The sequence below is a fragment of the Nocardia thraciensis genome, assembly GCF_054782435.1.
Window position 1 is genome coordinate 1 of the sequence record NZ_BAAGSM010000043.1, and the last position, 406894, is coordinate 406894.

At 69.3% G+C, this 406894-nt stretch carries 351 protein-coding genes, 2 tRNA genes and 7 pseudogenes; 186 read left to right on the forward strand and 174 right to left on the reverse strand.

Going from position 1 to position 406894, the window contains the following annotated elements:
• Positions 1 to 215 (forward strand): hypothetical protein (locus tag ACYVLQ_RS27350; RefSeq protein ID WP_460700403.1); only part of this gene is annotated, 215 nt, incomplete at its 5' end.
• Between the two features lie 394 nt (positions 216 to 609).
• Here the strand turns inward: ACYVLQ_RS27350 and ACYVLQ_RS27355 are convergent.
• A complete protein-coding gene (locus ACYVLQ_RS27355) occupies positions 610 to 840 on the reverse strand; it encodes a hypothetical protein (RefSeq protein ID WP_460700404.1) in 231 nt (76 codons plus the stop codon).
• Between the two features lie 594 nt (positions 841 to 1434).
• Between ACYVLQ_RS27355 and ACYVLQ_RS27360 the strand changes: the two genes are divergently transcribed.
• From ACYVLQ_RS27360 to ACYVLQ_RS27375, 4 genes and pseudogenes are all read left to right on the forward strand, one after another.
• Positions 1435 to 2238, forward strand: coding sequence for a helix-turn-helix domain-containing protein (locus ACYVLQ_RS27360; RefSeq protein WP_460700405.1), 804 nt, complete (start codon positions 1435 to 1437; stop codon positions 2236 to 2238).
• Positions 2235 to 2435: a DUF397 domain-containing protein gene (locus ACYVLQ_RS27365; RefSeq protein WP_460700406.1), complete on the forward strand. Its 201-nt coding sequence runs from the start codon at positions 2235 to 2237 to the stop codon at positions 2433 to 2435. The genes ACYVLQ_RS27360 and ACYVLQ_RS27365 overlap by 4 nt, the downstream gene beginning before the upstream one ends.
• 741 nt (positions 2436 to 3176) lie before the next feature.
• Positions 3177 to 5259, forward strand: a pseudogene (locus ACYVLQ_RS27370) (thioredoxin domain-containing protein).
• A gap of 110 nt (positions 5260 to 5369) precedes the next feature.
• Positions 5370 to 5963: an LGFP repeat-containing protein gene (locus ACYVLQ_RS27375; RefSeq protein WP_460700407.1), complete on the forward strand. Its 594-nt coding sequence runs from the start codon at positions 5370 to 5372 to the stop codon at positions 5961 to 5963.
• Positions 5964 to 6273: 310 nt separating this feature from the next.
• On the opposite strand, the gene ACYVLQ_RS27380 is transcribed toward ACYVLQ_RS27375, so the two are convergent.
• Both ACYVLQ_RS27380 and trhA read right to left on the reverse strand, forming a co-directional pair.
• A complete protein-coding gene (locus tag ACYVLQ_RS27380; protein ID WP_460700408.1) occupies positions 6274 to 7935 on the reverse strand; it encodes an adenylate/guanylate cyclase domain-containing protein in 1662 nt (553 codons plus the stop codon).
• A gap of 78 nt (positions 7936 to 8013) precedes the next feature.
• Complete coding sequence (gene trhA, locus ACYVLQ_RS27385; RefSeq protein ID WP_460700706.1) at positions 8014 to 8688, reverse strand: PAQR family membrane homeostasis protein TrhA; 675 nt, start codon at positions 8686 to 8688, stop codon at positions 8014 to 8016.
• Positions 8689 to 8889: 201 nt separating this feature from the next.
• On the opposite strand from trhA, the gene ACYVLQ_RS27390 reads away from it, so the two are divergent.
• Together ACYVLQ_RS27390 and ACYVLQ_RS27395 are read left to right on the forward strand one after the other, a co-directional pair.
• Positions 8890 to 9669, forward strand: coding sequence for an isoprenyl transferase (locus ACYVLQ_RS27390; RefSeq protein ID WP_280268526.1), 780 nt, complete (start codon positions 8890 to 8892; stop codon positions 9667 to 9669).
• Positions 9670 to 9767: 98 nt separating this feature from the next.
• Entirely contained in the window at positions 9768 to 10373 is a 606-nt protein-coding gene (locus tag ACYVLQ_RS27395; RefSeq protein ID WP_460700409.1) for a hypothetical protein, read from the forward strand.
• A 29-nt stretch (positions 10374 to 10402) separates the two neighbouring features.
• Here the strand turns inward: ACYVLQ_RS27395 and coaA are convergent, their stop codons facing one another.
• On the reverse strand, positions 10403 to 11335 hold the full coding sequence (gene coaA / locus ACYVLQ_RS27400; protein ID WP_460700410.1) for a type I pantothenate kinase: 933 nt from the start codon (positions 11333 to 11335) through the stop codon (positions 10403 to 10405).
• 185 nt (positions 11336 to 11520) lie between these two features.
• On the opposite strand from coaA, the gene ACYVLQ_RS27405 reads away from it, so the two are divergent.
• Together ACYVLQ_RS27405 and glyA are read left to right on the forward strand one after the other, a co-directional pair.
• Positions 11521 to 12720, forward strand: a complete 1200-nt coding sequence (locus ACYVLQ_RS27405; protein ID WP_460700411.1) for a DUF885 domain-containing protein — start codon at positions 11521 to 11523, stop codon at positions 12718 to 12720.
• A gap of 238 nt (positions 12721 to 12958) precedes the next feature.
• Positions 12959 to 14257, forward strand: a complete 1299-nt coding sequence (gene glyA, locus ACYVLQ_RS27410) for a serine hydroxymethyltransferase (RefSeq protein WP_460700412.1) — start codon at positions 12959 to 12961, stop codon at positions 14255 to 14257.
• A 93-nt stretch (positions 14258 to 14350) separates the two neighbouring features.
• On the opposite strand, the gene ACYVLQ_RS27415 is transcribed toward glyA, so the two are convergent.
• Together ACYVLQ_RS27415 and ACYVLQ_RS27420 are read right to left on the reverse strand one after the other, a co-directional pair.
• Positions 14351 to 15343, reverse strand: coding sequence for an LLM class F420-dependent oxidoreductase (locus ACYVLQ_RS27415; RefSeq protein ID WP_460700413.1), 993 nt, complete (start codon positions 15341 to 15343; stop codon positions 14351 to 14353).
• Between the two features lie 42 nt (positions 15344 to 15385).
• Complete coding sequence (locus ACYVLQ_RS27420) at positions 15386 to 15658, reverse strand: hypothetical protein (RefSeq protein ID WP_460700414.1); 273 nt, start codon at positions 15656 to 15658, stop codon at positions 15386 to 15388.
• Positions 15659 to 15727: 69 nt separating this feature from the next.
• Here ACYVLQ_RS27420 and ACYVLQ_RS27425 point away from each other — a divergent pair, with 69 nt between their 5' ends.
• The 4 genes from ACYVLQ_RS27425 (at position 15728) to ACYVLQ_RS27440 (ending at position 19550) form a co-directional block, all read left to right on the forward strand.
• Positions 15728 to 16099, forward strand: a complete 372-nt coding sequence (locus ACYVLQ_RS27425; RefSeq protein ID WP_460700415.1) for a DUF488 domain-containing protein — start codon at positions 15728 to 15730, stop codon at positions 16097 to 16099.
• Between the two features lie 438 nt (positions 16100 to 16537).
• Positions 16538 to 17830, forward strand: a complete 1293-nt coding sequence (locus ACYVLQ_RS27430) for a PhoH family protein (RefSeq protein WP_460700707.1) — start codon at positions 16538 to 16540, stop codon at positions 17828 to 17830.
• Positions 17831 to 18015: 185 nt separating this feature from the next.
• Positions 18016 to 18573 carry an LGFP repeat-containing protein gene (locus ACYVLQ_RS27435; RefSeq protein WP_460700416.1) on the forward strand — a complete coding sequence of 186 codons (558 nt, stop codon included), beginning with the start codon at positions 18016 to 18018 and terminating at the stop codon, positions 18571 to 18573.
• A 119-nt stretch (positions 18574 to 18692) separates the two neighbouring features.
• Complete coding sequence (locus tag ACYVLQ_RS27440; RefSeq protein ID WP_460700417.1) at positions 18693 to 19550, forward strand: acyl-ACP desaturase; 858 nt, start codon at positions 18693 to 18695, stop codon at positions 19548 to 19550.
• A 190-nt stretch (positions 19551 to 19740) separates the two neighbouring features.
• Here the strand turns inward: ACYVLQ_RS27440 and ACYVLQ_RS27445 are convergent, their stop codons facing one another.
• Positions 19741 to 20181 carry a limonene-1,2-epoxide hydrolase family protein gene (locus ACYVLQ_RS27445; protein ID WP_460700418.1) on the reverse strand — a complete coding sequence of 147 codons (441 nt, stop codon included), beginning with the start codon at positions 20179 to 20181 and terminating at the stop codon, positions 19741 to 19743.
• A gap of 93 nt (positions 20182 to 20274) precedes the next feature.
• Entirely contained in the window at positions 20275 to 20997 is a 723-nt protein-coding gene (locus tag ACYVLQ_RS27450; RefSeq protein WP_460700419.1) for a TetR/AcrR family transcriptional regulator, read from the reverse strand.
• Between the two features lie 107 nt (positions 20998 to 21104).
• On the opposite strand from ACYVLQ_RS27450, the gene ACYVLQ_RS27455 reads away from it, so the two are divergent.
• Complete coding sequence (locus ACYVLQ_RS27455) at positions 21105 to 22292, forward strand: FAD-dependent monooxygenase (RefSeq protein WP_460700420.1); 1188 nt, start codon at positions 21105 to 21107, stop codon at positions 22290 to 22292.
• Between the two features lie 284 nt (positions 22293 to 22576).
• On the opposite strand, the gene ACYVLQ_RS27460 is transcribed toward ACYVLQ_RS27455, so the two are convergent.
• The 4 genes from ACYVLQ_RS27460 to glpX all read right to left on the reverse strand — a co-directional run bounded on the left by ACYVLQ_RS27460 (position 22577) and on the right by glpX (position 26402).
• Positions 22577 to 23983 carry a class II fumarate hydratase gene (locus ACYVLQ_RS27460; protein WP_460700421.1) on the reverse strand — a complete coding sequence of 469 codons (1407 nt, stop codon included), beginning with the start codon at positions 23981 to 23983 and terminating at the stop codon, positions 22577 to 22579.
• Positions 23984 to 24114: 131 nt separating this feature from the next.
• Positions 24115 to 24372 carry a TFIIB-type zinc ribbon-containing protein gene (locus ACYVLQ_RS27465; RefSeq protein ID WP_460700422.1) on the reverse strand — a complete coding sequence of 86 codons (258 nt, stop codon included), beginning with the start codon at positions 24370 to 24372 and terminating at the stop codon, positions 24115 to 24117.
• A gap of 69 nt (positions 24373 to 24441) precedes the next feature.
• On the reverse strand, positions 24442 to 25347 hold the full coding sequence (locus tag ACYVLQ_RS27470; protein ID WP_460700423.1) for a phosphotransferase: 906 nt from the start codon (positions 25345 to 25347) through the stop codon (positions 24442 to 24444).
• A gap of 11 nt (positions 25348 to 25358) precedes the next feature.
• Positions 25359 to 26402: a class II fructose-bisphosphatase gene (gene glpX, locus ACYVLQ_RS27475; protein WP_460700424.1), complete on the reverse strand. Its 1044-nt coding sequence runs from the start codon at positions 26400 to 26402 to the stop codon at positions 25359 to 25361.
• Between the two features lie 159 nt (positions 26403 to 26561).
• Here glpX and ACYVLQ_RS27480 point away from each other — a divergent pair, with 159 nt between their 5' ends.
• Together ACYVLQ_RS27480 and ACYVLQ_RS27485 are read left to right on the forward strand one after the other, a co-directional pair.
• On the forward strand, positions 26562 to 27128 hold the full coding sequence (locus ACYVLQ_RS27480) for a DUF4245 domain-containing protein (RefSeq protein WP_460700425.1): 567 nt from the start codon (positions 26562 to 26564) through the stop codon (positions 27126 to 27128).
• Positions 27129 to 27196: 68 nt separating this feature from the next.
• Positions 27197 to 28084 (forward strand): phosphotransferase family protein, encoded by an 888-nt coding sequence (locus tag ACYVLQ_RS27485; RefSeq protein ID WP_460700426.1) that lies wholly within the window; start codon positions 27197 to 27199, stop codon positions 28082 to 28084.
• An 8-nt stretch (positions 28085 to 28092) separates the two neighbouring features.
• On the opposite strand, the gene ACYVLQ_RS27490 is transcribed toward ACYVLQ_RS27485, so the two are convergent.
• Genes ACYVLQ_RS27490 through ACYVLQ_RS27505 form a run of 4 tightly spaced genes read right to left on the reverse strand, consistent with a single transcriptional unit; the run spans position 28093 to position 30571 of the window.
• The gene (locus ACYVLQ_RS27490) at positions 28093 to 28437 is read right to left on the reverse strand and encodes a VOC family protein (RefSeq protein ID WP_460700427.1); all 345 of its coding nucleotides are present in this window, start codon (positions 28435 to 28437) and stop codon (positions 28093 to 28095) included.
• Between the two features lie 4 nt (positions 28438 to 28441).
• Entirely contained in the window at positions 28442 to 28669 is a 228-nt protein-coding gene (locus tag ACYVLQ_RS27495) for an exodeoxyribonuclease VII small subunit (RefSeq protein ID WP_460700428.1), read from the reverse strand.
• A complete protein-coding gene (gene xseA / locus ACYVLQ_RS27500; protein ID WP_460700429.1) occupies positions 28656 to 29960 on the reverse strand; it encodes an exodeoxyribonuclease VII large subunit in 1305 nt (434 codons plus the stop codon). The genes ACYVLQ_RS27495 and xseA overlap by 14 nt, the downstream gene beginning before the upstream one ends.
• Positions 29957 to 30571 carry a lipid droplet-associated protein gene (locus ACYVLQ_RS27505; protein ID WP_460700430.1) on the reverse strand — a complete coding sequence of 205 codons (615 nt, stop codon included), beginning with the start codon at positions 30569 to 30571 and terminating at the stop codon, positions 29957 to 29959. Before ACYVLQ_RS27505 ends, xseA begins: the two co-directional genes overlap by 4 nt.
• A gap of 147 nt (positions 30572 to 30718) precedes the next feature.
• Here ACYVLQ_RS27505 and ACYVLQ_RS27510 point away from each other — a divergent pair, with 147 nt between their 5' ends.
• The gene (locus ACYVLQ_RS27510) at positions 30719 to 31723 is read left to right on the forward strand and encodes a 4-hydroxy-3-methylbut-2-enyl diphosphate reductase (protein ID WP_460700431.1); all 1005 of its coding nucleotides are present in this window, start codon (positions 30719 to 30721) and stop codon (positions 31721 to 31723) included.
• Between the two features lie 406 nt (positions 31724 to 32129).
• On the opposite strand, the gene ACYVLQ_RS27515 is transcribed toward ACYVLQ_RS27510, so the two are convergent.
• On the reverse strand, positions 32130 to 32942 hold the full coding sequence (locus ACYVLQ_RS27515) for a DUF6542 domain-containing protein (protein WP_460700432.1): 813 nt from the start codon (positions 32940 to 32942) through the stop codon (positions 32130 to 32132).
• A 58-nt stretch (positions 32943 to 33000) separates the two neighbouring features.
• Positions 33001 to 34137, reverse strand: a complete 1137-nt coding sequence (locus tag ACYVLQ_RS27520; RefSeq protein WP_460700433.1) for a DNA recombination protein RmuC — start codon at positions 34135 to 34137, stop codon at positions 33001 to 33003.
• Between the two features lie 143 nt (positions 34138 to 34280).
• Here ACYVLQ_RS27520 and ACYVLQ_RS27525 point away from each other — a divergent pair, with 143 nt between their 5' ends.
• Complete coding sequence (locus tag ACYVLQ_RS27525) at positions 34281 to 35456, forward strand: exonuclease SbcCD subunit D (RefSeq protein WP_460700434.1); 1176 nt, start codon at positions 34281 to 34283, stop codon at positions 35454 to 35456.
• The gene (locus tag ACYVLQ_RS27530) at positions 35453 to 38845 is read left to right on the forward strand and encodes an AAA family ATPase (RefSeq protein ID WP_460700435.1); all 3393 of its coding nucleotides are present in this window, start codon (positions 35453 to 35455) and stop codon (positions 38843 to 38845) included. Before ACYVLQ_RS27525 ends, ACYVLQ_RS27530 begins: the two co-directional genes overlap by 4 nt.
• Positions 38846 to 38854: 9 nt before the next feature.
• On the opposite strand, the gene ACYVLQ_RS27535 is transcribed toward ACYVLQ_RS27530, so the two are convergent.
• The 4 genes from ACYVLQ_RS27535 to ACYVLQ_RS27550 form a co-directional block, all read right to left on the reverse strand.
• Complete coding sequence (locus ACYVLQ_RS27535) at positions 38855 to 39361, reverse strand: methylated-DNA--[protein]-cysteine S-methyltransferase (RefSeq protein ID WP_460700436.1); 507 nt, start codon at positions 39359 to 39361, stop codon at positions 38855 to 38857.
• Entirely contained in the window at positions 39358 to 40863 is a 1506-nt protein-coding gene (locus tag ACYVLQ_RS27540) for an AlkA N-terminal domain-containing protein (protein ID WP_460700437.1), read from the reverse strand. Before ACYVLQ_RS27540 ends, ACYVLQ_RS27535 begins: the two co-directional genes overlap by 4 nt.
• A 149-nt stretch (positions 40864 to 41012) precedes the next feature.
• Positions 41013 to 41234, reverse strand: a complete 222-nt coding sequence (locus ACYVLQ_RS27545; protein WP_460700438.1) for a YbdD/YjiX family protein — start codon at positions 41232 to 41234, stop codon at positions 41013 to 41015.
• Complete coding sequence (locus ACYVLQ_RS27550; protein ID WP_460700439.1) at positions 41231 to 43525, reverse strand: carbon starvation CstA family protein; 2295 nt, start codon at positions 43523 to 43525, stop codon at positions 41231 to 41233. The genes ACYVLQ_RS27545 and ACYVLQ_RS27550 overlap by 4 nt, the downstream gene beginning before the upstream one ends.
• A 527-nt stretch (positions 43526 to 44052) precedes the next feature.
• On the opposite strand from ACYVLQ_RS27550, the gene ACYVLQ_RS27555 reads away from it, so the two are divergent.
• From ACYVLQ_RS27555 to ACYVLQ_RS27565, 3 genes are all read left to right on the forward strand, one after another.
• On the forward strand, positions 44053 to 45336 hold the full coding sequence (locus ACYVLQ_RS27555; protein ID WP_460700440.1) for an ABC transporter substrate-binding protein: 1284 nt from the start codon (positions 44053 to 44055) through the stop codon (positions 45334 to 45336).
• Between the two features lie 134 nt (positions 45337 to 45470).
• A complete protein-coding gene (locus ACYVLQ_RS27560; protein ID WP_460700708.1) occupies positions 45471 to 46346 on the forward strand; it encodes a carbohydrate ABC transporter permease in 876 nt (291 codons plus the stop codon).
• Positions 46343 to 47191: a carbohydrate ABC transporter permease gene (locus ACYVLQ_RS27565; protein WP_460700441.1), complete on the forward strand. Its 849-nt coding sequence runs from the start codon at positions 46343 to 46345 to the stop codon at positions 47189 to 47191. The genes ACYVLQ_RS27560 and ACYVLQ_RS27565 overlap by 4 nt, the downstream gene beginning before the upstream one ends.
• 21 nt (positions 47192 to 47212) lie before the next feature.
• Here the strand turns inward: ACYVLQ_RS27565 and ACYVLQ_RS27570 are convergent, their stop codons facing one another.
• Positions 47213 to 47656, reverse strand: a complete 444-nt coding sequence (locus ACYVLQ_RS27570; RefSeq protein ID WP_460700442.1) for a PaaI family thioesterase — start codon at positions 47654 to 47656, stop codon at positions 47213 to 47215.
• Positions 47657 to 47691: 35 nt separating this feature from the next.
• Between ACYVLQ_RS27570 and ACYVLQ_RS27575 the strand changes: the two genes are divergently transcribed.
• Both ACYVLQ_RS27575 and ychF read left to right on the forward strand, forming a co-directional pair.
• Complete coding sequence (locus ACYVLQ_RS27575; protein ID WP_460700443.1) at positions 47692 to 47826, forward strand: hypothetical protein; 135 nt, start codon at positions 47692 to 47694, stop codon at positions 47824 to 47826.
• Positions 47827 to 47886: 60 nt separating this feature from the next.
• A complete protein-coding gene (gene ychF, locus ACYVLQ_RS27580) occupies positions 47887 to 48966 on the forward strand; it encodes a redox-regulated ATPase YchF (protein WP_460700444.1) in 1080 nt (359 codons plus the stop codon).
• A 788-nt stretch (positions 48967 to 49754) separates the two neighbouring features.
• Here the strand turns inward: ychF and ACYVLQ_RS27585 are convergent.
• Complete coding sequence (locus ACYVLQ_RS27585; protein ID WP_460700445.1) at positions 49755 to 50324, reverse strand: type IV toxin-antitoxin system AbiEi family antitoxin; 570 nt, start codon at positions 50322 to 50324, stop codon at positions 49755 to 49757.
• A gap of 336 nt (positions 50325 to 50660) precedes the next feature.
• Positions 50661 to 51287, reverse strand: a complete 627-nt coding sequence (locus tag ACYVLQ_RS27590; RefSeq protein ID WP_460700446.1) for a winged helix-turn-helix transcriptional regulator — start codon at positions 51285 to 51287, stop codon at positions 50661 to 50663.
• Positions 51288 to 51365: 78 nt separating this feature from the next.
• Between ACYVLQ_RS27590 and ACYVLQ_RS27595 the strand changes: the two genes are divergently transcribed.
• Positions 51366 to 52655, forward strand: coding sequence for an alpha/beta fold hydrolase (locus ACYVLQ_RS27595; protein WP_460700447.1), 1290 nt, complete (start codon positions 51366 to 51368; stop codon positions 52653 to 52655).
• On the opposite strand, the gene ACYVLQ_RS27600 is transcribed toward ACYVLQ_RS27595, so the two are convergent.
• Positions 52567 to 53676: a cytochrome P450 family protein gene (locus ACYVLQ_RS27600; protein ID WP_460700448.1), complete on the reverse strand. Its 1110-nt coding sequence runs from the start codon at positions 53674 to 53676 to the stop codon at positions 52567 to 52569. The two genes, ACYVLQ_RS27595 and ACYVLQ_RS27600, sit on opposite strands and share 89 nt — an antisense overlap.
• A 200-nt stretch (positions 53677 to 53876) precedes the next feature.
• Positions 53877 to 55049, reverse strand: a complete 1173-nt coding sequence (locus tag ACYVLQ_RS27605) for an aminoglycoside phosphotransferase family protein (protein WP_460700449.1) — start codon at positions 55047 to 55049, stop codon at positions 53877 to 53879.
• Positions 55050 to 55261: 212 nt separating this feature from the next.
• Between ACYVLQ_RS27605 and ACYVLQ_RS27610 the strand changes: the two genes are divergently transcribed.
• The 5 genes from ACYVLQ_RS27610 to ACYVLQ_RS27630 are packed head-to-tail and all read left to right on the forward strand — an operon-like array spanning position 55262 to position 59829.
• Complete coding sequence (locus tag ACYVLQ_RS27610) at positions 55262 to 56302, forward strand: D-isomer specific 2-hydroxyacid dehydrogenase family protein (RefSeq protein WP_460700450.1); 1041 nt, start codon at positions 55262 to 55264, stop codon at positions 56300 to 56302.
• Positions 56295 to 57335, forward strand: coding sequence for a D-alanine--(R)-lactate ligase (gene vanA, locus ACYVLQ_RS27615; RefSeq protein ID WP_460700451.1), 1041 nt, complete (start codon positions 56295 to 56297; stop codon positions 57333 to 57335). The genes ACYVLQ_RS27610 and vanA overlap by 8 nt, the downstream gene beginning before the upstream one ends.
• Positions 57332 to 58000, forward strand: a complete 669-nt coding sequence (gene vanX / locus ACYVLQ_RS27620) for a D-Ala-D-Ala dipeptidase VanX (RefSeq protein WP_460700452.1) — start codon at positions 57332 to 57334, stop codon at positions 57998 to 58000. The genes vanA and vanX overlap by 4 nt, the downstream gene beginning before the upstream one ends.
• A gap of 15 nt (positions 58001 to 58015) precedes the next feature.
• Complete coding sequence (locus tag ACYVLQ_RS27625) at positions 58016 to 58714, forward strand: hypothetical protein (protein ID WP_460700453.1); 699 nt, start codon at positions 58016 to 58018, stop codon at positions 58712 to 58714.
• Positions 58711 to 59829: a UDP-N-acetylglucosamine--N-acetylmuramyl-(pentapeptide) pyrophosphoryl-undecaprenol N-acetylglucosamine transferase gene (locus ACYVLQ_RS27630; protein ID WP_460700454.1), complete on the forward strand. Its 1119-nt coding sequence runs from the start codon at positions 58711 to 58713 to the stop codon at positions 59827 to 59829. The genes ACYVLQ_RS27625 and ACYVLQ_RS27630 overlap by 4 nt, the downstream gene beginning before the upstream one ends.
• 17 nt (positions 59830 to 59846) lie before the next feature.
• On the opposite strand, the gene proP is transcribed toward ACYVLQ_RS27630, so the two are convergent.
• From proP to ACYVLQ_RS27645, 3 genes are all read right to left on the reverse strand, one after another.
• Positions 59847 to 61370 carry a glycine betaine/L-proline transporter ProP gene (gene proP / locus ACYVLQ_RS27635; protein WP_460700455.1) on the reverse strand — a complete coding sequence of 508 codons (1524 nt, stop codon included), beginning with the start codon at positions 61368 to 61370 and terminating at the stop codon, positions 59847 to 59849.
• 282 nt (positions 61371 to 61652) lie between these two features.
• Positions 61653 to 62936 (reverse strand): PucR family transcriptional regulator, encoded by a 1284-nt coding sequence (locus ACYVLQ_RS27640; protein WP_460700456.1) that lies wholly within the window; start codon positions 62934 to 62936, stop codon positions 61653 to 61655.
• A 244-nt stretch (positions 62937 to 63180) separates the two neighbouring features.
• Positions 63181 to 63810, reverse strand: coding sequence for a TetR/AcrR family transcriptional regulator (locus ACYVLQ_RS27645; RefSeq protein WP_460700457.1), 630 nt, complete (start codon positions 63808 to 63810; stop codon positions 63181 to 63183).
• Between the two features lie 189 nt (positions 63811 to 63999).
• On the opposite strand from ACYVLQ_RS27645, the gene ACYVLQ_RS27650 reads away from it, so the two are divergent.
• On the forward strand, positions 64000 to 65370 hold the full coding sequence (locus tag ACYVLQ_RS27650; protein ID WP_460700458.1) for an ABC1 kinase family protein: 1371 nt from the start codon (positions 64000 to 64002) through the stop codon (positions 65368 to 65370).
• 9 nt (positions 65371 to 65379) lie between these two features.
• Here the strand turns inward: ACYVLQ_RS27650 and ACYVLQ_RS27655 are convergent, their stop codons facing one another.
• Positions 65380 to 66057: a respiratory nitrate reductase subunit gamma gene (locus ACYVLQ_RS27655; RefSeq protein ID WP_460700459.1), complete on the reverse strand. Its 678-nt coding sequence runs from the start codon at positions 66055 to 66057 to the stop codon at positions 65380 to 65382.
• 85 nt (positions 66058 to 66142) lie between these two features.
• Positions 66143 to 66709: an HAD domain-containing protein gene (locus ACYVLQ_RS27660; RefSeq protein WP_460700460.1), complete on the reverse strand. Its 567-nt coding sequence runs from the start codon at positions 66707 to 66709 to the stop codon at positions 66143 to 66145.
• 168 nt (positions 66710 to 66877) lie between these two features.
• Here ACYVLQ_RS27660 and ACYVLQ_RS27665 point away from each other — a divergent pair, with 168 nt between their 5' ends.
• Complete coding sequence (locus tag ACYVLQ_RS27665; protein ID WP_460700461.1) at positions 66878 to 67402, forward strand: hypothetical protein; 525 nt, start codon at positions 66878 to 66880, stop codon at positions 67400 to 67402.
• A 7-nt stretch (positions 67403 to 67409) separates the two neighbouring features.
• On the opposite strand, the gene ACYVLQ_RS27670 is transcribed toward ACYVLQ_RS27665, so the two are convergent.
• From ACYVLQ_RS27670 to ACYVLQ_RS27685, 4 genes are read right to left on the reverse strand one after another with little or no spacing between them, the layout of a single operon-like run.
• Positions 67410 to 68408, reverse strand: a complete 999-nt coding sequence (locus ACYVLQ_RS27670; RefSeq protein WP_460700462.1) for a glycine betaine ABC transporter substrate-binding protein — start codon at positions 68406 to 68408, stop codon at positions 67410 to 67412.
• Positions 68405 to 69163 (reverse strand): ABC transporter permease, encoded by a 759-nt coding sequence (locus tag ACYVLQ_RS27675; RefSeq protein WP_460700463.1) that lies wholly within the window; start codon positions 69161 to 69163, stop codon positions 68405 to 68407. The genes ACYVLQ_RS27670 and ACYVLQ_RS27675 overlap by 4 nt, the downstream gene beginning before the upstream one ends.
• The gene (locus ACYVLQ_RS27680; RefSeq protein ID WP_460700464.1) at positions 69160 to 70356 is read right to left on the reverse strand and encodes an ABC transporter ATP-binding protein; all 1197 of its coding nucleotides are present in this window, start codon (positions 70354 to 70356) and stop codon (positions 69160 to 69162) included. Before ACYVLQ_RS27680 ends, ACYVLQ_RS27675 begins: the two co-directional genes overlap by 4 nt.
• Positions 70349 to 70999, reverse strand: a complete 651-nt coding sequence (locus tag ACYVLQ_RS27685) for an ABC transporter permease (protein ID WP_460700709.1) — start codon at positions 70997 to 70999, stop codon at positions 70349 to 70351. The genes ACYVLQ_RS27680 and ACYVLQ_RS27685 overlap by 8 nt, the downstream gene beginning before the upstream one ends.
• A gap of 524 nt (positions 71000 to 71523) precedes the next feature.
• Here ACYVLQ_RS27685 and ACYVLQ_RS27690 point away from each other — a divergent pair.
• Entirely contained in the window at positions 71524 to 72651 is a 1128-nt protein-coding gene (locus tag ACYVLQ_RS27690; protein WP_460700465.1) for a hypothetical protein, read from the forward strand.
• A gap of 489 nt (positions 72652 to 73140) precedes the next feature.
• Positions 73141 to 73863 (forward strand): DUF1906 domain-containing protein, encoded by a 723-nt coding sequence (locus ACYVLQ_RS27695; protein ID WP_460700466.1) that lies wholly within the window; start codon positions 73141 to 73143, stop codon positions 73861 to 73863.
• 7 nt (positions 73864 to 73870) lie between these two features.
• Here the strand turns inward: ACYVLQ_RS27695 and ACYVLQ_RS27700 are convergent, their stop codons facing one another.
• Both ACYVLQ_RS27700 and ACYVLQ_RS27705 read right to left on the reverse strand, forming a co-directional pair.
• The gene (locus tag ACYVLQ_RS27700) at positions 73871 to 74185 is read right to left on the reverse strand and encodes a hypothetical protein (RefSeq protein WP_460700710.1); all 315 of its coding nucleotides are present in this window, start codon (positions 74183 to 74185) and stop codon (positions 73871 to 73873) included.
• A 188-nt stretch (positions 74186 to 74373) separates the two neighbouring features.
• Positions 74374 to 75201 carry an Rv1157c family protein gene (locus ACYVLQ_RS27705; protein WP_460700467.1) on the reverse strand — a complete coding sequence of 276 codons (828 nt, stop codon included), beginning with the start codon at positions 75199 to 75201 and terminating at the stop codon, positions 74374 to 74376.
• Between the two features lie 273 nt (positions 75202 to 75474).
• Between ACYVLQ_RS27705 and ACYVLQ_RS27710 the strand changes: the two genes are divergently transcribed.
• Complete coding sequence (locus ACYVLQ_RS27710) at positions 75475 to 76797, forward strand: mannosyltransferase (protein WP_460700468.1); 1323 nt, start codon at positions 75475 to 75477, stop codon at positions 76795 to 76797.
• On the opposite strand, the gene ACYVLQ_RS27715 is transcribed toward ACYVLQ_RS27710, so the two are convergent.
• Together ACYVLQ_RS27715 and ACYVLQ_RS27720 are read right to left on the reverse strand one after the other, a co-directional pair.
• Positions 76709 to 77002: a 4a-hydroxytetrahydrobiopterin dehydratase gene (locus ACYVLQ_RS27715; protein ID WP_460700469.1), complete on the reverse strand. Its 294-nt coding sequence runs from the start codon at positions 77000 to 77002 to the stop codon at positions 76709 to 76711. The two genes, ACYVLQ_RS27710 and ACYVLQ_RS27715, sit on opposite strands and share 89 nt — an antisense overlap.
• Positions 77003 to 77022: 20 nt before the next feature.
• The gene (locus ACYVLQ_RS27720) at positions 77023 to 77199 is read right to left on the reverse strand and encodes a hypothetical protein (RefSeq protein WP_460700470.1); all 177 of its coding nucleotides are present in this window, start codon (positions 77197 to 77199) and stop codon (positions 77023 to 77025) included.
• Between the two features lie 167 nt (positions 77200 to 77366).
• On the opposite strand from ACYVLQ_RS27720, the gene typA reads away from it, so the two are divergent.
• From typA to ACYVLQ_RS27745, 5 genes are all read left to right on the forward strand, one after another.
• Positions 77367 to 79268 carry a translational GTPase TypA gene (gene typA, locus ACYVLQ_RS27725; RefSeq protein ID WP_460700471.1) on the forward strand — a complete coding sequence of 634 codons (1902 nt, stop codon included), beginning with the start codon at positions 77367 to 77369 and terminating at the stop codon, positions 79266 to 79268.
• Positions 79269 to 79430: 162 nt separating this feature from the next.
• Positions 79431 to 81182 carry an ABC transporter family substrate-binding protein gene (locus tag ACYVLQ_RS27730; RefSeq protein ID WP_460700711.1) on the forward strand — a complete coding sequence of 584 codons (1752 nt, stop codon included), beginning with the start codon at positions 79431 to 79433 and terminating at the stop codon, positions 81180 to 81182.
• Positions 81179 to 82072 (forward strand): N-acetyl-1-D-myo-inositol-2-amino-2-deoxy-alpha-D-glucopyranoside deacetylase, encoded by an 894-nt coding sequence (mshB, locus tag ACYVLQ_RS27735; protein WP_460700472.1) that lies wholly within the window; start codon positions 81179 to 81181, stop codon positions 82070 to 82072. Before ACYVLQ_RS27730 ends, mshB begins: the two co-directional genes overlap by 4 nt.
• Before the next feature lie 60 nt (positions 82073 to 82132).
• Positions 82133 to 82291, forward strand: coding sequence for a hypothetical protein (locus ACYVLQ_RS27740; RefSeq protein WP_460700473.1), 159 nt, complete (start codon positions 82133 to 82135; stop codon positions 82289 to 82291).
• The gene (locus ACYVLQ_RS27745; protein WP_460700474.1) at positions 82288 to 82707 is read left to right on the forward strand and encodes a hypothetical protein; all 420 of its coding nucleotides are present in this window, start codon (positions 82288 to 82290) and stop codon (positions 82705 to 82707) included. The genes ACYVLQ_RS27740 and ACYVLQ_RS27745 overlap by 4 nt, the downstream gene beginning before the upstream one ends.
• A gap of 18 nt (positions 82708 to 82725) precedes the next feature.
• On the opposite strand, the gene ACYVLQ_RS27750 is transcribed toward ACYVLQ_RS27745, so the two are convergent.
• A complete protein-coding gene (locus ACYVLQ_RS27750; protein WP_460700475.1) occupies positions 82726 to 84429 on the reverse strand; it encodes a PH domain-containing protein in 1704 nt (567 codons plus the stop codon).
• Entirely contained in the window at positions 84426 to 84950 is a 525-nt protein-coding gene (locus ACYVLQ_RS27755; protein WP_460700476.1) for a PH domain-containing protein, read from the reverse strand. The genes ACYVLQ_RS27750 and ACYVLQ_RS27755 overlap by 4 nt, the downstream gene beginning before the upstream one ends.
• A 267-nt stretch (positions 84951 to 85217) precedes the next feature.
• On the opposite strand from ACYVLQ_RS27755, the gene ACYVLQ_RS27760 reads away from it, so the two are divergent.
• Positions 85218 to 87818: a bifunctional FO biosynthesis protein CofGH gene (locus ACYVLQ_RS27760; protein WP_460700477.1), complete on the forward strand. Its 2601-nt coding sequence runs from the start codon at positions 85218 to 85220 to the stop codon at positions 87816 to 87818.
• A 229-nt stretch (positions 87819 to 88047) separates the two neighbouring features.
• Here the strand turns inward: ACYVLQ_RS27760 and ACYVLQ_RS27765 are convergent, their stop codons facing one another.
• Positions 88048 to 89205 (reverse strand): MFS transporter, encoded by a 1158-nt coding sequence (locus tag ACYVLQ_RS27765; RefSeq protein WP_460700478.1) that lies wholly within the window; start codon positions 89203 to 89205, stop codon positions 88048 to 88050.
• Positions 89206 to 89285: 80 nt separating this feature from the next.
• Here ACYVLQ_RS27765 and ACYVLQ_RS27770 point away from each other — a divergent pair, with 80 nt between their 5' ends.
• From ACYVLQ_RS27770 to dapC, 3 genes are all read left to right on the forward strand, one after another.
• The gene (locus ACYVLQ_RS27770; RefSeq protein ID WP_460700479.1) at positions 89286 to 89759 is read left to right on the forward strand and encodes a MarR family winged helix-turn-helix transcriptional regulator; all 474 of its coding nucleotides are present in this window, start codon (positions 89286 to 89288) and stop codon (positions 89757 to 89759) included.
• Positions 89760 to 89914: 155 nt separating this feature from the next.
• Positions 89915 to 90247, forward strand: coding sequence for a ferredoxin (gene fdxA / locus ACYVLQ_RS27775; RefSeq protein WP_460700480.1), 333 nt, complete (start codon positions 89915 to 89917; stop codon positions 90245 to 90247).
• A gap of 82 nt (positions 90248 to 90329) precedes the next feature.
• The gene (gene dapC, locus ACYVLQ_RS27780) at positions 90330 to 91418 is read left to right on the forward strand and encodes a succinyldiaminopimelate transaminase (protein ID WP_460700481.1); all 1089 of its coding nucleotides are present in this window, start codon (positions 90330 to 90332) and stop codon (positions 91416 to 91418) included.
• Between the two features lie 10 nt (positions 91419 to 91428).
• Here dapC and ACYVLQ_RS27785 read toward each other — a convergent pair whose 3' ends face one another.
• Positions 91429 to 91881 carry an acetyltransferase gene (locus ACYVLQ_RS27785; RefSeq protein WP_460700712.1) on the reverse strand — a complete coding sequence of 151 codons (453 nt, stop codon included), beginning with the start codon at positions 91879 to 91881 and terminating at the stop codon, positions 91429 to 91431.
• Between the two features lie 72 nt (positions 91882 to 91953).
• Between ACYVLQ_RS27785 and pruA the strand changes: the two genes are divergently transcribed.
• Together pruA and ACYVLQ_RS27795 are read left to right on the forward strand one after the other, a co-directional pair.
• Entirely contained in the window at positions 91954 to 93588 is a 1635-nt protein-coding gene (gene pruA / locus ACYVLQ_RS27790; RefSeq protein WP_460700482.1) for an L-glutamate gamma-semialdehyde dehydrogenase, read from the forward strand.
• 103 nt (positions 93589 to 93691) lie between these two features.
• Positions 93692 to 94501: pseudogene (locus ACYVLQ_RS27795) on the forward strand (proline dehydrogenase family protein).
• A gap of 3 nt (positions 94502 to 94504) precedes the next feature.
• Here the strand turns inward: ACYVLQ_RS27795 and ACYVLQ_RS27800 are convergent.
• Positions 94505 to 95371, reverse strand: a complete 867-nt coding sequence (locus ACYVLQ_RS27800) for an oxygenase MpaB family protein (protein WP_460700483.1) — start codon at positions 95369 to 95371, stop codon at positions 94505 to 94507.
• A gap of 171 nt (positions 95372 to 95542) precedes the next feature.
• On the opposite strand from ACYVLQ_RS27800, the gene ACYVLQ_RS27805 reads away from it, so the two are divergent.
• Positions 95543 to 96175: a TetR/AcrR family transcriptional regulator gene (locus ACYVLQ_RS27805; RefSeq protein WP_460700484.1), complete on the forward strand. Its 633-nt coding sequence runs from the start codon at positions 95543 to 95545 to the stop codon at positions 96173 to 96175.
• Between the two features lie 17 nt (positions 96176 to 96192).
• Here ACYVLQ_RS27805 and ACYVLQ_RS27810 read toward each other — a convergent pair whose 3' ends face one another.
• Positions 96193 to 97050 carry an oxygenase MpaB family protein gene (locus tag ACYVLQ_RS27810; RefSeq protein ID WP_460700485.1) on the reverse strand — a complete coding sequence of 286 codons (858 nt, stop codon included), beginning with the start codon at positions 97048 to 97050 and terminating at the stop codon, positions 96193 to 96195.
• A 137-nt stretch (positions 97051 to 97187) separates the two neighbouring features.
• On the opposite strand from ACYVLQ_RS27810, the gene ACYVLQ_RS27815 reads away from it, so the two are divergent.
• Genes ACYVLQ_RS27815 through ACYVLQ_RS27825 form a run of 3 tightly spaced genes read left to right on the forward strand, consistent with a single transcriptional unit; the run spans position 97188 to position 100311 of the window.
• Positions 97188 to 98612, forward strand: a complete 1425-nt coding sequence (locus ACYVLQ_RS27815; RefSeq protein WP_460700486.1) for an acyl-CoA synthetase — start codon at positions 97188 to 97190, stop codon at positions 98610 to 98612.
• A 33-nt stretch (positions 98613 to 98645) separates the two neighbouring features.
• A complete protein-coding gene (locus tag ACYVLQ_RS27820; RefSeq protein ID WP_460700487.1) occupies positions 98646 to 99893 on the forward strand; it encodes an MFS transporter in 1248 nt (415 codons plus the stop codon).
• A 46-nt stretch (positions 99894 to 99939) separates the two neighbouring features.
• Entirely contained in the window at positions 99940 to 100311 is a 372-nt protein-coding gene (locus tag ACYVLQ_RS27825) for a PPOX class F420-dependent oxidoreductase (protein WP_460700488.1), read from the forward strand.
• A gap of 57 nt (positions 100312 to 100368) precedes the next feature.
• Here ACYVLQ_RS27825 and ACYVLQ_RS27830 read toward each other — a convergent pair whose 3' ends face one another.
• On the reverse strand, positions 100369 to 101259 hold the full coding sequence (locus ACYVLQ_RS27830; RefSeq protein WP_460700489.1) for a hypothetical protein: 891 nt from the start codon (positions 101257 to 101259) through the stop codon (positions 100369 to 100371).
• A 63-nt stretch (positions 101260 to 101322) separates the two neighbouring features.
• Complete coding sequence (gene dapD, locus ACYVLQ_RS27835; protein ID WP_460700490.1) at positions 101323 to 102276, reverse strand: 2,3,4,5-tetrahydropyridine-2,6-dicarboxylate N-succinyltransferase; 954 nt, start codon at positions 102274 to 102276, stop codon at positions 101323 to 101325.
• A 39-nt stretch (positions 102277 to 102315) separates the two neighbouring features.
• Here dapD and dapE point away from each other — a divergent pair, with 39 nt between their 5' ends.
• The 4 genes from dapE to ACYVLQ_RS27855 all read left to right on the forward strand — a co-directional run bounded on the left by dapE (position 102316) and on the right by ACYVLQ_RS27855 (position 106710).
• Entirely contained in the window at positions 102316 to 103413 is a 1098-nt protein-coding gene (dapE, locus tag ACYVLQ_RS27840; protein WP_460700491.1) for a succinyl-diaminopimelate desuccinylase, read from the forward strand.
• 63 nt (positions 103414 to 103476) lie between these two features.
• A complete protein-coding gene (locus ACYVLQ_RS27845) occupies positions 103477 to 104280 on the forward strand; it encodes an LOG family protein (protein WP_460700492.1) in 804 nt (267 codons plus the stop codon).
• Entirely contained in the window at positions 104274 to 104831 is a 558-nt protein-coding gene (locus ACYVLQ_RS27850) for an LOG family protein (RefSeq protein WP_460700493.1), read from the forward strand. Before ACYVLQ_RS27845 ends, ACYVLQ_RS27850 begins: the two co-directional genes overlap by 7 nt.
• A 112-nt stretch (positions 104832 to 104943) precedes the next feature.
• Positions 104944 to 106710: a long-chain-acyl-CoA synthetase gene (locus ACYVLQ_RS27855; protein WP_460700494.1), complete on the forward strand. Its 1767-nt coding sequence runs from the start codon at positions 104944 to 104946 to the stop codon at positions 106708 to 106710.
• Here the strand turns inward: ACYVLQ_RS27855 and ACYVLQ_RS27860 are convergent.
• Both ACYVLQ_RS27860 and ACYVLQ_RS27865 read right to left on the reverse strand, forming a co-directional pair.
• Positions 106700 to 107914, reverse strand: a complete 1215-nt coding sequence (locus ACYVLQ_RS27860; RefSeq protein WP_460700495.1) for an acetyl-CoA C-acetyltransferase — start codon at positions 107912 to 107914, stop codon at positions 106700 to 106702. The two genes, ACYVLQ_RS27855 and ACYVLQ_RS27860, sit on opposite strands and share 11 nt — an antisense overlap.
• 34 nt (positions 107915 to 107948) lie before the next feature.
• Positions 107949 to 108122: pseudogene (locus ACYVLQ_RS27865) on the reverse strand (acyl-CoA dehydrogenase family protein); the annotation flags it as partial.
• Positions 108123 to 108366: 244 nt separating this feature from the next.
• On the opposite strand from ACYVLQ_RS27865, the gene ACYVLQ_RS27870 reads away from it, so the two are divergent.
• From ACYVLQ_RS27870 to ACYVLQ_RS27880, 3 genes are all read left to right on the forward strand, one after another.
• A complete protein-coding gene (locus ACYVLQ_RS27870; RefSeq protein WP_460700713.1) occupies positions 108367 to 108993 on the forward strand; it encodes an MFS transporter in 627 nt (208 codons plus the stop codon).
• A gap of 83 nt (positions 108994 to 109076) precedes the next feature.
• The gene (folP, locus tag ACYVLQ_RS27875) at positions 109077 to 109955 is read left to right on the forward strand and encodes a dihydropteroate synthase (protein WP_460700496.1); all 879 of its coding nucleotides are present in this window, start codon (positions 109077 to 109079) and stop codon (positions 109953 to 109955) included.
• Positions 109952 to 110896, forward strand: a complete 945-nt coding sequence (locus tag ACYVLQ_RS27880; protein WP_460700497.1) for a glucosyl-3-phosphoglycerate synthase — start codon at positions 109952 to 109954, stop codon at positions 110894 to 110896. Before folP ends, ACYVLQ_RS27880 begins: the two co-directional genes overlap by 4 nt.
• A 122-nt stretch (positions 110897 to 111018) precedes the next feature.
• Here the strand turns inward: ACYVLQ_RS27880 and ACYVLQ_RS27885 are convergent, their stop codons facing one another.
• From ACYVLQ_RS27885 to sigE, 5 genes are all read right to left on the reverse strand, one after another.
• Positions 111019 to 111855 (reverse strand): hypothetical protein, encoded by an 837-nt coding sequence (locus ACYVLQ_RS27885; protein WP_460700498.1) that lies wholly within the window; start codon positions 111853 to 111855, stop codon positions 111019 to 111021.
• A gap of 151 nt (positions 111856 to 112006) precedes the next feature.
• Positions 112007 to 112438, reverse strand: a complete 432-nt coding sequence (gene tatB / locus ACYVLQ_RS27890) for a Sec-independent protein translocase protein TatB (protein WP_460700499.1) — start codon at positions 112436 to 112438, stop codon at positions 112007 to 112009.
• 9 nt (positions 112439 to 112447) lie between these two features.
• Positions 112448 to 114034, reverse strand: a complete 1587-nt coding sequence (locus ACYVLQ_RS27895; protein ID WP_460700500.1) for a S1C family serine protease — start codon at positions 114032 to 114034, stop codon at positions 112448 to 112450.
• A 10-nt stretch (positions 114035 to 114044) separates the two neighbouring features.
• Positions 114045 to 114497: a zf-HC2 domain-containing protein gene (locus ACYVLQ_RS27900; RefSeq protein ID WP_460700501.1), complete on the reverse strand. Its 453-nt coding sequence runs from the start codon at positions 114495 to 114497 to the stop codon at positions 114045 to 114047.
• Positions 114498 to 114560: 63 nt separating this feature from the next.
• On the reverse strand, positions 114561 to 115292 hold the full coding sequence (gene sigE, locus ACYVLQ_RS27905; RefSeq protein ID WP_460700502.1) for an RNA polymerase sigma factor SigE: 732 nt from the start codon (positions 115290 to 115292) through the stop codon (positions 114561 to 114563).
• Positions 115293 to 115580: 288 nt separating this feature from the next.
• Between sigE and ACYVLQ_RS27910 the strand changes: the two genes are divergently transcribed.
• From ACYVLQ_RS27910 to ACYVLQ_RS27930, 5 genes are all read left to right on the forward strand, one after another.
• Positions 115581 to 116219, forward strand: coding sequence for an O-methyltransferase (locus ACYVLQ_RS27910; protein WP_460700714.1), 639 nt, complete (start codon positions 115581 to 115583; stop codon positions 116217 to 116219).
• Between the two features lie 214 nt (positions 116220 to 116433).
• A complete protein-coding gene (locus tag ACYVLQ_RS27915) occupies positions 116434 to 117087 on the forward strand; it encodes a TetR family transcriptional regulator (RefSeq protein WP_460700503.1) in 654 nt (217 codons plus the stop codon).
• Between the two features lie 25 nt (positions 117088 to 117112).
• Complete coding sequence (locus tag ACYVLQ_RS27920; RefSeq protein ID WP_460700504.1) at positions 117113 to 118054, forward strand: ABC transporter ATP-binding protein; 942 nt, start codon at positions 117113 to 117115, stop codon at positions 118052 to 118054.
• A complete protein-coding gene (locus ACYVLQ_RS27925; protein WP_460700505.1) occupies positions 118051 to 119706 on the forward strand; it encodes an ABC transporter permease in 1656 nt (551 codons plus the stop codon). The genes ACYVLQ_RS27920 and ACYVLQ_RS27925 overlap by 4 nt, the downstream gene beginning before the upstream one ends.
• Before the next feature lie 178 nt (positions 119707 to 119884).
• The gene (locus tag ACYVLQ_RS27930) at positions 119885 to 120082 is read left to right on the forward strand and encodes a hypothetical protein (RefSeq protein ID WP_460700506.1); all 198 of its coding nucleotides are present in this window, start codon (positions 119885 to 119887) and stop codon (positions 120080 to 120082) included.
• A 40-nt stretch (positions 120083 to 120122) separates the two neighbouring features.
• On the opposite strand, the gene glgC is transcribed toward ACYVLQ_RS27930, so the two are convergent.
• Positions 120123 to 121337 carry a glucose-1-phosphate adenylyltransferase gene (glgC, locus tag ACYVLQ_RS27935; protein ID WP_460700507.1) on the reverse strand — a complete coding sequence of 405 codons (1215 nt, stop codon included), beginning with the start codon at positions 121335 to 121337 and terminating at the stop codon, positions 120123 to 120125.
• Positions 121338 to 121891: 554 nt separating this feature from the next.
• Between glgC and glgA the strand changes: the two genes are divergently transcribed.
• Positions 121892 to 123118, forward strand: a complete 1227-nt coding sequence (gene glgA / locus ACYVLQ_RS27940; protein WP_460700508.1) for a glycogen synthase — start codon at positions 121892 to 121894, stop codon at positions 123116 to 123118.
• Between the two features lie 446 nt (positions 123119 to 123564).
• On the opposite strand, the gene ACYVLQ_RS27945 is transcribed toward glgA, so the two are convergent.
• The 5 genes and pseudogenes from ACYVLQ_RS27945 to ACYVLQ_RS27965 form a co-directional block, all read right to left on the reverse strand.
• Positions 123565 to 124431, reverse strand: coding sequence for a putative RNA methyltransferase (locus ACYVLQ_RS27945; protein ID WP_460700509.1), 867 nt, complete (start codon positions 124429 to 124431; stop codon positions 123565 to 123567).
• A 16-nt stretch (positions 124432 to 124447) separates the two neighbouring features.
• Positions 124448 to 124618 (reverse strand): DUF3117 domain-containing protein, encoded by a 171-nt coding sequence (locus tag ACYVLQ_RS27950; RefSeq protein ID WP_084519071.1) that lies wholly within the window; start codon positions 124616 to 124618, stop codon positions 124448 to 124450.
• 180 nt (positions 124619 to 124798) lie between these two features.
• Positions 124799 to 125380 carry a DNA-3-methyladenine glycosylase I gene (locus ACYVLQ_RS27955; protein ID WP_460700510.1) on the reverse strand — a complete coding sequence of 194 codons (582 nt, stop codon included), beginning with the start codon at positions 125378 to 125380 and terminating at the stop codon, positions 124799 to 124801.
• 521 nt (positions 125381 to 125901) lie between these two features.
• Positions 125902 to 126186 (reverse strand): annotated as a pseudogene (locus ACYVLQ_RS27960) (DivIVA domain-containing protein); the annotation flags it as partial.
• A gap of 120 nt (positions 126187 to 126306) precedes the next feature.
• Positions 126307 to 126495: a hypothetical protein gene (locus ACYVLQ_RS27965; RefSeq protein WP_147288917.1), complete on the reverse strand. Its 189-nt coding sequence runs from the start codon at positions 126493 to 126495 to the stop codon at positions 126307 to 126309.
• Between the two features lie 217 nt (positions 126496 to 126712).
• Between ACYVLQ_RS27965 and ACYVLQ_RS27970 the strand changes: the two genes are divergently transcribed.
• Both ACYVLQ_RS27970 and ACYVLQ_RS27975 read left to right on the forward strand, forming a co-directional pair.
• Positions 126713 to 128008 carry a hypothetical protein gene (locus tag ACYVLQ_RS27970; RefSeq protein ID WP_460700511.1) on the forward strand — a complete coding sequence of 432 codons (1296 nt, stop codon included), beginning with the start codon at positions 126713 to 126715 and terminating at the stop codon, positions 128006 to 128008.
• A complete protein-coding gene (locus tag ACYVLQ_RS27975) occupies positions 128005 to 128934 on the forward strand; it encodes a phosphotransferase family protein (RefSeq protein WP_460700512.1) in 930 nt (309 codons plus the stop codon). The genes ACYVLQ_RS27970 and ACYVLQ_RS27975 overlap by 4 nt, the downstream gene beginning before the upstream one ends.
• 278 nt (positions 128935 to 129212) lie before the next feature.
• Here ACYVLQ_RS27975 and ACYVLQ_RS27980 read toward each other — a convergent pair whose 3' ends face one another.
• The 5 genes from ACYVLQ_RS27980 to ACYVLQ_RS28000 form a co-directional block, all read right to left on the reverse strand.
• Positions 129213 to 130349: an Mrp/NBP35 family ATP-binding protein gene (locus tag ACYVLQ_RS27980; protein WP_460700513.1), complete on the reverse strand. Its 1137-nt coding sequence runs from the start codon at positions 130347 to 130349 to the stop codon at positions 129213 to 129215.
• 210 nt (positions 130350 to 130559) lie between these two features.
• A complete protein-coding gene (locus ACYVLQ_RS27985; protein ID WP_460700514.1) occupies positions 130560 to 131402 on the reverse strand; it encodes a lytic transglycosylase domain-containing protein in 843 nt (280 codons plus the stop codon).
• A 126-nt stretch (positions 131403 to 131528) separates the two neighbouring features.
• Positions 131529 to 132908 carry a lytic transglycosylase domain-containing protein gene (locus ACYVLQ_RS27990; protein ID WP_460700515.1) on the reverse strand — a complete coding sequence of 460 codons (1380 nt, stop codon included), beginning with the start codon at positions 132906 to 132908 and terminating at the stop codon, positions 131529 to 131531.
• 172 nt (positions 132909 to 133080) lie between these two features.
• Entirely contained in the window at positions 133081 to 133665 is a 585-nt protein-coding gene (locus ACYVLQ_RS27995; RefSeq protein WP_460700516.1) for a DUF1003 domain-containing protein, read from the reverse strand.
• A complete protein-coding gene (locus ACYVLQ_RS28000; RefSeq protein WP_460700517.1) occupies positions 133662 to 135011 on the reverse strand; it encodes a magnesium transporter MgtE N-terminal domain-containing protein in 1350 nt (449 codons plus the stop codon). The genes ACYVLQ_RS27995 and ACYVLQ_RS28000 overlap by 4 nt, the downstream gene beginning before the upstream one ends.
• A gap of 52 nt (positions 135012 to 135063) precedes the next feature.
• On the opposite strand from ACYVLQ_RS28000, the gene ACYVLQ_RS28005 reads away from it, so the two are divergent.
• The 3 genes from ACYVLQ_RS28005 (at position 135064) to ACYVLQ_RS28015 (ending at position 137287) form a co-directional block, all read left to right on the forward strand.
• Complete coding sequence (locus ACYVLQ_RS28005; protein ID WP_460700518.1) at positions 135064 to 136041, forward strand: HpcH/HpaI aldolase/citrate lyase family protein; 978 nt, start codon at positions 135064 to 135066, stop codon at positions 136039 to 136041.
• Positions 136042 to 136216: 175 nt separating this feature from the next.
• On the forward strand, positions 136217 to 136708 hold the full coding sequence (locus ACYVLQ_RS28010) for a YflT domain-containing protein (RefSeq protein WP_280263611.1): 492 nt from the start codon (positions 136217 to 136219) through the stop codon (positions 136706 to 136708).
• 3 nt (positions 136709 to 136711) lie between these two features.
• Complete coding sequence (locus ACYVLQ_RS28015) at positions 136712 to 137287, forward strand: suppressor of fused domain protein (RefSeq protein WP_460700519.1); 576 nt, start codon at positions 136712 to 136714, stop codon at positions 137285 to 137287.
• 17 nt (positions 137288 to 137304) lie between these two features.
• On the opposite strand, the gene corA is transcribed toward ACYVLQ_RS28015, so the two are convergent.
• Positions 137305 to 138381 carry a magnesium/cobalt transporter CorA gene (corA, locus tag ACYVLQ_RS28020; RefSeq protein ID WP_460700520.1) on the reverse strand — a complete coding sequence of 359 codons (1077 nt, stop codon included), beginning with the start codon at positions 138379 to 138381 and terminating at the stop codon, positions 137305 to 137307.
• A 97-nt stretch (positions 138382 to 138478) separates the two neighbouring features.
• On the opposite strand from corA, the gene ACYVLQ_RS28025 reads away from it, so the two are divergent.
• From ACYVLQ_RS28025 to ACYVLQ_RS28040, 4 genes are all read left to right on the forward strand, one after another.
• Positions 138479 to 139333: a PHP domain-containing protein gene (locus ACYVLQ_RS28025; protein WP_460700715.1), complete on the forward strand. Its 855-nt coding sequence runs from the start codon at positions 138479 to 138481 to the stop codon at positions 139331 to 139333.
• Between the two features lie 15 nt (positions 139334 to 139348).
• Positions 139349 to 139615 (forward strand): hypothetical protein, encoded by a 267-nt coding sequence (locus ACYVLQ_RS28030; protein ID WP_460700521.1) that lies wholly within the window; start codon positions 139349 to 139351, stop codon positions 139613 to 139615.
• Positions 139616 to 139639: 24 nt separating this feature from the next.
• Entirely contained in the window at positions 139640 to 141229 is a 1590-nt protein-coding gene (locus tag ACYVLQ_RS28035) for an FAD-dependent oxidoreductase (protein WP_460700522.1), read from the forward strand.
• Positions 141230 to 141785: 556 nt separating this feature from the next.
• Complete coding sequence (locus tag ACYVLQ_RS28040; RefSeq protein ID WP_460700523.1) at positions 141786 to 142997, forward strand: NAD(P)-dependent malic enzyme; 1212 nt, start codon at positions 141786 to 141788, stop codon at positions 142995 to 142997.
• Between the two features lie 319 nt (positions 142998 to 143316).
• Here ACYVLQ_RS28040 and ACYVLQ_RS28045 read toward each other — a convergent pair whose 3' ends face one another.
• The 4 genes from ACYVLQ_RS28045 to ACYVLQ_RS28060 are packed head-to-tail and all read right to left on the reverse strand — an operon-like array spanning position 143317 to position 146824.
• A complete protein-coding gene (locus ACYVLQ_RS28045) occupies positions 143317 to 143997 on the reverse strand; it encodes an ABC transporter permease (protein WP_460700524.1) in 681 nt (226 codons plus the stop codon).
• Positions 143994 to 144689 (reverse strand): ABC transporter permease, encoded by a 696-nt coding sequence (locus ACYVLQ_RS28050; RefSeq protein WP_460700525.1) that lies wholly within the window; start codon positions 144687 to 144689, stop codon positions 143994 to 143996. Before ACYVLQ_RS28050 ends, ACYVLQ_RS28045 begins: the two co-directional genes overlap by 4 nt.
• A gap of 49 nt (positions 144690 to 144738) precedes the next feature.
• Positions 144739 to 145914 carry an ABC transporter ATP-binding protein gene (locus ACYVLQ_RS28055; RefSeq protein ID WP_460700526.1) on the reverse strand — a complete coding sequence of 392 codons (1176 nt, stop codon included), beginning with the start codon at positions 145912 to 145914 and terminating at the stop codon, positions 144739 to 144741.
• Between the two features lie 13 nt (positions 145915 to 145927).
• A complete protein-coding gene (locus ACYVLQ_RS28060) occupies positions 145928 to 146824 on the reverse strand; it encodes an ABC transporter substrate-binding protein (protein WP_460700716.1) in 897 nt (298 codons plus the stop codon).
• Between the two features lie 244 nt (positions 146825 to 147068).
• On the opposite strand from ACYVLQ_RS28060, the gene ACYVLQ_RS28065 reads away from it, so the two are divergent.
• A complete protein-coding gene (locus ACYVLQ_RS28065) occupies positions 147069 to 148091 on the forward strand; it encodes a glycine betaine ABC transporter substrate-binding protein (protein WP_460700527.1) in 1023 nt (340 codons plus the stop codon).
• Between the two features lie 387 nt (positions 148092 to 148478).
• Positions 148479 to 149647 (forward strand): annotated as a pseudogene (locus tag ACYVLQ_RS28070) (esterase/lipase family protein).
• A 306-nt stretch (positions 149648 to 149953) separates the two neighbouring features.
• Here the strand turns inward: ACYVLQ_RS28070 and ACYVLQ_RS28075 are convergent.
• Entirely contained in the window at positions 149954 to 150580 is a 627-nt protein-coding gene (locus tag ACYVLQ_RS28075; protein ID WP_460700528.1) for a TetR/AcrR family transcriptional regulator, read from the reverse strand.
• Positions 150581 to 150648: 68 nt separating this feature from the next.
• Here ACYVLQ_RS28075 and ACYVLQ_RS28080 point away from each other — a divergent pair, with 68 nt between their 5' ends.
• The 5 genes from ACYVLQ_RS28080 to ACYVLQ_RS28100 all read left to right on the forward strand — a co-directional run bounded on the left by ACYVLQ_RS28080 (position 150649) and on the right by ACYVLQ_RS28100 (position 156415).
• Positions 150649 to 152187 carry a flavin-containing monooxygenase gene (locus ACYVLQ_RS28080; protein WP_460700529.1) on the forward strand — a complete coding sequence of 513 codons (1539 nt, stop codon included), beginning with the start codon at positions 150649 to 150651 and terminating at the stop codon, positions 152185 to 152187.
• Positions 152177 to 153013 carry an SDR family NAD(P)-dependent oxidoreductase gene (locus tag ACYVLQ_RS28085; protein WP_460700530.1) on the forward strand — a complete coding sequence of 279 codons (837 nt, stop codon included), beginning with the start codon at positions 152177 to 152179 and terminating at the stop codon, positions 153011 to 153013. Before ACYVLQ_RS28080 ends, ACYVLQ_RS28085 begins: the two co-directional genes overlap by 11 nt.
• A 17-nt stretch (positions 153014 to 153030) precedes the next feature.
• Complete coding sequence (locus tag ACYVLQ_RS28090) at positions 153031 to 153975, forward strand: alpha/beta hydrolase (RefSeq protein ID WP_460700531.1); 945 nt, start codon at positions 153031 to 153033, stop codon at positions 153973 to 153975.
• Positions 153976 to 154062: 87 nt separating this feature from the next.
• Positions 154063 to 155856, forward strand: a complete 1794-nt coding sequence (locus tag ACYVLQ_RS28095) for an AMP-dependent synthetase/ligase (protein WP_460700532.1) — start codon at positions 154063 to 154065, stop codon at positions 155854 to 155856.
• A 136-nt stretch (positions 155857 to 155992) separates the two neighbouring features.
• Positions 155993 to 156415, forward strand: a complete 423-nt coding sequence (locus ACYVLQ_RS28100; protein ID WP_460700533.1) for a VOC family protein — start codon at positions 155993 to 155995, stop codon at positions 156413 to 156415.
• Between the two features lie 275 nt (positions 156416 to 156690).
• Here the strand turns inward: ACYVLQ_RS28100 and ACYVLQ_RS28105 are convergent, their stop codons facing one another.
• Positions 156691 to 157698: a S1C family serine protease gene (locus ACYVLQ_RS28105; protein ID WP_460700717.1), complete on the reverse strand. Its 1008-nt coding sequence runs from the start codon at positions 157696 to 157698 to the stop codon at positions 156691 to 156693.
• Between the two features lie 376 nt (positions 157699 to 158074).
• On the opposite strand from ACYVLQ_RS28105, the gene ACYVLQ_RS28110 reads away from it, so the two are divergent.
• Entirely contained in the window at positions 158075 to 159748 is a 1674-nt protein-coding gene (locus ACYVLQ_RS28110; RefSeq protein WP_460700534.1) for a molybdopterin-dependent oxidoreductase, read from the forward strand.
• A 64-nt stretch (positions 159749 to 159812) separates the two neighbouring features.
• On the opposite strand, the gene ACYVLQ_RS28115 is transcribed toward ACYVLQ_RS28110, so the two are convergent.
• The 8 genes from ACYVLQ_RS28115 to ACYVLQ_RS28150 form a co-directional block, all read right to left on the reverse strand.
• Positions 159813 to 161294, reverse strand: coding sequence for a DHA2 family efflux MFS transporter permease subunit (locus ACYVLQ_RS28115; RefSeq protein ID WP_460700535.1), 1482 nt, complete (start codon positions 161292 to 161294; stop codon positions 159813 to 159815).
• Complete coding sequence (locus ACYVLQ_RS28120) at positions 161291 to 161974, reverse strand: PadR family transcriptional regulator (protein ID WP_460700536.1); 684 nt, start codon at positions 161972 to 161974, stop codon at positions 161291 to 161293. Before ACYVLQ_RS28120 ends, ACYVLQ_RS28115 begins: the two co-directional genes overlap by 4 nt.
• Before the next feature lie 264 nt (positions 161975 to 162238).
• Positions 162239 to 162955, reverse strand: a complete 717-nt coding sequence (locus ACYVLQ_RS28125; RefSeq protein WP_460700537.1) for an AAA family ATPase — start codon at positions 162953 to 162955, stop codon at positions 162239 to 162241.
• 161 nt (positions 162956 to 163116) lie between these two features.
• Positions 163117 to 166947: a multifunctional oxoglutarate decarboxylase/oxoglutarate dehydrogenase thiamine pyrophosphate-binding subunit/dihydrolipoyllysine-residue succinyltransferase subunit gene (locus ACYVLQ_RS28130; protein WP_460700538.1), complete on the reverse strand. Its 3831-nt coding sequence runs from the start codon at positions 166945 to 166947 to the stop codon at positions 163117 to 163119.
• Between the two features lie 184 nt (positions 166948 to 167131).
• Positions 167132 to 171274 (reverse strand): ABC transporter ATP-binding protein, encoded by a 4143-nt coding sequence (locus ACYVLQ_RS28135; RefSeq protein WP_460700539.1) that lies wholly within the window; start codon positions 171272 to 171274, stop codon positions 167132 to 167134.
• Between the two features lie 116 nt (positions 171275 to 171390).
• Positions 171391 to 172161, reverse strand: coding sequence for an ABC transporter permease (locus ACYVLQ_RS28140; protein WP_460700540.1), 771 nt, complete (start codon positions 172159 to 172161; stop codon positions 171391 to 171393).
• A gap of 8 nt (positions 172162 to 172169) precedes the next feature.
• The gene (locus tag ACYVLQ_RS28145) at positions 172170 to 173111 is read right to left on the reverse strand and encodes an ATP-binding cassette domain-containing protein (RefSeq protein ID WP_460700541.1); all 942 of its coding nucleotides are present in this window, start codon (positions 173109 to 173111) and stop codon (positions 172170 to 172172) included.
• On the reverse strand, positions 173108 to 173821 hold the full coding sequence (locus ACYVLQ_RS28150) for a hypothetical protein (protein WP_460700542.1): 714 nt from the start codon (positions 173819 to 173821) through the stop codon (positions 173108 to 173110). Before ACYVLQ_RS28150 ends, ACYVLQ_RS28145 begins: the two co-directional genes overlap by 4 nt.
• Positions 173822 to 174020: 199 nt before the next feature.
• Here ACYVLQ_RS28150 and ACYVLQ_RS28155 point away from each other — a divergent pair, with 199 nt between their 5' ends.
• Both ACYVLQ_RS28155 and ACYVLQ_RS28160 read left to right on the forward strand, forming a co-directional pair.
• The gene (locus tag ACYVLQ_RS28155; RefSeq protein WP_460700543.1) at positions 174021 to 174902 is read left to right on the forward strand and encodes a helix-turn-helix domain-containing protein; all 882 of its coding nucleotides are present in this window, start codon (positions 174021 to 174023) and stop codon (positions 174900 to 174902) included.
• Entirely contained in the window at positions 174899 to 175321 is a 423-nt protein-coding gene (locus ACYVLQ_RS28160) for a VOC family protein (RefSeq protein ID WP_460700544.1), read from the forward strand. Before ACYVLQ_RS28155 ends, ACYVLQ_RS28160 begins: the two co-directional genes overlap by 4 nt.
• Before the next feature lie 83 nt (positions 175322 to 175404).
• On the opposite strand, the gene ACYVLQ_RS28165 is transcribed toward ACYVLQ_RS28160, so the two are convergent.
• Entirely contained in the window at positions 175405 to 176427 is a 1023-nt protein-coding gene (locus ACYVLQ_RS28165; RefSeq protein WP_460700545.1) for a glutathione S-transferase family protein, read from the reverse strand.
• A 291-nt stretch (positions 176428 to 176718) separates the two neighbouring features.
• On the opposite strand from ACYVLQ_RS28165, the gene ACYVLQ_RS28170 reads away from it, so the two are divergent.
• On the forward strand, positions 176719 to 177513 hold the full coding sequence (locus ACYVLQ_RS28170) for an enoyl-CoA hydratase/isomerase family protein (RefSeq protein WP_460700546.1): 795 nt from the start codon (positions 176719 to 176721) through the stop codon (positions 177511 to 177513).
• A gap of 103 nt (positions 177514 to 177616) precedes the next feature.
• Positions 177617 to 178852 carry a class I adenylate-forming enzyme family protein gene (locus tag ACYVLQ_RS28175; RefSeq protein WP_460700547.1) on the forward strand — a complete coding sequence of 412 codons (1236 nt, stop codon included), beginning with the start codon at positions 177617 to 177619 and terminating at the stop codon, positions 178850 to 178852.
• A 6-nt stretch (positions 178853 to 178858) separates the two neighbouring features.
• Here the strand turns inward: ACYVLQ_RS28175 and ACYVLQ_RS28180 are convergent, their stop codons facing one another.
• Positions 178859 to 179602 (reverse strand): tyrosine-protein phosphatase, encoded by a 744-nt coding sequence (locus ACYVLQ_RS28180; protein ID WP_460700548.1) that lies wholly within the window; start codon positions 179600 to 179602, stop codon positions 178859 to 178861.
• Positions 179603 to 180000: 398 nt separating this feature from the next.
• Here ACYVLQ_RS28180 and ACYVLQ_RS28185 point away from each other — a divergent pair, with 398 nt between their 5' ends.
• The gene (locus ACYVLQ_RS28185; protein WP_460700549.1) at positions 180001 to 180462 is read left to right on the forward strand and encodes a TetR family transcriptional regulator; all 462 of its coding nucleotides are present in this window, start codon (positions 180001 to 180003) and stop codon (positions 180460 to 180462) included.
• A 70-nt stretch (positions 180463 to 180532) separates the two neighbouring features.
• On the forward strand, positions 180533 to 181702 hold the full coding sequence (locus ACYVLQ_RS28190; protein WP_460700718.1) for an amino acid deaminase/aldolase: 1170 nt from the start codon (positions 180533 to 180535) through the stop codon (positions 181700 to 181702).
• Between the two features lie 23 nt (positions 181703 to 181725).
• On the opposite strand, the gene ACYVLQ_RS28195 is transcribed toward ACYVLQ_RS28190, so the two are convergent.
• Positions 181726 to 185406, reverse strand: coding sequence for a bifunctional RecB family nuclease/DEAD/DEAH box helicase (locus ACYVLQ_RS28195; protein ID WP_460700550.1), 3681 nt, complete (start codon positions 185404 to 185406; stop codon positions 181726 to 181728).
• Positions 185407 to 185605: 199 nt separating this feature from the next.
• On the opposite strand from ACYVLQ_RS28195, the gene ACYVLQ_RS28200 reads away from it, so the two are divergent.
• Genes ACYVLQ_RS28200 through ACYVLQ_RS28215 form a run of 4 tightly spaced genes read left to right on the forward strand, consistent with a single transcriptional unit; the run spans position 185606 to position 188760 of the window.
• Positions 185606 to 186232, forward strand: coding sequence for an alpha/beta hydrolase (locus ACYVLQ_RS28200; RefSeq protein WP_460700551.1), 627 nt, complete (start codon positions 185606 to 185608; stop codon positions 186230 to 186232).
• A 19-nt stretch (positions 186233 to 186251) separates the two neighbouring features.
• Positions 186252 to 186662: a hypothetical protein gene (locus tag ACYVLQ_RS28205; protein WP_460700552.1), complete on the forward strand. Its 411-nt coding sequence runs from the start codon at positions 186252 to 186254 to the stop codon at positions 186660 to 186662.
• A 1-nt stretch (position 186663) separates the two neighbouring features.
• Positions 186664 to 187956, forward strand: a complete 1293-nt coding sequence (locus ACYVLQ_RS28210) for a WXG100 family type VII secretion target (RefSeq protein ID WP_460700553.1) — start codon at positions 186664 to 186666, stop codon at positions 187954 to 187956.
• 45 nt (positions 187957 to 188001) lie between these two features.
• Positions 188002 to 188760: an ESX secretion-associated protein EspG gene (locus ACYVLQ_RS28215; RefSeq protein ID WP_460700554.1), complete on the forward strand. Its 759-nt coding sequence runs from the start codon at positions 188002 to 188004 to the stop codon at positions 188758 to 188760.
• Positions 188761 to 188779: 19 nt separating this feature from the next.
• Here ACYVLQ_RS28215 and ACYVLQ_RS28220 read toward each other — a convergent pair whose 3' ends face one another.
• Together ACYVLQ_RS28220 and ACYVLQ_RS28225 are read right to left on the reverse strand one after the other, a co-directional pair.
• Complete coding sequence (locus tag ACYVLQ_RS28220) at positions 188780 to 189421, reverse strand: phosphoribosyltransferase (protein WP_460700555.1); 642 nt, start codon at positions 189419 to 189421, stop codon at positions 188780 to 188782.
• An 85-nt stretch (positions 189422 to 189506) separates the two neighbouring features.
• A complete protein-coding gene (locus tag ACYVLQ_RS28225) occupies positions 189507 to 190361 on the reverse strand; it encodes a carbon-nitrogen hydrolase family protein (protein WP_460700719.1) in 855 nt (284 codons plus the stop codon).
• Between the two features lie 233 nt (positions 190362 to 190594).
• On the opposite strand from ACYVLQ_RS28225, the gene ACYVLQ_RS28230 reads away from it, so the two are divergent.
• Positions 190595 to 192358, forward strand: a complete 1764-nt coding sequence (locus ACYVLQ_RS28230) for a DEAD/DEAH box helicase (protein ID WP_460700556.1) — start codon at positions 190595 to 190597, stop codon at positions 192356 to 192358.
• A gap of 161 nt (positions 192359 to 192519) precedes the next feature.
• Here ACYVLQ_RS28230 and ACYVLQ_RS28235 read toward each other — a convergent pair whose 3' ends face one another.
• Positions 192520 to 193185: a hypothetical protein gene (locus ACYVLQ_RS28235; RefSeq protein WP_460700557.1), complete on the reverse strand. Its 666-nt coding sequence runs from the start codon at positions 193183 to 193185 to the stop codon at positions 192520 to 192522.
• A 233-nt stretch (positions 193186 to 193418) separates the two neighbouring features.
• Here ACYVLQ_RS28235 and ACYVLQ_RS28240 point away from each other — a divergent pair, with 233 nt between their 5' ends.
• Both ACYVLQ_RS28240 and ACYVLQ_RS28245 read left to right on the forward strand, forming a co-directional pair.
• Positions 193419 to 194591, forward strand: coding sequence for an acyl-CoA dehydrogenase family protein (locus ACYVLQ_RS28240; protein WP_460700558.1), 1173 nt, complete (start codon positions 193419 to 193421; stop codon positions 194589 to 194591).
• Between the two features lie 63 nt (positions 194592 to 194654).
• Positions 194655 to 195782, forward strand: coding sequence for an acyl-CoA dehydrogenase family protein (locus ACYVLQ_RS28245; protein WP_460700559.1), 1128 nt, complete (start codon positions 194655 to 194657; stop codon positions 195780 to 195782).
• A gap of 1 nt (position 195783) precedes the next feature.
• Here ACYVLQ_RS28245 and ACYVLQ_RS28250 read toward each other — a convergent pair whose 3' ends face one another.
• A complete protein-coding gene (locus ACYVLQ_RS28250; protein WP_460700560.1) occupies positions 195784 to 196287 on the reverse strand; it encodes a hypothetical protein in 504 nt (167 codons plus the stop codon).
• A 279-nt stretch (positions 196288 to 196566) separates the two neighbouring features.
• Between ACYVLQ_RS28250 and ACYVLQ_RS28255 the strand changes: the two genes are divergently transcribed.
• Positions 196567 to 196818, forward strand: a complete 252-nt coding sequence (locus tag ACYVLQ_RS28255) for a hypothetical protein (protein ID WP_460700561.1) — start codon at positions 196567 to 196569, stop codon at positions 196816 to 196818.
• A 58-nt stretch (positions 196819 to 196876) separates the two neighbouring features.
• Positions 196877 to 197692 (forward strand): GNAT family N-acetyltransferase, encoded by an 816-nt coding sequence (locus tag ACYVLQ_RS28260; protein WP_460700562.1) that lies wholly within the window; start codon positions 196877 to 196879, stop codon positions 197690 to 197692.
• On the opposite strand, the gene ACYVLQ_RS28265 is transcribed toward ACYVLQ_RS28260, so the two are convergent.
• Positions 197677 to 197871, reverse strand: coding sequence for an aromatic-ring hydroxylase C-terminal domain-containing protein (locus ACYVLQ_RS28265; RefSeq protein ID WP_460700563.1), 195 nt, complete (start codon positions 197869 to 197871; stop codon positions 197677 to 197679). The genes ACYVLQ_RS28260 and ACYVLQ_RS28265 overlap by 16 nt on opposite strands.
• Here ACYVLQ_RS28265 and ACYVLQ_RS28270 point away from each other — a divergent pair.
• Positions 197834 to 198010 carry a hypothetical protein gene (locus ACYVLQ_RS28270; protein ID WP_460700743.1) on the forward strand — a complete coding sequence of 59 codons (177 nt, stop codon included), beginning with the start codon at positions 197834 to 197836 and terminating at the stop codon, positions 198008 to 198010. The genes ACYVLQ_RS28265 and ACYVLQ_RS28270 overlap by 38 nt on opposite strands.
• A gap of 66 nt (positions 198011 to 198076) precedes the next feature.
• Here the strand turns inward: ACYVLQ_RS28270 and ACYVLQ_RS28275 are convergent, their stop codons facing one another.
• The 4 genes from ACYVLQ_RS28275 to ACYVLQ_RS28290 form a co-directional block, all read right to left on the reverse strand.
• The gene (locus tag ACYVLQ_RS28275; protein ID WP_460700564.1) at positions 198077 to 198643 is read right to left on the reverse strand and encodes a phosphoribosyltransferase; all 567 of its coding nucleotides are present in this window, start codon (positions 198641 to 198643) and stop codon (positions 198077 to 198079) included.
• Between the two features lie 621 nt (positions 198644 to 199264).
• Positions 199265 to 200476 carry a CaiB/BaiF CoA transferase family protein gene (locus tag ACYVLQ_RS28280; RefSeq protein WP_460700565.1) on the reverse strand — a complete coding sequence of 404 codons (1212 nt, stop codon included), beginning with the start codon at positions 200474 to 200476 and terminating at the stop codon, positions 199265 to 199267.
• 30 nt (positions 200477 to 200506) lie between these two features.
• Positions 200507 to 201433, reverse strand: a complete 927-nt coding sequence (locus ACYVLQ_RS28285) for a TauD/TfdA dioxygenase family protein (RefSeq protein ID WP_460700566.1) — start codon at positions 201431 to 201433, stop codon at positions 200507 to 200509.
• Positions 201434 to 201541: 108 nt separating this feature from the next.
• Entirely contained in the window at positions 201542 to 202312 is a 771-nt protein-coding gene (locus tag ACYVLQ_RS28290; RefSeq protein ID WP_460700567.1) for a deoxyribonuclease IV, read from the reverse strand.
• 162 nt (positions 202313 to 202474) lie between these two features.
• On the opposite strand from ACYVLQ_RS28290, the gene ACYVLQ_RS28295 reads away from it, so the two are divergent.
• Positions 202475 to 203746 (forward strand): serine/threonine-protein kinase, encoded by a 1272-nt coding sequence (locus ACYVLQ_RS28295; RefSeq protein WP_460700568.1) that lies wholly within the window; start codon positions 202475 to 202477, stop codon positions 203744 to 203746.
• Here ACYVLQ_RS28295 and ACYVLQ_RS28300 read toward each other — a convergent pair.
• Positions 203724 to 204473 (reverse strand): phosphatase PAP2 family protein, encoded by a 750-nt coding sequence (locus ACYVLQ_RS28300; RefSeq protein WP_460700569.1) that lies wholly within the window; start codon positions 204471 to 204473, stop codon positions 203724 to 203726. The genes ACYVLQ_RS28295 and ACYVLQ_RS28300 overlap by 23 nt on opposite strands.
• Before the next feature lie 130 nt (positions 204474 to 204603).
• Here ACYVLQ_RS28300 and ACYVLQ_RS28305 point away from each other — a divergent pair, with 130 nt between their 5' ends.
• Both ACYVLQ_RS28305 and ACYVLQ_RS28310 read left to right on the forward strand, forming a co-directional pair.
• On the forward strand, positions 204604 to 205374 hold the full coding sequence (locus tag ACYVLQ_RS28305) for an ABC transporter ATP-binding protein (RefSeq protein WP_460700570.1): 771 nt from the start codon (positions 204604 to 204606) through the stop codon (positions 205372 to 205374).
• Positions 205374 to 207899, forward strand: a complete 2526-nt coding sequence (locus ACYVLQ_RS28310; RefSeq protein WP_460700571.1) for an ABC transporter permease — start codon at positions 205374 to 205376, stop codon at positions 207897 to 207899. The genes ACYVLQ_RS28305 and ACYVLQ_RS28310 overlap by 1 nt, the downstream gene beginning before the upstream one ends.
• A gap of 16 nt (positions 207900 to 207915) precedes the next feature.
• Here the strand turns inward: ACYVLQ_RS28310 and ACYVLQ_RS28315 are convergent, their stop codons facing one another.
• From ACYVLQ_RS28315 to ACYVLQ_RS28330, 4 genes are all read right to left on the reverse strand, one after another.
• Positions 207916 to 209070, reverse strand: coding sequence for a VWA domain-containing protein (locus tag ACYVLQ_RS28315; RefSeq protein ID WP_460700572.1), 1155 nt, complete (start codon positions 209068 to 209070; stop codon positions 207916 to 207918).
• Positions 209071 to 209302: 232 nt separating this feature from the next.
• Positions 209303 to 211606 carry a DUF5682 family protein gene (locus ACYVLQ_RS28320; protein ID WP_460700720.1) on the reverse strand — a complete coding sequence of 768 codons (2304 nt, stop codon included), beginning with the start codon at positions 211604 to 211606 and terminating at the stop codon, positions 209303 to 209305.
• A gap of 155 nt (positions 211607 to 211761) precedes the next feature.
• Complete coding sequence (locus ACYVLQ_RS28325; protein ID WP_460700573.1) at positions 211762 to 212862, reverse strand: ATP-binding protein; 1101 nt, start codon at positions 212860 to 212862, stop codon at positions 211762 to 211764.
• The gene (locus ACYVLQ_RS28330; protein ID WP_460700574.1) at positions 212859 to 215762 is read right to left on the reverse strand and encodes an SWIM zinc finger family protein; all 2904 of its coding nucleotides are present in this window, start codon (positions 215760 to 215762) and stop codon (positions 212859 to 212861) included. The genes ACYVLQ_RS28325 and ACYVLQ_RS28330 overlap by 4 nt, the downstream gene beginning before the upstream one ends.
• Positions 215763 to 215886: 124 nt before the next feature.
• Here ACYVLQ_RS28330 and ACYVLQ_RS28335 point away from each other — a divergent pair, with 124 nt between their 5' ends.
• The 6 genes from ACYVLQ_RS28335 to ACYVLQ_RS28360 all read left to right on the forward strand — a co-directional run bounded on the left by ACYVLQ_RS28335 (position 215887) and on the right by ACYVLQ_RS28360 (position 222055).
• Complete coding sequence (locus ACYVLQ_RS28335; RefSeq protein WP_460700575.1) at positions 215887 to 216405, forward strand: DinB family protein; 519 nt, start codon at positions 215887 to 215889, stop codon at positions 216403 to 216405.
• 336 nt (positions 216406 to 216741) lie between these two features.
• A complete protein-coding gene (locus ACYVLQ_RS28340) occupies positions 216742 to 219159 on the forward strand; it encodes an AAA family ATPase (protein WP_460700576.1) in 2418 nt (805 codons plus the stop codon).
• A complete protein-coding gene (locus tag ACYVLQ_RS28345) occupies positions 219144 to 219563 on the forward strand; it encodes a hypothetical protein (RefSeq protein ID WP_460700577.1) in 420 nt (139 codons plus the stop codon). The genes ACYVLQ_RS28340 and ACYVLQ_RS28345 overlap by 16 nt, the downstream gene beginning before the upstream one ends.
• Positions 219564 to 219570: 7 nt before the next feature.
• On the forward strand, positions 219571 to 219972 hold the full coding sequence (locus ACYVLQ_RS28350) for a YchJ family protein (protein WP_460700578.1): 402 nt from the start codon (positions 219571 to 219573) through the stop codon (positions 219970 to 219972).
• A gap of 150 nt (positions 219973 to 220122) precedes the next feature.
• The gene (locus ACYVLQ_RS28355) at positions 220123 to 220395 is read left to right on the forward strand and encodes an Rdx family protein (RefSeq protein WP_460700579.1); all 273 of its coding nucleotides are present in this window, start codon (positions 220123 to 220125) and stop codon (positions 220393 to 220395) included.
• Between the two features lie 85 nt (positions 220396 to 220480).
• Complete coding sequence (locus tag ACYVLQ_RS28360) at positions 220481 to 222055, forward strand: carboxylesterase/lipase family protein (protein ID WP_460700580.1); 1575 nt, start codon at positions 220481 to 220483, stop codon at positions 222053 to 222055.
• 58 nt (positions 222056 to 222113) lie between these two features.
• Here the strand turns inward: ACYVLQ_RS28360 and ACYVLQ_RS28365 are convergent, their stop codons facing one another.
• The 3 genes from ACYVLQ_RS28365 to ACYVLQ_RS28375 all read right to left on the reverse strand — a co-directional run bounded on the left by ACYVLQ_RS28365 (position 222114) and on the right by ACYVLQ_RS28375 (position 225788).
• Positions 222114 to 223412 carry a cytochrome P450 gene (locus tag ACYVLQ_RS28365; RefSeq protein WP_460700581.1) on the reverse strand — a complete coding sequence of 433 codons (1299 nt, stop codon included), beginning with the start codon at positions 223410 to 223412 and terminating at the stop codon, positions 222114 to 222116.
• 121 nt (positions 223413 to 223533) lie between these two features.
• Positions 223534 to 224250, reverse strand: coding sequence for a TIGR03089 family protein (locus tag ACYVLQ_RS28370; RefSeq protein WP_460700582.1), 717 nt, complete (start codon positions 224248 to 224250; stop codon positions 223534 to 223536).
• A complete protein-coding gene (locus ACYVLQ_RS28375; protein WP_460700583.1) occupies positions 224238 to 225788 on the reverse strand; it encodes an LCP family protein in 1551 nt (516 codons plus the stop codon). Before ACYVLQ_RS28375 ends, ACYVLQ_RS28370 begins: the two co-directional genes overlap by 13 nt.
• Before the next feature lie 118 nt (positions 225789 to 225906).
• Here ACYVLQ_RS28375 and rfbD point away from each other — a divergent pair, with 118 nt between their 5' ends.
• The 4 genes from rfbD to ACYVLQ_RS28395 all read left to right on the forward strand — a co-directional run bounded on the left by rfbD (position 225907) and on the right by ACYVLQ_RS28395 (position 230501).
• Complete coding sequence (gene rfbD, locus ACYVLQ_RS28380) at positions 225907 to 226839, forward strand: dTDP-4-dehydrorhamnose reductase (RefSeq protein ID WP_460700584.1); 933 nt, start codon at positions 225907 to 225909, stop codon at positions 226837 to 226839.
• An 11-nt stretch (positions 226840 to 226850) separates the two neighbouring features.
• Positions 226851 to 227753, forward strand: a complete 903-nt coding sequence (locus ACYVLQ_RS28385; RefSeq protein ID WP_460700585.1) for a glycosyltransferase family 2 protein — start codon at positions 226851 to 226853, stop codon at positions 227751 to 227753.
• A gap of 54 nt (positions 227754 to 227807) precedes the next feature.
• Positions 227808 to 228908, forward strand: a complete 1101-nt coding sequence (gene manB, locus ACYVLQ_RS28390; RefSeq protein ID WP_460700586.1) for a mannose-1-phosphate guanylyltransferase — start codon at positions 227808 to 227810, stop codon at positions 228906 to 228908.
• Between the two features lie 117 nt (positions 228909 to 229025).
• Positions 229026 to 230501, forward strand: coding sequence for a phytoene desaturase family protein (locus ACYVLQ_RS28395; protein WP_460700587.1), 1476 nt, complete (start codon positions 229026 to 229028; stop codon positions 230499 to 230501).
• Here ACYVLQ_RS28395 and ACYVLQ_RS28400 read toward each other — a convergent pair.
• From ACYVLQ_RS28400 to ACYVLQ_RS28420, 5 genes are all read right to left on the reverse strand, one after another.
• Positions 230498 to 231427: a cation diffusion facilitator family transporter gene (locus tag ACYVLQ_RS28400; RefSeq protein ID WP_460700588.1), complete on the reverse strand. Its 930-nt coding sequence runs from the start codon at positions 231425 to 231427 to the stop codon at positions 230498 to 230500. The two genes, ACYVLQ_RS28395 and ACYVLQ_RS28400, sit on opposite strands and share 4 nt — an antisense overlap.
• A 120-nt stretch (positions 231428 to 231547) precedes the next feature.
• Entirely contained in the window at positions 231548 to 232765 is a 1218-nt protein-coding gene (gene manA / locus ACYVLQ_RS28405; protein WP_460700589.1) for a mannose-6-phosphate isomerase, class I, read from the reverse strand.
• Complete coding sequence (locus ACYVLQ_RS28410; protein ID WP_460700590.1) at positions 232765 to 233973, reverse strand: tobH protein; 1209 nt, start codon at positions 233971 to 233973, stop codon at positions 232765 to 232767. Before ACYVLQ_RS28410 ends, manA begins: the two co-directional genes overlap by 1 nt.
• Before the next feature lie 103 nt (positions 233974 to 234076).
• The gene (locus tag ACYVLQ_RS28415) at positions 234077 to 235453 is read right to left on the reverse strand and encodes a phosphomannomutase/phosphoglucomutase (RefSeq protein WP_460700591.1); all 1377 of its coding nucleotides are present in this window, start codon (positions 235451 to 235453) and stop codon (positions 234077 to 234079) included.
• A gap of 640 nt (positions 235454 to 236093) precedes the next feature.
• Positions 236094 to 236492 carry a DUF3499 domain-containing protein gene (locus ACYVLQ_RS28420; protein WP_460700592.1) on the reverse strand — a complete coding sequence of 133 codons (399 nt, stop codon included), beginning with the start codon at positions 236490 to 236492 and terminating at the stop codon, positions 236094 to 236096.
• Between the two features lie 106 nt (positions 236493 to 236598).
• Between ACYVLQ_RS28420 and ACYVLQ_RS28425 the strand changes: the two genes are divergently transcribed.
• Complete coding sequence (locus ACYVLQ_RS28425) at positions 236599 to 237075, forward strand: metallopeptidase family protein (protein WP_460700593.1); 477 nt, start codon at positions 236599 to 236601, stop codon at positions 237073 to 237075.
• Between the two features lie 162 nt (positions 237076 to 237237).
• On the opposite strand, the gene ACYVLQ_RS28430 is transcribed toward ACYVLQ_RS28425, so the two are convergent.
• On the reverse strand, positions 237238 to 237471 hold the full coding sequence (locus tag ACYVLQ_RS28430) for a WhiB family transcriptional regulator (RefSeq protein WP_030515006.1): 234 nt from the start codon (positions 237469 to 237471) through the stop codon (positions 237238 to 237240).
• A 614-nt stretch (positions 237472 to 238085) separates the two neighbouring features.
• Here ACYVLQ_RS28430 and cofD point away from each other — a divergent pair.
• From cofD to ACYVLQ_RS28445, 3 genes are all read left to right on the forward strand, one after another.
• Complete coding sequence (cofD, locus tag ACYVLQ_RS28435) at positions 238086 to 239051, forward strand: 2-phospho-L-lactate transferase (RefSeq protein ID WP_460700721.1); 966 nt, start codon at positions 238086 to 238088, stop codon at positions 239049 to 239051.
• A gap of 56 nt (positions 239052 to 239107) precedes the next feature.
• Positions 239108 to 240460: a coenzyme F420-0:L-glutamate ligase gene (locus ACYVLQ_RS28440; protein ID WP_460700722.1), complete on the forward strand. Its 1353-nt coding sequence runs from the start codon at positions 239108 to 239110 to the stop codon at positions 240458 to 240460.
• Positions 240461 to 240814: 354 nt separating this feature from the next.
• Positions 240815 to 241333 carry an NUDIX hydrolase gene (locus ACYVLQ_RS28445; RefSeq protein WP_460700594.1) on the forward strand — a complete coding sequence of 173 codons (519 nt, stop codon included), beginning with the start codon at positions 240815 to 240817 and terminating at the stop codon, positions 241331 to 241333.
• 405 nt (positions 241334 to 241738) lie between these two features.
• Here the strand turns inward: ACYVLQ_RS28445 and ACYVLQ_RS28450 are convergent, their stop codons facing one another.
• On the reverse strand, positions 241739 to 243097 hold the full coding sequence (locus ACYVLQ_RS28450; RefSeq protein ID WP_460700595.1) for a cation:dicarboxylate symporter family transporter: 1359 nt from the start codon (positions 243095 to 243097) through the stop codon (positions 241739 to 241741).
• A gap of 192 nt (positions 243098 to 243289) precedes the next feature.
• On the opposite strand from ACYVLQ_RS28450, the gene ACYVLQ_RS28455 reads away from it, so the two are divergent.
• The 4 genes from ACYVLQ_RS28455 (at position 243290) to ahcY (ending at position 248769) form a co-directional block, all read left to right on the forward strand.
• Positions 243290 to 244816, forward strand: a complete 1527-nt coding sequence (locus ACYVLQ_RS28455; RefSeq protein WP_460700723.1) for a sensor histidine kinase — start codon at positions 243290 to 243292, stop codon at positions 244814 to 244816.
• Positions 244813 to 245508: a response regulator gene (locus ACYVLQ_RS28460; RefSeq protein ID WP_460700596.1), complete on the forward strand. Its 696-nt coding sequence runs from the start codon at positions 244813 to 244815 to the stop codon at positions 245506 to 245508. The genes ACYVLQ_RS28455 and ACYVLQ_RS28460 overlap by 4 nt, the downstream gene beginning before the upstream one ends.
• Positions 245509 to 245876: 368 nt before the next feature.
• Positions 245877 to 246986 (forward strand): alkane 1-monooxygenase, encoded by a 1110-nt coding sequence (locus ACYVLQ_RS28465; RefSeq protein WP_460700724.1) that lies wholly within the window; start codon positions 245877 to 245879, stop codon positions 246984 to 246986.
• Between the two features lie 307 nt (positions 246987 to 247293).
• Positions 247294 to 248769 carry an adenosylhomocysteinase gene (ahcY, locus tag ACYVLQ_RS28470; protein WP_460700597.1) on the forward strand — a complete coding sequence of 492 codons (1476 nt, stop codon included), beginning with the start codon at positions 247294 to 247296 and terminating at the stop codon, positions 248767 to 248769.
• 150 nt (positions 248770 to 248919) lie between these two features.
• Here ahcY and ACYVLQ_RS28475 read toward each other — a convergent pair whose 3' ends face one another.
• A complete protein-coding gene (locus ACYVLQ_RS28475; RefSeq protein WP_460700598.1) occupies positions 248920 to 250026 on the reverse strand; it encodes a glycerophosphodiester phosphodiesterase family protein in 1107 nt (368 codons plus the stop codon).
• An 87-nt stretch (positions 250027 to 250113) separates the two neighbouring features.
• On the opposite strand from ACYVLQ_RS28475, the gene ACYVLQ_RS28480 reads away from it, so the two are divergent.
• The 11 genes from ACYVLQ_RS28480 (at position 250114) to ACYVLQ_RS28530 (ending at position 261426) form a co-directional block, all read left to right on the forward strand.
• Positions 250114 to 250761 (forward strand): dTMP kinase, encoded by a 648-nt coding sequence (locus ACYVLQ_RS28480; protein WP_460700599.1) that lies wholly within the window; start codon positions 250114 to 250116, stop codon positions 250759 to 250761.
• Between the two features lie 78 nt (positions 250762 to 250839).
• The gene (gene mtrA / locus ACYVLQ_RS28485) at positions 250840 to 251517 is read left to right on the forward strand and encodes an MtrAB system response regulator MtrA (RefSeq protein ID WP_036566684.1); all 678 of its coding nucleotides are present in this window, start codon (positions 250840 to 250842) and stop codon (positions 251515 to 251517) included.
• Between the two features lie 97 nt (positions 251518 to 251614).
• Positions 251615 to 253462 carry an MtrAB system histidine kinase MtrB gene (mtrB, locus tag ACYVLQ_RS28490; RefSeq protein WP_460700725.1) on the forward strand — a complete coding sequence of 616 codons (1848 nt, stop codon included), beginning with the start codon at positions 251615 to 251617 and terminating at the stop codon, positions 253460 to 253462.
• A 32-nt stretch (positions 253463 to 253494) separates the two neighbouring features.
• Positions 253495 to 255309, forward strand: a complete 1815-nt coding sequence (gene lpqB / locus ACYVLQ_RS28495; protein WP_460700726.1) for an MtrAB system accessory lipoprotein LpqB — start codon at positions 253495 to 253497, stop codon at positions 255307 to 255309.
• Positions 255310 to 255312: 3 nt separating this feature from the next.
• On the forward strand, positions 255313 to 256008 hold the full coding sequence (locus ACYVLQ_RS28500) for a ComF family protein (RefSeq protein ID WP_460700600.1): 696 nt from the start codon (positions 255313 to 255315) through the stop codon (positions 256006 to 256008).
• A 248-nt stretch (positions 256009 to 256256) separates the two neighbouring features.
• Positions 256257 to 256970, forward strand: a complete 714-nt coding sequence (gene hpf, locus ACYVLQ_RS28505; protein ID WP_460700601.1) for a ribosome hibernation-promoting factor, HPF/YfiA family — start codon at positions 256257 to 256259, stop codon at positions 256968 to 256970.
• Between the two features lie 304 nt (positions 256971 to 257274).
• Positions 257275 to 257391, forward strand: coding sequence for a lasso RiPP family leader peptide-containing protein (locus ACYVLQ_RS28510; RefSeq protein WP_460700602.1), 117 nt, complete (start codon positions 257275 to 257277; stop codon positions 257389 to 257391).
• Between the two features lie 282 nt (positions 257392 to 257673).
• The gene (locus ACYVLQ_RS28515; RefSeq protein WP_460700603.1) at positions 257674 to 259350 is read left to right on the forward strand and encodes an asparagine synthase-related protein; all 1677 of its coding nucleotides are present in this window, start codon (positions 257674 to 257676) and stop codon (positions 259348 to 259350) included.
• Positions 259347 to 259610, forward strand: coding sequence for a lasso peptide biosynthesis PqqD family chaperone (locus tag ACYVLQ_RS28520; RefSeq protein ID WP_460700604.1), 264 nt, complete (start codon positions 259347 to 259349; stop codon positions 259608 to 259610). Before ACYVLQ_RS28515 ends, ACYVLQ_RS28520 begins: the two co-directional genes overlap by 4 nt.
• A complete protein-coding gene (locus tag ACYVLQ_RS28525; RefSeq protein ID WP_460700605.1) occupies positions 259607 to 260032 on the forward strand; it encodes a lasso peptide biosynthesis B2 protein in 426 nt (141 codons plus the stop codon). The genes ACYVLQ_RS28520 and ACYVLQ_RS28525 overlap by 4 nt, the downstream gene beginning before the upstream one ends.
• 101 nt (positions 260033 to 260133) lie before the next feature.
• Positions 260134 to 261426: an acetyl-CoA C-acyltransferase gene (locus ACYVLQ_RS28530; protein WP_460700606.1), complete on the forward strand. Its 1293-nt coding sequence runs from the start codon at positions 260134 to 260136 to the stop codon at positions 261424 to 261426.
• 71 nt (positions 261427 to 261497) lie between these two features.
• Here the strand turns inward: ACYVLQ_RS28530 and bluB are convergent, their stop codons facing one another.
• From bluB to ACYVLQ_RS28560, 6 genes are all read right to left on the reverse strand, one after another.
• A complete protein-coding gene (gene bluB / locus ACYVLQ_RS28535; RefSeq protein ID WP_460700607.1) occupies positions 261498 to 262130 on the reverse strand; it encodes a 5,6-dimethylbenzimidazole synthase in 633 nt (210 codons plus the stop codon).
• A gap of 131 nt (positions 262131 to 262261) precedes the next feature.
• Positions 262262 to 263515, reverse strand: a complete 1254-nt coding sequence (locus tag ACYVLQ_RS28540; RefSeq protein ID WP_460700608.1) for a fatty acid desaturase family protein — start codon at positions 263513 to 263515, stop codon at positions 262262 to 262264.
• A 97-nt stretch (positions 263516 to 263612) separates the two neighbouring features.
• Entirely contained in the window at positions 263613 to 265019 is a 1407-nt protein-coding gene (locus tag ACYVLQ_RS28545; protein ID WP_460700609.1) for a fatty acid desaturase family protein, read from the reverse strand.
• Positions 265020 to 265097: 78 nt separating this feature from the next.
• A complete protein-coding gene (locus ACYVLQ_RS28550) occupies positions 265098 to 266261 on the reverse strand; it encodes a ferredoxin reductase (RefSeq protein WP_460700727.1) in 1164 nt (387 codons plus the stop codon).
• 133 nt (positions 266262 to 266394) lie between these two features.
• Positions 266395 to 266907 (reverse strand): DUF6912 family protein, encoded by a 513-nt coding sequence (locus ACYVLQ_RS28555; RefSeq protein WP_460700728.1) that lies wholly within the window; start codon positions 266905 to 266907, stop codon positions 266395 to 266397.
• Positions 266908 to 266953: 46 nt separating this feature from the next.
• Positions 266954 to 268378: a WS/DGAT/MGAT family O-acyltransferase gene (locus ACYVLQ_RS28560; RefSeq protein WP_460700610.1), complete on the reverse strand. Its 1425-nt coding sequence runs from the start codon at positions 268376 to 268378 to the stop codon at positions 266954 to 266956.
• A 169-nt stretch (positions 268379 to 268547) separates the two neighbouring features.
• Here ACYVLQ_RS28560 and ACYVLQ_RS28565 point away from each other — a divergent pair, with 169 nt between their 5' ends.
• Both ACYVLQ_RS28565 and secA read left to right on the forward strand, forming a co-directional pair.
• Positions 268548 to 269129 (forward strand): Rv3235 family protein, encoded by a 582-nt coding sequence (locus ACYVLQ_RS28565; RefSeq protein ID WP_460700611.1) that lies wholly within the window; start codon positions 268548 to 268550, stop codon positions 269127 to 269129.
• 156 nt (positions 269130 to 269285) lie between these two features.
• Complete coding sequence (gene secA, locus ACYVLQ_RS28570; RefSeq protein ID WP_460700612.1) at positions 269286 to 272117, forward strand: preprotein translocase subunit SecA; 2832 nt, start codon at positions 269286 to 269288, stop codon at positions 272115 to 272117.
• Between the two features lie 59 nt (positions 272118 to 272176).
• On the opposite strand, the gene ACYVLQ_RS28575 is transcribed toward secA, so the two are convergent.
• Complete coding sequence (locus tag ACYVLQ_RS28575; RefSeq protein ID WP_460700613.1) at positions 272177 to 272980, reverse strand: hypothetical protein; 804 nt, start codon at positions 272978 to 272980, stop codon at positions 272177 to 272179.
• Between the two features lie 1016 nt (positions 272981 to 273996).
• Between ACYVLQ_RS28575 and ACYVLQ_RS28580 the strand changes: the two genes are divergently transcribed.
• Positions 273997 to 274620 carry a hypothetical protein gene (locus tag ACYVLQ_RS28580; RefSeq protein ID WP_460700614.1) on the forward strand — a complete coding sequence of 208 codons (624 nt, stop codon included), beginning with the start codon at positions 273997 to 273999 and terminating at the stop codon, positions 274618 to 274620.
• An 18-nt stretch (positions 274621 to 274638) separates the two neighbouring features.
• Here the strand turns inward: ACYVLQ_RS28580 and rsgA are convergent, their stop codons facing one another.
• The 3 genes from rsgA to ACYVLQ_RS28595 form a co-directional block, all read right to left on the reverse strand.
• Positions 274639 to 275640, reverse strand: a complete 1002-nt coding sequence (rsgA, locus tag ACYVLQ_RS28585) for a ribosome small subunit-dependent GTPase A (protein WP_460700729.1) — start codon at positions 275638 to 275640, stop codon at positions 274639 to 274641.
• Positions 275637 to 276959, reverse strand: coding sequence for a 3-phosphoshikimate 1-carboxyvinyltransferase (gene aroA, locus ACYVLQ_RS28590; RefSeq protein WP_460700615.1), 1323 nt, complete (start codon positions 276957 to 276959; stop codon positions 275637 to 275639). Before aroA ends, rsgA begins: the two co-directional genes overlap by 4 nt.
• A gap of 73 nt (positions 276960 to 277032) precedes the next feature.
• Positions 277033 to 278541, reverse strand: a complete 1509-nt coding sequence (locus tag ACYVLQ_RS28595) for an aldehyde dehydrogenase family protein (protein ID WP_460700616.1) — start codon at positions 278539 to 278541, stop codon at positions 277033 to 277035.
• 203 nt (positions 278542 to 278744) lie between these two features.
• Between ACYVLQ_RS28595 and ACYVLQ_RS28600 the strand changes: the two genes are divergently transcribed.
• Positions 278745 to 279545: an SOS response-associated peptidase gene (locus ACYVLQ_RS28600; protein ID WP_460700617.1), complete on the forward strand. Its 801-nt coding sequence runs from the start codon at positions 278745 to 278747 to the stop codon at positions 279543 to 279545.
• A 406-nt stretch (positions 279546 to 279951) separates the two neighbouring features.
• Here the strand turns inward: ACYVLQ_RS28600 and ACYVLQ_RS28605 are convergent, their stop codons facing one another.
• From ACYVLQ_RS28605 to ybaK, 3 genes are all read right to left on the reverse strand, one after another.
• Entirely contained in the window at positions 279952 to 280245 is a 294-nt protein-coding gene (locus ACYVLQ_RS28605; protein ID WP_460700618.1) for a hypothetical protein, read from the reverse strand.
• Positions 280246 to 280328: 83 nt separating this feature from the next.
• Positions 280329 to 280814, reverse strand: a complete 486-nt coding sequence (locus tag ACYVLQ_RS28610; RefSeq protein WP_460700619.1) for a MarR family winged helix-turn-helix transcriptional regulator — start codon at positions 280812 to 280814, stop codon at positions 280329 to 280331.
• Between the two features lie 48 nt (positions 280815 to 280862).
• The gene (ybaK, locus tag ACYVLQ_RS28615; protein ID WP_460700620.1) at positions 280863 to 281354 is read right to left on the reverse strand and encodes a Cys-tRNA(Pro) deacylase; all 492 of its coding nucleotides are present in this window, start codon (positions 281352 to 281354) and stop codon (positions 280863 to 280865) included.
• 345 nt (positions 281355 to 281699) lie between these two features.
• Here ybaK and ACYVLQ_RS28620 point away from each other — a divergent pair, with 345 nt between their 5' ends.
• Together ACYVLQ_RS28620 and rsrA are read left to right on the forward strand one after the other, a co-directional pair.
• Positions 281700 to 282401, forward strand: coding sequence for a sigma-70 family RNA polymerase sigma factor (locus ACYVLQ_RS28620; protein WP_068012853.1), 702 nt, complete (start codon positions 281700 to 281702; stop codon positions 282399 to 282401).
• A gap of 11 nt (positions 282402 to 282412) precedes the next feature.
• On the forward strand, positions 282413 to 282682 hold the full coding sequence (gene rsrA / locus ACYVLQ_RS28625; protein WP_460700730.1) for a mycothiol system anti-sigma-R factor: 270 nt from the start codon (positions 282413 to 282415) through the stop codon (positions 282680 to 282682).
• Between the two features lie 82 nt (positions 282683 to 282764).
• Here the strand turns inward: rsrA and ACYVLQ_RS28630 are convergent, their stop codons facing one another.
• Positions 282765 to 282839: a 50S ribosomal protein bL37 gene (locus tag ACYVLQ_RS28630; RefSeq protein WP_369801531.1), complete on the reverse strand. Its 75-nt coding sequence runs from the start codon at positions 282837 to 282839 to the stop codon at positions 282765 to 282767.
• A gap of 101 nt (positions 282840 to 282940) precedes the next feature.
• Here ACYVLQ_RS28630 and ACYVLQ_RS28635 point away from each other — a divergent pair, with 101 nt between their 5' ends.
• Positions 282941 to 283156, forward strand: a complete 216-nt coding sequence (locus ACYVLQ_RS28635) for a biotin/lipoyl-binding carrier protein (RefSeq protein WP_460700731.1) — start codon at positions 282941 to 282943, stop codon at positions 283154 to 283156.
• Positions 283157 to 283225: 69 nt separating this feature from the next.
• Positions 283226 to 284740: a sensor histidine kinase gene (locus ACYVLQ_RS28640; protein ID WP_460700621.1), complete on the forward strand. Its 1515-nt coding sequence runs from the start codon at positions 283226 to 283228 to the stop codon at positions 284738 to 284740.
• 212 nt (positions 284741 to 284952) lie between these two features.
• Here the strand turns inward: ACYVLQ_RS28640 and ACYVLQ_RS28645 are convergent, their stop codons facing one another.
• Both ACYVLQ_RS28645 and ACYVLQ_RS28650 read right to left on the reverse strand, forming a co-directional pair.
• Positions 284953 to 285207 (reverse strand): WhiB family transcriptional regulator, encoded by a 255-nt coding sequence (locus tag ACYVLQ_RS28645; RefSeq protein WP_040750157.1) that lies wholly within the window; start codon positions 285205 to 285207, stop codon positions 284953 to 284955.
• A gap of 235 nt (positions 285208 to 285442) precedes the next feature.
• Positions 285443 to 286402 carry a diacylglycerol/lipid kinase family protein gene (locus ACYVLQ_RS28650; protein ID WP_460700622.1) on the reverse strand — a complete coding sequence of 320 codons (960 nt, stop codon included), beginning with the start codon at positions 286400 to 286402 and terminating at the stop codon, positions 285443 to 285445.
• Between the two features lie 74 nt (positions 286403 to 286476).
• Between ACYVLQ_RS28650 and ACYVLQ_RS28655 the strand changes: the two genes are divergently transcribed.
• Positions 286477 to 286929 (forward strand): hypothetical protein, encoded by a 453-nt coding sequence (locus tag ACYVLQ_RS28655; RefSeq protein ID WP_460700623.1) that lies wholly within the window; start codon positions 286477 to 286479, stop codon positions 286927 to 286929.
• 32 nt (positions 286930 to 286961) lie between these two features.
• Here the strand turns inward: ACYVLQ_RS28655 and ACYVLQ_RS28660 are convergent, their stop codons facing one another.
• The 7 genes from ACYVLQ_RS28660 to ehuB form a co-directional block, all read right to left on the reverse strand.
• On the reverse strand, positions 286962 to 288473 hold the full coding sequence (locus ACYVLQ_RS28660) for an alpha/beta hydrolase (RefSeq protein WP_460700624.1): 1512 nt from the start codon (positions 288471 to 288473) through the stop codon (positions 286962 to 286964).
• Positions 288474 to 288637: 164 nt separating this feature from the next.
• Positions 288638 to 289114, reverse strand: a complete 477-nt coding sequence (locus ACYVLQ_RS28665) for a GNAT family N-acetyltransferase (RefSeq protein WP_460700625.1) — start codon at positions 289112 to 289114, stop codon at positions 288638 to 288640.
• On the reverse strand, positions 289111 to 289719 hold the full coding sequence (locus ACYVLQ_RS28670; protein WP_460700626.1) for an acid phosphatase: 609 nt from the start codon (positions 289717 to 289719) through the stop codon (positions 289111 to 289113). The genes ACYVLQ_RS28665 and ACYVLQ_RS28670 overlap by 4 nt, the downstream gene beginning before the upstream one ends.
• A gap of 67 nt (positions 289720 to 289786) precedes the next feature.
• A complete protein-coding gene (ehuA, locus tag ACYVLQ_RS28675) occupies positions 289787 to 290551 on the reverse strand; it encodes an ectoine/hydroxyectoine ABC transporter ATP-binding protein EhuA (protein WP_460700732.1) in 765 nt (254 codons plus the stop codon).
• A 43-nt stretch (positions 290552 to 290594) separates the two neighbouring features.
• Positions 290595 to 291272, reverse strand: coding sequence for an ectoine/hydroxyectoine ABC transporter permease subunit EhuD (gene ehuD, locus ACYVLQ_RS28680; RefSeq protein WP_460700627.1), 678 nt, complete (start codon positions 291270 to 291272; stop codon positions 290595 to 290597).
• A complete protein-coding gene (locus ACYVLQ_RS28685; protein WP_460700628.1) occupies positions 291272 to 291997 on the reverse strand; it encodes an amino acid ABC transporter permease in 726 nt (241 codons plus the stop codon). Before ACYVLQ_RS28685 ends, ehuD begins: the two co-directional genes overlap by 1 nt.
• Positions 291998 to 292001: 4 nt before the next feature.
• Positions 292002 to 292904, reverse strand: coding sequence for an ectoine/hydroxyectoine ABC transporter substrate-binding protein EhuB (gene ehuB / locus ACYVLQ_RS28690; protein WP_460700629.1), 903 nt, complete (start codon positions 292902 to 292904; stop codon positions 292002 to 292004).
• 151 nt (positions 292905 to 293055) lie between these two features.
• On the opposite strand from ehuB, the gene ACYVLQ_RS28695 reads away from it, so the two are divergent.
• Complete coding sequence (locus ACYVLQ_RS28695) at positions 293056 to 293511, forward strand: PPOX class F420-dependent oxidoreductase (RefSeq protein ID WP_460700733.1); 456 nt, start codon at positions 293056 to 293058, stop codon at positions 293509 to 293511.
• On the opposite strand, the gene ACYVLQ_RS28700 is transcribed toward ACYVLQ_RS28695, so the two are convergent.
• Positions 293496 to 294713 carry an Rv3212 family protein gene (locus tag ACYVLQ_RS28700; protein ID WP_460700630.1) on the reverse strand — a complete coding sequence of 406 codons (1218 nt, stop codon included), beginning with the start codon at positions 294711 to 294713 and terminating at the stop codon, positions 293496 to 293498. The two genes, ACYVLQ_RS28695 and ACYVLQ_RS28700, sit on opposite strands and share 16 nt — an antisense overlap.
• A gap of 72 nt (positions 294714 to 294785) precedes the next feature.
• Positions 294786 to 296633 (reverse strand): DEAD/DEAH box helicase, encoded by a 1848-nt coding sequence (locus ACYVLQ_RS28705; RefSeq protein ID WP_460700734.1) that lies wholly within the window; start codon positions 296631 to 296633, stop codon positions 294786 to 294788.
• A gap of 480 nt (positions 296634 to 297113) precedes the next feature.
• On the opposite strand from ACYVLQ_RS28705, the gene ACYVLQ_RS28710 reads away from it, so the two are divergent.
• The 3 genes from ACYVLQ_RS28710 (at position 297114) to ACYVLQ_RS28720 (ending at position 299314) form a co-directional block, all read left to right on the forward strand.
• Complete coding sequence (locus ACYVLQ_RS28710) at positions 297114 to 298211, forward strand: alpha/beta fold hydrolase (RefSeq protein WP_460700631.1); 1098 nt, start codon at positions 297114 to 297116, stop codon at positions 298209 to 298211.
• A 41-nt stretch (positions 298212 to 298252) separates the two neighbouring features.
• Entirely contained in the window at positions 298253 to 298951 is a 699-nt protein-coding gene (locus ACYVLQ_RS28715; protein WP_460700632.1) for a ferritin-like fold-containing protein, read from the forward strand.
• 135 nt (positions 298952 to 299086) lie between these two features.
• Entirely contained in the window at positions 299087 to 299314 is a 228-nt protein-coding gene (locus ACYVLQ_RS28720) for a DUF3107 domain-containing protein (RefSeq protein WP_460700633.1), read from the forward strand.
• Positions 299315 to 299402: 88 nt separating this feature from the next.
• Here ACYVLQ_RS28720 and ACYVLQ_RS28725 read toward each other — a convergent pair whose 3' ends face one another.
• The gene (locus ACYVLQ_RS28725) at positions 299403 to 300068 is read right to left on the reverse strand and encodes a TetR/AcrR family transcriptional regulator (protein WP_460700634.1); all 666 of its coding nucleotides are present in this window, start codon (positions 300066 to 300068) and stop codon (positions 299403 to 299405) included.
• Positions 300069 to 300407: 339 nt separating this feature from the next.
• On the opposite strand from ACYVLQ_RS28725, the gene ACYVLQ_RS28730 reads away from it, so the two are divergent.
• The 3 genes from ACYVLQ_RS28730 to ACYVLQ_RS28740 all read left to right on the forward strand — a co-directional run bounded on the left by ACYVLQ_RS28730 (position 300408) and on the right by ACYVLQ_RS28740 (position 303820).
• The gene (locus ACYVLQ_RS28730; protein WP_460700735.1) at positions 300408 to 301472 is read left to right on the forward strand and encodes a DUF3152 domain-containing protein; all 1065 of its coding nucleotides are present in this window, start codon (positions 300408 to 300410) and stop codon (positions 301470 to 301472) included.
• Between the two features lie 122 nt (positions 301473 to 301594).
• Positions 301595 to 302779, forward strand: a complete 1185-nt coding sequence (gene moeZ / locus ACYVLQ_RS28735) for an adenylyltransferase/sulfurtransferase MoeZ (protein WP_460700635.1) — start codon at positions 301595 to 301597, stop codon at positions 302777 to 302779.
• A 189-nt stretch (positions 302780 to 302968) separates the two neighbouring features.
• Positions 302969 to 303820 carry a TIGR02569 family protein gene (locus tag ACYVLQ_RS28740; RefSeq protein ID WP_460700636.1) on the forward strand — a complete coding sequence of 284 codons (852 nt, stop codon included), beginning with the start codon at positions 302969 to 302971 and terminating at the stop codon, positions 303818 to 303820.
• 77 nt (positions 303821 to 303897) lie between these two features.
• Here ACYVLQ_RS28740 and ACYVLQ_RS28745 read toward each other — a convergent pair whose 3' ends face one another.
• From ACYVLQ_RS28745 to ACYVLQ_RS28755, 3 genes are all read right to left on the reverse strand, one after another.
• Positions 303898 to 305493, reverse strand: coding sequence for a hypothetical protein (locus ACYVLQ_RS28745; protein ID WP_460700637.1), 1596 nt, complete (start codon positions 305491 to 305493; stop codon positions 303898 to 303900).
• Positions 305494 to 305708: 215 nt separating this feature from the next.
• Positions 305709 to 307193 (reverse strand): MFS transporter, encoded by a 1485-nt coding sequence (locus ACYVLQ_RS28750; RefSeq protein WP_460700638.1) that lies wholly within the window; start codon positions 307191 to 307193, stop codon positions 305709 to 305711.
• A gap of 131 nt (positions 307194 to 307324) precedes the next feature.
• Positions 307325 to 307993 (reverse strand): FadR/GntR family transcriptional regulator, encoded by a 669-nt coding sequence (locus ACYVLQ_RS28755; RefSeq protein ID WP_460700639.1) that lies wholly within the window; start codon positions 307991 to 307993, stop codon positions 307325 to 307327.
• Positions 307994 to 308151: 158 nt separating this feature from the next.
• On the opposite strand from ACYVLQ_RS28755, the gene ACYVLQ_RS28760 reads away from it, so the two are divergent.
• The 6 genes from ACYVLQ_RS28760 (at position 308152) to ACYVLQ_RS28785 (ending at position 316122) form a co-directional block, all read left to right on the forward strand.
• Complete coding sequence (locus ACYVLQ_RS28760) at positions 308152 to 309303, forward strand: MFS transporter (protein WP_460700736.1); 1152 nt, start codon at positions 308152 to 308154, stop codon at positions 309301 to 309303.
• 292 nt (positions 309304 to 309595) lie between these two features.
• Entirely contained in the window at positions 309596 to 311098 is a 1503-nt protein-coding gene (locus ACYVLQ_RS28765; RefSeq protein WP_460700640.1) for a nitrate/nitrite transporter, read from the forward strand.
• Positions 311099 to 311121: 23 nt separating this feature from the next.
• Positions 311122 to 313680 carry a nitrite reductase large subunit NirB gene (nirB, locus tag ACYVLQ_RS28770; RefSeq protein WP_460700641.1) on the forward strand — a complete coding sequence of 853 codons (2559 nt, stop codon included), beginning with the start codon at positions 311122 to 311124 and terminating at the stop codon, positions 313678 to 313680.
• A gap of 65 nt (positions 313681 to 313745) precedes the next feature.
• A complete protein-coding gene (gene nirD, locus ACYVLQ_RS28775) occupies positions 313746 to 314162 on the forward strand; it encodes a nitrite reductase small subunit NirD (RefSeq protein ID WP_460700642.1) in 417 nt (138 codons plus the stop codon).
• Entirely contained in the window at positions 314159 to 315397 is a 1239-nt protein-coding gene (locus ACYVLQ_RS28780; RefSeq protein WP_460700643.1) for a uroporphyrinogen-III synthase, read from the forward strand. The genes nirD and ACYVLQ_RS28780 overlap by 4 nt, the downstream gene beginning before the upstream one ends.
• Positions 315397 to 316122 carry a sirohydrochlorin chelatase gene (locus ACYVLQ_RS28785; RefSeq protein WP_460700644.1) on the forward strand — a complete coding sequence of 242 codons (726 nt, stop codon included), beginning with the start codon at positions 315397 to 315399 and terminating at the stop codon, positions 316120 to 316122. The genes ACYVLQ_RS28780 and ACYVLQ_RS28785 overlap by 1 nt, the downstream gene beginning before the upstream one ends.
• Before the next feature lie 103 nt (positions 316123 to 316225).
• Here ACYVLQ_RS28785 and ACYVLQ_RS28790 read toward each other — a convergent pair whose 3' ends face one another.
• The 3 genes from ACYVLQ_RS28790 to ACYVLQ_RS28800 are packed head-to-tail and all read right to left on the reverse strand — an operon-like array spanning position 316226 to position 318101.
• Positions 316226 to 316429, reverse strand: coding sequence for a CDGSH iron-sulfur domain-containing protein (locus ACYVLQ_RS28790; RefSeq protein ID WP_460700645.1), 204 nt, complete (start codon positions 316427 to 316429; stop codon positions 316226 to 316228).
• Positions 316407 to 317066, reverse strand: a complete 660-nt coding sequence (locus ACYVLQ_RS28795) for a methyltransferase (RefSeq protein WP_460700646.1) — start codon at positions 317064 to 317066, stop codon at positions 316407 to 316409. The genes ACYVLQ_RS28790 and ACYVLQ_RS28795 overlap by 23 nt, the downstream gene beginning before the upstream one ends.
• 27 nt (positions 317067 to 317093) lie before the next feature.
• Positions 317094 to 318101: an iron-containing redox enzyme family protein gene (locus tag ACYVLQ_RS28800; RefSeq protein ID WP_460700737.1), complete on the reverse strand. Its 1008-nt coding sequence runs from the start codon at positions 318099 to 318101 to the stop codon at positions 317094 to 317096.
• A 92-nt stretch (positions 318102 to 318193) separates the two neighbouring features.
• Here ACYVLQ_RS28800 and ACYVLQ_RS28805 point away from each other — a divergent pair, with 92 nt between their 5' ends.
• On the forward strand, positions 318194 to 322111 hold the full coding sequence (locus ACYVLQ_RS28805; protein ID WP_460700647.1) for an amino acid adenylation domain-containing protein: 3918 nt from the start codon (positions 318194 to 318196) through the stop codon (positions 322109 to 322111).
• 167 nt (positions 322112 to 322278) lie between these two features.
• Positions 322279 to 323217 carry an alpha/beta hydrolase gene (locus ACYVLQ_RS28810; protein WP_460700648.1) on the forward strand — a complete coding sequence of 313 codons (939 nt, stop codon included), beginning with the start codon at positions 322279 to 322281 and terminating at the stop codon, positions 323215 to 323217.
• Between the two features lie 201 nt (positions 323218 to 323418).
• On the opposite strand, the gene ACYVLQ_RS28815 is transcribed toward ACYVLQ_RS28810, so the two are convergent.
• Positions 323419 to 325113: a metallophosphoesterase family protein gene (locus tag ACYVLQ_RS28815; RefSeq protein ID WP_460700649.1), complete on the reverse strand. Its 1695-nt coding sequence runs from the start codon at positions 325111 to 325113 to the stop codon at positions 323419 to 323421.
• 121 nt (positions 325114 to 325234) lie between these two features.
• Here ACYVLQ_RS28815 and ACYVLQ_RS28820 point away from each other — a divergent pair, with 121 nt between their 5' ends.
• Both ACYVLQ_RS28820 and ACYVLQ_RS28825 read left to right on the forward strand, forming a co-directional pair.
• Positions 325235 to 325570 carry a TfoX/Sxy family protein gene (locus ACYVLQ_RS28820; protein ID WP_460700650.1) on the forward strand — a complete coding sequence of 112 codons (336 nt, stop codon included), beginning with the start codon at positions 325235 to 325237 and terminating at the stop codon, positions 325568 to 325570.
• A gap of 68 nt (positions 325571 to 325638) precedes the next feature.
• Positions 325639 to 325767 carry a hypothetical protein gene (locus ACYVLQ_RS28825; protein WP_460700651.1) on the forward strand — a complete coding sequence of 43 codons (129 nt, stop codon included), beginning with the start codon at positions 325639 to 325641 and terminating at the stop codon, positions 325765 to 325767.
• Positions 325768 to 325778: 11 nt separating this feature from the next.
• Here ACYVLQ_RS28825 and ACYVLQ_RS28830 read toward each other — a convergent pair.
• A pseudogene (locus tag ACYVLQ_RS28830) lies at positions 325779 to 326076 on the reverse strand (helix-turn-helix domain-containing protein).
• Positions 326077 to 326206: 130 nt separating this feature from the next.
• On the opposite strand from ACYVLQ_RS28830, the gene casG reads away from it, so the two are divergent.
• Complete coding sequence (gene casG / locus ACYVLQ_RS28835) at positions 326207 to 327898, forward strand: steroid-24-oyl-CoA synthetase (RefSeq protein ID WP_460700738.1); 1692 nt, start codon at positions 326207 to 326209, stop codon at positions 327896 to 327898.
• A gap of 197 nt (positions 327899 to 328095) precedes the next feature.
• Here casG and ACYVLQ_RS28840 read toward each other — a convergent pair whose 3' ends face one another.
• From ACYVLQ_RS28840 to ACYVLQ_RS28875, 8 genes are all read right to left on the reverse strand, one after another.
• Entirely contained in the window at positions 328096 to 328602 is a 507-nt protein-coding gene (locus ACYVLQ_RS28840; RefSeq protein ID WP_460700652.1) for an anthrone oxygenase family protein, read from the reverse strand.
• A gap of 75 nt (positions 328603 to 328677) precedes the next feature.
• Positions 328678 to 329238, reverse strand: coding sequence for a PadR family transcriptional regulator (locus tag ACYVLQ_RS28845; RefSeq protein ID WP_460700653.1), 561 nt, complete (start codon positions 329236 to 329238; stop codon positions 328678 to 328680).
• A gap of 22 nt (positions 329239 to 329260) precedes the next feature.
• On the reverse strand, positions 329261 to 329644 hold the full coding sequence (locus tag ACYVLQ_RS28850) for a VOC family protein (RefSeq protein WP_460700654.1): 384 nt from the start codon (positions 329642 to 329644) through the stop codon (positions 329261 to 329263).
• Between the two features lie 88 nt (positions 329645 to 329732).
• On the reverse strand, positions 329733 to 330659 hold the full coding sequence (locus tag ACYVLQ_RS28855) for a serine/threonine-protein kinase (RefSeq protein ID WP_460700655.1): 927 nt from the start codon (positions 330657 to 330659) through the stop codon (positions 329733 to 329735).
• Between the two features lie 70 nt (positions 330660 to 330729).
• Positions 330730 to 331470 carry a respiratory nitrate reductase subunit gamma gene (gene narI / locus ACYVLQ_RS28860; protein WP_460700656.1) on the reverse strand — a complete coding sequence of 247 codons (741 nt, stop codon included), beginning with the start codon at positions 331468 to 331470 and terminating at the stop codon, positions 330730 to 330732.
• Complete coding sequence (gene narJ, locus ACYVLQ_RS28865; protein WP_460700657.1) at positions 331467 to 332147, reverse strand: nitrate reductase molybdenum cofactor assembly chaperone; 681 nt, start codon at positions 332145 to 332147, stop codon at positions 331467 to 331469. The genes narI and narJ overlap by 4 nt, the downstream gene beginning before the upstream one ends.
• Entirely contained in the window at positions 332144 to 333814 is a 1671-nt protein-coding gene (gene narH, locus ACYVLQ_RS28870; protein WP_460700739.1) for a nitrate reductase subunit beta, read from the reverse strand. Before narH ends, narJ begins: the two co-directional genes overlap by 4 nt.
• 10 nt (positions 333815 to 333824) lie before the next feature.
• Positions 333825 to 337532 (reverse strand): nitrate reductase subunit alpha, encoded by a 3708-nt coding sequence (locus tag ACYVLQ_RS28875; RefSeq protein ID WP_460700740.1) that lies wholly within the window; start codon positions 337530 to 337532, stop codon positions 333825 to 333827.
• Positions 337533 to 337885: 353 nt separating this feature from the next.
• On the opposite strand from ACYVLQ_RS28875, the gene ACYVLQ_RS28880 reads away from it, so the two are divergent.
• The gene (locus ACYVLQ_RS28880) at positions 337886 to 338323 is read left to right on the forward strand and encodes a YdeI/OmpD-associated family protein (protein WP_460700658.1); all 438 of its coding nucleotides are present in this window, start codon (positions 337886 to 337888) and stop codon (positions 338321 to 338323) included.
• 55 nt (positions 338324 to 338378) lie between these two features.
• On the opposite strand, the gene ACYVLQ_RS28885 is transcribed toward ACYVLQ_RS28880, so the two are convergent.
• Together ACYVLQ_RS28885 and ACYVLQ_RS28890 are read right to left on the reverse strand one after the other, a co-directional pair.
• The gene (locus tag ACYVLQ_RS28885; protein WP_460700659.1) at positions 338379 to 338666 is read right to left on the reverse strand and encodes a hypothetical protein; all 288 of its coding nucleotides are present in this window, start codon (positions 338664 to 338666) and stop codon (positions 338379 to 338381) included.
• 85 nt (positions 338667 to 338751) lie between these two features.
• A complete protein-coding gene (locus ACYVLQ_RS28890) occupies positions 338752 to 341049 on the reverse strand; it encodes an arylsulfatase (RefSeq protein WP_460700660.1) in 2298 nt (765 codons plus the stop codon).
• A 181-nt stretch (positions 341050 to 341230) separates the two neighbouring features.
• Here ACYVLQ_RS28890 and ACYVLQ_RS28895 point away from each other — a divergent pair, with 181 nt between their 5' ends.
• The 4 genes from ACYVLQ_RS28895 to ACYVLQ_RS28910 are packed head-to-tail and all read left to right on the forward strand — an operon-like array spanning position 341231 to position 346353.
• Positions 341231 to 342817 carry an ABC transporter substrate-binding protein gene (locus ACYVLQ_RS28895; RefSeq protein ID WP_460700661.1) on the forward strand — a complete coding sequence of 529 codons (1587 nt, stop codon included), beginning with the start codon at positions 341231 to 341233 and terminating at the stop codon, positions 342815 to 342817.
• Positions 342814 to 343773: an ABC transporter permease gene (locus ACYVLQ_RS28900; protein ID WP_460700662.1), complete on the forward strand. Its 960-nt coding sequence runs from the start codon at positions 342814 to 342816 to the stop codon at positions 343771 to 343773. The genes ACYVLQ_RS28895 and ACYVLQ_RS28900 overlap by 4 nt, the downstream gene beginning before the upstream one ends.
• Before the next feature lie 28 nt (positions 343774 to 343801).
• On the forward strand, positions 343802 to 344659 hold the full coding sequence (locus ACYVLQ_RS28905; protein WP_460700663.1) for an ABC transporter permease: 858 nt from the start codon (positions 343802 to 343804) through the stop codon (positions 344657 to 344659).
• Positions 344656 to 346353, forward strand: a complete 1698-nt coding sequence (locus tag ACYVLQ_RS28910; RefSeq protein ID WP_460700664.1) for a dipeptide ABC transporter ATP-binding protein — start codon at positions 344656 to 344658, stop codon at positions 346351 to 346353. The genes ACYVLQ_RS28905 and ACYVLQ_RS28910 overlap by 4 nt, the downstream gene beginning before the upstream one ends.
• Before the next feature lie 26 nt (positions 346354 to 346379).
• Here the strand turns inward: ACYVLQ_RS28910 and ACYVLQ_RS28915 are convergent, their stop codons facing one another.
• The 4 genes from ACYVLQ_RS28915 to ACYVLQ_RS28930 all read right to left on the reverse strand — a co-directional run bounded on the left by ACYVLQ_RS28915 (position 346380) and on the right by ACYVLQ_RS28930 (position 350090).
• On the reverse strand, positions 346380 to 348116 hold the full coding sequence (locus tag ACYVLQ_RS28915) for an NTP transferase domain-containing protein (RefSeq protein ID WP_460700665.1): 1737 nt from the start codon (positions 348114 to 348116) through the stop codon (positions 346380 to 346382).
• Positions 348117 to 348215: 99 nt separating this feature from the next.
• Positions 348216 to 348953, reverse strand: a complete 738-nt coding sequence (locus tag ACYVLQ_RS28920) for a VOC family protein (protein ID WP_460700666.1) — start codon at positions 348951 to 348953, stop codon at positions 348216 to 348218.
• A 79-nt stretch (positions 348954 to 349032) separates the two neighbouring features.
• Positions 349033 to 349329, reverse strand: a complete 297-nt coding sequence (locus tag ACYVLQ_RS28925; RefSeq protein WP_460700667.1) for an MGMT family protein — start codon at positions 349327 to 349329, stop codon at positions 349033 to 349035.
• Positions 349329 to 350090: an alpha/beta fold hydrolase gene (locus tag ACYVLQ_RS28930; RefSeq protein ID WP_460700668.1), complete on the reverse strand. Its 762-nt coding sequence runs from the start codon at positions 350088 to 350090 to the stop codon at positions 349329 to 349331. Before ACYVLQ_RS28930 ends, ACYVLQ_RS28925 begins: the two co-directional genes overlap by 1 nt.
• 233 nt (positions 350091 to 350323) lie before the next feature.
• On the opposite strand from ACYVLQ_RS28930, the gene ACYVLQ_RS28935 reads away from it, so the two are divergent.
• Together ACYVLQ_RS28935 and ACYVLQ_RS28940 are read left to right on the forward strand one after the other, a co-directional pair.
• On the forward strand, positions 350324 to 353944 hold the full coding sequence (locus tag ACYVLQ_RS28935; protein ID WP_460700741.1) for an ATP-dependent helicase: 3621 nt from the start codon (positions 350324 to 350326) through the stop codon (positions 353942 to 353944).
• Positions 353941 to 357567, forward strand: a complete 3627-nt coding sequence (locus ACYVLQ_RS28940; protein ID WP_460700669.1) for an ATP-dependent helicase — start codon at positions 353941 to 353943, stop codon at positions 357565 to 357567. Before ACYVLQ_RS28935 ends, ACYVLQ_RS28940 begins: the two co-directional genes overlap by 4 nt.
• Positions 357568 to 357585: 18 nt before the next feature.
• On the opposite strand, the gene ACYVLQ_RS28945 is transcribed toward ACYVLQ_RS28940, so the two are convergent.
• Positions 357586 to 358179 carry a hypothetical protein gene (locus ACYVLQ_RS28945; RefSeq protein ID WP_460700670.1) on the reverse strand — a complete coding sequence of 198 codons (594 nt, stop codon included), beginning with the start codon at positions 358177 to 358179 and terminating at the stop codon, positions 357586 to 357588.
• A gap of 126 nt (positions 358180 to 358305) precedes the next feature.
• Between ACYVLQ_RS28945 and ACYVLQ_RS28950 the strand changes: the two genes are divergently transcribed.
• Positions 358306 to 359364 (forward strand): potassium channel family protein, encoded by a 1059-nt coding sequence (locus ACYVLQ_RS28950; protein ID WP_460700671.1) that lies wholly within the window; start codon positions 358306 to 358308, stop codon positions 359362 to 359364.
• Positions 359365 to 359389: 25 nt separating this feature from the next.
• Positions 359390 to 360316, forward strand: coding sequence for an NAD(+) diphosphatase (nudC, locus tag ACYVLQ_RS28955; RefSeq protein ID WP_460700672.1), 927 nt, complete (start codon positions 359390 to 359392; stop codon positions 360314 to 360316).
• A gap of 7 nt (positions 360317 to 360323) precedes the next feature.
• Here nudC and ACYVLQ_RS28960 read toward each other — a convergent pair whose 3' ends face one another.
• The gene (locus ACYVLQ_RS28960; RefSeq protein WP_460700673.1) at positions 360324 to 360575 is read right to left on the reverse strand and encodes a mycoredoxin; all 252 of its coding nucleotides are present in this window, start codon (positions 360573 to 360575) and stop codon (positions 360324 to 360326) included.
• A 126-nt stretch (positions 360576 to 360701) separates the two neighbouring features.
• Positions 360702 to 361580 (reverse strand): alpha/beta fold hydrolase, encoded by an 879-nt coding sequence (locus tag ACYVLQ_RS28965; RefSeq protein WP_460700674.1) that lies wholly within the window; start codon positions 361578 to 361580, stop codon positions 360702 to 360704.
• Positions 361581 to 361690: 110 nt separating this feature from the next.
• Between ACYVLQ_RS28965 and ACYVLQ_RS28970 the strand changes: the two genes are divergently transcribed.
• The 4 genes from ACYVLQ_RS28970 (at position 361691) to ACYVLQ_RS28985 (ending at position 366947) form a co-directional block, all read left to right on the forward strand.
• Positions 361691 to 363637: an AfsR/SARP family transcriptional regulator gene (locus ACYVLQ_RS28970; RefSeq protein ID WP_460700675.1), complete on the forward strand. Its 1947-nt coding sequence runs from the start codon at positions 361691 to 361693 to the stop codon at positions 363635 to 363637.
• 208 nt (positions 363638 to 363845) lie between these two features.
• A complete protein-coding gene (locus tag ACYVLQ_RS28975; RefSeq protein ID WP_460700676.1) occupies positions 363846 to 366041 on the forward strand; it encodes an ATP-dependent DNA helicase UvrD2 in 2196 nt (731 codons plus the stop codon).
• 106 nt (positions 366042 to 366147) lie between these two features.
• Positions 366148 to 366498: a hypothetical protein gene (locus tag ACYVLQ_RS28980; protein WP_460700677.1), complete on the forward strand. Its 351-nt coding sequence runs from the start codon at positions 366148 to 366150 to the stop codon at positions 366496 to 366498.
• Between the two features lie 164 nt (positions 366499 to 366662).
• Positions 366663 to 366947 (forward strand): WhiB family transcriptional regulator, encoded by a 285-nt coding sequence (locus tag ACYVLQ_RS28985; RefSeq protein WP_460700678.1) that lies wholly within the window; start codon positions 366663 to 366665, stop codon positions 366945 to 366947.
• 103 nt (positions 366948 to 367050) lie between these two features.
• Here ACYVLQ_RS28985 and ACYVLQ_RS28990 read toward each other — a convergent pair whose 3' ends face one another.
• On the reverse strand, positions 367051 to 367284 hold the full coding sequence (locus ACYVLQ_RS28990) for a hypothetical protein (protein WP_460700679.1): 234 nt from the start codon (positions 367282 to 367284) through the stop codon (positions 367051 to 367053).
• A 39-nt stretch (positions 367285 to 367323) separates the two neighbouring features.
• Between ACYVLQ_RS28990 and ACYVLQ_RS28995 the strand changes: the two genes are divergently transcribed.
• Positions 367324 to 367689 carry an arylsulfotransferase family protein gene (locus ACYVLQ_RS28995; RefSeq protein WP_460700742.1) on the forward strand — a complete coding sequence of 122 codons (366 nt, stop codon included), beginning with the start codon at positions 367324 to 367326 and terminating at the stop codon, positions 367687 to 367689.
• Between the two features lie 158 nt (positions 367690 to 367847).
• Here ACYVLQ_RS28995 and ACYVLQ_RS29000 read toward each other — a convergent pair whose 3' ends face one another.
• Positions 367848 to 369191, reverse strand: a complete 1344-nt coding sequence (locus ACYVLQ_RS29000) for an ABC1 kinase family protein (RefSeq protein WP_460700680.1) — start codon at positions 369189 to 369191, stop codon at positions 367848 to 367850.
• 485 nt (positions 369192 to 369676) lie between these two features.
• On the reverse strand, positions 369677 to 370540 hold the full coding sequence (locus ACYVLQ_RS29005; RefSeq protein ID WP_460700681.1) for a hypothetical protein: 864 nt from the start codon (positions 370538 to 370540) through the stop codon (positions 369677 to 369679).
• A 488-nt stretch (positions 370541 to 371028) separates the two neighbouring features.
• Between ACYVLQ_RS29005 and ACYVLQ_RS29010 the strand changes: the two genes are divergently transcribed.
• Positions 371029 to 372042, forward strand: coding sequence for an FAS1-like dehydratase domain-containing protein (locus tag ACYVLQ_RS29010; RefSeq protein ID WP_460700682.1), 1014 nt, complete (start codon positions 371029 to 371031; stop codon positions 372040 to 372042).
• Between the two features lie 38 nt (positions 372043 to 372080).
• Here the strand turns inward: ACYVLQ_RS29010 and ACYVLQ_RS29015 are convergent, their stop codons facing one another.
• A complete protein-coding gene (locus ACYVLQ_RS29015; protein WP_460700683.1) occupies positions 372081 to 373031 on the reverse strand; it encodes a sigma-70 family RNA polymerase sigma factor in 951 nt (316 codons plus the stop codon).
• A gap of 525 nt (positions 373032 to 373556) precedes the next feature.
• Between ACYVLQ_RS29015 and ACYVLQ_RS29020 the strand changes: the two genes are divergently transcribed.
• Positions 373557 to 374207, forward strand: a complete 651-nt coding sequence (locus ACYVLQ_RS29020) for a TetR/AcrR family transcriptional regulator (protein WP_460700684.1) — start codon at positions 373557 to 373559, stop codon at positions 374205 to 374207.
• Between the two features lie 520 nt (positions 374208 to 374727).
• Here ACYVLQ_RS29020 and ACYVLQ_RS29025 read toward each other — a convergent pair.
• Genes ACYVLQ_RS29025 through ACYVLQ_RS29035 form a run of 3 tightly spaced genes read right to left on the reverse strand, consistent with a single transcriptional unit; the run spans position 374728 to position 378877 of the window.
• Positions 374728 to 375552 carry an alpha/beta hydrolase gene (locus ACYVLQ_RS29025; RefSeq protein WP_460700685.1) on the reverse strand — a complete coding sequence of 275 codons (825 nt, stop codon included), beginning with the start codon at positions 375550 to 375552 and terminating at the stop codon, positions 374728 to 374730.
• A 19-nt stretch (positions 375553 to 375571) separates the two neighbouring features.
• A complete protein-coding gene (locus ACYVLQ_RS29030; RefSeq protein ID WP_460700686.1) occupies positions 375572 to 378160 on the reverse strand; it encodes a PEP/pyruvate-binding domain-containing protein in 2589 nt (862 codons plus the stop codon).
• A gap of 39 nt (positions 378161 to 378199) precedes the next feature.
• On the reverse strand, positions 378200 to 378877 hold the full coding sequence (locus ACYVLQ_RS29035) for a TetR/AcrR family transcriptional regulator (protein ID WP_460700687.1): 678 nt from the start codon (positions 378875 to 378877) through the stop codon (positions 378200 to 378202).
• A 224-nt stretch (positions 378878 to 379101) separates the two neighbouring features.
• Between ACYVLQ_RS29035 and ACYVLQ_RS29040 the strand changes: the two genes are divergently transcribed.
• The 3 genes from ACYVLQ_RS29040 (at position 379102) to ACYVLQ_RS29050 (ending at position 381374) form a co-directional block, all read left to right on the forward strand.
• A complete protein-coding gene (locus tag ACYVLQ_RS29040; protein ID WP_460700688.1) occupies positions 379102 to 379797 on the forward strand; it encodes an NAD(P)-dependent oxidoreductase in 696 nt (231 codons plus the stop codon).
• 586 nt (positions 379798 to 380383) lie between these two features.
• Positions 380384 to 380953, forward strand: a complete 570-nt coding sequence (locus tag ACYVLQ_RS29045) for a hemerythrin domain-containing protein (protein ID WP_460700689.1) — start codon at positions 380384 to 380386, stop codon at positions 380951 to 380953.
• Between the two features lie 88 nt (positions 380954 to 381041).
• Complete coding sequence (locus ACYVLQ_RS29050) at positions 381042 to 381374, forward strand: ArsR/SmtB family transcription factor (RefSeq protein WP_460700690.1); 333 nt, start codon at positions 381042 to 381044, stop codon at positions 381372 to 381374.
• A gap of 310 nt (positions 381375 to 381684) precedes the next feature.
• Here the strand turns inward: ACYVLQ_RS29050 and ACYVLQ_RS29055 are convergent, their stop codons facing one another.
• Positions 381685 to 383103: a zinc-dependent metalloprotease gene (locus tag ACYVLQ_RS29055; protein ID WP_460700691.1), complete on the reverse strand. Its 1419-nt coding sequence runs from the start codon at positions 383101 to 383103 to the stop codon at positions 381685 to 381687.
• Positions 383104 to 383153: 50 nt separating this feature from the next.
• On the opposite strand from ACYVLQ_RS29055, the gene ACYVLQ_RS29060 reads away from it, so the two are divergent.
• Positions 383154 to 384179, forward strand: coding sequence for a YlbL family protein (locus ACYVLQ_RS29060; RefSeq protein WP_460700692.1), 1026 nt, complete (start codon positions 383154 to 383156; stop codon positions 384177 to 384179).
• A gap of 377 nt (positions 384180 to 384556) precedes the next feature.
• Here ACYVLQ_RS29060 and ACYVLQ_RS29065 read toward each other — a convergent pair whose 3' ends face one another.
• Positions 384557 to 385150, reverse strand: coding sequence for a PPA1309 family protein (locus ACYVLQ_RS29065; protein WP_460700693.1), 594 nt, complete (start codon positions 385148 to 385150; stop codon positions 384557 to 384559).
• A 183-nt stretch (positions 385151 to 385333) separates the two neighbouring features.
• Here ACYVLQ_RS29065 and ACYVLQ_RS29070 point away from each other — a divergent pair, with 183 nt between their 5' ends.
• On the forward strand, positions 385334 to 388330 hold the full coding sequence (locus ACYVLQ_RS29070) for a UPF0182 family protein (protein WP_460700694.1): 2997 nt from the start codon (positions 385334 to 385336) through the stop codon (positions 388328 to 388330).
• An 85-nt stretch (positions 388331 to 388415) separates the two neighbouring features.
• On the opposite strand, the gene ACYVLQ_RS29075 is transcribed toward ACYVLQ_RS29070, so the two are convergent.
• Positions 388416 to 388952 (reverse strand): transglycosylase family protein, encoded by a 537-nt coding sequence (locus ACYVLQ_RS29075; RefSeq protein ID WP_460700695.1) that lies wholly within the window; start codon positions 388950 to 388952, stop codon positions 388416 to 388418.
• Between the two features lie 893 nt (positions 388953 to 389845).
• Between ACYVLQ_RS29075 and ACYVLQ_RS29080 the strand changes: the two genes are divergently transcribed.
• The 5 genes and pseudogenes from ACYVLQ_RS29080 to ACYVLQ_RS29100 all read left to right on the forward strand — a co-directional run bounded on the left by ACYVLQ_RS29080 (position 389846) and on the right by ACYVLQ_RS29100 (position 392668).
• Positions 389846 to 389919: transfer RNA gene (locus ACYVLQ_RS29080), tRNA-Met, on the forward strand.
• Between the two features lie 362 nt (positions 389920 to 390281).
• A pseudogene (locus ACYVLQ_RS29085) lies at positions 390282 to 390728 on the forward strand (hypothetical protein); the annotation flags it as partial.
• 191 nt (positions 390729 to 390919) lie between these two features.
• Positions 390920 to 391099 carry a hypothetical protein gene (locus ACYVLQ_RS29090; RefSeq protein ID WP_460700744.1) on the forward strand — a complete coding sequence of 60 codons (180 nt, stop codon included), beginning with the start codon at positions 390920 to 390922 and terminating at the stop codon, positions 391097 to 391099.
• A gap of 275 nt (positions 391100 to 391374) precedes the next feature.
• Positions 391375 to 391914 (forward strand): bifunctional nuclease family protein, encoded by a 540-nt coding sequence (locus ACYVLQ_RS29095; protein ID WP_460700696.1) that lies wholly within the window; start codon positions 391375 to 391377, stop codon positions 391912 to 391914.
• Between the two features lie 139 nt (positions 391915 to 392053).
• Positions 392054 to 392668: a class I SAM-dependent methyltransferase gene (locus ACYVLQ_RS29100; RefSeq protein WP_460700697.1), complete on the forward strand. Its 615-nt coding sequence runs from the start codon at positions 392054 to 392056 to the stop codon at positions 392666 to 392668.
• Positions 392669 to 392672: 4 nt separating this feature from the next.
• Here ACYVLQ_RS29100 and ACYVLQ_RS29105 read toward each other — a convergent pair whose 3' ends face one another.
• A complete protein-coding gene (locus ACYVLQ_RS29105) occupies positions 392673 to 393572 on the reverse strand; it encodes a LysR family transcriptional regulator (RefSeq protein ID WP_460700698.1) in 900 nt (299 codons plus the stop codon).
• A gap of 242 nt (positions 393573 to 393814) precedes the next feature.
• Here ACYVLQ_RS29105 and ACYVLQ_RS29110 point away from each other — a divergent pair, with 242 nt between their 5' ends.
• Positions 393815 to 394936: an MFS transporter gene (locus tag ACYVLQ_RS29110; protein ID WP_460700699.1), complete on the forward strand. Its 1122-nt coding sequence runs from the start codon at positions 393815 to 393817 to the stop codon at positions 394934 to 394936.
• 9 nt (positions 394937 to 394945) lie between these two features.
• A tRNA-Met gene (locus ACYVLQ_RS29115) sits at positions 394946 to 395019 on the forward strand.
• Between the two features lie 236 nt (positions 395020 to 395255).
• Here ACYVLQ_RS29115 and ACYVLQ_RS29120 read toward each other — a convergent pair.
• The 3 genes from ACYVLQ_RS29120 to ACYVLQ_RS29130 all read right to left on the reverse strand — a co-directional run bounded on the left by ACYVLQ_RS29120 (position 395256) and on the right by ACYVLQ_RS29130 (position 397334).
• Entirely contained in the window at positions 395256 to 396455 is a 1200-nt protein-coding gene (locus tag ACYVLQ_RS29120) for a multidrug effflux MFS transporter (RefSeq protein WP_460700700.1), read from the reverse strand.
• Positions 396456 to 396490: 35 nt separating this feature from the next.
• Positions 396491 to 397006: a MarR family winged helix-turn-helix transcriptional regulator gene (locus tag ACYVLQ_RS29125; protein ID WP_460700701.1), complete on the reverse strand. Its 516-nt coding sequence runs from the start codon at positions 397004 to 397006 to the stop codon at positions 396491 to 396493.
• A 133-nt stretch (positions 397007 to 397139) separates the two neighbouring features.
• The gene (locus ACYVLQ_RS29130) at positions 397140 to 397334 is read right to left on the reverse strand and encodes a hypothetical protein (protein WP_460700702.1); all 195 of its coding nucleotides are present in this window, start codon (positions 397332 to 397334) and stop codon (positions 397140 to 397142) included.
• Between the two features lie 80 nt (positions 397335 to 397414).
• Here ACYVLQ_RS29130 and ACYVLQ_RS29135 point away from each other — a divergent pair, with 80 nt between their 5' ends.
• The 3 genes from ACYVLQ_RS29135 to ACYVLQ_RS29145 all read left to right on the forward strand — a co-directional run.
• A complete protein-coding gene (locus ACYVLQ_RS29135) occupies positions 397415 to 398155 on the forward strand; it encodes an ABC transporter ATP-binding protein (protein WP_460700703.1) in 741 nt (246 codons plus the stop codon).
• Positions 398152 to 400668 carry an ABC transporter permease gene (locus tag ACYVLQ_RS29140; protein ID WP_460700704.1) on the forward strand — a complete coding sequence of 839 codons (2517 nt, stop codon included), beginning with the start codon at positions 398152 to 398154 and terminating at the stop codon, positions 400666 to 400668. The genes ACYVLQ_RS29135 and ACYVLQ_RS29140 overlap by 4 nt, the downstream gene beginning before the upstream one ends.
• 350 nt (positions 400669 to 401018) lie before the next feature.
• Positions 401019 to 406894, forward strand: a 5876-nt coding sequence (locus ACYVLQ_RS29145; protein WP_460700705.1) for an SDR family NAD(P)-dependent oxidoreductase, incomplete at its 3' end; no start/stop codon positions are given.

Genomic DNA, 406894 nt, shown 5'->3' on the forward strand with positions numbered 1-406894 from the left:
GCTTCGACATGATGGAGACCATCTTCCTCAAGAAAGGAAGCGGCCCCAAACCCGGGACGGTTCAAGTCGGCTCGTGCCTGAACCTTGACGTCGCGGTAGCGAGCCGGTTGAGGAAGTCCTCCGCCACGTCGAATGTCATTGGCCCGTACGTCGCGAATGGTCGCCATACCGGCTCGGTGCTGCCATGTGGTCGGGTCAGGGTCACGATGACGTAGGCGTCCAAGCTGGGGCTGCTCGGGTCGGCGTGAGCAAGAATCCGGATCACTTCCTCGTCGGGGCTGGTCACAGTGTCAGGTGCTCCTGTCTAATCGGGACTGCCGTTGTTTGGCGAGCGATACCGAGGGCGTCAGCGCGGTCAGGCTTCGGTCCTCTGCGGCAATTCGGCAGGGGTAGTGGGGCGGCGCTGGTTGCGGTTGGTCATGACCGGTACCAGGTGAGCGATGTGGCCTGACGCGACGAATCGGATCGCCTCTTCGGCCTCGGCACGCGAATAGGGACCCCACCAACCCAACGGGCACGGGCCGTCGTGGCGGCCGCACCCCCGCCCGAGAGTCACGATCGCCCACTGAGTGACTTGCTCGACCTGCCACTGAGAGACGTGGTGCGGGGTCACGGGTGGAAGTCGCCTTTCAGTCGAGCTGGAACGTGGGGCGGGATGCGAGGAGGTAGCGGTAGGTCCTCGGTGCGGTACCCGTTGGGAGGGTTGACGATTCGCCAGTAGTCGGCCTTGACCTCATTCCAGAGGGCGTGATGTTCGGGGAACCATTCACGGGCCTGCGCGAGGTCGGGCGGCGTGCGTTCGTCGAAGGTCACGTAGCCGGTTTCAGTGTCAGCGGGCATCGGTAGATGGCTGCCGTCCGCACGCATCCGGTATCCGGGTGTGCGACGGTCCTGCAAGTCACGAAGGAATACGATCTGCACATCGTGACCGCAGACGCGCCAACCGGTGATCAGATTCTTAATTCGTGTGCGGTGCAACATTTTTCGGCTTCCTTATCCTATAGCTCCGGGTGTCATTGCCCACTGGCGAGACCTGTCAGGCCGGAGGTTCCCGTAGGTAGATGGCTTGGTGGCCAAGGTGTTCTGGCCGAGGCGAGTGATTTGGAAGCGGTCAGGGTGGCCGCCGTGCGCGATGAGTCCGCGACCGTGGAGGTTTGCGATGACTCGGCGGATTTCCCAGCCGGTGAGTCTCGCTGCGGTCCTTACCTGCCGCTCGGTGAGCGCTCCTCCGCAATCCAGAGCCCGCAACGCGCGAGCTTGGGCTACGGTGAGGCTTCCTTGCTCCTGGTTCATGGTGTCACTCCCACCGGTCAACGGGTTCGTCGGCGTCTCCGGCCTGCGACGGGGGCCTGAACGGACCGGGGAGCCAGCACCTATGTTGCGCTGGGAATGTGTCTCACTCCACAGACGTCAAGATGGAACTATGATGCATCCATGCGACGGGAACGACTGATTCAAGCTCGCAAGGCCACCGGTAAGAACCAGGAAGAAGTAGCCGAGTTGGCCCAAGTGGACCGCACCACGATAGGCAAGTGGGAGCGTGGGGAGAGCACACCGCAGCCGAACCAGCGACCCGCGTACGCTGAAGCATTGGGCGTCAGCCTTCAGGAGCTGAACGCCATGCTGAGCAGCATCCCCCAGGGAGTTGGAGAGATGCCTGATTGGGTTAACACCTATCTGGCGGGTGAGCAGTCTGCGGACGCTATTGAGAGCTATGAGCCTCGGGCTGTACACGGGTTGCTCCAAACCCGTTCGTACACAGCAGCTTTGGTAAGCCGTGTCGGCATCTCGGGGGCCTCGGATACCTATGTTCAGAGCGCGGTCGAACAGCGGATCTACCGGCAGAAGCGTGTTCGGAATCAGGACTTGAGACTCTTGGTGATTCAGCCGGAGTGGGCGCTGAGGCTCAAGGTTGGCGACCCGGCGACGATGACCGAGCAACTGGAAACACTGATCGAACTCTCAGAACTCCCGAACGTCACCGTTCGGGTCGTAACCTTCGACGCCGGACAGCACGAAGCACGGCGTCTGGGTGCATTCAGCATCCTGTCGCACCCCTGGGGTTCGACTCCGCGTGTTCACCTGGAACAGTACGGCGGAGGGCAGTTCATCACCGATGCTGAAGAAGTTGGATATTTCAGCTCTGCATTCGAGCACGCAACGAAAATATCCCTATCCGTCGACAAATCGCGAAAGTTCATAGACGAACTAGCACAGGAATGGAGAAGTAGGAAATGAGCGCTGACGGCCTGGAATGGCGCGTGTCCAGCTACACGGACAACGGGACGTGTGTTGAAGTTGCCGCCGCTCCGAACGGTGAAATTTTGGTCCGCAACTCGAACCGGCGCGATGCCGGAACCCTTGATTTTACCCGAGCGGAGATGGCGGCCTGGATCAAAGGAGTAAAGGCTGGCGAGTTCGACGACTTGGCCTGATTGCTCTGAAGGGGTAGGCAAGCTGGGAGTCGTCGGTGGGGCTGATGGTCCCGAGAGCGATTGGTGTACGAAGTGGCCTCTCTCCGAACATGTTTCGGAGAGAGGTCGTTCGCTATATCAGCCGGTGTCTCCGGGCCGGGGGTGCTGGGGGTTGGTCGTGTGTCGGAGGCCGCGGTGGGCTGGCCTGCGGCGGCGGTGAATTGGGTGACGGAACCTGCCGGTCGTGCGATTATGGAGTGCTGGCGTCGGCGTAGGGAAGGGAGCGGGTTGTGGAGCAGGCCACGGTGCACCGCTGGAACATCCGGAACGGTACCGGCGTGCTGACTCGGCCGGATGGTCCGCCGGTGTGGTTTCACCTGTCCAGCGTTGAGCAGGGGGACGTACTCGCGTTGCAAGAGGGCGATGCGGTCGACGTTGAGATAGAATACATTCCACAGGGGGAGTACGAATGCAGAGCGGTATCCGTGCGGAGGCACGCTCGGTAACTGTCATTGCGGCTGCGCTCGCAGCCGTTACGGCCTTCGTCGTGGTATTCGTGCCACAAGCGAAGGCGCTTCCCGGTGAGTATCATTTCAACCACGCAAGCCTCCCGGCGGCTGTGCACAGTCATGTCGCATACTGCCGTTCGTCGGACGGCTCCTCCCGTTGCGACGGGGGTTGTCTCGCGGCCGGATAGCTGCCATGGGGCGGCCGCCAGGGGGAGTTCCAACTACCCCTGGCAAAGGGCCGTAGGGTGGGGGCATGAACCGGTTGGGTAGTGCTACGTCGCCGTACCTGCGACAGCACTCTGCCAATCCAGTGGATTGGTGGGAGTGGGGGAAGGAGGCGAGTGCTGAAGCTACCAGGCGAGACGTGCCCATACTGTTGTCAGTTGGGTATGCGTCTTGCCACTGGTAGCTACGGCACATAACAACTCATTTGGTGTCATGTGATGGCGCACGAGTCGTTCGAGGATGCGGCTACTGCGGTGGTGATGAATGAGAACTTCGTGTGTGTGAAGGTGGATCGGGAGGAGCGGCCCGATCTGGATGCGGTGTATATGACTGCCACGGTTGCCATGACCGGGCAGGGTGGGTGGCCGATGACCTGCTTCCTGACTCCGGACGGTGAGCCCTTCTATTGCGGGACCTACTACCCGAAGGAGCCCCGCGGCGGGATGCCGTCGTTCACGCAGTTGCTGAATGCGGTTACCGAGACCTGGCGCAGTCGGCGCGACGAGGTGAACCAGGCGGCGGGGCAGGTGGCGCAGGCGCTGCGGGAGCAGGCCGCAGGGCTGCCCGACAGCGAGCTGACCCTCGGGCCCCAGTTGCTGCACCACGCGGTTGCCGCCGTGCTGCGCGATGTCGACGAGCGTTTCGCGGGATTCGGTGGCGCACCGAAGTTTCCGCCATCGGCGTTGCTGGAGGGGCTGCTTCGGCATCACGAGCGCACCGGCGACGAGCAGGCGCTGCGGGCGGTCTCGGCGACGGCCGCCGCGATGGCCCGCGGCGGCATCTACGACCAGCTGCGCGGCGGCTTCGCGCGCTATTCGGTCGACGCCGCCTGGGTGGTGCCGCATTTCGAGAAGATGCTCTACGACAACGCTCAGTTGTTGCGCGCCTACGCGCATCTGGCGCGGCGCGGGTCGAACAACCCTGCGCAGCAACAGCTTCCGTTGCGAATTGCCCAGGAGACGGCGCAGTTCCTGATCGACGACCTGGGTACCGGCGAGGGCGCCTTCGCCTCCGCGCTGGACGCCGACACACACGTGGAACCGGGTGCCCCCGGTGTCGAGGGCGCCACCTACGTGTGGACCCCGGCGCAACTGGACGAAGTGCTCGGTGCGGACGACGGTGCCTGGGCCGCAGAGGTTTTCGGGGTCACCCGCGAGGGCAACTTCGAACACGGCGCCTCGGTCCCGACCCGCTACTCCGATCCGGAGGACACCGCACGCCTCGACCGGGTCCGGGATCGGCTCCGGCAGGCGCGGGGCGAGCGTCCGCAGCCGGACCGCGACGACAAGGTGGTCACCGCCTGGAACGGCATGGCGATCACCGCCTTGGCCGAGGCGGGCGCGGGACTGGCTCGCCCGGACTGGGTGGACGCGGCCGCGCGCTGCGCGCGATTCCTGTTGTCGGAGCACCTGATCGACGGCAGGCTGGTGCGCGCCTCGCTCGGCGGTGTGCCCGGAGCGGCGGCGGGTGTGCTCGAGGACTACGCCTGGCTGGCCACCGGCCTGCTGAGCCTGCACCAGGCCACCGGCGACGCCGACTGGCTCGAGCTCGCGCGGCGCCTGATCGACACGGCCATCCAGCATTTCGCCGACCCGGCGGTGCCGGGCGCCTGGTTCGATACCGCCGACGATGCCGAGGCCCTGGTGAGCCGCCCCCGCGATCCGATGGACGGCGCCACCCCGTCTGGGACTTCGTCCTTCGCCGAGACGCTGCTGACCGCGTCGGTCCTCGCCGACGCCACCCGCACCGCCCGCTATCGCGAATTGGCCGAGCAGACCCTGCAGCGCGGCGCGATCGTGCTCGCCCGCGCCCCGCGCTCGGGTGGTCAGTGGCTGGCCGTGGCCGAGGCGGCGCTGCGGGGACCGATCCAGGTCGCGATCGCGCTGCCGCCCGGCGCCGACCCGGAGACCGCGGAGCTGACCGTGACGGCTCGCCGTCGGGCGCCGGGCGGGGCCGCGGTCGTGGCGGGCGCGCCGAACTCGATGCCGTTGCTGGCCGATCGCCAGACGATCTCGGAGCGGCCCGCCGCCTACGTGTGTCGCGGCGCGGTCTGCGACCTTCCGGTGTCGGATCCTACCGAACTCGCTGCGGCATTGGTCTCGGACCGGTAACGATCGACGTCCTGCGACCGATCTCGATAGGGTCTGGGGCACTCCCCCGTGGAGTCGCCCGGACCGATAGCAACTATCAGGCAAATAGAACTCAGGCGCAGGGAGCACTCGTGACACTGCTACGTCGAAGAAAACGTTCCGCACGCATGTCCGGCTACGGCGTGCTGGCCGTCGCCGTGGCCGCGGTGCTGACCACCACCGTGGGCGCCGCCGAGGCGCGTCCCATCGGGAACTTCGACGTCGGCGGGGCCATCGAGGCCGAGTACGACCGTGCGGGCGGCTTCAACACCTTCGGCAATCCGGTCGGCCCCGAGGCGGACGTGGGTCGGGGCGGCAAGTTCCAGCCCTTCGAACGCAATATCTCCATCTACTGGTCCATCGGTACGGACGCGCATGCCGTCGGCGGTTTCATCCGCGACAAGTGGGGCGCGCTGGGCTGGGAGAACGGGGCGCTGGGCTTCCCGGTCACCGACGAGCAGAAGGCGGGTCGCGACGGACAGGGCCGCTACAGCTTGTTCAACGGGGGCGTCGTGTACTGGTCGCCGAAGACCGGCGCCCACGCGGTGTGGGGCGCCATCCGCGACACCTGGACCAGCGAGGTCGCCGAGAAGGGCCGCTACGGCTACCCGACCAGCGACGAGTACGACTACCAGGGCGGCAAGGCCCAGGACTTCCAGGGCGGCAAGATCGTCTGGAAGCCCTGAGCGGACGCGGGTCGGCCGGAGTGGATTCCGGCCAAAAGCACGCCGGAATGACGTACCTCCCTGTTAGGCCGGCCGGTGTGTTTGTGCCTGTTAGGCCGGTCGGAGTGTTTGTGCCTGTTAGGCCGGTCGGAGTGTTTGTGCCTGTTAGGCCGGCTGGAGTGTTTGTGCCTGTTAGGCCGGTCGGAGTGTTTGTGCCTGTTAGGCCGGCTGGAGTGTTTGTGCCTGCTAGGCCGGCCGGTGTGTTGTGCCTGCTAAGCCTGCCGGTGTGTCTGTGGCCGCTAGGCCTGCCGAGGTGGCGTGTGCCCGGGGGTTATGTCTGGCGGGGGGTCATGTGCGGCGTGCCGGGGGCGGTGGTGGACGCTGTGGCGTCGGGCGGCTTGATGCTGGGCGATTCGGTGATAGACGCCTCGGTGTCGGTGTCGGTGTCGGTGCCGTTCGCCTTCGGCTCGGCGGTGTCGTTCGCCTTCGGCTCGGCGGGGCCGTCGTTCGGCAGGGGGACAGGGGGAGTGTCGGTCCAGCAGGCCGTCGGTTCGGCTCGGCCGCGTAGTTGGATGGTTTCGTAGAGGGCCCATTTGGTGCGCTCGTCGCCTGTCGCGGCCTCGATTACCGCCTGGCTCACCAGGATTCGGCGGTCCACGTGTTTGGCCTCCGTGGTGAGCCGGGCGGCCTCGTTGACGGCGTCGCCGATCACGGTGAACTCGAGCCGGGTGTCGGTGCCGACGTCCCCGGCGAACACCATGCCCCGGGCGACGCCTATTCCGATGTCCAGCTCAGCGGCCGCGGCCACCTCGTCGCGGATGCGACGCGCCGCGCGCAGGGCGGGAGTGGCGTTGTCGCGCAACGCGATCGGTGCGCCGAAGACGCACAGCGCCGCGTCGCCCTCGAACTTGTTGACCAGCCCGCCGTTGTCCTCGGTGGCCGACACCACGATCGTCAGCAGCCGGTTCAGCTTGGCCACGAACTCACTGGGCTCCAGCCCGGTGGACAGCTCCACCGAGCCGACGACGTCGACGAACAGCGCGGTCACCGACCGGATGTCGCCGGTCAGATCGAGCCCGGAGGCGAGCGCCCGCTCGGCGACCTCGTTGCCGACGTGGCGGCCGAACACCGCGCGCATCCGCTCGCGCTCGGACAGGTTCACCGCCAGCTCGTTCACCGAGTGTTCCAACCGACCGATCTCGCTGGCGCTGCCGACCGGTACCCGGACGTCGAGTTCGCCGCGGGCGATGCGGTCCAGCGCGCGGCGCAGCGTCCGCATCGGCGCCGCCACCGCGCGGGCCAGCGTGGCCGTGGTCAGCGCGCCCACTGTCAGGCCGACGACCGACATGTAGACCGCGGTGCGGATGCGGTCCTCGGCGGTCGCCACCGGATCGGCGAGCACCGTGATCAGCATGAGCAGCGGCATCGCCCCGGCGACCGCCCACGACACGACCAGCCGGTTCAGCACGGTCGAACTCCAGTGCATGGAGCCGCCGAGTACGGTCGACGCGAGCGGAATCGTCGGCCGGATCAGCCGATCGACCACGAGGAAGGTGAATCCGGCCGACTCGAACGCGCCCAGGGTGAACATCGCGCCGATGACCGCGATGGACCGCGACGGGATCACATGGGCGAAGAACGCGGTCGCGATGATCACGCCGGGCAGCCAGATGGCCAGGGCGCGCAGCGTGATCGCGATCGGCAGCTTCAGCAGCCGCCGGGCCTCCGCCGTGCCGGGTTTACGCCCCTGATCCAGCCAGCCGAAGTAATAGAACCGGTCGCGCACCGCGAGCACGATCCCGGCCGCCGCCCCGATGGCCGGATAGATCGCGGCCTGGGCCAGCGCGGTCTGCCAGTCCGGCCCGAGCCGCCCGAGGAATCCGCTGAGCCACAGCTCACAGACGATGACACCCAGGCCGCCGAGATTGCAGGCCAGCACGACGAGGGACAGCCCCCAGCGCGCTCGCAGTGCCCACAGAATCAGCCGGTTCATCATGGCGGAGCATAGAACCCGGACAGTGGGCGGTGTCGCGTTCCGGTCGATCTTGTCGGCTGCGTCACCCGCGGTGGGTCATCCCAGGACGACCAGCCAGATCGCGATGTAGTGGCACAGCGCCGCCAGAACCGTTGCGGCATGGAAGAACTCGTGATGGCCGAAGGTGTCGGGCCACGGATCGGGCCAGTGCGTCGCGTACAGGATCGCGCCCCCGCTGTAGGCGAGCCCGCCGATCAGCAGCAGCACCATCGGGGCGACGCCGACATTGTGCGTGAGCGTCGCCGCGACCGGCACGATCGCCCACCCCAGCAGCAGATACAGCGGCACGCCGACCCAGCGCGGCGCCGTCGGCCACAGCAGTTTCAGCGCGACCCCGGCCACCGCGCCCGCCCACACCACGGCCAGCAGCGTGATCCCGGTGCGACCCGGCAGCCCCAGCAGCGCGAAGGGCGTATAGCTGCCCGCGATGAACAGGAAGATCATCGAGTGATCGGCCCGCTTCATGTGGATGCGCGCCTGCTCGGTGCGCCAGGTCACCCGGTGGTAGACGGCGCTGACCCCGAAGACGCCGCACACGGTCAGCCCGTACACCAGCGTCGACCACGCCGCGGTCGCCGAGACGGTCGACGCCGCTACGACCAGGGCGACCACCGCGACCGCCGCGATCCCGACGGCGTAGGTGTGAATCCACCCGCGCAGCCGCGGCTTGAGCGGCAGCTCCCGCAGCTCTTCGAGGGCCGCCCCGAGCACCGCCTCGGCCTGGCGCACCGTATCCGCCACTAGTTACCTCCTCAGTAACCTACGGTACCGTAGGTTGTTGTCCTCGCCACTGTACCCGCGGGAGAGCGGTCGCCGGATGGTATGAGACGCGACGGCCGATGATCAGCTCGATGGCGCCCAACGTGTATGGCTTCGAATCGGGATCGGCGGACGGGCGTAGGGTGGCTGTTCGTGAAGCTGGCTAGTCGGGTGCGTGGTCTCCCGTATCGCATCTACGAGGCGCGGCTGTCGAAACAGCTGGCGGGCAAACAACATCCACGCCATGTCGCGGTCGTGTGCGACGGTAATCGCCGCTGGGCACGGGAGAACGGGTTCACCGATGTCAGCCACGGGCATCGGGTCGGCGCGCTGAAGATCGCCGAACTGGTCGGCTGGTGCCAGGCCGAGGGCATCGAGATGGTCACGGTCTACCTGCTGTCCACCGAGAATCTGAGCCGGGGCAGCGACGAGTTGGAGACCCTGTTCGAGGTGATCCCCGACATCGTCGAGGAGTTGTCGGCGCCGGAGAAGGACTGGGGGGTGCGCATCGTCGGCACACTCGACAAGCTGCCGGGGGAGGTGGCGCGGCGGGTGCAGAAGGCGGCCGACGAGACGCAGGGCCGCCGTGGCGTGCACGTCAACGTCGCCATCGGTTACGGCGGTCGCCAGGAGATCGCCGACGCCGCGCGCAAGCTGGTGCGCCAGGAGATGGCGGCGGGGGAGACCGGCGAGGATCTGGTTCAGTCGATCACCGTCAACGCCATCGGGCAGCACCTGTACACCTCCGGTCAGCCCGATCCGGACCTGGTCATCCGCACCTCCGGCGAGCAGCGGCTGTCGGGATTCCTGCTGTGGCAGAGCGCGTATTCGGAGATCTGGTTCACCGAGGCGTACTGGCCGGAATTCCGGCGGGTGGACTTCCTGCGTGCGCTGCGCGACTACGCCGCGCGGCACCGCCGGTACGGGGCCTAGCCCGGACGTGGTGAGCGAACATAACGACCCGGTCCAGGCTGTGTTGCATTGCATGATCGTGCGCTTGCGGCCCTGATCGCTCGCGTACCGTCGCCACCATGAATGAGAGCGTGGCCGGGCAGCGTGGCGCGGTGGCGGCGGACGAGGAGCCGACTACCTACATCAGCTACGAGGAGTTCGGGCGGCGGTTTCTGGAGTATGCCGCGTCGGAGCGGCGCATCTCGGGCGCCTTCGCGCAGTTGACCGGCGCCGCATTCGATTTCGGCCCGATCGGGGTGGGGCCGGGGCGCTTGGCCAAGGTATCGGCACAGGTCCAACTGGGGGAGCCGAGATTACTGCGCGACGTGGGCGACCACATCCACTTCGAACTCGCCATCCCGCTCGCCGTCGACCTGCTGCTGGACCTGGCCGTGGACCGGCATCGGTTCGAGGTCGACGGCTATGTCCATCTCCATCTAACCGTCCGCACCGCCGAGCCGCTGCGGGTGATCATCGATATCGCCGAGCCGCGCTCCGGTGATGTGCGGATCAATGTCGCCACCGCTACCAAACGCGGCCAGCTGCTGCGCATTCTGGCCAGTGTGGACCATGAGATCCGCCGTTTCGTGGCGCGGTACATAGCCAAGGAGATCCGCAAGCCCCATATCGCCGCCGTACGCGATATAGACGTCGCCGCGCGCCTGGACGCGGCCTGGAAGATTTGATCCCGGCCAAAAGTGCTTTTGGCCGGAATCTACAATTTCCGCAGCCGAATCCGATTGATGGTGTGGTCGGAATCCTTGCGCAGCACCAGGGTTGCGCGGGGGCGGGTGGGCAGGATGTTTTCCACCAGATTGGGCCGGTTGGTGGCGTTCCAGATCTCCTGCGCGGCGATCGTGGCCTCCTTGTCGGTGAACCGGGAGTAATGGTGGAAGTGTGATTTCGGATCCGCGAAGGCCGTCTTGCGCAGCGACAGAAAGCGGTTCACATACCAGTTCTCGATGTCCTCGATGCGCGCGTCGACGTAGATGGAGAAATCGAACAGGTCCGACACCATCAGCCGAGGGCCGGTCTGCAGGACATTGAGGCCTTCCACGATGAGAATGTCGGGCTGCCGCACGCAGTGGAACTCGCCGGGCATGATGTCGTAGAGAATGTGCGAATACATCGGGGCGCACACCTCGGCGGCGCCGGATTTCACCTCGGTGACGAATCGCAGCAATTTGCGGCGGTCGTAACTCTCCGGGAAGCCCTTGCGATGCATGATGCCGCGCTGGGTGAGTTCGGCAGTGGGATACAGGAATCCGTCCGTGGTGACCAGATCCACCCGGGGATGGTGATCCCAGCGCGCCAGCAGCGCCTGCAGCACGCGGGCGGTGGTGGATTTGCCCACCGCGACGCTGCCCGCGATGCCGATCACGAACGGAACCTGGCGATCGGGATGGGTTTCCCCGAGGAAGGTCGCGGTGGCGGCGAACAACCGCTGCCGTGCCGCGACCTGCAGGTGGATCAGTCGCGCGAGGGGCAGGTAGACCTCGGCGACCTCCTCGAGGTCGATCTGCTCACCGAGTCCGCGCAGACCGATCAGTTCTTCCTCGGTGAGCACCAGGGGAGTCGACTTCCGCAGCGTGCGCCACTGTTTCCGGTCGAATTCCACATAGGGACTCGGCTCGCTCATCCGCGCCACTTACCCACGCCCTCGAATCGGTAAACACGACGCCCGCTCGGTCCACAGTCCTCGCATAGCCGAATTGTCCTCTGGGTCAACAGTCTGCCGCACGCGGGGTGTAACTACCGGCCGGTAACTACGAGTGATGTTTCTCTCGCGGATGTCGTGCCCGCCGCAATGCGCAGCGGATAAGGTCGATGGTCATGCAGGCGCATCCGCTCGTGACCGAATACCTGCGGCTGGGGCTGGCATTCGACCGCCTCGAGTCCGGCTTCGTCGACGCGTACACCGGTGATCCGGCGCTGCGCCGGGCCGTGGACGACGGTCCCGCGCCGGAGCCGCACGAGTTGGCTACGCGTGCAGCGGCATTGCGCAAGGAACTGCCCGAGGCGGGCCTCGTGGCCGAGCGGGCCGAATTCCTCGACGTCCATCTGCGGGCCCTGGAATGTTCCGGCCGCAAGTTCGCCGGTGCGCGGATCTCGTTCATCGAGGAGGTGCACGCCTACTTCGATGTCGAGATCGCGCCCGGTGACGTGGAGGACTACCGCGAGGCGCACCGGCAGATGGACGAGGTGCTTCCCGGTGACGGCCCGCTGGCGGATCGGGTGGCGGCGCACCGCCGCGCGGACGAGATTCCCCCGGAGCGATTGCGCGAATGCGTCCAGGCCTTTTCGGGGGCGCTGCGCGAACTGGTGCGGGAGCGGTATCCGCTGCCCGACCACGAGACCGTCGAATACGAGGTGGTCGGCGACGAGCCGTGGTCCGGATTCAACTACTACCTGGGGAATTATCGGTCGCGGGTGGCGATCAACGCCGACCTCAAACAGCATATGGCGCATCTGCCCGCGCTGATCGCGCACGAGGCGTATCCGGGCCATCACACCGAGCACTGCCGCAAGGAGGCCGGGCTGGTCGCGGCCGGGCAGGACGAGCAGACGCTGTTCCTGGTCAACACCCCGCAGTGCCTGATGGCGGAGGGACTCGCGGATCTGGCGCTGCGATCGATCGTGGGGCCGGGCTGGGGGCGGTGGGCGCAGGAGGTCTACACGGATCTGGGGCTGCGATTCGACGGTGAACGCGCGGAACGACTTTCGACCGCCTCGGCGAAGCTGCTGGGGGTGCGCCAGGACGCGGCGCTGCTGCTGCACGACCGCCGCCGTGACGCCGACGAGGTCGCCGAATTCCTGCAGCGCTGGGGTCTGGCAACGCCCGAGCGGGCGCGGCAGTCGCTGCGCTTCCTGTCCTCGCCGCTGTGGCGGGCCTACATCAGCACCTACGTCGAGGGCTATCGCCTGCTCGGCGGCTGGCTGGACCGGGCCGCCGACGCCGACGAGCGGGCCGAGCGGTTCCGGCGCCTGCTGGACGAGCCGCTGACACCCGGCGCCGTTCGCCGCATGCCCTAGGGCCGGGACCGTGCGGGCGTCCACCCGCGGTGGGCCGACCCGGCCGTCAGACGGGGATCGCCCGCACCCGCCGCCAATGCCCGCTTCAGCCATGCCCACCATGGTCGCTTCCGAGATGCCCACGACCGTCGCTTCAGCCATGCCCACCACCCTCGTTTCCGGCATGCTCTCGGCCGGAATCCACAGCGAGGTCCCGGCCAAGAACATGCCGCGATGACGGGGTACTTAGACTGTGCTCGTGACCCAGACGACCGCCGCCTCTGTCAACTCCCAGTCGCTCGCCGAACTCGACCCCGAGCTTGCCACCGCGATGGCGGGCGAGCTCGCCCGCGAGCGCGATACCCTCGAGATGATCGCCTCGGAGAACTTCGTGCCGCGCGCGGTGCTGCAGGCGCAGGGCAGCGTGCTCACCAACAAGTACGCCGAGGGCTACCCGGGGCGCCGCTACTACGGCGGCTGCGAGCACGTGGACGTGGTGGAGAACCTGGCGCGGGAGCGGGTCAAGGAGCTGTTCGGCGCCGAGTTCGCCAACGTGCAGCCGCATTCGGGGGCGCAGGCCAACGCCGCGGTGCTGATGTCGCTGATGAATCCGGGCGAGCGGCTGCTGGGCCTGGATCTGGCGCACGGCGGTCACCTCACCCACGGCATGCGGTTGAACTTCTCGGGCAAGCTCTACGAGGTGCACGCCTACGCGGTGAGCAAGGAGGACCACCGCATCGATATGGACGAGGTCCGCAAGCAGGCGCGCGAGGTGCGGCCGCGGGTGATCGTGGCCGGGTGGTCGGCGTACCCGCGGCATCTGGACTTCGCGGCGTTCCGCGAGATCGCCGACGAGGTGGACGCCTACCTGTGGACCGATATGGCGCACTTCGCCGGGCTCGTCGCGGCCGGGCTGCACCCGTCGCCGGTCCCGCACTCGGATGTGGTGTCCTCCACCGTGCACAAGACTCTCGGCGGCCCGCGGTCGGGCGTTATCCTGGCCAAGCAGGACTACGCCAAGAAGCTCAACAGCGCGGTGTTCCCGGGCCAGCAGGGCGGCCCGCTGATGCACGCGATCGCCGCCAAGGCCGTGGCGTTCAAGATCGCCGGGACCGCGGAGTTCGCCGACCGCCAGGCCCGCACGCTGACGGGTGCGAAGATCCTGGCGGAGCGGCTCAACGCCCAAGACGTCTCCGAGAAGGGCATCACCGTACTCACCGGCGGCACCGACGTGCACCTGGTGCTGGTGGATCTGCGCAACTCGGTGCTGGACGGCAAACAGGGCGAGGACCTGCTGCACGAGGCCGGAATCACGGTGAACCGCAACGCCGTTCCGTTCGACCCGCGCCCGCCGATGGTGACCTCCGGCCTGCGCATCGGCACCGCCGCGCTCGCCACCCGCGGCTTCGGCGACGCCGAGTTCACCGAGGTCGCCGACATCATCGCCACCGCCCTGAAGGGTGACGCCGACCTCGACGCGCTGCGCGCCCGGGTCGGCAAGCTGGCCCAGGACTTCCCGCTCTACGAGGGCCTGGAGGACTGGCGCCTGCTCGGCTGAGGACGACCGGGTCGTGTTGCCTGCCAGCCTGCCAAAACGCGGGACAGTCGTGATTGATGTGGTGACCGCGCCACCCGACGAGCTGGCCGGGGCTCAGCCCTGGCGCACCAGCGGGCTCAGCGCCTTCCCGGCCAGCTCCAGCACGCCCGGCTCGTGTCCGTTGGCGACCATGTTGACGATCACCCCGTCCACGCCCTGATCGATGACCCGCCGCTGGATCTGTTCGGCGACATCGTCCGGGGTGCCGACGAATTGGCGATCGGCCTGGCCCTCGCGCAGCGACTGCACCGGCAGGCCCGACGGGTCCTGCGCGGCCTGCTTCCGCAGCAGTTCCTCCTGTAGCTTGCGGGCCCGGTCGCCGTCCTCGTCCACGATCACGAAGGCCAGGAAGCTGGTCTCCAGGGTCCGCGGATCGCGCCCGGCCTCCTCGCAGCGCTGACGCAGCGCCGCCACTTTGCGCGGCAGTTCCGAAGTGTTGCAGATGATGTTGAGGTGATCGGCGAAGCGGGCGGCCATCGCGAAGGTCTTCTTCTCGCCGCCACCGCCGAGCATGATCGGCAGATCGTCGCGGATGCGGGGCTCGTTGATCGCGTCGCGGGTGTGGTACCACGCACCGTCGAAGCTCGGCCGCTGTCCGCGCAGCATCGGCTGGATGATCTGCAGCGCCTCCTCGAGCCGCTGGAACCGCTCGGTGAAGGTGCCGAACTCGTACCCGTACCCGATGTGCTCGAGCTCGAACCAGCCCGCCCCGATGCCCAGCACCGCGCGCCCGCCGCTCACCACGTCCAGGGTGGTGACGGTCTTGGCCAGCATCGCCGGATTGCGATAGGTATTGCCGGTGACCAGCGTGGACAGCTGGATGCGCTCGGTGGCGGTGGCCAGCGCGCCGAGTGCGGTGTAGGCCTCGAGCATCGGCTCGTCGGGTGTGCCCAGCACCGGCAGCTGATAGAAATGGTCCATCACGAACGCGGCGTCGAATCCGGCCGCCTCCGCGGCCCGGGCCTGCGCGATCACCGAGGGAAACAGCTCGCGAGGCGTGGTCGCATGACTGAAGTTCGGCATCTGGTAGCCGAGGCGAATGCTCATGGCGACAACGCTAGAACTTGGAGCGCACTCCAGGTCAAGAGCTCAGTCGTGCTCGGCGAGGTATTCGATGTACATCGGCCGGAGCACCTCGGCGATCTCGCCCTCGCCGGAGTGCACGTAGTCGTCGAGCATCGGCAGCACGTACTTGATGTCGGCCTCGCTCTCGCCGACATTTCCGACGGCGGCCTCGGCGGCCGGGATCGACTCCAGCAGCCGCCACAGGAAGCGCACATCGCCGTGCCGGACCGCGTACTTCACCGCGCGGTCGTGCAGCTCCTTGGACGACAGCTGCTCCAGTTGCTGAACATCGGCCATGCGTCGACTGTATCCGCTGCGGCGGCGCGGGGGCAGCTGCCGTGGCCGGATGTGTGCTGCCATGGAGTCATGGCACAGCAACCGCGGCCCGGCTTCCGGGTGAAGCGTGTCTACGATCCCGCCGAGGCATCCGACGGCACGCGCGTGCTCGTCGACCGGCTGTGGCCGCGCGGCGTCAGCAAACAGAAGGCACACATCGATGAGTGGGCGAAGGATGTGACGCCGTCCGACGATCTGCGCCGCTGGTTCCATGCCGACCCGGAGCATCGCGAGGCCGAGTTCCGCCGCAGATATCGGGAAGAACTCGCGGCCGAGGCCCCACAGCGGGGGTTGGAGCGGCTACGCGACCTGGCCGCCGAGGGGCCGGTCACCCTCGTCACCGCGGTGCGCGACCCGCAGCGCAGCCAGGTGGCGGTACTCCTCGAGCAACTGAAGCGCTAACGGCTTCTTCCCGATCGCTAGTCCGATCGCCGTGTGCCCGAAATGAGATGTGCGTCACTGCATATGTTTTCGTCTGCCTGGGTAAACGGGCGCGGCGTTAACGACATATTCACCGACACGCTGGCGATCTCGGGAGCCGGAATCGTGGATCCGCAGTAACGTCGGGAGTGCGGGCCGCGGCGGTGTGGCTCGTACGGGAGGTCCTGATCGTGGCTGAGATATTCAGTGCGAGGGGGCCGGCGCCCGGCCCTCGGGTCGTTTGACCCCTGGGCGGACCGGTCCAGCGAGAACGTTCGCGCGGGTGCTGCGCGAACAACAAAGGAGCCCACCGTGACTGATGCACGCTCCGTCATCGCTCCCTCGGCGAAAGCCCGCTCTACTCAGAGCGCACGCTCCGGAAAGGGAGCCCACGCCTCGCAGTCTGCCCACAAATCCGGGCTGAAAACCTTCGTGATCGACACCTCCGTGCTGCTGTCGGACCCGTGGGCCGCCACGCGTTTCGGCGAGCACCACGTGGTGCTTCCGTTGGTCGTGATCAGCGAACTCGAAGGCAAACGGCACCACCACGAGCTCGGCTGGTTCGCGCGGGAGGCCCTGCGCATGCTGGACGACCTGCGGCTGGTGCACGGCCGGTTGGACGAGCGGGTGCCGATCGGCACCGAGGGCGGCACGCTCCAGGTGGAGCTGAACCACACCGATCCCGAGGTGCTGCCGGTCGGGTTCCGCACCGACACCAACGATTCCCGCATCCTCGCCTGCGCGCTCAATCTCGCGGCGGAGGGCAACTCGGTCACCCTGGTGTCCAAGGACATCCCGATGCGCGTGAAGGCGAGCTCGGTCGGGCTGCACGCCGACGAGTACCACGCGCAGGACGTGATCACCTCGGGCTGGACCGGCATGGCCGAACTCGAGGTGGCCCCCGACGCCGTCGACCGGCTCTACGCCGACTCGGTTGTCGACGTCGACGAGGCCCGGGACCTGCCCTGCCACACCGGGATTCGGTTACTCGGCGCGAACGGCAGCGCGCTGGCCCGGGTGACGCCGGACAAGCGGCTGCAGTTGGTGCGCGGGGATCGGGAGGCGTTCGGGTTGCACGGCCGCTCCGCCGAGCAGCGCATCGCGCTGGACCTGCTGCTCGACGAGAGCATCGGCATCGTGTCGCTGGGCGGCAAGGCGGGCACGGGCAAATCGGCGCTCGCGCTGACCGCGGGCCTGGAAGCGGTGCTGGAGCGGCGTTCTCAGCGCAAGGTGGTGGTGTTCCGTCCGCTGTATGCGGTCGGCGGTCAGGAGTTGGGCTACCTGCCGGGGTCCGAGAGCGAGAAGATGGGCCCCTGGGCGCAGGCGGTGTTCGACACGCTCGACGGCCTGGCGAGCCAGGAGGTCATGGAGGAGGTGCTGTCGCGCGGCATGCTGGAGGTGCTGCCGCTCACCCACATTCGCGGCCGTTCGCTGCACGACTCGTTCGTGATCGTCGACGAGGCGCAGTCGCTGGAGCGCAACGTGCTGCTGACGGTGCTGAGCCGGTTGGGCAGCGGATCGCGCGTGGTGCTCACCCACGATGTCGCCCAGCGCGACAACCTGCGCGTGGGCCGACACGACGGCGTGGCCGCGGTGATCGAAAAGCTCAAGGGGCACCCGCTTTTCGCGCATGTCACGCTGACTCGCAGCGAGCGGTCGCCGATCGCCGCGCTGGTGACCGAGATGTTGGAGGAGTACGGGCCCAACGCGTAAGCGCGGCAAACCCCTGGTATGTGTTTCGCCTCACAGGTTGACGGGTATATTTCGACGGGATACCTGTTCGGCGTGGTTTCAGACGAAGTTCTTCGATTCGCCGAACCATAGCCGGGCACCGGCCTGAGTTGCCGGTGGCGTCCCCCGCGGGCGCCACCGGCAGCCACTTTCGAGAGGTTGAGGACATGCACCACATCGCTCGACGTACGGCTGCCTGCACGATGGCGCTCGCTGCGGCGACCCTGGCGTTCGCCGGGTGCAGCAACGACGACAACAAGGATTCCGACAGCTCGGCCTCGTCCACGAGCGCCATGGCGACCACCACGCCCGCCGCCACCTCGGAGAACGCGATGGGCGGTGAGGCCGGAGCGGCGACCGAGACCAAGATCGCCACGCCGAACGGCGAATTCACCGTCTCCGGGAACATCCTCGCCAAGTACACCGAGATGGGCGGAGCCCAGGGCGCGCTCGGCGCGCCGGAGAAGGCATCGGTGGACGGGCCCGACGGTGGCACGTGCCAGGAGTTCACCGGCGGCTCGATCTGCTGGAGCGAGAAGACCGGCCCGCACGTGGTGTGGGGTGACATCGGCGTCGAATGGGAGAACAACGGCGGCGTCAACGGCAAGCTCGGCTACCCCACCACCGACGAGAAGGACATCGCCGGTGGCAAGGAGAGCGAATTCACCGGCGGAACCATCAGCTGGAACGCCGCCGACCGCAAGACCACGGTGACGGAGAAGTAAGTTCCGTCCGCGCCTCGGCCCCGGAAACCTCCCAAGGTGTCCGGGGCCGTTGCTGTGGATTGTCTGCGTGTTCCCGGCTGGAGTCCCCATTCCGGCTGTCGAGTCGGTAGGTTGTCGGGGTGCAAACTCTGTTGACCGACCGCGAGTTGCTGGAATCACTCGCGGTGGAGGTGGAACTGAACCTGCGGCGGCACATCGAGGCGGCCGACGGCTGGCAGCCGCACGACTACGTGCCCTGGGACGACGGGCGGAACTTCGCCTTCCTCGGTGGAAAGGACTGGGAGTCCGAGCAATCGGAGCTCGGCGAGGTCGCGAAGCTGGCGCTGACGGTCAGCGTGCTGATCGCCGACAACCTGCCCTCCTACCACCGTGAGGTCGGCAAGTATCTGCGCACCGGTCCCTGGTGGCGGTGGGTCGGCCGGTGGACGGCCGAGGAGAACCGGCACGAGATCATGATCCGCAACTACCTGATGGTGACGCGGGCTGTCGATCCGGTGGAGCTGGAGCGCGCGCGGATGGCGCATATGACCGCCGGATTCCGGCGCCCCGCACTGCATCTGCTGGATGTGCTGGCCGCCAACGCCTTCGAGGAGGCGGCCGCCGCGGTGCGCCACCGCAACACCGCCGCGCTGCAGGAGAGTCCGATCGTGACCGCGATGTCCGAGCGGATCGCGGCCGACGACGAACTGCAGTCGGTGTTCTTCGCCAATCTCGTGGCCGCCGCGCTCGATCTGACGCCGGACCAGACCGTGCGCGCGATCGCCGACCAGGTCGCCGACTTCAGCATCCCCGAGGTCCCGCTGCCCGACGGGCGCAACAGCACCGAGGTGCTCGCCGAGGCGGGCATCTACGACTCGGCCCGCACGGGTGAACTGGTGTTCACCCCGCTCCTGGAACGCTGGAATATCTTCTCCCGCACCGACTTCGGCGACGCGGGCGAGCAGGCACGAGCGGAATTGACCCACCTGCGCCCCTGATTCCGGCCAAAAGCACGCCGGAATGACGAGCGGCACGCTGGAAGTGCGAGCCGCGCGCGGCGATGGCGGGCGCGGCGATGGCGGGCGCGGCGATGGCGGGCGCGCTGGAGGGGCGAGCGGTACGCGGCGATGGCGAGCGGCGCGCTGGAGGGGTGAGCGGCGCGCTGGGATGACGCGTCTTGTTCGGGGGTCAGCGGCGGATGGCGCGCCAGAGGCCGACGGCGGTGCCGCGCAGGAGGTTCTCCCAGGAGAAGTGGTCGTGCCACAGGGTGATTCGGCCGTCCACGATCTCGAAGGTGCCGCAGACCCAGAAGGCGATCTCCACGGGCCCCGCGCGCAGGTAGTCGATGCGCTCGGTGAGCACCGTGCTGCCCTCCGCGGCGGGGGAGCCGTTGGATTCCGCGGCGATATGGTTCATATCGGCGCGGAATCCGAACGACGGCCGGCTCAGCCCGCGCAGCAGGCCGCCGACGCGCCCGGACCCGCGGACGTCGGGCAGTGAGGTGTTCTTCCAGACGATGTCTGGGTCGACCAGATCCAGGGCCTCGTCCACGGCGCCCATCTCGAGCGCCGCGAAGAACTCGCGCACGGTGGTGATCGCATCCTGTTGTAGCTCGGGTAGCTCGGACATGTTCCGACTCTAAGCGTCGCGCGGTCGCTCCGGGAGTGTTCCCACTCCGGTTTCGCGCACTTCGTGTCGGTTCCCAATGTCCCGGGAGCGGGATCAGTGAGATCGGGCGGCGATGAGCGCGGCGACGCCGTCGAGTATGCGGTCGATGCCGTAGTGCAGGGCGGCCTCCCGGCCGCCGTTCTGATCCGATTCCGCGAACGCGGCGACCATCTCGGGGAACCGGTCGGCGTGCGCGGACATGACCTCGCCGACCGCGCGGGCCAGCTCCGCCTCGGCCCGCTCGTAACCCATGGGCGCGGTCTGCTGGACCAGGCTGCGTGCGTGGCCGCTCAGCAGCACCACGGTATCGAGCCGCTCGGCGCCGGTCAGCCCCGTTCCGGACATGGCCGCGAGCGCCGTCTCCATCCACTGGACCTCGCGCGGGCCGAGCGGGCGGGGGCCGGGGAGGAGTTCGAGGCTCCACGGGTGGGCGCGGTAGCGGTCGAAGATCGTCATGGCCCATGCCCGCAGCCGCGCCCGCCACGGTTCCTCGGTCGAATCCGGCTCCGCCGCCGTGATTTTCGGCGGCTCGCCCAAACCTGCGTCCAGCATCAGCGCGGTCAGTTCGGCCTTGCCGGGCACATACCGGTACAGCGCCATCTTGGCGCACCCGAGCCGCTCGGACAGCCGCTGCATGGACAGATTCGCCAGCCCCTCGGCATCGGCCAGCGCGATTGCCTCGGCGACGATCCGCTCCAGGGTCAGCGTCGGCTTCGGTCCGCGCTTGGGTCGCTGCTGGGTGCCCCACAGCAGCTCGAGGGCGGTCGGCGTCGGCATGGTTCCCATCCTTCCCGATAGCGGCGCTTGACGAGAATCTGCGTCCACCATACGCTATTAACCGTCGACAGCGTCCGCTAGACGCAGTTATCGAAGGAGTAAGCGCCATGCGCAAAACCACCGTCCTCATCTCGGGCGCGGGCATCGCCGGCCCGTCGCTCGCCTACTGGCTCGACCGGTACGGCTTCGACGTCACCGTGGTGGAGCGCGCGCCCGCGCCGCGGCCCGGCGGTCAGGCGGTGGACTTCAAGGGCCGCACCCACCGCGCGGTGCTGGAACGCATGGGCATCCTCGCCGAGGTCGAGCGCAGGCGGACGGGGCGCACCGATATGCTGTACGTCGACGCACAGGGGCGGGAATTGGCTTGTATCTCAGGCGAATTCACCGGTGGCGACGTGGAGATCCTGCGCGGGGACCTGGCGGAGATCCTGTACGAGCGGACGGCCGACGCCTGCGACTACCTGTTCGGCGACTCCGTCGCCGCGCTGACCGACACGGCCGACTGCGTCCATGTCGAGTTCGAACGGGCGCCCGCGCGAACCTTCGATCTGGTCTTCGGCGCCGACGGTGTGCACTCGCGGGTCCGGCGGCTGGCCTTCGGGCTGGAGCGGGACTACGTCAAGTTCCTGGATTACTACTACTGCCTCGCCGGATCGACCGCGGGTAACGCCGATCCGGTCGACCGGGCGCGCGCCATCGCCCACGCGTTCAGCGCCCCGGGGCGGCTCGCGGTCGACGGCGGGTCCAAGGCGCCGCAGATGTACCTGTTCGCCGCGCCGGAACTCGACTACGCCCGCGACGATATCGCCGCGCAGCGGCGAATCGTGACGGATATGTTCGCCGGTGTCGGCGGGCCGGTGCCGCGCATGCTCGCGGAACTGCCGGGGCTCGACGACTTCTACATGGACTCGCTGAGCCGGGTGATGGTGAAGGACGGGTACACCCGGGGCCGCGTGGCGTTGCTCGGCGATGCCGCATACGGAAATACGTTGGGCGGGTTCGGAACCGGGCTCGCGGTGGTGGGTGCCTACGTTCTCGCCGGGGAGTTGGCGGCCGCGGCGGGTGACCATGCGGCGGCCTTCGCACGGTACGACGAGATCATGCGCCGCTACGCCAAGGATGCGGGGAAGACCAGCCCCGGTCCCTTCCTCGCGCCGAAGACCGCGCTCGGCATTCAGGCGCGCAATTGGTTCCTGCGGTCGCCGCTCTTCGCGGTGATGTCCAAGATGGGGGACAAGATGTCCAACGATATCGATCTGCGGGACTACGAGGCGGAGGCCGTCGCCGCCGAATGAATTGGTCGTCCGTCCATTCTTGCATTGACCGGGGAATCATCGCACCGCCGAAATTCGATGAAACACAGTGAGCATTGCCTGCGATTAGCCAAGTAGCCGCTCGATGAGCGGATGTAAGAAAGGAGAGACCGATGGTTCTCGACATCGTCGGCGCACTGCTGGACTTCGGCGAAGGCGCTTGGGCCTTCGTAAGGACCCTGTTCGGCGTGTGACACACCTGATACCGAGATGCGCAGGTACCGTCGCCCAGCTGCGGTGATACCTGCGCACCGGTTTGTTCGGGGCTACTTCCCCTCGTCCGCCTTGGCCATCGACAGTACGTCGAGACGCCGGTCGAGTTCTTCCTCGGAGAGCTTGTCCCCGATGAGGCCCCGATCGATAACCGCCTGGCGAATCGTCTTGTGCTCCTTCAGCGCCTCCTTCGCCACCGCGGCCGCCTCCTCGTAACCGATGGCGGAATTCAGCGGCGTGACGATCGAAGGCGAGGATTCGGCCAGTCGACGCAGTCGCTCGACGTCGGCGGTCAGCCCCGTGATGCATTTATCGGCGAACAGCCGGGAGACATTGGCCAGCAGGCGGATCGATTCGAGCACATTGCGCGCCATCATCGGAATGTAGACATTCAATTCGAATGCGCCGTTGCCGCCGCCCCATGCGATTGCGGCATCGTTGCCGATCACCTGTGCGGCCACCTGCGTGACCGCTTCGGGCAGTACCGGATTCACCTTGCCCGGCATGATCGACGATCCCGGCTGCAGATCGGGCAGCTGGATCTCGCCCAGGCCCGTCAGCGGGCCCGAACCCATCCAGCGAATATCGTTGGCAATCTTGGTCAGTGAGATCGCGACGGTGCGCAGCGCGCCGGAGACCTCCACCAGTCCGTCGCGGGCCGCCTGCGCCTCGAAATGGTCTCGCGCCTCGGACAATTCGTCGAGCCCGGTCGACTTCCGCAGTTCCGCGACGACCTTCGTGCCGAAGCCCTCCGGCGCGTTGAGCCCGGTGCCGACCGCGGTGCCGCCGATCGGCAGCTCGCCGAGCCGGGGCAGCGTGGCGATCAGCCGCTCGATCCCGGACGCGACCTGCCGGGTGTAGCCGCCGAACTCCTGCCCCAGGGTCACCGGCACCGCGTCCATCAGATGGGTGCGGCCCGACTTCACCACCGTGCGCCACTCGGTCGCCTTGTCCAGCAGTCGGAGTCGCAGATGCTCGAGGGCGGGAATCAGGTCGGTCACCACGGCCTCGGTAGCGGCCAGATGCGTTGCGGTGGGGAAGGTGTCGTTCGACGACTGCGACATGTTCACGTCGTCGTTGGGGTGCACGGTGGTTCCGCTCCCCGCCGCCAGGCTCGCGATGACCTCGTTGGCGTTCATGTTCGAGCTGGTGCCCGAGCCGGTCTGGAACACGTCGATCGGGAACTGGCCGTCGTGGCGGCCGTCGGCGATCTCGGTGGCGGCGGCGACGATCGCGTCGGCCTTGGCGGCGTCGAGCAGTCCCAGATCCTTGTTCACCGTCGCGCAGGCGGCCTTCAGCAGGCCGAGCGCGCGAATCTGGGCGCGCTCCAGGCCGCGGCCGCTGATCGGGAAATTCTCCACCGCTCGCTGCGTCTGCGCCCGCCACAGCGCGTTCACCGGAACGCGGACCTCGCCCATGGTGTCGTGTTCGATGCGGTACTGCGTCTGGTCGTCGCTCATACTTCCGACCCTAAGCCCGCGCGCGGCCGGAGTGGGCTGCCACGCCTGAGGGCTTTCGCACACCGGCGGCGCGGGTCGGCGGGAATATCCCGGCTCTCGGCGCGGCCGGTGTGCCTGGCTCGCGGCGCCGGTCAGGACGAGAACAGCATGTGGCCGAACCCGCGTTTGCGGTGGTGGCCGTGCCCGTGGCCGTAGCCGTGATGTGGCGCGCCCCACCCGGGTGCGGGCGCCGCGGGCGGCGGGGGCGCCGCATAGCCCGAGGCGAACTGGGTCAGGTGCTCGAGCTCGCCGTAGTCCAGGAAGATCCCCCGGCAGTTGGAGCACTGTTCGATCTGCACCCCGCTGCGGTTGTAGGTGTGCATCGAACCATGACATTTAGGACAGTGCATGCGGCTGAACTCCCTGGCTCTCCTGCGCGTATGCAGGGCGGACGATATGCGCCAACTACAATACGTGAGCTAGCTCATGCGCACGCACGCATCGATCAGCGCCGTGCCGAGATCGTCCAGGGCCGCACCGGCTTTCACCACCGCCAGTGCCGCATGTTGGACCACCAGCGCCCGCGCGGGAACGTCCAGCACCGCCCACTCGTTGCCGCGCGGTGGCACCGCGGCACCGCCGCGGCGTCGATAGGCGCCCAGGAACCGTTCCCACGCAACGGGTTCGAGGATCCCTACCGCGAAGAACGCGGCAGGACGGGCCAGATCCCACACCGGATCGCCGATGCCCAGGTCGTCGACGTCGATCAGACGCCAGGGGTTCTCACCGCCGATGACCGGCACCCTGACCAGTTGACCGAGATGAAAGTCGCCGTGCACCAGCGCTTTCGGCGTGTTCTCCAGATCCGGTAGCCCGTCGTGGGCGCGCAGCACCACCGCGGCCGCCGCCGGATGCGCGTGCGTCGCCGCACGCAATCGGGAGACGGCGCGCCGAACCCGGTCCGGGGCGCCGGCGATCGGCAGCCGCCCGGATGCCGAGTGCCCCGATGCCTCGGGCGGAAAGTCGGTGTGCAGCCGGGCGAGTAGTGCTGCGGCGTGTTCCCACGGGGCCGCGTCGGGATCGTCGGGGTCCACCGGAGTTCCGTACCGCCACACCGTGATCGGCCGCCCGGAGTGGTGCCGGAGTACTCTGCCGCCGATCGTCAGCGGGGGAAGCAGGACGTCTCGCAGCAGTGGATTGCCAGCCACGGACAGGCGAGTCCGCAGTGCGGCCTCGTCGGTGTCGGCGGGGTGGGCCTTGGCGACCACGCCGCCCACGCGGACCACCGGGCCGTCGGCCCGGTCGGACAGCACCTCGGGTTCTCCCTCGGCACCGGCCGCCCGGGCCGCCCGGGTCAGTGCGGCGAGCCACTCGCCGTCGAGCATCGCGGCCGGAATCAGGGCAGCGGCGGAACCGCGTGCTCGTCGCCGAGGAAGTCGACCGAGGAGTACTCGCGCAGCTTGGTGAGCCGGTGATACGCGTCGATCATGCGCACGGTGCCGGACTTCGAGCGCATCACGATGGACTGCGTGGACGCGCCGCCGCCGAAGTAGCGCACGCCGCGCAGCAGATCGCCGTCGGTGACGCCGGTCGCGCAGAAGAAGACGTTCTCGCCGGAGACCAGGTCCTCGGTGGACAGGATGCGGTCCAGATCGTGGCCCGCGTCGATGGCCTTCTGTCGCTCCTCGTCGTCCTTGGGCGCCAGCTTGCCCTGCATCGCGCCGCCCATGCAGCGCATGGCGGCCGCGGCGATGATGCCCTCGGGCGTGCCGCCGACGCCGATCAGCACGTCGGTGCCGGAATCGGGGCGCGCCGTGGCGATGGCCCCGGCCACGTCGCCGTCGGAGATCAGTCGGATGCGGGCCCCGGCGTCGCGGACCTCCTGGATGTGGCGGGTGTGCCGGGGACGGTCCAGGACGCACACCGTGAGATCGGATACCGAGGAGCCCTTGGCCTTGGCGACCCGCCGCAGGTTCTCCGCGATGGGCGCGGACAGGTCGATCACGTCGGCGGCCTCCGGGCCGACGGCGATCTTGTCCATGTAGAACACGGCCGACGGGTCGAACATCGCGCCCCGCTCGGCCACCGCCAGCACCGCGATGGCGCCGGGCGAACCCTTCGACATCAGCGTGGTGCCGTCGATCGGGTCGACCGCGAAGTCGACGTCCGGACCGGTGCCGTCGCCGACCTCCTCGCCGTTGTACAGCATGGGCGCCTCGTCCTTCTCGCCCTCGCCGATCACGACGATGCCGCGCATCGACACGGTGGATACGAGCTGGCGCATCGCGTCCACCGCGGCACCGTCGCCGCCCTCCTTGTCGCCGCGGCCGACCCAGCGGCCCGCCGCCATCGCACCGGCCTCGGTCACCCGGACCAACTCCAGTGCCAGGTTGCGGTCCGGGGCCTCACGGCGGCTGGTTGCGGGCTTGGGTGCCGTCATGTGGGGTGCCTCCTCGAGTTGTCTACTGCTGGGCAAATTGTCGCAGACGGTTCGCGGCCTCGATCAGGCACTGGCGTTCCACTTCGGTAATGATCCGGTCCGTCGTCCAGGCGGGAGCCCGTGCGGTGGCGGGCGGCCGCGGGCGTGGATACTTGGGACGTGTCGTACCAGAAGCCGCGCAGTCAGCACGATTACAAGGACCTGTTCTGGTCGTTGCTTCCGCTGGTGCTGATCTGCCTGGTGATCGCCGCGATCGCCAGCCAGTGCAGCTTCTCGGCGAACGGCCCCACGCCGGGCAAGATCCCGGTCTTCGACGCGCACGCCGCCCTGCGCGACGATGCGCGCACGCTGCCGTTCCCGATCCGCGAGCCCGCCCTGCCCGCCGACTGGCAGCCCAACTCCGGCAGCCGCGACACCGTCTCCGGTACGGGCGGGGGAGCGGTGAGCACCGTCGGCTTCATCACACCGCAGGGCACCTACATGCAGGTGTCGCAGTCCAATGCCGCCGCCGACGCGCTCGCGAATCACCTGTTGGACACCCGTTCGCGCAGCGGCACCCAGCAGGTCGGCGAGCGCACCTGGACCGTATATCACGTCGAGGGCAGCGAACCGGCCTGGATCACCGACTTCGGGCCGGTGCGGGTGGTGGTCAAGGGCGCCGGGAATCAGGATGCCTACAAGACACTGGCGGGCGCGGTCGGCGCGGCCCAGCCGATCGCCCCGTAGAAAGTCCGCCGCCCGCGGGCGCGCCGTTTCGTGGCGTGGGCCCGGGTACGCCCGCTAACGTCAGGCAAGTGGAACGTGCGGATATCGGCTGGCTCGAGCAGACGGTAGGGCAAGAGGTCAGCGCTTCGATACCTGCCGAGTGGGGCACGCAGAACAGTACCGACCTGGTGACCCTCGCCGACAACACCCGCGTCGTGCTGCAGCGTTACCGGCATCGGGCCGACGGCGAGCGCCGGGTGCGCGTCATGGACGCGCTGCGGAAACCGGCCGCGGACAAGGGAATTACGATTCCGGGCGTGCGCAAGTCGGGCCTCGACGCCGATCCGCCCTGGATCGTGTTCGAGGCGCTACCCGGCGTCCCGGTGCCCGACAGTCCGGAGACCGGTCTGCGCGGGCCGCGGTTTCCGCTCGTGGCGTGGTCGATGGGGGCGATGCTCGCCGATTTCTCCGAATTGTCCTGCGACGATCTCGATCTCGACGATGCGTGGGCCCGCCCGCGCTACCTCGCCGCGCGCGCCGACGCGTGGGCCGAATGCCTGGCGCCCGCGCTCTCGGCGGCACAAGGCGAGGCGCTGGAGTCGGTTCTGGTCGAACTGCCCGAGCTGTTCGAGGGCCGCCCGGCCGTGCTCGCGCACGGCGATTTCGCGCCGGTGAACGTGCTCGTCGAGGGCACCTCGATCACCGGCTTGCTGGACTTCGAATCGGTCCGGCTGGCCGATCCACTGTTCGATGTGGCGTGGTGGGCGTGGTCGGTGAGCTTCGCCGGTCCCGAGGTGTTCACCTCCGCGTTCCCCGCCTTCCTGGACGGTGCGGGGATCGATCCGGCCGAACCCGCTCTCGTACAGCGAGTTCGGGCCCTGCAGGTGGTGCGGATGCTGGAATTGCTGAACGAGCACGACCTCGGTCCCGACAGCTGGCGGACGGTCCACGACCGGCTGGTGCGGATGCTCAGCTGAGCGCGGGTTCAGCCGTGGCTGACGACATTGACGATCGTGCCGTCCGGGTCGCGCACGAAAAACCTTCGCACACCCCACGGTTCGTCGCGCAGCGCGTAGACCACCTCGGCCCCGGCGGCCACCATCGTCTCGTGGACGGCGTCCACGTCGTCGACCTCGACGCTGATATTCGGTTGCGGCTGTTCGGCATTCGCGCCGAAGAGGATGATCTGTGCGGTCGGGTTGGACGGCGAAGCGAGCGTGACGACCCAGCCGAGATCCATCACCTCCTCGAAGCCGAGCTGCCGATAGAAGGCCCGGGTGCGCGCCATATCGGCGGGTCGCAGATCGGGAACGGCGCGGCGGATACCCATGGGACTACTCGCTTTCGGCATCGCGGCGCGACAGCGCGTCCTCGACCCGCTTGCGGGCCCCGGCGAGATGTTCCTCGCAGCGGGTGGCCAGCGCCTCGCCGCGTTCCCACAGCGCCAGCGAATCGTCGAGGTCCATGCCGCCCTGCTCCAGCATCTTCACGACGTTGACGAGCTCGTCGCGGGCACGCTCGTAGCCGAATGTCGCGATCTCGGCGAGATCACTGTCGGTCATCGTTCGCCTCCTTCGTATTTCGTGAACCGCCCAGACCCTGACTGCCCAGCGTGGCGGCGCTGATCGCGCCGTCGGCGACCCGGATGCGCAGCTGACTGCCCGGGGGCGCGTCGGCCACGGCGCGGATCACGTGCCGCTCCCGGCCCGTAACCCGTTGCACCACCGCGTATCCCCGGGCCATGGTGGCCGCGGGGCCGACCGCGGTGAGCTTGTCGCGCAGATGGCGGGTGGTGGTGGATTCGGCGGTGAGCAGATGGTCGACGGCGCGTTGCGCGGCCGTGCGCCATCGCTCGACCTCCTGGTGCCGCTGCTCCAGCAGGCGCAGCGGATCGGCCAGTACGGGCCGCGAGCGCAGTTGCTCCAGGGCGCGCGATTCGCGCCGCACCCAGCCGCGCAGGGCCGCGGCCGAGCGTTCGCGCAGCTCGCGGACCAGCGCCAGTTCGGCGGCCGCGTCCGGGACGACCCGCTTGGCGGCATCCGTCGGGGTGGCCGCGCGCACATCGGCGACATGATCGGCGATCGGATTGTCCGGCTCGTGCCCGATGGCGCTCACGATCGGTGTGGTGGCCGAGACGATGGCGCGGCACAGCGTCTCGTCGGAGAAGGGCAGTAGATCCTCGACACTGCCGCCGCCGCGGGCCAGCACGATCACCTCGACGTCGGGATGGCGGTCGAGTTCGGCCAGCGCGTCGAGGATCTGCGGCACCGCCGTCGGGCCCTGCACCGCGGTATTGCGGATCTCGAACCGGACCGCGGGCCAGCGCTGCCGGGCGACGGTCAGCACGTCGTGCTCGGCGGCGCTGGCCCGGCCGGTGATCAGGCCGACCGCCTTGGGCAGGAACGGAATCGGGCGCTTCAGGCGCGGATCGAACAGGCCCTCGGCGGCCAGCAGCGCCTTCAGCCGCTCGATGCGGGCCAGCAGCTCGCCGATGCCGACGGGCCGAATCTCGGTGACCCGCAACGAGATCGTGCCGCGGCCGGTGAAGTAGGAGAGCTTGCCGTACACGACGACCCGGCTGCCCTCCTGCAGCGGCACCGGCGAATCGCGCAGCAGCTCCGGCGCGCAGGTCACCGACAGCGACATGTCGGCGGCCGGATCGCGCAGCACCAGGAACGCGGTGCGGGCGCCGGGCCGCAGCGAGATCTGGGTGATCTGACCCTCCACCCAGACGCTGCCGAGGCGCTCGATCCACTGCGCGACCTTGATCGCGATGCTGCGCACCGGCCACGGCTGCTCGGCCGAGTTCGCAGGGCGATGCGCGGCCTGCTCAGCGCCGCCGCGCTCCGTCACTGGGCCTGCACGGTGGCGATCCGGTTCGTCAGCATGGTCACGAACGGCGCCCGGTCGCGGGTCTGCTGCTCGTAGGCGAGCAGGGCGGTGAGATCTTCGACACTCAGCATGCGCAGGCGGGCGCGCAGTTGCGCCAGGGTCATAGTGGTGTAGTCGTAGCGGGCGGCGACCTCCGGCTCGATCACCTCGACGCTGCCGTTGCTGGAAGCCGTTGCGACGGTGACTGATTCGGCCGCGGTGGGTTCGGGTTCGGGGGCCGGTTCGGGTGCGGCGGCGGGTTCCGGCTCGGGCTCGGGCTCGGAGAACATGTCGAAACGGCTCACGTGGGCCGAATCGAAGGGGGAGCCGACGGTTGGCTCGGGCTCGAGGTCCTCGTCGAAGGTGGCCCATTCCGGCTGTTCGACCGGGCGATTGGCCAAACGGTCGAAGACGGCATCACCTTTCAGGGCGAGGCTGGTCACGAACTGCTGCGCGTGCATGGTCGTCTGCAGCAGCTGGCTGATGGCGGTGATCGGGAAATTCACTGCCGCAGTGGGTAGCCGACGGGATTCCTCGAGGGCGTACACGGCTGCCCCGGCGGCAACGCGGGCGATGAACGGCGGTCGAAACATGGTCATAGCGTGCCCGAAACGCGGTGTGATGCAAAGGGTGGGGCCGGGAGAATTACCCATGTCTCCACTAAATCAGCCGTGGTCGGGGGTGTTGTCGGCAGGCCGCCTGGTGGGCGAGTCGCATGGCGCGCACGTAAGCTGTGGGACATGTCCTCGGCTATCCCGTTGAATGTAGGAATCGCGCGGTCGGCCGGGTCGGGTGAGACCGGCGCGGCCAAACGCGTGCTGCTCGCCGAACCGCGTGGCTACTGTGCCGGTGTGGACCGCGCGGTGGAGACCGTGGAGCGCACGCTGGAAAAGCACGGCGCCCCGGTCTACGTGCGCAAGGAGATCGTGCACAACCGGCACGTGGTGGAGACCCTGCGCGAGCGCGGCGTGATCTTCGTCGACGAGACCGACGAGGTGCCCGAGGGGGCCACCGTGGTGTTCTCCGCGCACGGCGTGTCGCCTGCGGTGCACGCCTCGGCCGCCGCCCGCAACCTGCACACCATCGACGCCACCTGCCCGCTGGTGACCAAGGTGCACCAGGAAGCAAAGCGCTTCGCCCGCGACGATTACGACATCCTGCTCATCGGCCACGAGGGCCACGAGGAGGTGGAGGGCACCGCTGGTGAGGCGCCCGACCACGTCCAGCTGGTCGACGGCCCCGAGTCGGTCGACGCGGTCACCGTGCGCGACGAGAACAAGGTGATCTGGCTGTCGCAGACCACGCTGTCGGTGGACGAGACCATGGAGACGGTGCAGCGGCTGCGGGAGCGCTTCCCGAACCTGCAGGACCCGCCGAGCGACGACATCTGCTACGCCACCTCCAACCGCCAGACCGCGGTGAAGGCGATGGCGCCGGAGTGTGATCTGGTGATCGTGGTCGGCTCGCGCAACTCCTCCAATTCCAAGCGCCTGGTCGAGGTCGCTCTCGGCGCGGGGGCCGGCGCGTCGTACCTGGTCGACTTCGCCCGCGAGGTGGACCCGGCGTGGTTCGAGGGCGTGCGGACCATCGGCGTCACCTCCGGCGCCTCGGTGCCCGACCTCCTGGTCCGCGGCGTCTTGGACCTGCTGGCCGAACACGGCTACGGCGAGGTCCAGCCGGTCACCACGGCCAACGAGACCTTGGTCTTCGCACTGCCCCGCGAACTGCGCGCCGCCCGCCGCTGAGCCCCCAGAGCCCGAAGCCCACCGTCCATCCACCGCTACCGCGCTCACCTGTGTCCGGCATGCGCCCTCCCCACTTCTGGCGTGTGCTGCCTTCCACTTCTGGCGTGTGCTGCCTTCCCAGTTCTGGCGCGCGCTGCCCTCCGAGTTCCGGCGTGTGCTGCCCTCCCTGTTCCGGCGCGCGCTGCCCTCCGAGTTCCGGCGCGCGCTGCTCCTCCTACTTCTGGCGTGTGCTGCCCTCCTATTTCCGGCATGCTTTTGGCCGGAATCCACCAGGGAGAAGATTCCGGCCAAAAGCATGCCGGAAATGCGGAGGCGCTGATGCGGTTGGCGCGTAACGGCGTTCGCGGGGGAGCGATCAAACCCGGCGTGGGGATGATGCGCGGAGCGGGCCTGCGGCAGCCGTGGGTCAGCGCTCGATGCGGCCGGAATCGCGGTCGCGGTAGCGGACGTTCGGGCGCGGATGCGGCGGAACGTCGCCATTGCGCTGTGGACGGGCGCGACGCGGGGGCGGCTCGGCCGCCGCGGCGCGATCGGAGGCCCGGGGGGACGCCGGGGCCGCTGAGACGCGCGGCGGCCGCTCCGCGACCCGCCCCGAGGTCCGGCGATTCGACCGCGCCGGGGAAGGGTCGGGGTCCACATCGGCAGGGGTCGGCCGCGACGAGCGCGCGCGGCGGCGGAGCGTATCGGACTGAGAGCCCGGTCGGGTCCGGCGGGCGCGATCGCCGGGACGCGGCCCGCGAGTCGTGCTCTTGCGGGCGCGGGCGCCGCCGGTGTCCTGCGCCTCCCGCCGATGCATCAGCACGCGGCCGCCGCCGATCAGCAGCACCAGAATGGTGGCCAACGCCATCGTCGGGAACCGGTTCACCAGCGGAATCGCCAGATTCAGCAGGATATCCTTCACCGAGGTCGAGGTGCGCCCGAGTAGTTGCTGATAGGCCAGCGGGACCGACACGAACAGCAGCAGCGGCGGCGTCACCATCGCGGTGAACAGGCCGCGGTAGCGAACCACCAGTGCCGCCAGCACACAGCCGACGATGTAGCAGACCGAGAACGTCCGGGTCAGCTCCTTGCCGCTGCTGCCCGCATCGATGAAGAACCCGATAAAAGTGCAGGCCACCGCGATCAACACCGCCGCGCCGGCGGGAACACCGGGCACCGACGGGATGATCGAGCGGTGCGATGCGGGCACCTCGGATCGCTCGCCTTGGGTAGCTACCACGTAAAGCACACTATCTGCCGCGGCCGAAACGTGTCTCGACGCCGGGCGGATGAACGGCTTACTCGCTGGTCTCGGCCAGTCCGACCGCGCGCGGCCAGGACTCCACACGGCCGATTGCCGGAACCTCCCGATCCCCGATCTCCAGCTCGTGCAGCCGCCGGGCGGTGACCATCACCCGCGACTCCACCGCCGCGACGGTGTGGTTGAAGGCGTCCACGGCCTTCCCCAGCTGCGCACCCAGCCGATCCAGGTGGCGGCCCGTCGTGCCCAGGCGCGCGTACAGCTCCCGGCCCAGTTGCTGGACCGTAGCCATATCGCGGGACAGCGCCTCCTGACGCCAGCCGAACGCGACCGTGCGTAGCAGCGCGATCAGCGTCGTCGGTGTCGCGAGGATCACGTTCCGGCCGAAGGCGTACTCGAGCAGCCCCGAGTCGGCCGTCAGCGCCGCATCCAGGAACGGGTCGCCCGGGACGAAGAGCACCACGAACTCCGGAGCGGGGTCGAATGCCGTCCAGTACGCCTTGTCGGCGAGCTGATCGACATGCGCGCGCAGGTGTTTGGCGTGTCGAGCCAACTGTTCGCCCCGCAGCCGCGGATCGTCCTCGGTGGTGGCGTCCAGGTAGGCGGTCAGCGGCACCTTGGCGTCGACGACGATCTGGCGGCCGCCCGCCAGCCGCACCACGAGATCGGGCCGCACCCCGCCGTCCTGCCCCGAGCCGCTGACCTGCGTGTCGAAATCGCAGTGCCGCGACATGCCGGCCAGCTCCACCACCCGCTCCAGCTGAATCTCTCCCCAGCGCCCGCGCACCTGTGGCGCCCGCAGCGCGGACACCAGCTGCCCGGTTTGCGAGGACAGCTGATGCGAGACGCGCTGCATGCCCGCCACCTGTTCCCGTAGGCCGGAATAGGCGTTGATGCGGTTGTGCTCGACCTGCCGCAGATGCTGATTCAACGCGCCGACCGCCTCCCGCAGCGGCTCCACCAGTGTGCCTACCGCATGCGAATTGCGCCGCGCCGCATCCTCGTTCGCCGCGCTCAACGACTGCCGCAGCATCTTCTCGTTATCGCGCAGCGCCGCCAGCTGCGCCTCGGCCGCCGCCGCGCGCTGTCCCGCCCGCGCGGCATGCCCCAGCCAGCCGAGTCCGAACCCGGCGGCGAACACCAACAGCAGCGCAAACAGCATCGGTGCGGTCATAGATGCAGATGGTGCCGCATGGCACCGACAAGTAGGGGGAAGCGGGCAAACGATGGGCGGTTCCTGCGATTTTGGGACAGGTTGGTGAGGGGTCGGCCTGGCGGTTTCGTCTCTGTCGGTGGGAGGGGCTACGGTTTCGCGGCATGCGGATGCTGCATACGTCGGACTGGCATATCGGGCGCACGTTCCACGGCGTCGATCTGCTTGCCGATCAAGCACGTTCGCTGGAATCCATCGCCGAGCTCGTGGCCGCCGAACGGGTGGACGCGGTGTTGCTGCCGGGTGACGTGTACGACCGGTCGATACCGAGTGCCGACGCGATCGCGGTGTGCAACCGTGGATTCGAGGCGATCCGCGCGGCGGGGGCGGTGATCGTGGCAACCTCCGGCAACCACGATTCGCCCACCCGGCTGGGCGCGCTGGGTAGCTTCGCGGCGGCGGGCGGGCTGCATCTGCGCACCGCGGTGAGCGATATGTGGCGGCCGGTGCTGCTGTCCGACGAGTTCGGCGAGATCGCCTGCTACGGCATCCCTTACCTGGAGCCGGAGATCACCCGCGCGGAGCTGGGGGTGCCCGAGGCGCGTTCGCACGCCGAGATTCTCGACGCGGCCATGGCGCGCGTGCGCGCCGATCTCGCCGAGCGCGGAACTCCGCGGTCGGTGGTGCTCGCCCACGCGTTCGTGGTGGGCGGCGAGGCGACGGGTTCGGAGCGGTCCATCTCGGTCGGCGGTGTGGAGACGGTGCCGCTGGGCGCCTTCGACGGCGTCGACTACGTGGCGCTGGGCCACCTGCACTCGCCGCAGACCCTGTCGGAGTCCGTGCGTTATTCCGGTTCGCCGCTGCCGTATTCGTTCGCCGAGCGCTCACATCGCAAGGCCGTCTGGGTGCTCGACCTCGACGGCGACGGCCTGACGGAGGTCGTGCGCCACGATCTGCCCCAGGTGCGTGCGCTGTCCCAGCTCACCGGCACTCTCGAGGAACTGCTCGACGACCCCGGTCACGCTGCGGCCGAGGACGATTACGTCTCGGCGACGCTGACCGACCACGCTCGCCCGGTGGACGCGCTGCGCCGCCTGCGGACCCGATTCCCGCACGCCGTGCACGTGGAATGGTCTCGGCCCGAGGGCAATCCGGAGCTGCGCTACCGTGAGCGCGTGCACGGCCGACGCGATACCGAGGTGGCGCGCAGCTTCCTCACCGACGTTCGCGGCGACCCCACGCCGGGCGAAATGCAGTGGGTGGAGCGCGCATTGGTCGCGGCCGTCGCCGAACGTGAATCCGAGGCGGTCGCACCCGTGACCGGCGAGCTGTCGGCATGAGGCTGCATCGGCTGGAGCTGACGGCCTTCGGCCCCTTCGCCGAGACCGCGGTCGTCGACTTCGATGAACTGGGCGCCGACGGGCTGTTCCTGCTGCACGGGCAGACCGGCGCGGGCAAGACCACCGTGCTGGACGCGATCGCGTTCGCGCTCTACGGCCGGGTGCCCGGGCCGCGCGGGGAGAGCAAGCGGCTGCATTCCGACCACGCCGACCCGCAGACGCCGCCGCGAGTCACGCTCGAGGCGACGCTCGGCGGCCGCCGCCTGCGCCTGGTCCGCTCGCCGGAGTTCCAGCGGCCGAAGAAGCGCGGCACCGGCTGGGCCACCGAACAGGCCGCCGCGACGCTGGAATGGCTGGACGGGCGCGGCCGGAACCTTTCCCGCATACCGGATATCGGCGACGAGGTGAACCGCCTGCTCGGCATGAGCGCCGATCAGTTCTTCCAGGTCGTCCTGCTGCCGCAGGGCGATTTCGCGCGATTCCTGCAGGCGGACAACGAGGACCGGGAGAAGCTGCTCGAAAAGCTCTTCGACACAGAGCGTTTCGGCACCGCCGAACAGTGGCTGGCGCAGCGGCGGCGGGACAGCGGCGCCGACCTGGAGGCGCAGCGGCTGAGCATCGACCGGCTGATCGCCCAGGTGGGCGTCGCCGCCGGTGCGGGCGCCACGGAAACCGTCGGTCCGCTGGAGGCCGTCGACTGGTCGCAGCGGCTGCTGACGACCGCCCGCGCCGACCTGACCACCGCCGCGACGAAACTCCAACGGTGCCAGCAGGATTCCGCCCGCGCCCAGAACGCCGCCGAACAGCAGCGTCGCCTGCGGGAGCTGCGGCGTCGACTGACGGCCGCCCGCGCCCAACTCGACGAGCACGCGGCGGGAGCCGACCGCCGCGCCCAGCTGACGGCCGAACTCGACCGATCCCGCCGCGCCGAACCGGTCGCCACGGCCCTCACCGAGGCGCGCTCGGCCGCGGGTGTGCTGCGGCGCCGCACCGACGAGGCCCGCACGACCGCCGAACGCCTGGCGGCCCGCTTGCTCGAGCCGCCGAGTCTGGAACTCGAGGGAACCGTCTGGGCCGCAGCCGATCTCGCGGCGGCCGAACTCGCCGGAACCGCGCTGGCAGACGACCTCCTCGCGATGGCGCCAGAGGTGCCGACCGCGAGGTATGAAAACGGCACGGGCGAAACGGGTTTCGGGGGGCGGCCCGGGTCGGCCGGGGACTCCGAGCAGACCGCGGATCGGTCCGGTCGGACGACGGTCGGGACCGGCCCGGCGGCGGGCAATTCCGGGCGGGCCGCGAGCAGGTCCAGGCGTGCGGCGGCCGCAGCGGAGGCCGTAAGCCTGTCCGGGCCCGTCGAGCTGGAGCTGTTCTCGCTCGACAGCTTCATGCCCGCACAGCCGCCCCCGGACGACGTTGCCCAACCCGCGCCCGATTCCTCGGCCGAATACGGCCTGGAACCGGCCGCGCAGCGGTGGTCGGCGCGGATCGGGGCGCTGGACGAGGTGCGGGCCGATGCGGAGTCGGCGAGCGTGTTGACGGCCGAATTGGCAAGTCTGCGCACCGAATACGCGGAGCTGACCGGCCGCATCGAGAAGCTCTCGGTCCGGCGGGCGGAACTGCCCGAGTCCATCCGGACCGCCGAGGTGCGGCTGCGCGAGGCGGCCGATGCGATGGCCGGGCTGCCGGGCCTGGCCGCGGAATGCGAGCGGTTGCGCACCGCCGCGGCCGCCGCGATCGAACTGGTCCGTCGCCGAACGGAAGCGACGCGGGCGCGCGCCGACTACGAGGAGGCCAGGTCCGCACATGTCGACGCCCGCGAACGCACCCTCGACGTGCGGGAGCGGCGGCTCGCGGGAATGGCCGCCGAACTGGCCGGAGCGCTGGCCGAGGGCCAGCCCTGCGCGGTATGCGGCGGCGTCGAGCATCCGGCGCCCGCACGCCCGGCGGATGCGGCCGCCACGCGAGACGACGAGGAGCGGGCGGTGGCGAACGAGCGCGCCGCCGAGGCCGTTCGCGACCAGGCACTGGCCCGCTGCACGGAGCTGGAACGCCAGATCGAGGTGCTGATCGAGCGCGGCGGCGACGGCGACCGGGCGGAACTGGCCGCCGCCTTGAACGCCGCCACCGAGCGACACGAGGCCGCGGGCCGCGCGGCGGTCCGGCACGACGATCTCACGGTCGAACTGGCCCGTCTGCGCACCGACGAGACCCGGCTGCAGGACGAACTGCGCGACCTCGAAAGCCGATGCAGTGCAGTGCAGGAGCGCATGCTGGCCGCCGACCGGCGGCTGGCCGAGCTGACCGAACGGCTGCGGGAGGCGGCCGGCGGCGACGGCACGGTGGAGCGCCGTCGCGCCCGCCTCGAGGCACTCGTCCGCGACGCCGCCGAACTGCGCACCGCCCGCGCCGAGGCCGATACGGCCCGTGATCAGGTCGGCACGCAGGCGCGGCGGGTCGAACAGCTCGCTCGCGCAGCCGCGCTGACCACGGAGGTGGAAGTCGTCGGCGATGCCGATTACGCCGTCCTCGCGGCATACGCCAAGGTGGTGGACGCCGCGACCCGCACCGCGCAGCGGCAGGCCGAGATCGAGGCGGAGCTGGTGGCCGCCGACCGCGCCCGGGCGCACGCCGAGGCGGTCTTGGCCGAACCGGAGATCCAGGCCGCCGCCGACACCGAGCCGGGCGATCTCGAGGCGATGGAAAGCCAGGTGGCCCGGGCGCGTACCCGCCTGGACGTCGCGGTGGCGGCGCATGCCGAGGCGTCCCGCCGCGTGGCGCAGTTGGAGGAACTGGGCGGGCAGCTGTGGGCGGCGGTGGACCGCATCGCTCCGGCGCAGCAGGCCCACGACGAGCTGGCGGGCCTGGCCGAGGTGGTGGCCGGGCGTGGCGAGAACAATCGCCGGATGTCGCTGCGCTCCTATGTGCTGGCTGCGCGTCTGGAGGAGGTCGCGGTGGCCGGCTCCGTGCGGCTGGGTCGGATGTCCGGTGGCCGTTACGAATTCGTGCACTCCGACGTGGCGGGGCCGCGCGGCCGCCGCGGCGGGCTCGGGCTCGACATTCGCGACGACTACACCGGCGCGGTCCGCCCCGCCAAGACGCTGTCCGGCGGCGAAACCTTCATGGCCTCACTGGCTTTGGCGCTGGGCCTGGCCGATGTGGTGGCCGCGGAATCCGGCGGCCTGGTACTCGACACCTTGTTCATCGACGAGGGCTTCGGCAGCCTCGACGCCGACACCCTCGACGCCGTCATGGGAGTCCTCGACGAATTGCGTTCCGGTGGAAGGGTTGTCGGCGTCGTCAGTCACGTCGACGAGATGCGCCAGCGCATCCCCAGTCGCCTCCACGTCCTCCGCGAGTCGACAGGCTCCCGCCTGCAGACAATCGTATGAAGCGCGCTGCTACTCGCTCCGGGCCTCGTGGTCGAGGAGCCAGCGTTTGACCGGGAGGCCCCAGCGGAAGCCGCCCAGCGTGCCGTCGGTGCGTAGTACGCGGTGGCAGGGGACGAAGAGGGCGGCGGCGTTGCGGGCGCAGGCGTTGGCGGCGGCGCGCACCGCCTCGGGGCGGCCCGACAGATTCGCGAAGGCCGTGTAGGTCACGGGATCTCCGGACCGAACCTTGCGCAGCACCTCCCAGGCATGCACGAGGAAGGGGCCCGAGACCTGCCGCACCGCGATGTCGTCGATCGCGAAAACCTCACCGGCGTGGTACTTCTCGACCGCCCGGGTGACCGCGCCGAGGGATTCGCGCCGCCGCAGCTCGGTCGGGCGCAACCGCGGATGCACCAGATCCCGGAGTTCATCGGCATCGGTCGTCCACCCTGAGGCGAGCACGGCGCCCTCATGGTCCGCGAGCGTCGTGAACGGCCCGATCGGGGTCGAGACCGTCGCGTAATCGGCGGAAGTCACTGCCGTACACCCACTTTCACAGAGCCGTTGGTGGCGATCGCGGGCGCCGTGCGCTCGGTCAGCGCGCGCTTCCACAGATGCATGGACAGGTAGGACCGCCACGGTGCCCAGCGCGCGGTATCGGTCAGGTCGATCCCGAACAGGGACGCCCCCTGCCGCACCACCAGGTCGGTGTGCAGCAGGATGTCCGGATCGGCGAGCAGCCGCATGGCCACGTAGTCGGCGGTCCACGGCCCGACGCCGTCCAGCGCCAGCAGGTCCCGCCGCACATCGCCCGTCGTGCGCCCCGCGTGCAGCGACAGGTCGCCGGAAGCGAGCGCGCGGGCGGCCGACAGGATGGAGGCGGTCCGCCGGGCCGGGCCGGTCAGCACCTCGGCGCCGCGGTCGGCGATGGCCTCCGCGGTCGGGAACAGTCGCGGCACCGGACCGTTGACGCTCTCGCCGAGCGCGTCGACCAGGCGCGCGGTGTGGGTGGCGGCCGCCGATACCGAGATCTGCTGCCCGATCATGGTGCGCAGCAACAACTCCGGCCCGTCCAGGCAGCCGGGGACCCGGATGCCGGGCGTCACCGCCGTGCCGCCGCCCCGGAATCCGGTGTCGAGCGCCTCGTCGATGCCGATCGGGTCGGCGTCGAGGTCGAGCAGATGCCGCAGCCGCGCCACCGTCGGCGCCAGATCGCGCATATCGTGCAGCGCCAGGCCCGCGCGCACATGTCCGGTGTGGACGCTCAGCCGCACCGTCGCGTGTCCGTGCGGGGTACGCAGGGCGCGGGTGTAGGTGCCGTCCTCCCACAGCTCCAGCCCGGGCACCGCGTGCGAGGACAGGAACCATTCCAGCCAGGACGTGTCCAGCGGTTCGCGATACGGCAGCCGCAGCGTGAGCATGCCGTTGGTGGCGGGCAGGGTGTCGCCGCGCAGCCGCCGCGCCTCCTCACGCAGGGTGGTCGGGCTGACCGCGAACACCTCACGCACGGTGTCGTTGAACTGCCGGATGCTGGCGAAGCCCGCCGCGAACGCGATGTCGGACATCGGCATTCGGGTGGTCTGGATCAGCAGGCGGGCGGTGTGTGCGCGGTGGGCGCGGGCCAGCGCGAGCGGCCCGGCCCCGAGTTCGGCGGTCAGCACGCGGGTCAGCTGCCGCTGCGAATAGCCGAGCGAGCCCGCCAGCGCCGGTACCCCGCCGCGTTCGATCACGCCGTCGGCGATCAGCCGCATCGCGCGCGCGGCCAGATCGGCGCGGGTGTTCCACAGCGGCGAACCGGGCGCGGCATCGGGCAGGCAGCGGCGGCAGGCCCGGAAGCCCGACTGCTGCGCGGCCGCCGCGGTGGGCAGGAACGTGACATTCGCGCGCTTCGGAGTGATAGCCGGACACGATGGGCGGCAGTAGATTCCGGTCGTCCGCACCGCGGTGAAGAACTGACCGTCGAAACGGGCATCGCGGGTCGCCACAGCACGGTAACAGCGCTCGAAGTCCAGACGGTTCGCACTCACGCTGTCCACCATGTCAGTCCGCGTCGATCCGCGCTAGCGGAAATCAGTCACCTTCCCCCGAGTGCGTGCGTTGCACTGCGGTGTGCGATTGCTATGACACTGATTGCTGATTATGTGCTGATAGCTCACTATCCCGTATTTCCGGCGAGCCGACCACGTGCTCAGCAGCAGCGGTTGGCGGGGTTGCGGGCGGCGTCGTCGTGCCGCTCGCGCCAGTAATCCCGTTCCGAGGGGATCGGCCGATCGGGATGGTTGCGGCGCAGATGCTCGACGTAGCGCGCATAGTCCTGCCCGCCCAGTACGGCGTTCATATACGAGACTACGGCGCGCGCGCCGCGCAGGACGGTCCACGCCGGACCGCCCCGCGCGCCGGGCGCCGTCATTCCGTCGACACCGCGTGCGCGGCCCCGGGAAGCCGGACCTTCCCCGCCTTCGCCAGCTCGTCCCATTCCCGCTGCACCTCCTTCTCGGGCTTCGAGGCGATGAAGCCCGAGGGTCCGAAGATCTTCGACGGCACCTCCGGCGATTCGGTGGTCGGGCCGCCGCCCTTGCGGAACGCCCGGATGCACACGATCAATCCCACGGTCGCCACGATCAGCACCAGCACCGCGAAGATGATCGACAGCGTGCCCTGGATGAAGGTGTTGCGCACCACCTTGTCCATATCGGCCATCGTCTTCGCCGGCGCCAGGATCTTGCCCGCGTCCCGCGCATTGCTGTAGTTGGCGTGCTGCGTCCAGTATCCGATGTTCTTGTCGCCGGAGAAGATCTTCTGCCACGACGCCGTCATGGTGACGACGAGATCGAAGATCAGCGGCACCGCGGGAATCCAGGCCCACTTGAACAGGCCCTTCTTCACCACGATGACGAGTACGACGGTCAGCGCGACCGCGGCCAGCAGCTGGTTGGCGATGCCGAACAGCGGATACAGCGTGTAGATGCCGCCCAGCGGATCGGTGACGCCCATCAGCAGCACCGAGCCCCACGCGGCGACCACGATGAACGAGCAGATGAACACGCCCGGCCACCACGACGGATTCTTGAACTTGGCGGCCGGGCCGCCGAAGTTGCCCAGGGTGTCCGACAGCATGAACCGGGCCACGCGGGTACCGGCGTCGATCGTGGTGAGGATGAACAGCGCCTCGAACATGATCGCGAAGTGGTACCAGAACGATTTGAGCGCGGTGCCGCCGATGAAGTTGTGCATCACTTCCGTCATGCCCATCGCCAGCGTCGGCGCGCCACCGGTGCGTGAGACGACGTTCTCCTCGCCGACATCCTTCGCGATCTGCGTCAGCTCGCCCCCGGTGATCGGGGGACCGCTCAGCCCGAGGCTGTTGGTGTAGGTCGCGGCCTTGTCGGCGGTACCGCCGGTGACGCCCGCGCCCGCGTTCATGGCGAAGTACAGGTGCTGGTCGAGGATGCTGGCGGCGATCATCGCCATCACCGCGACGAACGACTCCATCAGCATGCCGCCGTAGCCGATCATGCGCGCCTGCGACTGCTTCTCCAGCAGCTTCGGCGTGGTGCCCGAGGACACCAGGGCGTGGAATCCCGACAGCGCGCCGCAGGCGATCGTGATGAACAGGAACGGGAACAGGCTGCCCGCGAACGACGGGCCGCTGCTGTTGGAGGCGAACTGCGACACCGCGGGCGCCTTCAGCACCGGCATGGTGACCACCACGCCGACCGCGAGCAGCACGATGGTGCCGACCTTCATGAATGTCGACAGATAGTCGCGCGGCGCCAGCAGTAGCCACACCGGCAGCACCGAGGCGATGAAGCCGTAGATGATCAGCATCCAGGCGATGGTGGTGCCCGAGAGGGTGAACAGGTCGCGGCCCCAACCGGATTCGGAGACCCAGCGACCGGAGATGATGGCGAGCATCAGCAGCGCGAAGCCGATCAGCGAGATCTCGCCGACCTTGCCCGGGCGCACGTAGCGCAGGTACAGGCCCATGAGTACCGCGATCGGGATGGTCATGGAAATGGAGAACACGCCCCACGGGCTGCCGCCGTGCAGCTGCCCGTCGGCGCCCTTGGTGGCGGCCAGCGCGTTGACCACGACGATGCCCAGCACCGCCAGCAGGATCACCATGATCACCAGCACGGCGGCCAGCGCGGCGATGCCGCCGATCACGCCCAGCTCGTCGCGGGCCATCTGCCCGAGGCTGCGGCCGCGGCGCTTCGTCGACGCCCACAGCACCAGGTAGTCCTGCACTGCACCGGCCAGCACCACGCCGAACACGATCCACAGCGTGCCCGGCAGGTAGCCCATCTGCGCGGCGAGCACGGGCCCGACCAGCGGACCGGCGCCCGCGATGGCGGCGAAGTGGTGGCCGAACAGGACCCGCCGGTCCATCGGCATGTAGTCCTTGCCGTTCTCCATCTCCTCGGCGGGGGTGGCGACCCGGTCGTCCGGCTTGGTGATCTTCCATTCGATCACCCGCGCGTAGAGCTGATAGGCGAGGACATAGGTACAGACGGCGGCCAGCACGATCCACACCGCGTTGACGTTCTCGCCGCGCGCGATACCGAGGACGGCCCAGGCGGCCGCGCCGAGAATGGCGATCGCGAGGAAGATGCCCTTCTTCGCGGGGCTGATCCGAGAACGATCCGCGACTCCCACCGGAGGTAGGTCGGGGTCTGTTCGGAGGTATTCGATGGTCGCCATGCGAGCTACTCCCGTGCTGTTCACTGGGGTCATGCGGAAACGGACACAACGTAGCCGAACCGGGGCGTGCGTGAACGCGACTTAAGAAAGTCTGAACATATATTCCCCGGCAGGTGGTCGGCCTGTCGGGCGGGCTGCCGGAAGTCCGCTGTTCACGGGCCCAGCAGAGGTGGTTCGGCGCGGCGGGGTAGTGCCGGTCGCGGTGCCGTCTCCGACTGTATGTTGCCACGCCGATCTCACATACTGCGCCTTCGATTCTCGCCAGTTGGGATCGGTGCCGCCGGGAGCAGCCGCGGGCGAATTGTCCGCAAGTCGCGGATCGTCCGGGCTCGGGTGTGCGTGTCGCCCGCGCCCGCGAGACGGATATCCGTATGCTCCGGTGCTGGTCAGCGATTGTTCACCGGCCTGCGACCCGGGTGTCTCGCGGCCCGATTACCCCGTTGCACCGCAAGGACGAGAGCGAGAGGTAGACCGTGCACCGCCGGAGCGAAGCGGAGGCAGAGCACCCGGCACCGACGCGTCGCACCGTGCTACGGTCGGCGCTGGCACTGCCGTTGGTGGGCGCCTCGGCATGCGGGACGACCGACGACGACGCGGTGACCTTCTTCTTCCAGGCCCGGCCGGAGGAGGCCCGCGCCCGGCTGCGCATCATCGACGAATTCCACCGGCGCCGCCCCGATATCCGGATCCGGACCATCATGTCCGGGCCGGATCCGCTGCAGCAGATGCTGACCTATTGCGCGGGCGGTAAATGCCCGGATGTGCTCATGGCCTGGGAACTGCTCTACGCGGGTCTGGCCGAACGCGGTGTGCTACTGGATCTGAACTCGCTGTTGGATCGGGAACCCGACTATGCGCGGAACCTGCGCCGCGACAGCCACCGGCCGCTGTACGACACCTTCACCTACGGGGGCGCGCAGTACGCACTGCCCGAGCAGTGGTCCGGGGTATTCCTCTACTACAACCGGAAAATGTTCGACCAGGCCGGAATTCACCCGCCGCGCCGGTGGCTCGACGCCTGGACCTTCGACGAATTCCTCGCTGCCGCACAGCGGTTGACCCGAAGGACCGGCGACGGCCGCACGCGGCAATGGGGTTTCGTGGACGGCTGGGTGCCCTACTATTCGGCGGCCTGTTTCGGGATGAATAACGGAGCCGAATGGTTCAGTCCGCCGATGGCACCGACGCGCACCAATATCGGTGATCCGCGGTTCGCGGACGGCGTGCAGTTCTATGCCGACCTCGCGCTGCGGCACCGGGTGGCGCCCGATATCGCGGACCGGCAATCGGTTTCGGCCTACGACCTGTTCGCCGGGGGCCGGGCGGCGATGCTCCTGGGTGGCCACTGGCTGTACTCGGAGTTCGCCCAGGAAGACGAACTCGATTTCGATGTCACCGTGCTGCCGGTCGGCCCGCACGGCGGGCCGGATGCGATCACCGACGTCGGCTGCACCGGGCTCGGTATCGCGGCCGCCAGCCCGCGCCGCGAAAAGGCCTGGGAATTCGTGAAGTTCGCGACCGGTCCGGCGGGGCAGGAGATCATCGGCGAATCCGGGCTGTTCGTGCCGGTGTTGCATTCGGCCCTGCGCTCACCCGGTTTCGCCGCGGCCCATCGCGATATCCGCAATCTCGACGTGCTCATCGACGGGCCCGAGCATTCCCGTCAGTTCGCGATCACTCCCGCTTGGAGCAAGGTCGAGTCCCTGTTGTCCCGCAGCTGCAATCGGGTGCTACGCGGCGCGGATACCGCAGACTCCCTGGCGGGGACGGCCGCCGCCGACATCGATGCGCTGCTGCGGGCGCGGACATGAACGGGAGCGATCGGGGAGGTGTTGTCACCGGCACCATCGGTCGGCCCGCTGGCGCGGCGGAGTTGACGCCCGCGTCATGGCGGGACGCCGCGTCCTGCGACCCCGCATCTGCCCGCAGGCGGCGCCGATCCACGCTGGAGCGGCGCCGGATGCGGGCCGGAATAGGCTTCATCGCACCGAATCTCGCTGCTGTCGTGGTCTTTCTCCTGTTCCCCCTGGGCTTCTCGCTGTATCTCAGCTTTCATTCCTGGGATCTGTTCGGGCCGATGCGGTTTGCGGGATTGGGCAACTACCGGCAGTTGCTCGACGATCCGCTCTTCTATATCGCGCTGCGCAATACGGCCGTGTTCACGGTCCTGGCGTTGGTGCCGACTGTGGTGATCAGCCTCGCCGTGGCCGCCGCGTTGAATCGGAAGCTGTGGGGGATAGGGCTGTTTCGCACCCTCGCCTTCCTGCCGCTGGTCGCCTCGACCGTCGCGATGGCTGTGGTGTGGCGCTTCCTGTTCACCACCGACGACGGGCTGGTGAACCTGATGCTCGGCTGGGTCGGGGCGCCGCCGATTCCGTGGCTGAGCGATCCGAATTGGGCACTGTTCGCGCTGAGCGTCGTCACGGTGTGGAAGAGCGTGCCGTTCGCCACCGTGATCCTGCTCGCCGCGATGCAGGGCGTCCCCGAAAACCTGTACGAGGCGGCGAAGATCGACGGCGCGGGGGCGTGGCGGCGGTTCCGATCGATCACCGTGCCCCTCATTCGGGGCGCGCTGTCGTTCGTGTTCGTCATCACTGTCATCAACTCGGTGCAGGCGTTCGATCAGGCCTACGCGCTCACCGATGGTAACGGCGGCCCGGAGACCGGCACCTATGTACTGGGGATCATGTTGTTCCAGAACGCTTTCCGATTCTACGAGATCGGCTATGCCGCGGCGCTGGCCTGGGTGATGTTCGCGCTGCTGCTGGTGCTCACCCTGATCCAGCTGTGGCTGGCGCGCCGGGATCCGGAGCAGCCGTGAACTCGCACGGGCAGCGGACGATCCTGCGGCGGACGGTGCGCGGGGCGCTGATCTACGCGGCGCTGATCGCGATCGCCTGGTGCGCCGTCGGTCCGATCCTGTGGGCGCTCGGGGCCTCCCTGAAGGCCGAGGGGACGGTGAGCGATCCGAACCCGATTCCGTCCGACCCGCAGTGGTCGAACTACGGCGAGATGTTCGGCCTGCTGCCGCTCGGGCGGATGCTGCTGAACACCGCCGTCTACGCCGGGTGCATCACCGCCGGGCAGGTGTTCTTCTGCTCGCTGGCCGGATACGCGTTCGCGCGCTTGCGTTTTCCCGGTCGCGAGGTGCTGTTCCTCGCCTATCTGACGACGCTGATGGTGCCGCTGACGGTGACGGTGATTCCGCAGTTCATCCTCATGCGCACCTTCGGCTGGGTGGACACCCCGTGGGCGATGATCGTGCCCGGCCTGTTCGGCTCCGCCTTCGGCACCTACCTGATGCGTCAGTTCTTCCGCACGCTCCCAGCGGAATTGGAGGAGGCGGCCATCCTCGACGGGTGCGGTACCTGGCAGATCTACTGGCGGGTGCTGCTCCCGCACGCCCGGCCCGCCGTCATGGTGCTCGCGGTCCTCACCTGGATCACCGTCTGGAACGACTTCCTGTGGCCGCTGGTGATGATCCAGCGCAACGAGATCGCCACCGTCACACTGGGTCTGGTCCGGCTGCAGGGGCAGTACCACACCCAGTGGCCGTTGCTCATGGCCGCCGCCGTCACGGTGCTGACGCCGCTGCTGATCGTCTACGCCATCGCGCAGAAGTCGTTCGTGCGCGGGGTCGCGCAGTCGGGGCTGGGCGGTCGGTGACGCTCCGCGCGCCAGGCGGCGTCAGCCCCGGTCGGTCCGGTCGGGGACAATGGATTTGGTGATCTGGCTCGTGGCGATCACGGGTGAGTCTGGTCCGTCCAGCGTCGCCGTCGTGGTCACGAAGGCCAGGGTGCGGCCTCGTTTCGCCAGTGCGCCGTATACGTGCACCCAGGCGTCGCGTGGGGCCGCCCGGATCACCTGCGTGGCGATGGCGTGCGTGACGGCGTGCTCGCCCGGGCCCAGCGTCGGCGCCACCGCGAGGTATCCGGCCAGTTCCGCGATCGCGTTCAGCGCCCCGGCGTGCAGGGTGCCCGCCGGAGTCGCTGCCAGGCCGCGCACCGGGAACCGCGCCCCGGCGGCGGGATCGGCGGAATCGATCAGCTCGGCACCCAGTGCCCGCTGCAACTCGACCCGGAGCGCGGCGTCGACACGCGCGCGGTAGGCGGCTTCGGTTTCCGTGGGCACGGGCACGCAGCCTAATCCGGTGGCCTGGTCGTTCCGTGAACGTTTCGGTACGGGAGTACGAACACCGCACCGTTGTCGAAGCCGAGGCGCTGCGGGTGCGAGCCCCGGATTGCCGTCCGCACCCCGACGACGCCGGGTACGCGGCGATGGATCCGCGCCAGTTCGCCTGACCGGCTGGTCCGCAATGCCGTCGGCATCGCCCCGCGCCCGGCGCGTAGACTGCACTACTCGTGAGTCTCACCCTCGGTATCGTCGGCCTGCCCAACGTCGGAAAGTCGACGCTGTTCAACGCGCTGACCAAGAACGACGTGCTGGCGGCGAACTATCCGTTCGCCACGATCGAGCCGAACGTCGGGGTGGTGCCGCTGCCCGACCCGAGGCTGGACAAGCTCGCCGAGATCTTCGGCTCCGCGCGCATCCTGCCCGCCACCGTGTCGTTCGTCGATATCGCGGGCATCGTGAAGGGTGCCTCCGAGGGTGCGGGCCTGGGTAACAAGTTCCTGGCCAACATCCGCGAGGCCGACGCCATCTGCCAGGTGGTCCGCGTCTTCGCCGACGACGATGTGGTGCACGTCGACGGCCGCGTCGACCCGCTCGCCGATATCGAGGTGATCGAGACCGAGCTGATCCTCGCCGACCTGCAGACCCTGGAGAAGGCGGTCCCGCGCCTGGAGAAGGAAGCCAAGGTCAAGAAGGACCGCAAGCCGTTCTTCGAGGCGGCGAAGGCCGCCCAGGACATCCTCGACGAGGGCAAGACCCTGTTCTCGGTCCGCGACAAGCTCGACACCGACCATCTGCGAGAGCTCTCGCTGCTGACGATCAAGCCGTTCCTGTACGCCTTCAACGCCGACGAGTCGATCCTGACCGACGAGGCCCGCGTCGCCGAGCTGAAAGCCGCTGTGGCCCCGGCGGATTCGGTATTCCTCGACGCCAAGGTGGAGGCGGAACTGCTCGAACTGGACGAGGAGTCCGCCACAGAACTCCTGGAGTCCATCGGCCAGGCCGAGCCCGGCCTACACGCCCTGGCCCGCGCCGGCTTCCACACCCTCGGCCTACAGACCTACTTGACGGCAGGCCCGAAGGAAGCCCGAGCCTGGACCATCCACCAGGGCGACACGGCCCCCAAGGCCGCAGGCGTAATCCACACCGACTTCGAACGCGGCTTCATCAAGGCCGAGGTCGTCGCCTACGACGACCTGGTAGAGGCAGGCTCCATGGCATCGGCCAAGGCTGCGGGCAAGGTCCGCATGGAGGGCAAGGACTACGTGATGCACGACGGGGATGTGGTCGAGTTCCGGTTCAACGTGTAATTTCGTTCCGTTTCGACGTCTGGTCTCCCGCTCCGGTGGGTGGCTTCGAATGATGAGCTACCGCATGTTCATGCGGATAGGAAGGAGGTCGCAGCACGTATTGCTGCGTGTGCGGCTCCTTGGTCGGGCCTGGTATTCGATCGAATCAGAGCGAATTAATGAGCAAGTAGATCACGGTCTGTCCGGCGCCACACCGCAGCCAACTCTGCTGTTCGCATATCCCCGAGAATCGCGGAGATTTCTTCGCCGAGGATTTGTAACGACGCAATGTCGACGTCCAGGTCGGCCTCGATCAGCAGTTCGGCACGACTGGTGTACAGCGATGATCGGACGTCGGTGTCCTCCTTGCAGGAACCGCGATCTGATAACCGCTCGGTAATGGCACACGGATCGATTCGGCGAAGACCTCCTGAAACCCGAAAACATCGACCAGCTCCCTTCTACCTGGCAGGGAAGTAGTGCCGACAGGGTCTTCGATATCACCGAACGGCACCACATCGACCGCGCCGGCGACCGAGTAGCGGATTTAGGTGCTGCCAGACTTCGGTAGTACTTCGGTAGTACTTCGGTGATCCGCCGGTATTCGTCCTCGCCGTCGACCGCTAAGGCGATGTCCATATCATTGGTCGAAACGCAGCGGCTCGGTATATCCGAATCCCTCGTGCATTAGGTCGCGGCAATGTGCACCAATCAGCATTGTCGACGCGGTGTCGGGCTCGGCCCGAGACACTAATTCGACCCCCACGCAGTCGATCAGATCCAGGGATCGTGGATCGATACGGCGGAGGTCAAACAAGGCGGGCCTTTCTCAGCATTCGCGCTACTTCTGCGTGTCGCGGTTCGTTGGATGCCAGTAGATCTGCGTAGATCATGAGCGGGGGAGCGGTGGATGTACCGAAGACGCTCTGGTGGTCTGTCGGTGCAGCCCAGTCCGGCTCGTTCCAGAATTTCCGGCGGTATCGATGTTCGGGGGCACCGGATTTCTGCCAACCGCTTCGAACAGCTTCGGCGAGGTCGAAGTGCTCGATGTAGAGCGTTAGTGTCCGAGGGCTCCGGATCAGCGCGACGGCGGACTCTCCGCTGATGAGGTATCCCGATGGCGGAGACGAGCCTTCGATACTTCCGCTGAACGAGCCGTACTCCAGCTTGGGAAGTAGCGAACCTCGGAAGGCGGCGGCCCAGAGGTCGAGTAGCTCATCGCGACGTTGTAGCGAGCCGCTGATCAAGAAGCCGGTTTCCTGCATGATTTCCAGTGTCGACTGTGTGATACCCACCGAGGTTCCGGCCGCGGTAGCGATCTGGCGAACCGGTTTGCCCGCAGAATCGGGCCATGCAAGCAGTGCGAAGAGCACCTGCATCCGTTTGGCGCTGAACAAGTTGGCTCTGGTCGGTAGCCTGCTGGGTGCTGCGGCGGGGCGTCGTTGCCCTCGGGTGCGTACGAACACTGGTCCGAATGCCAGACGGGCGTTTCCCATGCTGTCGATGTAGTCGATGTCGGTGGCCGCAAGAGCATCTGCGGTGCGATCGGAGATCTGGGAGCTAGCTGGCTACCAAAAAGGGGGAGTTTCTCGTCCCTCAGTTTAATTGAACACGCTGCAATATTGAACACCCGGCAGGATCGTGATCCGGGCACCGACGCCCGCAGGCTGTGGACAGATTCCCGGTGGTGGGGTCACGCCGGTGCCGTTGTGGTGTCAGACGGCGAAGACTCTGCGGAGGATGGGTTCGTTGCCCTCGATTTCTATCAGGCCGTGGGTGCGGGCTTCGGTGAAGGGGAGGGCGCCTGCGGCGAGGCCGAGGATGTAGGCGGGGGTGGCGCGGAGGGTGGCGTCGAGGGGGTGGTCGTCGTGGGGGGTGACCTTGAAACTCGACGGGGTGGCGCGGAGTTGGAGGGGTGGGCCGCCGATTTCTAGGCCGATTGTCGCGGTGGGGCGGGGTTCGACCCGGGTGTCGAGGAGGGCGGGGACGGCCAGGGCGAGCCACTCGGGGCGGAAGGAGTCGCCGTCGGGGCCGCGGACCATCAGCGGGGTGGACCAGCGGATCAGGCTCTCGATCGGCTCGCGCAGTTCGGCGCCCCACGGCGTGAGAGCGTACTCGACCACGCTGCCCTCGCCCGCCAATCGCCGCTCGACCACGCCCGCGGACTCGAGGTCGCGGAGGCGGTCGGCGAGCAGGTTGGTCGCGATGCCGGGGAGGCCGTCGATCAGGTCCCGGTAGCGGGCGGGAGCGATGAGGAGCTGGCGGACGATGAGCAGGTTCCACCGATCGCCCACGACCTCGAGCGATCGGGCGAGCCCGCAGTACTGGCCGTAGCTACGCATTTCTACCTCGTGCTTGATTTTCTCAAGTGTACGTGAAAGGCTCAAGTCTATCGTAGGAACGAGCCGGGAGGGGCCGCCATGGCCGAGATCACCGAGAGTGTGCGGCCCGCGTGGGTCGACGACGAGCTGTTCCCGTTCGAGAGCAGATTCATCGAAATCGACGGGCACACAGTGCATTACATCGAGGAGGGGTCCGGGCCCACGCTGCTGTTCCTGCACGGCAACCCGACCTGGTCGTTCCTGTGGCGTGACGTGATCCGCGCGCTACGCGACGACTTCCGGTGCGTCGCCCTCGACTACCCGGGCTTCGGCTTGTCGACGCCGCGGCCCGGCTACCGCTACTGGCCCGAGGAGCACGCCGACGTGGTCACCGCGTTCGTCGAGACTCTCGGCCTCGAGGAGGTCACCCTGGTCGGCCAGGACTGGGGCGGGCTGATCGGATTGGCCACCGCGCAGCGGCTGCCGGGCGTCTTCGAACGGCTGGTGCTTGCCGACACCTGGGCCTGGCCGGTCAACGGCGACTTCCACTTCGAGTACTTCTCGCGCCTCTTCGGCGGACCTCCGGGCCGCTTCCTGGCTCGGCGGCTGAACTTCGTCGTGAATGCGTTCATCCCCCTGGGTCACCGGCGGCGGAAGCTGACGGCCGCCGAGATGGCCCACTACCGCCGAGCTATGGACACCCCCGAGCGGCGCTTGGCCTCCGCGGTACTTCCCCGCCGGGTTCTCGCAAGCCGCGACTTCTTCGCCGAGGTCGAGGCGGGCCTCGCCGACCTCTCCCGCCTGCCGACACTGATCGTGTGGGGAGACGCCGACATCGCCTTCCGTCCCCGGGAACGGGAGCGTCTGGAAGCGACCTTCACCAACCACAAGACCGTGATCTGTGAGGGCGCCGGGACCTACGTGGAGTCCGACGTGCCCGAGGAGTTCGTCGCCGCGATCCGTGATTGGACCGCGACGCAAGGAGACTCGGGTCGTGGCGAGGAGACTCGGGTCGTGGCGGCGAGGCGAACTTGTAGAGGTCGAGGTACTCGGTTTCCTGGCATCGGCGGCCGACCTTGCGGAACCTTCGGGCCCGCGTTTGTGCGCGTGGGCGGCGACCAGTGCGTTGCCGAGCCGATCGCGCATCTGGCCGAGTTCGGTGTCGTCGAGTTTGCGGCGCAGACGGGTGACGGCGACGGCCGGACCCGGCCCCTTCCACAACGAGGCACCCTCATACCCGCGCCACCTCGCGGGCGGGCCGGGGGTATCGGTACTGCCCGGCCCACCCGGATCCACAGCCCTAGCCGTTGGTGGGCACGAATGTCACAGGCAACTCGGTCAGCGCGCGGTGGAACGGTCCGGGCCGCCAGGTCGGCTTGCCCGTCGTGAAGTTCAATCGCATTTCGGGCAGCATATCGAGCAGTTGATCGATGGCGTCCTGAGCGATCATGTAGGCGGGAATCCTTGCGGGGCAACTGTGTTGCCCGACTCCCCAGGCCAGATGGGAACGGTTGCCGGTCAGGTCGTCGGACCGGATCGCGGGGTCGTTGTTGCATGCGGCCATGCTGATGACGACCGGCTGGTGAGCCGGAAGCCAGACGTCGTCGACGAGCACGGGTTGCCGCGGGTAGGTGATCAGTAGATTCGCCAGTGGCGGGTCGTCGAACAACACCTCGTCCAACGCGTCGCGGGTGGACAGCGTCCCGCCTACGACGCTGTCGCCGAAGCGGCTGTCGGACATGATCAGCAGCAGAGTGTTGACGATCAGGTTCAACAGGAATTCGATGCCGGTCCCGTAGATCTGGGCAACATGGTTGGCCGCCTCGGCATCGTCGAGCTCGGCCGGGTGCCGCAATATCCGTGAGGTGATGTCGTTGCCCGGCTGGCCGCGTTTGAGCGTGACGAGCTCGATCAGCGCCGCGTAGAGCATCCGGTTGCCCTCCTCCGAATCGACGGCCTCCACGATCGCGGCGGTCGCGGTGGCGAGTCGCTGGCCGATCTCGGGCGGGCAGCCCAGCAGGGTGTTGACGACCTGGAAGACCAGCGGGAAGACATACTGCTCGATCAGTTCGGCGGAGCCGTTACGGCAGAATCCGTCGATCAGCGGGGCAGCGATGGCCTCCACCGTCGCGTGCAACGCGTACAGGTCCACCGCATTGATACTTTCGGTGGTGGCGGGCCGATAGCGCAGATAGTCGGCACCGGTGCTGCGGCTGGCAACAGGCCGCCATTCGAGCATCGGAAGAACCGGGCAGTCGGAAGGGATGTCGCGCTGCCAGATGCGAGGATCGGCGGGGAAATGCTCCGGATCGTTGAGGATCCGGACCGCGGTGCGGTAACCGAGCACCAGGGCGGCGGGCACTCCGGGGGAGAGCTCCACCGGCGCCAAACTGCCATAGCGCCTTCGCATTTGGTGATAGGCGGTGTGCGGGTCGGCCGCGAATTCCGGTGTGTACATCGGAACCCGTGGCCCGTCGAAATCCATCGGCGCGCTGTGGTCGGTTGCGTACGGGAGAGACTGAGAATCACTCAACAGGGAGACTCCAGGGTGCGGTGGGTATCGCAGGTGGTTTACCAGCTGTACGGCGTCGAACCCCAGCCGGACGAGAATCAGACGCCGAGAGCCTCCAGCGAAGCGAGATCATCGACGGCCGAGGTAATCCGCCGCAGCAACGTGAGACAGGTTTGTACCGACTGCATCTCGGGCTGGTAGACCGCGCGGCCGATCGTGAAAGCCCATGCCGCATAGGCGAACATCGACTGTTGACGGTAGGCGAGCCAGGCGTCGTCGAACGACAGCGGGCCACCACCGCTGCGTTCGAGCTCATCGAGGTAGGCCCGTAGCAGGTCACGATCCCAGGCACGCCGATCGTCCGGCTCACAACCCGAATTCACGGTGTAGGCGAAGTCGTGGGCCCAGCCGCCCTGCATCACCACCTGCCAGTCGGCGAAACCCATCCGCCCATCGCCGGTCACATAGGTCTGCCCGATATGCGGATCGCCGTGCAGCACGGTGCGAGGCATCTCGTGTGTGGCGAGTTCGAGGGCGCGCTCGACCCCGGCCCACAGTCGATCGTTCTCGCCATGCAGCGCCGCGGGAACGACGTCCGCCGCCCGTTTCAGACCGACAGCACACCGCGTCTTCATATCGATGGCGGACAGCAGCGAAATCAGGAACTCGGCCGGGGTGTGCAGAACACCGACCGACGGATGCTCCCAGAAGCCGCCGTGCAGACGCGCGAGATTTCGTACCAGCCCCTCCATCTGCTCCCGGGTGACCGGTGCGGTGGGCTCGCTGAACACGGCCTCCCGGGTGGCGACAACATCCTCCATGAGCGCGATCGACCGCCACGACCGAGGGTCGACCGCGCCCCAGTAACCGCGCGGCGCCTCCATCTCCACACGTGGGCGAAAGTCCTTGAAGAACCGCGTTTCTCCGTCGATCACCCCGGTCCCGCCCAGCAGCAATCGTTGCCGCAGAGACGTACTCGTCTTCGCGAACAGATCGACCGGCAATCCAGCCCGCTGCCCGGCATCGTTGTACTCGACACGGATGCCGACGCGCGTGGAAGTCCCGCTGCCGCCATCGGTGGTGGTGAAGGCGCGGACCTCGGCGTCGGGCACGTCTCGGCACAGCACAGCGGTGAGCCACCGGGGCGTGATGGCGGCGCCGGACGCGGGGACATCGGCGATGCCGACCGCCCTCGGTCGCGTGATCTTCTCCCGGAGGACGTGCCCGCCGACGGTGGTGAGCCGACCGAGCAACCAGAGCTTGTGGTTCATGGGCACCTTGATTCGAGGGGAGGGGGGGACGGAACACCTTGTGCGACAGCGACTATCCGCGCTGTCGATCGTAGCGCTGTGTCCCCGCTCGATGAGCCCCCACCAGTGGCGGCACTGCTCGAAACGGTCTTCTCCGTATCGCGCCCGCATATCGCGGGCATATCGGAAATCCGATACGCGTCGGCAACGCCGTGCGGTCTTGACTACTAGGTATGAACCTCAGCGAAGCTGCGCGATCTGCGGTCTCGTGTACGTCGTCCGCCGCGCCGGTGCTGCCCGCGACGACACCCACGACAGGGCTCACGATCTACGGTTGCGCCGCGGACGAGTCGGTGTTGTTCCGAAAACTGGCGCCTCGTTTCGGCGTGCTGCCGACCCTCACCGCGGCGCCGGTGTCCGAGTCCAATGTCGGACTCGCCCGCGGAAATCGGTGCATCAGCGTCGGCCACAAGACCCGAGTGACGAACGATACGCTGCTCGCCCTCCGGCGGAACGGCGTGGAATACATCTCGACCAGAAGTATCGGCTACAACCATATCGACGTGGAATACGCCCGGAGTATCGGCATCTCCGTGGGCAATGTGAATTATTCGCCCGACAGCGTCGCCGACTACACGCTCATGTTGATGCTCATGGTGGTGCGTAACGCGAAGTCCGTCTTCCGGCGCGCTGCCAGCCATGACTACCGACTGAGCGACATTCGTGGAAAAGAGCTGCGCGATCTGACAGTCGGTGTGATCGGAGCCGGGCGCATCGGCATGGCGGTCATCGACAGATTGCGAGGCTTCGGCTGTCGGGTGCTGGTCTACGACATCTGTCCCGCAGCCGTCGTGCACCGAGTCACGCTCGATGAACTGCTGAGGAACAGCGACATCGTGACGCTTCATGCCCCGCACACCGCGAACACGCATCACCTCCTCGATCGCCTGCGTATCGACCGGATGAAGCGTGGAGCATTCATCGTCAACACCGCACGCGGGTCGCTGATAGATACGGGCGCCCTACTGCGGGCCTTGGAAGGCGGCAGGTTGGGCGGCGCTGCGCTGGATGTCCTCGAAGGAGAAGAGGGGATCTTCTACGCGGACTGCCGAGACCGGCCGATCGAGAATACCGCTCTGCTCCGTCTGCAAAATCTGCCGAATGTGCTGATCAGCCCACACACGGGCTACTACACGGACCACGCGTTGTCGGACACCGTCGAAAACTGTCTCGTCAACTGCCGCAATTTCGAAAGGCGTGAAGTAGATGGTTAGGACGAGAGTCGGCATCCTCTTCGGTGGGTCATCCGAAGAGCATTCGGTATCGGTCAAGTCGGCCGGCGAGATCGCAAAGAACCTCGATACGGACAGGTACGAGCCGTTCTGGGTCGGGATCACGGAATCCGGTTCTTGGCGGCTCTGCGACGGACCGGCGACCGGATGGGAGAACGGTGACGGCCGACCTGCCGTACTGTCGCCGGATCGCAGCGTCCATGGATTACTCGTGTTGGATCGCGGTGGCTACGAAACTGTCCGCCTGGACGTGATCCTGCCGGTGCTGCACGGCAGGTTCGGCGAGGACGGTGCGATTCAGGGCCTGCTGGAGCTCGCGGGCGTCCCCTATATCGGTTGCGACGTCGCCGCGTCCGCTTTGTGCATGGACAAGTCCCTCACCTACGCCATCGCCAGGAGTGCGGGAGTCGCCACACCGAACTTCCTGATTATCGGGCCGAACGAGCAGGTCGATCCCGACCGGCTCCGATATCCCGTCTTCGTGAAACCCGCTCGCTCGGGTTCCTCTTTCGGGGTCGGCAAAGTGGCCGGAAAGGACGAGTTGCCAGCCGCGCTCGAGGCAGCTAGGCAGTACGACTCGAAGGTCGTGATCGAAGAGGCTGTGGTCGGCAGCGAGGTCGGCTGTGCGATTCTGGGCGAAGGCGCGGACTTGTTCGTGGGCGAGGTGGACCGGGTCGCCCTTTCACACGGCTTCTTCCGGATCCATCAGGAGAATTCGCCGGAAACAGGTTCGGAGAACTCGACGTTCATTGTCCCGGCCGATATCTCCGAGGAATCGCGTCGGCGCGTCCGAGAAACCGCCGAGACCGTCTACCGCGCGTTGGGCTGCCGAGGCCTCGCCCGCGTCGACATGTTCGTCACCGACGACGGCAGTGTGATTCTCAACGAGGTCAACAGTTTTCCCGGTATGACCTCGTACAGCCGTTATCCGAGAATGATGGCGGCCGCCGGTCTCTCGCTATCCGATATCATCGACCGGCTCGTGTCGACGGCGCTGTGCGAATTCCGCCGATGAACGGCGACTTCGTGTTCCTGGACGAACTGGTGCCCGGGATCCGCTGGGATGCCAAGTACGCCACTTGGGACAATTTCACGGGACGACCGGTGTCCGGGTATCTGGCGAATCGCATCGTCGGCACCCGGGCGCTGTGCGAAGCCTTGGCGCATGCGCGGGAAGAAGCCGCCGCCCGCGGCTTCGGCTTGCTCGTCTGGGATGGGTATCGTCCGCAACGCGCCGTCGATTGTTTCCTGGACTGGGCGAAAAGGCCGGAGGACGGGCGTACGAAGGAGCGGCATTATCCGAATATCGCCAGATCCGAGATGATCGACAAGGGTTATGTGGCCGTCAAATCGGGGCACAGTCGCGGTAGTACCGTCGATTTGACGCTCTATCATTTGTCCACCGGTGCGCTGGCGTCGATGGGCGGCGACCACGATCTGATGGATCCGGTATCGCATCATGACGCACCGGAAGTCGGCCGGGTCGCGGCCGGGAACCGTCGTTGTCTTCGCTGGATCATGGAGAGCTGCGGTTTCCGCTCGTATGAGTGCGAGTGGTGGCATTACACCTTGAACGACGAGCCGTATCCGGGCACCTACTTCGACTTTCCGATCACGTCGATCTCCGGTGCGCGGACCCGGGGACTCGAGGTGTCGAATGCGTCGTCTGCACAATTTTGAAGAGGATGGATTCCGATGAAGAACGACCTGCCATATTTTTCGCAATGGGGAGGTTTGCACCTCAACGACGAGGTGATCGTCCGGCGGACCGACCAATCGCGCGTGGAGACGCTCTGGCGAGACGATGCCCCGCAACCGGACGGCTGGCGTCTCGACGGGTATCGCTCCCGCGAGGAATACTTGTTCTGGTCACGGCGGGCCTGCGGCCTGGCCTGTCTGCAGTCGCTGCTCCACGGATGGACCGACACCCGGTTGTCGATGGGCGTCCTGGTGCGGCTGGCCCGCGACCGGGGATGCTACATAATCGAACCCTCGGGCAACGTCAAAGGACTGATCTACCGCCCCTTCATGGCATGGGTCGAGTCGCAATTCGGATTTCGTTGCGAACTGATCGAGCATACGCCGATCGAGATATCCGCCGAAAAGATCGGGCCGGGGCAGGTGATGATCGCCTCGGTGTCGCCCGAGATTCGCGACCCTGGCACCGGTAATCCACTACGAGGTGGTCACCTGGTATTGATTCATGAGGTCCACAACGGGGAAGTGCGATTTCACGACCCGTCCGGCTACTCCGATAATTCCGCATCCACATCTCTGCCCATGCACGTATTCGAGAGATTTCACGCCGATCGAGGAATTATGATAAGCAGGAAGGGAGTCGTGGCTCACAGAACCGTCGGGCCGAGCCCCGAGGGTATGCGGCGGGTGTCATGACGGTTGCGGTGCGCGCTCCGCGCATTGTGGTAGCTGGTGGTCATTCGGCCGGGCACATCGAACCGTCGATGAATGTCGCCGACGCGATCCGCGAGCTGGAGCCCACGGCGCAGATCACGGCCCTCGGCACGGTTCGGGGCCTGGATACGACCCTGATACCGGCCCGGGGCTACCCGCTCGAGCTCATCACGCCCGCGCCCCTGCCTCGTCGACCGAACCGGGACCTGCTGCGGACGCCGCGGCGACTACGTGACTCGGTGCGCGACGCCGGGAGGGTTCTCGACCGCGTCGGAGCCGAGGTCGTGGTGGGATTCGGCGGCTACGTGGCGATGTCGGCCTACCTCGCCGCTCGGATGCGCCGACTGCCGTTCATCGTCCACGAGGCGAACGTTCGGCCCGGAGTGGCCAACCGGCTGGCGGCTCGGCTGACGCCCGACGTCTTCACCGCCACACCCGGTGTTCGGCTCCCGCATGCCACAGCCATCGGAATCCCGCTGCGCCCGGCGATTTCCGCGCTCGACCGGTCGGCGCTGCGAGAGGCGGCCCGGCGGCGATTCGGACTGCGGCCGCACGGCCCGGTGCTGATGGTCACCGGCGGATCGCAAGGCGCCGCGGCGATCAACTCGGCCGTATCCGGCGCTGCCGCGGCACTGCGGGCGGCCGACGTGCAGGTACTTCATATCGCTGGGTTCCGACGCACGGTCGAGGCGCCCGGCGACTCCGCGGGACCGCCCTACATCGTCGTTCCCTATGTCGAGGAGATGCGGTACGCCTATGCCGCGGCCGACTTCGCACTGTGCCGCGCCGGGGCCATGACATGCGCGGAACTCGCCGCTGTCGGCTTGCCCGCCGCGTATGTCCCCCTGCCGCTGCGCGGCGGGGAGCAACGACTCAATGCCGAGCCGGTCGTGGCGTCCGGCGGGGCGCTCCTGGTCGACGACGCCGCGCTCGACTCGGCGTGGATCGAAACGACTCTGATCCCGGTAATCACCGATCGGGCGCGAATCGCGGCGATGTCCGCCGCCGCGGCGGCGGCCGGTGTACCCGACGCGGATACCGCGCTGGCTCGGCATGCCCTCGGGGTTGTCGCCGAGCGGCGGGCAGTCGCACCGTAGCGCGGTTCATTTCGGACCTACCGCTTGCTCTCCGCTCGCAGCTCCGCCAAGGCCAGTTCGGAGGTGTTCACCAAGTCCTGGGCCTCTTCCTCGGTGCCGACCATGGGTTGGGAGCCGCGCAGGGGGAGCAGGGAGGATTCGCGGAGGAACAGGGCCGCTATGAAACCTATTACGCCGGAGGCGATCAGGTAGAAGGCGGGCATCATCAGGTTGTGGGTGACGTCTACCAGGGCGGTGTTGACCAGCGGGGTGGTGCCGCCGAAGGCCGAGACCGCGATGTTGAACGAGATGCCCATGGCGCCGTAGCGGATAGCGGTGGGGAAGAGGGCGGGGAGGGTGGCGGCGCTGGGTCCGGCGAAACCGGCCAGCAGCGCGGCCAGGACCAAGGTGCCGAGCAGGGGCAGTATCCAGCCGTCCTGCCGGATCAGCATGAAGCACGGGTAGGCGAGGACGATTTGCGCCACCGCCGCGGTCAGGAACACCGGGCGCCTGCCGAAGCGGTCGCTGGCCCGGCCCACGAAGGTGATCAGCAGGACCACCAGCCCCATCGCGCTGAGCACCAGGAGGTCCGAATGCGTGGTGGAGCGGTGCAGGGATTCGGTCATGTACGTCGGCAGGTAGGCGGTCACCATATAGTTGGTGACGTTGTAGAGCAGTACCAGGCCGATGCACATCAGCACCGCCCGCCAGTGCCGGGTGAGGATCTCCACGATCTCGTGCAGCCGCCCGCTGCCGGACTCCTGCTCGGCCAGATCTCGGTCGTGGGCGTCGAGTTGTTCCTGGTAGGCGGGGCTGTCCTCCAGTTTCAGCCGGATGTACAGGCCGATGGCGCCGATCGGCCCGGCGATCAGGAAGGGCAGGCGCCAGGCCCAGGACTCCAGGGTCTCGTCCCCGAGGGTCGCGGTGAGCAGGGTGACGATCCCGGATCCGGCGGCGTAGCCGGTGAAGGTCCCGAAGTCGAGCCAGCTGCAGAGGAAGCCGCGCCGCCGGTCGGGGGAGTACTCGGCGACGAAGGTGGTGGCGCCGCCATATTCGCCGCCGGTGGAGAAGCCCTGCACCATCCGGCAGATCAGCAGCAGAATCGGGGCGAAGACGCCGATCGTGGCGTAGCTGGGGATGAAGCCGATCGCGAACGTGCTGCCCGCCATCATGAGCATGGTGGTGGCCAGCACCTTCTGGCGGCCGATCCGGTCGCCGAGCGGGCCGAAGTACAGTCCGCCGAGCGGCCGCACCAGGAAGGCCGCGGCGAAGGTGGTGAACGAGGCCAGCACCTGCACACCCGCGCCGACGTCCGGGAAGAACACCTTGCCGATGACGACCGCGAGATAGCTGTAGACGCCGAAGTCGAACCATTCCATGCAGTTGCCGACGGAGGCGGCGACCACGGCCCGCTTGAGCATCCCCGCGTCGACGACCGTGATGTCCTGCAACGCGAGCGGGCGGCCACGCTTGCGCATGCGCCGGGTGAACTCGGTCCGCACATGGCCCGGCATGGCCTGCAAGACGTCGCGCGCCGACCGGCGGCCCCTGCTCTGTTCCATCGCCGCGCTCCCCACTCTGGACGGATCATGCTCTGCCGCTATCCAGAAGCGAATGGTAGATGTGCCGTGCTCCCGACCGGGGTAGGCGCACCCGATACGGATGCCACAGGTTTGCGGGCAATGCGGCCGTCCCCAGGAATCGACCGAGCCCCGTCCGGCGTACCGGACGGGGCTCGGTTCGGGGCCCGTCAGTGGGATGCTTCGGCGAGGTCGACGACCGTCGCGTATGCCGACTTCCAATCATGAGGCCGCCGATCCGGACCGCCGCCGCGATGGCCGTCGTTATGCCGGGTGGGGCTGGCGGTAGCTGCGTGCGACCAGGGCCGAGCGCAGGTACCACAGGCCGCTGGCCTGGGTGGGATCGCATCCGGTGAGGGTGGCGATGCGCTTGAGTCGGTAGTCGACGGTGTTGGTGTGGATGTGCAGGGCGTGCGCGGTGCGCTGGCGGTTGAGGTTGTTGCTGATGTGCCGCTGCAGGGTCTCGAGCAGTTCGGGGTGCGCGTCGAGGGGATCGAGCAAGGTGCCCAGGTGCTCGCGACCCGGGCCGGGGCGGGTGAGCTGGTACTCGAGGGCGATGTCGTCGAATCGGTAGAGGCCGCGGACGAGCTTCAACCGGTGCACCATGTCGAGCAACTGGTGCGCACGGTCGGCGGCCGCGGGTATGTCGTGCGCGGCGGCGGTGACGACGGTCGCCGTGATGGGCACCTGCGCCGCCTGCGACAGCACGGTGAGGAGACGATCGAGCTCGTCGGCATCGCCGTCGGCGGTGGGAATGAGCAGGGTGCCGCCGTCGACGCTGAGCAGCGACAGGACCGTATTGCCGTCGTGCCCGGTGGCGAGCGCGGCCTGAATGCGCCGCAGCTTGCGCCGGGCGACCACCGCGCCGTCCACCATGGGATTGGCCTCCTCGGGATGCGCGGGGATGGCCAGGGCCAGCACGTTGTACTGCTCGGCGATCTCGATGCCGCATTCGCGGGCCATGGTGGAGGTGGGATGCCCGCCGAGCAGCGCCGAGGTGAGCGTGTGCACGGCCGTGTGATGCTCGCTGACCACCGAACGCAGTTCGCGCACATAGGCTTTCGAGACCGCTGTGGTCATGGTGTCGAGCATGTCGACGACGAGCTTCGCGCCGCCGATCAGGTTGTCGTAGTCGCTGCGGCGCAGCAGCAGCATCTCCTCGTCGCCGTCGCGCACGCGGCGGTAGCTGTTGGTGGCGCTGGTGACGACGAGGTCGAAGCCGAGGCGGAAGCCCTCGTGAATGGCGTGGTGGATGGTGTCGATCGGCACGCCCTCCCGCGCCCACTGCCCGGCGGTGTCCTCCAGCTTGCGGATCTTCTCCGGGACGTCGACCCCGTCGAGCATGCTGACCGCCAGTTCCAGGCACAGGCGGGTGATGCTGGTGACGTCGCCGTGGATGGCGTCGCCCGGCAGCGTGCGGCACGGCGCCACCGTCTCCACGAAATGCCCCACCATCTGCCGGGACAGGGCGCGCACGTTCTTCAGCGGCTCGGACAACGGCGTGCCCGAGTACGTCAGGCCTGGGTTGTTCGACGTGTCGGCGGTCATCGGCGACCTCTCTTCCAACCATGAGTCAGACGCGGTGGTCTGCTATCGCTGTTTGCTCTGCCAGAAACGGTAAGCCGAGCGCGCGCTCACCTTCTACTCCTCTTTGAAAGGTCTGCGGCAGTCGCAAAAACAGCCCTCCAGCAGGCAATTCGCTCATTCGAGGCTGGAATGATGTGGGGCGTGGCGCACCCATAGTTGGGTGGGTGCTCACCTTTGTGCGAAACGGGCGCCCGGAGGCGGTGTTTCACGCCGCGCGGGCCGCGATCTCCGCCTCGGCCATGGCCGCCATCATGCGCGCGGTCATCGCGATGGCCTCCTTGCGCTCCTGGCTGTCGACCTCCAGCGCCGACGCCCGGAGCACCGCCGCGAAACCCGTGTTGATCAGCACGAACGTCATCACGTCGTACTCGTGGTCGTCGCCGGGGCCGAGCAGCTGAATCACCAGCACCTTCACCAGCAGTCGCAGGCGCGGTTCGAATTCGGGGATGCCGCTGCTGTAGAACTGCACACCCGCCACCAGCGCCCGTACCAGCCGGGCGTTGGCCACCAACTCGTCGGTGATGACCTCCAGGATGCCGGTGATCAGCTCCAGGGTGGACTTCTCCGACATGCCGAAAACCCGCTGCGTGAAGCGTCGTTCGACATTCTCGAGCAGCCGTCCGAGCAGCTCTTCGACGATGACCGAGCGGTCGGAGAAGTATCGGTAGACGGTTCCGACGCTCACCCCGGCCTCCGCCGCGATGCGATTGGTGGAGGTATTGGCGATGCCGCGTTCCCCGAAAAGCTGTGCGGCGGTGTCCAGGATGTGCTCCCTGGTTGCCTTGGCGCGGTCCTGTGTCGGACGGCGACGCTGACCCACAGTTTTCGATGGCATCGCGACCTCCTGCCTGCTGTCGCTAGAAGATGAGCATCGCTCAGTTTAGTCACGGAACAGGTAGCCGCGAGGGGAAAACGGGCAGGGATGTGAGTGCGGACAGAGCTGATCGAATTCCGGGTCCGGCGGCCTCGCGATGAGGTGGGATGGGGACATCGTTCGGAGCGTGTGTGCCAACGGAGGTGGGATATGAGCGGTCGGGTACCGAAGGGACGTCTCGTTCGAGGCGGCAGGATGGGCCGGTTGGTCGCGGGGCAGGCCATCCGGGGCGTCGGTACGCGATTGTCCATGATCGGCAAGCCGGAGCAGGCCCGGCAGGTCCTCGCCGAGCGGTCCACGCTGCAGACCGCGCAGCAACTGGTCACGGTGCTCGGCGGCATGAAGGGCGCGGCGATGAAGCTGGGGCAGATGCTCTCGGTGCTCGATGTCGACCTGCTCCCGGAATCGCATCGCGAGATGTTTCGCGACAAGCTCGCCGAACTGCGCGATCAGGCGCCGGCGGCCCCGTTCGCGGCGATGCGGAAGGTGATCGAGGACGATCTCGGGCCGATGGCGCGAATCTTCGCCGACTTCGACGAGGACGCCATCGCCGCGGCCTCGATCGGTCAGGTCTATCGGGCCACCCTGCGCGACGGGCGCCAGGTCGCGGTCAAGGTCAAATATCCGGGCGTGGACCGGGCCGTCGAGGCCGATATGCGCAATCTGGTGATGATCAGCAGGCTCTGGGAAACCATTCTGCCCAGCGCGGCCGACAACGAGGTGCTGGACGAGATCGCCCGCAATATCGGCAGCGAACTCGACTACGAGCGCGAGGCGGTGAGCCAGCACCGCGTGGCGTCGCGCTACCGGGACCATCCGTTCATCACCGTTCCCGACAGCATCGAGGAACTGTGCGGGCACAACGTGCTGGTGACGGAGTTCCTCGACGGAAGGTCGTTTCCGGAGATCCAGGAGCTGCCGGTCGAGGACCGCAATCGGATCGGCGAGCTGATCTATCGCTTCTACGTCAACACCGTGTTCTCCGACTACGAGTTCTGCGGCGACCCGCACCCGGGTAACATCCTGCTCGCGAAGGACGGCCGGGTGGGATTCGTGGATTTCGGTCTCTATCACTCGATGGAGCCGCGGTACGTCGAACTGGAGCGCTCGGGCATGCGGGCGGCGGGCGAATATCGCGCACAGGACCTGTACGACCTGTGGGTCGGGCGGGGCATCATCGACTCCGACGCGACGATCGAGCCGCAGGAGGTCCTCGAGTACGTCTGGGCCGCCGCGGGCTGGCATCTGCTCGACGAGGACATCACGATCACGCCCGAACTCGCCACCGGCGCGGTGGTGCTGGCCGTCGACCCCCGCGCCGACGAATTCCAGGGGATGCGGCAGCAGCGCCTGCCACCCGAACACGTCTTCTCGCGGCGGGTGGATCTGTTCACCTTCGCCGCGCTGGGCCAGTTGCAAACCACCAACAACTGGCACCGCATCGCCCGCGAGTGGCTCTATCACGAGGCGCCGACCACCGATATCGGACAGACGGTGGCGCGCTGGCAGAGCCGGGTCTGACGCCGGAAGTCACACTCCCAGACCGGAATTGTCCGCCGCCGGGGTGAGCCGGGCCAGATCGGCCCGCCGCCTCGACGTCCAGCCGACAATCGGCCCGGCGAACAGTTCCGCCAGCCGTGTGTACGGCCAGATGCCCAGGAGCAGCACGATGATCAGGCCGCGGGCCTGATACAGCGCGGGAGCCTCGGCCATCGGCCCCGGGTTCGGGTGCAGGGTCGGCAACGAACGCGCCCAGGCGAACAGCGTCTCGGCGGTGCGGTAGCCGTCGCCGGTCGAGTTCGGATCCAGCCTGATGAGTACGCCGGACAGCAGCATCGCGGTCAGGACCGGGAGGGTGACGCGATCCACCGGGGTGATCGGGCTGCGGCGCGTGCCCGCGATCATCGACGGCAGGATCAGCATGACCGCGCCCGCCGCGGCGGTGGGTAGCGCGACGACCTCGACCGCGAGAATGACGAGGTAGAGCGCCTCGGGCGGGTGATTGCGCGGGCCCGAGGCGAGCAGGTCGGTGAGCCGGGCGGCCACGATGAGGCCGGCCCCGAGCCGGAACGCGATCGCGCCGTACCACTCGGCCCGGTCGGCGTCCGGGGACGGACGGAGGCGGTCGCGGCGAAAGCGCCAGACATGGCCCAGCGCAAAGGATCCCAGCGCGCAGTAGGGCAGTACGATCCACAGCAGCACCGTCACGGGTCGGATCATCGCCTTCCGTCAGTAAATGTCGGGACCCTCACGCTCGCAGAGCCGCAAACCCCGGGCAAGGGACCTAGGACACCTACCGGTGCGTATCCGGGCGAATCGCCGCGCGCAGTTGCCGCAGGAATGCACGCGCCGCCTCGAGGTGCGCGGGCTGCAGCCCGTCGTACCGGTCCACCGCGATCAGCCGGGTCGGCGCCCCGGAGTCGCTGCGCCGCCGGGCCCAGTCCTGATCGTCGGGTTGGAACTCGTCGTCGAACCAGCAGATCGGCCGCCGCCCGGCCCACCGAATGATTGCCGGAAGTTTGCCGTGATGGCCGTCGCGATGTCGAAATCCGGTGTCCTGGAAGCCGATCACCGCGAGTGCCGGGAGGCCCAGCACCGGGCTCAGCAGGCGGTTGGCCTCGTGTTCCCACGCCGTCGCCCAGACCAGTTCGGCATTGCTCTCGGCCGCGAGATCCAACAGCCGCGGCCCGAGTTCGGGGTTCAGGGTGACGCGGTGTTCGACCGGCGGGATCGCCGCGATGATCCGGTGGCGCACCACGTAGGGCCGATATCCGTTGGGCCGCGGTCGATCTCGGGAAGGGTAGGGGTTCAGCGGGCCGTCGACATCCAGAAGTATTGCCGCACGGTGTGATTCGATCATGCGCACCCTCCCCGGCTCCCACCGAGAGTACCGTGCCGCGCGGTGCGGCGAATGGCGATCCGCCGCGGACGGGGGTTTGCCGGAAGATCGGGGTCTGGCCGCCGCAGGCAGGTCTGTGGCATATTTGACTGGGTAGCGAGCGCTCGGCCCTCTTCGTCAGGAGACCGGATGTCCGATCCGTTGCACACCAGAATCTGCCTCACCGGTGCGGGCCACCGGGCCCCGATGGTGAGCCTGTTCCTCGTTCCCGAACCCCGCGTGCGTGGCGCCTGCATGCTGCATCTGCTGGAGCAGGCCCCGGTCGGCGACGTCCCGCGCCGCGATCCGGATCTCATCGCGTCGGTCGAGGCCCGCGGTCTGCCCGGGGCGCGGGCCCGGCTGGTGGCGTTCGCGTCCGCCGATCACCCGGCGATTCCGGGTGCGGGCCTGCACACCGTTTACCACGACCACTACATCGCCGACGGCCCGCTGGGCCTGGACACCGGGGACCCGGCCGAGTTGGCCAGGCTGTCGATGCTGCCCGAACATCCGATCGGCCTGCGCCGCATCGACGATTTCGAGGATCGTGCGGTGCGCCGGGCCATGCTGGCCGTATATCGCTATTTCGGTGTGGACCAACGCATTCCGCTGATGTACCACGGTTTCGCGGAGCCGCGCGACGGCTGGCTGGCGCTGCGCACGGCGGTCGCCTGACCGCCCGTCACCGCGCCGTGACGAAGCCCTGGGAGACCAGCCAGTCGCGGGCAACGTTCGCGGGCTCCTGCCCCTCGACGTCGACCTTGCGGTTGAGTTCGGTGATGGACTCGTTGGTCAGCAGCCGGGTAATCGGTTCCATCACCTGCGCGACCTGCGGGTGCGCGGTGGCGAAGGACTCCCGCATCACCAGTGCCGCATTGTATTTCGGGAAGAACTTCTGGTCGTCCTCGAGCAGTTTCAGGTTCAGTGCCGGGATGCGGCCGTCGGTGGCGGCGACGGATCCGAACTGACAGGTGCCGTCAGCCGTCGCCGGGTACACCAGCGCGTCCTGCATGACCTGCTTCTTCACCTTGCCCATATCGACGCCGTACTTGCGCACCAGACCCGGGAACCCGTCCTGGCGGACGCTGAATTCGGTACCGACGCAGGTATTTCCGGTGGCGGGGTCGGTATTCACCAGGCGCGCGTAGTCCGACAGGGTGACGGCGCCGGTCTGCTGCTGACTCGGCGCGCTGGTCACCAGGGCGTACGTGTTGTTCATCGGCGCCATGTCGGTCCACACCATGCCGTGCTTCTCGCGATCCTGGTCGCGCACCGCGGCGAACTGCCCGTCCGAATCGGGAATCGGCGTCTCGTTGCCGAGATAGTTGATCCAGCCGGTGCCGGTGTAGTCGAAGGCGACGTCGACCTGACCGTGCAGCTGGGCGTCGCGCAGGCTGTTGGAGCCGGTGATGGAGGTCAAATCCCGGACCTCCGCCCCGGCGGCGGTGAGGGCGAATTCGATCAGATAGCCGAGGATAATCTGCTCGGTGAAGTCCTTGGAGCCCACGATGATTCGCACGCCGTCCAGTTCGGGGACGGGCTGGATGCTGCCGGGCCCGACCCGCAACGGGACCGCGCCGCCCGCCTCGAGGCCACAGCCGGACAGCAGCAATCCGACGGCGGCCAGGGCGGCCACCGGCTTCGCCCATCTCGTCGACCGCCGGATTCCGCCCGATCTCATCGCAACCCCTTCGGCTCGAGGAACCGTTCGGCCAGCGCGCCGAGCCAGTCCACCAGCAGCGCCAGCGCGACCGCGAGGATCGCGCCCACCCACAGGGTCACGTTGTCGCGCAGCTTGTATCCGGTGTCGATGAGGATGCCGAGCCCGCCCGCGCTGACCAGGAACGATAGCGTCGCGGTGCCGACCGCCAGCACGAGGGAGGTGCGCAGCCCGGCCAGGATATAGGGCACCGCGAGCGGAAACTCGATGCGGCGCAACACCGTTGCCGCCGACATCCCCTGCCCGCGCCCGGCATCGATCAGCATCGGATCGACCTGCTGATAGCCGAGAATGGTGTTGCGCAGCACCGGAAGCAGGGAGTACAGGGCGATCGGCCCGACGCCCACCCAGAAGCCCGTCCGCTGGGTCCACAGATACATCAGCACGATCAGGCCGATGGTCGGGGCGGCCGACCCGATATTGGCGATTCCGACGAACAGCGGCGCCAACCGCCGGTAGCGCCCCCGCGTCAGCAGCGTGCCGAGCGGCACCGCGACCACCACGACGATCGCGATGACGGTCGCGGTGATCACGATGTGCTGCCGGGTGGCGGTAGCGATGTTGTCGGCGTTCATGCTGGCCTGCTGGGTGGCGGTGAGCGTGTGGCTGAATCCCCACCACAGCACGCCGACGGCCGCCGCGACGGCCAGCACCGGCTGTGCGAACAGCCGGATACGATCGGCCTGCCGCTCGGTATGGCGAGTGATCGGGCTCATATCTCGTCCGAATACGTTGTGGGCGTGGTGTGTTCGGCGCGCATCTCGGACAGGTGCGCGACCAGCGTGTCGATATTGATCAGGCCCGCGTATTCGCCGCGGCGCCCGGTGACGACCGCGTTGGCGGTGCTCTCCGTCAGCAACGCCTCGAGCGCCTCCTGCAGCGACGAGTGCCGCGACACCGTGCCGGTGACGGGGAGCCCGACATCGCGCAGCGATGAGGCCGAGGCCAGCTGGGCGGCCGACACCCAGCGCAGCGGGCGGCGCTGCGCGTCGAGTACCAGGCCCCACTTCCACTCCCGCTCGGCCAGCGCCGTCCGCAGTGGGACTACGTCGTCGGTGTCCAGCGCCGTCGGGCACATCCCGAGGTCGACATCCTCGACCCGGACCAGGGTGAGCTGTTTGAGACCGGCGTCGGCGCCGACGAATCCGGCGACCGTCTCGTCGGCGGGCTCGGCCAGGATCGCCGCCGGGGTGTCGTACTGCAGGATCCGGGACCGGTTGCCCAGCACCGCGATTCGATCGCCGAGCTTGACCGCCTCGTTGAAGTCGTGGGTGACGAACACGATCGTCTTGTGGAGTTCGGCCTGCAGGTGCAGCAACTCGTCCTGCAGCAGGCCGCGGGTGATCGGGTCGACGGCGCCGAACGGCTCGTCCATCAGCAGCACCGGCGGATCGGCGGCCAGCGCCCGCGCGACGCCCACGCGCTGCTGCTGCCCGCCCGACAGCTGCCGGGGATAGCGGTCGCGGAAGGTGCCGGGATCGAGGCCGACGAGCTCGAGCATCTCGTCGATGCGCGCGGTGATCCTGGCGCGGTCCCAGCCGAGCAACCCGGGCACGGTGGCGATATTGCGGGCCACCGTCATATGCGGGAACAGCCCGGCCTGCTGGATCGAGTAGCCGATCTCGCGGCGCAGCCTGTCCGGGTTCACACGGGTGACGTCGCGCCCCGCGATGGTGATGGTGCCCGAGGTCGGCTCGATCAGCCGGTTGATCATCCGCATCGTCGTGGTCTTGCCGCAGCCCGACGGGCCCACGAAGACCACGGTCTCCCCGGCGGGAATGGTCAGCGAGACGTTCTCGACGGCCGGATCCCGCTGTCCCGGGTAGCGTTTGGTGACCGAATCGAGCACGATCTCGGCCCGGGGATGGTCCTCGGTGTGCTCGGAGGCGGCGGTCGCGGTATCAGTCACGGATTCCCCTCGGGGTGGTGAGGCGGCCGATGAGGACGAGCGCGGCATCGAGTGCGAGCGCCAGCACGATGATCAGCACCGTGCCGGTCAGCGCCATCGGCACCGCGGTCGGGCTGCCCAGCCGGGCCAGGCCGGAGAAGATCAGGTTGCCCAGGCCGGGGCCCTTGGCGTAGGCGGCCATCGCCAGGATGCCCATGCTCAGCTGCGTACTGACGCGAATGCCCGCCAGGATCGACGGCCAGGCCAGCGGCATCTCGATGCGGGCCAGGATGCGCATCCGGTTCATGCCGACGCCGCGGGCCGCATCGGCGACGGCCGGGTCGACGCCCGCCAGGCCGATGATGGTGTTGCGCAGGATCGGTAGCAGCGCGTACAGCACCAGGGCCGTGACGGTCGGCAGCACGCCCAGGCCCATGGCCGGAATGAGCAGGCCCAGCAGGGCGAACGACGGAACCGTCAGAATGATGCTCGCTGCCGCGGTGGACAGCGCCGAACCCCACGGGCTGCGATGGACGGCGATGCCGATCAGCACCGCCACCACGGTCGCGAGCAGCACGGACTGCACGACCGCCGAGACATGCAGATACGAGTCGGTCAGCAATTGGATTCGGTGATCGACGACGAAGTTCCACAGCGTGTCCAGGGTTTAGCCCTCCCACATCCTCGACGTCCGGGCAGAGTGTATCGACACGGGGACGAACGGCTTGGCATTTCGGCCGGTTTGTCGCAATGGCGATACCCTCGCGACTGGAACAAATGGGGCAGCAGCGCGCCTTGACCGGCCGGGCGCCCGCTCGGGGTGCTGGCGGCCGGTACGGCCGCGCTGACCACGATCGGCGGAAACGAGCGGGGAGTTATCGGAATTCACCATTACATCCGGGCCGAGATTCCGGGTATGGTCGGGTTCGGTCGTTTGTGAAACGTATCCACCTGCGGGGGATATATCTGGCTGGTGGGGGAGGTGCCCGACGTGCACCTCGTCCCTACGATGAACCCGGCGGTGCCCGGCAGCGCCGCCGTCGCGGGCCCTGTCCTGCTGCCCCCTCATCGGCAGGACAGGGACTGCATCTCGTACGGCGCGGGCAGGTCTCCGGCGCCTCGTGTCGCGTTCGGGGTGGGTCATGATGGGCGCGTACGCCGTCCGACACAGCGAGGTTCCGGGAGCTCATGCGACAGTTCAACGGCCACGACCAGCTCATCTGGATCGACTACGCGGAGTTCGGCGAGAGGTTCGTCACCTACGCGGTGACCCCGGCGCGCATCGAGGCCGCGGTGTCCGGGATGGCGGGGCGGGGGATGACCATCGGCCCGTTCTCGGTCGGTCCGGCGGGGCTGGCCGGTTTCGTCGCCGAGGGCAGCGTGGGCAAGCCGGTGATCGCGCGCAGCGGTCCGCACGTCACCTTCGAGGTGCTGCTGCCGGTGTCGCTGCACGTCACCATCACCCTCGGCGGGCAGCGGCTGCGGCTGGAGGCGCTGGTCGAGATCGATCTCACCCTGCACGCGCGCACCGCGGAGCCGCTGCTGATCATCATCGATATTCCGCCGGTCACCGCCCGCGACGTCAGCTTCGTGGTGCGCGCGCAGGCCATCGGCGCCGCGTTCGAACTGCTGCTGGATCCGATCGCCGTGCTGGTGCAGCGGGAGGTGGCCAATCGTCTCAACGGCATGCTCTCCGATCCGGCCGCGCGCGGCGGGCGGGTGTTCGACGTCGAGGCCATCATGGACCGGACCCGGTCGACGCACCTGGCGCGGGAGAGCTTCGACTGGATCGGCTACGACGAATTCGGGCAGCGCTTCTTCCCGCTCATCCTGACCGCCGAGCGGGTTCGGGAGGTCGTCGAGGGCCTGGCCGGGCGGCCCATCGAGGTGGGTCCGCTGCGCACCGGCCCGCGCGAGGCCGCGACGGTCGAGGTGAAGGGCACCGTCCGGATGCCGCGCCTGTCCGACCGCGTGGGGGAGGACCCGGTGTCGTTCGACCTGACCATCCCCGTGGCCCTGGACATCACCGTCGACGTCCTCAAGTCCAACCACTACCGCGCCGAGGTCGAGATCCCGCTCGTCCTGATCGCCCGCGCCGCCGACCCGCTCCTGATCGTCATCGACGCCTCACCCCCCGACCCCCGCGCCATCTCCGTCGACCTGCACGCCGAAGGCTGGCGAGCCCGCGCCCTCGGCAAACTCGGCAACATCCGCCACCAGATAGCCCACCAGGTCGCGGCCGTCCTCCGCAACGAATTGGCCGACCCCACCTTCCGCACGATCGACGTCGGCACACGCATCGACGGCGCTGCCTGACCCCGGCCAAAAGCGCGCCGGGGATAGGAAGTGCCGGGCGTGTCGGGGAGAGTGCAGGGCGCGCCGGGGATGGGGGAGTGCCGGGTGCGTCGGGGAGAGTGCAGGGCGCGCCGGGGATGGGGGAGTGCCGGGTGCGTCGGGGAGAGCGCAGGGCGCGCCGGAGATAGGGAGTGGGCGGTGCGCTGGGGATAGGGGAGTGGAGGGTGCGCCGGAGATAGGGAGTGGAAGGTGCGCCGGGATAGGCGTAGTTCCTGTTCCCGGGTATGGCTGCAGGTCCCTGCTATTTCCCGGCATGCTTTTGGCCGGGATCCGCTCTGGGGCTCATGTGAATGATGTGCACGGTGAGCCTGGCGGTTCCAGTGTGCATGTGGTGAAATGAGTTCACGTTCGAGGCTCCCGGCGCGCATGAGCTTGGGGAAGGCGCGCCGGGTAGTTCCGGCCTGCAGGGTGGCCGGTTTCAGGTCAGGCACTGCGCGAAGGAGTACTTCGATGCGTTCTACACCCATGTCTCGGCGCACCCTGCTCGGCGTTGCCGCCGGTGTCGGCGCAGCCGCGGGGCTCTCGGCCCTCGCCCCGCATGCCGCGGCCACGGGCGCCGGGCTGGGCACCCTGCTCGACTACGCGGGTGCCGTGCCCGGGGCCGAGGAGATTCGCGCCGCCGGGCATATCGGCGTCATCCGGTACGTCTCCGATCGCCGTCCGGGGGCCGAGTGGATGGCCGGAAAACCGTTGCGGGCCAGCGAGGTCGACGCGTTGCGGGAGGCCGGGCTGTCGGTGGTGTCCTGCTACCAGTACGGCAAGGCGGACACCGCGGACTGGCGGGGCGGGCTGGAGGCGGGCAAGAGGCACGCCGAGCGTGGCCTGGAGCTGCACCGCGAGGCGGGCGGCCCAGACGGCGTGCCCATCTACGCCTCCATCGACGACAAGCCCACCGAGGCCGAGTTCGCCACGATGATCGCCCCGTACCTGATGGGCTGGCAGTCGGTGCTCGGGGGCGAGCACGTCGGCGTCTACGCCAACGCGCCGACCATCACCTGGGCGCAGGCCGCCGGGCTGGGATCCTGGTTCTGGCAACACAACTGGGGCACCCCGAAGGGCTTCGTGCACCCCGCGGCGAACCTGCACCAGTTCGAGATCGATAAGCGCTCGGTCGGCGGCGTGGGTGTGGACGTCAACGACATCCTCACCCCGCAGTACGGGCAGTGGTGGTAGCCGCGCCTCAGGTCTGGCAGTGGCAGGTCGGGTCGGCGCAGAGGTCCGGCTCATCGGGAACCACCGAGAGCAGCGGCCGGGCCTCCGGCGCCGCGCGCACGCCCATCCAGGAGAACAGCGACCAGCGCGACAGCCCGGAGAACGCGGAGCCCAGGCTGAAGAACGAGCCCACGGAGCCGACCGACAGCACCGAACCCACACTGCCGACCGACAGGATCGAATAAGCCGAGCCGATCGACAGGATCGAGCCCTCCGACCGGAACGACAGGATCGATCGGTGCGAGCGCGAGGACAGCACCGATTTGTAGGAGCGGCGCGACATGACCGACCGGCGGGAGCGGCCACCGGGCTTGCGCGCCGCCGGCGCGGTGGAATCCGCGGACCGTACGAGCTGATCGACAGTCGCCATAGTTGTCGGTCTACCACAGGTCACAGCATGTTGCCGCGCTTATGACGGCGAAAGTCCCGGAGTGTCGCCTACGGGACGACTCCGGGACTTGCCGCTAGGCGTTAGCGCTGCGTCTGAGCCGGAGCTTGCGCCGCAGGGGTCGCCGGTGCGACGTTGAAGAAGCCGAGCGTCGGCAGGAACGAGCAGGTGATCGGCGGCTTCTCGGCGTCGGCCTGGGTGGTCAGCGAGCCGGAGACCACCGCGATCACGCGGCCGGGGCCGGTGTTGGCGATCGCCGACAGGGTGGCCGGGCCGTCGGGGTTGATGTGCGCCTCGTCGGTCAGCGGCTGGATGGCGCTCTGCCGGGTGTCCAGGTTCAGCCACTGCACGGTCATCGGCGGATTCTGCTGCGGGGTCAGGCCTTTGGTGCCCAGCGCGGTGAACACGAATCCGGCCTGGCCGCCCTGCGGGCCGGGCGGCGGCAGTTCGGCCGGGCCGGGAACGGCCAACGCCGTGCCGACCGAATCGGTGCCCGGGCCGATGCAGCCCTTGCCGATGGTCGGGTAGAGGAACTGCGCGATATTGGGCCCGTTCTCCGGGAGCTCCGGGCCGCCGCCACCGCTGCCGTCGAGGAATTTGATGATGGCCTGCAGCGCCGCCTTCACCTGCGGGGGCAGGTTGGCCGAGTTCAGGATCTGCTTGGCCTGGTCGAGGATGGTCTGCTGACCGGGCGAGGCGATATCGGCGGCGCCCGCGGCGGCTCCGACGATGGCGGGCGCCAGATTGGCGATCGCGTCGATCGGCACACCCTCGGGAATCAGCGGGGCGCTGGCCGGGGCCTCCTGCGGCTTCGGCGCCGGAGCGGCGACCGCCGTAGACGCGGCAACGGTTGCGCCGGCCGCGAGGGCCAGCGCGGACACTGCGAACCGCGATCCTCTGGTGCGAAGCACTGGTGTAGCCGTCCTTACCTCGGGTACCTCATCCGGCGATGCGGCCGCATCGCTTGCGTCACTTTAGGGATAGAGCAGCCGTGTTGTACAGCCGTACCGCGATCTTGCCGACAGCTATTCGTCGGTTATTTGCCGTTCCCGGACCATAACCCCATTCCGGTGTTACTGGAGTGATCAGTGATGCAAATGTTACAAGACGGGCCGTTCTCGGGGCTGTCACCCCCGCCGGTAATCTTGCTCCCGGCCCGTCACCGACCGGAAAGTTTGCACGCCGTGAATCGACTGCTCCGATTGGCCTCCGGCGGTAGCGACGGGTCCGGAGGCCGACGACGCCTCGCACTGATCGCGCTGGGCCTGTCGATACTCGCCCGGCTGGCGTGGATGCTGTTGTCGCCCAACGGGATGAACCTGGTCGACCTGCACGTCTACGTCGACGGCGCCGCCAACCTGGGCACCGGCCACCTCTTCGAGTACACCTACGCGGAGAAGACCCCGGACTTCCCGCTGCCCTTCACCTATCCGCCGTTCGCGGCCGTGGTGTTCTATCCGCTGCATTTCCTGCCGTTCACCCTGGTCGCGGTGGGCTGGCTGCTGTTGATCGCGGCGGCGCTGTACGCGGTGGTGCGGATCAGCTTCGCGCTGCTCCTCGGCGACGCCGCCCGCGAGAGCCGCTGGCGCACGGCCGCGATCGGCTGGACCGCGGTGGGGCTGTGGCTGGAGCCGACCCGCACGACCCTGGACTACGGGCAGGTCAACGTCTTCCTGGTGCTGGCCGGGATGGCCGCCGCCTATTACACGGGGTGGTGGCTGTCGGGCCTGCTGGTCGGCGTGGCGGCGGGGGTGAAGCTGACACCGGCGGTCACCGGGCTGTACTTCCTGACCCAGCGCCGGTGGGCGAGTGCGGTGTGGGCCGCGGTGGTCTTCGCGGCGACGGTCGGGCTGAGCTTCGCGATCTCCCCGGCCGAGACCCGCACGTACTTCGGCCCGCTGATCGGCGACGCCAACCGCATCGGGCCGGTGGGCTCGGTCTGGAATCAATCGCTGCGGGGGGCGCTCACCCGGATTCTGGGCTATGACGCAGGTGCGCCATGGCACCTCGGCGGACATCGAATCCCGTTCGGGCCGTGGTGGCTCGGTGGGGTCGTGGTCGTCGCGGTGCTGGCCTTCTTCGCCTGGCGCGCCCTCGGCGCCGGGGACCGGCTGGGCGCGCTGCTGGTGATGCAGCTGTTCGGGCTGCTGGCGTCGCCGATCTCGTGGTCGCATCACTGGGTGTGGCTGCTGCCGGTCGTGCTGTGGCTGCTGTACGGGCCGATGCGCACGGCGGCGGGCGCCCGGGTGCTCGCCGGTTACTGGCTGGCGACCATGCTGATCGGACTGCCCTGGGTGCTGTCGTTCTTCCAGCCGACCATCTGGACGATCTCCCGGCCCGGGATCCTGTCCTGGCTGGGTGCGGTCGACCTGGTCGGCGTCGTGGCGTTCTATCTCTGGGTGATCCGGACCGGGCGGCTCAGCTCTCCTGGGCCAGCCGATCGATCTCCCGCGCCAGCGCCGTATCCATCCGGGTCAGCCCACCCTCGGAGTGCGTCGACAGCGTGAAAGTGACACGGCGCCACCGGATATCGATATCGGGGTGATGGTTGGCCGCCTCGGCCTCGCTGGCGACCCGGCGCACCAGCTCGATCCCGGCCAGGAACGAGGGCGCCTCGACGGTGCGGGCGATGCTGTTGCCCGTACGAGTCCAGTCCGGCAGCTCCGCGAGTGCGGCAGCGATTTCGTCGTCGGTCAGCAGTGGGGTGCTCATACCCCGGTTCTACTCTCGACTCAGGCCGCGCGCGCCTGCTTGAGGTACTTCTTGAGGTCTTTTCCGCATACCCCGGCGGACTCGGCCTTCTTCATCCGCATGATCACGACAGGGCATTTCACGCAGCGCGTCTTCTTGCGACAGCACTTCTTCTTCGGCTCGAGGCGGGAAACCTTCTTGGCCTTGACCTTGCCCATGAAGGTAAGCATAGCCTAACCGAGATGGCCCGGAATCGGGGCCGCCTCGCATTTCGGTACTGTGTACATGGCCGCATGCCCGGTGAGTCACTCGTCCACCTGTCTTGCACCGGCCCTCTATGGCGAGGGTCGGCAGCCAACCATCTCATCCAGCAGGAGGATTCAACGTGTCGTCTGTCGAGTTTCGCAACGTGGCAATCGTTGCTCACGTCGACCACGGCAAGACGACGCTGGTCGACGCGATGCTCCGGCAGTCCGGCGCGTTCGCGGAGCGGGCCGAACTCGTCGATCGCGTGATGGATTCGGGCGATCTCGAGCGCGAGAAGGGCATCACCATTCTCGCCAAGAACACCGCCGTGCACCGGCACAACGCCGACGGCAGCGTCACCGTGATCAATGTCATCGACACCCCCGGCCACGCCGACTTCGGCGGTGAGGTCGAGCGCGGCCTGTCCATGGTCGACGGCGTCGTGCTGCTCGTCGACGCCTCGGAGGGCCCGCTGCCGCAGACCCGCTTCGTGCTGCGCAAGGCGCTCGCGGCCTCGCTGCCGGTGATCCTGGTGGTGAACAAGACCGACCGCCCCGACGCGCGCATTGCCGAGGTCGTGGAGGAGTCGCACGATCTACTGCTGGATCTGGCCTCCGATCTCGACGACGATGCCTCCGAGGCCGCCGAGCTAGCCCTGGACCTGCCCGTGCTCTACGCCTCCGGCCGCGCGGGCAAGGCCTCGACCAGCCGCCCCGAGAACGGGGCGAACCCCGATGCGGAGAACCTCGACGAGCTGTTCGAGGTGCTGCTGAAGTACGTGCCCGCGCCCAAGGGCGATGCCTCGGCCCCGCTGCAGGCGCACGTCACCAACCTCGACGCCTCGCCCTTCCTGGGCCGTCTTGCCCTGGTCCGCGTGCACAACGGCACCCTGCGCAAGGGCCAGAACGTCGCGTGGATGCACGGCGACGGCGTCAAGACGGTCAAGATCACCGAGCTGCTGCAGACCATCGGGGTCGAACGGCAGCCCGGCGAGGAGGCCGTCGCTGGCGATATCGTGGCCATCGCGGGCATTCCGGAGATCATGATCGGCGACACCCTCGCCGACGTCGAGAACCCGGTCGCGCTGCCGCGCATCACCGTCGACGAGCCCGCCATCTCCGTGACCATCGGTACCAATACCTCGCCGCTGGTCGGCCGGGTGCAGGGGCACAAGCTCACCGCCCGCATGGTGAAGGCGCGCCTGGATCAGGAACTGGTCGGCAACGTGTCGCTGCGGGTGCTCGATATCGGCCGCCCCGACGCGTGGGAGGTGCAGGGCCGCGGTGAACTCGCCCTGGCCATCCTGGTCGAGCAGATGCGCCGCGAGGGTTTCGAACTGACCGTCGGCAAGCCGCAGGTGGTGACCCGGCAGGTCGACGGCAAGGTGCACGAACCGTACGAAGAGCTGACCATCGACTGCCCCGACGAGTACCTGGGCGCCATCACCCAGCTGCTGGCGGCCCGCAAGGGCAAGATGGTGCAGATGAGCAACCACGCCGCCGGATGGGTGCGCATGGAGTTCATCGTCCCGTCGCGCGGCCTGATCGGCTTCCGCACCGACTTCCTGACCGAGACCCGCGGCACCGGCATCGCCAACGCCGTCTTCGACGGCTACGCGCCGTGGGCCGGTGAGATCCGCGCCCGGCACACCGGTTCGCTGGTGTCCGACCGTGCCGGATCGGTGACGCCCTTCGCCATGATCCAGCTCGCCGACCGCGGCCAGTTCTTCGTCGAGCCGGGTGCGGACACGTACGAGGGCATGGTCGTCGGCGTGAATCCGCGCGCCGAGGATCTCGACATCAACGTCACCCGCGAGAAGAAGCTGACCAATATGCGGTCCGCGACCGGCGACGTGCTCGAGACCCTCGCCAAGCCGCTGCAGCTGGATCTGGAAGCCGCGATGGAGTTCTGCGCCGCCGACGAGTGCGTCGAGGTGACTCCCGAGGTGGTGCGGGTGCGCAAGGTCATCCTCAGCGCCACCGAGCGCGGGCGTGAGGCATCCCGCCGCAAGGCCCGCGACCGCGCCGCCCAGAACGCGTAGTCCGCACCTGTGCATTTCCGGGCGGGCACCGTCGAGCGTGTAGGTTCGCGAACTGTGTCGGCACTGAGAGGCGCGAAACCTTCACCCCGTTGTCCCGGCGAACGCCGGGATCCGGACGCGGCGTCCGGCCGCCGTCGTCGCGGCGAACGCCGGTGGCGTGCGGTGGTGTCGGTACTGGCGGCATCCGCGACGGTGCTCGCCGGGTGCACCGCGAATCCGCCGCCGCCGATCGAGAGCACCGACAGCCCCAAGACCACGCCCGCCAAGCCCACCAAGAGCACGGTGGTGGTGGCCGTCGACGACATCGGGATCGGGTTCAACCCGCACCTGCGGTCCAACCAGTCCCCGGCCACCAACGCGGTCAGTTCGGCGGTGTTCCCCAGCCCGTTCCGGCCGGTGCCCTCGCAGACGGCGCCCGGCGCGACCGACTGGGTGCCCGACAACGCGCTGATGGTGTCGGCGGATGTGACCGCGCAGGAGCCGTTCACCCTCACCTACAAGATCCAGAACCAGGCGTCGTGGTCCGACGGTGCGCCGATCGCCGCCGAGGACTTCCGGTACCTGTGGCAGCAGATGATCACGCAGCCCGGGGTCGTGGATCCCGCCGGGTACCGCCAGATCTCGGATGTGGGCTCCTCCGACGGCGGCAAGACGGTGACCGTCACCTTCCGGGAGCCGTATCCGGCGTGGCGGCAGCTGTTCACCGATCTGCTGCCCTCGCATCTGCTGAAGGATTCGCCGGGCGGTTTCCAGCGGGCCCTGGCCGTCGAGCGCGGCCTGATCGACCAGAACCCGATCTCCGGCGGGCAGTTCCGGGTCAAGCAGGCCGACTCCGGCCGCGAGGAGATCCTGCTCGAGCGCAACGACCGTTACTGGAGCACTCCCGCGGTACCGGACCAGATCATGCTGCGGCGCGGCGGCACCACCGCGCAGCTGGCCGAATCGCTGCGCTCCGGGGACGCACAGATGGCGCTGGTGCGTGGCGGCACGGCGACACAGTCCCAGCTGCAGGCGATCCCGGCGGTGCGCACCTCGATGATGCCGCAGGCGCGCGAGCTGCGGTTGGCGCTCAACGGCCGCGTCGGCGACCTCACCGATCCGCGGGTGCGCCACGCCGTGCTGGCGCTGCTGGATCCCACGCTGCTGGCGACCGTCGGCGCGGAGACCGGGGCATGGATGGAACCGGCTCGGGCCCAGGTGCTTTCGCCCTCGGATCCGGGCTACGCGCCGACCGCGCCACCGCGGCCCTCGGCCGACGAGGCGTTCGCGCTGCTGGCCGAGGCCGGGTACGCGCGCGCTCCGGAGACCTCGCCGGTGGACGCCTCCGCGACATCACCGGCGCCGCAGCCGCGGCAGGTGGTGAAGAACGGCAGGACCCTCGCGATCCGCCTGGGCGCGGTGGACAAGGACACCACCGCGCTGGCCGTGGCCAACACCGCCGCCGACATGCTGCGCAGTGCGGGCATCGATGCCAGCGTGCGCAGCCTGCCCGCCGAGGAGCTCTACGGCAAGGAACTGCTGGACGGCACGGTCGACGCGGTCGTGGGCTGGGATCGGGCCGGAAACGACCCGGCCACCGTGCTGGACTCGCGCTACGGCTGCCCACCGCCGCCGACCACCCCGCAGGACGACACGTCGTCGCGGGTGGAGGATCTCCGCAAGGCACCGAGCAATGTCTCGGGCGTCTGCGATCCGGCGCTGCAGCCCGCGATCGACGCCGCCCTACGCGGGCAGGACGTACCCAAGGTGATCGGCGAGGTCGAGCCGAAGCTGTGGGACCTGGCCACCGTGCTGCCGATCATGCAGGACAACGGGGTGGCGGCGGCCAGCTCGCGGATGGACGGGGTCTCCCTGAGCGGGGCCATCGAGGTCGGGATCTTCGGCGGCGCGGGCACCTGGCGGCGGTTGTCGTGAGTGGGCTGCTGCTCGTGCACGCGCATCCGGACGACGAATCCATCGCCACCGGCGGCACCATCGCGCACTATCGGCGGCGCGGCGTCCCGGTGACCGTCGTGACCTGCACGCTCGGCGAGGAGGGGGAGGTCATCGGCGAGCAGTGGGCGCAGCTGGCCGGTGATCAGGCCGATCAGCTGGGCGGCTACCGGATCGGCGAATTGACCAGGGCGCTGGCGGAATTGGGCGCCGGGCCGCCCCGGTTCCTCGGCGGCGCCGGGCGCTGGCGCGATTCGGGGATGACGGGCACCGTCGCCGATCCGCGCCCGCTCGAGCCGCTGCACCCGCGCGCGTTCGCGGACTCCGGCGACGCCGCCGTGGACGCCCTGGTGCAGGTGCTGCTGGAGGTGCGGCCGCAGGTGGTGGTCGGATATGACCCGCGCGGGGGCTACGGGCATCCCGACCACGTTCGGGCGCACCGGATCACGATGGCCGCCCTCGACGCCGCGAAGGAACGGGGCTGGGATACGCCGAAGGCCTACTGGACCGTGACGGACGCGGAGGTCCTGCGCCTGCACACCGAGGCGCTGGCCCGGCGCACCGTCGACCGGCTGCCCGGGGCGCTGCCGCCGGGGTGGCGGCTACCGGCGGTGGGCGAATTGCCTTGTGTGTCCAGCGAATCCGTGACCACCACGATCGACGTCTCCGATGTTCTCGCGGCGAAGCGGGCCGCCCTGCGCGCGCATGCCACCCAGGTGAGCGTGGCGCCCTCGGGACGGGAATTCGCGCTGTCCAACAACATTGCCCAACCGGTCCTGCCCGAGGAACATTTCGTGCTCGTGCGTGGGCGGCTGGGCCCGGTCGGCGACGACGGACGGGAGCACGACCTGTTCGCGGGCCTGGACAGCTGAGTCGAGCCGACCTGCTGCCTCCGGATCCTGGGCTCGCCGTCCCCGCATAGACTGACCGGCATGTACAACTGGAGCCTGCAGGACGCCATAGTCGCGTTCGTCGAGAGCCAGAAGCCGAACTGGCAGGCGCAGCACGATCTGTACCTGCACGTGCTCTACGGATTCGTGGACATGCAGAGTCACCTGCTGACCCTGCTCGGCTTCCCGCCGGTGCCGTGACGGCGGCCGCGTTCGGCCGGACATCGGCCGTGCCCGGCGTAGAGCCGCCCGGGTGGGCCGCCCTCGGTGCGACGCTGGCCGGGGTGCTGGTGTTCGAGGGCCTGCTCTCGCTGGTGCTCGAGGTGCTCTATCTCCCCACCTACGTCGGCGGCACTCCGCTCCCGTTCTCGATCCTGGTGGCGGCGGCGGTGAACGTGCTGCTGGTGATGGGCATGGGCGTGGTGACGAACCGCCCGGCCGCCATGGCCCTGCCGCTGGCGGCGTGGCTGTTCGGCTTCCTGCTGTGCGCCACGACCGGTCCGGGCGGCGACGTACTGCTCACCGACAGTTGGACCGCGCCGGTCCTGCTGGCCGCCGGGCTGATCCCAGCCGGGTTCTATCTGTTCCGCCGCGCCTTCGTACGCCCGCGCACCTGACACGGGGAGGTCGGGTGATTACCGGGGACCGGATTGGCCCGGGGTTACCGTCTCGATCAGTGCCCACGCGTCGGCGATGGGGATGTCCACCACGTGATAGCGCTTCTTCCCGGCGGCCGAGGCGGCTACGAGGGTGGCGAGTCCGGCGCGGCGCTGGAAGAAGGTCTGGCGGACGGTCCAGCCGATGATGCCGGGGGCCTCGAGGCAGTCGCGGTCGCGGTCCAGGGAACCGCTTCGGGTGATCAGCCAGGTGGGCCGGTCGCCGGTGGCGGGCAGTACGGCGTGACCGAGCCCCCGGTAGCGATCGTAGGCCAAAGCCGTTGCCCCCAGGGCGATCACGGCCAGCACGGGCCACACCCACAGCGGAACCTCCAGCCCCGCAATCGATCCCGCGGCAACTACCACGGCCGCCACCAGCACCGGCGTCAGCGTGCGGGTGTAGCGCCGCCGCCGTGCGCGAGGGCCGTGCGGAATCAGCGAAATCGTCGCCGGTGCCGCCGATTCGGCGCTGCCCGCCGCGGTCGGCGGCACGGTCGCGGGCCGCTCGGCGGTCGCCGGGTTCGTGCCGGACGGCCCGGCGTCGCGGGTCGCGGGGCCGGGTCGTGTTGTCGCCGTGGGGGATCGGCGAGCCGGACGGCTCGCGAGTAGGTGGGCGAGGGTGCGGTCCACGGCGGCGCGCGGGGCCTGGGGCAGGATCTTCTGACGCGGGCTGGTGCCGGTCATGATCGCCTCGAGTTCGGCGCCGCCCGACAGTCGCAGCAGGAGCGGCTCGTTCACCGTCGCGCCGCGCAGGCGGGCCAGGTCCAGGGTGGTCTGGCGGGTGGTGAACAGGCCGTGTCGCAGGTGTAGCGTGCGGCCGTCGTCGAGCACGCGCAGGCCGAAATACGTTGCGAGATACCGCGCGCACCCGGCGAGGCTGACGATCGCCGCCACGGCGGCGACCAGCGCCACCACCACGGCGGTGAGGAACCAGGCGCTGCGGTCCTCCACGCTGTGCACGGCATCCGAGCGGAAGATCGCCTCGGCGAGGCCGTACTGGAAGGCCAGGCCGACCACCGGCGCGACGATGGCGAATCCGGTCAGCGACAACGGCGCGTACCGCACCCAACCCGGACGCCAGTGCGCGATCTCGACGCCTTCGCGGCGCGGATCGGTCTCCTCCGATGCCAGCCCGGAGACGTCAGGTGCGCCTGCCGCCGGTTCGCCGACGGGTGAACCGGGTTGTCCGCCAACGGCTTCCGCCTTGTTCAGATGTGCCAGCAGTTCCGCCCGCAGGCCCGGCACCAACCGGGCGTCGAGCGCGTCGAGCTTGAACTGCTCGTCCTTCCCGGCCTGCTGCCCGGTTCCGATGGTCAGCACCGCCAGTCCGAGCCCGCGGTGCAGCGGATCGGCCTCGATATCGACCGACCGGATCCGCGACCGCGGCACCGCCAGCCGCTTGCGCCGCAGCACCCCCGTCCGCAGTTCGATATTGTCCGCACCGATGCGGTAGGTCGTGGTGAACCACCGGGCAACCGCGAATCCGACGATGATCACGAGCGCGAGCAAACCCCACCCGGGATTGTCGTTGCGCGTACCGACCACCACGGAGACGATGAGCAACGGGATATACCGGACGATCTCTCGAACCGGATGCACCAACAGCATTCGCTTGTCCAGCCGCTGCCAGGACATGAGCGCGGCGGTCTCGGCGAGCTGCCCCGGGTGTGGCGGTTCGGTCATGTGGCGTCCCCTCGGTGCAGCGCCGCGATTTCCGTCAGCCGGGTGACGGTCTGCTCGGCGACGGGCAGATCCAGCGCGCTGATCTGCACCGCCCCCGCCGACGAGGCCGTGGTCACCGTGACCGTCGCGAGCCCCAGCATCCGCTCCAGCGGCCCGCGCTGGGTGTCGACGGTCTGCACGCGGGTAATGGGGGCAACCCGGCTTTCCTGGGTGATCCATCCGGTGCGGGTGTACACGGCCTCGTCGGTCACCTCCCACCGATGCACCGCGTACCGCCACAGCGGTACGACCGCCACCGTGAACGCCGCCACCACCAGCGTCGCCGCCACGGCCGCCAGCTGCGTGGCGCGATGCGCGCCGTCCACCACGATCCACACCAGCTCGCCGATCAGCACGATCACCCACCCGACGGCAGGTCCCAGCGCCCACAGCAGCTTCGCGCGGGGGCTCGGTCGCCAGGCCGGTTCGGCCAGGATGCTGCGCCGGGCCGTCGCGGGGGCTCGGTCGTCGGGATGTGCCATGCCGCCATGGTTCCATGGACGCGCGCCCAGCGGCCGTGCTGTCCGGCGTCGCGCCGGGGTTCGCGCATGTGGCGTCGGCGTGTGCGGAGGCCGCCGGATACGGGTACGCTGGCGCGCCGGACATCGGGTTCCCCGCGCGACGCGCCCGATATCACGCTGTGCGGCAGGCATTTCGGCACGGGTTTGCCGAAGCTGGAATAGCCCGCCGCAACGCCGGGTTGTCTCACGTCACAGGCACCGGAGGGAGAACACTCGGATGGTTGGCGCATGATCGAGGGCGTGACGGATCTACCGAACCCTGGCATCCCGCCCGCACCCCCGACCGCCTCGGCGATGCGCCGGGCGTTGCGGCGGGCCCGCGACGGAGTGACGTTGAACGTCGACGAGGCCGCCGTCCTGCTGCACGCCCGCGGCGACGACCTGGCGGAGTTGAGCCGCAGCGCCTCCCGGGTGCGCGACGCCGCCATGGAGTCGGCGGGCCGCCCGAAGACCATCACCTACTCCAAGAACGTCTTCATCCCGCTGACGCACCTGTGTCGCGACAAGTGCCACTACTGCACGTTCGTGACGGTGCCCGGCAAGCTGCGGGCCGAAGGCCGGGGCATGTACCTCGAACCGGACGAAGTGCTCGATATCGCGCGGCGCGGTGCGGCGCTCGGCTGCAAGGAGGCGCTGTTCACCCTCGGCGACCGCCCCGAGGACCGCTGGCCGGAGGCGGCGCAGTGGCTCGACGAGCACGGCTACGACTCGACCCTCGACTACTTGCGCGCCGTGTCGATCATGGTGCTCGAGGAGACCGGGCTGCTGCCGCACATCAACCCCGGGGTCATGTCGTGGGAGGAGATCTCCCGCCTCAAGCCGGTCAGCCAGTCCATGGGCCTGATGCTGGAGACCACCGCCGCCCGGCTGTTCACCGAGAAGGGCAACTGCCACTACGGCAGCCCCGACAAGGATCCGCAGGTGCGGCTGCGCGCGATCACCGATGCCGGTCGGCTGTCGGTCCCGTTCACCACCGGCATCCTGGTGGGCATCGGCGAGACGCTGCGCGAGCGCGCCGAGTCGATCATGGCGATTCGCAAGCAGCACAAGGCATTCGGGCACGTGCAGGAGGTGATCGTGCAGAACTTCCGGGCCAAGGACGACACCGCGATGCGCGACACCCCCGACGCCGACATCGAGGAATTCCTCGCCACGATCGCGGTCTCGCGGCTGCTGCTGCCGCCGGACGTGGCCGTGCAGGCGCCGCCGAATCTGGTCTCGCGGGCCGAGTGCCGGGCGCTGATCGAGGCCGGTATCGACGACTGGGGCGGCGTCTCACCGGTCACCCCCGACCACGTGAACCCCGAACGGCCGTGGCCGAATCTGGACACTCTCGTCGAGATGACCGAGGCGGCGGGCTACCGGCTGGCCGAGCGCACCTCCGCCCATCCGCGCTATGTACGGGCCGGGAATCCGTGGGTGGATCCGCGCATCGGCGCCCACGTGGCCGCGCTCTCCGATCTGGGCACGGGGCTGGCGAATCCGGATGCGATTCCGCGGGGCCTGCCGTGGCAGGAACCGGACGAGTCGTGGGAGTCCGCGGGCCGGGTCGACCTGAACACCGCGATCGATACCGACGGCCGCAATACCGAGGCGCGCAGCGATGCCGGGCTCGGCGACGACGTGGTGGGCGCGTTCGGCGACTGGGAGACCATCCGCGAACAGGTGCGCGAACTGGCCACCACCGCGCCGGAGCGGTTCGACGCCGACGTACTGGCGGCCCTGCGGGAGGCCGAGCGCGATCCGGCGGGACTGTCCGACGAGCAGTATCTGGCGCTGGCCACCGCCGAGGGAGCCGAGCTGGACGCGATCGCCGCGCTGGCCGATCAGCTGCGCCGCGACATCAACGGCGACGACGTCACCTACATCGTGAACCGCAATATCAACTTCACCAATATCTGCTACACCGGCTGCCGGTTCTGTGCGTTCGCCCAGCGCAAGGGCGATGCCGACGCGTTCAAATTGAGCGCCGAGGAGGTGGCCGACCGGGCCTGGGAGGCGCACGTCGACGGCGCCACCGAGGTGTGCATGCAGGGCGGCATCGACCCCGACCTGCCGGTGACCGGCTACGCGGACCTGGTGCGAGCGGTGAAGCGGCGGGTGCCGTCGATGCATGTGCACGCGTTCAGCCCGATGGAGCTCGTGAACGGCGCCTCGCGCGGCGGGCAGAGCGTGCACGACTGGCTCGCGGCGCTGAAAGAGGCTGGGCTGGACACGATTCCGGGCACGGCCGCGGAGATCCTCGACGACGAGGTGCGCTGGGTGCTGACCAAGGGCAAGCTCCCCGCCTCGGCCTGGATCGACGTCGTGACCACCGCGCACAAGCTGGGCATCCGCTCCAGCTCCACGATGATGTACGGGCATGTCGACAGCCCCCGGCACTGGGTCGGGCATCTGCGGGTGCTGCGCGGAATTCAGGATGAGACAGGCGGTTTCACCGAATTCGTGCTGCTGCCGTTCGTGCACCAGAGCGCGCCGCTGTACCTGGCGGGCGCGTCCCGTCCGGGTCCCACGATCCGCGACAACCGCGCCGCGCACGCCCTGGCCCGCATCATGCTGCACGGCCGCATCGACAATATCCAGACCAGCTGGGTCAAGTTGGGCGCCAAGGGAACCCAGGCGATGCTCAACGGCGGCGCCAACGACCTCGGTGGCACCCTGATGGAAGAAACCATCTCCCGCATGGCCGGTTCCCAACACGGCTCCGCGAAAACCGTCGCCGAACTGACGGAAATCGCCTCCGGCATAGGTCGCCCCGTCCGCGAACGCACCACCACCTACGGCACCCCACCCCACCGCACCCCGCCAATCCCCCTGCCGGTGGGTTAGCCCACCCGCCCGGTTCCGGATGGTTCCCCTTTCCGCCCGGGTGGTCCCTGCATTTCCCTTTTCTGGTCGGTGGGTTCCTGGGTTCCCCCTTCCCGGCCGGGTGGTTCCTGGGTTCCCTTCCCGGACGGGTGGCTTCTGCATTCCCCGCTTCACGGCCCCCTGGGGCCGTGAAGCGGGGATCGGTTCCCAGCTGACGGATGTGGTTGTGGTGCACGCACATCCGTGGCACTCAGGCAGGGATGAGCGCCTTCCGATCACGGAGCAGCATGTACGTGGCCAGACCCGCACCGGCGACTGTGAGTGCCGCGCCGATCAGCGGGAGGGTGCGCAGGCCCGGGCCGTCGGCTATGGTCCAGCCACCCAGGCGGCCACCGATCGCCGCCGCGACCTGGTAACCCGCCGCGTTGATGGCGATGGCCAGCGTCGGGGCGGCGGTGGCGGCGCCGATCACGCGGGCCTGCATGCCGGGGATGACCGCGAAGGTCAGTGCGCCCAGGGCGAAGACGAGAACCGCTGCTACGGAAGCGATTTCCCCGGCCGCCCAGAACGCCGCCATGACCGCCGCCAGCCCGGCGAGCAGCCCGATCAGCGCGGGCAGTAGCGCCCGGTCGGCCAGTCGCCCGCCGAGCTGGTTACCCGCGATCGCCCCGAGGCCGTAGACCAGCAGCAGAATCGGTACGGCCGCCGGACCGAAACCGGCGACATCGGTGAGCAGCGGTGCGATGTAGGTGAAGACGGTGACCGCCCCCAGGCTGCCGACCGCGGTGAGCGCGATGGCGATCAGCAGCTCTCGATTCGCCAGCACGCGCAGCTCGCCGAACACCGAACCCGTTGCGGCCGAGGGCAGTTCGGTGACGAACCGCAGCACCATCAGCAAGCCCAGCCCCGCGACGGCCGCCACGACGGCGAACGTGGACCGCCAGCCGAGGTGCTGGCCCAGGAAGGCGCCGATCGGGGTGCCGAGCACGATCCCGAGATTCATTCCGAGGGCCACCTGCGCGATCGCCGACGCCGCCCTGCCCTCGGGGGCCTGCGACACCACGGTCGCGACAGCGAGCGCGAAGAATGTGGCCACGATCAGCCCGGCCGCGAACCGGGTGGCGAGCAGGAGCGGGAAGTTGGGCGCGCAGGCCGAGCCCAGGTTCGCCAGCACCGCGAATCCCACGAGGCCGACGATCAGCCGCCGCCGCGGCACTCTCGCGGTCAGCACCGTGATCACCGGCCCGCCGACGATCATGCCCAGCGCATACGCGGTAACCAGCAGGCCGCCCGACGACACCGACACCGCGAGGTCGCCCGCCACCTCCGGCAGGATCCCGGCGATAGCGAATTCGCCGGTGGTAAGGCCGAATACGACCAGCATCAGGGACAGGACAGGGAGTCGCACCATCACTCCAAGTAGTTACAGCTCGAATAATACGAACTATAACTATCACAGCTCGAATCATCATCGCTAGACTCGATCGCATGACCAGGCGGCCCGACCCCGTATCGAACTTCCCGGTGGAAACCGAGGTCGATCGCGACGTGTGCAAGCTGGTGCACTCGTTCACGCGCCGCCTGGAGGTGCACGTGCGACGCGTCGCCGAGCAACTGGGGCTGACCTCGTCGCAGGTCATCGCGCTGCGGGAGCTGTCGGAGCCGATCACCGCGCGCGAGTTGGCCAGCCGGATGTCGTGCGAGCCCTCGAACGCCACCTTCGTGCTCGATAGGCTGGAGGCGCAGGGCCTGGTGGAGCGCAAAGCGCATCCGACCGACCGGCGGGCCAAGCGGATCGAACTCACCGCCGCCGGGCGCGACAGTCGCGCGGCCGTGCTGGCCAGGCTCGGCACGGGATCACCGCTGACCTCGTTGAGCGAAACCCAGCAGCGGGAATTGCGCGACCTGTTGCGGTTGTTGACCGCCGCGGTGGAAACCGATTCCCCCGAACGGGATTCGTGATGGGCGGCAACGCTTCTACCAGTGTCGCTGCTGACGCCCGGCCAACGAGGGTCGGACGAAGTTAGGCAAGGCTGGCCAGTAGTAACGTAGGGCCGCCGGATACTGTTGCGCGGGCGGAAACCTCCCGCGGGCAAGAACAGACTAGGAGAGCGGCAGTGACGTACATCATCGCTGAACCGTGCGTTGACGTGAAGGACAAGGCGTGCATCGAGGAATGCCCCGTAGATTGCATCTACGAGGGTGGCCGCATGCTGTACATCCATCCGGACGAGTGCGTGGACTGTGGTGCATGTGAGCCGGTGTGTCCGGTGGAGGCGATCTTCTACGAGGACGACACCCCGGACCAGTGGAGCGGGTACGTCAACGCCAACGTGGACTTCTTCGAGATGGAGGGCCTGGGCTCGCCCGGTGGCGCCACCAAGGTCGGTGCGCTCGCCTACGACCCGCCGCTGATCAAGGAGCTTCCTCCGATGGCGAGCGACGAGTAAGACGTTGTCGACGCGTGGCGACGGCGGGACCGAGGGCGGCAGATCGAGCGGCCGCGAGACAGTCCGATCCCGCCGGACACCGGTGAGCGGCCTGCTCCCCGACTTTCCCTGGGACACCATCGCTTCCGCCAAGGCGCGGGCGGCGGCCCATCCGGGCGGGATCGTGGATCTCTCGGTGGGCACGCCGGTCGATCCGGTCGACCCGCTGATCCGGGCGGCGCTCGCCTCGGTGGCGGAGGTGCCCGGGTACCCGACGACGCACGGCACGCCGCAACTGCGCGCGGCCGCGGTCGACGCGCTGAAGCGGCGCTTCGGGATCACCGGTATCGCGCCCGAGGCGGTGCTGCCCGCGATCGGCACCAAGGAACTCATCGCCGGGCTACCGCGCCTGCTCGGTCTGGGCGGCGACGACCTGGTGGTGATTCCCGAGGTGGCCTACCCGACCTACGAGGTCGGCGCGCTGCTGGCGGGCGCCGGCATCGCCCGCGCGGACGGGCTGACCCAGCTGGGCCCGCGGGCTCCGGCGCTGATCTACCTGAACTCGCCGTCCAACCCGACCGGCCGGGTGCTGGGCGTGGACCATCTGCGCAAGGTGGTGGCCTTCGCCCGCGAGCGCGGCGCGGTCGTCGCCTCCGACGAGTGCTATCTGAGCCTGGCGTGGGACGAGCGCGCGGTGTCCATCCTGGATCCGGAGGTCTGCGACGGCGACCACACCGGGCTGCTGGCGATCCATTCGCTGTCGAAGACGTCGAATCTGGCCAGCTACCGCGCCGGGTTCGTGACCGGCGATCCGGCACTGGTGCGCGAGCTGCTGGAGGTGCGCAAGCACGCGGGCATGATGGTGCCGTTCCCGGTGCAGGCCGCGATGACCGCGGCGCTCGGCGACGACGCCCACGAGGCCCGCCAGCGGGAACGCTATCGCGCCCGCCGCGAGGTGTTGCGAAAGGCGTTGCGGGAGGCCGGTTTCCGCATCGACCACTCCGAGGCGGGCCTGTATCTGTGGTCCACCCGTGGCGAACACTGCCGCACCACCCTGGACTGGCTCGCCGAGCGCGGCATCCTCGCCGCCCCCGGCGACTTCTACGGTCCCACCGGCGCCGAGCACGTCCGCATCGCCCTCACCGCCACCGACGAACGCATCGCAGCGGCCGCCGACCGCCTCACCCCCTAGACCTCCCGCATCAGTCCGGCGGGGCGGCGAAGACGAGGTGGAGCAGGGGGTGGGGGCGGCCCTCGGAGTCGGTTTCGGAGCGGCCGGTGACGACGAAGCCGTGGGACTGGTAGAAGCCGAGGGCCCGCGGGTTCTCCTCGTTGACGTCGACGGTGAGTGAGGGAAACCGGTCGAGGGCGGCGCGCAGCAGGACCGAGCCGATTCCGCGGCCGCGGAAGTCGTCATCGATGAACAGCATCTCCAACTGCCCGGCGGAGATCCCGGAGAATCCGACGATGCGGTCGTCCACCACCGCCACCGTGAGGTCGACCACGGGCAGGTAGTCGCTGGCCAGATGGCTTTCGATGTGCTCGAAGTACTCCCGGGACAGGAAGTGGTGCGTGGCCGCGACGGCGCTGCGCCACACTTCCACCAGCCTCGGAAACTCGGTCCGACCCGCGCACGGCCGCAGCGTTATCGTCATGTCGGTCACTCCAGGATGGTAAGGGTCGGGCGACCTCACCCCGAGCCGGACGGCTCGGCGTTAGCCTGGGGTATGGACGCTGTCACGGTTGTCCCCGCCCCGGCCAATGAGCCGGTGCACTCCTACGCACCGGGAACCGCCGAGCGTGAGCGCCTGACGGCTCGGCTGGCCGAGATCTCCGCCGAAACCGTGGATGTGCCGCTGGTGATCGGCGGCAAACATCAGCCCGGCGCCGGACCTCGGCTCGATATCGTGATGCCGCATCGCCACCGACACGTGCTCGGCACCTACACCGAGACCACCCGCGAGGAGGGCCGCGCGGCGGTCGAGGCGGCCGTCGCCGCGGCGCCGGCCTGGCGCGAGACCCGATTCGACGAGCGCGCGGCGGTCCTGCTGCGGGCGGCCGACCTGCTGTCCGGGCCGTGGCGCGAGACCGTCGCCGCCGCCACCATGCTGGGCCAGTCGAAGTCGGCGTATCAGGCCGAGATCGACGCCCCCTGCGAGCTGATCGACTTCTGGCGGTTCAATGTCGCCTTCGCCCGGCAGATTCTGGCACTGCAGCCCAATTCCGGTGCGGGCGTGTGGAATCGGATGGACTACCGGCCGCTGGAGGGTTTCGTCTACGCGATCACGCCGTTCAATTTCAGCGCGATCGCGGGTAATCTCCCCACCGCACCGGCGCTGATGGGCGCCACGGTGGTGTGGAAGCCCTCGCCCACCCAGACCCTGGCCGCCTACTACACCATGCGCGTGCTGGAGGAAGCGGGTCTGCCGCCCGGCGTGATCAACCTGGTCACCGGCGGCGGCGCCGAGCTGTCGGAGGCGGCGCTGCCGGATCCGCGGCTGGCCGGAATCCACTTCACCGGTTCCACCCGCACCTTCCAGTACCTCTGGCGGCAGGTCGGCGCGAATCTGCCGCGGTACCACGGTTATCCGCGGCTGGTGGGGGAGACCGGGGGTAAGGATTTCATCGTCGCACACTCATCGGCCGACCCGAAGGCCTTGCGAGCGGCGCTGATTCGCGGCGCCTACGAGTATCAGGGGCAGAAGTGCTCCGCGGCTTCCCGTGCCTACATCCCTCGCTCGGTGTGGCGCCGGATGGGTGACGATTTCCTGCACGAGACCGACGGCATCGCCTACGGCGATGTGGCGGATCTGTCGAATTTCGGTGGGGCGCTGATCGATCGGCGCGCCTACGACAAGAACGTGGCGGCGTTGGAGCGGGCCCGCGCGGCGGGGCTCAAGATCCCGGTCGGCGGCCGCTACGACGACAGCGAGGGCTATTTCGTCCGCCCGACCGTGCTGATGTCCGACGATCCGCGAGAGGAGGCATTCACCACCGAATACTTCGGGCCGATCCTGTCGGTGCACGTCTACGACGACGCCGACCCGGCCGCGTTCGGCACGCTGCTGCGCGAGGTCGACACGGCCGCACCGTATGCGCTCACCGGCGCGGTGTTCGCCCGCGACCGTGCGGCGATCGACGAGGCTGAGGCCGCGCTGCGATACACCGCGGGCAACTTCTACATCAACGACAAACCGACGGGGGCCGTCGTCGGACAGCAGCCGTTCGGCGGGGCTCGCGCCTCCGGCACCGACGACAAGGCGGGCTCATATCTCAACCTGCTGCGCTGGGTCGCGCCCCGGACAATCAAGGAAACCTTCGTCCCACCAACGGATTACCGTTACCCGCACATGGGGTCCTGATGCGGCCCGCCGGTGCGATCCGCGGTGTGGGAGGGGTGTGCATGGCGGGTGACCCGTGAACCCGCTGCGCCCCGCGATCCTGGCCGCGGCCGAGTCACCCCGCATGAAGAACGCTGTCCTGCGGGTGCCGATCACGGCCGCCGTGGTGCGCCGATTCGTGGCGGGGGAGACTCGCCCGGACCTCGTTCCGGTGCTACGGGACCTGTTGCGCGACGGGCGGATGGTCAGCGTCGACTTTCTCGGCGAGCACACCACCGAGCGCGCCATGGCCGACGACGCGGTCACGGAATATCTGGCGCTCATCGACGAACTGGCGGTGCTGAACCAGACCGAACCCCGCACGAATCCGGTTCGCGCCGTGGAGGTTTCGGTAAAACTGTCGGCCCTCGGCCAGGCGCTGGAGCCCGACGGCCCCGCCATCGCCACCGCCAACCTGCGCGCCCTGTGTCTGCGCGCGGCCGAGGCCGCGGTCTGGGTCACCGTCGATGCCGAGGACCACACCACCACCGACGCGACCCTGGATACGGTGCGGCAGTTGCACGGTGAGTTCCCGTGGCTGGGTGTCGCGGTGCAGTCCTATCTGCGGCGCGCCGATGTGGACTCGTCGTACCTGCGCTGCCTGGACGTGCTGATGCGCGGCGGCGGGCGGCCGATGATAGCCACCCACGATCCGGCCATGATCGAGGCGACCACTCGGCTCGCGATCGAAAATGCCCAAGGCCCAGGCGATTACGAATATCAGATGCTCTACGGCATCCGAGACGCCGAGCAGCGCCGACTGGCGGCGAACTGACACGCCGTGCGCGTCTACGTCCCCTACGGCGGCCAGTGGTACGCCTACCTCATGCGCAGACTGGCTGAGCGTCCCGCCAACTTCGGCTTCTTCCTGCGCGCTCTCGCCGAACGGCAGTGAGCGTCAGACCAGCGGGCGGCCGAGGCGGCGGCGCAGGCGCATGTCGAACAGGTAGGTGTTGAGCGGGGCCGCGCGGACCACCGCCGGGAGCCGCGTCCAGACCGCCGAGATGGTCCTCAGTACCAGCCGGAACCGGCGCTCGTCGCGCGCGGTCCAGGTCATGCCCATTTCGTCGCGCAGGTGCTGGGGCAGCAGCGCGGTCACGGTGAACCGGTGGAACCGGCCGAACAGCAGCCGCACGGGACGCGGCAGCATCCTCAGGTCGATCAGGCCGTTGAAATAGTCCCGCACCGGCTGGTCGATGGTGCGCTCGGCCAGGTTCTCCTCCCAGTACCGGAAGAACTCCGCCCGCGTGGCGGGCCACATCTCCGGCCGCATCTGCAGCGTGGTGCCGAGCCGGACGCTGTAGCGGTAGAAGTCCTCGGCCATTTCGGGTTCCATCGGCCCGCGCATCCGGGTGTAGAGGTCGTCCACGCCCCAGTACAGGCAGGCGGCCACCCACAGCTGCAGCTTCGGGTCGAACGCGTTGTATTCGACCGGGCTGTCCGGGGTCGAGCGCACCGGCCGGTGGGAGACGTTCACCGCCTTGCGGTAGGCCTTGCGATCTTCCTCGTTTCCCATCCACGCCACGGCCAGATAGGTGAGGGTGGTGCGCAGCCGCTTGATCGGGTGCAGGGTCACCTTGCCGCTGTCGACGGTGCTCTCCAGCACGCCGTAGCCCACCGGTGGGTGGCTGAGCTGCATGATGACGTTCGCGGCGCCGCCGAGGAAGGCGGCGACGCCATCGATGTGATCGCGGATGGTTTCCGGGGTCAGAGTCGACTCCGGGATGGACGGCTCATGGTCGGTCGCGCGCATGGCGGCGGTCATCGTCGACTCGTCTCCTCGATCTCGCTTCAGCCGTGAGGGTCAAAAGAAGTGTGAGAAACTTCTACTCTCACCTTCTCATCGAAGATCAATGCTGTCAATCGCTGGCAACTGTCCTTTGACCATGTGCGATGATTTCAATGTCATCGTGTCACACCGAGAGGGGATCGGGTTATGGCCAAGCTGGCCAAACTGCTGCCGCTGGTGCGCGGGGCGGGCACCGAGGACCGCAGCCAGTCGAAGGTTCTCGATGCGGCGCTGATGGCATTCCTCGACTTCGGTATCAAGCGGACGAGCATGGTCGAGGTCGCCCGCCGCGGCGGGCTCTCGCTGGCGACGCTCTACCGGCGCTTCGCGGGCAAATCGGATCTGATCCAGGCGGTCGGGCTGCGGCAGGCGCGCCAGTTCATCGATCAGGTGGACGCGGCCGTACAGCGGCAGATCGACCGCGACGCCGGGGCCGAGGAGCAGATCGCGGAGCTGTTCGTGGCCTTCATCGACGGGCTGCGCGGCAACCGGCTGCTGGATCGGCTGCTGAAGACCGAGCCGGAGATCGTGTTGCCGTACCTGACCGTGCACGGCGCCCCGGTGATCGAGCTGGGGCGCGACTACCTCGCCGAATTCATCACCCGGCTGCAGTCCGAAGGCAAACTGCCGCAGTACGATCCGCAACCGCTGGCGGAGATGGTCGCGCGCACCTCGCTGTCCATGGCGCTCACGCCGCAGACGGTGATTCCGCTCGACGACGATGCCGCGCTGCGGCGCTTCGCCCGGGAGCATGTGGTGCCAGGCTTCCGGATCTCGTAGCGGGGCAACCGCTTCCGCTAGACCAGTCGCAGTCCGAGTCGGCGCCGCAGGCGCAGGTCGAGCAGAAAAGCGTTGATGGGGAACATCTTCACGGCCGTGGGCATGCGGGCCTCCACCGCGCCGACCGTGCGCAGCAGCCGAGCCAGTCTGCGGTCGTCGCGCTCGTCCCAGGTCATCCCCATCTGCTCGCGCAGGTGCGGCGGCAGCAGGCCCGCGACGACGAATCGGTGAAACCTGCGGAACGCCAACTGAATCGGCAGCGGGAACATCTTCAGATCGATGAGATCCTGGAAGTAGGCGCGGACGGGCGGGTCGATGGTGGTCTTCGCCAGGTTCGCCGCCCAGTACCTGTCGAAGGCGGCGCGGTCGGGCGGCCACAGCTCGGGCGGCATCTGCAGCGTGGAACCCAGCCGCTCGGCGTGCCGGTAGAAGGCGTCGGCGTCGGCGTCGTTCATCGGGCCGTGCATGCGCTCGTTCAGATCGCGGGCGCCCCAGTACAGGCAGGCCGCGACCCACAGCTGCAGGCGCGGGTCGAAGGCGTTGTACTTCACCGGGCTGGACGCGGTCGAGCGGACCGGGCGGTGCGAGGCGTTGACGGCGTCGCGATAGGCGGCGCGCTCATCGTCGCTGCCGAGCATCGCCACCGCCAGATAGGTGAGCGTGGTGCGGGTGCGCTTGATCGGGTGGACGAAGATCTTGCCGCTGTCGACGGTGCTTTCCAGCACGCCGTAGCCGACCGGCGGCATGCTGAGCTGCATGATGACATTGGCCGCGGCGCCGAAGAAGGCCGCGGACCCGTCGAGATGGCGGGAGATGTCGAAATCGCTACCGGGGAGGCCGGTTTCGTCCGTGGTTACGCGCCGCGGGCTGGTCATCGTTGACCCCATCCTCTGTGAGAAGGCTATATATCAACACTCTCACCCACTCACCGCTGTGTCAACCGTCACTGCCCATGGAACTGCGGGCCTCGCCGCGGGGTCTGCCGGGCGCGTGGCGTTGGTAGGTTGGGCGCGTGTCATATGGGTCGTTGCCGCTGTTGAGGTCGCTGGACGCGGCCGCCGTCGCCGCCGGGGCGGACATACCGGACGCCGTCACCGTCGACGGGACCACGCTGTCGCGCAGCGATCTGCTCGGCGCGGCCACCTCGGTGGCGGAGCGGGTCGCGCGGGCGGAGCGCGTGGCCGTGCTGGCGCGCCCGACCCCGACGACCGTGCTGGCGGTGATCGGCTGCCTGATCGCCGGGGTCACCGCGGTGCCGGTGCCGCCGGATGCGGGGGCGGCCGAAATGGCGCACATACTCGACGATTCGGGCGCGCAGGCCTGGCTCGGCGAGGCGCCCGAAGGCGCCACGCTGCCGGTGATTCCGGTGCGGCTGCACGCCAGATCCTGGCACGTCTATCCCGAACCCGACCCGGGGGCCACGGCTTTCGTGCTCTACACCTCCGGAACCACCGGCGCCCCCAAGGGGGTGATGTTGAGCAGGCGGGCCATCGCCGCCGGGCTGGACGCGTTGGCCGAGGCCTGGGCCTGGACGGCGAACGACGTTCTGGTGCACGGGCTTCCGTTGTTCCACGTGCACGGCCTCATCCTCGGTGTGCTCGGCCCGCTCCGGGTGGGCAGCCCGCTGGTGCACACCGGCAAGCCCACCCCGGCGGCGTACGCCGCGGCGAAGGGGACGCTGTACTTCGGCGTGCCCACGGTGTGGTCGCGGATCGCCGAGGATCCGGGCGCCGCACGGGAATTGGCGAATGCCCGGCTGCTGGTGTCGGGCAGCGCGCCGCTGCCGGTACCGGTCTTCGAGCGGCTGCGAGAACTGACCGGTCATGCGCCGGTCGAACGCTACGGCATGAGCGAGACCATGATCACCCTGTCGACGCGCGCGGACGGTGAGCGCCGTCCCGGCTGGGTGGGCACGCCGGTCGCCGGTGTCGAGACCAGGCTGCGGGACGAGGCGGGCGACCCGGTGACCCACGACGGCGAGAGCATCGGCGGGCTGCAGGTGCGCGGCCCGATGCTGTTCGACGGCTACCTGAATCGTCCCGAGGCCACCGCCGCGAGCCGGACCGACGACGGCTGGTTCGTCACCGGCGATGTGGCCGCGATCGATCCGGACGGTTTTCACCGCATCGTCGGGCGGGAATCGGTGGATCTGATCAAGTCCGGCGGCTACCGTATCGGCGCGGGGGAGATCGAGACCTGTCTGCTGGGCCACCCGGCGGTAGCCGAGGTCGCGGTGGTGGGTGTGCCCGATGCCGATCTCGGGCAGCGCATCGTCGCGTACGTGGTGTCTTCCGGTGGTTCGGTGACCGACGAAGGCGCGCTGATCGATCATGTGGCGCAACAGCTTTCCGCGCACAAGCGGCCCCGGGAGGTGCGCTGGATGGAGTCGTTGCCGCGCAACGCCATGGGGAAGGTGCAGAAGAAGCTGCTGGGTTGACGCGGCGGCCCGGTGCTCGGAGGTAGTCAGACGATGTCGCGTACGGCCCGCTTGACCGTTGTGCTGCTGTTCGTGGCGTGGACGATCGACTTCGTCGACCGGCTCGTGATCAACTTCGCGCTGCCCGCTATCGCCGACGACCTGGATCTGGACCACACCGGCACCGGGATGATCGTGTCGGCGTTCTTCCTGGCCTACGCGGCCATGCAACTGCCGGGCGGGCTGCTGGCCGACCGGTTCGGCGCGCTGCGCATGTGTGTGATCGGCATGCTGGCGTGGTCGGTGTTCACCGGATTGACCGCGCTGGCTTGGTCGTTCGGGGCGCTGCTGGTCGCCCGGTTCGTGTTCGGCCTGGTCCAGGGCGTCTTTCCGGCCGCGGCGACGAAGGCGCTGGCCGAGCGCAGCACGCCCGCCGAGCGGACCACGGCGGCGGGCTGGACCAATGCCTCCAACGCCTGCGGTGTGCTGCTGGCGGCGGTCATCGCGGCCGCCCTGCTGCCGACCATCGGGTGGCGGGGGATGTTCGTGGCGATCTCCGTGCTCGGGGTGCTGGTCGTGCTCGCGTGGTCGCGCTGGATGCCGCCGCCGCTGACGGAGGCCTCCCCCGTCGGCGGCGGGTCCTGGTCGCTGTTCCGGGTTCCGGCGCTGATCGGCTGCGCGGCAATCTATTTCGGCTACGGGGCGTTCAACTGGGGCCTGGTCTCGTGGGTACCGACCTATCTGCACGAGGCGCGCGGGCTGGAGCTGGACCGGGCGGCGCTGCTGGCGGTGTTCCCGACCGTGGCGGCGGCCGTCGGCATCGTGAGCGGTGGCTGGCTGTCCGACCGGCTGCGCGGGCGTCCGCGCCGGATCGTGGTGCCCAGCATGGCAACCGCCGCCGCGGGTCTGTTCGTGCTGCCCGCCACGTCCTCGGTTCCGGTGTTCATGATCGTGTTGACGGTCGCCACCGGGGTCGGGGCGCTGACCTACATGGCCGCCCTGGCCCTGCCGCTGCGGGCGCTCCCCAGCACCTTGATCGGGACGGCCGCCGGGATGATCGTCTTCGGCGCGCAGCTCGGCGGAATACTGGCCCCGCTGCTGTTCGGCGTGATCGTCGACCGGGTCTCCTATGCCGCGGCGTTCGGCGCCCTGGCGTCCGGCCCGCTGGTGGCGATCGTGGCCGCCTCGCTGATGCCGCAGTCCGCCGCCGCCTTCCTGGCCTCGGTGCGCGGAAAACCCGCCTTGGCGGCACATCTGGAGGAGGCGGCGCCGTCGGTTCCCCAGGACGCCGCGGATCGGTGAGTTCCCGATTGACCTCCAGTGCACTCGAGGTTGTACCGTCTGGCACATGATCGCCACGTTGTCGCCCGCCCAGATCGAGTACCTGCGCAGCCAGCGGCTCGGTCGGTTGGCCACGATCCGCCCCGACGGCTCGCCGCAGAACAATCCGGTCGGATTCCGCTACAACGAAGACCTCGGCACCATCGATATCGCGGGCTACAACATGGGCGCCTCACAGAAGTTCCGCAACCTCGACAAGGAGGAGCGGGTGGCCTTCGTCGTCGACGACATCGCGTCGGTGGACCCCTGGGAGGTCCGCTGCCTCGAAATCCGCGGCACCGCCCAGGCTTTGCGCGATATCGACACCTACATCCAGGGCGTGTCTCGTGAATTGATCCGCATCACTCCGTCCCGCGTCCTCGCCTTCGGCATCGAGTAGTCCCGCCGCCGCAACCGTATTGTCGCGCTCATGAGCGATACCCTTGCGCGTTGGGGCTCAGTCCTTCGGCGCGGGGTTGATCGTGTCGCCGTCCCAGCTCAGATCCGACTCCTCGGCGATCTCCAACGCCTCGAAACGATTGTCGGCCAGCACCGCATCGATCAGCGCGCGGGAACCGGCGACGATCGTGGAGTCGAAGTCGATCTCGCTGGCTACGACCCAGGCGTGGTCGGCGGGCCAGAGCAACTGGGGCATCTGGCCGGGGAAGTCGGCCGTCCATCCCAGGCCCGCCGCGTACACCCAGCCGGGGTCGGCGAGTTCGGTGAGATCGGTGTCGAACAGCACGAAGTCGCGTCCCGGCCACCGCAGGAAGGGGCCGACCGCCATCGCCCGTTCGACCTCCGGCACGACAGCGGCGGCCGCCTCGGCCTCCATGCGGGCTCGCTCGCGCTCGAGTTCCCGCGGATCATCGTCGTCGGTGGACGAGACGAACACGACACTCGAGGACGTGCCGCCGAAGCAACCGAATCCGTTCCAGGCCCCCGCCGTCACCGCTTCCGGCGTCCCGGTGGCCGCGCGGAGGTGAACGGTGAGCGCGGCCAGCAGGTTCGGGTCGAACCACCCTTCGACGGTCTGGCCGACCGACCAGCCGTCGTCGAACGACATCGCCGCCTCGTTCTCACCGTCGGTGAGGTTGCGCCACTGCACCAGCGGATGCATCACCCGGCCGTTGCGCGCGGCGACCTCCGCCCACGGCCACATCGTCTCCTCGATGATCGCGGCAGTGCCCCACTCGTCGGTGATCGTGGCGTCGCGGCGGGTCGCCTCGACCGGGTGCAGGATCCTCGCATATGCCTCGAAGCCGGTACCGGCGATTTCGCCGATGCCGTCCCCGCGGGCGCGCGTCAGCAGCCACTGACCGCGCCCGACATCCGTGGTGAACTTCACCCGGCCACTGTAGTCAGCCACGGGCCCGCCGCCCGGGCTCAATCGGGTTGAGCGACTACGTAATCAGTTGGCGTGCAGGGCGGCGTTGAGTTCGATGCCGGTGCCCTGGCGGGCGACGACCTGCACCGCGCCGGTGAGCGAGTTGCGCCGGAACAGCAGGTTGGACCGGCCGGAGAGTTCGAGGGCCTTGACCGTGCGGCCGTCGGGCAGGGCGACCTTGGTGCCCGCGGTGAGGTAGAGGCCCGCCTCGACCACGCAGTCGTCGCCGAGGGAGATGCCCAGACCCGCGTTGGCGCCCAGCAGGCAGCGCTCGCCGATCGAGATGACCTGCTTGCCGCCGCCGGACAGCGTGCCCATGATCGAGGCGCCGCCGCCGACATCGGAGCCGTCGCCGACCACGACGCCCGCGGAAACGCGGCCCTCCACCATGGAGGCGCCGAGCGTTCCGGCGTTGAAGTTGACGAAGCCCTCGTGCATGACCGTGGTGCCCTCGGCCAGGTGCGCGCCCAGTCGCACGCGGTCGGCGTCGGCGATGCGGACGCCCGCGGGCAGCACGTAGTCGACCATGCGCGGGAACTTGTCCACGCCGTACACCGTGACCGGGCCGCGGGCGCGCAGCTTGGCGCGCACCAGCTCGAACTCCTCGACCGAGCAGGGCCCGTGGTTGGTCCACACCACATTGGCGAGCAGCCCGAACTGGCCCTCCAGGCTCAGGCCGTGCGGCTGGACCAGGCGGTGCGAGAGCAGGTGCAGCCGCAAGTAGTTGTCGTGGGTGTCGGCGGGCGGCGCGGACAGGTCGGCGATGGTGGTGCGCACCGCGGCCACGTCCACGCGGCGGGCCTCGTCGAAACCCACCAGTTCGGCGAACCGGGCGTACTCGGGGTCGGCCGGGGTCAGCTTCGCGGTCGCGGACTCGGCGAATTCGCCGAGTTCCGGATACGGAAACCAGGTGTCGAGGACCGTGCCGTTCACGGTCACCGTGGCGAGGCCGACTGCGGATGCTCCCTGAGTACTCACGCAGGTCAGTGTATGGGGAGTCGCGTTAGGCTGCGTAGGGTGACCATCGATCTGCGCGCCGACCCCATCGCCCTCACCGCCGCCCTCGTCGATATCCCGAGCGTCTCCCGGGACGAGGCCGCGATCGCCGACACCGTCACCTGGGCGCTGCGCGAGCAGACCAGCGGATTCGAGGTGCTGCGGCACGGCAACACCGTGCTGGCGCGCACCGACCGCGGCCTGCCCACCCGGGTGATCCTCGCCGGTCATCTGGACACGGTCCCGATCGCCGACAACGTGCCGGGGCACTTCGACGTCGAGGGCGGCGAGCAGGTGCTGCACGGCTGCGGCAGCGTCGATATGAAATCCGGCGACGCGGTCTTCCTGCACCTAGCCGCCACCGTCGCCGACCCGGTCTGCGATCTTACGCTGATCTGCTACGACTGTGAGGAGATCGCGGCCGAGTTCAACGGCCTCGGCCGCATCGAGCGCGAACTGCCCGAATGGCTCGACGGCGACCTCGCGATCCTGGGCGAGCCGTCCGGCGGCTGGATCGAGGCGGGCTGCCAGGGCACCCTGCGGGCCCGTCTCACGGTGGTCGGCACCCGCGCGCACACCGCGCGAGCGTGGCTGGGCGACAACGCGATTCACCAGCTGGCCCCGATCCTGCAGCGCCTGCGGGACTATCGGCCGCGGCAGGTCGACATCGACGGCTGCGTCTACCGCGAGGGCCTGTCGGCGGTGCGGGTCTCCGGTGGCGTGGCGGGCAATGTGGTGCCCGACGAGGCCTCGGTGGTGGTGAATTTCCGCTTCGCGCCGGACCGTTCGCTCGACGCGGCGACCGAGCATGTGCGGCAGGTCTTCTCGGGCCTGGACCTGACCTTCGAGCGCACCGACGGCGCCCCCGGCGCCCTGCCCGGCCTGTCCGCGCCCGCGGCCGAGGACCTGATCGAGAAGGTGCACGCGCACGGCGGCGGCGGAGTGCGTGCCAAGTACGGCTGGACCGACGTCTCCCGCTTCGCCGCCCGCGGCATCCCCGCGGTCAACTTCGGCCCCGGTGACCCGAACCTCGCCCACAAGGTCGACGAGCGAGTCCCGACCGCCCAGATCACCACCGTCACCGAGATCCTCCGCAACTACCTGACAGGCGCCAACTGAAAGAACCGGAACAGGGTGCGGGACGGCGGGTCGATCGGGTTGCCGACCAGTAACGTAGGTTCCATGTCCACCGACTCCGAGCCCGTACCTGTCCGATCGCCGAAGTCGACTCCCACCTACCGCGGCCCGATAATGCTGCGCCGGGACCGGAAGAGCGAGACCGGGAACACCGACCAGCATCTGCTCGACGGCCGCGGCCCCAGCGACTGGGTGCACACCGACCCCTGGCGGGTGCTCCGCATCCAGAGCGAGTTCGTGGAGGGTTTCGGCGCGCTCGCCGAGATCCCCAGGGCGGTAGCGGTTTTCGGTTCGGCCCGCACCCAGGTCGATACGCCCGAATATCAGGCGGCCGGGGCCATCGGCGGCGCGCTGGCCCGCGCCGGGTTCGCCGTGATCACCGGCGGCGGCCCGGGCGTGATGGAGGCGGCCAACCGCGGCGCCTCGGAGGCGGGCGGATTCTCCATCGGGCTCGGCATCGAGCTGCCCTTCGAACAGGGCCTCAACGAATGGGTGGACCTGGGCATCAACTTCCGGTACTTCTTCGCCCGCAAGACCATGTTCGTGAAGTACTCGCAGGCGTTCATCTGCCTGCCGGGCGGGTTCGGCACCCTGGACGAGCTGTTCGAGGCGCTGACCCTGGTGCAGACCCGTAAGATCACCCGGTTCCCGATCGTGCTGTTCGGCACGCGCTACTGGTCCGGCCTGGTCGACTGGCTGCGTGATTCGCTGGCCGGGTCGGGCAAGGTCGCGCCCGGCGATCTGGGGCTGCTGCATGTCACCGACAGCGTGGAGGAGGTCGTGGAGATCGTGCTGGCCGCGGCCGAGAGCCGCGCCGGGAATGCGCGCGGGGCGGAGGACCAGTGGTGAGCGAGCGCCCGTACGCCGTGTGCGTGTACTGCTCGGCCAGCGCCACGGATCCGGCGCAGCTGCGGCTGGCGGCGCAGGTCGGCACCGAGATCGCCCGGCGCGGTTGGCAATTGGTGTCCGGCGGCGGGCACGTGTCGATGATGGGCGCGGTCGCGACGGCGGCCCGTGCGGGCGGCGCGCAGACCATCGGCGTGATCCCCAAGCAACTGGTGCATCTGGAGGTCGCCGATGTCGACGCCGACGAACTGGTCGTCACCGACACCATGCGCGAGCGCAAACAGGTCATGGAGGCCCGCGCCGACGCGTTCCTGACGCTGCCGGGCGGGATCGGCACGCTGGAGGAATTCTTCGAGGCGTGGACCGGCGGATACCTCGGCATGCACGACAAGCCGCTGGTCGTCCTGGACCCGCACGGGCACTTCCGCGGGCTGTTCGACTGGCTGGACGGTCTGCGGGAGGGAGACTTCGTCGGCAAGGCCGCACTTGACCGGGTCACCGTGACCCCGGATATGGCGACCGCTTTCGAGGCGCTGGTCGCCGAGCGGGACTGAGGTGCGGTCGCCGTGGCGCCCCGTCGTGAAGTACCACGGGTTGCGTCCAGAGGCATTGCCACGTTGTCGGGTGCCCCGGCATGCTTTGCCGAGATCTCGTTGGGAGGTTCATGTGACAGATACACAGACCAGCGTCACTCTGTTCGATATCGCCCGGCGGCTGCCCGGAATGGCATTGGACGCGCCCGGCATGCTGCGCGGTGCGCTGGGGATGCTGGTGCAGCCGGACAGCAAATCGTCCGTTGGCCTGTATTTCCAGCGGGCGGCGCGGCAGCGGCCGAACCGCGTGTTCATCCGGTTCGAGGGGCGTGAGTACACCTACCACGACGCCAATGCCGAGGTGAACCGCTACGCGAGCGTACTGACCGAGCGCGGGGTGCGGCGCGGCGACGTGGTCGGGGTGCTGATGACCAACCGGCCCGAGACGCTGCTGCTGGTGCTGGCCACCGTGAAGCTGGGCGCGACGGTCGGCCTGCTGAATCACCATCAGCGCGAACAGGTGCTGGCGCACAGCTTCGGGCTGCTGAACAGCGTGGTGAACGTGATCGGGGAGGAATGCCGCGAGGCGCTGGAATCGCTGCCCGAACCGCCGGACAACCTGCTGTTCACCGAGGATCTTCAGCAGTTGGCCCGCACCGCCGACGCCACCGACCCGCCGGTGTGCGCGGACATCCGGGCCCGCGAGAAGGCGTTCCTGATCTTCACCTCCGGCACCACGGGCCTGCCGAAGGCCAGCGTGATGTCGCATCTGCGGTGGACCAAGAGCATGGCAGGGCTGGGTGGGCTCGGTATCCGCCTGCGCGGCGACGACACCCTGTACTGCTGCCTGCCGCTGTACCACAACAACGCGCTGACCGTGGCCCTCGGCGCGGTGCTCGGAGCGAAGGCCACGTTCGCGATCGGGCGCAAATTCTCCGCGTCCGGATTCTGGAACGAGGTGGTCGGCAATCGGGCGACCGCGTTCATCTACATCGGCGAGCTGTGCCGCTATCTGATCAACCAGCCCGAAAAGCCCGTCGAGCGTGAGCATTCGCTGCGGCTGGCGGTCGGCAACGGATTGCGGCCGGAGCTGTGGGACGAGTTCCGCGAGCGGTTCGGGATCGAACGGATCGTCGAGTTCTATGCCTCGAGCGAGGGAAATACCGCGTTCATCAATGCCTTCGGCGTGGATCGCACGGCCGGGTTCGGCCCGCTGCCGTACGCGGTGGTCGAATTCGACGAGGAAACCGGCAAGGCCAAGCGCTTTTCCGACGGCAAGCTGCGCCGGGTGCGGTCGGGCGGGGTCGGGCTGCTGCTGTCGAAGGTGACCAGCCGCTCACCGTTCGACGGATACACCGACAGGTCCGCCACCGAATCCAAGCTGGTGCGCAACGCGTTTCGCGACGGCGACGCCTGGTTCGACACCGGAGACCTGGTGCGCGACCAGCATTGGCGGCACATCGCCTTCGCCGACCGGCTCGGCGACACCTTCCGCTGGAAGGGTGAGAACGTCGCGACGACCGAGGTCGAGGGCGCCTTCGACGGCATCGAGGAGATCACCCAGGCCGTGGTCTACGGCGTGGACGTGCCGGGCGCGGACGGCAAGGCCGGTATGGCCGCGGTGACGCTGCGCCCCGGCGCGGAGCTGGACGGGTCTGTCGTGGCGCGGCAGCTCTACGACCGCCTGCCCGCCTACGCCGTCCCGCTGTTCCTCCGCGTCGTCGACGAGTTGGAGACCACCTCGACCTTCAAGAGCCGCAAGGTCGAACTCCGCAAACAGGGCTACACTCCGGACTCCGCCAGCACGCTGTACGTCCTCGCTGGTCGCGCCGAGGGCTACGTCCCCTGCTACGCCGACTATCCCGACGAGGTCGCGACCGGCCGCGCACCTAAGCCCTGAGTCGCTCGAAGACGGCGGCCAGGCCCTGCCCGCCGCCGACGCACATGGTCTCCAGGCCGTAACGCGCTTCGCGGCGGTCCATTTCGCGCAGCAGGGTGGCGAGCATGCGGGCGCCGGTCGCCCCGACGGGATGGCCGAGCGAGATGCCCGAGCCGTTGGGGTTGAGGCGGGGATCGTCCGGGGCGATGCGCCATTCGGCCAGGACGGCGAGTACCTGGGCGGCGAAGGCCTCGTTGAGCTCGATGACCTGCATATCGGCGAGGGTCAGCTCGGCGCGGTCGAGGGCCCGCGCGGCGGCGGGAACCGGGCCGATGCCCATGGTTCGCGGTGCGACACCGACAACCGACCAGGAGACCAGGCGGGCCAGCGGCCGCAGGCCGAGCCGCCGGGCGGTCTCCGGCGTGGTGACCAGACACAGTGCCGCGCCGTCGTTCTGGCCGCTGGCGTTGCCCGCGGTCACGGTGGCGTCCGGGTCGACCGACGACCGGATCGGGCGCAGTGCGCCGAGCGATGCCGCGGTGGTGTCGGCGCGGGGATGCTCGTCGGTGTCGATCACGATCGGATCGGCACGTCGTTGCGGGACGGTCACTCCGACGATCTCTTCCGAGAAACGCCCGGCCTCCTGCGCGGCGACCGCGCGCCGATGTGATTGCACGGCCAGCGCGTCCTGGTCGGCGCGGCTGATCGAGTATTCCGCCCGCAGGTTCTCGGCCGTCTCGATCATCCCCCCGGGCATCGGGAAGTCCCGGCCGCCCGCCGTAATCCGCGCTCGCGCAAGGCGGTCGACCATGTCGAACCCGTCACCGCGGACGCCCCAGCGGATCCCGGTCGCGTAGAACTCGGTCCGGCTCATCGATTCCACACCACCGGCCAGGACGAGATCGCTGCCGCCCGTGGAGACCTGCATGCAGGCCTGGAGGACCGCCTGCAGTCCGGAACCGCAGCGGCGGTCCACCTGCAGGCCCGGTACGTCGATGCCGAGGCCCGCGTCGAGCGCGGCGATGCGCCCGATGGCGGGGGCTTCGCCGTTGGGGGAGGCATGCCCGAGGATCACGTCGTCGATGCGGGATCCGTCGATTCCGGTGCGCCGCACCAATTCCGTGATGACGGTGGTGGCAAGCTGCTGGGGCGCAATATCTTTCAGGACTCCGCCGAAACGACCGACGGGGGTGCGGAGGGGTTCACAGATGACGGCGTCGGGCACCGGCGGGCTCCTTCGGTGGATGCGGCGGGGCAGGTCACATGGCGTCGATGCCGGTCAGGGCGCGCCCGATGATCAGCTTCTGGACCTGGCTGGTGCCCTCGTAAAGGGTCAGCACGCGGGCGTCGCGCAGGTATTTGCCTACGGGGTATTCATCGATGAACCCGTATCCGCCGAAGACCTGCAGGCAGTTGTTGCTCACCCGCACCGCGCAGCAGGGCTCGCCGATGGGCAACCTGCTGGCGACCGGCATGTTCCTGCTCGTGTCGCGGCTGCCCGACGAGCAGTTCATGTCCTGGGGCTGGCGGGTGCCGTTCCTGATCTCCGCGCTGCTGGTCGTGGTCGGCCTGGTGATCCGGCTCGGCGTGGAGGAATCCCCGGCCATGCGGACGATGCTGGCCACCAAGACCGTGGTCAAGCTGCCGATTCGCGAGGTGCTGCGCACCCACAAGACGATGGTGCTGCTCGGTGTGGGCGCCTGCACGATCGGGGTGTCGGCCACCTACTTCAAGGGCACCTTCGCGCTCTCGTGGGCGGTGGAGGACCTCGGCTTCAACCGCACCAATTTCCTGTCCATCGTCACCATCGCGCTGGTGGTGCAGCTGATCGTGCAACCGTTCGGCGCGGTCCTCGCCTCCCGCATCGATCTGCGGCGGGCCGTGATCTGGATGCTGGTTCCCGAACTTGTCGCCATGCCGGTGATGTTCCTGCTGATCGGCACCAAGAGCTACGCGCTGGCCGTGGTGGGCATGGCGGTGGCGACCATCCCGCATTCGATGTACTACGCCGCCTTGGCGGGCATCCTCGCCCAGTCCTTCCCCGCCAACGTCCGCTACACCGCGATCTCGCTGTGCTACCAGTTCTCCAGCATGTTCTTCGCCGGTACCGCTCCCATGATCGGCCAATTCCTGCTCAACGCAACGGGTTCCATCGTCGCGGTCATCGCCTTGGCTTTCGTCCACGTGGTGCTCACCCTGGTATGCGGGCTGCTCCTGCTCGCCCGCGCGGGCGAGCAGGCACCGGCCGAGGAACCCGCCGCGATGGACCCGGCCCGCATCGGACACCCCTCACTCACGACCTAGCCGCACTCACACCCGCGGGGTGCGTGAGATCGTCCGGTGGCGCTCGGAGGATCGGGTGGGACAGGGGTCGGTACAGTCGGGGCATGAGTTCGACCTCGCCGTTGTCCACACTGTGTGGGAAACCGGTGGCTACGGATCGGGCGCTGGTGATGGCGATCGTGAATCGCACGCCGGATTCGTTCTACGACAAGGGCTCCACCTTCTCCGACGAGGCGGCCATGGCGGCGGTCGCGCGGGCGGTCACCGAGGGCGCCGATCTGGTCGATATCGGTGGCGTGAAGGCCGGGCCGGGCGACGAGGTGGACGCGGCCGAGGAGGCGCGGCGGACGGTGCCGTTCGTGGCGGCCATCCGGGAGTGCTACCCGGCCCTGCTGATCAGCATCGACACCTGGCGCGCCGAGGTGGCCCGGGCGGCGGTGGCCGAGGGCGCGGACCTGATCAACGACACCTGGGCGGGTGCGGATCCGGACCTGGTCGGGGTGGCCGCCGAGACGGGCGCCGGCGTCGTCTGCAGCCACACCGGCGGGGCGCGGCCGCGGACCAGACCGCACCGGGTGCGCTACGCCGACGTGGTCGGCGAGGTTACCGAGACGCTGGTCCGCTCGGCCGAAAATGCTGCGGCCGCCGGGGTGGGCGAGGATTCGATTTTGATCGATCCGACCCATGATTTCGGCAAGAACACGTACCACGGGCTCGAACTGTTGCGGGCAATGGACGTTCTTGTAAATACCGGATGGCCTGTCTTGATGGCGCTGAGCAACAAGGATTTCATCGGAGAGACTCTTGGTGTCGGTCTATCCGAGCGATTGGAGGGCACATTGGCAGCGACCGCATGGTCGGCCGCGGCCGGCGCCCGGGTCTTCCGAGTCCACGAGGTGGCCGCGACCCGGCGCGTGGTGGACATGATCGCGGCAATCCAGGGCATCCGGCCCCCCGCACGAACTCTGCGAGGTCTGGTATGACAACCAACCCCGAACTGATCACAACGGACTGGGCGCTCACCAATACGTGGGACAGCCCGGAGTGGACGGTCGACGAACTGATCGCCGCCAAACAGGGGCGCACCGTCTCGGTGGTGCTGCCCGCGCTGAACGAGGAACGCACGGTCGCCGACGTGGTGGCCAGCATCCGGCCGCTGGTCGGCACGCTGGTCGACGAGCTGGTGGTGCTCGACTCCGGCTCGACGGACGCGACCGCCGAGCGCGCCCGCGCCGCCGGGGCCCAGGTGGTGACGCGCGAGCAGGCGGTGCCCGAGCTGTATCCCGTGCCGGGCAAGGGCGAGGTGCTGTGGCGCTCGCTGGCCGCCACCACCGGCGACCTGATCGCCTTCGTCGACTCGGACCTGATCGATCCCGATCCGGGATTCGTGCCCCGGCTGCTGGGCCCGCTGCTGATGGTCGACGACATGCATCTGGTGAAGGCCTACTATCGCCGCCCGCTGCGGCACGGCGACACGGTCGACCACAACGGCGGCGGCCGGGTCACCGAGCTGGTGGCCCGCCCCCTGCTGGCGGCGCTGCGCCCGGATCTGTCGAAGGTGTTGCAGCCCTTGGGCGGTGAGTACGCTGGCACCCGGGAGCTGCTCACCGCGGTCCCGTTCGCGCCCGGCTACGGCGTCGAGATCGGCCTGCTGCTCGACACCTACGACCTGCTGGGCCTGCCCGCGATCGGGCAGGTGAACCTGGGCGTCCGCACCCACCGCAACCGCCCGCTCTCCGACCTGGGCGTCATGAGCCGCCAAATCCTCGGAACGGTCCTGGGCCGCAGCGGAATCCGCGACTCCGGGGCCGCCCTGACCCAATTCCCCCTGATAGGCGAGGAATTCGCCGAACTAACCACCGAGGTCGCACTGACAGACCGCCCCCCGATGAACACTTTGCGCCCCGAGGAAGTAGCGGCCTGACACCAGCCACCCGCAAGACACCAGCACGCAGACGACAGCCCGACACCGTATCCTGGCTGGTCATCTGTCGTTCCGATGCTCGCGGCAGTCCCTCTCTCATTTCCCGCACCCATTGAGCCGCATCACCTTTCGTGGCGGTAGATCGGGGTGAGTAGGTCGGCCTCCAAGGGCTCGCCGGTGTTGCGGTCGTAGCGGACTCCGACGACGGCGGAGAACGGGTGCAGTCCGGCGCGTTCGTGGAGCGTGGCCAGGCGGGTGGCGAGCAGGCGGATGGCGCCCAGCGAACCGGGCGGGTGCAGGCCGTCGAGCACCAGGACGGTGCCGCGGCCGTCGGGGCGGGGCAGGCGGGCCAGATAGGCGATGTCGTACGGCTCGGTGCCGCCCGGCCGGTACACGCGGCGGGCGGCACGGTCCTCGATACCGCGCCGCACCCGGCCCGCGCGGGCGACCGTGCGGCGCAGCCGCGGATCGGCGGCCGCCAGGTAGCGCAGGCTCGGCGACAGCTCCGGACCGCCCAGCACGATGAGGCCGTCGCGATCCAGGTCGAGCGGCCGCCCGGGCAGGAATCGCTCCACGGCGACGGCAAATCCCAGCTCCCGCAACAGTTCCACCAGTCGGTGCGGCGCCGCGGCATCGGGTGCGCCGACCAGCGGGGCGGTGCGCGTCGTGCTGCGCACATCGGGAGTGAGAATGGTCAGCGGCCCGTGCCCGAAGAAAAGCCCCTCCGGCACCGGCCCCTGCGTGCTGACCTGATGAATCCGCGCGCGCGAAAGTCCCGCCGCCGCACCGATTCTGGCGAAGGTCCAGCCTTCGGCGTGCAATTCCCGGATGACCGCGCGCCGAATCCGGGTGAGTTCGTTGATGGTCTGCTGGGCCTGGGCGACGCCTTCGGTGGCCGCCTTGAGGCGCTCGACCTTGTCGTCGATTGCAAAAACCCGCGCCACCTCATCGGCCGACATGTGCGCAGTCTAGATAGCTCGACAGCAGGATGCGTCTAGCCCGGTTGACGAAACGCTTCGGCCGGCACGGAAATTGCGGACCGACATTTCCGAACGGTAATACCTGGCGCCCGGAATCGTCGGTGGTCATGGCCGAAACAAGGTCTGAGTACTACGTCGCGTCGAAATCGATCGGCGGTTTCTCATTCCGGGTCAACGGCTTCGGAGGTTCCGGCGGTGAATAGGCCGGGGGCGGTGAATAGTCCGAACCATTCGACGTACTGGACGGTTTGTCGAATTTCCCGGTGAACAGCGAATCATCGCCGTCCAGCAGATGTTTGGTCACCGCCGCGCGCGGCGTCATCCCGCGGAACTGGTCGAGCGGCTTGCGAAGTTCCCGGAGTTCCTCGATCGGCTTGCGGATCTCGTCGAACTCCGGACCCAGGTCGTTGCGCAGTTGGCTGGTGGCCCCGGTGGCGTAATCGCGGACCTGCCGCAGGCTCTGCGCGGTCCAGCGGATCGCCCCCGGGAGCCGTTCCGGGCCGAGGATCACCAAGGCGGCGACCACCAGGATCACCATCTCGGGCCAGCCCATATTGAACATGAGGCCAGCTTACTGCGGCTGCTTGGGAGCGCTCTCGTCGGATTCCAGCGTCACCGGCACATCGACCTGGCGGCCGTCGCGGATCACCTGGAACGGAACGGTCTCGCCGATCTGGCGGGACTGCACGGCGACGGTGAGCTCGGCCGGTTCGGTCACCTCGCGACCGGCCACCTTCACGATCACATCACCCTCCGCGAGCCCGGCCTTGGCGGCGGGGCTGCCCGCCACCACATCGGCGATCGCGGCGCCGCTCATCGCGTCGTTCTCCACCGACTTGGTCTTGGCGCTGACGCCCAGCCACGGGTGATGCACCTTGCCGTCGCGGATGAGCGTCTGCGCGATCCGCTGCACCAGGTCCACCGGGATCGCGAAGCCGAGGCCGACCGACCCGCCGCTCTCGCTGCGGATGGCGGTGTTGATGCCGATCAAGCGGCCCTCGCCGTCGACCAGCGCGCCACCGGAGTTGCCGTGGTTGATCGCGGCATCGGTCTGGACCGCGTCGAAGGCGCCCGCGGTGTCGTCGCCGGGCGTCGTGGGCTCGGCCATGGGCCGGTTCAGGGCGCTGACGATGCCGGAGGTGACGGTCTTGGTCAGGCCCAGCGGCGAGCCGATCGCGAGCACGTCGTCGCCGACGCGGACGTCGCCGGACTTGCCCATCCGGGCCACCGTCAGATTCTTGACGTCGACCTTGAGCACCGCGAGGTCGGTCTTGGGGTCGCGCCCGACGATCTGGGCGGGCGCCTTGGTGCCGTCGGAGAAGGTGATCTGAATCTTGCCCCGGCCCGACTTGTCCATCCCCACCATGGAGATCACGTGATTGTTGGTGACGATGTACCCGCTGCCGTCGATGACCACGCCCGAGCCCAGGGCGCCGTTATCGCCCACGGTCTCGCGGATCTGCACTACGGCGGGCACCACCGCGTCGGCGACCCGCGTGATCGGACCCTGCGTCTTGTCCGGGTCGCCCTCCTGCTGCAGCGCCACCTTGCGCGAGGTGAGGGCCGAGGCGGAATCGCCCGTGAGCCGGCCCACCAGCCCGCCGACCAGGCCGATCGCGAGGGCGATCACGGCCAGGATGGCCAGCGCGGCCGGGGCCACCTTGCGGCCGAAGAGCACGTCGCGGGCGCCGAGCCGGGTGCCCGGGGGGAGCGACTGCGCCTGCGGCGTGACGATCGCGGGCGCGCCCAGCCGGGCCGCCGCGTCCGGATCGCGCCACGGATCGGCCGGTCCGGCGGGCGGCGCCGAATCGGTTTCGGCGTCCGGATCCCGTTGTAGCAGTTCGTCGGAGCCCTCGGGACGGCCGAAGGCCTCGGCCAGCACCGCGTCCGGCGGCCGATTCACCAATTCGGTGCCGTGATGCTGGTCCGCGCCGGGAGCGCGGGGCGGCTGCGGAGCGAACGATCCGGTCTGGTTTTCGGGGCGCCGGAATACCTGAGCGGTCTGCGAGTCGACATCCGGCCGATAGACCGGCCGCGGGCCCAGCACGGGCGCGTCCGGCGGCCTCAGGTTCCCCCGTTCGGCCGCCGAATCCGAAACAGCGTCTGTCCCGCCGGGCCGTTCGGGTTGTGATCCGGTGTTCGTTGATTCGGTGGTCACGTGTCGAACTCTACTTGCGCCACCAACCGGTCCACCGCCTGCTCTCGGAAGTGAAGTCGCGATCGGTGGAAACGAATCGGAACGAATCCGCCCGCAGGCCCAGGAAACTCGCGCCGCGCGTCATCTCGTCCATCTTGCCGGGAAGGTTTGCCAGCGGAATTCGGCTCAGGGTGTCGTGCAGGTCCCCGGGCGCCGCGATCTGCCGCTGCGCGGCCTGCCGCAGGGCGATGCGCGCCTGTTGCTGCGATTCGACCTCGGCGGCGCACTCCGGGCATTTGGCGAGATGTTCGGCGGCGCGCAGGTAGGCGTTCATGCGCAGCTCGCCATCGACATAGGCGGCGATGGCCTCACTGGCCAAGTGTTCGGTCGGAGCGAAGCGAGGCGGACGTCCGGTATGGGCGCGCTGTGCTCGACCCGCCGCCGCGCCGGAGTCGCGGCCTGTTGCGGCGTCTTCGCCACCCATAACGTGCACACCCTTCCGACGGACAATCAACTGGCGCCGGGCGCCGCGCGTAGCGGCTGTGAATTACCCGACCTTCTCGGTAGCGGCGAACCGCTCCTGAGATCCATTATGCGCAAGGTGCTCCCGCAGCGCCTGGCGTCCGCGGTGGATACGACTGCGCACGGTGCCCAGTTTCACGCCGAGCGTAGCGCCGATCTCCTCGTAGGACAGGCCCTCGATATCGCACAGCACCACGGCGGCGCGGAACTCCGGAGCCAGCGCGTCCAGCGCGGACTGCAGGTCGGGGTCCAGGTTGGCGTCGTGATAGACCTGCTCGGGGTCGGGGCCCTCCGAGGGCACCCGATCGTAGTCGTCGGGCAGCGCCTCCATCCGGATCCGGTTGCGGCGACGCACCATGTCCAGGAACAGGTTGGTCGTGATGCGGTGCAGCCAGCCCTCGAAGGTGCCGGGCTGGTAGTTCGACAGCGAACGGAAGACCCGGATGAAGGTCTCCTGGGTGAGGTCCTCGGCGTCCTGCGGATCGCCGGTCAGGCGGTAGGCCAGCCGGTACACCCGGTCGGCGTGTTCGCGGACCAGTTCGTCCCAGGAGGGCATCATGGTGCGGTCGCCGGTGGCGTCGAAGGCCGCGGTGCCGGTCAGATCCTCCTCGGCGCCCTCTTGCCCCTCGGGCGGGGCGGCGTTCTCGGGCAACGCGATATCGCCGGATGCTGCCGGGGCGGGCAAACGGTATTCCGCCGCGCCATCGGTGAGGCTCGGCTCGGGCAGGGTGGCGTGCTCACGCGCCGCATCGACCATGTGGATGGGGTTACCTCCTACTCGGGACCGTGGGCCGGCGCTGCGACAGTGGGATCACCCACCCGTCGCGTACCGGGTACAACCGAAGACCTGTGTCCGGTGTTCCCGGGCGCCGCCCGGCGATCGGTCGGCCTTTGCGTTGTCCCTTACTTTGTCCGCTCCCGATGTGTCGGTGGTATGGGGATGCTGAGGGACACCTGAGAAAAATGGCGGCCTTACCGGCGCCCGCGGGCCCGTCGGTCGCGACGTGCGGGCGGTTTCGCCATTAGCCTCTTACCCGTGAGTTCCATACCGGCGGCGTCGGCCGTACAGCGCAACCTCGCCTATGTCGAGGAATCCGTTGTCGAGGACGAGATCCTGGTGGCCGCGCGCGAGCGGGCCACCGAACTGGGCGCCGCGCCCGTACCGCCCTCCGTGGGCGCGCTGCTGAGCATGTATGCCCAGGTGGCGGGGGCGCGAGCCGTTGTGGAGGTGGGCACCGGCGCCGGTATCAGCGGACTGTGGCTGCTCGACGGCATGCGCGAGGACGGCACGCTGACCACCATCGACTCCGAACCCGAGCATCAGCGCGCGGCCCGCGACGCCTTCCGCACCGCGGAGGTCGCGCCCGCCCGCACCCGGCTGATCAACGGCCGCGCGCTGGACGTGCTGCCGCGGCTGGCCGACGGCGCCTACGACCTGGTGTTCATCGATGCCGCGCCGCTGGAGCATCCGCAGTACGTGGAGCAGGGCGTGCGCCTGCTCCGCGAGGGCGGCGCGATCCTGCTGCACAACGCGCTGCTCGGCGGGCGCGTCCCGGACCAGGCCCAGCGCGATCCCGCCACCCAGGCGGTGCGTGCGGCCACCCGCGCCATCGCCGAGGACCCGGAGTTGACCAGCGTTCTGATCCCCGTGGGGGACGGACTGCTCTGCGCCTCGCGGGGTTAGCCCGGCCGTGTCGGTGCGCCCTCCCGGGCGTCAGCTGCCACCCCTGCCTTTCCGGCGTCAGCTGGACTCTCTGGATTTCCGGCATGCTTTCGGGCGGAATCGCCCTATCATCCGATGTTTCGTTAGCCCCTCTGATCTGCGTAGATGACGATTCGAACTAGGTGCGCGCCACCTCTTGCGTGACGATTGAACGAGTGTTTAGTATATTGAACATGTGTTTAAGGGAGCAGCCGTACCGGAAGGATCCGCCCAGGATCTGAGCACTCGCGCCCGCATCCGGGACGCCGCGATCGTCGCGTTCGGCGACGAGGGGTTCGGGGTCGGAGTTCGGGCTATCGCCAAGGCCGCGGGAGTGTCGCCCGGGTTGGTCAATCACCACTTCGGGTCCAAGGACGGATTGCGCAAGGCGTGCGACGAGCACGTCCGCACGATCATCCGCACGGCGAAGACGGAGTACATCCGGGAGCCCTCGGGCTACGCGACGCTGCAGGCGCTGACGGAGATCGAGGAGTTCGCGCCCTACGTCGGCTATCTGATGCGGACCTTCCAGGCCGGGGGGCCGCTGCTGGCGACGTGGTTCGACCAGATGGTCGAGGACATCGAGTCCTACCTGGCCATCGGGATCGAGGCCGGAACTATTCGGCCCCCGCGGGATCCGAAGGCGATGGCTCGCTTCCTGGCGACCCAGAACGGCGGCGGGTTCTTCTTCTACCTGCAACTTCACGCCGCTCGCAACGATGGCCAGCTCGACTACCGAAAAGCGTTGCGCGAGTACGCCGACCAGATGATGCTGCCGGCGATGGAAATCAACACCTACGGACTAATGACCGATTCGACGATGCTGGACACCTTGATCGCCGATCGGTAAACCTCCAATCTCACAAGGAGATTCGATGTCATCGGCAATCGTTGTCCGAGATCTGCACAAGCATTTCGGACAGGTACACGCCCTCGACGGACTCGACCTCGAGGTCGCCGAGGGCGAGGTGCACGGCTTCCTCGGCCCCAACGGCGCGGGTAAGTCGACCACCATTCGCATTCTGCTGGGCATCCTGGCCCGCACCTCGGGCGAGGCGCAGGTGCTCGGCCGCGACCCATGGGCCGACGCGGTCGGCCTGCATCACGAGATCGCCTATGTCCCAGGCGATGTCACGCTGTGGCCGTCGCTGTCGGGCGGGGAGACGATCGACCTGCTGGCCCGCATGCGCGGCGGCCTCGACCCGGCTCGCCGCGCCGAACTGATCGAGCGTTTCGAGCTGGACACCCGCAAGAAGGCCCGCACCTACTCCAAGGGCAACCGGCAGAAGGTCGCCCTGGTCTCCGCGTTCTCCTCGAACGCGAATCTGCTGCTGCTCGACGAGCCCACCTCGGGTCTGGATCCGTTGATGGAGCAGATCTTCCGGGAATGCGTCCGCGAGGCCACCGAGCGCGGTGTGACCGTGCTGCTGTCCAGCCACATCCTGTCCGAGGTCGAGATGCTGTGCGAGCGCGTCACCATCATCCGCTCCGGGCGGACGGTGGAGAGCGGCACGCTCGCCGAGATGCGGCACCTGAGCCGCACCTCGATCACGGCCGAAATGCTCGGGGATCCGGGCGATCTCGGCCGCATCCCGGGCGTGGAGGATGTCAACTTCGAGGACCACACGCTGCGCTGCCAGGTCGACAGCGAACATCTGGGTGAGCTGATCCGGGTGCTCGGCGATGCGGGTGTGCGCAGCCTGGTCAGCCAGCCGCCGACGCTGGAAGAGCTGTTCATGCGCCATTATTCGCTCAACGGAGACGACGCCGCGGCCGGCAGCGGCTCGGCCCGGCACTACGCGGAGGCGACGAAATGACGACCGCGGTCGCGCGTCCGCGCTTCGGATTCGCCGAATCCGCGCGCGGCGGATCGGATTTCACGGGAACCCTGGCACTGCTGCGGCTGTACCTGCGGCGCGACCGGATCGTGCTGCCGCTATGGGTGCTGCTGCTGTCCCTGCCGCTGGGCAGCGCCTACATCAAGAGCATCGAGGAGATCTACCAGACCCCGGCCGACCTGCAGAACTACGCGAACGGGATCCTTTCCAGCCCAGCCCAATTGGCGATGTACGGCCCCATCTACAACACCACGCTCGGCGCGGCCGGTGTGTGGAAGGCGGGCATGTTCTACACGCTCATCGCCATCGCCACCATCCTCACCCTGATCCGGCACACCCGGGCGGAGGAGGAGACGGGCCGCGGGGAGCTGCTGGCCTCCACGCAGGTGGGGCGGTTCGCCAACCTCACCGCCGCCTTGACCCTGACCTGCACCGGCGCCTTGGCCACCGGTCTGGTTGCCGCCGCCAGCCTGAAGGGGGCGGGCGTACCCGGTAGCGGCTCACTGGCATTCGGGCTCGGCATGGCCGGATCCGGCATCGTCTTCGCCGCGGTGGCCGCGGTGGCCGCGCAGCTGAGCGCGGGGGCCCGCACGGCGCGCGGTATCGCCTTCGCGGTGCTGGCGGTGACCTACACGCTGCGTGCGGTCGGTGACGCCCGCGCCGGCGACGGTCCGACCAACGTGCTCACCTGGCTGTCGCCGCAAGGCTGGTCGCTGCAGGTGCGGCCGTTCGCGGGCGACCACTGGGCGGTCCTGCTGCTGCACGTGGTCACGGCGGTGGTGCTGATCGCGGTGGCCTACGGGCTGCTGGCGCGGCGGGATCTCGGGGCCGGGCTGATCGCTGAGCGTCCCGGCGCACCGGTCGCCGGAGCCGACCTGGCCGGGCCGTTCGGGCTGGCCTGGCGGTTGCAGCGCGGAACGCTGGCGGCGTGGTGTGTCGGGCTGAGCCTGTACGGCCTGCTGATCGGCAGCGTGGTCGACGGGATCGGAGATCAGCTGGGATCCAACCAGACCGTGCGCGACATGATCTCCCGGCTCGGTGGTTCGCAGCAGATCGAGGACTCGATGATCACCATGGCCTACACGATGCTGGGGCTGGCGGCCGCCGCGTACTCGATTTCGGCTGCGCTGCGGCTGCATTCGGAGGAGTCCTCCGATCGGGCCGAGACGGTCCTCACCGGAGCGGTCGGCCGAATCCGCTGGGCGGCTTCCCATCTCGTCTTCGCCCTGGGCGGACCGGTTGTGCTGCTGGCGACTTCGGGCGCCATCGGTGGGCTGGTCTACGGTCTGGCCACCGACGACGTCGGCGGCAAGCTGCCGCGGGTGCTCGGCGCGGCGCTGGTGCAGCTGCCCGCGGTGTGGTTGTTCACCGGCGCCGCCGTGCTGCTGTTCGGCCTGGTTCCGCGGTATGCCCCGGTGGCCTGGGGCGTGTTCACGGGCGGGATCGCGCTGTTCCTGCTCGGTTCGATCTCGGGCATGCCGCAGTGGGTGATGGACCTGGATCCCTACAGCCATCTGCCCAAGCTGCCCGCGGCCTCGTTCACCGCCACCCCGGTGGTCATCCTGGTCGCGATCGCCGCGGCTCTGAGCACGGCGGGCCTCACCGCCTTCCGCCGCCGCGACCTCCGCTGATCCCAGTTTCACGCACCCCCTGTGTGTTCGCGCACCCCTTGCAAGCCATGCAAGGGGTGCGCGGGTGTGTAGGAGGTGCGGGAAGTCGCTGTCCCGGGCCGGGGGTTGCTGTGGCCGATATGATTGTGGGGACAGGTGATTCGCTACCGGTGGAGGCGCGGTGTTATTCGATCGCGGAGTGCTGCTCGAGATCGCGCCGCGCAGTTGGCTCGTGCTGGCTGTCGTATTGCTGGGGTTCATGGTGTTCGTGGCCCTGCTGGTGCTGTTGCTCGTCAACGGAAGCAGTTTCGACGACCCGGCCAGCAATCCGCCGATCACGCGCGGTTCCTGCTATCCGTTCTGCACGGCCACCACGGCACCGCCCCCGCCGCGCTGAATACGCCGGTTGCTTTGCGGTGCAGCCTGATTCGCTCCTGTTAGACCCAGATGCCCTTGCCCACCGTCACCACACCGCCGTTGCTGACGGCGAAGCGCTCCCGGTCCCGCTCCGTGTCGACGCCGATGATCTCGCCCTCGCCGACCATCACGTTCTTGTCCAGGATCGCCCGACGCACCACCGCGCCGCGACCGACCCGCACCCCCGGCATCAGCACGCTGCCCTCCACGGTCGCGCCGTCCTCCACGAATACGTTCGACGACAGCACCGAGTTGCGCACCGTCGCCGCCGACAGGATGCTGCCCGACCCGACGATCGACTCCTGCGCCAGCCCGCCCCGCGCGAATTTGGCGGGCGGCAGGTTCTCCGCGGCGCCGCGGATCGGCCAGTGCTTGTTGTACAGGTTGAAGATCGGATGCACCGACACCAGATCCATGTGCGCGTCGTAGAACGCGTCGATGGTCCCGACATCGCGCCAGTAGCCGCGATCGCGGTCGGTGGACCCGGGCACGTCGTTGCGCGCGAAGTCGTATACGCCCGCCTCGCCCTGCACGACCAGCGACGGGATGATGTCGCCGCCCATATCGTGATCGGAGTCGGCATTGTCGGCGTCGGCGCGGATCGCGTCCACCAGCACCTTGGTGCTGAACACGTAGTTGCCCATGGAGGCGAATGTGACGTTCGGATCGTCGGGCGTGCCCGGCGGGTGCACGGGCTTCTCCAGGAACTGGGTGATCCGCCCGGCCTCGTCGGAGTCGATGCAGCCGAACCCGCCCGCCTCGCTGCGCGGCACCCGGATCCCGGCCACGGTCACGCCCGCGCCGGAGCCGATGTGGTGCGCGACCATCTGCTCGGGATCCATCCGGTACACGTGGTCGGCGCCGAACACCACGATGTAGTCGGGATCCTCGTCGTAGATCAGATTCAGCGACTGCATGATCGCGTCGGCGCTGCCGGTGTACCAGCGCGGCCCGAGCCGCTGCTGCGCGGGCACCGGGGTGATGTACTCCCCGCCGAAGCCCGACAGCCGCCAGGTCTGGGAGATGTGCCGGTCCAGCGAATGCGACTTGTACTGGGTGAGCACGCACAGCCGCAGATATCCGGCGTTGACCAGGTTGGAGAGGACGAAGTCGATCAGGCGGTAGGCGCCCCCGAACGGGACCGCCGGTTTGGCGCGGTCCTTGGTGAGCGGGAAGAGTCGCTTGCCCTCACCACCGGCGAGCACGATCCCGAGTACGTGCGGCTGGCTCCTCACAACGCCAAACTTACCGCCGCGAACCGTGCTGTGTCCCCCGCCGGCCACGGCGCGGGTCGCCGACCGGCCGACAGGTTATCGCAGGCTGCCGTCCTGAGCCGACACCGTCGGCCGCTGCCCGTCGGCACCGGAGCCGCCACGCGTCCGGCGCGGGGCCCATGATCGCCTGCATACCCACGGCCGCCGGAGCGCCGGGTGTTCGGTCGCGGGGTGTGCGGGATCGGTCGCGTATCTACGGCGCCGCAACTGCCATGTGCTCGGTCGCGGGGCGCGTGGTCGGTCGTGTATCTATGGCCGCCGGAGCGCCGGGTGTTCGGTCGCGTATCCACGGCGCGGGAGCTGCCATGTGTTCGGTTGCCGGGTGCCTGGTCGGTCGTATGTCTATGGCCGCCGGAGCGCCGGGTGTTCGGTCGCGGGGTGCGTGTTCGGTCGCGTATCTACGCCGCCGCAACTGCCACGTGTTCGGTTGCGGGGTGCGGGATCGGTCGCATGCCTACCGGAGCCACCACCGTGTGGGAGTGGTCACGCCGGAGGTGAACGATTAGGTTGGACCGGTGAGTTTCGGCGCGGAGGGTGGACGCGAGCCGACCGAATCGCGGGAGCGGGCCCGGCTTCAGGTCGCGGTGTTGACCCGTGAGTATCCGCCGGAGGTGTACGGCGGGGCGGGTGTGCACGTCACCCAGTTGGTGTCGCGGCTGCGTCGGCTGAGCGAGGTGACCGTGCACTGCATGGGGATGCCGCGCACGGATGCCGTGGTGCATCAACCGGATCCGATGCTGTACGCCGCCAATTCGGCCCTGCAGATGATGTCGGCGCAGCTGCGCATGGCCGATGCCGTGGGCGGCGTGGACGTGGTGCACTCGCACACCTGGTACACCGGGCTGGCCGGGCACTTGGCCACCACCCTGTACGGGGTCCCGCACGTGCTGACCGCGCATTCGCTCGAACCGCGACGCCCCTGGAAGGCCGAGCAACTGGGCGGCGGCTACCGGCTGTCGTCGTGGTCGGAGCGCAATGCGATGGAGTACGCCGACGCCGTGATAGCGGTCAGCCAGGGCATGCGCCGCGATGTGCTCGACGCGTATCCGACCATCGACCCCGCGCGAGTGCACGTGGTGCACAACGGGATCGACGCCGACGCCTGGTGTCCGGGCGGTCCCGTCGACGGTGCCCGGGATGTGCTGGCCGAGCTGGGCGTGCGGACCGACGCACCGATAGCCGCCTTCGTCGGCCGCATCACCCGGCAGAAGGGGGTCTCGCATCTGTTGGCCGCCGTCCGGGATTTCGATCCTGATATCCAGGTCGTGCTGTGCGCCGGTGCGCCCGATACTCCGCAGCTGGAGGCCGAGGTGTCCGCCGCCGTCACCGACCTCGCGCGGCGGCGCGGCGGCGTGTTCTGGGTGCGGGAGATGCTGCCCACCGAGCAGGTGCGCCAGATCCTCGCGGCCGCAACGGTATTCGTGTGCCCCTCGGTGTACGAGCCGCTCGGCATCGTGAACCTGGAGGCGATGGCCTGCGGCACGGCGGTGGTGGCCTCGAACGTGGGCGGAATCCCCGAGGTCGTCGCGGACGGCGCCACCGGCCGCCTCGTCCCCTACGACGACGCCGTCCCCGAGGCATTCGAGTCGGGCCTGGCCCGCGCGGTCAACGCCATAGCCGGGGACCCCCGACTCGCCACCTCCCTCGGCGCCGCAGGCCGCGCCCGAGCCATAACCGAATTCGACTGGTCCCGAGTAGCCCAACAAACCGTCAACCTCTACGACCGAATCCGCAAGGGCTGAAGGCATCCCCCCTCCCGCCGGGAGCGAGATCCCGGCCAAAAACACGCCGGGAAATATGAGGGGCATTCTCATGCCGGAAATGTGAGGGGCACTGTCACGCCGGGCATTGTGAGGGGCACTCTCACGCTGGGGGATCTGCGGCGCACTCTCATGCTGGGGGATGTGCGGTGCACTCTCATGCTGGGGAATGTGAGGGGCACTCTCATGCTGGGCATTGTGAGGGGCACTCTGACGCCGGGCATTGTGAGGTGCATTCTCATGCCGGGCATTGTGAGGTGCATTCTCATGCCGGGCATTGTGAGGTGCACTCTCACGCCGGAAATGTGAGGGGGCACCCTGACGCCGGAAATGGGAGGGGCAGCCTTGCCGGCTGGGAGTGCTCTTATTTCCCGTGCTCGCGGCCCCTAGGCCGCGAGCACGGGATCTCGCGCACGGGGATGGGGTGCTCAGTGGGTCGTGTAGGTGGAGACCGTGACCGAGGCGGTGACCTGGACTTCCTCGGGGAGGGTGGCGATGTGGGTCGCGCGTTCGGCGGGGGCGTGGAATGCCGAGGGGCCCATGGCGGCGACGTGGGCGACGGCGGGGTGGCCGAGGAGCATCGGGTATTCGACGAGGCGACTGTCGAGACGGTCGAAACGGCCGGACAGGGCGTCGGCGAGGCGGGCGTCCTTGGCCGTGTCCACGCGCACCATATCGAGCGGGACGATCAGTTCGGACAGATGCCGGGGAGTCGGGGTGACGACGACGAATACGCCGCCGGGCCCGAGCACGCGCGCCACCTCGTCGGGGTTGCGGGGAGCGAACACCGACAGCACATGGGTCAGCGCGCCGTCCCGGATCGGCAATCCGCGCCAGGCGTCGGCCAGCACCGAGGCGGCACGATCGTGGGCGCGGGCTGCGCGCCGGGCCGCGGGTTTGGAGACGTCCAGGGCGATCCCGTACGCCGATGGCACCGCATCGAGCGCCGCGGCCAGGTAGTAGCCCGTGCCGGAGCCGATCTCCAGTATCGTGCTCGAGGGCGGGCCGACGGTGACCGCCGTCGCCACGGCCTCGGCGATCGGTGCGAAATGGCGGGCTCCCTGAAAGGCGGCACGGGCGTCCAGCATGTCCGCGGTGTCGCCGGACATTTTGGTCGACGCACCCGTCAGGAGGCTGACGTAGCCCTGCCGGGCCATATCGAAGCTGTGCCCGCGGGCACAGCGGAGCGAGCGGTCGCGCACGGTCATGGCGTCGCCGCATTCGGGGCAAGCCAGAAACCGCGCGACCGCGGCGAGCGGTGACGCGGTGTCCGCTCGCGCCGGGTTCACCGGCATGAGACGGGACGAGTGACTAGCTGCTGGTGACTTCGGTGAGCTCCTTGCCGAGGGCCGCGGCCTCGTCCGGCGTGAGCTCGACGACCAGACGCCCGCCACCCTCGAGTGGAACCCGCATGACGATTCCACGCCCTTCCTTGGTTGCCTCGAGGGGACCGTCCCCGGTGCGGGGCTTCATGGCCGCCATCCTCTGCTCCCTCCAGATCCGCGCGGTCTGCTGCGCACTTTCTTGGAACTCGTGTTGTCACCAACAGGTAGCCCGCGCGCACGGCCGGGCCGTGCCCGCGGCGCTACACCACGCCTATTCTTCCTCATCACGGAACTGGGCGGGTACCTGAGTTCCAAAACCGACCGGCGTGGCGCGGCCTCAGCCGCGCACATCGACCCAGCAATCGGCCAGATGATCATCCACCATACCGGTCGCCTGCATCAGGGCGTACGCGGTCGTGGGGCCCACGAAGCGGAACCCGCGCCGCTTGAGTTCCTTTGCGAGAGCAACCGATTCGGGTGTGGTGGCGGGGACGTCGCCGAGCGTGGCGGGGCGCGGGCGCGGCGGCGGCGCGAACGACCAGAGCAGCTCGTCGAGGCCGGTTCCGAGCTCGCGAGCAACCTTGGCGTTGGCGATGCAGGACTCGATTTTGGCGCGATTGCGCACAATGCCCGGATCGGCCAGCAGCCGTTCCGCGTCGGCCGCGGTGTAGCGGGCGACCCGGTCGATGACGAACCCGTCGAAAGCCGCCCGGAAGGCCGGGCGCTTGCGGAGGATGGTGATCCACGACAGGCCCGATTGGAACGCCTCGAGGCACATCCGTTCGAACATGGCGTCGTCGCCGTGCAGTGGGCGGCCCCACTCCCGGTCGTGGTAGTCGCGGTACAGCTGGGACGACTCCGCCCATCCGCACCGGATCTTGCCGTCGGCGGCCACCGCTCCGGCCCGCGGGGCGCTCACTTCGTGTCCTGACCGGCCGCTCCCGGGGGCTGCACCTCGGGAATGGTGCTGCCCGGACCCGTCGCCTGCGACCCGTCGTGCCCGCTCGTCGACATATTGAGGGTGTGGGACAGCTGTGTGCCCTGGTCGGCGGCCGTCGTGTCGGCCCCGGGCGGCGGCTGCGCGCCCTCCTCGGGCCGGGCCGGGCCCGGCCGCATCGGCTGCCCCGGATCGGAGGCGTCCTGCGCGGGGGAGGCGGGCTCCTGCCCGGCCGGTGGGGTGCCGGGTGCGACGGCCGGGATGGCCGCCGGGCGGCCGGTCGGCTGGGTGACCTCGGGACCCTGCCACCGGTCGGCTACCGGGGCGGGCGGGTGGCTGTGGGCCGTGGGAGCGCCGCCGTCCGGGATGCCGTGCCACGCCTGTCCGGGCGTCTGGTGCTGCGTGGTCGCCGAGTGGCCGGTCGGCCATTCGCGGGTTCGGGTCCACGGGCCGGTCTGGGGGGCCTGCGCGGGGAACGCGCCCGTGCTGCCGTTGCCGGGCTGGTCGCCCCGGACCTGAACCAGCTGCGTCTCGAGTTCGTCGATGCGGGCGGCGAGCCGGGCCAGGGCCCAGTCCACCTCACCGGTCTTGTAGCCGCGGAATACCTGCTGGAAGCGTAGCGAGCGCACATCGCCGCCGTGGATGCCGGTGGCGGGCAGCACGGTGGCGGTGGTGCCCTCCGGCAGCGGCCCCAGTTCCTCGCCCCGCCCGAACACCGCGCTCGCGACCAGGAACAGCAGCGCGGCCACCAGGCCGACGATCAGCACGTACAACAGCAGCGTGAGCATACCGACGAGGATATGCGGCCGCCCCGACAGCTTCGAAGCCCCCGAGGGTGCGGTCGCTGCGCGGGTACCGGCTCGCTCCCCCGAATCCGGACCGGTTACCGCGAATGATCAACCGCCCGTTCACCTTTCTCCGGTGCGGCGGAAGCAGTAGGCGGCGGCCGCCAGATATTGGCGGCAGCGCCCGCCGTGACCGGCGTGCACGGCGAGGATGAACCGGGCGCGGTCGTAGGTGAGGTCGGCCGGTTCGTGGGCGCAGTCACGGCTGTCCATCAGCCACCTGTCGCGGGCATCCGAGGGTGGTGCGTACATGGGTGGTACCTCCAACTGGGCGCGGAGCACCCGGCGCCGCGAAACCGGGGGTCTCAGGATCGCCGCCCTCGGTCTGCGTCATCTATGCGAAGGATTTTCGCCACGGCACCGGGTGCACCTTCAACTTTCGCGGTATTCGGTCCGTTGTGGAATCGCGCAGTGTTGGCGTTGGTGTTGGCTTACTGTTGGCATACGGGCGCGAAACATGGGAGTAACAATGGTGTTGGGTCGGCCCTGGACCGGATTCGAGGCCGTCGCATTGCAGGAGGCGACGCGAAAATCCGTGCGGGAGTTCGCCGCTCACCTCGGGGTCGAGATGACGACCGTCGCCAATTGGCGCTCCGGCCTGAGCGCGGTAACACCGCGGCCGCTCACCCAGGAACTGCTGGACACCCTGTTGGTACAGGTCGATTCGGAAGTCCGCGAGCGCTTCGAGACGATCCTCGCCGAGGGTGAACAGGCGCTGGGCCTGCGTCGGCTACCGGCCCGCCGTGCCGCGGCGGTCGCCGTATCGGTCCCGCCCGCCGCGGGGCACGATGTCGCCCTGATGTCCCGGCTCGACGATGCCCGGATCGTCATCGACCGCACCCTCGCCGCGGGGACGATCGGCCCCGCGATGGTGGAGCTGATGGAGGAGCGCGCAGCGGGCCGAGTGCTCGCCTACACGCGCACGCCGCCGACCGACGTGCTGTCCGCGGTGCTGCCGGATCTACTGGAGGTGCAGTCGATTTCGACGCAGCGCCAGCCCGCCGCCATCCAATCCCGGCTCTCCGAGGTCACCGCCGTGCTGGGGTTGCTGCTCGCCGACGCGCTGATGAAACTCGGGCAGATCGAGCGTGCGAACTACTGGTACGGCACCGCGCGCTTGGCCGCCGACGACACCGCCGACCGCCGCTTGCGGGCGCGGGTGCGGGCCCAGCACGCGATGCTGCCCTACTACTACGGCAGTCCGGAACAGGCCGTCGTGCTGGCCCGCGCCGCCCAGGCGCAGCTGCCGGAGACCGCCGACGACGCGACCGCGCTGGCGGCCGCGGCGGAGGCGCGGGCGCTGGCCCGGCTCGGCGATGCCGACGGCGCCGACCTGGCGCTGACGCGGGCCCGGCGGCACATCGAGGAACTCGGCGACTCGGTGACCGACGAGGCGTTCCGGTTCAGCGAAAAGCGTTTGCTGCTCTACCAATCCGGCACCCTGACCAATCTGGGTCGCACCGCCGCGGCACGGCGTGCGCAGGAGCGCGGGCTGCAGCTGTATCGGGGCAGCCCGGCCGTCGTGGTCGATCCGGCGCTCATCGAACTCGACGCGGCCATCTGCCACGCCCTCGACGGTGCGGTCGAGGAGGCCTGCGGGCTGGCGTCGCAGGTGTTGACCAGGCTGCCCGCCGAACATCGCACCACCATTGTGATGACCCGCGCGGCCGCGGTCGTCGAGGCGATCCCCGAACACAGCCGGGGCCGCCGGGTGGTCGACGAGTTGCGCCGGGCGGTGGCGGCCGGAGCCGGGGAGCCGCGGTGACCACCGTGTTCGAGGCGGCGGTCGACCGTGCGGCCACCGCGGGATTCACGCCGCAGCGGACGCGCTGGATTCTGGAAACAGCTTGCCGCCGTGGCGGATTCGACCCGTCCGGGGCCGAACTGCTGCGCCATCACACCAACGCCGTGTACCGCCTGGTGAGTGAGCCGATCGTGGTGAAGATCGACCGGCCGTGCGGGGGAGCCGCGCCGATCGATGTCGTCGCCCTGGTGCGCTGGCTGCGGACGCGGCGGGTGCCCGCGGTGCCGCTGGCCGGTGCGACGCAGCCGGTCGAGATCGACGGGTGTGCGGTCACCTTCTGGCGCTATCTGCCCCAGCAGCGGGAGATCGTCGCGGCGGACCTGGCCGCGCCGCTGGCCCGGCTGCACAATCTGCGCGGCCGCCCGGCGCAGTGGCTGCCGACGCGCCATCTCCGCGACACCTTCGCGCGCATCGCCCGGGCCATCGACGCCAACACGATCCTGCCGCCCAGCGATCGGCGGCTGCTGCGCGCGGAGCGGAACCGGCTCGCGGCGGATTGGGACAACATCACCTACGCGCTCCCCCCGGGGTTGATACACGGCGACGCGCACCATCGGAACACACTGTGGGACAACAGGTCCGAGCGCAGTGTGCTGTGCGATTGGGAAAGCGTCACGATAGGTCAGCCCGAGTGGGATCTGGTGACCCTCGAGGTGCACTGCCGCCGCTTCGCCCACCATCCCGCCGAATACGACACGTTCTGCCGCGACTACGGTTTCGACATCCGCACCTGGCCCGGCTTCGGCTGGCTCCGCGATCTGCGCGAACTCCGCATGATCACCACTAACGCCTGGAAGTCCGCGCCGGGCTCGGACAGCGCCCGCGAGGTCCGGCGGCGCATCGACGGCCTCCGCGAAGGCCTTCCCCTCACCTGGAACATCCTCTGATATCCCACCGCATCAAGCATTTCCGGCGCGCTTTGGCCGGAATCTCGCGGGATCCCGGCCAAAAGCGTGCCGGGAATGAAGGCCGTTCGTTATGCGTGTGCCGGGGTATGAAGGCCGTTCGTTACGCGTGTGCCGGGGTATGAAGGCCGTTCGTTACGCGTGTGCCGGGGTATGAAGGCCGTTCGTTACGCGTGTGCCGGGGTATGAAGGCCGTTCGTTACGCGTGTGCCCGGGAATGAAGGCCGTTCGTTACACATGTGCGGGTATGAAGCTGTTCGCTACATGTGGCGGGTGGTGTCGATGCCGAGGGACATGCCCGCCAGGCCGCGGCGGCGGACCGCCAGCTTGTCGGCGATGCCCTGGAGGGCCTGCGCGGCAGGGTCTTCGGGGGCGCGCAGCACGATCGGGGTGCCCTCGTCGCCGGATTCGCGCAGTTCCTGGGTGATCGGGATCTGGCCCAGCAGGGGGACCTCGGCGCCGACGGCCTTGGTGAGGCGGTCGGCGACGGACTGGCCGCCGCCGGAACCGTAGAGGTCCATGCGGCTGCCGTCGGGCAGGTCCAGCCAGGACATGTTCTCCACCACGCCCGCGATGCGCTGGCGGGTCTGCAGCGCTATGGCGCCCGCCCGCTCGGCCACCTCGGCCGCCGCGGGCTGCGGCGTGGTGACGACCAGGATCTCGGCGTTGGGGATCAGTTGGGCGATCGAGATCGCGACGTCGCCGGTGCCGGGCGGCAGGTCCAGCAGCAGCACGTCCAGGTCGCCCCAGAAGACGTCGGCGAGGAATTGCTGCAGCGCCCGGTGCAGCATCGGGCCGCGCCACACCACCGGGGTGTTGCCCTGGGTGAACATGGCGATCGAGATGACCTTCACGTCGTGCGCGACGGGCGGCATGATCATCCGCTCCACCTGGGTGGGTCGCTGGTCGGTGCCGAGCATGCGCGGGACCGAGTGGCCGTAGATGTCGGCGTCGAGGACGCCCACCGACAGTCCGCGTGCGGCCATGGATGCCGCGAGATTCACTGTCACGCTGGACTTTCCGACGCCGCCCTTCCCGGAGGCGACCGCGTACACCCGGGTCATCGAACCGGGCTGGGCGAACGGGATCACCGGTTCGGCCGAGTCGCCGCGCAGCTTCTTGCGCAGTTCGGTGCGCTGCTCGTCGCTCATCACGTCGAGTTCGACGCTGACCGCGCCCGCGCCCGGCACGTCGGCGACGGCCCGGGAGACCATATCGGTCAGCGTGGTGCGCAGCGGGCACGCCGCCGTCGTCAGGTAGATCTCGACGTGGACACTGCTGTCGGCGCCGACCGCGACGCTCTTCACCATGCCCAGTTCGGTGATCGGCTTGCGGATCTCCGGGTCGTTCACCTTCGCGAGGGCGCCCCGCACATCCGATTCCGTAACCACTGGCATACGGCCGAGTCTAACTGCGCGATCCCGGCCAAAAGCACGCCGGGATGACGAGGGTGACCACGCCGAGGATGACGAGGGTGGGCCACACCGGGATAACGAGGGTGGCCACGCGGGGGTGATGAGGTGCCACGTCGGGATGGCGAGGTGGTGCACGTCGCATGTTTCCCGGCGTGGTTGTTCCTTTATTTCCCGGCGTGCTTTTGGCCGGGATCAGATGCGGGGGAGTTGGCCGGACGAGGGGGCGACGCCGGTGCGGTAGGCGACCTCCCAGGCCATCACGTTGGCGACGTAGGCCATCGAGTTGTTGTAGCGCATGATGGCGCGGGACCGCTGGGACAGGTCGTTCATGTCCAGGTTGCCCGAGCAGAGGTACTTGCCTGCCGTGAGGGCGGCGTCGAACAGGTCCTGGGGGTCGGAGATGCCGTCGCTGTCGCCGTCGGCCGCGTACTTGCGCCAGGTCTCGGGGAGGAACTGCATCGGGCCGACGGCGCGGGTGTAGGACGACATGCCGCCGTCGAGTTCGCCGTCGGTCGCGTGCACCACCTGATTGCCGCCCAGGCTGCCGTCCAGCACCGGCCCGTAGATCGGATCGAGCGGGTAGCCCTTGGCGTCGGCCTTGCCGTAGGCGTGGTGCGACTCCACCTGCCCGATGCCCGCCAGCACCGACCACGGCATGTGACAGTTCGGATTCTCCTGCGCCAGCACGCGTTCGGCGTTCTGGTAGGCCGCCTGCGCGATGCCGGGCAACCCCAGCGGCCCGGCGGGGAGGTCGGCCGGGGCCCGGCCATCCGGCTGTGCAACGGTTTTCACGACCGGAGGCCCGGTGTGCTTGGCCGCCTTGAGCATTCCGTCCGACTCCGCGGACGGACCGGGTCTGGCGGCCTGCTCGTCCTGATCCTGTTGCAGGGCAGACAGAGTCGCGTGCTCGGCGGTGTTCACTTCCGCGGCCGAAGCCGCGCTCACGGCGACAACTCCCGCGGGTACGAGCCCAGTCAATGCGATAACAGATCCGCGTCCAACATTCCTAGCAGGTTGTTTGCGGTGACGTCCCACGGTGCGGTGACCCTCCATTGCTCGCTGTGAGCTTTTCGTGACACAACGAGATCAGGTTACCGCACCCGAGACCTTTTCGTTACTGCTTCGTGACCATCTTTCCGGTTTGGCAACGAGCCGGGATCTCTATGCCGCCGGGGGTAGCGGGATGACGATGCCGAACGGCAAGGTCATGGCCGGTGCGGGCGGCGGCAGCGGGGCCACCGACTCGGCCGGTTCGGCGGGCTCCACCGGACCGGGTTCCGGTGTCTTCGCCGGGATTTCGGCCTGTTGCTGTTCCGGTGCCGCGGCCTCCGGCGCGGGCGCCGGCGGCTGTTGTTGCGCGCCCGGCTGTCCCGGCACCGGCTGCCCCTGCGGTTGCGCGCAGGTGGCCGGGCGCGGCTGGGCGTCGGGATCGCGCGGCGCGTCGGGATCGGCCTGCGCGTCGGCGGGCCGGACCGGATCGCCTGGCGCCCACCGCTGCTCCGGCGCGACCGGATCGCCCGGTTTCGGCATCGGCGCCGGAACCACGACCTGATCGCACGGCTGCGGCGGGGGCGGCGGGCAGAAGATGCCGCACGGGATCGGCGGCAGGCCGGGGATGTTGATCATCACCTGGGTCTGCACCGGCGGCTGCACCGTGGTCGCCGCGGTTTCGGGCGGCGGCGTGTCCCCGCTCGGGGCCGGGACCGTGGAATTGACCGCCATCATGTCCGCGCCGGAGGGCGGCGTCTGCATGGTGCCCGGCGGAATCAGGTTGGGGGAGATGTCGACCTGGGTCGGCGCGCCGCCGGTCTTGTAGGCATTGGACCAGCTCAGTACGTTCGCCGCATAGGACAGCGAATTGTTGTAGCGCAGCACCGAGCGCAACTCCTGCTGCGGGTCGCGCAGGTCCAGCCCGCCCGAGCACAGGTACTTGGCGGCGCCGACCGAGGCGTCGAAGACGTTGTTCGGGTCTGATACGCCGTCGCCGTTGCCGTCGGAGGCGTAGTGCGCCCAGGTGCCGGGGAGGAACTGCATCGGCCCGACCGCGCGCACATAGCCGCCGTCGGAGGCCTTGATGATCTCGTTGCCCGGAAGCGTGCCGTCCAGCGCCGGGCCGAAGATGGTCCCGGTGGTGGTGCCCGCCGCGTCGGTCTGGCCGTGCCGGGCGTGGCCGGATTCGATGCGGCCGATGCCCGCCAGCAGGTGCCAGCTCAGTCCGCAGTTCGGCATCGAGGACTGCATCGCCAGCTCGGCGTTGCGATAGGCGGCCAGCACGATCTCTGGGATGCCCAGCGCGCCGCCGCCGGGTAAGGCGATATCGCGCAGCGGGACGGTCCCGGCGAACGGCGGCAGGCCGTCGGCGGGGGTGGTCATCGCGCGGAGTTTGCGCGGCGGTTCCGGGGCCGCCGGAACCAGGCCCGCCGATTGATCGGCCGGGGTGCTCCCGGGATCCGTCGGCGCCGTCGCGGCCGCCAACTGTGCATCCGCTGTCTTGGGCGCGCTGGTGCGGACGGGCGTGTGCTGCGCCGATCCCGAAGCCATCAACCCCGCAACCACCAGCGCCGACACGGTTATCGGACCAGACATTCGCATCGGCACACCAATCCCCTCGTAGCCATTCGGTGACTGACCATAGGTACTGTCTGAGTCAGTCACTTCCCGCAACGTGATCCAGGTTACCCGGCGGTCAGCTTGTTGTTATCGATATTTGCGGTCAGTTGCCATCGATTTGTGGCGAAATAGGTACCCGACCCCTCTTTCTATCGGTAACCTTCCTCGATTTGGGAGATGGAACAGAATCTTCGTCGTCCAGTGATGCACCCAGCTCGAGGCGCGTCAGCGCCTCTTTGATGTCCTCGAGCTCTCGACGTAGATAGTCTCGCGTGGTGACCTCGCCGACGGCGATCCGCAACGCCGCGAGTTCCCGGGCCAAGAATTCGGTATCGGCCTTGGTCTGCGCGGCGCGCGCCCGATCCTCCTCGAGGGAGACCCGGTCGCGGTTGTCCTGGCGGTTCTGGGCCAGCAGGATCAGCGGCGCGGCGTAGGCGGCCTGGGTGGAGAAGGCCAGATTGAGCAGGATGAACGGGTACGGGTCCCAGCGCAGCCGGATGGCGAACACGTTGAGCAGGATCCAGACCACCACGATGACCGTCTGGATCATCAGATAGCGGCCCGTGCCCAGGAAGCGGGCGACCCGCTCGCTGCTGCGCGCCAGCGCGTCGGCATCGAAGTCGAATCGGAACCGATTCTCGACCGGCGTTTCCAGCCGTCCGCGCGGCTTGTCGTTGCGTTCGGTCATGGTGTGTCCTCTCCGGCCAGCGTGAGGCCCTGCCCGCCGGGCGCCCCGTGTGCCCCGGAGGAAACCGCGTGCGACTCCTCGTCCTGCTCGCGCCAGTCCTCGGGCAGCAGGTGGTCGAGGACGTCGTCCACGGTGACCGCGCCCAGCAGGTGGTTCTCGGCGTCCACCACCGGCCCGCAGACCAGGTTGTAGGTGGCGAAGTACCGGGTCACCACGCCGAGGGGAGCCTCGGGCCGCAGTCGGGTCAGATCCTTGTCGACCAGGCCGCCGACCAGGGTGGCCGGTGGTTCGCGCAGCAGCTGCTGAATATGAACGCAGCCCAGGTAGCGGCCGGTCGGAGTGGAGGTGGGCGGGCGGACCACGAAGGCCATCGACGCCAGCGCCGGCGTCAGATCCGGGTCGCGGACCCGGGCCAGCGCCTCGGCGACCGTGGCGGCCGGGGCGAGCACCACCGGGGCGGAGGTCATCATGCCGCCCGCGGTGTACGGAGAGTATTCGAGCAGGCGGCGCACCGGCTCGGACTCCTCCGGATCCATCAGCGACAGCAGCGCTTCCGCCTCGCCGGTGGGCAACTCGCCCAGCAGATCGGCGGCGTCGTCGGGGTCCATCGCCTCGATGACGTCGGCGGCGCGCTCCACGCCCAACTGCTGCACGACCTCGATCTGGTCGGCCTCCGGCAACTCCTGCACCACATCGGCGAGCCGCTCGTCGTCGAGGGCGCGGGCCAGTTCGATGCGGCGCTTGGCGGGCAGTTCGCGCAGCAGATGCGCGACATCGGCCGCGCGCAGGCCCTCGTACTGCTCGAGCAGCGCGGCGACGCTCTGGCCGGGCATATTCAGTTCCTGCTGGGTCAGCCCGCGCAGATCGGACCAGTTCACCACGTGCGTGGCGCCGCGGCGGCGGAGCGCGCGGCCCAGCCCCCGGCGTTCGCGCACCGCCACCTTCGCCACCACCCAGTCGCGGGTGCGGGTCTGCTCGATGCCCAGGTCGACCACGAGCACATCGATACCCTGCAGATCGGGCAGCTCCGGTTTGTCGACCCGCACGGTGGAGTCGAGAAGCTGCGCCAGGGCCAACATTTCGCCGTGCCGCTGCTGGAAGCGGCGCAGGCTCACCGAGCCGGTGTTGAGGTTGACCGAGCCCGGCTCGACCGCGGTGACCCGCAGCATCGGCACGAAAATCCGCCTGCGCGTGGGCAGTTCCACGAGCAGTCCGAGCACCCGAGGCTGCTGGCGGTCGTAGCGGATGGAGATCACCACGTCCCGGACGCGGCCGATAGACTCCCCGTCCGGACCCAGCACCACCAGACCCGCCAGCCGGGCGGCAAAGACCTTCGTCGCTGCCATAGTGCAAGGCTATGTGGTGCAGCGCCCGAATCACGAACTTCAGGAGCCGTGCATGCCAACTCGCCGTACCGGGCTCACCCCGTCCCGGCGCTCGGTGCTCGCCGTACCCGGCAGCAACCCCAAGATGATCGAGAAGGCCAAGGGCCTGCCCGCCGACGAGATATTCCTGGACCTGGAGGACGCGGTGGCCCCGGCCGCCAAGGCGACGGCCCGGGCGAACATCGTGGCGGCGCTCAACGAACCCGGCTGGGGCCACCAGATCCGGGTGGTGCGGGTCAACGACTGGACGACGCAGTGGACCTACGCCGACGTGATCTCGGTGGTCGACGGCGCGGGCGCGGAACTGGATGCGCTGCTGCTGCCCAAGGTGGTCGACGCCGGGCAGGTGCGGGCGCTGGATCTGCTGCTGACCCAGCTGGAGAAGTCGGGCGGGCTCGAGGTCGGCCGCATCGCGATCGAACCGCAGATCGAGAACGCCCAGGGGCTGCGCAATATCGACGAGATCGCCACCGCCAGCCCGCGCGTGCAGACGCTGGTGTTCGGGCCCGCCGACTTCATGGCCAGCATCAACATGCGCACGCTGGTGGTCGGAGAGCAGCCGGAGGGTTACGACACCGGCGACGCCTACCACCACATCCTGATGACGATCCTGCTCGCCGCGCGCGCCCACGGGCTGCAGGCCATCGACGGCCCGTACCTGCAGGTGCGCGACCTCGACGGCTTCCGCCGGGCCGCGAATCGCACGGCCGCACTGGGTTTCGACGGCAAGTGGGTGCTGCATCCGTCGCAGATCGAGGCCGCCAACGAGATCTTCTCGCCGCGGCAGGCCGAATACGACCGGGCCGAGGAGATTCTCGACGCCTACGCCTTCCACACCTCCGTCGAGGGCGGCGCGCGCGGGGCGGCGATGCTCGGCGACGAGATGATCGACGAGGCGAGCGCGAAGATGGCGCAGGTGATCGCCGACAAGGGCCGCGCGGCCGGGCTGCAGCGCACGACGCGGTTCGTTCCGCCCGCACCGGCCGACTGAGCCCGGCGGCCGCGGCCCACGGGCAGCGGTGGGGCGCATTCCCGGTCGGCTCGACAACGGAGGGCGCCCGGCGGCTCTGATTCGTGCGCCGCGGGGGATGTGAGCCCGGACTGACACGCGGCGCGTTCCGGGCGTGTGGGTACACGGTTCGCGTGGGACCTAGCATGATGGGGATATGACCAATCCGTTGGGGAGCTCGAATCGCAATCGGCCGGGTCTGCCGACACCCCCGTCCGGCTGGCCGGTCGGGTCGTATCCGACCTATGCCGAGGCGCAGAAGGCGGTCGACTACCTGGCCGACAATCACTTCGCGGTGGAGAACGTGACCATCGTCGGCGTCGATCTGATGCAGGTCGAGCGAGTGTTGTATCGGCTGACCTGGGGGAAGGTCATCGGCGGCGGCATGGTGTCGGGGGCGTGGCTGGGTCTGTTCCTGGGTCTGCTGCTGAGCCTGTTCACCACCGGCGGCGCCCTCGGCCCGCTGGCGGTCGGCCTGGTGGGCGGTGTCATCTTCGGTGTCATCTCGACCTCGATCCCCTACGCGGCCACCCGCGGCCAGCGCGACTTCGCCTCCACCATGCAGCTGGTGGCCGGTCGCTACGACGTGCTGTGCGAGCCGAAGGCGGCCGAGCAGGCCCGCGACATGCTGGCGCGGCTGGCGCTGTAGTCGATGGACGTTCTCGGCAAGGTCCGAGCCGCGGCGCTCGGGCATTTCGGTGTGTCCACGGCCGATTCGGCATCGGTGACGTTCCTGGGGCTGGAGCCGATCGAGATCCTGCGCATCCCCGACGGCGAATTCGTGCACTACGTGACGGTGGGCGGGGCCCGGCATCCGATGACCGACCCCACCTCCGAACTGGCCGACCCGATGCGGGGCCCGCGCGCGGAACTGGTGCTGACGCTGCGCGGCGGGGTGGGCGGCCACGCCGGTCTCACCCGCGGCCTCGGCGTGCTGATCGCCTCGCCCGCGGTGGAAGGCGTTGTGCTGCAGGACGATGCGCTGCTGGATCTGGGAGAACCGTTGTGGCACAACGCTCCCTTCACCGCGGCGCTGCTGAGCCCGGCCGATCTCCCGGAGGTCGGCTTACCGGAACCCGCTGAGCCCGTACGGTTTCTGGCCGTTTCACCGATCACGGCGACGGAGGCCGCGTGGGTGCGCGTGCGCGGCGCGGGGGCGCTGCGGGATGCCTGGGCCGAAGCGGGGATCGACGTGCGCGACCCAGAGCGGGGTGCTGCGAACCTGTAGCGCACCGAAATGGGCGGCTACAGCCAGTGGTTGCGGCGCAAGGCGTACAGGAGCCCGCCGCAGACGGTGAGAATGATGGCCCACACCAGCGGATATCCGTATTTCCAGTGCAACTCCGGCATGAAGTCGAAGTTCATGCCGTAGATGCCCGCGGTCATCGTCGGCACGGCCGCGATCGCCACCCACGCGGAGATCTTTCGCATGTCGGTGTTCTGCTGCACGCTCACCTTCGCCAGTACGGCGTTGATCAGAGCGCTCAGCAACTCGTCGAAATCGCTGATCCGTTCGGCCACGGCGGTGTGATGGTCGGCGACGTCACGCAGGTAGCGCCGAATCTCCTTGGGCAGCGGGAGTTCCTGGCTGCGCGACAGCATCTGCAGGGGAAGCCCGAGCGGATTGACGGCTCGCCGCAGCTCGACGACCTCGCGCTTGAGCTGATATACGGCCTCGGTGGTGAGACGGCTGCGGGGCGTGAAAACCTCCTCCTCCATCGCCTCCACGTCGTCTTCGACCTCCTGTGTGACCGAGACGTAGGAGTCGACCACATGATCGGCGATCGCGTGCAGCACGGCGCCGGGCCCGAGCGCCAAGCGCTCCGAACCGGCCTCCAGCCGCCGCCGCACCTCAGCCAGCCCGGTGTGCTCGCCGTGCCGCACGGTGATCACGAAATCCCGACCCATGAAGATCATGAGTTCGCCTGTCTCGACGATCTCGCTGACGGCGTGCAGATCGTGCTCGACGTACTTCACGGTGCGCAGCACCAGGAACAGCATGTCGTCGTAGCGCTCCAGTTTGGGGCGCTGACGGGCGTGCACGGCGTCCTCGGCGGCCAGCTCGTGCAGGCCGAATGTCTGTGCCACATCGGCCATCTGGGCCTCGTCCGGTGCGTGCAACCCGACCCAGACGAAGCCCGCCTGACGCTCGCGGACCTCGGACAGCGCCTCGGCGTGGGTGAACCGGCCCGGCAACCGGTGCCCGTCCACATAGACCCCGCAGTCGACGATCGCCCGCGCCGTCGGGACCGGAATGCGGCGGGGCGACCGCTCGGTTTTCCCACGTCCACGGAACGATGGCATCGGTGGAATCTGCGGCATTGGGTGGATGCTAGTCGTCCGGCCCGGGTGTGCACGGAGATCGCGGTGCAGCACGCTGCTCGTCGGGGCCGCAGCGCGGTTGGGCAAGATGGACAGGGTGCGCATCGACCTGCATACCCACTCCACCGCCTCCGACGGCACCGATACACCCGCGGAGCTGGTTCGCCACGCCGCCGCGGCGGGTCTCGACGTCGTCGCGATCACCGACCACGACACCACGTCCGGCTGGGCCCAGGCCACCGAGGCGCTGCCGCCCGGGATGACCCTGGTGCGGGGCATGGAGATGTCCTGCGTCGGCCTGGGGGAAGACGGCTGGCCGGTGCCGGTGCATCTACTGGCGTATCTGTTCGATCCCGCCGACGCCGCGTTCGCGCAGGAGCGAGAGCGGCTCCGGGCCGAGCGGGCCGCGCGGGTGCGTTCCATGGCCGAGAGGATGGCGGCGGACGGCCTGCCGGTCGACCCGGACCAGGTGCTGGCCTCGGCGGGTCCGTCGGCGGGGCGCCCGCATCTGGCGCGGGCACTGGTGGCGGCCGGGGTGGTCCCGACCGTGGACGCGGCATTCGTCGACCTGCTGGCCCCGCGCGGCCGGTACTACGTGGAGAAGGCCGACACTCCGCTGCGCCGCGCGGTCGAGATGGTCGCCGCCGCGGGCGGGGTGACCGTGGTGGCGCACGCGCGGGCGCGCACGCGCGGCCGGATGCTGGCCGTCGACGACATCCGGGAGCTGGCGCCCCTCGGCCTGGGCGGGCTGGAGGTCGACCACCCCGATCACAGCGACGCCGATCGCGCGGTGCTGCGTGGGCTGGCCGACGAGCTCGGGCTGCTCACCACCGGCTCGTCGGACTACCACGGCGCCAACAAGACCATCCGACTCGGCGAATTCACCACGGCCCCGGATCAGTTCGAGGAGCTGGCGGGCAAGGCGTCCGGGGTTCCGGTGATCACGTCGTGAGTGCGGAGTAGGGGTATGAGGGTCTTCCGCGCACTGAGCGGAATCGTTGCCGGTGGCCTGGTGGTGCTGTCCGCGGTACTGATCGTGGCCGAGTTCCTGGGCCAGCGGCGGGGGTTCCCCGGGCCGGGCACGGCGACGCTGGGCTGGCATATCGGGCTGTCGATCGTCGCCGTGGCGGCGCAGCTTTTTGCCGATCGGCGTCGAGGTTTCGCCGTACTTTTCGGATCGCTGGTCGTTTTTGTGGCGGCGGGTTATCTGTTGGTTACGCAATGGTGGAATTGAGGTCCGCGTAACGGTTGCGGTTGTATGAATTGTGGCCGAATATTTTTCTTTGTGAGCGACACAGCGGCGGATGTCCTGGTGCTGGGTGGCGGCCCGGCCGGGGCCTGGGCCGCCCTCGCCGCCGCACACGCCGGGGCGCGGGTGGTGCTGGTCGACAAGGGGCGGTGCGGCAGTAGCGGTCCGACCGCGAAAGGGTCTGTCGCCCTGTGGAACATCCCGCCCGGACCGGCCCGTGAGGAGGCCGTCGACCGCAGCTTCCGCCATGGCGGCGAGCTGGGCGACCCCGAGTGGATGCACCGGGTTCTGCGGGAGACGTACCGCCGGGTGGATCAGTTGGTCCGCTGGGGCTATCGATTTCCGGGGGAGCGGGCCGGGCGGCCGACTCGAGTGAGCCTGGACGGCTCGAGATATCTCGGCCGGATGCGCCGCAGCCTGATCGTGGCCGGGGTACGCATTCTCGACCACCATCCCGCGCTGCAATTGCTCGTCGATTCCGACGGTGTGGTGTCGGGGGCCGCGGGGTTGCAGGCGCGCAATGGATTCGGCGCCTGGAGCGTGCGGGCGAATGCGGTGGTGCTCGCGACCGGCGGCTGCGCGTTTCTGTCCGGCGGCGCGGGCAGCGACGTCGACACCGGTGACGGTCTGCTGATGGCCGCCGAGGTCGGCGGGGAGCTGTCGGGTATGGAGTTCTCCAACGCCTACGCGCTGACGCCGGGGCCGGGCATTGTCCCGGCCCCCGACCTGGCCTTGCATTTCGCCACCCTCTACGACGAATCCGGCGCCGCGCTCGGCGGTGCCGGATTCGGTTCGCGGGCCGCGGCATTCGCCGCCATCGCCGACGGGCGGCGGGTCTACGCCGCGCTGGACGAGATTCCGGGGCCGCTGCGCAAGCAGCTGGCTCGGACCCCGCTGTTCACCGCGCGGGGGTGCGATCCCGTGCGGATACCACTGCGGGCGGTCCTGGAGGGCACCGTGCGCGGCACCGGCGGCGTGCGCCTGGTCGGATTCGATTGCGCCACCACGGTTCCCGGGTTGTTCGGCGCGGGCGACGTGACCACGCGCGAGCCCATCACCGGCGCCGTCGGCGGATTCGGCGGCCAGGGCGGGGCGTGGGCGATCTCGTCGGGCGTGTGGGCGGGTGCGGGCGCGGCGGGATTCGCGGGCAGGCGCCCGGGGTTGGGCAAGGTCCGCGCCGCGCCCGGTGCGGGGCTGAACGCCACGGCTGGTATAGATCCGCGCGCGGTGGTCGGGCTGGTGCAGGAGCACACACTGCCGCTGCGGCGCAGCTACTGGCGCAGTGCGGGCAGCCTGCGCGACAGCATCGGCGAACTCGACGGCATGTGGCCGGTGACCGAGGCGGACCTCGGCGGCAAGGGACCGGACCGACTGCGGGCCCGGCAGGCGGCGGCGCTGCTGGCGGTGGCGCGGTGGACCAAGTACAGCGCGCTGGCCCGCGCCGAGACCCGCGGCATGCACCGCCGCACCGACCATCCGGGCGCGGCCAGCGATTGGCGGGTTCGGCTGCGGGCTGGCGGAGTGGAGTCGGTGTGGGTGCGCCCGGAGCAGTGCGATCCGGGGGAGGCGCCGCAGCGGGCGGATTTGACTCCGGCGTGATCCCGGCCAAAAGCATGCCGGGATGATGGTGGGTGCATGTCGGGAGGGTGGTGGCTCGACCTCACACCGAGTTCGGCGCGCCCGGTGCGACAGTTCACTGTCCCCGTCTGCGGAGCGGCGAGTTTCCCCTTACGCAGGGGTAATTCGGGGTCGCTACCCTCGGGAGATGGCAGTACGTACCGGGAGGCGATTTGGCAAGCCGCCGTCTCGGCTGGCAGAATGTTGCGGATTCCCGGCCGACGCCACCGCCCGGTCCGGGACGGTTGGTGAACCTCGCCCCGTGACGCACGGCTCCGGGATCGCGGATCACCCCACAGCATTGCCCGGACCCACCCGTCCGGTTCTCGCTCGACAGCTCTGTGCAGCGATACGCAAACCGTATGCCGTAATGTCCCGTATTCCTTGCCGCGATGTAACCAGTGCGGGGTATCTCGCGCCATGCCCGAGCGTGGTCCGCGCACCCTGTCAGTAACCCGAAAAACCCCTAATCCTGATACCCGGCGGTAACCGCAGGCCGGGCTAGCCACCACCGAGCAGGAGTGAGATCGTGTCACCCGTGACTGACGCACCGAACGCCGCCACGGCGAGCCGTGAGAATGATGCGGCCAGCCTGTCCGCTATTACGCACGAAGAGATTTTCGCGGGACACCTCGGAGGCAAGCTCTCGGTGGAACTTGCGGCGCCCCTCGACACCCAGCGTGATCTGTCCATCGCCTACACCCCGGGTGTGGCGCAGGTCAGCCGCGCCATCGCCAAGGACGAGGCGCTGGCCAAGCGCTACACCTGGACCGACCGGCTGGTCGTGGTGGTCAGCGACGGCACCGCGGTGCTGGGCCTGGGCGATATCGGCCCGCGCGCCTCGCTGCCGGTGATGGAGGGCAAGGCCGCGCTGTTCAAGAAGTTCGCGGGGCTGGACTCGATTCCGATCGTGCTCGACACCAAGGATGTCGACGAGATAGTGGAGACGCTGATCCGGCTGCGCCCGAGCTTCGGCGCGGTGAACCTGGAGGACATCTCCGCGCCGCGCTGCTTCGAGATCGAGAAGCGGGTCATCGAGGCGCTGGACTGCCCCGTGATGCATGACGACCAGCACGGCACCGCCATCGTGGTGCTGGCGGCGCTCAACGGCGCCGCCAAGGTGCTCGGGCGCGACATCTCGGGCATGAAGGTCGTGGTGTCGGGGGCCGGCGCCGCCGGAGTCGCCTGCACCAATATCCTGCTGGCAGCGGGCGTGTCCGACATCGTCGTGCTCGACTCTCGCGGCATCGTCGGCCGTGACCGCACCGACCTCAACGACATCAAGGCCGACTTGGCCGAGCGCACCAACCCGCGCGGCCGCAGCGGCGGTGCCGCCGAGGCGATGGCCGGGGCCGACGTGTTCCTGGGGCTGTCGGCGGGCACCATCGCGGAGGACCTGATCGCGTCGATGGCGCCGGAGTCGATCGTGTTCGCGATGTCGAATCCCGATCCGGAGATCCACCCCGAGGTGGCGCACAAGTACGCCGCGGTCGTGGCCACGGGCCGCAGCGACTTCCCGAACCAGATCAACAATGTGCTCGCGTTCCCCGGTGTGTTCAAGGGCGCGCTGGACGCGGGCGCGCGGCGGATCACCGAGGGTATGAAGGTGGCCGCGGCCAACGCCATCTTCGGCGTGCTGGGTGACGAGCTGTCCCGGGACAAGATCATCCCGAGCCCGCTGGACCCGCGGGTCGCCCCGGCGGTGGCTGAGGCCGTGGCTTCCACCGCGCGTGCGGAAGGTGTTGCGTAACAGTCTGTTTCGCTGTAAGAAGGGCGCCTCGGTAAACGGGGCGCCCTTCGCATATCCGGGCATCGCGCAACGGTCGGCACTCGTATTTCCGGCGCGCTCCCTCCGTCCGGGATGACGGTGGACCGGGGTTGTGCGTCGTCCCGCCACGCCGGACCACGAGGTACCGGTTCGCGAACGCCGCGCTCGTGCCACCCGCGACCTGGCCGCGCTTGGTCGCCGGAACCGTCGTGCCGGTAAGGGGGTACGCCGCGACCGGATACTCCGGTGGGTCGATCGCGGGAGGATGCAGTGGAGGGCGGTGGCGAGTGAAGGGAGCGCGTCAGACGGCGGCCGCGCGGCGTAGGCGGCCGGTGCCGGGGGCGCTGGCCCATACCGCGAAGGCCAGGATGGCGTCGAGGACCAGAGCCAAGGCGGCGACGAGCAGAGCGCCGACCAGGACTCGGTCGTACTTGTACAGGCTGATGCCGTCGAAGATGTAGCGGCCGAGGCCGCCGAGGTTGACGTAGGCGGCGATGGTGGCGGTCGCGACGACGTGCAGCGTGGCCGCGCGCAGGCCGGTCAGCAGCACCGGTAGCGCGTTGGGGACCTCCACTCGGACCAGCACCTGGCGTTCGGTCATCCCCATCGCCCGGGAGGCGTCGACGACATCGGGATTCACGTTGGCTATCCCGGCGTAGGCGCCCGCCAGCAGCGGCGGAACGCCGACGGTGATCAGCGCCAGCAGCGGCGGAAGCAGCCCGAGACCCAGCAGCAGCACCACGAACGTCAACAGGCCCAGGGTGGGCAGGGCGCGCATCGCGTTGGCGAATCCGACGATCACGGCGGCGCCGCGGCGGGTGTGGCCGACCAGCAGGCCGATCGGCACCGCGATCACCGCCGAGAGCGCGACGGCCAGAAGGCTGTACCACAGATGTTCCAGCAGCCGGTGGTCGATACCGGAGCTGCCTCCCCAGTTCGCCGAGTCGGTCAGGTAGTGCCAGGCGTCGATGAAAAGGTTCATGCGTCAACGCCTTTCGCCGGGTCGACGGCCCCGCGCAGGCGGCGGGCGAGCGTAGGGCGGCCGGTCCGCAGCCACGGCGTGCACCAGCGGCCGATCAGATACAGCACCCGGTCCACGATCAGCGCCAGCACCAGCACGACGATGATCCCGGCGACGATCTCGTCCGGATAGTTGCGCTGATAGCCCTGGGTGAACAGCTTGCCCAGCCCGCCCACGCCGATCAGCGCGCCGACGGTCACCATCGAGATATTGGTGACCGCCACCACCCGCAGGTTGGCTACGAAAACCGGTATCGCCAAGGGGAATTCGACGGTCAGGGCCCGCCGCAGGCGGGAGTAGCCGATGGCGTCGGAGGCGTCGAGCACGGCCGCCGACACCGAATCCAGCGCCACCGGCACGGCGATCACCAGCAGCGCGATCGAGTAGATGCTCAGTGCGATAACGACATTCAGCGGATCGATGGCGGGGATCCCGACCAGCGGCGGAATGATCACGAACAGCGCGAGCGAGGGAATGGTGTAGGCGAGGCTGGCCACGGTGACGGTGGTGCGGCGGATCCAGGGGACCCGGCGCACCAGCGTGCCGACCGGAATCGCGATCACCAGGCCGATGAGCAAGGGCACCAGCGCCAGATACAGGTGCGTGCGGGTGAATCCGGCGATCTCGGAGAAGTTGTCGACGAGGTACCTCATCGCGGCCCTCGATTCCGGCGTTCGCCGCAACGACGGTGGAGCGTGCGCATCACCGCGCCTCCTCCTCGAAGAAGTGCCGGTTGCGCGCGGCATCCTCGCCGGATCGCTGCCGCGCCAGTAGTTCGATGATCTCGGTCGCGAGCACGCCGCCGCACGCAGCCCCCGAATTGTCCACGGCCACACCGACTCCCGACGGCGAGGAGATGGCCGCGTCCAGAGCTTGGCGCAGGTCGCCGCCGGGGACGAACAGCGAACCACCGGCGGACATGTTGTCGGCCCAGGCATGTCCGGCCCGCACGCCCTCGACACCGGTGACATCCACCCAGCCGAGGGGGTGGCGAGCCTCGTCGACGACCAGTACCCATTCGCCCGGCTCCAGGCGCAGGCCGGACACCTCTTCGGCGGTGGCGGTCCGGATATCGTGCAGCACAACGTCTTCGGCGCTACGGAACGACAGTCCCCGATAGCCGCGATCGCGACCGGCGAAGTCGGCGACGAAATCGGTGGCGGGCTGGGCCAGCAGATGCCGCGGCGGGTCGTACTGCTGTAGCACCCCGCCGCGGGCGAAGACCGCGATCCGGTCGCCGAGCTTGATCGCCTCGTCGATGTCGTGGGTGACGAACACGATCGTCTTGTGCAGCTCCGCCTGCAGGCGCTGCATCTCGGCCTGCAACTCCTCGCGCACCACCGGGTCCACGGCGCTGAACGGCTCGTCCATCAGCAGGATCGGCGGATCCGCCGCCAGCGCCCGCGCGACGCCCACGCGCTGCTGTTGCCCGCCCGACAATTGCGCCGGATATCGTTGTGCCAGACCTCGATCCAGGCCCACTCGGTCCAGCACGTCGAGCGCGGCCCGACGTGCGGCGCGGCGGGTCTGGCCGCGCAGCACCGGGACCGTCGCGACATTGTCGAGCACGGTGCGGTGCGGCAGCAGCCCGCCGCTCTGGATCACGTAGCCGATGCCCAGCCGCAAGCGCACCGGGTCGACGGTCGAGATGTCCTCCCCGGAGACGGTGATCGTGCCCGAGGTGGGCACGATCATCCGGTTGATCATCCGCATCGATGTGGTCTTACCGCAGCCGGACGGTCCCACGAATACGGTGAACGACCCGGAATCGATGCGCAGATCCAGATCGGTGACGGCGGTGGTGCCGTCCGGATAGGTCTTGGTGACGCCGCTGAACTCGATCGCGAGTTCGGCGGTATCCGCTGTCTCCTCACTCACCGGTGTGAGTCTCCTAACCGATCGGCTTGTCCAGCCCCTGCGCGGTCACCCACGCCTTGGCTGCCGCGGCGGGCTCGGTCTTGGCGGCGCCGGATACGGCCTCGTTGAGCGAGACCAGTTCCGCTGTGGTCAGTTTCGCCGAGACCGCGTCGAGCACCCGGACCGCCCGGTCGGACTTCTCCTTCGCGTTCAGCAGCGGCACCACGTTCTGGGCGGCGAAATTGTTCTTCGGATCCTCGAGCACCACCAGGTTGTTCTCCTTGATGGCCGGGGAGGTGGTGAAGATGTCGGCCGCCGTCACCTGGCCGGAGGTCAGCGCACGCACGGTGGCCGGCCCGCCGCCGTCGCCGATCGGGACGAACTTGTCCTTGGCGATGTCGACGCCGTAGTTGGCCTTCAGGCCGGGCAGCCCGTAGGTGCGCTCGGAGAACTCCGCGGGGGCGCCGAAACTCACCTCGGCCGAGTGCGGGGCCAGGTCGCCGATGGTGCGCAGGTTCCATTTGTCGGCGGTGGCCCGGGTGACGACCACGGCGTCGGAATCCTCGCCGGGGGCGGGGGCGCCGATGGCGAGCTGGTCGCCGAGTGCCTTGGTCAGGGCCTGGTTCACCTGGTCGGCGGCCGTGGCGGTCGCCGACTTGTCCAGATACTGCAGCAGATTGCCGGTGTAGTCCGGGATCAGGCCGATCGAGCACTCGCGCAGCGCCGGGATATAGGCCTCGCGGCTGCCGATACTGAGCTTGGTCTCGATGGTGAAACCATTGGCGCGCAAGGCTTCCGCATAAATGTTGGCGACCGTCTCGGATTCCGGGAAGTTCGCCGAGCCGATCGTGAGGCTGCTGTCGTTGCCGTCGCAGTCACCGGAGCCGCTCGACAGCGGATCGCTGTTGCCGCCGCAGGCCGACAGCGCCATCGCGGCCGCCAGGGCGACGGCGGTGGCGAGGAAGCGCGCGGCGGTCCAGGCGGGGCGCAGGCCGCGGCGGCGTGCGCTGGTGGGGTTCGAGGATTTCACTGCAGGTCCTTCCGATGGCCCGGTGCTCCGAGGCGGGCCGGTGCGCGCTCCGACTACGATTCGTCTGCGGGACGGCCGCCTTCTGGCTGTCCATACTGTCAGCCGGGTGTCGTTCTTACTATGTATCGGGAGTGGGTGTCGCCGGATGGAGTTGGCCGCATCGGTGCGGGTCTCGGTTCGTGCCGTGGTCGCGATCATGGCCGCTACGCTGGCGGTTTCCTGTTCGGGCGGCGATTCGGGGACGACGATCACCGTCGGCGCGGGGAATTCCGCGCAGTCGGAGTTGATTGCTGAGATCTACGCCGGTGCGCTGGCCCGCGCCGGTGCGCACACGACCACCAGAACGGGGCTCGGTCAACGCGGCGACTACCTGGCCGCCCTCGACGCGGGCACCGTGCAACTGGTCGGCGACGACAGCGGGGATCTGCTGACAGCCCTGGACTCGGGGTCGCAGGCGCGGCTGCCCGACAAGCTAGCGGCGGCGAAGACGGCGACGCCCGCGGTGCCGAAGCCCTCCGGGAGCACGACATCGGGGAGCGCGGGCACGGGAGACAAGGCACCGAGGCCGGATGTCGCCGACGCCGTCAGCCGGGCCCTGCCCGAGGGACTGGCGGTATCCGATATCGCCGACGGGACCGACCTGCGCCCCGCCTTCGTGTTCGGCGGGGCGGCAGCCCGGCGGTACCCCGATTCCCTGCAGGAACTGGCGCCGCGGTGCGGTGAGCTGGCCGTCGGTATCGCCACGGGGAGCGAACTGGACCCGCTGCGCCGTTCCCCCGATCCGCAACGGGACGTGCTCGATCCACTGCATGCGGTCTACGGCTGCGACATCACCCGCCACAGCGTCTACCCGAACGACTCCGAACTTCGAAAGGCATTGCAGGAAGGGAAGATTCAAGGCGGTGTCCTGACCGCTCCCGCCGCACTGCTGCCCGGCGGCGCGGGCGATCTGGTCCCGATCGCCGACCCCGGCTACGCCTTCCGAGCCCAGAGCGTGATCCCGCTGTACCGCAAGGGAACTCTCACGGTCCGCCAACTCAAGAAGCTGAATTACGTTGCGGGAGAACTCACCACGGCCGACCTCACTGATATGGTCCGCGCTCTCCGCGACGACCGTGCCCCAGCTTCGGACCTGGCCCGCACCTGGCTCGATTCCCACGACCTCTGACCCCAATCGCGGTGGGGCAACCGGAGCGTGGGCGCGTGCTGCTGGCGTCGAGATATCGGCGTGCGGTTCGACGCTGATTCGCGCAGGTCGTGACGCCGTTTGGTGAAAAGGCTGTGATTCCGCACGGCCGCCGGTGGCCGAACCTGTGAGATCTCCGGTTCTCGCGATATCGAAGCGGCTGTGGGAGTTCCTCAGTCGTCGTCTGCACCTTCGTGATTTATCCGGATTATCGCTGCGACAACGCAATTCCCGGATGGTCGGTTTTAGCGTCTGCGAAGTTCCTGTGCGGTGGCCGAATTAGCCGCCACCGGAACTGGATCGCACCCTTGTGCAGAAAGGTATCGAATGAGACGAACGACCATCCGCAGGCCGCTGCGCGCCGCCGTGATGATGGGCGCGGCGATCCTCGCGATCGGGCTTCCGGGGGTCGGCGTGAATGCCGATCCCGCTCCGGCGCCCACGGAGCAGCAATTGGCCGATCTGATCGGTGCGGGACTGAAGAATCCGGCCGCGCACCCGATCGCCGAAGACAGCGGCAGCGCCGGCAGTTCCGGGTCGGCGTGCACGTCCGGCAGCGGCGCCGGATCCGGTAACGGGTCCGGCGACTGCTATGGCGGCTCGGGGTCCAGCTCGGGCTCGTCGGGCGGATATGCCTCCGACACAAAGGGTTACGGCCCCGCATCGTCGTCGTTCCTGGCGGCGTTCGGCTACAGCCTACTGAATCCGGACGCGGCGCCGCCGGGTACCAACGACTGGGACTGCAAGCCGGGCGACGGGCGGAAGCCGGTGGTGCTGGTGCACGGCACCTGGTCCAATGCCTATGACGCCTTCGCGTTCATGAGCCAGCCGATCAAGGACGCCGGATACTGCACCTTCACCTTCAACTACGGCCGGTCGAACCTGGTCGAGGGCGGCGGTCTGGGCTCGGTGCTGCCGGGCGCCAACGGCACCGGCTACATCCAGGATTCGGCCAAGCAGCTGGCCACCTTCGTGGATCGGGTGCTGGCCGCGACCGGTTCGGACAAGGTCGATATCGTCGCCCACTCGCAGGGCGGGTCGATGTCGAACTGGTACACCAAGTTCGAGGGCGGCGGGTCCAAGGTGGATCACCTGATCACCTACGGCGCCACCCATCACGGGACGTCGCTGGACGGGATCGGTGCGCTGGGCCGGGCGATCAACAACTTCGGGATCGACGTCTTGGGATTGATCGAGATCTTCGTGGGCCACTCGGGGATCCAGCAGACCATCGGCTCGGATTTCATCAACCAGCTCAACGCCAATGGCGACACGGTGTCCGGAATCAAGTACACGAGTGTCGCCACCCGGTACGACGAGGTGACCAACCCCTACGACCTGACCTTCCTGAAGGCCGGGCCGGGGCGACGGTGGACAACGTCCTGCTGCAGGACGGCTGTGAGCAGGATCTGTCGGACCACCTGACGATGATGTACTCGCCGCGGTCGCTGTCGATCGCGCTGCACGCGCTCGATCCGTCGCAACCGCTGCAGTGCACCTTCAACCCGTGGCTGCTGGGAGGTGGCGGCAAACTCTGACGGTGCTCGAGAGCGATGCTCCCGCTCGGTGGCCCGACCATGCCTTCCAGCAGTCGAGCGGAGCACGACCCGCCGGGTGGTCCCACAGCGACCGCCCGGCGGGTTCTTTCTGTAAACGGTGGCGGGCGACCGCTCCGGCGACGAGGGTGATCCGGCCCGGATGATGTCCACCGCCACCTACCTGGAGACGTCGATGGTCATCGAGAGCCGATATGGCGAGGCTTCGTGCGCACCGATAGTGCTTCCGTCCAGCTGCCTGTGATCGAGGAGGCGGTCGAGGGCGAGGCCGATCAGCGGCGTGCGGGCTCAGTCGCGCAGCGCCTGGGATAGTTCCGGGCTCAATGCCAACGCGGGGAGGGATTCGACCAGCATGTCGATCAGTTGTTCGCGGGTGATGGTCTCGTGTCGCAGCCAGCTCAGGGTCGTCTCCTCCGCGAAGGCGATCCAACCGCGCACCGCCAGCCGCAGCCGCGGTTGATCGTCGTCCTCGATCGGGACCGGGACCTCGGCGAGGATGCGGTCGACAATGGCGCCGCGGGTCGCATCCACCAGCGTCGTCAGTTCGGGCCTGGTGCTGGCCGGGCCGCGCAGCAGCGCCAGGTACGAGGTGCGGTTCCCGGACACGTAGTCGACATAGCGCTGCATGGCGTCGCGCAGCATGTCGAACAGGCCGAGGCTCGGATCCGGTGCGGTGCGGGCCAGCAGTTCGGCATTGGCGCGCTGCGCGATCGCGAGATGGAAGTCCTGCTTGGTCGGGAAGTAGTGGAACAGCAGGCCCCGGGAAATACCCGCCTGCGCGGCGATATCGCCGATGGCGATGTCCTCGAGAGCGTGATCGCTCAGCATTCGGGCCCCGAGCGTGAGCAGCTGCTCGCGGCGCTCGTCCGGGCTCAGCCGCACCCGCTTGCCGTTCTCACCAGGTCCCTTGCTCACGGGCCCATCCTACTGAACGTGAGTCAATACTGTTGACTCCGGATCAATAAGCCCTTACGCTCGAGTACATGAGTCGCAAGGTTACAGACACTGGTGTCGCGCGGCATGTGCACGTGTTGATCGTCGGGAGTGGATTCTCCGGCCTGGGCCTGGCCATCCGGCTCAGCCAGCAGGGGCGCGAGGACTATGTGGTGATCGAGCGCGGCGGCGATGTCGGCGGCACCTGGCGCGACAACACCTACCCGGGCGCGGCCTGCGACGTGCCGTCCCAGCTGTACTCCTACTCGTTCGCGCTCAACCCGAACTGGTCGCGCTCGTTCTCCAAGCAGCCGGAGATCCAGCGCTACATCCAGGACGTGGCCGCTCGCCACAATGTGCGCGACAAGCACATCTTCGACTGTGAGATGACCGGTGCGCGGTGGAACGACGCCGACGCGCGGTGGGAGGTGCAGACCTCCAAGGGCGCCTTCACCGCCGACATCCTGGTCTCCGCGGTGGGTGCCCTGTGTGAGCCGAATCTGCCGGATATCAAGGGCATCAACGACTTCCGGGGGCAGATCTTCCACTCCGCGCGCTGGGATCACGAGGCCGACCTGAAGGGCAAGCGGGTCGCGATCATCGGGACCGGTGCCTCGGCGATTCAGATCGTGCCGTCGATCGCGCCCGAGGTCTCGCACCTGGACGTCTACCAGCGCACCGCGCCCTGGCTGCTGCCACGCATGGATCGGCCCTACACGCTGCCGGAGCGGCTGGCGTTCAAGCACGTGCCCGGGATGCAGAAGCTGGCGCGCACGGCCATCTACGCCGTGCGGGAGACCCAGGTCGTCGGCCTGGCCAAGTTCACCCCGGCCATGCGGGTGCTGGAGGCGGTCGCGCGTGCCAAGCTCGCCCTCGAGGTGCGCGATCCGGAACTGCGCCGCAAGGTCACCCCGAACTTCCGCATCGGCTGCAAGCGCATGCTGATCTCCAACGACTACTATCCGGCGCTGAGCCGCGACAACGTCGACGTGGTCACCGACGGCATCAAGGAGATCCGCGCGGATTCGATCGTGACGACCGACGGCGCCGAGCGCGAGATCGACGCGCTGATCGTCGCCACCGGCTTCCACGTCACCGACTCACCCGCGTACGAGGTCGTCGCCGGGCGCGACGGCCTCACGCTCGCAGAGGTTTTCGACGCCGCTGGGCAGCAGGGCTACAAGGGTTCGGCGATCGCCAATTTCCCGAATATGTTCTTCCTGCTGGGCCCGAACGTCGGCCTCGGGCACACCTCGATGGTGTACATGATCGAGTCGCAGATCACTTACATCGCGGACGCGATAGACGCGTTCGATATGCGCGCCCTGCGCACCGTGGAGGTGCGAAAGGATGTGCAGGACAAGTTCAATCGCGAATTGCAGGGTAAGCTGGTCGGTAGCGTGTGGAATACCGGCGGCTGCGCCAGCTGGTATCTGGACAAGCACGGAAACAACACCACGCTGTGGCCGGATTTCACTTTCCGTTTCCGTAGACTGCTGGAAAAGTTCGACGTGTCCGCTTACGACACGACCGTCAACGGGGCCGAGGACCGGCCCGATCTGAAAGTGGTGGCAAACAGTGAGCAATGAGGCTTACTTCGGGGGCAAGGTCTGCGTGATCACCGGCGCGGGATCCGGCATCGGCCGGGCGCTGGCGGAGAACCTGGCCCGCCGGGGCGCGAAACTCGCGCTGTCCGATATCGACACCGATGGTCTTGCCGAGACCGTCAGGCGCTGTGAGGCTTCGGGCGCACAGGTCAAATCCGACCGGCTCAATGTCGCCGAGCGCGAGGCGGTGCTGCTCTACGCCGACGAGGTGAAGAAGCACTACGGCAAGGTCAATCAGATCTACAACAACGCCGGGATCGCCCATCACGGCGATGTGATCCACACGCAGTTCAAGGACATCGAGCGGATCATGGATGTCGACTTCTACGGAGTCGTCAACGGCACCAAGGCATTTCTGCCGCACCTGATCGAATCCGGCGACGGCCACGTGATCAACGTGTCCAGCCTGTTCGGCCTGATCGCGGTGCCGGGCCAGAGCGCCTACAACGCCGCCAAGTTCGCGGTGCGCGGTTTCACCGAGGCGCTGCGGCAGGAGATGCTGGTCAAGGGCGAGCCGGTCCAGGTGACCTGCGTGCACCCGGGCGGCATCAAGACGGCGGTGGCGCGCAACGCGACCGTCGCCGAAACACAAGGGCTGGACCAGAAGAAGTTCGCCGCCCAGTTCGACAAGCAGCTGGCGCTGCACACCCCGGAGATGGCGGCCGAGACGATCCTGACCGGCGTCCGCAAGGGCCACGGCCGGGTGCTGATCGGCTGGGAGGCCAAGGTGCTGGACCTGTTCGTCCGCACCACCGCGTCCTACTATCAGCGCATCGCCAGTCTGGTGACCCGCCACGTCCTGCCCTGATACCGAAAGTTCCTGCTATGCCTGCTGTTTCGCTGCCGCTGCCGCTGGCCCGGGTGGTGCTGCACCCGATGTTCCGGTACGCCATGCATCATCGGGTGCCGTGGCGGTTCCAGCGGGCACTGCTCGACGCCGGTTCGGTGCTGCAGGTGCTGCCGCGGGGTGCTCGAGTGCACAAGCTGCGGTTGGGCGGCCGCCCGGCGGAGCGCGTTACCGCAGCACCCGATCCGCAGGCAGTTGTGTCGTCGGATGTCGTCGTGGGGCCGGGCGCCGTGCTCTATCTGCACGGGGGCGGCTACGCCGTCGGCTCGATCGCCACCCACCGCTCGCTGGCCGCGCACCTGGCGCGCGAGATCGGTTGCCCGGTCTACCTTCCCGACTACCGGCTGGCGCCCGAGCACCCCTTTCCGGCCGCCCTCGACGATGCCGAGGCGGCCTTCCTGGATCTGGTGTCGACTGGGCTGCGGCCGGAAGATATTGCGATATCCGGTGATTCGGCCGGGGGCGGCCTGTCGCTGGCGCTCGCGCTGCGGCTGCGCGACAAGCACGGAATCCGGCCCGCCGCACTGGGTTTGATCGCGCCGTGGGCCGATCCCAACGAGGTGCCCGACGGCTACCGCGATCTGGTCATCAACAAGCCGTGGTCGCGGGCCTGCGCCGCGGCCTACCTCGGCGACGGCGACGGCCTGGATCCCGGCTACGCGCCGCTGCTGGGCGATCTGCGCGGTCTGCCGCCGACCTATGTCCAGGTCGACGGTAGCGAGCTGCTGCACGACCAGTGCGGGCGGCTGGCGGCGGCGCTGCGGGCCGCCGGGGTGACGACGCAGTTCAGCGTCACCCGGGGGCTGTGGCACGTCGCGCAGCTGCAGGCCTCGATCGTCGAGCCCGCCGCGGCGGCGACGCGCGAGTTGGCCGCGTTCCTGAGCGCATCGCTGCAGGCAGCGCAAACGCGGTCCATAGGATAGAAATTTGGCGGCGTCACCACCTCGGACGTACACGGCCGCCGTGAGTGGCGTAAATTACCGGTGAGTAAACCACGTGGAAGGGCACCGATGCGAGAGTTCGAAGTCCCGGCGACCTACACCATCCCCGAGGACGCCAATATGTCCGACGGGGCCTTCCGGCATGCCGAGCGCACGCCGGGGCTGGTGGTGTTCAATCGCCCCGACGGCAAGGGCGGGTGGACCGACGTCACGGCCGCCGAATTCGCCGGGGACGTCACGAAGGTGGCCAAGGGACTGATCGCGTCGGGCATCGAACTCGGTGACCGGGTGGCCATCCTGGCCTCGACCCGCTACGAATGGGTGGTCCTGGACTTCGCCATCTGGGCCGCCGGCGGCTGCACCGTCGCCATCTTCGACAGCTCCTCCGCCGAGCAGGCGCGCTGGATCCTGGAGGACTCCTCGACCAAACTGCTCGTGGTCGAGACCGCCGCGCAGCGGTCGACCATCGCCGAGATCGAGTCGGGCCTGCCGGAGCTGCGCGAGGTGCTGCAGCTCGCCGACGGCGCCGTCGACCAGCTTGTCGCGAAGGGCGCAGAGCTGGACGACCAGGCCGTGCACGACCGGCGCGCCCAGGTCAAGGCCGCCTCCCCGGCGACGCTGATCTACACCTCCGGCACCACCGGCCGCCCCAAGGGCGTCATGCTCTCGCATGCCAACCTCTACGCGGAATCGGCCGCGGACCGGGCGGCCATGCCGCAGTTCCTCAAGCCGGGCAACAAGTCGCTGCTGTTCCTGCCGCTGGCGCATGTCTTCGCCCGCGCCGTCGCGCTCGCCGCCTTCGACGCCGGTGTCACCGTCGCGCACACCTCCGACTGGTCGACGCTGGTCGAGCAGTTCGGGCAGTACAAGCCGGATTTCATCCTGTCGGTGCCGCGCGTGTTCGAGAAGGTGTTCAACGGCGCCAAGCAGAAGGCGCACGACGGCGGCAAGGGCAAGATCTTCGACGCCGCCGCCGAGACCGCCGTCGCCTACAGCCAGGCGCTGGACAACGGCGGCGCCGGGCTGGTGCTCAAGGCCAAGCACGCGCTGTTCGACAAGCTGGTCTACGGCAAGCTGCGCGAGGCCATGGGCGGGCGGTGCAAGTCGGCGGTATCGGGCGGCGGTCCGCTGGGCGCGCGGCTGGGCCACTTCTTCCGCGGCATCGGCGTGACCATCTACGAGGGCTACGGCCTCACCGAGACCACGGCTGCCGTCTCTGTGAACACGCCCGAATTCATCCGCGTCGGCTCGGTCGGCCGCCCGCTACCCGGGCACGGGGCGAAGGTGGCCGAGGACGGCGAGTTGCTGGTGCGCGGCCCGGTCGTCTTCGGCGGGTACTGGAAAAACCCGACCGCCACCGAGGAAGCCTTCGCCGACGGCTGGTTCAAGACCGGCGACCTGGGCGCCATCGACGACCAGGGCTTCATCACCATCACCGGCCGCAAGAAGGAAATCATCGTCACCGCGGGCGGTAAGAACGTGGCCCCGGCCATGCTCGAGGATTCGCTGCGGGCGCATCCGCTGATCAGTCAGGTGATGGTGGTGGGCGACGGCAAGCCGTTCATCGGCGCGCTGATCACGCTCGATCCGGAGGCGGTGCCGGGCTGGAAGGACCGCAACGGGCTGCCCGCCGACCTGCCCATGGAGAAGCTGATCGAGCTGCCGGAGTTGAAGTCCGCGATCGACGCCGCGGTGGCCGACACCAACAAGTTGGTCTCGCACGCGGAGCAGATCAAGAAGATCCGCATTCTGGCCGTCGACTGGACCCAGGAGAGCGGCGAGCTGACGCCGAAGATGTCGCTGAAGCGGGCCGTGGTCATGAAGAACTACGCCGCCGATGTGGACGCCATCTACAACGGCTGAGTCTGCGCAAACGGACCACGGTCCGGCCGAAACGCCGGTGCCGGGCGCGATGAATTCGTAGAGTGGCCGTCGCCCCTACTAGGGGCGACGGCCACTGTCGTCCGTCCGGCCGTGTACTCATTCGAGGAGGCAATCCGTGACGGTCTTGAACCCCTATTTGATGTTCAACGGCAACGCCGAGGAGGCGTTCACCTTCTACCAGTCCGTTTTCGGCGGTGAGCTGCAGCTGATCCGCTTCAGCGAGATGGGCGACGGCGGCGGCCTGCCCGCCGCCGCGAAAGACCTGATCGCCCACGCCGCCCTGCCCCTGCGCGGCACCGACCACCTGCTGATGGCATCGGACTGCCCGCCGGGGCAGACCGTAAACACCGACAGCCCGGCCTACGCCGTATCGGTGGATGTGGACAGCCGCGAGGAGGCCGAGCGGATCTTCGGCCAGCTGTCGGCGGGCGGCGACGTATCCATGCCGATCGGCAAGACCGAATGGGCCGAGCTGTTCGGCATGGTGACAGACAAGTACGCGGTGCCGTGGATGATCGGCTACACCCCCGCCGAGTAGGCGGCGGCCGGCGCCATGTCTCCCGGTGACGGCGGCTTTCGTCTGTGGGTGGCTTCCGCCGGGCAATCCTCGTGGACGGTGTGGCCGCAGCCGGGGTGGTCACGCATGCTCCAGCAGTCGAGGCCGCGCTCGGCGGTCAGGGCCAGTGCCGCGCCGACGATCACCTCGCGACAGACCCGTGTCGTACGCGCGCCTGGAACCTCTGGGCATCCGGTGACCTCGACCGTGGGCGGAAGTGGAACCTCGATCCACAGCATAGGAAGCTTCGGGAGTTCTCAGCCGACGGGGCCCTGCGCCAGTTCGATCTTGCCGGTTTGGGTCCGGCCGGTGCGATCGGTCCAGGTGAGGTTCACGTTGTCGCCGGGATGGTGCTTGTCCATCGTGGCGATCAGGGCGTTGGCCGAGTCGATGCGGTCGCCGTCGATATCGGTGATCACGCTGCCGGGCGCCACGCCGAGTTCCGCCGCCGGGCCGCCGCGCACGATATCGCGGACCAGGGCGCCTTGGCCGTCCGCATCGCTGACCGTGATGCCGAGGAAGGCGCTCGGGCCGACATGTACGGTGCCGGAGCCGGTCCCGGCCTGGATCTGCTGGGCGATCGACCGTGCCTTGTTGATCGGGATGGCGAAGCCCTCGCCGCCATCGGCGCCGAGCCGAAACCCTTGGGAGGCGGCGGTATTGACGCCGATCACCTGGCCGTCCTTGTTCACCAGGGGACCGCCGGAGTCGCCGGGCCGAATATCAGCGGCCACCTGGATGAGCCCGGTCAATTGCTCCGAGCTGCCGGAGGATTCGTCACTGGCGGTGATCGAGCGGTGCAGCGCGGTCACCCGCCCGCTCGCGGCGCTGGGGCTGCCGGTGCCGCCCGCATTGCCCACCCCGACGATCTCGTCGCCGACGGCGACCTTGTCCGAATCGCCGAGCGGTGCGGTCTGCAGCCCCGAGGCGCCGGACAGGCGCAGCACCGCCAGATCGTTGGTGCGGTCGTAGCCGAGCACGGTGGCCGGGTAGGTCTTGCCGTTGCCGATGCTGGTCACCTCGATCCGGGTGGCGCCCTCGACGACGTGGTTGTTGGTCAGGACGTCCCCGTCGGAGGTGAGGACGATCCCGGTGCCCGCGCTGCCACCGCCCTGCAGGCCGAGTTCGGTGTTCACCGTGACGACACCCGGGACCACTCGTTGCGCGGCGTCGGTGAGATCGGACCGAGCCTGTGAATCGAATGCGTGCATGACATTGCCGGACTGCGCCGGTGGGGTCGTCGGAGTGTGCTGGGTGGCGCTCATGCGCGCGGCCACCAGGCCGATGACGACGGCTACGGCCAGCACCAGGGCCGCCACGACGCCGAAGTTCAGCGCCGGGCGATGCGGCCGCGGGGGTGGCCCGTACGGTCCCTGCGGCCCCGGCCAGCTGCCCTGATTCGGATGCAAGGTCATCACGTCCTCGAATGGTCAGAAGGTCTGCATCCATTAGGCGCGCGATTCCTGAGAACTGCCTGGGGAGCGCCCGTGGAACTGCCACGTGCCCGACCTCACACCGCAGTGATGCCGAGGGTCGGGCGGGGCCGCCGGTCGGTGCCGAGATCTGACGAATGTGTGACGGCCGGGCCTTCGTGCCTGTTCGGAGGTTCTGAGCGAGGGAAAGCGGACGTACGCTCACCGTATGACCGGATCGGGACTGCGCGCGGCCTGCGGGATCGTGGCCGCCGGGCTCACGCTGGGGGTCGCGGAACTGGTGGCGGTGCCCGTCGGCCAAGGTAGCGCGCCCCTGGCGGCGATCGGTTCCACCGTGGTGGACCGGACCCCCGACAGGGTGCGGGAATGGGCGATCGACACCTTCGGTACCAATGACAAGCCGGTGCTGTTCGTGTGCATGGGGATCGTCGCGGTGGGGGTCGCCGCGGCGGCGGGACGGGTCGAGCGCACGGATCGGCCGTTCGGCTCCGCGCTGCTCGCCGTCTTCGGACTGGTGGCCGCGGTCGTCGCGGCGAACCGGCAGGGGGCGTCCTGGACCTGGGCCCTGCCCACCCTGGTGGGCCTCGTGCTGGGACTCACGGTGCTGCGCTGGTTGATTCGACGCTGCGAGAAGGTCGAACCGGGGCGGGACGGCGTACCGGCCCGGTCTCAGGCCGCGCCAGGTGTGGGGCGCCCACGGGACGATGTGGTCGCCGCCCCGGACGCCTCGCGCGCGACAGCGGCGGGCCATCCGGCATCCGGCACACGGGATACCGCCGACGGCGCTGCCGCCTCCGGTGGTTCGACCGGGGCGTTGGACCGGCGGCAGGCGGTGCGAGGCATTGTCGGTGTCGGAATTGTGGCCGCCTCAACGGGATTGGCGGGGCGGCTGCTCGGTGCGCGCGCACACAGCGTGTCCGCGGAGCGGGCTGCGGTGCGGTTGCCGCTGCCGAATGTTGCGGCGCCGCCCATCGATCCGGCCGCCGACCTTCGAATCCCCGGTCTCACACCGTATCTGACGCCCAACGCCGACTTCTACCGGATCGACACCGCGCTGGTGGTGCCGCAGGTCAGCACCGACGCCTGGTCGCTGCGCATCCACGGCATGGTGGAGCGCGAAATCCGGATCGGCTATGCCGATCTCATGCGCCGCCCGGCGGTGGAACGGCTGGTGACGTTGGCCTGCGTATCCAATCCGATCGGCGGTGACCTCATCGGAAATGCGCGCTGGCTGGGCTACCGGCTGGACGAACTGCTCGCCGAGGCCCGCCCGCACCCGGACGCCGATATGGTGCTGTCGCGCAGCATCGATGGGTTCACCGCGGGTAGCCCGCTGCATACCTTCACCGACGGCGGCGACGCCCTGCTGGCCGTCGGCATGAACGGTGAGCCGTTGCCCGTCGCGCACGGCTATCCGGCCCGGCTGGTCGTGCCCGGCCTGTACGGCTACGTGTCGGCCACCAAGTGGGTGACCGAGCTGGAGGTCACGAGATTCGATCGCGCACAGGCATATTGGACCAAACGCGGCTGGTCGGCCCACGGCCCGATCAAGACCGGCACCCGCATCGACACCCCACGCGCGGGCGCCCGACCGGGCAGCGGCAACGTCGTCGTCGCGGGTGTCGCCTGGGCGCAGCACCGCGGCATCCGGGCTGTCGAGGTCCAAATCGACGACGGCCCATGGGAACCCGCCCGCCTGGCCGTCGAACCCACGATCGACACTTGGCGCCAGTGGTCCTACGACTGGGACGCCGTCCCGGGCCCGCATACGCTGCGCGCCCGCTCCACCGACGGCACAGGCCAGGTCCAAACCTCCGATGTCCGAGACGTCATCCCGGACGGTGCCACGGGATATCCCACCGTCTCGGTCCGGGTCGGTTGATCGGCGGACCGGCAAAACGTCGTCGGGCTCGCAGGGCTACCCTGGTCACCATTTCGGCCCGCACTCAGTGCCCGATGTCTACCGGGACCTTGGTGTTGGCTTCGGCGTCGGACGTCTTGGACTTGCCGCCGATGAACAGGGCCGAGGCGACGACGCCGATCAGGAGGATGGCGGCGGGGAGGAGCATCGACTGGCCGAGCGCGCTGCTGAACTTGTCGAGGATGGCCTCGGGGAGTTTTCCCATGGAGGCGCCGCCGCCCTCGGAGACATTGGCGCCGCCCAGACCCTGGGCCGACATGCGGGCGGAGATCAGCGCGCTGATCGCGGCGCTGCCGAGCACCGAGCCGAGCTGGCGGGTGGTGTTGTACACGCCCGCTCCCGCACCGGCCTGGGCTACCGGCAGGTTGCGTGTCGCTGTGGAGGCCAGCGGCGCCCAGATGCAGGAGTTGGACAGACCGGCGATCGCCGCGATCACCAGGAACAGCGGGATGGACCCGTCCGGCTTCATCAGCACCGAGAAGCCGAACACCGAGACGGCGAAGAGCGCGAAGCCGATGGTCGGGATGATGCGCGGCGGCATCCGGTCGGAGATCTTGCCGATGAACGGCGCGGTGAAGCCGGTGACGATCGCCATCGGCGCGAACACCAAGGCCGCCTTGGTCGGTGAGAACTCGCGCACCGCCTCCAGATAGAAGTACGCCGGGACCATCAGCGCCGTCACCGCGGCGCCCATGGCCGCGATGGCCACGCTGGACAGCGCGAAGTTGCGGTCGCGGAACAGGCTCAGCGGCACCAGCGGCTCGCCGGGATTGCGGGCCTGATTGACCACGAACAGTGCGAACACCACCAGACCGGCGACGATCATCGTCCAGATCCAGGCGTTCCAGTCGTGTGTGTTGCCCTCCTGGATCCCGAACACCAGCAGGAACATGCCGACGCCGCTGAGGACCACGCCGACCAGGTCGAACTTGTGCTCGTGGGTCTCCAGCGCGGGAACCAGCCAGACCGCGAGCGCGAAGGCGATGATGCCGATCGGCACGTTGATGTAGAAGATCCAGTTCCAGCCCTGCCAGTCCACGAGCACGCCGCCGAGGATCGGGCCGACCAGCGTGGCCAGACCGGCCACGCCGCCCCACAGCCCCATCGCCGCGCCGCGCCGGTCCGGCGGGAAGGTGCGGGTGATCACCGCCATGGTCTGCGGGGTCATCAGCGCCGCGCCCAGACCCTGCACCGCGCGCGCCGCGATCAACATCTCGACGGTGGTGGACATGGCGCACCACAGCGAAGCGAGGGTGAATACGGCCAGGCCGAGTAGGTAGATGTTCTTGGGGCCGAACCGATCTCCGAGCCGCCCCGTCACCAGCAGCGGCACCGCATAGGTGAGCAGGTACGCGCTGGTCACCCAGATGACCTTCGTCATGTCGGTGTGCAGATCGGTCATGATCGCCGGATTGGCGACCGCGACGATGGTCATATCCAGCAGGATCATGAAGAATCCGACGACCAGCGCGTAGAGCGCCAGCCACGGATTGCGTTGCGTCGTCATGAAATTCCCTTCCGAAGTTCTGCGAGCACGTCGTCGGTGACCGCCGCGCCCCAGCCGTGGCCGATGACGCCGGTCTCCGGTGTGATCCGGGTGCCGTCGGGGGTGAATGGTTCCCATTGCAGGACACCGGATTCCAGTTCGGCGGCGATGCGGCGCAACCAGGTGACCTCGGCGTCGACCTGGCCGCGCAGGTACTCGATCACCATCCAGTACCGCCGTGCGACCTTGTGTGTGAGCAGCCAGTCGTGCAGCGCGTCCAGTTCGGTGATGTCGCTGTCGAGCCAGCCGATGCGCTCGCGCAGCAGCGCGAGCACCTCGTCCCGGGGCAGGTTGTGCGCCTCGGACATGGCCAGCGGGAAGATCGGATATTCGCGCAGCGGGCGGCGGATGAGGTCCGATATCCGGGTGCGCAAGGCGGTGGTGCCGGATTCGGTGATCCGGTAGGTCGTGCGTTCGGGGCGGTTGCCCGCGCGGTCCGTGCCCTCGGCGTGCACCAGTTCCTGCTCGGCCAGCCGCGTCACCGTGTGATAGAGGGAGCCCGGGCGAATCTTGAGCAGGTAGTCCTCCCGGCGCTGCAGCAGCAACTGATACATCTCGTACGGGTGCATCGGCCGTTCCTCGAGCAGCGCTAGCACGGCGATCGCCAGCGGCGTCAGCGTGGCGCCCGGCTGCTTCGACATCGTCGCCACTCCCTCCTCCGAACCGAATACTCCACGCCGAATATACGGTGCGGAGGTTTTGCCGAACAAGGGAGGATGAGCGGGGTCACAGTGCGGCTTGCTTCCTCATCATTCCGGCATGGCTTTGACCGGAATCGCCACGAGATCCCGTCCAAAAGAGCGGCGGGAATGACGGGCGGCGGTCCGGGTATGACGGGTGGCGGGCCGGGAGTGACGGGGTGGGGCGTCGGGAATGACGGTGTGGAGCCAGGGCGGCAGGGGTGGTTACAGGTGTCGCAGGTACTGCTGGGGTGCATCCAGGAAGGTGCGCCAGTTGTGGACCATGTCGAGTCGGTCCCACTCGCGGTACTCGATGCCTTCCTCGGTGAGTTCCAGGATCTCCGCGTCCGGGCAGGCGGCGAGGAGGGGGGAGTGGGTTGCCATGAGCACCTGCGAGCCCTCGGCGGCAAGGTCGATCAGGACGCCGATCAATGCGAGGCAGGACTGGAAGGAGAGCGCTGCCTCGGGCTCGTCCAGTAACCAAAGTCCTTGTCCCACCGGGCGTTCGGCGACATAGCGCAGGAACGACCGGCCGTGGGAGAGCTGGTTCCAGACCTGATCGGTATCGCGCACTCGCATCGCATCGGCCGTCTCGAACAGGTTCAGCATGGCTTCCGCGCGCAGGAAGCCACCGTTCGTAGGCCGCGGATACATCCCGTCACAGCGCAGGTGGTACTTCAGGTCGGTATCGCCGGATGTGCCGCCCGGCGCCCACATCCGGTCCTCGGCCGCCCGCATCCCGGCTTGCCAGCTTCCGGCGATCGCCTCCACGAGTGTCGACTTCCCGACCCCGTTCTCGCCGACGATCACCGTCACCGGCTTCTCGAAAGTCATTCCTTCAGAACATATTTCGGCGATGACGGGGACGTCCATGTACCACGAGGCGGGATCGAAGCGCTCGGTCGGTGCGAATTCGACCCTGCGCAATAACAGTACAGTCATGCCGAATCGCTTCCGGCGCAGGAAATTTCAGTCAGCTCTGCACTCCCGGCGCGCCGAGATATGAGGTTCGGGGGTGTGCCGGGACGGTCCGGAGACAGTGAAGCGCCGGGCCGAAATGCTTCCGTGGGAAGCGAATTCGGCCCGGCGCACTGGTCAGACCCTTACGCGGTCGGCGTGAACGCCTCGGCGATGATCTCGGCCTGCTCCACCGCGTGCACCTTGCTCGAACCCGAGGACGGCGCCGACATGGCGCGCCGCGAGATGCGGCGCAGCTTGTTGAACCGGTCCGGCAGGATCTCCGGCAGGTTCAGGCCGAAGAACGGCCAGGCGCCCTGGTTCGCCGGTTCCTCCTGCACCCACGCCAGGTCGGTGGCGTTCGGGTAGGTCGCCAGCTTCTCGTTGAGCCGGTAGGAGGGGATCGGGTAGAGCTGCTCGACGCGGATGATCGCCACGTCGTCGCGGTTCTTCTTGGTCTTCTCCGCCGCCAGCTCGTAGTAGAGCTTGCCGCTGGTCAGCAGGATCCGCTTGACCTTGCTGCGGTCGCCGTCGCCGCTCTCGTAGGTCGGCTCCTCGAACACCGAGCGGAACTTGCTGTCGGTGAAGTCCTCGATATTGGAGACCACGGCCTTGTTGCGCAGCATCGACTTCGGGGTGAAGACGATCAGCGGACGGCGGATGCCGTCGAGCACGTGCCGACGCAGCAGGTGGAAATAGTTGGCCGGGGTGGACGGCACCGCCACCGTCATCGACCCCTCCGCGCACAGCTGCAGGAACCGCTCGATGCGGCCGGAGGTGTGGTCGGGGCCCTGCCCCTCGTGGCCGTGCGGCAGCAGTAGCACGACGTCGGACAGCTGACCCCACTTGGCCTCGCCGGAGGAGATGAACTCGTCGATGATCGACTGCGCGCCGTTGACGAAGTCGCCGAACTGCGCCTCCCACAGCACGAGCGCGTCCGGATTGCCCAGCGAGTAGCCGTATTCGAAGCCGACGGCGGCGTATTCACTCAGCGCGGAGTCGTGCACCGCGAACCAGCCCGGGTTGGCGCTGCCGATGTTGTGCAGCGGGGTGTACTCGGCGCCGGTCTTGCGGTCGATGACCACCGAATGCCGCTGGGTGAACGTGCCGCGGCGGGAGTCCTGCCCGGTCAGGCGCACCGCGCGGCCCTGGTCGATCAGGGTGCCGAACGCCAGCAGCTCCGCGAACGCCCAGTCGACCTTGCCCTCGTAGGCCATCTCGCGGCGGCGGTCCAGCACCGGCTTGACGCGCGGATGCACGCTGAAGCCCTCGGGCACGTCGATGAAGGCGTCGCCGATGCGGTGCAGCACCGTCTTGTCCACGGCGGTGACGACCGTCTGGGGGATGGTCTGTTCCTTCTCGACCGACTCGCTGGGCTCCGGGGTGTACTTCTCCAGCTCCCGGACCTCGTTGAAGACGCGCTCCAGCTGGCCCTGGTAGTCGCGCAGCGCGTCCTCGGCCTCCTTCATGGAGATGTCACCGCGGCCGATCAGGGCCTCGGTGTAGGACTTGCGGACGCTGCGCTTGGTGTCGATGACGTCGTACATGTACGGCTGGGTCATCGACGGGTCGTCGCCCTCGTTGTGGCCGCGGCGTCGGTAGCAGATCAGGTCGATCACGACGTCCTTGTGGAACCGCTCGCGGTAGTCGGTGGCCAGCCGCGCGACCCAGGTGCAGGCCTCCGGGTCGTCGCCGTTCACGTGGAAGACCGGGGCGCCGATGAACTTCGCGATATCGGTCGAGTACTCGGTGGAACGGCTGTTCTCCGGGGCGGTGGTGAAGCCGATCTGGTTGTTCACCACGATGTGCACCGTGCCGCCGACGCGGTAGCCGCGCAGGCCCGACATGTTCAGCGTCTCGGCGACCACGCCCTGACCGGCGAACGCCGCGTCACCGTGCAGCATCAGCGGCACGACGGAGAAGGTGCGCGCCTCCTCGCCCTTGGTGACCAGGTCCTCCTTGGTGAGCAGGTCCTGCTTGGCGCGGACCAGGCCCTCCAGCACCGGGTCGACGGCCTCGAGGTGCGACGGGTTGGCGGTCAGCGACACCTCGATGTCGTTGTCGCCGAACATCTGGATGTAGGTGCCGTGCGCGCCGAGGTGGTATTTCACATCGCCCGAGCCGTGCGTGGCGGCCGGGTTCATATTGCCCTCGAACTCGGTGAAGATCTGCGAATAGGGCTTGCCGACGATATTGGCCAGCACGTTCAGGCGGCCGCGGTGGGGCATGCCGATGACGACCTCGTCGAGCCCGTGCTCGGCGCACTGGTCGATGACGGCGTCCATCATCGGGATGACCGACTCGGCGCCCTCCAGCGAGAAGCGCTTCTGGCCGACGTACTTGGTCTGCAGGAAGGTCTCGAAGGCCTCCGACGCGTTGAGGCGGCTCAGGATGTACTTCTGTTGCGCGACAGTGGGCCTGGCGTGCTTCTGCTCGACCCGCTCCTGGATCCACGCCAGCTGCTCGGGATCGAGAATGTGGGTGTACTCCACGCCGATGTGGCGGCAGTACGCGTCGCGCAGCAGCGACAGCACGTCGCGCAGCTTCATCCGCTCCTGGCCGTGGAAGCCCGCGACGTTGAACTCGCGGTCGAGGTCCCACAGGGTCAGGCCGTGCTGGGTGACATCGAGGTCGGGGTGGCTGCGGAATTTGTCCTTCACCAGCCGCAGCGGATCGGTGTCGGCCATCAGGTGGCCGCGGTTGCGGTAGGCGGCGATCAGCTCCTGCACGCGGACGCTCTTGTCGACGCCGCGCTCCTTGATGTCCTTGCGCCACCGTACCGGCTCGTAGGGCACGCCCATGCCGTGGAAGATCTCGTCGTAGAACTCGTCGGAGATCAGCAGCTGGTGGATGGTGCGCAGGAAGTCGCCGGACTCCGCGCCCTGGATGATGCGGTGGTCGTAGGTGGAGGTCAGCGTCATCAGCTTGCCGATGCCGATCTCGGCCAGCTGCTGGTCGCTCATGCCCTGAAACTCCGCCGGGTACTCCATGGCGCCCGCGCCGATGATCGCGCCCTGGCCCGCCATCAGGCGCGGCACCGAGTGGTTGGTGCCGATGGTGCCCGGGTTGGTCAGCGAGATGGTGACGCCGGAGAAGTCCTCCGCGCCCAGCTTGCCGTCGCGGGCGCGGCGGACGATGTCCTCGTAGGCGGTGTGGAACTGCGCGAAGGTCATGGTCTCGCAGTTCTTGATGGCCGCGACGACCAGTGTGCGGTTGCCGTTCTTCCCCGGTAGGTCGATGGCCAGGCCCAGGTTGGTGTGGGCCGGGGTGACCGCGTTCGGCTTGCCGTCGACTTCCGCGAAGTGGCGGTTCATGTTCGGGAACGACTTGACCGCCTGCACGATCGCGAAGCCCAGCAGGTGGGTGAACGAGATCTTGCCGCCGCGGGTGCGGGCCAGGTGGTTGTTGATGACCAGGCGGTTGTCGATCATCAGCTTGGCCGGGATGGCGCGCACGCTGGTCGCGGTCGGGATGGTCAGCGAGGCCGACATGTTCTTGACGATGGCGGCGGCCGGGCCGCGCAGCACCTTCGCCTCGTCCGCCGACTCGGCGGCCTTCGGGGCGCCGGTGGTCGGCGCGGCGTTGGAGGCCGGGGCCGGGGTGGTCTGGGGCGCCCGCGCCTGCGGCGGGGCGGCGGCCGCCGAGGCGGCGGTGTTCACCTTCGGTGCGGGGGGTGTGGCGTTCTGGGCAGCCGGGGCCTGGGCGGGCGCGGGCGCGGCAGCCGGCGCCTGCGGTGCGGGCGCGGCGTTCGTCGGTGCCGCGGCGGTGCCTGCGACCGGCGTAGCGTCAACACCCGCCGCCCGGCCCGAGCTGTTGGTCTCGCCCGTCGTTTCCGGCGTGTAGTCGGCCAGGAACTCGTGCCAGCTCTCATCGACGGACGACGGGTCTTGCTTGTACTTCTGGTACATCTCGTCGACGAGCCACTGGTTCTGTCCGAACTGGGATGTTGAGCTGCTCACAGCAGGTGTTCGCCTCATTTCGTTCTTTGCGCTGCGACGTTTGTGACGTGCTCGGCACGGGTAATCGGCGTGTTGCGTGCCGATGCGCCCTTTCTGAGGATAGGCCCAGGCCCGGCCCAACGCCCCATGGCGGTCTCCGCGGGTTTCTTCGGATTGCGCAAAGTTTTCGCCTCCATCCCCGTGGTGCGTTGCCGCGAGGCGCCTATCGACTGCCGGACAGACCCAGCCTCATATGTGACGACTCGTCCGCAGACGAGAATATTCCTACCTCCGAGCGTGCCACCGACCACAGTCGGGAATAGATTCCCCCGGCCGCGACGAGCTGGTCGTGGGTGCCGATCTCGGCGATGCGCCCGCGGTCCACGACGGCGATGCGGTCGGCTCGGGCGGCCGTGGCCAGGCGATGCGCGACGATCACCGCGGTGCGGCCGTGGCCAGTCCCCGCGCGTACCAGCGAACTGCTCGCTGCCAGCACCTTCTCCTCGCTGTCGGGATCCAGCACGGCGGTGGCCTCGTCGAGCAGGAGCAGGTCCGGGCCGACCAATTCGGCGCGGGCCAGGGCGACGAGCTGGCGCTGCCCGGCCGACAGGCCGCGCCCGCCCTCGCCGACCGGCTGCCGCATGCCGCCCGGCAATGCGGCGATCATGTCCAGCGCCCCGACCGTCGCGGCGGCGCGTTCTATCCGTGCCCGGGTGGCGAAGGGTTTCCCGAATGCAATGTTGCTGGCGACGTCGCCGGTGAAGAGGTGAGCTTCCTGCGGGACGACGCCGAGGCGGGCGCGGTAGTCGGCGAGGCGGTAGTCGCGGAGGTCGTTGCCATCGACGCGGATGGAACCGGAGGCGCCGGTGTGCGGCAGGTCATAAAGGCGCGCAAGGAGTTTCACGATCGTCGACTTGCCCGCGCCGGTCTCGCCGACCAGGGCGAGGGTGGTTCCGGCCGGGATGTGCAGCGAAACATTTTCCAGGGCGGGCGTTTTCGCGTCCTGATACCGGAAGCTCACGTCGTCGAAGGTGATATCGGCGCGCATCCGGTCCCCGACGACGGCCGCGTGGGCCGGGTCGGGCGCGATCGACGACGGGGTGCGCAGTAGTGCCTCGATCCGGCGCAGGCCCACCCGTGCCTGCTGATAGCCGTCGAACACCTGCGAGAGCTGCATGATCGGGCCGAACAGCAGGCCGAGATACAGCACGAAGGCCACCAGGGTGCCCGCGGTTGTCGTGCCGTGCGCCACCTCGCGCGCACCCACGTAGACCACGGCGGCCAGCGCCAGGTCGGCCCAGGCGACGACGAAGGCGAAATACAGCGCGATGGCGCGTTGCGCGCGCATCCGGGCGCGGCGGTAGGCGTCGGAATAATCGGTGAAGCGCCGCGCCGCATGCGGTTCGTGCCGGTAGGCCTGGGTGGCGCGGAGTCCGGCGACATTCTCCTGGAAGTCGGCGTTCACCGTGGCCACGCGCTCGCGCGCGGCCGAGTACGCGGCCGCCGATACCCTGCGGAAGATCAGGGTGGCCCCGATCAGCGGCGGCAGGGTGGCGAAGACCACCGCGGCCAGCCGCGGATCGATGACCAGCAACGCCACCGCGATGCCACCGGCGGTGCCGATGCTGATCAGCGCGTTGCCCAGGCCGGTCTGCAGGAACGTCGACAGCGCATCGATATCGGTGGTCATCCGGGTCATGATCCGGCCGGACAGCTCGCGCTCGTAGTAGTCCAGGCCGAGCCGCTGCAGGTGCGCGTAGCTGCGCACCCGCAGGCCGTACAGCACCCGCTCCCCGCCGCGCGCCGACAGCAGCGTGCCGATCGCCTCGACCAGCCAGCTCAGCGACACCAGCACGGCCCCGCCGAGGGCCGCCGCCGCCAGCACCCTCGCGCTGCCCGCGGTCACCCCGTCGTCGAGCGCGTACCTGGTCAGCGCCGGAAATGCCACGGCGATAACGGCATCCGCGGCCAGCGTCGTCACCACGGCCAGCAGCAGCCACCGCACCGGCTTCAACAACCGCACCAGCCGGAAGTTCGGCTCCGGCTGCTCCAGCCCGCGATCATCTAGCCCCGGCACCTCCGTCGCCGCGGGCAGCCGGGCGAGATCCCCCCGAATCTCCGGCGGCACCTCGACATCCCCGGAATTGCCGCCCGCCCCGGCACCCCCGCCGTCCCTCTCCGCACCCGATCCGCTCGCCCCAATTCCGGCACCCCCACGCCCCGCAGTACCGTCCTCATTTCGGGCGTGTTCGAGCCCTGTGGCGGGTTCCGCGTTTCGGGCACCCTCGTGCCCTGCAGCACCGTCCTCATTTCGGGCGTGTTCGAGCCCTGTGGCGGGTTCCGCATTTCGGGCACGCTCGTGCCCTGCAGTACCGTCCTCCTTTCGGGCACGCTCGCGCCCTGTGGCGCGCTCCTTATTTCGGGCGTGTTCGCGCTTCGCGGCGCGCTCGTTGTTTCCGGCACGCTCTTGGCTGGAATCTGTGGCGGTCAGGGTGGTTTCGTCGGGCTCGGGCCAGATTTGGCCGGTGGTTTCTGTCGTCTCCGTGGGGGTGAGGCGGATTATGCGGTCGGCGTGGGTGAGGGTGGACTCGCGGTGGGCGAGAATCAGTGTGGTGCGGCCGGTTTCGTTCGGCAGGGTGTCGAAGATGGCGGCCTCGGTGACGGCGTCGACGGCGGAGGTGGCGTCGTCGAGGATCAGGATGCGCGGCTCGGCCAGGAGTGCGCGGGCCAGGGCCAGGCGCTGGCGCTGGCCGCCGGACAGGGTGAGGCCGCGCTCGCCGACCATCGTGTCGTAGCCGTCCGGCAGTTCGCCGATGAAACCGTCCGCGGCGGCCAGTTCGGCGGCCCGGCGGATCTCCTCGGGCGTGGCACCGGGACGGCCCAGCGCGATATTGGCGGCGATCGTGTCGGAGAACAGGAACGGTTCGTCGAACACCACGCCCACGGCGGCCCGCAGATCGGCCGCTCGCACGTCGGCGATGTCCACCTCGCGGTACGGCGCTGCCGCAGCGTTCGTGGCACGCTCGCCGCCGGCGCGTCCCGGCGCGTCCTTCCTGCCATCCGGGGACTCGGGGCTCACGACCCGGGCGGCCGGATGTGATGCGCTATCGATTCGGGATCGGTCGTCTGTGGCGTGGGCGGTCGCGGTCCGGCCGTGCAGCAGGATCCGGCCGGAGTCGGGCGCGAACAGGCGGGGCAGAAGCAGTGCGAGGGTGGATTTTCCGGAACCGGCGGGGCCGATGATCGCGACGGTCTCGCCGGGTTCCACGGACAGGTCGAAATCGCGCAGCACCGGCCGGTCCGGGTCGAAACCGAAGGTGACCGAGCGCATTTCGACGCCCAGCGGGCCGTCGGGCAGGGGTTGCGGGTCGGGCGGGTCGGTTTCGGCGGGCGCCGAGTCCATGACCTGGAAGACGCGTTCGGCGGCGGCGCGGGTCAGCTGCGCCATGACGATCACGTTCGACACGATGCGGGTGCTGGAGGCCAGCATGGTGACGTAGGCGGCGAAGGCCAGGAACGTGCCCGCCCCGATCACGCCGCGCAGGGCCAGCGCGCCGCCGAGCGCGATCACCACGACCATGCCGATCTGTGGGATGGCCGCCACCGTCGGCGCGAACCGGGAGTCGATGCGCGCGGCCCGCATTCGCTCCGCGTACAACCGCCGCCCGTGCCCCTCGAGCAGGTGGACCATCCGGCCCTCCTGCCCGAAGCCCTTCACCACCCGGACGCCCGTGACCGTCTCCTCGACGTGCTGGGCGAGGTCGGCGGCGCGCTGCTGGGCCGACCAGGTGGCCGCGTGCAGCAGCGGCCGGGTGCGGTACACCACCACGCCCAGCGCGGGCACCGTCAGCAGCGCCACCACCGCCAGCAGCGGTGACAGCATCAGCATCACCGCGGCCGCCAGGACGAAGATCAGCAGCGAGGCCGCCGACAGCGGCGCCATGGCCAGGAGCCCCTGCACCAGTTGCAGATCGGTGATAGATCGCGACACCACCTGGCCGGTGCGCAGCGAGTCCTGGCCCGGCCCGTCGTAGCGATGCAGCGCCGTCAGCAGCGAGACCCGCAGTCCGTGCTGCACATCCAGCGCCAGCCGCCCGGCCAGCCACCGCCGCCCGTACGCGGCGGCGAACCTGGCCACCGCCAGCAGCACCAGCACGATCGCTATCGCACCGATGGCCCGCGTATCGCCCACGCGCGCGCTGTCGAGCGCCCGCTTGGCCGCCAGCGGTGCGGCGACCTCCGCCAGCGCGCCGCCGAACACCGCGGCGATCACGCCGGTCAGCAGCTTCGGGTGCGTTCGACACGCGGCCCACAGTCGGCGAATCCACCCGGGGCCGCGCTGTGCGGGTGCGTCGGCGTCAGTCATATGAGTTCGAAACTACCGACGCCCACCGACACCACTTTGTTCCGGCGGCTGCGCGGCCTCCTCCCATCCGCCGCCGCCGAAATCTCCCCCGTCGTCCCGGCGAACGCCGGGACCGCTCAGATCTCGCGCTCGCGCAGGTACCACCATGACGCGCCACCGGCGGCAGCGGTCCAGAGCAGCAGCACCACGACCGAGGCCGCGCTCGGCGGCAGGAACGGGCTCTTCGGGAACGAGTCGACCGCGACCGTGCCGACGGTCGCCGAACCCGGGAGCAGCGCCGCGAATCCGGGAACGCCCACCCCGTTCATGACCGCCCACAGCAGCGGCTCGACGACCACCAGCCAACCGGCCATCGCCGCGATCGCGGGGACCGCCGAGCGCAGCAGCAACCCGAGGCTCGCGCCGATCACGCCCCAGCACGCGGTCGCCAGCAGGCCGCCGCCGAACACGGTCGCCAGCCGCAGACCGAACTCGATCTCGTCTCGGCCGAATATCGCCAGCGCGAGGACGGCGCCCACCTCCGCCGACAGCGCGAGCAGCAGCGAATAGCCTGCGGCCACAGCGAGTTTCACACCGCACAGCACATCGCGATCGGGGGTGAACAGCGCGGTCAGCCGCATGCTCCCGGAGCGGTACTCGCCACCCGCCGCGAGCGCCGCGAACACGGCGGCCGCGGCCAGCGCCGCCGCTATACCCAGGTAGACGCCGATGCTGGCGGTGCCCGTCGCCAGCGCCTGGTCCCGCTGCGGTCCGGTGCCGGTGATCGCCGTGACGGCCGTGGCCACGAAGCCGATCGCGGCGCATGCCGGGATCAGCGTCCAGCCCGCGCGCAACGTGCCGATCTTGCGGATCTCGACGGTGGCGGCCCGGCTCACGTCCGTGGGCACGGTCAGAATCATGGTGGCGTCCCGTAAGGCATCGGAGGTTGGACGGGCGGGGCGGTTCGGGTGAGCGCGGCCAGCACCCGGTCGGGATGTACCGGTTCGGGGATCATCTCCGTCAGCAGCACCCGGGCGGTGGTGGCGGCGGCCTCGATCTCGGTCCGCGAGGCGTCGGCCACGGCCAGGCGGCCGTCGGCGCGCATCACGGTATCGGTGAAGCCCCGCGCGGCCAGGGTGGTGGCCAGCGCGATCGCGCTGGAGGCACCGACCACCAGGCGATCGGGATGGCTGCGCCGCAGCCGGCGCGGACTGCCCTGATACACCACCGATCCACCGCCCAGCACGATCAGCTGGTCGGCCACCGGCAGCACCGCCGCCAGGCTCTGCGCGGTCAGCAGCGTGGTTCCGCCGCGGCGGGCATGACCACGCAGATAGTCCGCGAGCCAGCCGCGTTCGGCCGGTTCGAGCGCGGCGAACGGGTCGTCGAGGACCAGCAGCGGCGGATCGTCGAGCAGCGCGACCGCCAGGGCCAGCCGTGTCTGCACACCGGCCGCTAGCGTGCGGATCCGTTCTCCGGCAACGGCTTCCAGGCTCATGAGTTCCAGCAGGGCGTCGACCCGGTCGTCGGAGACGCCCACGGCGGCGGCGTAGACGCGCAACTGTCCCCGCGCCGTGCGGAGCGGATGGAGCCCGCGCGGCTGCAGCACGGCCCCGACGGACCCGGGCTGCCGCGGCGCCTGTGAGTCGCGGCCGCCGAACGCCGCGCCGCCCGAGGTCGGCGGCAGCAGCCCCAGCAGCATTCGCACGATCGTGGTCTTGCCCGAACCGCCGGGACCGACCAGGGCGGCGGTGGTGCCCGCGGGCACGGTGAAGCTCACCTCGCGCACCGCGCTCACGGCATCGAATCGCTTGGTCAGTCCGGCGGCGGCGAAGGCGGGTGGCTGCGCCGCGCTCATTGCTGCCCGGAGGACTTGTCGTCCAGCGCCGGGAGCGGATCCGCGTCGATCACCGTCGGGCCCGGCCAGGTCAGCGGGGCCGGTCCGAAGGCCTGGCGGGCATTGGCGATGGTGTGCTTGCCGATCGCCCGGTTGCCGAAACCGCCTACGGCGGCGCCGATTCCGGCGGGCAGCACCTTGCCGAACATCAGCGCGCTGCGCTTGGCGATGAACTGCACGATGAACCGCTTCATCAGCGACTCGTTCATATTGCGGATGCCCGGAATCTGGTTGGCCAGCAGCGATCCCCAGTTCTTCGCGGAATGGCCGACGTTCTTCTCGACGATCTGCATCCCGCTCTCGCCCAGCACCACCGCCAGCACCAGGGCGCGGCGGCGCTCCTTGTCCTCGGGCGCGACACCGTGCACGGCGGCCACGGCCAGGGTGAACACCGCCGAGGCCTCGAGGAAGAACGTGGTCTCCGCGCTCATCGCCGCCAGGGAGGCGATGGTGCCGACACCGGGCACCGCCGCGGTCGCGCCGACCGCGGTGCCGCTGCCGGTCACCGTGGTCAGGTAGATCCGCTCGAGCCGTTCGATAATCTGGGCGGGACTCTCGTCCGGGTGCGTCCGCCGGAACCGGTCGACATACTTCGCGACGGCCGGAGCCTGCAGCTGCGCCCCATTGTCGAGCAGTGTCTTCACCGCCTTCTCCGCACCGCCCTTGAACATCGGCAACCTCTCTGTGTCTATTGCGACGCCTGCGGCGTCGCGGGTTCGCGACGCCTGCTGGCCGCAAACCTACGTGGTCTACATATGGTCTGTATATCCATAGATAGTGCAGTCATGCCCGTGTCGCCATGGCGGCGTCTTCTACCGAGAACGAGCCGGACAACGCGCGGGTTCCGGTGCTGGGCCTAATCTGGACTGCGTGAGTGGTGTCTCGGAGGGCGCCATGGGGCTGCCGGACCCGCGACTACGGGCATTCGTCCGCAGCTACCAGGGGTATCTGATGCGCGGCTTCGAGCCGGGCACGCATATCGGCATGCCGGGCACCGACCTCACCGTGATCATCACGATCGACGAACCGATCGATATTCCGGTATCGCCCCATCCCGCGCAGTCGGCGGGCAGTTGGGAGGCGATGGCGAACGGGCTGACCGTGCGACCCTGCTCGATCGAGCACCGCGGTTTCCAGCACGGCATCCAACTGGAGGTGACGCCGCAGGGTGCGCGTGCCCTGCTGGGGGTGCCGGTCGCCGAACTCGGGTCCTGGGTGGTCGACCTGGCCGATCTGCTCGGCGCGGACGCCCGTGAGCTGCGCGAGCGGGTGTCGGCCACCGCCGACTGGGTGAGGCGGTTCGAGATCCTGGACGAGATCCTGCTACGCCGCGTTGCCGAACCCGCGATCGATCCGAATCTGCGGCAGGCGTGGCGGCTGCTCACCGCCGGGACGGGCCAGGCCCGCGTGGCCGACGTGGCCACCGAGATCGGCTGGAGCCGAAGATATCTCGGTGGCCGGTTCGCTGCCGAATTCGGGATTACGCCGAAGGATGCCGCGCGGCTGGCCCGCTTCGAGTCCTCGCACCGGCTGCTGCGCTCGGTCGCCACCGCCGCCGCGGCGCAGACACCGGGACGACCGGAGTTGTCGATCGCCGAGGTCGCCGCGGCGGCCGGGTATTACGACCAGGCGCACATGGCCCGGGAATGGCGCGAGCTGGCGGGCATGCCACCCTCGGTGTGGCTGGCGAACGAGCAGTTCCCATTCGTCCAAGACCGGGAGCGGTTGCCGCTGGAAGGCTCGGCCACATGACCGAGACAACGACGCAAACCAGCAACACTCGCACCGGTGCGGCCCTGTGGCCGTGCTTCGTCTACCGTGACGCCCCGGCGGCGATCGAATTCCTGCAGCGGGCCTTCGGCTTCGTCGAACGGGCACGCTACGGCGAGGGCGACATCGTCGAACACGCCGAACTCACCCTGCCGGGCGGCGGCGGGATCATGCTCGGCTCGGTCCGAGCGGGTTCGGCGCTCGAGATGGCGCCGCCGGGCGTCGGCGCGGTGTACGTAGTCATCGACAATCCGGACGAGCTGTACGAGCGTGCCAAGGCAGCCGGTGCGACCATCACCCTCGAACTGCGCAACGAGGATTATGGCTCCCGCGGCTTCACCTGCCGCGACCCGGAAGGCGTCTACTGGAGCTTCGGCACCTACGCCGGGCACGAGAACTGACCGTCGCGCACCCCGCACGTGCTTACGCACCCGCTCCGTCTGCCGCACGGCGTGCGGGAACGCGCACGGGGTGCGGCAGGCGATCAGGCGCTGTGGTCGGCGGGGACGCGCTCGGCGGTCGGGGGCGGCGGGGGAGGGGCGCCGTCGCCGAAGGGCCTGCCGCCCAGCTTCTCCCGGCCGTGCGGGGTGAGCCAGTTCGCCAGGTCCGGGCCCTTGGGCACGATGCCGGAGGGATTGATGTCGGCGTGCACGAGGTAGTAGTGCTGCTTGATCTGGGTGAAGTCGACGGTGTCGCCGAAGCCCGGCGTCTGGAACAGATCCCGGGCGTAGGCCCACAGCACCGGCAGCTCTGACAATTTGTTGCGGTTGCACTTGAAGTGGCCGTGATAGACCGCGTCGAAGCGGACCAGGGTGGTGAACAGGTGGATGTCGGCCTCGGTGATGGTGTCGCCCACCAGGTAGCGCTGCCGCGCCAGGCGCTCGGACAGCCAGTCCAGCGCGGTGAACAGCCGATCGTAGGCGGCCTCGTAGGCATCCTGGGCGCCCGCGAAACCGCAGCGGTAGACGCCGTTGTTCACCTCGGTGTACACCCGCCGGTCGATCTCGTCGATCTCCGCGCGCAGCGGCTCCGGATACAACAGCGGCGCCCCGGGCCGGTGGAACCGCGTCCACTCGGTGGAGAAATCGAGGGTGATCTGCGCGTAGTCGTTGGTGACGACCTGGCCGGTCGGCACGTCCACCACCGCGGGGACCGTGATCCCGCGCGGGTAGTCCGGGAACCGCGCGAAATAGGCGTCGCGCAGGAAATGGATGCCCAGGACCGGATCCTCGCCGCGCGGATCGAGATCGAATGTCCAGCTGCGCTTGTCGTGCGTGGGCCCGCACAGCCCCAGCGACAGCACCTCCTCGAGCCCCAGCAGCCGCCGCACGATGAGCGTCCGGTTGGCCCACGGGCAGGCGCGCGCGGCGACCAGGCGATACCGGCCCGCCTCCACCGGATACCCCTCCCGCCCGTCGGCGGTGATGCGGGTGGTGATGTAGTTCGTGTCCCGCTTGAATTCGCCGGGCTCGATATAGGTGGCGCTGTCGGACGACGAGGTGCTCACCACCCCAGTCTCGCAGACACCACCAACCCGCCCCCACCCTCCCGGCGCAGCACCCCGCTGTTGCGGTGCAGCGTTGCGCTGTTGCGGTGCAGTGTTCCGCTGTCGTGGTGCAGTGTTCCGCTGTCGCGGTGCAGCGCCCCAGTATCCCGGCGCAGTGCCCCACCGATTTCCCGGCATGCTTTTGGCCGGGATCCACTGCCCGGGTCGTGGATTCCGGCCGAAAGCGTGTCGGAATTGCCAGGTCGGGGCGGGGTGTTTCGGGTGCCGGTGGTACATGGATAGATTCGGCGGATGAGCGATTCGAAACCCACCCGCCTGGAAGGCGTCGAGACCGACAACGGGGCGCGGCTGGCCGTCCTCACCATCGACAACCCGCCGCTGAACCTCTTCGACCAGGCGCTGATGGAGTCGCTGGCCGCCGATATCGCCGAGCTGAGCGCGGATCCGCCGCGCGCGGTGCTGCTGCGCGCCGAGGGCAAGATGGTGTCCGGCGGCGTGGACGTGCACGTCTTCGACGGACTGTCGCCGGAGCAGGGCGCCGAGCTGTGGCGCAGCCTGTTCTCGCGGATCATCCATCCGCTGGAGGCGCTGCCGTGCCCCGTGGTGTTCGCCGCGCACGGCCTGACCCTGACCGCCGCCTTCGAGGTCGCGCTGGCCTGCGACATCGTGCTGGCCGGGCCGAAGGCCAAGTTCGGCCTGGTCGAGACGGTGGTCGGGCTGACGCCCTCGATGGGCGGCCCGCAGCGGCTGGCCGAGCGCGCCGGATCCGGCCGCGCCCGCGAACTGGTGATGACCGGCGACATGTACGGCGCGGGCGAGCTGGCCGAGTGGGGTGTGGTCAACGCCGTGCACGAGGACGTCGACGCCACCGCCCGCGCGCTGGCGGCCAAGCTGGCCGACGGCCCCACCCGCGCGCACGCGGCCACCAAGCAGATCGTGGGGGCGTGGCGCTCCGGCGGTGTGGCGCATGCGGATTCGGTGACCCCGGAGGTGTCGGGCGAGCTGTTCGGCACCGCGGATCTGCGCGGCGCGGTGCGCAGCTTCCTGGAGGTCGGACCGGGTAAGGCCACCTATACCGGCCAGTGACCGGTATGACGGTGCGGACACGTTTGCCCGCTATCCGCCCGAGTTTGTGATATGCGTCATATAGTCACAGGTGCCTGCCGAATCGAGGCGCTCGGAGGGATCTATGGCGCAGCTCCTGGTCGAATATCCGCAATCGCGAAACCCGTGGTGCGACAACCCTCTTGCACGTGGCGCGGACGGAGTGCTGCGCTACGGCAATCTCAACCCCGCCCTCACCGAGCTACTCGACGTGCAGGTGCACGCCTTCTCCGGCCGGGAGGCGGTGGTGGAGATCGGCGGCCCGCGCCTGACCTACCGGCAGCTGTGGCATTCGGCCTCGCGGATCGCGGGCGGGTTGCAGGAGCACGGCATCGGCTACGGCGACCGGGTTGCGGTGCGGATGCCGGTCGGCGCGCGCTGGATCCAGGCGTTCCTCGGCGCGCTGCTGTCCGGGGCGGTGCCGGTGCTGGTGCAGGACGGGCTGCCCGACGACATCGCGGCCCAGCTCCTTTCGGACAGCAGCACGGATTTCGTGCTCGGCGGGCCCGGCTGCGCGGACTTCCCCGACGGCGCGGCGTTCATCGACGACGGCGCCTCGCTGAGCGAACTGGCGCTGCTGTGCTACACGAGCGGCGCCGTGGGGCAGGAGGATTCGGGCCCGCCCAAGGGCGTGGAGCTGACCAACGAGAACCTGCTGTCGGCGGTTCGCTCGATGGTGGGCGCTCTCGACCTGCCCACCGACGGGCTGCGCAACCTGGTGCTGCTGCCGCTGGCGCACGCCAGCGGATGCGTGGACCAGCTGCTGCCGACCTTCGCCGTCGGCGGCACCGTGGTGCTGGCCCCGGATCCGACGCTGATCGCGGAGGCCATCGTGTCCGAGCGCGTCGATACGGTCGCGGCGACGCCCCGCATCTTCGCCGGTCTGCTGCCCGAACTGGCCGGGCTGCGGGCCGAGGGCGTGCGGCAGGTCTGCAGCGCCGGGCACCGCGCCGAACTGGCGGCGACCGATCCCGGCACCTCGGAGGTCGTCGCCGCCGCGTTGCGCGAGGTGTTCCCGCTGGCCCGGCAGTGGTCGGTCTGGGGCGCCACCGAAACCAGCGGCATCGGCCTGGCCCTGCCCGACGGTGGCGAGGCTCCCCGGTGCGATCTGCTCGGATTCCCGTTCGGCGGTACCGAATTGGCGCTGTGGGGCCCGCAGGCCGCCGCGGGCCACGGCGAATTGCTCTGCCGCGGGCCCAATGTCACGCCGCGCTACTGGAACGATCCGGAGACCACCGAGTCCCGCTTCACCGGTTCCTGGTTCCACACCGGCAACCAGGTCGACATCGACGAAGACGGCCTCGTGCACCGCGCCGACTGAGCCCGGTTACTCGAGGAGGCGGTCGCGCAGGGCGGCGCGCAGGTCGTCGGTGAAGCCGATGGCGGTGAGGTAGCCCTCGAGGCCGCCGTAGAGCTGATGCATGGCGTCGGTGCCCGCGGCGAGGTAGTCCGGGGCGACGCCCAGGACGTCGAGCGGGAGGCTCACCCGGCCCTCGGAATTGTGTGCCACGTCGGCGCGCAGCGCATCGATGGCCTCGTTGCTGAGCAGATAGTCGTCGAGCAGATCGGTCTCGGCGACCCCCACCGCGCGCAGCAGGGTCGCGATCGCCCAGCCGGTGCGGTCCTTGCCCGCGGCGCAGTGCACGAGGACCGCGCCGTCGCCGTCGACCAGAGACCGCGCGATCGCTGTGATGGCGATCCCGGCCTCCGGCATGGCCGGGAAGGACCGATACACGTGCAGCATTTCCTGCCACGGCTCGTCGTGCACCACCTCGTGCGGTGGCTGCTCGCCGATCTTCGAGTCGAACGGGGTGAGCTCCAACCGCACGCCGTGCGGCAGGACGTCGGCGCCCAAGTGCCGGATCTCCTCCGGGCCGCGCAGGTCGTGGACGGCGACGACCCCGAGATCGCGCATCGTCGCGTGGCCCTCGGCGTCGAGTCGGCACAGCTGCGCCGACCGCAGCAGTGCGCCGGTGCGTACGCGCGGGCCGAGTTCGGTGCGCACACCCCCTACGTCGCGATAGTTGAAGGTGCCGGAGATCAGGAACTGGTCGGGGCGCGCGATGGTCACAAATCCAGGCTATCGGCGCGGTGGTATCGCCACGGTGTCGTTCTTCGATCGAACCGGCGAACACGGGGGCCTGTGTGATCGGCCACAGCCGGGCGGCGCCCGCCGACGTGAACGCGTAGAGTCTTGTCGGTTACGGGTTATGCCCGCGGGGTCGCCGGTCTCCGTTCGATTTCGGACCTGTCCCGGAGGGGTAACAAAACATTCTTTCAGTCCGGAAACACCCATCGAACCTGGTCGCGATCCCCGAAAACCCTCTAACATTGATGGTTGTTGAACGGGTCGACCGGGGTTGGTGCCGGTGCGATCAGTGAGGATCTGCAACCCGTTGAGCGAGCCGCGCAGGCGAGGTGCGCGCGTTCTTTCGCCCGAGGGAGTCGTCGTTGAGTGCTAGTGGAGAAATGATCGAGGTACGCCCGCGGCGGCCCGTGGAGGAGGCCGTCGAGAAGGCGGCCGCCGTCATCGACTGCACCGGCACGCGCGCGCTGCGGGTCCTGCTGCACGCCGGGGTGAGCGCGTTGTGGCCCGCCATCAAGGCCGCGCCCCACAAGCAGATCCGCACCTACGAGTCGACGATCGAGGCGCTGCGAAGGCAGTGGGCCGACCGCACCGACCCGGTCACCGATCCCGCCGTGGCCGCGCTGTTCCGGGACCTGGATGCCGAGGTCGGGGCGTTTCTGCGGTTGTGCGCGGAGCGGTCCCGCAGCGAATGGCTGGAGCCGGTCGAGGCGATCGCGGCCTATGCGGTGGCGGTGATGCAGGGGACGGTGCTGCGCTGGCTCGCCGACTGCGACGACGAGACCACCCTGGTGGTGCTCGACGATCTGGTCTCGAGCCTGTCCACCAAGGCGGTGGATCTGTAGCCGCCCATCCCGCCGGAGCAAAAGCTGGACGCATGACCAGTTACGTGGTTGAGTGGTCTGTGTGACAGATCTGTCGCCGATCGCCGCCCTGCGCGCGAGCACCGCGGACCTGGACCCGCCGCTGGCCGCCCTCGACCTGGCCGCCCTGCGCGCGAATGCCGCCGATCTGGTCCGGCGCGCCCGCGGCCTCCCGATTCGAGTGGCCGCCAAATCGGTGCGCTGCCGCGCCGTGCTCGAGGAGGTGCTCGGCTCCGAGTTGACGGCGGCCGGGGGATTCGCCGGGATCATGTCCTATTCGCTGCGCGAGGCGCTCTGGCTGGCGCGCCACGGCGCCCGCGACATCCTGCTGGGCTATCCGAGCGTGGACCGGGCGGCACTGGCCGAGCTCGGCGCGGACGAGACGCTGCGGGAAGCCATCACGCTCATGGTGGACGATCCGGCACAGCTCGACCTCATCAAGACCGCCGTCGGCACCGAGCGCGTATCGCCGCGGGTGTGCCTGGACGTGGACGCCTCGCTGCGGATCGGACCCCTGCATCTGGGGGTGCGCCGATCCCCGATCCGCACCCCGGAGCAGGCGGCGCGGCTGGCCCGCCGGGCGACCGAGCGCGGGTTCCGGGTGGTCGGCCTGATGACCTACGAGGCCCAGATCGCCGGTCTGCCCGACACCAATCCCGCTGTGCGGCTGGTGAAGTGGGCGTCGGCGGCGGAGATCGGCAAGCGGCGTGGGCAGGTGCTCGACGCGGTGCGGTCGGTGACGGGGGAACTCGAGATCGTCAACAGCGGCGGCAGCGGCTCCATCGAGGTGAGCGCCGCTAGCCCGGGTGTCACCGAGGTGACCGCGGGCTCCGGGCTGTACGTGCCGACGCTGTTCGACGACTATCGCAGCTTCGCGCCGAGACCGGCGCTGTTCTTCGCGCTGCCGGTGCTGCGGCATCCGGCGCCCGGCATGGCCACCGTATTCGGCGGCGGCTACATCGCCTCCGGCCCCGCGGGCAAGTCGAGGGTGCCGAAACCGGTGTGGCCCACCGGTTTACGGCTCATCGGTACCGAGGGGGCGGGTGAGGTGCAGACCCCGCTCACGGGCGCCGACGGGCTGGAGATCGGGGACCGGGTGTGGTTCCGGCACGCCAAGGCGGGTGAGCTGTGCGAGCGCTTCGACAGCATCCACATCGTCGACGCCGACGGTACCCGCAGCACCGTCCCGACCTACCGCGGCGAGGGCCGGAACTTCGGATAGTCGTCGCGGCGCCGCGCATTCGGCTACGGCGACACCAGCTCCAGGAAGGCCGCGAGATCGGCCAGCTGTTCCGGCGTCTCGGGCAGATACTCGGTGAGCAGGGGGGAGTGCACGACCAGGGCGGTCCACATCGCCCGGGAGACGACCGTGGTGAGCCAGTGCCGCGACAGCAGCGTGTCGATGCCGTGCGGCGCCTCGGCCGGGGACGAGGTGGTCAGCGAGACCAGGACCACCGCGGCCTCCCGGCCCGCGAAGCGCTCGGCCGTCCCGACCAGCACATCCTCGATCCGGGCGCGGGACAGCAGGGTTCGGATGCGTGCGGCCTGGGCGTGATAGGGCGTGACCACCAGGATGTCGTGCGGATGCAACCGCCGCGTCACCGCGCCCTGCCGCCACGGCAGGCCCAGCAGCGACCGCACCCGGCGCACGATCTCGCGGGCCTCCTCGGCGGATTCGGTGCCGTTGCCGTGGTGGTCGACCGGCACCGACCGCACGCCCGGCGGCACTCCCTCCAGATCGCGTGCGAGCGTGACGGTTTCGGTGGATCGCAGCCGGTTGCCGTAGCGCAGCCGCGATACCGGTTCGCACAGCCGCGGATGCATCCGCCAGGTGCGGTCCAGGAAGTATCCGAACTCCGTGGGCAGCGTGGGGTTGTCGCCGACCAACCGGCCGAGCACCGATTCGTGCACCGGTTCCGGATGGGTGCCGTGCCCCGGCAGCGGGGCGGGGTCGCCGAGCAGCAGCAGGTTGCGTGCGCTGCCCGCCACGGCGACCGCGTCGGCCAGCGGGAAGTGCCCGGCGTCGGCGACCATCAGTAGGTCGAGGCCGCCAGGCGGCACCCGCTCGGCGTCGGCGAGGTCGTTGGGCAGCCCGCCGATCACGCAGCCGTTGACGGCAGTGTCCAGAAAGCGGGGAAAGCGCGCGGGATCGATGGACAGCCACTCCGGCGCGACCGCGTGGGCATCGGATTTCGCCACCAGTTCCGGGAGCACACCGACCCGCACCAGCGCGTCGAGCACCTCCTCGACCGCCCAGTGCGACTGCGCGACGACGCCGACCCGCCACCGGTAGCGGGTGACCAGCCGCTCGATCACGCGCGCCGCGGTATCGGTCTTGCCGGTGCCGGACGGGCCCTGCACGGCGACGTACGAATCGTCGAGATCGAGGACGGCGGCGGTGATCGCGGCGGCGTGATCGCCGAACGCCTCCGGCAGCGCGTCCGCCGACCGCAGCCGCGGCGCGCGGCGGCACAGCAGGTCGAACGCGGCGGTCGCGGGCACCTCAGGCAGGCTCACCAGCAGGTCGTGTGCGGCGGATTCCAGTGCGGCCTCGATGTTCTCGTCGCGTCCGGGCGTTCCGGGGACGATCGCGACCGGCAGGTCGTCGTAGAGCGCGCACCCGTCCGGTAACAGTTCCTCGACGCGGACGAGGTCGTCGAAATTGTCGTCCAGCGCGCAGCCCAGGACCGTGGCGCGGGCGATGGCGCGGCGGCCGGGCACGGCCCGCATACCGGGGACCGGGCGGTCGTAGAGGGTGAGTACGGGCGTCCCCGGCGGCGGCGCGCTGCCGGTGCCAAGCCGTCCCGTGAGCTTCAGATAGCGCCGCATCGGCCCGTGGCCGGTGCTGTGCCACTTGGTGTCCACGGTGCCCCAGTCGGCGACGAGAACCCCTGGCGTATCGGCCCATTCGGCGACCGGCCGGTGCAGGCGGTCGGTGTGCGCCCAGTGCAGCGGCTGGCGCTCGCGGCGGCGGTAGCCCAGGGCGGCGGCCATCAGCGCCGCGGACCGCTGTGCGGGAGTGCGGATTCCGTCCCGGTCCGCCGCGGCGGGCTCCGCGGCGTCGCCGGTCGTCGCCTCCGGGGCGCCCGCCGCGGCCTCGGCGGGAGCCGGTTCGGTGTGCGCACCCCGATCGTCGAAGGCGAATTCGCGCAGGGCGTCCTCGACCGCGGCGGGCGATTCGGCCGGGGTGTCGCGCGGTGCGGGGCACGCGCGGATGTCGTTGTCGGCGGCCAAATCGCGCAGGCGGTCCCGCAGCCGCGGAATCTGCGCGCACTCCGATTCCAGATCGCCGACCGCGGTCCGCGTGCCGAGCAGGCCCGCCAGGTCGCCCAGTTCGTACGACCGCTCGCCGACGACCAGTGCCGCCCGCACGATCGGATACAGGTCCACCAGCGCGCCGAGCAGGTCGTCGGCGACCACCTCGTCGGCGCCGCAGCGCGCGCACAGCTCGGCCAGCAGCGGGCGGGCGGGCGAGCGGTAATGGTAGATGCGCAGGTCGGGATGGTTCTCCTGCCGCTCGGCCAGGAATTCGAGCAGGGCGGCCGGATCGTCGTGCAGGCCGAAGGCATGGAACAGGATGGCGGGGTCGCCGGAGTTGCGGAGGTCGCCGGGGTCGGCGTCGTCCTGCGGTGGACGCGTGGGCAGCACCCCGACGCCGACGACGGCGGCCGGGGTCCCCGCGACGGTGAGGAAGACATCGCCCGGCGAAGGGGTGGGCAGGGCCGCCAGGGCCGCGGGATCGACGAGCGCGTGCACCGGCTCGCCGGTGCGCTCGTGCCGGACCTGCGCCTCGGCCTGGCGCCGCAGCGCGGAGAATGTCTGGGTCGCGACCCGGGTCACCGCGGCATCGGCCCGCACCAGCCGCTCCACCGTCGTGATGCCCGCGTCGCGCAGCTGCGCCCGCACGGCGGGCCGCATACCGGCGACCAGCAGCAGATCGCGCCCCGCCACCAGTTCGGCGGTGCAGGCGGCGCAGCGGCCGCACGCCAGATATCGCCGATCGCCCCATTGCACGGGCAGTAGTTCGTCCTGTTTGGCCTCGATGATCGCCGCCAACCGGCGTCGCCGCGCGGCGTACACCCGAATGGCCTCCGCCAGCGGATGGGTCGACTCCGAGCCGTCCGAATGTCGCACCCGCAGCATGGGGTCTACCCGGAAGCCGCTGCGCCGCACCGCTTCCGCGCACGCCGCGAGTTCGATGAACAACGCCGTGGGCGCCTCGGCGCGCGCGGATCCGTACACGATGTAGGCGGGTTCGGCCGAGGCGTGCGAACCGCTCACCGCGGCGCCGATGCCTGCGGTATCGGCGCCCGTGTGCTCGGCCGCCGGGGCGGCGAGGGCCGCGGGCATGTCACCGGCGGCGTTATCGGCGGTGGCGTCCGGGGCCGCCGTATGCGTCCGCGCATCGTCACCGGGCGCACCGCCCACGCCTCCGGCCCCATCCGCGAACGAGCAACTCAGCGCGTCGCCGTCGACGACCTGGCCCTGGCCGCGGTGATCGATCGCGGCGCTGTCGGACCACTCGCTCGGCAGCTCCGAGGCGCCGTGGCCCGCCGCGGATTCCCGGATCGGAGATCGTTCGGCGACTGCCGTGCGGACCAGCGCCGCGCAGGAGGCGGCGAAGGCGCCGTCGAAGAAGGTGGCGCCGGCGATCACCTCCGCGCCGCGCCGCAGTGCCGACACCGTGTCCCGGTCGGCGCGAGCCAGGTCGGCGGTCGTGCCGGAGTCGGCGGGATCGATGCGGACGAAATCGGGTCCGGGCAAGTCGATCTCGCCGTGCTCGGTCAGCACGGCGCCCGCGCCGGTACCCACCGGCGCCACCAGTCCCCGTTCGGCGTCGAGTGCGCGCAGCACCGCGAACTCACAGCGTGCTGCCGCCACCAGGTCGCCGGTGCTGCACACGACACGATCACCGACCAGAATCAATCGCGGCCCTCCTGCGCCTCGGACACCCGCACCGGCCGCCGCATCCTTGCGTGCCGGGTCGCGACCCAGCGTAATCAGTCGAGGTAGTTCGGCGTGGCGCGAGGGGGGCGTGTCGTCGCAGGTGGTGGTCCGGATTTTCGCGCGGCGGCGCGCACGATCATGATGATCTTCCACGACGAGGCGCGGAAAGGACTGCGGGATGCCGTTTTTCGACGGTGTGCGGGGACGGTTGCATTTTCGGCGGTGGCGAGCGGACCGCCCGGCGGCGGTGGTCGCGCTGCTGCCGGGCTCCGGGCAGCACAGCGGGCACTACCATTTGTTCGCCGGTGGACTCGGTGTGGCGGGCATCGAGACCTGGGCGCTGGACGTTCCTGGTCAGGGCCTCAGCGAGGGCGATCCGCGGGCCCCCGGCACCCTGCCCGACCTCGCCGCCGACGCCCGGACCTTCGTCGAACTGGTGCGCGCCGATTGTCCCGGCGCCGCCCTGATCGTCGCCGGGCACTCCCTCGGCGCGGCCACCGCGCTGGCCGCGCGGCCCGATTGTGCGGGGCTGGTCCTCATCGGCACCCCGCGCCGGGCGATCACCCCGGCGCCGGAACTGCCCGCCGGGCTGCCGGTGCTGGTGCTGCACGGCGAAGACGACCGCCGAGCCCCTATCGATGCCGTTCGGGACTGGACGGGACGGCCGCGGTCGGTAGGGTTGCGCTTGCGCGAATATGCCGATGCGGGGCACGATTTGCTGCACGAACCGGTGCGGACACAGGTCACCGCCGACATCGTGGAGTGGATCCAGGGCGTCGTCGCGGGCCGCGCGCCCGCGCTGTGACCACGAGAAAGGGGGACCGGTGCAGTCACAAGAATCCGGGGACCTGCGCGGTGACGTCGCCGTGCTGACCCAAGCGGTCGACGACGGCCGGCTGTGGATCGACGGCGTGCTCGTCGCCGACGGGGTCCACGAGCGTTGCGCGCGTCGCTACGAACAGCTCGCCGATCAAGTGGAGCAGCAGATCCGGACGCTACGCGCCGCCGCGGCGCTACCCGGCTTCGGTGGTTTCGAATCCGGCGCGGCGCTGCGGCGCGGCTTCGAGGACAAGGCGGCGCAGGGCCTGCGGCGCCTGCAGGAGTACGCCGACGCCGCGCGGCAGCTGGCGCACACCCTGCGCGCGGCCGCCGCGGCCTACGATCAGCACGATTCGGATGTCTCCGCGGCGATCGGCCGGGTCGGGACGGCGACGGTGGGGGTCGGCCATGCATAGGATGACCGGGAACGCACCCGGGACCGGCGCGCCCGACCCCGATTATGCGCCGACGGTCGAGGTCTTCGACCAGATGCGCTACGACGAGATCTATCGCGGTGTGCTGCAGCTGAATCCGGAGGTGCTCACCGCCGGGCGGCAGGCCTGGCAGGGTGCGGCCACCGGTCTGGGGGACGCGGTCCAGCAGGCCCACGCCGAGATCCGCGGCGCCGTCGCCGACGGCTGGCGCGGTGGCGCCGCGCGGCAGGCCGTCGCCGCGATGCAGGCATTCGAGGAATTGGGCCAGCATGTGGCCGATGTGATGTCGGACGTCGCCCGGCGGCTCGGGCAGGCCAACGACGCGGCCGAGACGCTGCGCGCGGCGGTGTCGAAGCCGGCGTCCGCGGGGCCGGATCTGCAGGCGGCGCTGCTGGATCCCAAGCGCGCCACGCTCAATGTGTCGGTCCAGAAGCAGGCCGAGGGGCTGCGCCAGGATGTGGTGCGGGTGATGGAGACGGTGTACGCGGGGGCGTTCGTCCCCACCGGCAACGGCGTCCCCGCCTTCTACGACGGCGGCATGTTTCCGACGGCCGCGGCCCCGGCCCCGGTGCCCGGCGGCGACGGCGGCGGCCCGAACGCGACCGACTCCGCCGCGGGGCTGCGGGCGGCGACGGCGCCCGGCCCGGTCGTGGAGCCGGTGCGGCCGCAGGAGGCCGCCGAGCCGCAGGCGGTACGGCCCGAGCAGGCCGTGGGTGATGCGGTGGCGTCCGAGGCGGTGCCCGGCGCACCCGAGGCGACCGCCCCGGCGGCGGCCACCGTGCCCGCCGGAACCGGAACAGTCGCACCGGAACTCGATCGCCCCGCGGTCGCGAATGCCGCGGCGGCGGTGAGTGCCGCTGTCCCGCAATCGGATTCGGTCGTCGCGGCGTCGGCGGGCGCCGTGTCCGGTCCGGTGCCGACTCGCCCGTCCGCGACCGCCACCACGTCCCAGGGCTCCGATGACCAGCGCAAGCGCGAGGAGCACGAGCGGCGGCGCGACCCCGCCACGGATACCGTGAGCGGTATGGGCGCCGGTGTCGTGGGAGGGCTGGCGGGCGGTGCATTCGCCGCCGGGGACGCCGTCCGCTCCGGGGCCGGTATTCCCCTGCCGCCCAAGCGTTCCCAGGACGACGACGAAGACGACGAGGACGACGAGTTCTACTCCGACTTCGACGAGCCGACCTACCTGGAGCCCGCCGAACCCGGCACGGACCTGGTCGGGCAGCTCGACCCCACCACGCCGCCGGTGCTGGGTGAATGGGCCGAGGACTACTGACCGCGGGATGAACGAGATCACGACGATCGAGTCGGGCCGCCGCCGGTGAGATGGACGCTCACCCCGGACCAGTTCGCGCTGGCCTGGGAGCGCACCGACGGCGACCGTATCCCGTATCCGCTCGCCGTCCGGCTCTCGGCCCGCGACAGCGCCGAACGCGCCGCGCAACTGCCCGGGCTGCGCGACTGGTGTGACCGCACCCTGGATCCCGACCTGGAGGCGGCCCTGCGGGTGCTGGCGCGGCCCGCGATCCAGGTAGAGGTGTTCGGCGAGCACGGCCCGGGCGGCAAGGCGCAGCCGGTGCGGGTACTCGGGGCCGCCGCCGGGCACGTCACGGTGGTCGCGGCCCAGCGGGCCGGTGCCGAACCGGATCGGGGAGCGGAGGTCCGGCTGTTCGTCGGTACTCCGAAAACCCTGGCGGCGCGGGTGGTTTCGGTGCTTCCGGAGAACGTGCCGGGCGCCGGGCCGCGCCGCACCGCACCGGTGGACCGCGTGCGCGAGGACAGCCGCGACCTGGTGACGGTGCCGGTCGCCGGGCCGACGGAATCCGCCCGGATGCGGCGGATGCTGAAGCAGCCGCGCGACGGCCTCGGCCAGATGGTGGTCTCGGCGCGGCGCGCAGACGGGGCCATGCGCCCGCTCGGCGTGCTCTGCTGGATCGATCTGACCGGCGACGGGCGCTACACGGTGCGCACGCGTGGCGAGGTCGACATCGTCCCGGTGAATGCCGAGGCCTTCACCGCCCAGTTGCGGCCGCTGATCGCCGCGGCCGAGCGACTGGTCACCGAGACCGCCGACTGGTGAGGGCGGGCCGAGGACCGGGTCAGCCGTCCCGGGTGGCGGCGCTGATCAGCTCCAGCACCTCGTCGTCGCTGAGTTGGTGGAAGTCCTCGTAGGCGCCGCCGACCCCGCCGAGCACCCGCGGCACCAGCGGGCAGACGGTCTCGTCGGCCAGCTTCTCGATGCGATGCAGTGCCTCGGCCGACGAGACCGGCACGGCCACCGTGATCCATCGCGGATCGTGCAGCCGCAGGATCCGGCAGGCCACCGCGACAGTTGCGCCGGTTGCCATTCCGTCGTCGGCGATCACCACGGTGCGGTTCCGCGGCGAGATCGGGGGTGCGTGCGCGCGCAGGATCCGTTGGCGCCGTTCCAATTCCGCGCGCTCGAGGTCCTCGGTCTCGGCCAACTGCTCGGGGGATACCCCGCTGTGCCGCATCACATCCTCGTTCAGCACCCGCAGCCCGCCCTCGCCGATCGCGCCCATCGCCAGCTCCGGCTGCCACGGCACGCCGAGCTTGCGCACCAGCAGAATGTCGAGGTCCCCGCCGATCGTCTCGCGCAGCGCCGCGGCGACCGGCACCCCGCCCCGGGGCAGCCCGAGCACCAGCGGGTCCGACGCTCGCAGGTGCCGTAGCGACTCACCCAGCGCGCGACCGGCGGTGGCCCGATCGGGATAGATCATGGTCTGTCGAGTCTAGTTCCGATCGCCGTGCTCGTGGTCGAACCGAAAACAAACCGTGCCCGCGCGGGCCGTTCTTCGCCCGCGGCTACCGAGGTTCGACGGTGAACCGGCGCAGCGCCAGGCTCGGATTGGTCGCGCGCACCTGTTCGAGATGGCCGAGATCGACTCGGGCGGTGGCGATTCCGGTGCCCTCGCCCAGTTCGGCCAGCACCGTGCCCGTGGGGTCGACGATCATGGAGGCGCCCGCCCCGCGCGGCGCGGCCTGATCGGCGGCCGCCACGTAGACGGTGTTCTCGATGGCCCGGGCGCGCAGCAGCGTCGTCCACTGGTCCACCTTCGCCGGGCCCGGAATCCATTGCGCCGGAAGGACGAGCACCTGCGCCCCGGCGGCGGCGACGCGTCGGCAGCCCTCCGGGAATCGCAGGTCGAAGCAGGTCTGCAGGCCGAACGTCACACCGTCCACGGTGAAGGTCGCGGGGTCGGCGACCGCGCCGGGCGCCACGATGTCCGACTCGCGGAACCCGAACGCGTCGTACAGGTGCACCTTGCGATAGACGGCGACGAATTCGGCGTCGGGCGCCGCGGCGACCAGTGTGTTGTAGACGTGGTCGCGCTCTGCGCCGCCCGGGGCCTCGACCACGCCCGCCACCAGGTGGACGCCGAATTCGGCGGCGAGCCCGCGGAGCCCGTCCACCCACGGCCCGGTGATCGGTTCCGCCGCCGCGAGCACCCGCCGGTCCAGCCGGGTCACCGCGAACATCGAATACTCGGGCGCGACCACCACCCGCGCGCCGTGCTCCGCCGCCGCGCGCACCTCGGCCCGCAGCTGCGCCAGATTGGCGTCCTTGTCGGTGTACGGGGAGAACTGGACCACCGCGACGTCGATCGAGCGACCGGGTTGCGCCGCGGTCCGCGGGCGCGCGCCCGCGGCCGGTTCCAGCGTGGCCGAGTAGCTCGTGGCCACGCCTTCCCGCGGCTCGGCTCCGGGATCCGCGGGGGTGCGCCGCGCCGATGCGCCCCGGATCTCGGGCTCGGCGGCCGTGCCGGGATCGGGGGAATCGGCGGGCGGGGTCGTGGTGACGCCGGGCACGGTCGGCTCGAGCGGTTGCATAGGTCTCACCGTATTGGGCCGACGGTCGGTGCGGCCACCGCCAGGAAGTAAAGTACTGGTCAATGAGCACCTCACCGGTCGACAGTGATTCCCCAGCCGACGAGAGGGACGCAGCCGACCCGTCCTTCGCCGATCTCGGTATCGACGATCGCATTCTGGCGGCCATCGCCGACGTCGGTTACGAATCGCCGTCGCCGATCCAGGCTGCGACCATTCCGCCGCTGCTCACCGGGGCCGACGTGGTCGGCCTCGCGCAGACCGGTACGGGTAAGACCGCCGCGTTCGCGATCCCGATCCTGATGGGGCTGGAGGGCAAGGGCAAGCCCCCGCAGGCGCTGATCCTGGCCCCGACCCGCGAGCTGGCGATCCAGGTGGCCGAGGCGTTCGGCAAATACTCCGCGCACATGCCCGGCGTGCACGTGCTGCCGATCTACGGTGGCCAGAACTACGCTGTGCAGCTGTCGGGGCTGCGGCGCGGCGCGCAGGTTGTCGTCGGCACGCCGGGCCGCGTCATCGACCACCTCGAGCGCGGCACGCTCGACCTGTCCCAGCTGCGGTATCTGGTGCTGGACGAGGCCGACGAGATGCTCAAGATGGGCTTCCAGGACGATGTCGAGCGCATCCTCGCCGACACCCCCACCGATAAGCAGGTGGCGCTGTTCTCCGCGACCATGCCGGGCGCGATCCGCAAGATCTCCAAGCAGTACCTGAAGGACCCGGTCGAGATCACCGTCAAGTCCAAGACGGCGACGGCCACCAACATCACCCAGCGCTGGGTGCACGTCTCGCATCACCGCAAGCTCGACGCCCTGACGCGCATCCTCGAGGTCGAGCCGTTCGAGGCGATGATCATCTTCGTGCGCACCAAGCAGGCGACCGAGGAACTCGCCGAGAAGCTGCGGTCGCGCGGGTACTCGGCCGCGGCGATCAACGGCGACATAGCGCAGAACCAGCGCGAGCGCACCATCGGGCAGCTGAAGTCGGGGGCACTGGACATCCTCGTCGCCACCGACGTCGCCGCCCGCGGGCTGGACGTCGACCGCATCTCGCACGTGGTCAACTACGACATCCCGCACGACACGGAGTCCTACGTGCACCGCATCGGCCGCACCGGGCGGGCCGGGCGCAGCGGCGAGGCGCTGCTGTTCGTGGCGCCGCGCGAGCGCCGGCTGCTGGACGCGATCGAGCGCGCCACCCGCCAGCCGCTGACCGAGATGCGGCTGCCGAGCGTTGAGGACGTGAACGCGCAGCGCGTGGTGAAGTTCCACGACGCCATCACCGAGAACCTGGCCTCGCCGAAACTGGCGCTGTTCCGCAAACTGATCGAGGACTACGAGGCCGAGCACAACATCCCGCTCGCCGATATCGCGGCCGCGCTCGCGGTCGGCGGGCACGACGGCGACAACTTCTTCATGGAGCCCGAGCCGGAGCCCGAGCGTCGCGAGCGCGGTCCGCGCAAGTTCGACGATCGCGAACACCGCCGCGAGCCGGGCCAGCACCGCGCCACCGGCGCGGATATGGCCACCTATCGCATCGCCGTCGGCAAGCGCCATCGTGTGGTGCCGGGCGCGATCGTCGGGGCCATCGCCAACGAGGGCGGCCTGCGCCGCAGCGACTTCGGGCATATCAGCATCCGCCCCGACCACAGCCTGGTCGAGTTACCGGCCAACCTCCCGCCGGAAACCCTGGATGCCCTGCGCCGCACCCGAATCAGCGGCATCCTCATCCAACTGCAGCCCGACCAGGGCCCGCCCGGACACCGCCCCATGAGCCGCGGCCCCCGCCGCGAATACCGCCGCCCCGACCGCCGCAAACCCCGCTCCTGAGCGCCGCCCACCAGCTCCCACGCACCCCGCATCTACTCCCGCACCCGCTGCAACCGTTGCAGGCGGTGCGGGAACGAGCCATGGGTGCGGGAATGGCCAGCTGCGGCGTGGCGGCTGGCGCGCTACCCGGCGGGTGTGGGTGGCACCTGTTGTGGCTCTGACTACCCGGTGGGTGTGGGTTTGGGGGCGTAGGGGTCGGTGAGGGGGTTGGGGTAGACCGTGATCACGCCGACCGTGGGGGCCATGACGCAGGTGGCGCCGGGGTAGCCGATGGTGCCCCACATGCTGGCGATGATGGTGCCGGGGCCGCTGTCGACCGTCTTGGTCAGGCTGGGGGTGCCGAAGTCGGTGCGCTCGTCGAGGGGCGCGGTGCCGCTGCGGCCGTTGCCGGTGTTGAGCCAGGAGACCGTCAGGCCGGAGGCCACGGGGTAGCCCGACATGTTCGGGGTCGCCTGGAAACGCACCGTGCCGTACTCGCCCGCGATCCCGCGGTCCGGCCCGGGGACCCCGGCGGCACCCGCGACGGCGGTCAGCGAGACCGGAAAGTTGGTGCCGCAGCCGAACGTCGGCGCCTGGTACCAGAACGGCGTGAAACCGCCCGCGATGTCGTCCAGCTTGGCGGCGCTGATCAGGTGCGCCGTCTTCGCCAGCGAGTCGACACCGGCCCGGGCGGCGGTGTCCGCGCCCGCCTCGGCTGTCAGCCGCTCGAGGGCGGTGTCGATCGGCGAGGCGGGGGGTTCGGCGGCGGCATTGCCGAAGGTGGCCGCCGCGCTCAGTCCGCAGGCGGCCGCGACCGCGGCCAGGCGCGCGAAGGTCTTGCCGTTCACTCGTGGTGCTCCTTGTCGTGAACTCTCCGGCCGACGACGAGATGGGTCCCGATGTCGCTGAGCGCCGCCGGGACGAGCGCGGCCTATCCGCAGCAACGTACCAGTTCCCCGCCGGTCAGGTCCGGCCCACTGCGGAGTTGGCCCCACGAATCGCGCGTGTGGTCCACCTGACAGCGTCAGATTACCGAAGGGTAAGTTTGAGACGGATACCCGAACACGGTGGGAGACGCCCCATGAAACTTGCCCTGTCACCCGACGAGGTGGCCTTCCGGGACGAACTGCGCCGGTTCTACCGGACAGAGATCCCCGCGGAGATCCGCGAGAAGGTCGAGTACGGCCGCGAGCTCACCCGCGACGAGATCGTCACCTCGCACAAGATCCTGCACGCGCACGGCTTGGCCGTGCCGAACTGGCCCGCGCAGTGGGGTGGCAAGGACTGGACCCCGGTGCAGCGGCACATCTGGGAAGACGAGATGCAGCTGGCGTCCGTGCCCGAGCCACTGACGTTCAACGCCAACATGATCGGCCCCGTGATCGCCCAATTCGGTTCGCAGGAAATGAAAGAGCGCTTCCTGCCGCCCACCGCCGCGCTCGACATCTGGTGGTGCCAGGGCTTCTCCGAGCCCGACGCCGGATCCGACCTGGCCGCGCTGCGCACCACCGCGGTGCGCGACGGCGACTCCTACATCGTCAACGGGCAGAAGATCTGGACCACGCTGGCCCAGTACGCGGACTGGATCTTCTGCCTGGCGCGCACCGATCCGAACGCGCCGAAGAAGCAGGCGGGCATCTCGCTGCTGCTGTTCGACGTGCACACACCCGGCGTGACGATCCGGCCGATCAAGCTGATCGACGGACACCACGAGGTCAACGAGGTCTTCTTCGAGAACGTGCGGGTGCCCACCGACCAGCTCGTGGGCGAAGAGAACATGGGCTGGACCTACGCCAAGTTCCTGCTGGGCAACGAGCGCACCGGCATCACCGGCGTCGGCCGTACCAAGGTCCGGCTGGCGGTCGCGAAAAAGTATGCGGCACAGACGAAGGTGGGTGAGGGCACCCTGCTCGCCGATCCGCTGTTCGCGGCGCGGGTGGCCGAACTGGAGAACGAACTGCTGGCGCTGGAGCTGACCCTGCTGCGGGTGGTGGCCAATTCCAGTGAGGGCAAGCCGAATCCGGCCTCCTCGGTGCTGAAGCTGCGCGGTACCGAGCTGCAGCAGGCGGCCACCGAACTGCTGCTCGACGTCGCGGGCCCCGACGCGCTGCCCGTCGGCGCCGAGGACATCGCCTCGCCGGATTGGGCGCAGCGCACGGGTCCCGGATACCTGAACTACCGCAAGACCACCATCTACGGAGGCTCGAGCGAGGTGCAGCGCACCATCATCGCCTCCACCATCCTCGGGCTGTGATTTACCCGCCCCGGTCGGCTCCGCAAGCTCCGCCGACCTACCATCCCCCAGAGAGGCGTCGCCATGGATTTCGAACTCACTGAAGAACAGATCCTGCTGCGCGACACGGTCCGCGACCTGCTGGCCCGCGCCTACGACCCGGAGACCCGGCTGAAGGTGCTCGAGACCGATCTCGGCTGGAGCCGCGAGGTGTGGTCGCAACTGGCCGAACTGGGTGTGCTGGGACTGGGTTTCGCCGAGGAGGACGGCGGTGCGGGGGCCGGTCCGGTGGAGACCATGGTGGTCATGGAGGAGATCGGCAGGCGGCTGGCGCCGGAGCCGCTGCTCGACGCGGTGCTGCTGCCGGGCGGCCTGATCGCCCGGCTGGGATCGCCCGCGCAGCGGCAGCGCGTGCTGCCGGAGGTGGCGGCGGGCACCAAGCTGCTCGCCCTGGCCCATGACGAGCCCGGATCCCGTTGGCCCGCGACCCGGGTCGCGGCCGAGGCTGTGGCGGACGGCGACGGCTACCGCCTGACCGGCGTGAAGAATCCGGTGGCACACGGTGATTGCGCCGACGAGCTGGTGGTGAGCGCGGTGCTGCCGGACGGCGTGGTGGGGCTGTTCCTGGTCGCCGCCGAGGGCGATGGCGTGCTGCGCAAGCCGTACCGGACCTTCGACGGACGGCGCGGCGCGCAGGTGGAATTCACCGGCGCGGCAGCCGAATTGCTCGGCGACGCCGCCACCACCGGCGCGGCGCTCACGGCGGAGATCGGATCGGCGCACGCGAGCCTGTGCGCGGAATCGGTCGGCGCGATGGCGGAGGCGCTGCGGCTGACCACCGATTACCTGAAGACCCGCAAGCAGTTCGGCGTCCCGCTGTCGAAGTTCCAGACGCTGACCCAGCGCGCGGCCAATATGTACGTCTCGCTGGAGCTGGCGCGCAGCATGAGCCTGTATCTCACCGCCGCGCTCGCCGACGGCGCGGCCGACGCGGTGCTGTCGTCGCGCGCCCGGCTCCAGGTGAGCGGCGCCGCACGGCATATCGGCCAGGAGGCGGTCCAGATGCACGGCGGCATCGGCATCACGACCGAGTACCCGGTGAGCCACTACGCCGCGCGGCTGACGGCCGTCGAGCGAACCTTCGGCGGCGGCCAGGACCATCTGCGGGTACTCGGCCGACAGGTGGGCGACTACGGACTGGTCGAGCTCTAGCTCAGTTGTCCCAGCCGTCCGATGACGGCTCGTCCTGCGTGGTGGGCGCCGGTCGGGTCGTCGTCGGGCGCGGGGTGGTGAGCCGGGGCCGCGTGGTCGTCGTGGTCGGATCCGCGTCGGCCGATGTGGGCTCGCCGGGTGCGGGACGCGGCGCCGGAAGGGTGGTGTCGACGGCGGATATGGTCGCGTCCGCGCTCGTCGGTGTGCCGACGGGACTGCGCCGCGGCGGCGGATTGACCGCGACCCGCCAGCTGGGCGAGGGCGGGATGAGGATCCCGGGCGTCGTGGTGCCCGACGCCGTCGCACTCCTCGTCGGCGCGGATTGCAGGTCGGCCTGCAGCGGCGGCGGGGATACGTAGACGTCGTGCTGGCCCAGCCCGCAGGAGCCGATGAGCACCAACCCGAGCGATACCGCCCCGGCGGCGGCCGCCGGTCCGGCCACTCTGGGGTTCAGGCGGCGTGGGGTGTCGTCCGCGCGTCCCCCCGAACCCGCCCTGTTCTCCATGGGTCCGCCGCTCCTCGTACGTGTCGGGTGGCCTTACCTTAGCCAAGGCGGGGCCGTCGGGCCAGACGGCCGAACGCTTGGGCAAGATACCGGAAATGCTTTCTCAAACAGTGACGAGTCACATATCGAAACGGTCACTTCGGCGTGTCGTTCCGCCGTGTCGTGTGGCGATTCGGCAACGGGGAATTAACGTGTGAGAGAAGTTACACGTGCGACGCCTCAAGATTGCTGATGGCACCGCGGAATTCGCGGATCGGCGGGCGTCATCGAGGAGTGGTGATGGGAGCGTACTCGACGTCCCCGCTGCGCGCGGTGTCGCAGAACGATTCGGACGCGGCCGGATCGGGCCGCACAGTCTGGGCGATCGCCGCCCGCGTGGCGGCTTGGCTGATCTTTCTCGGGGGAGTGGTCGGCGCGGTGCTGGGCATCGCCGACCTCCGCGTGCTGATCACGGTCGCGGGCCTGATTCTGGCATGTACCGCCGGGCTGGTGCTGCTGAAGCTGCGCGCGGATGCGCACGCCCCACGCTGATCTCGCGGCACCGGAAACCGGTGGGCGGCGGCCGACAACGCGCCTACCGTGGGCGGGTATGAGGATCGAACTGACCGACGACGCGGCCGAGTTCCAGCGCCGCACGGCGGCGTTTCTGGGGCGGGATCCCCTGCTGCACACCGTCATCGCCACCGTCGTGGAGAGCTATGCGACCGGCCTGTCGGACGGCCCGGCCGTCTTCGCCGCGGTGCACGTCGACGGGGCGGTGATCGGCGCGAGCATGTGCACCGCGGGCCACAGCGTCTATCTGGGCGGCGTACCGGATCCGGCGCTGCCCGATCTGGCCGCGGCATTCGAGGAGCGAGTTCCCGCCGCGCCGGGCGTGGAGGGTCCGCCGGGGGCGGCGCTGGTATTCGCCGAACGCTGGAGTGCGCTGTGCGGCAGCAAGTTCCGGATAGACGTCGCGAGCAGGCTGTACCGGCTGGGGACGCTGTCGATGCCCGCGGCGCCCGGAAACGCGCGCCGCGCCGGTGAATCCGATATCGAGCTGTGTGCGCACTGGTCGGAACAGATGCGGCGCGAGGCGGGAATCGGCCTGAGCGCCGACGCCATTCGCGCGCGCATCGCGCTGGGGCGCTGGTGGCTGTGGGAGGACGGAGGACGGCCGGTGTGCATGGTGGCGCACCAGGCCCGGGCCTACGGCTGGACGCGCATCGGGCCCGTCTACACCCCGCCCGAGGCGCGCGGCCACGGCTACGCCAGCGGTCTCACCGCGCACGTCTCGAAGCTGTTGCGCGACAACGGCTCCGAGGTCTGTCTGTTCACCGATATCGCCAACCCCACCTCGAACAAGATCTACCGCGCGATCGGCTTCGAGCCGGTCCGCAATTTCGTGCACTACGAGTTCGTCTGAGGGTGGCGCCGCGGGCGCGCCCGGAGCTCGTTGCCCAATATCCGATCCAGGGCGGTTCGCAGTGCGGCGCCGGGGTCGTCCGGGGCCGCCGCCGATCGCCAGGCGACGATCTGGTCCGGCCGTACCAGTAGAGCGCCGGAGGTGGTGAGACCGGCTGCGGTGCACCATTTCCCGTCCAACTCGTGGACGTCGACCTCCGCGGCGCGCCCGCTGCTGGAACCGCTGCTGGCCGGCGGGCGCTATCCGGCGTTCGCCCGCTGGTTCCGCGGGCGCACCGGCGCCGGTCCGGCGGATCCGGTGTGCTGGACGCTGGGTTGACTGCTGGATGGGCTCGCCGAGCGGTTCGGATTGCCCGGGCCGACTTAGGGGCGTGTCACCTCGGCGTCATCCGGTCCGCTGCAGCGGCGCAGGTGCGAGCACGGCGGGCCCGGGGCCTTCGCGCAGGAGTTCGCGGACATCGTCGTCGTCCATGGGCTCGAAGTCCTCGTAGAAGCCGCCGATATCGGTCAGCCGGTCGCGGGTGTGCGGGCAGACCACCTTGTCGGCATCGCCGATCAGCTCGGCGATGGCGGGCTCGGCGCCCACCGGCGCCGCGACCACCACGCGAATCGCGCCGTGCGCGTAGGCCGCCCGGCAGGCCGCTCGCGCGGCGGCGGCCGCCTGCAGGGCCTCGTCCACGATCACGATCGTGCGCCCGGCCAGTTCGGGCCGCTGCCCGCCGGCGCGCAACTGCTCGGTCCTGCGCCGCAGCGCGTCTCGCTCCTGCCGCTCGATCCGGGTGAGTTCGGCGGCGCCGGCGTGCAGCCGCCGCGCCTGCTCGCCGTCGACCACCCGCACCCCCCGCTCGGCGATCGCGCCGAAGGCCGGTTCAGGGCGCTCCGGCGTGCGCAACTGGTGGACCACCATGACATCGAGCGCCACGCGCAATTCGGTCGCAACGGCCGACGCCACCGCGGTACCGCCGCCGGCGAGCCCGATGACCACGATATCGGGGGCCGCGGAAGGCCATCAGATGTCCGGCCAGTCGGCGGCCGGCGTCGCGACGATCGAGGAACAGCATGAAGCCTCCCGAGGGATCGTAGGAACGAATTCAGCTGTGCCGGGTGTGTTATCAGTGCTGCGAATCGGGCGGGGGGCCCGAAAAATGTACGTGCCGTTTGCAATTGCAATTCGGTGCGGGGGCAGTGGCGTCTCGGCCGAGCTTTCGAGTGGCCGAACTCGGTGGTCGCGCTGGCCTGGCGTGTCGCCGTGGGCGGGCGAAAAGCGTTGTGGCATAAGGGATTCTGGCTGCTCGCAGGGGTGCTCAGGACCCATCTCTCCTCCAGAGTCGCCAACCGCCGAGGGTGGGAACCACGCTTCGGGACTCGGGAAGACAACGGTGCAATTCTACGTCGAGGGTGTTGGCGTTCGTTGTGAAACGGACCTGAACTACATTCCGGGAGCCGTCATCGTACGGCCGAAATATGTTGCGCTGGGGGAATTTCCAAAGAAAACGGTATGTGGCGCCGAGTGATCACGTGCACCGGGTCGGTAAAGGACCTGGAAAACGATCGTCCGACGGTCCACATCCGCTCAGTTGCCTTCCAGCGCCCGGATTTCCGCCTCCGACATGCCGAGCAGCGTCGAGAGCACCTCGGCGGTGTGCTCGCCGAGATCCGGTCCGACCGAGCGGATGGGCAGCGATTGCCCGCCGATCACCGGCACGATGCCCGGGAATCCGACCTCCTTCGGTTCCGGATCGCCCACGTCGACGCGGAACGGCTGAATCATGTTGCGCGCCCGGTACTGCGGGTCGTCGACGATATCGGCGGCGGAGTAGATCGGACCGCACGGAATGGCGGCCTCCTCCAGGATGCGCAGCGCCTCCGCACGGGTGTGCCGCCGCGTCCACTCGGCGATCGCGGCGTCGAGCCGGTCGCGGTGGCGCCAGCGCCCGGCGTTGTCGGACAGCTCCGGATCGTCGGCCAGGTCCGGCCGCCCGATCACTCCCATGTAGCGCTGGAAGATCGCGTCGCCGTTGCCGCCGATGATGATGCTGGTGCCGTCGCCGCACGGGTAGGCGTTGCTGGGGGCGATGCCCTCCATCCGGCCGCCGACGCGCTCGCGCCGGATGCCGTAGGCGAGGTAGTCGGGGATCAGCGATTCCATGACCGACAGGATCGACTCGCTGAGTGCCACGTCGATCACCCGCTGCGCCAGCGGGATCGGTTCGTCGGAGCGGGTGCGCTGCAGCAGCGCCATCACGGTGCCGAACGCGGCGTAGATCCCGGCGATCGAATCGCCGATGGAGACCCCGGTGCGTACCGGCGGCCGGTCCGGGTCGCCGACCAGTTCGCGCAGCCCGCCGACGGCCTCCGCGACCGCGGCGAAGCCGGGGCGCTGGGCGAGCGGACCGGTCTGGCCGTACGCGGAGATCCGGGTGATCACCAGGTCGGGATTCGTCGCGCCGAGCACCTCCGGCCCGAGGCCCCACTTCTCCAGCATGCCGGGCCGGAAGTTCTCCAGCAGCACGTCGCAGTGCCCGATCAGCTCGAGCACGACGCCGCGGCCCGCGTCGCTGCGCAGGTCGAGGGTGATCGACTTCTTGTTGCGGTTGACGGTGCGGTACAGCATCGAGGTGTCGCCGCCGTAGAGTCGCCAATTGCGCAGTTCGTCACCGGTTTTCGGGCGTTCGACCTTGATCACCTCGGCGCCGAAGTCGCCGAGGATGCGCCCGGCGGTCGGCGCGGCGATGTAGTTGCCGAGTTCCAGTACCCGAACTCCGTCCAGCGGCCGAATCTCCATGGCGACGATTCAACCACCCGGTGCGGAGGTTCACGCGGCCTCGGCGACCTCGTCGACGACCGAGTAGTGGTCGGCGTTTCCGGAGATCACCGTGGACGGGGTGCCGTCGACGCCGACCGGGATATCGCCCGCGAGGGTGATACGGGTGAGCTTGCGATGTTCGCTGCCGTCGTAGTCGTCGATCGCGTAGTGCTGGGTGGCGCGGTTGTCCCAGATGGCGACGTCGCCCAGCGACCAGTTCCAGCGCGTGGTGTGCTCGAGGCGGGTCACCCGCTCCTGGAACAACCGGAACAGCGCGTGCGACTCGTTGCCCGTGAGGCCGACCAGCTTCTTGACGAAATGCCCGAGCAGCAGGGCGCGTTCGCCGGTTTCCGGGTGGACGCGCACGACCGGATGTTCGGTCTCGTAGTAGGTGGACTCGAATTCGGTGCGATAGGCCTTGGCCTTCTCGTTCGGCGAATCGTCCTGGGCCGCGGCGTAGTCGTACTGGTTGGTGTGCCGGGCGCGCAGGCCCTCGGCCAGCCGCTTGAGCGGTTCCGGCAGCGAGTTGTAGGCGGCGACCGTGGAGGCCCAGGTGGTCGAGCCGCCGTAGCTGGGCAGCGAGACCGCGCGCAGGATCGACGCCTTCGGAATGCGGTCGACGAAGGTGACGTCGGTGTGCCAGCTGTTGGCGCGGCCGCGGTGCGAGTCGATGGCCAGGCTCTTCACACCGGCGGAGGTGACGGTCGGGTGCGGGGTGGTCGGGGAGCCGAGCAACTGGGCGAACTCGTACTGGCCGTCCTCGGTCAGGTGGTGCTGGTCGCGGAAGAAGATCACCTTGTGCTCGTTGAGCGCGGCGCGGATCGCGGCCACGGTATCCGCGTCCAGGTCGCCACCGAGCCGGACCCCCTCGATCCGCGCGCCGATGTGGGTGCCGAGCTTGACGACGGTCACGGTGCCTGCCTGAGCGACTGACATATCGGGGGCCCTTTCTCGAAACGTACGACGTTTCGAGGACACCACCGGCGGGGGTTGTCGGCCAGAGTTGCGGTCAACGCGATCGAAATGCGGGATTCCGGCCGGGAACTAGCCCACGTGCTCGCGCAGGTAGGCCAGATCTTCCGCGACCCCCTCGGCCGGAGTCTCCAGGACTACCGGTGCGCCCGCGGTGCGGCAGACCTCGGCGAGTAGCTGCGGGTCGATGGTGCCGTCGGCGAAGTTGGCGTGGCGGTCGGCGCCGGAGTTGAAATCGTCGCGGGAGGAGTTCAGGTGCACCAGGTCGATGCGGCCGGTGATGGCCTTGATCCGGTCGACCACGCCGATCAGCTCCTCGCCGCCCGCCCAGGCGTGGCAGGTGTCCAGGCAGAAACCCGCGCCGAAATCGCCGACCTGGTCCCACAGCTCGGCGATGGAGTCGAAGTGCCGGGCCATGGCGTGATTGCCGCCCGCCGTGTTCTCGATCAGGATCGGGACGGCGAAGCCGCCCTTCTCCTGCTGGCGGTCGAACAGCTTGCGCCAGTTGACGATTCCCGCCTCGATCTCGGCGTCGGAACGGACGTGGCCGCCGTGCACGACCAGGCCGAATGCGCCCAGGTCGGCCGCGGCCTGCGCCTGCTGCGCGACGGCGTTGCGGGAGGGCATGCGCAGCCGGTTGTTCGTGCTGGCGACGTTGATCTGGTACGAGGAGTGCACCACCACGTCGATCGGGCTGGCCTTGATCTCCTCGGCTCGCGGATGCGGCTGCGGCTTGTCCCAGCTCTGCGGGTCCACCACGAACATCTGGATGACGTCGGCACCGAGGCGTTCGCCGAAGCCGATCGGATCACTGTCTTGACGGACGTGTGCTCCAATGCGCATGCGTCGAGGGTATAGGTAGCCACCGACAACCCCGCCCGGACTGCTATGGTTTCGGTGTTTTCCGTGGTCCGCCGAGGCATTCGGGCGGCCACGGCGGTTCATCTGCGGTACTGCCGTTGCGCTGGCGGGTCCCGGTGCGCGGCACGGGAAATGGGAGCGGGCATGCTGGCCAACGGTGACGTCTTCGCCGGCTATGTCATCGAGCGGCAGCTGGGCCGCGGTGGCATGGGATCGGTCTATCTGGCCAGGCATCCGCGGCTGCCGCGGATGACGGCGTTGAAGCTGCTCAATCGGGAGATGGTGTCCGACGAGGAGATCCGCGCCCGCTTCGAGCGCGAGGCCGACCTGGTCGCCCAGCTCGATCATCCGAAGATCGTCACCGTCTACGACCGCGGTCTCGAGGACGGTCAGCTGTGGATCTCCATGCAGTACATCGACGGTATCGATGCCGCCAGCGTGGATCCGCAGCGGCTGCCGCCGGAGCGGGCGGTGCAGATCATCGCGGAGGTCGCCGAGGCGCTGGACTACGCGCACGGCAACGGCGTGCTGCACCGCGACGTGAAACCGGCGAACATGCTGCTGGCCAAGGCGACGGGCGGCAAGGGGGAGCGGGTCTACCTCACCGACTTCGGCATCGCCCGGCTGCGCGACGACGGCGGCCACCTGACCCAGACGGGAACGTTCACGGCAACGCTGACCTATGCCTCGCCCGAGCAGCTCACCGGCGCCTCGCTGGATGGCCGCTCGGACCAGTATTCGCTGGCGTGCAGCCTGTTCTGGCTGTTCACCGGCACCGGCCCGTTCACCGCGGCCAGTCCGGCGGCGGTGATCCGGGGGCATCTGCAGGGACCGCCGCCGGCGTTGAGCAGCGTGCGGCAGGGCCTGCCCGGGGCGCTGGATGCGGTCCTGCTGCAGGCGATGGCCAAGCGGTCCGACGATCGCTTCGCCACCTGTGCGGATTTCGCCGCCGCCGCCCGCCGTGCCTTCGCCGCGCCGAGTGCGCCGCCGATGCCGGTGGCGGGCCGGGGATTCACCGGGCACGCGATACCGCAGGTCGGGCAGTCGGGAGCGCCGATGGTGCCGCGGCCCGCGACAGGTCCGGGCGCTCCGCTGGCGCGACCTGCCACGGGATCCGGCATGCCGATGGGTCCTCGGCCGTCGACGGGTCCGGGCATGCCGCATGCGCCGCACCCGGCCACCGGCCCGGGGGCGCACACGGTCGGCCCGGCTCCGCAGCCGACGGCGGCCTCGGTGCGGTCGGCGACTCCGCCGCCGCAGCCGGTGTACCAGCAGGCGCCGCAGTATCCTCCGCAGCCCGGCGGGTACGGCTATCAGCCGCAACAGAAGTCGAGTTCGGGAACCGTCGCCCTGATCGTCGGCGGCATGGTGCTGCTGCTGGTGGCGCTCATAGTCATCGGTGTGCTGACGCGCTGACGTCCGCATCCTCGTGGTGGATCGGCGCCGGAGCGCCCGAGGGCCGGACGGCGCGGAGCACCGCGACACCGACGACGACCCACAGGACGCCGAGGGTCCAGCCCGCGAGCACATCGGTGGGCCAGTGCACGCCCATGTACACCCGCGAGGCCCCCACCGCGAGCACGAAGAGGGCGGCGAGCGTGCCCACTGCGATCTTGGCCGCGCGCCCCCGCAGCGACAGCACCGTCACGGTGGCGACCACCCCGACGATCGCCGTGGTGCTCAGGGCATGTCCGGACGGGAACGACAGGCTCGACTCGGTCACCAGATGATCGACCGGCGGGCGCCGTCGGCCGACCAGGTTCTTGACGGCCACCACCGTCACCCCGGCGCCCACGGCCACCGTCGCTATCAGCACCAGCTGTGACCAGCGGCGTTGCCATGCGAGCCAGGCGCAGGCGGTCACCGCGACGGTCGTCATCGACAGCGTGTCGCCCAGATCGGTGATCGTGTGCACGATCGGGGTCAGCGTGCCGGTGCGCTGCGCGACCGCCCAGTCCATCGTGGGCCCATCGATGCGCGTCGCGCCGTCGTTGTTCAACACGCCTTCCGCGAGTTCGGCGACGGTGGTGGGGAGTGCGACGACCGCGACCAGGATGCCGCCACCGGCTCGCGACAGCTGCCCGCGCCGGACGAACACGATCGCGACGATCGCGATCGTGAGCATCACCACCAGCAGTGCCATATTCACGAGGGTATGCGGAGGTCGCGGGGTTTCGCGAAGCGCTCCGCCCAGCGGCGGGAATGCTCCGTCCAAGGTATTGGGGGGGGGATCCCCGATGGCGAGAGTGCCGACGTCCCGGAAGACTGATGACATGACTGCCGATGCTCCGAGCACCGAACCGGCCGCCGAACCGACCACCGGCGCGGCCCGCGCGACCGACCTGGTGAAGCTCTACGGCGCGGGGGACACCCAGGTCCGGGCGCTGGACGGGGTGTCGGCCGACTTCGCGCAGCGCGAGTTCACCGCCATCATGGGCCCTTCCGGATCCGGGAAGTCCACGCTCATGCACTGCCTGGCGGGCCTGGACAGCGCCACCTCCGGCACCGTGCACATCGGGGACACCGATCTGACCCGGCTGTCGGACAAGCAGATGACGCGGCTGCGGCGCGACCGCATCGGCTTCGTATTCCAGGCCTTCAACCTGGTGCCCACGTTGACGGCGCTGGAGAACATCACGCTGCCTCTGGATATCGCCGGGCGCCAGCCCGACCACGAATGGCTGGAGACGGTGATCAAACGGCTGGGCCTCGGCGACCGGCTCGACCACCGGCCCAGCGAGCTGTCGGGCGGCCAGCAGCAGCGGGTGGCGTGTGCGCGGGCCCTGGCGGGCAAGCCGGACATCATCTTCGGCGACGAACCGACCGGCAACCTGGATTCGCGGTCGTCGGGTGAGGTGCTGTCGATCCTGCGGGCCGCGGTGGACGAGTTCGGCCAGACGGTGGTGATCGTGACCCACGAGCCGCACGCGGCCGCCTACGCCGATCGGGTGGTGTTCCTCGAGGACGGGCGCATCGTCGACGAAATGCGGGATCCCACAGCCGAATCGGTGCTGGAGAGAATGAAATCGCTGGAGAACCTCTGATGTCGGGCAAGCCCATGCGCAAGGTCGTCTTGCGCAATCTGGCCGCGCACAAGCTGCGGCTGGCGTTGACGCTGCTGTCGGTGATTCTCGGAACCGCTTTCATCGCGGGGTCTTTCGTGTTCACCGATACGCTGCAGCGCACCTTCGACGGCATCTTCGCCGGGCAGGCCAAGGGCGTCGACGTCCGCGTGGAGCCGAAAGAGCGCCAGTCCCTGGGGATTCCGAACGCGGAGATCGACAAGATCGCCGCGACCGACGGCGTACGCGCGGTGGCGCCCGCCGTGCAGGGCCCCGTGGTGCTGCTGAAGGACGGGCATGCGGTGCAGACAGGCGGCGCGCCCAGCCTGGGCAAATCGTATCTGCCGCCGGACCGGGCGATCGCGGAGCCGGAGAAGTTCGTCGATGGCGCCGCGCCGAGCCGGGCGGGGGAGATCGCGATCAATACCGGTGGCGCGGAGCGCGCGGGCCTGGCAGTCGGGGATCAGGCCAAGATCCTGATCCCCTCGCACGGCACCGTCGATGTCACCGTCAGCGGCGTCTACGACGTCGCCTCCGACACCGGCGGTTTCATCGCCGTCCTGTTCGAGGATGCGCAGGCGCGCCAGCTGTTCACCGACGGGCAGCACGTGGCGTACGTGGATGTCGCCGCCGCGCCGGGGGTTGCGGACCAGACCCTGCGCGACCGGATCGCGCAGCAACTGCAGCAGCCGCAGTACAAGGTGATGGACGGTAACCAGGTTCGCGAGGATCTGAAGGCACAGCTCGGCGATGCGCTGAAGTTCGTCAACTACTTCCTGCTGGCGTTCGGTTCCGTCGCGCTGCTGGTGGGCACGTTCATCATCTACAACACCTTCTCGATGATCGTGGCGCAGCGGCTGCGGGAACTGGCGCTGTTGCGCGCGGTCGGCGCCAGCCGAAGACAGGTCGGGACGTCGGTGGTCGCCGAGGCGGCCGTGATCGGGCTGATCGGCAGCGCCGCGGGGCTCGCGGCCGGGGTGGGTCTGGCTTTCGGTTTGTCGGCGCTGCTCAATGCCTTCGACCTCGGCCTGCCCACCGGCACCATGCAGGTGTTGCCGCGCACCGTGCTGGCAGCGTTCGTCGTCGGCCTGGTCGTGACCGTGGCCAGCGCGTACGCACCCGCGCGGCGAGCGGCGAAGATCCCGCCGGTGGAGGCCATGCGCGAGGAATTCGCGTCGGTCGGCGAGTCGCTGTGGTTGCGGACGATCGTCGGCGCGGTGCTGGCGGTGGCCGGTGTCGTGCTGGCCGTGCTGGGCGCCCGCAATACCGGTGACAGCGCGGCGCTGACGGTCGGAATCGGCGCCGCCGCATTGATTCTCGCGATGCTGTTCGCTTCCCCCGCGTTGTCGCGGCCGGTGGTGGGCGGCCTGGCGGTGCTGGTGCGGCCGTTCGGTCCCATCGGGCGGATGGCCCGCAACAACGCGACCCGCAATCCGCGCCGCACGGCCGCCACGGCCTTCGCGCTGACGCTCGGGCTGATGCTGGTGTCGCTGTTCGGCATGCTGGGCTCCTCGGCGAAGGCGAGCGTCGGCGAACTGGTGGACAAGGGCGTGAAGGCCGACTACGTGCTGGCGGGGCCGCAGATGATCGGGGTGCCGCTCGGTGCCGCGCAGGCGGTGAAAGACGTCGCGGGCGTGCGGGAGGTGGTGTCGCTGCGGGGCGTGGCGATGAAGGTCGGGGACGATCAGCAGTTCGGCACCTCGCCCAGCGGAGCGCTGGACCACGTGCTGAACTACGAGATGCGTTCCGGCACCGGCACTCTCGGCGACAACGACATCATGGTGTCGGAAACTGTAGCGGGGGAGCAGAATTGGCGCGCAGGTGACCGGGTGGAGGTCACCAGCCTGGACAACAAGAAGTTCGGCGTCACGGTATCCGGCATCTACAAGGACACCCAGCTGCTGGGGCCGCTGGTGGTGTCGCCCGCGCTGTACAACCAGGTGATGCCGGTGGCGTTCCGGACCGATGTGCTCACGCTGGTGACTGCGGTCCCGGGCACCGATATGGCCGAGCTGCGTGCGGGCCTGGAGAAGGCCACCGCGCCGTATGTGGTGGTGCAGGTGCAGGATCGGGAGGAGTTCAAGGGCGCCCAGGGGCAGCAGATCAACACCATGCTGGCGATCCTGTACGGACTGCTGGCGCTGGCGGTGGTGATCGCCATCCTGGGCATCGTCAACACGCTGGCGTTGTCCGTGGTCGAACGCCGCCGTGAGATCGGCATGCTGCGGGCGGTGGGGATGCAGCGTTCCCAGGTGCGGCGCAGCATCTATCTGGAATCGATGCTGATCGCGGTGTTCGGGGCGGTCGTCGGGGTCGTGCTCGGGCTCGGGCTCGGCGTCGGATTCCTGCGCACGCTCCGCGATCTGGGCCTGAGCACCATCACGGTGCCGTGGACCCAGGTGGTGGCGATGCTGATCGGTTCGGGCGTGGTCGGCGTGCTGGCCGCGCTGTGGCCGGGGGTGCGTGCCGCGCGCACCCCGCCGCTGGCGGCGATCGCGGACCTGTAGCGGCGGTGTCCGGCGGCTAGCTCCGTCCGGCATTGGCGTGCGCCCAGGCTTGTACGTCGCCGCGGTCGAGCGCGACCGCGAGCAGGTCGGGGAAGCTGTCGGGCGTGCAGGCGAAGGCGGGGACGCCGAGGCCCGCGAGGGCGGTGGCGTTGGTGTGGTCGTAGGCCGGCGCGCCGTCGTCGGACAGGGCGAGCAGGACCACCACCTGGACGCCCGCTTCCCGCAGGGCGGCGACACGTCGCAGCATCTCGTCGCGGATGCCGCCCTCGTACAGGTCCGAGATCAGCACGAACAGGGTGTCGGCCGGGCGGGTGATCAGCTGCCCGCAGTAGGCGATCGCGCGGTTGATATCGGTGCCGCCGCCGAGCTGGGCGCCGAACAGCACGTCCACAGGATCGGCCAGCCGATCGGTGAGATCCACCACGGCGGTGTCGAATACGACCAGTGACGTACGCAGCGAGCGCATCGACGCCAGCACCGCGCCGAACACCGAGGCGTACACCACGCTGGAGGCCATCGAACCGGACTGGTCGACAGCCAGCACCACGTCGCGATGCACCGCTCGGGCCTTGCGGCCGTAGCCGACCAGCCGCTGCGGCACCACGGTGCGATGCTCGGGCAGGTAGTGCGCGAGATTGCGGCGGATCGTGCGGTCCCAGTCGATATCCCGCAGCCGCGGGCGCGACGTACGCGCCGCCCGGTTCAGCGCACCGGACACCGCGGCGACGGTGCGGGCGGCGATGCGGCGCTCGATCTCGCGCACCACCCGCTCCACCACCGTGCGGGCGGTGGCCCGCGTGGTTTCGGGCATCGCCCGGTTCAGGCTCAGCAGGGTGCCCACCAGATGTACGTCGGGTTCGACGGCCTCCAGCAGTTCCGGTTCCAGCAGCAGCTGTGTGAGGTCGAGCCGCTGCACGGCGTCGCGCTGCAGCACCTCCACCACCGTCGAGGGGAAATACGTGCGGATATCACCCAGCCAGCGCGCCACCCTCGGCGCCGAACCGCCCAGCCCGGCCGAACGCCTCTCCGCCGCCGACTGCTCATCGGCGTTGTACACCGCCGACAGCGCCCGATCCATCGCGGCGTCCGCCGCGGACCCCGTCCCGCCCAACTCCGACTCCGCCGCCGATCCGAGCACCAAACGCCAACGGCGAGCCTGTGTTTCGTCCATGGAGGTCACCGTGCTGCCTCTTCGCCGTTCCGGGCCGTGCCGACGTTGCGGCCGGGTCCTGCTTCGGGCGGCGCGGTCCGGACCTCGCCGCTGTCGGGAGCTGTTGCCCCGCGGCGGGTCCGCGGTCCCGACGTCCGCGGTCGGCTCCCTCGGGAACGAGGCTCGCCCAGCGTGTTCGACGTGCGGCCGATAGGCGCCGCGACGGGTTCGGACTCGACGGATTCGGTCGGGATCATCCGGCGACCTCCAGGATGTCGGTGACCGCGCGCAGGGCGAGCATGCCGCGGTGCGGATCGTGGGCGGCACCGCTCGACGGGGCGGTGGCGACGGGCCCGCCGTCGCGCACGGCGTGGGCGATGGCTTGGCGCTCACCGGATTCGAAGGCGCCGAAGGTGCGGCGCAGCAGGGGGAGGGTGGCGACGAACTGGTCGTCGTCGAGGCCGCGCAGCCAGGTGTCGACGAGGCGCAGCAGTTCTCGGTCGTGCACGAGCGGCAGGCCGCGGCCGCCCAGGAAGCCGTCGATCCAGGCCGCCTTCTCGGCTGGGGCGGGACCGACCGACAGTGCGGCCGACAGCTTCCGGGCCGCCTCCGCATCATCGACAATACCTGCGTCGCACAGTAATCGGACCGCACGCCCGACCAGCGCCCCGTGCACGTCGGCACGGTCGGCGAGGGTTCGCAGCGCGGCCAGCCACTGTTCGGTCGCCCAGGTGTCCGCGCGCGTGGCGATGGCCAGGTGGGCGCCGTCGACCAGGGCGCGCACCTCGGTCGCGGCGTCGGTGTCCAGTCCCGTCACCGCGCCGGGCAGGCCCGCGCAGATCCGCACCAGCAGACCGTCGGCGACATGCGCGAGCGCCGCGACGTCGGTGCCGCGCACATCGCCGTAGCGCAGTGTGCGGACCAGGCCGGGCAGGGCGGCGAGCAGGTGGGTGACGTCGTGGTCCAGCGCCGCGGCCGATTCCAGCCGGGACACCAGGCCGCCGACGGCGCCGCCGAGGTCGGCCAGCAGGGCAAACTCGAGCGCACCGCTGAGATCGGCGACGGAGGATCCCGGCGCGGAGGCGGTGTCGAGCAGTCTCGCCTCGGCCGCCGTGCGGATCGTGGTCCCCCAGCGAGAGGCCTCGATGACGGCGACCGACAGCTCCGGATCCCACCGCAGCGTCCATGTCTCGCGGAAGGTGCCGGTATTGCGCACCTCGCCGACCGCCGGTGTTCCCCAGTCGATTCCGAGCAGGCGCAACCGGTGCAGCAGATGCGAGCGCGCCGTGTCCAGGTCACGGCGCAGATCCAGATCCAGCTGCCGGGCGGACGCCTGCCGGGGGAGCCGCAGCGAGCGTGTCCGGGCCCGCAGGTCGGCATCGAGCGGGACGGTCGGGGTGTCGTCGGGGACCGACCCCAGCGCCTCGCCGACCACCAGTTCCGTGGTGATCAGCCGCAGCATGGCCTCGTCGCCGTCGCACAGTACGGCCCGAGTGGCGTCGGTGACCTCCGACAGTCCGGGCAGCGGACGCTCCCGCAGCACCGCGAGGGTCTCGGCGAGCCGTACGGATTCGATGATGTGCGCGCTCGATACCGGCAGGTCGTGGGACCGCAGCGTGGTCGCGACCCTGGTCAGCCAGCGCGCGACCGGCCGTTCGGTCTCGACGAACAGGTGGTGGTACCACCCGGGCGAGGTGATCCCGGCGCCGTAGCCGGATGCTCCCGCCAGTCGCGAATGCGTCCACGGCACCCAGGTCAGCGTCGCCTTCACCTTCGGCATCCCCTTGAGCAGCCGCGCGTCCGGAGCCGCCGGGCCGAGCTTGCCGTCCAGCGCGGGTGCGTGCCAGGCCCCGCACACCACCGCCAGCCGAATAGCGCCCTCCTTCAACGCCTTTCGCATCGCCTGCCGCATATAGGCCTCGCGCCGCAAAGTATGCGCGTCGACCGGCTCGCGAATCGAATCGCCCCGCGGGGGTGCCCCCCGGTCGCTCGGATGAGGCGCTCCGTTCGCGGGCGAATCGATGGAATCGTCGGCCGCTTCGCGGGCGGTACGCGAAAGGGCCGCATCCGTTTCCGACTCGGCGATACCGGCGGATTCGCGCAGGGCCGCCATCGCCTCGGTGATCGCGTCGAAGGTGTCCGCGTCCGCGGTGGATTCGATGATCGCGTCCCACCAGCGCTCGGGATCGTCGTAGCCCGCCGCGGCGGCGAGTTCGGCGAGGGGGTCGGTGCGGTCGCCGGGCTCGGCGTCCATGGCGAGCGTGTGGGTGGCGGGTAGGTCGCAGAAGCGCACGGGCACAGCATGTTCCACCGCGTAGCGCAGGGCCTGCCACTCGGGGGAGAACGTCGCGAAGGGCCAGAAGGCGGCCCGCGCGGGGGAGTCCGGCACATAGGCCAGCAGCGCCACCGGAGGCTGCATGCCGTCGGACCCGACATAGCCCACCAGCGGATCGGCATCGGCCGGACCCTCGATCAGGATCATGTCGGGACGGAAAGCATCGAGCGCCAGCCGTAAGGAGCGCGCCGAGCCGGAGCCGTGGTGGCGAATGCCGAAGATTCGGGTCTCGGGGTGCGACCCCTCGTCCTCCGAGTGCGCTTGCGGCTGGGATCTGGGCGGCGGATTCCGGCCAAAAGCATGCCGGAATGACGGGGTGTTGTGCGGGGCGGGTTGGTAGGCAGGGGTGCTGTGCGGGGCGGGATCCTGGCTCGTATTCACCCGTGCACCTCGCGGCAGGCGCGGTAGAAATCCGCCCAGTCCGCGCGTTCGCGCACGACGGCCTCCAGGTATTCGGTCCATGCCACGCCGTCGGCGACAGGGTCCTTGACGACCGCGCCGAGCACCGCACCGGCTACGTCGGAGGCGCGCAGCACACCGTCGCCGAAATGCGCCGACAGGGCCAGGCCGCTGGTGATGACCGAGATGGCCTCGGCGGTCGACAGCGTGCCGGACGGCGATTTGAGCTTGGTGCGCCCGTCGGCGGTCATCCCCGAGCGCAGTTCGCGGAATACCCGCACCACCCGGCGCACCTCTTCCGCGGCGGCCGGTACCGCGGGCAGTTCCAGTGCGGCGCCGAGCTGTTCGACCCGGCGGGTGACGATGGCGACCTCCTCGTCCTCGTCCGCGGGCAGTGGCAGCACTACCGTATTGAATCGGCGGCGCAGCGCCGAGGACAGCTCGTTGACCCCGCGATCGCGGTCGTTGGCCGTCGCGATCACGGTGAAGCCCTTGACCGCCTGCACCTCCGTCCCGAGCTCGGGCACCGGCAGCGTCTTCTCCGACAGCACGGTGATGAGCGCGTCCTGGACGTCGGAGGGGATGCGGGTGAGTTCCTCGACGCGTGCGACGGCTCCGCGGCGCATGGCCGTCATGATCGGCGAGGGCACCAGCGCGCCCTCGGTGGGACCCTCCGCGAGCAGGCGGGCGTAGTTCCAGCCGTAGCGGACCGACTCCTCCGCGGTGCCGGAGGTGCCCTGGATCAGCAGCGTGGACGTCCCGCAGACGGCGGCCGAAAGATGTTCCGACACCCAGGTTTTCGCGGTGCCGGGCACGCCGAGCAGCAGCAGGGCGCGGTCGGTGGCCAGGGTGGCCACCGCCACCTCCATGAGTCGGCGCGGTCCGACGTACTTCGGGCTGACGACCGTGCCGTCGTCGAGGGTTCCGCCGAGCAGATAGGTCACCACCGCCCACGGCGAGAGCCGCCACGACGGGGGACGCGGGCGGTCGTCGATCGCCGCCAGGGCGCGTAGTTCGTCGGCGAACGCCTGTTCGGCATGCGGGCGCAGCAGATCGTCGGGTGCCTGGGTCGTGGTCACTGCAGCTCCTCGAGCATCGTGGTGCGTTGGGTCAGGTCGTGGGCGAGCCGATCGAAGGCGTGCTGCCAGGAGGGATCCCCGCAGCGCTGCGCCACGCCGGCGACGGTGCCCGCCACGGCGACCGGGAAGTGCGCGGCGGCGGACCGGAACAGGGTGCGGTACGAGGCCGGGGACAGGCCCGGGGCGCCGGGGCGTGCCGCCGCGAGCCGCTCGCGGTCCAGCAGCAGCCGGACCAGATGTTCGGCCAGCGGGACCGGCCAGGGGCGCGGCATCGCCGCGACCAGCAGTTCGAACTCCGCGAGCCAGCTGCTGTCCAGCTGCCGCAGATAGCGCACCCGGTCCTCCCGCGGGAGCAGCGCGAAAAGCTCTCGGCGCAGGTCCAGATCGGCGCCCAGCGTCGGTGTGGCGGTGAGCACGTCGAACAGCGTTGCCGCCCACCGGGTATCGCGCTGGGCGAGCGCGGCGTCGGCCCATCCGGCGAACATCGGGCCGAGCATCCCGTCGGGCATTCGTGTCCGGACCGCGGCATCGGGTGTGCGCAGTAGGGTCTCCCAGTGCCGCAGCGGAGTAGCGGCCACGACTCGGCGCAGCCATTCCGCCGCGGCGTCGGGCGCCCCGTCGAGCCGGTAGGCGGTGGCGGCGGGCCGGCCCGCGATGCCGTCGCGGCGGTCGGCGTCGTCGAGGGTGCGTGGGAGCCGGGCCAGCAGTCGCGCATCCGACAGCGTCAGCCACCGCGCCGCGCGCTCCTCCATGCGCCGCGCGAACATCGAATCGGGCAGGCGGGCAAGCAGATCCGCGGCGAGGCGGCGCACCTCGGCGCGGGAATCGTCGAGCGCGGATTCCAGCAGCGGCTCGTCGGCGAGAGTGAGCCCGTCGGCGACGACGGACAGCAGTTCCGCCCGTACCGGGCCGGACTCGGTGCGCCAGCTCTCCGTCAGGGTCCGGCGCGCGGCCTCGGGATCGCGACCGCGCAGCGCCGCCAGCCAGGCCCGCCGCTCGGCCGGGCGGCCGTGTGTCCACACGTCGTCGCCGGTGTCGGTGCGGACCAGGTGCCGCCACTGCGGGTTGTGCCGGGCCAGCCAGCGCCCCCGCTCTCCAGCCAATCGCAGCAGCGGTTCTCGCAGTGCCACTTGACTTCTCGCGTGCTCGAGCAGCAGGCCGCACAGCGCGTCCGGGGCCCGGCGGTCGTGCGGGGCGGCGGCCTCGAACCACTCGGTCAGGAAGGGGGAGCGCTCGGTGAGCAGCCGTGCGAGCCGGGTCGCGGCGGGTTTCGGCAGTGCCGGTCGGTCGTCGTCGGCGGCGGGCTCGGGCAGGTCGGCCGTGCCCGGGGCCACGCCGCCCCGCTCGAATGCGTCGAGCAGTGCGGCGGTTTCGAGCAGTATCAGCGCCGGATCACCGGTCAGCCGCGCGGCCGGAGTCGCGACCGGCGCGGGCAGCCGGGCCGGATCCGGCGACCGCCGGGCGGTCCCCAGCAACGCCACCGAGGTCAGCTCGTCGGAGGAGGCGGTGGCGGATCCACCGACCGCCTCTATACCGACGTCGACGATATCGCCCGCGGTGAACGCCGCGATCGGCACGAGCCCGTCGGCCGTCCACTCGCCGATCACGGTGACCGGATAGCCGCCGGACAGCCCGAGCAGCTGCCACGGCTGCTCCGCCGTGCGTGCGAGCGGCAGTGCCGTCCCGTCGGATTCGGCCACGCACCACCCGTTCTCGCCCGCCACCGGCGCCACCTCGCGAAGCAACATCGGCCACCCCCGCAGCCACGGATCCGCATCGAGCGCCCGCGCATGCTCGGCAAGCGCCGCGGCGATGCTGCCGGAGTGGTCTGACCCCGGCGCCCGCGCGTGCTCGGCATGTGCCCCGGCAGCGGTCCCCGAAGCCTCGTCGTCGAGCGCTCGGATGCCGGGTGCCGGCGTATCGGGGATCGTGGTGAAAGGCTCCGGTGCGCCGTAGCGCTCGCCCCACAGTGCGCGCAGCGCGGCCGCGCCCGGATAGAAGTGCAGCCCGGCGTCGATCATCAACCCGGGGGCGGGCAGGTCGGTGGGGAAGCCGGGGCTGCCGAAGCGGTGGTCGACGATTACGGCCCAGCGGCCGGTGTCGCGCCCGCGCAGCCAGGCTCGGCGGGTGTACAGCCGGTCGTCCTCGGTGATGCGGTGGCCCAGCACCATCCACCGATCGCGTACCGCGGGCTCGTTCCGCACCGAGTCGGCTGTCGTGGGGTAACCGAGATGAATGCGGGCGCTGGCCGCCAAGGCCGGTGCGAGCCCGTCCAGTCGCCGGTGGGCGGCGACCAGCAGGTGCAGGCGGCCGTACTCGCGCAGCAGCAGCGCGGGCCAGTCCTCGCGTACAACCACGTTGCGAGGAAGTTGCCGCAGGGCGGACGCAACCCCGGGCGCCTGGGCGTCCACCATGCGCGCCGCCACCGCCTCGAAGGCGGCGAAGGACCGATCGGCCTGCGCGAGCCCGGTGCGCACCTGATCGCACAGCCAGATGTCGAGGTCGTCCAGCCCGGCCGCCACCCGGGCGCGGCGCTGCTGCGCCGTCGCGGCCCTCGAAGTGCGCGCGGCCGGTTTCGCTGCTCGCGCCGCCCGCGTCACCATCCACTCCGCCGCGAAATCGGCGAGCTCGCACTCCGCCACGGCGCCCTCGGACCAGTTCAGCAGCAGCGACAGCGCGTGTTTGCAGGGGAACTTCCGACTCGGACAGGAGCATTTGTATGCCGGACCGCCCAGATCCACGATCGTGCGGTACGGGGTGGATCCGCTGCCCCGGCACAACCCCCACAGCGCGGATCCGTTCCATCCCGCGCCCTGCCATCTGCCCTGCAGCTTCCGCGCCGCCGGGAGCGAGGCGGCATCGGGGGCCAGCGCGGCAACCTGCTCCGCCGTCCACCTCATGGGCTGCATCCCCGCTCGTGTCATCGTCACCGTCGGCCCCCGCTCGCTCGTCTGACCCGATTTCTACTCCATCCCACCGACAAACTCGATCGCGTCCCCCGGCTCGCCGTGCGATCATCGCCCGATGCCGACCTCCCGCCGTGACCTGCTGCGCTGGCAATTCGACCTCACCTGGGCCCTGTTCGATCTGCATCTGCGCGAACTCGTCCCGGACGACTACCGCTGGGAGCCGGGCCCGCTGGTCTGGACGGTCCGGCCGGGCCCGGACGGCTCCTGGATCCCGGACTGGTCCGACACCGAACCCGATCCGATCCCGGTGCCGACCATCGCCTGGCTCACCTGGCACATCGGCTGGTGGTGGTCGGTGACACTGGATCACGCCGAGGGCGGTCCGGCCCGCGACCGCGGCGACGTGCACTGGCCCGGTGCGGCGCAGGTCCCCGCGTGGCTGGGAGATCTGTGCGATCGCTGGCGCCGGCGGCTGGACAGCTACACCGAGGCCGACCTGGACGCGCCCGCCGCATTTCCCTGGGGTGAGGACGCGGACAACACGATCGCCCACACGGCGGCATGGGTGAACGCGGAACTGATGAAGAACGCCGCCGAGATCGGTCAGCTGCGCCTGCTGCGCGCGGCCCGGTAGGTTCGCTGGCCGGTAGCGAACCAATTGTCGTGGCGCAGAGGGCGATTGCGACGTTAAGCATTCTTGCTTATCTTGCCGGACTCTGGCATTCTGATCTGTTCGGTTGATCCGAGCCACCCGATTTCGGGTGAACCCCGTAGAACTGCCCGGCCGGGACGGCCGAGGGGTGGACATCGGCCGGATCAACCGTATCGATGGCCATAGCGTCCCGCCCGGGCCGGTTCGCCCGGATACGCTGTCGTGGGCGCGGATTCATCGCCCATCCGGTAGCGTTCGGCACGACGTGGGGTCCGTCGCGGGCCGCACGACGTGGACGGCCGAGCGCGAGGAGGGCAGTTGGGGGAAGGGCCGCAGGATGTCGTGCCGCGGTTGCCCGAGTTGGTATCGCGCCGCCTGAACTCCGACCCGTCCGTCAGCCCCGATGTCGCTCGCACGGTGCTCGACGCCCTCGGCGGCGAGCCCGACCGCACCCACTCCGCACTCGGGCACACCGGAATATTCCTGCGCGCCATCCGCGTTCGCGGCTTCCGGGGCATCGGCCCGGCCGCGGCGCTGGAGGTGAAACCGGGCCCGGGACTCACGCTGGTGGTGGGCCGCAACGGATCCGGCAAGTCCAGCTTCGCCGAGGCCGCCGAGCTGGCGCTCACGGGCGTCAACCGCCGCTGGGAGGGCCGCTCCGCGGTCTGGCGGGAGGGCTGGCGAAATCTGCACGACGGCAGCGTCTCCCGGATCGATCTGGAACTGACCACCGCGGGGCAGGACGGCGAACTCACCATCACCCGGGAATGGCCCGACGGCGCCGACCTCCCCGGCGGCACCTGGACGCAGGGGCGAAAGGACGAGGCGCCCACCGAATTCCACGCCGAGGGCTGGGCGCGGGCCCTGGAGCTGTATCGTCCGTTCCTGTCCTACAGCGAACTCGGCGCCCTCGTCGACGGCCGTCCCAGCGATCTGTTCGACGCCCTGCACCAGCTGCTCGGTCTCGACGATCTCACCGCGGCGCAGGAGCGCACCCGCGTCCGGCGGCTCGAATTGGAGCGCGCCGCACGGCAATCGCGGGACGAACGCAGCGCCCTGCTGGTGGCGCTGTCCACCGTCGCGGACGAGCGCGCCACCCGGGTGGCGGAGCTGCTGCGCGCCACGCCGCCGGATCTGGCGGCGATCGGACGGGAACTGGCCGGCGCGCGGCACGACCCGACGGGCGCGGCCGCCCTGCAGGCCATACTCCGGCTGCGACTGCCCGAACCCGCCGAGGTCGACGCCGCCGCCGTCGACGTCGACCGGTGCGCCGTGGAACTGGCCGCGCGCACGACGGGAGACACCGAATCCGAACTGCGTGTGCTGGATCTGCTGCGCCGGGCTCGCACCCATGTCGACGCCGCCGGCGCCTGCGCCTGCCCGGTCTGCGGGCGCGGCGCCCTCGACCAGTCCTGGCAACGCGAGACCGACGCCCAGATCACCCGCCTCAGCGATCGCGCCGCCGCGCTCACGGCCGCTCGCGAGGCGCTGGAGCGTGCCGTGGACCGGGCCCGACTCCTGGTGAAACCGGTGCCGCCGGAACTGGATCCGCCCCCGCCGCAGGCGCCGAACGTGGATACCGGCCCGGCGCGGCGCACCTGGTCGGCGTGGGCTGCGCTGAGCGATACCGGTTACGACCCGGACCTGGCCGAACGCCTCCGGGTCGCGCACGCGGACGCGGTGCGCGGCCTGGAGACGCTGCGCCGTTCGGCCCGCAAGGAATTGGACCGCCTGGACGCCGTCTGGACGCCACTGGTGCCCCGCATCGCCGCCTGGCTGCAGGAGGCCACGGTGGTGGCCGCGGCCGAACCGGAACTGCGCACGGTGCGCCGCGCCGAGGAGTGGCTCAAGTCCGCCGCGGCGGGCCTGCGCGACGAACGGATGGCGCCGCTGGCCGATCACGCCCGCCGCATCTGGCGGGGGCTGCGCCAGCAGAGCAACGTGGACTTGGGCGCGATTCGCCTGCAGGGCAACGCCGGAGCCACCCGGAAGGTACTGCTGGACGTCACCGTCGACGACACCGGCGGCACCGCGCTGGGTGTGATGAGCCAGGGCGAGCTGCACGCGCTGGGGCTCGCGCTGTTCCTGCCGCGGGCCACCGTCCCGGAGAGCCCGTTCGGATTCGTCGTCATCGACGATCCGGTGCAGGCGATGGATCCGGCCAAGGTGGACGGGCTGGCCCGGGTGCTGGCCGCGGCCGCGCGCAGCGGCCGCCAGGTGGTGGTGTTCACCCACGACGAGCGCCTGGCCGAGGCGGTGCGGCGGTTGCGTCTGGACGCCACCGTGCTCGACGTGCAGCGGCGGGAGCGCTCCACGGTCGAGATCCGGGTCGCCGAGGATCCGGTGCGCCGCTATCTCAGCGACGCCAACGCCCTGCTGCGCACCCGGCAGCTGCCCCGGGCCATCGCGGCGGAGCTGGTCGTGACCTGCTGCCGCTCCGCGATCGAGGCGGCCGCGCTGGCCCGGGCACGGCGCACGCTGCTCGGCGCCGGGGTCGACCATCGGGAGGTGCAGCGCCGCGTCGACGCCGCCCGCACCACCTGGGAGAAGGTGTCGCTGGCGGTGTTCGGCGATCCGGACCGGGTCGACGATCTCAACGCCCTGCTCGACCGCGAGGCCGCCTGGGCGCGGGCGGTGCTGCGCGACGCGGCCGCGGGAGCGCATATCCGGATCGATCGGGGCGGCGGCGAACTGCTCTCCGGCACAAGGAAACTCGTCAAGTGGATCAATTCCTGACCCCGACCGTGTCCGAGCGCCTGGCCGCGGCCGACGAGTTGCTGCGCGGCTCGGTCACCGACGCGGGCGGGCTGTGGTCGCGCGCGACGGTGTGGATTCTGCGTATCGTGCTGGAGCAGTCCATCGATCAGCTGTGGCTGCGGGTGGCGCCGCCACTGGCGCGCTGCAGCATGCGGGCGCAGCTGCTCGCGCTCGAGTCCTATACCGGCGCCGATACCGCCGCTCGGATCGCCGCGCTGTGGGCGACGCTGTCGCGGGCGGGGCACCACCAGGACTACGAGCTGGCGCCGACGGTCGTCGAATTGCGCGGCTGGTACGACGAAACCACCAGGCTGGCCGAGGAACTGGAAGGTCTGGACGCCGCGGACGGCCGCGCCGCGCACGGTGCGGAGAGCCCTGGATAATCGACGAATGCCCGAACGTCCCGCAGCCACCACACCGTGCCCCTGCCGTGGCGGCGAGACGTTCGGCGACTGTTGCGGGCCCCGTCTGGACGGGACCCGTCCCGCCCCGACCGCCGCCGCGCTGATGCGATCGCGCTACACGGCCTTCGCCGTCGGCGACGCCGAATACCTGGTGCGAACCTGGCACCCGCGGACCAGGCCGCGGCAACTGGCCCTCGACCCGCAGCGGCGCTGGGTGTTCCTGGAAATCGAGCGCATCGAGCAGGGTGGGCCGTTCCACAACACCGGCATTGTCGAATTCCGCGCCCATTACCGGGAGGCGGGCAAACGCGGGTCCCTGCACGAATGCAGCAGGTTTGCCAGAGTGCGGGGCGCCTGGGTGTACATCGACGGTGATATCGAATTGTAACGTTTGCTATGAATGTGCTCACAAGGGTTGCGGTCGTCCTGCCGCGCCCATAATGTTCGGCGTAGAAATACGATGGGACCGAAGCAAAGGGGTTGCCGGAAGAACGTTTTCACGCATAGCCGCCCCCGCTGCCTCGCGTAGGGTTCGGATATGCCACACGTCGCGATCGAGTACTGCACCCAGTGCCGCTGGCTGTTGCGGGCGAGCTGGATGGCCCAGGAGTTGCTGAGTACCTTCGGCGCGGAGCTGTCGCAGGTCGCCCTGGTTCCGGGCTCGGGTGGGGTCTTCCGCATCACGCTCGACGGCGAACAGATCTGGGAACGCAAAGCCGACGGCGGATTTCCCGAGATCGCGGTACTCAAGCAGCGGGTCCGCGACCGCATCGATCCCGATCGCGACCTAGGCCACGTCGATCGCGCCTGACCGAGTGTCGCCGAATCGATACAGCCGTCGGACATGATCTCGGACGTACTCTCGTTGGAAGGGAGTACGAGGAGGTGCGGGAAAGATGAGCACTCAATACTTCGAGTCGGCCCTGGGGATGGACGAGGTGGGTCCGGGCCCCGTCGCACGGACCACGGCGGGCGATGTGCGGGGGGTGCGGCAGGGCTCGGTTCACGTCTGGCGCAGCGTCCCGTACGCGGCCGCGCCCGCCGGGCCGAAGCGGTTCCGCCGCCCCCAGCCGCCCGAGCCGTGGGGCGGGGTGCGCGACTGCACCGAGTTCGGCGAGATCGCCCCGCAGTCGATGGGTGCCATGGTGCCGGTCGACTCCGGCCTGCGGATGGGGGAGGACTGCCTGTGGGTGAACGTCTGGGCGCCCGCCGCGACCTCCGACGAGCCGCGGCCGGTGATGGTGTGGCTGCACGGCGGCGCGTACTGCCTCGGCACGGCGGCCCAGGGCATCTATGACGGCCGCAAGCTCGTCGAGACGGGCGGGGTCGTCGTGGTGGGGGTCAACTACCGGCTGGGCGCGCTGGGCTTCCTGGACCTGTCCTCCCTCGGTCACGACTTCGTGCCCAACCTCGGCCTGCACGATCAGGTCGCCGCCCTCGAGTGGGTGCGCGACAACATCGCGTCCTTCGGCGGCGATCCGGGCAATGTCACCGTCTTCGGCGAATCCTCCGGCGCCGGCTGCGTCACCGCGCTCCTCACCTCGCCGCGGGCCGCCGGGCTGTTCCATCGCGCGATCGCCCAGAGCCCGCCCGCGACAACCGTTTTCGGCCCGGAGCGGGCGGCGGGAGTGGCGCGCCGGTTCCTGGATCTGCTGGAGTTGCCGCGGGAGCGGGCCGGTGAACTGCTGGAATGCCCGATCGAGCGGATCACCGACGCCGCGGGCATCCTGCTCGACGAGGTGCCGCTGCAGTCGCCGGGCCGCCTGGCGGCCGCGCCCGTGGTCGACGGCGACCTGCTCCCGGCCTATCCGACCGACCGCTTCCAGGAGGGCCGCTCGCACCGGGTGCCGCTGATGATCGGCACCAATCGCGAGGAGGCCTCGCTGTTTCGGCTGTTCCGCTCGCCGATCATGCCGGTCACGCCGGATGCGGTGAACGCGATGCTGAACGCGGTCGCCGCCGACCATCCGGAGCTGCCCGCCGAGCGCATCGCCGAAATCACCTCCGCCTACCCGGATCTGGACAAGATGCGCGGCGCCCTGGCGATGTCCACCGACGCCGCGTTCCGGATGCCCGCGCACTGGGTGGCCGATGCGCACTCCCGCCACACCCGCACCTGGATGTACCGCTTCGACCAGGCCACCCCGATGCTCAAGGCGGCCCGGGTCGGCGCCGGTCATGCCACCGAATTGCCCTACGTCTTCGGCAATTTCGGCACCCTGAACCACGATCCGACATTCTGGCTGGGCGGCCGCAAGGCCGCGACGGAGGTGTCGGGCCGGATGATGCGCCGCTGGCTGGCCTTCGCCGAACACGGCGTGCCCGCGGCCCTCGACGGCTCCAAGCACTGGCCCCCCTACCGCGAGTCCACCCGCACCACCCTGGTCATCGACGCCGCCGACCGGGTGGAAGACGACCCGGACCACGACCTACTCACCGCCTGGGGCAACCAGGTAGTCGGCTTCAGCTGATTCCGGCCGGTCTCTAGGCGCTCCTCTTCCTTTCCCGGCATGCTTTCGCCGGAACGCTTTACACCGTTGCCGGCTGCTCGGCGCGCTGGCCGAGCATGACCGGCAGGTGGCTGTAGCCGTGCAGGGTGAACAGGGGGCGGCGCTGTGGCGTGCCCGCGAGTTCGAGGTCGGGGAAGCGCTCGAACAATGCCCGCAGGGCGTAGGCGCCCTCCATGCGGGCCAGGCTGGCGCCGAGACAGACGTGGATGCCGGACGAGAACGTCAGGTGCTCTTTGGCATTGGGTCGGGTGATGTCGAAGCGGTCCGGATTCTCGAAGACCTTCGGGTCGCGGTTGGCCCCGGCCAGCAGCAACACGACCGTGGCGCCCTCCCGTACCGGCGCACCGGCGAGTTCGAGGTCGCGGCCGGCGATCCGCGCGGTGTTCTGCACCGGCGCGTCGAAGCGCAGCACCTCCTCGACGGCGTTCGGCCACAGCTCCGGCTCCTCGCGCAGGCGCGCCAGCTGATCGGGATGGTTCAGCAGCTGGACGACGCCGTTGCCGATGAGATTCACCGTGGTCTCGAAGCCCGCGCCCATCAGCAGCGTGGCCGACGCCTTCAGCTCCCGGTCGTCCAGCTCGCCGGTCGTCACCAGGCCGGAGAGGATGTCCTCGCCGGGTTCGCGGCGCAGCCGGGCGATGTGGTCGTCGAGGTAGTGGTCCATCTCCACGATGGCGGCCGAGGCGACGCGGTTGGTGCGCCAGCTGGTGCCGATATCCAGCAGCGGCGAGGCCGCGTCACCCCAGGCGAGGAAGCGCTCGCGCTCGTGGTCGGGGAAGCCGAGCATCTCGGAGATGATCGCGATCGGCACCTGCGAGGCGTAGGCGGCGACCAGATCCGCCGAGCCCCCGGAGGGCAGGGCGTCCAGTAGTTCCGCGGTCACCGATTCGACCCGGTCGCGCAGCCGCCCGATCGCGCGCGGGGTGAACGCCGACGCCACCGGCTTGCGCATGCGGGTGTGGTCGGGCGGGTCGATCACCAGCATGGAGGGCGGGCTCACCGGATTCGGCGGCAGCTCGGTCCGCTCCATGAACCGCCGCAGCGGCTTGGGCACGAATCCCTCGGCCGCGGCGACGCCGAAGGTGTTGTCGCGCAGGACGGTACGGCACAGCTCGTGATCGGTGGTCGCCCAGCCGAGCGGGGTGCGCACGATCCGTCCCCGGGCGCGCAGCGATTCCAGCAGCGGTATCGGATCGTCGACCGAGGCGGGCGCGGACATCAACCGCGCCAGCGCTTCTCCGCGCCGGGAGTAGGTCTTCAAGACCAGTCGCGGCCCGCCCTGCACCACCAACCACCGGAACCAGTACCGCGGCTTCATCGCCCATCCCCGTTCGTCGTCCGACCTTGCTTTCACGGTACGGAACAACGCCCCGGAGTGAAACGTCCCGCGGTCGGAGCACACCACCTACCTGAGTAGGACGACTTACCAACTGTGTGGCTCAGGGGCGGGCGGCGGTGACTCGTTCCGTGCGGATGCGGTCGTCGAACTTGGCCGGGTCGGGATTGACGACCTGAACGAGGGAGGCGCCCGCGGCATAGACGGCGAGCAGGCCGTCGATCAGTTCGGCCGGGGTGTCCCACGCGATGCCGGACAGCACCCGGTCCTCGGCGGAAAAGCCCTGGCGGGCGGCGGATTTGCGGGCTTCGGCGAGCACATCGGAGACCTGCATGCCGTCCAGGGCGACACCCACCCCGCCGGGCAGGAACTGGTCGCCGTGCGTGCGCACCGAGGTCGCGAAGTCGGTGACGCCCAGCGGCAGATCGCGCACCGGGAGGCCCATCGGATCCAGCGACAGCGCCGCCACCTCGGCGACGTCCTCGACCTCGGTGAGTCGGTCGGCCGCGACCAGCGCCAGCTCGGCGTCCTCGTCGGGCCGCAGCACCACCTCGGCCCCGGCCCACCAGCACCCGAGCAGCACCGCCGCGGTCTGCCAGTGCGCGGGCAGCAGCACGGCGACCCGGCCGCCGGGCGTGATGCCGAATTCGTCGCGAATCAGGTTGGCGGTCTTGGCCGCCCAGTTCGCCAGCGTCAGCGCGGACAGCTCGATGCGGGCGCCGGTGGCGTCGTCGTAGTACGTGATCCGGGGTCCGGCGGGGTCGCGGGCGAGGATCGGGTCGAGCACCGCTTCGGTGACGGTCTGGTTCAGTTCACGCATTTCGGTCCGTTCTGGCCAGCGTCGATGGGTGGTGCGGGTGGGACCGGAGTCGCCGTGCCCGAGGACCCGGACAGGTCGAACATGCTGCCCGCCGCCGAACCCGGACCAGAGTAGTCACCGGCGATCACCACCCGGACCGCCCCCTCCGGCAGCCCGGCCTCCGCCCTCACGGGCAGCCCGCCCAGGGCCTTGGCCACCGCCTTCGCCTTCTCGTCGGAGGTGGAACCGGCCAGCACCCGGCTGCTCTGCACCGGCCCACCGATCCAGTTGTCGACGGTGCCGGTGCGAAAACCCTTGCCCACCAAGGCCTGCCCGACCTGCCCGGCCAGACCGGGGGTGCCGCTGGCGTTGTACACGTCGGCGGTCACCTCGGCCGGGGCGACCGCACCGGAATCGTCGCCCCCGGACTTCCCGCCGACCATCCCCGCGACGTAGGCCTTCACCGCCGACGGATCCACCTTCACCACCGATTCGCCGTCGGCGGTGCTGCCGTTGAGGTCCTTGACCGGAATGGTCTCGAACTTGACCTGCCCGCCGGACAGGTCCTGCAGCTGCTGCAGGAACTGCACCACGTCCCAGTCCTCGTCGAGCACGATGGTACGGCCGACCGCGTCGCTGAGCTGCTGCAATTTCCCCGGATTGGCGAGGATTCGCGCGCTCAGCGTCTGCTGTACCAGCGACGCCATGAACACCTGCTGGCGCACGATCCGATCCAGATCGCCGCGCGGCAGGTCGTGGCGCTGACGCACGAAGCTCAGCGCCTGCGGCCCGCTCAACCGCTGCTCCCCGGCCGGGAAGTCCGCGCCCGACAGCGGCTCGTCGACCGCCTCGTTCAGGCACACCTGGACACCGCCGACCGCATCGGTGAGCAGGACGAAGCCGAGCAGGCTGACCTCGGCGTAGTGGTCGACGGTGATCCCGGTGAGACCCGCGACCGACTTGATCAGCGCCTGCCGCCCGGTCTGGGTGGACTGCTGTTCCGCGTCGGCATCCGATCTACCCTGCGCGAGCAGCTTCGCGCGGGCGCTCTCCTTGGCGTTGCCGTAGGCCGAATTGATCTTGCCCATCCCGGCCCCCGGGATATCGACATAGGAGTCGCGCGGGATGGAAACGGCGGTCGCCGAGCTGCCGTCGTTGGGCACGCGAACCAGCACGATGGTGTCGGTGTTGGTGCCGACCTCGTCACCGGCGTGCAGCATGGCCCGCTCGTCGGCGGTGAGCGGGTTGCCGTGCGCGTCGGTGCGGCTGTCGATGCCGACCATCAGGATGTCGGTGGCGCCGTCCTTGGCGCCGCCCAGACCCAGGTTGCCGATCCGGTTGATCCCGGAGATCAGGCCGTCGACGCTGTGCCAGCCGAATCCGGTGACGACGAACACGATGGCGGCGGCGGCCACGGCCAGCGCCCGCGCCGATCGGTTGCGCGGCCGTCCCCCGGCGCCCGCCCGCGCCCGATTGCCGTGGAGCGGCGGCAAACCGGCGCTGCGCGGCCGCACCGACTCACTTCGGCTCTCCGGCACTCTTCCGTTCCTTTCGGGCATTTCGCCCAACCCCGGCCTGACGGCCCCGTACAGTGATTGGTTTCCCCGGAACGAGGCTAGCCAACGCTGCGGCGCCGACGGTTCAACCGCTGATGGCGCGGCGTGCCAGACTGGCCGCGTGACTGCTGTGCCCCCGCCCGCATCCCCTCGTGGCGCTGCCTCCACCGGTACCGCCCCGTCGCCGGGGAGCGCCGCCGGGGAAACACGGCGGCTTGTTGTCACCGGGGCCGCGGGTCAGCTCGGCCGTGCCTTGCTCGCACTGGCACCCGATGCCGTCGCACTGGGCCGCCGCGACCTGGACATCACCGATGCCGAGGCGGTGCGGGACGTGCTGCGTCCCGGCGACACGGTGGTGAACTGCGCCGCCTACACCGCCGTCGACGCCGCGGAGTCCGATCCCGACGCCGCCTTCGCCGGTAACGAGACGGGCCCAGCGGTGCTCGCGGGCGCCTGCGCCGAGGTAGGCGCCGGGCTGATCCACCTGTCCACCGACTACGTCTTCGACGGGACCGCCGACAAGCCCTACGAACCCGACGATCCGACCGGCCCCACGAGTGTCTACGGACGATCCAAACTGGCGGGCGAGCGGGCGGTGCTGCGGCTGGCCCCGGACGCCAACATCGTGCGCACGGCCTGGGTGTACACCGGCGACCACGGCGATTTCGTCGCCACCATGCGGCGGCTGGAACGCGAGCGCGACACCGTCGCGGTGGTCGACGACCAGCTCGGTTCGCCGACCTTCGCGCCCGACCTGGCCGCGGGGCTGCTGGACCTGGTCGCGCGCCGCGCCGCGGGCGCGGCCGTCCCGCCGATCCTGCATGCCACCAACGCGGGCCGGGCGACCTGGTTCGATCTGGCCCGCGCGGTCTTCGCGGGCGTGGGCGCCGATCCGGGGCGGGTGCGGCCGTGCACCAGTGCCGAATTCCCGAGTCCCGTTCGGCGCCCGGCCTATTCGGTGCTGTCGGACCGCGCCTGGGTCGACGCCGGACTGACCCCGCTGCGCGATTGGCGCGAGGCACTGGGGGACGCGCTGCGTCGCCTGGCCGACTAGGCTGCACGGTCGTGAGTGAGCGAACCCCCGACACAGCGCGCCCGAGCCTGGCGGTCGTCACGGTGACCTATTCCCCCGGTGCGCATCTCGAGCACTTCATCAGCACCCTGGCCACCGCCACCGACGAGAAGCCGCAGGTCATCCTGGCCGACAACGGTTCGACCGACGGAACTCCCGAACTGGCCGCCGAGGCGAACGAGCATGTCCGCCTGCTACGCACCGGTGGCAACATCGGCTATGGCGGCGCCATCAACCGCGCGGTCGCCGAGATCGATCCCGAGATCGAGTTCATCGTCCTCGCCAACCCGGACATCCGCTGGGGTACGGACTCCATCGATGAGCTGCTCGCCGCCGCGAAGCGCTGGCCGCGCGCGGGCGCGGTGGGCCCGCTGGTGCGCGAGCCCGACGGCAGCCTGTACCCGTCCGCGCGCTCGGTGCCGGGCCTGCTCGACGGCGCGGGGCACGCCCTGCTCGGCACCTTCTGGCCCGGCAACCCGTGGACCCGCAGCTACCGGCAGGAGAACGAGCAGATCTCCGAGCGCACGGTGGGCTGGCTGTCGGGCTCCTGCCTGCTGGTGCGCCGCGCCGCGTTCGACGCCATCGACGGATTCGACTCCCGCTACTTCATGTACATGGAGGACGTCGACTTCGGCGACCGCATGGGCCGCGCCGGCTGGCACAATGTATTCGTGCCGTCGGCGGAGGTCACGCACGCGAAGGGCCATGCGGCCGGGCGCAATCCGGAGGCCATGCTGCCCGCCCATCACGCCTCCGCATACCGTTTCCAGGCCGACCGGCATCCGCACTGGTGGCAGGCGCCGCTGCGGCTGGCGCTGCGTGCCGGACTTGCGATCCGTTGCAAGCTTGCGGTTCGATCTGCGCTGCGCGAGCAGCGTGCAGCCCAGCAGCAGTAGTGCGCGAAGAGTTGAACCACGCGCGCGTGGACCGAACCTGAACAGGGGAGATTGATGCCGGACACCGACACCAGGCCCGCCGCCGACAACGGGACCGATGCCGTGATCCTGGTCGGCGGCCAGGGCACCCGGCTGCGCCCGCTCACGCTGTCGGCGCCCAAGCCGATGCTGCCGGTGGCCGGTCTCCCGTTCCTGCACCACCTGCTCGCCCGCATCGCCGACGCCGGGATCACCCACGTCGTGCTCGGCACGTCGTTCAAGGCGGAGGTGTTCGAGGAACACTTCGGCGACGGGGCGGACCTCGGCCTCGAGCTCGAATACGTCACCGAGACCGAGCCGCTGGGCACCGGCGGCGGCATTCGCAACGTGCTGCCGAAGCTGCGCGCCGACACCGTGATGGTGTTCAACGGCGATGTCCTCGGCGGCACCGATCTGGGCGCGGTGCTCGACACCCACGTCTCCACGAACGCCGACGTGACACTGCATCTGGTGCGGGTCAGCGATCCGCGTGCGTTCGGCTGCGTGCCGACCGACGACAGCGGCCGGGTGACCGCGTTCCTGGAGAAGACCCAGGACCCGCCGACCGATCAGATCAATGCCGGGTGCTACGTGTTCCGGCGTGAATACATCGAGAAGATCCCGGCCGGTCGCCCGGTGTCGGTGGAGCGCGAGGTGTTCCCGTCGCTGCTGGCCGAGGGGGCGCACATCCAGGCCCACGTCGACACCTCGTATTGGCGCGATATGGGGACGCCGGAGGATTTCGTGCGCGGTTCCGCGGATCTGGTGCGCGGTATCGCGCCCTCGCCCGCGCTGCCGGGTCAGCGCGGAGAGTCCTTGGTACACAACGGCGCCGGTGTCGCGCCGGGCGCACTGCTGATCGGCGGCACGGTCGTCGGCCGCGGCGCGGAGGTCAGCGCCGGTGCCCGGCTCGACGGAGCGGTCCTGTTCGACGGCGCCCGCGTCGAGGCCGGGGCCACCGTGGAGCGGTCCATCATCGGCTTCGGCGCCCGCATCGGCCCGCGCGCCCTGGTCCGCGACGCCGTGATCGGGGACGGCGCCGAGGTCGGCGCCCGCTGCGAACTACTACGCGGCGCCCGAGTCTGGCCCGGCGTCGAAATCCCCGACGGCGGCATCCGCTTCTCCACCGACGTGTAGCCCAGCCCTCCCGCCCCGGCGCGCCCACACCCGCCCGGTGCCCTCCCCGCAGTGAACCGCCGGGTGACCCTGGTCATGGTCGCGTGCCGGGCCGTTCGGTGCGCATACAGTGGGGATATGGCAGACGCTGTGGTGGTCGGGTCGGGGCCGAACGGGCTTGCCGCGGCGGTGATTCTCGCCCGGGCGGGGCTCGAGGTCGAGGTGCACGAGGCCGCGGAGACGATCGGCGGGGGGTGCCGGACGGCCGAGCTCACGCTGCCGGGTTATCGGCACGATGTGTGCGCGGGGGCGCATCCGATGGCCTTGGCATCGCCGTTCTTCCGCGCCTTCGATCTGGCCGCGCACGGTGTCGACCTGCTCACGCCCGAGGCCTCCTACGCCCATCCGCTGGACGGGGGAGTGGCCGGGGTGGCCTGGCGCGACCTGGACCGGACGGCGGCCGGGCTCGGGCGCGACGGCGGCGCCTGGCGCCGGTTGTTCGGGCCGCTGGTGCGGAACTGGGAGCGGCTCGTCGAGCTGGGGATGTCGGATCTGCGGCATCCGCCGCTGGACGCGGTGACCGGGGTGCGATTCGGGCGCAGGCTGCTCGAGCAGTCGAGTCCGCTGTGGGACCTGCGTTTTCGCGAGGACCTCGCCCCGGCGATGTTCACCGGCGTCAGCGCGCACGCCATCACCCCGCCGCGGGCGTTCTCGGCCGCGGGCGTCGCCCTGCTGCTCGGCAGCCTGGCGCATGCGGGCGGCTGGCCGGTGCCGCGCGGCGGGAGCCAGGCGATCGTGGACGCGCTGGCCGCCGAGGTCGAGCTGCGCGGCGGCCGCATCGTGACCGGGCACCGGGTCGACTCGCTCGCCGAATTCGACAGTGCCCGAACGGTTCTCCTGGACACCGCCCCCGCCGAGCTGCTGCGCCTGGCGGGTGATCGGCTGCCTGCCCGGTACGCGCGGCGGCTGCGGCGATTCCGCTACGGCGGGGCGGCGTGCAAGGTCGACTTCGCGCTGTCGGGCCCGGTGCCGTGGCAGGCGGAGGGCTGTGCGAGCGCGGGCACCTTGCACCTGATCGGAACCCGCGCCGAGGCCGTCGCCGCCGAAAAGGCCGTGGCCGCGGGCGAACACGCGGAGCGCCCGTACGTCCTCGCCATCCAGCCCGGGGTCGTGGACTCGTCGCGGGCGCCGGAGGGCGGCCACACGCTCTACGCCTACGCGCATGTGCCCAACGGCTCCACCCGCGATGTCAGCGCCGCCGTCATCGCCCAGATCGAGCGTTTCGCACCGGGATTCCGCGACCTGATCCTGGCCCAGCATGTTCGCACGGCCTCGGCCATGCCCGCCTACAACGCCAACTACGTCGGCGGTGACATAGCGGCGGGCGCGATGGACCTGCGGCAGACCGTCTTCCGTCCCGCCCCGCGCTGGAACCCGTACGCCACGCCGGTGCCCGGCGTCTACCTCTGTTCGTCGGCCACCTCGCCGGGCCCGGGCGTGCACGGCATATCCGGCCTCTACGCCGCGGGACACGCCCTGCGCGACCGCTTCGACATCCGCACCGACCCGCTCGCCCTCCTCGGCGCCGCCGAGAACGCGCGAGCACCGCGTTAGCCGCCCTGGGCAGCCTGAGTGCGGTAGAGGTCGGGCTCGATGTACATGACGCGGGCGATCGGCACTTCCGCGCGCACCCGGTCCTCGGCCTCGTCGATCGCCGCGGCGATATCGGAGATCTCCAAGCCGGGCACGATGGCCACCTTCGCGGCGACCAGCAGTTCGTCCGGGCCCAGGTACTGGGTGCGCAGGTGGATGACGCGGTCGATGCGGGTGCCGTCGACCAGCTTCTCCCGGATCGTGCGGTCCTGATCCGGGGTGGCGCCCTCGCCGATGAGCAGGCTCTTCATCTCCACGATGAGCACGATCGCGATGGTGCCCAGCAGAATGCCGATCCCGAGAGTGCCGATGCCGTCCCAGACCGGGTCGCCGGTCACCATCGTGAGCAGGACCGCCGCCAGGGCCAGCACCAGGCCGACCAGCGCCCCGGTGTCCTCGAGCAGCACCACCGGCAGCTCCGGATTGCGGGAATTGCGAATGAACCGCCACCAACTCGCCCCCGCGCGCAGCGGTGCGGACTCGCGCATGGCGGTGATGAAGCTGTAGGTCTCGAGCCCGATGGCGACCACCAGGATCGTGACGGCCACGATCGGGGAAGTCAGCTCCTCGGGATGCTGGATCTTGTGGATTCCCTCGTAGATCGAGAACATCGCGCCGAGGGTGAACAGCACCAGCGCCACCACGAACGAATAGAAGTACCGGTTGCGCCCGTAGCCGAACGGGTGCAGCTCGTCGGCCTCCTGCTCGGCCCGCTTCTGCCCGAGCAGCAGCAGGCCCTGGTTGCCGGTGTCGGCCACCGAGTGCACGCCCTCGGCCAGCATCGACGCCGAACCCGTGATCGCCGCGCCGATGAACTTCGCCACCGCGATCCCGGCATTCGCGGTCAACGCCGCGAGAATCGCCTTCTTACCGCCGCCCGCAGACATGGTGCCGCATCGGTCCTTTCGTTCTGACCGCACGCCGGAGACCGCCGCCGTGTCGGATATGCCGGAACAACTTACCGCTGCCGTCCGTACTTCGCGTCACCGTAATACATTCCGGGCCGTTCACTCGTCCCCGACGCAGGCACAGAACAGCTGCGCGTCGCCGTCAACCGCCTGGGCGTGGATATTCGAGTCGGCGGCCGAGATCCAGGCCGCGTTGCCCGGTGTGATCCGCAATTCGGCGCCGCCCTGCCGCAGCCGCACGGTTCCGGCCGTGCACAGGATGATCCCCGGCCCGGTGCGCGGAACGACGGTCGGCGCGGCACCGGCCGTCAGATCGAAACGCCGCAGCGCGAACTCCGCCGCGGGGGCGCGGTATCGGAACGAGCCGTCCCCGACCGGCTCCGGCGCCACGATCGGCAGTTCCAGCGGCTCGAAGTCCAGCACCCGCAACAGTTCCGGGACGTCGACATGCTTGGGGGTCAGCCCGCCGCGCAGCACGTTGTCGGAGTTGGCCATGATCTCCACGCCGATGCCGCGCAGGTAGGCGTGCAGATTGCCCGCGGCCAGGAACAGGCCCTGGCCCGGCTGCAGCGTCAACCGGTTCAGCAGCAGCGCGGCCAACACGCCCGCATCGCCCGGGTAGGCCTCGGCCAGCTCCAGCGTGGTGCGCGCCTCGGCCGCGAATTCGGGGCCGTTGTTGTCCGACAGGTAACGCACACAGCCGTCCAGCACCTTCGGCAGCAGTCCGGCGAGCATCGCCTGCGGCAGCGTGATCCAGGTGGTGAACAGCGTCCGCAGGCCGTCCGAATCCGGTTGCGCGGCAAGCAGTTCGGCGTACCGGTCCAGCTCCGGCACGGCGAGCGCGCGCAGCAGCGCGACGGTGCGGCGCGGATCGCGGAACCCGGCCAGCGCCTCGAACCGTTCCAGCGCCACCACCAGTTCGGGTTTGTGGCTGTCGTCGCGATAGTTGCGCATCGGCGAATCCAGCGGCACCCGGGCGTGATTCTCCCGCTCGAAGCCGACGCGGGCCTGCTCGGCGCTGGGATGCGCCTGCAGCGACAGCGGCTCCTCGGCCGCCAGGATCTTCAGCAGGAACGGCAGCCGCCCGCCGAACACCGGTGCGACCGAGCCCAATTCGCGGTGTGGATCGGCCGCCACGATATCCAGCAGCGAGGTGCTGCGGCCGTCGATGCTGACCTTCGCGGGATCGGCCGGATGGGCGCCGAACCACAGTTCGGCCTCCGGATGCGCGGAGGGAACCGGTCGGCCGCACAGCTGAGCGAGTGCGGTGCGCGACCCCCAAGCGTAGGAACGCAACGCACCAACGAGTTCGTGCACTAGTAGCGTCCCCCGTCGTACCGCTCCGGACGGTCGGTGGCCGGTCCGCAGCTCAGCAGGCGTAAGTACGCTGCCGCCATCTCCAGCCGGACCACCAGTACCGCAAGCTGTTCCAGTTCGCTCCCCACCCGGAACATCGGCCCGCCGCCCGGTAGCGGTTGATCCGGCGGCGCCGCGGGCGGTCCGCCGGACTCGGTGCTCATCAGCTCCACGTCCACATTCACCAGATCGGCGTCGACCAGCCCCGCGCCCGCGCCGAACACCGCCAGCCGCCGCCGCGCCGCCACCTGGTCGGCATCCGCGCTGACCACGAAGACCCGCACCCGCTCGACCGGCGTCGGGCCGTCGAGCTGCTCGTCGTGGAACAGCGGATCGAACCCGGGCGCCGCCACACCCGCCGCCTCGACCATGCGTGGATTGGCGGCTACCGCGTCGGCCAGGTCGGTGGCAGCGGCGATCTGCCCCGCCGCGGGCAGCAGCACCTCGGCGGCGTGTGCGGCGACCTCCGCGGCCGCGGGCGAGTCGCCGGTCAGCACGATGCGCCGTTCCCGCATGCGGGCGGCGAGGGCCTTGGCCGGGTTGTGGAACACCTCGTTGTGCGGTCCGTCGCGCAGCGCCTCGGCGTCGAGCACGTCGGCGAGCGCGCTCAGGTCCGGCACCAGCGGGCCGATCCGGGCCGGATCGACGGCCTGCAGCACCGCGACGCCGACGGCCAGGAACCGCAGCAGCCGATTGTGGTCGAGCACCCGCACCCGGGGCGGCAGCAGCGCGGCCCGCCCCGCGGTCGCGGCCCGCAGCGGGCCCTCGTCCGGGGTCGCCACGACCACCTCGGCGCCGCGCTTGACGGCGCGGTCCACCGCGTCGATCAGTCGTGGGTCGCCCGCGTCGTCTCCGGCGACGAGGACCGCGTCCAGCGGGCCCACCCACTGCGGGATAGTTCCGGTGCGGACGATGGGCAGTCCGGCCCGGTCGCCCAGCGCGGCGACCAGCAGCGCCGCGGCGCGGTCGGCCCGTCCGGTGCCGGAGACCAGCACCAGGCTGCGGGGGCGCAGATCGCGCAGGCGGGCGAGGACATCCTCCTCGACCGCCGCGGCGGTGGCGCGCACCTGGGCGCCGCCGGAAGCGGCCGAGCGCAACGTGCCTCCGGAGTCGGCGGCCTCCAGCGAGGCGACGTCATCGAGGTCGAGTATCGGTGTCCCTGCGATCATCGGGCGTTGCCACCTCCCCTCAATCGGGTCACCTTGCCGGGTGTTCGCCCGGGTGAAGCTGTCACTGCGAACGAATTCGCACCTTGTGATTCCACTATTCCAGTCAGCCGCGGACGATGCTCAGGATCTCGGTTACGAGTGCGTCTACTTCCTCCTGCGATCGAGCCTCGACGTTGAGGCGAAGCAGCGGTTCGGTATTGGAGGCGCGCAGGTTGAACCAGGCGTGGTCGGGCAGTTGCACGGTCACGCCGTCCATCCGGTCGACCGACCTGGCTCGTCCCTCGAACGCCGTGACCACCGCCATGGTCCGCTCCTGTGCGTCGGCCACTGTGGAGTTGATCTCTCCGGAGGCAGCATATGTTGCATACGCCGATGCCAGCTCCGACATCGGCCGGTCCTTCTCGCCGAGCGCGGCGAGCACGTGCAGGGCCGCGAGCATGCCGGAGTCGGCGCCCCAGAAGTCGCGGAAGTAGTAGTGCGCGGAGTGTTCGCCGCCGAATATCGCCCCCGTGGCGGCCATCTGCTGCTTGATGAAGGAGTGCCCGACCCGGGTACGCACCGGGGTGCCGCCCAGCTCCGCCACCAGCTCCGGTACCGCGCGCGAGGTGATCAGGTTGTGGATGACCGTGGCGCCGGGCTCCTTGGCCAGCTCCCGCTCGGCCACCAGAGCGGTGACCGCGGAGGGCGACACCGGCTCGCCGCGCTCGTCGACGACGAAGCAGCGGTCGGCGTCGCCGTCGAAGGCCAGGCCGATGTCGGCGCCCGTCTCGCGGACGTGGCGCTGCAGGTCCACCAGGTTCTTGGGGTCCAGCGGGTTGGCCTCGTGGTTGGGGAAGGCGCCGTCCAGCTCGAAGTACAGCGGCGCGATGGTCAGCTGCGACACCGGGCCGAGCACCGCCGGAACGGTGTAGCCACCCATGCCGTTACCGGCGTCGACGGCGATCCGCAGGGGCCGGATATCGCCGAGATCGACCAGATCGCGCAGGAATTCGGCGTAGCCGTCGAGCAGGTTCTGTTCGGTCGCGGCGCCGCGCGGACCGTCGTGGGCGGGCACGCCGCCGACGAGTTCCTCGGTGATGGTGGCCAGGCCGGTGTCCTGCCCGACCGGGAGCGCATTGGCCCGACACAGCTTGATGCCGTTGTAGCGGGCGGGATTGTGGCTGGCGGTGAACATGGCGCCGGGACAGCCCAGGTGGCCGGAGGCGAAGTACAGCTCATCGGTGGAGGCCAGCCCGATCTGCACCACATCCAGGCCCTGGGACAGCACGCCGTCGGCGAAGGCGTCCGCCAGCCCCGGCGAGGATTCCCGCATATCGTGCCCGATGACGACACGCGTCGCGTCCTCGCCGCGCATCAGGCGCGCGAAGGAGGCGCCCACGTCCCGCACGAAGTCCGCGTCGATCTGCTCGCCGACCACACCCCGAACGTCGTACGCCTTGACAACTGCTTTCACGGACTCGGCAGACCGGGCGACTGTCATGGCCATAACCCTAGTCCGCAAGCCCCCCAGAACGTATTCGGTACACCAGGCGATACCCCACACCTCCCCGACTTCGCGGTAAGCGAACACCGAACGTGCCGTGTGGTGGTGCGGGGAACGTGGGTGGGCGGTGCCGGGGACGGGTGTGGTGGTGCGGGGAACGTGGTGTGGTGGGGAACGTGGTGCGGGGAGCGTGGTGTGGTGGCGCGGGGAACGTGGTGTGGTGCGGGGAACGTGGTGTGGTGGGGAACGTGGTGTGGTGCGGGGAACGTGGTGTGGTGGCGCGGGGGACGTGGTGTGGTGGGGAACTAGTCCGCGTAGCGGCGAACGAGACGCGTGGCGGGAACGAGTCTGCGTAGCGGAATGAGATGCGTGGCGAGGTTTGTGTATCCCGTCGAGGCCCTTCTTCCATTCCTGTCGTCGCGGCCCCTAGGGCCGCGACGACAGGATCAGTCGGCGGGGAATGTGATGCCCGGCAGGGGACGGGTGTCGCGAAATGAGGATGCCCTCAGCGAAGGGTTCTCAGTCGCGTTGTTGCGGTGTCGCTCACAGTCGCGTTGTCGCGGCGTCGCTCACAGTCGCGTTGTTACGGCGTCTTACTTTCCCGTTGTCGCGGCCCCCTGGGGCCGCGACAACGGGATCAGTTCGGCGGATCCGGCAACACCCGTAGGTGGCCGCGGCGACCGGTGCGTCCGGTGCGCCCGGGACGCGTGGGCGCGGGGGAGTAGTCGGGGTAGCTGTGCTGTTCGGGCTCGGGGGCGCGGCGGCGCATCCCGGCCTCCCGAACCGCCTCGGCGAGCGCGGTCAGATCGTCGTCGTCCGGTGTGCTGGAGGAGAAGCCGCCCTCGTGGCGGACCATATCCCAGCCCTTCGGCGCGGTGATCCGGGACGCATGGGTCTGGCACAGGTCCCAGGAATGCGGCTCGGCAACGGTGGCCAGCGGGCCGACGACGGCCGTCGAGTCGGAGTACACGTAGGTCAGCGTCGCAACGGCCGGGTTCTTGCAGGCCGGACGGCAGCAACGACGCAAGGGAATCACGCCAAGGAGAGTAACTCCCCACACGCCCGCGCGCCGAGAGACACGCTCGACCGGGGCGAAGGTTGCTGGTTCGCGGCGCTCGACACCTGTTGACTAGATTCGACACATGACCCGTTCACGGAAGCGGCGGCCGCCCACTGCGCGGTCGGTGATACGTCGTGGGCGCGGGGTTCGAGGACCCGTGCTGCCGCCGACCGTGCCCGCCTGGCGAACTCGGGGACAGCAGTTCGACCGCTTGGTGCTGGAGGCGTTCGCCCCGCTGGACGGCCGCTGGCACGACCGTCTCACCAAACTGGATATCGCGGTCGATGATGTACCGAAAATCCGTCCGCTGCACCCGGATTCGGTCTCCTGGCCGGACGAGGTGGTGGCCGACGGACCGGTGCCGCTGTCGCGACTGATCCCGGCCGGCGTGGACCGGCACGGCGCCGCGACGCGGGCGCGCGTGGTGCTGTTCCGCAAACCGCTGGAGCTGCGCGCCAACGACCCGGACGATCTGGTGGATCTGTTGCGCGAGGTGCTCGTCCAGCAGATCGCCACCTACCTCGGCGTCGACCCGGACGTCATCGACCCGGAAGAATAACCGGGACGACAACACGGCGGAGTCGATCCGGTTCCTGCATCAGGTGTGCGGCTGGAATCGGGAGATGCCCGGCGACGGCAAAACCCTTGCCGCTTTCGAGATTTCGGTCGCGGCGGACCGGACGTGCCGTGGAGCCCCGGGTGTTCCCGGGCGCCCCACGGCTCAGCTGATGCCGCGCTTGAGGCGACGGCGCTCCCGCTCGGACAGGCCGCCCCAGATACCGAAGCGCTCGTCGTGCGCGAGCGCGTACTCCAGGCACTCGTCGCGGACCTCGCAGCCCATGCAGATCCGCTTGGCCTCCCGGGTCGATCCGCCCTTCTCGGGGAAGAACGCCTCGGGATCGGTCTGGGCGCACAGCGCCCGTTCCTGCCACTGCTCCTCGATGGTGTCGAACATCGTGTCGAAATCCGTGACGATGAGACTCAGCTTCGGCGGTTCAGGCTTGTGCTGAGTGCGTGCCCACTGTCCTCCTTGCGGCGTCGGATTGCCCGACTCCTCCCCAGTAGTCACTGTCTCACCCCCCTCTCGTTGGTCGTTCCGGATGTCAGCGCAGGCGCCAGGTGCTGCGCCTGCTGTGGAATCGGTTTGCGATACACCGCCAGGGTTGCCCGACGGGGCCAGCTCTTCGGCCATCGCTCCGCCTCCTCACTGTGTGTTAGCGCAGAATGATTTTCCGTCGGAACCGATCTGCCCACCGACGGCCCAACACCGCGACGTTGTCCCGCGGACATCCCCGAGCACGTCATTCCGATGCGAACGGGTGTTCGAAACCTGGCCCGCGCCTTGCACTCTCGCGCCGACCCGGAATGACATGCCTGTGATTAGACACGCCGGACGCGGCGATGGTCAAGCTGCCGACACAATTCCGTTACTATCCGCCGCCGGTTTCGATGCGGTTCGGTGACCCTCGAGTAGCAAATGACCAGCAAATATGCTCCGCGACGTGACCTTCGAGGCACCGCATAGGCTGTGCGGATGTGACTGGAGAACAAGCGGACATCGCACCCGAGATCGGCCCGCGCATTGCCGTGCTGGTCGGCGGAGTCGGTGGCGCGCGCTTCCTGCAGGGCGTGCGCGAACTGCTGCCCGAAGCCGACGTTTCGGCCGTCGTCAACGTCGGTGACGACGTGTGGATGCACGGGCTGCGCATCTGCCCCGACCTGGACACCTGCATGTATACCCTCGGCGGCGGTATCGACACCGAACGTGGCTGGGGTCGGCAGGGTGAAACCTGGCATGCCAAGGAGGAGCTGGCGAAATACCGCGCCCAGCCGGATTGGTTCGGTCTCGGTGATCGTGATATCGCCACACATCTGGTCCGCAGCGAAATGTTGCGCGCAGGATACCCGCTGTCGGCGGTTACCGAGGCGCTGTGCAACCGGTGGCAGCCGGGCGTGAAACTGCTCCCGGCAACCGACGACAGATGTGAAACGCATGTTGTCATCAGTGACCCGGACAAGCCTGGCGAACGCCGCGCGATTCATTTTCAGGAGTGGTGGGTACGCTACCGGGCGAACGTCGAGACCCATGGATTCGTCACAATCGGGGCGGATCAGGCCAAACCGACGCCAAATGTGACGCAAATCATAGCCGAGGCGGACGCGGTGCTGCTGGCCCCCTCCAACCCGGTGGTGAGCATCGGGTCCATCCTCGCCGTGCCCGGTATTCGCGGCGCGCTGCGGACCACCGGCGCGAAGGTGGTGGGCCTGTCGCCGGTGATCGACGGAAAACCTTTGCGCGGCATGGCCGATGAGTGCCTGTCGGTGATCGGGGTGCAGACTTCCGCGGAGGCGGTGGGCTGCTACTACGGCGCCCGCTCGGACACCGGAATCCTGGACGGGTGGCTGGTGCACTCGACCGATACCGCCGAGGTGCCGGGCGTGGAGGTGCGCAGCGTGCCGCTGCTGATGACCGATCCCGCCGCCACCGCCGAAATGGTGCGCGAGGCACTGGATCTCGCGGGGGTGAAGCCGTGAGCGAGCCGACGCACCCGCGTGTGTCCGGGAACGAATCGGCGACCGCGGGCGTTCCCGTGCCGTCGCCCGCGGGCGATCACGCGCCCGGCGGGGAGCTGACGATCATCCCCGTGCCGGGGCTGCCCGAATTCCGCCCGGGCGACGACGTCGCCGAACACCTTGCGGCACAGGCGCCCTGGCTGCGTGACGGTGATGTGCTGGTGGTCACCAGCAAGATCGTCGCCAAGGCCGAGGGGCGCATCGTCGCCGCGCCGGGCGATCCGGACGAACGAGACACACTGCGGCGCAGGCTCGTCCGCGACGAGGCGGTCCGGGTGCTGGCCCAGAAGGGCCGGACGCTGATCACCGAGAATCGGCTCGGCATCGTGCAGGCCGCCTCCGGCGTCGACGGCTCGAACGTCGAACAGGGCGAATTGGTGCTGCTGCCCGCCGATCCCGACGGTAGTGCCAAGGCCCTGCGGGCCGCGCTGGCCGCGCGGCTGGGCGTGGACATCGCGGTGGTCATCACCGACACCATGGGCCGGGCCTGGCGGATCGGCCAGACCGACGCCGCGATCGGCTCGGCCGGGCTGCGCGTCGTGCACGACTACGCGGGAGCGGTCGACGGGCAGGGCAACGAGCTGCAGGTCACCCAGGTCGCCGTGGCGGACGAGCTGGCCGCGGCGGCCGATCTGGTGAAGGGGAAGCTGGGCGGCGTCCCGGTCGCGGTGGTGCGCGGGTGGTCGACCGACGACGACGGCTCCACCGCCGCGGAGCTGCTGCGCCGCGGCGACGAGGACCTGTTCTGGCTGGGCACCGCCGAGGCCGTCCGGCAGGGCCGCGGCGAGGCGCTGCTGATGCGGCGCTCGGTGCGCCGGTTCGCCGACACCCCGGTCGATCCCGAGCTGATCCGGTCCGCGGTCTCGGTGGCGCTGACCGCGCCCGCACCGCATCACACCCGCCCGGTGCGGTTCGTCTGGTTGCGGCGCAACGGGTTGCGCGAGCGGTTGCTGGAGGCGATGGCGGAGAAGTGGCGCGCGGATCTGACCGCCGACGGACTGTCCCCGGAACGGGTCGAGCGCCGGATCGCCCGGGGTCGCATCCTGTTCGACGCCCCCGAGGTGATCATCCCGTTCTGCGTCCCCGACGGCGCGCACGCCTACCCGGACGAGCGCCGCCGCGCCGCGGAGTCCACCATGTTCACCGTGGCGGTCGGCGCGGCCGTGCAGGGCCTGCTGGTCGCGTTGGCCGCCGAGGGCGTCGGCAGCTGCTGGATCGGTTCCACTATCTTCGCTCCGGAGATCACCCGCGAGGTGCTGGGCCTGGAGCCGGACTGGAACCCGCTGGGCGGCATCGCGATCGGCTACCCGACCGAGGAGCTGACGCCCCGCGAACCCCGCGAGTCGGGGTTCGGCCTGCTCGAACTGTGAGGTCCCTTGATTCCGGCACGCATTTGGCCGGAATCTATCGCGAGATCCCGGCCAAGAGCGCGCCGGGAAATAAAAGGGTCGCGCCGGAATACGGGGGTCGCGCCGGAATACGGGGTCGCGCCGGGAATACGGGAGTCGCGCCGGGAATACGGGAGTCGCGCTGGGAGTACGGGGGTCGCGCCGGGAGTACGGGGGTTGCGCTGGGAGTACGGGAGTCGCGCTGGGAGTACGGGGGTTGCGCCGGGAATACGGGGATCGCGCCGGGAATACAGGGGTCGTGACGGGAATACAGGGGGCGTGTCGGGATGGCCCGGGTCTGCTGGGATGGCCGGGACCAACTATTGAAGGGAACACATGACGGCGGAATCATTGCACGCATCGGCCACCGACCTCCTCGAAACCTGGTCCCCTCCAACGAGTTCGGATCAGTCGATCCGGCAGGCGATGCTGGCGTTCCTGGGCTCGGCCCCGCGCGGCTGCCTGCGCGAGCACGCGCCCGGCCACATCACCGCCTCGGCGATGGTGTTCTCCCACGACGAGCGCGAGGTGCTGCTGACCCTGCATCCTCGCGTGGGCCTGTGGATCCAGCTGGGCGGGCACTGCGAGGAGAGTGACGACACCGTCCCCGCCGCCGCCCTGCGTGAGGCCGTCGAGGAATCGGGAATCGAGAACCTGACCCTCGAGCCCGGCCTCTACGGCATCCAGGCCCACCCCATCACCTGCTCCCTCGGCGTCCCCACCCGCCACCTCGACCTGGTCTTCAAAATCAGGGCACCGAAAGACGCCGTCCCCGTACGCAGTCCCGAATCCACCGACCTTCGCTGGTGGCCCGTCAACGCCCTCCCCGCCGACACCGACCTGATCCTCCACTAGTCCGACCCCACATCTCCCGTCGTCGCGGCCCTAGGGGGCCGCGACGACGGGAAAGCGTGAGCGTGTCCCACTCCCGTGTGGTTAGTCGCGTTCCTGTGTGGTTAGTCGCGTGGCCGTGTGGTTCGTGGCGTGGCCGTGTGGTTCGTGGCGTGGCCGTGTGGTTCGTGGCGTGGCCGTGTGGTTCGTGGCGTTCCCGTGTGGTTTGTCGCGTTGCTGTGTGGTTCGTCCCTCGTTCCTGGGTGGCTTGGCGTCCTCGTTCCTGAGGGTGCTCGGTCTCTCATTCCCGTCGTCGCGGCCCCCGGGGCCGCGACAACGGGATCCGTATGTGGAAGCGCCGGCGCGCTGGCCGCCTGGGGGGAGGCGGAGCGCGCCGGCGCACTGGTCCCGGCCCGGGAACAAGGCGGGTTAGGCCGTGACCAGGTCTTTCTTTTCGGTGCCCACCGGTGCGTCGACCGGGTGGTCGTCGACCATGGTGGTCTCGTCGAACGGCAGCTGCCGGCCCAGCACCGACCGGACGCGATCGGGATCGATGGTGTTGGTCCAGGTGCCGATGAGCACGGTGGCGACGGCGTTGCCCGAGAAGTTGGTGACGGCGCGGGCTTCCGACATGAACCGGTCGATGCCCACGATCAGGCCGACGCCGTCGAGCAGCTCGGGCCGGTGGCTCTGCAGTCCGCCCGCCAGGGTCGCCAGGCCCGCACCGGTCACCCCCGCCGCGCCCTTGGACGCCACGATCATGAACACCAGCAGTCCCAACTGCTCGGTCCACGACAGCGGCTTGCCCATGGCGTCGGCGATGAACAGCGTCGCCATCGTCAGGTAGATCGCGGTGCCGTCCAGGTTGAACGAGTATCCGGTCGGCACCACGATGCCGACGGTGGTCCGCTCCACCCCCAGGTGCTCCATCTTCGCGATCAGCCGCGGCAGCGCCGATTCCGACGACGAGGTGGAGACGATCAGCAGGTACTCCCGCGCCAGGTACCGGACCAGCTTGAAGATCGACACGCCGGACGTGACCCTCATCATCACGCCCAGCACGCCGAACACGAACACCAAGCAGGTCAGGTAGAACGCCACCATCAGCAGCGCGAGCTGTTTGACCGCCTCCAACCCCGTCGACGCCACCACATTGGCGATGGCGCCGAACGCGCCGATCGGCGCGAGCCACAGGATCATCGTCAGGATCCGGAACACGAGCTTCTGGATCAGACCGACCGCGCGCAGGATCGGCTCGCCGGTCGGCCCCATCGCCTGGATCGCGAATCCGGCCAGCAGCGCGACGAACAGCGCCTGCAGCACGCTGCCCGAGGTAAGCGACGACAGCAGCGAATTCGGGACGATGCTCTCCAAGAACTCCCAGGTACCACCGGCCCCCTCGGCCTGATCGGCGTACTTGGCGGCGTCCTTGGCGTGGTCGGCGATGTTCAGGCCGCTCCCCGGCTCCAGCACATTCCCCACCACCAGGCCGATCGCCAGCGCGAAGGTGGACATCACCATGAAGTACGCGAGCGTCAGCCCGCCGACCTTGCCGACCCGCGACGCCGCGCGCACCGAGCCGATGCCGAGCACGATGGTGCAGAAGATGACCGGTGCGATCATCATCTTGATCAGGTTCACGAACATCGTGCCCAGCTCGCCGACCGATTTGCCGAACCCCGGGGCCAGCCAGCCGACGAGGATGCCCGCCAGCACCGCCACGAGGACGGCGAGATAGAGCCAGTGGGTGCGGTCGCGGCGCCGCGGTCGCGTCGTCTGTTCGGTCATGCGAGTGTGTGCCTCCGGATCCTGCGGTCTGCGATCGGTGGCCCGCCCCGGCTACGTGGGTGGTGCAGGTGAGCCGGGCCACTCGATCTGCGGATAATGCTGCCGGTTACCGTGACCGGGGTCACTATTTCGTACATTTCGTTCACCGAGAGGACGTCGCGGGTGGAACGACGCATCGGCCGCGGCCGGGGAATGACGCTGGCGGGGCAGGTATTCGTCGTGCAGCTCGTCGTCCTGGTGGCCGTGGTCGCCATCGGGGTGGCGCTGACGGTCTGGGAGCTGCGCCGCGATCAGGACGACGCCACCGCGCGGCGGGTCGCCGGCATCGCGGTCGCGGTGGCCGAGACGCCCTCGACCGCGGCCGCCGTGCACACCGGGGACCCGACGGCGCTGCTGCAGCCGGTGACCGAGCGCATCCGCATCCGGACCGGCGTGGACTTCATCGTCGTCATGGCTCCCGACCGCACCCGCTACACCCACACCGAACCCGACCGGATCGGAAAACCGTTCAGCGGCAACATCGATCGGGCGCTGGCCGGTGAGACCTTCACCGAGACCTACACCGGCACACTGGGTCCCTCGATCCGCGCGGTCACCCCGGTCCACGAGGACGGCCGCATCGTCGCCCTGGTCTCGGCGGGCGTCACCCGCACCAAGATCGGCGATCAGGTCCGGCGGCAGCTGCCGCTGATCCTCGGTGCCGCGGGTTCCGGTCTGCTGCTCGCGGTCCTGGGCTCGCTGCTGTTACGGCGCCGGTTGCTGCGCCAGACCCACGGCCTCGCCCCGGCCGAGCTGCGCACGCTCTACGAGCACCACGACGCCGTGCTGCACTCGATCCACGAGGGCCTGGTGGTGTTCGACCGCGACGCCGAGACGGCGGCCGTGGTCAACGACGAGGCGCGGCGCCTGCTGGAGCTGCCCGACGGCCCGGTGCGCCGCACGGATCTGCCGATCTCGTTGCGCCGCTTGGACAGACAGGTGGTGCGCGACGAGATGCACGTGACGGCCGAGCGGGTGCTGGTGGTGAATCAGGACGTCGTCGAATGGTCCGGCCGGCCCCTGGGGACGGTGCTCACCGTGCGCGACCACACCGAACTGCGCGATATGATGGGCGAACTGAATTCCGTACGCGGACTGGCAGATTCGCTGCGCGCGCAGGCGCACGAGTCGGCCAATCGGCTGCACACCGTGATCACCATGGTGGAGCTGGGCCGCTACCGGGAGGCCGTCGACTTCGCGACCGCGGAACTGCGGTTGTCGCAGGCGCTCATCGACCGGCTGACCGGCGCCGTGCGGGAGCCCGCGCTGGTCGCGCTGCTGCTGGGCAAGGTCGACCAGGCGATCGAGCGGGGCGTGGAGCTGACCGTCGCCGAGGACACCGCGCTCGACTCGCCGTCACCGCTGTCCGCGCACGAAATGGTCACGCTGGTGGGCAATCTGATCGACAACGCCCTCGACGCGGTCGCCCAGACGCCCGACGCCTGGGTGGAGGTGACCGTGCGGCGGGAGGATTCGGCCCTGTCCATCCGGGTCGCCGACAGCGGTCCGGGAATGTCGGAGGAGGTGTTCGTCCGCGCCATGGAACGCGGCTATTCGACCAAGACCGACCACCAGGGTCTCGGCCTGGCGCTGGTGCGCCGCCTGGTGGCGCGCCACGGCGGCACGCTGCGCGCGGAACGCTCCCCGGAATCGGCCGTGGTGGTGAGGATTCCGCGATGACCATCCGGGTGCTGATCGTCGAGGACGAGGAGCGTATCGCCGAGGCGCACCGTTCCTATCTGGACCGCCTGCCGGAGTTCACGGCCGTGGCGGTCGTCCACACCGGCCGCGACGCGCTGCGGGCCGCCGCCCGCGCCGCCGAGTCGGGCGAGCCGATCGAGCTGGTGCTGCTGGACATCGGGCTGCCGGACATCAGCGGACTCGAGGTGACCGCGGCGCTGGCGCGGCTGCGCCCGCGGCCCGATGTCATCGCCATCACTTCGGCCCGCGACCTCGAGATGGTGCGTGCCGCCGTGGCTCACGGCGTGGCCCTCTACCTGCTGAAACCGTTCACCTACGCGGCATTCCGGGAGAAGATGGACCGCTATCTGGAGTTCCGCGCGGCGCTGCCGACCGGCGAGGCCACCGTCACCCAGCACGACATCGACCGCGCCTTCAGCGCGCTGCGCACCGCCGACCCGAAGGCCAGCGCGCCGAAAGGCATTGCACCACAGACCCTCGAGGAGGTGTCGCGGGCGGTCCGCGACGCCGCCGAGGGGTTGTCGGCCACAGAAACCGGCCGGACGGTGGGCGTTTCGCGGGTGACCGCGTGGCGCTATCTCGAGCGCCTGGCCGAGGACGGAGTCGTGGATCGTCGCACGGACTACGGCCGCGCCGGGCGGCCGCAGGTTCGTTATCAGTGGCGTCGCTGATCCGTTCGTTTCCGAATCGTGTTGTGTTATATAACAATTCCCCGGTCGCCCTATTGTGGATGCTCGTGGTCAACTGGCAGGGTTTCGCGGTGTCGCAGACGGCCGGCGACGCGCGATGTCACGGTGAGGGTGTTCGTACATCCGCCGTTTGCCTGTGGTATGCGGTCACGGTAATCACCTGTGTGAAGGCTTAAGAATGTACCAGTCGGTATGTAACGGTGCACACTCTTCCCGGGGGTGGTGATGTGTAACGGGCGTAAAGTCTGTACATATCTACTGGCAACGGTTCCAGGGTTCTTTTTAGCGGGGCAAACGTGCAAACGGTCGGCAAACGCTCGGGTTCACCAGACCCCAAGCGTCACCTGTGGGTGCTGGGGCTGATAGCTCCTGGGTGTGCTGTGCTGCCCTCACAACTCGTGCTGCACACCGGATCTCCGGTGTTCTGGTGGATCGGGCCGATCATCGTGCTGATCGTCATCCCGGTCCTGGACTGGGTGGTGGGCGAGGACGGCACCAATCCACGGGACGAGGATTACGAGCTTCTCTCGAACGACCGGTACTACCGATGGTGTACCTATCTGTTCCTGCCGATCCAGCTGGTCGGCCTGGGCATCGCGGGCTACCTGTGGGCCGATGATCAGCTGGCCGTCGTCGACAAGCTGGGGCTGGCGGTCACCCTGGGCTTTGTCAGTGGAATCGGGATCAACGCCGCGCACGAACTCGGCCACCGGGTCGAGAATCTGGAGCGGTGGCTGGCGAAAGTCGCGCTGGCGCAGTCCGGTTACGGCCACTTCTACGTCGAGCACAACAAGGGCCACCACGCGCGGGTGGCGACGCCGGAGGATCCGGCCAGCGGCCGACTGGGGGAGTCGCTGTGGGAGTTCCTGCCCCGCAGTGTGGTCGGCGGATACCGATCGGGCATAACGCTGGAGCGGGACCGCCTGCGGCGCAGGGGTTTGCGCTGGTGGAGCGTGCGCAACAACATTCTGCAGGCCTGGTCGATGACGGTGGTGCTCTACGGCGCGCTGCTGATCGCCTTCGGCCCGAAGCTGCTGCCGTACCTGTTGCTCCAGGCGGTCATCGCCGCGGGACTGCTGGAGACGGTGAACTACGTCGAGCACTACGGCCTGTTGCGGCGCAAGCGCCCGAACGGCATGTGGGCGCGCTGCTCACCCGCCGACAGCTGGAACTCCGACCGCCTGGTGACCAACATCTTCCTGTTCCACCTGCAGCGGCACAGCGATCACCACGCCAATCCGGGGCGGCGGTATCAGACGCTGCGCAGTTCGCAAGAGGCGCCGCAACTTCCGGCCGGGTACGCCTCGATGATCCTGCTGGCGGCGATCCCGCCACTGTGGCGTCGGGTGATGGACCCGCGGGTGCTGGCCCACTACGAGGGCGACGTCAGCCGGGCAAATATCGCTCCGCGCAAACGAAAGCGGATTCTCGCGGCGTACGGCCCGGCCGCCACCGCGTGACCTGTTCCGATAATAATGCCGAATGGCTATGATTGGGTGGCGTCCAGCTGCCCACGACCAGCGTGCGGCACGGGCGGAGGAGTCGCCATGGGGACGATGTGGATCATCGCGATCACGGCCGCGGTGAGTGTGGTGCTCATCACGATCGGATATGCGATCAGCTTTCCGAAACGCTGACCAGCCGCACGGACACACCAACGCCCACCGTGGAACCCCGACGCCGGGGGTGGCGGATGAGAGTCTGCGTATCGCGTACGCATCGAAGGGGCTAGCCTTTCCTGGGTAACACGCCGACCAGGAGAGGCAGATGACGACCGCAGTGAGCAGCAAGATGACTGCCGACCACCGCAACGGGATCGATTACAAGGTGGCGGACCTGTCTTTGGCCGAGTTCGGCCGCAAGGAGATTCGGCTGGCCGAGCACGAGATGCCGGGGCTGATGGCGTTGCGACGCGAGTACGCGGAGGTGCAGCCGCTGAAGGGAGCCCGGATTTCGGGGTCGCTGCACATGACGGTGCAGACGGCGGTGTTGATCGAGACGCTGGTCGATCTCGGTGCGCAGGTGCGGTGGGCCTCCTGCAACATCTTCTCCACCCAGGACCATGCCGCGGCCGCGGTGGTGGTCGGTCCGCACGGCACCGCCGACGAGCCCAAGGGCACGCCGGTGTTCGCGTGGAAGGGCGAGAGCCTGGAGGAGTACTGGTGGGCGGCGGAGCAGATGCTGACCTGGCCCGGCGAGCCCGCGAACATGATCCTCGACGACGGCGGTGACGCAACCATGCTGGTGCTGCGCGGCGCGCAGTACGAGAAGGCGGGCGTGGTGCCGCCGGAGGACGAGGAGCACCCCGCCGAGTTCAAGGTGTTCCTGAACCTGCTGCGGGAGCGGTACGAGACCGACAAGACCAAGTGGTCCACGATCGCCGAGTCGGTGCGCGGTGTCACCGAGGAGACGACCACGGGCGTGCTGCGGCTGTACCAGTTCGCGGCGGCGGGCGAGCTGTCGTTCCCCGCGATCAATGTCAACGACTCGGTCACCAAGTCGAAGTTCGACAACAAGTACGGCACCCGGCATTCGCTGATCGACGGCATCAACCGCGGCACCGACGTGCTGATCGGTGGCAAGAAGGTGCTGATCTGTGGGTACGGCGACGTCGGCAAGGGCTGTGCGGAGTCGCTGTCCGGTCAGGGCGCCCGCGTGCAGGTCACCGAGATCGATCCGATCAACGCGTTGCAGGCGCTGATGGACGGGTTCGACGTCGTCACCGTCGAGCAGGCCATCGGGCAGGCCGACATCGTCGTCACCTCGACCGGCAACAAGGACATCATCACCCTCGAGCACATGCGGGCGATGAAGGACCAGGCCATCCTGGGCAATATCGGCCACTTCGACAACGAGATCGATATGGCCGCGCTGGAGCGCTCCGGCGCCGAGCGGCTGAATATCAAGCCGCAGGTCGACCTGTGGACCTTCAAGGAGTCGGGCAAGTCGATCATCGTGCTGTCCGAGGGTCGCCTGCTGAACCTCGGCAACGCCACCGGCCACCCGTCGTTCGTGATGTCCAACAGCTTCTCCAACCAGGTGATCGCCCAGATCGAACTGTGGACCAAGCCCGACGAGTACGACAACGAGGTCTACCGCCTCCCCAAGCACCTGGACGAAAAGGTAGCCCGCATCCACGTCGAGGCCCTCGGCGGCACCTTGACCAAGCTCACCAAGGACCAGGCCGAATACATCGGCGTGGACGTAGAGGGCCCGTACAAGCCCGACCACTACCGCTACTGATTGCGCAGGCCGAGAAAGTTCCCCGCCTCACGGCCCCAGGGGGCCGTGAGGCGGGGAGTGTGCGGGACGTAACTCTTCTTTATTTTCCGTTGCGCGTGGCTATCTCTATTTCCCGTTGTCGCGGCCCCCTAGGGCCGCGACAACGGGATCTCACTTCCGAAACGCGCGTGGGACCTGAAACCCCTTGGCCTCCAGTGCCTTTCGTCCTCGATCGGGGTAGTCCGTGATTACCCCGTCCACGCCGGTGGCCAGTTGGGCCTCGATCGTGGCCTCGTCGTTCACCGTCCACGGGACCACCTTCAGTCCCTTCTCGTGGGCCTTGCGGACGTAGTCGGTATCGGCGGTGAAGGTGAAACCAGCGTCGGAGATCTTGGTGGGGCTGTTCTCGCCGGGGACGTAGTGCGGGGAGGAGGTGGTCGCGCCCAGCGCCACGATCGCGCCGAGCGGATCCCCGGCGTGGTCCTCGTACCGGACCGGGCCCAGCCAGCGACTTCCCGCCTTGAAGGTGGTCTCGTCGTAGAGGGCGACAGTAGGAACGGCGGGGTTGCGCGCCTTCACCAGGGGCAGGCTCGACCAGTCGAAGCTCTGGATCTCCACCTTGCCCGTGGCGCCCGCGCGGTCCACCTCGTCGAGCACGACATCGACGAATTCCTGCGGCGGCGCCGTCTGTTCGGGATGCTCGGCCTCGATTTTGGTTTCGATGTTGTAGCGGATCGAATCGAACGCTCCCGGATAGCTCTTCACCAGTTCGAAGAGTTCGGGCAGCCGGGCGATCCGATTACCCGGGACGGGCTGCTGCTCGGGAAAGTTCGCGAGCTTCTTCGAACAATCCAACGTCCGGACCTGGTCGTAGCGCAGTTCGCGGATGGCCTTCCCCACATAGGGGAATTTCGGGTCGTCCGGAAACGCGGGCGCCGTGTCGGCGCACTTGTCGGCCTGAATCGTGGCGTCGTGCCAGATCACCGGCACCCGATCGGCGGTCACCCCGATATCCAGTTCCAGCGTGCTGACGCCGAGTTCGAGGGAATGTTCGTAGGCGGCCAGGGATTCCTCGGTCCACAGGCCGCGCCCACCGCGATGCGATTGCAGGTCCACCGCGCGGCCCGCCGCCGGACCGTTCGACGCGGGCGGACTCGATGTCGCGCCGCTGTCTGTCGTGTCGACGCCGCACGCGGTCAGCGCGGTCACGGCGAGGACGCAACCGAGGGCGGAGATCACCCGCCGGGTGCGAGGGGAGTTGGTTCGGGGAGGCCGCATTCGGGTCACCCTAGCCATCGAAAGGCAACAAAGGTCGACGCGCAGGTGACCGGGGCGCGCCGCCCGCGACCGTCTAACCTGTTGCGCATGGGTGCGTTGGTGGCGGTGGAGGGGCTCGACGGCGCGGGCAAGCGTACGCTGATCGACGCTGTTGTCGCGGGTCTGCGGGCCCGCGGCGTGCGGGCCGAGACGATGGCCTTCCCGCGCTACGGGCGGTCGATCCACGCCGACCTCGCGGCCGAGGCGCTGCGCGGGCGGCACGGCGACCTGGCCGCGTCGGTCAACGCGATGGCACTGCTGTTCGCGCTCGACCGCGCCGCCGCGCGCGACGACCTGCTGAAGTTGTTGGCCGACAACGACATTGTGCTGCTCGATCGCTATGTCGCCTCGAATGCCGCCTACAACGCCGCCCGGACCGACCAGTCCGCGGACGGCGAAATGGCTTCGTGGGTCGCGGAATTGGAATTCGGCAGGTTCGAATTACCGGTACCCGACGTGCAGGTGCTACTGGACGTATCCACCGAACTGGCCGCCGAACGTGCCCGCCGCCGCGGCGAACTCGACACCGCCCGTGCCCTGGACGCCTATGAAAGCGACAAAGGGCTGCAGCGACGCACGGCGGCGGTCTATCGTGTGTTGGCCGCATCGCAGTGGCATGGGTCCTGGTGGATCCATGCGCCACATGACGATCCGGCAACACTCACCGCGCGCCTCTCGGAAAAGGTTGCCCGATAGGGTTGGATGTGCGTCGGTAATGTACCAGTGTTGGCGTGGTTGCCCGTTCCGAGCCGGAGAGATGACAACATAGTAGTTATGAAGCCGAAGATTCTGGTCGTCGACGACGATATGGCGCTCGCGGAGATGCTCACGATCGTCTTGCGCGGTGAGGGTTTCGATCCTCACGTGGTCGGCGACGGTACGCAGGCGCTCACCGCGGTCCGGGAACTCCGTCCGGATCTGGTGTTGCTGGATCTGATGCTGCCCGGCATGAACGGCATCGACGTGTGCCGCGTGCTGCGGGCCGATTCCGGCGTGCCCATCGTGATGCTGACGGCCAAGACCGACACGGTCGATGTCGTGCTGGGCTTGGAATCGGGCGCCGACGATTACATCGTCAAGCCGTTCAAGCCGAAGGAACTCGTCGCCCGGGTGCGGGCCCGCCTGCGCCGCACCGAGGAGGAACCGGCCGAACTGCTGTCCATCGCGGACATCGTCATCGACGTGCCGGCGCACAAGGTGACCCGCGCCGGTCAGCAGATCTCGCTGACTCCGCTGGAGTTCGATCTGCTGGTGGCGCTGGCGCGCAAGCCGCGCCAGGTGTTCACCCGCGAGGTGCTGCTGGAGCAGGTCTGGGGCTACCGGCACGCGGCCGACACCCGCCTGGTCAACGTGCATGTGCAGCGGCTGCGCGCCAAGGTCGAGAAGGATCCGGAGAACCCCGAGATCGTGCTGACCGTCCGCGGCGTGGGTTACAAGGCCGGGCCTCCGTGACGGCTGCGCTCGCGAGCACGGCGGAGGCGAGCGCCGACGGGGCGAAGTCGTGATCGATGGCTCCAGAGACCGCCTGGAGCGGTTGCTGGCAGCTGTGGTGGCCTGGTCCAAGTCCGTAGGTGAGGCGCTCGGCCACATGTGGCGACGGTCGCTGCAGTTGCGCGTCGTGGTGTCGACGCTGACGCTGTCCCTGATCGTCATCACGATTCTCGGCGTGGTCCTGACCAGTCAGATCACCGACCGCCTGCTCGATGCCAAGATCAACGCCGCGGTCGAGGAGATGAGCCGCGCCCGTAATACCGTCGAGAACCAGATGACCGGCGTGCACGATTCGAGCACCCAGGCGATCCGCCTGCAGGACGCTCTCGGCGCGCTGTCCTCGGGATCCACCTCGCAGTCGGCCGGGGCGGCGGGCAGCTACAAGGCCGCGCTGGCGATGGTCGGGGACGGCCAGCAGGAACTCACCGCGGGCCCGATCCAGGACGTGCCCGCCGAACTGCGCCGCTTCGTGCAGCAAAACCAGGTGAGCTATCAGTTCACGACGGTGTCGGACCCCGAGGGATACCGCGGTTCGGCACTGATCATCGGCAGCCCGAGCAACGAGGTCGCCACCCTCGAGATCTATCTGATCTTCCCGCTGTCCAACGAGGAACGCAGTCGCGGGCTGATGGCCGGGACCATGTTCATCGGCGGCGGTGTCCTGCTGGTGCTGCTGGCCGCGATCACCGCGCTGGTGACGCGGCAGGTGGTGCTGCCGATCCGGTCCGCCGCGCGGATCGCGAGCCGCTTCGCCGACGGGCGGCTCAAGGAGCGGATGCTGGTCAGGGGAGAGGACGACATGGCCCGGCTGGCCATGTCGTTCAACGAGATGGCCGAGAGCCTGTCCAACCAGATCACCCAACTGGAGGAGTTCGGAAATCTGCAGCGACGGTTCACCTCCGACGTCAGCCACGAGCTGCGCACCCCGCTGACCACGGTCCGGATGGCCGCCGACCTGATCCACGGCTCCAGCGACGAGCTGGATCCGGCGTTGGCACGTAGCGCGGAGCTGCTGGTCACCGAGCTGGACCGATTCGAGGGCCTGCTCAACGACCTGCTCGAGATCAGCCGCCACGACGCGGGCGTCGCCGAACTGCAGGTGGAATCGCTGGATGTGCGAATGTGCGCGCGGGCGGCCATCTCCACCGTGCGGCATCTGGCCAAGGAGTCGAGCGTGGAACTCGTGGTCGACCTGCCCGAGGACCCGCTGGTGGCCGAGGTGGATCCGCGTCGCGTGGAGCGGGTGCTGCGCAATCTGCTCGCCAACGCCATCGATCACGGCGAGGGCAAACCGGTGCTGATCCGAATGCGCGGCGACACCGAGGCCAACGCGGTGTCCATCGTGGTGCGCGATCAGGGCGTGGGTCTGCGTCCGGGCGAGGAGAAGCTGGTGTTCAACCGGTTCTGGCGCTCGGATCCCTCGCGGATGCGCCGCTCCGGCGGCACCGGACTCGGGCTCTCGATCAGCGTGGAGGACGCCAACCTGCACGACGGTCGTCTGGAGGCATGGGGCGAACCCGGGCTGGGCGCCAGCTTCCGGCTCACGCTGCCGCTGGTGCGCGGTCGCAAGCTGGGCAACAGCCCGCTCACGCTGGAACCGCCCAAACGTAAGCTGCTCACCGTGGAATCCGCTGCGCTGCAGGGTGTTCCGGGCGCGAGCGAGACGGAGGGCGCCCCGGCCGCGGCGGACCGCGCCGAATCGCCGGGCGCCCGAGAGACTTCCAGCGGCCCTGGGACTCCGGATGCCGACCGGGCGGAGGGAACCGCCGCCGCGAGATTCGACGATACGAACGGCTCCGCCGCGGGAACCGGATCGATGGTCGGCCCGGATTCTGCTGGAGGAGACCGAGATTCGACACCGTCCGCCGACTCCGCAATCGACGACACCGGAGGGCCGAAACCATGAGCGTGCGGTCCGCAACGCAGCGCCGCCCCGCCATGCGGCCGTCCGGCCGCCGCTGGATCGTGGTGCGTGCCGTGCTCGGCATGCTGCTGGCCGTGGTCACCCTGGCCGGGTGCGCGAATCTGCCGGATTCCTCACCGCCGCAGGCCCTGGGCACCATCGATCGTGAGCCCACCTCGGCCGGTCCACCGCCACCGATCGGCGGCCGCGACCCGGATCTGCTGCTCCGCGATTTCCTGCAGGCCACCGCGGATCCGTCCAATCGGCACCAGACCGCCCGCCAGTACCTGACCCCGGCGGCCGCGGCGAACTGGGACGACGCCGCGAGTACCGTGATCGTCGAGAAGCCGGACACGCTGCGCGAATCACGGTCGAGCGAGTCCGCGACCTACCGGATCCGGGCGCACAAGATCGGTGAGCTCGAGGCCGACGGCTCGTACCGGGCGGTCGACACCACGCTCGAGGACAAGATCGAGATGACCAAGGTCGGCAACGAGTGGCGCATCGATGAACTGCCCTCCGGCGTGGTGATGGAATCCACCGCGTTCGACAAGGCCTACCGCCGCTATCCGCTGTTCTTCTCCAACGCCGCCGGGTCCTCCATGGTCCCCGATCTGCGCTGGGTCTCGGTGCGCAAGGACCAGCTCACCCAGCGGCTGCTGTCGCTGCTCACCGAGGGGCCGCAACCGGCGCTGGCGCCCGCGGTGCGCAATGTGCTGTCGGGCTCGGTCTCGCTGCGCGGCGGCGTCACGAAGGTCAACGGCGATACCGATGGTGTCGGCGTCGGATTGGGCGGTGTGCGAATAGATTTCGCCGGTGCGTCGGCGCTGGATCAGCGCAGCCGGGAGTTGCTGGCGTCGCAGGTGGTGCTGACGCTGTCGAATGCCGAGATCCTCGGCCCCTACGTGTTGCTGGCAGACGGCAAGCCGCTCGACGAGCGGTACGCCGGGACCGGATGGTCGGTGGCGGATGTCAACGCCATGAGTCCGACTGCCAACGCGCACAACAAGATCGGCCTGCACGCGGTGCGCGACGGTGCGCTGATGAAGGTCACCGACAACGGAATCGTCGCGGCGCCGGGGTATTTCGGCGCGGCGCGGAATCTGCAGTCGGTGGCCCTGACGCCCGACGGGCAACTGGTCGCGGCGGTCGCCGACAGCGGCAGGCCCGCCCCCGAGCCGTCGCGCACCCTGGTCATCGGCAGCTACGACGGCACGGCCCTGGCGGTCGCCGAGGGCAACACCTTCACCCGGCCGTCGTGGACCACGGACGGCACCTCCGCGTGGTCGGTGATCGACGGCGAACGCGTGGTTCGGGCCGTGCACGACCGCAACACCGGAAACGTGTCGGTCCAGGACGTGGACACCTCGGCACTGTTCTCGACCCCGGCCTCGGCGTCCGAGCCGATGCTGCGCACCCCCATCACCGAGCTGCGCATGTCCCGCACCGGCGCCCGCGCGGCGATCATCGCCGGCGGCAAGGCCTATGTGGTCGTGGTGGTACCGCAGCCGGACGGGAAGTTCGCGCTGACCTCGCCGCTGCCGATCGCGATGGGCCTGAGCACCTCGGCGGTCTCGCTGGACTGGCTCAACGGCGACACCATCATGCTGGCCCGCGAGGGCAGCGTCGACCCGGTCCAGACGGTGCTGATCGATGGCTCCCAGCCGAACCCGGTGACCAGCCAGAACCTGACTCCGCCGGTCCGCGTGGTCAGCGCATCGCTCGACACCCAGTACATCACCGACTCGCGCGCGGTCATGCAGCTGCAGTCCGCCGAGCCGGGCACCGAGCGGTTCTGGCGCGAGGTGCAGGGACTGGGGGCCAACGCGACGCCGGTGCTACCCGGCTGAGGCATGCCGGAACGGTCGGCCGGATCTGTCGGTGCCCTGCCGCACACTCGACCTGTGCGGGCACTGCTGGATCTGATCCTGCCGCGGGCATGCGGCGGCTGTGGGACGCTCGGAACGGGATGGTGCGCCGGGTGCGCCGCGAGCTTGGCGGGCCCGCCGATCCGGGTGCGCCCGCGCGCCGACCCCGGGGTGCCGTGCTGGGCGCTGGGTCCCTACGCGGGCGCGGGTCGGCGTGCCGTGGTCGCGGCCAAGGATCGCGGCCGCCGGGACCTGGCAGCCCCGCTGGGATTGGCTCTGGCCAGGGGCCTGGATCGGTTGCGGGACAGCGATCGGACGCTGCTGCTGGTACCGGCGCCGAGTCGCGGTGTGGCCGCGCGGCGCCGCGGCGGTGATCCGGTGCTTCGGGCCGCCCGGGTCGCCGCGAGTTGGCTGCCGGATTGCCAGGTCACGCCGGTATTGGCGATGCGGCGCGGGGTGCGGGACTCGGTCGGGCTCGGGCCGAGCGACCGGCGGCACAATCTACGTGGGCGGATCATGATCCGGGGCGGTTCGCTGCCCGATCCGCTCGCGGATTCGAACGCTGAGGTAGTGCTGGTGGACGACGTGATCACCACGGGCGCCACCGCCGGTGAGTCGGTGCGGGTGCTCACGCGAGCCGGGGTGTCGGCGTGCGCGGTACTGGTGACATGTGCCGCTTGAATCCTTGAAATTTGCGTGAACACTGGCGGACGGATCGCTGGCGTAATAGCGTTGCTGACAGAGCGATCTGACACCCGAACCCAGAGTTTGGAGGTGGCGCCTCGGACGTCTTCGTGCCGAGTTTCCCCGGCCCCGAATCCCGGCCATCCGGCCATCCGGTTCCAGCTCGGCACGGTTGAATCCCGCCGCACATGACACGGTTGTGCGGCCAGATCCGGGAGGTACGCGTGACGACTTCACGACCTTCAGTGAAAGCAGATTCCTCGGCCCGTTACGGCTCTGCGTTCGACTCCGAGCGCAACGGCGCCGAGCAGCCTGCGGCGGACCGGCCCAGGGCGCCTCGTGCGGACGTCGTGGTGAAAGGCCGCAACGTCGAGGTCCCCGATCATTTCCGCATCCACGTCGCGGGGAAGCTCTCGCGACTCGAACGCTTCGACCCATCGATCCACCTGTTCGATGTCGAGCTGTTCCACGAACGCAATCGTCGCCAGCGCAAGAGCTGTCAGCGCGTGGAGATCACCGCCCGCGGCAAGGGCCCGGTCGCGCGCGCCGAGGCGTGCGCCGACAGCTTCTACGCCGCCCTCGAGTCGGCCGTGGAGAAGCTGGAGAGTCGGCTGCGCCGCAGCAAGGACCGGCGGCGGGTGCACTACGGAGAGAAGACTCCCCTGTCCGTGGCGGAGGCCACGGCCACACTGATGGACGAGGCGCTGGCCACCGGCGCCAACGGGTCCACCGCGCACGACCACCGTTCCGCCGAACCGGAATCCGGCGAGTACGCGGGGCCGGGCCACATTGTCCGGACCAAGGTCCATTCCGCCACACCGATGTCGGTCGACGACGCCCTGTACCAGATGGAGCTCGTCGGTCACGACTTCTTCCTTTTCCACGACCGTGAGACCGACCGTCCGTCGGTGGTCTACCGTCGCCATGCCTTCGACTACGGCCTGATCAGGCTCACGTAGCGAGGCTGCCTCGTCTTCCGCGCACCCGGGTCGAACCGGCCGCGTACGCGGAGACCCATGCTCAGGGCCGGGGGTCGTGTGCCGTCGGCCCTCAGCCATGTGCTCGGCCCCGCCGCTCGATTCTCGCCGAGGGTCTTTGATTTTGTGAGAAGTGCGCTAATATGGTCTTGCTCGGCTTGTGACCGAGGGGAGGGGAGTTCACTATATGCGCCTATGTCGCGCGTCTGAGATTTCATCGATTAGCCGAGCGGTAAGCTTCATGGCTTGATTTGTGCTGTACGCACGCCGTATAAGGAGTCATATCATGCTCGCATACGAACGACCGATGCTGCTGAGAATCGGCAGTTTCGAGGATGTCACCGAGGGCTTCTCGAGCTTCTTGCCCGAATTCCCGTTCGTGGATCAACCCTGGCCACACTGATATAAGGCCGCACTGATGTGACGGTCGGCAATCGGTGGCTCCGGACCGCCAGGGTAGCGGAGCCACGGATTGTTCGTTCTTTTCAATTCTCGATGAAATTACGGCGGGGGAGCAATGAATACTCCATCGAGTGTGTCGTCATGGTTCGTCACTCTTGCCGATGGTGAGGGGGCCGATAACGTCGCTACCAGAGTGCGCGCGGAGTACGGTGATGTCCGGGAAGTTTCCCATCCGAGCGGGCGGCCGTGGATTCTGGGTCATTGGGTGGATTCCGAAATCACCGTGACCCGAACAGGCGAGGGCGTATTCGCCGCGATCGGTGAGCACGCATTACAGCTGAATCGGCTCGCCGGTATCGGCGCCGGATTATTTCTCCGCGGCGCGCGGCGAACCGAGCCGCCGGCCGGTAGTTTTCACGTGCTCGGGGTGCGCCAGGGGTGTGTGCGAGTACGCGGTACGGCCTCCGGCGTGCGCAGGGTCTTCCATTCCGTCGTGGACGGCGTCACCGTCGCGAGCGACCGCGCCGACGTGATCGCCACGCTCGCGGATTCGGAAATCGACCAGCGGCAGCTCGCCCTCCTGCTGCTGTACGTCGTGCCGTGGACGCTGTCGTTTCGTTCCGTCTGGTCCGGCGTCGAGGTGGTGTGCCCCGGCTACGAGGTCGAGTTCGATCGGCACGGCCGCGTGGAGCACCATCGGTGGTGGTGCCCGCCGCCCGCCGAACTCTCGCTGACGCAGGGTGCGGAACTGCTGCGGTCACGGTTGGTCGATGCCGTCGACCTGCGGGTCGCCGATAAGGGCACGGTGGTGTGCGATCTCGGTGGCGTCGATTCGACGGCGCTGTGCTGCCTCGCTGCCAGAGGTGGCGCACGGGTGGTGGCCGTCACCGCGGGCAGCCCCGACGATCTGGACGACGATGTCCGATGGGCGCGCAAGACCGTCGATGCGCTGGGCGACGTGGCTCATATCGTCCTCGACCCGGACGACATGCCGATGACCTACGACGGGATCCTGGACACCAGCGACCGATTCGACGAGCCGTGCATCGTGCAGGTCAACAAATCGAAATTGGAGGCGGTGTGTCACCGCAATGTCGAGTCGGGCGCACAGGTCAGGCTCAGCGGCATCGGCGGTGACGAAATTCTGCGCGTCAGCTGGGGGTGGCTGCATTCGACAGTCCGGACGAATCCGTTGTCGACGATCGGTACGGCGCGCCGCTGGGCGGCCAAACACCGGTATCCGCTGTGGCGGGTCGGATTGCAAATGGCCGATAATCATTCGTACGCACGCCATCTGAACAACGTTGCGAATGCCATCACCTCCGTCCCGCCCCGCACCCCCGATCCGGCCATTACGTGGGGGCTGGGAATCATATCGCCGCCGTGGCTTACCGCCGCCGCATCGGAGACGGTCCGCACCGCCGTGATCGATTGCTCCCGCGACGCGACGCCGGTATCGCCAGATCGCGGATTACATCAGGCATTGGAGCAGTTGTACGGCGCCGCCCGGGGCGCGCGGCTGTGCCAGCAGTTCGCCCGGAGAATCGGCGTTCCGATCGCGGCGCCCTACCTCGACGATGCGGTGATAGACGCCGCCCTTTCCGTGCGCCCGGTGGACCGGGTCGATACTCGGCGCTATAAACCGCTGCTGGCCGAGGCGATGGCGGGAATCGTGCCGGAATCGACCCTGCATCGGGGCACCAAGGCCAATACCAGCGCGGCCGTGGCCCGCGGCCTGCGGCAGCACCGTGACGACATCCTCGCCATGATGGAGAATTCGCGGCTCGCCGAACTCGGAATAATCGACCCCGTGATATTTCGGCAACTGTGTGAACAGCCCCTGCTGATAGAAAGGCATCGCACATCGCTCGACTTGACCATCGCCGTGGAGGCGTGGTTGCAGACCGAGAAACGATGGGCGACTCGCCGCGGACTCGATCGCGAAAGTGTGCCGTCATGAATTCGTTGTTCCTGGACACCGTCTCCCTGGCCGAGACGGACTACGGCGTCATGCTGCTCGATGAGAAGAGCGGTGTCTACTGGGGGCTGAACGGCACGGCCGTGCTGGGTCTGCAGGAGTTCGTCAGGTCGGGCAGCCTGACTACCGCCGCTGCCGCCGTCGCCGAAAAGTACGACGTCGGCGAGCAGGAGGCGCTGGACGATCTGCGGTCGCTCCTCGGCGAGTTGCGCGGCGCCAAGCTGCTGAGGGCACGACCATGACCACACAGCATTCGATGTTTCACGACCCCGCCCTGGTTCCGGTGCGGGAGCGGGCGAAGATCCACCTGCTGGTCGCCGTCGCCCGGGTGCTGGCCAAGCTGAAGCCGACGCGCCTTCGCGCGGTGCTGATGCTGCTCCGGACCTCCGCCGCACCCGCGACCTACCACGACACGTGCCTGGCGTACGAGCAGGTCGCGGCGATCAGCTACGCGTGCGTCGGGCCCCGTTCCTGCCTGCTGCGATCGATCGCGATCACGCTGCTCTGCCGAACCCGGGGGCAGTGGCCGACCTGGCGCGTCGGCGTTCGCAGGTTGCCGCCGGTCGCCGCGCATTCCTGGGTCGAGGCCGAAGGCAGGCCGGTGGGTGAGTCGTTCACCGGCGACTACTACGCCGCGCTGATGTCGGTACCGCCGCCGGGCTGAGTTGCCGCCACGGAGGGGACTTGTCTGTGACACCGTGTCTCGATTTTCTTCTTACTTCAGAGTAAGTTTGGTGCCAGGTGGTCCTTCGAAAGGTGTTATCCATGGCAACCAAGGGTGCTCGTCGCGCCGTCATCGTCTCCGGGGTGCGGACGCCGTTCGTGCGCGCGTTCACCGACTACACCCGGATGGACTCCATCGACCTGGCCGATGCCGCGGTCGCGGGGTTGCTGGAGCGGGCTGGGCTGCCGAAGGACCAGGTGCAGGCGATCGTGTGGGGCGGGGTGATCCTGCCCAGCGCGGCGCCGAACATCGCGCGGGAGATCGCGCTGGATCTGCGGCTGGACCCGGGGTGCGAGGGCTACACCGTGACCCGTGCCTGCGCCTCGGGGCTGCAGGCGGTCACCGCGGCCGCGGCGGCCATCGAGCGCGGCGAGTACGACGTCATGATCGCCGGGGGCAGCGACTCCACCAGCAATGCCGAAGTCAAGCTGCCGCAGAAGGTCGTGCACGCGGCGGCGCCGCTGGCGCTGGGCAAGCCGAAGCCGAATGACTACCTGTCGGCCGTGGCGCAGTTGGCGCCGTTCACCGATATCGTGCCCCGGCGCCCCAAGATCCAGGAGCGCACCACCGGCGAGGTGATGGGCGAGTCGGCGGAGAAGATGGCGGGTATCCACGGCGTCACCCGTGCCGCACAGGACGAGTTCGCCGCCCGCTCGCACCATCGGGCCGCGGCGGCCATCGAGTCCGGGCGCTTCGACCGTGAGGTGCTGGAAGTGGTTACCCCGGAAGGCAAGTCGATCACCCGCGACGGCCTGGTGCGCGCGAACTCCAGCGTCGAGAAGCTGGCCACCCTGCCGCCGGTCTTCGCGAAGAACGGCACGGTCACGGCGGGCAACGCCAGCCCGCTCACCGACGGAGCCTCGGCGGTGCTGCTGATGAGCGAGGAGAAGGCGCGGTCGCTGGGCCTGGAACCGCTGGCGGCGTTCCGGTCCTGGAGCTACGTCAGTGTCGACCCGCGCGACCAGGTGCTGATCGGCCCGGCGATCTCCATGCCGCGCGCCCTGGACAAGGCCGGAATGGCGCTCGCTGACGTCGATTTCGTCGATATCCACGAGGCATTCGCCGCGCAGACGCTGTCGGTGCTGGCCGCGCTGGGCAGCGACGAGTGGGCCAAGACCCGCCTCGACCGCGATACCGCGGTCGGCACGATCGATCCGGCCATCCTGAACGTGCACGGCGGCTCGGTCTCCCTCGGCCATCCTTTCGGAGCCACCGGTGCCCGCATGGTCACCACCATGGCCAACGAACTCGCCCTCTCCGGCAAGAGCGCCGCCCTGCTGGGCATCTGCGCCGCGGGCGGCATCGGCGCCTCGGCCGTCCTCGAACGCGTCTGAGCCTGAGCCCGCGCCCACCTACGAGGAGCAGCCCGTGCTAGGAACATTCGCGTTGGCGGGCCGAGGAAGGCTCAGGGGCGGAAGTGTTCCCAGTGGATCGCTTCGTCGAGCGGGCGGCGGGTGCGCCAGCCGAACCGTTCCAGGTCCGGTGTCTCCTGGAACTCGTGGACCGGGCCTACACACAGCCAGGCGACGGGGCGGATGCCCGGGGGGAGCCGCATCAGTTCGGTGAGGAACGGGGCATCGTAGAAGCTGACCCAGCCGACGCCGATGCCCTCGGCGGTCGCGGCCAGCCAGAGGTTCTGGATGGCGAGAACTGTCGAGTAGAGCCCGGTTTCGGGCACCGTGGCTCGGCCCAGCACCTGCGGGCCGCCGCGGGCGTCGTCGTGGGTGACCACGATTCCGGTGCCGCTCTCCGTGATTCCCTCGATCTTGATCGGCTCGAAGGTACGGGCCCGTTCCGGCGACAGCGCATCTCGGAACTCGAGGCGCTTGTCCGCGACGTGATCGGCGAACCGCGCCAGCGTCCGCGGCTCGCGCACCACCACGAAATCCCATGGCTGCGAATTGCCCACGCTCGGCGCCCGATGCGCGGCATCGAGAATCCGCAGCAGCGTGGCATCGTCCACGATCTCCCCGGTGAACTCCGCCCGCACGTCCCGCCGCCGCCGAATCACGTCATAGATGCTGGTCTCCGCTACCACGACCCCATCCAACCAGGCACTCCGCACCGCACTCAGCCCCTCCCGCACCCCGCATTCGTTCCCGCACCCGCTACAACGCGCGCACAGGGTGCGGCAGCATGCGTGGGGTGCGAGAAGGGCTGGGGGAGGGTTCAGCTTGCGGTGGCGGTGCGGGCGGCCGCGGCGACGCGGCGCTTGCCTTTCTCGAGGGCCGTGCGCAGGCCACGGCGGCGGCCGGTCGACGGGTCGATCGTGGTGGCGCCGCCGTAGGCGCGCTCCGACCTGGTCTCCGGGGCGTCGTCCGCGGTGCGGCGCAGGTACTTGTTGGGCAGCGACAGCTTGATGATGGTGCGCCACGACTTGGCGTACTGCACCGGCAGCGAGCCGGTGGTGTAGGGCAGGTCGTACTTGTCGCACATCTCGCGCACCCGCACCGCGATCGAGGCGAGCCGGTTGCTCGGCAGGTCCGGGAACAGGTGGTGTTCGATCTGATGCGAGAGGTTACCCGTCATGAAGTGCATGAGCGGGCCGCCGGAAATATTGGCGCTGCCGAGCATCTGACGCAGGTACCACTCGTCGTGGGTCTCCGTGTCGACGTCCTTCTTGGTGAACTTCTCGGCGCCGTCGGGGAAGTGGCCGCAGAAGATCACCGCGTTGGTCCACACGTTGCGCACGATATTGGCGGTGAGGTTGGCCGTCAGCGTGGAGAAGAACGCCGGGCCGGTCAGCAGCGGGAAGATCAGGTAGTCCTTGGCGACCTGCCTGCCGACCTTCTTCAGCACCAGGCGTCGGTCCGCTTCGAACTGCTTGCGCTCCGGGCTGTCGGCGGGCCACTTCTTCTTGGCCACCTTGCCCAGCTCCAGGTGCTGGATGGCGACGCCGTATTCGAAGAACATCTGCAGCAGCAGGTTGTACACCGGCTGGCCGTAGTAGAACGGCGACCAGCGCTGGTCGCGCGTGACGCGCAGCAGGCCGTAGCCGATGTCGTCGTCCATGCCCAGCACATTGGTGTACTTGTGGTGCAGGAAGTTGTGCGTGATCTTCCAGTGCGCGGCCGGGCCGACGTTGTCCCACTCCCACGACGAGGAGTGGATTTCCGGATCGTTCATCCAGTCCCACTGCCCGTGCATGACGTTGTGGCCGATTTCCATGTTCTCGATGATCTTGGCGGTGCTCAGCAGCGCCGTCCCCGCCAGCCAGGCCGGGGGGAAGAAGCTGGCGAACAGGACCACGCGGCCGGAGATCTCGAGGGCGCGCTGCAGCCGGATCACGTTGCGGATGTACCTGGCGTCGCTCTCGCCCCGGGAGGCCTCGATGTCGCGTCGGATCGCGTCCAGCTCCGCGCCGATCGCCTGCACGTCCTCCGGGGTGAGGTGTGCGTATTCCTTGACATCCGAGATCGCCATGCCGGTTACACTACCGTAGGTTACGGCTCCGTAGGTTGTCTCCGGATCGATTCACAACTGTGGCGTACGCCGCATTGTGATCGTGACCAAGATGTGGTTAAACCGCACGTCGACGGCGCCGTACCCGCCGAATGGCGCGTTCGCGCAGGGCGCGCTGGCGCAGCACCTGCTGCTCCTGGCGCGCCTTGTCCTGCAGGGCCTGTTTGGCCTCGCGCAGCGCCTCCTTCTCCTGGCGCGCCTTCTCCTTCAGCGCCACCTTCGCCTCGACGAGAGCCGACCGCAGCCCGCGGCGGCGTCCGGTCAGCGGATCCACCCCGGGCCAGTGGGACAGAGTGTTCGACACGGACCCGCTCGGCAGGCTCGGCAGGGTGAGACCGGCGAATTTGTGCTCGGAGGAGGTCTCGGGCGCATCGTCGGCGGTGCGGCGCAGGAACCGGTCCGGCAGCGCCAGCTTGTGAATGGTCCGGAACGCCAACAGGTACTGCTTGCCCAGCGAACCGGTGGTGTAGGGGAGGTCGTACTTGTCGCACAGCTGCCGCACCGCGACCGCGATCTCCGGGTAGCGGCTGCTGGGGATGTCCGGGAACAGGTGGTGCTCGATCTGGTAGCAGAGATTGCCGCTCATGAACGCCATCGCCGGGCCCGCCTGGAAATTGGCGCTGCCCAGCATCTGCCGCAGGTACCACTCGCCCCGGGTCTCGTTCTCGAAATGTTCCTCGGTGAATTTCTCGGCGCCGTCGGGGAAATGGCCGCAGAAGATCACCGCGTATGCCCACAGATTGCGGACCAGGTTGGCGGTGGCGTTGGCCTGCAGCGTCTGCTTCCAGGCCGGGCCGGTGAGCGCCGGGTAGATCACGAAATCCTTGGCGACCTGCCGACCGGCCTTGCGGAAGAACGCCTTGTTCGGCTCGGACAGCACCTGCATGCGAGGGACGTCGAGCTGTTCCTTCTCGGCTGACAGGTCATGCAGGGCGATGCCCCACTCGAAGGTCGCGGCGAGGATCAGGTTGCCGATCGGCTGGAACAGGTGAATGGGCCGCCACTGCTCGTCGCGGGTCATCCGCAGGATGCCGAAGCCCAGGTCCTCGTCCTTGCCGAGCACGTTGGTATAGGTGTGGTGGGAGTAGTTGTGCGCGCGCTTCCACTGCCCGGAGGTGCCGGTCATATCCCACTCCCAGGTGGTGGAGTGGATCTCCGGATCGTTCATCCAATCCCACTGCCCATGGCTGATGTTGTGCCCGAGCTCCATGTTCTCGATGATCTTGGCCACCGACAGCATGGCGGTACCGGCCACCCATGCCCACCGGTTCTTACCGGCGAACAGCGTGGCGCGCGCGGCCGCCTCCAGCACGCGCTGTGCCCGGATGGTGCGGCGGATGTACTTGGCGTCGCGTTCGCCGAGCGATTGCTCCACGTTCCGGCGAATCGCGTCGAGTTCCTGCCCCAGGGTCTCGATATCGGCTGCCGTCAGATGGGCGAACGCCTTGATATCGGTGATGGCCACCGCGTCTCCCTGCTCTAGACTTCTTTCGAGGGTATCCGGTTTCTCCGAACCCGCATTTACGGACTGCGGTGCGTTGGACTACACATCGAGGGTGCAGTCGCCCGCGGCGGCGGAGACGCAGGTCTGGATCTTCTCCCCGGCCTGGTGTTCCGCGCCGTTGCGCAGATCGCGTACGTGCCCGTCGGTGAGTGTGACCACACAGGTCTGGCAGATGCCCATGCGGCAGCCGAACGGCATCTGCACCCCGGCGTCCTCACCGGCCTGCATCAGCGTGGTGGCGCCGTCGATCTGCGCGCTGCGGCCGCTGCGGGCGAAGGTGACGGTGCCGCCCTCGCCGACCGCCGAACGTTCCACCTCGAACCGCTCGACATGCAGGTGGTCGCTCAGACCCGCTGCCGCCCAGTGCTTTTCGATATCGTCGAGCATCCCCAGCGGGCCGCACGCCCAGGTCTCGCGCTCGCGCCAATCGGGGAACAGCTCGTCCAGTCCGGACAGCGCGAACTTGCCCTGCTCGCCGGTCAGGTGCAGATGTGAGGTGAAGCCCGGATGCCTGTCGTGCAGCGTGCGCAGCTCCGCGCCGAACATCACGTCGTCGGCGGTGCGCGCCGAGTGCACGTGCACCACATCGGGCCAGTTGCCCCGCCGGTCCAGGGTGCGCAGCATGCCCATGACCGGCGTGATGCCGCTGCCCGCGGTGAGGAACAGCGCCTTCGCCGGTGGCGGCTCCGGCAGCACGAACCCGCCCTGCGGCGCGGCGAGGCGGACCACGGTGCCCTCGGGGACGCCGTTGACCAGGTGGCTGGAAAGGAAGCCCTCCGGCATCGCCTTGACCGCGATGGAGATCAGCCGCTGGGAACGACCCCCGGAGGGGCCCGAATACCCGTGGGTCCAATCGGGTGGGCAGGTCAGCGAATACGAGCGCCAATGCCAACGGCCCTCGACGAGCACGCCGATGCCGATGTACTGGCCCGGGGTGAACTTGAAATCGAAGCCCCAGCCCGGCTTGATCACCAGCGTGACCGAATCGGTGGTCTCCTTGCGCACCGAGACGATCCGGCCGCGCAGCTCGCGCGCCGACCACAGCGGATTGACCAGGTGCAGGTAGTCGTCGGGCAGCAGCGGGGTGGTGACACGCGCCGCCGCGCCGCGCAACGCGTTGAGCCGGGTCCGCCCGGCCATCTTCGCCTCGGCGACCGGGGCCTCCAGCCATGCCCGGACACCTTGTACCGATTTCAGGACCATCGTGCGGATGCTCATTTCCCTGTGTTTGACGATGCTCGGGCGCCAGCGGGCGCAACCTTCGGACCAAGGTTACGGCATCGTAGGTTACGTCGTCAGGTCTACGCCCCGGCAGACGCCGGGACGACAGGGTGAGCTACATCAGCTCCAGGAGGAACGGCAGTTCCTGCGTGGCGTACCAGGCCAGTTGGTGGTCCTCGGCGTCGCCCAGGACGAATTCGGCGTCCTCGTCGCCCAGGTCGGCGGCGTCGACCACGTCGACGGCTTTGGCCACGGCCGGTTCCGCCTCGGCCAGGTCGACGTGTACCGAGGCGATCTGGTCGTAGGTGATCGGGGCGGACAGGCGGACCACGGCGTCGTCGAGGTCGGGGCGCAGGGTGGCGCCCTTGACGTCGGCGGCGATCACGGCGCGGCGGTACAGGGGTGCGGAGTAGGGGGTGTCGGGGTTGTCCTCGTCGGCGTGCAGGGCCGCCGCCTCGCGTTCCTCGGCGAGCAGGCGCAGCGAGGCGCGGGCGGCCTCGCCCATGGCGACCTCGGCGAGTTCCTCGTCGTCGCCGGAGGCGTACGCCTCGCGCAGCGTCGGGGTCACCGCGAAGGCGGTGTCGTTGAGTGCGCGCAGTTCCCGCTCGGCCACCAGTTCCCGCAGCATCGGGACAGTCGCGGGGACGTACACGCGTAGCTTCGCGTTGCCGGACTCACTGGACGCAGGCACCGAGCATCTCCTCCATGGATTCGTGCACTGCCGCGGACAGTACTCCGATATCGGCCATCGCATCGCGATCGGCATTGAGACCGTAGAAAACGTGTCCGTCGTAGGACGTGATCCCGATGCTCGAGGCCTGGTTGCGCAGCAGTGGCGACACCGGGTACATCTCCAGCATCCGCGCGCCGCCGATGTACATCGGCTGCTGCGGACCCGGCGCATTGGTGATCACCAGATTGAACGTGTGCTCCGCGAACGTACTCGCCGCCCGCACGCTCATCGCGTGCAGGCTCGCGGGAGCGAAACCGGCCATATGCACCAGCGTCCGGGCCCGCACCCCGCGCCCGTGCCGTGCGTGCGCCTCGGTGGCGTGCGCGATGTGGGACAGCCGCATCACCGGATTCGGCTCGCCCACCGGCAGGTCGATGAGCAACGTCGACACCTCGCTGGCCGGTTTGAGCTGATCGCCGCGCGGTCCCTCGACGTACACCGACATCGGCACCACCGTGCGCAGCACCGCCGATTCGGTGAGCACCTGGTCACGGGCCTGCAGGAAGATGCGCAGCGCGCCGGTCACCACCGCCAGCACCACGTCGTTGATGGAGCAGTCGAAGCGCCTGCGGATCTTGCGGTAGTCCTCCAGATCGGTCCGCACCACGTCGAAGCGGCGGTTGCGCGAGGTGCGGGCGTTGAACGGGCTGTCCGGGCAGCCGAGGGCGGCGGTGCGGACAGCCGAGACCATCTTGCCCACCGTCTTCCCGGCGGCGCGGACGAACGACGGCGCACCGGCTCCGGCCTGCCGCAGCACCTCCAGCGCCTCACCGGGCTGCCCGGCCAGCTCGACCATGGCCATCGCCAGCAGCGCGACCTCGCTCGGTTCGCGGCGCGCGACCCAGGCATCGCCCGCGACCTCGCGCGGGGAGGGACGGGCGTCGAGGATGACGTGCCCGATCTCGAGCGCGGAGCTGCCGTCGACCAGCGCCGAATGGGTCTTGGTGAACACCGCCCGGCGGGCGCCGGACAGCCCCTCGATCAGGTACATCTCCCACAGCGGCCGGGTGTGGTCGAGCGGACGCGACGCCAGCCGGGCCACCAGGTCGTGCAGTTGTTCGTCGGTGCCGGGGTCGGGCAGCGCGGAGCGGCGCACGTGATAGGTGATGTCGAAGTGGCTGTCCTCCACCCATACCGGCCTGCCCAGCGCGAGGGGGATCTCGCGCACCCGGCGCCGATAGCGCGGCACCAGCGGCAGGCGGCTCTCGACGAGTTCGACCAGCCGGTCGTAGTCCAGCGGGAGCCGGTCGGGATCCTCACCCGGGGCGGGATCGCGCACGATCGCGAGGGAGCCGATGTGCATCGGATTGCTGCTCGACTCGAGCCGGTAGAACGACGCGTCCTGCGGCGTCAATCTCGTGATCACGCTGTCCGGTGCTCCTTCCGATACCCGCTCCATTGTGAGGTCACACAAACCGTTCGGGCGCGGCGAGTGGGACATGTCGCGATACCGGGGAAACCCTTCATCCGTGGCGGGTTCCGTGGCATGCTGGTCCGATTCATGTCAGGGGGAGTCGACTGTCTGGGGGAAGTCCATGCGCAGCCAACGCCGTTCACTGTCACTCGCGCCGAATTTCGAGCCGCCGCTGGAGGGTGCGCGGCGCCTGGGGAATCCCCAGGATTCCGGCGATCCGGCGCGGCGCGATCCGGCGAGCCGGGCAACGCTGCCCTGCCGTCATCAACCCCGCGGTCGTCAACCCGGCTCTCGTCGCGTGCTCGGGCTCGGAGCCGCGACCGGCACACCACGCCGCTCACCGCATGACGGACGCTCTACATCGTACGCCTCCTCGGATGAAACCGGTTCGGCGGCAAGGCGATTCGCCGAACGGTCGCTGCGCCTGGCGCTGGAGGTGCTGGACGGGCGGCGGCCGGTCGGTCAGTTGCGGCCGGTGGCCGAGCCGACGGTGGTGGCCGCGGTAGAGACGTTGACCCGCACCGGCGCCGCCGACCGTCGGCTGGGCGCGGCGCAGCTGGTATCCGTGCGGGCGACGATCGTGGCGCCCGGCACCGCGGAGGTCTTCGGAGGTTACGATCGCGGCAACCGGCGCTTCGCGGTGGCGGCTCGCATCGTCGCGCGGCGAGGTGACTGGCGCCTGACCGCGCTGCGGTTGCGGTGACGGCCGTGCCGCGGTTGCCGGTGAGGGCGGCACCTACCATGGAGGCCGCATTACCATGGGCGTTGCTGCGGCATCCGGGTACCGGACCCCGCCCGCGGGAGCCGAGGATGTAGCACTGCGAGACCACGACACCGACCCAGAGGACTGACGAGACCCGTGCCTGCGCTGACACTGACGAGGTTGCTACGGATTGGTGAGGGCCGCGTCGTCAAGCGGCTCGCGCGGCTGGCCGACGACGTGCTTGCCGTGGAAGACGAGTACGCCGATCTCACCGACGCCGAGCTGCGGGCCAAGACGCAGGAGTTCAAGCGGCGCTACGCCGACGGCGAGTCCCTGGACGAGATGCTGCTGGAGGCCTTCGCGGTCGCGCGCGAGGCGGCCTGGCGGGTGCTGAACCAGAAGCCCTACAAGGTGCAGGTGATGGGCGCCGCCGCGCTGCATATCGGCAATATCGCCGAGATGAAGACCGGTGAGGGCAAGACCCTGACCTCGGTGCTCGCCGCCTACACCAACGCGCTCAGCGGCGAGGGTGTGCACATCGTCACGGTCAACGACTACCTGGCCAAGCGCGACTCGGACTGGATGGGCCGCGTGCACCGCTTCCTCGGCCTGGATGTCGGGGTGATCCTGTCCGGCATGAGCCCGGCCGAGCGCCGCGCCGCCTACAACGCCGACATCACCTACGGCACCAACAACGAGTTCGGGTTCGACTACCTGCGCGACAACATGACCCATTCGCTGGACGACCTGGTCCAGCGCGGGCACAACTTCGCCGTGGTCGACGAGGTCGACTCGATCCTGATCGACGAGGCCCGCACCCCGCTGATCATCTCCGGCCCCGCCGACGCCTCCTCCAAGTGGTACGCCGAGTTCGCGCGCATCGCGCCGCTGCTGAAGAAGGACGTGCACTACGAGGTCGACATCAAGAAGCGCACCATCGGCGTGCACGAGCAGGGCGTCGAATTCGTCGAGGACCAACTGGGCATCGACAATCTGTACGAGGCCGCCAACTCCCCGCTGGTCAGCTACCTGAACAACGCCATCAAGGCCAAGGAGCTGTACGTCCGCGACAAGGACTACATCGTCCGCGACGGCGAAGTGATCATCGTCGACGAGTTCACCGGCCGCATCCTGGTCGGTCGCCGCTACAACGAGGGCATGCACCAGGCCATCGAGGCCAAGGAGAAAGTGGAGATCCAGCCGGAGAACCAGACGCTGGCCACCATCACGCTGCAGAACTACTTCCGCCTCTACGACAAGCTGTCCGGTATGACCGGTACCGCCGAAACCGAGGCGGCCGAGCTGCATTCGATCTACAACCTCGGCGTGGTGCCGATCCCGACCAACAAGCCGATGGTCCGCGAGGACCAGTCGGACCTGATCTACAAGACCGAGGAATCGAAGTTCGCGGCGGTCGCCGACGACATCACCGAGCGGCACGAGCGGGGCCAGCCGGTCCTGATCGGTACCACCTCGGTGGAGCGCTCGGAGTACCTGTCGAAGCTGCTCACCAAGCGCGGCATCCCGCACAACGTGCTCAACGCCAAGTTCCACGAGCAGGAGGCCCAGATCATCGCCGAGGCGGGTCGCCCCGGTGCGGTCACCGTGGCGACCAATATGGCCGGTCGCGGTACCGATATCGTGCTCGGCGGCAACCCGGACATCATCGCCGACACCCTGCTGCGCCGCCAGGGCCTGGATCCGGTCGAGACGCCGGAGGAGTACGAAGCGAACTGGCTCCCGGCCCTGGAACGGGTCAAGCAGCAGGTCGAGGAGGACGCCGACCGGGTGCGCGAGGCCGGTGGCCTGTACGTGCTGGGCACCGAGCGGCACGAGTCGCGCCGCATCGACAACCAGTTGCGCGGCCGCTCCGGCCGCCAGGGCGATCCGGGCGAGTCCCGCTTCTACCTGTCGCTGGGCGACGAGCTGATGCGGCGGTTCAACGGCGCCGCGCTGGAGTCGATCATGACCCGGCTCAACCTGCCCGACGACGTGCCGATCGAGGCGAAGATGGTCTCCCGGGCCATCAAGAGCGCGCAGACCCAGGTCGAACAGCAGAACTTCGAGATCCGCAAGAACGTTCTGAAGTACGACGAGGTGATGAACCAGCAGCGCACGGTCATCTACGCCGAGCGCCAGCGCATCCTGTCCGGCGAGGATATGGAGGGCCAGGTCGAGAACATGATCACGGACGTGGTCACGGCCTACGTCGACGCCGCCACCGCCGACGGCTACGTCGAGGACTGGGACCTGGAGAAGCTGTGGACGGCGCTGAAGACGCTGTACCCGATCGGCATCGACCACAAGTATCTGACCGGTGAGAACGCCACCGGCGAGGTCGGCGACCTGACCCGCGAGGAACTGCTCGAGGCGGTGCTCGACGACGCCCACCAGGCCTACGGTCGCCGCGAGAAGGAGATCGACGACCTGGCCGGCTCGGGCAGCATGCGCAACCTGGAGCGCCAGGTGCTGCTGTCGGTGCTGGACCGCAAGTGGCGCGAGCACCTCTACGAGATGGACTACCTCAAGGAGGGCATCGGCCTGCGGGCCATGGCGCAGCGCGATCCGCTGGTCGAGTACCAGCGCGAGGGCTTCGACATGTTCGCCGCGATGCTGGAGGGCCTGAAGGAGGAGTCGGTCGGGTTCCTGTTCAACCTGCAGGTCGAGGTGCAGCAGCCGCAGCCGCAGGGCGTCGGGGTCGCCCCCGGCCTGCAGTCCCCGGTCGGCGCCGGCGCCCCCGCGGGCCCGGTCGACGAGCCGGTCAACGGCGGCGCCCCGGCGGCGTTGCGCGCCAAGGGCATCGACCAGCGCGACGTCGGCGGCCTCACCTACTCCGGCCCGGACGAGGGCGGCCACGCCGCGAAGCACAGCGACGCCGAGGAGTACGGCGGCCGGGTGGACGACGGCACGACCCGCCGCGAGCGCCGTGAGGCCGCCCGCGCGGAGTCCAAGCACGCCAAGCCGCCGAAGTCCAAGCGGCGCAGGTAGTCCAACGAAAAGGCGCCCACTCCCGGTCGGAGTGGGCGCCTTTCGTATCCGGTCGGCCGTTACCGCCTGGCCCCCGAGCCGACCAGCGCCGCGAACTCGGGCCCGCTCTCCAACAGGCTCGAGCGATAGGGCAGCTGGATCGTCAGACCTTCCATTTCGGGGTGCCGGCGGGCAGTGGTCCGTCGCGTCTCGACGGGTCGATCGGCGGCCGATAACGACCGCTCGGTGTGGGGTGCGCGGCTCGGCGGTGCGGGCGGAGCGGCCTCGATCGCACGGACCGGCGTCGGCGCGACTTCCGGTGCGGGAGTGGCGGTCTGGTCGGCCGCGCGCCTCGGCACGGCGGTCGTCACGGCGACCAGGAGCGCGCCGAGCGCGGTCACGCCGCCCAGTAGCGCCGCGAATCCGAGGTTGGCGCTGGCGACCTCGTGTACACCCGGCTCGTTTCCCGAGAGTATGTTACGCAGACCGCCACCGGATCCCGAACTCTCGGAGAGGGTCTTGAATTCGGGTGCCTTGGCGGCCAGATACAGCAGGGTGCAGAACACCGACAGGGCCAGCGCCGCGCTGGAACCCAGGATGATCAGCGCGGTCGTCGTCCGGCGGTCGAACAGGTACATGACCACCGCGAGGATCGTCATGAGTGCGGCGGTGGCCGCGACGACGCCCCCGCCGCCGCTGACGTGCAGCGGATGGGCGCCGTCGGCCTCCTGCCAGTCGCCGAGCGCGGTGGTGACGCCGCGCATCCGGCCGAAGGCATCGGAGGTCACCTGGCCCTTCGGCCCGCTCGTCGTGAGCCAGGGTTGGAATAGCAGCGCGAAGGTGATCAGGCTCAGCCCCGCGGAGTACACGAAACCCCACTGCACGTGTGGACCGCGAAACGATGCCGCGAAACCGCTTGGCTGCCGCCTGGTTCCGGATCGGTGTTGTTGAACTTCGTTGCTGTGCCGGGGGTTTGGCTGAACCATTTTTATAGGCCTGAGGCTTTCTGGTGCATCGAAATTGAAAGGAAATAATCAATGGGCCGCATCGACCATCGCGGATAACCGTAGAACTGCTCGTATCGCGGCACAACTGTGACCGCAGTCCCATGTGGAGAGCTGGGTCACAATTGTATTTTCGAAATGCCACCGATTCAGAGTTGTCGGGGATCGGGTGATTCGGCCGTGCCGTGGGAGTTTGTGGAACGGATGCGCCCGCTCGCTAGAACCGGTGGCACGATCGCGAACATGCTCCTCGGTCTGTTCATGTGATGCGACTAACAGGCCCGGTTTGAGACGCGGGTCACGGTTTCCCGGGCAGTGCTGCGGTGACCGGCTGGCCATGCGGGGTCCGGTCCGTGCCCGCCTCGGCGAGATGCGGCCCGATCGGCGTGTTTCCGGGAGGTTACTCATAGCGAGACGCGGAATCGGTCGACGCGAGCGCCGCGGTGCGCGATATTTCGGAATTTCGATGTGCGCGGCCATGAATTGTTTCCGATTTCTCGATCGATTTGTTCTTTCAATCGGTCCGGTTGGTATGTGTGGCGTCCCGGCTGTGCACTTCCGTTTGGCCCTGAACGCAATTGTCCCATGCTCCCAGGCTTGGGAAGTTCATGCTGTTGTGCATGCTCGGAAGGGGTGGCAAGATCATGCGCGCGCGAGACCTCGCGTGCGGCAAGGGAGAGACACTGGTGGGCTCGGATAACGGCCGATCCGGCGGGCCTGTGCGGGCCGACTCCGGCCTGCCTCCGAACTCGAAATTCGGCCCTCCGCTGGGCCCGCCCGACTGGTTGACGCGGGACGTGCCGCCGGAGCAGTCGGGCACAGCATGGCCCCCGACCCCACACTCGCACCCCGCCGCACAGTTGCCCCCGGCTCCACAAGTGCCCTCGGGCCTACAAGTGCCCTCGGGCCCACAGTTGCCCCCGGCGGAGCCGGGGCTGGCGCTCGATCCGGATCTGGTACAGCGGACGCTCCGCGCACCGTCTCGCAAGGTCAGGGGCGGCAAGTCGGGGCCGCGCCGGATGCTTGTCATGCTCGCGCTCGTCTTGGTGGCGGCGGTCGCCGCCCTCGGCGCCTTCGTCGTCTCGGTCACCCGCGGCACGGCCGGGGGGCCGGTGCCGGTCGCCGCGCCCGTACCCGCTCCGGCCCGTCCGACCTGCGAAGCCGGACACCGGGACAGTCTCACCACCGGCAACGGCCCGGGCGACACCGTGAGCGGGGTGGGAGCGATCCTCGGTTTCGAATACGCGTATTACGCCCAGCGCGACGGACGGGCGGCCCAGACCTTCGTGGCGTCGGACACGGCCAACATCGCCCCCGCGGACCACCTGCAGCGAGCCATCGATACCGAAATCCCCCTCGGCACCACCCATTGCGTGCGCATCGTCGAACGGCTACCGGAATGGTTCGATGTCGACATCGAGGAGCATCGCCCGACCGGCGCCGTGGCCGTCTACAGACAGAGCATGCGCACCGTGGTTCGGGACGGGCGCACCGTGATCTACGAAATCCGCGACCGGTAGTCGCGCTCGGGATGCCCCCTACGTGTTTCCGACGACCCACGGATCGTTGGAGTTGAGGGCGACGAGCAGCAGGCGGATGGCGGCGACACGGCGCTGTTTGCCCGGCAGTTCGTCGAGCGCGCACTCCGGGTCCGCGGGCGGGCCGAGGTGGGTGCAGCCGCGAGGGCAGTCCTCGATGGCGTCGGCGAGGTCGGCGAAGGCCTGAATGACGTCGTCGGGGGTGATGTGGGCCAGGCCGAAGGAGCGGATGCCGGGCGTGTCGATGACCCACCCGCCGTCGGACAGGGGCAGTGCGATCGACTGGGTGGAGGTGTGCCGTCCCTTGCCGACGCCGGATACCGCGCCGACCGCCCGCTCCGCTTTCGGCACCAGGCGATTCACCAGCGTCGACTTGCCGACGCCGGAGTGGCCGAGCAGGCAGGTGAGGCTGTCGTGCAGCAGGGTGTGGATCGGATCCAGCGGGTCGTCGCGACCGCCGTAGACGATGGTGAGGTCGAGATCCTCGAACTCCGTGGCGAATTCGGACTCCACCGCCAGATCACGTTTGGTCAGGCACAGAATCGGTTGCAGGCCACCGGCGTACGCCGCGGCCATCGCCCGTTCCACGAAACCGGTGCGGGGCGGCGGATCTGCCAGCGCGACAACGATGAACAACCGCTCGGCGTTGGCCACCACCACCCGCTCGAATGGGTCGGTGTCATCGGCGGTGCGCCGCAACACCGTTCGGCGATCGGCCACCCGCACGATCCGGGCCAGGGTGTCCGGACGGCCCGAGAGGTCGCCCACCACGTCCACCTGATCCCCGACCACTATCGGGGTGCGGCCGAGTTCGCGGGCCCGCATCGCCACGATCGGGCGCCGCGGATCGCCGTCCAGCACGCAGCTCCACCGGCCGCGATCGACCGCGGTGACCATGGCGGACACCGCGTCTCGGTGCTCGGGCCGGGTCTTGGTGCGAGGACGCGAACCCCTGCCCGGGCGCACCCGGACATCGGATTCGTCGTACTCGCGGCGTCTCAGTGCGCCGCTCCCGCCGTGGTCGAATCCACCTGCCCGTCGGAAAGCATTGCGCCCCAGAGGTTCACGAAGTCCGGCAAAGTCTTGGCCGTGGTGCCGATGTCCTCGATCCGCACACCCGGGACGCGCAACCCGAGAATGGCGCCCGCGGTCGCCATGCGGTGGTCGGCGTAGGAGTGCCAGGTGCCGCCGCGCAGGTCGGCGGGCACGATGTGCAGCCCGTCCTCGGCCTCGGTGACCTGGCCGCCGAGGCGATTGATCTCGGTGGACAGCGCCGCCAGCCGGTCGGTCTCGTGCCCGCGCAGGTGCGCGATGCCGCGCAGCCGCGACGGCGAATCGGCCAGCGCCGCCAGCGCCGCCACGGTCGGCGTCAGCTCTCCGACGTCGTGCAGGTCGATATCGATACCCGCCAGCCGGTCCGGGCCGCGCACGGTCAGCTTGCCGTCGAAGCGGCGGGCCTCGGCGCCCATGCGCACCAGAATCTCCCGGATGACATCGCCGGGCTGGGTGGTCAGCGACGGCCAGTGCGGGATCGTCACCTCGCCGCCGGTGACCGCGGCGGCGGCCAGGAACGGCGTGGCATTGGACAAATCCGGTTCCACCTCCCAGTCCACGGCGTGGATCGGGCCGGGCGCCACCGTCCAGACTTGCTCGGCGCGGGGGCTGCTGGGGGCCTCGACCCGTACGTCGGCCTGGCCGAGCATCTGCACGGTCATCGCGATATGCGGCAGCGACGGCAGCGGCGCACCCTCGTGGCGCACGGTCAAGCCCTGCTCGAAGCGGGCGGCCGACAGCAGCAGCCCGGAGACGAACTGTGAGGACCCGGAGGCGTCGATGGTCACCGGGCCGCCGCGCAGCGAGCCCGTGCCGTGCACGACGAACGGCAGCGAATCGCCCTCGATGTCGACGCCGAGCTGCCGCACGGCGTCCAGAATGATGCCCAGCGGGCGCAGCCGTGCCTGCTCGTCGCCGAAGAACGCCACATTGCCGTGGGCCAGCGCCGCCACGGGGGGCAGGAAACGCATCACGGTCCCGGCGAGGCCGCAGTCGACGGTGGCGTTGTGCAGGGTCTCCGCCGGGGTGACGGCGAGAGTGTCTGCGTCGCCGGTGATTTCGGTGCCCATGGCCTGCAGTGCCGCGATCATCAGGTTGGTGTCGCGGCTGCGCAGCGCACCGGTGATGGTGGAGGGACGGTCCGCGAGCGCAGCCAGAATCAGTGCCCGATTGGTGATGGACTTGGAGCCGGGCAGCGCGACGGTCGCGTGCACGGCATGGTCGGTATGGGGGGCTGGCCAGAAACTCACTACACCATCTTCGCTCATGAGAGGGTGCGCGGACACGTCGGCCCACCGCGGCCTGCGCCGCGGTGGGCCGATGGTTCGCGCCTGCGAAGCCCTATTTGTGCCGTCCGTGGAGCAGCGGCACGACCCGGCGGAGCAGCTTCATGGTGCTCTCGGTGCGGGCGTAGCTGAGCAGGGCCATACCCGGAATCGTGAAGCGCTGCACGGCGATCGAATGCGGTGCGGTGAACTCCAGCATGCCCGGCGCGCCGTGGATGCGGCCGATGCCCGAGTCGCGGCCGCCGCCGAAGGGCAGCGCGGAGATCGCCGCGAAGCCCAGCACCGAGTTGACCGAGGTGGCGCCCGCCTTGATCCGGCGCGCGATCTCCAGGCCGTGCTTGCGCGAGAAGACCGCAGAACCCAGCGAATAGGTGGAGTTGTTGGCCAGTTCGACGGCCTCGTCGACGTTCTGCACGGTGCGGATGGTCACCGTCGGGCCGAAGGTCTCCTCGCGCACCGCCGCCGAGCTCTCGTCCACGTCGACCAGCACGACCGGCTCGATGTAGGGCCCGCTGATCGAATCGGGGCCGCCCAGCACGGCGGTGCCGCCGTTCGCCAGCGCGTCCTCGATATGGCGGCGCACGATGTCGATCTGGCTCGGCATGGTCATCGGGCCGTAGGAGGCCTTGTCGTCGGAGCCGGGATGCACGCTCGTCAGGATCTTCTTCACCTCGGCGACGAACTGATCCTTGATGGAGGCGTCCACATACACCCGCTCGACCCCGGCGCAGGTCTGCCCGCTGTTCATGGTCGCGCCGTAGGCGACCGCGTCGGCCGCGGCCTTGATATCGGCGTCGGCGGCGACGATGACGGCGTCCTTGCCGCCGCACTCCAGCAGGACCGGGGTCAGCCGGTCGGCGGCGGCCGCCATGATCTTCTTGCCGGTGGCGGCGGAGCCGGTGAAGGCGATCTTGTCGATATCGGCCTTGACCAGCGTTGCGCCGGTCGCGCCGTACCCGTTGATCGTGGTGAAGACCCCGTCGGGGAGTTCGGGATTGGCCTCCGCGAACGCCTCGGCGACGAAATTGCCGATGCCGGTGGAGTATTCGCTGGGCTTGTACACGACGGTGTTGCCCGCGGCCAGCGCGTAGGCGATCGACCCGTTCGGGGTGTAGATCGGGTAGTTCCAGGGGCCGATCACGCCGATCACGCCGAGCGGACGCTGCTCTATGTAGGCGCCGAAGTTGGACATCAGCGCGCCGGGGGAGACCTTCTTGGTCTCGAGCACCTTCTGGGCGTTCTTGGCTGCCCAGGAGATGTGCTCGAGGGTCAGCAGGAGCTCGAGGAACGCGTCGTCGCGGGTCTTGCCGTTCTCGGCGTGGATCAGATCGCAGAGCTCGTCGGATTTCGCGACGAGGCGGCTCGCCCAGCGCAGCAGGTACCGCTTGCGGTCGGCGTAGGTCAGCGTCCCCCAGGTCGCGGCGGCGGCGCGGGCCTTGTCGACGGCCGCGTGCACCGCCTGCTCGTCGGCGATCGGATGCGTGGCGATGACATCGCCGGTGGCCGGATTGACCGAGGTCAGCGTGGTCTCGCCGGCGACGGCGGTGGACTCGGTGGTGGACATTGTTCGGCGACCCCTAGTGAGAGATTTACGGCACGAAGTTCTCATACCGTAGATGTGAAGTCAATTGCCTTCAGTTATATTTTCGGCCATCTTTCGTGGTGCGCGTCGCTTGCGGCGAGGTCGGTGGCGGCGGAATCCGCGCGCGTCGCACCGCGCTGTCATTGTCGCCGCAAATTGTCGGTGTGCGGTGGCAGCATGGGGGCATGTGCGGCAGATATGCGACCACCGCGAATCCGGCCCGGCTGGCGGCCGAACTCGACGCCGTCGACGAGACCGGTGATCCGCCCGACCTGGACCGCCCCAATTACAACGTCGCCCCCACCAACCAGGTGCTCACCGTGGTCGAGCGGCACGACCACGACCATCCCGACGACGATCCGAGGCTCCGCATCCGGCGCATGCGCTGGGGCCTGATCCCGGTCTGGACCAAGGCCGCCGAGCCCGGCGTCCCGGCCAAGGGAAAGCCGCTGTTCAACGCCCGGGCAGACCGGGCGGAGACGGCCCCGTCCTTCCGCGACGCGGTGAAGCGGCGCCGCTGCCTGCTGCCGATGGACGGCTGGTACGAGTGGCTGGTCGAGGATGCCCCGGCCGCGAAGGGCAAAGCCGTCAAGCAGCCCTATTTTATGTCCTATGCCGACGGCTCCCGGCTGTACATGGCGGGTCTGTGGTCGACCTGGCGCGACCGCTCCCAGGAGATGGACCCGATTCTGTCCTGCACGATCCTGACCACCGACTCGGTCGGCGACCTGACCAGGATCCACGACCGGATGCCGCTGGTGATGCCGCGCGAACACTGGGACGCCTGGCTGGACCCCGACCACCCGGCCCCGCACGAACTACTGGAGAATCCCGGCCCGGAACGGGTTTCGGAGATCGTGGCCCGTCCGGTGTCGTCCCTGGTGAACAGCGTCCGCAACAACGGCCCCGAACTGCTGTCCGCCGCCCCGGGCGCCCCCGCGCCGGGAGCCGCCACACCGCAGGCCGGGCAGACCACCTTGATCTGACCCGGCCCGCTGGGATTCCGGCCAAAAGCACGCCGGAAATCGAGAGGGACTCGCCCGGCGTGACGGTCGTACCCGCCCTAGGACCCTGGCGTGTCCGCCCCTGACCCCGGCGCACTGGGCGTTGCGACCCCGGTGTGCAGGGTGTTGTGACCCGGGTGTGCTGGGTGTTGTGACCCGGGTGTGCTGGGTGTTGTGACCCGGGTGTGCTGGGTGTTGTGACCCGGGTGTGTTGGGCGTCGCGACCCCGGTATGCAGGGCGTTGTCACCCCGGCGCACTGGGCGTTGCGACCCCGGCGTGCTGGGTGTTGTGACCCTGGTGTGCTGGGTGTTGTTACCCCGGGTGTGCAGGGTGTTGTCAGCCTCGGCGTGCTGGGCTTTTGTCATCCCGGCGTGTTTTTGGCCGGGATCACGAAGGGCATTTGATCTCGGGAGTGGCTATGTTGAGGCCGCACTTGATGATGTGCTCGCCGAGGTCGAGGATCTTTCCGGTGGTGCTGCCGCCCAGCTTCTCCGCCTTCTCCGGAACCTTCTCCATCCGCTTCTCCGGCTCCGACTTCTGCTGCGTGCCCGGGCTGCCGCCGCCGAGCGGGTAGTCGCCGCTCCCCGGCGCCGCGCCCGCTGAGGCGCCGGATCCCACTGCGAGGATCGCGCCGCCTAATAGGGCAACGACCATGGTGCGCACATTGTGTCGGTGGGACATTCGCATCACATCCTCACGGTCGAACGAATCTGGCCTGATCCAGTAAGGCACAGGTACGGGTGTGATTGGTGTGATTCATGTGATTACACCTGTGAGCGCGGCGTGTCCGCGAGTGTGAGCAGGCCCGGGCGGGCGGTGTCGTAGTCGTCGACGAAGCGGCGCAGCAGCGTGGCCAGTTGCTCGCGGTCGGCATGGTCCCAGTCCGCGACGATGTGCGCGAGGACCTCGATGCGGCGCCGCCGCAGGTGCTCGGCCAGGTCCCGTCCGGCGTCGGTGACCATCAGCACGCTGGCCCGGCCGTCGTCGGGATCGGCGCGGCGCTCCAGCAGCCCGCGCTTGACCAGGCTCGCGACCTGCCTGCTGATGGTGGAGGCATCGGAGTACATGGCCTCGGCCAGCGTGCCGGACCGCATCGGCCCGTCCTCCAGCAATCGGAAGATGATGCCGTAGGCGGAGATCTCGATCTCGCCCTTGGAGGCGGCCACGATCTGGGCGTTGGTGCGTTCGCGGATGCGCCCCAGCCGAATCAGCTGGCGGCCGATCACGTCGATCACCTCGTCACTGTCCATGCGACGATCACCTCCCTCGAGTCTTCAAATGTCTAGCAGTGCCGCGAATCAGGCGGTCACGGCGGCGGTCACGGCGGAGGTGAGGCGGATCAGGTCCGCGGGCGGCAGCTCGATCTCCAGCCCACGCTTCCCCGCGCTGCACAGCATCCGATCCCACCGCAGTGCGGAATCGTCCAGCACGGTCGGCAGTGCCCGCTTCTGGCCCAGCGGCGAGATGCCGCCCAGCACATAGCCGGTGGTGCGCTCGGCCTTCGCCCGGTCGGCCAGCGCCGCCTTCGGAGCCCCGAGCGCCGCGGCCGCGGCCTTCAGCGACAGCGTCCGCGGCACCGGCAGCACCGCGACCGCGAGCCCGCCGCCCGACAGCTCGATGACCAGCGTCTTGAAGATCTGCTCGGCCACCACGCCGAGCTCCTCACCCAGCGCCGCGACGGCCTCGGTGCCATAGGAGTCGCTGCGCGGATCATGCGGATAGGAGTGCACCCGGTGCGCCACCTTCGCCTGGGTCAGCACCCGGATCGCCGGAGTCGAACCACCTGCCATGCCGGTCAACCCTAGCTTCGCGGGTAGTTGAGGGCGTGCTGGGCACTTTGGTCGCGGGTGGTTGAGGGCGTGCTGGGCACTTTGGTCGGGGTGGGTGCGGGAACACAGGCGGGGCGTGCCATGTTGCACGCGGTACGCCTAATGTCCGTCAGGTCCCGGGCGCGGTGAACAAGTCCAGTGAACTCGAAGGAGATGCCGGTGACCGTGTTGGTCGAAGAACGCCCGGTGCCCGCCGGGTGGTCACCGTCTTTCGTGTCGAACGACGTCGTGACCCCCGACACCGGATTCTCGGTGCCCACCCCGCTCGCGGTAGATTCAACAGCTACGGCGATCGAAGGGATGGGGATGGGCGTGACGAGCGACGACAACGAGCGCGAGGACATCGGTACGCCCGATGACCTGGCGGTCGACGACGACGGACAACCCGGCGTGGCGCGCAGCACCGCCAGCGATACGGAGCTGGCGCAGCGGTTCGAACGCGACGCGCTCCCGCTGCTGGATCAGCTCTACGGCGCGGCCCTGCGCATGACCCGCAACCCGGCCGACGCCGAGGACCTGGTACAGGAGACCTTCGCGAAGGCGTACCAGGGCTTCCGCTCCTTCCGCGAGGGCACCAACCTGCGCGCCTGGCTGTACCGGATCCTCACCAACACCTACATCAACTCCTACCGCAAGAAGCAGCGCCAGCCCGCGCAGTACCCGACCGACGAGATCACCGACTGGCAGCTGGCGGCCACCGCCGAGCACACCTCGACGGGTCTGCGGTCCGCGGAGATGGAGGCGCTCGAGGCGCTCCCCGACGACGACATCAAGGCGGCTCTGCAGTCGCTTCCGGAGGAATTCCGGATGGCGGTGTACTACGCCGACGTGGAGGGCTTCCCTTACAAGGAGATCGCCGACATCATGGGGACCCCGATCGGTACGGTGATGTCCCGGTTGCATCGCGGGCGCAAGCAGCTCAAGGGTCTGCTGGCCGATGTGGCACACGAGCGTGGATTCGACCGGAATCGAACGGGCAGTGCGGGGCGTCAGGAGGTTACGCAGTGAGTGGGGACGATATGGAGCTGGACTGCTCGGCGGTTCTCACCGACGTCTGGCTCATGCTCGACGGTGAGTGCGACGATGCCACCCGGGCGCGGTTGCAGCACCACATGGACCACTGCTCGCCGTGCATCGAGGCCTACGGCCTGGAGGAGAAGCTCAAGCGCCTGCTCAGCACGAAGTGCGGCGGCGATCGCGCCCCGGATTCGCTGCGCGAGCGGCTGACCCTGGAGATCCGCCGATCGGTCACGATCACCGAGACGCGGATCGAGAGCGGAGAGGCCTGAGGGATACGCGGAGCGGCACGTCATCTTCGAGATGACGTGCCGCTCAGTGCTTTTCGGCGCTACTGGGCCGAGCCGAACCGGCTCAGCTGTTCGGGCGCTTGCCGTGGTTGGCCGCGTTCTTGCGGCGGCTGCGTTTCTTGCGTCCTCGCTTACCCATGGGTATCTCCTTCCTGGTCGGGCGTCATTGTTTCACGTGTGGTTGGCTGTAGTTCCAGCGGATGCGGGGCGTGAACGGTGCCGATCGATCGAGAGGGTGTCATGGCCGAGGAAGTGCTCGCCGAGATGGTGTCGACCGTCTACGAGATCGTCGCGAAGGAGGGCGCGGCGGTCCACGAGGGTGACACCCTCGTGATGCTGGAGTCGATGAAGATGGAGATTCCGGTGGTCGCCGAGTCCGACGGCACGGTGGCCTCGATCAACGTCTCCGCCGGACAGGTCCTGCAGAAGGGCGACCTGATCGCGGTAATCTCCTGACGCTGCGGGCTGCCCCGCGCACCGCCGCCGACGGGTGAGGGAGAATCACGTCGGTGAGGAGCGTGTTACATGTCGACTTTGAGTGATCTGCTGGCCGAACACACCGATCTACCGGGTGCGGCCGTGGATCATCTGCAGCGGGTGGTGGGGGACTGGCAACTGCTGTCGGACCTGTCGTTCGCGGATCTGCAGCTGTGGGTGGGGGCCGGTCCGGTCGCGGAGGGCGCCGACGTGGTCTGCGTCGCGCAGGCCCGTCCCACCACCGCCGCGACGGTGCATCCGGAGGACCTGGTCGGCACGCTCGCCACCAAGGAAGATCATCCGCAGGTCTTCGAGGCGCTGCTGGCCGGTGAGATCGTGCGGGTGGATTCCGATGGGGAATCGGCGGGGGTCTATCACCCCACCCCGGTCCACGCCATCCGGGAAGCCATTCCGGTCCGGTCCGGCAGCGATGTGATCGCGGTGCTCGGCCGCGACACCGACGTGCAGCGGTCGAAGATCCGCGGCAGCCTCGAGCATTCCTACATGGCGTGCGCCGACGACCTGTGCCAGATGATCGCCGATGGCACCTTCCCGACCCTCGAGGACCGCACCGGCTCACATTCCAGCCCGCGCGCCGGGGACGGTTTCATCCGCATCGATACCGAAGGGGCCGTCGTCTACGCCAGCCCGAACGCGCTGTCGGCCTATCACCGGATGGGCCTGCAGAGCGAGCTGGCCGGGCAGGATCTGGCGCAGACCACGCGCTCGCTGATCACCGATCCGTTCGACGCCCAGGAGGTCGTCAACGATATCCAGGCCGCGCTGGCGGGCAAGTCGGGCCGCCGCATGGAGGTCGAGGCGCGGGGGGCCACCGTGCTGCTGCGCACCCTGGTGCTGCGCCCGCACGGCGAGCTGGCCGGGGCCGCGGTGCTGGTGCGCGACGTCACCGAGGTCAAGCGCCGCGACCGCGCGCTGCTGTCCAAGGACGCCACCATCCGCGAGATCCACCACCGGGTGAAGAACAACCTGCAGACGGTGGCCGCGCTGCTGCGGTTGCAGGCCCGCCGCACCGAGGCCGAGGAGGCGCGGCTGGCGCTGACCGAGTCGGTGCGCCGGGTCACCTCCATCGCCTCGGTGCACGAGATGCTGTCGATGTCGGTGGACGAGGAGGTCGACCTCGACGAGGTGGTGGACCGGCTGCTGCCGATCATGGCCGACGTCGCGACCGTGCACACCGCGCGGATCAAGGTGCGCCGGGCCGGGTCGCTGGGGGTGTTCTCCGCCGAGCGCGCGACGCCGCTGGTGATGGTGCTGACCGAGCTGGTGCAGAACGCTATCGAGCACGCCTTCGACGCGGGGGAGAACGGTACGGTCACCATCCGCTCCGAGCGTTCGGCGCGCTGGCTGGACGTGATCATCAGCGACGACGGGCGCGGGCTCCCGGACGGGTTCAGCCTGGAGGGTTCGGACCGGCTGGGCCTGCAGATCGTGCGCACGCTGGTGACCGCGGAGCTGGGCGGGTCCATCGGCCTGCACCCGGGCGCGGACATCGGCACCGACGCCGTGCTGCGTGTGCCGCTGGGTAGGCGCTCCTCGCGCTGAGCGGGCTCGCCGCGGCACGCTTCGCCCGTTATTTCGGCAGGCTTGTGGCCGGAATCTCTTCTGGTGCAGTGGATCCCGGCCAAGAGCAGACCGGGATTACAGGTGGGTCGGCGTAGAAACAATGAAGCCCGGCACCTGTGGAGGTGCCGGGCTGAAAAATGCGTTACGGGCCGGGCTGTGCGGTTTCGAGTTGGCCGTAACGCGCAGCGACGTCAGACGACGCTGCGGGTGCGGGTACGGGCGTTGCGACGCTTCAGCGCACGACGCTCGTCTTCGCTCATACCGCCCCACACGCCAGCGTCCTGTCCGGACTTGAGGGCCCAGGACAGGCATTCGGCGGTCACGGGGCAGCGGGCGCACACCAGCTTGGCATCAGCAATCTGCGCGAGTGCGGGACCGCTGTTACCGACCGGGAAGAACAGCTCGGGGTCCTCGTCGCGACAGATGGCAGTGTGGCGCCAGTCCATTCTCTCTGCTCCTTTGCTGGGCGCACCGGTGCGCCTCGGGTTTGTGGTCCGTTCACTTGTGCGACTCGAATGTTTCCGCACGGTTGCTTGTGAATGCTTTCACGAACACCGTAGATGTCAATAGCTTTGTGGTGCACCGTGGGGAAGCTCACGCTGTAAGACCCCTACATCGGGGGCCTGCCGAGTCCTTTGTACTCGCTCGAACCGGTTTTCGCAGCACAACTGCGATGTTTCTCTAGTTGTGTCGGCCCGATTCGGGCTGTGGAGCGATCACCTCGAGCACCTCGGGGATCGAGGTGAAATCCACCACGTCGCGGCGGCCGATGAAGTCGCCATCGATTTGCAGGCCGATCGGCTCGGCGGCCTCGATACGCACCGACGGCACATCGTCGGCGCGAAACAATTTGCGCGACTTGGGGTTTCCGTCGGTGGCCAGTAGTTGCCGAGCGACCCACAGTGTGGGCAGTACCCCCAAGGTCCGCATGGCAAACACTCCGAGACCGGATTCGAAACTCGTCTCGGGATTGGTGACCACCGGCGTGGCGTTCAGGTAAGTCCATGGGCTGGCATTGGTCACGAATGCGTAATGCACTCCGGTGACCGGATCGTGTCCTGGAACGCGCACCGTGACCGACGGCTCCCGGCGTTTGGCTCGAAAGAACTGGCGAACCGTGGTACGCAGATAACGGGCCGGTGTCGCGGCGTGGCCGTTGGCGCGGCAGTGATCGATGGCCTCACACACGTCCGCGTCCAGGCCGACGCCCGCGGAGAAGGTGAACCAGCGGTCGTCGGCGATGGCCAGGCCGATGCGCCGGTCCTTCTCCACCGACAGCAGGTCGATGAGCTGATTCGTGGCGGCGACCGGGTCCGGCTTGATGCCGAGCGACCGCGCGAACACATTGGCCGAGCCGCCGGGAATCACGCCCAGCCGGGGAATCCAGGCCTGGCCGTCGGCGACCTGCGGCAGCGGCAGGAAACCGTTGATGGTCTCGTTGACGGTGCCGTCCCCGCCGTGCACCACGATCAGGTCCATCTCGTTGGTGGCCGCCCACTGCGCGAGTTCGGCCGCGTGGCCGCGGTGCTGGGTGTGCGCGACGATGAGCTGGGTCCGGCTCTCCAGGGCGTGGGCGAGCAGATCGCGGGTGGCCGGTGTCGTCGAGGTGGCATTCGGATTCACGATCAGCAGCGTCCGCACGTAAGCAGCCTACTGAGACACCGGGATCGATACCGCGACGGGGACAAGAGAATCGACGGTTCTAGGCTGGCGGGGTGGCGAAGCGGAACGCGGACGACGGCGCGACAGGCGGGGACGCGGCAGGGAACGGCGCGGTACCGGAGCGGGTGCCGTCGACGGTGCGGGCGGCGGGCGCGCTGGCGGCGCTGGAGGGCGGCATCGGCGTGATCGTGGCGATCGTGCTGGTGGTGCGCGGGCTGACCGGCGCCGATCAGAGCCTGACCAGTGCCTACGGGACCGCGGCATGGTTCGTGATCCTGGGCGGCGCGGTGCTGGCGGCGGGTATCGCGCTGCTGTGGGGGCGGCGGTGGGGACGGGCCATCGTGGTGATCGCGCAGATCCTGCTGCTGCCGGTGTCGTGGTACATGATCGGCGGCCAGCCGCAGTTCGGCATTCCGCTGGGTCTGGTCGCACTCGTCACGCTGGGATTGCTGTTCTCCCCGCCCTCGACCCGCTGGGCCGCCGAGGTCTACGACACCGGCGAGTAATACCGCCGTTTTCAGGACCTTTCATGTTCGGGTCACCCGGTGAAGTAACTCGGGTCGTGCTGGCAGGTGACGTCGGTACTCGGCAGGGTTCCGTCGCGGAAGTACGTGTTGACGATGTCGCTCACGCACGGGCTCAGCCCGACGCGGAAGGCGCCGTGGATGCGGGTGTTGTCCAGGGTGACCAGCCGCGAGGCCGACAGCTTCCGATGCAGGGCGACGCCGCTCTGGTAGGCGGTGCGGGTGTCGCCGGTCGCCTGCAGGATCAGCGCCGGTGTGGAGTTGCGGATCTCCGTGGCGGGCTCGACCGGTTCCGGCCAGAACGCGCAGGCGGTGATGTTGTTGGCGAACGCGCCGAACACCGGCTGGGTCGGCCGCGCGGCCTCGATATTGCGGTGGTACCACGACGGATCGCGGGGCGCGGCCTTGTCGCCGCACATCACCGCGGCCAGACCCGAGGGTTCGGTCGGGTTGGCGCCGCTGATCTTCTCCTTCAGCCGACCCATATCGAAGGGCAGCCCGGAGACGGCGTCGGACACTATCCGCACGACCTCGGCGAGGTCGGCGTTGTACCGCGGATTCGACAGCAGCGCGAACAGCATCATCGGCACCGTGTGCTCATCGATCAGGAACAGATCGCGGGCGACGGGATGGCTCGCGGCGCGGCGGATCACGTCCTCGACGAATGCCCGGACCTGCGGGGCACTGGCGCCGAAGCGGTATTCGCCGTCGCGTTCGGCGGCCCAGGCCGCCCAGTCGTCGAGCCCGGCCTCGTTGGCGGGGCCCATGTCCTGGTACATGCCGAGCCAGTAGCGCTCCGAATCGACCGCGCTGTCCAGCACTATCCGGCCGCTGCGCCGCGGGTGCATCTGGATGTACACCGAGGCCAGGTAGGCGCCGTAGGACCCGCCGAAGTAGTCGATCTCGCGCGCACCGAGTGCGCCGCGGATGACATCCATATCCCGGGCGGTGTTGCGGGTGTTGATGCCGCGGACCTTCTCGAGATCCGGCGCCAGGCACGAGGTGGCGAACGCGGCCGCCAGGGTGGTGTCGCGCGCCAGGCCGAAGGCGTCGAATCCGGCGGAGAACAACATGGTCGGCAGCGGCAGGCCGCATTTCACCCGGTCCGACCGGCCGATGCCGCGCGGGTCCATGCCGATCAGGTCGTACCCGGCGCGCACCTCCGACGAGAGCCGGTCCCGGACGGTGGTGATCATGCGCAGCCCCGGACCGCCCGGACCGCCGGGATTGGTCAGCATGATCCGGTGCGGCCCGTCGGGGTCCGTGGCCCGGATCCGCGAGATCGCGACGGTCAGGGTCCGCGCGTCCGGCCGCCCGTAGTCGAGCGGGACCACGATCCCCGCGCATTCCGCCCCGGCCTCGTCGAGAACCGTGTCGCCGCAGGGCTTCCAGTCCACCCGCTGGTGGTAGAAGCGCCCCGGCCCGGCGGGGTCGCCGTCGCCCGGCTCCGCGGCCGCCGGTACCGCCTGCACCGCGGTCGCGAGCACGAACCCCAGTACGAGCCCGCGAATCCACCGTCTCCGCATCGAATCTCCCGCCCGCGCGCCTGTCCCGTCGCCGCACGGCTCTCGGGAGTCTTGAACTACGACCCTATCGCCGATCTTGTCGATCCTGTTTCAGCGAAACCGGATCGGCCGCGACGACCTCGGAATCTGTTGGTGCGCTTGCTGCTACGGGCGGGCGGATCATGTCAGGATCCGGCGAGTTCGGCCAGGGCGGGGCCGTCGAGGCGGTAGCCGGTCCATTCGGTCTGGGGTTCGGCTCCCAGGGACTTGTAGAAGTCGATCGAGGGAGCGTTCCAGTTCAGGACGGCCCAGTCGACGCGCTGGTAGCCGCGGGTGACGGCCTCGCGGGCGAGTTCGGCGAGCAGGGCCTTGCCCAGGCCGAGGCCGCGCGCCTCCGGCTTCACGAACAGGTCCTCCAGGTAGATGCCGTGCGTGCCGGTCCAGGTGGAGTAGTTCAGGAACCAGATCGCGCAGCCCAGTACGGCATCCGTCGAATCATCCTGTGCCACATGGGCGAACAGCGCCGGGCCCGGTCCGAACAGGGCGGCGTGCATCTGCTCGGCGGTTAGGTGGCACCGGTCCCGGGACTTCTCGTATTCGGCGAGGTCGTAGGCGAGCCCGACGAGGGCGGGCACATCGCGCGGTTCGGCGCGGCGGATCATCGGACGCCTCCGTCGAGGGTGGGAACCAGGTTGTGCGACAACACGGTGCGCGCCTGGTGGTCGTGGCCCAGCACGGTGATCGCGCCGGTGGACATGAAGAACCGGCGGCCCTCGCGAACGCCGAATTCGGCCCAGCGGGCGATCAGCGCGCGCGAGAAATGCCCGTGCCCGACCAGCACCACGTCGCGGATGCGCAGCGCCGGTTCGGCCGTGGCCAATACCCGGTCGGCGCGGGACCGCACCTGGGCGATGGATTCGCCGCCGGGCACGTCGCCGGTGAAGATGGTCCAGCCCGGCACGGTCTGCTGGATCTCGGCCGTGGTGATGCCCTCGTAGTCGCCGTAGTCCCATTCGACCAGGTCGTCGTCGACCTCCGCGCCGACCAGTCCGGCCAGTTCGGCGGTGCGCACCGCGCGCTGCTTGGGACTGGTCAGAACCAGCGGGTCCCGCAGGGTCAACTCGCCCAGCAGACGCCCGGCGGCGCGCGCCTGCTCCTCGCCGAGCGGGGTGAGGGGCACGTCGGTGCGCCCGGTGTGCTTGCGCGCCCTCGACCACTCCGTCTCCCCGTGCCGCAGCAGCACCAGCCGGAAATCTGTGTCGCCCATGCTGTCGATCATGCCCGACCGGTCCGGGCGCCCAGGTGTCGGCCGATACGGGAAACGAGGTCGTCGGCTACGGGCGGTCCAGTACCGCTCGCAGGAAGTCCTGGGTGCGCTGGTGCTCGGGGGCGGTGAAGATCCGCTCGGGGTCGCCCTGTTCGATGACGCGGCCGCTGTCGAACATCATCACCCGGTCGGAGACGTCGCGGGCGAACTGCATCTCGTGGGTGACGCACAGGAAGGTGATGTCGGTGGTGGCCGCGATGTCCTTGAGCAGGTGCAGCATGCCGCTGACCAGCTCCGGGTCCAGTGCGGAGGTCACCTCGTCCAGCAGCAGCACCGAGGGATCCATCGCCAGCGCTCGGGCGATCGCCACCCGCTGCTGCTGGCCGCCGGACAGCTGCGTGGGCCGGGCCGTCAGCTTGTCCGACAGGCCCACCAGCTCCAGCAGGTCGCGGGCGCGCGCCTCGGCCTCGGCCTTCGGCTTGCCCAGGCTGCGCACCGGGCCCTCGGTGACGTTGCGCAGCACGTTCATGTTCGGGAACAGGTTGAACTGCTGGAACACCATCCCGATGCGGCGGCGCACCCGTCGCAGGTGCGCCTCGTCGGCCGGTACCAGGCGCGGTCCCTTGCGCATGTGGGTCAGATAGTCCCCGGCCACCTCGATGGTGCCGGAGGTGACCCGCTCGATGGTCATCAGCAGCCGCAGGATCGTCGTCTTGCCGGATCCGGACGGGCCGATCAGCGTGACGAATTCGCCCGGGGCGACGCTGAAGTCGAGATTGTCCAGGACGGTGTTGGCGCCGTACCGCTTCACCACCTCGGTGAAGCGGATGATGGGTGCGACCGTGTCGCCGGATGTCGGCTCGACGGCCGGGCTTTCAGACAGTTCCGACACGACGCTCCAACTTTCGTACCAGTATCGAGCAGGGATAGCTCAGGGCGAAGAAGACGAGGCCGACGGCCAGCCAGGCCTCCGGTCCGGCGCCGCCGGTGTCGGCCGCGTACTCGGTCTTGACCTGATAGACCATGTCCAGCACGACGATCGACGACAGCAGCGGCACCTCCTTGAACATGGCGATGGTGTAGTTGCCCAGTGCCGGGAGTACCCGCGGAACCGCCTGCGGCAGAATCACATCCGTCCATGTTCGGGCGCGGGGCAGGCTCAGGGCCCGCGCGGCCTCCCACTGGGTCGCGGGTACCGCGTCGATGCCCGCCCGGTACACCTCGGCGCAGTAGCACGCGTAGTGCACGCCGAGCGCGGTGACGCCGACGATCAGCCGCTGGGCGTCGGTGTCCAGCCCGCCCAGCAGATCGGGGCGAACCACCCAGTACAGCACGAAGATCTGCACCAGCAGCGGGGTGCTGCGCACGAATTCGATGAAGGCCCAGAGTATTTGGTCGATCACCGGGATGCGCATCCGGCGGATCACGGCGAACAGCAGTCCCAGCACGTAGGCGACCAGCGAGCCCAGCAGCGTGAACTCGATCGTCACCCGCAGGCCGTCCCAGATATAGGGGAACGCGTCGAAGAACCTGTCCCAGCTCCACTTCTGCATCAGGCACCCACCGTCATCGACAACCGGCTGCGCCGCTGCCGGGGTGCGCGGCCCACTCGGCGCGCGGCCAGCCGCTCGAGCGACCGCATGACGATCGTGATGAGGACCGCGAGCGCCAGATAGACCACCAGCTCCATGGCGTAGATCAGCCCCAGCTCACGCGCGAAGGCCGGTACGGCCCGCAGTTCGTCGGCCTTCTTGAAGATCTCCGGCACCGCGATGAAGCTCAGGATCGCGGTGGCCTTCATCAGCTGGATGAACAGATTGTTGAACGACGGCAGCATCTCCACCGTCGCCTGCGGTAGCACCACTCGCCACAGCCGTTGCGGCGCAGAGAGATTCAGCGCGATCGCACCTTCGACCTGAGCTTTCGGAACGGAATTTATTGCGCCACGGACAATTTCGGCACCGTAGGCGCCGTGGTTGAGGCCGAGCACGACGATTCCGATCACCAGCAGGCTCTGGGCGGTCGCGCCCAGCCGGATGCCCAGGAAGATCGGCACGGCCACCGCGAAGAAGAACAACTGCACCACTTCGGAACTGCCGCGGAAACTCTCCACGTACACTCGGGCCACCGCGCGTGCCGCCCGCCACCGCGACAGCATCGCGATACCGGCGGCGAACGACAGCACGACGGTCAACGCGATGCCGCCGACCGTCGCCCAGATCGTGAACGGCAGCCCGGCCTCGATCCGTTCCAGATAGGTGTCGAAATTTTCGGACACTGGCTCAGGGCTGGCAGTACTGCTGGGTGGTCATCGTCGGCAGGGGCTCGTTCGCCTTGGTCAGCCCGTACTTCTCGACGATCCGCAGCCATTCGCCGCTCTCGTGCAGCTTGCGCAGTTCGCGGTTGAAGTCGTCGCGGAACGCGGTGTCGCCCTTGCGGAAGTTGAACGTGCCCACCTCGGGCTTGTCGGAGGCCTGAATCGTCGGGGTCACCTCAAGAGCGGCGTCCGGATTGTTCTTGAGCAGCCACTTGGCCGTCACATCCAGCAGCGCCGCCCCGTAGACGTCGCCGTTGCGCACCGCCCGCAGGATGTCGTCCTGTTTGGCCATCGGCTCGATCTGATCGGCCGGTACGCCCGCCTGCTCGGCGAAGCCGTTCTCGACCGCGCCGCCGAGGGTCGCGATCTTCACGCCGGAGCCGGGGATGTCGGTGAACTTCTCGATGCGCTTCGGGTTGCCCTTGGGCACCATGAACGACGAGCCCACCTGGAAATCGGGATCGGCGAAATCGGAATTCTCGCAGCGCTTGGGTTTGATGGACATGCCTGCGGCGACGAACGCGTAATGGTTGGCCCGCACGCCGTCGATGAGGCCGTCGAAATCGGTGACCACGCCCTCGATTTCGTCGATCCCGAGGTTCTTCAGCACCGCCCGGGCCACATCGGGGGCGTACCCCGTCAGCCGGCCGTCCTTGTCCAGGTACGACCACGGAGCCTCGTTCGCGAAACCGGCCTTGATCTTTCCGGAGGTCTTGGCCTCCTCGTAGGTCACCGCGGCCGACCCGCCCCCGCCGGTGCCGCAGCCGCTCACCGCCACCGTGGCGGCGCCGAGGGTCGCGGTGGTGGCGAGCGCGAGGGCGACGACGCGCCACCGGCGGCGCGCGCCCGTTGTCCTGTTCTTCCTCATCACGAACTCCTTCTTCAGTTGTCCGTGCCGGACCCACGGGGGGTCGTGCACGGGCGCTCAGGCTGAGTCTGCGCCCGACAGATTCGCCTATGACGAACCTCACACAACCGCCAAGAAATCGCAGTGCTTTCGAAAAAATGGGCATATGACGATGTCCTTCGATACGGAAGAAATTGCTTTCATCCGGTCCCAGCCGCTGGTTCGAATGGCCAGCGTCGGACCGGACGGCCAACCGGATGTGGTCCCGCTGGCCTGCGAATTCGACGGTCGCGGATTCTGGGTCGGCGGGGTCGGCGAGTCGGTGCTCGCCACCCGGAAATTCCGGAATGTCGCCGCCGGAAACGATCGGGTCGCGCTGGTCTTCGACGATCTGGTCTCTTTCGATCCGTTCGTACCCCGGTGTCTGCGGGTGTACGGCCGCGCCCGGGGACCCGTGAACCGCACCGGAATGGTGGGCTCGGGGTTCTTCCTGCGCATCACACCGACCGTGTCGTGGAGCTGGAACATGGCGGGCGAACCGGCCGGTGCGACCTGGTTCGAGCCGCGCCGGGCCGAGTACGCGGGGGACGACGGCGCCGATCCCGGCGGAGATCAGCCGAGCGCGTAGAGCTCGGTGCCGCGCCGCTCCAGGATGGTGGAACCGACCACCGACAGGGAGATCGGCTCGCCGCGGTAATCGCTGCGCCGCACCGGGATTCGGTCGGTCTGGGCGCCGGTGGCCGGATCCACCACGGCGATGCCGTCGGCCACCGGCGTCAGAATCCGCCCCGCCATCACCGCCGGGCCGCCCAGCGCGTCGGAGGCGGTCCAGACCGGGTCGAAGGTGGTGGCGTTCAACGCGATCAGGCTGTTGCCGGTGAAGACCAGGAAGGCCGAGCCGACCCGGGTGGTAGTGATGGCATCGGACAGGGGAGCGGTGAGCCGGTGCGCGGCAACGGGATTGCCGTTCTGGTCGTAGATCGCGAACTCCGGTGTGGAGGTGTCCGTGCCGGGCAGGTACAGCGCGATCCGATTGTCCGATACCGCGACCACGCGGGCCCTGTCCGATACCGCACCCGGCTCGGTGAGCACGTGGGAGCCGTACTCCTCGGGCACGGTGTTGTCCTTGGGCGCGGGATTCAACACGGTCAGCCGGGCCGCGGCGTCGCCGGGGCAGCGTTCCAGCACCGCCAGCCGGGTGGTGCCGGAGGCGGCCGACTGCAGCGTGCAGTCCGTGCGCGGCTGGGTGCGCACGTTCACCGGCGCGTCCACGTAGCCGTACTCGAGGGTGCGGACCAGGTCCGAGCGCCACACCTCCAGCCGGTCCGAGCCCCGCGCCAGCGTGTAGGTGCCGTCGACCGACAATGTCACCTGCCGGTCCATGTAGCTGCTGCGCGCCGTGCGGCGGGCGCCGGTGTCGGCGGCCAGCAGGGCGGTCTGGCTGCAGCCGCGGTCGTCGCGATAGGTCGCGATCACGGTGCCGAACTGGCTCTCCACCCCGCAGAGTGGCAGATCGCGCTGATACTTCCAGATCTGCTCGCCGGTCTGCGGGTTGCGCCCGGTGACGGTGCCGCCGTCGCCGGTGATCGCGACGCCGCCCGAGGACAGCGCCCGGGCGCTGGCCGCGTCCGGCCGGTGCCACAGCTCGCGCAGTCCCGGCGGTAGGGCGAGCGCGGAGGTGGGCGCGGCGACAGGGTGCGCGGCGGGCTCGGACGTGGTGGCGCGGGCGTCGCTGTTCACCCAGACGACCACGGTCGCGATCGCCACCGCGACGGCGATCGCGACTGCGGCAAGGATATCGGCGCGCGTCCGCCGCTCAGGTGCGAGCACGTCAGCGAGGGTAGCGGATGGATCGGCCGTGCCTCACCGCGGTCTTCGCACCGGAAAGAGGGGCCGGGCCGCTCAGGCCGAGACGGACTCGGACTCGGCGTCCGCCCGGGCGGATCCGTTGCGTTCTTCGCCGGACTCGCCAGTGGGCTTGCGGCGGCGCCTGCGGCGGCGGGCGGGCTTGTCCGCCGCATCGCTGTCGGAGTCGGCCGCGGACTCGCTGCGGTCGGCCGGGCCCGACGCGGGCTCGTCCGCGGCGTTCGTGGCCGTGTTTCCGGCGTCCGGGTTCTCGGCGTCGGAGTTCCGCGAGTCGGAGTCCTGGTTGCCCGGGTGCTCGTCGCCCGGGTTCTGGGCCTCGCCTTCGCCGGAGCCCTTGCGGCGGCGTCGGCGCCGCTTACGGGCGGGCTTGTCGCCGTCCCCGGACTCCGAACCGGCCGGTGCCGCAGTGGAATTCGCGGTCCCGGTGCTCGATTCGGTTGCGCCTCCGGTGTTGTCGGCTCCGGCGTTATCGCCTTCGGTGCCGCCGCCCTCGACCGGCTTGCCGCGCACGGTGCGGCGGCGGTTGCGCTTGCGGGGGGCGCGCTGCTCGCGCTCGACGACGACGGCATCCTCGTCTCGAACCGGCTTGCGCCGCAACGCGCCCGTCGCACCTTCGGGGATACCCAGATCCGAAAACAGGTGGGGGGAGCGCGAATACGTCTCCACCGGCTCCGGAATGCCCAGGCTGAGCGCGGAATCGATACTGGTCCAGCGGGTCAGCTCGTCCCAGTCGACCAGCGTGACCGCCACACCGGTGCGCCCGGCCCGGCCGGTGCGGCCGATGCGGTGCACATAGGTCTTCTCGTCCTCGGGGCACTGGTAGTTGACGACGTGGGTGACGTCGTCGATGTCGATGCCGCGGGCCGCGACATCGGTGGCGACCAGCACGTCGATCTTGCCCTCACGGAACTTCTTGAGCGCCTTCTCGCGCGCGATCTGCCCCAGGTCGCCGTGCACGGCGCCGACGGCGAAGCCGCGGTCGGCCAGATCGTCGGCGACCTTCTGCGCGGTGCGCTTGGTGCGGGTGAAGATCATGGTGGCGCCGCGGCTCTCGGCCTGCAGGATCCGCGCGACCAGCTCGCTCTTGTCCAGCGCGTGGGCCCGGTAGACGAACTGCGCGGTGCGGTCGTGCACCGCCGAGTCGTGCGGCTCCTCGGCCCGGATGTGGGTGGGCTTGTGCAGGAACGTGCGGGCCAGCGTGATGATCGGCCCCGGCATGGTCGCCGAGAACAGCATGGTCTGGCGCTGCTCGGGCACCATCGTCAGGATGCGCTCGATATCGGGCAGGAAGCCCAGATCGAGCATCTCGTCGGCCTCGTCGAGCACCAGCACGCCGACCTTGCCGAGGATCAGATGCTGCTGCTCGGCCAGATCGAGCAGGCGCCCGGGGGTGCCGACGACCACGTCGACTCCGGAACGCAGCGCCGCGATCTGGGACTCGTACGGGCGACCACCGTAAATGGAGGCCACCTGCAGCGGGCCCTTCTGGTTGGTCAGATATTTGCCGATGCTCTCCAGATCCTTGGTGACCTGGATGCACAGCTCGCGCGTCGGCACGATGACCAGTGCGCGCGGCGTGCCGTCCAGCGCGGTGGTGCCGGAATCGGCGGTGGCGATGCGATGCAGCAGCGGCACGCCGAATCCGAAGGTCTTGCCCATGCCGGTGCGGGCCTGGCCGATGAGATCTTCACCGGCGAGCGCCAGCGGCAGCGTGAGTTCCTGGATCGCGAAGGTGCGTTCGATTCCGATCTCGCCGAGTGCGCCCACGATTTCCGGGCGCACTCCCAATTCGGTGAACGACGGGGCGGTGTGGGTGGGGTCGAGTTCGGCCGTCAGCAGCGTCTCCGCCAGCCCCGGCTCCTGTTCGACAGTGATCTTGCTCAGGTTCGTGCCTTCCTCGCGTAATTCGCATCTCGCGCGCACGAGGTGTGGGGCGGACCCTGTCGGTCCGCGACGACCACGTATCCGGCGTTTTCCACCTCGACCGCTGCGGGACACCGGGATGGCATCGACCTGGCGCGGCGCAATGGTGGTGCGGATCTGGTGCGCGCACATTTTCCATGGGCCGCGGTGACCCCTGCCGATCGCGATCGATCTCGCAAGGAGGGTGAATTTCCGTTGCCCAGACAGATTGTAGCGTGATAGCTTCTTTTCCCCGAATTCCGGCTCCCGCGAATGTCCCGCGATATTTGGCCGGACGCTTCTCCATACCCTCGTTCGTTCACCCGTCGTGCCCTGCGGCACAGCACAATTCAGATCCCGCGGCGAAATTCGGAGCGAGCGCGCGACAGCGGATTTCGCCGCGCGTGGCGGTGGGCAACACCACATATGTGAGACACCGTGTCACGGGATAGGTTGGTGCGCGTGAGTTTGGCAGACACCGTGACCACGGCCGCGCGCAACGCATGGGCCCTCACCCTCGGCGACGGCATCGAGGCGCCCGCCCCCACCCCGTCGACGGTGCTGTGCGACGAGCCGCACCGGCGGCTGCGGCGATTCGAGCCCGCCGGGACGGGCAATGGTGGCAAGGCGGGCAATGGAGCGGGCTATGGTCCCGATAAGGGGGCCGACGACGCCGCGGTGCTGCTCGTACCGCCGCTTGCCGCCCCCGCCAGCTGCTTCGACCTGCGGCCGGACCAGAGCCTGGCGCGCTTCCTGCTCGAGGTCGGCCGCCACCCGTACGTGATCGACTACGGCGAGATCACCTTCGCCGACCGGCGCATGGGCTTCGAGGACTGGGTCGATGACATCCTGCCCGGTGCGGTCCTGGCGGCCAGCGCCGATCGCGGTGGCGCACCCGTGGATCTCGTCGGCTGGTCGCTGGGCGGCGTGCTCGCGCTGCTCACCGCGGCCGCCGATCCCACCCTGCCGATCCGGTCGATCACCGCGGTCGGCGCGCCGCTGAACTACGACAAGGTCACCGGGGTGCCGCAGGTTCGGGCGATGGCCCGGCTCACCCGCGGCCTGGCCACCTCCACGCTCGTGCGCGCGGCGGGCGGCGTGCCCGCGCCGCTGACCCGGCTGGGCTATCGCGCCACCTCCTGGGAGCGCGAACTCCGCCGCCCGCTGTTCATCGCTTCCCACATCACCGACAGCGCGACGCTGGGCCGGATGGAGACCATCGACCGGTTCCAGGCGCGGATGCCGGGCTATCCCGGGCGCCTGTACAACCAGCTCTGGAGCAGGTTCATGCTGGCCAACGACATCGGCAAGGGCGTTGTCAGGCTCGGCGACAAGGAGATCGCGCTGGCCGACATCACCGCGCCGGTGCTGCTGGTCGGCGGGCCGAGTGACGTGATCACACCCGCCGCGGCCGTCGAATACGGCACCACCACGCTCACCGGCGCCTGCGAGGTGCGCTACGAGACGGCGCCCGGTAGCCATCTCGGCATCCTGACCGGGCCGACCGCCCGCGACACCACGTGGACCTACCTCGAGAAGTTTCTGCGGGATCGGTCGTGACCGGTCACACGGTCGCCGCCGCGCCTATTAGGGTGGGGAGTATGGGAGCAAACCCGTCTGCCGCGCCGGGCGTCTCGACCCGAACCGACGCCCGCATCCCCGCCGACCATCCCGGTGTCCTCGACCTTTTCGCGGTGCTCGCCTACGGCGAGATCTCGGCGTTCTATCGGCTCGCCGAGGAGGCGAAGCTGTCGCCGACACTGCGCGGCAAGGTGGCCGTGGCCAAGATGGCCGCCGCCGAGATGGAGCACTTCGAGACGCTGGAGCAGGCGCTGCGGGCGCGCGGTGTCGACGTCTTCGACGCGATGGCGCCGTTCGTGCGCGCGCTCGATGCCTACCACGCGTCGACCGACCCCTCGACCTGGCTCGAGTCGATGGTCAAGTTCTACGTGGGCGACGGCATCGCCGCCGACTTCTACAACGTGCTCGCCGATGCGCTGGCGCCCGAGGTGGGCGCCGTCGTGCACGACGTGCTGGCCGAGACCAGCCACTCCGAGTTCGTCGTGGAGGAGGTGCGGCGCGCGGTCTCCGAGAGCCGTTCCGAGCGCGACCGGCTCACGCTGTGGGGGCGGCGGCTGCTGGGCGAGGCGATCACCCAGGCGCAGTATGTGATGGCGCAGCGCGACGAGCTCACCGAACTGGTCCTCATCGCCACCGGCGACCTGAACGGCATCGCCGCCCTGTTCGAGCGCATGCAGGCCAGCCATGCCGAGCGCATGCGCGTGCTGGGATTGGGATAACTCGTCATTCCGGCCACAAGCACGCCGGGATGTCAGTGAGCGTCGTTCGCTGACAGCGCAGGCCTGCGCGTAACTCTGCCCGTTCGTCCTGCATTAGCCTGAGCAGGACAGCACCAGGACTCTAGGAGGTTGGCCGTGGAGGTCAAGATCGGTATCTCGGATAGCCCGCGCGAGCTCGTCATCACCAGCTCGCAGACCCCGGACGAGGTCGAGGCGCTGGTGTCCGGTGCGCTGGAGGGTGACGGCGGCGTCGTGACGCTGACCGACGAGAAGGGCCGCAAATACCTGATCCAGGCCGCCAAGGTCGCCTACGTGGAGATCGGCACATCGACCAGCGGCCGCGTGGGTTTCGCGGCGGTGTAGGCACTTTCGCAAAAGTCCACCCGGATCCCGGCCACAGCGTGCCGGGAATGCGGGTGGACTTCTCGTATCGGGGGGACTTTCTTTTCTCTCACTCCTGGGGATGCAGTGGCACCCGGGACAGGCCGCCCCAGCACAGGGCGACGGTGGTGTCGACCGCCTCCTCCTTCGGGATGGGGCGGTCGGCCTCCAGCCAGTAGCGGGCCGTGATCTGGCTCGCGCCGACCAGGCCGACGGCGAGGATCCGGGCGCGGTAGGGGTCCAGGCCCGAGTCGTGCGCGACGAGGTCGAAGACCGCGTCCACGCAGGCCTCGGTGGCCTGCTCCACCCGGCGCTGCACCTGCGGCTCGCTGGTCAGGTCGGATTCGAAGACCAGCCGGAAACCCTGGGTCTCGTGGTCGACGAAATCGAAGTACGCGGCGACGGCCGCGCGCACGCGCTGGCGGTTGTCGGTGGTGGAGCGCAGCGCCTGGCGCACGCTGGACACCAGCACGTCGGTGTAGTTCTGCAGCACCGCCAGATAGAGTTCCAGCTTGCTGGAGAAGTGCTGGTACAGCACGGGTTTCGAGACTCCGGCGCACTGCGAGATCTCGTCCATGCCGGACGCGTGGTAACCGCGTAGCACGAAGACCTCGCCGGCGGCGGTCAGCAGTTGCGCGCGGCGTGCCTCACGGGGCAGGCGGGTACCGCGCTTGCTCGGCGCCATGGCCTCGGACGACAATCGTGACGACGTCATCCGGTCCACGAGGTCTGTCATTTCGGCTCTCCCAGTCGATTCCCGGCGATGAATGGATGTGCACGGGTATCCCACGAACGATACTCGTTCCCGAGACGACATGCCGATCCCGGCACCTATTGGCAACCTGCCAGTAACTGGCAGTCGAGAGCAATCTCGCACAGTCGTGAGAAATATCGCAACCCCGAGCGGCCCGAGTTCGGTCGGGCAGTGCCCTCGGGCCGGTTGTGAGACTCTGGATAAGTGACCGACGAACGGGGCAGATCGAACGGCGGGCGAGATTCCCGCCGCCTCGTGAGTGCCTTTTCGTCGCGCGCGGGCGGTCCGGGCGCCAGGCGACGGGCCGGGAGCGACCCCGAGATCTATGATCCGCTCGGCCTCTACACCGAACCCGGCCGTGCCGAGAGCACCGGCAATTTTCCCGAAAGCACTGGCAACGGCCGTCTTCCAGGCTCCGCCCCGGGCGGGACCGATCGCTCGCGGCGGCCGCTGCGCGCCTCCTGGGACCCCCTCGCCGCGGGCGACGAGCGGTCCCGGGATCGACCAGACCGCGACGCCGCGAAGCAGAGCGCCCTGGGCCGGTTCGTGTCCACGTACGGCTGGCGGGCCTACGCGCTGCCGGTTCTTGTCGTGATCACCGTGCTGGTGGTCGTGGACGCTGTCAAGGGGGGTGGCGATCCGGACGGCGCGGGCGTGCCCGGGCTGGGGCGTCTCAGCCAGCACACCGACAAGGCGGGCATCATCGGCGCGCCGCCCACGGGCGACGGCAATTTCGACGGCGACGTGCCGAGCGGGGCGCTGCCCGCCGGCGGCGCGTTCGCCGAGGCGGGTACGGGCAACTGGCACCTGGTGCGCGGCGCCTCGGCGCAGATCGGCGCGGCGCAGGGGCACCTGTTCAACTACACGGTCGAGGTCGAGGACGGTGTGGACACCTCCGCGCTCGGCGGCGACGACGCGGTCGCGAAGATGGTCGAGGCGACCCTCTCCAATCCCAAGAGCTGGACGCACGATCCCAAATTCGGCTTCCGTCGGATCGACTCCGGCGAGCCCGACTTCCGGATCTCGCTGACCTCCCGCCAGACCACCAAGACCGCCTGCGGATTCGAGATTCCCATCGACTCCTCTTGTTACAACGCCGATCTCGGGCGGGTGGTGCTGTCGGAGGTGCGGTGGGTGCGCGGTGCGCCGGCGTTCGAGGGCGATATCGGTTCCTATCGCCAGTACCAGATCAATCACGAGGTCGGGCACGCCATCGGCTACCACGAGCATCAGCCGTGCGAGAGCGACGGCGGCCTGGCGCCGGTGATGATGCAGCAGACCTTCGGCACCCGGAACAACGACATCGCGGCACTCGACCCGCAGGGCGTGGTGCCGATGGACGGCAAGAAGTGCCGGTTCAACCCCTGGCCCTACCCGCGCGGCTGATCGCCCGTCCGGTGCGGCACGATGGTCGGGGAAGAACGGCCCGAGTCGCGGTGTTGCACACGGATGCGTTGCCGTCACGGAGCGCAGCGCGATCGGCAATTCGATTCGAGGAGTCTGAGGACGTGTCAGCAGCACAATCCCTGCCGCCGCTGGTCGAACCGGCCGCCGAGCTGACCCGGGACGAGGTCGCTCGGTACAGCCGCCATCTGATCATTCCGGATCTCGGCGTGGACGGGCAGAAACGGCTGAAGAACGCCAAGGTGCTGGTGATCGGCGCGGGCGGCCTGGGCTCGCCCGCCCTGCTGTATCTGGCCGCGGCCGGGGTGGGCACGCTGGGCATCGTGGAGTTCGACGAGGTCGACGCGTCGAACCTGCAGCGGCAGATCATTCACGGCGAGTCCGATATCGGGCGCAGCAAGGCCGACAGCGCGCGGGATTCGATCCTGGAGATCAATTCCGGAATCGACGTGCGGCTGCACAAGATTCGGCTGGAGCCGGACAACGCGGTCGAGCTGTTCTCCGAATACGACCTGATCGTGGACGGCACCGACAACTTCGCGACCCGGTACCTGGTCAACGATGCGGCGGTGCTGGCGGGCAAGCCGTACGTATGGGGGTCGATCTACCGGTTCGAGGGCCAGGTCTCGGTGTTCTGGGAGGACGCACCGGACGGACGCGGCATCAACTATCGGGACCTGTACCCCGAGGCCCCGCCGCCGGGCATGGTCCCTTCCTGCGCCGAGGGCGGCGTGCTGGGCGTCCTGTGCGCCTCGATCGGATCGGTGATGGTGACCGAGGCGATCAAGCTGATCACCGGCATCGGCGAGACGCTGCTGGGTCGGCTGATGGTGTACGACGCACTGGATATGAACTACCGGACCATCAAGCTGCGCCGCGACCCGGAGCGGCAGCCGATCACCGAGCTGATCGACTACGAGGCGTTCTGCGGCGTGGTCTCCGAGGAGGGGCAGTCCGCGGCGCTGGGTTCGACCGTCACCGCGCGCGAGCTGAAGGACATGCTCGACGCGGGCAAGGACGTCGCGATCGTGGACGTGCGCGAGCCGGTGGAGTGGGACATCGTGCGCATCGACGGCGCGACGCTGATTCCGAAGGACCGCATCCTGTCCGGTGAGGCGCTGGCGGACCTGCCGCAGAACCGCCCGATCGTGCTGCACTGCAAGACGGGTGTGCGCTCGGCCGAGGCGCTGGCGGCGCTGAAGAACGCCGGTTTCTCCGACGCGGTACACCTGCAGGGCGGAATCATCGCCTGGGCCAACCAGATCGATCCCTCCCTCCCGGTCTACTGACCCCGCCCCGGCGGCCGGGCCGACTAACATCCATTCGAAAGCGTGCAAAGGGTGTTAATCCGGCGCGGCCCCGCGGGCGTGGCGAGCGGGAGCAGGCCCGCGTCGGGTGCGGGAGCTGGAGGTTCGATGCTGATAGCCACATCGGCGCGGCTTCCGTGGTGGACAACGGTCCGGGAGTACGGTACGGCCGTGACGTCTGTGGAACCTCCCGAACATGTGCGGGCCACGTTCGGGCTTCGCGAGGTGACCCCGGTCGCGCTGGGCGATTGGGACGGCGGATGGCGCTGCGGCGATGTGGTGCTGTCGCCGGTCGCCGACCATGCCCGCGCCGCCTGGTCGGCCAAGGTGCGCGAGGGGCTGCAGGTGGACGGTTTGCGGCTGGCCCGGCCCGTGCGCGGGACCGACGGCCGCTATGTCGTATCCGGTTGGCGCGCGGACACATTCCTGGAGGGTACGCCCGAGCCGCGGCACGACGAGGTGGTGTCGGTGTCGCTGCGACTACATCAGGCGACGGCGAAACTCGAGCGTCCGCGGTTCCTGGTGCAGCAGCCGATCGCGCCGTGGGTGGACGTCGACGTATTCGTCGCCGCGGACCGCGCCGCGTGGGAGCCGGTGCCGCTGCGCAGCCTGAAGCTGGGCGGCATGCTCCCGTCCACCTCGCCGGACGGGAAGCGCAGCCTCGAAATGCTCACGCAGCTGGCAACTTTCCGCAAACCCGTGCAGACCCCGTCCCAGTTGGTGCACGGCGACCTGTTCGGCACCGTACTCTTCTCCGGCACCTTCACCCCCGGCCTCACCGACCTCACCCCCTACTGGCGCCCCGCCCCCTGGGCGGCCGGAGTGATAGTGGTAGACGCCCTCTCCTGGGGCGGCGCGGACGACGGCCTCCTGACCCGCTGGGCCGACCTCCCGGAATGGCCCCAAATGGTCCTACGCGCAGTCATGTTTCGCCTGGCCGTCCACGCCCTACACCCCCGCTCCACCCCCGAAGCCTTCCCCGGCTTGGCCCGCACCGCCGACATGATCCGCATGAAGCTCTGAAACCCCAGCCCCACAAGGTCGTGCGAGTCTCTCGATTTACCGATGCGACAACCGATTTCCGACGAGCTTCGGTAGCGCTACGGTGACGACGCCTCGTCGATGACCCGAATCCGGTAGTCCTCGACGGGGTACCCATTCTCATTCTCGGTCCGAACCGCCTCGATCTCGGCCTTCAGCTGTGGATCGACACCGTTCATGAAGTGCCACTGATGTTCTGGCGGTTCGCCGTCCACCCAGTATTCGCGATTCATGTGCGAGATGTCGAGCTGTCGACGCGCTTGTTTTCCATACGTCCCTCCCCGCAGGGGCTGAACCTCGGGCCCGGCAGTTTTGACCTCGTGCCATACCCGGCCCTCATCGGTGACGATGTCGACCTCGCTGGTGATCGGTTTGCCCTCCGGCGGCCGGGCGTCGACCTTGGCACCGAGCTCAGTGATGTTGTCGAGCTTCGTGGCCATCCGGACCTCGCCCTCGATTCCTTGGACGAGGGTATGGTTTCCGCCCAGGGCGCCGCGAATAGCCGACATGTCGGCGTCGGCGGCGGCAGCCTTGTCCGCGAGTGCGGTGACGCGGTCACGGGTGGCCTCGAGTTCGGTCTGCCAGCGACCCGCACCCTTGTCCAACAAATCCGGCGAGCGCTCCACCAGTGCATTCAACCGGGCCTGCACCGTGTCCAGATAATCATGCGTACCCCGGGCCAGCTCCGGAATCGGCCGAACATCCCGACTGTAGATGTCGGCAATCCAACCGGGAGCATTGTCGCCATGGATGGCCGACGCCGTTGCCTGCCGCATCCACTGGTCGGTGTTGTTCACCGCGACGCTGTCCAGGTTCTGCCGGGTCTTCGGCGAGTGCACGTAGGCGTCGGCTTCCCGTCTGGCGAGCCAGTGAGCGGCCTCGGGAGGGTACCCGGCTCTGTTCAGTTCGGTCTGACTTCGCCGCAGCATCGCCTGGTGAGTACCTTCCTCGGGCGCTCGCCGATACTCCCGGAATCGCTCGTACAGCTTCCTTTCCGCCAGTTCCAGCGTCTCCGGCGAGACACCGCGACTCTCGATACGCGCGAGTGTCGGCCGGAGACCGTCGGGGAACGCGGTCGTGTCGGCCCGCGGCGGGACCGCGTCGGCTCGGCGAAACCGCTCGATGAGGCCCACCTTGTCCGCCCACCGGGCGGTCTCGGCCTCCGCGCTCGTCATCGCTCGCTGAGCACGCGCACCCAGCAGGTAGTCGTCCACCTCGCCGCGCGCTGTCGCGTGCGCTATGTCCGCCGGCACACCCTCCCGGGCCAGTTGCTCCGACCGGTCGGCGACGAACTCGCGGCGCAACTGCGCTTCCCGTGCCGCGGACAGCCGTTCGTAGCGCGCCAGCACCGCCATCTCCGCGTGCCGCGCAGTGTCGGCCTGCAATCCCGAACCATGAACGCGGGCAATCAGGTCCCCGATCGCGTCCGGTTCGTCGCTGGTCCCGGCGGGCGCACCACGGTCCGCGAATGTTCCGTGCCCGAACTTCACCTCCGCAAGCATCCGGTCCTGGTGCGTCAACTCCCGCACCACGTTCCGCATGGCACCGGTCGTCTCGGCAGACTGCCGCTTGGCCGTCCAGCCGATTTCGATCATCCGCTCGGACAGCTGCGCGCTCAGTGCCCGATACGCGTCGGCGATGCGTTCGCCTTTCACACCCCTACTCGAGCACACTGCAGCGTGGCCCGTTCTTCGCCGCTGGGAAGCCGGTCGAGTCCGGCGACCAAGAGCACACCGCGGGGGAGCACGGTCGCCGACGGCAGGGGGGACGACGGCGACCGTGCTCGGGGGATCCGGCTTGGTCAGGGCCGGATCGGTCAATGGCACAGAGAGTGACGCTTGCTAGATCATCTCCACTGGGGCGCAGGGTGTTACACGTTGGCGTGGGACAGGGACGGGACGCGGCTCACCGCGAACGATGAGCGCAGGTAGAACCACCAGGTTGCGGCGCCCATCGCGAGGAAGGCCACCGCGTAGGCCCAGAAGGCCGGGGACATGCTGCCGAAGTGGTTGTTGGACAGGCGCAGTGCCTGCTGCAGCAGCCAGCCGCCGGAGGCGCCGACCGCGCCGATCACCCCGATCGCCGCGCCCGCCTGGCGTTTCGCGGAGATCAGCGCCGAGGCGGTGTCCTCGCCCGCCTCGCTGGCCCGTCGCTTGGATTCGGCGATGAAGATCGACGGGATCATCCGGTAGGTCGACCCGTTGCCGATGCCGGTCAGCACGAACAGCAGCAGGAACGAGATCAGGTACAGCGGAAAGCTTTTCGCCGACAGCGACGCCATGATCAGCACGGTCGCCGCGGCCATGCCGCCGAAGACGTACAGCGTGATGCGGGCGCCGGTCAGCTTGTCGGAGATCCACCCGCCGAACGGGCGGCTGAACGATCCGACGAACGCGCCGAGAAAGGCGAGGTTGCCGAGCGTACCCATCCAGCCGATCTTGGCCAGGTCCGGGAAGTTGGCCTTCAGCAGCGTCGGGAAGGCGAAGGAGAAGCCGATGAACGAGCCGAAGGTGCCGATGTAGAGGAACGCCATGACCCAGGTGTGCCGGTTGGCCATGGCGAGCCGATAGGACCGCCCGTCGGATTTGGCGGAGCTGATGCTGTCCATGTAGCGCAGCGCGCCGAACATCGCGGCGAGGATGAACGGCACCCAGACGAGCACGGCGAGCGTGATGCCGAACCGATAGCCGCCCGGGTCCTCGGCCATGAGGTGGGTGCCGAGGGTGATGATCAGCGGCACGATCAGCTGCGTCTGCGCCACGCCCATATTGCCGCCCGCGGCGTTGATGCCCAGTGCCGCACCCTTTTTCCCCTCGGGGAAGAAGAAGTTGATATTGGCCATGGACGAGGAGAAGTTGCCGCCGCCCACGCCCGCCAGCGCGGCGAGGAGCAGGAACACCCACATCGGCGTTTGCGGCTGATTGATGAAATAGGCGACGCCGAGGGTGGGCGCCAGCAACATCCCGGCGCTGAAGACGGTGAAGGCGCGGCCGCCGAACTTGGGGATGGCGAAGGTGTAGGGCACCCGCAGCACCGAGCCGACCAGGGTCGGGGTGGAGGTGAGCAGCAGCGCGTTGCTCACCGCCATCGGGTTGCCCCGGCCCAGGCCGTCGAGGAACTCGAAACCCGCCGCGCCCATGGCGGTCACGATGCTGCCCCAGATCACCCAGATGCTGAAGCCGAGGTTCTCGGCGAAGACCGAGAAGATCAGGTTCTTGCGCGCGGTCCGCTTTCCGCCGCTCTCCCAGAAGGTTTCGTTGTCCGGTTCCCAGTGGTCGAGCCAGCGGCCGCGCGACTCGTGGCGGAATGTGGGCGTGTCCGGGCCGGTGTGTACTGCGGCGTCGGTGGATGTCATCGGCGCATTCCTCTCGTGGACCCCTGCGGTCGGGTCCACGATACGAATGTGGCGTTACACACACGTCGCATGCGATGACGCCTCGGGCAATTCCTGCTCACCCGGGGGCCGACACCGCGGTGACGACTCGGTTACTTGTCCGGATATTCGGCGATGAGGGATCCGAGGAAGCAGTTGGCCGCCCGCGCCGCGCGCTCGGGATCGCCGTCGATCACCGCGTGCACCAGATCGGCGTGTTCGGCGTGGTAGGAATCGCCGGATTTGGCCGTGCGGGAACGGATGCCCTGTTCGATCGTCTGCAGCAGCGAATCATAGAATTCCAGATAGACCGCGTTGTGGCTGGCGACCACGATCGCGCGATGCAATTCCACATCGGCCTCGACGGCGGCGGGGTTGTTCTCGTCCCAGGCCTGGCGGCGCTCCTCGAGCAAGCGCAGCAGGTTGGCGATGTCGGCATCGTCGCGGCGCTGTGCCGCCAGCCGCGCGGCCTGGGTGTCGAGGGCCTGGCGCAGCTCGAGGATGTCGCGCTCGACGGCGTCGGCGAAGTACTTGGCGAGAGTGCCGCCGAGGTCGGACGTCGCGATGACGTAGGTGCCGGAGCCTTGGCGGCGCTCCAGCATCCCGGCGTGCACGAGCGCCTGCACGGCCTCGCGGACGGTATTGCGGCCGGTGCCGGTGAGTTCGGTCAGCTCCGGTTCCGTGGGGATACGGGAACCGACGGGCCAACGGCCGGAACGGATTTCCGCACGCAGCTGCTCGGTGACCTGAGCTATGAGGCTGGTGCGACGGACGGGTTGCACGCAGAACAGAGTACCCCGTATCACATTCCTTGCATCCCATCATCCAATCATCCTATGATTTTTCGGTGACAGTAACCGCTGAGCAGACCAGCACCGAGGTGCGACAGCGCCGCCGCTCCCTGATCGAGGGACGGCTCCTCGTCTTCGTCGCCATCCTCATGTCGGCGTTCACGCTGCGTCTCGCGGTTACCGCATTCACCCCGCTGGCCGAGCGGATCGGCGCCGATATCGGCTATTCGACCGCGGTGGTCGGCGTGTTCGGCATGATCCCGACCGCCATGTTCGCCTTCGCGGGCGTGCTGACCCCGATCTTCGTGCGGCGGCTGGGCCTCGAGCGCACCGCGCTGGTGGCGATGCTGATGGCCGGTGTCGGCCAGCTCGCGCGCGCCGCGGTCCCCGACACCTGGGAGCTGCTGGGGCTGTCGGCGCTGGCGCTGGCCGGGATGGGCATCGGCAACGTGGTGATTCCGCCGCTGGTCAAGCGGTACTTCGCCGATCATCTGGCGGTGCTGAGCTCGCTGTACATCACGATGGTGCAGCTGGGCACCGTGCTGCCCGCGCTGATCGCGGTGCCGGTAGCGGAGGCCGCGGGCTGGCGGGTGTCGCTGGGGCTGTGGTCGCTGCTGGGCTTCGCCGCCGCGCTGCCGTGGCTGGGTGTGCTGCGCGATCGCCGCGGGCGAGCCGCGAAGGACACGACGGCACTGCCGCCGCAGCACACCCCCGCCGAGGGCAAGGTGTGGCGCTCGCCGGTGGCGTGGGGGATGGCCGGGATGTTCGGCATGACCTCGCTGACCACCTACGCCATGTTCACCTGGCTGCCCAAGATCCTGGCCGACGACGGCGCGTCGGCGGCGTTCGGCGGCACGATGGTCGGTGTCTTCTCCTTCGTGGGACTGGTCGCGGCGCTGACGGCGCCGAGCGTGACCGCGCGCGTGGGCAATCCGTTCCCTATCGTGATCGGTTGTGCCATAGCCTTTTTCGTAGCCTTCGCTGGGCTGCTGACGGCGCCGATGAGCGCGCCGTGGCTGTGGGTGATCCTGCTGGGGCTGGGCCCGAGCACCTTCCCGATGGCGCTGACGCTGATCAACCTGCGCACCCGCACCCAGGCCGGGTCGGCGGCGCTGTCCGGCTTCACCCAGGGCGTCGGCTACACCGTCGCGTGCGTCGGCCCGCTGCTGTTCGGCGTGCTGCACGACCTGACCGAGGGCTGGGGCGTGCCGTTCGCGCTGCTGGTGGTCGCGGTGCTGGTGCTGCTGGCCGGGGCCTGGCAGGCGTGCAAGCCGCGGATGCTGGAAGACACCTGGAGCTGAATTCACCGTAGGACTTGCCGACCGGTGAGGCGTGGGCCAGTATGTTGGCCAACGGCAAGCGAGTGTGGGCCGAAACACTTGCCGCCCTTGCCCTCACCGGTCGGCAATTCGGCAGTGGGCGATTTTTGACGCGCGGAAACCGTTGTGTCACAGGCACGAAACATTCACCCGGTTCTCACGGGCCCGTTCGGGTAATCGTGAGCAACCGTTGATTTGACGGTCATTTCGCGCAGCATCGGCGCAATACCGGTTTTCTACCTTGGGGCCATCCCGCAATTCAGGAGGCCCATCAGTGAGCACGCTGACGCGCAATCACGACATCGAGCATTGGGATGCCGAGGACGTCGACGCCTGGGAGGCCGGTGGTAAGTACATCGCGCGCCGCAATCTGATCTGGTCGGTCTTCGCCGAGCACGTCGGGTTCTCGGTCTGGTCGATCTGGTCGGTGATGGTGCTGTTCATGCCCACCGACGTCTTCCACATCGACACGGCCGGGAAGTTCTTCCTGGGCGCGGTGCCGACGCTGGTCGGCGGCGTGCTGCGGATCCCCTACACCGTCGCCACCGCCAGGTTCGGCGGGCGCAACTGGACGATCTTCTCGGCGCTCGCGCTGCTGGTTCCGACCCTGCTCACGTTGTATTTCATCAACCAGCCGGGCACCTCGTACACGACGTTCCTGATCGTGGCGGCGTTCGCGGGCGTCGGCGGCGGCAACTTCGCCTCGTCGATGACCAATATCAACGTCTTCTACCCGCAGCGGCTCAAGGGCTGGGCGCTGGGCATGAACGCCGGTGGCGGCAACCTCGGCGTTCCGGTCATCCAGTTGGTCGGCCTCGGCGTGATCGCCACGCTGGGCAACGCCTACGGCAACGCGTCGGCGGTGTGCCTGGTGTACCTGGCGCTGATCGTGGTCGCGGCCCTGGGCGCGGCATTGAAGATGGACAACGTCCGCAATCAGAAGGCGAACTACTCCTACATGATCACCGCGCTGAAGGTGCCGCAGTCGTGGGCGATCGCCTTCCTCTACATCGGCACCTTCGGCTCGTTCATCGGCTTCGGTTTCGCCTTCGGTCAGGTGCTGCAGATCAGCTTCGTCGCGGGCGGCGGCAAACCCGCGGATGCCGCCCTGCACGCCGCGGCGATCGCCTTCATCGGACCGCTGCTGGGATCGCTGGCGCGCCCGCAGGGCGGCAAGCTGGCCGACCGCTTCGGCGGCAGCCGGGTCACGCTCTACAGCTTCGTCGCCATGACGGTGGCCGCGATCGTGGTGGCCGGGGCGAGCGCCGTCGCCGACGGCAACAACCACGTGCCGACCGGTGGCGTGATGGTCGCGCTGGTGGCCGGGTTCATCGCGCTGTTCGTGATCTCGGGCATCGGCAACGGCGCGGTCACCAAGATCATCCCGTCGGTGTTCGACGCGAAATCGCGCAGCCTGCTGGGGGATTCGGCCAGCCGCGCGGCGTGGTCGCAGAACACCGCGGGCGCGCTGATCGGTGTCGTCGGGGCGATCGGCGCCCTCGGCGGCGTCGGCATCAACCTGGTGCTGCGTTCCTCCTACGCCTCCACCAAGTCCGCGACCACCGCGTTCTGGGTCTTCATGGCCTTCTACCTCGCGTGCGCCGCGGTGTGCTGGGCGGTCTTCCTGCGTCGCCCGAGCGCCCGTCGCCGCCCGGCGCGGCCGGAGCACGACGTCGTCGTCGAAGCCGAGGCGTTCGTGCTCGAGGCCGAGCTCGGGTCCGGAAACAGCCTGCCGGGCACCGGATCCCGGTCCACCAACCGTCGGCCCAGAGCCTGACCAGAACCACTCGGAGGACACCCATGAACCCCACTGTGGAACCCACTCGGCGCAAGACCGTGGTGGTCGTCGGTCACGGCATGGTCGGGCACCGCTTCGTCGAGGCGCTGCGCTCGCGCGACACCGATGGCCGCTGGCAGGTCGTGATCCTCGGCGAGGAGCCGCAGCCCGCCTACGACCGCGTCGGCCTGTCGTCCTACGTCGGCAGCTGGGATGCGAAGCAGCTGGCGCTGCCGGGCAACGAATACGCCGGTGACGATCTGGTGGATCTGCGGCTGGGGGTGCGGGCCGAGACCGTCGACCGCGGCGCCCGCAAGATCACCACCTCTACCGGCGATGTGATCGGCTACGACGCCATGGTGCTCGCGACCGGTTCGTACGCGTTCGTTCCGCCGGTGCCGGGGCACGACCGGCCGGAGTGCTTCGTCTACCGCACCATCGAGGATCTGGACGGCATCCGGTCGGCCGCCGAGGCCGCCGGGCCGGGCGCGGTCGGCGTGGTGGTCGGCGGCGGCCTGCTGGGTCTGGAGGCCGCGAATGCGTTGCGGCTCATGGGTATGACGCCACACGTGGTCGAGTTCGCGCCGCGGTTGATGCCGGTGCAGGTGGACGAGGGCGGCGGCGCCATCCTGGAGCGGCTGGTCACCGACCTCGGCCTGCACGTGCACACCGGGGTCGGCACTTCCTCGATCGAGCGGTCGGAAGACGGTGCGGGACTGCAGGTCACGCTGTCGGACGAGTCGACCATCGACGCGTCGCTGGTGGTGTTCTCGGCCGGTATCCGCCCGCGCGACCAGATCGCCCGCGATGCCGGGCTGGAGGTCGGTCCGCGCGGCGGCGTCGTCACCGACCTCGGACTGCGGAGCTCCGATCCACACATCTACGCCGTCGGCGAGGTAGCCGCGGTGGCGGGGACCTGCTATGGACTGGTCGCTCCCGGGTACACGACCGCGGAGATCGTGGCGGACCGATTGCTCGGCGGCGCAGGCGAATTCCCGGGCGCGGACCTGTCCACCAAGCTGAAGCTGCTCGGCGTGGATGTCGCCAGCTTCGGCGACGCGCACGGCGTCACCGAGGGCGCGCTGTCGGTCGTGCTGCACGACGCGGCCAAGGGCACCTACGCCAAACTGGTTCTCTCCGACGACGCCAAGACGCTGCTGGGCGGCATCCTGGTCGGCGATGCCTCGCAGTACGCCGCGCTGCGGCCGCTGGTCGGCAGCGAGCTACCCGCCGAGCCCGCCGCGCTGATCTCGCCCGCCGGAGCGGAATTGGGCGCCGACGCGCTGCCCGACGACGCCCAGATCTGCTCCTGCAACAACGTGTCCAAGGGCGCGATCCGCGGCGCGATCGCGGAGGGCGCGTGCGACGTCCCGGGCATCAAGAGCTGCACGTCCGCCGGAACCTCCTGCGGCGGTTGCGTTCCCATGCTCAAGAAGCTGCTCGAGCAGTCCGGCGTGGAGATGTCCAAGGCGCTGTGCGAGCACTTCGAGCAGTCGCGCCAGGAGCTGTTCGGGATCGTGCAGGTCACCGGCATTCGCACGTTCTCGGAGCTGATCGCCAAGCACGGCAAGGGATCCGGCTGCGATATCTGCAAGCCCGCGGTGGCCTCGATCCTCGCCTCCACCTCGAGCGACCACATTCTCGACGGTGAGATGGCGGCGCTGCAGGACACCAACGATCACTTCCTGGCCAATATGCAGAAGAACGGCACCTATTCGGTGGTGCCGCGTATGCCCGGCGGTGAGTGCACGCCGGAGCAGCTGATCGAGATCGGCCAGATCGCCAAGGATTTCGGGCTCTACGTGAAGGTCACCGGCGGTCAGCGGATCGACCTGTTCGGTGCGCGGGTGGAGCAGCTGCCCAAGATCTGGCAGCGGCTGGTCGACGTCGGCATGGAATCCGGTCACGCGTACGGCAAATCGCTGCGCACGGTGAAGAGCTGCGTCGGCTCCACCTGGTGCCGGTACGGGCAGCAGGATTCGGTCGGCATGGCGGTGCGGCTGGAGCGGCGGTACCGCGGGCTGCGGTCGCCGCACAAGCTCAAGCTGGCCGTGTCCGGATGCGCCCGCGAATGCGCCGAGGCGCGCGGCAAGGACGTCGGCGTCATCGCCACCGAGCACGGCTGGAACCTGTACGTCGGCGGCAACGGCGGCCTCACCCCGAAGCACGCGGTGCTGCTGGCCGGTGATCTCGACGACGAGACGCTGATCAAGTACATCGACCGGTACCTGATGTTCTACATCCGCACCGCCGACCGGCTGCAGCGCACCGCGCCCTGGCAGGAGTCGCTCGAGGGCGGGATCGAGTACGTCAAGCAGGTCGTATGCGAGGACTCGCTCGGACTCGCCGACGAGTTGGAGGCCGCCATGGCCAGGCACGTCGACGGCTACAAGGACGAGTGGGCCGCGGTGCTGGAGGATCCGGCGAAACTGTCGCGGTTCGTCTCGTTCGTCAACGCGCCGGAGGAGTCGGATCCGACGATCGGTTTCGACGACAGCGGGGAACGCAAGGTCCCGGTCCTGCTCGGCATGCCCGAGCTCCCGGTCACCAGCGGTGTTGACGCCGCCATGCGGGGGAAATAGGCGCGTAATCGCGTGGAAACAGGACGCCGGTACCAATAGGTAGAGCGTTCGGAGGAGAGTTACCGATGACCGTGATCGACATCCCTGGTATTGCTCAGGCCACCCTCACCGGTTGGACCTCGGCCTGCCGCTTCGATTATCTGATTCCGGGCCGCGGCGTGGCGGTGTTGCTGAAAGGCGGGCGGCAGGCCGCCCTGTTCCTGCTATCCGACGGCACCCTCTACGCCGTCGGCAATATCGATCCGTTCGGGCGGGCCGCGGTGATGTCGCGCGGCATCGTGGGCGATCGCGGCGGCGTGCCCGTGGTGGCCTCCCCGCTGCTCAAGCAGGCGTTCTCGCTGGTCGACGGGCGCTGCCTGGACGACGACGCGATGGCGCTGCCGGTCTATGCCGTGCGCGTGGTCGACGGCGTCGTGTCGGTGTCGAACGAGCCGGTGGTGTCGGACGAGCTCGCGGGCTGTGCCGGTGAGGAATCGCCATGACCGTCGACCCCGCGACCTCCGCCGGATGCCTGGACGGCTTCACCATCGGCATCACGGCCGCCCGTCGCGCCGAGGAGTTGGCCACGCTGCTGACCCGGCGCGGCGCGAATATCATTGCCGCCCCGGCTATTCGGATCATCCCACTGGCCGACGACAACGAACTGGAGCGAGTGACCCGGCAGTTGGTCGCCGACCCGCCCCAGATCTCCGTCGCCACCACGGGCATCGGCTTCCGCGGCTGGATGGAGGCAGCGGAAGGGTGGGGCTCGGCCGAGGATCTGCGCACCACGCTGGGCTCCACCCGCCTGCTCGCCCGCGGCCCGAAGGCCAAGGGCGCCATCCGCGCCGCCGAGCTGCGCGAGGAGTGGTCACCGGCGTCCGAGTCCTCGGCGGAGGTGCTCGACCACCTGCTCGCCGAGGGGGTCGAGGGCGTGCGCATCGCGGTGCAATTGCACGGCGCGACCACCGAGTGGGAGCCGGTACCGGACTTCTGCGAGGTATTGCGTTGTGCCGGAGCCGATGTCGTGCCGGTGCCGGTGTATCGCTGGATTCCGCCGGAGGATCCGGTGCCGCTGGACCGGCTGATCGAGGCGATCGTCACCTCGGCGCTGGACTGCGTCACCTTCACCAGTGCCCCGGCTGTGGCCTCGACCCTTATGCGCGCCAAGGAAACCGGACTGCTGGAGGCCGTGCTGCACGCGTTCCGCGCGCGGGTGCTGCCCGCGTGTGTCGGGCCGATCACCGCCGCGCCGCTGGAGGAGCTGGGCGTGCCCACCACCATGCCCGGCCGGGCGCGGCTGGGCGCGTTGGCGCGGCACGTCGCCGAGGAATTGCCGCGGCGCGCCAACCGTATTCACGCGGCCGGGCACGTGCTCAGCGTTCGCGGCGGGTGCGTGGTCGTCGACGATCAGGTGCGGCAGCTGGCTCCGGCGCCGATGGCGCTGATGCGGGCGCTCGCGCGACAGCCCGGCCGGGTCGTCTCCCGCGAGGACCTGCTGGCGGCGCTGCCCGGCGGCGGTGACGACACGCACGCGGTGGAGACCGGTATCGCGCGGCTGCGCGCCGGGCTGGGCACACCGAAAGCCATTCAGACAGTGGTGAAACGGGGCTATCGGCTGGCGTTGGATCCGGCCGAGTGCGTCGACAACAGTCCGCGTCCGGCGGTGGGGTACGGGGACCGCGACACCGGTCCGGCGCAGCGGGCGCAGCGCCCCGCGCCGCTGGCGGGGGTGTGATGAGCGGCCCGGCCCTGGTGCTGGTCGCCCACGGCACCAGAAGTTCGCGGGGGGTGGAGATGATCGCCGCGCTGGCGGAGGCGGTCGGGCACGAACTCGGCGTGCCCGAGGTCGGAAGCGGTGCGGCGATGGTCCGGACCGCATTCGTGGATGTGCTCGGGCCCTCGCCCGCCGAGGTGCTGCGTGATCTGAATCCCGGCCCGGCCGTGGTGGTTCCGGCCTTCCTCGCCTCCGGCTATCACGTGTACCAGGATGTGCCGCGTGAGGTGGCCGAGAGCTGCCACGCGGCCGTCGCGGTGACGCCCGCGATGGGGCCCGATCCGGCGCTGGCGCGGATCATGCGGATGCGGTTGCGCGCCGTGGGCTGGCGGCCGGGTGATGCGGTAGTCTGCGCGGCCGCCGGATCGTCGGATGCTCGCGCCCGGCGCGATGTGCGCCGGGCCACCATGATGCTGAGCGAACAGCTGGCGGCTCCGGTGCGCCTGGCCCACATCGCCACGGGTGCGCCGCGCGTCCCGGAAGTCGTTGCGTCACTGCGGGAATCGGGTGCGCGGCGGGTATTCATCGCCTCCTACCTGCTGGCCCACGGGCTGTTCCACCAGCGCCTGCACGAGTGCGGCGCCGACGGGGTCGCCGAACCCATCGGCGTCCACCCCGCGGTCGTCCGCCTGCTCGCCGACCGCTATCGGGCGGCCGCCCGGGACCTCGCCCGCACGGCCGCGTGACCTACGGTCGTCCCTGTCATTTCCGGTGCGCCCTTCATTCCTGTCGTTCCGGCACGCTTTGGCCAGGCCGCGCTGGACCGGCTCTGCCCCGAGTGAGCGGATCTCAGCCGCGGCGGTGGCGGCGGTGGCTGGTGTCGCAGAGCGGGTAGTCGCGCGAGCGGCGGCACAGGCATACCGCGACCACGAACCGGTCGCAGTGGACGGTGGCGCCGTCGTCGGTGACCAGGTCCACCGGCCCCTCGATCAAGGCCGGGCCGTCCTTGGTGAGGACGACGCGGCGGGGGTCACGCTGCGGTTCGGTCGGCACGGACGACCACCAACTCCTCGTATCGTTGACCGGGCTCGATCAGTCCGGCCGATTCCAGCCAGGGCGCGCGGGCGCGCAGCACGGGACCGAACTCGTTGATCTCCCGGGCCACGATCGCGGCCTTCAGGCCGCCGTCGCGCAGGTCCCGGACGGTGGCGTCGACATCGCACAGCGACGAGTGCACGATCAGGCCGATACCCTGCGGGTTCAACAGATTCGGCAGTATCCGGCACAGCGGGTCGAGCACCGCCCGGCCGTCGGGTCCCGCCTCCCATGCGCGGGCGGGTCCGCGCGGGGGAGTGGATACGGGGCCGGGGAGGTAGGGCGGGTTGGCCAGCACCGCGTCGAAGCGGCGGTGACCGAGCACCTCGGTGAACTCGCCGTGCAGCAGCTCGATCCGGGTGCGGCGCAGTCGGCTGTTGAGCCACGCCGAGATCAGTGCGGATCGCGAAACATCCACGGCGGTAACGTGTTCGGCGCGACCGCGGAGCGCCGCGGCGACGGCGACGGCCCCGGATCCGGTGCAGACGTCGAGCATCGTCCCGCCCGGCGGTATCGCCGCCGCGGCCATCGCGCGGATGAGCAGCCTCGTATCCTCCTGCGGCCGGTACACGCCGGGCACGCGCACCAGGATCATGTCCGAGGGTCGCGCGGGGCGGCGCACTTAGTCGGTCTCCCTCGGCGCGGTGGCGCGCAGGGAGCTGCGCCCGGAGCGCCAGCTGTCGAGCAGGTGGCGCTCGATGCGGTCCTCGAGTAGGTCGGTCGCCTGGATGCCGAGGACGACCGACTCGGTGAGGTCCGGTTCGTGGGCGAGCAGGTCGCCGAGCACCTCGCGGCGCATGATCTGCTCGTGCACGGCGTCCGCCTCGACGTGTTCGGTGTAGAACCGCACACACGCCGGGTCGGCCCGCAGCCGCAGCAGCGTGTCGGCCATGCGGCGCGACGCGGGCGGCGACGTGATCTCCACCGCGGCGAAGTGGCCGACCAGCGCGCCCCGCAGGGCGCGGTGCAGGCCGAACAGCGACATCATGTTCACCAGCGCCAGCATCGGCGCGCACGCCGCGTCCAGGTAGTGCAGGTAGTCGGAATTCAGTCCGGCGCCGTCGAGCAGGTCCGCGAACAGCCGGGCGTGCACCCGGTCCCCGCGGCCGCCGCCGAACTCGTCGAACTCCACCGCGACCAGCGCGGCCTTGGCCTGCCCGCGCAGGCGCGGGATCACCCACGCGTACGGATCGGCCTCCTTGTGGTGGTAGATCGAGCGGTGCGCGAAGTACTCGCACACCTGCCACCACCGGCCCTCGCCGAGCAGGAACGATCCGACACCGGCGGGCTCGACCGGCTCGGTCACCAGCCGTTCCAGTTCGGCGTCGAGGTCCTGCCCGCCCGCGACGTCGGAGCGCAGCGCGGTCAGGAAGCGCTGCTCCAGTTGAGCGCGCCGCCGCAGCAGCGCCGGATCCCACTCCCAGCGCGGATCCACCCCGGCGAAGCCGTGATAGTGCAGTTCGTAGCAGACATGCAGGGCCAACTGCAGATCGTCGCCGTACGGGTCCGCGGCGGCGATATCGATATCCGTACAGCAGGTGTCGCCGCGCAGCAGCCGGACGAGCGCGCCGGACAGCTGGCCGCGCGGGGCGGGCAGGGCCGGGGCCACCGGATCGGTTTCGGCGGTCACGGCGGAGCGTCCCGCGGAGATCACCGATGGTTCACAGCGCATGCCGTAAGTTTGCTCCGAAACGGCAACGGTTGTCCGACTCCGAGGGAGGCGTGTTGACGGCACGGCCGGATCCCGGCACCGGGGAGACCTATCCGCTGTCGAAGGCGCAGTGGGCCTGGTGGCTGGTACAGCAGCTGTATCCGGATGTTCCGGTCACCGTCGCCATGTACCTGGATCTGTCCGGGCCCCTGGAGATCGAGTCGATCGCGGCCTGCGCGCGGCGCGCGGCGCGCGAACTCCAATCGCCACACCTGCGCTTTCTTCTCGTCGACGGCTACCCGCGCCAGTACGTCGACGCGGCCGCGGACCTGCCGCTGGAGATGGTCGACCTGACGGGCGAGGCAGACCCGGTGGCGGCGGCGCGGCGGCGCATGACGCGGGACCACACGACGCCCCTCGATCCCCTCGCCGACGACCTGACCGTCGCCGCCGTTTACGCGGTGACGCCGACGCGGCATTTGCTCTATCTTCGCAGCCATCACATCGCGCTGGACGGTGTCGGCGCCGCCGCGGTGCTGCGCCGGACGGCGCAGCTGTACCGGACGGAGGTCGGCGACGACGCGGCCGCGGAATGCGCGGCGATGTCGGTGGCGGAGATCCTGGCCGATGAGCGGGCCTATCTGGAATCGCCGCGGGCGCGTGCCGACCGGGCGTACTGGCGCGACCAGCTGGCCGGATTCGACGGCCCGACGGGCCTGGCCGGGCGACCGGCGCCGCCGATGGCCGTCCCGCACCATGTCGGCGGCGCCCTGGACGACGCGGCGGCGCGACTGCTCGCCGACGCGCAGGCCCGGCACGGGGCCACCTTCCCGGAGTTGGTCATGGCGGCGTTCGCCTGTTACCTGGCGCGCGCGGCGGCCCGGTCGGACATCACGCTGACGATGCCCGTCCCCGCTCGCACGACACTCGCCCTGCGACGGTCGGCGGGCGCGATGTCGAACGTGGTTCCGCTGCGGCTGACCGGGCTGGACGTGGCCACCGTCGGATCCGTTGTCGCCCAGGTCCGTACGAAGGTGATCGGAGCGCTGCGACATCAGCGTCTCCGGCACGAGGATATGGCGGACGGGCACGAGGCGATGCTCGGCGGGTTCGGCCCCGTCCTCAACGTGCTCGGGTTCGTCGAGCCGCTGCGGCTGGGACCTATCGTCGGCCACGCCCGCCTGCTGGCGCTCGGGCCCGTCCCGGATCTGCAGGTCAACGGCTACCAGGCGGGACCCGACGAGCGCTCGGTGAGCATCGACTTCCAGGCGAACCCGGCACGCTACCCGCGCGCGGTGGTGGTCGCGCAGCACCGCCTGTTCCTCGAGTACTTCCGCGACTTCCTCGCGGCCGAAACCGACTTTCCGGCAACAGGTTTGGGCTGCGCCGTCGCGCCGCCGAAGGTGCTGCCTCCTGCGGGCCCGGTGCGACTGCTGCGTGAACTGTTGTGCGCGGACCGGGCGCCGGAGGCGGTGGCTGTGCGGGACGGCGACCGGGCGATGACCTATCGGGAGATCGACGAATCGTCGTCGCGTTGGGCGCGCGAGCTGCTGGCCCGGGGCGCGGGTCCCGGGGACATCGTCGTCGTGGCGATACCGCGGTCGCTGGAATCCGTGCTCGCCCTGTGGGTTGTCGCGAAGGCGGGCGCCTGCCTCCTTCCCGTCGACCCGGCCGACCCCGTAACACGAACAGCCACGGTGATCGCCGATTCCGGTGCCCGCCACGGGATTACGATCCACTCGGTGCGTGGTCACCTATCATCTTGTGCCGCAAGGGGATTAGCGGGATGTACCGGTGTGGATTGGCTCGTGCTCGACGGCCCCGAGACCGTGGCCGCACGGCACCCCGCGACGCCGATCGCCGACCGCGAGCTGCGGCGGGTGGTGCACCACGACCAGGCCGCGTACGTCATCTACACCTCGGGCACCACGGGCCTCCCGAAGGGCGTGGCGGTCAGTCATCGCGGCCTGGGCTCGCTGATCGACTATCTGATCGGGCACTACGACCTCGGCCTGGACTCGGTGCTGCTGCACTCGCACACCTCGACCTTCGATGCGCACTTGCTCGAACTGCTCGCCGCGTTCCGGGCGGGGGGACAGCTGGTCGTGGCGCCGCCCTCCGTGGCGGCGGGCACCGATCTGGCCCGGTTGATCCGCGACTCCGGCTGCACTCTCCTGCAGACCGCGCCCGCCGTGCTGGCCACGCTGTCGCCCGATGAGGTGCCGGGGCTGGCGGCCGTGGCCATCGGCGGGGAGGCGTGCCCGGCGAAGCTGGTGCGGCAGTGGGCGTCCCGGGTGCGGTTGTTCAACGGCTACGGCCCGACCGAAGCCACGGTGATGGCGACGGAGACCGCCGCCATGTCCGCCGACGAGCCGGTGACGATCGGGCGGCCGCTGCCCGGCGTGCTCGCGGTCGCGCTGGACTCGCGGCTGCGGCAGGTGCGCGCGGGCGCCAGGGGCGAGCTGTATCTGGGCGGTATCGGGGTCGCCGAGTACTACCTCGGGAATCCGGCCGGTACCGCGGCGCGCTTCGTCGCGGATCCGTTCGCGGCCGGTCGGCGGCTGTACCGCACCGGCGACCTGGTCGGCGTCGCGCCCGACGGTTCGTTCGAGTTCTTCGGCCGGATCGACGGACAGGTTCAGGTGCACGGCCGCCGGGTCGAACCGGCGGAGGTCGAATCGGCGCTGCTGGCCGTGCCCGGGATCGCCTACGCGGTCGTCGTGGTCGCCGACCCGGGAGAACCGAGCGCCCGCCTGGTCGGTTACGTCGTGGCCGCCGACGGTGTCCGGTTGGACACCGCCGCGATCCTGCGGCGGCTGCGCGGCGAGTTGCCGCCCGCCCTGGTGCCTTCGGCGCTGCTCGAACTCGGCGAACTGCCGCTGGCGGGCAACGGAAAAGTGAACCGTGCCGCGCTGCCGCCGCCGAGCCTCGCCGAACGCCCGTATCGCGCCCCGCGCACGACCCTGGAGCAGGTGGTCGCGGACCGCTTCGCGGCCGTCCTCGGCCGGTCCGGGGTCGGCCTGGACGACGATTTCTTCGAGCTGGGCGGGAATTCCCTACTGGGCGTGGCCGTCTCGGCCGAACTGACCGAGAAGACCGGTGTGCCGGTGACGGTCCGCTGGCTCTACGCCGCCCCGACCGTGCGCCTGCTGGCCGAGCGGCTGGCGGGGGACGACTCGGCCACCGACGACGACGCGCTCGGCGCACTGCTCGCGTTGCGCCGCAGCGGAATTCGGCCACCCCTGTTCTGCGTCCACTCCGCGGTGCCGCTGGCATGGTGTTACGCCGGGCTGGCCCGCTACATCACCGATCGTCCCGTCTACGGGCTGCAGGCGAGCGCGCTGGCGGATGCGCCCATGACCATCGAGGACCTGGCCGACCATTACATCGACATCATGCTCGATATGCAGCCGGAGGGTCCGTATCACCTGCTCGGCTGGTCCCTGGGCGGGCAGATCGCACACGCCGTCGCCGCACGACTGCGCGATCGGGGCGCCGCGGTCGCCGTGCTGGCGATGTTGGACAGCGTCGTCATACCCGCGGGAGCCGAGCCGCCGCCGCGACCGCGCATGCGCGACCTGCTGACCCACCTGCTCGGCGACGAGCCCGAGGACGCCGATGCCGCCCCGGACGTCACCGCCGCCGAGGCCGCGGCCGAATTGGCCGGTGCGGGAGCCTGTTTCGGCAGCGGACTGTCCGCGAGCCAGCTCGAACGCCTGCACCGCGGGTATCTGGTCGGTGTGGCGCTGGCCCACGGCTATCGGCCCAAGGTGTATGACGGTGACCTGCTGTACTTTTCGGCCACGCGCGGCATCACCGGGCTGCTCGACGCGGAGGTCTGGCGGCCCTATGTCACCGGCGAGCTGATCGAGCACCCGGTCGACGCTACCCATGCCCAGCTGACCAATTCCGATGTCGTCGCCGTCATCGGACCCGTCCTCGCCGACCACCTCGCGCAGGCCGCCGAAACCACGGCCCCGGCGCGCTGACCCCGTCCGGCAAACCACATCGTGCCGATAGCTGTTCGGCCCGCCCCCGGGCAGGAAGCGCCGCGCAGGGGCGAACACGCCCGCCGACATCGACGATGAACACCCTGTGACAGTGCGATACTCCGTGAATGCACCGGCTACCGCGCTGTCTGGCTGTCCTGTTCGTGATGTTTGCCGTCGTTCTACCGGTCTCCGCGGTCGCCGATACCGGCGAAACTCCGGCAATTCTCGACGTCCGGCCGCTGGGCGGCCGCCAGTTCGAGGTGGTCGTCCATTCCGTGGCGATGCGCAAGCCGGTCACGGTCTGGGTGTCGCATCCCGGCGCGGGGGCCCCGGCGCTGTATCTGCTCAATGCCGTCGACGGCGGCGAGGACGGCGGCCCGTGGACCGCCCGCACCGATGTCGCGCAGTTCTTCTCCGACAAGCCGGTCAACCTGATCGTGCCGATGGGCGGGCGGGCCAGCTTCTACACCGACTGGGTGTCCGACGATCCGGTGCTGGGCCGAAACCAGTGGTCCACCTTCCTGATTCGGGAACTGCCGCCGCTGCTGGAACAGCACTTCCGGATGAACGGGCGCAATGCCGTTGCGGGAACGTCGATGTCGGCCACCTCGGCGCTGGATCTGGCGATCCACGCGCCGGGGATGTACCGGGCCGTGGGCTCCTACAGCGGATGCCCGCGCACCAACGACCCGGTGGCCCGCGCCTTCGTCCATTCGCAGCTGGGCGTTTTCGGGGCGAATGCGGCCAATATGTGGGGCGGGCCGGACAATCCGGCCTGGGTGGCGCACGACCCGGTGATCAACGCCGACCGCCTGCGCGGTGTGGCGCTGTACATGTCCGCCGGTAGCGGGAGTCCGGGCGTGCACGACACCCTCGCCGACCCGTCGATCGCGGGCAACGCCGCCAAGCTCGCCGACCGGATCGCGGTGGGCGGCGTGATGGAGTCGGTCGTCAACGGCTGCACCCGCGAACTGGCCGACCGCCTTGATGCGCTGGGCATTCCGGCCACCGTGGCCTTCCGGCCGGGCACCCACGCCTGGCCCTATTGGGAGGACGACGTGCACAATTCGTGGCCGCTGTTCGCCGCCGCCCTCGGGGTGTGATCCCGGCCAAAAGCGCGCCGGGAACATGGGCGGTCATGCGCAGGTCATGTGCGGGACGTGGCCGGTCATGCGCGGAAACGTGGCCGGGTCGTGCACGGAAACGTGCCCGGGTCATGTGCGGGGACGTGCCCGGGCCATGTGCGGGAACGTGGGTGGGTCATGCGGGAACGTGCCCGGGTCATGTGCGGTTCCATGGGTGGGTCATGGGCGGGTGCGGCGGTAGGTGAGCTTGTCGAATTCGCGGCCGTACTCGTCGACCGCGACGACGTCCATTTCACTGGCGAAGAAGCCCGGCCGCACGTCGACCCGGAGGAACGAGTAGTTGCGGAAGCGCACTCGCGACCACGGCGCCGCCTCGTCCTGTTTGCCGCCGTCCGCGGTCCACACGTAGCTGTTGGGCACCGCGGTGTCGGCGAGTTCGTGGCCGCGATAGGTCTCCTGCGAGCCGGGCTGGAATTCGTAGCGGGGCCGCCCGCCGCCGCCGACGGTGTAGTACACGGTGCCGTCGGATTCCGGATAGACGATCGCGTTGTCGCCCGCCACCTTGGTCGCGCGTGCGGCGCGGATGGGGTCGGTGCGCTCGAAGACATGATTGTGGCCCTGCAGCACCAGATCCACCTCATAGCGGTCGAACAGACCGCACCACGCGTCGCGCAGGCCGCCGTCGCTGGCGTGCGATTCGGTGGTCGAGTAGGCGCAGTGGTGGAAGAAGCAGACGATGAAGTCGATATTCGGATCGGCCCGGTAGGCGGCGAGAGTCCTTTCCGCCCAACCGGTCTGGGCGCCGCCGGAGTATCCGGTGTTGGCCCTGATCTCGTAGGAGATGTCGTTGGCGTCCAGCGACAGCACCGCCACATTGCCGTAGGTGAACGAATAGGCCGAGGGGCACCCGGCCGGTCCGTTGCCCGGGAAGTCCAGGCGCGCAAGGTGTCCGCCGTAGCCGTTGGCGCCGTAGGCGGCCTCCATATCGTGGTTGCCGGTGGCGAACATCCACGGGGTGGTCGACGCGCTGGCCTCTATGGCGCCGAGGTACACGTCCCACACGTACGGGTTGAACTTGTCGAATCCGCTGCCCGCCTTGCCGCCCGAGGGCACGAACTGCGGGCTCTTGCCCGCGCCGGAGGGATCGGCGTAGGCGATATCGCCCGCGAGCACGTGGAAATCCGGTCGGGCGGCGACGATTTGGCGCATCACATTGTCCGCGTGCCGCACGGTCGGCTCGTTGTCGGCCTTGTAGTACATGTCGTCGTAGTCGCCGGGCGCCACCCCGGCGGGCTGCCCCGGCGCCTCGTCGGTGCCCTGATCGCCCATCATCGTGAACCGGAAGGGCAGCACGGCGTTTCGCGCGGTGGGCATGGCGGTGGCCGCCGACCGGATCTCGCCCACGAAACCGTCGGAGGTGCGCCACCGGTAGAAGTGCGGCATCCGGCCCGGCAGCCCGTCGATCGGCGCGTGCACGTAGAACTGTTCGGCCGCGAGCACGCCGCCGTCGCTGCTCGGGATCTGGGTGACCAGGTCGCGCACCTCCGCCTCGACGCTGCCGCCCAATGCGGGGGTGGCGCCGTGGTCGAGGAAAACCTTGGCGCCGTTGGGGTTTCGCGACAGCTGCGCCGAGAACCGGAGCTGGCTGGCGGCATCGGCGCCGAATCCGACGTGCCGACCGCCGATCGTCAGCCGGGCGTCCTCGGCGTAGGCGCGACCCGCGAAGGGAGAGGTGCCGACGGCCGCCACCGCCGCGGCCGCTCCGCGCAGGAAGTTGCGCCGCGATACCGAGTGCCGACGCAGGTAGGCGCGGTGCCATTCGTGCTGCTCGGCCATGGTCATGGTGGCGGCCAACGGCTCGGGAATCCCGGTGTCGGGGATATCGCCAGGCGGGTTCAAGCGATTCGACGGCATGACGTCGAATGCTCGTCAAGGCCGCGGGTCGTGGCAACTCGGACACCGTCCATCGCTGGGGAATTCGGGGCGAATTCTTCGTGCGGACGAACTTGTCGGTGGCGGAGGTCACAATGCCCGTATGGCCTATGACGAGGAACTGGCCGACCGGATCCGTGATCTGCTCGGCCCCATGCTGCCGGAGACGGTCGAGAAGAAGATGTTCGGCGGGCTGTCGTTCATGGTGGGCGGCAATATGGCGGTGGCCGCCAGCGGCAAGGGCGGCCTGCTGGTCCGGGTCGATCCCGCCGAGGTGGACCGTCTCGTCGACGGTGAACTGGTCGCGCCGATGGTGATGGGCGGGCGGTCGATGCACAACTGGCTGCGGGTGGACACCACACTGCTGGCGGACGACGACGCGCTGCGCGGCTGGATCGACCGCGGTGTCGGCTACGCACGCAGGCTGCCGCGGAAGTAGGACCCGGGGGTTCCGGAGTATCTACGATGGGTGTGCAACCGTTCACAGAAGCTGGACGGGGTGCGTTCGTGGAGCGACCTGATCACGAGCCCGGCGCCACCTGGCCGTCCCGCCGGGAGACCCGTCGCTTCGACCTCGGGGTATACGACGTCTCGTCCGCACCGGCAGAGGAGCCGGAGGGCTCGGTCGCGAGCTGAGTCGGCGTCGGTCAGCCGGGAGTTCGCAGGGCCGGGAACCAGATGTCGGTCAGCACCTCGGCGGCGCGGGCGGCGGTGACGTCGATGGTGCCCTGTATGGCCCAGCGGGTGAAGAACCGTTCCAGCTGGGCCACCAGGAGTTCTATCCGCAGCGATGGCGCGCAGCGCCTCGGCCTTACCGGTGAAGTGCAGGTAGAAGGTGGCGCGACTGCAGCCGACGGCCGCCGCGATGTCGTCGACGCGCACGCTCGAATACCCCTGACCCTCGAACAGCTGCCGCGCCGCGTCGACGATCCGGGCGCGGGTCAGCCGCTTCTGCTCGTCGCGGAGCGAACCCCGGTGTCCAGCGACTGCTAGCGTGTGTCACGTCACGAGTGCAACAAGTTCTAGTTTCGTTGCCATAGGAGAGCAGAAGTTGGACCCACGCGAACCGTCCCGGCTGCTACGAGAGCCCGCACAGGCTGCTGCCGCCCGGATCGCCGCCGAACTGACCGGCCCGGGTGGGCCGTTCGAACTGGCTGTGGAGCGGGTGCTCGGGGCACCGATCCCGGTGCTGCGCCATCGCCGCCGTTCACTGGCGGAACTGCTCGACGCCTCCCTCGCCTGGGAGGAGCGCGAATACCTGGTGACCGCGGACAGCCGGATGTCGTTCGCAGAGCACGCGGCCGCGGCCGGTGCGCTGGCGCAGGCGCTGGCGGAGCGGTACGGGGTCGGCAAGGGCGACCGCATCGGCATCCTGGCCGCCAACAGCCCGGAATGGGTCGTCGCCTTCTGGGCGGCACAGTGTCTGGGCGCGATTCCCGTCGGCTACAACGCGTGGTGGGCGCCGCGGGAGATCGCCTACGGGCTCGAGCACACCCGACCGGCCGTGGTCATCGCGGACGCGAAAAGGGCAGACGCGATAAGAACAGACGCGACCAGCGAGTCGCTGCTGGACGAGGGGCGCGGCCAGGATTCCGCGGCGGCCGTCCCCGTGCTCACGATGGAGGACGACCTGCCGCGGCTGCTCGCCGAGTACGCCGGTGCGAATCCGAGAACCGCAGTGGCCGAGGACGATCCGGCGGTGATCCTGTACACCAGCGGCACCAGCGGACGCCCCAAGGGCGTGGTGCATTCGCATCGAAACCTGGTGGCCGTCACGGACTATCACCGTTTCACCGATGCGCTGACGGCGGCCTTCCGCGGCCTGCCGCACCGGGAGCCGAGCGATAAGCGCTTCCTGCTCACCTCGCCGCTGTTCCACATCGCCAGCCTGCACAACCTGGTGATCCCGCGGCTGGCGACCGGTGCCGCCGTCGCGATCCACCAGGGCGCCTTCGACGTCGACCGGCTGCTGCGACTGGTGGAGCGCGAGCGGGTCACCAACTGGGGTGCGGTGCCGACGATGGCGAGCCGGATACTCGACCACGATCTGTCCGGCTACGACCTGTCGGCGCTGACGGCGTTCTCGCTCAATGCCGCCCCGTCCTCCCCGGCGTTCCATCGGCGGTTGCGCGAGCGGTTGCCGGTCGCGCAGGTGGCGCTGACGACCAGCTACGGGCTGACCGAAAGCGGCACGGCCGCAACAGTTGCCACGCCTCCCGAGCTGATCGCGCATCCCGAGACCGTGGGCCGCCCCATACTCGGCGTCGCGGTGGAGATCCGCGACCCCGAGGGCCGGCTGCTGCCCGACGGTGAGGAGGGCGAAATCTGCGTCCGCAGCCCGTACGTGATGGTCGGGTACTGGAACGACGAGGCCGCCACCGCCGCCGCCATCGATTCCGGCCGCTGGCTGCGGACGGGCGATTTCGGGACGTTCGAGGACGGGCGGCTGCGATTGTCCGGCCGCCGTTCGGATCTCATCCTGCGCGGCGGGGAGAACGTGTACCCCACCGAGATCGAGAACGTGCTCGACGAGCATCCGGCCGTGCTGGAGTCGGCGGTGCTCGGGGCGCCGCACGCGGACCTCGGCCAAGAGGTGGCGGCCGTCGTGGTCGTCGCCGATCCGGCCGCGGTGACCGCGGCGGCGCTGCGCGACTTCGCCGCGGCACGACTGGCCTACTTCAAGGTCCCCGCCCGCTGGGTGATCACCGATAAGCCGTTGCCGCGCAACGCGACAGGGAAGGTCGTGCGGCGCGAGATCGAAATCTGACCGCGAGGTGATCCCATGTACGACAGCACTATCCAGGCGGCTGCTGATCTGCGCGCCGATATGGGCCACCGGTCCGGGATCGCCCAGCACGCCGGAGCGACGGTTTCGCGGTAGCCGGGACACGGTCTCCCCGAAAGCTGAACCGGCGAGCCGAATTCGGCTCGCCGGAGGTGGGATGTGCTGGGGTGCAGGATGTCTCACCCCCGGCCCGCGCACCGCAGCGCCCAGGCCAGCGCGCCGAGGGCGCCGGTGTTGGCAAGCGCGCGCAGGATGTTCAGCCGCACCCAGGGCCCTTCGAACTGCTGCCGCAGGGCTGCGAGGTCGTCGCCGTCTGTGACGGCGGCCAGCTGATTGTTCAGCGGAATATTGCCCGCCGAGGTGATCAGGAAGCTGACGATATTGAGCGCCAGCGCGGCCAGGATCCACCACAGCACCATGCGCTGGTCCGTCCGCAGGTGCAGGGCCGCCGCGACGACCGTGAAGACGACCGAGCCGAGGAAGCTGAACATGAAGGCCGGGTTGACGATGACATTGTTGATCTTGTTCATCACGTCTACGAAGGTGCGGTCGTCGACCTGCCGCAGCGCCAGCATCACCGAACTGGCGTAGGCGTAGAACACACCGGCCAGCAGGCCGGTCGAGAGGGCGGCCACCACCAGGGAGATGGCGCCGAACGTCTGGGTGGTGGTGCTTGTCGTTTGCATGAACCCAGTACACCGGGCGGCGGCCGGATCGGACATCGCCGCGACGCTCTCGCGCATGCGTGAGCGTCCACGGCGTCAGTCGTCGGCCATGCGGAACGCCCCGCCCTCCAGCCGGTCGATGAGGCGCCGGGTCCAGGCCGCGCGGCTGTCGGCCGTGTCGAGCCACAGGCCGATGACCTCGCCGACCGGACCCCAGGCGTCGAGGTCGGTGTCCGGGGGCAGGTGGGAGGTGATGCTCGCGCGCCATTCGGCGAGCTCGCGCGCCCGATCGCGGAGCAGCGCGACGGCGTCCGCGCGGGGGAGGTCGTCGATGAAGCCGACCGCGGCCGCGAGCATGTCCAGGCGCGGATCACGGCGGGCGAGGGCCGAGCGCAGCAGTTCGAGGTAGGCCTGCTCGCCCTCCGCGGTCAGTTCGTATTCCGTGCGCGGCGGCCCGCCCGCCTGGCTCGGGGCGGATTCGTGCGCGCGCAGCAGCTCGTCCTTGGTGAGCGACTTCAGCGCGTGGTACACCGAACCCGAAGTGGCCCTGGCCCATTCGTGCGCGCCCCAGGACTCCAGATCCGCGCGCACCTGGTAGCCGTGCGCGCGGCCGTGCCGCCGGACCGCGCCGAGTACGAGCAAACGAACCGCCGTCACGGGGAGCCTCCTGTTCGGGTTCTCAGCTGGTGCTGACCCACCACAGTGTGCCGAACGGGTCCACGAAGGCGCCCGCCCGGCTGCCGTCGTCCTGGGTCACCACCTCGGCGGCCGACCGCGCACCGGCGGCGACCGCCCGCTTGCAGGCGTCCTCGGGGTCCGGCACGACGGCCCACATCTGGACGTGCACCGGTTCGGTCGGCGATTTCAGGCAGCGGCCGCCGTCGGGGCCGGAGTCCGCGAAGAACACCGAGCTCTCGCCGATGCGCGCCTCCGCGTGGATCACCCGCTTCGGGTCCGAGGGTAGCGGGATCTGGGTCGGCACCTCGGCCCGGAAGACCTGCTCCAGGAAGGTCCGGAAGACGCGTGCGTCGTCGACCATCACGTACGGGGTTACGGAAGGCATCCGATCTCCTAACTAGCCAAATTTGGTTACCTTCGAAGCATAGCTCGAGTAGCCTAATTTGGCTAGAAGGATAGTGCGGAGAGCGCCCTCAGCGCCTGCTGGCGGCCGTCAGCCCGCCGAACCGGACGAGTCGACCATGGAGGCGGTCGCGCAGATTGGCCAGCGGGCGGGGGTCGATGCCACGCAGCGCCTCCGAGAGCAGACGGACAGGCTCGCCGCACGAGTCGTAGCGTGCGGCGGGGTCCTTCGCGAGCGCCCGGTGCAGGATCGTGTCGACTTCCGGCGGGATCCAGTGTCTGGTCTCGGAGATTTCCGGGGGCGGGTCGTGCAGGTGGGCGCTGGCGGTGGCGTTGAGGTTCGCGCGGACGAACGGCGGTCGCCCGGTGAGCAGTTCGACGGCCGAGCACGCCAGCCCGTACTGGTCCGTCGCCGGGGATACGGCGCCCGCCCGCAGCAGTTCCGGAGCGGCGTAGGGCACCGATACGACGACGAAACCGTCGGTGGCCAGGTCCGGTTCGGGCCGGTGCAGCCATCGGGCCTGATCGAAGTCCGAGACCCGCACGGCCGCGGGCTCGGTCGTGCCGAGCAGGACGTTGGCGGGTTTGACATCGAGATGGACGACGTCGTTGGCGTGTGCGAAATCCAGTCCCGCCGCGACATGGGTCAGCATGTGCAGTACCCGCCGCAGATTCGGATGCTGATGCGGCATCCGCACCAGGGCCGACCCTGTCGTCCCCGCCACGTACTCGTGGGCGGACCACAGGCGGCCGCGGAACTCACCGTGGTCGTACATCCGCACGATATCGGGATGCCGCAGCGCGGACAGGATCTCGAACTCGTGCACGAAGCGCGCCCGCGCGGCCGACGACCCGCTGTCGTTCGGCCCCAGCACCTTCAGCGATACGGTCCGCGAGCATTCTCGGTCCTGCGCGAGATACACCGCGCTGCTGCCGCCCTGGCCGAGCTGGGTCTTGATGACAAACCCCGCAAACTGATCGCCCGGCTCCAGTGGCACGGTCTCACCCTAGTGCTTCGGCGGCCGCCGCGGGTAGCTCCGACCATTGCCGAGCAGCCCGTCCCGGGGGTCAGCGGCGGCCGGGCGGGACCGCCGGGGCCTGCCAGGCTCGGGCGTAGCGTCGTTTGTCTCGGGCGTGGTGTTCCTTGCTGCGGTAGACGACGTAGGGGCGGACCAGGTAGCCGACGGGAGCGCTGAACATGTGGACCAGGCGGGTGTAGGGCCAGATGCCGATCAGGGTCAGCACGATCAGGCCGTGCGCCTGGAAGGTCCAGGGGGTGCCGACCATCAGCTCGGGCTCCGGGTGCAGCGTGAAAAGGCCGCGGAACCACGGGGATACGGTCTCGCGGTAGTTGTGCCTGCCCCACAGCAGATTGCTGCCGACGGTGTTGAGCAGGCCGGTGACCAGGGCACCGGCGAGCAGCGTGTACATCACCTTGTCGTTGGTGGTGGTCGCCCGCCGCACCGCGGGCACGGTGACGCGCCGGTACATCAGGATGGCGATCCCGGCGATGACGGCGACTCCGGCGATCGTCCCGGCCGTCACCGCGACCAGGTGGTAGAGGTGCTCGGAGACGCCGATCGCCGCAGTCCAGGACTCGGGGATGAGCACGCCGAGCACGTGCCCGCCGATGACGCCGAGCATGCCGAAATGGAACAGCGGGCTGCCCAGGCGCAGCAGGCGGGACTCGTAGATCTGCGAAGACCGTGTGGTCCAGCCGAATTGGTCGTTGCGGTAGCGCCACAGGTGGCCGAGCAGGAACGAGGTGAAGGCCACGTACGGCAGCGTGATCCAGAGGGTGGTGGTCATCGGCGGCCTTCCGATCCGGCGAACAGCGAGGGGTCCATCGCGAACGGGTCCAGGCCGACCTCCTCCTCGGGCGGTCCCTGGGCGGCGAGTTCGGTGATGCGGCGGCGGTCAGCGGTGGTGAGGGGCGGCAGCGTCGCGACGACCGCGGCGAGCGCGCCCGCATAGGGAGATCCGCTGTCGGACAACGACAGTCGCAGCAGTTCGAGGACCGGCACGTGCTCGCCGAGCAGGCGTTCGCCGCCGATCGGGTCCACGGTGGCGGCGAACTCCAGCAGCACCGCGAGATGGTCGGGCAGCTCGGTGTCGTCGAGTTCCACCCCGGCATGCCGGTAGGCGTGCTTGAACCGCAGCAGCGCCATGCCGCGCTTGCGGGTGTCGCCGTAGGCGTAATAGGTCAGGTGCAGGCTGGTGCGGCGGCGCAGGTCGAAGGTCTCGACGTACCGCTGGGCGAGGGCGAGAGGGGCGGTGGTGCGCAGGTGCAGTAGCACGCCGTCCAGGTGGGAGCGCACCTCTTCCGGCAGTTCTTGTGCGGCACTGGCGATTTCCTCGACCATGGCCAGTGTTTCCCGGCTCGGGTAGTCCAGGAGCAGTGCCGCGATCCGCCAGGCCAGGCAGCGGTCGCGCTCGGAGACCTGGACGGTGGGTTCGGGCCGTCGGCGTATCTTCAGCAGGCTCATCGCGCGACCCTGCTCGGCTCGGGAACCGTTGTGCCGGAACCGTTCACTGCAGCGCCGCTGTGGCCGTCGCCGTTCGATCCGCTGCGGGAGGGGAGTAGGCCGTTGGTGGACTTGCCGTCCCAGTCGAGCAGGTTGACGCGGGAGGACTTCTCCTCGGGCGCGGCGCCGTTGGTGTCGGTGAGGCGGAACTTGTCGTCCATGACGTCGAAGGCGGTCATGCCGGGGCCGCCGTCGACGTCGAGGCTGCAGCCGGTGGCCAGCGAATCCAGTTCGTGCGCACGGGATGTGGCGCCGCTGGGGATCACGTAGCGGTGCTCGTACTTGGCGATGGCCAGCAGCCGGTACATCGCCTCGACCTCCTCCGGCTCCAGCCGCACCGACTCCGGAATGGACAGGTCGGGCTCCTGGCCCAGGTTGATCGAGCGCATGAAGGCCCGCATCCCCGCCAGGCGCTGCAGCGCGGCGCGCACGGGACCGACCTCACCGGCGGTGAACAGCTCCGCCAGGTACTCCACGGGAATGCGCAGGGCATCGATCGCCCCGAACAGGTTGTCCACGTTCTCGCCGTCGTGCCCGGTCTCCGACAGCACGTCCACGACCGGCGACAGCGGCGGCACGTACCAGACCATCGGCATGGTCCGGTACTCCGGATGCAGCGGCAGCGCGATCTGGTAGTCGACGATGAGCTTGTAGACCGGCGAATCCTGCGCCGCCTGAATCCATTCCGGGGAGATCCCGGCGCGTTCGGCCTCCGCGATCACGCGCGGATCGTGCGGGTTGAGGAACACTCCCAATTGGGCGGGGTAGAGGTCCTTGTCGTCCGGCGTCGACGCCGCCTCCAGCACCGCGTCGGCGTCGTAGAGCATGACGCCGATGTAGCGCAGCCGCCCGACGCAGGTCTCCGAGCACACGGTCGGAATGCCGACCTCCACGCGCGGATAGCAGAAGGTGCATTTCTCCGCCTTGCCCGTCTTGTGGTTGAAGTAGATCTTCTTGTACGGGCATCCGGTGACGCACTGCCGCCAGCCGCGGCACTTGTCCTGGTCGACGAGCACGATGCCGTCCTCGGCGCGCTTGTAGATCGCGCCGGACGGGCACGAGGCCGCGCACGACGGGTTCAGGCAGTGCTCGCAGATCCGCGGCAGGTAGAACATGAAGGTCTGCTCGAACTCGAGCTTCACCTGATCGGACAGCTCGGACAGCAGCGGGTCCTTGCCGACCTGCTCGGGGCCGGAGCCCAGGTCGTCGTCCCAGTTGGCGCCCCACGTGACCTTCGTATCCTCGCCGGTGATCAGCGATTTCGGCCGCGCCACCGGGGTGGTGTCCATGGCCGGGGAGCTGAGCAGGTTGTCGTAGTCGTAGCTCCACGGGTCGTAGTAGTCCGACACGGTGGGCAGGTCCGGATTGGCGAAGATGTTGAGCAGCCGCTTCATTCGCGATCCGGATCGCAGGGCGAGGCGGCCCTTGCGGTCCAGCTTCCAGCCGCCCTTCCACTTCTCCTGGTCCTGGTACCGGCGCGGATAGCCTTGCCCGGGGCGGGTTTCCACGTTGTTGAACCACACGTACTCGGTGCCGGACCGGTTGGTCCAGGCCTGCTTGCAGGTGACGCTGCAGGTGTGACAGCCGATGCACTTGTCCAGGTTCATCACCATGGCCAGCTGCGCCATGACTCGCATGTCAGTACTCCACTTCTTGGCTGCGCTTGCGGATCGTGGTCACTTCGTCGCGCTGGTTTCCGGTGGGGCCGTGGTAGTTGATCGCGAACGACTGCTGGGCGTAGCCACCGATCAGGTGTGAGGGCTTGATCATGATGCGGGTCAGCGCGTTGTGGATGCCGCCGCGTTTTCCCTTGGCGCCGTTCATATTCGGCGACCCCTCGATGCGGGGAACGTCCACCGCGCGGTCTTGGGCGTGGTACATGAACACGGTGCCTTCGGGCATGCGGTGGCTGACGATGGCGCGGGCGACCACGATGCCGTTGCGGTTGCTCGCCTCGATCCAATCGTTGTCGGCGACACCGATTTTCGCCGCGTCCTTCTCCGACATCCAGATGGCCTGCCCGCCGCGCGAGAGCGTGAGCATGTGCAGGTTGTCCTGATAGGCCGAGTGGATCGACCACTTGGAGTGCGGGGTCAGATACCGCACGGTGACGCCGCTGTCGCTCACCGCGCCCACGTCGGGCTCCCGGAACAACGCGGTCATATCCAGCGGCGGCCGGAAGATCGGCAACTGCTCGCCGAGTTCGATCATCCAGTCGTGGTCGAGGTAGAAGTGCTGGCGGCCGGTGAGGGTGTGCCAGGGCTTGAGCCGCTCGGTGTTGATGGTGAACGGCGAGTACCGGCGCCCGCCGGTCTCCGAGCCGGACCACTCCGGCGAGGTGATCACCGGGACGGGCCGGGCCTGGGTGTCGGCGAAGGTGATTCGCTTGCCCTCGTGTTCGGCGGCCAGGTCGGCCAGCTTGGTTCCGGTGCGCCGCTCGAGCGCTTCGAACCCCGCCACGGCGAGGCGGCCGTTGGTGGTGCCGGACAGTGCCAGGATGGCCTCCGCCGCGTGGACGTCCTTGGCCAGCGACGGGCGACCCTGCGCGGCGCCCGACACCACCGTGCCGTTGACGCCCGCGAGGTATTCGACTTCGGCGTCGGGGTGCGTGGTGACGCCCTTGGTGGTAACGCCGAACTGCTCGATCAGCGGCCCGAGTGCGGCCATCTTCTCGGCGATCTTCGGGTAGTCCCGTTCCACCACGACGAGTCTCGGCATGGTCCGGCCCGGAATCGGTTCGCATTCACCGGCTTTCCAGTCCAGCACCCGGCCGCCGGGCTGGGCCAGCGCGTCGGCCGTGTCGTGCAGCAGCGGCACCGCGACCAGATCCTTGCGGGTGCCGAGGTGCTTCTCGGCCAGCCAGGAGAATCCGCGCGCGATGCGGTGGAACGCCTCGAAATCGGTCTTGGCCTCCCATGGCGGCGAGATGGCCGGGGAGAAGGCGTGCACGAACGGGTGCATATCGGTGGATGACAGATCGTGCTTCTCGTACCAGGTCGCCGCGGGCAGCACGATATCGGAGAACAACGTGGTGGAGGTCATCCGGAAGTCCAGCGACAGCAGCAGATCCAGCTTGCCGGTGGCGGCGGTGTCGCGCCACTCCAGTTCCTGCGGGCGGACCCCGGTCGCCTCGCCGGTCTGCAGGTTGGAGTCGGCGCCCAGCAGATGCCGGTGGAAGTACTCGTTGCCCTTGCCGGAGGAGCCGAGCAGGTTGGCCCGCCACACGGTCAGGCAGCGCGGGAAGTTCTCCGGCGCGTCCGGGTCCTCGCAGGCGAAGCGCAGATCCCCGGATTTCAGACCGTCGACCACGTACTCCTGCGGGGTCTTACCCGCCGCGTCGGCCTCGTCGACGAGATCGAGCGGGTTGCGGTTGAGCGTCGGATAGCTCGGCATCCAGCCCAGCCGCGACGCCAGCGCGATGTTGTCCGCCGCGGTGCGCCCGGCGAACCGCCCGGAACCCAGTGGGGAGGAGAAGGATTCGGCGGTGAACGGGTCGTAGCGCCACTGGTCGTTGGCCAGGTACCAGAACACGGTGCCCTGCATCTGACGCGGCGGACGCTGCCAGTCCAGGCCGAATGCCAGTGTGGCCCAGCCGGTGACGGGGCGGCACTTCTCCTGGCCGACGTAGTGCGCCCAGCCGCCGCCGTTCACGCCCTGACAGCCCGTGAGCAGGGTGAGGGTGAAGAACGAGCGGTAGATCTGATCGGAGTGGAACCAGTGGTTGGTGCCCGCGCCCATGAGGATCATCGAGCGACCGCCGGAACGGTCGGCGTTGTCGGCGAATTCGCGCGCGATCCGGGCCGCCTGTACCGCGGGGACGCCCGTGATGATCTCCTGCCAGGCCGGGGTGTAGGGCTCGGCCGCGTCGTCGTACCCGGTCGGCCACTCGCCGGGCAGGCCTTCGCGCGCCACGCCGTACTGGGCGAGCAGCAGGTCGAAGACCGTCGTGACGCGTGTGCCCGCGACGATTCCGGTCGGCACGCCGCGACTCAGCACGCCGTCCTCGTCCGAGTCGTAGCGAGGCAACCGCACGGCCGCAACGTCATCGGTGCGGCCGTGCAGGGTCAACAGGGGATCGACGTCCCCCAGATCGAGGTTCCAGTGGCCCGCGCCGGACTCGGAAAAGCGATGTCCCAGAGCGCCGTTCGGCACCACCGGGTTGCCGTCGGCGTCCAGCAGCACGGTCTTGTGCTCGGCGCCCTCGCCCGTCTCGCCGAGATCGGCCGCGGTGAGGAACTTTCCGGGCACCCAGGCACCCTCGTGCTCGTCGAGCGTGATCAGGTACGGCAGATCGGTATAGCGCTTGGTGTAGTCGAGGAACCGGGGCGTGGCCTTGTCGACGAAGAATTCCTTCAGGATCACGTGACCCATCGACATGGCAAGGGCCGCATCGGTTCCCGGCCGGGCGGGCACCCACTCGTCGGCGAACTTGGTGTTGTCGGCGTAGTCGGGGGAGACGACGACGACCTTCTGGCCGCGGTAGCGGGCCTCGGTCATGTAGTGCGCGTCCGGCGTGCGAGTGACGGGGACATTGGAGCCCCACATGATCAGGTAACCGGCGTCGAACCAGTCCGCGGATTCGGGCACGTCGGTCTGGTCGCCGAACACCTGCGGCGAGGCCACCGGCAGGTCCGCGTACCAGTCGTAGAACGACAGCATCGACCCGCCCAGCAGCGAGATGAACCGCGCCCCCACGGCATGCGACACCATCGACATCGCGGGGATGGGCGAGAATCCGGCCACCCGGTCCGGGCCGTAGCGCTTGATCGTGTGGACGTGCGCCGCCGCGGCGATCTCCGCCGCCTCCCACCATTCGGCGCGCACGAAGCCGCCCTTGCCGCGCGCCGACTTGTACCGCTTCGCCTTCTCCGGGTCCTCGACGATCGCCGCCCAGGCCGCCACCGGATCCTTCACCGCGGTCTTGGCCTCGCGGTACATCTCGAGCAGCGTGCCGCGCACATACGGATATCGCACGCGCGCAGGCGAATACGTGTACCAGGAGAACGAGGCGCCGCGCGGGCAGCCGCGCGGCTCGTACTCCGGCTTGTCGGAGCCGACGGAGGGATAGTCGGTCTGCTGGGACTCCCAGGTGATCACGCCGTCCTTGACGTAGATCTTCCACGAGCACGAGCCCGTGCAGTTCACGCCGTGCGTGGAGCGCACCACCTTGTCGTGGGCCCAGCGGTCGCGATAGAACTCGTCGGCGCCGCGCCCGCCCACCTTGTGCACGGTGCGCAGATCGCCGGAGACCTCACCGCGATTGAAGTATTTGCCCAGCCGAAGCAGCGCGTCCCCGGTCGATCCGCCGTCGAAATCGGAGGGGGTCGAACTCTTTGAATGCGAAATAACCACAACGCCCCTTCGAGCTGGAAATCGGGCTGCTGCACCGAGAGTAAGGACGCTCGGGGAGGGGGCAAAACGGTTCTCTCACAACGCTCCTGCGGCACCTGTGAGTTGTGAGGCCGGGGAAACGTGGCGGTCACTGCGCCGCCGTGGACCTGCCCTGCCTGGCCGGGGCCGACCTGCGGCGATGTCGGTTTCCGGCCCCGCGGGGGCTTCCGGGCGGCGTTCCGGTGATGCTTTGGAAACGGCCGGTTCTCGGGCGTTTTACATTTGTTAACACCGCACGGTAAATCGTTTGCCCGCCGATCGCGGCGGATATCCGACACTCGCGGCGGCGTCCGGAATAGCATGCGGTCATGCAGCGATTCGAGGCCACGATCGAGTCCGCCCGGGGCGGCGGCGCCTACGTGTCCGTGCCCGCCGAGGTGGTGGCGGCGCTCGGCGGCGGCGGGCGGATTCCCGTCCGGGCCACCTTCGACGGGGTCGATTACACGGGATCGATCGTGTCGATGGGCGACGGCCCGTGTATCGGCCTGCTGAAATCCATTCGCGCGGCGGTCGGCAAGGAGCCCGGCGAGACGGTCTCGGTCACGGTCGAGCGCGACACCGCCGAGCGGACCGTGGCGGTACCCGAGGATCTGGCCGCGGCGCTCGCCGAGGTCGGGCTGCGCGAGAAATTCGACGGGCTCTCCTATTCCCGCCGTCGCGAGCAGGTGCGGTCCGTGGCCGACGCGAAGCGGCCCGAGACGCGCGCCGGGCGTATCGGCAAGATCGTCGACGCGCTGCGCGGATAACGCTCACCGCCGCTCCTGGCACATCGGCGAGACCGTCGACGCATCGCGGCCCCGGTCACCAGCAGAACCGCACCGGGTGGGTGAACATCGCCGTGACCACGGCCAGGTCGACCACGACGGCCAGCCAGGCGGCCGGTACCACCCATCGGGACCGAAATATGAACGCGCACACCGCGAACGGCAGCGTCCAGACCGCGAGGGTGGCGATCACCCACCAGCCGCCCGCCATATCGACCCGCGGCGTGGTGCTGCCGCAGCGCGTGTCCGCCGCCTGGAACAGCCCGATTGCCACGCTCCATGCCGCCGCGGCCGTCCACGCGATCGCGGCGACCGCGGCTGCCACCCGGGGAATGTGCCGACGCAACCGCACGGTCCCATCCTGCAACGGGCTGTGCCGGAACGTGGCCTATTTCGGGGGTCGGTCATGGTTACTCGGCCAATACTTCGGCCTCCGCCTCGACGGCGCGCACGGTCTGTTCGGGAACGCGCAGCTGGCCCGGGGTGTAGGTGATCGCGCGCAGGTCTCCGGTGTAGCGGAACGGGCCGCGGCGTTCGCGCAGGCTCCATTCGACCGGTCCGCGCGCGTCCACGCCGACGGAGATGCCGGTCCACGGGGCCATGCCGACCAGTTGGACCTGGTCGAGCAGCTGCGCTACCGGCTCCCCGTCGATGCTGACGGTGAAATCCCAGCGCAGCCGGGGACGCACCAGGGCGGCGACCGTGACCCACCGCGCGCCCGCGGGAACCGGTGCGGTGGCGGTGGCGTAGCGGCCGTAACTGTTGAATCCGAATATCGCCTGCCCGTCCTCGAGGAAGAGCACGTAGCCGCCCTGCGGATCGCCGTGCGCCACCAGCACGCCCTCGTCGCCGGGGATGTACCCGCCCAGTTCGGCGGTGACGGTGAAGTCGCGATAGGCGATCAGCCGTTGCGAACGGTATCGCTCGAGCGTGGGGGTGCCGGGCAGCAGCCGCAGCGGCCGCGCCAGCCGCGCCTCCTCGGGTCGGCGGCGCGCCAGATCCGCGCGGGTGAGCAGCGGGAACACGGTGTTGTGCCAGGCGGCTTCGTCCCATGCGCGGGCGAGCTCGGCGACCTTCTCCGGGAACCGCGCCGCGACGTCGTGCAGTTCGGTCGGATCGGTGCGCACGTCGAACAGCTGCCAGCGCGGGTCGTCGATATCGGCGCCCGGTTCGTGCAGCGCGAGCAGCTTCCACCCGTCGCGGTAGAAGCCGCGGTGCCCGGTCATCTCCGAGTACTGCTCGATGTGTGCCGAGGTCGCCCGCGGATCGCGCAGTACGGACGCGGCCGAGACACCGTCGAAATCCTTGGCGGTCAGGCCGTTTCGCACGGTTGGCCGCCGCAGACCGGCCAGCTCCAGCAGTGTCGGCGCCAGGTCGGTGACGTAGACGTACTCGCGGCGAATCGCGTTGGCGGGCAGTCCCTTCGGCCACGACACCAGGAACGGCACCCGCACGCCCCCGGCGAAGGTCTGGCCCTTGTAGAACCGGAACGGCGTGTTCGACGCCTGCCCCCAGCCGCGCGGGTAGTGCACGCCGAGTCGTGCGGTGCCGATCAGCTCCTCGTCGTGCGGCACGTCCCCGACCCAGTCCGGATCGTCGACACGCGCGAATTCCGCCAGGTAGCTACGGGTTCCGACGGGGCCGCCCTCCGCCGTGCCGCCGTTGTCGGAGGTGAAGACGACGATGGTGTCGTCCAGCTCGCCCAGCCGCTCCACGACGTCCAGCAGGCGGCCCAGGTTCTGGTCGATATTGTCGACCATCGCCGCGTAGACCTCCATGTAGCGCGCGAAGCGGTGCTGTTCCCCGGCCGACAGCGAATCCCACTCCTGGGCCTCGTATCCCGGCTCGGTATTGCGCGGCTTCTGCCGCGTGCCCTCCGGAAACAGTCCCTGCGCCAGCTGCGCCGCGAAACGGCTGTGCCGCAGTCGATCCCAGCCCGTGGCGTAACGGCCGCGATACTTCTCCAGATCGACCGCCTTGGCCTGCAGCGGGCCGTGCATCGCGACATGGGCGAAGTAGAGGAAGAACGGCTTGTCCGCCTCGTGGGCCCGCAGGTCCTTCAGGTACGAGATCGCCCTGTCGGTGAGATCGTCGGTGACGTAGTAGTCGTCCGGGTAGCTCTCCACGTCGACGACCGAACCGTCGGATACGATCTGGTTCGGGTAGTAGTAGGAGTTGAAGCCCTCCAGCGATCCGTAGTAGCGGTCGAAGCCGCGCTGGGTAGGCCACGAATCCCGATGTGCCGCAGGGTTCATGGTGGCGTCTCGGACCAGGTGCCACTTGCCCACCGCGTAGGTGGCATAGCCGTTGGCGCGCAGGGTCTCCGGCAGCGTGAGCACGTCGTCGGCCAGTTCCAGCCGCAGGCCCGGGTAGCCGGGATCGGCATTGGCGACGAATCCGAAACCCGCTCGGTGCGGGTTGATCCCGGTGAGCAGGGCCGCCCGCGACGGTGAGCACAGCGGGGTGGTGTGATAGTTGGTGAGCCGGATACCCTGCGCGGCAAGGCGATCCAGGGTGGGTGTCTCGATCTCCGAACCGAACGGGCCGATGTCGCTGAAACCCATGTCGTCGACCAGCACCACGATGATGTTCGGGGCGCCCGCGGGCGCGGCCGGGGGATAGCTCCACTGCGGTTCGGCGTCGGCGGTGGTGCGGCCGATCGGTGCGGTGACGTTCTCGTAGCCGCGGGCATGGTCAGGCACAGACATCGGTCCAGCGAAACGGGGCAGCGGGGGTGTTCGCCAGGGTTTCGCGCAGGGTGCGCGCAACCGGTGCCGACCGGTTCGGGGCGCTCTACCGTCGGTTCGTGCGGCTCGTCGTGCTGCTGCTGTCGGCGCGCGTGAACGGTCGTCATGACAGCGGTCCGCCAGTACCTCGAGGATTTCCCAGATGAGTTCACCACCCGGCGCCTTATCGCGCCGCACCCTCCTGCGCGGGGCGAGCGTGTCCGCGCTCGCCCTCTTCGGCGGTGGCGCACTGGCGGCCTGCGCCTCGGCGGTGCACGAACTCGACGCCGCCGGTGACGACGCGACCCCCGTTCGGGGCGGCACCCTGAAGGTGGGCACGCCGTACGACATCGTCCCCGCCAATATCCTCACCAATACCGCGACGACACCGGCGGTGATCGGCCTGGTCTACGAGACCCTGATCCGCTACCCGAACGACAGACTGGAACCGCGACCGCTGCTGGCGAGGTCGTGGCGGCTGGCCCCGGACGGGCTGTCGCTCGCGCTGGAGTTGCGCGACGACGTCCTCTTCCACAGCGGGCGGCCCTTCACCTCCGCCGATGTCGAATTCGCGCTGCGCACCTACGCCGACCCGAAATGGTCGGCGCAGCTGAAGAGCACCGCCGCCGCGATCACCGAGTACGACACCAGCGCACCGCACCGCATCGTGCTGCGCTTCGCGCACCCGCTGGGCAATATCTTCGATCTGCTCGACACCGCGCCGATCCTGGACCGCGAGACCATGGGTGAGCTGTCGGCCGGTGAGAAGTTCATCGGCACCGGGCCTTTCCGCTTCACGGAGCGAATTCCCAACAGCCGCATGGTGTTCGAGCGCAACGAGCGGTACTGGATCCCCGACCGGCCCTATCTGGACCGGGTGCAGCTGTCGGTGATTCCCGACAGCCAAGCCCAGCTCAACGCGCTGCGATCGGGCCAGATCGCGCTCGCGCACGGCCTGAACTCCCGCGATATCGAGAACCTGTCCCGGCGCGCCGGGTTCCGGACGATCACCTACGACGGCGCCGAACTGCAGATGTATGTCGGTGTGAACCTGCGGAACCCGGCGCTCGCGGATGTCCGGCTGCGGCAGGCGGTCGCGTACGCCATCGACCGGGAGCGCATCGTCGAGGAGGTCTTCCGCGGCGCGGGTTATCCGCTGAACCTACCGTGGCCCAAGACCTCTCCGGCCTACGACGAGGCGCGCAACACGAGGTACGCCCGCGATATCGATCGCGCCCGCGAACTGGTCGCGCAGCTTCCGGCGCCACCGGCGATCCCGCTGTCGTACAACACCGGCCTGCCCGCCTACGGCGCGACCGCCCAGATCGTGCAGGCCAACCTGGCCGAGGCGGGCATCGAGGTGACCCTCGACCCGAACGACGACGCGACCGCGGTGAAGAAGCTGATCGGGGGCCAGTTCCCGGGCCTGTGGGTGACCGACCACTCGTGGGCGCAGTTCGTGCCGTCCACGCTCAATGTCAGCGCCTACCCGTTCAACGCGCGAAAGAACGCCTCCCACTACGAATCTCCGGCCTATGTCGCGGCCGCCGACGCCGCTTGGCGGCGTACCGACGCCACCGGTCCCGCCGCGGTGGCCGCCTACCAAGACGTCAGTGATCGGCTGCTGGAGGGATTGTTCCTCATCGAAATCGGCGCGCGACTCAACCAGGTCGCGGCATCCAAGCGGCTGCACGCGGTGGCATGGACCAAGCGCCGCGAGACCGTCCTCACGGAAGCGTTCCTGTCGTGACCCGATATCTGTTGCGCCGCTTGCCCTCCGCGATGCTCGTGCTGTTCGCGGCCTCGGTGTTGATCTTCCTGCTGATGCGGCTGGTGCCCGGCGACCCGGCGAGCACGCTCGCCGGGCCGGACGCGACGCCGCAGTCGATCGCGGCGATCCGGCATCAGCTGGGACTGGACCGGTCGATCCCGGCGCAGTATCTGAGCTGGCTCGGCGGCCTGGTCACCTTCGACCTCGGCCGGTCCTACATCCTCGGCGGCCAGATCTCCGAGCTGGTCGGCCAGGGGCTGACCAACACCCTGGTGCTGACCGGCGCCGCCCTGCTGCTGGCGATCGTGGCGAGCCTGGGCATCGGTGTGGCGTCGGTGGTCCGGCCGCGCCGCTGGCTGAATACGATTGTGGCGGCGGCGAATACGGCGGCCGTGGCGCTGCCGACCTTCGTGACCAGTGTGCTGCTGGTGCTGGTGTTCGCGATCGCGATTCCGGTGCTGCCCGCGGGCGGGGCGCCGCCGGACGGCTTCATCGCCCGGCCCGATATCGCCGCGCAGTACCTGCTGCTGCCCGCCACGTGCCTGGCGCTGCCCGTGGGCGCCGCGCTCACCCGCTTCCTCACCGAGGCGCTGCACACCGAGCTCGGCAAACCCTATGTGCTGACCGCGCGTTCGCAAGGCATCTCGCAGTGGCAGATCGTCACCCGGGGCGCGCTGCGCAATGCCTTGCCCGCGGTACTGACCGCGCTGGGGATTCAGACCGGCCACCTGCTCGGCGGCGCCGTCCTGGTCGAGGCCGTCTTCGCCTGGCCCGGAATCGGGCAGCTCATCGAACAGGGCATCAACCGGCGCGACTATCCGGTCGTGCAGGTGTTGCTGCTGCTGTCGGTGACGGTGTTCGTGGCGATTCAGCTGCTCACCGACGTCGTGCACGCGTGGCTGGACCCGCGTATCCGGATCGGAGCGGGGACGTGACGGGCGCCATCGTGATCGGAGGGCTGTGGTGAGGACGGTTGTCGAAGGAATGCCTTCGGCCGCAACAGGTTCCGGCGTCGGGCGACCGGTACGGCTACGCGGACAGACAGCGGCGGGATCGGTGCTCGTCGCGCTGATCGTGCTGGCCGGGCTGTTCGCGGGAGCGCTGAGCCGCTACGACCCGACAGCGCAGATCACCGGCGCGAACCTGCTGGGGCCCAGCGGGGCGCATTGGCTCGGCACCGACGAGCTGAATCGTGACGTTTTCGCGCGGGTGCTGTACGGATTGCGGGTCGACCTGCTCATCGTCTTCATCGCGGTACCGGCCGCGGCGGTGCTGGGGTCGGCCATCGGGCTGCTGGCGAGTGTGCACGCCGTAGCGGATACCGTGGCGCAGCGGGTGTTCGACGTTGTCCTCGCCTTTCCGGCGCTCATTCTCGCCATCGCGCTGGCCGCCATCACCGGTCCGGGCGCGCATGCGGTGATCATCGTCATCGTCGCGGCGGAGGTGCCGGTCTTCGGCCGCCAGATCCGCACCGCGATCCTGCGCGTGCGCGAGCAGGCTTTCGTGGAGGCTGCCGAGGTCATCGGCGCGGGCACCTGGTGGACGATGCGGAAACATCTGCTGCCCAACGTCTTCGAGCCGCTGGCGGTGCAGCTGGCGCTGTCGATGTCGATCGCGGTGGCGGTCGACGGCGCGATGAGTTTCATCGGGCTGGGGGTGCGGCAGCCGGAGCCGTCGCTGGGGTCGGTGGTCGCGGAGTCTGTGTCGAATATGGATGCCAACCCGGCCATGGCGGTGGGGCCGCTGGTGATCATCGCCGGGCTGACCCTGGGGTTCCTGTTGATCGCGCAGGGCCTGGGACGAGCGAGGAGGATCGGATGAGTACCGTGCCAGCGACTTCCGGAGCCGACCCGGTCCTCGACATCGCGGGTCTGTCGGTGTATTTCGGCGAACGGGCAGTCGTCGACGGTGTCGCCCTGACGGTCGGCCGCGGCGAGGTCGTCGCCGTGGTGGGCGAATCGGGCTCAGGCAAGTCCATGACGGCCCGATCGGCGCTGGGACTACTGCCGCCCGATGCGCGCGCCGAGGGTTCGATCCGCCTGGGCGGGCACGAAATCGTCGGCGCGAGTGAGCGACAGCTGCGTGTGATCCGTGGCACCCGGGCGGCCATGGTCTTCCAGGAGCCGCAGACGGCGCTGAATCCGGTGCAGAAGATCGGCACCCAGCTCGTCCAGGCGCTGCGCGCGCACGGCCCGATCGCGAAGACCGAGGCCCGGGCTCGCGCCGCCGAACTACTTGCGCTGGTGGGCATTCCGGAACCCGAGCGCCGCCTGCACTGGTATCCGCACCAGCTGTCCGGCGGGCAGAAGCAGCGGGTCGTGATCGCGCTGGCGCTGTCCGGCGATCCGGATCTGCTGATCGCCGACGAGCCCACCACCGCGTTGGATGTGACGGTGCAGGCCGAGATCCTGGAACTGCTGCGGGAGCTGCAGCGGCGCAACGGGACCGCGATCCTGTTCATCACCCATAACCTGGGCGTGGTCGCCGAGATCGCCGATCGGGTGGTGGTCATGCGCGGCGGTCGCGTCGTGGAGGAGCGGCCGGTGCGCGAGCTGTTCGCCGCGCCCCGCGAGGGGTACACCCGAACGCTGCTGGCGGCCGTGCCCCGGCTGCCCGACGCCGCGCCCGTCACCGTGAACGACGCTGCCGCAGCGATCTATCCGGATGGCCGACTCGAATCCGGCGATGGGGGACGAGACGCCGACGGACAGGAATCGGTACTGCGGCTCACCGACCTCACCGTCGTATATCGCTCGCGCGGCAGGCGATTCCGGGCATTGCGGGACGTCTCGCTGTCGGTGGCGCCGCGCGAGGTGATCGGTCTGGTCGGCGAATCCGGCTCCGGCAAGAGCACGTTGGGACGGGCCGCGCTCGGTTTGGTCCCGGCGGAGACCGGCGAGGTCAGCCTGCACGGCACCGCGCTGCGCGGGCTGAAACCGCGGGAACTGCGGGCGCTCCGCAAGAACGTGGCGCTGGTGCACCAGGATGTCGCCGCCTCGCTGGACCCGCGCCGCACGATCGCCGATTCCATCGGCGAACCGCTGCTGGTACACCGCGCGGCGAGCGGTTCGCTGCTGCGGGCCAGGGTTGGCGAACTGCTCGAATCGGTCCGCCTGCCACGCGATTACGCCGTTCGCCGCCCCGCCGAACTCTCCGGCGGCCAGCGCCAGCGCGTGGCCCTCGCGCGCGCACTGGCGCTGGCGCCGCGCCTGCTGGTCGCCGACGAACCCACCAGTGCTCTGGACGTCTCGGTACAGGCCCAGGTCCTGGACCTGTTCGCCGACCTGCGTGCCGAATTCGGCTTCGCCTGCCTGTTCATCAGCCACGACCTGGCCGTCGTACACCAGGTCGCGGACCGGGTCGTGGTGCTGCGGCACGGATCCGTGGTCGAGGCAGGACCACCCGCCGTGGTATTCGGCGAGCCACGGGAGGACTACACCCGCCGACTGTTGGCGGCGGTCCCGGTCCCCGAACCCGCTCGAATCGAGACCGAGCCGCTGGCCCTCGGCGCGTGATGAGGTCTGCCGCTGCGTCGTTCGGTTCAGCTCGGAAGCGGCAGGAATTCGACGTGGGCGCCGTCGACCGCGTCCGGTGGCACGATCACGAGGCCGTCGCGGTTCAGCAGGCCTGCCAGGTGTGCGGTGCGGACGTTGGCGTCGCCCAGCCAGCCGCCCTCCGGAACCGCGCGGGCGGGGACGATACGCGGTGCGGGGCCGGTTGTCTCGGCAGCGTTGCGCAGGGGGCCGATGATCGGACGCGCCGGGGTGCGGCCCGTGCGGCCCTCGACGATCGCGGGCAGCAGCGCGAGCAGCGTGGCCACCGCGGCGAACGGGTTGCCGGGCAAGCCCAGAACCGTTGTGCCGGAATCGGTTTCGGCGGCCACCGTGGAGCCGCCGGGGCGCATGCGCAAGCGGTGCACCAGGATTCGCGCCGCGGTGCGATCCAGAGCGCCGCGGAGTTGGTCGGCCGCGCCGCCGCCGGTGGCGCCGACGATCACCAGCAGTTCGCAGTCGGCCGCGGCGGCCAGCACCTCGTCGAAGCCGTCGGCGGTGTCGCGCAGGTGGACCCGGTCCAGCGCCTGCACGCCGCACCACGCCAGGAGGTCGGGCAGGACGGGGCCGATCGAGTCGCGGGTCTGACCCGAATGCAGCGGCCCCTCGCTGCGGATCTCGTCTCCGGTCATGACGATGCGCGCCCGCACCGGACCGCGCACGCGCGCCGCGGTGATCTCGGCGGAGGCGGCGACCGAGAGCAGCGCCGCCGACACCGGTGTGCCCTCCGTCGCGACGGTGTCGCCGGGTTGCCAGTCCTCGCCACGGTGGCGGACGTCGTCGCGAATCGGGGTGTCGGACAGTCGATCCAGCACTCCGGCCGCGTCGAGCCGGACGAATTCGTCGCGGATCACCGCGACGGTGCCGTCGGGCACGTGCGCGCCGGTCGCGATGCGGACCGCCTCGCCGGGCAGCAGCCCCACCGGACGCTCGCCGCCCGCGAATCCGATATCGCGGCGCAGCCGCCACGGGCCGTCTCCGGACACCGCGTAGCCGTCCATCGCCGACACGTCGAACCGCGGCAGCGCCTCGGCCGCGGCCAGTGGCGCCGCGAGCGCCGCGCCGCGGGCCGACCGCAGCAGTGTGTGGCGCTCGGGTAGCCGAGACAAGGTGCGGCGCAATGTGGTTCGTGCGTCGTCCAGCGTCAGCGGCGCCGCGTGAGCGCGGGCCCGGCGGACCTCGTCGGCGGTATCGCAGTCGGCGACCCCGGACAGCGGCACCATGGCGGTGTCCGCCGGGACGAGCGCCTTCATCGGCTGGTTCATCAGCGAATCGAATCGGTCGAGCCCCGCCAGCAGCGCGCGTCGCCGCCACACTCCGACCAGATACTGCGGCCGCCCGGACTCATCGGCCGCGAACACCGCATCGGCGCCGGATTCCGCTGCAGCCGTGAGTAATTCGTCGATCGCCGCGGGAGTGAGGAACGGCATGTCGGCGGCCAGCACGACCACGAGGCGGGCCGGGAAGTCGCATTCCTCCAGCGCCCGCAGCCCGGTCGCGATCGCGGCCACCGGCCCGGCCCCGGCCGGAACCTCCTGCACCTGCCGAATCTCGGGGGCAAGCTCGGGGCGGTGCGGGCCGACCACGATCGTGCGCGCGCCCGCGGCGACCGCGGTGAGCGCCGCATCCAGCATCGACCGCCCGCCGACCACGAGGGCGGGCTTGTCCACCCCGCCCATCCGGGTGGCGCGACCCCCGGCCAGCACGATGGCGTCGAAGTCGGTCACGAGCGCCCGCCCGATAGCTTGCCCATGGTGCCGATCGTAGTTCGTGGCGGCGGCGGCACCTCGCGGCGCGCGATCCCGGCGCACGTCCGGCCCGGAAACTCAGTCACCGTGGGGCCGCAGCAGGCAGAACTCGTAGGTGTCCGGATCGGCCAGCACGACGGGCGGCTCCTCGGCGTGAGAATCGTTGGGCCGCACCGCTGTCGCACCGGCCGCGCGTAGTCGGGCGACTTCCTCGGCGGGATCGTCGGTGGGAAACGACACCAGGTCCAGGTGCAGCCGTCCGGGCTCCGGGCGCCCCGGGCAGAGCAGGAATTCGAGCCAGGGCCCCTGCTCGCTGACCGCGCGGATACCCGCCGACCGCCGCTCGTCGTGGGTGACCGGCCAACCGGAGGCCGCCGACCAGAACTGCGCTTGGCGGCCCGGATCCTCGGTGTCCACCACGATCGCGGCGACCGCCCCGGTATCGACGTACTGCTCCCGCGGCTCCAGTACGCGGAATTCGTTACCCTCCGGGTCGGCCAGCACCGCCCACGGCGCCGGCCCCTGCCCGATATCGATGCGCCGCGCACCGAGTGACAACGCCCGATCCACCTGCACGCGTTGATGATCCAGCGATCGGCTGGCCAGGTCGAGGTGAATGCGGTTGCGGCCGGACCCGCCCGGCCGCGCCGCCAGGAACGTGAGTGCCACATCGGGTGCGTCCGGATCCGGTGCGGCCACGTCGACCTCGCCGGGCCGGTCGACGGTCACCTCCCAGCTCAGCAACTCGGCCCAGAAACGGGCCGTGCTCCGCGGCCGTACCGCATCGAACACCACGCACGCGAGACGGGTGGACATGACACCACGGTAACCGGCCGACCATGCCGTGCGGGGCGGTTCGGCGGCGCGTTCTCGACGGCGGGGGTTGTGCCGCCGGCTATTCGAAGCGGTGCCGGGCCGCGGCCAGATCCACGCGGTCGCCGCGGATCGGACAGCCCTCCTCCGTGAGCCGCCGCAACTGGCGGTGCGCCAGATGCGGTGCCGGGGTGCCGTTCGCGCGCAGCACCCGATGCCAGGGCAGATCGGCGGAATCCGTGCGCATGATCCAGCCGACCGTGCGCGGTGTCGACAGGCCCGCGGCCGCGGCGATATCGCCGTAGGTGGCGACCCGGCCGGGCGGGATGGCCGCGACCAACTCCCGGACCCGCTCGACCTCCGCGTCGGTGGTGGCCATCAGAGCATCCCGCGCAGGACGGCGGCGGTCTCGGCGGGGCGCGCCTGGGCCACCATGTGGTCGCAGTCGAATTCGTGCACCGTCAGGGCGGCGCCCATGTGCTCGGTGAGCGCGGCCCGCCATCGCAGGGTGACGAACGGCGACTTCATCGCCTGCACCAGCGCCGTCGGCAGGCCCGCGGGCGGCAGCACGAAATCACGGGCGAGTTGGCCCCAGTAGGCCGTGACGGCGGGCAGGCTCATGCGCCACGCCATCCGGCCCGAAGGGGTGGGTACCAGATGCTCGTCGAGTTCGGCGTCCAGCAGCCGCGGCGTCACATCGGCCCAGGCCGTCTCCAGCTTGTCCAGGCGGGCGGTCTCGATATCCGGATAGTCGGGCGCGGCGAGCAGGCTCTCGGCGATGTGCAGCATCAGCTCCGGGTCCAGGCCGACCGCCGGATCCAGCAGCACGAGCCCGCGCACCAGCTCCGGATGTCGACGGGAAAGGTGGATCCCCGCCGCGCCGCCGAACGAGTGCCCGAGCACCACGGCGGGTTCACCGTCCAGGAGCCGTGCGATATCGTCCACCACCGTCTCGAACGTCCACGGCGGCAGCGCGGAGGATCTGCCGTGCCCGCGCAGGTCGGGGGCGACGACACGGATGTCCGGCAGGTGTTCGCCGGCCAGCGCCTCCCAGCGTCGGCCGTGCCCGGTGAGGCCGTGCAGGGCGAGCACCAAGGGGCCGTCGGACGGGCCGAATCGATGGATGTGGAGATCGGGCACGCGACCATTGTGCCGAGGGGCCCCGACAAATGCGGGAAATCGAAAGAATGTTCGAGTATTAGTAATGTCGATGCGGTGTGCCGGATTCCGTATCGCGCCGCGAAAATCGCCTGATGTCCGATAACGGCGGCGGGCGGGGCCTATCACGGACCGGATACGACGGCCGCGGTGGACGCCGTTTGCTGCCGCCACGGCAATTTCTGTCGGAGGCGTCTGTTGAAATAGCGGCCGTGATGCGATCGGATAGCTCGGTGCGATTGGTGCGCCGCGGCGAGACGGCCCCCCGAACGCGGGAATGGGGCGCCGACGTCCGGACGCTGTTCGCGAGCGGCGCCCCGGCGGCCGGTTGGCGGCCGTGGCAGGTGCTGGGCGGGCCGGGCACGGGCAAGACGGCGCTGCTCACCGATCTCGCGGTGGACCGGATCGCGGGCGGTGCCGATCCGGAATCGGTGCTGGTTCTCACCCATTCCAAACAGGCGGCGCTGCGGCTGCGTAACGCCGTCACCCGGCAGCTCGCCGAGGTCTCCGGCGGGGTGCCCGGCGCGACCCGGGAGCCGCTGGTCCGCACGGTGCATTCGTACGCCTTCGCGATCGTCCGGCGGCACGCCGCCGCGCACGGCAATCCGCCGCCGCGGCTGCTGACCGGCGCCGAGCAGGACGTGGTGCTGCGGGAGATGCTGCGCGGCGAACTGGCGGATATCCAGGAGGGCTTCGCGCGGAGCGGATTCGGGGACTCGGAGGCCGAATGGTGGCCGCAGCGCCTGCAACCGGCGCTCGGGACCACCGGGTTCGCCGAGCAATTGCGCGATCTGATGCTGCGCGCCACCGAGCGCGGGCTCGGCCCCGAGGATCTCATTGAGCTGGGCCGCCTGCACGACCGGCCGGAATGGGAGGCCGCGGGCCGCTTCGCCGAACGCTACGAGCAGGCGATGCTGTTGCGCTGGTCGGTGGGTGTCGAGGCGCCGGAGGCGAGCGCGCCCGCGCTGGACGCCGCGGAGCTGGTCGGCGCCGCGCTGGACACGCTGGCCCTGGACCCGGACCTGCTGGCCGCCGAGCGCCAGCGGCTGGGTTGCCTGCTCGTCGACGATGCGCAGCACCTGGATCCGCTTGCGGCACAGTTGGTTCGGGCCATCGGGTCGGGGCCCGCGGCGACGGTCGTGGCCGGTGACCCGGACCAGGCCGTATTCACCTTCCGCGGCGCCGACGTGCGCTTCGCCGCCGATCCGGACGCGCCCGCGGAGCGGCGCATCGTGCTGCGGGACGACCACCGCGCGGCGCGTGCGATCCACGACTGCGTGGTGCGGATCGCGGCACGCATGCCGGGGCGGGCGGCGCATCGCTTCGACGGGAGCGAAACCGTCACGGGCGCAGTGCTGTCCGGGGACAATGGCGCGGCGGACCCTCTCGATGAACTCGATCCGGTCGCTGAGCCGGGCACCGGCGACGGCGATGTGCGGGTGCGGGTGCTCACCACGCCCGCGAAGGAAGCGGCCCTGATCGCCGATCATCTGCGTCGCGCCCATTTGACCGACGGCGTGCCGTGGTCGCGGATGGCCGTGATCGTGCGGTCCGTGCCGCTGTCGCTGGCCCCGCTGCGCCGCGCCCTGCTCTCCGCGGGAGTTCCTGTCCTGCAACCGAAACCGGACGTTCCGCTGGCCCGCCGCCGCGGCGGCGCCTGGATGCTGCTGTCGCTGCGCGCCCTGCTGGCCGGTGAGCAGCCCCGGCCCGACCTCTACACCGAGGACGACGCCCTGGACCTGCTGTCCGGCCCGCTCGGCGGCGCGGACCAGATCAGTCTGCGTCGCCTGCGCCGCGGTATCCGCCGCACGCTGCTGGAGCGGGGAGCACACCGCGCCGCGGACGACCCGTGGGCCGCGGATGCGGTTTCCGATCCCGAGGGACTGTCCGACACGGAACACGTTGGTGCGGAGCTGGATCAAGATGCCGCGGGCGAGGAAGTCTCGGAAAGCGCCGATACCGATCGCGCGATGTCGGACCGCCGACGCGTGGCCACCAGTGCCGCCGCCGACGATTTCGCCTGGGAGGCGGTCGATTCCGTGCAATCGGCGGATCTGGACCGGTCGTCCGCCGAGGTGCTGCGGGATCTGATCACCGGGGTGGGTGACTTCACGATCCTGGATCGGCTCACCGATGTCGAGGCGGCGCCGCTGCGGCGGGTGCTGAAGGCGGTGGGCCGGGCGCGCAAGGCGGTGCGGCGCGGCGCCGGACTCGAGGATGTGCTCTGGGCGCTGTGGACCGGATCGAATCTGGAGCGGCGCTGGGTCGGGCAGTCCGAGCGGGGCGGCGCGGTCGGGATGCAGGCCGACCGCGACCTGGACGCGGCCGTCGGGTTGTTCGACGCGGCGGCCGCCTATGTCGACCGACTGCCGCGCGCGACCGTCGGCGGATTCGTCGAATACCTGGAACAGCAGGAGATTCCGCAGGATTCGGCGCCGCTCACCGACTCCGGCGACGCGGTCGCCATCGTGAGCGCGCACGCGGCCGCGGGCCGGGAATGGGATGTCGTCGCGGTGGCTGGTGTGCAGGAGGGCATCTGGCCGAATCTGCGGCCGCGCGGCACCCTGCTGGGGGTCGAGGATCTGGTGGATCTGGTTGCGGGCGTGGCCGATTCCGGGGAACGGGTGAGCCGCGCCGCCCCGATCCTGGCCGAGGAGCGGCGCCTGCTGCTGCTCGCCTGCAGCCGAGCCCGGCGCTCGCTGCTGGTCACGGCCGTCGAATCGGTCAGCGGCGACCGGGATCTGGTGCCGTCCCGGTTCCTCGGCGAACTGGACGAGACATCCGAGACGGGCGAACCCGGCCGCATTCCGCCGCCCATCGATCCCGGCCGCGCCCTGGTGATGCAGGCGCTGATCGCCGAATTGCGCGGTGTGGTCTGCGATCCCGAGGACGATCCGGTGCGGCGGCAGCGGGCGGCGGGACAGCTGGCCCGGCTCGCTCGCGCGGGCGTGCCCGGCGCCCACCCCGACAGTTGGTACGGCACCGCCGATCTCAGCTCGCAGCTGCCGCTGTGGGGCGCGGACTCGGGCCCGGTCGCGCTCTCCCCGTCCACGGTCGAACTGCTGCAGACCTGCCCGCTGCGCTGGGCGCTGGAGCGGCACGGCGGCAGCGACGGCGACAATCCGCACGCGATCAAGGGCAACCTGGTGCACACCCTGGTGCAGGCACTGGCCGGGCAGGTCTCGCAGGCGCAGGTGAAGGCCGCGCTGGTGCGGGCCTGGAAGGCGATCGACCCGGGCGCCACCGAGACCGGTCCGCACAGCTGGCATTCGCGGCAGGAACTGCGGCGCACCGAGACCATGCTGGACACGTTCCTGTCCTGGCTGCGCAACACCCGTGACGAGCTGACGCAGCTGGGCGTCGAGGTGCCGGTCGACTGCGTACTCCCGGCGCGCACGCCGGACGAGTACACCGTGCGGATCCGCGGCCGGGTCGACCGCGTGGAGCGAGACGCGTTGGGCCGCTTCGTGATCGTGGACGTGAAGACCGGCAAGACCCCGGTCTCCAAGAAGGCCGCGCAGGATCACGCCCAGCTGGCGACGTATCAGGTGGCCGCGGCCGCCGGGGCGCTCGACGACGGTTCGCCCGATGCCGAACCCGGCGGCGCCCGCCTCGTCTACGTCGCCAAGCCGAGTACCAAGGAGGGCGCCACCCAGCGGCTGCAGGGGGCACTGGACGCCGAGGGCGTCGAGCAGTGGCGCGGCGCGATCCACGACGCGGCCGCCGCCACCCGCGGCCCGAGCTACCTCGCCATGCGCAACGACGGCTGCCGCCACTGCGCGGTCTCGGGCAGCTGTCCGGTCCAGGACACCGGACGGCAGGTGACCGAGGAATGAGGATCACCCCGGAGGAACTGGCCGAGGCGCTCGGCCTGCCGCCGCCGACCGACGAGCAGGCCGCCGTGATCGCGGCGCCGCCCGGCCCCATGCTGGTGGTCGCGGGCGCCGGTGCGGGTAAGACCGAGACGATGGCCTCGCGGGTGGTGTGGATGGTCGCCAACGGGCTGGTCGTTCCCGATGCCGTGCTGGGCCTGACGTTCACACGGAAAGCCGCCCAGCAGTTGACGACTCGCATCCGCACCCGGCTCGCCCGGCTGGCCGGTGCGCCGCTGCTGCGCGAGATCGATCCCGACGGTCGGCTACGCGCCCGCCTGACCGGCTCCGAGCCCGAGATCAGCACCTACCACTCCTACGCCGGACGTCTGCTCGGCGAGCACGGCCTGCTGCTGCCGGTGGAACCGAACGCGACCCTGCTCACCGAGACGCAGCTGTGGCAGCTGGCCCACCGCGTGGTGACCGCCTGGGACGGCGAACTGGACACCGACCGCACCCCGGTCTCGGTGACGGAGGCGGTGCTCGCCCTGTCCGGCCAGCTCGCCGAGCACCTGGTGGAGCCCGAACAACTGGCCGAGGCCCACACCGAGCTGGAGAAGCTGATCCTGACCCTGCCCCGCGGCCCCCGCCAGCGCGGCGGCCCGAGCCAGGAACTGCTGGGCATTCTCGAGACCCAGCACGAGCGCGTGGCGCTGCTGCCGCTGGTGCGCCGCCTGGGCGACGAACTCCGCCGCCGCGGCGCCCTGGACTTCGGCGCCCAGATGTCGCTGGCCGCCCGCCTGGCCGCCGAACATCCGGAGGTCGGCGCCGCCGAGCGCGACCGCTTCCGCCTGGTCCTGCTGGACGAGTACCAGGACACCGGCCACGCCCAGCGCATCCTGCTGGCGGCCCTGTTCGGCGACCTGGACAGCGCCCACGGCCATGCCGATCCGCTCGCTGTCACATCGGAACCCGTTGGGGTGGAGGAGGATTCCGAACGGGCGGCGGATGCCGGTGCGCGGCTGGCCGTGACGGCGGTGGGTGATCCCATGCAGTCGATCTACGGATGGCGGGGTGCGTCGGCGGCGAATCTGCCACGCTTCGCGACCGACTTCCCCAGTGCGCCAGGGGTTCCCGCGCCGATTCTGCCGCTGTTGACCAGTTGGCGGAACCCGCCGGAGGCGCTGGAGCTGGCGAATCTGGTGGCGGAACCGTTGCGGCACAACGAAGGTGGGGTGAGCGTGGACGCGCTGCGGCCGCGCCCGGATGCCACACCGGGCACGGTGGCGCTGGCGCTCACCGAAACCGTTGCCGACGAACGGGACTGGGTCGCCGAGCGGATTGCGGCCGAATGGGAGGCGCGGGCCGACGCCGGAGTGCCACCGCCCACCTCCGCGGTGTTGGTGCGCCGCAACGCCGATGCCGCCCCCCTGGCGGAGGCCCTGCGCGAGCGCGGATTACCGGTCGAGATCGTCGGTTTGGGCGGTCTGCTCGCCACCCCGGAGGTCGCCGATGTCGTGGCCACCCTGCGCCTGATCGCCGACCCCGGGGCGGGCAGCGCCGCCATGCGCATCCTCACCGGGGCCCGCTGGCGCCTCGGCGTCACCGATCTGGCCGCGCTCTCGCGCCGCGCGCGCGACCTGTCGATCGGCAAACCACCCGAGCAGGCCGCCGCGATCGCCGACCCGGCGGCGCTGGCCGATGCGTTGCGGGCCGTCGCGCCGGAACCGGCCGAGCGGGCCGGGCTCACCGACGCCATCGCCGATCCGGGTGCGGCGGAACAGTATTCGGACAACGGATATCAACGCATCACCGACCTCGGCCGGGAGCTGGCCGGGCTGCGCGAACGGGGCGGTCAGTCGCTGCCGGAGCTGGTCGCCGACGTCGAGCGGACCATCGGCGTGGGCGTGGAGACCCAGGCCCGGCGGGCCGCGGCCGGTGGCGGCGCGGGCCGCGAGCACCTGGACGCCTTCGCCGAGGTGGTCGCCGGGTACGCCACCGATCACCGCGCCTCCCTCCCCGGCCTGCTCGCATTCTTGGCCGCCGCAGAGGAGGTCGAGAACGGCCTCGAGCCCGGCGAGGTCGAGGTGGCCCGCGACCGCGTGCAGGTGTTGACCGTGCACGCCGCCAAGGGCCTGGAATGGGAGGTGGTGGCGGTCCCGCACGTCGTTCGCGGCGTGTTCCCCTCCGGCGCCGCCGCGGGCACCTGGCTGGGCGCCCTCGCCGAACTGCCCACCTCCCTCCGCGGCGACCGGCAGCGCGACGCGGCGCCCCCGGACCGTGAGGCGGCGCCCCAGGCCACCACCCACAACCCCGCGGACCGTTCCGCGGCAACGCCAGCCACGGCCCCCGACATGCCCGATGCGTCGGCATATCACTCTTCGGCGTCGCGGCCCACCACTTCCGATGGCGTCCCCGTGCTGGATCTCTCCGATCTCTATGACCGCAGCGATCTCGACCGTGCCATCAAGCAGCACAAGGAGGCGCTCAACCGGCGGCGGCTCGATGAGGAGCGCCGCCTGTTCTACGTGGCGCTCACCAGAACCGAACGCGCCCTGTTCGTTTCGGCGCACCACTGGGCGGAGACCGGCTCGACCCCTAAAGGACCGTCGGACTTCCTGCTGGATGTGAAGGGCCCCGCCGAACGTCCCGACTCGCCCCTCGCCGCGACGGTCCGCATCGACCACTGGGCCGATCCGCCCGACGCCGACGCGGTCAACCCGTTCACCGACAACCCGGCGTCGGCCGACTGGCCCCGCGACCCGCTGGGCAAGCGCCGCACCGCGGTTCAGGAGGGAGCGGCACTCGTCCGCACCGCGATGACGGAGGACCCGGCCGCATCCGGCGGCGCGGCCGAACCGACCGGGCAACTGTCACTGTTCGACGAAACAGACAGCGCCGCAGCCGATTCGGAAACCGATCCGGAGGGCTGGGCAGCCGATGTCGACGCTCTCCTCGTCGAGCACTTCGCCGCCGACGACCGCGTCCGCGAGGTGGAGCTGCCCGGCCAGCTCCCCGCCACCGCCCTGGTCGAGCTGCGGGCCGATCCGGCGAAGCTGGCCGCCCGGCTGCGCCGCCCACTGCCGTATCCGCCGAGCCCGTTCGCCCGGCGCGGCACCGCATTCCACGCCTGGATCCAGCAGTGGTTCGGCGCGACCCGGCTGCTCGGACTGGACGAGCTGCCCGGCGCCGCCGACAGCGGCGCCGCCGACGCCGACCTCATCCGCCTGCAGGAGGCGTTCCTGTCCTCGCCGTGGGCCGATCGCAACCCGGTCGAGGTGGAGGTGGCGTTCGAGACCTCCCTGGCAGGCACCCTGATCCGCGGCCGGATGGATGCCGTATTCGCCGAGCCCGGCGGCCGCTGGCTGGTGGTGGACTGGAAGACCGGTGCCGCACCCACCCGCACCGAGGAACCGGCGGTGGAGATGCAGTTGGCCGTCTACCGCCTGGCCTGGGCCCGCCTGTTGGCCGCCCGCACCGGCGCCGACGAGCACGAGATCCTCGAAAAGGTCGGCGCCGCATTCCATTACGTGCGCACCGGCCGCACCATCGCCCCGCCGGAACTGCCGGACCCGGAGGAACTAGCCGCCCTGATCGAAGCCACCGCCCCGGCGTGGTCCGCCCCGCCCGCCGACGAATCCGACTGAGCGACAAGGTCCGGCGCCTCAGCTCGCAGCCGCCGCGTCGGCGCGGGCGGCGCGTACGAGCGAGCGCGCGGCCCAGCTCATCGCCTCGGTGGCCTCGGTGGCCGCGAGCCCGCAGGTATCGCGGGCGGTGATCATCGCCTCGACGCCGAAGACCATGGCAACCGCGTGGCACAGCCGTTCGTAGCGCTCGAGTCCCACTTCGTCCCGCAGCGGCGCCAAGGCGATCTCGGCCATGTCCAGACGGTTGGTGGCGCGGGTCGGCGTCCGTTCGGACTCGGGCGTGTCCAGCTGTGCGAACCAGCGGTCGGCCGCGGCCCGGACGACCTCGCGCCACACCACCTCGTCGGCGAACTGCATGTCGGCGACGGTGCGCACGACCACGTCGACGCGATCCTCGGGATCCTCCGGCAGGTGGTCGAGGAACTCCGCACGCGTCGCCCACAGCTGTCGCCAGGCCAGGTCCGCCCACAGCGACTGCCGGTTCGGAAAATGCCGGTGCGCGGTGGCCAGCGACACCTTGGCCGCCACGGCGATCTGCGCGATCGACGGGGACACGCCGTCGCGGGCCAGTGCTACGACCCGCAGGGGGTCCTCCGAGACCCCCGACGCCATCAATGTGCGGCGCTACTGCGGCGAGGATTTCTTCGTCTCACTGTCGCATTAGCGCGCCACCGCGTCGAGTCCGCGCCGGACCGGTACGCTGCGGTTCCGTGGTGCACGACAGGATCGGTGGTTCCCGTGTTCGATGAGGCGTCGCGCGGCCTACGTCGTCTGACGGACCGCCCCGACTATGCCCTGGTCGGAATTCTGCGCATCCCGGAAATCCAAACCAGCCCTTGGGTTTCGCTGACCCGTCGCGTGGCATTCGCGGTCACGTTGCTGGTCTCCGCGACGCTGGTGGTGTATTTCGGCCGCGAGGGATATCACGACAATCAGGGCAGCGACCTGTCACTACTGGATGCGGCGTACTACTCGACGGTGTCGCTGTCGACCACCGGATACGGCGACATCACGCCAGCCACCCCGCAGGCCCGACTCGTCAATATCCTCATCATCACGCCGCTGCGGGTGCTCTTCCTGATCGTGCTGGTCGGCACCACGTTGCAGGTGCTGACCGAGCGGTCCCGGCAGGCGTTCAAGATTCAGCGATGGAGGCACAGGGTGCGCAATCACACCGTGGTGGTCGGATACGGGACGAAGGGCCGCACCGCCGTCGACGCGATGCTGGGCGACGGCGTGCAGCCCGGCGACATCGTCGTCGTCGATACCGACCAGGTGGCCCTGGAGCGGGCCGCCACCGCGGGCCTGGTGACCGTGCACGGCTCGGCCACCCAGTCGGACGTGCTGAAGCTGGCCGGTCTGCAGCACGCGTCCTCGGTGGTGATCGCCGCCAACCGCGACGACACCGCGGTGCTGGTGACCCTCACCGCCCGCGAGCTGAATCCCAAGGCCAAGATCGTCGCCTCGATCCGGGAGGCAGAGAACATCCATCTGCTGCGCCAGTCCGGCGCCGACTCGGTAGTGGTGTCGTCGGAGACGGCCGGTCGGTTGCTCGGCATCGCCACCACCACGCCGAAGGTGGTCGACATGGTCGAGGATCTGCTCACCCCCGAGGCGGGATTCGCCATCGCCGAGCGCGAGGTGGAGCCCGACGAGGTGGGCGGATCGCCCCGCCATCTGCGCGACATAGTGCTGGGGGTGGTGCGCGGCGGCGATCTGATCCGGGTAGACGAGCCCGAGGTGGACGCGCTCGATGCCGGTGACCGGCTGCTCTACGTGCGCCGCGCGAACAAGTAAGTCGTCCGCCCGATACGCTCGAGCCGTGTCAGGTTTTCAGCTCAAAGACGTTCCGCTGCTGTCGCGTTCCGTGCTCGATCGCGCCGAGGAACTGCGCTCGGACGAACAGGCGCTGAAGGAGGGCTGGCCGCAGGCGCGGTTGCTGCGGATGAACCGGCGCGGCCAGGTCCGCATCGACGGCGAATCGGTACTGCTGGAACCGGCGACGACGCTCGCGGCCGAGCCGATTCCGGAGGCCGTGTTCCTCGGTATCGACGGCGGCCGCCACCTGTGGGCGGTGCGGGACAATGAGCTCGACGGCAAGCTGATGGACCTGCGGGTGGTCGGCAGCGTGCTGCACCTCGACGACATCACCCTCGGCATCCTGTCCACCGCGCTGGCGCTGTTGAACTGGCACGACCGGGCGCGCTTCAGCGCCGCCGACGGCACCGCGACCGCGCCGGCCAGCGCCGGCTGGACCCGGGTCAGCGAGGCCGGGCACGAGGAGTTCCCGCGCATCGATCCGGCGGTGATCTGCCTGGTGCACGACGGCGGCGACCGCGTGCTGCTGGCCCGCCAGCACAGCTGGCCGGAGAAGATGTTCTCGCTGCTGGCCGGTTTCGTGGAGGCGGGGGAGTCGCTCGAGCGGTGCGTGCAGCGCGAGATCCTCGAGGAGGTCGGCGTCGACGTGCACGACATCCGCTATCTGGGCAGCCAGCCATGGCCGCTGCCGCGGTCGCTGATGCTCGGCTTCGCCGCGGTCGCCGATCCGGAGCAGCCCCTCGTCTTCGCCGACGGCGAGATCGCCGAGGGCTACTGGTTCACCCGCGACGAGGTGCGGCAGGCGCTGGACGCGGGCGCCTGGGGTGCGCCGACGGGAGCCGCCGCGGACGCCTCCGATCAGCGGTTGTTCCTGCCGGGGTCGATCTCCATCGCCCGCACCATCGTCGAGTCCTGGGCGGCGGGAGCCTGATTCGCGCTCAGGCGATGGCCGCCAGCGCCTGCTTCACCTGAGCCAGGCTCGGGTTGGTGGCGGTGGAGCCGTCCGAGTACTTCACGGTCGGCACCACGTGGTTGCCGCCGTTGACGCTGCCGACGAATTCGGCGGAAGCGGGGTCCAACTCGATGTCGATCTCGGTGTAGGTGATGCCTGCCTCGTCGAGTTGCTTCTTGAGTCGGCGGCAGTAACCGCACCAGGTCGTCGAGTACATGGTCAGGTCGGTAGCTGTCACGCCTGCATTCAACATCGTGAGACCCGAACGTGTTCCCGGGGGCGGCGCCGGGCGAAATCGCTGGCCCCGACCGAAGCCGGAGTTCACGACCCGGGCTGCGCCGCCTGCGCCGGAATCAGCGGGCGATCACCGTTTCACCAGATCCAGGATCAGCGCGGCGATATCCTCCGGCGCCTCCTCCGCCATGAAATGGCCCGCCTGGGTCGTGAAGTGCTGCACATCGGTCGCCCAGGGCCGCCAGATCTCGCCCGCGTCGAATCCCAGCTGCTTGCCCCAGTCCTGCTGGACGGTCATCAGCGGCATGGTGAGCTGGTTGCCCGCGTCGAGGTCGGCCTGGTCGTGGTCGATGTCGATGGTCGCGGTGGCCCGATAGTCGGCGACGATCGACACCACGGCCTCCCGGGATGCGCGCAGGTATTCCGCGCGTACGTCCGCCGGGATCGCGTCGGGGTTCTTCGACCAGATGTCGAGGAAGTGGCCGAAGAACGCGTCGGCGCTGTTGGCGATCATCTGCTCGGGCAGGCCGGGAGGCTGGGCCATCAGGTAGAGGTGGAAGGCCACCGCCGCGTCGACCCCGCGGAGCACGTTCCAGCTGTCCAGCGTGGGAACGATATCCAAGGTCCCCAGGTGGCTGACCCGATTCGGGTGGTCCAGTCCCGCCCGGAAGGCGACGTGCCCACCGCGGTCGTGCCCGATCAGGGCGAACCGGTCGATCCCCAGCGCGTCGGCAAGTCCGACGATGTCCGCGGCCATGGTCCGCTTCGAGTAGGTGTTCTCCTCGACCGCCTCCGGCTTGGCGCTGGCGCCGTAGCCGCGGAGATCGGGGCAGACCACGGTGTGCTGCTCGGCGAGCACGGGGGCGACGTGCCGCCAGATCAGGTGGGTCTGGGGAAAGCCGTGGAGCAGCACGATCGCCGGTCCGCTCCCGCCGACCGCCGCGCTCAGCTCGATGCCGCCACCCACATCGATCGTGGTGACGTCGAAATCCGGAATGCTGATACCCATCGTATGTTCTCCTCTTATCGCGTGAACCAGCCAAGGATCGCGGAGCCCGGTCAGCAGTGGATCAGCGGCGACCTGGACCGACGATAACGAGCACCTACGACAATGAGCGCGTGGAAATCTTCCTCGAGGTGCTCGGTCCGATACGGGCCAGCGACGGCGAAGGCCATCCGATCCCGGTGGGCAGCCAACGCCGCCGCGAACTGCTGGGGCGTCTGGTCGCGGCGGGCGGCCGGGCCGTCCCGCTGTCGATGCTCATCGATGACCTCTGGGCGGATCCCCCGCCCGGGGCCGCCGGGGCGGTCCGCACCTTCGTCGCCGAACTGCGCCGCGCGCTCGAGCCGGAGCGCCCCCCGCGGGCCCGATCCCAAGTCCTCGAGACCGTCGGCGACGGATACGCCCTGCGGGTGCCGCGGTCACATGTCGACGCCCATCGCTTCGAGGACACCCTGCGGGCCGTGTGGGACGAACCCGCCGACCAGGTCGCGGCGGCGTTGAGTGCGGCGCTCGGATGGTGGACCGGCGAGCCGTACGCGGGGCTCGACGACTCGCCCTGGCTGACGCGGGAGCGCGCCCGCCTGACCGAACTGCGGAGCCGGGCGATCGAGTTGCGCGCCGGGGCGATGCTCGACCTGGGGAGCGGCGCGTCCCTGGTTCCCGAACTGGAGGCGTTCGCCGCCGCGCATCCGTGGCGGGAGCGGGCGTGGGTGCTGCTGTCGCACGCTCTCTACCAGGCCGACCGCCAGGTCGATGCCCTGGACTCGCTGCGCGGCGCGCGGGCCCGGCTGCTCGATCGGTTCGGGCTGCAGTCGGCGGACAGCCTCGACCATCTCGAGCGGGACATCCTTCGGCACGCACCGCATCTGCTGCCCTCGCCCCGGGCCGAGGACCGGCTGCGCCTGCTCACCCGCACGGAGGCGACGGGGACCTATACCCGGCTGCGCTCGATGAGCACCGTGGCCCGGGCCGCGGCGGTCACCGGCGGCACCAACCTGGTCCTTGCCCAGCAGCAACGCGCGGCGGCGGTCGCCGAGGCGGAGCTGACCGGCGATCCCGACCTCACCGCCCGCGTGATCACGGCCTACGACGTCCCGGCCGTCTGGACCCGCGCCGACGATCCCGCCCGGTCCGAGGCCCTGGTCGCGACGACTCGCCGCACGCTCGACCGGCTCGGTCCGGCGGCGTCGCCCGTGCTGCGGGCGCGGTTGCTCGCGACCGTCGGGCTCGAGCATCGCGGCAGCCGGGACCGCTGGGCGGCCGCGGCGGCCCTCGAGGCCGAACGCCTCGCCCGCGAACTGGCCGATCCCAGTGTGCTGGTACTCGCGCTGAACGCCCGATTCGTCCAGTCCTTCCAACGTCCAGGAAGCACCGGCGAACGCGACGCCATCGCGGGGGAACTCGTCGATCTCGCCGCGCGACACGATCTCCCGACGTTCGAGATCCTCGGCCATCTCGTCTCGATCCAGGTGGGCGCGGCCCGCGGCGCCGCCGAGGCCGCGCAACACCACGTCGCGGCCGCCGAGAAGCTCGCCGCTAGCCACGAGACCCCGCTCGTGCACCTGTTCACCTCCGCCTATCGGGCGATGCGACTGGCCGCGGAATCGAACGAACCCGCCGAGGCCGCGCGCGCCTATCGCGCCGTGGCCGCCGACCTCGCCGGTGCGGGCATGCCGGGAGTCGAGGCAGGGATGTTCCCGCTCGCCCTGCTCTCGCTCCGCATCCGTCACGACCGTCCCGCGCCGACCCACGCCGACCTCGACTGGGGGCCCAACCGCCCCTGGGTCCGGCCGCTCCTGGAACTCGCCCGCGGTGACCGCGCGGCCGCCCGCCGGGCCGCGGCCGGGCTGCCCACACCCCCTGCCGATCACCTGTACGACTCGCTCTGGGCCGTCAACGCGCACACCGCGATTCAGCTGCGCGACGAATCGCTCGCCGCACAGGCGCGTGATGCCCTCGAGCCCTTGCGCGGCGAGATCGCGGGCGGCGCGACCGGAATGATCACCTTCGGTCCTGTCGACCACATCCTGGCGACGCTCGATCGGCACTTCGGTCGACCGTAACGGCCTGTCCCCGGCCACTTTTCCCGTGGTCGGGTCCGGTGCGTCAGTCGGGCCGGGGGTCGGCCGTGCACATCTTCCAGGGCGTGCTGGCCTGCGCCTCGGGCCTCGTCGCGGTGTTCGGCGTGCTGGCCCTCGGAGGTCCTCGTGATCGTCGGCGTGGCAACGATCTTCTAGACGGGGTCTCCGCCGCCTGTCGGTGCGCACTGTCATGATGGAGCCCGTGCCCGCGCCGACCACCTCGCCCCCGCTCCGGCTCGACGGCCTCGACCCCGAACAGACGGCCGCCGTGACCGCGCCGCGCGGGCCCGTATGCGTGCTGGCGGGCGCGGGCACCGGCAAGACCCGCACCATCACCCACCGCATCGCCCATCTGGTGTCGGCCGGGCACGTGCGCGCGGACCAGGTGCTGGCGGTCACGTTCACGGCGCGGGCGGCGGGGGAACTGCGCAGCCGCCTGCGCGCGCTGGGGCTCGGCGGCGATGCGAACACGGTGCAGGCGCGCACCTTTCACGCCGCGGCGCTGCGGCAGCTGAAGTATTTCTGGCCGCAGATCGTCGGCGATGTGCCATGGCGGCTGATCGACAGCAAGTTCCCGATCGTCGCGCAGGCGGCCGGGCGCGTCGGCCTGCCGACCAGCACCGAGAGCCTGCGCGATCTCGCGGGGGAGATCGAATGGGCCAAGGCGTCGCTGGTCGCGCCGGAGGACTACGCCGCCACCGCGGCCCGCCTGCGGCGCGAGATCCCGTACGACGCGGCCAGGGTCGCCGCCGTCTACACCGGCTATGAGCAGCTGAAGAGCACGGGCGCCGGGGCGGAGGGGCGGGAGGGTCCCTGCCTGCTGCTGGATTTCGACGATCTGCTGCTGCACACCGCCGCCGCCCTGGAGGACTACGCCTCGGTCGCCGAGGAGTTCCGCGGCCGGTACCGCTGTTTCGTCGTCGACGAGTACCAGGACGTCACGCCGCTGCAGCAACGCGTGCTCGACGCCTGGCTCGGCGACCGCGACGACCTCACGGTCGTCGGCGACGCCAACCAGACCATCTACTCCTTCACCGGCGCCTCCCCGGGCCATCTGCTGGACTTCTCGCGCCGCTTCCCCGATGCGACGGTGGTCCGGCTGGAACGCGACTACCGCTCCACGCCGCAGGTGGTGTCGCTGGCCAATCGGGTGATCGGCGCCGCCCGGGGCCGCATCGCGGGCACCCGGCTGCAGCTGATCGGCGAGCGCGCGGACGGTCCGGAGCCGTCTTTCGCCGAGTATGACGACGAACCCGCCGAGGCGCTCGCCGTCGCCAAGGCCATCGCCCGCCTCATCGGCAGGGGAGTCCCCGCGGGCGAGATCGCGGTGCTGTACCGGATCAACGCGCAATCCGAGGCCTACGAGCAGGCGCTCACCGAGGCCGAGATTCCGTACCAGGTGCGCGGGGGCGAGGGTTTCTTCCAGCGCACCGAGGTGCGCCAGGCGGTGCAGGCGCTGCGGCAGACCGCCGCCCGCGACGACCTGCCCGATGCCCGCGGGGCCGAACTGGTCAGCCTGGTCCGGGCCGCGCTGGGCCGCGTCGGCCTCACCGCCACCGAGCCCAGCGGCGCCCAGGCCCGCGAGCGCTGGGCCTCCCTCATGGCGCTGGTACAGCTCGCCGAGGAGGCGTCCACCCACGACCCGAACCTCGACCTGGGCGGCCTGCTGCGCGAACTCGCCACCCGCGCCGAGGCGCGCCATCCACCCACCGTGCAGGGCGTCACACTGGCCTCGCTGCACGCCGCGAAGGGTCTGGAGTGGGATGCGGTATTCCTGGTCGGCCTCGCCGACGGCACGTTGCCCATCGCCCATGTCCTCGGCGACGGCGGCAGCGTCGCCGACGAGGCGGCCCTCGAGGAGGAACGACGGTTGCTGTACGTGGGCGTCACCCGCGCCCGCGAACATCTGCAGCTGTCGTGGGCGCTGTCGCGCAGCGCGGGCGGGCGCCGCACCCGCCGCCGCAGCCGATTCCTCAACGACCTGGTGCCCGAGGACTCGCCCGCCTCGCGCATCGCTCAACCCGCCGGTGACCCGCGCAAGCGCCGCCATCCGACCTGCCGCGTCTGCGGCCGTCCGCTACTGGGCACCAGGTCCACCATGCTGGGTCGGTGCTCCCGCTGCCCCGCCGAGATCGACTCCGGCCTGCTGACCGCCCTGCGGGAGTGGCGGCAGGAGAAGGCCGACGAGCTGTCGGTCCCGCACTTCGTGGTCTTCAGCGACACCACGCTGACCGCGATCGCCGAACAGCGGCCCGCCGACGATCGCGCGCTGGTCGCGATCCCCGGCATCGGGGCCAAGAAGCTCGGGCAGTTCGGCGCCGACGTACTAGCGATAGTCCGGTCGCGCGCGGGTGTGCAAGACCATAAAACCGCAGGTGAAAAATAGGTTGTGCGGTTGTGTAACGCACCCGTAGGGTGGGGATCACACACCGGGAGGTCATCCCAGTGTGCACAGTGAGCATTCGGATACCGAGAAGGAAGGAGGCAGACCAGTGAACGCAATCGCAACCATCGCGTCGACCGGCGTTGCGGCGACGGCGATTCCGCGCGTGCCTGCCTCCCGGGGGGTCCTCGCTTCGCAGGGGACCGGTTTGCCCGTCGTAAGCATTCTCGGAGTGGAAGCCGTCCTCGGAGCCGCAGCACCGGCGCCGACGCATGCCATCGCTCCGATCATGACGGACAAGCACGAGTGGGGCCGGCATCTGGCCTTTGCTGACGCATCCGCGAACGCATTCGCCAATGCCTATGCGGCCGACGACAAGCCGGTCGATATGGCAGTCCGCCTCCGCCGCACCGACCCAGCGACCGTGTTCAGGGATCGACACCGAAGTCGACATAGGTAGGGATCACCTCCCCTAAGCCTCCTGGCCACGGATCGCCCGAAGCGAAACCGTGGCCATAGTTTTACCGGCTCTCCAGCCACCGGCACCGGTTTCGCGGAAGACAACGAAACGACCGCTGCACGAGCTGAAGGAGAGACGACGTGTCTACCGCGACCGTTCCTCGCGTGACATGCCGCGCTACCGTGGCCCCGACTTCCCGCACCCGGGGAGTCACGCTCAACCTGCCCTGCCGGGCCGGCAACCCCGACCTGTGGTTCGCCGAGAACCCGGCGCAGTTGGAGGAGGCGAAGGCCCTGTGCGCCAGCTGCCCGATCCGCAAGGGCTGCCTGGCCGCGGCGCTGGATCGCGGTGAGCCCTGGGGAGTTTGGGGTGGTGAGATCTTCGACCAGGGTGTCGTGATCGCCCGCAAGCGGCCCCGTGGCCGCCCGCGCAAGGTGGCCGTGGCATGAGTGCCGGTCACCCCCGCGAATATGAGCAAGCCCCGCATCTCTGTACGAGATGCGGGGCTCGCCCTTTGTCGGGGCACGTGCGAGGTGCGTTCGGCCGGAATCCTCAGCGGGGGCGATGTGGCGGGTGGCGCACCACGTAGATCAATTCATCGTTGTCGTGGGCGAATTCGCGCTCGCCGCGGGCGGTGCCGCCGGTGAACTCCAGGGCGCGCAGGTCCCGGCGTCCGTGGACGAGTGATCGCACCGAACCGCCCTCGCCCGGATCGCCCTGTGCCAGTATCGGTTCCGCGCCCGCCCGGACTACCGCGGTGCGCGGCTCCGGATCGGCCTCGGCCAACAGTTCGGTGGCGGTGGTGCCGAGCGCGTCCGCGATCCGCTGGTCTTCGACAACGGCACCTTCCGTACCGGCGAATCGGTCACCTACAGCAGGGTCATCGAAATCGACGCCGAGACAGGCGAACTCGGCTGGACCTATCAGGATTCCCCGCGCGAGGCATTCTTCACGCCGTTCATGGGCGGGGCGCAGCGGCTGCCCAACGGCAACACCCTGATCACCGAGGCGGCGTTCGGGCGCATCTTCGAGGTGACCACGGACGGGCGCATCTGCTGGGAGTACGTGGTGCCGTCCTTCACCACCTACCCGGACTCGGACACGGCAGAGATCTTCCCGGGCCTGTCCAACGCCATCTTCCGCGCGTATCGCTATGCCGCCGAGGATATTCCATGGTTGGTCTCCCGATGAGCGCGCTTGTCTACCACCCTGGTCCCCACATGCGGACCCACCCTGGATTCCGGCCGAGAGCGCGCCGGAATGACCGCCCTGCCCGCCGTACGGACGGCGGCTACGGATACGAGGTTGTGTCGTGGCATCGGTAGCCCCGGTGGACGAGGGCGGAAAGCTCAACTGGCGGTACGGTATTCGGCGTAACCGGGAACCCAGTCGTGCATCAGCTTCATGAACGGGACCTCGGCGTCGAGCTGCGCGCAGATGCCGATGGAACCCATCAGCACCCGGAAGATCATGATGTCCTCCGGTGGAAGTTGCAGGGCCATACCGGTTTTCAGCTCCGGCCGGCTGACGTCGGTGGCCTTGCCCGCGACCCGCTGCATCCACTTGCGGGTGAAGTGGAACGACTCGCTCTGGATGGGGTCGGTGAACGGCCGCAGGTAGTCGGCGATCTCCTGGTGGGTGACCCTGCGGCCCGGGATGACGAAGCCGTTGGTGTACATCATGTCGACCAGCTCCTCGAACCGATCCTCGACGGCCAGCGCCACCATCTGCCCGAGGATGGGCGGGAAGCCGCCCGGCAGCGGTGCGCACGCCCCGAAGTCGATGACCGCCAGGCGGCCGTCGGGCAGCATCATGAAATTGCCCGGGTGCGGGTCGGCGTGCAGCTTGCCGACTATCGAAGGGGAGGAGAAATGGAACTCGCCCATCAGCTCGGCGACCTGATTGCGTAGCGCGGCGGTGCCCGCCGGATCCTGCTCGCCGCGCTGGATGATCGCGGAAACCGGGGTGCCGTCCAGCCATTCGGTGACGATCACCTTCGGCGCACCGGCCACCACCTTCGGCACCAGGAAGCGCGGATGACCGTCGAAACTCTTGGCGAACGCGCGCTGATTGGCGGCCTCGGTGCGGTAGTCGAGCTCCTCCTCCGTGCGCTCGGTGATCTCGGCGAGGATCGGTTTCACGTCCGCGCCCGGGATCACCGCGCCGATCATCCCGGCCATCCGGTTCAGCGTCTTGAGATCCGCGCGCAACGCCTCGTCGGCGCCCGGGTACTGCACCTTCACCGCGACGACGCGGCCGTCGGACCACACGGCCTTGTGCACCTGGCCGATGCTGGCCGAGGCGGTCGGCTCGTCGTCGAAGGATTCGAAGCGTTTGCGCCAGCTCGTCCCCAGCTGCTGGTCCAGCACCCGATGCACGGCGGGGGCCGGCAGCGGCGGGGCGGCGGCCTGCAGTTTCGTCAGCGCCTCGCGGTAGTGCTCGCCGAACTCCTCCGGGACCGCGGCCTCCATCACCGACAGCGCCTGCCCGAACTTCATGGCGCCGCCCTTGAGCTCGCCCAGCACGGCGAACAGTTGCTCGGCGGCCTTCTGATTCAGCTCGGCGTTGATCTCGCCCCTGTCGCCCCCGGCCAGCTTGCGACCGAAGCCCACTGCCGCGCGGCCGGCGATCCCGAGCGGGATCTTGGCCAGCTTGGCATTGCGGGACGAGCGACGGCGCACAATCTCAGACACCTACCTATCATGGCGGACGGACCATGCGGTGTGCCATGGGAATTGGGTGATCTCATGGCCCCCCCGGAATGGTGGTATCGGTCACATCCAGGAGAGTGGACGTATCACTCGGGGTGGCCGCGACCGGCCTCCGCTGTACTCCGGCGCCCTTCGCGACCTTCACGATCTCGCCGACAACCTCGCCTGTGGCCTCGGCGCTGCCCCGGGTAATCGGGGGCTGTGGCGGATGTCGATACTGCCCACACCGCCGAGGCCACCCCGCCCGCCGCCCAGCCGATCGACTCGATCCCCCGGCGGCGACGGGCACGGCCTCCTGCACAGCTGGGGCAAGGTCCCGCTGTTCCTCCAATCGGGCAACCTCGGCTGCGCCCTCTCCCTCACCGGTTCGGCGTACACCCGCGGCGCCTGATCCCGCACCCCATGCGCGCTCTCGCACCCCGCGCAAGCGCCGCAGGGGGTGCGTGGATCAATGCGGGGTGCGCGCGTCAGCGGGGTGGGGCGGTGAGGATGGCGCGGCAGCCGCAGGCGGCGTGGGCGGGCCAGGGGCGGCGGTGGACCTGGTGGGTGTCGGGGTCGAGTTCGAGTGTGGTGTCGAGGGTTCGGGGCGGGGGATCGGGTTTGCCGGAGATGACGATTTCGAGGTCGCGCAGGGCCAGTGCCGCGGTGGCGGCGATCATCGCGGGGGAGCCGTAGCCGATCCGGCCGAGCAGCTGGGCCGCGAGATGTGGCCAGTCGGCGTCGCGTTCGCGGCGGGTGAGGTCGGCGCAGCGCAGGCAGCTGGTCCCGCCGGGCAGCACCAGCGGCCCGACCACGCCGCGACCGTCGCGAATACGGACCTGCAGATGCGGAATCCGTTGCAGCACCAGATCGTTGACCAGATGCGGTTCGGGCACCAGCGCATCGGCGAGCACCACCACATCCGCGGCCCGGCAGGTATCGGACAGGTCGGCCGCGGCATCGCGGGAACGACTGGGCCGCAGTCCCAGTCGGCGCACCCCGGCGGCAACCGCCTCCGAGAGCGGCCCCCGCCCGTGCACATGCACGGAGCGGACCCGCCCGCCGCTCGACTGCGGCAGGATCAGGAATCCGGCCCGGTCGATCTCGGCCAGCAGGTGCAGGGCGTCGCCGGTGGCCAGGCCCAAACGGCTTGCCTGCCAGATGATCTGCGGGTGGCTGCGCAGACCGTCCAGTAGCTTCAGGAATTCGGCGACGAGGTCGGCGCCGATTCCGGGCGGATCGACCACCGCCGCGTGTTCGGGATCCCACCCCAACTGCACCGCGCCCGAGGGCCGCCGGAGCACCGCCACCCGCGGATGCAACATCGGCCCGCGCGTCCGAAATATGGTCATGGCCGAAGTATCGCGATCGCGCTTCCCGCCCGGCCCTCGAAAACCGCTGGTTATCCACAGAATTCGCGGCCCATCCACAGGTCATCACACCAGGACATCCGGCTGTCCCCGCCCCGCTCGCCGGTGTCCTCCCCAGCGCCCGCCCTCCAATTGATCCCCAGCCGGGACGAATAATCCGAGCCGTCGCGAACCGGCCACCCGAAACCGGCCGTGCCCCACCGAAATCCGTCTTACCGGGCAAATCGACCCCCCGGCGCTCCCGCACCCCCGCGCCAGTCCTTGCACCCGGTGCAGCCGCGGAAACCGGTGCGGGAAACAGCGCGGGGTGCGGGGCGCTGTGGGCGTGGGGTTCACAACAGGTGGGTCGCGAATGCCGTGATTTCTCCAGATCATCGGCTCCGCCGGGTGAGTCCGGGGTCGGCTGGGAAAACAATGGTTATCCCCGAGGAAGAAGCCGGGCCCGGCCGGATTCGCTGCAAAGGAGCACCATGGGAGGCGCATCCGTCGATGTCCCGCACGTGGCATCGAACGAACGACTGCGGTCGCGCAACGACTTCGCCGTGGATGCCGAGCGCATCCGCGAGTACGCGCGCGCCGTCGGCAATCTCGATCCCATCCATCTGGACGCGGATGCCTCGGCCGCCCGCGGATTCGGGGCGCTGGTGGCGCCGCCGACCTTCCCCACCATGGTGTGGATGCGGGCCGAGGAGGAGACCCTCGCGACCATGGTCCCGGGCTTCCACAGCGGCCGGATCCTGCACGCCGACCGCACCCTCGACATCGTCCGCCCGCTGCGGGCCGGGGACCGGGTGAGCTGCGACGTGCATTTCGAATCGTTTCGCCACTACCGCGACTACGACATCGTCTCGATGGCGACGACCCTGCGCGATCGGCACGATCGGGTCGTCACCGTCGGCTCCTCCACGCTGCTCGTGCACACCCAGCGAACCGCCCGCGCCGGCGGCCCGGTCGGCCGCGAGCGCGGGCTCGAGCTCGTTCCGGCGCGGCGGCGCCCCCGGGTTTCCGGACTCGGCGACCACCTGCCGATCCGGCATCTGAGCCCCGCGACGACCCATTCCCCGCAACCGGCGCTCGATTTCGCCGAACTGGTGGTCGGCGCCGAACTTCCGATCCGGCGGCACCCGCTCGCGCCCGCGGATGTGATGAACCACGCGAGCGTTGTCGGCGCGCCCAGCCGCCTCGGCACGGGCGACCGGCCGTCGTCCGGCGTCGTGACACCGGGGATGTTCAGCCTCGGCCTGGCCGCCGGATATCTGTCGTCGTGGGTGGGCGATCCGACCGCCGTGACGAGGTACCGGGTCCAGTACGCGCCCAAGATGCACTATCTGCCGATCGGCTCCGGGGATCGGGTCCCGATCGAGTTCCGGGGGCGCGTCACCTGGTTGAATCCGCTGCGCCGCACCGCCACGGTCGTCATCGATGCCACGGCCAAGGGGCGCAAGCTGTTCGGCTACGCCACGGCCGAGGTGCGTTTCGCCTGAACCCGGCGACCGCACCCGGGCCGCCGGGGGCCGATGGCTCAGCCGAGCAGTCCGGCCAGCGCCCGGGTGCTGGCGGGCTTGCGAAGTTTGGCCATGCTCTTCGCCTCGATCTGCCGGATGCGTTCACGTGAGACGCCCAGCATGCGCCCGACCTGCTCCAGCGTCCGCGGCTCGGTCCCGTCGAGGCCGTATCGCAGCACGAGGACCTGCGCCTCGCGTTCGGCCAGGGTGGCCAGCACGGCGCCGAGCTGAGTACGGATGGAGGCGTCGGCGACCGTCGTCGACGGGTCCGGCCCCTGGTCCGCGATGAGGGCGCCGAGTTCGGTGTCGTCGTCACCGATCTGCAGGTGCAGTGAGATCGGGTCGCGCGCATGGCCGAGCACGTCGCGCACCTTCTCCACCGCCAGCTCCAGCTCCGCCGCCAGCTCCTCCGGGGTGGCCTCGCGCCCGAGCCGCTGGCCGAGGGTGCGCTGCGCCCGGGTGATCCGGTGCAGGATCTCGGCCACGTGTGCCGGGATGCGGATGGCGCGGCTCTTGTCGTCGATCGCCCGGCCGACGGCCTGCTTGATCCACCAGGTGGCGTAGGTGGAGAACTTCAGCCCGCGCTGGTGATCGAACTTCTCCACCGCGCGGATCAGGCCGAGCGTGCCCTCCTGAACCAGGTCCAACAGCGACATGCCGCTCGGTGCCGGGTACCGCTTGGCGATCGACACCACCAGCCGCAGGTTGGCCTCGATCATGTGGTCCTTGGCGGCCCGGCCCGCTCGTGCGGCGCGGGTGAGTTCCCGTCGCTCCGCCGCGTCGAGTTTCGTTGCGCCGTCGCCGATTTCGGACAGCCGCTGTTCGGCGCGCAGGCCCGCGGCCATGCGCTCACCCAGCTCGTACTCCTGTTCGGCGGTGAGCAGGGCGGTGCGGCCGATGCGGTGCAGATAGTCCCGGATCGGGTCGACGCTGACGGTGGCCGGTCGGGCGGCGGTAGGAAGGGTCACGAAGGCCTCCGATTTCGAGTGCGCGGCGGGCGAATGCACGGGCTGGACCGAATGCAAAAGCTGGATGTGTCAACGTTGCGGGCGGACCTGTGATTCCTCCGTCCTCCCGGCGTATGGCCGGGGCCCGTCGGTGGATTCCGGCCACCCGGGCTGTGGGTGTGGCGGAGGACGTGCGATCGACGGGCGCCCGGGTTCCGTCAGCGGCGGCCGGGGATGCGCAGCGGGCGGTGAATCGGCGTGCGATCGATTCTACCTGCGTGGATCCCTTTGTGCCGGGCCGTGTTCCGGACCGGTCGGCCGTGCGATGTGCGCGGTGGTGCGGCGTGGGGGGTGAACTCGGCCATCGGGGCTGCTCCCGTTCGGTTGATGCCAGGGCTGTGGGGTGCGGCGGTCCGGCCGTGGGTGTTGCGCAGAGTCGGCTCCTCGTGGGTTGTCGTCACCGTACTCGTTGACGAACTTAAATTTAGAATGAACCCAAAAATATGTCAAGTACTTTTTTGGAACAGACCTATGTATGGTGAGGGTATGAGCGCACAGACCGTCCAGCAGCCGGGCCTGCGAGCCCGGAAGAAGCAGCAGACCAGGGAGAACATCTCGCATCAGGCCACCCGCTTGTTCCTGGAACGTGGGTTCGACGCCGTGACGATCGCCGAAGTGGCCGCCGCCGCCGACGTCGCGAAGATGACGGTCACCAACTACTTTCCCCGCAAGGAGGATCTCGCCCTCGATATGCACGAGGAGTACGTGCAGGGTCTGGCCCGCACCGTGCGCGACCGTGCCGCGGGCGATTCGGCGTTGGCCGCGCTGCATCGCGCCTTTCGTGCCGGGGTCGCCGAGCGGGATCCACTGATCGGATTCTCCGGACCCGAGTTCGCCCGGATCATCCAGGGGAGTCAGGCGCTGCTCGCCCGGCTGCGGGAATTTCACGACGAGCGGGAGCGAGCGCTGGCGGAAGCGCTGGCCGAGGCCACCGGCGCGTCGGCCGCCGATCTCACCGCGCGGGTGGCAGCCGCCCAGCTGGCGGGAGTGCATCGGGTGCTGTTCGAAGAGACATTCGCCCGCACGGTGGCGGGGGAGCCCAACGACGCTATCGCCGAAGTGATTGCCGCCCAGCTGGATACGGCGTTCGAGCAACTCGCGCCGTCACTGGGGGACTACGCGGTGCGCCCGGCATGACCTGACACCACTCATCATTTCCGACACACACCACCGTCATCCCCAGCGCGCACCGCCGTGATTCCGCACGCACCATCGCAATTCCGGCACGTACCATCGTAATTCGTCGTGTACCAACGTAATTCGGCATACACCACCGTAATCCGGCACACCGCTGTGATTCCGGCGCACATAACTGTAATTCGGGCGCGCACCACCGTAATTCGGGCGCGCGCCATCGTCATTTCCGGCGCGTACCACCATAATTTCCGGCACGCTTTTGGCCGGAAACTACCTGTCCACTGTGGATCCCGGCCAAGAGCATGCCGGGAATAAGGGAAAGCGTGCCGGGAATGGGGGAGCGTGTCGGGAATAGGGGAGCGTGCTGGGAATGGGGAGCGTGCCGGGAATGAGGGGAGCGTGCCGGGAATGAGGGGAGCATGCTGGGAATGAGGGGCGTATGGCCGGACTAGGGTAGACATGCTGGAATACGGGAAGCATGACCGGAATGCGGGTGAGTGCCGGAAGTGCCGGGGCGAGTTCAGAATTCGTGCATGCGCAGCCAGTCCAGGAATCGGTCCAGCCAGCTGTCGCAGGGCAGCCCGCGCGCACCCTCCGCGAAACCGTGCCCGCCGCGCTCGTAGACGTGCATCTCGATCGGACGGCGCGCGGCCAGCCAGTTCCGATGCAGCGCAAGGTTTCCCTCGAGCACACCGTCGCCCTCGTCGTCGGCGGCGAAACAGAGGAACAGCGGGGGAGCGTCGCCCGGAACTCGGTACTCGTGCCAGGTCGCGGGATAGATCGGGGCCGCGAAGTCGGGACGGCTCCCGGCGTCGTAGCCGGTGGCGGCGGCGAGGGTGACCAGGCCGCCCGCGGAGGTGCCGAGTATGCCGATCCGCTCCGGGTCGAGCCGCCATCGCGCCGCCTGCTCGCGCACGAAGCGCACCGCCCGCGGACCGTCGGCGACGGCGACGCGCGACTGGGCCTCGATCTCGGCCATGGTGGCGACCGTGGCCCACTGTCGCAGGAAGTCCTCATCACGAATCGGCGTGGGCAGCACCCGATATCGCAGCACGAAAGCGGTGATGCCCTGTGCGGCCAGCTGTTTCGCAATGGCCGTGCCCGTATCGGTGAGCGTCGCGAAACTCCCGCCGGGGCAGACGATCACGCCGGTTCCGGTGGCTCGGGCGGGCTCGGGTCGGTGCGCGACGAGCGCCGCCCGGGTCACGTTGCGGATCATGCCCAGATTGCCGCGGCCCTGAATCTCCGGCACGACCGTGTGCTGCCCGTAGGGCGTCGGATCCTGGTGGGGCGCGGGGTCATCGGGGGACAGCGGGAAGATCTCGCTGTCGCGGATGGGGTTCACGGCGGGCCTCCTGCCGCGGTCAGTGCTCGTGCGCGGTGACGACACCGGCGTCGCCGTCGACGGTGACCTGCTGTCCGGTTCGTAGTCGCGCGGTCGCCGCGCCGGTGCCGAGGACGGCCGGAATGTGGTACTCGCGGGCCACGATCGAGCTGTGGCTGAGCGCCCCGCCGACATCGGTGACGATGGCCGAGGCGAGCGCGAACAGCGGCGTCCACGCGGGCGTGGTCATCTTGGCCACCAGCACGTCACCCGGGCGCATGCTGTCGAATTCCCCGGGGCCATTGATGATTCGCGCCGGTCCGGTGGTTCGGCCGGGGCTGCCCGGCGTGCCCGCGAGGCTCTCGGCATCGGAATGGCCGCCGCCCTGGGTGAACTCGATGCCCAGAATCTTGTTGCCGCCCTTGACCGGAAGGGTGTGCGGCGCCGCCGTGGCGCGCTGCGCCTTCCAGACGGCGTGCCGCTCGGCGACGGTATCCCGCCAATCGGCCGGTGTCAGACCGGCATCCAACGCCGATGCGGCCGCGGACAACTCGTCGAACCGCAGCCAGTACACATCGGCGGCGTCGGCGATCGCCTCGGCGGCGGCTAGTCTCCGGCCGATCTCGGCGAGCAGCCGCCGCGCGGCGGGCCAGCCCAGACCGATATCGGCGAGGGCGTTCTCGCGCAGCGGCGCCGCCGACTGCGCCCAGCCCAGCAGCCGCAGCGCCAGCGACCGCCGCATCCCCGGCCGCTTGTGCTCGAGGGTGCGCACGGCCTCCGCCCGGGCCTTGCTCGCGGTGCGTTGGCGCGCATGGGGATCCGGGGCGTCCTCGGACAGGAAGTAGATCAGTGTCTGCAACTGGGTAGCCGGATCGTCGGAGGGCAGCGCCTTGGCGAAGTCGAGGTCGTAGACCATATCCCCGTACTCGGCCAGATGCGCGCGGAAGCGCTCGCGAAAGCGTTGCCAGACGGCGTCGCTCGGTCGGTCGTCCGCGAGCAGACGCGGTCGCTCGGCGGGGGACAGGTTCGTGATCCGCTCGGCCAGGCCCGGCTGTGTGCGGGCCCAGCGGGCGAGGTCGTACAGCGACTTCTCCGCCCGGATCGGTGTGCTGTCGAAGCCCAGCAGGAACGCCGTCGCGGGCGGATCGCCGGACCGCCGGAGCGTGTTGTAGGCCTTGGTGAACATCGACTCGCTCATATAGGCCGCGGGCAGCGCCCCGCCCTGGATGGTCAGGTAGTACCGCGCCGCCTGATCCACGATCTCGCGCACCCCGGCCAGCAGCCGCTCGGCCGGTTCGGCATCGAGATCGACCGCCCGCCACCGAGCGGCGGTGTCGTCGTAGGCAGTTCGCGCCCGCCGCCATCGCCGCGGAGCCGTGCGCAGGTACCGCGGCAGCGTGGTCGCCAGAAACCTGGGCTGCGCCAAGGTCATTCGCAGCAGCAGCGCGCCGGTGTAGTTGACGTTGTAATAGCCGTAGCCGTTGATGACGGCCAGCGGTTCGTCGAAATACGGCAAACCGATCTCGCGATAGTGCTCCAGGGTGGCCCGCTCCCAGGCCGGGATGCCGAGGGTGGCGAACAGCGGCGACAGCGGATCGGGGAGCAGTTCCATCACGCTGCCGCGGACGTACTTTCCGTGCGGGTCCGGCAGGTCCCAGCTCAGGTCGGGTGCGGGGTCGGGCAGCGCCGTGATCGGGCGTGCCTGCACGATGTACAGCCGCCCGTCGTGCAGCGCCCATTCGATATCCATCGGCCCGCCGTAGAACTCCTCGATGCGCACGGCGATTCGAGCCAACTCGGCCGCGTCCGCCGGGGACAGCGCCGGTCGCTCCCGCCGGTCGGCGGGCACGGGTTCCTCGCGGGTCCCCGCCGCCGTGCGTACCGTCATGACCTGTTTGTCGCTGACGTCCTGCCGCCGGATCTCGTTGTCCGCCTTGGCGACCACGATCGTGTCGGGGGTGACCTGGCCGCCGACGATCGCCTCGCCCAGCCCCCACGCGGCATTGATCAGGACCTCGTCCCGCGCGCCGGTGAGTGGATTCGCGGTGAACGCGATCCCGGCCGCGTCGGCGGGCACCAGTTCCTGCACCACCACCGCCAGCGCCACGTCGTCGGAGTCGATGCCCTGGCGCGCGCGGTAGCCGATCGCGCGATCGGTCCACAGTGAGGCCCAGCACCGCGCGACCGCCGCCAGCACCGCGTCGGCGCCGCGGATGTTGAGGTAGGTCTCCTGCTGCCCGGCGAACGACATATCGGGCAGGTCCTCGGCGGTGGCCGAGGACCGCACCGCCACCGCCGCCTTGCCCAGCCGCTGATAGGCGGTGTCGATCTCCTGCGCGACTTCGTCCGGAATTGTCTGTGCGGCAAAGAGTTCGGCGATCCGCGTGGCGGCCCGCTCCCAGGTTTCGGGTTGGTCGGGCAGCGCCTGCGCGGCGATCTCGAGAATCCGCTCGCGCAGGCCGTCGGTGGCGACGAAGCGCCGGTACGCGGCGGTGGTCACGTGAAATCCCGGCGGTACCGGCAGCCGCGCGCCCGCCATCCTGGCCAGCGAACTGCCCTTGCCGCCCGCGCGTTCCAGGGTGGCGGTGGGATCGGCCAGGTCCAGTGTGTACGAGTCATGCTGTGCCACACGATTGTTCATGGTGTCCTCGGTTCAGGAATGTCCGTGTCAGGCGGAGAGGATGCTGCGAGCCTTCGAAAGGCTCTCCAGCAGAATGGTTTTCCCGGCGTCGAGATCGGCGCCGGTGGGTGGGGTGAGGCCCAGTTCGAGCAGCTCGGCCAGGGCATCGACCATGTCGCCCGTCGTCGGCAGCTCCGCAGCGGCCGACAGGCCGCGCTGCTGCGGGAAGGTGCGCCGCAGAGCGGGTGTCAGGGAGTCCAGGATGTAGGCGACCGCGCCGGCGTCGATATCGCGCCGAACCGCTCCGGCCGCCTGCATGGTCATCAGGAAATCCCGGGTGCCGAGATGTTCGACGCGGTCGAAGAAGCTGCCCGGCTTGCGGAGGTACTTGCCGAAGGTGGCCTCGTCCCGGGCGACGATGGCCGCCGCCAGCGGCAGCTGCCCGAGCGCGCCCGCCATGGCGCGGTAGACGCTGGCCACGCTGCCGCCCTGCGGGTCGGCGAGCAGCCGCTCGCTCCAGCGCTCGGCGTAGCGGTTCAGCTCGCGGCGCGCCACCGCCTCCACCAACTCGTCCTTGGACTTGAAGCAGAGGTACACCAGTCCGCGGTGCAGCGCCACCGCCTCGGCCACATCACCCATCGTCAGCTTGCTGTAACCCAGGCGCAGGAGCAGGTCCGCGGCCGCGTCGAGGATGGCTTGTTCGCGTTCTGACTCGTTGACGACCATGCTTGACCTTTTGACGAATTTGAACAATGTGTCAAGTATGAACGTACGCCCGATGGTGCATGACGTCAAGGCGTGTTGAATGTGCGTGCTGCGTGGGAGCTTTCGGTATCAGTGCGCTACCGCAGAGGGTATTGTCTAAATCATATTGTATGAAACTCGAATTAGATTGTATGGTTCTCGTATGACCGCGGTTGGCAAGGAGCCGCGGTGCGGAAAGGATCGCCATGCGTATCGTCGTATTCGGGGCCAACGGGCCCACCGGCCGCCTGCTCGTCGCCCAGGCGCTGGCGGCCGGACACCAGGTCGCCGCCGTCACCCGCAAGCCGGAAGTATTTCCGCTGCAGCATGATTCGCTGGAGGTGGTGGGCGCCGACGCGCTCGATCCGGCCGCGGTCGATGCCGCGGTAGCGGGTCGGGACGCGGTGCTGTCGGTGCTCGGCGTGCCCTTCGGCAAACGGCCGATCACGACCTACTCCGCAGGTGTCGGCCATATCGCGGTCGCGATGGGGCGGCACGACGTGCGGCGGCTGGCGGTGGTCAGCTCCAGTGCGGTCGATCCGCATCCGTACGCCGACGCCGGATTCGTGTTCAACCGGGTGCTGCAGCCGTATGTCACGCGGGTGCTGGGCAAGACGCTCTACGACGACATGCGGCGGATGGAGGATCTGGTGCGCGCCAGCGGTCTGGACTGGACGATCGTGCGCCCGAGCGGGTTGTACGACCTGCCCGAGGTGACCGACTACACGATCGTGGAGGGGCGGGCCGAGGGGCGCTACACCTCCCGCGCCGATCTGGCGGCGTGCCTGCTGGCCGTGCTCGAGGGCGGCCGGTATATCGGCGGCACGATCGGCGTGATCACCACCGTCGACAACCCGACCATCCTGCAGGTCATCCGCCGGGAGGCGTTCGCCGGGAATTGACCGAAGCCCACCATGTTCGGCGCTCCCCGGACCTTCAACGCCTACCGGCAGGCGCTGTCGATAGGCATCCCGTTCGCTCGGTCTACCCGCGACATCGCCGCCGCCAGCCATTCGGACGTACCGAACGCCGATGTGCGCAAACCAGCGAAGCCCTGCTCGCCTCAAATGTTCCGGACCCGCCCGCTGTTCGGATAGAGGCGGCTTCGCAACATCGTCTCCTGGTTGTCGAGACCTGCCGCGATCGCATGCCATAGCGGCGATGCGAGCCGAAACATCCAAGCCGGCGACAGATTACGCCGGGCACTCCCGATGATCCACCACATCGCTATCGGGGTCCCCACCATCGTCACCCAAAACGTCATCAGGTTCGCAGCTCGTGGGCCCGTGGAAGTCAACGTGGCGAACATGATCGCGGTGGTCGTCGCCAGAACGTATGTGTGCGCTTGGACCTAGATGTGCCCGATCCCCGATTGCCATGGCCCCGGTTCCTTCCAGCTCGATCATGATGTGAGTTCAGCGGTACACCGACTCCCCCTGCGCTATCGTCGTGTCGTGCTGACCTGACATGCGCTATCAGGGAGGAATCGTGGACATTACCCAGCTGATCCTTGATGACCACCATGAACAGCGGCGACTGTTCGCCATCCTGGAGCAGATCGACCGGGGGGAGACGGGCGCGCTGTCCGCGATCTGGGACAGGTTGGCGGCCTTTCTCGAGCTGCACGCGCAGGCCGAGGAGGAGATCTTCTACCCCGCGCTGCTGCAGGAGGGTGCCGCGGCCCGGCGCGTCGCCGGGGTGGAGGACGAGACGCTCGACGCTATCCACGACCACAACGAGATCCGGGACGCGGTCGCCGAGGTGGCGCGGCACCGGGTCGGCACCGACGACTGGTACGCGGCCGTGGCGGCGGCGAACACGGCCAACAGCGACCACATGGCCGAGGAGGAGCGCGAGGGCCTCACCGACTTCCGTCGCCTGGCCGGGCTGCCGCGCCGCCATCAACTCGCCGTCGCATTCGCCGCCTACGAGGCGCGCAACTACGCCGGGGTCCGGTCGGTCGACAAGGATCCCGCCGATTACGTCCGCGAGGCCGAGCAGCGCCAGCCGTCCGCCCCGAGCGGATCGCTGAGCGTCGGCACGCTCAAGCGCGGCTGACTACGAGGTCCCGCCCGCGGTCATCGGGGTAGCCGAACTCATATCGACGTCCTTCGAAATGTCGGTAGCGAGTCGGTATCCTGGCGTCATGGCGGACACTGTCGCCGCGCCCGATCCCGATCTGGTGCGCGCGTTGCGGGCATTGGCGAATCCGATTCGGCTGCAACTGCTCTCGTGGTTGCGGGAACCGGAGCGGCACTTCCCGATGGAGCGGGCGATCGCCGACCCGAGCGAGGTGGGCATCTGTGTGAGCCATATCCAGGAGAAGGTCGGCCTCGCGCAATCCACCGTCTCGGCGTACATGGCCGAGCTCGAGCGCGCGGGCCTGGTGCGGTCGACGCGGGTGGGCAAGTGGACCCACTACAAGCGCGACGAGCAGCGCATCGCCGAGCTGATCGGCGAGCTCGGACACACCGTCTGAGCACTGTTCGCCCGGAACGCGGGCCGGTGCGCATACCTACAAAGTGAACGTCGCGCACACCGCGCAGGCGCGAGATATCTTGGGCTCCAATGCGTTCCTGGGTGTCGAACATGCCGCGCTGTTCGAGACCGATCCGGACCGGCCCCGCGAGATCGCGCGCACCCACCGGCTGGGCCACTCGGAGGCCGAGACCTCCGGCGGCGGCAGCGACCGCCTCATCGCACGCTCGCCGAAGCGCTTCTCCCGCAAGGGATCAGCGCCTGAGGCCAGCGGTTGTCGGAAGTGCTTGTCCCCCTGGCGATTATGTCGCTCAGGACGGGTTGCTGCCCGAATCGTCCTCGGGCTTCTCGGGATCCGCGCCGCCGCCCTTCCCCTTGCCCTTTTCTCGTTCGCGGGCCTCGAACTCGGCGAGCTGGGCGATCGGATCGTCGAAAGCACCGGTGCCGCCGCCGATTACGCCGTCGATGAAGCCCGCCGGGTTGTCCAGGTCCTCGGAGTTGGGCAGCAGGTCCGGATGGGCCCAGACGGCGTCGCGGGCGTCGATACCCGCGTCGGCGGTCAGACGCTGCCAGAGGGCCGCGGCCTCGCGCAGCTTGCGGGGCCGCAGCTCCAGGCCGACCAGGGTCGCGAAGGTCTGCTCGGCGGGGCCGCCGGTGGCGCGGCGGCGGCGCAGGGTCTCGGCCAGGGCACCGGCGCCGGGCAGCCGGTCGCCGACGGCCTCGGCCACCACGACCTGCACCCAGCCCTCGATCAGGGCCAGCAGGGTCTCCAGGCGCTCCAGCGCGGCCTTCTGCTCGGGCGTGGTCTGCGGCTCGAAGGTGCCCTGGGAGAGCAGCTCCTCCAGCTTCGACGGATCGGTCAGCGACATCGGATCGATGTTCTGCGCGGCCTGCTCGATCGCCGAGAAGTCCATCCGGATGCCGCGCGCGTAATCCTCCACCGCGCCCAGCACCTGCTGGCGCAGCCACGGCACGTGCCCGAACAGCCGCTGGTGGGCGGCCTCGCGGGCGGCCAGGTAGACCAGGATCTCGCTCTCCGGACGCTCCAGCCCCTCACTGAATTCGGTGACGGCCGCGGGCAGCAGCGCCGCGGTGCCCTGCGGGCCCAGCGGCAGCCCGATATCGGTGGAGGTCAGCACCTCCTTCGCCAGCTGGCCCAGGGCCTGGCCCAGCTGCGAACCGAATGCCATGCCGCCCATCTGGCCCAGCATGCCGATCATCGGCGCGGCGAACTCCTTGGCCTCCTCGGGCAGCGTCGAGGTCCACATGCCCGACACCTGCTGGGCCACCGGATCGCACAGGCGGCGCCACGTCGGCAGCGTCTCTTCGATCCAGTCGTTGGGGGTCCACGCCACCGTCTTGGTCGCGCCGGCGGGCAGCGTGGTGGCGGCGTCGAGCCACAGCTCGGCCAGGTGCGCCGCGTCGGCGACCGCGCGCTGGGTGCTCGCCGTCACGGGCTCCACGCTCGAACCGAGCTGCTGGCGGGCCAGTCGCTTGGCGATGTCGTAGTTCACCGGACCGGACTGCGAACCCGGCTGGCCGATGTTGGAGAACATCTGCCCCAGCGAGGTCAGCATCTGCCCGAGCTGCGACGGGTCGAAGCCGCCCGCACCCGAACCACCCATCGGGAACCCGAAGGGGTTGTTCGCGCCGGAACCGGACTCGCCCTCCCGCTTATCGCGGTCGGGATCGTCATCGCGGTTCGAAAATCCGAATGGCACGTCGCTCATATCCCTAACGTTACGCGGGTGGCTACCGGCGAGCCGCTACTGTGGGCCGCGTGAATCGTCGGATCCTCACGCTGCTGGCCGCCCTCATCCCCGTCCTCGTACTCGGTGTCGTAGGCAGTGCCGTCACGGTGCCGTTCGTGGCGCTCGGCCCCGGTCCCACCTTCAATACGCTGGGCGATGTCGAGGGCAAACAGGTCGTCGACGTGGAGGGCGCACCGGTGGATCCGACGTCGGGCAACCTCAATATGACGACGGTGTCCGTTCGCGACGGGCTGAATATTTTCGAGGCGTTCGTGCTGTGGGCCGACGGCCGCTACGGCCTGGTGCCGCGCGCGGAGGTGTACCCGCCCGGCATCCCGCGCGATCAGATCGACAAGTCCAACGAGCAGGATTTCAAGGACTCCGAGGACAGCGCGGAGCTGGCGGCGCTGCACTATCTGAAGTATCCGACGCAGGTGCGGGTGCGCACGGTCGCCGAGGACGGCCCGGCCAACGGCGTGCTGCACAAGGGCGACGTGCTGGTGAGCGTGGACGGCAAGCCCGCTGCCACCTCCAAGGACGTGGTGGAGACGGTGCGGGGCATCAAGCCCGATACGGTCGTGCCGATCGTGGTGCGCCGCGAGGGCGGCGAGCAGACCGTCGAGGTGAAGGTCGGTGCGCGACCGGACGACAAGGCCAAGGGCTACCTCGGCGTGACGCCGGAGGAGGTGCCGCAGGGCCCGCTCGACGTCACCTTCAATCTGGCCGATATCGGCGGGCCGTCGGCGGGCCTGATGTTCAGCCTGGCGATGATCGACAAGATGACGCCCGGTCAGCTGAACGGCGGCAAGTTCATCGCGGGCACCGGCACGATCGACCCGGATGGCAAGGTCGGCCCGATCGGCGGCATCCAGTACAAGATGATCGCGGCCCGCGAGGCGGGCGCGGAAACGTTTCTCGTCCCCGCCGACAACTGCAACGAGGCCCGCCAGCGCATCCCCGACGGCCTCGAACTGGTGAAGGTCGACACGCTGGACACGGCAGTGAAGTCCCTGGGCGACATCACCGCAGGGCGGGACGCCCCCACCTGCGGGTGACGACCCCGGCCAAAAGCATGCCGGGGATGACTAAGGCGCGGTGGCCGGGGATGACTAAGGCGCGGTGACCGGGGACGGCGAAGCGCGATGGCTGGGGACGACGGAGCGCGGTGGCTGGGGACGACGGAGCGCGGTGGCTGGGGGATGACGAAGGCGTAGGCGCGGCTGATTCGCCTGCCAGTCGCAACTCCCTTGTCTTCCGGCGCGACCCCTTCTTGTTTCCGGCATGCTTTTGGCCGGAATCCACGCCTCGACGGCGCTCTTTCGCGCGTGCAGTGGCCGCGGGCGCCCGACGACGTCACGCTGTTCAGCGGCTGGAAGGGGTGCGGGAACGTGCGCGGGGTGCGGCGTTGCTCGGTGCACACCTGGCGTGGCGCTCAGTCGGGTTCGTTCTCGAGCGTGTGGCGCAGAGCCTCGACGAGATTGGGGGCGAGGTTGGGGGCGGTGCGGAGGTCGAGGTCGCCGAAGGGGTCGTCCTCGTCGTCCTCCGGGCGAACCTGCAGCAGGCACAGCGACACTCCGTCGCGGAGCACGCCCGCGAACAGTCGCGCGTCGCGCCGGCCGGGATGGGTGACGGCGGCATCGCGCGCGGCCCGGTCGGCGGCGTCGCGGTCGGCGAGCAGCGGGGCGATGGCGTCGTCGAGGGTCTGCTCGGCCTCGGGCGGCAGCACCACGATCTGCTGCACCAGCACGCAACCGGCCACCGACGGCGGCCAGCTGGTGGTGGCGAGGAATTCGTCGAGGGCCATCGCGTCGCCGCGCACGTCGTCGGGAAGCGGTTCCTGCGCAATGGGAGTCAGCTCCGCGCCGTCGGCGAGCTGATCCTCGAGGGTCGGTTCGGCCGCCACCAGATCCACCGTCGGCACCAGTGCGAACAGCTGCGGCGGCCGATCCCACCCCTCGCCGTCGGCGTACTCGGCCACCTCACGGATGCAGCGATACAGGGCGGTGGAGGGGTTCGCGAGGGTCACGCGCGCAGAGTCTAGGTGTTCGCCCAGGACGAGATGCGACCCGCACCGGAGCCATCGCGATCCATTCCGATCCGTTTTACGTAGAGTGGGGCGCGAGAGACGGTCCCGCAGGGACCTCTGCATCATCGGACTGCGGTGCGCGGGCGGCTGAGTCGTGCGCCGCCGGACCTGGGAGAGTGGCTCGTGGGCATGCGCCCCCCGACAGGCTTACCTTCGCTGTCCCGACGCAGCCGGGTGCTGCTGGTGACGGCCCTAGTGCTGGCTGCGCTGCTGCTGGTCGGGCCGCGCCTGGTCGACGCCTATACCAATTGGCTGTGGTTCGGCGAACTCGGATTCAAGCGCGTGTACACCACCGTGCTGGTGACCCGAGTTCTGCTGTTCCTCGTCGTCGCGGTGGCGGTCGGCCTGCTGATCTGGCTGGCACTGCTGGCGGCCTACCGCACCCGGCCGGTGTTCGTGCCGGTCGCGGGACCCAACGATCCGATCGCGCGCTATCGCACCACGGTGATGGGGCGGCTACGGCTGTTCGGCGTGGGCATCCCGGTCCTGGTGGGCCTGCTGTCGGGCCTGGTGGCGCAGTCCAGCTGGGTCACCGTGCAGATGTTCCTGCACGGCGGCGCGTTCAACATCAAGGATCCGCAGTTCGGCCTGGACGTCGGCTTCTACGCCTTCGATCTGCCGTTCTACAAGATGCTGCTGAACTGGCTGTTCGTCGCCACGGTGATCGCCTTCTTCGCGAATCTGGTGACGCACTACGTGTTCGGCGGCCTGCGGCTGTCTGGCCGGGAGGGTGCGCTGACACGCCCGGCCCGCATCCAGCTGGCGGTGATCGCCGGAACCTTCGTGCTGCTCAAGGCGATCGCCTACTGGTTCGACCGGTACTCGATGCTGTCGAGCACCCGCAAGGAGCCCACCTTCACCGGCGGTTCCTACACCGATATCAACGCCGTGCTGCCCGCCAAGCTGATCCTGATGTCGATCGCGATCATCTGCGCGATCGCCTTCTTCACCGGAATCGTGTTGAAGGACTTGCGCGTTCCGGCGATGGCGGCCGCGCTGCTGGTCCTGTCGTCGATCCTGATCGGCGCCGTGTGGCCGCTGATCGTGGAGCAGTTCGAGGTGCGGCCGAACGCCGCCACCAAGGAATCGGCGTACATCGAGCGCAATATCGCCGCCACCCGGCAGGCCTACGGGATCACCGACGACAAGGTCCAATACGTCGACTACAAGGGCACCCAGACCAAGGACCCGGTCACCGTGCCCGCCGATCAGCAGACCATCAAGAACATCCGGCTGCTGGACCCGAACCTGTTGACGCAGACCTTCGTTCAGCGTCAGCAGCTGCAGAACTTCTACGGTTTCCCGGATCCGCTGGATATCGACCGCTACACCGTCAACGGCGAGGTCCAGGACTACATCGTCGGCGCGCGCGAACTGGTGCCGCAGAACCTGTCCGGCAACCAGACCGACTGGATCAACAAGCACACCGTCTACACCCACGGCAACGGATTCGTCGCCTCCCCGGCAAACCGGGTCAACGTCGCCCCGCCGAAGGAGACCCAGCAGGCCGCGTCCGGGACCGCCGCCGGATCCAATACCGGCGGCTACGGCTACCCGGTGTTCAACGTCGGGGACCAGTCGACCGTCAGTGATCTGTTCACGCCCCCGAACAAGGAAGCGATCCCGGTCGAGCAGCCGCGCATCTACTACGGGGAGCTGATCTCCAAGTCCGATGCCGACTACGCCATCGTCGGCGGCAACGGCCAGCCCCCGCGCGAATACGACACCGGCACACAGCAGTACACCTACACCGGTTCGGGCGGCGTCCCGATCGGCAACTGGTTCAACCGGCTCGCCTTCGCCGCCAAGTACGCCGAGCGCAACATCCTGTTCTCCGGTGCGATCGGCGACGATTCGAAGATCATCTACAACCGCAACCCGCGCGACCGGGTGCAGCAGGTGGCGCCGTGGCTGACCGCCGACGGCGACGTCTACCCCGCGGTCGTCAACGGCCGCATCCAGTGGATCGTCGACGCCTACACCACGCTGGACAACTTCCCCTACTCCCAGCGCACCTCGCTGGACGGGGTGGTCGAGGATTCCATCGACCAGAACACCGGGCGGATGCTGCCGCGCAAGGAGGTCAGCTACATCCGCAACTCGGTGAAGGCGACGGTCGACGCCTACGACGGCACGGTGAACCTGTACGAGTCGGACCCGAACGATCCCGTGCTGAAGGCGTGGGAGGGCGTGTTCCCGAACGTGGTCAAGCCGCAGAGCGCGATCACCCCGGAGCTGCAGGCCCACTTCCGCTACCCGGAGGACCTGTTCAAGGTGCAGCGGGAGATGCTGTCTCGCTACCACGTGAACGACCCGCGGGAGTTCTTCACCACCAACGCCTTCTGGTCGGTGCCCAGCGACCCGACCTCCGACACGCCGACCAACGCGCACCAGCCGCCGTACTACGTGCTCCTGGGCGATCCGGTTACGGGCAAGCCGACGTTCAATCTGACCAGTGCGATGGTCGGCTACAAACGGCAGTTCCTGGCCGCCTATATCCAGGTGAACTCCGATCCGGAGAATTACGGCAAGTTCACGGTGCGGAAGTTGCCGACGGACTCGCAGACACCCGGACCACAACAGGTGCAGACGTCGATGACGACCGATGCGCAGGTGTCGAGTGATCGCACGGTGCTGACCGGTGGCAACACCAACAAGATCAAATATGGGAATCTGCTGACGCTGCCGATCGGCGACGGCGGAATCCTGTACGTGGAGCCGTGGTATCTGGAACGCGCCGCAGGCCCGAACGCCGCATCGTTCCCCCAGCTGGTCAAGGTGCTCGCCAGTTCCGGCGACAAGATCGGCTACGAGGCCACGCTGGGCGATGCCCTGAACGACCTCCAGGGTGGGCTGGGCTCGGCGGCGACCCAGCAGCCGGGCCAGGCGGCGATCAACCCGCCACCGAACAACGGCACGGCCCCGCCGGCGAACCAGGGCATCCAGCCGCCCGCCCCGCCCTCGACCGGTTCGGCGGGCAAGGATGCCGCGGTCCGCGAGATCAACAACGCCCTGCAGGGCGTGGAGAACGCGCAGAAGTCCGGTGACCTCGGTCAGCTGGGGCAGGCGCTGGAGACTCTGCAGAAGGCGATCGACGGCTACAACAAGGCCGGCGGCTGACGCGCGGCAGGAACGCGAACGGCGCCGCCATCGGTAACGATGGCGGCGCCGTCCGCGTCTCCCGGTATGGAGGAGTCTTCTCGGGTCAGCGGCCGAGCGAGTCGAGCAGACCGCTGTTCTGCTGCAGCAGCTGCTGGTACTGCTCGTCGACGCCGAACTGGCCCGCCAGCTGGTCGCCGGTGGTCTTGGCCTGTTCGATCAGGGCCTGGCGCTCGGAGGGAACCGCGGCCGGGGCGGCCAGCGGCTCGGGCTCGGGCTGCGCGGGCTCCGCGTCGGTCCCCGCGCCCCAGCGCAGGTACTGGCCGCACACGGGCCAGGCGCCCACGCCCTGGGTTTCGAGGACATTCTCCGCGACGCGGATCTGCTCCTCCTTCGAGGCGTTGGCGGGGCTACCGCTGCCACCGTTGGCATTCCAGGTGCTCTGCGAGAACTGCAGGCCCCCGTAGTAGCCGTTGCCGGTGTTGATGCCCCAGTTGCCGCCGCTCTCGCACTGGGCGACGCCGTCCCAGTCGTGCGCCGCGGCCGAGGCCGTGCTGGACATGGCGAACGGGACGGCAACAAGGGCGCCGGTGACGGCGACGAGGCCGAGGGCGCGACTGCTGATCTTCCGGTTCTGATTCATGGTGGATTCCCTCCCTGCGCCCACCAGCACGACGGTCGCCCGCCGGTCCCTGCCCCCAGGAGGTCGGGGATCCCTCGAACCGCGGGGCAGGGTCGCCGGTGTGCAGCGGTTCGGGTCGGTGCCCATCACGGGGTCGATCCGGGCCGAACACGACGATAACGAACCGATCTCAACAGATCACGTCTTGATAACAGCGAGAATTGCATGAAGCGTATAACCGCTCATCGGCCGTCGATGCAGGTTGGCTATGCTGTATTTCTAAATTCTGGACGGTCTGTTATGCATTCGTGATGTGTCGCAGATCACCCCGAAATAGTGTCGTGGATCACGTTTTGCTGGGGTTGCGTGGGTCCACGCGCGCGTGCGCCAGGGTTGAAACGGACATTTCGCACCGCCGCGCCGACCACTCCATGCGCCTTGTGGTCGGCCCTGCCCCCACCCTCCCGGCGCGCGGTCCTGCTTTGTCATCCCGACGCGTGGTCTGCTTTGTCGCCCCGACGCGCGGTCTGCTTTGTCGCCCGACGCGCGGTCCCACTTTGTCGCCCCGCGCGCTCCAACTTTGTCGCCCCGGCGCGGTCCTGCTTTGTCCCCCGGCGCGGTCCTGCTTTGTTGCCCCGGTGTGGTCCTGCTTTGTTGCCCCGGCGCGTGGTCCTGCTTTGTCGCCCGGGGCATGGTCCCGCTTTGTCATCCCGGCCCGCTTTTGGCTGGGATCAGCACGTCGGGGTGAATGGATGCGCGAGAGGGTGTGCCCCGACTGGGTGGCCTCGATCACAAAGCTCGTGGTGGGGGAGGTTCAGAGGGCGCTCCATGATCATCTCCGAAAGGCCCGAAATCCCACGTGGCCAGGCGATTTGTGTATGCGCAGCACGTGTGTGTAATGTTGTGTTCACCGACGCGGGGTGGAGCAGCTCGGTAGCTCGCTGGGCTCATAACCCAGAGGTCGCAGGTTCAAATCCTGTCCCCGCTACTAGCGGCCCAGGTCAGAAGGTGATTCACCAACTGGCCTGGGTCTTCTTTTTTGGGTCGAGTCTCCACTTTGTCTCCGCTATTGATGACTCGGTCCGGCACGTCCGCGACCTCGAACCGGACCGTCCCGCGCTTCATGTAGACGTCCTCCGTCATGGGTGCCTATGACGTGTTGTCTTCGTGACCGCACCGCGCAGAAAGCGTCGCCGGCGGTACATTGCATCACGTGATCGGCGCTTCTTCCGAGCTCCTACCTGGTCGGCGAGGCAAGCACCGATGACGTGCGGCGAGACCTGGAAGTCATCGCCCGGGATCTGCACTGCACCACGGTGATGCTCATCGGGGACGGCACCCGGTTGATCAATGCCGCCCGTACCGCCCTCGAGGTCGGGCTCAGCGTTCGACGTTTCCGAGCTGCCTCAGCCGACGCTGCTGACGCACCTGGACGCTGTCGCCGAGGCGGCCGAAGAACTTCGCCAGGAACACCCGGACCGGGTGACGCTTCTGGTCGGCAGCGAGTTCTCCCACACCGTGCCCGGCATCGTCCCCGGACTCCGGTCGTTCCTGCGCTTGAAGCTCATCGTGCGTTTCCACCGCGTGCTGCGGCGAAGAATCGACAGGCGGCTCCATCGGCTGCTCACCACCGCCGTGAGCACCGCGCGGCGTCGCTTCGGCGGGCCGGTCACCTACTCCGCGGCCGGGTGGGAACAGGTTGACTGGTCGCTGTTCGACCTGGTCGGCGTCAGCCTCTACCGCTCCGGCCGCAACCACGCCACCTACGCGGACCGCCTGCGTGCCCTGGTTCGCGACCACGACAAGCCCGTCGTCATCACCGAGTTCGGATGCGGCGCCTTCACCGGAGCCGACCGGCGAGGAGCCGGTTCCTTCTGGATCGTCAACTGGTTCACCGCACCCCCACGCATCCGCGGCGACCACCCCCGCGACGAGGAAGTTCAGGCCCGCTACCTCGGTGAACTCATCGACCAGTACGACAAGGGGGCGTGCACGGCTGCTTCGTGTTCACCTTCGCCATGCCCGACTTCCCGCACCACGACGATCCCCATCTCGACCTCGACAAGGCCGGCTTCGGGATCGTGGCGGTGACCGGCGACGGTGCGCGCAATCCCAAGAAGGCCTACCACGAGGTCGCGCGCCGCTACGGCGACATCGCCGCGGAGTAATGACCGAGCGGGAACCCCTGAATCAGCCACGCAAACAGCTCGCCCTCGATCTCGTCGAGCCGTGGCAGCTTTTTCGGGTTATGGCGAGCTCAGCTGTCTCCCTGGCGTCGAATTCTTCTGCGATGCAACGGGTCGGACGGACACCGAGCGACAGATCTCGAGAAGGACCTCCCCGTAGAAGGCGAGTTCGGTCAAGAATGGCCACGAGGTTGCGATCGTGGGACGCTCGGCATCGGTCGTTCGGTGGTGCCGATTCCGGAAGCCGTCGGAGCCTAATGCGTACTGGTTCGGTTGGCGGGCTGATCGTCGCCGATGGTTTGGAAGGGGGCGTGGTGCGGGAACTGCGCGTGGTAGGTATTACTGTTGAACATCGTCAGGATGACGGTGAGGAACCACGGCGGCAGGCTGTCCTCTGGTTGCGTGCGACCGATGGTGACCGTCGCTTCCTGCCGATCGATGTCGGGGACGGGGAGGCCACTGCGGTTGTCTTGGAGCAAGAGGGCGTCGAGCCGGTCGAACCGCTGACCCACGACTTGATCGGGAACATTCTCGCGGCGCTCGGGCGTCCTCTCCTCGAAGTGCGGATCGTGGATTTCCGGGAGGGGAGGTTCAAATCCGAGCTGCTTTTCCACGGCAACGTGCGGGTGCCGGCACGCACGTCGGATTCGGTCAACGTCGCGATGCGTGTGGGCTCCCCGATCTACGTCGAGGAAGGAGTGTTGGGCCAGTACGGGGTCGATCCGTCCCCCGACGAGCAGAACGAGAGCGACGACGTCTCCGTATCGGCGCCTGCCGACTCCGCTGAGAGTGCGTGACGGATTACGAATGGTGGCAGGATTTCTGGATCCGAATCGCGAACAACGCCATCGCGGGGCAGATCAGCCCGGGGTTGACTTCGACCCGACCTGAACCAGCAGTCTGGGGTACGACATTCACGGTCAGGAAGGATGCGCGATGCACCCGCCGCCCACACCCGCGGTCAATCACCACGCCGGACATCCCGGCTTCGCCGGGCCGATCGGATCGGCGATGGGGCTGTACATGTTCTTCGCCGGTCTGCGGCGCGCCCGGGCGGTGGTCGACCTGGCGGCGGTGACATCGTCCGACAGTGTCGTGGACATCGGATGTGGCCCGGGTGGCGCGGTCGCGGCGGCGTCGCGTCGCGGCTGTCGGGTCACCGGCGTGGATCCGTCCCCGGCGATGTTGCGGCTGGCCCGAATCCTCGTGCGTGACAAGACGATCGGATGGGTGCGCGGGTCGGCCGAGGCACTGCCGCTGGAGGATGGCGCGGCCACCGTCGCCTGGGCGGTCGCCACCGTCCACCACTGGCCTGACGTCACGGGCGGGCTCGCCGAGATCCGGCGCGTGCTGACGCCCGGCGGCCGGTTGCTGGCGATCGAGCGGTGTGTCCGCGCCGACGCCACCGGGCTGGCGAGTCACGGGTGGACCGAATCCCAGGCCCGGGCCTTCGCCGACCTGTGCCGCGCCGCCGAATTCACGGACCTGCGGGTCGAGAGTCGTGCGATGGGGCGATACGAGGCCTGGGCGGTGCATGCCGTCCGTCCGTGAACGGCTAGTTCCGCTTCGGCGGGCGCGAGCGGCCCCAGGTCCGGCGGAGTTCGGCGAGAACGACTTCCAGTGCCGGGCCGGGATGGCGGCGGGGGTGGATGGCCATGTGGATGTCGCAGGCGGGCAGGTCGGGGCCGGGGATGACGCGCAATTCGCCGGAGCGGATCTCGGATTCGGCGCTGATCGCGGGAAGCGCCGTCCACCCGAGCCCGACGGCGACGCAGCGCTTGATGGCCTCGATACTGCCGAAACGGGATCGGCGCCCGGCGTCCGCGCCGGTCGCGGCGAGGTGCTTGGCGACGTCGTCGCTGTAGCCGCAGCCCTCCTCGATGAGCAGGGCGTCGCGCCCGGCCAGTTCGGCCCACGTCGTCGAATCACCGGTTCGCGCACTGTGATCGAGCAGGATCAGCGGCTCCGACCCGATCCTCTCCAGGGCCAGATCGGTCACCGGCGCCCGGGGTTCCATCGTGAGCGCCAGATCGGCGGCGCCGCGACGCACCGCGTCCAGCGCGTCGCCGATGCCGCCGGGGCTGATCCATACCCGCACATCGGGTTCCGCCGCCCGGACCGCTCCTATGACGGCGGGCAGGCGGTAAGTGCACAGTGATTCCGGGGCGATCACGCGCACGGTGCCGTGGGGGCGGGAATTGCTCGGCCCGGTGAGCGCCCGCAGCCGGTCCTCGGCGGCGAGCATCTCTTCCGCATGCGCGATCAAGCGGGCGCCGAGATCGGTGACGACGACGCCGGAGGAGAGCCGGTCCAGTAGGCGGCCACCGAGCCGGCGCTCGAGCTTCTGCACGTGACCGGTCACGGTCGACTGGGTGTAGCCGAGTTCGGCGGCCGCGTCGGTGAAGCTGCCCGACCGCGCGACGGCCAGGAAGCTGCGGAGGAGCCTGGTATCCACCGTGCTATCGAGGTTCGTGATGGCTGGGATCGCGGTTCATCGTTGGACAGAATACGCGGTCGGGCGTGATGGTGGAGTCGTGCCCAGCGACAGTCCCACCGGACCGGCCGGTGGCGGCGGAGAGCGAGGTCGACACGATGACTCCGGAGACCGGCCGCGCCGGAGCGGCATGCCAGCCGCGTACGACAGACAATGTCCACTCGGACAAGGGGTTTCGGCTACGACCGCCAAGTGGTTTCCAGGTGCTCCTGGCGGTGACGTTCCTCGCCTTCGTCAACTACGCGGCGCTGCTGTCGGTCGTCCCGCTGTGGTCCGCGACGGGCGGGGCCGCCAGCGTGGCCGTGGGGTCGACGACGGGAGTCATGATGGCGGCCACCGTGGCCACGCAGTTGGCTGTGCCGTGGCTGTTCCGGGTCATCGCACTGCGGACGATGATCATCATCGGCGCGGTGCTGCTCGGGGCGCCGACACCGCTGTACGTGCTGTCCGCCGACCTCACCCCGATCATGGTGATCACCGTGGTCCGGGGTATCGGGTTCGCGCTGGTGGTCACGGCCGGGGCCACGCTCGTCGCGGACCTGGCGGCTGTCGGCAAGCTGTCGTCCGCGGCCTCGCTGTACGGCACGGCCGCCGCCCTGCCCAATCTCGCCGCGCTCGCCGGGGGCGTCTGGATCGCTCGGTCATGGGGATTCCCGGTGGTGTTCTGGGGCGCCGCGGCCGCGTGCCTCGGCGGCGCGCTGCTGGCGTGGCTGTTGCCGCGCGGGCGTCGCGGCGCATTCCGGCTGGGATCGATGGCCGATGTGCGCGCGATCGCGGTGCCGATCGCGTTGTTCTTGACGACGGCCGGATCCTTCGGCGCCGCGACAACCTTTCTGCCCGTGGCATTTCCGGAGGCCGGGACCGCCTCGTGGGCGCTGCTCGCGGCGTCCGTCGCCCTGGTCTCGGCGCGGTTGGCCGCCGGGGTGATCGGTGACCGCTTCGGCGCGGGCCGCCTGCTGTTGACGTCGGTGCTGTGTTGCGCGGCCGGGCTGGCGCTCACCGCCGCCGCCCTGGCGGGAACGCATGTCCTGCTGATCATCGGGGCCACGCTGCTGGGCGCGGGTTTCGGTGCCTGCCAGAACGATTCGTTCGTGCTGACCATCCAGTCGCTCGGCGGCGGTCGCAGCGGCACGGCCAGCACAATATGGAATATCGCCTACGACGGCGGCCTGGGACTCGGCGCCGTCATCCTCGGCTGGGTCATCGGCGCCGCAGGATACGCCGGGGCATTCCTCTGCGCGGCAGTCGGTATCGGCGCGCTCGCGCTCGCCCGGATACCGGTGCGGCCGCGATTAGGGACCGGAGGGCAGGGCCGTGTAGGGTGATGACTACGACGCGGGGTAGAGCAGCTCGGTAGCTCGTTGGGCTCATAACCCAGAGGTCGCAGGTTCAAATCCTGTCCCCGCTACTAGGGGAAACGGCCCGGAACCACTTGGTTCCGGGCCGATTTCACGTTGTTTGGCAGCACTAGACAAATTCAGTTTCATGGGTGCGGCGTCTTCGTCACCATCCTGATCCCTCGACCCGAGCGGGTCCGGCTTCGACCGCGCGGTAGATCACTGAAATCGCTTCAGCTTCAGGAAGACTGGCGCGCGGGTTCACGCATCCGATGCGTTCAACCGCGCCTCACCGGTTGCGGACATATCAGCCGTTGTGGAATGCGGGGTGTGAGTGGCGGGCTGCAGCATGGGCGGCGAGGGTGGCCATGATGAGGGTGGTGGTCATTATTGCGGCCATGGGCGTTGGGTTATCGGTGCCGACCAGGCCCACGGCGGGGGAAGCGACGGCACCGAGAAGGAATTGTCCGCCGCCGAGTAGGGCGGAGGTGGCACCTGGTGCGTTGCGTCCGCGTTGCTGGGCTATGGTGACCGCGGCGGGGAAGAACACGCCGAATGCGGTGAGCGACAACAGAAGACATACCCAGGTGACGAGCATGGGGCTGCCGGTGGTGGCGGAGACGAGCAGGAGCATGGCCGTCCCGGTCGATGCGAAAGCGGCGCTGGCGGTCAGCAGAGTCTCCGGCGAGGTGTGCCGGGCCAGGCGTCCGTAGGCGAGACTTCCGGCCATGTTGCCGACGGCGTTGACGCCGTAGATCAGGCTGGCGGCCGCGGGCGTGAGGTGGTAGACGTCCTGGAAGACGAATGTGGTCCCGGCGATGTAGGTGAAAACCGCTGCGCCACCGAACGACAACGCCAGCACGGGCGCCCGGACGGGGCCGTGGGTAGCGAGTGCGACGATCGCGCGTAGTCCGGCGGCCACACCGCCGGACGGGCGGGCGTGGCGCGGATATGATTCCGGGATCCATCGCCAGACCCCTGCCGCGAGTAGCAGGCCGAAGGCCGCGAGGACCCCGAACACGCCGCGCCACGGTAGGAACAGCAGCAGCGCCCCGCCTGCCATCGGGGCGAGAACCGGTGCGGCGGCGGTGATCGCGCCGAGCCGGGAGTACACGGCCGCGATGTCGTGGTCGTCGAATAGATCGGCGACCACGGCGCGGGCCACGACGATGCCCGCGGCGCCGCTGACGCCCTGGCCGAACCGTGCGACATCGAGGACGGCGATGGTAGGCGCCAGTGCGCAGATCGTGGAGAGCAGCGCGAACCCGGCGGTACCCGACAGCAGGACGGGGCGTCGCCCGACGATGTCGCTGAGCGGCCCGAGGACCAGTTGGCCAACGATGATGCCGACCAGGAACCCCGTCAGCGACACCTGCGCGCCGGAGGCGTCGGTACCGAGTGACTCGGCCAGCTCCGGCAGGCCGGGCACATACATGTCGGTAGCCAGTGGTGCGGCGCCGCTGAGCCCGGCGAGCACCAGGAGCAGTCGAACCCGCTTGGGCTGCACCGTGTTCGGCGCCGGACTTTGCGCACGAGGGGCCGTCATAGTGCGGGGGCCGCGCCGTCGCCGCGCGACGGTTCGGGAGGGTCGGCGGCGAGGGTGATGTCGGCTTCGGCGACCTGGCGCAACAGCCCGGCCGCGATGCCGAGGACATTGCGCTCGGCATCGGTCAGGGTGTGCCGCAGCGCGGCGGCCAGCCAGGTATTACCGTCGCGCACGTGCTCTCGCAGCGCCTCGCGGCCCGCCTCGGTGATCGCGATGTCTTGCTGTCGTGCGTCGATATCGCTGCGGGAGCGGCGAATTCGACCCAGTTCGTCGAGTTCGTTGAGGATGCGGGTCAGTGATTGCACCTGCAGCCCTTCGATCGCTGCCAGCTTGGACGCCGTCAGCGGACCGCTGTGCGCGAGGTTCGCCAGTACCGACGCCGCGAGCCGGGTCAGCGGTCTACCGGCGCCGGGTTGTTCCGCGCGTAGCCGCGACGACAGCCGCGACACCGCCCACCGCACCGATTCCGCCAGCCGCAGAGCATCATCGGCCTGTCCGTTCTCCGTAGCCATAAATACTAAGCTAACGCTTGCTAATATTACAGTCAACCCAGAGAAAGCTGATAGTTATAGAAGCGCCAGCTTACTAATCTGTGTTGGATGGGCGGCGTCCGAGGCTTTGCTGGACAGGCCTGGGTCGCCGCGGCTACCGATCCGTCCACGATTCAGGAGTCGGTGGCGTGGAAGATTCGGTCGAGTTGATCGTGTTGCACCGAGCGGCGTAGTCGACGGTGCGCTGCCCGGCGAGCACGCTGGTCCCGAGGCCGTTGACCAGCATGACCAGTCGTGTCGCCTCGAGTCGCGGATCGGCGGGGGCCTCGGCTTGGCCGCCGCTGGTCACCTGGCGGTCCCCGCCAGCGCCGCGAGCGGTCGGCCGCTTTTCTATTGGGTCGGCGGTGGCGGTGTGGCATGCTCCGATTCATGCCGTCTGCCAACGATGCCGTCGGGAGTTCGATGTCGCTCTCTGTCACCTGCACGAACGTGGTTCGGGAATATCGGGTCGGTGGGCAGACGGTTCGGGCGCTCGACGGTGTCGACGTGACGCTGACCGGTGGTCACTTCGTCTCGGTCGTCGGCCCGTCCGGGTCGGGTAAGAGCACGCTCCTGCACTTGCTGGGCGCCCTGGACAAGCCGGATTCGGGCTCGATCCGGTTCGGTGAGACCGAGATCGGTGTGCTGAACGACGAGCAGCAGTCCGAATTCCGGCGCCGCCGAGTGGGTTTCGTATTTCAGTTCTTCAACCTCCTGCCGACGATGTCCGCTTGGGAGAACGTCGCCGTCCCGAAACTGGTCGACGGCGTGGCGCTACGCAGGGCGAAGCCCGCCGCGCTCGCGTTGCTGGACAGGGTGGGGCTGAGGTCGCGCGCCGAGCACCGGCCGGCGGAGTTGTCCGGCGGTGAAATGCAGCGGGTCGCTGTCGCGCGGGCATTGCTGATGGACCCGCCGTTGATTCTGGCCGACGAGCCGACCGGCAATCTGGATTCGAAGACGGGCCTCTCGATTCTCGAGTTGCTCGCCGAGGTCGCCGGTGAGGCCGGGACCGGACGGGCGGTGGTCATGGTGACACACAATCCGGACGCGGCCCGGCTCACCGATCGCGTCCTGACCTTGCAGGACGGGCATATCACGTCCGACGAAACGACCGGATGCGGTGTGATGTGAGAAGGACCAGGGCGATCTGGGATCGGTTCCGGCTGTTCAATATCGGTGAGCTGGTGGCTCATCCCGGCCGGACGCTGATGTCCCTGACAGTGCTCGGGGTATCGGCATCGCTGATGGTGGCCGTGTTCAGTATCTCCGGATCGCTCACCGGTTCCATGCACAGGCTCGTCGACGAATTGGGCGGCGACTCGGCGGTCGAGGTCAGCGGGATCACCGATGCCGGTTTTCGACAGGACCTGGTGGGCGAGATCGAATCCGTACCCGGCGTGCGCACGGCGGTACCGATGATGCGCACTCAGGTCGGTTCGAACGAGAATCGCGCCCTACTGGTGGGGGCGGATGCCCGGATCGCGCAGCTGGGCAGTTCGCTCACCGGCGCGTTCGCCGATGACGCCGGGAAACTCCTGTCCACACCCAACGGGGTTCTCGTCGGCGCGTCCATGGGCTACCGGGAAGGCGACACGATACCGTTCGCCGCCGGAAAGGCCACTGTCGCGGGCCTTGTGACGGACGCCGAGGCCGGTGCGCTGAACAGCGGGCACGTTGTCGTGACCACGCTGGCGACCGCGCAACGCCTCACCGGGCGCACCGGGCAGGTGGATTCGGTGCAGATCATCGCGGCGCCCGGCACCGACGTAGGGCGGTTGCGCACGGCCCTGACCGATGTGGTGAACGGTCGGGCCGTGGTCGCCGATCCCGGCTTCCGTGCCGCCCAGACCGGTGGCGTCGTGGTGCTCATCCGGTATTCCAGCTTGATGGCCGCCGCGGCGGCCCTGGTGGTGTCGGCCTTCCTCACTTACAACGCGATGGCGATGGCGATCGCTCAGCGGCGTCCGACATTGGCGGTCCTGCGGGCGGTCGGGGCCGTGCGGGGTCCGATGGTCCGGGATTTGTTCCTGGAGGCCGTCCTGGTCGGCCTGTGCGGTGGTCTCGTGGGCGCCGGTATCGGCGTTGTGGCGGGACGTATCACGATCGGTCAGCTACCGGCGGCGATCGTGCAATCGATGGAGGCGCGCACCGAGTACCTCGTACCCGGCTATGCGGTTCCCGTCGCGGTGGGATTGTGCGTCCTGGCCAGCGTCGTGGCGGCGGCCTTCGCGGCCCGGGCGGTATACCGGGTGCAGCCGATCGAGGCGCTGACTCCGGTGGCGGCGGCTACCTCCGACGCAATCCGGCCCGCGTGGCGCCGGGCCGCGGCGGTGCTGGGGCTGCTGCTGGTGACGGCGGTGATCTACGTGGCGGCGAACGCCCCGGGAGCGTGGTCGCTGGCATCGGTATCGCTGGCGTTCGGGGCGCTGATCGTGTGGTGGTTCGCGGCGAGCGCACACGTCGTGCGGGCGGCCGCGGGCATCGCTCGCCGGTTCGGTGGTCCCGGGGCGCTGGGCGCCACCAACCTCGAACGTGCGCCCCGCCGGGTGTGGGCGACGGCGATGACCGTGTTGATCGGGGTCGCGGCGGTTGTTTCCACCGGCAGTGCGACCCGGATCGTGGTCGATTCCGCGGGACAGAGTTTCGAACATCTGGCGGCCGCGGACTTCTGGGTGACGCCCGGGTCGATGAATCAGTTCCCGACCGGTCCGTTGCTGCCGACGGGGCTGGCCGAGCGGATTGCGGCGCTGCCCGGGGTCGCGGCCGTGGGTCCGGTGCAGCTGGCATTCGCGAACGTGGGATCCGAGCGTGTGATGCTGCAGGGAGTTCCGGCTCCACCGGCGGGAGCAGGCGCCGATTTCGGTCGACTCAATACGGCGGTCACCCCGCAAGCGGGTGCGGCGGTGGTATCGGGAAAGGGGGTGGTGATCTCTCGCGATGTTGCCAGGAGCCTGGGGCTGTCCGAGGGGGACACGCTCACCCTGCCTACCCCGACAGGTCGGCATGAGGTCCGGATCGTGCAGGTGATCCCATACTTCGCCGCGATCTCCGGAACCATCATGATGGATCTGCCACGCATGCGGAATTGGTACAACCGGCCCGGCGAGACCATGCTCGCGGTGGATCTGGCGTCCGGAGCCGACCCGGATGCCGTCCGCGCCGAGTTGCGTCGGGTGGTGCCGCAGGACCTGTCGATCGATTCCGGTGCGGAGGCCGTCGCCGGTACGTCGAGCAGTTTGCGGCAGGGCACCGCGCTGGCTACGAATACGTCGTGGATCGTCATGGCGGTGGCCGCCGTCGCGCTGCTCAACACCTTGATGCTGTCGGTGCTGGATCGGCGCCGAGAGATCGGCGTGCTCCGCGCGATGGGCACCAGTCGCCGCTTCCTGCTCCGCTCGGTGGTGGCCGAGGCACTCGGGATCGGTGTGCTCGGCGCCGTCGGCGGATTGGTGGGCGGCGCAGCGATCCAATACCTGGGCGCCGTGGCGATCGGCCGAGCCATGTCGATAGACATCGACTATCACGTAGGTCCGTTGCTCGGGGTTTACGGCGCGGTAGCTCTGCTGCTGGCCCTGCTCGGGGCGATTCCCCCGGCAGTGCGGGCAACACGCATGCCGGTGGTAGAGGCGCTGGCCGTCGACTGAATGGCGAGACCGCTAATTCAGCCGATAGTCCTTTTCCCATTATTGGGACCACAGGCTCGGAGTTGTCGATACGATAGCTGGACGTTGCGTTGTACAGTGAAAAACGGAAGGTTCGGTTATGTTCCGCACGAGTTCGGCTACTGTTTCCGCGCCGGTCACGTGTGCCGGGTGTGGAATTCCGGGTGGGTTCGAGAGTCGGTCCGGGATGGTTGCCCATGGGTGTCGGGCAGTCAAGGTCGTGTGTTCGCGTCGTGTGTTCGCGGGATCGGCGGTAGGTCGCGCAGCGTGGCGGGAGAAGACATCGCCGCGGCTCGCGTGTGCAGTTGTGTGACCGATCGGTGGATTGAGGATTGTCGAACGAGGAGAAGCTCAGAACCTACCTGCGTCGCACACTGGGTGAGGCGCGCGAGGCACACAGCGAGGTCCGACGGCTACGGGCACAACAGTCCGAACCGATCGCGGTGGTCGGTATGGCATGCCGGTTGCCGGGTGGTGTGACGACCCCGGACGAGTTGTGGGAGCTACTCGACGGCGAACGCGACGCTGTCGGCTCCTTTCCGACGGAGCGCGGCTGGGATACCGCCGCGCTCTACGACCCGGATCCGGATGCACCAGGGCGAACATATTCGTGCGCCGGTGGTTTTCTCGACGACGCCGCCGATTTCGATCCGGAATTCTTCGGAATTTCACCGCGCGAGGCCGTGTCGCTGGATCCCCAGCAGCGAATTCTGCTGGAAACCGCTTGGGAGGCCATCGAATACGCCGATATCGACCCGCTGTCGCTGCGGGGCAGCCGAACCGGGGTGTTCGCCGGAATAACAGCGAACGACTACGGCGCCCGGTTGCTCGGCAGTGCGCAGTGGCCGCGGGTCGAGGGGCACTGGGTAACCGGGAGCGCCCTCAGTGTCGCCTCCGGTCGGATCGCCTATCACCTGGGGCTGCACGGTCCCGCGCTGTCCATCGATACCGCCTGCTCGTCGTCGTTGGTGACGGTGCACGAGGCGAGTCGGTCGCTGCGATCGAGGGAATGTGATCTGGCATTGGCCGGCGGCGCGACGATCATCGCGACCCCCGCTGGGTTCCTGTCCTTCGCGCGCCAGCGTGGACTGGCCGCCGACGGTCGCTGCAAATCGTTCGCCGCCGCGGCCGACGGTGTCGGGTGGGCCGAGGGCGGGAGCATGCTGCTGCTGGAGCGATTGTCCGACGCGCAGCGCAACAACCGCACGATCTGGGCTGTGATACGCGGCAGCGCGATCAATCACGACGGTGCGAGCAACGGCCTGACCGCGCCGAACGGGATCGCACAGCAGCGGGTGATTCGGGAGGCCCTGGCGTCGGCGGGGCTGTCCGCCCGCGATATCGATGTGATCGAGGCGCACGGCACCGGCACCCGGCTCGGCGATCCGATCGAGGCACACGCGTTGCTGGCCACGTACGGGCAGGACCGTCACGGTCGCGAACCGGTGGTGGTGGGGTCGCTGAAGTCCAACATCGGACATACGCAGGCGGCGGCCGGGGCGGCGGGCGTGCTGAAGGTCGTCTTGGCCATGCGCCATGCCCGCGTGCCGCGTTCGCTGCATATCGACGAGCCGAGCCCCCATGTGGACTGGTCGTCCGGTGCGGTGGAGCCCGCGACGGCGGCACGGCCGTGGGACACCGACGGGCGGCCGCGCCGGGCGGGAGTGTCGTCGTTCGGAATCAGCGGTACCAACGCGCATGTCATCGTCGAGGAGGGCCCGCCCACGGAGCACTCGGACGGTGGTGGCGCCGGTTTGCCGGTTCTGCCATGGGTGGTGTCGGCCCGCGACGCGCCGGGCCCGGCGCGGCAGGCCGCCAGACTCGCGCATTGGGCGCGGGACAGGCCGGGTGTGTCGGCCGCGGACGTCGCGTGGTCGCTGGGTAATCGCGCGCGGTTCGAGCGCACCGCGGTCGTGCTGGGTGGCGATCGGGACGAGTTGCTGGCCGGACTGGATACGCTCGCGCGGGGCCGACCGTCATCATCGGTGGTCGAGGGTGTGGCCCGGACCGGGAAGACAGCCTTCGTCTTTCCGGGGCAGGGCGCCCAATTCACCGGTATGGGGCGGGAGCTGTACCGAAGGTTTCCGGTGTTCGCGCAGGCATTCGATGCCGTGGCCGGGGAACTGGAACGGGCTGGGTTGCCGTCGGTCGCGGCCATGTTGTGGGACGGCTCGGCAGCTTTGGAGCGCACCGATCAGGCGCAGCCGGCGCTGTTCGCGGTCGGGGTCGCGCTGTATCGGCTGTTCGAATCCTTTGGTGTGCGAGCGGATTTCGTGGTCGGACATTCGATCGGCGAGTTCGCTGCCGCCCACGTGGCCGGGGTGTTCGACCTCGCCGACGCCGCGATGCTGGTGGCCGCTCGCGCACGGCTGCTGGCGGCGCTGCCGCCCGGGGGCGCGATGGCGGCGGTAAGCGCGCCCGTGGCCGAGGTGCGGTCGGCGCTGGTCGCGGGCGTGGAGCTGGCGGCGATCAACGGTCCACGAGCGGTGGTGGTCTCCGGGGCCGCGGATCGAGTCGAGGATGTGACCGTCGCACTGCGGGACAGTGGTCACCGCGTCGACCCGCTACCGGTATCGCACGCCTTCCATTCGGCGCTCGTGGAGCCGATGCTCGAGGAGTTCGCCGCAGTCGCCGGACGGATCGAGTACCGGGCGCCCGCGATTGCGTTGTGCGGCACCGTCTCCGGTGCGATGATCGGGCCGGAGTCGACCGGTCCGGACTATTGGGTGCGCCAGATTCGGGAACCGGTCCGGTTCGCCGATGCGGTGCGGGCGCTGGTCACCGCCGGCGCTCTCCGGTTCGCCGTGCTGGGACCGGACGGCGGGCTGTCCGGGCTCGTGGCGGAGGCCGCGGGCGACACCGATGTGGTATCGGTGGCAGCGCTACGGAAGGGGCGGGACGAGGTCCGGGCGGTGGTCGAATCGCTGGCCGGGTTGTACACCGATGGCGCCGAGGTGGATTGGCGTGCGCTACTGGCAGCCGAATCCGCCGCCTACGTACCCGTGCCCACATATGCTTTCGCGCACCGGCGCTTCTGGGCCGAGGCGACCCCGGCGCCGAGCGGATCGGAGCGTGCGGCGTCTCGGCACCCGCTGACCAATGCGATTGTGGCGCTGCCGGATTCCGGTGGCGTGGTATTGCGGGGGCGATTGTCTGCGGCCGCGCAGCCATGGCTGGCCGATCATCGGATCGGGGAACAGGTCGTGCTCGCGGGGTCGGTCCTCGTCGAACTGGCCCTCCGCGCCGGTGCCGAGGTCGGATGCCCGAATATTCTCGAGCTGTCCATGGCCGCGCCAGTGCCTGTGCCCCGTGCGGGAGTCGACGTGGAGGTGATCGTCGGCGCGGCCGACGAGGCGGGCTGCCGACCGGTCTCGGTGTATTCGCGGGCATCGCCCGACGAGAACGAGTGGCGGCCGCACGCCGAAGGGACGTTGGCGGCGAATACCCTTGCCGAAGAGAATGTCTCGCTCGCTCGACCGGACGACGCGGTGGCGGTCGATCTGACCGACTGGTACGAGCGGCTGGATACGGCCGGATACCACTACGGGCCCGCGTTTCGGCGGATGACCGCACTGTGGCGGCGCGGTGACGAACTGTATGTCGAAGCGGCACTGCCGGATTCGCACGCCGCCGAGGGCTTCGGGCTACATCCGGTGCTGCTCGACGCGATCCTGCACGCGCATTTGCTCACCCGTTCGGTCGATGATCCGGTGATCGTGCCGTTCACCTGGCAGGACGTCGCCTTGCACGCTTCCGGGGCGACAGCGGTCCGCGCGCGCATCACGCCCGGCGCGGCCGAGGGCCTGGCGGTGGAGATCGCCGACCGGCAGGGCCGTCCGATTCTGTCGGTCGGGACGGTGCGGGCACGGGAGGTCCGGGACGTGCCCGCGGCGGCCGGGGTGCAGGTGCCTGTCCGGCAGCTGGACTGGGAACGGGTGCGGACATCCGGTGCCTCGGTGCAGTACGCGTTCTGGGACGACGCGGTCGTTGCCGCGCCGGGACCGGTGGTCCTGGATCTGCGGAGCGTGGGCGACGACGTCGATGTCGTCGGTCAGGCGCACTCGGCAGTGGGCAGGGCATTCGATGTGCTGCGACTGTTTCTGGGAGAGGAGACGTTCGCCGGGAGCACGCTCGTGGTGTGCACGCGCGGTGCGGTTTCGGTGGCCGATACCGACCGGGTGCGTCCCGCGGCGGCGGCTATCTGGGGCCTGGTGCGCTCGGTGCAGGCCGAGGAGCCCGACCGCGTGGTCGTGTGCGATGGCGACGAGAGCACGGATATCGCCGATCTGGTCGCCGCGGTGACCGGTGCGCGGGAACCACAGGTTGCCGTGCGGGGTGGCGCCGGATATGTCCCGCGGTTGGTCGGTGCTGGCTCCGCGGGCGCACCGGCGCCCGATCTGACCGCCGGTACCGTCCTGATCACCGGCGGCACCGGCGGACTGGGTGCGGTGCTGGCGCGACATCTGGTGCGGCAGTACGGTGTTCGCCACCTGTTGCTGACGAGCCGGCGAGGTCCGGCAGCGCCGGGGAGCGAAGAACTGCGTGCCGAACTGTCCGAACTCGGCGCCTCGGTGTCGATCGCGGCATGCGACGTATCCGATCGCGCGGCCGTCGCGGACCTGATAGCGGCGGTGCCGGGTGGTGCGCCGCTCGTCGGGGTGGTGCACGCGGCCGGAGTATTGGCGGACGGACTGGTGGGCGGGCTCACCCGGGACGAATTCGAACGCGTCCTGCGGCCCAAGGTCGACGGCGCCTGGTACCTGCACGAATCGACCGCGGATCTCGATCTTCGGATGTTCGTGCTGTTCTCCTCCGTGGCCGGGGCGATCGGCGCGGCGGCACAGGCCAATTACGCGGCGGCGAACGCTTTTCTGGATGGTCTGGCCCGGTCACGGCATGCGAGCGGCCTGCCCGCCGTGTCGATTGCCTGGGGACCCTGGGCCGCGGACCGCGGGATGACCGCAACGCTCGCCACGGACGATTTCGCCCGGTTGGGCCGCATCGGATTCGTACCGCTGTCGGCGGCCGCGGGCCTCGGACTCTTCGACGCCTCGTTGCGGACCGGTCGACCCGATATCGTTGCCGCGCAACTCGATCCGCGTGCGCTGCGGGAGCACCGTCGATCCGGGGCGGCGGCCCCGATCTGGAACTCCCTCGTCCCCGCGGCGCGGCCGGTCGCGCGCACGGGCAGTTCGGCGGTGGCCGCGGAAAGCCGGTTCGCCGACCTCGGCGCGGCCGAACGTCGTGCGGTGGTGGGTGAGCTGATCGCCGCGGAGATCGCGGCGGCCCTGGGATACGACGGGCCCGACGACATCGATGCCGATCGAAATTTCCGGGATCTCGGATTCGATTCTCTGACCGCGCTCGACGTTCGCAATCGCGTCCGACGAGCCACCGGCGTGTCCGTGCCGGTGACGGCGATCTTCGACTATCCGACGCCTGCCGCGCTGACCGAGCATGTGCTCGAAAAACTCGGCGGGACAACGCGGTCGCGACCTCGCCGGGCGATGCGCGAAAGCGCCGGGACCTCCGAGCCGATAGCCATCGTCGGTGTGGGCTGCCGCTATCCGGGCGGGGTCACGTCCCGTGCCGGATTGTGGAATCTGGTGGCCGAAGGCCGGGACGCGGTGCATGAATTCCCGGACGATCGCGGATGGGACCCGGAGATATTCGATCCGGACGCGGATGGCTCGGGAAAGTCCTACACCCGATGGGGCGGATTCCTGTACGACGCTGGCGATTTCGATGCCGAGTTCTTCGGAATCAGCCCGCGCGAGGCGCTGGAAACCGATCCACAGCAGCGCATTCTGCTCGAGGTGGCCTGGGAGGCATTGGAGGACGCCGGAATTGATCCGGTCACGTTGCGGGGAAGTGACACCGGCGTCTTCGCGGGCGTGATGTATCACGACTATGGGACACCGACGAGTGCTGGTTCGCTGGTCTCCGGCCGCGTTTCCTACGCCTTGGGTTTGGAGGGTCCGGCGGTGTCGGTGGATACCGCGTGTTCGTCGTCGCTGGTGGCGATTCATCAAGCGTGCCAGGCGTTGCGGGCCGGAGATTGCGGACTTGCGCTCGTCGGGGGTGTGACGGTCATGGCGACTCCGGCAGCGTTCGTGGAGTTTTCTCGGCAGCGTGGGTTGGCTCCGGATGGTCGGTGTAAGTCGTTTGCTGATGGGGCTGATGGTGTTTCGTGGGGTGAGGGTGCGGG

Coding starts and splice junctions, on each gene's coding strand:
- ahcY (WP_460700597.1), top strand. CDS start 247,294: ATGACGACCGCAGTGAGCAGCAAGATGACTGCCGACCACCGCAACGGG.
- ACYVLQ_RS27695 (WP_460700466.1), top strand. CDS start 73,141: ATGCGTTCTACACCCATGTCTCGGCGCACCCTGCTCGGCGTTGCCGCC.
- ACYVLQ_RS27405 (WP_460700411.1), top strand. CDS start 11,521: ATGCAGGCGCATCCGCTCGTGACCGAATACCTGCGGCTGGGGCTGGCA.
- ACYVLQ_RS27585 (WP_460700445.1), bottom strand. CDS start 50,324: ATGCAGGTGCTCTTCGCACTGCTTGCATGGCCCGATTCTGCGGGCAAA.
- ACYVLQ_RS28935 (WP_460700741.1), top strand. CDS start 350,324: ATGCGATCGGATAGCTCGGTGCGATTGGTGCGCCGCGGCGAGACGGCC.
- ACYVLQ_RS28150 (WP_460700542.1), bottom strand. CDS start 173,821: ATGTTCAAGGGCGGTGCGGAGAAGGCGGTGAAGACACTGCTCGACAAT.
- pruA (WP_460700482.1), top strand. CDS start 91,954: ATGGACGCTGTCACGGTTGTCCCCGCCCCGGCCAATGAGCCGGTGCAC.
- ACYVLQ_RS27755 (WP_460700476.1), bottom strand. CDS start 84,950: ATGGCACATCCCGACGACCGAGCCCCCGCGACGGCCCGGCGCAGCATC.
- ACYVLQ_RS27770 (WP_460700479.1), top strand. CDS start 89,286: ATGACCAGGCGGCCCGACCCCGTATCGAACTTCCCGGTGGAAACCGAG.
- ACYVLQ_RS28185 (WP_460700549.1), top strand. CDS start 180,001: ATGATCGAGGTACGCCCGCGGCGGCCCGTGGAGGAGGCCGTCGAGAAG.
- ACYVLQ_RS28965 (WP_460700674.1), bottom strand. CDS start 361,580: ATGGGTATCAGCATTCCGGATTTCGACGTCACCACGATCGATGTGGGT.
- ACYVLQ_RS27435 (WP_460700416.1), top strand. CDS start 18,016: ATGCACCACATCGCTCGACGTACGGCTGCCTGCACGATGGCGCTCGCT.
- ACYVLQ_RS27365 (WP_460700406.1), top strand. CDS start 2,235: ATGAGCGCTGACGGCCTGGAATGGCGCGTGTCCAGCTACACGGACAAC.
- ACYVLQ_RS28170 (WP_460700546.1), top strand. CDS start 176,719: ATGAGCGATTCGAAACCCACCCGCCTGGAAGGCGTCGAGACCGACAAC.
- ACYVLQ_RS28065 (WP_460700527.1), top strand. CDS start 147,069: ATGGAGTTGGCCGCATCGGTGCGGGTCTCGGTTCGTGCCGTGGTCGCG.
- ACYVLQ_RS28280 (WP_460700565.1), bottom strand. CDS start 200,476: ATGGAGATTCGGCCGCTGGACGGAGTTCGGGTACTGGAACTCGGCAAC.
- ACYVLQ_RS27625 (WP_460700453.1), top strand. CDS start 58,016: ATGAAGAACGACCTGCCATATTTTTCGCAATGGGGAGGTTTGCACCTC.
- ACYVLQ_RS27460 (WP_460700421.1), bottom strand. CDS start 23,983: ATGAGCGACGACCAGACGCAGTACCGCATCGAACACGACACCATGGGC.
- ACYVLQ_RS28330 (WP_460700574.1), bottom strand. CDS start 215,762: ATGAGGTGGACGGCGGAGCAGGTTGCCGCGCTGGCCCCCGATGCCGCC.
- ACYVLQ_RS28010 (WP_280263611.1), top strand. CDS start 136,217: ATGACCAATCCGTTGGGGAGCTCGAATCGCAATCGGCCGGGTCTGCCG.
- ACYVLQ_RS28060 (WP_460700716.1), bottom strand. CDS start 146,824: ATGGCGCTGTCGGCCTGCGGCGGCAACAGCGATCCGCTGTCGAGCGGC.
- ACYVLQ_RS27590 (WP_460700446.1), bottom strand. CDS start 51,287: ATGCGTAGCTACGGCCAGTACTGCGGGCTCGCCCGATCGCTCGAGGTC.
- ACYVLQ_RS28030 (WP_460700521.1), top strand. CDS start 139,349: ATGAGGGTCTTCCGCGCACTGAGCGGAATCGTTGCCGGTGGCCTGGTG.
- ACYVLQ_RS28780 (WP_460700643.1), top strand. CDS start 314,159: ATGACCGTCGACCCCGCGACCTCCGCCGGATGCCTGGACGGCTTCACC.
- ACYVLQ_RS27660 (WP_460700460.1), bottom strand. CDS start 66,709: ATGATCGAATCACACCGTGCGGCAATACTTCTGGATGTCGACGGCCCG.
- ACYVLQ_RS28895 (WP_460700661.1), top strand. CDS start 341,231: ATGAGTTCACCACCCGGCGCCTTATCGCGCCGCACCCTCCTGCGCGGG.
- ACYVLQ_RS28550 (WP_460700727.1), bottom strand. CDS start 266,261: ATGGTCCTGAAATCGGTACAAGGTGTCCGGGCATGGCTGGAGGCCCCG.
- ACYVLQ_RS29035 (WP_460700687.1), bottom strand. CDS start 378,877: ATGGTCGTCAACGAGTCAGAACGCGAACAAGCCATCCTCGACGCGGCC.
- ACYVLQ_RS27470 (WP_460700423.1), bottom strand. CDS start 25,347: ATGCTCGACGGCGAGTGGCTCGCCGCACTGACCCGGGCGGCCCGGGCG.
- ACYVLQ_RS27595 (WP_460700447.1), top strand. CDS start 51,366: ATGGCCGAGATCACCGAGAGTGTGCGGCCCGCGTGGGTCGACGACGAG.
- ACYVLQ_RS27715 (WP_460700469.1), bottom strand. CDS start 77,002: ATGAGCACCCCACTGCTGACCGACGACGAAATCGCTGCCGCACTCGCG.
- folP (WP_460700496.1), top strand. CDS start 109,077: ATGAGTTCGACCTCGCCGTTGTCCACACTGTGTGGGAAACCGGTGGCT.
- ehuD (WP_460700627.1), bottom strand. CDS start 291,272: ATGCAGAAGTGGAGCTGGGACAGGTTCTTCGACGCGTTCCCCTATATC.
- aroA (WP_460700615.1), bottom strand. CDS start 276,959: ATGAGCGAAGATGGTGTAGTGAGTTTCTGGCCAGCCCCCCATACCGAC.
- ACYVLQ_RS27520 (WP_460700433.1), bottom strand. CDS start 34,137: ATGACCGCACCGATGCTGTTTGCGCTGCTGTTGGTGTTCGCCGCCGGG.
- ACYVLQ_RS27380 (WP_460700408.1), bottom strand. CDS start 7,935: ATGAACCGGCTGATTCTGTGGGCACTGCGAGCGCGCTGGGGGCTGTCC.
- ACYVLQ_RS28665 (WP_460700625.1), bottom strand. CDS start 289,114: ATGATCCGCCGCGCCGAACCGCGCGATGTGCCCGCCCTCGTCGGGCTC.
- ACYVLQ_RS27750 (WP_460700475.1), bottom strand. CDS start 84,429: ATGACCGAACCGCCACACCCGGGGCAGCTCGCCGAGACCGCCGCGCTC.
- ACYVLQ_RS27825 (WP_460700488.1), top strand. CDS start 99,940: ATGATCGCCACGTTGTCGCCCGCCCAGATCGAGTACCTGCGCAGCCAG.
- ACYVLQ_RS28460 (WP_460700596.1), top strand. CDS start 244,813: ATGACCATCCGGGTGCTGATCGTCGAGGACGAGGAGCGTATCGCCGAG.
- ACYVLQ_RS28315 (WP_460700572.1), bottom strand. CDS start 209,070: ATGGACGAAACACAGGCTCGCCGTTGGCGTTTGGTGCTCGGATCGGCG.
- ACYVLQ_RS28095 (WP_460700532.1), top strand. CDS start 154,063: ATGCGAGAGTTCGAAGTCCCGGCGACCTACACCATCCCCGAGGACGCC.
- ACYVLQ_RS27640 (WP_460700456.1), bottom strand. CDS start 62,936: ATGACCGCCGACACGTCGAACAACCCAGGCCTGACGTACTCGGGCACG.
- ACYVLQ_RS27870 (WP_460700713.1), top strand. CDS start 108,367: ATGGTGCTGCTCGGTGTGGGCGCCTGCACGATCGGGGTGTCGGCCACC.
- ACYVLQ_RS28355 (WP_460700579.1), top strand. CDS start 220,123: ATGCCACACGTCGCGATCGAGTACTGCACCCAGTGCCGCTGGCTGTTG.
- ACYVLQ_RS29020 (WP_460700684.1), top strand. CDS start 373,557: ATGAGCGCACAGACCGTCCAGCAGCCGGGCCTGCGAGCCCGGAAGAAG.
- ACYVLQ_RS28110 (WP_460700534.1), top strand. CDS start 158,075: ATGACCGGATCGGGACTGCGCGCGGCCTGCGGGATCGTGGCCGCCGGG.
- ACYVLQ_RS29100 (WP_460700697.1), top strand. CDS start 392,054: ATGCACCCGCCGCCCACACCCGCGGTCAATCACCACGCCGGACATCCC.
- ACYVLQ_RS28670 (WP_460700626.1), bottom strand. CDS start 289,719: ATGGGCGACACAGATTTCCGGCTGGTGCTGCTGCGGCACGGGGAGACG.
- ACYVLQ_RS28760 (WP_460700736.1), top strand. CDS start 308,152: ATGTCGGCGTTCACGCTGCGTCTCGCGGTTACCGCATTCACCCCGCTG.
- ACYVLQ_RS27600 (WP_460700448.1), bottom strand. CDS start 53,676: ATGCGAAGGCGCTATGGCAGTTTGGCGCCGGTGGAGCTCTCCCCCGGA.
- ACYVLQ_RS28610 (WP_460700619.1), bottom strand. CDS start 280,814: ATGGACAGTGACGAGGTGATCGACGTGATCGGCCGCCAGCTGATTCGG.
- ACYVLQ_RS27540 (WP_460700437.1), bottom strand. CDS start 40,863: ATGGTGGACAGCGTGAGTGCGAACCGTCTGGACTTCGAGCGCTGTTAC.
- ACYVLQ_RS28000 (WP_460700517.1), bottom strand. CDS start 135,011: ATGGCAGCGACGAAGGTCTTTGCCGCCCGGCTGGCGGGTCTGGTGGTG.
- ACYVLQ_RS28475 (WP_460700598.1), bottom strand. CDS start 250,026: ATGCGGCCTCCCCGAACCAACTCCCCTCGCACCCGGCGGGTGATCTCC.
- ACYVLQ_RS28045 (WP_460700524.1), bottom strand. CDS start 143,997: ATGAACCTTTTCATCGACGCCTGGCACTACCTGACCGACTCGGCGAAC.
- ACYVLQ_RS28785 (WP_460700644.1), top strand. CDS start 315,397: ATGAGCGGCCCGGCCCTGGTGCTGGTCGCCCACGGCACCAGAAGTTCG.
- ACYVLQ_RS28245 (WP_460700559.1), top strand. CDS start 194,655: ATGGATTTCGAACTCACTGAAGAACAGATCCTGCTGCGCGACACGGTC.
- ACYVLQ_RS28120 (WP_460700536.1), bottom strand. CDS start 161,974: ATGTCGAAGCAGCCGGGCGCCACGCTGACGCCGCTGGCGATCGCCGTG.
- ACYVLQ_RS28815 (WP_460700649.1), bottom strand. CDS start 325,113: ATGCCGTCGAATCGCTTGAACCCGCCTGGCGATATCCCCGACACCGGG.
- ACYVLQ_RS28940 (WP_460700669.1), top strand. CDS start 353,941: ATGAGGATCACCCCGGAGGAACTGGCCGAGGCGCTCGGCCTGCCGCCG.
- ACYVLQ_RS27995 (WP_460700516.1), bottom strand. CDS start 133,665: ATGACCGAACGCAACGACAAGCCGCGCGGACGGCTGGAAACGCCGGTC.
- ACYVLQ_RS27700 (WP_460700710.1), bottom strand. CDS start 74,185: ATGTCGCGCCGCTCCTACAAATCGGTGCTGTCCTCGCGCTCGCACCGA.
- ACYVLQ_RS29125 (WP_460700701.1), bottom strand. CDS start 397,006: ATGGCTACGGAGAACGGACAGGCCGATGATGCTCTGCGGCTGGCGGAA.
- ACYVLQ_RS28510 (WP_460700602.1), top strand. CDS start 257,275: ATGCTCGCATACGAACGACCGATGCTGCTGAGAATCGGCAGTTTCGAG.
- ACYVLQ_RS28795 (WP_460700646.1), bottom strand. CDS start 317,066: ATGATCCTGGTGCGCGTGCCCGGCGTGTACCGGCCGCAGGAGGATACG.
- ACYVLQ_RS27465 (WP_460700422.1), bottom strand. CDS start 24,372: ATGCACTGTCCTAAATGTCATGGTTCGATGCACACCTACAACCGCAGC.
- ACYVLQ_RS28645 (WP_040750157.1), bottom strand. CDS start 285,207: ATGGACTGGCGCCACACTGCCATCTGTCGCGACGAGGACCCCGAGCTG.
- ACYVLQ_RS27845 (WP_460700492.1), top strand. CDS start 103,477: ATGTCCACCGACTCCGAGCCCGTACCTGTCCGATCGCCGAAGTCGACT.
- ACYVLQ_RS27530 (WP_460700435.1), top strand. CDS start 35,453: ATGAGGCTGCATCGGCTGGAGCTGACGGCCTTCGGCCCCTTCGCCGAG.
- ACYVLQ_RS28500 (WP_460700600.1), top strand. CDS start 255,313: ATGCCGGAACGGTCGGCCGGATCTGTCGGTGCCCTGCCGCACACTCGA.
- proP (WP_460700455.1), bottom strand. CDS start 61,370: ATGGAACAGAGCAGGGGCCGCCGGTCGGCGCGCGACGTCTTGCAGGCC.
- ACYVLQ_RS29055 (WP_460700691.1), bottom strand. CDS start 383,103: ATGAGCGACGTGCCATTCGGATTTTCGAACCGCGATGACGATCCCGAC.
- narH (WP_460700739.1), bottom strand. CDS start 333,814: ATGGCGCAGCTGGCCATGGTGATGAACCTGGACAAGTGCATCGGCTGT.
- ACYVLQ_RS28945 (WP_460700670.1), bottom strand. CDS start 358,179: ATGGCGTCGGGGGTCTCGGAGGACCCCCTGCGGGTCGTAGCACTGGCC.
- ACYVLQ_RS28395 (WP_460700587.1), top strand. CDS start 229,026: ATGGCAGACGCTGTGGTGGTCGGGTCGGGGCCGAACGGGCTTGCCGCG.
- nirB (WP_460700641.1), top strand. CDS start 311,122: ATGAACCCCACTGTGGAACCCACTCGGCGCAAGACCGTGGTGGTCGTC.
- ACYVLQ_RS28725 (WP_460700634.1), bottom strand. CDS start 300,068: ATGACAGACCTCGTGGACCGGATGACGTCGTCACGATTGTCGTCCGAG.
- ACYVLQ_RS27490 (WP_460700427.1), bottom strand. CDS start 28,437: ATGGGTATCCGCCGCGCCGTTCCCGATCTGCGACCCGCCGATATGGCG.
- ACYVLQ_RS27945 (WP_460700509.1), bottom strand. CDS start 124,431: ATGCCGGTGAACCCGGCGCGAGCGGACACCGCGTCACCGCTCGCCGCG.
- ACYVLQ_RS28410 (WP_460700590.1), bottom strand. CDS start 233,973: ATGATCGCAGGGACACCGATACTCGACCTCGATGACGTCGCCTCGCTG.
- ACYVLQ_RS28080 (WP_460700529.1), top strand. CDS start 150,649: ATGAGTCGCAAGGTTACAGACACTGGTGTCGCGCGGCATGTGCACGTG.
- mtrA (WP_036566684.1), top strand. CDS start 250,840: ATGAAGCCGAAGATTCTGGTCGTCGACGACGATATGGCGCTCGCGGAG.
- ACYVLQ_RS28175 (WP_460700547.1), top strand. CDS start 177,617: ATGGCGCAGCTCCTGGTCGAATATCCGCAATCGCGAAACCCGTGGTGC.
- ACYVLQ_RS27545 (WP_460700438.1), bottom strand. CDS start 41,234: ATGACGGCGCCCGGCGCGCGGGGCGGTCCGGCGTGGACCGTCCTGCGC.
- lpqB (WP_460700726.1), top strand. CDS start 253,495: ATGCGGCCGTCCGGCCGCCGCTGGATCGTGGTGCGTGCCGTGCTCGGC.
- vanX (WP_460700452.1), top strand. CDS start 57,332: ATGAACGGCGACTTCGTGTTCCTGGACGAACTGGTGCCCGGGATCCGC.
- ACYVLQ_RS28600 (WP_460700617.1), top strand. CDS start 278,745: ATGTGCGGCAGATATGCGACCACCGCGAATCCGGCCCGGCTGGCGGCC.
- ACYVLQ_RS28850 (WP_460700654.1), bottom strand. CDS start 329,644: ATGCCTTCCGTAACCCCGTACGTGATGGTCGACGACGCACGCGTCTTC.
- ACYVLQ_RS27900 (WP_460700501.1), bottom strand. CDS start 114,497: ATGGGTGGCGAAGACGCCGCAACAGGCCGCGACTCCGGCGCGGCGGCG.
- ACYVLQ_RS28660 (WP_460700624.1), bottom strand. CDS start 288,473: ATGCGGAGACGGTGGATTCGCGGGCTCGTACTGGGGTTCGTGCTCGCG.
- ACYVLQ_RS28035 (WP_460700522.1), top strand. CDS start 139,640: ATGAATTGTGGCCGAATATTTTTCTTTGTGAGCGACACAGCGGCGGAT.
- ACYVLQ_RS27510 (WP_460700431.1), top strand. CDS start 30,719: ATGTCCTCGGCTATCCCGTTGAATGTAGGAATCGCGCGGTCGGCCGGG.
- ACYVLQ_RS28750 (WP_460700638.1), bottom strand. CDS start 307,193: ATGACATCCACCGACGCCGCAGTACACACCGGCCCGGACACGCCCACA.
- ACYVLQ_RS28455 (WP_460700723.1), top strand. CDS start 243,290: ATGACGCTGGCGGGGCAGGTATTCGTCGTGCAGCTCGTCGTCCTGGTG.
- ACYVLQ_RS28210 (WP_460700553.1), top strand. CDS start 186,664: ATGACCGGGAACGCACCCGGGACCGGCGCGCCCGACCCCGATTATGCG.
- corA (WP_460700520.1), bottom strand. CDS start 138,381: ATGCCGCAGATTCCACCGATGCCATCGTTCCGTGGACGTGGGAAAACC.
- ACYVLQ_RS29040 (WP_460700688.1), top strand. CDS start 379,102: ATGCGTATCGTCGTATTCGGGGCCAACGGGCCCACCGGCCGCCTGCTC.
- ACYVLQ_RS28115 (WP_460700535.1), bottom strand. CDS start 161,294: ATGACGACGCAACGCAATCCGTGGCTGGCGCTCTACGCGCTGGTCGTC.
- glpX (WP_460700424.1), bottom strand. CDS start 26,402: ATGACGGCACCCAAGCCCGCAACCAGCCGCCGTGAGGCCCCGGACCGC.
- ACYVLQ_RS27645 (WP_460700457.1), bottom strand. CDS start 63,810: ATGCCATCGAAAACTGTGGGTCAGCGTCGCCGTCCGACACAGGACCGC.
- ACYVLQ_RS28880 (WP_460700658.1), top strand. CDS start 337,886: ATGCAGCGATTCGAGGCCACGATCGAGTCCGCCCGGGGCGGCGGCGCC.
- ACYVLQ_RS27610 (WP_460700450.1), top strand. CDS start 55,262: ATGAACCTCAGCGAAGCTGCGCGATCTGCGGTCTCGTGTACGTCGTCC.
- ACYVLQ_RS28335 (WP_460700575.1), top strand. CDS start 215,887: ATGCCGACCTCCCGCCGTGACCTGCTGCGCTGGCAATTCGACCTCACC.
- ACYVLQ_RS28135 (WP_460700539.1), bottom strand. CDS start 171,274: ATGACTGACGCCGACGCACCCGCACAGCGCGGCCCCGGGTGGATTCGC.
- ACYVLQ_RS27550 (WP_460700439.1), bottom strand. CDS start 43,525: ATGGCGACCATCGAATACCTCCGAACAGACCCCGACCTACCTCCGGTG.
- ACYVLQ_RS27665 (WP_460700461.1), top strand. CDS start 66,878: ATGTCCGATCCGTTGCACACCAGAATCTGCCTCACCGGTGCGGGCCAC.
- ACYVLQ_RS27820 (WP_460700487.1), top strand. CDS start 98,646: ATGTCGCGTACGGCCCGCTTGACCGTTGTGCTGCTGTTCGTGGCGTGG.
- ACYVLQ_RS28595 (WP_460700616.1), bottom strand. CDS start 278,541: ATGTCCACCACCGAGTCCACCGCCGTCGCCGGCGAGACCACGCTGACC.
- ACYVLQ_RS28160 (WP_460700544.1), top strand. CDS start 174,899: ATGACCGAGACAACGACGCAAACCAGCAACACTCGCACCGGTGCGGCC.
- sigE (WP_460700502.1), bottom strand. CDS start 115,292: ATGGTCGATGCGGCGCGTGAGCACGCCACCCTGCCCGAGCCGAGCCTC.
- ACYVLQ_RS27605 (WP_460700449.1), bottom strand. CDS start 55,049: ATGAACCACAAGCTCTGGTTGCTCGGTCGGCTCACCACCGTCGGCGGG.
- ACYVLQ_RS27445 (WP_460700418.1), bottom strand. CDS start 20,181: ATGTCCGAGCTACCCGAGCTACAACAGGATGCGATCACCACCGTGCGC.
- ACYVLQ_RS28230 (WP_460700556.1), top strand. CDS start 190,595: ATGAGCACCTCACCGGTCGACAGTGATTCCCCAGCCGACGAGAGGGAC.
- ACYVLQ_RS28975 (WP_460700676.1), top strand. CDS start 363,846: ATGATGGAGCCCGTGCCCGCGCCGACCACCTCGCCCCCGCTCCGGCTC.
- ACYVLQ_RS28125 (WP_460700537.1), bottom strand. CDS start 162,955: ATGACTGTACTGTTATTGCGCAGGGTCGAATTCGCACCGACCGAGCGC.
- ACYVLQ_RS27920 (WP_460700504.1), top strand. CDS start 117,113: ATGTCATCGGCAATCGTTGTCCGAGATCTGCACAAGCATTTCGGACAG.
- ACYVLQ_RS29010 (WP_460700682.1), top strand. CDS start 371,029: ATGGGAGGCGCATCCGTCGATGTCCCGCACGTGGCATCGAACGAACGA.
- ACYVLQ_RS28200 (WP_460700551.1), top strand. CDS start 185,606: ATGCCGTTTTTCGACGGTGTGCGGGGACGGTTGCATTTTCGGCGGTGG.
- ACYVLQ_RS28540 (WP_460700608.1), bottom strand. CDS start 263,515: ATGGCGATCTCGGATGTCAAGGAATACGCACACCTCACCCCGGAGGAC.
- ACYVLQ_RS27980 (WP_460700513.1), bottom strand. CDS start 130,349: ATGCCAGTGGTTACGGAATCGGATGTGCGGGGCGCCCTCGCGAAGGTG.
- ACYVLQ_RS27810 (WP_460700485.1), bottom strand. CDS start 97,050: ATGACCAGCCCGCGGCGCGTAACCACGGACGAAACCGGCCTCCCCGGT.
- ACYVLQ_RS28565 (WP_460700611.1), top strand. CDS start 268,548: ATGCGCAGCCAACGCCGTTCACTGTCACTCGCGCCGAATTTCGAGCCG.
- ACYVLQ_RS27415 (WP_460700413.1), bottom strand. CDS start 15,343: ATGAGCATTCGCCTCGGCTACCAGATGCCGAACTTCAGTCATGCGACC.
- ACYVLQ_RS27760 (WP_460700477.1), top strand. CDS start 85,218: ATGATCGAGGGCGTGACGGATCTACCGAACCCTGGCATCCCGCCCGCA.
- ACYVLQ_RS27395 (WP_460700409.1), top strand. CDS start 9,768: ATGAATGAGAGCGTGGCCGGGCAGCGTGGCGCGGTGGCGGCGGACGAG.
- ACYVLQ_RS27505 (WP_460700430.1), bottom strand. CDS start 30,571: ATGTTTCGACCGCCGTTCATCGCCCGCGTTGCCGCCGGGGCAGCCGTG.
- ybaK (WP_460700620.1), bottom strand. CDS start 281,354: ATGGCAGGTGGTTCGACTCCGGCGATCCGGGTGCTGACCCAGGCGAAG.
- ACYVLQ_RS27525 (WP_460700434.1), top strand. CDS start 34,281: ATGCGGATGCTGCATACGTCGGACTGGCATATCGGGCGCACGTTCCAC.
- ACYVLQ_RS27740 (WP_460700473.1), top strand. CDS start 82,133: ATGTACAACTGGAGCCTGCAGGACGCCATAGTCGCGTTCGTCGAGAGC.
- ACYVLQ_RS28530 (WP_460700606.1), top strand. CDS start 260,134: ATGGCAACCAAGGGTGCTCGTCGCGCCGTCATCGTCTCCGGGGTGCGG.
- ACYVLQ_RS29050 (WP_460700690.1), top strand. CDS start 381,042: ATGGCGGACACTGTCGCCGCGCCCGATCCCGATCTGGTGCGCGCGTTG.
- ACYVLQ_RS28415 (WP_460700591.1), bottom strand. CDS start 235,453: ATGACAGTCGCCCGGTCTGCCGAGTCCGTGAAAGCAGTTGTCAAGGCG.
- ACYVLQ_RS28910 (WP_460700664.1), top strand. CDS start 344,656: ATGAGTACCGTGCCAGCGACTTCCGGAGCCGACCCGGTCCTCGACATC.
- ACYVLQ_RS28090 (WP_460700531.1), top strand. CDS start 153,031: ATGCCTGCTGTTTCGCTGCCGCTGCCGCTGGCCCGGGTGGTGCTGCAC.
- ACYVLQ_RS27455 (WP_460700420.1), top strand. CDS start 21,105: ATGCGCAAAACCACCGTCCTCATCTCGGGCGCGGGCATCGCCGGCCCG.
- ACYVLQ_RS28480 (WP_460700599.1), top strand. CDS start 250,114: ATGGGTGCGTTGGTGGCGGTGGAGGGGCTCGACGGCGCGGGCAAGCGT.
- ACYVLQ_RS28250 (WP_460700560.1), bottom strand. CDS start 196,287: ATGGAGAACAGGGCGGGTTCGGGGGGACGCGCGGACGACACCCCACGC.
- ACYVLQ_RS27630 (WP_460700454.1), top strand. CDS start 58,711: ATGACGGTTGCGGTGCGCGCTCCGCGCATTGTGGTAGCTGGTGGTCAT.
- ACYVLQ_RS28375 (WP_460700583.1), bottom strand. CDS start 225,788: ATGCCCGAAAGGAACGGAAGAGTGCCGGAGAGCCGAAGTGAGTCGGTG.
- ACYVLQ_RS27670 (WP_460700462.1), bottom strand. CDS start 68,408: ATGAGATCGGGCGGAATCCGGCGGTCGACGAGATGGGCGAAGCCGGTG.
- ACYVLQ_RS28425 (WP_460700593.1), top strand. CDS start 236,599: ATGACCCGTTCACGGAAGCGGCGGCCGCCCACTGCGCGGTCGGTGATA.
- ACYVLQ_RS27950 (WP_084519071.1), bottom strand. CDS start 124,618: ATGGCGGCCATGAAGCCCCGCACCGGGGACGGTCCCCTCGAGGCAACC.
- ACYVLQ_RS28050 (WP_460700525.1), bottom strand. CDS start 144,689: ATGAGGTACCTCGTCGACAACTTCTCCGAGATCGCCGGATTCACCCGC.
- ACYVLQ_RS28920 (WP_460700666.1), bottom strand. CDS start 348,953: ATGTCCACCCGTCTCGCGTGCGTGGTGTTCGATGCGGTACGGCCGCGG.
- ACYVLQ_RS28130 (WP_460700538.1), bottom strand. CDS start 166,947: ATGAGGCGAACACCTGCTGTGAGCAGCTCAACATCCCAGTTCGGACAG.
- ACYVLQ_RS28430 (WP_030515006.1), bottom strand. CDS start 237,471: ATGTTCGACACCATCGAGGAGCAGTGGCAGGAACGGGCGCTGTGCGCC.
- ACYVLQ_RS27675 (WP_460700463.1), bottom strand. CDS start 69,163: ATGAGCCCGATCACTCGCCATACCGAGCGGCAGGCCGATCGTATCCGG.
- ACYVLQ_RS28715 (WP_460700632.1), top strand. CDS start 298,253: ATGGGAGCAAACCCGTCTGCCGCGCCGGGCGTCTCGACCCGAACCGAC.
- ACYVLQ_RS28285 (WP_460700566.1), bottom strand. CDS start 201,433: ATGTCAGTCGCTCAGGCAGGCACCGTGACCGTCGTCAAGCTCGGCACC.
- ACYVLQ_RS27805 (WP_460700484.1), top strand. CDS start 95,543: ATGGCCAAGCTGGCCAAACTGCTGCCGCTGGTGCGCGGGGCGGGCACC.
- ACYVLQ_RS28360 (WP_460700580.1), top strand. CDS start 220,481: ATGAGCACTCAATACTTCGAGTCGGCCCTGGGGATGGACGAGGTGGGT.
- ACYVLQ_RS28695 (WP_460700733.1), top strand. CDS start 293,056: ATGTCCTTCGATACGGAAGAAATTGCTTTCATCCGGTCCCAGCCGCTG.
- ACYVLQ_RS27355 (WP_460700404.1), bottom strand. CDS start 840: ATGCCCGCTGACACTGAAACCGGCTACGTGACCTTCGACGAACGCACG.
- ACYVLQ_RS28520 (WP_460700604.1), top strand. CDS start 259,347: ATGAATTCGTTGTTCCTGGACACCGTCTCCCTGGCCGAGACGGACTAC.
- ACYVLQ_RS28105 (WP_460700717.1), bottom strand. CDS start 157,698: ATGAGCGCCACCCAGCACACTCCGACGACCCCACCGGCGCAGTCCGGC.
- ACYVLQ_RS28365 (WP_460700581.1), bottom strand. CDS start 223,412: ATGAAGCCGCGGTACTGGTTCCGGTGGTTGGTGGTGCAGGGCGGGCCG.
- ACYVLQ_RS28635 (WP_460700731.1), top strand. CDS start 282,941: ATGGCCGAGGAAGTGCTCGCCGAGATGGTGTCGACCGTCTACGAGATC.
- ACYVLQ_RS29075 (WP_460700695.1), bottom strand. CDS start 388,952: ATGAATCAGAACCGGAAGATCAGCAGTCGCGCCCTCGGCCTCGTCGCC.
- ACYVLQ_RS28305 (WP_460700570.1), top strand. CDS start 204,604: ATGACTGCCGATGCTCCGAGCACCGAACCGGCCGCCGAACCGACCACC.
- ACYVLQ_RS27720 (WP_460700470.1), bottom strand. CDS start 77,199: ATGGGCAAGGTCAAGGCCAAGAAGGTTTCCCGCCTCGAGCCGAAGAAG.
- ACYVLQ_RS27690 (WP_460700465.1), top strand. CDS start 71,524: ATGCGACAGTTCAACGGCCACGACCAGCTCATCTGGATCGACTACGCG.
- ACYVLQ_RS27800 (WP_460700483.1), bottom strand. CDS start 95,371: ATGACCGCCGCCATGCGCGCGACCGACCATGAGCCGTCCATCCCGGAG.
- ACYVLQ_RS27420 (WP_460700414.1), bottom strand. CDS start 15,658: ATGGCCGATGTTCAGCAACTGGAGCAGCTGTCGTCCAAGGAGCTGCAC.
- manB (WP_460700586.1), top strand. CDS start 227,808: ATGCCGGACACCGACACCAGGCCCGCCGCCGACAACGGGACCGATGCC.
- ACYVLQ_RS28290 (WP_460700567.1), bottom strand. CDS start 202,312: ATGCGCATTGGAGCACACGTCCGTCAAGACAGTGATCCGATCGGCTTC.
- ACYVLQ_RS28820 (WP_460700650.1), top strand. CDS start 325,235: ATGGCCTATGACGAGGAACTGGCCGACCGGATCCGTGATCTGCTCGGC.
- ACYVLQ_RS28450 (WP_460700595.1), bottom strand. CDS start 243,097: ATGACCGAACAGACGACGCGACCGCGGCGCCGCGACCGCACCCACTGG.
- ACYVLQ_RS28840 (WP_460700652.1), bottom strand. CDS start 328,602: ATGCAAACGACAAGCACCACCACCCAGACGTTCGGCGCCATCTCCCTG.
- ACYVLQ_RS28525 (WP_460700605.1), top strand. CDS start 259,607: ATGACCACACAGCATTCGATGTTTCACGACCCCGCCCTGGTTCCGGTG.
- ACYVLQ_RS27880 (WP_460700497.1), top strand. CDS start 109,952: ATGACAACCAACCCCGAACTGATCACAACGGACTGGGCGCTCACCAAT.
- ACYVLQ_RS28295 (WP_460700568.1), top strand. CDS start 202,475: ATGCTGGCCAACGGTGACGTCTTCGCCGGCTATGTCATCGAGCGGCAG.
- ACYVLQ_RS28015 (WP_460700519.1), top strand. CDS start 136,712: ATGGACGTTCTCGGCAAGGTCCGAGCCGCGGCGCTCGGGCATTTCGGT.
- rsrA (WP_460700730.1), top strand. CDS start 282,413: ATGGAGCTGGACTGCTCGGCGGTTCTCACCGACGTCTGGCTCATGCTC.
- ACYVLQ_RS28555 (WP_460700728.1), bottom strand. CDS start 266,907: ATGCTGCGGGAACTGGTGGCCGAGCGGGAACTGCGCGCACTCAACGAC.
- ACYVLQ_RS28370 (WP_460700582.1), bottom strand. CDS start 224,250: ATGCGTGAACTGAACCAGACCGTCACCGAAGCGGTGCTCGACCCGATC.
- ACYVLQ_RS29135 (WP_460700703.1), top strand. CDS start 397,415: ATGCCGTCTGCCAACGATGCCGTCGGGAGTTCGATGTCGCTCTCTGTC.
- ACYVLQ_RS29005 (WP_460700681.1), bottom strand. CDS start 370,540: ATGACCATATTTCGGACGCGCGGGCCGATGTTGCATCCGCGGGTGGCG.
- ACYVLQ_RS28640 (WP_460700621.1), top strand. CDS start 283,226: ATGTCGACTTTGAGTGATCTGCTGGCCGAACACACCGATCTACCGGGT.
- ACYVLQ_RS28240 (WP_460700558.1), top strand. CDS start 193,419: ATGAAACTTGCCCTGTCACCCGACGAGGTGGCCTTCCGGGACGAACTG.
- ACYVLQ_RS27495 (WP_460700428.1), bottom strand. CDS start 28,669: ATGACCGACAGTGATCTCGCCGAGATCGCGACATTCGGCTACGAGCGT.
- ehuB (WP_460700629.1), bottom strand. CDS start 292,904: ATGAGGAAGAACAGGACAACGGGCGCGCGCCGCCGGTGGCGCGTCGTC.
- ACYVLQ_RS28925 (WP_460700667.1), bottom strand. CDS start 349,329: ATGGCCACCACCGACGCGGAGGTCGAGCGGGTCCGGGAGTTGGTCGCG.
- ACYVLQ_RS27990 (WP_460700515.1), bottom strand. CDS start 132,908: ATGGCTTCGGGATCGGCGCAGCACACGCCCGTCCGCACCAGCGCGCCC.
- ACYVLQ_RS27885 (WP_460700498.1), bottom strand. CDS start 111,855: ATGTCGGCCGATGAGGTGGCGCGGGTTTTTGCAATCGACGACAAGGTC.
- ACYVLQ_RS28810 (WP_460700648.1), top strand. CDS start 322,279: ATGTTTGCCGTCGTTCTACCGGTCTCCGCGGTCGCCGATACCGGCGAA.
- narJ (WP_460700657.1), bottom strand. CDS start 332,147: ATGAGCCTGCTGAAGATACGCCGACGGCCCGAACCCACCGTCCAGGTC.
- ACYVLQ_RS28220 (WP_460700555.1), bottom strand. CDS start 189,421: ATGATCTATCCCGATCGGGCCACCGCCGGTCGCGCGCTGGGTGAGTCG.
- ACYVLQ_RS29095 (WP_460700696.1), top strand. CDS start 391,375: ATGCGTACTGGTTCGGTTGGCGGGCTGATCGTCGCCGATGGTTTGGAA.
- ACYVLQ_RS28605 (WP_460700618.1), bottom strand. CDS start 280,245: ATGTCCCACCGACACAATGTGCGCACCATGGTCGTTGCCCTATTAGGC.
- nirD (WP_460700642.1), top strand. CDS start 313,746: ATGACCGTGATCGACATCCCTGGTATTGCTCAGGCCACCCTCACCGGT.
- ACYVLQ_RS27785 (WP_460700712.1), bottom strand. CDS start 91,881: ATGACGATAACGCTGCGGCCGTGCGCGGGTCGGACCGAGTTTCCGAGG.
- ACYVLQ_RS28300 (WP_460700569.1), bottom strand. CDS start 204,473: ATGGCACTGCTGGTGGTGATGCTCACGATCGCGATCGTCGCGATCGTG.
- ACYVLQ_RS27450 (WP_460700419.1), bottom strand. CDS start 20,997: ATGCCGACGCCGACCGCCCTCGAGCTGCTGTGGGGCACCCAGCAGCGA.
- ACYVLQ_RS27360 (WP_460700405.1), top strand. CDS start 1,435: ATGCGACGGGAACGACTGATTCAAGCTCGCAAGGCCACCGGTAAGAAC.
- ACYVLQ_RS28145 (WP_460700541.1), bottom strand. CDS start 173,111: ATGAGCGCGGCGCAGCCACCCGCCTTCGCCGCCGCCGGACTGACCAAG.
- ACYVLQ_RS28890 (WP_460700660.1), bottom strand. CDS start 341,049: ATGTCTGTGCCTGACCATGCCCGCGGCTACGAGAACGTCACCGCACCG.
- ACYVLQ_RS28400 (WP_460700588.1), bottom strand. CDS start 231,427: ATGTCTGCGGGCGGCGGTAAGAAGGCGATTCTCGCGGCGTTGACCGCG.
- ACYVLQ_RS28445 (WP_460700594.1), top strand. CDS start 240,815: ATGACGGCGGAATCATTGCACGCATCGGCCACCGACCTCCTCGAAACC.
- ACYVLQ_RS27650 (WP_460700458.1), top strand. CDS start 64,000: ATGAGCGGTCGGGTACCGAAGGGACGTCTCGTTCGAGGCGGCAGGATG.
- tatB (WP_460700499.1), bottom strand. CDS start 112,438: ATGTTCAATATGGGCTGGCCCGAGATGGTGATCCTGGTGGTCGCCGCC.
- ACYVLQ_RS28005 (WP_460700518.1), top strand. CDS start 135,064: ATGCCAACTCGCCGTACCGGGCTCACCCCGTCCCGGCGCTCGGTGCTC.
- ACYVLQ_RS28620 (WP_068012853.1), top strand. CDS start 281,700: ATGGGCGTGACGAGCGACGACAACGAGCGCGAGGACATCGGTACGCCC.
- narI (WP_460700656.1), bottom strand. CDS start 331,470: ATGACCACCACCCTCTGGATCACGCTGCCGTACGTGGCCTTCACCTCG.
- ACYVLQ_RS28310 (WP_460700571.1), top strand. CDS start 205,374: ATGTCGGGCAAGCCCATGCGCAAGGTCGTCTTGCGCAATCTGGCCGCG.
- ACYVLQ_RS27970 (WP_460700511.1), top strand. CDS start 126,713: ATGGTGTTGGGTCGGCCCTGGACCGGATTCGAGGCCGTCGCATTGCAG.
- ACYVLQ_RS28255 (WP_460700561.1), top strand. CDS start 196,567: ATGGGAGCGTACTCGACGTCCCCGCTGCGCGCGGTGTCGCAGAACGAT.
- ACYVLQ_RS27965 (WP_147288917.1), bottom strand. CDS start 126,495: ATGTACGCACCACCCTCGGATGCCCGCGACAGGTGGCTGATGGACAGC.
- ACYVLQ_RS27925 (WP_460700505.1), top strand. CDS start 118,051: ATGACGACCGCGGTCGCGCGTCCGCGCTTCGGATTCGCCGAATCCGCG.
- ACYVLQ_RS27425 (WP_460700415.1), top strand. CDS start 15,728: ATGGCACAGCAACCGCGGCCCGGCTTCCGGGTGAAGCGTGTCTACGAT.
- ACYVLQ_RS28350 (WP_460700578.1), top strand. CDS start 219,571: ATGCCCGAACGTCCCGCAGCCACCACACCGTGCCCCTGCCGTGGCGGC.
- ACYVLQ_RS28260 (WP_460700562.1), top strand. CDS start 196,877: ATGAGGATCGAACTGACCGACGACGCGGCCGAGTTCCAGCGCCGCACG.
- vanA (WP_460700451.1), top strand. CDS start 56,295: ATGGTTAGGACGAGAGTCGGCATCCTCTTCGGTGGGTCATCCGAAGAG.